This is a genomic window from Flavivirga eckloniae, from assembly GCF_002886045.1.
GTDB lineage: Bacteria > Bacteroidota > Bacteroidia > Flavobacteriales > Flavobacteriaceae > Flavivirga > Flavivirga eckloniae.
This window is the reverse complement of the sequence record NZ_CP025791.1, coordinates 4,239,531-4,700,903: the sequence shown is the minus strand read 5'-3', so window position 1 is coordinate 4,700,903 and position 461,373 is coordinate 4,239,531. Positions and strand designations below refer to the sequence as shown.

General features: G+C 34.8%; 317 protein-coding genes, 1 tRNA gene and 1 pseudogene (1 of these 319 cut by a window edge). 148 read left to right on the top strand and 171 right to left on the bottom strand.

Annotated elements, in window-relative coordinates; all coding sequences use genetic code 11:
- Positions 1–83 precede the first annotated feature (83 nt).
- From C1H87_RS19200 to C1H87_RS19185, 4 genes are all read left to right on the top strand, one after another.
- Positions 84–530 (top strand): DUF4870 domain-containing protein, encoded by a 447-nt coding sequence (locus C1H87_RS19200; RefSeq protein ID WP_102757371.1) that lies wholly within the window; start codon positions 84–86, stop codon positions 528–530.
- 103 nt (positions 531–633) lie between these two features.
- Positions 634–975 (top strand): PadR family transcriptional regulator, encoded by a 342-nt coding sequence (locus C1H87_RS19195; protein ID WP_102757370.1) that lies wholly within the window; start codon positions 634–636, stop codon positions 973–975.
- Positions 972–2,804: a PspC domain-containing protein gene (locus C1H87_RS19190; RefSeq protein ID WP_102757369.1), complete on the top strand. Its 1,833-nt coding sequence runs from the start codon at positions 972–974 to the stop codon at positions 2,802–2,804. The genes C1H87_RS19195 and C1H87_RS19190 overlap by 4 nt, the downstream gene beginning before the upstream one ends.
- A 105-nt stretch (positions 2,805–2,909) precedes the next feature.
- Positions 2,910–3,638 (top strand): head GIN domain-containing protein, encoded by a 729-nt coding sequence (locus tag C1H87_RS19185; RefSeq protein ID WP_102757368.1) that lies wholly within the window; start codon positions 2,910–2,912, stop codon positions 3,636–3,638.
- A gap of 185 nt (positions 3,639–3,823) precedes the next feature.
- Here C1H87_RS19185 and C1H87_RS19180 read toward each other — a convergent pair whose 3' ends face one another.
- From C1H87_RS19180 to C1H87_RS19150, 7 genes are all read right to left on the bottom strand, one after another.
- Positions 3,824–5,293 carry an alpha-amylase family glycosyl hydrolase gene (locus C1H87_RS19180; RefSeq protein ID WP_102757367.1) on the bottom strand — a complete coding sequence of 490 codons (1,470 nt, stop codon included), beginning with the start codon at positions 5,291–5,293 and terminating at the stop codon, positions 3,824–3,826.
- A gap of 122 nt (positions 5,294–5,415) precedes the next feature.
- A complete protein-coding gene (locus tag C1H87_RS19175; RefSeq protein WP_102757366.1) occupies positions 5,416–7,389 on the bottom strand; it encodes a glycoside hydrolase family 13 protein in 1,974 nt (657 codons plus the stop codon).
- Between the two features lie 11 nt (positions 7,390–7,400).
- Positions 7,401–9,518, bottom strand: coding sequence for a glycoside hydrolase family 97 protein (locus C1H87_RS19170; protein WP_102757365.1), 2,118 nt, complete (start codon positions 9,516–9,518; stop codon positions 7,401–7,403).
- 27 nt (positions 9,519–9,545) lie between these two features.
- Positions 9,546–11,855: a glycoside hydrolase family 65 protein gene (locus C1H87_RS19165; RefSeq protein WP_102757364.1), complete on the bottom strand. Its 2,310-nt coding sequence runs from the start codon at positions 11,853–11,855 to the stop codon at positions 9,546–9,548.
- Positions 11,856–12,007: 152 nt separating this feature from the next.
- The gene (pgmB, locus tag C1H87_RS19160; protein WP_102757363.1) at positions 12,008–12,679 is read right to left on the bottom strand and encodes a beta-phosphoglucomutase; all 672 of its coding nucleotides are present in this window, start codon (positions 12,677–12,679) and stop codon (positions 12,008–12,010) included.
- 7 nt (positions 12,680–12,686) lie between these two features.
- Positions 12,687–14,039: an MFS transporter gene (locus tag C1H87_RS19155; protein WP_102757362.1), complete on the bottom strand. Its 1,353-nt coding sequence runs from the start codon at positions 14,037–14,039 to the stop codon at positions 12,687–12,689.
- 133 nt (positions 14,040–14,172) lie between these two features.
- A complete protein-coding gene (locus tag C1H87_RS19150; RefSeq protein WP_102757361.1) occupies positions 14,173–15,246 on the bottom strand; it encodes a LacI family DNA-binding transcriptional regulator in 1,074 nt (357 codons plus the stop codon).
- 246 nt (positions 15,247–15,492) lie between these two features.
- On the opposite strand from C1H87_RS19150, the gene C1H87_RS19145 reads away from it, so the two are divergent.
- From C1H87_RS19145 to C1H87_RS19130, 4 genes are all read left to right on the top strand, one after another.
- Positions 15,493–18,570, top strand: a complete 3,078-nt coding sequence (locus C1H87_RS19145) for a SusC/RagA family TonB-linked outer membrane protein (RefSeq protein WP_102757360.1) — start codon at positions 15,493–15,495, stop codon at positions 18,568–18,570.
- A gap of 10 nt (positions 18,571–18,580) precedes the next feature.
- Positions 18,581–20,122, top strand: a complete 1,542-nt coding sequence (locus C1H87_RS19140; RefSeq protein ID WP_102758331.1) for a RagB/SusD family nutrient uptake outer membrane protein — start codon at positions 18,581–18,583, stop codon at positions 20,120–20,122.
- A gap of 24 nt (positions 20,123–20,146) precedes the next feature.
- Positions 20,147–21,331 (top strand): SusE domain-containing protein, encoded by a 1,185-nt coding sequence (locus C1H87_RS19135; RefSeq protein ID WP_102757359.1) that lies wholly within the window; start codon positions 20,147–20,149, stop codon positions 21,329–21,331.
- Positions 21,332–21,689: 358 nt separating this feature from the next.
- On the top strand, positions 21,690–24,593 hold the full coding sequence (locus tag C1H87_RS19130) for an alpha-amylase family glycosyl hydrolase (RefSeq protein ID WP_102757358.1): 2,904 nt from the start codon (positions 21,690–21,692) through the stop codon (positions 24,591–24,593).
- Between the two features lie 234 nt (positions 24,594–24,827).
- Here the strand turns inward: C1H87_RS19130 and C1H87_RS19125 are convergent, their stop codons facing one another.
- From C1H87_RS19125 to C1H87_RS19095, 7 genes are all read right to left on the bottom strand, one after another.
- Complete coding sequence (locus tag C1H87_RS19125) at positions 24,828–25,697, bottom strand: BT_3987 domain-containing protein (RefSeq protein ID WP_158655289.1); 870 nt, start codon at positions 25,695–25,697, stop codon at positions 24,828–24,830.
- A gap of 31 nt (positions 25,698–25,728) precedes the next feature.
- Complete coding sequence (locus C1H87_RS19120; protein WP_158655288.1) at positions 25,729–27,468, bottom strand: RagB/SusD family nutrient uptake outer membrane protein; 1,740 nt, start codon at positions 27,466–27,468, stop codon at positions 25,729–25,731.
- Positions 27,469–27,538: 70 nt separating this feature from the next.
- Positions 27,539–30,337, bottom strand: a complete 2,799-nt coding sequence (locus tag C1H87_RS19115; RefSeq protein ID WP_102757355.1) for a SusC/RagA family TonB-linked outer membrane protein — start codon at positions 30,335–30,337, stop codon at positions 27,539–27,541.
- A gap of 16 nt (positions 30,338–30,353) precedes the next feature.
- Positions 30,354–32,201, bottom strand: a complete 1,848-nt coding sequence (locus tag C1H87_RS19110) for a RagB/SusD family nutrient uptake outer membrane protein (protein ID WP_158655287.1) — start codon at positions 32,199–32,201, stop codon at positions 30,354–30,356.
- A gap of 24 nt (positions 32,202–32,225) precedes the next feature.
- Positions 32,226–35,585 carry a TonB-dependent receptor gene (locus tag C1H87_RS19105; protein ID WP_158655286.1) on the bottom strand — a complete coding sequence of 1,120 codons (3,360 nt, stop codon included), beginning with the start codon at positions 35,583–35,585 and terminating at the stop codon, positions 32,226–32,228.
- Between the two features lie 233 nt (positions 35,586–35,818).
- Positions 35,819–36,979: a FecR family protein gene (locus C1H87_RS19100; protein WP_102757352.1), complete on the bottom strand. Its 1,161-nt coding sequence runs from the start codon at positions 36,977–36,979 to the stop codon at positions 35,819–35,821.
- Between the two features lie 43 nt (positions 36,980–37,022).
- A complete protein-coding gene (locus C1H87_RS19095; protein WP_262497880.1) occupies positions 37,023–37,577 on the bottom strand; it encodes an RNA polymerase sigma-70 factor in 555 nt (184 codons plus the stop codon).
- A gap of 786 nt (positions 37,578–38,363) precedes the next feature.
- Between C1H87_RS19095 and rsgA the strand changes: the two genes are divergently transcribed.
- The 6 genes from rsgA to C1H87_RS19065 all read left to right on the top strand — a co-directional run bounded on the left by rsgA (position 38,364) and on the right by C1H87_RS19065 (position 42,433).
- Positions 38,364–39,428, top strand: a complete 1,065-nt coding sequence (rsgA, locus tag C1H87_RS19090) for a ribosome small subunit-dependent GTPase A (RefSeq protein WP_102757350.1) — start codon at positions 38,364–38,366, stop codon at positions 39,426–39,428.
- A gap of 240 nt (positions 39,429–39,668) precedes the next feature.
- Entirely contained in the window at positions 39,669–39,974 is a 306-nt protein-coding gene (locus tag C1H87_RS19085) for an ArsR/SmtB family transcription factor (RefSeq protein ID WP_102758330.1), read from the top strand.
- A gap of 46 nt (positions 39,975–40,020) precedes the next feature.
- Positions 40,021–40,257 carry a thioredoxin family protein gene (locus tag C1H87_RS19080; protein WP_102757349.1) on the top strand — a complete coding sequence of 79 codons (237 nt, stop codon included), beginning with the start codon at positions 40,021–40,023 and terminating at the stop codon, positions 40,255–40,257.
- A 38-nt stretch (positions 40,258–40,295) separates the two neighbouring features.
- The gene (locus tag C1H87_RS19075) at positions 40,296–41,273 is read left to right on the top strand and encodes a permease (protein WP_102757348.1); all 978 of its coding nucleotides are present in this window, start codon (positions 40,296–40,298) and stop codon (positions 41,271–41,273) included.
- Positions 41,274–41,291: 18 nt separating this feature from the next.
- Complete coding sequence (locus tag C1H87_RS19070; RefSeq protein WP_102757347.1) at positions 41,292–41,729, top strand: nitrophenyl compound nitroreductase subunit ArsF family protein; 438 nt, start codon at positions 41,292–41,294, stop codon at positions 41,727–41,729.
- Positions 41,729–42,433: an aromatic aminobenezylarsenical efflux permease ArsG family transporter gene (locus C1H87_RS19065; RefSeq protein WP_102757346.1), complete on the top strand. Its 705-nt coding sequence runs from the start codon at positions 41,729–41,731 to the stop codon at positions 42,431–42,433. The genes C1H87_RS19070 and C1H87_RS19065 overlap by 1 nt, the downstream gene beginning before the upstream one ends.
- Positions 42,434–42,695: 262 nt before the next feature.
- Here C1H87_RS19065 and C1H87_RS19060 read toward each other — a convergent pair whose 3' ends face one another.
- Genes C1H87_RS19060 through C1H87_RS19045 form a run of 4 tightly spaced genes read right to left on the bottom strand, consistent with a single transcriptional unit; the run spans position 42,696 to position 46,611 of the window.
- Complete coding sequence (locus tag C1H87_RS19060) at positions 42,696–44,027, bottom strand: Gfo/Idh/MocA family protein (RefSeq protein ID WP_102757345.1); 1,332 nt, start codon at positions 44,025–44,027, stop codon at positions 42,696–42,698.
- A 37-nt stretch (positions 44,028–44,064) separates the two neighbouring features.
- The gene (locus tag C1H87_RS19055; protein WP_102757344.1) at positions 44,065–45,021 is read right to left on the bottom strand and encodes a formylglycine-generating enzyme family protein; all 957 of its coding nucleotides are present in this window, start codon (positions 45,019–45,021) and stop codon (positions 44,065–44,067) included.
- Positions 45,018–45,620, bottom strand: a complete 603-nt coding sequence (locus tag C1H87_RS19050; RefSeq protein ID WP_102757343.1) for a YceI family protein — start codon at positions 45,618–45,620, stop codon at positions 45,018–45,020. The genes C1H87_RS19055 and C1H87_RS19050 overlap by 4 nt, the downstream gene beginning before the upstream one ends.
- Positions 45,621–45,654: 34 nt before the next feature.
- The gene (locus C1H87_RS19045; protein WP_158655285.1) at positions 45,655–46,611 is read right to left on the bottom strand and encodes an FAD:protein FMN transferase; all 957 of its coding nucleotides are present in this window, start codon (positions 46,609–46,611) and stop codon (positions 45,655–45,657) included.
- A 362-nt stretch (positions 46,612–46,973) separates the two neighbouring features.
- Here C1H87_RS19045 and C1H87_RS19040 point away from each other — a divergent pair, with 362 nt between their 5' ends.
- Positions 46,974–49,490 (top strand): LamG-like jellyroll fold domain-containing protein, encoded by a 2,517-nt coding sequence (locus C1H87_RS19040; RefSeq protein WP_102757341.1) that lies wholly within the window; start codon positions 46,974–46,976, stop codon positions 49,488–49,490.
- Between the two features lie 154 nt (positions 49,491–49,644).
- Here the strand turns inward: C1H87_RS19040 and C1H87_RS19035 are convergent, their stop codons facing one another.
- The 5 genes from C1H87_RS19035 to C1H87_RS19015 all read right to left on the bottom strand — a co-directional run bounded on the left by C1H87_RS19035 (position 49,645) and on the right by C1H87_RS19015 (position 60,163).
- Positions 49,645–50,631 (bottom strand): IS110 family RNA-guided transposase, encoded by a 987-nt coding sequence (locus C1H87_RS19035; protein WP_102757340.1) that lies wholly within the window; start codon positions 50,629–50,631, stop codon positions 49,645–49,647.
- A gap of 672 nt (positions 50,632–51,303) precedes the next feature.
- Positions 51,304–53,724 carry a DUF5703 domain-containing protein gene (locus C1H87_RS19030; protein ID WP_102757339.1) on the bottom strand — a complete coding sequence of 807 codons (2,421 nt, stop codon included), beginning with the start codon at positions 53,722–53,724 and terminating at the stop codon, positions 51,304–51,306.
- Positions 53,725–53,819: 95 nt separating this feature from the next.
- The gene (locus tag C1H87_RS19025; RefSeq protein WP_102757338.1) at positions 53,820–55,490 is read right to left on the bottom strand and encodes a RagB/SusD family nutrient uptake outer membrane protein; all 1,671 of its coding nucleotides are present in this window, start codon (positions 55,488–55,490) and stop codon (positions 53,820–53,822) included.
- 12 nt (positions 55,491–55,502) lie between these two features.
- Positions 55,503–58,832, bottom strand: coding sequence for a SusC/RagA family TonB-linked outer membrane protein (locus C1H87_RS19020; RefSeq protein WP_158655284.1), 3,330 nt, complete (start codon positions 58,830–58,832; stop codon positions 55,503–55,505).
- A gap of 161 nt (positions 58,833–58,993) precedes the next feature.
- The gene (locus tag C1H87_RS19015) at positions 58,994–60,163 is read right to left on the bottom strand and encodes a FecR family protein (protein WP_102757336.1); all 1,170 of its coding nucleotides are present in this window, start codon (positions 60,161–60,163) and stop codon (positions 58,994–58,996) included.
- Positions 60,164–60,267: 104 nt separating this feature from the next.
- Between C1H87_RS19015 and C1H87_RS19010 the strand changes: the two genes are divergently transcribed.
- The 6 genes from C1H87_RS19010 to C1H87_RS18985 all read left to right on the top strand — a co-directional run bounded on the left by C1H87_RS19010 (position 60,268) and on the right by C1H87_RS18985 (position 71,053).
- A complete protein-coding gene (locus C1H87_RS19010; protein WP_102757335.1) occupies positions 60,268–60,861 on the top strand; it encodes an RNA polymerase sigma factor in 594 nt (197 codons plus the stop codon).
- Positions 60,862–61,448: 587 nt separating this feature from the next.
- Entirely contained in the window at positions 61,449–62,081 is a 633-nt protein-coding gene (locus C1H87_RS19005) for an RNA polymerase sigma factor (RefSeq protein WP_102757334.1), read from the top strand.
- Positions 62,082–62,218: 137 nt separating this feature from the next.
- Positions 62,219–63,271: a FecR family protein gene (locus C1H87_RS19000; protein WP_158655283.1), complete on the top strand. Its 1,053-nt coding sequence runs from the start codon at positions 62,219–62,221 to the stop codon at positions 63,269–63,271.
- Between the two features lie 196 nt (positions 63,272–63,467).
- Positions 63,468–66,803, top strand: coding sequence for a SusC/RagA family TonB-linked outer membrane protein (locus C1H87_RS18995; protein ID WP_158655282.1), 3,336 nt, complete (start codon positions 63,468–63,470; stop codon positions 66,801–66,803).
- A gap of 12 nt (positions 66,804–66,815) precedes the next feature.
- Complete coding sequence (locus C1H87_RS18990; RefSeq protein ID WP_102757331.1) at positions 66,816–68,492, top strand: RagB/SusD family nutrient uptake outer membrane protein; 1,677 nt, start codon at positions 66,816–66,818, stop codon at positions 68,490–68,492.
- Positions 68,493–68,602: 110 nt separating this feature from the next.
- A complete protein-coding gene (locus tag C1H87_RS18985) occupies positions 68,603–71,053 on the top strand; it encodes a DUF5703 domain-containing protein (RefSeq protein ID WP_158655281.1) in 2,451 nt (816 codons plus the stop codon).
- Between the two features lie 232 nt (positions 71,054–71,285).
- Here C1H87_RS18985 and C1H87_RS18980 read toward each other — a convergent pair whose 3' ends face one another.
- From C1H87_RS18980 to C1H87_RS18955, 6 genes are all read right to left on the bottom strand, one after another.
- On the bottom strand, positions 71,286–72,299 hold the full coding sequence (locus C1H87_RS18980; protein WP_233783201.1) for a TlpA family protein disulfide reductase: 1,014 nt from the start codon (positions 72,297–72,299) through the stop codon (positions 71,286–71,288).
- A 43-nt stretch (positions 72,300–72,342) separates the two neighbouring features.
- The gene (locus tag C1H87_RS18975; RefSeq protein WP_102757329.1) at positions 72,343–73,749 is read right to left on the bottom strand and encodes a TlpA family protein disulfide reductase; all 1,407 of its coding nucleotides are present in this window, start codon (positions 73,747–73,749) and stop codon (positions 72,343–72,345) included.
- A gap of 22 nt (positions 73,750–73,771) precedes the next feature.
- Positions 73,772–74,857 carry a TlpA family protein disulfide reductase gene (locus tag C1H87_RS18970; protein WP_102757328.1) on the bottom strand — a complete coding sequence of 362 codons (1,086 nt, stop codon included), beginning with the start codon at positions 74,855–74,857 and terminating at the stop codon, positions 73,772–73,774.
- An 84-nt stretch (positions 74,858–74,941) separates the two neighbouring features.
- Positions 74,942–76,336, bottom strand: a complete 1,395-nt coding sequence (locus C1H87_RS18965; RefSeq protein WP_102757327.1) for a RagB/SusD family nutrient uptake outer membrane protein — start codon at positions 76,334–76,336, stop codon at positions 74,942–74,944.
- Between the two features lie 13 nt (positions 76,337–76,349).
- Positions 76,350–79,871: a SusC/RagA family TonB-linked outer membrane protein gene (locus C1H87_RS18960; RefSeq protein ID WP_102757326.1), complete on the bottom strand. Its 3,522-nt coding sequence runs from the start codon at positions 79,869–79,871 to the stop codon at positions 76,350–76,352.
- Between the two features lie 127 nt (positions 79,872–79,998).
- Positions 79,999–81,168 (bottom strand): FecR family protein, encoded by a 1,170-nt coding sequence (locus C1H87_RS18955; protein WP_102757325.1) that lies wholly within the window; start codon positions 81,166–81,168, stop codon positions 79,999–80,001.
- Between the two features lie 134 nt (positions 81,169–81,302).
- Here C1H87_RS18955 and C1H87_RS18950 point away from each other — a divergent pair, with 134 nt between their 5' ends.
- The 9 genes from C1H87_RS18950 (at position 81,303) to C1H87_RS18910 (ending at position 86,945) form a co-directional block, all read left to right on the top strand.
- Positions 81,303–81,911, top strand: a complete 609-nt coding sequence (locus C1H87_RS18950) for an RNA polymerase sigma factor (protein WP_102757324.1) — start codon at positions 81,303–81,305, stop codon at positions 81,909–81,911.
- Between the two features lie 284 nt (positions 81,912–82,195).
- Positions 82,196–82,777, top strand: a complete 582-nt coding sequence (locus tag C1H87_RS18945) for a Crp/Fnr family transcriptional regulator (RefSeq protein ID WP_102757323.1) — start codon at positions 82,196–82,198, stop codon at positions 82,775–82,777.
- A 55-nt stretch (positions 82,778–82,832) separates the two neighbouring features.
- The gene (locus C1H87_RS18940) at positions 82,833–83,159 is read left to right on the top strand and encodes a hypothetical protein (RefSeq protein WP_102757322.1); all 327 of its coding nucleotides are present in this window, start codon (positions 82,833–82,835) and stop codon (positions 83,157–83,159) included.
- A 41-nt stretch (positions 83,160–83,200) separates the two neighbouring features.
- Positions 83,201–83,686: a DUF2867 domain-containing protein gene (locus tag C1H87_RS18935; RefSeq protein ID WP_158655280.1), complete on the top strand. Its 486-nt coding sequence runs from the start codon at positions 83,201–83,203 to the stop codon at positions 83,684–83,686.
- 77 nt (positions 83,687–83,763) lie between these two features.
- Entirely contained in the window at positions 83,764–84,162 is a 399-nt protein-coding gene (locus tag C1H87_RS18930) for a hypothetical protein (protein WP_102757320.1), read from the top strand.
- Positions 84,163–84,169: 7 nt separating this feature from the next.
- Positions 84,170–84,751, top strand: a complete 582-nt coding sequence (locus tag C1H87_RS18925) for an NAD(P)H-dependent oxidoreductase (RefSeq protein WP_102757319.1) — start codon at positions 84,170–84,172, stop codon at positions 84,749–84,751.
- 21 nt (positions 84,752–84,772) lie between these two features.
- Complete coding sequence (locus tag C1H87_RS18920; RefSeq protein WP_102757318.1) at positions 84,773–85,354, top strand: Crp/Fnr family transcriptional regulator; 582 nt, start codon at positions 84,773–84,775, stop codon at positions 85,352–85,354.
- A 67-nt stretch (positions 85,355–85,421) separates the two neighbouring features.
- Positions 85,422–86,285, top strand: a complete 864-nt coding sequence (locus tag C1H87_RS18915) for an alpha/beta hydrolase family protein (protein WP_102757317.1) — start codon at positions 85,422–85,424, stop codon at positions 86,283–86,285.
- A gap of 207 nt (positions 86,286–86,492) precedes the next feature.
- Positions 86,493–86,945 carry a hypothetical protein gene (locus C1H87_RS18910; RefSeq protein WP_102757316.1) on the top strand — a complete coding sequence of 151 codons (453 nt, stop codon included), beginning with the start codon at positions 86,493–86,495 and terminating at the stop codon, positions 86,943–86,945.
- 599 nt (positions 86,946–87,544) lie between these two features.
- Here C1H87_RS18910 and C1H87_RS18905 read toward each other — a convergent pair.
- From C1H87_RS18905 to C1H87_RS18875, 7 genes are all read right to left on the bottom strand, one after another.
- A tRNA-Pro gene (locus tag C1H87_RS18905) sits at positions 87,545–87,619 on the bottom strand.
- A gap of 103 nt (positions 87,620–87,722) precedes the next feature.
- Positions 87,723–88,703, bottom strand: coding sequence for a thioredoxin-disulfide reductase (gene trxB / locus C1H87_RS18900; protein WP_102757315.1), 981 nt, complete (start codon positions 88,701–88,703; stop codon positions 87,723–87,725).
- Between the two features lie 582 nt (positions 88,704–89,285).
- A complete protein-coding gene (locus C1H87_RS18895; protein WP_102757314.1) occupies positions 89,286–90,401 on the bottom strand; it encodes an alpha-L-fucosidase in 1,116 nt (371 codons plus the stop codon).
- A 95-nt stretch (positions 90,402–90,496) separates the two neighbouring features.
- A complete protein-coding gene (locus tag C1H87_RS18890) occupies positions 90,497–91,963 on the bottom strand; it encodes an alpha-L-fucosidase (protein WP_102757313.1) in 1,467 nt (488 codons plus the stop codon).
- A gap of 39 nt (positions 91,964–92,002) precedes the next feature.
- Positions 92,003–94,489 (bottom strand): right-handed parallel beta-helix repeat-containing protein, encoded by a 2,487-nt coding sequence (locus tag C1H87_RS18885; protein WP_199769308.1) that lies wholly within the window; start codon positions 94,487–94,489, stop codon positions 92,003–92,005.
- A gap of 14 nt (positions 94,490–94,503) precedes the next feature.
- Positions 94,504–95,976, bottom strand: a complete 1,473-nt coding sequence (locus C1H87_RS18880; protein ID WP_199769307.1) for an alpha-L-fucosidase — start codon at positions 95,974–95,976, stop codon at positions 94,504–94,506.
- 317 nt (positions 95,977–96,293) lie between these two features.
- On the bottom strand, positions 96,294–98,744 hold the full coding sequence (locus C1H87_RS18875) for a glycoside hydrolase family 3 N-terminal domain-containing protein (protein WP_102757311.1): 2,451 nt from the start codon (positions 98,742–98,744) through the stop codon (positions 96,294–96,296).
- 595 nt (positions 98,745–99,339) lie between these two features.
- Here C1H87_RS18875 and C1H87_RS18870 point away from each other — a divergent pair.
- Complete coding sequence (locus tag C1H87_RS18870) at positions 99,340–103,479, top strand: hybrid sensor histidine kinase/response regulator transcription factor (RefSeq protein WP_102757310.1); 4,140 nt, start codon at positions 99,340–99,342, stop codon at positions 103,477–103,479.
- 1,122 nt (positions 103,480–104,601) lie between these two features.
- Here C1H87_RS18870 and C1H87_RS18865 read toward each other — a convergent pair.
- The 11 genes from C1H87_RS18865 to C1H87_RS18815 form a co-directional block, all read right to left on the bottom strand.
- Positions 104,602–105,534: a BT_3987 domain-containing protein gene (locus tag C1H87_RS18865; protein ID WP_158655279.1), complete on the bottom strand. Its 933-nt coding sequence runs from the start codon at positions 105,532–105,534 to the stop codon at positions 104,602–104,604.
- A 35-nt stretch (positions 105,535–105,569) separates the two neighbouring features.
- A complete protein-coding gene (locus tag C1H87_RS18860) occupies positions 105,570–107,267 on the bottom strand; it encodes a RagB/SusD family nutrient uptake outer membrane protein (protein ID WP_102757308.1) in 1,698 nt (565 codons plus the stop codon).
- A 16-nt stretch (positions 107,268–107,283) separates the two neighbouring features.
- Positions 107,284–110,265 (bottom strand): SusC/RagA family TonB-linked outer membrane protein, encoded by a 2,982-nt coding sequence (locus C1H87_RS18855; protein ID WP_158655278.1) that lies wholly within the window; start codon positions 110,263–110,265, stop codon positions 107,284–107,286.
- A gap of 25 nt (positions 110,266–110,290) precedes the next feature.
- Entirely contained in the window at positions 110,291–112,075 is a 1,785-nt protein-coding gene (locus tag C1H87_RS18850) for a RagB/SusD family nutrient uptake outer membrane protein (protein ID WP_102757306.1), read from the bottom strand.
- Between the two features lie 11 nt (positions 112,076–112,086).
- Positions 112,087–115,266, bottom strand: a complete 3,180-nt coding sequence (locus C1H87_RS18845) for a SusC/RagA family TonB-linked outer membrane protein (RefSeq protein WP_102757305.1) — start codon at positions 115,264–115,266, stop codon at positions 112,087–112,089.
- A 40-nt stretch (positions 115,267–115,306) separates the two neighbouring features.
- Positions 115,307–117,184 (bottom strand): FISUMP domain-containing protein, encoded by a 1,878-nt coding sequence (locus tag C1H87_RS18840; protein ID WP_102757304.1) that lies wholly within the window; start codon positions 117,182–117,184, stop codon positions 115,307–115,309.
- Between the two features lie 35 nt (positions 117,185–117,219).
- Complete coding sequence (locus C1H87_RS18835) at positions 117,220–119,118, bottom strand: FISUMP domain-containing protein (protein WP_102757303.1); 1,899 nt, start codon at positions 119,116–119,118, stop codon at positions 117,220–117,222.
- 1,862 nt (positions 119,119–120,980) lie between these two features.
- Positions 120,981–123,953, bottom strand: a complete 2,973-nt coding sequence (locus tag C1H87_RS18830) for a T9SS type A sorting domain-containing protein (RefSeq protein WP_102757302.1) — start codon at positions 123,951–123,953, stop codon at positions 120,981–120,983.
- Between the two features lie 181 nt (positions 123,954–124,134).
- Positions 124,135–124,851: a fibronectin type III domain-containing protein gene (locus C1H87_RS18825; protein WP_158655277.1), complete on the bottom strand. Its 717-nt coding sequence runs from the start codon at positions 124,849–124,851 to the stop codon at positions 124,135–124,137.
- Between the two features lie 754 nt (positions 124,852–125,605).
- Complete coding sequence (locus C1H87_RS18820; protein WP_102757300.1) at positions 125,606–127,510, bottom strand: glycoside hydrolase family 97 protein; 1,905 nt, start codon at positions 127,508–127,510, stop codon at positions 125,606–125,608.
- 580 nt (positions 127,511–128,090) lie between these two features.
- Positions 128,091–128,792, bottom strand: coding sequence for an RraA family protein (locus C1H87_RS18815; protein ID WP_102757299.1), 702 nt, complete (start codon positions 128,790–128,792; stop codon positions 128,091–128,093).
- Between the two features lie 153 nt (positions 128,793–128,945).
- Between C1H87_RS18815 and C1H87_RS18810 the strand changes: the two genes are divergently transcribed.
- Positions 128,946–129,812, top strand: a complete 867-nt coding sequence (locus tag C1H87_RS18810; RefSeq protein WP_102757298.1) for an AraC family transcriptional regulator — start codon at positions 128,946–128,948, stop codon at positions 129,810–129,812.
- A gap of 93 nt (positions 129,813–129,905) precedes the next feature.
- Here the strand turns inward: C1H87_RS18810 and C1H87_RS18805 are convergent, their stop codons facing one another.
- Positions 129,906–130,688 carry an SDR family NAD(P)-dependent oxidoreductase gene (locus tag C1H87_RS18805; RefSeq protein ID WP_102757297.1) on the bottom strand — a complete coding sequence of 261 codons (783 nt, stop codon included), beginning with the start codon at positions 130,686–130,688 and terminating at the stop codon, positions 129,906–129,908.
- 106 nt (positions 130,689–130,794) lie between these two features.
- Between C1H87_RS18805 and C1H87_RS18800 the strand changes: the two genes are divergently transcribed.
- On the top strand, positions 130,795–131,220 hold the full coding sequence (locus C1H87_RS18800) for a winged helix-turn-helix transcriptional regulator (RefSeq protein ID WP_102757296.1): 426 nt from the start codon (positions 130,795–130,797) through the stop codon (positions 131,218–131,220).
- A gap of 20 nt (positions 131,221–131,240) precedes the next feature.
- Here the strand turns inward: C1H87_RS18800 and C1H87_RS18795 are convergent, their stop codons facing one another.
- Positions 131,241–131,588: a nuclear transport factor 2 family protein gene (locus tag C1H87_RS18795; protein WP_102757295.1), complete on the bottom strand. Its 348-nt coding sequence runs from the start codon at positions 131,586–131,588 to the stop codon at positions 131,241–131,243.
- Between the two features lie 87 nt (positions 131,589–131,675).
- On the opposite strand from C1H87_RS18795, the gene C1H87_RS18790 reads away from it, so the two are divergent.
- Positions 131,676–132,125, top strand: coding sequence for a winged helix-turn-helix transcriptional regulator (locus C1H87_RS18790; protein ID WP_102757294.1), 450 nt, complete (start codon positions 131,676–131,678; stop codon positions 132,123–132,125).
- Between the two features lie 67 nt (positions 132,126–132,192).
- Here C1H87_RS18790 and C1H87_RS18785 read toward each other — a convergent pair whose 3' ends face one another.
- The 11 genes from C1H87_RS18785 to C1H87_RS18735 form a co-directional block, all read right to left on the bottom strand.
- The gene (locus C1H87_RS18785; protein WP_102757293.1) at positions 132,193–132,633 is read right to left on the bottom strand and encodes a hypothetical protein; all 441 of its coding nucleotides are present in this window, start codon (positions 132,631–132,633) and stop codon (positions 132,193–132,195) included.
- A complete protein-coding gene (locus C1H87_RS18780) occupies positions 132,633–132,842 on the bottom strand; it encodes a hypothetical protein (RefSeq protein ID WP_102757292.1) in 210 nt (69 codons plus the stop codon). Before C1H87_RS18780 ends, C1H87_RS18785 begins: the two co-directional genes overlap by 1 nt.
- Before the next feature lie 16 nt (positions 132,843–132,858).
- On the bottom strand, positions 132,859–133,881 hold the full coding sequence (locus C1H87_RS18775; RefSeq protein ID WP_102757291.1) for a hypothetical protein: 1,023 nt from the start codon (positions 133,879–133,881) through the stop codon (positions 132,859–132,861).
- Between the two features lie 853 nt (positions 133,882–134,734).
- Complete coding sequence (locus tag C1H87_RS18770) at positions 134,735–137,422, bottom strand: ROK family protein (RefSeq protein WP_102757290.1); 2,688 nt, start codon at positions 137,420–137,422, stop codon at positions 134,735–134,737.
- A gap of 318 nt (positions 137,423–137,740) precedes the next feature.
- Complete coding sequence (locus tag C1H87_RS18765) at positions 137,741–139,243, bottom strand: RagB/SusD family nutrient uptake outer membrane protein (RefSeq protein ID WP_102757289.1); 1,503 nt, start codon at positions 139,241–139,243, stop codon at positions 137,741–137,743.
- A 17-nt stretch (positions 139,244–139,260) separates the two neighbouring features.
- The gene (locus C1H87_RS18760; RefSeq protein WP_102757288.1) at positions 139,261–142,392 is read right to left on the bottom strand and encodes a SusC/RagA family TonB-linked outer membrane protein; all 3,132 of its coding nucleotides are present in this window, start codon (positions 142,390–142,392) and stop codon (positions 139,261–139,263) included.
- 13 nt (positions 142,393–142,405) lie between these two features.
- The gene (locus C1H87_RS18755; protein ID WP_102757287.1) at positions 142,406–143,389 is read right to left on the bottom strand and encodes a DUF4961 domain-containing protein; all 984 of its coding nucleotides are present in this window, start codon (positions 143,387–143,389) and stop codon (positions 142,406–142,408) included.
- A gap of 51 nt (positions 143,390–143,440) precedes the next feature.
- The gene (locus tag C1H87_RS18750; RefSeq protein ID WP_102757286.1) at positions 143,441–144,307 is read right to left on the bottom strand and encodes a DUF4961 domain-containing protein; all 867 of its coding nucleotides are present in this window, start codon (positions 144,305–144,307) and stop codon (positions 143,441–143,443) included.
- 31 nt (positions 144,308–144,338) lie between these two features.
- Positions 144,339–144,788, bottom strand: coding sequence for a DUF5004 domain-containing protein (locus C1H87_RS18745; protein ID WP_102757285.1), 450 nt, complete (start codon positions 144,786–144,788; stop codon positions 144,339–144,341).
- A gap of 79 nt (positions 144,789–144,867) precedes the next feature.
- Entirely contained in the window at positions 144,868–145,623 is a 756-nt protein-coding gene (locus C1H87_RS18740; protein WP_102757284.1) for a GntR family transcriptional regulator, read from the bottom strand.
- A gap of 136 nt (positions 145,624–145,759) precedes the next feature.
- Positions 145,760–146,920 (bottom strand): DUF4185 domain-containing protein, encoded by a 1,161-nt coding sequence (locus C1H87_RS18735; protein ID WP_102757283.1) that lies wholly within the window; start codon positions 146,918–146,920, stop codon positions 145,760–145,762.
- Between the two features lie 190 nt (positions 146,921–147,110).
- On the opposite strand from C1H87_RS18735, the gene C1H87_RS18730 reads away from it, so the two are divergent.
- Complete coding sequence (locus C1H87_RS18730) at positions 147,111–150,095, top strand: GH92 family glycosyl hydrolase (protein ID WP_102757282.1); 2,985 nt, start codon at positions 147,111–147,113, stop codon at positions 150,093–150,095.
- Between the two features lie 292 nt (positions 150,096–150,387).
- Here C1H87_RS18730 and C1H87_RS18725 read toward each other — a convergent pair whose 3' ends face one another.
- The 3 genes from C1H87_RS18725 to C1H87_RS18715 are packed head-to-tail and all read right to left on the bottom strand — an operon-like array spanning position 150,388 to position 151,980.
- Complete coding sequence (locus tag C1H87_RS18725) at positions 150,388–150,945, bottom strand: porin family protein (RefSeq protein WP_102757281.1); 558 nt, start codon at positions 150,943–150,945, stop codon at positions 150,388–150,390.
- Between the two features lie 35 nt (positions 150,946–150,980).
- Positions 150,981–151,577, bottom strand: coding sequence for a hypothetical protein (locus C1H87_RS18720; protein WP_158655276.1), 597 nt, complete (start codon positions 151,575–151,577; stop codon positions 150,981–150,983).
- Positions 151,570–151,980 carry a hypothetical protein gene (locus tag C1H87_RS18715; protein WP_102757279.1) on the bottom strand — a complete coding sequence of 137 codons (411 nt, stop codon included), beginning with the start codon at positions 151,978–151,980 and terminating at the stop codon, positions 151,570–151,572. Before C1H87_RS18715 ends, C1H87_RS18720 begins: the two co-directional genes overlap by 8 nt.
- 143 nt (positions 151,981–152,123) lie before the next feature.
- Here C1H87_RS18715 and C1H87_RS18710 point away from each other — a divergent pair, with 143 nt between their 5' ends.
- Positions 152,124–152,993: an AraC family transcriptional regulator gene (locus tag C1H87_RS18710; RefSeq protein ID WP_102757278.1), complete on the top strand. Its 870-nt coding sequence runs from the start codon at positions 152,124–152,126 to the stop codon at positions 152,991–152,993.
- Positions 152,994–153,115: 122 nt separating this feature from the next.
- Here C1H87_RS18710 and C1H87_RS18705 read toward each other — a convergent pair whose 3' ends face one another.
- From C1H87_RS18705 to C1H87_RS18670, 7 genes are all read right to left on the bottom strand, one after another.
- A complete protein-coding gene (locus C1H87_RS18705; RefSeq protein ID WP_102757277.1) occupies positions 153,116–153,799 on the bottom strand; it encodes a Lipl32 family lipoprotein in 684 nt (227 codons plus the stop codon).
- 643 nt (positions 153,800–154,442) lie between these two features.
- The gene (locus C1H87_RS18695) at positions 154,443–154,793 is read right to left on the bottom strand and encodes a DUF6686 family protein (protein WP_102757275.1); all 351 of its coding nucleotides are present in this window, start codon (positions 154,791–154,793) and stop codon (positions 154,443–154,445) included.
- 11 nt (positions 154,794–154,804) lie between these two features.
- Positions 154,805–157,009, bottom strand: a complete 2,205-nt coding sequence (locus C1H87_RS18690) for a PepSY domain-containing protein (protein ID WP_102758327.1) — start codon at positions 157,007–157,009, stop codon at positions 154,805–154,807.
- 13 nt (positions 157,010–157,022) lie between these two features.
- Positions 157,023–157,520: a DUF2271 domain-containing protein gene (locus tag C1H87_RS18685; RefSeq protein ID WP_102757274.1), complete on the bottom strand. Its 498-nt coding sequence runs from the start codon at positions 157,518–157,520 to the stop codon at positions 157,023–157,025.
- Between the two features lie 3 nt (positions 157,521–157,523).
- The gene (locus C1H87_RS18680) at positions 157,524–159,011 is read right to left on the bottom strand and encodes an ankyrin repeat domain-containing protein (protein ID WP_102757273.1); all 1,488 of its coding nucleotides are present in this window, start codon (positions 159,009–159,011) and stop codon (positions 157,524–157,526) included.
- Positions 159,012–159,020: 9 nt separating this feature from the next.
- Positions 159,021–161,444: a TonB-dependent receptor gene (locus tag C1H87_RS18675; RefSeq protein WP_102757272.1), complete on the bottom strand. Its 2,424-nt coding sequence runs from the start codon at positions 161,442–161,444 to the stop codon at positions 159,021–159,023.
- A gap of 36 nt (positions 161,445–161,480) precedes the next feature.
- Positions 161,481–162,386, bottom strand: coding sequence for a DUF6607 family protein (locus C1H87_RS18670; RefSeq protein WP_102757271.1), 906 nt, complete (start codon positions 162,384–162,386; stop codon positions 161,481–161,483).
- Positions 162,387–162,490: 104 nt separating this feature from the next.
- Between C1H87_RS18670 and C1H87_RS18665 the strand changes: the two genes are divergently transcribed.
- The 4 genes from C1H87_RS18665 to C1H87_RS18650 all read left to right on the top strand — a co-directional run bounded on the left by C1H87_RS18665 (position 162,491) and on the right by C1H87_RS18650 (position 168,119).
- Positions 162,491–164,638 carry a TonB-dependent receptor plug domain-containing protein gene (locus C1H87_RS18665; RefSeq protein WP_102757270.1) on the top strand — a complete coding sequence of 716 codons (2,148 nt, stop codon included), beginning with the start codon at positions 162,491–162,493 and terminating at the stop codon, positions 164,636–164,638.
- Between the two features lie 3 nt (positions 164,639–164,641).
- Complete coding sequence (locus C1H87_RS18660; RefSeq protein WP_233783198.1) at positions 164,642–166,042, top strand: HmuY family protein; 1,401 nt, start codon at positions 164,642–164,644, stop codon at positions 166,040–166,042.
- Between the two features lie 29 nt (positions 166,043–166,071).
- Positions 166,072–167,334, top strand: a complete 1,263-nt coding sequence (locus C1H87_RS18655; protein ID WP_102757269.1) for a T9SS type A sorting domain-containing protein — start codon at positions 166,072–166,074, stop codon at positions 167,332–167,334.
- Positions 167,335–167,609: 275 nt separating this feature from the next.
- Positions 167,610–168,119, top strand: a complete 510-nt coding sequence (locus C1H87_RS18650; protein WP_102757268.1) for a T9SS type A sorting domain-containing protein — start codon at positions 167,610–167,612, stop codon at positions 168,117–168,119.
- Between the two features lie 133 nt (positions 168,120–168,252).
- Here C1H87_RS18650 and C1H87_RS18645 read toward each other — a convergent pair whose 3' ends face one another.
- From C1H87_RS18645 to C1H87_RS18595, 11 genes are all read right to left on the bottom strand, one after another.
- On the bottom strand, positions 168,253–169,551 hold the full coding sequence (locus C1H87_RS18645; RefSeq protein WP_102757267.1) for a M20/M25/M40 family metallo-hydrolase: 1,299 nt from the start codon (positions 169,549–169,551) through the stop codon (positions 168,253–168,255).
- Positions 169,552–169,588: 37 nt separating this feature from the next.
- The gene (locus C1H87_RS18640; protein WP_158655275.1) at positions 169,589–171,034 is read right to left on the bottom strand and encodes a hypothetical protein; all 1,446 of its coding nucleotides are present in this window, start codon (positions 171,032–171,034) and stop codon (positions 169,589–169,591) included.
- A 249-nt stretch (positions 171,035–171,283) separates the two neighbouring features.
- Positions 171,284–172,738, bottom strand: coding sequence for an IPT/TIG domain-containing protein (locus C1H87_RS18635; protein ID WP_102757265.1), 1,455 nt, complete (start codon positions 172,736–172,738; stop codon positions 171,284–171,286).
- Positions 172,739–172,793: 55 nt separating this feature from the next.
- Entirely contained in the window at positions 172,794–173,951 is a 1,158-nt protein-coding gene (locus tag C1H87_RS18630; protein ID WP_102757264.1) for a hypothetical protein, read from the bottom strand.
- Between the two features lie 19 nt (positions 173,952–173,970).
- The gene (locus C1H87_RS18625) at positions 173,971–175,599 is read right to left on the bottom strand and encodes a SusD/RagB family nutrient-binding outer membrane lipoprotein (protein ID WP_102757263.1); all 1,629 of its coding nucleotides are present in this window, start codon (positions 175,597–175,599) and stop codon (positions 173,971–173,973) included.
- 18 nt (positions 175,600–175,617) lie between these two features.
- Positions 175,618–178,986, bottom strand: a complete 3,369-nt coding sequence (locus C1H87_RS18620) for a SusC/RagA family TonB-linked outer membrane protein (RefSeq protein WP_102757262.1) — start codon at positions 178,984–178,986, stop codon at positions 175,618–175,620.
- 160 nt (positions 178,987–179,146) lie between these two features.
- Positions 179,147–180,340, bottom strand: a complete 1,194-nt coding sequence (locus C1H87_RS18615; RefSeq protein ID WP_158655274.1) for a FecR family protein — start codon at positions 180,338–180,340, stop codon at positions 179,147–179,149.
- Between the two features lie 574 nt (positions 180,341–180,914).
- A complete protein-coding gene (locus tag C1H87_RS18610; RefSeq protein ID WP_102757260.1) occupies positions 180,915–181,511 on the bottom strand; it encodes an RNA polymerase sigma factor in 597 nt (198 codons plus the stop codon).
- Positions 181,512–181,704: 193 nt separating this feature from the next.
- On the bottom strand, positions 181,705–183,042 hold the full coding sequence (locus C1H87_RS18605) for a BNR-4 repeat-containing protein (protein WP_102757259.1): 1,338 nt from the start codon (positions 183,040–183,042) through the stop codon (positions 181,705–181,707).
- A 298-nt stretch (positions 183,043–183,340) separates the two neighbouring features.
- Positions 183,341–183,913, bottom strand: coding sequence for an RNA polymerase sigma-70 factor (locus C1H87_RS18600; protein WP_102757258.1), 573 nt, complete (start codon positions 183,911–183,913; stop codon positions 183,341–183,343).
- Between the two features lie 59 nt (positions 183,914–183,972).
- Positions 183,973–187,266: a DUF5107 domain-containing protein gene (locus C1H87_RS18595; protein WP_102757257.1), complete on the bottom strand. Its 3,294-nt coding sequence runs from the start codon at positions 187,264–187,266 to the stop codon at positions 183,973–183,975.
- A 178-nt stretch (positions 187,267–187,444) separates the two neighbouring features.
- Between C1H87_RS18595 and C1H87_RS18590 the strand changes: the two genes are divergently transcribed.
- Positions 187,445–188,329: an AraC family transcriptional regulator gene (locus tag C1H87_RS18590; RefSeq protein WP_102757256.1), complete on the top strand. Its 885-nt coding sequence runs from the start codon at positions 187,445–187,447 to the stop codon at positions 188,327–188,329.
- 26 nt (positions 188,330–188,355) lie between these two features.
- On the opposite strand, the gene C1H87_RS18585 is transcribed toward C1H87_RS18590, so the two are convergent.
- Together C1H87_RS18585 and C1H87_RS18580 are read right to left on the bottom strand one after the other, a co-directional pair.
- Complete coding sequence (locus C1H87_RS18585) at positions 188,356–190,623, bottom strand: hypothetical protein (RefSeq protein ID WP_158655273.1); 2,268 nt, start codon at positions 190,621–190,623, stop codon at positions 188,356–188,358.
- Between the two features lie 124 nt (positions 190,624–190,747).
- The gene (locus tag C1H87_RS18580; protein WP_102757254.1) at positions 190,748–191,935 is read right to left on the bottom strand and encodes a glycoside hydrolase family 88 protein; all 1,188 of its coding nucleotides are present in this window, start codon (positions 191,933–191,935) and stop codon (positions 190,748–190,750) included.
- 317 nt (positions 191,936–192,252) lie between these two features.
- Between C1H87_RS18580 and C1H87_RS18575 the strand changes: the two genes are divergently transcribed.
- Positions 192,253–192,525 carry a hypothetical protein gene (locus C1H87_RS18575; RefSeq protein WP_102757253.1) on the top strand — a complete coding sequence of 91 codons (273 nt, stop codon included), beginning with the start codon at positions 192,253–192,255 and terminating at the stop codon, positions 192,523–192,525.
- 150 nt (positions 192,526–192,675) lie between these two features.
- Here the strand turns inward: C1H87_RS18575 and C1H87_RS18570 are convergent, their stop codons facing one another.
- From C1H87_RS18570 to C1H87_RS18545, 6 genes are all read right to left on the bottom strand, one after another.
- Positions 192,676–193,884 carry a thioredoxin-like domain-containing protein gene (locus C1H87_RS18570; protein ID WP_102757252.1) on the bottom strand — a complete coding sequence of 403 codons (1,209 nt, stop codon included), beginning with the start codon at positions 193,882–193,884 and terminating at the stop codon, positions 192,676–192,678.
- 18 nt (positions 193,885–193,902) lie between these two features.
- A complete protein-coding gene (locus C1H87_RS18565; RefSeq protein ID WP_102757251.1) occupies positions 193,903–195,288 on the bottom strand; it encodes a TlpA family protein disulfide reductase in 1,386 nt (461 codons plus the stop codon).
- Positions 195,289–195,490: 202 nt separating this feature from the next.
- A complete protein-coding gene (locus tag C1H87_RS18560; protein WP_102757250.1) occupies positions 195,491–196,219 on the bottom strand; it encodes a cadherin repeat domain-containing protein in 729 nt (242 codons plus the stop codon).
- 12 nt (positions 196,220–196,231) lie between these two features.
- Positions 196,232–197,662, bottom strand: a complete 1,431-nt coding sequence (locus C1H87_RS18555) for a RagB/SusD family nutrient uptake outer membrane protein (RefSeq protein ID WP_102757249.1) — start codon at positions 197,660–197,662, stop codon at positions 196,232–196,234.
- Between the two features lie 11 nt (positions 197,663–197,673).
- On the bottom strand, positions 197,674–201,216 hold the full coding sequence (locus tag C1H87_RS18550) for a SusC/RagA family TonB-linked outer membrane protein (protein WP_158655272.1): 3,543 nt from the start codon (positions 201,214–201,216) through the stop codon (positions 197,674–197,676).
- A gap of 270 nt (positions 201,217–201,486) precedes the next feature.
- Positions 201,487–202,635, bottom strand: coding sequence for a FecR family protein (locus tag C1H87_RS18545; RefSeq protein WP_102757247.1), 1,149 nt, complete (start codon positions 202,633–202,635; stop codon positions 201,487–201,489).
- A 105-nt stretch (positions 202,636–202,740) separates the two neighbouring features.
- Between C1H87_RS18545 and C1H87_RS18540 the strand changes: the two genes are divergently transcribed.
- Positions 202,741–203,358, top strand: a complete 618-nt coding sequence (locus C1H87_RS18540; RefSeq protein WP_102757246.1) for an RNA polymerase sigma factor — start codon at positions 202,741–202,743, stop codon at positions 203,356–203,358.
- 293 nt (positions 203,359–203,651) lie between these two features.
- Here C1H87_RS18540 and C1H87_RS23465 read toward each other — a convergent pair whose 3' ends face one another.
- The 7 genes from C1H87_RS23465 to C1H87_RS18500 are packed head-to-tail and all read right to left on the bottom strand — an operon-like array spanning position 203,652 to position 212,586.
- Positions 203,652–206,525, bottom strand: a complete 2,874-nt coding sequence (locus tag C1H87_RS23465) for a DUF5060 domain-containing protein (RefSeq protein WP_199769306.1) — start codon at positions 206,523–206,525, stop codon at positions 203,652–203,654.
- Between the two features lie 58 nt (positions 206,526–206,583).
- A complete protein-coding gene (locus tag C1H87_RS18525; protein WP_102757245.1) occupies positions 206,584–207,609 on the bottom strand; it encodes a Gfo/Idh/MocA family protein in 1,026 nt (341 codons plus the stop codon).
- On the bottom strand, positions 207,599–208,861 hold the full coding sequence (locus tag C1H87_RS18520; protein WP_102757244.1) for an MFS transporter: 1,263 nt from the start codon (positions 208,859–208,861) through the stop codon (positions 207,599–207,601). The genes C1H87_RS18525 and C1H87_RS18520 overlap by 11 nt, the downstream gene beginning before the upstream one ends.
- Position 208,862: 1 nt before the next feature.
- Positions 208,863–210,263, bottom strand: a complete 1,401-nt coding sequence (locus C1H87_RS18515) for a four-carbon acid sugar kinase family protein (protein ID WP_102757243.1) — start codon at positions 210,261–210,263, stop codon at positions 208,863–208,865.
- Entirely contained in the window at positions 210,260–210,898 is a 639-nt protein-coding gene (locus tag C1H87_RS18510) for a cyclase family protein (protein ID WP_102757242.1), read from the bottom strand. Before C1H87_RS18510 ends, C1H87_RS18515 begins: the two co-directional genes overlap by 4 nt.
- Positions 210,899–210,904: 6 nt before the next feature.
- Entirely contained in the window at positions 210,905–211,951 is a 1,047-nt protein-coding gene (locus C1H87_RS18505) for a tartrate dehydrogenase (RefSeq protein ID WP_102757241.1), read from the bottom strand.
- Positions 211,952–211,962: 11 nt separating this feature from the next.
- Positions 211,963–212,586 (bottom strand): GntR family transcriptional regulator, encoded by a 624-nt coding sequence (locus C1H87_RS18500; RefSeq protein ID WP_102757240.1) that lies wholly within the window; start codon positions 212,584–212,586, stop codon positions 211,963–211,965.
- 400 nt (positions 212,587–212,986) lie between these two features.
- On the opposite strand from C1H87_RS18500, the gene C1H87_RS18495 reads away from it, so the two are divergent.
- Both C1H87_RS18495 and C1H87_RS23775 read left to right on the top strand, forming a co-directional pair.
- The gene (locus C1H87_RS18495; protein WP_102757239.1) at positions 212,987–214,381 is read left to right on the top strand and encodes a sugar porter family MFS transporter; all 1,395 of its coding nucleotides are present in this window, start codon (positions 212,987–212,989) and stop codon (positions 214,379–214,381) included.
- 38 nt (positions 214,382–214,419) lie between these two features.
- The gene (locus tag C1H87_RS23775) at positions 214,420–214,512 is read left to right on the top strand and encodes a hypothetical protein (protein WP_394337966.1); all 93 of its coding nucleotides are present in this window, start codon (positions 214,420–214,422) and stop codon (positions 214,510–214,512) included.
- An 860-nt stretch (positions 214,513–215,372) separates the two neighbouring features.
- Here the strand turns inward: C1H87_RS23775 and C1H87_RS18490 are convergent.
- Genes C1H87_RS18490 through C1H87_RS18480 form a run of 3 tightly spaced genes read right to left on the bottom strand, consistent with a single transcriptional unit; the run spans position 215,373 to position 222,293 of the window.
- Positions 215,373–217,472, bottom strand: coding sequence for a glycoside hydrolase family 97 protein (locus C1H87_RS18490; RefSeq protein ID WP_102757238.1), 2,100 nt, complete (start codon positions 217,470–217,472; stop codon positions 215,373–215,375).
- Between the two features lie 10 nt (positions 217,473–217,482).
- Complete coding sequence (locus tag C1H87_RS18485; RefSeq protein WP_102757237.1) at positions 217,483–220,740, bottom strand: glycoside hydrolase family 2 TIM barrel-domain containing protein; 3,258 nt, start codon at positions 220,738–220,740, stop codon at positions 217,483–217,485.
- Between the two features lie 38 nt (positions 220,741–220,778).
- Positions 220,779–222,293, bottom strand: a complete 1,515-nt coding sequence (locus C1H87_RS18480; RefSeq protein WP_102757236.1) for a sulfatase-like hydrolase/transferase — start codon at positions 222,291–222,293, stop codon at positions 220,779–220,781.
- A 388-nt stretch (positions 222,294–222,681) separates the two neighbouring features.
- On the opposite strand from C1H87_RS18480, the gene C1H87_RS18475 reads away from it, so the two are divergent.
- The 23 genes from C1H87_RS18475 (at position 222,682) to C1H87_RS18365 (ending at position 263,431) form a co-directional block, all read left to right on the top strand.
- Positions 222,682–225,960 carry a SusC/RagA family TonB-linked outer membrane protein gene (locus tag C1H87_RS18475; RefSeq protein ID WP_102757235.1) on the top strand — a complete coding sequence of 1,093 codons (3,279 nt, stop codon included), beginning with the start codon at positions 222,682–222,684 and terminating at the stop codon, positions 225,958–225,960.
- Positions 225,961–225,970: 10 nt separating this feature from the next.
- The gene (locus tag C1H87_RS18470) at positions 225,971–227,776 is read left to right on the top strand and encodes a RagB/SusD family nutrient uptake outer membrane protein (protein ID WP_158655271.1); all 1,806 of its coding nucleotides are present in this window, start codon (positions 225,971–225,973) and stop codon (positions 227,774–227,776) included.
- 16 nt (positions 227,777–227,792) lie between these two features.
- Positions 227,793–229,298: a hypothetical protein gene (locus tag C1H87_RS18465; RefSeq protein ID WP_102757233.1), complete on the top strand. Its 1,506-nt coding sequence runs from the start codon at positions 227,793–227,795 to the stop codon at positions 229,296–229,298.
- A gap of 335 nt (positions 229,299–229,633) precedes the next feature.
- Positions 229,634–233,668, top strand: coding sequence for an FG-GAP-like repeat-containing protein (locus C1H87_RS18460; protein WP_102757232.1), 4,035 nt, complete (start codon positions 229,634–229,636; stop codon positions 233,666–233,668).
- 53 nt (positions 233,669–233,721) lie between these two features.
- Positions 233,722–237,024, top strand: coding sequence for a VCBS repeat-containing protein (locus C1H87_RS18455; protein WP_102757231.1), 3,303 nt, complete (start codon positions 233,722–233,724; stop codon positions 237,022–237,024).
- Positions 237,025–237,163: 139 nt separating this feature from the next.
- Positions 237,164–237,862, top strand: a complete 699-nt coding sequence (locus C1H87_RS18450; RefSeq protein WP_102757230.1) for a T9SS type A sorting domain-containing protein — start codon at positions 237,164–237,166, stop codon at positions 237,860–237,862.
- Between the two features lie 279 nt (positions 237,863–238,141).
- Complete coding sequence (locus C1H87_RS18445; RefSeq protein ID WP_233783196.1) at positions 238,142–239,716, top strand: sulfatase family protein; 1,575 nt, start codon at positions 238,142–238,144, stop codon at positions 239,714–239,716.
- Positions 239,717–239,748: 32 nt separating this feature from the next.
- Positions 239,749–241,977, top strand: coding sequence for a glycoside hydrolase family 3 C-terminal domain-containing protein (locus C1H87_RS18440; protein WP_102757228.1), 2,229 nt, complete (start codon positions 239,749–239,751; stop codon positions 241,975–241,977).
- 5 nt (positions 241,978–241,982) lie between these two features.
- Positions 241,983–243,602: a ThuA domain-containing protein gene (locus C1H87_RS23590; protein WP_233783194.1), complete on the top strand. Its 1,620-nt coding sequence runs from the start codon at positions 241,983–241,985 to the stop codon at positions 243,600–243,602.
- A gap of 116 nt (positions 243,603–243,718) precedes the next feature.
- The gene (locus tag C1H87_RS18430) at positions 243,719–244,852 is read left to right on the top strand and encodes a glycoside hydrolase family 117 protein (RefSeq protein WP_233783467.1); all 1,134 of its coding nucleotides are present in this window, start codon (positions 243,719–243,721) and stop codon (positions 244,850–244,852) included.
- Positions 244,853–244,908: 56 nt separating this feature from the next.
- Positions 244,909–245,793 carry a 3-keto-disaccharide hydrolase gene (locus C1H87_RS18425; protein ID WP_102757227.1) on the top strand — a complete coding sequence of 295 codons (885 nt, stop codon included), beginning with the start codon at positions 244,909–244,911 and terminating at the stop codon, positions 245,791–245,793.
- 170 nt (positions 245,794–245,963) lie between these two features.
- Positions 245,964–247,541 carry an alpha-L-fucosidase gene (locus C1H87_RS18420; protein ID WP_102757226.1) on the top strand — a complete coding sequence of 526 codons (1,578 nt, stop codon included), beginning with the start codon at positions 245,964–245,966 and terminating at the stop codon, positions 247,539–247,541.
- Positions 247,542–247,652: 111 nt separating this feature from the next.
- Positions 247,653–248,801 carry an acyltransferase family protein gene (locus C1H87_RS18415; RefSeq protein ID WP_102757225.1) on the top strand — a complete coding sequence of 383 codons (1,149 nt, stop codon included), beginning with the start codon at positions 247,653–247,655 and terminating at the stop codon, positions 248,799–248,801.
- Positions 248,802–248,836: 35 nt separating this feature from the next.
- The gene (locus C1H87_RS18410) at positions 248,837–249,748 is read left to right on the top strand and encodes an alpha/beta hydrolase (RefSeq protein WP_102757224.1); all 912 of its coding nucleotides are present in this window, start codon (positions 248,837–248,839) and stop codon (positions 249,746–249,748) included.
- 97 nt (positions 249,749–249,845) lie between these two features.
- Complete coding sequence (locus C1H87_RS18405; protein ID WP_102757223.1) at positions 249,846–252,383, top strand: T9SS type A sorting domain-containing protein; 2,538 nt, start codon at positions 249,846–249,848, stop codon at positions 252,381–252,383.
- Positions 252,380–253,087, top strand: coding sequence for a fibronectin type III domain-containing protein (locus tag C1H87_RS18400; RefSeq protein WP_102757222.1), 708 nt, complete (start codon positions 252,380–252,382; stop codon positions 253,085–253,087). Before C1H87_RS18405 ends, C1H87_RS18400 begins: the two co-directional genes overlap by 4 nt.
- Positions 253,088–253,101: 14 nt before the next feature.
- Positions 253,102–253,938 (top strand): LamG domain-containing protein, encoded by an 837-nt coding sequence (locus tag C1H87_RS18395; protein ID WP_102757221.1) that lies wholly within the window; start codon positions 253,102–253,104, stop codon positions 253,936–253,938.
- A 6-nt stretch (positions 253,939–253,944) separates the two neighbouring features.
- The gene (locus C1H87_RS18390) at positions 253,945–255,489 is read left to right on the top strand and encodes a sulfatase family protein (protein ID WP_102757220.1); all 1,545 of its coding nucleotides are present in this window, start codon (positions 253,945–253,947) and stop codon (positions 255,487–255,489) included.
- A gap of 42 nt (positions 255,490–255,531) precedes the next feature.
- Positions 255,532–258,312 carry a right-handed parallel beta-helix repeat-containing protein gene (locus C1H87_RS18385; RefSeq protein WP_102757219.1) on the top strand — a complete coding sequence of 927 codons (2,781 nt, stop codon included), beginning with the start codon at positions 255,532–255,534 and terminating at the stop codon, positions 258,310–258,312.
- Entirely contained in the window at positions 258,309–259,016 is a 708-nt protein-coding gene (locus C1H87_RS18380) for a fibronectin type III domain-containing protein (protein WP_102757218.1), read from the top strand. The genes C1H87_RS18385 and C1H87_RS18380 overlap by 4 nt, the downstream gene beginning before the upstream one ends.
- 136 nt (positions 259,017–259,152) lie before the next feature.
- Positions 259,153–260,559 (top strand): alpha-L-fucosidase, encoded by a 1,407-nt coding sequence (locus C1H87_RS18375; RefSeq protein ID WP_102757217.1) that lies wholly within the window; start codon positions 259,153–259,155, stop codon positions 260,557–260,559.
- A gap of 11 nt (positions 260,560–260,570) precedes the next feature.
- A complete protein-coding gene (locus tag C1H87_RS18370) occupies positions 260,571–261,905 on the top strand; it encodes a family 43 glycosylhydrolase (protein WP_102757216.1) in 1,335 nt (444 codons plus the stop codon).
- Positions 261,906–261,907: 2 nt separating this feature from the next.
- Positions 261,908–263,431, top strand: coding sequence for a sulfatase family protein (locus C1H87_RS18365; RefSeq protein WP_102757215.1), 1,524 nt, complete (start codon positions 261,908–261,910; stop codon positions 263,429–263,431).
- Between the two features lie 121 nt (positions 263,432–263,552).
- On the opposite strand, the gene C1H87_RS18360 is transcribed toward C1H87_RS18365, so the two are convergent.
- Entirely contained in the window at positions 263,553–265,133 is a 1,581-nt protein-coding gene (locus C1H87_RS18360; protein WP_102757214.1) for a fibronectin type III domain-containing protein, read from the bottom strand.
- Positions 265,134–265,786: 653 nt separating this feature from the next.
- Between C1H87_RS18360 and C1H87_RS18355 the strand changes: the two genes are divergently transcribed.
- The gene (locus C1H87_RS18355; protein WP_102757213.1) at positions 265,787–266,362 is read left to right on the top strand and encodes a helix-turn-helix domain-containing protein; all 576 of its coding nucleotides are present in this window, start codon (positions 265,787–265,789) and stop codon (positions 266,360–266,362) included.
- Positions 266,363–266,399: 37 nt separating this feature from the next.
- Here the strand turns inward: C1H87_RS18355 and C1H87_RS18350 are convergent, their stop codons facing one another.
- The 9 genes from C1H87_RS18350 to C1H87_RS18310 form a co-directional block, all read right to left on the bottom strand.
- On the bottom strand, positions 266,400–267,077 hold the full coding sequence (locus C1H87_RS18350) for a phosphonatase-like hydrolase (protein WP_102757212.1): 678 nt from the start codon (positions 267,075–267,077) through the stop codon (positions 266,400–266,402).
- A 14-nt stretch (positions 267,078–267,091) separates the two neighbouring features.
- Entirely contained in the window at positions 267,092–268,252 is a 1,161-nt protein-coding gene (locus C1H87_RS18345) for a TIGR03364 family FAD-dependent oxidoreductase (protein WP_102757211.1), read from the bottom strand.
- The gene (locus C1H87_RS18340) at positions 268,242–269,525 is read right to left on the bottom strand and encodes a DUF5690 family protein (RefSeq protein ID WP_199769305.1); all 1,284 of its coding nucleotides are present in this window, start codon (positions 269,523–269,525) and stop codon (positions 268,242–268,244) included. Before C1H87_RS18340 ends, C1H87_RS18345 begins: the two co-directional genes overlap by 11 nt.
- The gene (locus tag C1H87_RS18335; protein ID WP_102757210.1) at positions 269,522–270,430 is read right to left on the bottom strand and encodes a metallophosphoesterase family protein; all 909 of its coding nucleotides are present in this window, start codon (positions 270,428–270,430) and stop codon (positions 269,522–269,524) included. The genes C1H87_RS18340 and C1H87_RS18335 overlap by 4 nt, the downstream gene beginning before the upstream one ends.
- A gap of 21 nt (positions 270,431–270,451) precedes the next feature.
- Entirely contained in the window at positions 270,452–272,050 is a 1,599-nt protein-coding gene (locus C1H87_RS18330) for a fibronectin type III domain-containing protein (RefSeq protein WP_102757209.1), read from the bottom strand.
- Between the two features lie 2 nt (positions 272,051–272,052).
- Positions 272,053–273,432: an aspartate aminotransferase family protein gene (locus C1H87_RS18325; RefSeq protein WP_102757208.1), complete on the bottom strand. Its 1,380-nt coding sequence runs from the start codon at positions 273,430–273,432 to the stop codon at positions 272,053–272,055.
- A 139-nt stretch (positions 273,433–273,571) separates the two neighbouring features.
- Complete coding sequence (locus tag C1H87_RS18320) at positions 273,572–275,224, bottom strand: alkaline phosphatase family protein (protein WP_102757207.1); 1,653 nt, start codon at positions 275,222–275,224, stop codon at positions 273,572–273,574.
- 9 nt (positions 275,225–275,233) lie between these two features.
- Positions 275,234–276,814, bottom strand: coding sequence for a SusD/RagB family nutrient-binding outer membrane lipoprotein (locus C1H87_RS18315; protein WP_102757206.1), 1,581 nt, complete (start codon positions 276,812–276,814; stop codon positions 275,234–275,236).
- Between the two features lie 11 nt (positions 276,815–276,825).
- Positions 276,826–279,987 carry a SusC/RagA family TonB-linked outer membrane protein gene (locus C1H87_RS18310; protein WP_102757205.1) on the bottom strand — a complete coding sequence of 1,054 codons (3,162 nt, stop codon included), beginning with the start codon at positions 279,985–279,987 and terminating at the stop codon, positions 276,826–276,828.
- A gap of 349 nt (positions 279,988–280,336) precedes the next feature.
- Here C1H87_RS18310 and C1H87_RS18305 point away from each other — a divergent pair, with 349 nt between their 5' ends.
- The 14 genes and pseudogenes from C1H87_RS18305 to C1H87_RS18240 all read left to right on the top strand — a co-directional run bounded on the left by C1H87_RS18305 (position 280,337) and on the right by C1H87_RS18240 (position 291,719).
- A complete protein-coding gene (locus C1H87_RS18305; RefSeq protein WP_102757204.1) occupies positions 280,337–281,389 on the top strand; it encodes a lactonase family protein in 1,053 nt (350 codons plus the stop codon).
- 181 nt (positions 281,390–281,570) lie between these two features.
- A pseudogene (locus C1H87_RS18300) lies at positions 281,571–281,948 on the top strand (DUF2200 domain-containing protein).
- A 102-nt stretch (positions 281,949–282,050) separates the two neighbouring features.
- The gene (locus tag C1H87_RS18295) at positions 282,051–282,731 is read left to right on the top strand and encodes a hypothetical protein (protein WP_102757203.1); all 681 of its coding nucleotides are present in this window, start codon (positions 282,051–282,053) and stop codon (positions 282,729–282,731) included.
- Between the two features lie 251 nt (positions 282,732–282,982).
- On the top strand, positions 282,983–284,284 hold the full coding sequence (locus C1H87_RS18290; RefSeq protein ID WP_102757202.1) for a right-handed parallel beta-helix repeat-containing protein: 1,302 nt from the start codon (positions 282,983–282,985) through the stop codon (positions 284,282–284,284).
- Between the two features lie 93 nt (positions 284,285–284,377).
- Positions 284,378–284,653, top strand: a complete 276-nt coding sequence (locus C1H87_RS18285; protein WP_102757201.1) for a hypothetical protein — start codon at positions 284,378–284,380, stop codon at positions 284,651–284,653.
- A 25-nt stretch (positions 284,654–284,678) separates the two neighbouring features.
- Positions 284,679–284,987: a hypothetical protein gene (locus tag C1H87_RS18280; RefSeq protein ID WP_102757200.1), complete on the top strand. Its 309-nt coding sequence runs from the start codon at positions 284,679–284,681 to the stop codon at positions 284,985–284,987.
- Positions 284,988–285,283: 296 nt separating this feature from the next.
- Positions 285,284–286,138, top strand: a complete 855-nt coding sequence (locus tag C1H87_RS18275) for a CPBP family intramembrane glutamic endopeptidase (protein WP_102757199.1) — start codon at positions 285,284–285,286, stop codon at positions 286,136–286,138.
- Positions 286,139–286,287: 149 nt separating this feature from the next.
- On the top strand, positions 286,288–286,977 hold the full coding sequence (locus C1H87_RS18270; protein WP_102757198.1) for a helix-turn-helix transcriptional regulator: 690 nt from the start codon (positions 286,288–286,290) through the stop codon (positions 286,975–286,977).
- Positions 286,978–287,054: 77 nt separating this feature from the next.
- Entirely contained in the window at positions 287,055–288,020 is a 966-nt protein-coding gene (locus C1H87_RS18265; RefSeq protein ID WP_199769304.1) for an alpha/beta fold hydrolase, read from the top strand.
- 345 nt (positions 288,021–288,365) lie between these two features.
- On the top strand, positions 288,366–288,800 hold the full coding sequence (locus tag C1H87_RS18260) for an SRPBCC family protein (RefSeq protein WP_102757197.1): 435 nt from the start codon (positions 288,366–288,368) through the stop codon (positions 288,798–288,800).
- A 168-nt stretch (positions 288,801–288,968) separates the two neighbouring features.
- Entirely contained in the window at positions 288,969–289,685 is a 717-nt protein-coding gene (locus tag C1H87_RS18255) for an alpha/beta fold hydrolase (protein WP_102757196.1), read from the top strand.
- 291 nt (positions 289,686–289,976) lie between these two features.
- Positions 289,977–290,264: a DUF1330 domain-containing protein gene (locus C1H87_RS18250; protein WP_102757195.1), complete on the top strand. Its 288-nt coding sequence runs from the start codon at positions 289,977–289,979 to the stop codon at positions 290,262–290,264.
- A 244-nt stretch (positions 290,265–290,508) separates the two neighbouring features.
- Positions 290,509–290,988: a hypothetical protein gene (locus C1H87_RS18245; RefSeq protein ID WP_102757194.1), complete on the top strand. Its 480-nt coding sequence runs from the start codon at positions 290,509–290,511 to the stop codon at positions 290,986–290,988.
- Positions 290,989–291,317: 329 nt separating this feature from the next.
- Positions 291,318–291,719, top strand: a complete 402-nt coding sequence (locus C1H87_RS18240; protein WP_102757193.1) for a hypothetical protein — start codon at positions 291,318–291,320, stop codon at positions 291,717–291,719.
- Positions 291,720–292,147: 428 nt separating this feature from the next.
- Here C1H87_RS18240 and C1H87_RS18235 read toward each other — a convergent pair whose 3' ends face one another.
- From C1H87_RS18235 to galB, 10 genes are all read right to left on the bottom strand, one after another.
- A complete protein-coding gene (locus C1H87_RS18235; RefSeq protein WP_102757192.1) occupies positions 292,148–293,530 on the bottom strand; it encodes an SGNH/GDSL hydrolase family protein in 1,383 nt (460 codons plus the stop codon).
- A 75-nt stretch (positions 293,531–293,605) separates the two neighbouring features.
- Entirely contained in the window at positions 293,606–296,140 is a 2,535-nt protein-coding gene (locus C1H87_RS18230) for a glycoside hydrolase family 2 TIM barrel-domain containing protein (protein ID WP_102757191.1), read from the bottom strand.
- Between the two features lie 18 nt (positions 296,141–296,158).
- Positions 296,159–297,340 (bottom strand): DUF6786 family protein, encoded by a 1,182-nt coding sequence (locus C1H87_RS18225; RefSeq protein ID WP_158655270.1) that lies wholly within the window; start codon positions 297,338–297,340, stop codon positions 296,159–296,161.
- A 79-nt stretch (positions 297,341–297,419) separates the two neighbouring features.
- Positions 297,420–298,970 (bottom strand): sulfatase-like hydrolase/transferase, encoded by a 1,551-nt coding sequence (locus C1H87_RS18220; protein WP_102757189.1) that lies wholly within the window; start codon positions 298,968–298,970, stop codon positions 297,420–297,422.
- A 13-nt stretch (positions 298,971–298,983) separates the two neighbouring features.
- Positions 298,984–300,561 carry an alpha-L-fucosidase gene (locus tag C1H87_RS18215; RefSeq protein ID WP_102757188.1) on the bottom strand — a complete coding sequence of 526 codons (1,578 nt, stop codon included), beginning with the start codon at positions 300,559–300,561 and terminating at the stop codon, positions 298,984–298,986.
- Positions 300,562–300,577: 16 nt separating this feature from the next.
- Entirely contained in the window at positions 300,578–301,984 is a 1,407-nt protein-coding gene (locus C1H87_RS18210; protein WP_102757187.1) for a glycoside hydrolase family 28 protein, read from the bottom strand.
- 4 nt (positions 301,985–301,988) lie between these two features.
- Complete coding sequence (locus C1H87_RS18205; protein ID WP_102757186.1) at positions 301,989–303,830, bottom strand: sulfatase family protein; 1,842 nt, start codon at positions 303,828–303,830, stop codon at positions 301,989–301,991.
- 4 nt (positions 303,831–303,834) lie between these two features.
- Complete coding sequence (locus C1H87_RS18200; RefSeq protein WP_102757185.1) at positions 303,835–305,232, bottom strand: glycoside hydrolase family 28 protein; 1,398 nt, start codon at positions 305,230–305,232, stop codon at positions 303,835–303,837.
- A 30-nt stretch (positions 305,233–305,262) separates the two neighbouring features.
- Positions 305,263–306,927 carry a sulfatase-like hydrolase/transferase gene (locus C1H87_RS18195; protein WP_102757184.1) on the bottom strand — a complete coding sequence of 555 codons (1,665 nt, stop codon included), beginning with the start codon at positions 306,925–306,927 and terminating at the stop codon, positions 305,263–305,265.
- 12 nt (positions 306,928–306,939) lie between these two features.
- A complete protein-coding gene (gene galB / locus C1H87_RS18190) occupies positions 306,940–309,429 on the bottom strand; it encodes a beta-galactosidase GalB (RefSeq protein ID WP_102758320.1) in 2,490 nt (829 codons plus the stop codon).
- A gap of 423 nt (positions 309,430–309,852) precedes the next feature.
- Here galB and kduI point away from each other — a divergent pair, with 423 nt between their 5' ends.
- From kduI to C1H87_RS18175, 3 genes are all read left to right on the top strand, one after another.
- Positions 309,853–310,695, top strand: a complete 843-nt coding sequence (kduI, locus tag C1H87_RS18185; RefSeq protein WP_102757183.1) for a 5-dehydro-4-deoxy-D-glucuronate isomerase — start codon at positions 309,853–309,855, stop codon at positions 310,693–310,695.
- Positions 310,696–310,732: 37 nt separating this feature from the next.
- On the top strand, positions 310,733–311,905 hold the full coding sequence (locus C1H87_RS18180; RefSeq protein ID WP_102757182.1) for a DUF4861 family protein: 1,173 nt from the start codon (positions 310,733–310,735) through the stop codon (positions 311,903–311,905).
- 221 nt (positions 311,906–312,126) lie between these two features.
- Positions 312,127–313,455, top strand: a complete 1,329-nt coding sequence (locus C1H87_RS18175) for a family 43 glycosylhydrolase (RefSeq protein ID WP_102757181.1) — start codon at positions 312,127–312,129, stop codon at positions 313,453–313,455.
- Positions 313,456–313,655: 200 nt separating this feature from the next.
- On the opposite strand, the gene C1H87_RS18170 is transcribed toward C1H87_RS18175, so the two are convergent.
- The 12 genes from C1H87_RS18170 to C1H87_RS18115 all read right to left on the bottom strand — a co-directional run bounded on the left by C1H87_RS18170 (position 313,656) and on the right by C1H87_RS18115 (position 328,431).
- Positions 313,656–315,269 (bottom strand): sulfatase family protein, encoded by a 1,614-nt coding sequence (locus tag C1H87_RS18170; RefSeq protein ID WP_102757180.1) that lies wholly within the window; start codon positions 315,267–315,269, stop codon positions 313,656–313,658.
- 176 nt (positions 315,270–315,445) lie between these two features.
- On the bottom strand, positions 315,446–315,898 hold the full coding sequence (locus C1H87_RS18165) for a MaoC family dehydratase (protein ID WP_102757179.1): 453 nt from the start codon (positions 315,896–315,898) through the stop codon (positions 315,446–315,448).
- 24 nt (positions 315,899–315,922) lie between these two features.
- Positions 315,923–316,687 (bottom strand): SDR family NAD(P)-dependent oxidoreductase, encoded by a 765-nt coding sequence (locus C1H87_RS18160; RefSeq protein ID WP_199769372.1) that lies wholly within the window; start codon positions 316,685–316,687, stop codon positions 315,923–315,925.
- Between the two features lie 22 nt (positions 316,688–316,709).
- Positions 316,710–318,260, bottom strand: a complete 1,551-nt coding sequence (locus tag C1H87_RS18155) for an alpha-L-fucosidase (RefSeq protein WP_102757177.1) — start codon at positions 318,258–318,260, stop codon at positions 316,710–316,712.
- A gap of 6 nt (positions 318,261–318,266) precedes the next feature.
- On the bottom strand, positions 318,267–320,363 hold the full coding sequence (locus C1H87_RS18150) for a hypothetical protein (RefSeq protein ID WP_158655269.1): 2,097 nt from the start codon (positions 320,361–320,363) through the stop codon (positions 318,267–318,269).
- A gap of 133 nt (positions 320,364–320,496) precedes the next feature.
- Positions 320,497–321,513, bottom strand: coding sequence for a zinc-dependent alcohol dehydrogenase (locus C1H87_RS18145; protein WP_102757175.1), 1,017 nt, complete (start codon positions 321,511–321,513; stop codon positions 320,497–320,499).
- Positions 321,514–321,541: 28 nt separating this feature from the next.
- Positions 321,542–322,612 (bottom strand): Gfo/Idh/MocA family protein, encoded by a 1,071-nt coding sequence (locus tag C1H87_RS18140; RefSeq protein ID WP_102757174.1) that lies wholly within the window; start codon positions 322,610–322,612, stop codon positions 321,542–321,544.
- A gap of 2 nt (positions 322,613–322,614) precedes the next feature.
- On the bottom strand, positions 322,615–323,850 hold the full coding sequence (locus C1H87_RS18135; protein WP_102757173.1) for an ABC transporter substrate-binding protein: 1,236 nt from the start codon (positions 323,848–323,850) through the stop codon (positions 322,615–322,617).
- Positions 323,851–324,996 (bottom strand): CaiB/BaiF CoA transferase family protein, encoded by a 1,146-nt coding sequence (locus C1H87_RS18130; RefSeq protein WP_102757172.1) that lies wholly within the window; start codon positions 324,994–324,996, stop codon positions 323,851–323,853.
- A gap of 52 nt (positions 324,997–325,048) precedes the next feature.
- On the bottom strand, positions 325,049–326,191 hold the full coding sequence (locus tag C1H87_RS18125; protein WP_102757171.1) for a CaiB/BaiF CoA transferase family protein: 1,143 nt from the start codon (positions 326,189–326,191) through the stop codon (positions 325,049–325,051).
- A gap of 1 nt (position 326,192) precedes the next feature.
- Positions 326,193–327,344 (bottom strand): ABC transporter substrate-binding protein, encoded by a 1,152-nt coding sequence (locus tag C1H87_RS18120; protein WP_102757170.1) that lies wholly within the window; start codon positions 327,342–327,344, stop codon positions 326,193–326,195.
- Positions 327,345–327,363: 19 nt separating this feature from the next.
- Positions 327,364–328,431: an L-rhamnose/proton symporter RhaT gene (locus tag C1H87_RS18115; protein WP_102757169.1), complete on the bottom strand. Its 1,068-nt coding sequence runs from the start codon at positions 328,429–328,431 to the stop codon at positions 327,364–327,366.
- Between the two features lie 113 nt (positions 328,432–328,544).
- On the opposite strand from C1H87_RS18115, the gene C1H87_RS18110 reads away from it, so the two are divergent.
- Positions 328,545–329,315: an IclR family transcriptional regulator gene (locus tag C1H87_RS18110; RefSeq protein WP_102757168.1), complete on the top strand. Its 771-nt coding sequence runs from the start codon at positions 328,545–328,547 to the stop codon at positions 329,313–329,315.
- Between the two features lie 100 nt (positions 329,316–329,415).
- Positions 329,416–330,210, top strand: a complete 795-nt coding sequence (locus C1H87_RS18105; protein ID WP_102757167.1) for a hypothetical protein — start codon at positions 329,416–329,418, stop codon at positions 330,208–330,210.
- A gap of 130 nt (positions 330,211–330,340) precedes the next feature.
- Here the strand turns inward: C1H87_RS18105 and C1H87_RS18100 are convergent, their stop codons facing one another.
- Entirely contained in the window at positions 330,341–330,895 is a 555-nt protein-coding gene (locus C1H87_RS18100) for an RNA polymerase sigma factor (RefSeq protein ID WP_102757166.1), read from the bottom strand.
- Between the two features lie 86 nt (positions 330,896–330,981).
- Between C1H87_RS18100 and C1H87_RS18095 the strand changes: the two genes are divergently transcribed.
- The 8 genes from C1H87_RS18095 to C1H87_RS18060 all read left to right on the top strand — a co-directional run bounded on the left by C1H87_RS18095 (position 330,982) and on the right by C1H87_RS18060 (position 344,270).
- Positions 330,982–332,124 carry a FecR family protein gene (locus C1H87_RS18095; RefSeq protein WP_102757165.1) on the top strand — a complete coding sequence of 381 codons (1,143 nt, stop codon included), beginning with the start codon at positions 330,982–330,984 and terminating at the stop codon, positions 332,122–332,124.
- 241 nt (positions 332,125–332,365) lie between these two features.
- Positions 332,366–335,659: a SusC/RagA family TonB-linked outer membrane protein gene (locus C1H87_RS18090; RefSeq protein WP_158655268.1), complete on the top strand. Its 3,294-nt coding sequence runs from the start codon at positions 332,366–332,368 to the stop codon at positions 335,657–335,659.
- A gap of 19 nt (positions 335,660–335,678) precedes the next feature.
- Positions 335,679–337,148, top strand: a complete 1,470-nt coding sequence (locus C1H87_RS18085) for a RagB/SusD family nutrient uptake outer membrane protein (RefSeq protein ID WP_102757163.1) — start codon at positions 335,679–335,681, stop codon at positions 337,146–337,148.
- A gap of 255 nt (positions 337,149–337,403) precedes the next feature.
- The gene (locus tag C1H87_RS18080; RefSeq protein WP_102757162.1) at positions 337,404–338,624 is read left to right on the top strand and encodes a TlpA disulfide reductase family protein; all 1,221 of its coding nucleotides are present in this window, start codon (positions 337,404–337,406) and stop codon (positions 338,622–338,624) included.
- A 179-nt stretch (positions 338,625–338,803) separates the two neighbouring features.
- Positions 338,804–340,336, top strand: a complete 1,533-nt coding sequence (locus C1H87_RS18075; RefSeq protein WP_102757161.1) for a hypothetical protein — start codon at positions 338,804–338,806, stop codon at positions 340,334–340,336.
- A gap of 2 nt (positions 340,337–340,338) precedes the next feature.
- The gene (locus C1H87_RS18070) at positions 340,339–340,869 is read left to right on the top strand and encodes a protein-disulfide reductase DsbD family protein (RefSeq protein ID WP_102757160.1); all 531 of its coding nucleotides are present in this window, start codon (positions 340,339–340,341) and stop codon (positions 340,867–340,869) included.
- Between the two features lie 13 nt (positions 340,870–340,882).
- Positions 340,883–341,302, top strand: a complete 420-nt coding sequence (locus C1H87_RS18065; RefSeq protein ID WP_102757159.1) for a thioredoxin family protein — start codon at positions 340,883–340,885, stop codon at positions 341,300–341,302.
- Positions 341,303–341,483: 181 nt separating this feature from the next.
- Entirely contained in the window at positions 341,484–344,270 is a 2,787-nt protein-coding gene (locus tag C1H87_RS18060) for a M16 family metallopeptidase (protein WP_102757158.1), read from the top strand.
- A 197-nt stretch (positions 344,271–344,467) separates the two neighbouring features.
- Here the strand turns inward: C1H87_RS18060 and C1H87_RS18055 are convergent, their stop codons facing one another.
- From C1H87_RS18055 to C1H87_RS18030, 6 genes are all read right to left on the bottom strand, one after another.
- Positions 344,468–347,005 (bottom strand): sugar-binding domain-containing protein, encoded by a 2,538-nt coding sequence (locus C1H87_RS18055; protein WP_102757157.1) that lies wholly within the window; start codon positions 347,003–347,005, stop codon positions 344,468–344,470.
- Between the two features lie 287 nt (positions 347,006–347,292).
- Positions 347,293–348,549, bottom strand: a complete 1,257-nt coding sequence (locus C1H87_RS18050; protein WP_102757156.1) for an NAD(P)/FAD-dependent oxidoreductase — start codon at positions 348,547–348,549, stop codon at positions 347,293–347,295.
- Positions 348,550–348,567: 18 nt separating this feature from the next.
- Positions 348,568–348,882: a 2Fe-2S iron-sulfur cluster-binding protein gene (locus C1H87_RS18045; protein WP_102757155.1), complete on the bottom strand. Its 315-nt coding sequence runs from the start codon at positions 348,880–348,882 to the stop codon at positions 348,568–348,570.
- A 119-nt stretch (positions 348,883–349,001) separates the two neighbouring features.
- On the bottom strand, positions 349,002–350,159 hold the full coding sequence (locus C1H87_RS18040; RefSeq protein ID WP_102757154.1) for a cytochrome P450: 1,158 nt from the start codon (positions 350,157–350,159) through the stop codon (positions 349,002–349,004).
- 34 nt (positions 350,160–350,193) lie between these two features.
- The gene (locus C1H87_RS18035; protein WP_102757153.1) at positions 350,194–350,997 is read right to left on the bottom strand and encodes an alpha/beta hydrolase; all 804 of its coding nucleotides are present in this window, start codon (positions 350,995–350,997) and stop codon (positions 350,194–350,196) included.
- Positions 350,998–351,010: 13 nt separating this feature from the next.
- On the bottom strand, positions 351,011–352,129 hold the full coding sequence (locus C1H87_RS18030) for a Zn-dependent alcohol dehydrogenase (RefSeq protein WP_102757152.1): 1,119 nt from the start codon (positions 352,127–352,129) through the stop codon (positions 351,011–351,013).
- A 153-nt stretch (positions 352,130–352,282) separates the two neighbouring features.
- Here C1H87_RS18030 and C1H87_RS18025 point away from each other — a divergent pair, with 153 nt between their 5' ends.
- Positions 352,283–353,143, top strand: a complete 861-nt coding sequence (locus C1H87_RS18025; protein ID WP_102758319.1) for an AraC family transcriptional regulator — start codon at positions 352,283–352,285, stop codon at positions 353,141–353,143.
- Between the two features lie 337 nt (positions 353,144–353,480).
- On the opposite strand, the gene C1H87_RS18020 is transcribed toward C1H87_RS18025, so the two are convergent.
- The gene (locus tag C1H87_RS18020) at positions 353,481–354,050 is read right to left on the bottom strand and encodes a hypothetical protein (protein ID WP_102757151.1); all 570 of its coding nucleotides are present in this window, start codon (positions 354,048–354,050) and stop codon (positions 353,481–353,483) included.
- Between the two features lie 158 nt (positions 354,051–354,208).
- On the opposite strand from C1H87_RS18020, the gene C1H87_RS18015 reads away from it, so the two are divergent.
- Together C1H87_RS18015 and C1H87_RS18010 are read left to right on the top strand one after the other, a co-directional pair.
- The gene (locus C1H87_RS18015) at positions 354,209–356,290 is read left to right on the top strand and encodes a family 16 glycosylhydrolase (RefSeq protein ID WP_102757150.1); all 2,082 of its coding nucleotides are present in this window, start codon (positions 354,209–354,211) and stop codon (positions 356,288–356,290) included.
- An 87-nt stretch (positions 356,291–356,377) separates the two neighbouring features.
- The gene (locus tag C1H87_RS18010) at positions 356,378–357,241 is read left to right on the top strand and encodes a family 16 glycosylhydrolase (RefSeq protein ID WP_102757149.1); all 864 of its coding nucleotides are present in this window, start codon (positions 356,378–356,380) and stop codon (positions 357,239–357,241) included.
- Between the two features lie 920 nt (positions 357,242–358,161).
- Here C1H87_RS18010 and C1H87_RS18005 read toward each other — a convergent pair.
- From C1H87_RS18005 to C1H87_RS23365, 4 genes are all read right to left on the bottom strand, one after another.
- Positions 358,162–358,830 (bottom strand): hypothetical protein, encoded by a 669-nt coding sequence (locus tag C1H87_RS18005; protein ID WP_102757148.1) that lies wholly within the window; start codon positions 358,828–358,830, stop codon positions 358,162–358,164.
- A 77-nt stretch (positions 358,831–358,907) separates the two neighbouring features.
- Positions 358,908–359,486: a Crp/Fnr family transcriptional regulator gene (locus C1H87_RS18000; RefSeq protein WP_102757147.1), complete on the bottom strand. Its 579-nt coding sequence runs from the start codon at positions 359,484–359,486 to the stop codon at positions 358,908–358,910.
- Positions 359,487–359,525: 39 nt separating this feature from the next.
- Complete coding sequence (locus C1H87_RS17995) at positions 359,526–361,532, bottom strand: right-handed parallel beta-helix repeat-containing protein (RefSeq protein WP_102757146.1); 2,007 nt, start codon at positions 361,530–361,532, stop codon at positions 359,526–359,528.
- Positions 361,533–361,540: 8 nt separating this feature from the next.
- Positions 361,541–364,585, bottom strand: a complete 3,045-nt coding sequence (locus tag C1H87_RS23365; RefSeq protein ID WP_158655267.1) for a DUF2264 domain-containing protein — start codon at positions 364,583–364,585, stop codon at positions 361,541–361,543.
- 179 nt (positions 364,586–364,764) lie between these two features.
- Here C1H87_RS23365 and C1H87_RS17985 point away from each other — a divergent pair, with 179 nt between their 5' ends.
- Complete coding sequence (locus C1H87_RS17985; protein WP_158655266.1) at positions 364,765–366,960, top strand: hypothetical protein; 2,196 nt, start codon at positions 364,765–364,767, stop codon at positions 366,958–366,960.
- A 612-nt stretch (positions 366,961–367,572) separates the two neighbouring features.
- Here the strand turns inward: C1H87_RS17985 and budA are convergent.
- From budA to C1H87_RS17970, 3 genes are read right to left on the bottom strand one after another with little or no spacing between them, the layout of a single operon-like run.
- Positions 367,573–368,400, bottom strand: coding sequence for an acetolactate decarboxylase (gene budA, locus C1H87_RS17980; RefSeq protein ID WP_102757144.1), 828 nt, complete (start codon positions 368,398–368,400; stop codon positions 367,573–367,575).
- A 12-nt stretch (positions 368,401–368,412) separates the two neighbouring features.
- On the bottom strand, positions 368,413–370,233 hold the full coding sequence (locus tag C1H87_RS17975) for an arylsulfatase (RefSeq protein WP_102758318.1): 1,821 nt from the start codon (positions 370,231–370,233) through the stop codon (positions 368,413–368,415).
- Positions 370,234–370,252: 19 nt separating this feature from the next.
- Complete coding sequence (locus C1H87_RS17970; RefSeq protein ID WP_102757143.1) at positions 370,253–371,263, bottom strand: Kelch repeat-containing protein; 1,011 nt, start codon at positions 371,261–371,263, stop codon at positions 370,253–370,255.
- 270 nt (positions 371,264–371,533) lie between these two features.
- Here C1H87_RS17970 and C1H87_RS17965 point away from each other — a divergent pair, with 270 nt between their 5' ends.
- From C1H87_RS17965 to C1H87_RS17955, 3 genes are all read left to right on the top strand, one after another.
- Positions 371,534–374,407 carry a glycoside hydrolase family 2 protein gene (locus C1H87_RS17965; protein WP_102757142.1) on the top strand — a complete coding sequence of 958 codons (2,874 nt, stop codon included), beginning with the start codon at positions 371,534–371,536 and terminating at the stop codon, positions 374,405–374,407.
- Positions 374,407–375,483: an SGNH/GDSL hydrolase family protein gene (locus C1H87_RS17960; RefSeq protein ID WP_102757141.1), complete on the top strand. Its 1,077-nt coding sequence runs from the start codon at positions 374,407–374,409 to the stop codon at positions 375,481–375,483. The genes C1H87_RS17965 and C1H87_RS17960 overlap by 1 nt, the downstream gene beginning before the upstream one ends.
- 283 nt (positions 375,484–375,766) lie before the next feature.
- Positions 375,767–377,302, top strand: coding sequence for an alpha-L-fucosidase (locus tag C1H87_RS17955; RefSeq protein WP_102757140.1), 1,536 nt, complete (start codon positions 375,767–375,769; stop codon positions 377,300–377,302).
- Positions 377,303–378,262: 960 nt separating this feature from the next.
- On the opposite strand, the gene C1H87_RS17950 is transcribed toward C1H87_RS17955, so the two are convergent.
- Together C1H87_RS17950 and C1H87_RS17945 are read right to left on the bottom strand one after the other, a co-directional pair.
- Positions 378,263–379,222: a leucine-rich repeat protein gene (locus C1H87_RS17950; RefSeq protein WP_102757139.1), complete on the bottom strand. Its 960-nt coding sequence runs from the start codon at positions 379,220–379,222 to the stop codon at positions 378,263–378,265.
- 199 nt (positions 379,223–379,421) lie between these two features.
- Positions 379,422–381,002 (bottom strand): leucine-rich repeat protein, encoded by a 1,581-nt coding sequence (locus C1H87_RS17945; RefSeq protein ID WP_102757138.1) that lies wholly within the window; start codon positions 381,000–381,002, stop codon positions 379,422–379,424.
- A gap of 737 nt (positions 381,003–381,739) precedes the next feature.
- Here C1H87_RS17945 and C1H87_RS17940 point away from each other — a divergent pair.
- The 3 genes from C1H87_RS17940 to C1H87_RS17930 all read left to right on the top strand — a co-directional run bounded on the left by C1H87_RS17940 (position 381,740) and on the right by C1H87_RS17930 (position 386,831).
- Entirely contained in the window at positions 381,740–384,931 is a 3,192-nt protein-coding gene (locus C1H87_RS17940; protein WP_102757137.1) for an AsmA family protein, read from the top strand.
- 191 nt (positions 384,932–385,122) lie between these two features.
- On the top strand, positions 385,123–386,214 hold the full coding sequence (locus C1H87_RS17935) for a serine hydrolase domain-containing protein (protein WP_102757136.1): 1,092 nt from the start codon (positions 385,123–385,125) through the stop codon (positions 386,212–386,214).
- Between the two features lie 47 nt (positions 386,215–386,261).
- Positions 386,262–386,831: a dihydrofolate reductase family protein gene (locus C1H87_RS17930; RefSeq protein ID WP_102757135.1), complete on the top strand. Its 570-nt coding sequence runs from the start codon at positions 386,262–386,264 to the stop codon at positions 386,829–386,831.
- A 517-nt stretch (positions 386,832–387,348) separates the two neighbouring features.
- On the opposite strand, the gene C1H87_RS17925 is transcribed toward C1H87_RS17930, so the two are convergent.
- Positions 387,349–388,227 (bottom strand): AraC family transcriptional regulator, encoded by an 879-nt coding sequence (locus C1H87_RS17925; RefSeq protein ID WP_102757134.1) that lies wholly within the window; start codon positions 388,225–388,227, stop codon positions 387,349–387,351.
- A gap of 142 nt (positions 388,228–388,369) precedes the next feature.
- Here C1H87_RS17925 and C1H87_RS17920 point away from each other — a divergent pair, with 142 nt between their 5' ends.
- The 7 genes from C1H87_RS17920 (at position 388,370) to C1H87_RS17890 (ending at position 396,098) form a co-directional block, all read left to right on the top strand.
- On the top strand, positions 388,370–389,380 hold the full coding sequence (locus tag C1H87_RS17920; RefSeq protein ID WP_102757133.1) for a zinc-binding alcohol dehydrogenase family protein: 1,011 nt from the start codon (positions 388,370–388,372) through the stop codon (positions 389,378–389,380).
- 8 nt (positions 389,381–389,388) lie between these two features.
- Positions 389,389–391,041 carry a UxaA family hydrolase gene (locus C1H87_RS17915; protein WP_102757132.1) on the top strand — a complete coding sequence of 551 codons (1,653 nt, stop codon included), beginning with the start codon at positions 389,389–389,391 and terminating at the stop codon, positions 391,039–391,041.
- Positions 391,042–391,095: 54 nt separating this feature from the next.
- Positions 391,096–392,631 carry a tagaturonate reductase gene (locus tag C1H87_RS17910; protein ID WP_317048172.1) on the top strand — a complete coding sequence of 512 codons (1,536 nt, stop codon included), beginning with the start codon at positions 391,096–391,098 and terminating at the stop codon, positions 392,629–392,631.
- A 54-nt stretch (positions 392,632–392,685) separates the two neighbouring features.
- Positions 392,686–393,516 carry an amidohydrolase family protein gene (locus tag C1H87_RS17905; protein ID WP_102757131.1) on the top strand — a complete coding sequence of 277 codons (831 nt, stop codon included), beginning with the start codon at positions 392,686–392,688 and terminating at the stop codon, positions 393,514–393,516.
- 16 nt (positions 393,517–393,532) lie between these two features.
- Positions 393,533–394,327 (top strand): SDR family oxidoreductase, encoded by a 795-nt coding sequence (locus tag C1H87_RS17900; RefSeq protein WP_102757130.1) that lies wholly within the window; start codon positions 393,533–393,535, stop codon positions 394,325–394,327.
- 91 nt (positions 394,328–394,418) lie between these two features.
- On the top strand, positions 394,419–395,738 hold the full coding sequence (gene fucP, locus C1H87_RS17895; RefSeq protein ID WP_102757129.1) for an L-fucose:H+ symporter permease: 1,320 nt from the start codon (positions 394,419–394,421) through the stop codon (positions 395,736–395,738).
- Positions 395,739–395,750: 12 nt separating this feature from the next.
- Positions 395,751–396,098, top strand: coding sequence for an L-rhamnose mutarotase (locus C1H87_RS17890; protein WP_102757128.1), 348 nt, complete (start codon positions 395,751–395,753; stop codon positions 396,096–396,098).
- A gap of 763 nt (positions 396,099–396,861) precedes the next feature.
- On the opposite strand, the gene C1H87_RS17885 is transcribed toward C1H87_RS17890, so the two are convergent.
- The gene (locus tag C1H87_RS17885; protein ID WP_102757127.1) at positions 396,862–397,884 is read right to left on the bottom strand and encodes a T9SS type A sorting domain-containing protein; all 1,023 of its coding nucleotides are present in this window, start codon (positions 397,882–397,884) and stop codon (positions 396,862–396,864) included.
- Between the two features lie 512 nt (positions 397,885–398,396).
- The gene (locus C1H87_RS17880) at positions 398,397–402,632 is read right to left on the bottom strand and encodes a hybrid sensor histidine kinase/response regulator transcription factor (RefSeq protein ID WP_102757126.1); all 4,236 of its coding nucleotides are present in this window, start codon (positions 402,630–402,632) and stop codon (positions 398,397–398,399) included.
- Positions 402,633–402,723: 91 nt separating this feature from the next.
- Here C1H87_RS17880 and C1H87_RS17875 point away from each other — a divergent pair, with 91 nt between their 5' ends.
- The 4 genes from C1H87_RS17875 to xylE all read left to right on the top strand — a co-directional run bounded on the left by C1H87_RS17875 (position 402,724) and on the right by xylE (position 408,036).
- On the top strand, positions 402,724–403,728 hold the full coding sequence (locus C1H87_RS17875) for a GntR family transcriptional regulator (protein WP_102757125.1): 1,005 nt from the start codon (positions 402,724–402,726) through the stop codon (positions 403,726–403,728).
- Positions 403,729–403,730: 2 nt separating this feature from the next.
- Entirely contained in the window at positions 403,731–405,215 is a 1,485-nt protein-coding gene (locus C1H87_RS17870) for a xylulokinase (protein WP_102757124.1), read from the top strand.
- Between the two features lie 15 nt (positions 405,216–405,230).
- The gene (gene xylA / locus C1H87_RS17865; protein WP_102757123.1) at positions 405,231–406,556 is read left to right on the top strand and encodes a xylose isomerase; all 1,326 of its coding nucleotides are present in this window, start codon (positions 405,231–405,233) and stop codon (positions 406,554–406,556) included.
- Between the two features lie 94 nt (positions 406,557–406,650).
- The gene (gene xylE, locus C1H87_RS17860) at positions 406,651–408,036 is read left to right on the top strand and encodes a D-xylose transporter XylE (protein ID WP_102757122.1); all 1,386 of its coding nucleotides are present in this window, start codon (positions 406,651–406,653) and stop codon (positions 408,034–408,036) included.
- 277 nt (positions 408,037–408,313) lie between these two features.
- On the opposite strand, the gene C1H87_RS17855 is transcribed toward xylE, so the two are convergent.
- The 3 genes from C1H87_RS17855 to C1H87_RS17845 form a co-directional block, all read right to left on the bottom strand.
- Entirely contained in the window at positions 408,314–408,583 is a 270-nt protein-coding gene (locus C1H87_RS17855) for a hypothetical protein (RefSeq protein WP_102757121.1), read from the bottom strand.
- Between the two features lie 210 nt (positions 408,584–408,793).
- Positions 408,794–409,192: a rhodanese-like domain-containing protein gene (locus C1H87_RS17850; RefSeq protein ID WP_102757120.1), complete on the bottom strand. Its 399-nt coding sequence runs from the start codon at positions 409,190–409,192 to the stop codon at positions 408,794–408,796.
- An 8-nt stretch (positions 409,193–409,200) separates the two neighbouring features.
- Complete coding sequence (locus C1H87_RS17845) at positions 409,201–409,518, bottom strand: rhodanese-like domain-containing protein (protein WP_102757119.1); 318 nt, start codon at positions 409,516–409,518, stop codon at positions 409,201–409,203.
- 280 nt (positions 409,519–409,798) lie between these two features.
- Between C1H87_RS17845 and C1H87_RS17840 the strand changes: the two genes are divergently transcribed.
- On the top strand, positions 409,799–410,104 hold the full coding sequence (locus C1H87_RS17840) for a hypothetical protein (RefSeq protein WP_102757118.1): 306 nt from the start codon (positions 409,799–409,801) through the stop codon (positions 410,102–410,104).
- 112 nt (positions 410,105–410,216) lie between these two features.
- On the opposite strand, the gene C1H87_RS17835 is transcribed toward C1H87_RS17840, so the two are convergent.
- A complete protein-coding gene (locus C1H87_RS17835) occupies positions 410,217–410,840 on the bottom strand; it encodes a thioredoxin family protein (RefSeq protein WP_102757117.1) in 624 nt (207 codons plus the stop codon).
- 5 nt (positions 410,841–410,845) lie between these two features.
- Complete coding sequence (locus tag C1H87_RS17830; RefSeq protein WP_102757116.1) at positions 410,846–411,391, bottom strand: TlpA family protein disulfide reductase; 546 nt, start codon at positions 411,389–411,391, stop codon at positions 410,846–410,848.
- Positions 411,392–411,675: 284 nt separating this feature from the next.
- Here C1H87_RS17830 and C1H87_RS17825 point away from each other — a divergent pair, with 284 nt between their 5' ends.
- The 8 genes from C1H87_RS17825 to C1H87_RS17790 all read left to right on the top strand — a co-directional run bounded on the left by C1H87_RS17825 (position 411,676) and on the right by C1H87_RS17790 (position 419,892).
- On the top strand, positions 411,676–413,079 hold the full coding sequence (locus tag C1H87_RS17825; protein WP_102757115.1) for an anthranilate synthase component I family protein: 1,404 nt from the start codon (positions 411,676–411,678) through the stop codon (positions 413,077–413,079).
- Positions 413,080–413,389: 310 nt separating this feature from the next.
- Complete coding sequence (locus tag C1H87_RS17820) at positions 413,390–413,956, top strand: anthranilate synthase component II (RefSeq protein ID WP_102757114.1); 567 nt, start codon at positions 413,390–413,392, stop codon at positions 413,954–413,956.
- Between the two features lie 328 nt (positions 413,957–414,284).
- Entirely contained in the window at positions 414,285–415,277 is a 993-nt protein-coding gene (gene trpD / locus C1H87_RS17815) for an anthranilate phosphoribosyltransferase (protein ID WP_102757113.1), read from the top strand.
- Between the two features lie 181 nt (positions 415,278–415,458).
- The gene (trpC, locus tag C1H87_RS17810; protein WP_102757112.1) at positions 415,459–416,241 is read left to right on the top strand and encodes an indole-3-glycerol phosphate synthase TrpC; all 783 of its coding nucleotides are present in this window, start codon (positions 415,459–415,461) and stop codon (positions 416,239–416,241) included.
- A gap of 114 nt (positions 416,242–416,355) precedes the next feature.
- Positions 416,356–417,003, top strand: a complete 648-nt coding sequence (locus C1H87_RS17805; protein ID WP_102758316.1) for a phosphoribosylanthranilate isomerase — start codon at positions 416,356–416,358, stop codon at positions 417,001–417,003.
- Positions 417,004–417,116: 113 nt separating this feature from the next.
- The gene (trpB, locus tag C1H87_RS17800; RefSeq protein ID WP_102758315.1) at positions 417,117–418,298 is read left to right on the top strand and encodes a tryptophan synthase subunit beta; all 1,182 of its coding nucleotides are present in this window, start codon (positions 417,117–417,119) and stop codon (positions 418,296–418,298) included.
- A gap of 296 nt (positions 418,299–418,594) precedes the next feature.
- Entirely contained in the window at positions 418,595–419,359 is a 765-nt protein-coding gene (gene trpA / locus C1H87_RS17795; protein ID WP_102758314.1) for a tryptophan synthase subunit alpha, read from the top strand.
- Between the two features lie 80 nt (positions 419,360–419,439).
- Entirely contained in the window at positions 419,440–419,892 is a 453-nt protein-coding gene (locus C1H87_RS17790) for a tRNA (cytidine(34)-2'-O)-methyltransferase (protein WP_102757111.1), read from the top strand.
- A gap of 101 nt (positions 419,893–419,993) precedes the next feature.
- On the opposite strand, the gene C1H87_RS17785 is transcribed toward C1H87_RS17790, so the two are convergent.
- Both C1H87_RS17785 and C1H87_RS17780 read right to left on the bottom strand, forming a co-directional pair.
- Positions 419,994–420,227 (bottom strand): VF530 family protein, encoded by a 234-nt coding sequence (locus C1H87_RS17785; protein WP_102757110.1) that lies wholly within the window; start codon positions 420,225–420,227, stop codon positions 419,994–419,996.
- Positions 420,228–420,231: 4 nt separating this feature from the next.
- On the bottom strand, positions 420,232–420,441 hold the full coding sequence (locus C1H87_RS17780; protein WP_102757109.1) for a DUF6500 family protein: 210 nt from the start codon (positions 420,439–420,441) through the stop codon (positions 420,232–420,234).
- Positions 420,442–420,594: 153 nt separating this feature from the next.
- On the opposite strand from C1H87_RS17780, the gene C1H87_RS17775 reads away from it, so the two are divergent.
- Positions 420,595–422,448 (top strand): M1 family metallopeptidase, encoded by a 1,854-nt coding sequence (locus C1H87_RS17775; RefSeq protein ID WP_102757108.1) that lies wholly within the window; start codon positions 420,595–420,597, stop codon positions 422,446–422,448.
- A 103-nt stretch (positions 422,449–422,551) separates the two neighbouring features.
- Here the strand turns inward: C1H87_RS17775 and C1H87_RS17770 are convergent, their stop codons facing one another.
- On the bottom strand, positions 422,552–423,253 hold the full coding sequence (locus C1H87_RS17770; RefSeq protein WP_102757107.1) for a uracil-DNA glycosylase family protein: 702 nt from the start codon (positions 423,251–423,253) through the stop codon (positions 422,552–422,554).
- Between the two features lie 779 nt (positions 423,254–424,032).
- Between C1H87_RS17770 and C1H87_RS17765 the strand changes: the two genes are divergently transcribed.
- Both C1H87_RS17765 and C1H87_RS17760 read left to right on the top strand, forming a co-directional pair.
- On the top strand, positions 424,033–424,560 hold the full coding sequence (locus C1H87_RS17765) for a hypothetical protein (RefSeq protein ID WP_102757106.1): 528 nt from the start codon (positions 424,033–424,035) through the stop codon (positions 424,558–424,560).
- A gap of 41 nt (positions 424,561–424,601) precedes the next feature.
- Complete coding sequence (locus tag C1H87_RS17760) at positions 424,602–426,245, top strand: M64 family metallopeptidase (RefSeq protein WP_102757105.1); 1,644 nt, start codon at positions 424,602–424,604, stop codon at positions 426,243–426,245.
- A 129-nt stretch (positions 426,246–426,374) separates the two neighbouring features.
- Here C1H87_RS17760 and C1H87_RS17755 read toward each other — a convergent pair whose 3' ends face one another.
- From C1H87_RS17755 to C1H87_RS17745, 3 genes are all read right to left on the bottom strand, one after another.
- On the bottom strand, positions 426,375–427,097 hold the full coding sequence (locus C1H87_RS17755; protein WP_102757104.1) for a hypothetical protein: 723 nt from the start codon (positions 427,095–427,097) through the stop codon (positions 426,375–426,377).
- Positions 427,098–427,175: 78 nt separating this feature from the next.
- The gene (gene yaaA / locus C1H87_RS17750) at positions 427,176–427,934 is read right to left on the bottom strand and encodes a peroxide stress protein YaaA (RefSeq protein ID WP_102757103.1); all 759 of its coding nucleotides are present in this window, start codon (positions 427,932–427,934) and stop codon (positions 427,176–427,178) included.
- A 27-nt stretch (positions 427,935–427,961) separates the two neighbouring features.
- Positions 427,962–428,618: a VOC family protein gene (locus tag C1H87_RS17745; RefSeq protein ID WP_102757102.1), complete on the bottom strand. Its 657-nt coding sequence runs from the start codon at positions 428,616–428,618 to the stop codon at positions 427,962–427,964.
- A gap of 221 nt (positions 428,619–428,839) precedes the next feature.
- Here C1H87_RS17745 and C1H87_RS17740 point away from each other — a divergent pair, with 221 nt between their 5' ends.
- The 3 genes from C1H87_RS17740 (at position 428,840) to C1H87_RS17730 (ending at position 430,101) form a co-directional block, all read left to right on the top strand.
- Entirely contained in the window at positions 428,840–429,397 is a 558-nt protein-coding gene (locus C1H87_RS17740) for a RidA family protein (protein WP_102757101.1), read from the top strand.
- A gap of 160 nt (positions 429,398–429,557) precedes the next feature.
- Positions 429,558–429,809 carry a type II toxin-antitoxin system ParD family antitoxin gene (locus C1H87_RS17735; RefSeq protein ID WP_102757100.1) on the top strand — a complete coding sequence of 84 codons (252 nt, stop codon included), beginning with the start codon at positions 429,558–429,560 and terminating at the stop codon, positions 429,807–429,809.
- Positions 429,802–430,101 (top strand): type II toxin-antitoxin system RelE/ParE family toxin, encoded by a 300-nt coding sequence (locus C1H87_RS17730; RefSeq protein WP_102757099.1) that lies wholly within the window; start codon positions 429,802–429,804, stop codon positions 430,099–430,101. The genes C1H87_RS17735 and C1H87_RS17730 overlap by 8 nt, the downstream gene beginning before the upstream one ends.
- A 533-nt stretch (positions 430,102–430,634) precedes the next feature.
- Here the strand turns inward: C1H87_RS17730 and C1H87_RS17725 are convergent.
- Both C1H87_RS17725 and C1H87_RS17720 read right to left on the bottom strand, forming a co-directional pair.
- Positions 430,635–431,672, bottom strand: coding sequence for an RluA family pseudouridine synthase (locus tag C1H87_RS17725; RefSeq protein ID WP_102757098.1), 1,038 nt, complete (start codon positions 431,670–431,672; stop codon positions 430,635–430,637).
- A 40-nt stretch (positions 431,673–431,712) separates the two neighbouring features.
- Entirely contained in the window at positions 431,713–432,267 is a 555-nt protein-coding gene (locus C1H87_RS17720; protein ID WP_102757097.1) for a PASTA domain-containing protein, read from the bottom strand.
- A 313-nt stretch (positions 432,268–432,580) separates the two neighbouring features.
- On the opposite strand from C1H87_RS17720, the gene C1H87_RS17715 reads away from it, so the two are divergent.
- From C1H87_RS17715 to C1H87_RS17700, 4 genes are all read left to right on the top strand, one after another.
- The gene (locus tag C1H87_RS17715) at positions 432,581–433,561 is read left to right on the top strand and encodes a D-alanine--D-alanine ligase (protein ID WP_102757096.1); all 981 of its coding nucleotides are present in this window, start codon (positions 432,581–432,583) and stop codon (positions 433,559–433,561) included.
- 75 nt (positions 433,562–433,636) lie between these two features.
- Positions 433,637–434,092, top strand: coding sequence for a pantetheine-phosphate adenylyltransferase (gene coaD / locus C1H87_RS17710; RefSeq protein WP_102757095.1), 456 nt, complete (start codon positions 433,637–433,639; stop codon positions 434,090–434,092).
- A complete protein-coding gene (locus C1H87_RS17705; RefSeq protein ID WP_102757094.1) occupies positions 434,089–434,562 on the top strand; it encodes a hypothetical protein in 474 nt (157 codons plus the stop codon). The genes coaD and C1H87_RS17705 overlap by 4 nt, the downstream gene beginning before the upstream one ends.
- Before the next feature lie 75 nt (positions 434,563–434,637).
- On the top strand, positions 434,638–435,084 hold the full coding sequence (locus tag C1H87_RS17700; protein WP_102757093.1) for a HEAT repeat domain-containing protein: 447 nt from the start codon (positions 434,638–434,640) through the stop codon (positions 435,082–435,084).
- Positions 435,085–435,160: 76 nt separating this feature from the next.
- Here the strand turns inward: C1H87_RS17700 and C1H87_RS17695 are convergent, their stop codons facing one another.
- Together C1H87_RS17695 and C1H87_RS17690 are read right to left on the bottom strand one after the other, a co-directional pair.
- Positions 435,161–436,783: a SulP family inorganic anion transporter gene (locus C1H87_RS17695; RefSeq protein WP_102757092.1), complete on the bottom strand. Its 1,623-nt coding sequence runs from the start codon at positions 436,781–436,783 to the stop codon at positions 435,161–435,163.
- 113 nt (positions 436,784–436,896) lie between these two features.
- Complete coding sequence (locus C1H87_RS17690; protein ID WP_102757091.1) at positions 436,897–437,265, bottom strand: hypothetical protein; 369 nt, start codon at positions 437,263–437,265, stop codon at positions 436,897–436,899.
- Positions 437,266–437,427: 162 nt separating this feature from the next.
- Here C1H87_RS17690 and C1H87_RS17685 point away from each other — a divergent pair, with 162 nt between their 5' ends.
- The 4 genes from C1H87_RS17685 to C1H87_RS17670 all read left to right on the top strand — a co-directional run bounded on the left by C1H87_RS17685 (position 437,428) and on the right by C1H87_RS17670 (position 443,356).
- Positions 437,428–439,170 carry a M14 family metallopeptidase gene (locus C1H87_RS17685; protein ID WP_102757090.1) on the top strand — a complete coding sequence of 581 codons (1,743 nt, stop codon included), beginning with the start codon at positions 437,428–437,430 and terminating at the stop codon, positions 439,168–439,170.
- A 317-nt stretch (positions 439,171–439,487) separates the two neighbouring features.
- Complete coding sequence (locus C1H87_RS17680) at positions 439,488–439,754, top strand: hypothetical protein (RefSeq protein ID WP_102757089.1); 267 nt, start codon at positions 439,488–439,490, stop codon at positions 439,752–439,754.
- Between the two features lie 25 nt (positions 439,755–439,779).
- Positions 439,780–440,922, top strand: a complete 1,143-nt coding sequence (locus C1H87_RS17675) for a DUF4249 domain-containing protein (RefSeq protein ID WP_102757088.1) — start codon at positions 439,780–439,782, stop codon at positions 440,920–440,922.
- A 19-nt stretch (positions 440,923–440,941) separates the two neighbouring features.
- Positions 440,942–443,356: a TonB-dependent receptor gene (locus tag C1H87_RS17670; RefSeq protein WP_102757087.1), complete on the top strand. Its 2,415-nt coding sequence runs from the start codon at positions 440,942–440,944 to the stop codon at positions 443,354–443,356.
- A 213-nt stretch (positions 443,357–443,569) separates the two neighbouring features.
- On the opposite strand, the gene C1H87_RS17665 is transcribed toward C1H87_RS17670, so the two are convergent.
- Both C1H87_RS17665 and C1H87_RS17660 read right to left on the bottom strand, forming a co-directional pair.
- Positions 443,570–448,186, bottom strand: a complete 4,617-nt coding sequence (locus C1H87_RS17665; RefSeq protein WP_102757086.1) for a T9SS type A sorting domain-containing protein — start codon at positions 448,184–448,186, stop codon at positions 443,570–443,572.
- A 228-nt stretch (positions 448,187–448,414) separates the two neighbouring features.
- Positions 448,415–448,996, bottom strand: a complete 582-nt coding sequence (locus C1H87_RS17660; RefSeq protein ID WP_102757085.1) for an NUDIX hydrolase — start codon at positions 448,994–448,996, stop codon at positions 448,415–448,417.
- Between the two features lie 130 nt (positions 448,997–449,126).
- On the opposite strand from C1H87_RS17660, the gene pyrE reads away from it, so the two are divergent.
- Both pyrE and C1H87_RS17650 read left to right on the top strand, forming a co-directional pair.
- The gene (pyrE, locus tag C1H87_RS17655; RefSeq protein WP_102757084.1) at positions 449,127–449,771 is read left to right on the top strand and encodes an orotate phosphoribosyltransferase; all 645 of its coding nucleotides are present in this window, start codon (positions 449,127–449,129) and stop codon (positions 449,769–449,771) included.
- Between the two features lie 79 nt (positions 449,772–449,850).
- Positions 449,851–450,246 (top strand): orotate phosphoribosyltransferase, encoded by a 396-nt coding sequence (locus C1H87_RS17650; protein ID WP_102757083.1) that lies wholly within the window; start codon positions 449,851–449,853, stop codon positions 450,244–450,246.
- Here the strand turns inward: C1H87_RS17650 and C1H87_RS17645 are convergent.
- Positions 450,243–450,974 (bottom strand): biotin--[acetyl-CoA-carboxylase] ligase, encoded by a 732-nt coding sequence (locus C1H87_RS17645; protein WP_102757082.1) that lies wholly within the window; start codon positions 450,972–450,974, stop codon positions 450,243–450,245. The two genes, C1H87_RS17650 and C1H87_RS17645, sit on opposite strands and share 4 nt — an antisense overlap.
- A gap of 93 nt (positions 450,975–451,067) precedes the next feature.
- Between C1H87_RS17645 and rsfS the strand changes: the two genes are divergently transcribed.
- The 6 genes from rsfS to C1H87_RS17615 all read left to right on the top strand — a co-directional run bounded on the left by rsfS (position 451,068) and on the right by C1H87_RS17615 (position 455,851).
- Positions 451,068–451,439, top strand: a complete 372-nt coding sequence (gene rsfS / locus C1H87_RS17640) for a ribosome silencing factor (protein WP_102757081.1) — start codon at positions 451,068–451,070, stop codon at positions 451,437–451,439.
- Positions 451,440–451,448: 9 nt separating this feature from the next.
- Entirely contained in the window at positions 451,449–453,389 is a 1,941-nt protein-coding gene (gene ftsH / locus C1H87_RS17635) for an ATP-dependent zinc metalloprotease FtsH (protein WP_102757080.1), read from the top strand.
- A gap of 120 nt (positions 453,390–453,509) precedes the next feature.
- A complete protein-coding gene (locus tag C1H87_RS17630) occupies positions 453,510–454,118 on the top strand; it encodes an LUD domain-containing protein (protein WP_102757079.1) in 609 nt (202 codons plus the stop codon).
- A 1-nt stretch (position 454,119) separates the two neighbouring features.
- Positions 454,120–454,941, top strand: a complete 822-nt coding sequence (locus C1H87_RS17625; protein WP_102757078.1) for a phosphatidate cytidylyltransferase — start codon at positions 454,120–454,122, stop codon at positions 454,939–454,941.
- Positions 454,931–455,581 (top strand): phosphatidylserine decarboxylase family protein, encoded by a 651-nt coding sequence (locus C1H87_RS17620; RefSeq protein WP_102757077.1) that lies wholly within the window; start codon positions 454,931–454,933, stop codon positions 455,579–455,581. Before C1H87_RS17625 ends, C1H87_RS17620 begins: the two co-directional genes overlap by 11 nt.
- A gap of 3 nt (positions 455,582–455,584) precedes the next feature.
- Positions 455,585–455,851, top strand: a complete 267-nt coding sequence (locus tag C1H87_RS17615; RefSeq protein WP_102757076.1) for an acyl-CoA-binding protein — start codon at positions 455,585–455,587, stop codon at positions 455,849–455,851.
- A 280-nt stretch (positions 455,852–456,131) separates the two neighbouring features.
- On the opposite strand, the gene C1H87_RS17610 is transcribed toward C1H87_RS17615, so the two are convergent.
- Entirely contained in the window at positions 456,132–458,417 is a 2,286-nt protein-coding gene (locus C1H87_RS17610) for a family 16 glycoside hydrolase (RefSeq protein ID WP_102757075.1), read from the bottom strand.
- 932 nt (positions 458,418–459,349) lie between these two features.
- On the bottom strand, positions 459,350–461,373 hold the 3' portion of the coding sequence (gene secDF, locus C1H87_RS17605; protein WP_102757074.1) for a protein translocase subunit SecDF. It continues 967 nt past the right edge of the window; 2,024 of the gene's 2,991 nt are visible here — the last part of the coding sequence; its start codon lies off the right edge, out of view — the gene reads right to left on this strand; its stop codon occupies positions 459,350–459,352.

Sequence of the window (461,373 nt, the reverse complement as noted above, 5' to 3'; positions counted from 1 at the left end):
TGTTAAATTTAAGTACTATGCGTAACATAATACCTTCTTTTAGACATATATTTGCATAAGAAACTATTATATGTTTTAGAATCATGTTAGATAATCATCAAAAAAACATCGCCACTTTTATTCATTTATCAACCTTTAGCAGGTTTATAATTCCATTCGGAAACTTTATAGGTCCCATTGTTCTATGGATTGCGAATAAAGAGAAATCCGAGTTTGTTGACGCGCATGGTAAGCAAGCCATTAATTTTCAAATTAGCATTTTATTATATGCCATAATTATAGGTACGCTTACTGTTCCTTTTTTCATTTTCAAAATCTTTGATGGTATCGACTTTATAGATTTACATGGATTCGACAATTTTCATATTAACATTGGCGAGCCCTCCCCATTATTTTATATTGGAGGTGGATTAGGGTTCCTTGCCGTAATAGGTTTTATATTGGAACTCATTTTTATTATCAATGCTAGTTTAAAGGCAAGAGATGGCGAACTATATAATTATCCGTTAACTATAAATTTTATAAAATAGATAAACCTCAAATCTAACAAAACATTTAGCCGAAGTTTCGGTTTTCATCAAATCAAATCAATCAAAAAATGAACAGTTTCATAATATTAAAACGCTTTAGACTATGAAGATAGAAAACACAAAAGCGCAAATGCGCAAAGGTGTGTTAGAATTTTGCATACTTTCTGTATTGAAAGATGACGATGCGTATGTTGCAGAAATTCTAAGTACACTTAAAGACGCAAAGCTACTCGTAGTAGAAGGTACTATTTACCCTTTACTCACACGACTTAAAAATGCGGGACTCTTAAACTACAGATGGGAAGAATCTACATCTGGACCACCAAGAAAATACTATGGTTTAACAGAAACAGGGAAACTATTTTTAAAGGAGTTAAGTACAACCTGGAGCGAACTACAAAATGCAGTGAATATAGTAACAAGCCAAAAAACAACAAAAAAATGAATAAAACTGTCAATATAAATTTAGCTGGTATATTCTTCCACATCGATGAAGATGCATACCTAAAATTACAACGCTATCTTGAGGCTATAAAACGTTCATTTACAGATTCTCAAGGCCGCTCTGAAATTATAGCAGACATAGAGGCTCGTATCGCAGAACTTTTTAACGAGCGTGTTCAAAATAACAAAGAAGTTATACGCATTAAGGAAGTAGACGAAATTATTTCAATTATGGGGCAACCAGAAGATTATTTGGTTGACGATGAAATATTTGAAGATGAACCTCAAGCGGCTTACCAACCCAAATCGGCTCCAATTAAAAAGCTATATAGAGATGTAGACAACTCCTATGTAGGTGGTGTATCGTCTGGTTTAGGTCATTATTTTGGTGTTGAAGCTGTATGGGTTCGTTTGGCCTGGATTATATTATTTAGTGCTGCCGGAACAGGTGTTCTTCTATACATTTTATTATGGATTTTAGTACCTGAAGCTAAAACCACTGCCGAAAAAATAATGATGACGGGAGAACCTGTTAACATTAGTAATATTGAAAAAAAGATTAAAGATGGTTTTGAAAATGTAACCGATGTCGCAAAAAATGTAACTGATACGGTTGGGGCCGCTGCAAAAAACGTATCAGACTCAGTGTCCAGCGCAGCGAAAAATGTAGATTTTAAAAAGCAGGGAAGTAAGATAAAATCAAGCTCTAAAACGTTTTTCGATACCTTGGGAGAAGTCATTATGTTCTTCTTAAAGATTTTTGCAAAGTTTATAGGTGTTATCTTAATGTTTATAGGAGCCGTAACCATTATAGCTTTAATTATCACGTTGTTTTCTTTAGGTGTAGTAGACTTTATACATATTCCGGGCGTTGATCTTGATCTGGTAGATACTGTTAATGCCGGAAATACTCCTGTATGGTTGGCCTCCTTATTTACTTTCTTTGCTGTTGGTATCCCTTTCTTTTTCCTATTCTATTTGGGTTTAAAAATACTTATAAACAACTTAAAATCGATTGGTAACATTGCTAAGTTCACATTACTGGGCTTGTGGTTAATTTCCATTATAGGATTAGTAGTTATAGGTGTAAGACAAGCCAGCGAACATGCCTTTGACGAGCACGTGATCGTAAAGCAAGAATTAAACATAAAGGCTAACGATACCATAAAAATTAAAATGCTGGAAAGTGAGTTCTATGCGAATAGCTATTACAGAAATCATGATTTTAAAGTTATAAATGGCGAAAATGGAGAACCAACTATTTATAGATCGGATATTAGAGTACTTGTTAAATCAACTACCGACTCTATAGCTAAAATAGGTATAGAGAAAAGTGCCGATGGGAGAAGTTATGAAAAAGCGATTGAACGTGCTAAAAATATAAACTACAACTACGCTTTTAACGGAAATGAGTTATTGCTAGACTCCTATTTAACAACATCTGCTGAAAACAAATATAGTGATCAAGAAGTTTTTGTAAAACTCTATTTACCAGAGGGAAGCATAGTTAACTTTAATACGAATACAAAATCATTTCTAAATCATAGAACTTATAATGGGAATATTGTAACATCTGCAGATGCCGATCACTATTTGTTAATCACAGAAGATGGCATTACATGTTTAGACTGTCCTGTTGAAGAACCTTATAAAGTTGATATCGATGTTCACGATGAAGATTCTGTTGTTAAACTTGACAGTACAGGTTTAGAGATAAAAGACGCCGATGTTAATATAAAAATTAATAAAAAAGGGGTTTCTGGTGAAGATGACGACATAGAAGTTAAAATAGATTCAGACGGTATTAATATAAAATCAAAAGACGAATAACAATTCATCATTAAAAACAAACAGTTCAGATATCTTAATTACTAATCAACAATCATTTATAAGATATTTGAATAAGAAAGAACATCAATCAAAAAACAAGCAATTATGACAACATTAGTTAAGTTTATTTTAGCAACCATCTTGAGTTTAACGCTTTTTTCTTGCAATTTCGATATGAACTTCAACACTGGAGTTCGTGGAAATGGAAACGTTGTAACTGAAGATAGAACCATTCGCGAACCTTTTTCAACTATTAAAGCTACAGAAGGTTTAGACGTATACCTAACACAAGGTGATAGCGAAAGTGTTTCTGTTGAAGCAGATGAAAACCTTCAAGACCTTATTGTAGTAGAAGTTGTGAATGACATTTTAAAAATTCACACCAAAAGGAATATCGGCAAAGCCTCATCAAAAAAAGTGATGGTAAGTTTTAAAGATGTTTCAAGTATTATATCGACTAGCGGAAGCGATGTATATTCTACTAATGTTATTACAGCCGAAAGATTAGATCTTAAATCTACCAGTGGCAGCGATATGAGACTTGAGGTGAACACAACGGAATTAAATTGTAAATCTACTAGTGGTAGCGACTTACGCTTATCTGGAAAAACGACCAAGCTTATTGCTGAAGCTACCAGTGGTAGCGATATTAAAGCTGCAGACTTAATTTCTGAGTCCAGCCATGTAAAAGCCACTAGTGGTGCAGATATTACCGTAAACACGTCTAAAGAACTTACAGCAAAAGCTACTAGCGGCGGGGATATAAAATATTACGGAAATCCAGAAAAAGTAGATAAAAGTAATAACTCTTCTGGTAGTGTTAGAAAACGATAAACCAATTAAATCCAACTTTAGCAAGAGATCGTCTAAAAAGTATTAGATACTAATAGTGTCACATCGAGCGCAGTCGAGATGTCTTAAAATAAAGAACATTAAAAAGTTCTCGACTGCGAAATCGAACGGACATCTAAATCTTTTTATACGATCTCTTGTTTTTTTTATTCCCCACTTTAAACCTCTTATAAATCGGTTAAAACTTTATATCCCCAAGGATCAAGTGTTACGTTTTTATTATTAAACTGTACTTCTTCACGGGTCATATAATCCAGAAACTTCCCTGCACTGGTCATTTTAAAAGTTTGCGGCTTACTTGAAAAATTGGCTATAAACGTAATTTTTTTTCCTGCTTTACTCCTAATATACTTCAACACATATTTATTATCCGTTTCGAAAATAAGGTAAGAAGCTGATTGTTTCCCTCCATTTAAAGCTTCGTGTGTATTTTTAAGAGTCCCTAGCTTTTTCAACACCTCCCACTGTCTGCCCTTAGTCTTAGAAATAGAATCTTTTTCAAAGAATTTTAAACGGTGATTTAAACCATATTCTTGACCTGAATAGATTAAAGGCATTCCCGGAATGATATAACTAAAAACAGTCATAAGTTCCGAAGCATCTCCCATACGCTCTTGTATTGTTCCATTCCATGAATTTTCATCATGGTTCGTTAGAAAATTCATAAGAATATCATCTCGTTCGTAATCTGTTATAACTTTTGTAGCGTACTTATCCCAATCCATTAAAGACTTTTTCTCGTTAGCCATGTCGTTTAATAAATGGTGGCCTTCCCAGGCATAAGCCATATCAAATAGATTGGCTTTTAAAAGTTCAGGCTCCCAGGCTTCTGCTAGCATAAAAATGTCTTTTTTCGATCGTAATTGCGGAATAGCCTCTTCCCAAAAATCTAATGGTACAGAACCTGCAACATCACATCTAAATCCATCAACACCTTGCTCTGTAATCCAATAACCCATATCGGCAATCATTTCCTTGCGCATGTCGGTATTGTCATAATTTAAATCGGCTACATCAGTCCAATCGGTTTCGTCTGGATGTATTACTTCGCCCTTACCGTTCTGTGTATAATACTCAGGATGATTCTTTAACCACTCATGATCCCACCCAGTATGGTTAGGAACCCAATCTAAAATAACATATATACCATGTTTATGAGCTTCGTTAACCAAAGCTCTAAAATCTTTTATAGTACCAAATTCTGGGTTAATTTTTGTATAATCGGTAACAGCATAATAACTCCCCAGCATCTTAGCACGTTCCGCTTCATCTTCAATTAAACTGGCGAACTCACCCCCAGTAGCTTTTCTTTTGGTTTTAGATATTGGAAATACCGGCATAAGCCAAATAATCTTTACCCCAAGTTCCTTTAATTCTGGAATATCCTTTGTAAAGGCATTAAAAGTACCTTCAGGAGAATACTGCCTAATATTGGCTTCATAAATGATCGCTGTTTCCAGAATATCATTGGTTATTGGAGTCATTTCAACTAAAGTTTCTTCTTTTTCTTCAAGTTCTACAGACTCCGTTTCTGGTGATGCCGTATTAGGTAATGCTTTAGTTGTTTTTTCATTTTTACATGAAAAAGCAAGAAGCATCATCATTATAAGCAGTATTAATTTTTTTGTTGTTCTCATGAATATGGTTTAATCTTAATTACTTTTAAAATAAGGCAGGCTTCAACTGTGCTCAGTATGACACAAAATTTAGCTATTAACTTTTACATCGCTAGGTCAAACTTGCGTTAAGATACTTTATTTTAATCTTTTGTTACTAAAATAATACTTCCTTTAGTTTCTAACTTTAAACTATCTAGCCATACAACAGCCTTTCCAGAAATAACATCCTTAAGTACCTTTCCTTTTAAATTCATTTCTTCAAACCTGTTTAAATCCAGTTCAATAGGTTTCTCGTTCTTATTTATAATATGAACCACCGTTTCATCTCCCAATATTCTAAACAAAACGTATACACCATTTTCGGGAGAAAAATGCACCGTTTTCCCTTCTTGAATAGCTTTACAAGATTTTCTAAAGTTTAACAATGTTTTTAAATAAGACTGTACTTCTTTTTGAACCTCAGTAAGTCCAGCACCGGTAAATGCATTTGTAGTATCTCCTTCCCAGCCTCCCGGGAAATCTGTTCTAATTAAACCATGATCGCCCGGTTTTTCAAAATCGTTCATCAATACCTCAGTACCATAATATATTTGTGGAATTCGAGGTAATGTAAGCACGTAACTTAAAGCCATTTTTGTATTAACAATATCACCTTTTAATTGTGTAAAAACACGGCTCATATCGTGATTATCTAGAAAAAGCATAATGTCCTTAGGCGATGCATAATGAAAATCGTTAGCCAAACCTTCATACAATTTCACCAAACCTTGATCCCATGATTCAGGTTCATTTAAACCCTGCAAAATCAAGCTTTGCATGGCGAAATCCATAGAAGATTTTAAATTAGAATCATAACCATCCCGGTTATTAGCGCCTTCTTGCCAGTACCCAATAAGTAAAGGGTTGTAACTCCACTCCTCACCCACAATACTAAAATTAGGGTATTCGTTCATAATAGCACCAGCCCAATCGCTCATAAAATCCTTATCGGGATACGGGTAAGTATCTTGTCTTATACCTCCTAGTCCAACGGTTTCCACCCACCAAATACTATTTTGAACAATATATTGAGCCATGAAGGGATTACGCTGATTTAAATCGGGCATGGCAGAGACAAACCACCCGTCGGTTAAAGCCGCTTTATCCTTTTTAGATGCATATAAATCCTGATTGTTCGTGCGTTTATGATTCGATTTTATGGTTACCTCATTAGTCCACGAATCCTTGTGCTCCTCATAGATTTCCTGATAATTCACCCAATCCTTAAATGGTAAATCCTTTATCCACCAATGCCCTAAACCACAGTGATTAGCAACCTGATCCATGATTAATTTCATGCCTCTTTTAGACATTTCTTGAGCCAATGATTTGTAATCGTTTAATGTACCGTATCTGGGATCTACCTCATAGTAATCGGTTATAGCATAACCATGATAAGAGCTCTCTGGCATATCGTTGGTTAATAACGGACACGACCAAATGGCTGTAAAACCTAAATCATCAATGTAGTTCAAATGATTTATTATGCCCGCTAAATCACCTCCATGACGTGCATAATTGTTGGTTCTATCAATCGTTTTCTCCTGTAAATCGGTATTGGTGTCATTATCAGGATTACCATTCGCAAACCTATCTGGCGTTATAAGGTACACCGCATCACTACTATCAAATCCGATATAATCTTCAGATGGTTTTTCTCTGGATTTTAACTCATAGGTACAAATCAAATCATCCGTATTTTCTTTTTTAAAGATGATGTTAAACTTTCCTGCTTTTGCTGTTTCAGAAATGTTTAAATCTATAAAAAGATAATTCGGACTATCTGCTTGATGTATTTTTTCAATAGAAACGCCTGTATAGGAAACCTCCGGTGCCCATTCTGAAATGTTCGGATGCTGTACTAAAAGTTGTAGTGTTGTATTTTTAAATCCTATCCACCAATTTGGAGGTTCAACACGTAAAATATCTTGTTTTTCAACAACCTCAACTGGTATCTCTGGTTCGTTAACAGATGAGCTATTTTGCTTTTTGCAGGATGTACTTAGCATCAGTACAAATGACAAAGCAATTAAAACCCATTGTTTTGTTTGATATTTTCTATACTTATGTCTCATAGATTAAGGTGTTATTTTATTTCTTTAATGCTAATAGCAAAGCCCCCACCAGGAACGGATAGCTGTGACAGTTTCGATTTACTTGTCACTTTTTTTGTTCTAATCGTATAGGCTTGCGGATTGGTTTTATAATGAGCATCTTTGGCATCGGCATAAATGGTTGCCATATATTTTTTCCCTTTTTCGAGGAAATCAAATTTAAAACTAGCAGTTCTAGCTTTTTTACCATTTACATTGCCTACAAACCAATTACTACTACCTTTTTCCTTACGGGCAATCGTGATATGCCTCCCCGGCTCTGCTTCTAAATACACACTCTCATCCCAGTCTAAAGCCACGTCTTTTATAAACTGAAAGGCATCTATAAATTGCTCGTAATGCTCGGGTAAATCTGCTGCCATTTGCAACGGACTGTACATCGTTACATATAATGCCAATTGATTGGCTATGGTACTGTTTACATGAGAATTGTTGTTAGGGTTTAGTTTACTTATATCCATTTCAAAAATTCCTGGTGTATAATCCATCGGACCACCGATTAAACGTGTAAAAGGCAACACGGTAACATGATTGGGTTTAGAACCTCCAAAAGCCTGAAACTCCGTACCTCTGGCAGATTCGTTACCAATTAAATTGGGATAGGTTCTACAAATTCCTGTTGGTCTTACAGCTTCATGTGCATTTATCATAATTTTATAATCCGCTGCTTTTTCAAGAGCATATTGATAGTGGTTTACCGTCCACTGGCTGTAATGATGCTCGCCTCGTGGTAAAATATCTCCAACATAGCCACTTTTAACTGCATCGTATCCATTATCTTTCATAAATTGATAGGCCTTATCCATATGGCGTTCGTAATTTCTTGTTGAACCAGAGGTTTCATGGTGCATGATCATTTTAACGCCTTTAGATTTGGCGTACTTATGAATTTCCTCTACATCAAAGTCTGGATAAGGGGTTACAAAATCAAACACATAATCTTTCGACTTCCCAAACCAATCTTCCCAACCTTCATTCCAGCCTTCTACCAAAACGCCATCAAAACCATACTTTGAGGCAAAATCTATATATCGTTTTACGTTTTTATTATTGGCAGAATGCTTAGCACTGGCACCTACTTTAGAGTAATTGGTTACGCCTAATTCAATTGCTGGTAACTCATCTGTATAAGCCCACGATCCTTTTCCAGTAATCATCTCCCACCAAACGCCAACGTACTTTACAGGTTTTATCCATGAAGTATCTTCAATTTTACATGGATCATTAAGATTTAATGTCATTCTGGAAGCTAGAATATCCCTGGCATCGTCACTTACCATAATAGTTCTCCATGGCGATTTACTTGGAGCTTGCATATAACCTTTATCACCATTTGCATCGGGAGTTAACCAAGACTGAAACACCATGTTTTCTTCATCTAGATTTAAATGCATACAGGCATAATTAATCAATGCCGCTTCATGCAAATTAATGTACAAACCATCTTTGGTTTTCATCATCAAAGCGGTTTGTACACCTGTTTTAGAAAATTGCTCCTGCGATGCATTATCGGTATAGGCTGCATCAAATTTTTCTCTTATTTCTGATAGTTTTGATTCTGTATAATCGAATTCCTGCGTATCGTAATCTCCCGGAATCCAGAAAGCTGTATGATCGCCCGTCATGGCGAATTGCGTATGCTCTTCTTTAATTACAAAATAAACCAATTTCCCCTGTTTAGGAAACTCATAACGAAAGCCCAAACCTTCATTGAACAGCCTAAAACGAACTATTAATATTCTATCTGTCCCTCCTTGTTTTAAGCTTACGGCCAATTCATTGTAGTGGTTTCGAATGTCCTTTTCTTCTCCCCAAACGGGTGTCCAAGTTTCATCAAAAGAAGCATGTTCTACCTTTAGAATTGAAAAATCATTTAGTAACGATTTAGGATCATCCTTCAATTCAAAGCCCAAAGCACTCCGCTTTATAACTTCCTTATCTTTATAGAAGAGTTGATAGGTTGGCGAACCATCATCCGTAAGACAAAAATTCATTGTTAATGCTCCATTGGGCGACTTTAGCTCTTGTGAATTAACGAGGTTAAAAGCTGAAAACAATAGGGTTACATATAATATAAATAGCGATTTCATTTTTAATATTTTTACTGTAAAACTTAACTAATTGACACGTTTTAACGTCTTCTTTTTTAATAATAAACGTTCGTTATTTATAAAAATCTCCAGATCATCACCATGCAGGATTTCGAAATTTGTCTGCTTTTGGTCAACATCTACTTTTAATATCCGGTTTCTAAAATTTAGTTTAAACGAATAGCCTTCCCACTGCTCTGGTATTTTAGGAGTGAAAGCGAGTTTCCCTTCTTTTATTCTCATACCACCAAAGCCTTCAACAATACTCATCCAGGTTCCCGCCATAGAAGTAATGTGTAAACCTTCATGCACTTCATGATTATAATCTTCTAAATCCAGACGGGACGTTCGCATGTAAAAATTATAGGCTTGATCCATTCTGTCTAACTTTGCTGCTTGAATACTATGTACACAGGGCGACAATGAGCTTTCATGTAATGTAAATGGCTCATAAAAATCGAAATGACGCTCCAACTCTTCTACAGTGAATTGATCTTCAAAAAAATAGAAGCCTTGCAAAACATCGGCTTGTTTTATATAAGATGAACGTAAAATTCTATCCCAGGACCATTTTTGGTTGATAGGTCTTTCATTCTTATCCAGATCTGCTACAGTTGTTAACTCTTTGTCTAAAAACCCGTCTTGTTGTAAATACACTTTATGCGTTTCAGAATAAGGAAAGTACATTTTATCTGCTACATCCTTCCATGCTTTTAGCTCTTCCTCATAAAGTTTAACCTTATTCATGATACGTTCGAAATCTGAAGGGTATTCCGTTTTAATCTTTTCAAGGTTTTCCATGGTATAATTAATGCACCAATGTGCCAAATAATTCGTGTACCAATTGTTATTTACGTTATTCTCGTACTCGTTTGGTCCTGTAACACCAAGAATAACATATAGGTTTTTGTCTTTTGAAAACGTGGCGCGCTGTTGCCAGAAACGGGCAATCCCAATTAAAACCTCCAAACCTTTTTCTACTATATAATTGTAATCGCCAGTATAGCGGTAGTAATTGTAAATGGCAAAGGAAATAGCGCCGTTACGATGAATTTCTTCAAATGTAATTTCCCATTCGTTATGGCATTCTTCTCCATTCATGGTAACCATTGGGAATAATGCTGCACCATTTTTAAACCCTAACTTTTCGGCATTTTCAATTGCTTTTTCCAAATGGTTATATCGGTATTCCAAAAGGCTTCGGGCTACTTTCTCATCTTTGGTTGCCATGTAAAATGGAAGACAATAGGCTTCGGTATCCCAATAGGTACTCCCCCCGTATTTCTCTCCGGTAAAACCTTTAGGCCCTATATTTAATCTAGAATCTTTACCCAAATAGGTTTGGTTTAACTGAAAAATATTAAAGCGAATACCTTGCTGTGCTTTAATATCTCCCTCTATGGTTATATCTGCGCGTTCCCAAATTTTTAACCAGGCTTCTTTTTGCTTTTCCAATAACTGATTGAAACCAGTTTTTATAGCCATTGCCAAGAGTTTTTTGGCTGTCGAGACAAGTTCTGATTTATCATGGTTTCTATCTACTGTATAACCTCCGTATTTTTCTATTGTATAGACCTCACCTTGTTTTACCCGATGTTCATAACTAAACGAAGCATAATTAGCATCGGCATTAATATTAGGCTCTATGAGTACGAATTTCCCATTTATAAAAATTCTGGATTCCATGAAGGTACAGGTATAAAAATCTGTTTTCATGGTTTTTGCCTGGATAAAGGCTTGATGGTTCTCATGACTTACTTTTAAGGTATCCCAGAACTTATCATCCCAATTGGTATCCTTATTGGTTATGCCACTATCTAAATAAGGCTGAAAAACGATATTTGCATCACAATTTACTGGTGTAACCTCATATTTAATAACGCCCAGTTCGTCTGTATCTAAGCTTAAAAAGCGCTTGGTTTTAACCTCAATTACGGTGTTGTTTTTTAATGTTGCCGTAAAGCTTCTAGACAGCCAACCTTCTTGCATGTTGAGTTCCCGTTTAAAATCGGTTACTGCTTTACAAGCAAATAGGTCGAGTTGTTCGCCATTTACAGAAACATTAATCCCAATCCAGTTGGGAGCATTCAACACTTTTGCAAAGTACTCCGGGTAGCCATTTTTCCACCAGCCTACTCTTGTTTTATCGGGATAATAAACACCTGCTATATAGTTTCCTTGAAATGTTGATCCTGAATACTTCTCTTCAAAATTGGCACGTTGCCCCATAGCACCGTTTCCAATACTAAACAAACTCTCTGAAGATTCAACCCTACTAGCATCAAACCCCTCTTCTATTATGGACCATTTATTTGGTTTTATGTAATCTTGATTCATTTTTTTAATGATGATATAAAATAGACTTTAGACCACGTTGTTGTTAGACCAACCTTCTAATTAGCACTATTTTCTTATTAATTCTATTTTAAGAGAATAGGTGACAATCCTTTCCAATAAAAGCTTACTTTCCAAAGCTTTTTATCTTCTCTTTACTCTATGTTCTCTGTTTCTTTTATTAATTCTTCAATAAAATTGTCTGGTATTTCGGTTAAATCGTTAAAATTAAAATCGGCTTCACTAAGTGTGTCCTTATCCCCTATACCTACCGATACCATGTTTGCTTTATTTGCTGCTTCAATGCCAGCTATAGCATCTTCAAAAACAATACATTTTTCGGAGGATAGATTGAGTTTCTTCGCTGCTATTAAAAAAACCTCAGGGTCTGGCTTTGCCTTAGTCACATCGTTACCATCTACTATAGCTTCAAACCTTTCCAATAAGCCTACTTGTTTTAAAATTAAAGGCGCATTTTTACTTGCAGAGCCAAGTGCATACTTAATACCGGCACGATCTAGTTTTCCCAAAAGATCATGCACTCCGGGAAGAATTTCGTCTGCATTCATTTTCTGGATATACCCTAAATAATCTTCATTCTTGCTCGTTAGAAACGCCTGCTTTTTTTCTTCAGATATGCTTACATTACCAATGTTTAAAAGTATTTCCAACGATCGCACACGACTAACACCTTTAAGTAATTCGTTATGTGCTTCGGTAAACTCAAAACTTAACGTATCGGCAAGTTTTTTCCATGCCAGATAATGATACTTGGCAGTATCGACTATAACCCCGTCCAGGTCGAATATAACTCCTATTGTGTTCATGAAATTTCTATTGTATTACATCGTCAACATCCTTCACTTTCGAAACCAATGCTGCCGCAATTAAAAAGCTTACACCGCTGGTTACCAATGCAAAAATGGCATGGTTGCCATAGGCATATTTTACTAAAGGACCACCAATTAAAGCATTGATGATTTGAGGTATAACAATAAAGAAATTGAAGATTCCCATATAAACGCCCATCTTTTTTGGAGAAATCGATCCAGCTAAAATGGCGTAAGGCATGGCCAATATACTAGCCCAGGCAATACCAACAGCTACCATAGAAATTATCAGCCAGTTTTTATCTGGCATGATGTAAATTGAAAGTAAACCCAATCCGCCAATAACAAGGGATAAAGCATGGGTCTTCTTTCTACCTATTTTCTTTGCAATATATGGTAAGGCAAATGCATAAAATGCAGACACAAAATTGTAAACACCAAATAATACGCCAACCCAATCACCAGCGTTCTGGTAGGTCGAACTACTACTGTCTGTATACGACAATCCATACGTATGTTGTGCTATGGCTGGTGTAGCAAATACCCACAGGCCAAAAAGTCCGAACCACGAAAAGAATTGCACCCAACTTAGTTGCCGCATCGTTTCGGGCATTTTCCTGAAGTCATCAAAAATATCCAACAAACTGGATTTTTTTTCCTCACTGTCTTTTTCTCTAGCAGGTTCTTCTTTATCCTCAAAGCTTGCTAATTCTTCTGGAGTATATTCTTTAGTTGTTAATACCGTTACTAAAATGGATACTATTAAAATAAAAGCACCTATAATAAAAGATAAGATCAAGTTTAAGGGAACCGTTCCTTCAGCAGCTTGGTTAGATATTCCCAACCAATTAGTTAAAACATAGGGCAACCAAGAACCAATAACAGCTCCAAAACCTATTAAGGCTGTCTGTACACTAAAACCCTGAGTACGTTGGTCTGTTCTTAAGTTATCTCCAACCAGAGCACGAAAAGGCTCCATGGCAATATTAAAAGAGGCATCCATAATCATTAGCATACCTGCTCCTACCCATAATGGAGGGAGAAATGCAATAAACATATCTGCCTGTGGCATTAATACCAAACCAACAGAGGCCAGAATAGCTCCTAGTAAAAAGTACGGTTTTCTTCTGCCAAATCGTCCCCAGGTTTTATCGCTATAGTACCCTATAATTGGTTGGACAATTAAGCCCATTAAAGGTGCTATGATCCAAAACCATGATAACTGATGAACGTCTGCTCCAAATATTTGAAGGACGCGACTCGCATTGGCATTTTGAAGGGCAAACCCCATTTGGATTCCCAGAAATCCGAAACTCATATTCCAGATTTGCCAGAAACTTAATCTACGCTTTTCCATTAAATAGTATGTTTAAATTAATACTATTTGATAAGCGGTAAACTTATCAAAACTTATGATGAGAAGTGAAAATATAAGTTTTGATTTCGGGTCAAAGATATAAAAGATTTTAGTTTTTCCTAATATATTTCTTTTATTTAGTTGATTCTCTTTCAATAATTTCGGTCTCTATAACCATTTTTATAAAGTCAGACTTTCTCTCATTATTCGTGAAATACTGGTCACCTTCAGCATCTAAAGCCTCCAATCTATCGATTAATAAATTCGCCGCCTGTTCGCCCATTTTTTGCCCGTGTTGGCTCACGGTTGTTAAACTGGGAGTGGCATGTTTTGAGAGCACACCGTCTGTAAAACCTATAACTTGAATATCGTCAGGAATACTTAATCCTAACTTTCTGGCTACTTTCATAGCCGTTACCGCGTATAATTCATTTACAGCAAAAATACCATCGATGTTACCGTTCATTTTAAAAAACTGTCCCATTTCATTTTCTAAAATCTCCAGATGGTTTTCTACATCCAGGCTATCATCAATCTTTAAAATTAGGTTAGAATTTGCTTCTACACAATTACTCTGCAAGGCTTCCAAATACCCTTGGGTTCTCAGTCTTCCAACGCTTACATAGTCCATAGTAGTAATAAGCCCTATATTTTTACAACCATTATCAATCAGTTTTTTTACTGCCTTAACCGCTCCGTTAAAATCATCAACGATCACCTTATCGCACTCTACTTCACTTACAACCCTATCAAACATAACAATAGGCATTCCCTGATCTATAGTTGCATTAAAATGATGGTAATCCTGCTTAAGCAACGTCTCTTTGGAAATAGAAAGAATAAACCCATCAATACTACCAGTAGCAAGCATTTCCATATTAATAATCTCCTTGGTAAAAGACTCGTTAGACAACCCCACAATAACATTATACCCCCTTCTATTCGCTATAAGTTCAATACCTCGAATTACAGTTGAAAAGAAATGGTGAACAATTTCCGGGATTAATATACCTATGGTCTTAGTTTTTCTGTTTTTTAAACTAAGTGCAATATTATTAGGCTTGTAGTTATAAAGTTTAGCAAATGCCTGAATTTTTTGAGTAGTATCTTCACTAATTTCTTTGCTATTGCTAAGGGCTTTTGAAACCGTAGAAATTGAAACATCTAATTCTCGGGCAATTTGTTTTAAAGTAATTTTCCTTTTCATAATTTTCCTATTTCTGTAAGTAGAACAGTTTCAGTCGGTTTCAATAAAGCATTACGGCTTTTCAAGGTCTAAATTATGAATTTTTACATTTTAAAGCAACAAATACTGAAAAGTTGTCAACACGAAAACGTTTTCGTTACGAATTTCGTAATTTATAGTTCCTTCTTTACAATTTCTTTACATAGTTTTGAGGTGAGGAGTGAAAATATAAACTAACTAAACAACACATTAATTTAACAAAAATGTATGAAAACGACGACTAAGCGATTATTGTTTTTTATGCTAATTCTACCTGTATTTTTATTTGGACAGAATGCTATAAAAGGAACAGTAACAGAACAATCTAATTCCATTCCCCTACCTGGTGTTAATGTTGTTATAAAAGGCACCACGAATGGAACTACTACAGATTTTGATGGAAACTTCCAGATTAAAGCCAATAATGGAGATATAATTGTATTCTCCTATATAGGCTATCAAACTGTAGAAATAACATTTTCAGGCCAATCTACATTAAATGTTCAACTGTCTGAAGATACAGACCAATTAGACGAAATAGTTATTATTGGATATGGTAGTGTTAAAAAAGAAGACTTAACGGGTTCTGTAGATGTAGTATCTTCTAAAGAGTTTAACAAAGGTACAGTAGTATCTGCAGACCAATTACTAAATGGTAAAGCTCCCGGTGTAAGAATCACAACTGCTGGTGGTGCACCAGATGCAAAACCAAACATTAGAATTAGAGGCGGGGCGTCTTTATCTGCCAATAGTAATCCGTTAATTGTTATTGACGGAATTGCAGTAGATAACTCCAACCCTGCTGGGGTAAACAATCCATTAACACTTGTAAATCCAAACGATATTGAAAGTTTCAGTATTTTAAAAGATGCATCGGCAACAGCTATTTACGGATCAAGAGCATCCAATGGTGTTATTATCATTACAACAAAAAAAGGAACCTCTGGTGATGTGAAATTTAATTTCTCTTCAAATATCTCTACAAGCAAAGTAAGCGATAAGATTGATTTATTTGATGGTAATGAATTTGTAGATTTTATTACAACAACTTACCCACAAGAAACCAATCAATTGGGAGTTCCAGCAGGTTCTGTAAGTACAAATGAAGCTGTTGTACAAAACATTAACGGAAGGGACATTTATAACTCAGACTGGCAAGATGCTATTTTTAGAACCAGTATGTCTCAAGATTATAATTTTAGTGCCAGAGCAAATCTTTTTAAAAAGATTCCATTTAGAGCCTCTGTTGGATATAATGAAACTGAGGGGGTTTTAAAAACTAATGATTATAAAAGAACCACAGCGTCATTAAAATTAACACCTAAGTTTTTTGAAGATCATCTAAAGGTCGATGTTAATGTAAAATCAATTTTTGTCGACAAAAACAATATTGATAATGATGGTGCTTTAGGCGGTGCTGTTAATTTTGATCCCACAAAACCCATTTTTGATAGCAATTCCCCTTTTGGTGGTTTTTACACCAATCTAAATGATCAACAAAACATAGACGGTTCCAGTAACCCTGTTGCTTTATTACTGCAACGCAGAAGGCCTGAGAAAGTTGATAAAGTTTTAGGGAATGTTGAATTTGACTATAAAATGCACTTTCTTCCAGAACTAAGAGCTGTTTTAAATTTAGGTTTAGAAGCATCGAAGGCAGAAATAGAGGAAACTTTCTCAGATAATGCCCTTGCCACCTATAGGCTGGACAATACAAATTCCGATCCTAATAGTAATATTTACAATTATGTATTTAACCCCGGAGTAAATTTTAGAGAAAATCAGCATATCACTAATACCACCATGGAAGCTTATCTGGCATACAGAAAAGAGTTTGATGATTATTTTATAAATAACTTTGATATTCAAGCGGGTTACGGTTACCAAAATTTTAAAAATGATGGTAATAAAGAAGAATACAGATATAACACAGATACTGGTATTCGTGAATTAACTCCAAATCCGGCGAACCCAAACAATAGATATTTTAATGAATTAAATCTGCAATCTTTCTTTGCGCGTTCCAATATTAACTTATACAACAAGTATTTGGTAACGGTATCGTTTAGAGCAGATGGATCTTCTTTATTCAGAAAAGATAAACGATGGGGTTATTTTCCTGCTGCAGCTTTAGCATGGAAGCTTAAAGAAGAAGCTTTCCTAAAAGATCTTGATTTTATAAACGACATAAAAATTAGAATTGGCTGGGGTAAAACAGGACAACAGGATATTACAGGAATTGCTGGGTTTTACCCTTCAACACCTCTATTTAGAGCAGGTTTAAGTTCCAGTCAGTACTTACCAGGTGCCGCTATTTATAATGCAGAACCTTTTAATAACGATTTAACTTGGGAGAAAACAACAACTTATAATGCCGGAATAGATTTTAACTTCTTCAAAAACAGCATCATATCCGGTTCATTCGATATTTTTAAAAGAGAAACTAACGATTTATTAGTTGAAGCCCCAGTAGGTCCGGGTCAAGGATTAACAAATGTATTTCCACAAAATATTGGGGAGACAGAAAGTGAAGGGTTCGAGCTAAACCTTAACCTTAACCCTATTCAAAACGAAACTATTAACCTTAGCTTTAATGGAAATATTGCCTATAGTAAAACAGAAGTAGTAAACCTTAACGAGGTTACAGATATAACTGCTCCAGACTCTGGTATACCAACTGGAACAGGTGTTAACTTAGCACGTCATGTTGTAGGTCATGAAGCCTATGCAGCCTGGGTATTTAAACAGATTTACGATGCTAACGGAAGACCTATTTTAGATGCTTTTGTAGATCGCAATAACGATGGAATTATAGACAATGACGATAGGTATAATGTACCATTAAGACCAAATTGGACATTCGGATTCGGATTCAATTTTAATTATAAAAACTGGGATCTAAGCTCAAGTTTTAGAGGTCAATTGGATGGGAAAATGTATAATGCCAGACGATTAAGCCGAGGATATACCGAAGCTGCCTTGCCAAATAATACTCAAAATTTAAACAATACCTTAAACTTCTTTTCAGGTGCTGCCGACCCTAATTTTACCAACAGAAGAGGAAACATTCCATTCTCTGATTATTACTTGGAAAATGCAGCCTTTTTAAGATGTGAAAACATTGTTTTAGGATATACTTTCAACGAAATTTTGAAGAACACAAGATTAAAGTTATACGCTGCGGTAAACAATGCATTTTTAGTTACAAATTATTCTGGTCAAGATCCAGAAAACTTTGATGCCATTGATGATAATTTTTATCCAAGACCAAGAGTCTACTCTTTTGGTGTAAACGTTGATTTTTAAAAAAATAAAGATGAAAAATATAATATTAAATATTTTACTGGGTCTTACGCTTATGTGCAATTTTAGTTGTACTTCAGACTTAGAAACAAGCCCACTGGTAGAGTTGTCCCTCGAAGAATTATTATCTCAGGACCCAAATGCTGTTGAAGGTATCGTATCCAGACTTTATGCGTCTTTTGCGCTGTCTGGTGTTGAAGGTCCAGACAAATCAGACATTAGCGATAATGCAGGAGAGTCACCTTTCTTAAGAGGTATTGTTAACCTTCAAGATTTCACCGCAGACGGTATGAAAAACCGATGGGGAGACGACGGATTAGATCAATTAACAACAACTTCAGATTGGGATGAGAACAATAAATTCTTTAGATATCTATTTAACAGAATATACTTCACAATTCCACAATGTAATAATTTGCTTGCTGTAATTGGCAATATAGATGTTGAAAACAAAGAGTCGGTAATTGCAGAAGTAAGATTCTTAAGAGCTTTAGCCTATTACTATTTAATAGATACTTTTGGAAAAGGTGTTTTGGCTACCGAAGAAAACTTTGGAAACTCCTCGCCATTACCAGAATCATCCAGAGCAGAACTATTTGCTTTTACAGAAACAGAGCTTATTGAGGTAGAAGCCGATTTGCCAGCAACGAATTCTTATGGAAGAGCTTCAAAAGCTGCCGGGCAGATGCTATTGGCCAAGCTATATATGAATGCAGATGTTTACGTAGGCACATCCAGATACGACGATGCTTTAGTTATGATTAATAAAGTTATTAATGACGGTGGTTACAGCCTGGCTCAAGACTTTGTTAGTAATTTTTCTGGAGATAATCATACCTCAACAGAGATTATCTTTCCTTTAATTGCAGATGCCAATGATAGCCAAAGTTATGGTAATACAACTTATATCGTAAATGGTAGCTTAAGTACCGAAACTATGACTCCTGCCGATTTTGGAGCAACAGATGGTTGGACAGGTCATAGAGCATCCAAAGGCTGGTATGGCTTATTTGGCGACCTAGGCACATCGACAGATGTTAGGGCCAGTTTATTTTGGACTACTGGCCATAATTATGAAATGGATGATTATAGGGAATGGACAGATGGGTATCCGTCTACTAAATTTAGAAACTCCAACTTTAATAGCGGCTCTACTGCAACTGCTTTTTCCAGCACCGATTTTCCTTTGTTCAGATTGGCAGATGCTTATTTAATGTATGCAGAATGTGTACTAAGAGGAGCTTCGGGTGGCGATGCAAATACGGCCTTACAATACGTTAACAACGTAAGAACACGTTCTAACGCCGACACGATTACGCAAACCCAATTAACATTAGATTTTATTATTGATGAACGAGGAAGAGAATTAAACCTTGAAGGACATAGAAGAAGCGACTTGATTCGTTTTGGAATGTTTACTGGTGGCAGCTATGTCTGGCCATGGAAAGGAAATTCGGCTTCGGGCGCATCAATACCAGATACTTACAAACTATTCCCCATACCATTAGCTGCACTACAAGCAAACCCGAATTTAACCCAAAATCCGGGATTCTAACAACTAACTTTAAAGATAATTATAATGAAAAATATAAAAATTCTAACACTATTAATAATAGCTCTTATAGGATTCAATTCGTGTAACGATGATGACGAATTGGTGTTTACCGCTAGTGAAGCAGAAGGTTTGGTTTTTAATACTACTTTCTTGAACAACTACGTATTAAATTCTAGTTTGAATAGTAATTTGGCCGAACGTTTTACTTGGAGTAATGCCGATTTTGATGTTCCAACCGAAGTTAGTTATAGTTTGGAAGCCGCTACAATGGCAGACTTTAGCGATTATATAGATGATGATAACAATGAGGATTATGCAAAATATAATTTAGGAACCACAACCAATAACGAACTTCCTGTTACTATAAAACAAATGCTTGATTTAGCTGCCCTAGCCGGATTGGATAACGATCCTGATTCTGATGAGCCTAATATCGGACAGTTATATTTTAGAATTAAGGCATTTATTGGCCAAGGAAGTTTAGAATCTTATTCCGCTATTCAGACTTTAAATATAGAATTGCAAGAAATTGTTAATACTGGCGGTCCTATACCTAACTGTCCTTCAATTTGGGTCGTTGGTGCTGGAGCTGTTGATGCTGGATGGGGCTGGGATACTCCTGTAGAATTCCTTTGCTTTGATGATGTTTATATAACAAATATTAATTTAGTTAATGACGCATTTCGTTTCTTCTTAACAGAAGGTGATTGGGGTTCAGGGCAAAACTACCCATATTATGTTTCAGAAGGTTACACCATTGATCCTGATTTAGTCGATGCCATGGATGGCGATAATAACTTTAGTTTTACTGGTACACCGGGTAAATATTTAATGACTGTAGATACCGTAAACAAAACCATTACATTAGATATTCCACAAGCAGAAGAGTCTAATTGTGATTCTGTATGGGTTGTAGGTGCTGGAGCCGAAGATGCCGGATGGGGCTGGGATACTCCTGTAGAATTTACTTGTACAGATGGTTATTACGGCGCAAGCATTAATCTGGTTAATGACGCATTTCGTTTCTTCCTAACTGAAGGCGATTGGGGTTCTGGTCAAAATTATCCTTTCTATTCAGGTGATGGTTATACCATACATCCTGATTTAGTTGATGCCATGGATGGCGATAATAATTTTAGTTTTACTGGTACACCTGGAAACTATTACTTATCAGTAGACACTGTAAACAAGATTATCGATTTGAGGTAATTCTTTTTAGAATACCATCAAACGATCTTAATTATGTCTATTTATTAGATGACTGAGACCTGTTAGGTTTTAAAAACCTGACAGGTCTATTTGGAGAATAAAGATGTAAAGAATTTATTATCGGTAATCCAAATATATTTCAATAAAGTCCATCTCGAAGACAGGTACTCAGACTGATATTTCACCCTTAATTTTAAGATATTAAGCGGATTGCTATTCTTTTATAAAACCCTAAATAAAAAGAGACTGTCTCAAAAGTTTTAAAACTGTCATTTTGAGGGTAATGAACCTGCCCGTCCGGCAGGTGGGCACTCTGAATAACACCTTTTCAAACAGCCTCTTTTTAAATAATCTAGTTATGAAAAAAATTATACATTCTTTATTCATACTTACATCTTTTGTTTTAAACGCTCAGGTAACTATTAATCCAAGTGCTTTTGAAATTAATGAATCCATCACGATTACTGTAGATTTAAGTAGTACCGATACAAATTGCAACGGTTTAAGTACCCCCACTAAAGTTTACATGCACTCTGGAATAGGAGATAATTCAAATGCTTTTGGTTTTAGTACTATAGGTAATTGGGGCGTAGATGATGGTATTGGAGAAATGACCAACAATAATGATGGCACATGGAGTATTACTATTACTCCAGAAACGTATTACGGATTAAATGCTACTCAAGCAGCTAACGCAACTCAAATAGGCATGGTTTTTAGAAATGCTGATGGTTCACAAGAGTTAAAAGCAAACAACTGTCAAGATTTTATTTTTCCAGTTGGTATTGTTATAATAAATATAGTAGAACCAGCACATACTCCTGTTGTATTAGAATCTGGCGAAAGTTTAACAATTAAATCCAATTTAACGTATCAAGGCAACTTAGAGCCAGGCAACTTTAAATACTATTTAAACAATAATTTAGAAACCAGTGGTAATGGATTCACTACCTATCAAGGAACAATAAACAATATAACATCCAATGGGAGCATAAGAATAGAAGGCTCTCCTTTATCTGCACCAGATATAGGAGAAGTTTCTTTTGATGTTGTTGTTGTTCCAACCGTTATTCAAGAAGCAATTCCAAACGGATTGGTAGAAGGCATAAACTACAATACTACAGATCCTACCAAAGCAACACTAGTACTTAATGCTCCTGGAAAAGACTTTGTACAACTAGCTGGTAGTTTTAATAATTATGCTCCTACTGATGCTTATTTTATGAAAAAGGATCCGACTTCTGACAAATTTTGGTTAGAATTAACCGGACTAACTGCCAATCAAATTTATACGTATCAATATTGGGTTTATGATAAAAATCCTATTGCAAATTCCCCTGCTTTAGTTAAAACTGCAGATCCATATTCTACATTGGTACTATCCCCCTTCGATGATCCTTCTATTCCGTCAAGCACCTATCCAAACTTACCAACATATCCAACAGGTCAAGAACGCGAAGTTACCGTATTACAAACCAACCAAACACCATACAACTGGCAGGTCACTAACTTTACGAAACCTAAAAAAGAGGATCTTATTATTTATGAAGTACTTATTCGGGATTTTGACGCCGATAGAAACTTTCAGGACATTATTGATAAAATCGATTATTTTAAAAACTTAAACATTAATGCCATCGAATTAATGCCTGTTATGGAATTCGAGGGTAACGAAAGTTGGGGCTACAATACGGCTTTCCATATGGCTTTAGACAAGTTTTATGGTACCGAAGATAAGTTTAAGGAGCTTATTGATGTTTGCCACCAAAACGGTATTGCAGTTATTCTGGATATTGCTTTAAACCACGCTTTTGGCAGAAACCCGATGGTGCGTTTATGGATGAACGATGCTGATGCTGATGGCTGGGGAGAACCCAGTTCTGAAAATCCATATTTTAACCAAACTCCAAAACATTCCTATAATGTTGGATCGGATTTCGATCATTCTAATTCTCTTACTAATGTATACACAAAACGTGTTGTTAAACATTGGATTGAAGAATTTAAAATTGATGGATTCCGTTGGGATCTCACTAAAGGATTTACACAAAACTGCTCGTCTAGCGATGAAAGTTGTACCAATAGTTATCAAGCAGATCGCGTAGCTATTTTAAAAGAATATGCCGATTATTCCTGGAGTTTAGACGAAACCCATTATGTTATTTTTGAGCATTTGGGAGCCGATAATGAAGAACAGGAATGGGCTAATTACAGAATTGGTGATGTTGTTCCGAAAGGCGTCATGATGTGGAGCGAAATGTGGACACCTTATAAGAATTTAGCCCAAGGACAATCGAACGATATAAATTTTGATCGCATGGGACATACGGCTCACGGTTTTACTGAAAAGAGAAGTCTTGGGTATCCCGAAAGTCATGACAAGGACAGAATTATGTATGAGATGATCGCTTTTGGAGTTAACACAACCCCATCCCACAACGTAAGGGATTTAAATACTGCTTTAAAAAGAATGTCTGCACTAGGTGCGGTAACCATTCCTATACCGGGACCTAAAATGTTATGGCATTTTGCCGACCTGGGTATGGAAAACTCCATATGGATGTGCTCCAATGGTACTATAAACTCCGATTACGATGGCAATAACGATGGTGATTGCAAACTAGACACCAAACCTCAACCCCAATGGGTAAACAATTGGCTAGCCAATGGCAACAGAAACAAAATTTATAATGATTGGGCTAGATTAAACGATCTTAAAATCAACGAAGCCGTTTTTGAAGGTAACTATAATATAAGTTCTGGTACACAAACACCTAGAATAAGTATTTATACGGGTAATGAAAACACCAATGGTTCTGAGCTTAAAAACGTTATTATAATCGCCAACTTTTCCGTTACCAATCAAAATGTAAACCCGAGTTTCCCTTATTCTGGAATTTGGTATGATTTAATGGATAATTCTGGTAGCACAACTATTGACGGTAGTACAAGCTCCATCAATTTATCACCAGGTGAGTTTAGAATTTATGGTAATAAAGGTTCAACACTATCTGTAAACAGATTTGAAGAAAGCAATGATTTAAAACTACTTCCTAATCCTGTGAAGAACACGTTTTCGATCAATCAAAATATTGAAGCATTACATATTTATAATATTACCGGAAAGCTTATAAAATCGTACAAAGGTTCGTTTTACAAAGGTCAGTCTTTCGATATATCTAATTTATCACCAAGTCTTTATTTAGTAAAAGCAATACATGAATCTGGAAAGCAGCATACTTTAAAAGTAGTGAAGTTGTAATATCAGGTTATACTTATCAAAACTAAAGGTTAAAACAAATAGTCTCATCTAAACGAGTTATTAAAGAATACCATGAAAGAAGAAAGTCCTAAACTGTAGTTTAGGACTCTCTCTGCTTAAACAAAACTAACTAATTGAAATTACTAACTAAAACGGAAATGTATGGTTTAGATTTGCTTAATTTAATAGGGATTCATTTTTGTTTATATTATTTCTCTACCTTAACAAATCCAATTATTTCCATTCATTTAGGTTTAGCTCTGTATTCCTATAAATAAGCGTTTCTTTTACTTCATGGGCATCACCGTTTCCGTCGGTGTAATTATACTCTATTGAAAAACTCCTATCGTTGGAATTGTATGTTCCTGTTCCACTAAGGCCTGTAATGCCTCCTTCTCCACCGGATAAAATAACATTACCATCATTATTGATCTGCATTTTCATACTACGTCCAGATACATTAGGATTTCCTGCATAGGGCACAACGAGCAAGTCCTTGGCCTCTGTTGTAAGTAACATATCTTCGTTTAACACCAGATCATCTTCAGAATAAGTAACCACACTACTATCATCAATATTAGTATCTGTTCCTTTTACATAATACCAGCCGTGGTATTTATTGTAATAGCGAAGCACTACAATAGTGTAATGTTTATCTTTTAAAATAGAGTCGGTGGTCGTACTAACAAGTTGAAGTGGCAAAGCATAATTATTGCCCACTGCCAGCGCATCATCCATAAACAATGTTTTGTTAAGTGTTACTGGCAAGGTGCCTTTAAATGCCCCTTTAGGAATTGTAAAACTACTTCCATTTAAACTATAGTAGTTATCTGGTAGTTTTGTTAATTCCGGATAAGCATCTAACAGTGTATCCTGAATAATAAAACCTACTTCCTCATTAATACCGTTGGTATACTTGCCTCCTAAAACAACCCCAACTTCAAACTTTAAATCCTGATTGTCTGCATCTACCAAAGTTCGTAAGGGAAATTGACGTGCAAAATAAGTTGTTGTATATATATAATCTTCTTTATAATCATCATAGCACCCTTGTAAAAAAACAAAAGTTCCAATAAACATAAATGTTGCTATTTTTTTAATCATAATCTTCATTTTCAAATTATTTTTCATTTAGTTACCAGCCTTGATTTTGAGTTATATTTTGTGTTTTCAATATTTCATCAAAAGGAAGTGGGCCATAGTTCATGAAGTTTTTGTAACTGGGTGTTATAATATTCTTTCTGGCGTAATTAAAAGTTCCGTTACCATTATCGGTAATTGTGACTCCAGTGATTCCCTCATTTAAATTATCCTTCCATCGTCGTAAGTCAAAAAACCTATGTCCTTCAAAACATAACTCAATGCGTCGTTCATTTTTAATTAGCTCTCGCATGTCTTCTTTACTCGTTATGGAAGCCAAATAATCGTCTGTTCCACCAGAAGCAATTCCTGCTCTTCTTCTAACTTCTGCAATAGCTTCTCTAGCAGACATGCCATAGGTTGTATCGTCTGGGCCATTAGCTTCGTTTGCTGCTTCAGCCAAGTTCAAAAACATTTCAACATTTCGAAACAATGCATTATAATGGGTGTCGTTCACATTATTTCCTCCAACCAAATTAGCTTTAGAACTTATCCATTTGCGTAAATAGTAACCCGTGCGTGTAGAGTTTTCTACTGTAACACCAGGGGCTCCCGTCATGTGATTACCGCCTTCGAAGGTTTCAATAGTTATCCCTTTAAAGGATTGACCATTGTACATAACCGTCATATAAAAGCGTGGATCTCTATTCTGGTACATGTTGTTTTCATCGTAACCACTTACTCCGTTTGTTATTGGATAACCATTTGCCATAGGAAATGCATCTACTAAATTCTGAGACGGGTTGCATCTTCCTTTACCTTCAAGGCCTGCCCCGGGAGGAAAGTGTCCTTTTTCCAGACCGTTATCTCCATTTTGATTACCGCTAACACGGCGCATAATAAGCTCTCCATTTTGATCATTATTATAATACGCCTGCGATATATTGTTTATGTTATATACATTGGGGAGTGTATTTCCAATAATGTCAATAACATCCTTTGCAGCTTTAGCAGCTTCGGCAAAAGTTGAACTTCCAAATGCCGGACTGGCTGCATACAATAACACTCTGGATTTTAAAGCTCTACATGCCACTGTGGTAGGTCTACCAAGGTTTGTTAAATCGAAATCAGGATCGTTTGTACTATTATCGTAAACCTCTGGTAATCCGGCAGAAATTGCTGTATCCAAATCGTCTATAATTTGCTGAACACATTCTGCATAGGTATTTCTGGGCAAATTAAGATCATTGTCATCACTAATATCAATTGTTGATGTTACTAGTGGAATCCCCATGAGCTGCCCATTATCATCTATCCCCCCGTAACGTCTTAGTAAATCGAAATGAATAAATGCTCTTAAAAAGTAAGCTTCACCTTTTAAACGCTCTCTATAGGCCTCATCTCTTTCGGGATTGGATTTGTAGTACAACACGGTTCCGTCTAAACCTATTTCAATAAACTGGTTAACGCTCTTTAAATCGTCGTACCTAAATTTCCAATTATTAATAGGGTTGGTAACGGCTGTCCAGAAACCATCTATAGCCACCATTCGGTTCATATTTCCGGTGAGATTATTTGACAAGGCATTGTCTGTAGCACTGTCTAAAAAATCGCCGCCATAAACATCATACGAAGATGGAATGGCCCTGTATGCGTACGTTAATAGTCCTCGAACAATACCTGGATTTTCTAAGAGTTGATCGAATGTTCTTTCATTGGTTAGCTTAGGATCAAAGTAATCTTCGCAAGATGTAAAAGCCAGCAAAATCGCTAGGACAAATGTTATATTCCTCATGTTATACTTTTTTTTGACGCTATGATTCAAGATTTCTTTTGTATCTATTTTTTGTATCATCTTAATTCATTTAATAGGTTAATCTTAGACCTAGTGAAATGGTCCTAAACATTGGATAATCTGTTACTCCAGAATTTAAACTCTCTGGATCTAACTTCTTAATTTTAGAAATAGCAAACAGATCGTTCCCTCTTGCAAATAGCCTTAGCTTATCTGCTCCAAACTTACCGCTTATACGTTCTGAAAAATTATAAGCTAATTCTGCTGTTCGTAGCTTGAAAAAATTACCGCTTACCAACCAATATGTTGAATTTCTATAACTATGCGATTGCGATAATGATGTTAAACGTGGTGAAGATGCTCCAGCTACCGAACCTGGAACGGCAGCGCCTAAGGCCTGAACTGAATACTTATTTTCTCCTACATTCCAGTAATAAGAATTGTTTAATATTTTATCTGATCCTGAAGTTCCCTGTCCTAAAGCATAAAATTCGAGTCCGTGATACTCCAAATTAATATTTAAGGCATAATTAACTCTTGGAAACCAGTTACCAATGACCTGTGTATCAAATTGATCGATTGTATTATCTCCTTTGTTATTAGTAATGTCTAATAATTTAACATCACCGGGAATAATATCTCCATATGTAGAAATTACTCCATGATTGGTTATATCTGCATCGTTCTGGTATAAACCATCTGCTAACCAGCCCCATATGGCATCGCTGGCACGACCTGTTCTGTTTTGATGATCATACTCATTAATTTCATCAAATACATCGTTAACCGCTTTGGAATAAATAACATTGGTTACTACCGAAAAATTAAGATCGCCTATCTTATCGGTATAGCTCAAAGACAGATCTACACCACTATTAGACACTTCATTAAAATTACCTATAGGCTTTAATTCTCCCAGAAAATCAGGTAATGCATTGTTAAGTCTCACAGGCATATCTGAACGCAATTGATTGAAGTAATTGATTTCCAAGTCTACTTTATTGTTAAACATGCTCGTTTCAATACCTATATTGTATTCTTTAGACTTTTCGAAAGTAAAATCGGGGTTACCTATTTGTCCTGCTCTCCAACCGAATTCAACTGTAGAATTTTGCGGTCCAGTTCTAAAATTTCCCCATCCTTCATAAAAATCGCGGTACAATAAATAATCGAAAGCACCTTGCCTATCGTATCCCATAACACCATACGAACCTTTTAATTTCAAATAATTAATGGTTTTATTGCCTTTTAGGAAATCTTCATTTGAAATAATCCAGGCAAATCCTCCTGCTCCAAATAAGCCCCAACGGTTTTCTTTGGTAAATTTATCCGACCCCATATAAGAAGAAGATCCTTCTATGGTATATTTATTTTTAAGCGTGTAATTTACACGTGCACCAAAGTTTATACTTTTATCGTCCTGCTGCGTTGTAGGCCCATCTAATGTAGACTTTCTGGTTAGAGTTTGGTTCACCCCTACCAGATCAATCTGTAGATCGTGATTTCCCCACGCTTTAGAATAATCGATTTTTGCTACCAGTCCAAGATTCTGAGTTGAATTATCTCCTTTCCTACTCTCATTATCATCGTACTTATCGGTTCCTATTCTTGTTATCAATGACAAATCGTTCGGATCGTCGAATCGAATTCTTGAATAATCCAGGGATTTTCCAATGGCAACATTGTTAAATACATCGAAAGTCACATAACCTGTCGCAGTAAGACCTTTTGCCAGTTTGCTTAAATCGAAGTTCATTCCAAGATTGGTTTGCGCATAATAATTTTTAGTGTTTACATACCCTGATCTTGACAGTTCTCCTAACAGATTGGTTTCAACTCTTGGGCTAAATCCTAAATTATCAGTATCACCTACATCTCCAGCCCATAACGGGTAATCGTTAGGACGATGAGAGGATAAAGCACCAAAAAAATCTGAATTTGTTATATCTGCTCTATCCCAAATATCCATCCTTCCGGCAATATCTAAAAACATAGAAACAGTTTCGTTAACGTCGTAATCAAGGTTACCTCTAATATTTAAACGACTGAACTCCTGAGTCTTTCCTTGATTTTCAAGGCCATTTTCGCCCACATACCCTAAATTCAAAAAGAATTTTGTTGTTTCTGAGCCTCCAATTAATTGTGCATTAAATCTTTGAAAGGAAGTGCTTTTCTTAACAAGTTCATCGTAAAAATCCACATCCGGGTATAAAACCGACGGATTGTTAGAATAATTGTTTATATCGTCTGCTGTATATATGGGAGACAAACCATCATTTATTCTTGCCTGGTTATACTGTCTTGCATATTGGGCAGAGTTAAGATATTCTGGTAAGCGTGTCGGTGTTTTTATACCATATTCGTGAAAGAAAGTTACCTTACGTTTACCATTATAGCCCCTTTTGGTGGTAAGCATAATAACACCATTAGCTGCTTTACTGCCATAGAGTAATTTTGCTGTGGCATCTTTTAATATTTGAATGCTTTCTACCTCATCTATGGCTATACTCGATAAAGTTCTATTGGCAATACCATCAATAACAACTAAAGGATGGTCTTCTGCCCCTCCTCGTGAAAGGCCACGTATTCTCATCCAAGTATTATCTAAACCGGGAGAACCACTGCCTTCAAAAACTATTAATCCCGGAGCTTGACCTGCTAATATTGATTCAACATTATAGTCGGATGAATGTAGTAAATCCTCACCTTCAATGACATCTACTGCTCCAACGAGCTTATCTTTTTTAATTTCTCCGAAAGCGACAGTGATTTTATCTTCAATTTGTATTTTTATTGTATCATTTTTCTGCTGTGCAGAAGCAAAACCTACTATGGTTGCTACAAATAATAATGATATGTAGTATTTCATGTTTTATGTATTTTGTTTACCACCCAGGGTTTTGTTCGAATTGAGTCATTATATCCATAACTTTAGAAGGAAACGGGTACCAGTAATGTCTATCTTCAAATACACGTAAAGCGCCTTGTAAAGCCTTTTTCTCATAAACCGTTTGCCCTCCAACATCTTTAATATCTGCTCCATAAATGGTTCCTTGTCCCAATACCTCTTTAGATAGTTTCCACCTTCTTAGGTCATGCCAACGATGAAATTCATGATAAAGTTCTACAGCTCTTTCGTTATAAATGCGCTTTCTAAACACATCTTTACTTGTGGTATATTTTGCTAATACACCGGGCATATTGGCTCTGCTTCGTACAATATTTAAAGCCTGTACGGCTGATAACGAGGCTCCAGGAGCCATACCGTTAGGGCCATAAGCCTCATTGGCGGCTTCTGCGTAATCCAGATATAATTGGGCAACTCTTATATGGGGAAACATGCGATACCATCCTCCGGAACGGTTCCATTTATCGCAACCTGGCCATCTGTGTTTTCCCTTGTGGTAGTAGCCGGTAAATATTTTGTTCTTGCCAGTCTCAAACTTATAGTGCCAACCATCTGGTTTCACATTAAGCATTCTTACATCGTTGTTGCTCGGGTTTGGTAACCCTTCGAACATATCGTCCCCATGTACCAAAATCAAAGCTCTAAAGCGTGGGTCTCTATTGCTATATGGATCGCTCGGATCAAAACTACCGCTACTAATAGCTTCGGGGTCGCTAACATCGTATCCATCGGCTGTTTCAAACCAATCTACAGCATTCTGAGTAGGCTGCCCTTCTACTTGCCAACCACCTGCAAATTGCGGTAAAAACCATCCCATTCCTGCTATACCCCAACCATCTGGATCGGTGTGCCTTGATAACGGCGCTTGAAGAATGGCTTCTTTTGGAAAACCAGATGTTCTGCTATACCAGTTTTCTGTATATTGATCCATAGAGAACATCTCGTACCCTCCTTTTGGATAATCATTAATAGCTTCTGCTGCCGCTATAGCTGCTTTTTCGGCGTAAGCATTATTATAGGTTCTTGAATTCGCCCCATATGGGTTTAAATCTGGATTCATTAATGGACTCGCCGCATAAAGTAACGTCATAGCTTTTAATGCCTTAGCCGAAGTTTTTGTAACTCTACCCTTGTTTTGATCGTTCCACTTTTCGGGTAAAAATTGAATGGCTTTATCCAGATCCTGTACTAATGAATCGGTTGATTGCAGATAAGTTGGTCTTACTTCATCGAAATTATGGCTTATCTCGAATGTCTTGGTCATAGTTGGAAACCCGCCATATCTTCGAATAATCTGAAAGTAATGAAATGCCCTTAAAAAGTAACTTTGTCCTACTAGTTGATCTTTTAGCTGTTGTGGCGTATATCCCAATTCGGTTGGGTATTCCTGTAATTTATCTATGTTTTCTAATACAGAATTTACGGCTCTAATTGCTAAAAAGGCTTTGGAAACAGGTTCTGCCTCATGGTCTTTATCGTGATACTCTTGCCAATCTTTTTCATTAGTCATACCGGCTAATTCACGAAAATTAGAGTTCATCCAAACTCCTGTATTAAATACATAATGTGGCGGATATCTTGTTTGTGATATCTGGCACTCATCAGACATAACTCCTAACTCACTTGCCCAGTCTGTATTAAAATAAACATAATTGTGTATTAAAAAATTGGCTCTATCTACGACGCCACGTGTATTAAAATAATCTGTAAAAACCTCTTCTGAGCTTATTCCTAACTCTGGGCTAACATCTAAGTAATCTTCACATGAAACAAAGAACGGTGCTACTAAAAATATAAATAGCAGTGTTTTATAATATCTTTTCATAATCATTTGTTTTATATTAAACCTTTAGAAGGAGGCTCTCACTCCAAAATTGTATCGTTTAGTAATTGGATACACCAACAATTGTGTTTGTTCGGGATCGAATTCATCTGGTAAATCCGACCAGGTTGCCAGATTATTCCCGTTTACATAAACTTCGAAGGCATCAAACAAACCAATGATTTCTTTTAATTTTTTACCAAAAGCGTATTTTAACTCTAAAGTTCTAAACCTTAAAAAATTGCTAGACCGGTTTGTATAGGTGCTTCTTTGAGTATCATGGTTGTTTGAAATTGTTCGTAACGCTGGATGTACTCCATTTCGGTTATTAAATGACCAAGCATTTCGTTGTTCATTATTTAAAAGTTGCCAGCTTGCACTTCCAGCAGATTCATATTCGAACAGGTATATTCTGTGTAGTTCTTTAGAAATATCGAACATGCCATTAAACATAGCATGTGCAGAAAAGTTTTTATAGGTTAAACCAAAGCTAAAAGCATAGGTTTTTGCTGCAAAAGAAGGGTTGTTTATTGGTACCCTATCAAATTCATTAATGATTCCGTCACCGTTATAATCAACAAAGTCCAATGTTCCTGGTATTAATTTACCATCCCAGGTTGATACAGTACTATTGTAAACGTCGTCCCACGATTGATGTAACCCATTGGCGAGTAATCCGTTTTGCCAGCCGATAGGCTTTCCTGCATCACGACGGTGAGGTTCGGCAGATGCTGGATCATCTCGTTCCAATACGCGACTTTCGCTTAAGGATACATTGGCTCTAAAGAAATATTCAAAATCTTGCCCTATGGTAGAATTCCATTTAAGCTCAATATCAACACCATGATTTTTTGTCTCTCCTATATTGGCCAACGGTGCCGAATTACCAAACCAGGGTGCTGTTGTTCGGCGTTGCATGATAATATCCTTTCGTTTTTCATCAAACAATTCGATGTTTCCCCTTAATTTATTATTCAACAAGGCAAACTCCATTGCCAAATCTTGTTTTATAGCTGTTTCCCAGGTATTATTGGGCACAGCCGGAGAACCTTCACGAATAATAGCATAATCGCCACCTCCATAATTAATTAGTGGATCGCCATAAAAGAAGGCATTATTCCCCCCTGTTCTGGATTCAAATACCGATTGATAAAGGAAACGATTTCCTCCTATGCCTCCATCGGAACCAATTTCTCCATAGGAATATCTGAACTTAAGAAAGTTTAAAAACTTAACGTTATTTTCAAAAAAACCTTCTTTAGAAACTACCCAACCTACTGCTGCAGATGGAAAGAAACCAAAACGAAGTCCAGGTGCCCAGTTTTCATTACCGTTATATGCACCGTTAAATTCTGCCAAATATTTTCCTTTGTACCCATAGGTTGCTCTTCCTACCCAGCTTTCTTCATATCTTGGAAACGAGGTTCCGTTTTGTGCCTTTCTACGATTAAAAAGCCCCATAAGCCCTATATCGTGATCTTCATTTATAGTTTTATTGTAGTTTAAGCGTGCTTCATAATACAAACTACTACTCGAAGCCGAAATGTTTTCTGCACTAACTACTAATGCACCTTGTACGGCGTCTGGGTCACCATCCTGCATAAAACCTGTCTTATCTTGGTTTGGGAAATAATACAAAAGGTTTCTTCTAACGTTACTATTATATCCCTGACTAAAGTTATAGGATACTTTTCCGCTAATTTTTAAGTCTTCTGTAATGTCCTGAACCAATGTAAAGTCTGTATACATGGTATTAGTGCGCCGTCTCCATTGCCCTTCTTTTTCCATTCTGTAAAAATTAGGGTTTACAACGGCACCTTCTTCTGTGGTTAACCGACCATCTTCAAGAACTGGAATAGGGCCTATAAGTGGGGTTTGCCAAATACGGGTAAAACTATCTCCATTACCAGTAGCAATACCATTTCTATTTCCTTGGGTAATCACATTACCGTTCCATTGCTTAAAATTACCGGATAATCCTACTTTGAATTTCGTGGTTTCACTAAAATTGAAATCCAAATTGGTACGCCAATTGTATCTTTTTTGGTAGGTACGCGGATCGAATTCTGCTTGTTTTTCTAAATTAAAAATGTCTCCGTCATACTGATATCCCAGCGAAGTAAAATATGTAACAAAGTCGTTTCCTCCAGAAACATTCAAGTTGTGTTGCGAAGAAACACCCGTAGTTAATAGTTCGTTAATCCAAGTGGTATATGTGTAAAACCGTCTGTCTCGATCTGGGTTTCTCCACATATCTATTTCACTTTGCGGTACCAAATCGGCATACAAACGATCGTTCATTAGAGCCATATTATAATGCTCTAACGTGGTGGCGTAATCGGCATAATAATCTGTATTCATAGTAGGTTCTTTAAGCCCCCAACTGGTTGTAAAGCTCACCCTGGTATCGCCTTGTTTTCCTCGTTTGGTGGTAACTAAAACAACTCCATTTGCTGCTTTAACTCCAAATACTGCTGTGGCAGAGGCGTCTTTTAAAACCGAAATAGATTCTATTTCGTTAGGATCGAGATCGTTAAAATCGCGCTCAACACCATCTACTACAAATAAGGGGGTGTTACTGGTCCAGGTAGACTGCCCGCGAATTAAAATATTGGACTGGGTCGATCCTGGTTGTCCAGCGGCCTGCATAGTAGAAACTCCAGGCATGATTCCTGTTAGTGCTTCAGATACTGTAGTAACATTACCGGTTCTAAGAAGTTCTTCTCCTTTTGCCTGGGTAATAGAGCCAACCACGGTTTCCTTTTTCTGGCTACCGAAGCCTACGACGACGACTTCATCTAATTCTGATAAACTTTCTTGTAACTCGACTCGAATTTGAGATTGTCCGTTTACGGGAATTTCTTTTGTTACAAATCCAAGAAAGGATATTACTAAGGTGGCTTTTTCACTTGAAACTCTAAGTGTAAATTTACCGTCGAAATCGACAGTAGTTCCATTAGAGACCCCTTTTTCTATAACATTGGCTCCTGTTAGCGGTTCGCCTTTCTGATCTACTACAACACCACTTACCTGAAACTTTGTTTGTATTTTAGGTATTGGTATTTTTATTCGTTTTATTGCTGGTCTGGGTTTTAAAACGATTTGTTTGTCGAAAAAGCTATAATTTATATTGGTTCCCGTAAATAATTGATCCAACACTCTTGAAAGTGGCTTTTTATAAGCCTTAACAGTAACCCGCATATTATAGTCTACGTCGTCATCTTTATAGATGAATTTAAAATCGGTTAGGGATTCTATCCGATTTAATACCTTTTCCAAACTAACATTTTTGAATTTTATAGTAACCTCAACATCTTTCGTTGTGTCTGTAGGATTAGCATGGGTTTGGAACAAGGCAACGATTAAAAAAATTGCGGTAAATTTCATTTTTAAATTGCGTTGCAAAATAAAGGGTGTAGAAACCCTTTGAATAACAAGGTTTTTCATTATTTTTATAGTTCGTTTACGTTGGTTATTAATTTAATCGCGTCTTAAACCGGTAAAATGTGCCAGCATTTTCCGGTTTATTTTTTATTAGATAAAATTAGGTGACGTAATTAAGTTGAATAGTCGATTTTGTGGTCTGATTGTTTGTTAGTTCATATAGTTTGGGTTTTTAATTATTGGTTAATTGTTATTATTTTCTTGTTAGTAGGCTTTTCGATAGTGTATTTTATATCGTAAATATTTTTGAAGGTTTGAAGAATGTACTCCAGTGACACATTGTTAAAACTAGCTGTATAAAAAGTTTGGTTTAATTCCTTGTTATTACAGTGTATAACAACATCGTAGTGCCTTTCCAGTTGCTTTATAATATTCTTAAATGGTTCATGTTTAAAACTAATTGTTCCATTTGTCCATGCAGTATATAAGGAAACGTCTACTTCCTTAACAGACATAGATTGCTCAGATTTATTTAACGAAGCCATTTGCCCGGGTTTTAAAAGCACGGCTTTATCGGGCTGGTAGTTTTCTTCTTGATAAAGGCTTACCGATCCTTCAACCAATACCGTTTTGGCATTTAAGTCCTCAGGATAGGATGACACATTAAATACTGTACCTAAAACCCTTACGTTTATATCTTTTGCGTTTACTACAAACGGATGTGCTTCATCTTTAGCAACATTAAAAAGTGCTTCTCCATTTATAAACACTTCTCGTTTTTGTCCTTTTATAAATTTCACAGGATATTTAAGAGACGTTCCGGCATTTAATGTCACTAGGGTATTGTCTGATAAAACGATATCAAATCGTTTACCATAGGGAACTCTTAACGTATTGTAAACTAATTTTTCGGATTCTGGACTGTTGTTATTGTATTCTAGTTTGCTTCCTTTTTGGGTACCTATAGTGTTACCTTTGGCATCAACAAACTTGGCAGAGCTTGCTTCGTTAATTATTTTAATAGCGCCATTATCTAGCTCTAAAACGATAGCGTCTTTAGGAATTGGCACTTCATTAGCTTTAAAACCTCCTTTATTATAAAGATATGCGGCACTTAAAATTACAGCTACCATAGCTGCATATTTCAAGGTTTTACTCCATAATGTCCTTTTTTGGTTTCTTGAGCTTTTATCAATTCGTGCTCTATAGTTATTATAGCTTTTATTTGCATTCGCGCTACGTGAAGTTTCATCGAAAGTAGACGCTATGTGTTCTGCCTTTAAAAGGTTAAACTTTTGTGCATTTTCCTGCGAAGCATTAATCCATCTTTGAACTTCTATTGCTTCTTCCCCAGAGGCTATGCCTTTGATATATTTTATGATTTTTTTGGTCTCCATATGTACTTACATACTATATAGACGACCAACTCTTAAACTATACCTAATTTAATTTGAAAAAAATAATGATTAGGGTGATATACTCCTTTAAATGGAGCCTCATATGATGCAATGCATTTGAGATATGATTATCTACAGTTCTTTTGGAAATATGTAGTGTTTCTGCTATTTCAGAGTGTTTTAATCCTTCAAATCTGCTTTTTATAAATACTCTTTTACATTTTTCTGGAAGGGCTTCTATCGCTTCGTTTATTTTTTTTTCCAATTCGGTTTCCAAAACTAAAGAAGCAGCTTCGTCTTTTATAAACTGATGTTGTATGGCTATTTTTTCTTTGTAATAATCATTTGAAAAGGTATTCCTAACGCGTTGGTGCTTTAACAGATCCAGACAAGCATTCTTTGTCATAGTATGCAGGTAGTTATTAATACTTCTTATTTTAATGACGTTTTTTTTCTTTTCCCATACTTTTAAAAAGATATTTTGAACAATTCCCTCGGCATCTTCAACCGAATCCAAATATCCTTTTGCTATATGTAAAAGCTTATCGTAATAAAGACGGAATAACACTTCATGAGCCACCTTGTCCCCTTTTTGCAACAATCGGATAAATGAATCTGACTCAATATTTATGTTATATTCTTTCAGGGCTAGAGTTTTTAAAAAGCAATAATGCTAATTCATGGTCTTAAATTTATTTTATTTCAACCTATATGTGCAATAGAAAAATGCAGAAAAGCACAACATATGGTTTTTACTACGTTTCGAAAACGGTTTCTTATTTTTTTGATACGTATTTACTTAAATAACTTCATTATTGGTTTTTAATTTAATGTATAAATCCAATAATACAGATGATTACAAGCTATTATAACCCATTCAAAAAACAGAAACAACTAGATAAGTTCCTCTTCAATTTAAGATAAATTGTCAAAATAATCCTTAAACATCTGATTATTTTTAAATTTTAATTGTTTTGAAGCTATAATTGTCTTGGTAAAACATCCTTGTTGTACCTATAAATAATTACCTTTGTAGCATACTAATATTATTTTAAATTTTTATGAAAACATTTATTGTGGATGCGGGATTTAATCCGATTGCCTAATAAATAATTTTAAGTGAAGTAAAAAAGGAAGAAAACTTCCTAAATATATTTACCATCTAAACGCGTTTAACAACAACTTCTTTTTTTGATTGTTAAAGGGTTATTTTATTTACTACAACAGGATGGACAGGCAGTTGGATTTATAGCCTATTTTGAGAATTTTATATAAAGTAAAATGCATTATGTTTATAATGCCTTATTCGCTTTGTTTTATATTTTTTCATGTTAGAAAAATATTTTAATAATTAACAAACATATTTTCTTCCGCCACAATAGAAATGACACTATACGATTTAGGGTTTAATAAAACATTAGAACACCATAAAATTGAACAAAACCTGACTTCTTTTAAAGTTGGTAGAATCATTAAAGAACACAGAGAACGCTACATTATTAAAAACGATATTGCTGTTTTTGATGGTGAGCTTATTGGTAATTTAAGATACAGTGCAAATAACCGATACGACTTGCCTGCTGTTGGTGATTGGGTTGCATTTACAGAATACGATGATAATAAAGCTTTAATTTATGCCATTTATCCTAGAAGTTCTATAATAGAAAGGCAGGCTGTTGGTAAAACGGGGCAGGTTCAAATTATTGCTACAAATATAGATTTTGGATTTATTGTTCAGGCTGTTGATCGGGATTTCAATATAAATAGGTTGGAACGGTATTTAACTATTTGCAATGCATCGCATGTTACTCCTGTAATTATTTTAAATAAGGTAGATTTAATTACGGAAAGTGCCTTAGAAACAATTATAGATAACATAGCCCGTAGAATAAAAAACACCTCAATAATTACTTCCAGTAATTTAACAGAAGGATATAGCCAGATAACTAAACTTATAGAAAAAGGCAAAACCTATTGCCTTTTAGGGTCTTCGGGAGTTGGAAAATCAACCATATTAAATGCAATTGCGGGGAGCGTTCAAATGAAGGTTAACAAAATTAGCTCTAGTGTAAACAAAGGAAAGCATACTACTACACACAGAGCATTAATTGTTTTAAAAAGCGGTGGTGTGATTATAGATACTCCAGGTATGCGGGAACTAGGTATTGCTGATACTTTTGACGGTTTGGAAACTACTTTTGAGTCTATTCTGGAACATGCCCAAAACTGTAAATTTAAAGATTGTTCTCATACCGGGGAAAAAGGGTGTGCTGTAATTGAAGCTATTGAAAATGGTGACATCGACGAGGGTGCATACCATAATTTTAGTAAGATGGTTAAAGAAAAACAGCATTTTGAAATGGATGTATCCGAGCGTAGAAAGAAGGATAAGGCATTTGGTAAAATGGTTAAACAAGTAAAAAAGAGGCGTAAGGATTCGAAATTTTAGTTGATTTATTGAATTGAGATCCGGACTGTATTGCCAGAAATGAAAATGAATCCGGATGTCACGAATACACAAATAATAAGTAATTGAATCTCTTAGTAAATAAGCTAGTGTTTATTTGCTAAGAGATTCTTCATTTTGTTCTGAATGAACTTTTCAGATCTCTTTTTGTTAAAATTAAACGAGCATGACAAATGTCATCGTTTATGGGCTTCTATCCATCGTACATTTACGATAAAGAATATGAAGAGACATTTAGAGGATATAGAATACAGTGAAAACACTGAAGTTTTAGCCAAATTTGCAAAAGCTTTAAGCCATCCTACCCGTATTGCAATTTTAAAGCATCTTGGAGCTCAATCTTGTTGTTTTACTGGTGATTTGGTCGATGTGTTTCCTTTAGCTCAATCTACTGTTTCCCAACATTTAAAAGAATTAAAAAATGCCGGTTTAATTCAAGGCGAATTAAAACCTCCAAAAATAAAATATTGTATTAATCAGGAAAATTGGAACACAGCCAAGTCTTTATTCAATAATTTTTTTGATTGATTTTTTAAAACATATTGCTTATTGGCAGTAAACAAATTATAGAATTATGACTAAATCGATTAAAATTTTAGGAACGGGATGCCCAAAATGTAAAACATTAACCAACCTTGTTGAGGAGGTTGTAAAAGAAAATAATATTGACGCTACTGTTGAAAAGGTTGAGGATATTGTGGAAATAATGACCTTTAATGTTATGGTAACTCCTGCCATAGTTATTGATGATGTTGTTACCACAAAAGGTAGAATCCCATCCAAACAAGAAGTCCTGGAATTGCTTAACTAAAAGCTTTTTTAAATCATCATATTAAAGCTTCATCTTAAATGTTCGATTGGATACAAAATATAGCCAATTGGTTGGTATATGATATTTTAAAAATGGAAGCCAAAAACCATCTGGCTGAAGCTCTAAACTTTTTTATTTACGATACCACCAAGATTTTAATGCTCCTTTTTGTGGTAATCTTTCTTATGGGAATCGTTAATAGTTACTTTCCTATTGATAAGGTTAAAAACTACCTTTCGAGGCATAAGTTATATGGTCTGGAATATTTATTCGCGAGTCTTTTTGGCGTAGTAACCCCATTTTGTTCTTGTTCGTCGGTACCTTTATTTATTGGCTTTGTAAGGGGTGGAATACCTCTTGGTGTGACCTTTGCTTTCCTAATTACATCCCCTTTGGTCAATGAAGTGGCCATAGGTCTTTTTGTGGGGTTGTTCGGGGTCAAGATAACAATACTTTATATACTAAGCGGTGTATTGTTAGGAACTATTTCTGGTTTTATTCTTCAAAAACTGAATTTGGAGCATTTACTAACTCCCTGGGTTAAAGAGGTCTTAGCAAATGCACAAAGAGAGCAAGATAAATTCCTGAAGGAAAAACAACCTTTTATAAGGCGGCTTCCTATTATCTGGAATGAGGTCTTAAAAATATTAAAAGGCATTATCCCCTATGTTATTGTAGGGATTGCAATAGGTGGATTGATGCATGGCTATATTCCAGAAGGTTTCTTTGAGCAATATATGAGTAAAGAACATTTGTTTGCTGTACCTGTTGCTACGATTCTTGCCATTCCAATGTATTCCAATGCTTCTGGTATACTTCCTATTGTTCAAGTGTTAGTGGCAAAAGGCATACCATTAGGAACTGCAATTGCTTTTATGATGGGCGTTGTTGGTCTTTCATTACCCGAGGCGATGTTGCTAAAAAAAGTGATGTCGATTAAACTTATTGGTATTTTTTTCGGAGTAGTGACTCTTTGTATAATACTATCGGGATACGTATTCAATTTAATCTTATAAATTAAAAAACAAATAAAAATGAAATCATTTAAATTCTTATCAATTTTAACTTTAAGCTTGATCTTAACATCCTGTAATGGTCAAAATAAAAGCTCTACCTCAACCACAGATAAAACCATTTCTAAAATCGAGGTCGTAGATTTTCATTCCACGCATAGATGTATGACATGCAATGCCATAGAAGCAAATACTGAATACACACTACAAACTTACTTCTCAAAAGAATTAAAAGAAGGAAAAATAACTTTTCTGGTCATCAATGTAGATAAAAAGGAAAATGAAAAAATAGCTGAAACTTTTGAAGCTTCTGGTACATCTCTTTTTTTAAATGTTATCCAAAATGGCAAAGACAAGCATATTAATTTAACTGAATTTGCATTCATGAAGGGTAATGAAAAAGAGGCATTTGTAAAAGAGTTGAAATTAAAAATCGAAAACGAGTTAATGAATCTTTAATGGATCATTTGCAATCATTATTAGAAAGCACAAACTTACCTTTTTTATCTGCTTTGGTATTAGGACTAATGACGGCCATTAGCCCGTGTCCTTTGGCTACAAATATTACTGCGACAGCATTTATATCTAAAAATATATCAAGTAAAAAGAAAGTGCTTTTAAGTGGTTTAATGTATTCCCTTGGCAGAGCATTTAGTTATACAACCATAGGCTTAATACTTTACTTTGGGGCTAGTAAATTCCACATAGCACGCTTCTTTAATCAAAATGGTGAAAAATACTTAGGACCATTGCTTATCTTTATTGGATTGATCATGCTCAATATAATCAAACTTAATTTTTTAGGTCAATTTAGTTTTTCCAGCAAACTTTCGGAAACCTTTAAAAATAAAGGTTTATTAGGTTCTTTTTTAATTGGGGTTGTCTTTGCATTGGCTTTTTGCCCTTATAGTGGTGCATTATTTTTTGGTATACTTATACCCATGACCATATCTAACGGTAATGGTCTTTATTTACCGGTTATCTTTGCATTTGGCACTGGACTTCCTGTACTTCTTTTTACATATTTGTTGGCGTTCGCAGCTAATAGCATAGGCCTTTTTTATAATAGAATAGCAAAAATTGAAAAGGTTATGCGCTATGTTGCTGGTAGTGTTTTTATTTTGACAGGGGTCTATTATGTACTGATTTTTGCAAAAATTTAATCGTTCATCCTATGCTGTATCATGAACATCATATAAGTCCAGAAGACATTCCCTCAAAAGAATATCTGCCAACCTAAAAGACTTTTGGTTTTCGTTTTCCTTCTTCGGAAATAGAAACAATCGGCTTTTATAATACAACCCAACCTATGCTGTAAATAATAAGGTGATTTCGCGAAAGCGAAATCACCTCGTAACTAAGTAGGCGTGATTAGATTTTAAATAATTCTAATCACAATGTATTTCTTCTATTTGTTTTTAATTATTATATCACTTTCGTTTTACCGGGTACCGGAACCGGATAATCCCCATTTGCCAATGGTACAATTGGAGGTGTGCTGTTAAAGTCTGTTTCACTTGTATAATCAAACAATTTTATTTCTGAAGCAATAGCGTCTTCCCAATTTAAAGTTTTCCCAGACCATGCCGACATACGTCCAAATACCCCTGTCATGCACGAATTGGCGGCATAAAATGCTTCGTTTATGTATTTCTTCTTATGATAAATCGCTTCTAATAAAGTCTTTTGTACCGCACTATGTACCCCATGAAATTTCCCTTCGTATTCTTCTTTGATATCAAAAATCAGCTTTCCTTTATTGTTATAAGCCTTTGCATCATTTCCGGTAATCACAACTCTTCCTTTGGTTCCATAAAACCACTCGCCATTCTTGCTTGAACAATTTGGAAGGTTACGACTGTAACTATGAACAGATATGCCATTCTCGTACTTAAAGTTCGATGAAACACTGTCGAAACCACCAAGCGAGCCTGAGTATAATTTTTCTGGTGTTTTTCCTCCATGTGCTGTCACTGATAATGGATTATCCTGCTTCAATGCCCAGTTTATAACATCCAGATTGTGTACATGATATTCTATGATGTTACCACCACTTACCCATGAAAAGGAACGCCAATGTCTGTTTTGAAATTCCATTTCTGTCCACGAATCTTTTCGTGGTCTGCTTAAATCACCAATAGGCCCTCCAAACCAATAACATTCTGCCGAAAACACATCACCTATAGTACCATCATGAATCAATTCTACTATTTTTTGATAGCCTTGCGAATACCTTCTTTGAAGTCCTGCAGCCACATATCGTTTATTCTTTTTAGCTAATGCAGCTGTTTCCAGAATTTTTTTAAACCCATATGCATCTACACAAACCGGTTTTTCCATAAAAACATGTTTTCCTTGTTTAATGGCTTCTTCAAATATTACTGGTTTAAATGCGGCTGGTGTTGTTATAAAAGCAATGTCGCACAAAGCAATAGCTTCTTTAAATCCCTGAAGTCCAATAAACTTAGTCTTTTCTGTAACCTTTAATTGTGTTTTATCATCTACCCTGTCGCTTAATGCTTTGTACTGCTTTTCTATTACATCTGAAAACAAATCTGCCATGGCTACAAGTTCTGATGGCACACCACACCTAAGTGCATCTAATGCAGCACTTGTTCCTCTTCCTCCACAACCAATTAAAGCTATTTTAAGTCGATCCTGATTTCCTATTCCAACACTTGCTCCTAATACATTAGGTGCAGCTAACATCCCTGTTCCTGTAATTGCCGCCGATTTTATAAACTCACGTCTTTTCATTATATAATGTTTTATTGATTCCTAATTAGTATTTGTTTTATTCTAAAAATGAGGAGAAAAATTCCTCTGCCTCTTCTTCTGTAGGCTGCTTCAATGGTCGCACCAAACGAAAGCCTACAAATTCAGAATCTGTATTCCACCAAAAGCTTTTCGGGATTTGCGGATCACGTGCTTTCCAATCGTCTGTAGAACTTATTCTGTTAGATGTTCTACACCCCAAAGCATCATCCTTAAAAGAACCTCCCCTAACAGATCGCGGATACAAAGCATTTGGCATTCCCCAAGGCCCCTTTTCATGCTCTTTAATAGTTGCATAAAAATCAGCATAGTATTGATCTAAACACCATTCGGCCACATTTCCGTATATGTCGTACAAACCATTGGGGTTTGGTGCTTTTAGTCCAACCTCATGAAACTCACCATTCGAGTTTTTACTATACCAGGCATACTCCTTAAGTTTGCTTTTTTTCTTGCCGAAAAAGTAAGGCTTGTCAATGCCTTTCCCAGCCGCGTATTCCCATTCGCATTCTGTGGGTAAGCGATAAAAAACACCTGTTCTTTGATACAACCACCTGCAATACGAAAGTGCACCATATTGTGTCATTCCTACTGCGGGTTCTTTATCCTTATCTCCTAAACCTTTTGATGGATCCTCATATGGACTGGAAGGTCTGGAAATAACATTAGCGTTCATTTTTCCATCTGGTAATAAGTCCCGCGTGGCATCTCTAAAAAGAAAAAATTCGGCACGAGTAACTTCGAATGCCCCCATCCAAAAAGATTCAACCTCAACTTGTTTTCGCGGTAATTCATCGGCCTCTGCATTCTTATCCTTTGTTGATGCTCCAACTGTAAAAACACCTCCTTCTATGGGTACCATTTTAAATGTAACATCTGTTCCATCTATACTTTGGTTGTATGCTTTAAAATCACTCTGTCCTATTGTATAATGACACCACAGTACCATACAAAATAAAAAGCCAGTTATTCTCATTGTTTTATTGTCTTAGTAAAGGTTAAATCTAATTTAATTTCTATATCATCGTTTGTAGTAAGCTTCCCAAAAAATGCTGTTGGTCTCTCAATATCAAACATTGATAATTTCAAGGCCTTTTCCCCTTGCATTTTTAACGTTTTTTGATCGTTGCTAAATTCTCCCCTTACTTTAATGTCTACATTTTTTTCTACCCCAGCCATGCTCAAAATACCATGAAATAGTATAGTAACTTTATGGCCATCAACTTCTGTAAGTTCATTTGAGGTTGAAGTGTATGTCACCCTCGGATGTTGTTCAAACTTTAAAGCATTTCGAACTTTTTTGTCCATAATCGGCCCTCTTTCACTTACAATCTTATCAACTGGTATTTCGAAATTCAACTTCGAAATAGACTTAAGCCCTACTTCCAAAGGGGTTGAATCGTTTAATTCTAGTTCACAGTTATACCCTAAAGCCTCAAGTTCCCAATCGCTAACATTAGAAGCTCCTTTAACATGTATCTTTGTGTTTTCACCTAGTGTAAAAATGCTTTGCCCATTAAGTTGAAATCCGAGAGTTATCAACAAGACGGTAAAAATCATTTTCATTTTAATCATAGTTATATATTTTAATCTTTCGTATTCTTTTTTACTAATTCAGTGATTGTTCTATAAATGGAAATAATTTACTCTTTAGAATAATGCCATTGTTTGAGAAGATTATAAACTCTGAGTTTTCTTCTTTTTTTATTATAGTATTAATCGTTTTGGAATCTCGAACTATATTTAAAGCTGATGCCAAATAATCTGCAGTTGTGGCATCATTTGCAATTACGGTTGATGTATTGTTATGAGTAACCGGAGTTAAGGTTTTAGGGTTAACAATATGAGAATATTTACGTCCCTCTATACATCTAAATCTATAAGTACTTCCAGATGTTGCAATCGCTTGACCCGATAATAGTTTTACATTAAACTTTGAATTGTCGTCCGACGAAACACTTATTTCCCAATACGGTTTTTCTGGAGGGGCACCAAAAACTCTTATATCTCCTGCTGCTTCAATTAAAAAATTATTAAATCCAAGATTATATAAATGTTGATATACTTTATCAATAATATATCCTTTTGCGATGCCTCCTAAATTCACTTTTGAACTTTTACTTATTTCTAAGCTAAGTGAATCCAGCCTAAGCACAGCATTAGAAAATCCAATGGAAGTTCCAATTCTTTTCAATTTACGTTTTGTTGGTAATCGAGATGTCTTAGCTGCCTGATTCCAAATATCGATAACGGGTTGTATGGAAATATCAAAGTATCCATTGCTATTCTCAAAAGCCTCTTGAGAACGAGCCATCAACTTTACCAAATCGGCTGGCGGTGCAGTTAGTGTTTTATATGTATTTAATTTACTTAAGTAACTATCGTTTGAATAACTGCTAAATATTTCGACCAAAGAATCTACAAGTTGATAGGCTTTTTCTATTGGAGCTAATACCTTCTCCTCTTCTTTCTCATAAACAATAATTCGAAAATCGCCTCCCATTTTAACCTTGTTAAATTCAAAACGTTTTGCTTCTTCATTTACATTCGGAAATGAAAAAATCATGACAGCAAATTGAATTAAACCTATGTACTTTAGTACTCCTAATAACATATTAAACAAGTTCGAAAAGTTTGATTGTTAATTTTAATCTAAATGTAGTTTCATGATTATAAATAGCCCTTACATAAACCTTACAAAAGCCTTAAAAAACAAATCTAGCCCATACAAAAACAGCCATACAGCGCTGTTTTAATGCGACTTAAGAATTAATTTACTTTTTTAGATTAAATACCTTGAGAGGGCTTTTAGTTGAGTAAATTTTAAAGCATGTATTCCATTTAGTTCCGACTGGCTTATATATAATATATGGCTTATATTTGTTAGCCTCGTAAAATACTCGAACTACTATTTTAGGTGAATAAAAAATGAACCACCCGAACAAATACAGACATAAAAAAATTATTCATATTGCCTGCACCTTATTTTGTGTTCTGTTTTGTAAGTTAAATGTAAAGGCGGATAACATTACCGATTACTGCTTTGCCATTGGAGAGTTTACCAATATTAAAAGTTTAAATCGTTCTTTGCATTCTTTATTGGAGGTGCAAAATCCGGGACTTTCGTTATCACTAAAGAACGATACGGATAATAAGACCATAAATGTTGTGTTTAAGGACTCTTCTCAAGTCCCTTTTTCTGTTGTACTGAATAAAATTGGTGATTATCTGAAACAAAAAAACATGATATTTCCTTTATTCATTCATTATAATGGAAGTGAGGAAAATTTTGTTAGTGCATTAAACAAACAAAATCTTTTAAATCAAATATTTGTTCTACCTAAGAATAAAACATGGCCAGACATAAGCAACCTTTTATTAAATAATAAAAAGCTAGTTATTTTTAATACATCAGATAAATCGGTTGCGAGTAAGTATTGGGTAAATTTTGATGATCACGTTTACGAATATCCTGTCCACACTTCTGTTATATGGGAAGGGGCATCTGTACTGAGTAAAAATAGTAAAACACAGCAGTTCATGTCTCTTAAAAGTTTTGCTAGCCCTTTTTTTAAAGAAAAAGACTTACCCGATAACATATATAATTTAAGCACAAATGCATATTTTCTTGAACATTTCCTAGAGTGTTGGAAAAAAGCCGGCAAAGTCCCTAATTTTATTTTTTATTCAAACAACAAACCTGGGAATGTAATCCATAAACTAACTCCTTTGCTTAATGATCAACCAAGAGTGTATGGTACGGTAAGTTCTAATGGCGTTACACTATCACAAATAACCTGGAAACATAATGATCAATGCCTAACAGATGGTGTTTTTTCTTTTCCGATTGATGAAAAAGAAGACATTAACCTTACCCCTATTAAAACCGGGTACCGCTTTTCGCCTCAACCGTTACCATTACATATCGATCTTGATAAACAACATATAAAATTTGTTGGAGAACAATTGGGTGTTAATCAAGGGATTTCTGCTTATTATAAATTTGATAGTAGTCTGGAAAATTCAGTGTCTCCTTTTCAAAAACATGAGGGAGGCGTGTTTGTTAATGATCTTGAAAGAGGTTCTGTACTAAAATTTGAAAATAAGACATTTCTGGAATTAAGCCATGTAGAAAAATATAACATTGTAAATAATAGTTTTACAATAAGCATTTATGCTAAGCTTTCGAATAAAGGGAATTATCAAGATTATTGTATTCTGGGTAGCACCTCTAACTCGTACCGTAAAGGGCTTCATATAAATATTAGAAACGGGAAGCCTTATTTTGGTTTTTTTACCACAGATATTTCTTCTTCAGATACTTTACTACCGTCAAAATGGTATCATATCGTTGCTCGATATAATATAGATAATGGAGAACAGAGTATTTTTATTGATGGAAAAAAAGTTGGTGTATCGTGGAATCATCCTTCCTTTAATGGAAAAGGCCCCTTGCTTTTGGGGCATAGCATTAAGCAAAATAATTTCTTTGATGGTTTGCTCGATGATTTATATATATGGGATAGGGCACTTAGTGATGAAGAAATAAAAATATTGAGTATTAGGAATGTTGAAAATATAAATGAAGGAACACTATTAGACATAGTAATTGGAGTTTTTATTGTTATTCTGCTGCTAATCTTAGTTTTTCTAGTTTTTAAGAAAAACGTGTTTTCAATTAAACGAAAGCATGGTTCTGTTAATCCTTCTAATGCTTCTCCGCAAGGGTCCATTAATCTATTTGGTGGGTTTAAAGTCCTCAATGCTGTGGGCGAAAACATAACTTCATCCTTCACACCAAAACCCAGAGAGCTTTTTTTATTGCTACTTTTCAATACCATTAAAAACCCAAAGGGTATTGCTAAAGATGAACTCACACAGATTATATGGGGTAATTTAACGAGTTCGAAAATATCGAATAATAGAAGTGTTACTTTAAATCGGCTAAAAAAAGCATTAAAACACCTAGACGGAATTGATGTAGCTTTTGAAAATAATTTTTGGAAGCTGAGCGATATTTCAACCATTCCTTGCGATTACAAAGAAGTCGTTTCGTTAATCCAAAATAATACAACAACATTAAACAATCTTGTTCCTTATATAAAGAAAGGACGTTTTTTGCCTGTAGTGAAAAAAGAATGGCTTCTGGATTTTCGTACTGCATTTAATTTTGAGCTTATCGACAAATTAATTTTTCTGATAAAAAATAATAAAAGTGAAAACCAACCTGAACTCGTGTATTTTGCTTGCAACTATATTCTAGAATTAGACGATCAAAATGAAACAGCTTTGTTTTATTTAATACACAATATGGTTGACTCTGGTAGTAGCAACAAAGCGCGGTTTATATTTGATAAATTTTGTAAGACATACAAATCTGTAAATAATTCTAAATTTCCTTACGACTTCAATTCATTTTTACAAGTTAGTATAAATGAGTTTTAGCTCATAATTCTATCAAAACAACAGTCATATAATCATTTAGCCATAAAGTCTTTTATTATGGTGGATTGGGAGTTATTTGTTGTTGTTAATCAACATGAGTTCGATGTAAGAAAAATGATTGTATTTTAACGTGTTCTAAGATAAAACCAAATAATTAAGCTGCGAATTTATTAATCTCTACATAAGGTGAGTTTCTGTTAATCACGGCAAAGACTCTGGCTATTATTTTATTCCTTATAATGTTGATTGTACTCATTTTGTTTTTTCCCTGCTCGACTCTGTTCTGATAATATCTTTTAAGTTCTTTATTGTGGTTAATTGCAGCCATAGCTGTCATGTTCAAAATGTTTTTCATCTTCTTGTTGGCCAAATGGCTGATTCTGGTTTTTCCTTTAATACTGCTCCCCGATTGGTGTTTAAAAGGAGCTACACCACAATAAGAAGCAAATCTTCTATGATTTTTAAATCGTTTAAAAGCATCTGTCGATACAATAAAGTAACAGGCTGCCACAAAGCCTACTCCCTTGATGCTGGAGATCAATTGATATTGATTTTCGATCATTGCGTCGGATTTTATTAAAGCTAAGATTTGGGTGTGTATACTTTGGATTTCTTCGGAAAGCGTTTCTATAAGCCTTTGATGTATTCCAACTAATAAATCTGAATGATCTTGCCCTAACAGTAATTCCTTTAAAAAAGCTTTATAGCCTGCACGTTGTTTAACCATACGGTCCCTAAGGGTTAATAAGTCACTTACGGCTTTTATTAGTTGCCCCTTTGGCTGGCTTAGTTCAAGTTCCTCTTTTCGTAAATACGCATATTTGGCTATTAACCGGGCATCTACCTTATCTGTTTTGCCCCTGACTATTCCCATAGAACGCTTGATCTGTAGTGCATTCTCCATCACATAATTAAACCCATTATGCCAAAGAAAATCAGCTAGAGACCTGGAGTAGATCCCAGTGTTCTCAAAACAAACCAACAAAGCCTCCCTGGGTATCCCTTGTTTGCCCAACCACTCAATTAATAAAAGATAACCTTGACAGTCATTGGCGAAAACCTTGTGTTTGGACGAACAATGCAAATAAATGTCCAATGTCTTTTTACTAACATCTATCCCTAAGACTTCTCTGAATTTCATATTTTTACTTTTAGATTAAACAAAAATGTTGCGTTAACTAAGACCTTTAAAAGTCCTTAAAAACTAAAATTCTAATTGGTTCTTGCAACTCTAAAAGGAAAATAGAAGGGACTAATACGTTAAATAGATCTTTATCTAGTGAATTCGAAAGTTCACCCTTCTTTTTCCTTTTGAAATCTATTGATTTTTATCTTAGGCTAAACTAAAGGTGAATCTTGCTTAAGAATTCAAGGTGTTCCTCCCTTTTAAAAAGGGAAGTGGATCCCGATGAGATCGGGATTCGGAGGGTTATATTTGTTTGTTATTTTTAATAAAACGCCTCTTTCTTCCAATTTTTATCAAAATCGAAATTCATTTCCCGGCTTTAATTTAAAGAGGAGAGCACTGTGACAGTAAAAAAATAGTTCTGAAACAAGTCTGGGTCACACACCAACATAAATTCTCTTATCCATGATTCACGTTATTTTATTAAAAATAAACAACTTACGATTTATATCAAGAGCGCAATCGAAACCTATTTAAACTTTCAGGTTTTAATGACCTTTCGTTAAGCTTCGCTAGGTATCTTCAATATAAAATACATTTTATATTTCGATAATGCTCAAGGAGACAAACACTTTATATTATTGACTTTCACACCTAAAACAGGCTTGTTCTTATGTCGAACTCACGCTAATTTAGCACAACGACATCCTTTCTCCTGCTTTCGGGAGTTACTTTAAGTTCAATAAGTTTTCCATTTTTTAAGATGCCTTCTATGGTTGTATTTTTAGGTGCGTGAAGTTTAAAATCAACATCCCAATGTTTGGGCCAAGAAGGAAACAATAGGATTCTGTCTTCAAAACATTGCATCAACATTTCCTGCAAGCCAATCATTCCAGATCCTCCCCAATTATGATCAGGTACCCAATCATGTCCGGGGCCCCAAAAGGTAGGGAATCTACGTTCTGAGCTCATTAATTTTTTGGTATTGTAATCTTCTGCTTCTGCCGTCATCCCCATACGGGCAAAGAAAATACCATCCTGATGCCAGCTAATCACCATGTTCTTTGGAAACTCGCCATGCTTCCATGTGTTATGAAAAACCGTCATATCGTCTTTTCCCATATCGAATCTATTAAAAGGAAACAGCGGGTAGAATTGTGGGCATTCAGAGTTTAGATAAAATTTCCAGCTTTCAGCAGGTTTTAAAATGGTATCTCCCTTTACTTCATCATAATAATATCCAGGCAGTCTATCCAGATATGCTTTATAGTATTTCTTTTCTGCTGTGCTCACATAAGCTTCATCCAATTTTAATAAAGACGTTAAACAAGCTTCCAACCCGGATACTACATCTACAGGATCTTTTGCGCCCCGATAGGTTTCACAAGATGTGGATGGGTAAAACACTAATTTACCCGAGTCGTTCAACTCTTTACCTCTACGTATCTTTTCCCGCATACGATAGTGCTCATCGAAAAAGATTACAGATTGTTTTATAAAGGGTAAATATTTAGTAATATCCTTACCTGTATAGCGGTGATATTCCATGATCATGTACGCATTTTCCAATTGGGACTCCCAATGGTAAGAAATAGCAGGATTAGCCATAACACCCTTTTCTACGATACTATTATATCCTTTTGCGCCATTTGCCCGTTCATCTCCCAGAGCCACTTCTGTTCCTCTTTTTCGAGATCCTTCCGACCATCCGTAACCAGCACCCAATGCTAATCCCGGTACATTAGTATACTCACTATAAACAGCACCATCATGACCAAAATGTTCCTTTACTCGAGCTTTTGCTCCTGGCAACCCTTTACGAAACAATTCGAAATGAGGTAGAATAGCATCAAAATCACCCGTTTTTAGCATCGGCCAATGAATTAACCTCTGGTTCTGAGCTGTAAAGACGCCACCGCCCCATGCACGAAAATCTGGACCGAAATCTCTTCTTTTTTCAATTAATCCAGAATCTACAGTAAAGTTTCCGCCGTTAAACCTTGTAGGGTACTCCCCAAAGGCATTGCATCCCAATTGATAACGAAATAATTGATAGTTACGTGCTATTACCCATGCTTTATCCTTTTTATCAGGTGTTTCGGGCTTAATGAAAATATGACTTCTGGACCAAAACTCATGCCACCATGCTTTAGAAGCACTATAGGCTTGTTCTGTATTCTTAGCTATTGGATCCATTAATATCTCATCCAAACCTTTTTGCCAATTTTCTACAGTATTTGTTTGTGAGATATGGGAAACCAATTTAATATGATGCTTTTTTTTCTTTTTCTTAGAAACCATATGCCACGCGGTAAAATGCTTACCTTGATATTCGTCAGTGGTGGTTTTTGATGCTATAAAACCATCGCCGTAAAGCATACCTCCAAAAATACGTCCTTTAAGATCGTCTGTTATCTCTGCTTTATATGCCTCTAATCCTTGCTGTTCAATTAGTAGGTCTGGAAGCAATTTATCATCTGGATTACGATGGTAAAAAACAATATGTTCTTTTTGCTGTTCAACATCATCTTTAGAAAGCAAAACTTTCCCAGGATAGCTATCTAAATTAAAGGTAGAATGTCTTCGACCATCGTTGGTGATAACTTCATCCTTCATTCTCCAATTTTCATAAGCAACATCTACTTTAATCTTTTGGTTTGCTTCAACCTCTATGTGAACCATAGGCCGGTGAACATCTACCCATATACGCAATGTTGACTTTAATGTTTTTCCTTTGTGTTGTTTTTCTCCTTGAATCTCTATATAACCATCGTGAAGCTTTAACTCCTGACTAAACTTATGGTGATCTCCACGAGCTGAAAAAGGATTTGGGCTTAATTTCACACGTACACGACCTAATTTTAAATATTCGTTGGTCTCTGCAATACTCCCACTTCGTTGTACATATAATATTAATTCGCCATTTTCTACCCATACATTACATCCAATATCTCCGCCTCCAACGGGCATAGATTCTGCACTGTTTTTACTTTGTTCATGCCAAACAACATTGTACGAGTCAAGATTAGTACACTTAGGCTGAGCAGAAACGCCCTTTGTGCTTATAAAAAAACACAGTAATAGTAAGGGTATTCTTAATTTTTTCATATTAAATTTTATTAAAAAAAATGAGACTTGAACAGGTCAAGTCTCATCTTCACTACTAAATCGAACCAACTCAAAATAATATAATAATTACAAATTTAGTATCCTATATTTTGTTCTAAAACTGCTTCGGTATTTCGTTCAATTTCAGAATTTGGTATAGGCCATAGATTTTGGTGATCGTTAATGTTATTAGATGCAAATGTTCCATTATGCATAGGGTCGTACATTCTCACTCTCTCTACAATATTCCCCATTCGCATTAAGGTTAAAAGACGTAGTTCTTCTCCAAAAAGTTCCCTAGCGCGTTCATCGAGAATGTAATTCATATCTACATCTGCTGCATCTACTAGAGGAGCATTTGCTCGTGTTCTTACGGCATTTATATCATTAGCCGCACTACCAGTATCTCCATTAAGCAAATGTGCTTCTGCTCTTAGTAAATAGGTCTCAGCTAATCGCATTAAATAGCGATCACGGTAAGAATGATTTGCATCATTAGTATTTAAACCAGTTACTGGATCTGCTACGACTTCTTCAGGGAAATTACCTAAAGGAGCACCTTTTGCAACGATGACGTTCCACCATCTATCAAAAGGGTCTCTATTGTCTTTAAAATTTTGGATTGCTCCACTAGCTACAATGGGTTGCCCAAAAAAGGTAGATGCGGGGTTGTTGGCAACTATATCGCGAATAATGTTATACTCTGAGTTTCTCATATCGTTTGCATTACCACCTGCCCAAACATCAACTAGCCAATATTCCGTAGGAGCCCACCAACCTATGCCACGTCCACCAAAATTCTCATTAGGTCCTGTGAACAAACTTTCTCCGTTATTATCTTCTAGTTGCCAGTACAAGGGCATTAAAAACCTAGGTAAGTTATCTCCGTTACCTCCTCCTGGAGTAAGGTACTCATATTGACTTACCCAAATACTTTCGGTATTGCCAGAGCCTCTATTTTGGTTACCTCTTCTAAAAAGATCCCAATACACATCTCCCGGTTCTGTACTTCTAGACCCAAAACGATTCTGCATTAATGTAAATCCTGAGTTATCGATAACTTCTGTAGCAGCAGCAATGGCTTTAACATAATCTTGTACTATAATGTACATTTCTGCTAAAAGATGATTTCCTGCTCCTTTGGTTACTCGCCCATCTGCCACTTCATCTGTTCCAGGTAAATTAGGAATAGCCTCAGTTAAATCCTGAATAATCAAATTCCAAACATCTTGCCTAGGGGCTCTAACAAAATCTCTTTTTGGGCTTGTAGTCTCCTCTAAAACAATAGGTACGCCTCCAAAAATAATACCTAATCCTCTATAGGCCCAAGCTCTGAAAAACTTGGCTTCGGCTATATGTGCCGCTCGTTCCTGCTCAGAACTATACGCTACAGCATCTATTCTTCCTATAATAACATTCGTATTAAAGATAATTTTATAAAATCTGTCCCACATCCAATCTACTTCTCCAGCTTCTGGAGTCACTTTATCTGCCCAAGAGTTTAATGCATGGGTCGGCGCTATGGCATCATACGCATAATCTGCAGTATACTGAAAAATAAAACTGTTATCGGTATTTTCGAATAACATAACTCTTACATTCTCGTGTAACTTAGTAATTGCTGCTTCTATTTGTACTGGTGAAGTATATGAGTTTCCAGGAGAGTAAAAATCGAATGCTTCTTCCTTTAAAAAATCTTGTTCATCACAAGAACCTGCAGTGATCAAGATTAAACTAATCCATATTAATTTTCTTAAATTTTTCATAATCACACTTTTTTAAAATTCTACATTTAACCCTAATGAATAACTTTTCATTGTAGGCACACCGCCTGCTCCGAAACCGGCGCCTGTTTCCGGGTCCCATCCGTTCCACTTGGTCCAGGTATAAAGGTTTTTACCGCTAATAAATAATTTAGCGCTGCTAAGCCCAATCATGTCCTTTACCTTATTTGGAATATTGTAGGATAGCGTAACATCTTGTAGTCTAACAAAACTTCTTGATGAATATGGTCGTCCACCAAATTGTGAACCGGTATCCAACCTTCTGTATCGTGCATTCGGATTTTCAGGAGTCCAAAAGTCGAAACCTCCGCTAGGGATGTTAGTAAAGGATAACTGTTCCCTTACTGAGTGAATAGCATCATCTCCTAAATAATAATTATCGCCTCCTTGAATAGAGTTAATAAATGCATAAAAAGTGAAATCTTTATAAGTAATGGTATTAGCTATACCAAATCTATATGATGGATCGGCATACCCAATAACTCTTCTATCGTCTAATGAAGAAATGTCGCCATCTCCGTTTAAATCCCCAAGCTTATATGTTCCAGGAAAAAAACCATCTGGTAAATTTCCATTGGTCTCATCTGCTATTTGCCACATCCCTATAATGTCATAATCGTAAACAACATTTTGAGGTTCTCCTATAAATAACCGGTTTCCAACTAAATCATCTTCTTGCCCATCGTTATCGCTATCATTAGAAGGTCCTAAAATAGAGACTATTTCATTTCTTACTCTATTGAAATTAAAAGATGCATTCCATTGGAAATCATCATTCTTCACGATGGTTCCATTTAAAGTAAGCTCAATTCCATTATTAGCTACCTCGGCAATATTAGCATTAATACCACTAAAACCACTTGTTCTAGGCAGTGCAATACCAAAAAGAATATTTTCTGTTTTATTATTATAATATTCAATGCTACCACCAAGTCGAGAATCCATGACCTGAAAATCAACTCCAACATTAAGACCTGTAGTAGTTTCCCATGTTAACGTATTACTTGCCAAACTGGTAATAGATTGTCCTTGCGATGGGGTTGCTCCATCTCCGAATACTACAGATGGGTCAGATCCTACTCTAGCAAGCGTTTGCAGTCGTTCAATACCACGTCTACCCGATTGTCCATAAGACCCTCGAAGTTTTAAGAAATTTAGCCATGAAGAGTCATTGGCAAAATCTTCTTCGGTAAGCACCCAAGCAACCGCTCCAGTTGGAAATACAGCAGTTTTGTCATTTACACCAAAACCAGAGAAACCGTCGCGACGTACCGTACCTGTTAAGAAATATTTGTTTTTGTAGTTATACAAAACTCTTGCCATTTGGTATAAACTACTTTCTTCTTCTTTTCTCGTTTCTATTTTGTTAAGTGTAGGGTCACCAGCTTGCAATCTGTTATACCCCAAAATGTCTAATTCAAAGTTACTGGCTTCTGAATCTGTAATATTGATATGTCTTTTTTCTATACCATATAATAACGTAACATTCAAATTATGGACATCGTTAAAACTTTTTCTATATGAAACAATATTATCCAAAGTTTGATCCCAACCAATTCTATATTCTTTAAAACCCAATCCTGTTTGACTAGCTCCAAAAGCATCAAAATTGAATTGATTTGTAGTACGATAAGCATTTGAATAATTCATTCGGTAATTAAGGCCATCTATAGGTAAATCAATATCTGCATACAATGTACTTGATAGGTTTAACCGTATATCTGAATTGTCTTGTTGAAGTACAAGAAAAGGGTTAATTCCATCTACCGGAGCAACAATAAATTCTCCCTCATCATCTCTTATAGGTGCCCACGGTTGTACACGAAATATATCTCTTGAAGTGGGACTAACTCCTGAGTAATCACTAACAACGGCATAGGTTTGTGTCCCTATTTTTAGCCAATCGTTTATTTTTGATTCTAAATTTACCCTAAAGTTATATCTGGTATAATCATCACCTACCAGAAACCCTTTTTGGTCTGTAATACCAGCAGATACGAAATAACTAAAGTTCTCTCTTTTTTGCCTAATACTAATATTATGCATGTTTACGGTACCATTTCTTGTTAGCTGATCCCACCAATCTACATCTATGCCAGCATTATACCCGTCTCTTAAAAAAGTACTTTTTAGATTTCCTGAAAAATCATAATTAGGATCTCGTTGAAGATAATCGGGAGCTATTCTCGCTCCTTCTTGCCAGAAAATTTCCGGATAAAACTCTTCATATTCTGCCGCACGCATTGGGCGCATTTTATTGGATGGGCTTTGTATTGAATAACTTGATGTATAGTTTATTATAGGTTTTCTATTTGAAGTATCTCCACTCTTAGTCGTTATTACTATAACACCATTTGCTGCCTGTGATCCGTAGATTGCTGCAGAACTGGCATCTTTAAGCACATCTATTGCTTTAATATCAGAAGGGTTGATATCAACCAAACTTCCTCTATATATTATTCCATCCAATACAATAAGTGGTAAATTTGTATTCGACTCGTCTGTAGCCGGGTTTCGGTCATCATTATTATGCAACGTATTTCGTCCTCTTACAGATATGACTGGGTTTGAACCGGCAGAAGTTACTGCACTTATGTTAACACCAGCAATAGCTCCTTGTAATGCTTGAACTATGGAAACATTAGTGGTCTCAAGAGCATTATCTAAATTGGCACTTGCTACAGACCCTGTTAAATCTTTTTTCTTCACCGTGGCTCCATAACCAATTACTACAACTTCTTCTAAAGACGATACAACCTCTCTAAGAACAACATCTATCTGAGACTGTCCGGCTACCGGTATTTCCTGAGTAGCAAAACCAATGTAGGATATTACCAAAGTTGCATTATCACTAGAAAGTCCTAATGAATATTTACCATCAAAATCTGTTGTAACGCCATTGGTTGTACCTTTTTCAAGAATAGTAGCACCTGGTAAGGGTTGTCCATTTACATCATTAATAGTACCAGATACTTCGTGGCCTTGTTGTACACTTACTAAACCAGATGAAGTGGTATCCTTTTCCTTAATAATAATGGTATTATTGCTAGTAAACTCAAAAAGCACGTTATCGTTAGAAATACTTTCCTTCAATAGTTTATTGGCTCTAATCACTCCCTTTTTTAATTGTACTTTGGGGAGGTTTTTAAAAAGATCTTCATGATAAATAAACTCATAATCTGTTTGATCGCTGATCATCATAAAGATCTCGTCCACAGTTACCGTCTTATCAGTATCTATAACAATTTTAACATTTTGGGATAGAACGTTATTGGGGGTAACACCGAATCCTGAAAAAAAACATAAGAATATGAATGTTCTCATAATGATCAGTAAAAGTCTTTTTCCTAACGGAAAGCAGACATTGGTTAATTTAATTTCCATAAATTTGCATGGTATTAGTTAGTTAAACATTTAATTAATTGATCGACTTGAGAGGGAAGACTTATTCGCGGTCGCATGCAGATAGTTCTATCCCTCTTTTTTTATTTTAGTATTACTTTTTTTCCTTTTATTTCATAGGCATTTATATAATTTGTGTTTTTAATTAATTGTAATATTTTTTCCAGATTTTGACGCTTACCTAGCTCTCCTATAAATTTAGCTTCTTCGAGCGATTTGTTTTCAAATTCAAAATCTACATCATACCATCTAGATAGTACTTTGGTGATATCTTTTAGTGACTTACCTTTAAAAATGAATTTGCCATTAACCCAAGCCGTTACAACTTTTACATCAACCTTTGCTATATCTATACTGTTGTTTGCAGTATTCAAACTTGACTGTTCATTTGGTTTAAGTGTTTGCTTAGAGGTCGAAGTGTTAATCACCACCCTACCTTCTACCAATGTGGTATAAATAATTGTTTCATCCTTATATGCTGTTACATTAAATTCTGTTCCTAACACCTCAATTTCTTGAGATTTATTAAATACCTTAAATTTTGAACCTTCATGTTTGGCACTTGGAGACACATCAAAATAGGCTTCTCCATATATCAACTCCACTTGACGGGGCTTTCCAGCTTCAAAGCTTACTGGGTACTTTAGTTGAGATTCTGAATTTAACCATACTTGGGTACCATCAGACAACTTCACAGCGTATTGACCTCCTCTCGGAATTGTTAAATAGTTATATTCTATTTTTTCAGCGCTTTTACTCTCTGTGTCATATACTATTTGTTTGCCATTACTATTCAAATTTTTTGTTGCGAACACAGCATCTTCATCCAATTCAATAAAAGAACCATCTTCTAATGTAAGGATGGCTTTATCTGTGCCCATTTCTATAGGTTCTTCAACAACCACAGAAGGCGTTTCTATGGGCTCTTCAAATAAATCATTTCTAAAGATATAGGTAGCAGCCAAAACTCCTATAATCATTGCTGCTGCTGCATACTTAAATATATTATTGCCCTTATGTTTATTATAGAAAATACTTTTTTCTTGTTTTATGCGACGTATTATATTTGCTTTCGCCCTCTTTTTATCATAGTTGCTCATCGTCATTTTTATAAAAGCATTCGTCTTTATGAATTCAAAAAATAGGGCCTCATTCTCTGGGTTACTGATCCATACTTCCAATTGTTTGAGTTCTTCAAGATCAGCCTCCTTTGCTAGAAATTTTACAATTAATTTCTCAATATTTATATTCACTTTTTCATAACATTTATACTCTTATAACGAAACTAAAATTGCTGTACCACCACTTTTTGTAAAAAAAAATTAAATTTGTTAAAATAAAAATTCTCTCTAACCCTTTGAAAAAGCAGTTTTTAAGTCAAAAAAAACTTATACGATCATTAAGAAAAGGTAATACTCATGCCTATACTTATCTCGTAGAGCTTTACTATGAAAAGCTATGTGATTACGCGACTAATCTGGCCAGAGATGATTTTAAGTCGGAAGATATTGTGCAAAATGTAATTGTTAGAATGTGGCAACAGCGAGAAAAATTAAAAGCTGACATTTCGATTAAAAATTATTTATATAAATCTGTTTATAACGAATTTGTTGATCAATATCGAAAAGAAATTGCCATTACTGCATTAGAAAAAAAATATATTGAAGGTTTAGATTTCGTGACTATGGTGAAAGATGAAGATGAGACCAAAAGGATAATGCACTTCATAAATAAAGAAATAGAACAATTACCCAATAAGTGCAGAGAAACCTTCTTATTAAGTAAAAAGGAAGGACTCACTTATATTGAAATTGCAGAATTTCAAAACGTATCCGTAAATACAGTTGAAAAACAAATGGTCAAGGCCTTTTCTATTCTTCGTAAAAGAATGAAAGAAAAGATGATTTCTTTGATGTTTTTATTGTTTAGAATGAAAAAGATCAATCCGTAATTTATATATCTTCCTAAAAAGCAGCAGAACGGATTCACAAAAGCTACTGTATTACAAAAAGTTATATCGATAAAATTTATATAGTACTTCTTCTGAGCAACACCTTATTCACAATAATCTCTGGAGATATATTCAATATTATTTTATAAAATAACTCAGCTAGTTATTTATTGGTACTAGCAACAAATAGCCTCGTTTTTTATAATAGAATTACAAAAAATTAGAAAAATATTGTGCTACATTACTAGAACCTCCTTCTTTAACAAAGGTTAATACATTTTAAGTTTTGCGGAAACTATATCATAAATTTAAAAATATCTATGCCTAAAGAATTTATAGCCGTAAATAAAAAATCTGAAGTATTAAATTAAAACACAATCCTAAAATATTTACAAAAAATATAAAAGTAAACGATGAAAAGCATTTTTTTATTAATTATGTAACACAACTATGTTTCAATGGATTAATTTTTAAAAAAAATTATGATATTTGCCAACATGAAGGGGTAAGAACTTTAACACGCTATTAACGCAGAATTGTTACAATGTAGTTTAAAGGTATTCAAAAAAACAAGTACGTCTAAACTAATGAAAGCAGATAAAAAAGCATATCTAGAACATAATCTGTCTGATAGTATTATTTGGGCAAAAATAAAGCAAGGAGACACTGGTGCGCTAGGAGAGTTATACGATCGGTATGTTGACGATTTATTTCTTTATGGTTTGAAGCAAACCAAAGAAAAAGACTATATAGAAGATTGTATTCATGACTTATTTCTGGATTTGTACAAATACAAAGCAAAATTAGCCGATACGGATAATGTAAAATACTATCTGTTAAAATCCTTAAAAAGAAAAATAATTAAAAAATATAATAAAAAGGTGGTTCCTATTCAAAGCGACGATTCACTTTCCATTCTACAATCTTCTACCAATAGTATAGAATCTGAAGAATCTAAAATTATTAACTCAGAGTCCATACTAAAACAAAGCATGATGCTCGAAGGTGCTTTAAAAGAGCTAACCGAAAAGCAAAGAAAAAGTGTTATACTTAGAATAGTTGAAGATATGCCTTATGAAGAAATTGCCCAAATAATGGGCATTTCCGTACCTTCTGTTAGAACTAATATTTATAGAGCTTTAAAACTTCTAAGAAAGTCCCCCATCTTATTTCTAATCTTTACAGCTTCCGGAATGTCATTCATTAAATGGCTTTTTTAAGCTTGTGTTAATGCCTTATTAAATTTTTCTTAAAAAAAATTAAAAAAATTTGTCTATAAACAAAGTATAAGGTGCTTATACTAATAACAGCTCCTTGATAAGTCAAAAAAGCGGCTATTAATCTTATTATGGACACTATGAAAAAAGATTCTTTAAAAAATATAAATCCTCAGCCTTTTTCCGAACAGGAAAAAAAGCAGTTGAAGGAGCGAATCTTTCATTCTATACATGCCTTAAACAGGAAAAAACGCCGACTTCAATATACTCTAAAAATAGCTGCTTCAATTACTGTTTTAATGGGAACTGGCCTATACATTATGTACAATAATGAAAAACCATCTATTACAGACTTTGTAAAATCTTCAAAGGGCATTAATGTTAACGAATCCAATAAGGTAACACTTATACTAGCTAATAACGAAGATGTAAATATAGAGGGTGACTCTACTTCGATAAGCTACTCTAAAACTGGCGAAAAAGTAAACATTGGCAATTCAAAAACAATTGCCCAAAAGACTTCCAAAAACAAAAAAGCTGCTTTTAATACTGTATTGGTCCCATATGGCAAGAGATCGAAAATAAAGCTTTCAGATGGTAGTTTGGTATGGCTAAATTCTGGTTCTAAATTAATATACCCAGCTCTATTCGAAACAGATAAACGAGAAGTTTACTTAGAAGGAGAGGCCATTTTTGATGTTACCCATAATGCAAACAGTCCTTTTATGGTACTATCTCAAAACCAAAAAATTAAAGTATTGGGTACAGTATTTAATGTAAGTAGTTACCCTGATGAAGATAATAATTTTGTTGTACTAGAGAGTGGAAGCGTTCATATAACTTACGATGAAAACCTATCGAACAAAAGCATGACTATTTCGCCAGGCACGAAGGCCAATGTTAGTATTAAGACCAAAAAAGTTAGTTCTAAAATAGTAGATGTAAATCACTATTTCGCTTGGAGAGATGGAATTTTAGTTTTGAAAAAACATGACCTTCAATATATCATGAAACGTCTCTCCAGATATTACAATGTCCCTATTACGATACAAGACAAAGACTTGGCTAAACAAACATTTACTGGGTATCTCGATTTAAAGGAAGACGTAGAAAAAGTTATCGAAATAATTTCGAAAACTACAGATTTAAAATATAAAAAGATAAACCATAATCAAATTAATATAACCAATTAAAATACAACTACATGACATAAAAACACAAAATCAATAAAAAAAGCCGGACGATGTTGCAGCATCTCCCGGCCAAAGAAGTAACATCACCGCAATATGCGGCAATAGAAACAACCTAAAAATCAAAATTATGAATAATTTTATTAAATGCACTGCCATGCGGGGTAATTATCTCCTGTCCCTATGCGCAAAAATCATTATGAGAATATTTCTTTTATGTATCAGTATAGGATTTAGTTCTGTTTATGCTAATACATACCATGCCCAGACAAAAATTGACATTGAAGTTAGCAATGTAACATTAGAGGAACTTTTTAATGAAATTCAAAGCAAAAGCAAATACATTATCTTTTACAAAGACGGGATTCTAAATCCAGATGTAAAAATTTCGTTACAACTTAAAAACGCTAAGCTTTCTGAAGTATTAAATAGTGCATTCTCTAATACGAACTTAGGCTATTTAATTGACGATAGACAAGTTGTTATAACAAAAAAGAATGCGCCTGAAGAGGCTGGATTAAAGCTTGATGCAAATAGCCCTCAAAATATTACTCTTAAAGGAAAAGTAACAGATGAATATGGTAGCCCTTTACCCGGTGCCAATGTTTTAGAAAAAGGAACTACCAATGGAGCACAAACCGACTTCGACGGAACCTTTACCCTATATGTTTCAAGCGATAGAGTAACTATAGTTGCATCTTATGTAGGTTTTATTTCGCAAGAAATACCGCTTGATGGCAAAACCAACTTAGAAATAGCATTAAAAGAAAACATTACAACTTTAGAAGAAGTCGTTGTAGTTGGTTATGGAGCTACAGTGAAGAAAAAAGATTTAACTGGTTCAATAGCTAGTGCTAATCTTGACAATGCCGTACAAACAACAAATGTTTCAATACTTCAAGCACTGCAAGGAGCTATTGCCGGAGTTAATATAAATGCAGTGACTGATGCCGGTCAAAACCCTACCATATCTGTTAGAGGAAGAAATACGTTGCATAATAATAAAGACAATAGAAGGGAAACAGATGAATCAAGTACCAATCAACCACTTATTATATTAGATGGAATAATTTATAGAGGAAACTTAGTTGATATCAACCCTTCTGATATTAAAGCAATAGATGTGCTTAAAGATGCTAGTTCTGCAGCAATCTACGGATCACAGGCAGCAAATGGTGTTTTAGTGATAACAACTAAGAGTGGAGGAAGTTCAGATCAAAAACCTATAATAAACTATACATCTAGTTATTCTGTGCAAAGTCCATCAAATAAAATGCGTCCAATGCGATCAGCAGAATATGCAGAGTTTTATCCGGAGATTTTCTGGCAAGAAGGAGCGAGAATAGCCCCCGATTATCTTCAAAGAAATCCTAATTATGATTTTTCGGCGAATTTAAAGAGTACCTTTTTAGTTGATGGATATAATGCTGGTTTAGATGTAGATTGGTGGGATCAATTAACTAGAACTGGTAGCATAAATATGCATAATATTAGTATTAGGCAAAAAACTGATAATTTCAATTATTTCGTATCTGCGGGTATTACAGATCAAAAAGGATTCCTTGTTGGGGATGATTATACTAGATACAACTTTAGGGTAAATCTAGAATCTAAAGTAACAGACTGGTTAAAAATAGGTACACAAACCTTTGCTGTTGTTAGTGATTATTCAGGAGTTAGTCCCACTTCAAGAGATATATTTCGTATACAACCGTGGGCACCTATAAAAGATGATGAGGGAGAATTTATTATAAATCCGGTAGATGGAATTAACCCTTTTCTTGTACTTCAACAAGACAATTCAGACATACGATTAAATCTATCAAGCACATTGTATGCAGATATTGATTTACCTATAGATGGACTTAACTATAGGCTGAATTATTCAAATGCTTATAGAACAACCAATCAATTTAATTTTGATCCATATGGAGGAGTTGGACAAGTTGGAACAGGTTTCAAACAACATAATATTGGTTGGGATCAAACTTTGGATAATATTGTTTCATATAGAAAAAGTTTTAACAATGTTCATAATTTGAATGTTACGCTATTATATGGTATAGAAAATAGACATATAAATAGTACCAGAGCTGAAGGTAGTAATTTTGATATAAAAGTTTTAGGATATAATAGATTGCAAGACGGAGATGCAACACTGAGAAAAATAGAAACGGCAAAAGAAGAGGAAAGTAGTTTATACCAAATGGCAAGGTTAATGTATAACTACAAAAACAAATATTTCTTAACAGGTACGGTACGTCGCGATGGCTTCTCAGGATTTGGTATAAATGACAAAACTGCTGTATTTCCAACTGGAGCGGTTGCTTGGGTGCTTACCGAAGAAGGTTTTGCTAATGATTCTTCATGGCTAAATTTTTTAAAGCTTCGAGGGTCTTATGGACAATCCGGTAGACGAGGAGTTGAACGTTTACAAACTCGTGCCAAAGTAGATTCTGATCCATCTGTTGTTTTTGGTGACGGAAACGACCCGTCAATAGGGCGATTTATTTCCAGATTAGCAAGTAATTCATTGACTTGGGAAACCACAACTGGTGTTAATTTCGGACTAGATTTTGAAATGTTAAATTCTCGATTAAGTGGTAGTGTTGAGTACTACAACAATAAAACAGAGAATATTCTTTTTGGTATTGCAATTCCTAGGATTACTGGTTTTAGTGGTATTAATGCTAATATTGCTGAGGTTGCAAACAATGGAATTGAGCTTACTTTAAATGGAACTATTGTAAAAAATAAGGATTTTCAATGGAATACATCCTTTAATTTTAACAGAGTTAGAAATGAGATCGTGTCTATTTTAGGAATTTCTAATGATAGCGATAATGATGGAAAAGAAGATGACTTAGCAAGAAACGAACTCTTTATAGGCGAGCCTCAAAATGTTCTCTACAATTATGACATCATAGGAATGTGGCAAATAGCAGATGAGGCAGACGGAACCTTACCTGCTGGTTTTTTTCCAGGAACGTACAAACTTAGAGATTTAAACAATGACGGTAATATTTCTTCAATAGATGATAGAAAAATTGTTGGATACCAAGATCCATCGTATAGATTTGGTATAGCTAATACGATCACTTACAAAGATTTTACTTTTTATGCATTTGTTAACTCTATACAAGGAGGCGATGACTATTATTTAGGAGATGATGCTATTCACTCTAGAAGAGAGCAGTTGTCGTTTACTAATATACCTAGCGGTGGCTTTGATTTTTGGACACCGGAAAACCCGAATGCGAAATACAGAAGATTAGATACCGGTTCGCAACGTGGAGGAACACGATATTCATCAAGAAGCTTTGTTAGATTACAAGATGTAACGCTATCCTATAATATTCCGAATAAAGCGATGAATACACTTGGAATTAGCAATGCTAAGATATTCGTTAGTGGCAAAAACCTTTATACCTGGACCAAGTGGAACGGATGGGACCCGGAAACTGGTGCCGGTTTCGGAGCAGGCGGTGTGCCTACAATGAAAAGTTATTCATTAGGGTTAAATGTTGAATTTTAAAAAAACAGGATTATGAAAAATTTAAGAAAATTAATATGGATTAGTTTAGTCTTAGTTACATTAGGCTCCTGCAATGAACAAGAATTTTTAAAGGAAGAAGCATTTGATTTTTATACTCCAGAAAATTTGTTCGTAGAGCCAGTAATTATAGAATCAGCAATTACTAAGTTGCACGAGAATGTAAGAGCTATGTTGTTCGAACAAGCCGATAATAGTGCTATTTTTCATTATACTACAGATTATGGATATGATGCCATCAATCCTACTCATGCATTAAATTCATGGGAAGATAAAGTGACTCCAGATGCTGGAGAGGTAGAATGGGCATGGGATAGATTTTATAAAATAATTGCTAATGCCAACATTATTTTAGGAAGAATAGATCAAGTAGACTATACTTCTGAACAGGAACGTAAAGCACACATTGCTGAAGCCAAGTTTTTTAGAGCTTGGGCTTATAGAGGCTTAAATATTATTTATGGAGGCGTACCTATAACTTTAGAAGAAACAACAGAAGCTAAAAGAGATTTTGTTAGAGCCTCTAAACAAGAAGTTTGGAATTTGGTTATTCAGGATTTAACTGAGGCCATTCCCGATTTGCCAGGAACAGATGAAGTAGTAGATGGACGAGTAACCAAGGGAGCAGGAAACCATCTTTTAGCAGAAGTATACATTATAGTAAAAGATTACGATAAAGCCATAGCTGCGGCTACAGAAGTTATCGATAACTCAGGATTTGCATTAATGCAGAATCGTTTTGGGTCTAGAAGTACAGAACCTGGAGATGTGTATTGGGATCTTTTTAGAAGAGGTAACCAAAATAGAAAATCTGGCAATACCGAAAGTATTTGGGTAAGTCAATATGAGTACCTTACTCCAGGAGGAGGTAACGGAGATAATATTAGATTTTTAATGCCTTTGTACTGGCAATTAAAAGATGTTAATGGTGAAACTCTTTTTACTGGACCTAATGAAAATTTCGGAGGCCGCGGAATAGGTTGGTGGGCTCCTTCAAAGTATTGGTTAGAAGATGTTTGGGCAGGTACTAATGCAAACGATATGAGAAACTCTGATTTTAACATTATTCGCGATATAGTTGCTAACAACCCTGCATCTGCCTTTTTTGGGCAACCCATTGTAGCTAGCGGCGCATTTGCGAACGATAAAGATGAAGAAAACCTTAATCTTTTTAATAGAAAATGGAGTGCGATAGTTGCAAAAGCAGCACCAATAGGTAATTATCCAGATGAGCTCATAGTAGACCCTGTAACAGGTTTAACCAACAATGATGCAAATCATTCATACCGAGACCGTTATTTAATGAGATTACCTGAAACATATTTATTAAGAGCTGAAGCCCATTTACTTAATGGAGATGCTGGTAGTGCTGCTAATGATATAAATGCCGTAAGAACACGAGCAAATGCTCCTCTAGTAGATGCTGCAGATGTAGATATAGATTACATTCTTGATGAACGCGCAAGAGAACTTTTTGGAGAAGAATTACGTCTTTTAACTTTAATGCGAATGGGTAATATTGTAGAGAGAGTGAGAATGTACGATCCTATGCATAATGGTACATATGCATCTAATGGTATTAATGATCACCAAAATATATGGCCAATACCAAACTCAGACATTGAGCGAAATTCTGAAGCAGTTTTAGAACAGAATATAGGATATGATTAAAAGCTATCTGTACCTAATAACGTATAGAGAGTTTAGTTAGTTTTTACAAAGTTGAGGCTGCCAATTGGCAGTCTCAACTTTCTTTTAATAATACCGTAAAAAACTTATTCATGAAAATAATAAGGTTACATATAATCGTACTTTTATACTTGCTCATGAGCATACAAAGTGCCGCCCCACAACAACCAGATTTAGACGAATACAATATCGTTTGGACAGAACAGAGTAAAAACAGTAGTGAGTCTATGCCAGTAGGTGGAGGCGATATAGGCTGCAATGTTTGGGTTGAAAATGGTGAATTACTATTATATGTGCAAAGAAGCGGAAGTATCGCCGAAACCAATGAATACCTTAAACTTGGGCGTATGCGTTTAAAGTTTAGCCCTAACCCATTTTCTGAGGAAGCCGATCTCTTCCAACAACAATTAAAACTTAAAGATGGGTATATTGAAATTAAGGGAGAGGTTACATCGGGAAGCAACCCAATTAAAGCCAAAATTAAAGTTTGGGTAGATGTTAACAGCCCAGTAGTTCATATTGATGTAGATGCTAACAAAAAAATAAAAATAAACACATCTTATGAAAACTGGCGCATGAAAGACCAAGTGATTCCTAACACCATGAGAAGGCATTCTACTTTCAACTTACACGCCTACCCTGGTGAAGTTCTCTTAAAAAAAGATGTTGTAGAGAAAGAAGACAAGGGTATTGTTTTTTACCACCGCAACCCTGATGATAAAATACTACCTCAACTTTTAATCGAACAGCAAGGTCTTCAAAAACATAAAGACTCGATTGTTGACGATCTTAAAGGCCGTACATTTGGCGGTAAAATTTACAACAGTGGCTTCACCTCAATATATACAACTAAAGGCACATACCAAAATGTAGACTTCAATGCTTGGCATTTAATTTCTAAGCCCAAAAAAGCACATCGGTTAAAACTAGTTACGCATATAGCCCAAACCAAAACAATTAAAGATTGGAAAAAAGGTCTTGAGCAAACCATTGACCAAGAAGAAACTAAAGATTTAAAGAATACTTTTAAGTCCAACAAAGCCTGGTGGCACAATTTCTGGAACAGAAGCCATATTTTAATTAATCCTGATATTGATAATAAAAAAGACTCAGGATGGGTTACTGCGCGCAATTATCAACTATTTCGTTATCAAATGGGGTGTAATGTATCTGGAGAATATCCCACAAGGTTCAATGGAGGTAACTTTACCTTTGATGCTGGACTTGTAAAATCAAATCTTAATTCAAGAAATAGCAACGTAAATTACGGTCCAGATTATAGGGCTTGGGGTGGCGGCGTATTCACAGCTCAAAATCAACGACTCCTACATTGGCCTATGCTAAAAACGGGTGATTTTGATGCTATCCTGCCTCATTTCGAATTGTTTCGAAAAGCATTGCCTGGAGCAAAAGCTCGAGTTAAGGAACATTTTGGTCATGATGGTGCTGTTTATAGTGAGTACACAAATGTTCCCGGTTTAGCACTTGGAGCAGGTTATGGCTGGGAAGAAGGAGATAGAAAACGAGGAACAGAAGTACCTTTTGGAGACCCAAAAGTAGATGGTAATAAGGACTATAATCAAATAGTTGAAAAAGGTGTTATGGCAAATCCAGTTATATCATATCATTGGGAGTCCCAACTGGAAAATGCCTATATGATAATGGAATACCACCGTTATACAGGAAAGGATATTACTAAATATTTACCCTTTATAAAACAGTCTGTTATCTTTTTTGATAAACATTATAGGGCAAGAGAAAAATTGCGAAGTGGCAAAGAGCTCGATGCCAACGGACAGTTAGTTATTTTCCCTTCTACCTCATGTGAATCTTATAGAGGAGCCAAAAACCCTGTGGATATTGTTTCTGGTCTGCAAGCTTGCCTAACATCGTTACTTAAACTAGAAGCTGATTATGTAACACCTTCGGAAAAAGAATACTTTAAAAGCTTCCTCGAGAGCTTACCAAACTATTATTATGACAAAGTTGAAGGAGATACTATTTTAAAACCTGCAGAAAGCTGGCTTTCATATAAAAATATTGAGTGCCCTCAGTTTTATCCTTTGTTCCCCTTTAATCGTTTTGATGTTGAAAAAGATGATATGACCACTTTTAAGAACACATGGAAGCATGGTAAGTTTCCAAAGAATATAGTGATTAGTTGGCACCAAGATGGTATTTTCTTTGCAAGAATGGGTATGATGGAAGAGGCTGTAGATTATAATACTAAAAAACTTGCCAATTCTAAACGAAAATACCCTACGTTTTGGGGACCAGGCCATGATTGGGTACCTGACCACAATTGGGGAGGATCTGGTATGATTGGCTTGCAGGAAATGTTAATGCAATGTTTTGATGATCGAATTCTTTTGTTTCCTGCTTGGCCGAAACATTGGAATGTTGATTTTAAGCTTCACGCACCTAAAAATACAATTGTAGAAGGCGTTTTAAAAGATGGACAAATTACAAAACTTAAAGTAACCCCAGAAAGTAGAGCAAAAGATATACAAATTGTAAATAAAGAATTCCAAAATAAGCACTAGTATATAAAAATGTTTAGAATAGTCTATTCTAGATTTAGGCTATTACTAATATATTTAATAACAAAAATGGAACCTCTAATGCGGTTCCATTTTTTCATCTTTAGCTTTTTGTGACTAACTCAAATAATTTACACTAAAGAAAAGATTCTATATTCTTACTTTAGTCTTTTTGGTTTAAAAAAACTCATTCTAACTAATAGATTTTTAAATCATAAATCTATTAGCTAGGGAATTAAAGACTCAGTTCGTTTAATAATTCAACTAATGTTTTATCTGAAGGCCTCGGTGCATTGGCATCCACAATGTTACCCTGAGGATCAATTAGAATGAATCGGGGTATCCCATTAACTTTATAAGCATTTGTAAATGTGGTGTCTTCCTTTGCGTATAATTGAACACCAGAAAGTTCTTCTTCTTTGACCATATTCTTCCATGTGTCATAATCTTTAGCTCGATCTGTGGAAATACTAACAAATTCGATATTCTTGTTTCGATATTGCTCCTCTACTTTCTTTAAATAAGGAATTTCTTTTTTACAAGGCCCACACCAGGTGGCCCAGATATCTATGTAGACATATTTACCATTAAAATCATCCAGTGAAGTGGTACCTCCTAAGTAATTCTCGTAATCTGTAAATTTTGGCGAGACTTTCCCTTTAGCAAAAGCGGTAACAAAGTATTGTTGTTTTTCACGTTGTTTTTGCATTTTCTTTTCCAATTCTGCCAATTGCTTTTTTTGCGATGTCACAAAATTAGTATCGAGACCTTTTTTACTTTTCAATAAATCATGAAATTGCTTAAAAATTTCAGTAGTTTTTATATTAAAGGCTTCTTTTTCTAACTTAATTATAGAAGTATCTGAAAGCAACTTTTCATGTAACAGTGTTCTTTCAACTAAGTAGTTATTCGTTTCTGCCCCTACTCCTTCATAGGTTATGGTTTCATCAAAAGCTTCGGTATCAAGGGTAATCTTTAAGTTGTACCCGTTGTTTAAATGCATGGCCGATAGTTCTTTTCCGTCGTACAATGTATGTTCTCCGTTTGTAACTTTAAGCGTATCTGAAAAAAAACCGTTGTCATCCACAAGCATCCTTTTTGTAAAGCCTCTACCAAGTATATACAAAGTATCGGAATTTTTGCTTGTAATAGTACCAGATATGGTTACATAATCTTTTTTAGGTGCCTCTTTACAGGATAAAAAAATAAAGAGTAAAACAACACACATGTTTGCAATTTTATTCGTCATAAGAATCATGATATTAAGTTAATTTTTAAAATTATTATTTTGGTCAAAGCACCTCATCTAGTAACTTTGACAAGGCTTCGGTTTCTGATGGTCGCGGTGCATTATTTTGTACAATCTTGCCTTCGGGATCTATCAAAATAAATTTAGGAACCGCCTGTACCACATAGCTTTTCATAAAATCCGAATCATAATTAGCTTTGTCTGCTAAGAGTTGAACACCACCTAGTTCTTTATCTTCAATAGTCTTTTTCCATTTCTCACGGTCTTTTGCTTTATCTATAGATATACCAACAAACTCAATGTTTTTACCATGATATTTTTCTTCAATTTTTTTTAAAAAAGGAAATTCATACATACAAGGCCCACACCAGGTGGCCCATACATCTATGTAGACATATTTCCCTTTAAAATCACTTAATGATGTCGTTCCCCCGGCATAATTTTCATAATTATGAAATTCCGGCGAAGGTTCTCCTCTACTAAATTTTTTTACCCTGTTATACAGTTTTGTTACTTTTTCTTTGTCTTTTTCGTTAGTAGAGGTACTCATAAAAAGATCGTAATATTCATGTAACTCTTTTACATATGTAACGGCTCTGCCTCTATCCATTAACAAACCATTCCGTATGGTATCATTCGTATTGGTTGATAAAATTTTCACAAGGGCTAAGTCGAATGAAATAGAATCTGTAGACGCTTGTAAAGCCGCTTTTTTTTGGTAGTATTCCTGAAGTAGTTTCCAATAACCTTTATGGAAAAAGGTTGAAGAAAATAAAAAGTCCTTACCATTGGTGTATGAAAAGTTATCCATTTCATTCAGAAAATCATCCGACACTTTGAATCCTTCTTTTTTAGTCGCATAAATATGCATGCTTTCATAATGGATTAAATCTAAAAGATACTCGTAATGTAAATTTTTGATTTCCTTTTGTTTGTATGCTTCCGGAATGTTTGTAGCATCCGCTATTAAGGTTTCCAGATCACTTTTTAGCTTATTACGTTTCTTTTTAAATTCCGTTTCTCCATAACTGTATGGACGTGGCTCCTGGAAGTGGTAAGTATCTCTTTTTTTTCTTTTTTCAAATAAATATTGGCTTATTTCATAGTTTTTACCGGAAAACGTTAATGAATTAGAGAAATCATTGGCATCATATGATATATGAATACTATCTCCTTTTTTTACATTGAGAACTGTATATTCATCTATACCATTTGAATATGTTAAATTTCCAAAATTTGATTTTATAGTATCCATGATTTTGCCATTCTCATCTATTGATAATTCTTGAGCATCACTACGCTTGCCTGAGGTTACAGATAGTTTTGGGCTAGAAGATTTAACATTTTTCACCAGTCCCGTTATTATGGCATAATCAACCACCGGGGTTGGTTCTTTTTTACAACCGAGTAAAACGAATGCAAAACTTATTAGATAAAGGGTTTGTTTCATTCTTTTTAGTGTTTCTATTTTATTATTTGTTCTTTGAATTGATGAAATTGTCTATAACCATTTCAAGGTGTTCATCTTCTCCAGTAGTTTTGTATACTATTTTTCCTGATGGAGATATAATAACTAAATGGGGAATGGCAGTAACAGCAAACATATCGGCAACTTTAGGTGATTCATCTAAGAGTTGTGGCCATGGCATCTCATGTTTTTGTACTGCTTTAATCCAATCGTCTTTTTTTGCATCTATACTTATACTAATAATTGAAAGCGATTCTTCTGGAAACCTTTTTCTTATTCTTTTTAGGTTAGGAATTCCTTTTATACAAGGCGGACACCAGGAGGCCCAAAAATCTATTAATACATATTTTCCTTTAAAGTCGTTTAGAGAGATTATTTTATTATGATATGTGGGGAGAGAAAATGCAGGCGATTTTTTGCCAATAGCTACGCGTTCTAAATTATTTTTTCGTTCGATTAATTGTTTTAAAAAATAACTTGATTGTAAGTCTTTATCAAAGCTATTAATAATTGTATTAATCGTATCTAGATCTGTCATCCAAAATTGATTATAGACCAACTGGGCTAAGGGTGAGCTTTTAGGGTATTTTTTTATACCTTCTATTAAACTTTTACTATAGTTTTTTTTAAATAGACTCTCTTCTTTTGTAAGTTCTCTTTTGTATCTAATACGTTCCATTTTGTCTCCCTCAAGAAGCATATCTAATTTAAGATACTCATTATGTGTACTAGTCCCATCTACATGAATGCTATCGTCCTTGAGCGTTAATGTATATGTTCCAGGAGCAGTAAATATTTTTGTACGATATGTTTTTTTGTTGTAATTAAGTGTTAGTCTTCTTAGTGCCTTTACCGTATCAATTTTAAGTGTATTTGTTTTTTTATTTATTGGGGAAACTATTTTTAAGCTATCGTACACCTCTATTGAGGTTATAGATTGGTAAGGAGCAATTATAAGCTCACCTGTACTATTACCGTCTACTTTTACATGTATGGTACAAGAATCGCTTACCTCTTTCTCTTTATTGTTAACACAAGCACTTAGTAGGCATAATGTTATACTAAATATTAAATAAAAAAGATTTTTCATGAATAGTATTTGGATAAGATTTTAGGTTTATATTTTAATGTTTAGAGGATATACTAATATCCTCTAAACATTTCTTATTGAGGATTAATCCCTAATATTCTCTCCTATTTCTGGGTTTGCCAAAATATATCTTCTAGCTATTGGTAGTGCCCAGTTTTTACTATTGGCTGGTAATGTGTATGTGGTTCCATTTAGTGTGTGCACAAGATCTGTAGGCGTATCAAACACATTATAACGCTTTAAATCAAAGTAACGCATCCCATTACCCATTAATTCCACACGACGCTCAGTCTTTACCCAATCCAATACTTCGTTTGCATCTGTACTTGCCAAAGGTGTATAAGGTCCTGTAAACCTAGCCTCACGTAACGTATTTAAATCAGCAAGTGCCATGGCTGCATTTCCTTCTCTTGCATAGCACTCTGCACGTATTAATAATATTTCAGGCACAGAGAAACCTACATTTCTGTAAATCCTAAAGCTTTCTGCGGCATAGAAACTACCGGCTCCTGAAAGACCAAACAACCAAAAGGGTGCTAAAAGGCGCCTACGTTGATCGGTAAAGGATATAAGGTTTATAAGATCTGTAGATAAGGCAAATGATTCTGTTGCTGGTTGAATACCACTCTTGGCCCAAGTGATTTGAACATCATCTAAATAGCTCGGAAGAGTTACAATACCAGAACCAGGAAAAATTATGTCTGGAAATGCACTATAATCCAATATGGTATTGTGCAGTGCCAAGGAATTATCAGCTGCCGTTTTAGCCTCATCAAAACGCCCCATGTACAGATAAATTCTCGCCAAGAAAGCATATACCCCTGCTTTTGAAGGGCGAAAACTATACACCGGAGTATCAGGTAAGTCATTAATAGCGCTATCCAAATCGCTTAATATTAAATCATAGACTGCTTGTATACTTTGTCTAGGAAATTGTACATCGGTTAATTCTGTATCTAGTCTGAAGGGTACACCAGGGTCTGAACTTGCTGTAGCAGGGTTATAATGCACGCCATAAAGATTAACAAGTACAAAGTACGCAAATGCTCTATGTACAAGGGCTTCAGCATATAATTGACGTTTTTCTGCTTCTGTACCACCGGTGGCATCCAATACGCCTTCGAGAACTATATTACAGGCATAAATTTGCCCATAAGTAGCTTGCCAATCTGGATCTTCTTGAGTTTCCTCATAAATATTATCAGCAAACGTGAACATATTTTTAGATACTCCGCCATCAAAATTCAATTCTACACCTACAGAAGTAGCATCATCAGACATCAAATTAGTATTGGAATAGGTTCTTAAAAACCCTGGGGATATAGCATCAAAATCTGATTCTTCTTGATCCAATAACAATCTGTAATCAATTACTTTACTAGGAATTACTACCCCTTTAGGCTCAATGTCAAGGTACTCTTCTCTATCACAAGCACATAATATTATTGTGCTTAGAATTATATAGACTATTTTTTTCATAATGAGTTAAATTTTAAAAGTTTGCGTTAACACTTAGTGTGAATGTTTTTCTTAATCCAAACAATTGGTTTTCTGGATCTACGTTCCATTTGTTGAAATTAATTAAGGCCAAATTATTGCCTTGAACACTTAAGCTTAAGCTGTTAAGTCCTAATTTATTAGCTACTTTAGAGCTTAAATTATAACCTAACACCACTTCTCTCAATCGAATATGTGAAGCATCATCTACTAAATGATCGCCACTCCTATAATACCGGTATCCCTCTCGATCTAAATCTCCTGGAGCATCAGGAAGTCTTGGTATGTTTGTACTGTTTTCGTCTCCCGGGTTTCTCCATCGATTATCAAAATCTGCGTGTACGTTCGTAAGAAAGGGCAATCTCGTATCGCTATAATCCAGAAAATTATCGGTATTTCTAAACACATGACCGAATTTGAATGTAGTCAATGCTCTTATAAAGAAGTTTTTATACGAAAACCTGTTAACCCAGGCACCGTAATATTTTGGCGTTGTTGTACCTTCAAAAACAAGCCCTTCCACATTATTAATAGAGGCATTATCTCCATTGGCGAGTTGCCCTTCTACATTGACTACCTCGTTATTTTCATTAAGAAACTGCGGATCTCCATTACTATCCAACCCGTTATATCTATAACTATATAAGTATCGTAACGGTTTGTTTAATATGGGGTCTGAAAAAAACAGAAAACGTACAACTGTTTCTTCTGGAACTTCAACTTTAGTAACCTCATTCTTATTATAACTAAAATTAATAGAGGTATTGTATTTGAAACTTTTTCCATTAACTGCTAAAGCATTTAAACCAATCTCAAAGCCTTTGTTTTCCATTTCTCCAGCATTGATCAATGCTGAATTAAATCCAAGAATTGATGGAAATGACACTTGTGACAATAAATCTTGACTTTTCCTTTCATAATATTCAATACTTCCACTAAGTCTATTATTCCACAGGCCAAAATCAAGGCCAATATTATTCACAAACACTCTTTCCAATCTCAATTCCGGGTTTTTAACACTATTTATTCCCGCAAAAGGAATATCACTATTAAAGTTATTGTCAAGCTTCAATAGTACAAAAGGGCTTGTGCTATTATCTACATTACCGTTACTACCATTGGTAATTCGTAGCGTAAGATTATTAACAACCTTACTTTTGAAAAAGTTTTCATTACTTATATTCCATTTAACCCCAAATGAGTACAGAGGAATGTTCTTATATTCCTCATCAGCACCAAAAAGATTGGTATCATCCAAACGGGTACTTCCTGTTATGGTATATTTATTATCGTAGGTGTATGCTGCATTCACATAATAGGATATAAATCTATTCTCATCATTTTCGATATTTACCCCATCATCAATTCTAGAATTACCCCCGCTTGGTGAAGTGCTAAATTCGTCCTTGTAATTTAAATTAGCATGGGCAAGTGACCTTGAGTCAAAACCATAGAGCGTAGATTGATAACTTTTAAATAACGTTTTTCTTATCTCATACCCTGCAATGGCATTGATTTGATGTAAGCCATCATTAAAAGATTGATCATAATTTAATTGAAACCTCCCTGTATGCGATTCCGTATTTGAATCTCCTAGGTCTAGTATCTCACCTTTAGGAATAGCACTTTCTAATGCTCCACTGGTACCATTTAATGTTGTGAATCTGTTTACCAGATCACGAACTCGATATGTATCTTCATTAAAAAGGTTTTCAGTTTTGCTAAATCCATATTCATATTGGTAAAGACCTTGAACGTTTAAGTTATCTGTAATATCATATTTTAAACTGGTTTGCAGTCTTAGTTGTGTATTAACCGTACGATTGTTTTTATTATCAAGTTCTTGTTTTAGATTGTAATCCCAACTATACGGATACCCATCTGAAGCAAAACCATCTTTAAGTGATTGATCAATGGTTCTCGGTTGCGTTACGTAATTTCCATTAGCGTCAACTATCCTCTGGTATTGTGGTAAGCTAATAACTTCTCCCCATCTTATTCCATTTGATTTAGAGACAGTATTAACATAGTTAATATTTGCATCAAGACTTAATTTTGGCAAAAGGGTAATATTATTACTTAGATTGGCTATAACATCACCTCTATTGTTTCCTGTAGATGATTCTAAGTTTTTATTTTCATTATAAGTTATTGAAGCTCGAAAACTATTATTTTCACCTCCTCCTGTAATACTAAGATTATGTTGCATCCAAGTTTCGTTAGATATAAATAGGTTTGCAAATTCATTTCGAACATCTATACCTCTTAAGCCACTAATAATGGCATCTGCCTCTCCTTGTGTTAGCGCACCTGAATCTAACGCTAAAAAAGTTTTATATGCTTCTCCAACTGGCGATGAATTAAAAGAGCTAGTCGCTAAAAGCCATGCATTGTCGGCTCTATGTTTTTCAAACTCCAAAAGACTATTTGTAGGTGTAATAGGCAGATCGTTTAAATCTCTTTTTTGCGTTATAGAGAAATTACTTGTATAATCGACAGCAATTTTTTGATTCCTCCCTCCTTTTCTAGTTACAATTACTATAACTCCGTTAGCGGCTCGTATACCCCAAATGGATGCTGCGGCTGCATCTTTTAAGACTGTTATACTCTGCACATCATTAGGATTTATAGTTGACAAGCTCTGTTGTATCGGGAATCCGTCGACCACAATTAAAGGCTCGTTTACTGCATTTATGGTGCTTTCACCTCTTACTGTGATGTTGCCATCATTATCAAAAAGTACGCCCGTTACTTCTCCTTCTAATTTTGAGAGGATATTTTGTGCCGTTTTTACTTCTAAAATCTCTTCGGATACTTTTTCAAAAGAACCAGTTGCTCTTTCTCTTGAGATTTTTTGATATCCCGTTGATACTAATTTAACTTCATCTAATACATCTGCTTGTTCATTAAGAACTACATTAATAGTGCTTTGATTACCGACAGTAATCTCTTGTGTTTTAAAACCCAGAGATGAAAATACCAGTACATTTTCTGTACTTGAAACTTTAATACTGTATCCGCCATCAAAATCGGTAGCAGTACCCGTAATAGTTCCTTTTACTAAAACGGTGACACCAGCTATAGGAAGTCCGCCAGCATCAGTAACTGTTCCGGTAATTATAGTTTGTAATCTGTTGTTGTTTTTATTCCTTTCTCTAATAAGGATGGTATTGTCTTTGGTAACAATAATGTTTAAATCTTGTTTTTTTGGTAAACTCTTATTAAAAAGCCTATTAAGACTAATGATTCCTTTTTTTAACTCTACTTTAGGAAAATCTTTAAATAGGTTTTCATGATATATAAAAGCATATTTTGTCTGAGTTGTTATCATGTCGAATACTTCATCAACAGATACTTTCATATCAGACTCAATTGTAATTCTTGCTTTTTGCGATAGTACGTGATTTGGTGTTAAGCTAAAGAGAGAAGTACAAAACAAAAATATAAACGTTCGCATCATAATTAATATGAGAGCTCTTTTAGTTATTAAAAGAGGATGAGTTAATTTAATTTCCATAAATTTACGTGTTATTAGTTGGTTTATTTTTAAATTGATTAATACCTTGTAAAGGGGGAAATAGTCTTGAACCGTTCGAAAAGTATGAGTACTATTATCCTCCTTTTGTTTTTATATCATAGGCTTTTTATTTTATAATTAAAGTGTTATTTCTAATTTCATAAGTATTGATAACATTAGTTTCTTTCATAGAATTAACGATATCATAGATTTTTTGATTTTTATATAGTGTCCCATTGAAACGCTTATTTTCTAATGATTTATTTTCATATACAACCTCCATATCGTACCATCGGGATAATACGGTCATGATATCCTTAAGCTTTTTGCCTTTAAAGCTAAACACACCATCTTTCCATGCGATCTCTCTGAAAATATCAATAGTATTAATTTGTACTACTTTCGTTTCTATATTAAGGTTTGACTGTTCCCCTGGCTTTAAAATCTCGTTTTTATCATTAGTTGTTACCGCAACTTTACCTTCAACTAAAGTTGTGTAAATATTAGTTTCATCTTGATAGGCTTTAATATTAAATTCGGTACCTAACACCTCAACTTCTTGATTTTGCATATGTACTTTGAATGTAGCTCCATTGTGATCTGTACTGGGAGACACATCAAAATAGGCCTCTCCATAAACTAATTCTACATCTCGATCTTGTCCTTCTATAAAGCTTTTCGGATATTTTAATCGCGATTCGGAATTAAGCCAAACTTTTGTACCGTCTGAAAGCTTAACAGAAAATTGCCCGCCTCTCGGAACAGATAAAACATTGTAAACAACTTCTGCAACATTGGTAGCATTGTTATTATATACTAGTTCCTCATTATTGCTACTAACATGTTCTCCATTATACGGGCGATCTTTGTGTAAAATAATATTCGAACCATCTTCTAATATAAGAACAGCTTTATTGGTACCTGCCTCGATTTGGTTGTTTACAATGATAGGTTCTATTACATCAGAAGAAATAACAGTATTTGTTCTTGTAAACCATATCCCCATTGTAATAAAAAGAACCACCGAAGCAGCTGCTATGTATCTTACCACAGGTTGATTTATAAGTCTGTAGCTTATAGATTTTTCCTTCTGTATTCTTTTAAGAAGATATGCTATAGTTTCTTCTGGGTCTATATTTTCCAAGTTATATGTTATAGCGTAATGCGTTTGTACATAGTCTTTAAATTCTTTTTTATTTTCTGGGTCTTTAATCCACTCAGAAAGTAAATCTAAATCTTCTGCAGTGGCAGATTTTGTTATATACTTGACAATTAAATTATCAATTTTTTGGGTCATTTTACTATGTTTAATTTTATATAAGGCAAAGCAAATTGCAATATCCCTTGCTTTTTTCTCATCTTTTTTTACTATTTATTGATTTTTTTGTATCATTTGCTTAACATTGTTGTGTTACTAACCAAAATAATTCTATGGCTTCCAAGTTCAAAAACGAATCTGTTTTGATCTTACATCTTAAAAAAGGAGATGAGGAAGCATATATTTACCTTGTTAAAATGTACCATAAACCGCTCTTTGTTTATGCGCTAAGTTTAACAGACGATCATGCTATGGCTCAAGATATTGTACAGGAAGTTTTTATTTCTTTATGGAGTAACCGAAAGAAGCTTTTTATACAACGTTCCTTAAAAAACTACATGTATAAGATCACCTATAATAAATTCATCAACTTGTATCGTAAAAAAAGGGCCATCTCTAATCTTGAGCGTATTTATATGGAAACTCTAAATGAAGTTGTTGATGATGATAATACTGAGCTTCTTGAAAAAAAAATCGAATTGATTAAAAAAGGAATTACCCAATTGCCAAAAAAATGCAAACAAACCTTTTTATTAAATAAGGAAGAAGGACTTACCAACATTGAAATTGCCGAATATTTAGATATTTCTCCTAAAACAGTAGAAGGGCATCTTACCAAAGCTTATTATTTACTTAGAAGATATACAGGAAAACACTTTAAAAATATTTTGTTTTTAACCTTTGGCGCTAAAAATATGATGGCTAGACTCCAAAAATCTTAAATAAGTTTAAGCTAGTTTCTGTTTTTTTGGTTATCAATTACGTGTTTTTTGTTGGTTACGCATCATCAAGAAAGCATGAAATTCCATCACATTAAAATCCATTTAAATCTGAGGCTTCTGCTTTTCCCAATTCTTGATTAATTTGGTAATAATATTGACTAGAATCTACATTGGAGAATAGTATAAGAAAACATAAATAGTATAGAATTAGAATAATAATCTTCTGTTTATTCAATACAGAAACTATCATTAATTACCTTTGTGCTTTATAGCCAATTATAAAAATGAACAGTGAGGAAATCTTAAATGAATTAGGTGAAATATATTCACCTTTATCTATTGAATGTCAAAAGGAATTCATTGACAATTCAAAACTAAGTAATTTCAAAAAAGGAGAGATTGTAGTTCGAGAAGGACAATATTCCAAAAAAGCGCATTTAATAATACAAGGCTGTGCAAGGGCTTATTATTTAAAAGACGGTAAAGATATTTCAGATTGGTTCACTTTCGAAAATCAGTTTATGGCTCCGATTGTAAGTTTTTTTAGTGAAAAACCAAGTCCGCATTATGTTGAATTCGTTGAAGACTCAACGGTTTTAGAGTTTTCTAAAAACTCTATGGACTATCTTACCAACAAACATCACGATTTTGAACGCTTTATTAGCAAAGTGGTCACCGAAACCATGTTAGGTCTTTGCGAAAGATTATATACAATTCAATTTAATAAAGCAGAAGAAAGGTATAATCACTTATTAAGTATATATCCTGACATCACCAATAGAATCCCTCTTATGCATATTGCTTCTTACCTAGGAATTACTCTTGAAACTTTGAGCAGAATAAGAAATCCAAAAACTCGAATTTGATCTATATCAAATGAAACTCCTTCCATTTAAATCACCTTTGTGAAAAAGGAATAAAATGGAAAAAAATAACAAACAATCGAAATCCATTTGGGGAAAATGGTGGACACCAATTAGAAAATGGTTTTATCCAGCGTGGCTAATATATGAAGTCACAATTCGCTTTTATGATTATGCACTAGCTGTTCATTCTTATTTTATGGAACAGCAAAATTATTTGGGGGAAATCGGCGCTCTAATCCTAGCTGTCTTTTGCAGTGTAGTTACTTTCATTATTTGTACATTCTATTTAACAATTCCTGCTTGTTTTATTTTATATAAGTTCTTTAAAGAAGATAATTTAACAAAGGTTAGATTTGAGGAGCGAATAAAAAGGTTTTTCTAATTATTTGTCTAACCAACTCATTGCATCTAATGCTATTAATTATGAAGGTCATTTCAGAAAATATACCTAACGAAAGTTTGATTAAAACCACCTCAAAGCGGGTGGATTATTCAGATACTTACTCTACAACTAACCATTTAGATAGTCTAGAGAAAATTACAAATATGGTATTTGCCAATTTTCCTAATTGGATTATAATTCTAATGAAACTTAGAAATACAATCGTAAAAATATTTGATTTAAAAACTCAAAAACCACCAGATTATAATACCGATTTTAAAGTTGGAGGCTATGTAGGGTTCTTTAAGATTTACGAAATAATGAATAATGAAATCATTTTAGGTGCTGATGATAAACACCTCGATTTTAGAGTCAGTGTTTTTAATTCTCAAGAATCTACTCATAATATAAAGGTTTCTACCATAGTTCAATACAATAAAAGATTTGGTAAAGTTTATATGACCATAGTCAAACCTTTTCATCGATTAATTGTAAAACAAGTAGTAAGAAGAGCCTATAAAAAGTAACTGTCCCCGTATATCAATCTAAAATTATAGCTGTATTTCAGATAATCATATTTACAAGCAATCCTAATACATAGAATATGAATATATATTTGCTTATCGCCGGAATCCTTTGTTTTATCTTAGGATTATCTCACTCAATACTTGGTGAGCTTTTAATTTTTCAGCACAAAAAAGGTCATAAAAAAATAGTCCCTACTATCGTAAAATCAGACCTTAAAGAAAGACATTTAAGAATTATTTGGGCCACTTGGCATTTAGCTTCTTTTTTGGGTTGGTGTATAGGTGCTATACTAATAAAAATAGCTCTCAAACAAAATTTGCAAAGTACAGAAATAGCAAAGTTCATCATAAGTTCAATTACAGTTTCAATGCTTTGTTCCTCCTTCCTGGTGTTAATCGGAACGAAAGGAAAACATCCTGGGTGGGTCGTTTTTTTAGTAATTGGAATTTTAACTCTAACAGGAACCTCAAAATAGAACAAAAATGAATAAACGAATAGCAATAATAGTTGGTCATCCAGACAAGGAAAGCTACAATTACGCATTGGCCAAAGCCTATAAAAAGGGCGTACAAACTTCTGGTGCAGAAATTCAAGAAATAATAATTCCAGATTTAAAATTTAACCCTAACCTGCAATTTGGATATAGAAAGAGAACAGAACTAGAGCTAGATTTGTTAGAAGCTCAAAAAAAACTGAAATGGGCCAATCACCTAGTATGGATATATCCTGTGTGGTGGGGTTCTGTACCTGCTATTATGAAAGGGTTTCTAGATAGAGTTTTACTTCCAGGATTTGCTTTTAATAAAAGAAAAGATTCTTTGTGGTGGGATAAACATTTTACTGGTAAAACAGCCAGAATAATTTGCACTTTAGACCAGCCTAGTTGGTATTATAAATGGATTTATGGAAGCCCTAGCCATAATGCCATGAAAAAATTAACAATGAATTTTATCGGAGTAAAAAAGATCCGAATTACTACTATAGGACCAATAAGACTATCCAAAGAGGAGTTCCGGACAAAATGGTTAAAAAAAATTGAGAAATTAGGTCAATTGAACAAATAATAGCCGACTATAACATTGCATATGAGCTACAACGAAGAAATAACGAATATATATCAACACTTTGAAACTTATATTGAACTTTCTCAAGATTTAAAGACCGCATTGACGAACCGATTAAAACCAATACTCTTTAAAAAAGGAGCGTTGGTATTGAATGCAAACAGAGTTTGTAAAGAAAGTTACTTTATTCAAAAAGGAATTTTAAGAACTTACTTTTTAAAAGATGGTAAAGAAATAAGCGAGTTCTTTTGTGGAGTGAATGAATGGGTAAACTCTCCTAAAAGTTTTATGCAAAGAACAACGGATATCTACTATATCGATGCTATCGAAAACACTACTGCTCTTTCATTACATATAAATGACCTTCTTTTCCTCTTTGACAATTTCCCCGAAATGGAACGATATGCCCGATTATCTATGGGAAGCGTCTTCGAACACTTGATGGAAAGGATTGTATCCATGCGATTTACCTCTGCCAAAGAAAGATACTTGCACTTTAAGGAGGTTTATGCTAACATTTATCCAAGAATTCCACTAGGAATGGTGGCCTCCTATTTGGGAATTACCCAAGAAACCTTAAGTAGAATAAGAACTGAAAAATGATTATTTGATATAGGTCAAAAGTTATATTATTCTTATTCAATAGCTTTGTTTTTTAAACTTGTTATAAATGAGAAAAAAAATCAGAATCACTATATTGGTTATAGCATCATTTTTAGTTTTTGGTCTTATAGCTATTTTTACTTATGTCCCAAACCTATCCAATCAACATGGAATGGTTGATTCAAAATTGTATCTTGGCAATTCGGATAAACAACCGTTAATTGTCGCTTTTGGCGGCGGTGGCGGTGGAAATGACTGGACAAGGGCTTACTTAAAAGGAAAGCGAGATAGCCTAAATCAAAAAGGCTATGCTTTATTAGCAATAGGTTACTTCAAATCAAATGGAACACCAAAACATTTAGATAGAATTTCGTTAAACGCTATTAGAGATACCATTTTATCTGCAGCAAAACATCCTAAAATAGATAAATCTCAAATCATATTAATGGGTGGTTCTCGTGGTGGAGAACTCGTACTGAATTTAGCAAGTAGATATTCGGATTTTAAAGGTGTTATCGCTATGTCAACACCAAATGTGAGCTTTCCTGCAATTACTTGGTCTGCAAACACCTCTTCTTGGATGTATAACAACAAGGAAGTTTCCTATGTTCCAGCTTCGTTAAAAACAATTTCACCAGCTCTCAAAGGAGATTTATATACAGCTCACGCCATGATGCTAGAAAATGAAGAGGCTGTAAAGAATGCCGAAATTCCTGTAGAAAACATTAATGGTCCAGTACTAATTATTTCAGGGAAAGATGATGACCAATGGCCAGCTCCTGAAATGTCAGCACAAATTATAAAACGATTGCAAGAAAATAATTTTGGACATTACTATTCGCATATCCAACTTGATGGTGGACATATAGCCCCATTGGAACATTTCAATCTGGTTTACGATTTCTTGGGTCAACACTTCAAAAATGAATAAAGCCAGAGAGCTTAATCCTTATGATCAACAAGAGCTCCTATGAAAATACTTGCTTGGTTCTAGCCTACTCGGAAAATCCTCAGGATTTCCCTCTGGTTCGTTCCATTTTGCTAAATTAGTTGCTTAACTACGCAACCAATCATACACAAAAAACGCTGTAGACCGCAACCTTTCAGTTAAATTTGCATCTATATAAAAACCCAGATTATGAAAGCTAAAATTTTACTTATAATCGGACTTTTAATTATAACTTTTGCATGTGATAATTCGAATGACTTCATTGAACCTCCTGTAAAACAAGCTGAAATGATTAGCCTTCACAGTGAAAAGGATTGGAATGAGACAAAGATTATGAACACTTTGATTGGGCAATGGGAATGGGAATATGTTAGTTGTTTTTGGGATTCTGAAGATTCAAGATATGCCAAAAAGCAAGAATTGACAATTGAATTTAAGACTGATGGCTCCCTTGAGATTCAACAAAACGGAAAACCTACCCAGAATTCCGAATGGAAAGTAGTTTTGAATTCAAACATCTATGAATTGGAAGTTTCTCCTCCTGTAGAACAACTATATGGAAATATATTCTTTTCGGAAAGAAGAGTTCTTTTCTATCAGAGCTATATGGACATTTGCGACAATTATTTTAAAAGAAAATAAAAAAACGACACTACAACAATGTGTCCAATAATCTAGAGGGGTTTCAGAGGTTTTCGAGTGTTATCTCTCGCATCAAGTTTGGCGGTAACTTGATAGGTTTGAAGTCCGCAATCCCTTAGGAAAGCATACACTAAACGTTATGCTCAATTTGAATAACTCACATAAAACCCAACTAAAAAAAGCAGTAGGACATGCTCTTCTGACCTGTCCCTGTTGCTTAGAGGAAAAGGACAGTAGCTGTTTTTTTGCAATGTACTTCGTATGGATAACGAATTAAATGTTTTAAATGAAGAATGGACTCGTCACAGAGTGAGTCAATATATTCGTATTTTGATATTAAAGCTAATCAAATGAAATTATTAAAATTTAAATTACTAAAAAACCAATTAATTAACTTTTAAAAGATGTCTCTTGACGCTCATTTTGTCGAAATGACTGGATTTATATAATCCTAACAAATCCTCGTTGCAAATAATAAGGTAAAAACACCTAAGTGTTTTTACCTTATCTGTTTCTATACATCTGCCAAAACAAAGTTTTGAACGCTTCCTGAAACAGATAAGGTGATTTCACAAAAGTGAAATCACCTTATTATTTAGTCGGGATGACAGGATTTGAACCTGCGACCACACGGCCCCCAGCCGTGTACGCTAACCGGACTGCGCCACATCCCGTTTTAAATTTTGGTTTCCAAAGAAAACACTTTTTAATATAATTACAAAAGAAAAAAACCAAAGCATAAACTTCGGCTTTTCTTTTTTTTATAAAAAACAAATATTAATTATATGTTGATGTAGATACATCGAAAGTAGCATCTTTTGCAGCCAAATAACGTTCTGCATCCAATGCCGCCATACATCCTGTTCCGGCTGCTGTTACAGCTTGTCTATAAACATGGTCTGCTGCATCGCCAGATACAAAAACACCTTCTATGTTAGTTTTAGAAGTTCCAGGTACGTTTATAATATAGCCGGTTTCATCTAAATCTAAAAAGCCTCTGAAGATATCGGTATTGGGCTTGTGTCCAATCGCTACGAAAAACCCTGTAGCTGGAATTTCATGCTTTTCATCAGTTTTATTATTGAAAACTTTAACTCCAGTTACTACTTGTCCATCTCCGACAACTTCATCAGTTTCTGTGTTAAATAATATTTCAATATTTTCTGTATTCTTAACTCTAGCTGCCATGATTTTAGATGCTCTAAATTCATCACGTCTCACTAACATGGTTACCTTTTTACAAAGTTTTGATAAATAATGTGCCTCTTCACAAGCTGAATCTCCTGCTCCTACTATCACTACTTCTTGATTTCTGTAAAAGAACCCATCACAAACCGCACAAGCAGATACACCACCTCCAAGCTTTAAATATTTTTGTTCTGATTCTAATCCTAAATATTTTGCAGATGCTCCCGTAGAAATGATTACAGTATCACAATGAATTTCTTTAGTATCGTTTACCCATACTTTATGCACATCTCCAGAGAAATCCACTTTGGTTACCCATCCATCTCTTACATCGGTATCAAAACGCTCAGCTTGTTTCTGTAATTGTATCATCATTTCCGGTCCTGTTACCCCTTCTGGATAACCTGGAAAATTCTCAACCTCATTCGTTGTGGTTAATTGTCCCCCCGGCTGTGTTCCTTGATATAAAACTGGTGCCATATTCGCTCTCGCTGCATATATTGCCGCAGTATACCCTGCTGGCCCTGAACCTATAATTAGGCACTTAACTTTTTCTATTGTATCAGACATAACGTTTGTTAAATTTTAATTGAAACAAAAGTAGAATTTTTGGTTCAAAACTTACATAGAAGTTATTAACAGTTCTTTATAATTCCATATCTAAAATCTATGGTTCTTGTAATCTGATATAAAGTTACGTAAATCTTCAAAAAAAGTATTGTTTTTCGTCATAACTAATGTTAAAAGTACCTAGTCTGTCTTTCTGAAACCATAACTCCTTTTAAACGACTCTAACTTTAAAACAAAAAACCAGAGGAACTTAAGTCCCTCTGGTTAGCTAAACTCAAAATTAAAACTTCCGCTTACTAGCTTACAGTATGGAAAAGTTTTCTTTCTTTATACTTTTTTATATTTAATAAACACTTTTGGTGTCCCAAAAATAAATGAATAAGTACTTAAACACGCTTACAAGTAAACCATATAGGTAGTACAGATCATTCAAAGCAATGATATACCAATATACTATATAGAAAAACTCTTTTGTGTTTGTATATTATCGATAAAACACAAAATCAAAAAAAGTGATGCATTTATAGCCATATTTCAACTATAAATACATCACTGTTTGAATTTTAATACTATTTTATCCTATTACTTTTTGTGGGTCAATTTATCTCCCATTTTAGTTTTTAATTCCATTAAAGGTTTTATCCATTTTTCAGGAATTTGTCCAGTTTTATCGGGAGGTACGTTTAAAAGAAAGTTTACATTATTCTCTAAATTTCCATTAAATATTTTCACTAAATCATCCATTGGTTTAACCTTATCATCATCTTCCCAAAACCACTCATTTCCAATTGGTAGATTTGATTCTGCTGGAAAATACGTTTCTTTTCCATTTATAGTCCATATAGGATCATAAGGTTTATCTGAAAAATACCTTTCTAAAGTAAGGGCATCTGTAGGCCATGCTTTTTCTTCTAAAAAGATTAGCTTATCTCCCTTTTGTTTTTTTCCATGGTTCATGATTACCAACATATCAGGATATTTTTCTGTAATATGGTTATAGATATACTCTCTATATCCGTTACCCAAAATAATTGGAATATCTATCCAAAATTGAACTAACGGTCCATAGTTTTCTAACAACTCATCTATTTGAGCCGTCATAAAGTTTTGGTATAGCGATGTTGTGAACGGAGGTGGTGATTCCTGAAGGTGTTTTTCTGTAGGTGTTATTAAAGCTCCAGCATAATTCTCACTCTTGTCTGGCATTAAACTAAAAAAATCGTGGTGATTATCCCATGCACAATAATATATACCTGGCGCAATACCTTGTTTGCGACATTCTTTTACAAACTCTCCCACCACATCTGTGTCGTTCTCATTATTTGCAACATCATAATCTGTATATTTAGAAGGCCAAAGACAATGACCAGCAACGTGTTTAGCAGTCAATACAGCATAATTCATCCCTGCATCTTTTGCTACTTTAATCCATTGCGAAACATCTAGATTTGTTGGAGCATAAGCATCAATTGGAGCCTTACCATCTGGTAACTCTTCACCAAGGAAAGTACTCATACCGTAATGAATAAACATGCCATACTTAAGGTCTTGCCAGGCTTCTAATTTCTCTTTACTTAAACGTTGCGCATATTGTTTTGTTTCTTCTGGTTTTGAAACGCTTAAAACGTCTTCCTTTTTCTCGAAATTGCATCCGCATATTACTATGGCAATTCCAAAAATTAACATTGTTTTATACATATTTTAATTATTTTATGAATGAGCTCTTTTTAATAACTATTGCACTGTTCGGTATACATGTTATTAAATGCTTTTTCATTATTAAAATTATAATACTATTTTACGATTTTATCAATCTTCACAGTCCATGCATACTTACAAGGTGCTGTAGATGGACTTAAATAAGGCATCTTTATGACTATATCTTTACCAGATTTCTCCCATTCCAATGGCTTGTCGTACCCTAGTAAAGTGATTTTTGCATTAGGCTTAACTTTAACGCCTTTAACTGTTAGTTTTCCTTCTGGATATACAGGACATATACAATAAAGCGCATTGTCTTTTTTTGTGAAAAATATTTCTTTAGAAGCAAATCCTGGGTCTGGATTTACTGTTAATTTCATTACATCGTATTTTACTTTATAATGTCCTCTTTTAGCATCTTCGATTTTTCCTTTTGTCCACTGACAGGTGTTTTTCCAAAGTGTAGTACCATAAATAGCTTCTCCATTAACATCTAACCAATCCCCCATTTCTAACAAACGCTCTTGCATAATCACAGGAATTCGTCCATCTGCAGTTGGTCCTATGTCTAAGAGAAAATTTCCGCCACGACTTACAATATCTATAAGCATGTATACTAATTCCTGAGTTGAATTATAATCTTCAAAATTTTCAGTTTTACTAAACCCAAATGAATGTGCCATGCCTCGATTCTCCTCCCAAGGCACATCGGCATTCGGCATCCCTGAGCCATATTCGGTAGTGTAATAGCCTCCATGATGATGACGGGTTTCTTTACCCCAGCGATCATTAATCACTACGTCATTTTTACTAGGCGAGTCATTATATAACCAGGAAAGTAATTCTGTGGCTTTCCACGTGGTATATGGATAATCCCACTCACCATCTGTAAAAATCAAGGATGGTGCATATTTATTAACAACATCCTTAAACTGTGGTACCATATGTTTTTCTACGTATAGATTCACATCTGCTGTATATAATGGATTAAACCATTCGTATAGCGAGTAATACAGTCCCATCTTAACATCTGTTTTTCTAACAGCTTCGGTTAGTTCTCCAAGTAAATCTCTTCCTGGACCAGAATTGGTAGAGCTCCATGGTCTTCCCCACGATTTATCCGATTCTTTACTAGGCCAAAGGGTATAACCGTCGTGATGTTTAGAAGTTAACACTACATATTTTGCTCCGGCTCTTTTAAAAATATCTGCCCATTGATCGGGGTCATACATGTCTGCTGTAAACAAAGGAACAAAGTCTGGATAGGTAAAGTTTTCTCCATAAACTCTATTATGAAATTCTTTGGTTTCATTATAACCATTTCTTACTCTTTTCGGATTTACTAAATTCATCCAGTACCATTCTGAATAGGCTCCTACTTTAGAGAAAGCTGGTACAGAATATGGCCCCCAGTGAATAAATATTCCAAATTTTGCATCCGTATACCAGGATGGTATTGGTCGACTATCGATAGACTTCCAATTAGCTTCATATTTTTTTTGAGCAAAGGATTGTCCTGTGCTTATTATAATAACTAATAGTAGTATTATTTTTCTCATTTATTTTTAAGATTATATTTCAATCGCTCTTTTATACTTTTATTTTAAATAATCTGGAAGCGGATATCTGGCACTAACAATCTTGGCGTTGTAACGTCCTCCTTTTTCATTTTTAAAGCGTTCGTATATTTGGCTTCGATATACTTTCTTATCTAAAGGTTTTTTTCTAAAATCGTCTTTAATCAGACCAATTTTTTCAAAAGGAATTGGTTTAAAACTTTTCATTGGTTTAAAACCTTTTTTAAATCTAAAGTCTAACGCGCTAATATCTTCAAAAGCATCTAAATCAATTTCTACTGGTAATTCAAACGATCCTTCTAAAGGCAAATCTTTAAAACGTCCTTTCTTTTTGCTTTCCATACCTTCTATAGTACCCGACCCACCATGAATATGAAATGGATTCCTTACTTTATTCATATAATTAAGATTTACGTTTCCAAAGGTTTGAGCCCAGGGGTTAGTTTCAATCATTGCTTTCAGCTCTGGAAAGGTATCTTTCCAAGGGCTTTTAAGCCATCCTTTTCCTCCAATAAGTTGCTCCATAATGTATATGAAATCTCCTTTATCTCCCTTGGGTAATTCGTGCCCATAAACAGACGCCAACTGATCCCATTTTTTTTGTATGGCTTCTTTAGTTGTGTCTTTTTTAAGTGTCCACCAAGCCATATAGCTATCCATAGTGATATTATTCTGAAAATCATTTAGAGGCCCATCAAATTGAGAACTTCCTCTTCCTGGTCTATAGAATACATTGCCATAAATTTTTAAACCTGCTCCACCATCATCATTCCTAAAAGCGGCAACCGGATGCCCTCCTGGCTCTATTAAATGATGCACAAAATTGTAACGCAATACATTATTCATGGTATACCAATTCGCTCCGCAATAAGCGACATTAAAATCTCCCATTTCATAACCAATGTTATAAAACTCGTTATACTCCATTAAAAGATTCGTGGTATTATATACAACCGCACCATTCATACTATGCAATAAGTTATGTGCAAAATAAATACCTACTCCCGATAAAGATATTACACCATAGCCTCTATATCTACAGTTTCTAATGATGTTATTTGTAGCAAAATTATTCGATTTTTCCAGTGTTTTATAATTCCCTCCAGAAATACTAAAAGCGGCATACAAAGCATAGAAATCACAGCCTGTTATTCCATTATACTTTCCATCTTTAATTTTAACACCCATACCTGCACCATTACGAATAATGTTACTGGCTAGTAGGTTATATTCTCCTCCTTTAATGCTAATGGCTAAATTCCCGGTATTTTCAATAATAAAATCACTTAATGTAAAATACGACGTATTTTCCATAGCAATTAAGGAAAGCGCTGGTTGTTTTGTTTTTGCATCTCCAGGTTGAGCATAACTATCATTGATCGATTTATTTTTGGTACCAATAAATCTTATGGTAGATTTACCTGGTTCGAAACCTTTTATTGGCCATACATAAAGTCTTTGTTCTTTTTTATCAAAATACCATTCTCCGGGTTGATCTAGTTCTGCCAAAACATTAAAAAGACGTACTCTTCTGGGTATAGATTTAATTTTATTAACGATACCGTAACGTGTATGATGCAATAATTGAATAACATCTTCATTAACCGTCCCTACAGGCTCATGTTGAAAATACCAATCATTATGAAAATATCCTTGCGCATACATATCTCCAGTTCTTTCAAACTCTGCTTGCACTAAGGGGGAAAGCTCCTCTTTAAATGAAAACTTTCCTCCTGTTGGATTTTCTTTGCTATAACCCATTGGTTTTTCTCCCGGTTTAAGCCATCGCGTCGTAGGTCCCCTCTCATGTATTTTAGCTATATGGTGGTAACCTCTGTTTGGCCATTGTGCTAGTTGTAACATATGTCCATCTAGGGCTATTTGTCCATATTTCCCATCTCCAGGAAAGTATGAGGCAAGATTATCTTTTGATAAGTCAACACTTATTACATTTCCTTTAGCTTTAGGATGTAAACGATTTAACAACACCTCATCTGAAACTACTTGAAAGCGTTTTGTATCTATCCCAACTCCTCCTGTTAGAATAACTTCACCTTTTTTTTCACCTTTATATACAATAGGTGAAGTACTTGTTCCTGTATCTTCTGAAGTAAATTCAATAGTCGATTCAATATTATAAGTCCCTTTTAAAAGTATAACATGAATACCTCCTTTTGGTAGCCCTGAACTAGCTTTAAGATTTCTTATGGCATCTCGTGCGGCTTCTATACTTTTAAATGGTGATTTTTTGGTTCCTTTATTCTTATCATTACCATTATTAACAGACACATAAAAAGTCTTTCCTGGTTTTACTTTAGGGGCAAAAAGGTTTTTTGTATAGTTTTCGCTATATTCTGGAAAGGAGTGAGGTTGTTGTTTATAGTCTTCGGTTTCTGAATCTTGTGCAAAAGCCATATTTGCTATTGCAACCATTAACAGTAAAACATAAGATTTATAATGATCTCTGGTTTTCATTTTCTTCTCTTGTAATAATACTTTTTTAATCATTCTTTTATTTGAGGCTATTTTATAATAACCTCTGCCAAAGCCAACGTACCTTTTGTATTAGATTCAATTTTCACAAATCTTCCTTTAACTTTAGGCGCAGGAATCTTCATAGATTTTGAGCTTTCCTTTTTTGCAAAACTCCAAATTTTATTTCCTGCTGGGTCTAAAATTGAAACGGTATAATCATTTATATGCGCTTGGTCTACATCGGTGCGGTTATAAATGGTAATCTCAGAAATAGGATATACAGACTCTAAATCTACACGCCACCATGGGTTCATTTCTTCCGAAGTCAAAGAGGTTTGTTCCATATCGCAATTACCTTCAGTTATCCCATCTACTGCAATTTCTGCTCTTGGGTAAGCACGCTTATCCCGAATAAAATTCCCGGTGCTGGATTGCACACAAGGTTTCATAAATGCCAGATTTTCTTCTGTATTATATTGGTATCCCCAGTTATCTCCTATTTCCAAATCTGCAGGTTTTTCCCATACGTCTGCAACTTCTTTTAAACGTACAAACACATCATCATCAATGCTGCCATCTATATTTGGTGAAATATTAAGTATGTATACAGAGTTATGAGAATTATAGCTATTTAGTTTACCCAGTATATAATCTACGCTCTTCTTAACTCCCATATTATTATTGTTGTCCCACCACCAATCTATTTGTAGAAAATCGGATGCTGCTGTTGGACGTAAATAATCTGGGTGATAAGGATAATCTCTCCCTGCAGCATCGGCAAAAGGCACTTCTGCATGAGACAGGTTAGATTCGTAAGTATGAGAAATTATTAAACACTCTGGTTGTAATTTTTTAACCAGAGCTAAAATTTCTCCATAATGAATATCATCAAAGCTTGGTGTTGTTGGCCAAGTACTCCAACCATCAAAATTGATATAATCTATTTTACCGTAGTTGGTTAATAACTCTGTTATTTGGTTTTTCATAAACTGTACATCTTTAGAAGATGTCGTACCATTATTAATAGAGTGATGATAATCTAAAACAGAATAATAAAGCCCTATTTTTAAACCTGCTTTACGAAAGGCATCTGTAAAAACTTTTACAACATCTGTTGTATCTTTTGAAGAGGCTACATCGTAATCTGTAAACGCACTATCCCATAAACAAAATCCTCCGTGGTGCTTGGTTGTTAACCACCCGCCTTCCATACGAGCTACTTTTACAGCTTCTACCCACTTATCCATATCTAAACCAGTAGGCGCAAACATTTCTGGTGGTTCTGTTCCTTTTGACCTTCCGTGATGCTCTTCTTCGTTCAAATTCTTAAACGTACACATATTGTAGTGAAAATATGCCTGATAACGTGTATTTACAAACTCATGTTGTAATTCTGCCAGTGACCTTGGTTTCGATTTTAAATCGGTTGCTTCTTGCTTATCATTACTTTCTTCTTGTTTCTTACAAGACAAAACAACTAGCAAACATGCTAATATTGTAACAATTCTTATCATTTTCATATGTGGTATTAATTTAAATCTTCTAATTCTCTAATCTATAAATATAATAGACTTATTCGAGCTTTGCAGTGTGGAGGGTTTGGTTCAAATAAAAAAACCTAAACCCTCCGTTTATAAAGAGTGATAAACGTTAAAAGGCTATGTCTCTCCCGCTTTTAATACTCTTATACACAAAACTCAAAACAATGACTATTTCAAAATTCAATACGCAGTTAAAATATTCTTTTTCAATCTTCCTCAATTTAATCTAACTGCTATTTTAAATGCTTTTGATGCTATACTTTTCATTAGCCATGATCAACTGACTAACTTATTTATTATTTAATGTTAATTTTTTTTGCTAAGCGTATATCTTCTGAAGAACTTCCTATACTAATTTCAAAAACCCCGGGTTCAAAAACAAAATCCATGTTCTTATTATAAAGAGACAAATCATCTTGATTTAAGGTGAATTTAACTGTTTTTGTTTCACCAGGTTCAAGCGACACACGCTCAAAACCTCTTAACTGTTTTTCGTACACTGTAACACTTGAGGTTTCATCTGAAAAATACAGTTGCACAACCTCATCACCTTTAACCTTTCCTGTATTTGTTACATCAACAGATACATGTACTTCTCCAGTTCCTTTTTTAATTTTCGATTTCACCTTGAGCTCAGAATAATTAAATGTGGTGTAACTTAACCCGTATCCAAAGGGGTATAAAAATCCACCAACACGAGTTTTTCCGGAGCCATTATTTCCATTTTGAGGTTGATTAGCTTGTGCGCCCGGTTTTGATGGAAAATTCATTGGAATCTGTCCAATTGTTTTTGGAAATGATATTGGCAGTTTTCCCCCCGGATTATAATTTCCAACCAACACATCAGCTACTGCTGCACCTCCAAACTTTCCTTGAAACCATCCTTCCACAATTCCGGGCACATATTTATTTATCCAATTTATTGTAGCTGGTCTACCATTAATCAAAACCACTACAACTGGTGTTCCTGTTTTGTGAATCGCTTCAACAAATTTTTGTTGGTTACCTGGAAGACTCAAGGACGTTCTTGATCTTGATTCTCCAACTGTTTCTTCATCATCCCCAACCACAACAATGGCGAGGTCTGCAGCTTTAGCCATCTTAACTGCTTTCTGCATTTCTTTAATATCTGAAGCCGTTGGTTCTTGTGGGATAATCTCACTATCTGGCCAATTCTCATCAAAAAATTCACAACCTTTTGTATATTCGATTTTTACATTTTTAGGGAATTTATCTTTTATTCCATCTAAAACAGATACCACATCTATATTAGATGGTCCATAACGACTAATAGAATGGTTTATGGCCTTGGCATTTGGTCCTGTAACCAATACCGATTTGTACTTTGAAAAGTCTAATGGTAAAATATTATTCTCATTTTTTAGCAATACCATAGATTCTAAGGAAGCTTGGTATGCAATCTTTTGATGTGCTTCATTACCAACAGTTTTGTTTGCTTCCTCCATATTTTTACCATAGGGATTATCGAAAAGGCCTTGCCAAAATTTTACTCTAAGAATGTCGCGCACTCTATCGTTTACGGTTTCTATGTTTAATTTTCCTTGCTTAACAAGTTCGCGAACTGGCATGATATAATCTTCAGGCATGGTGAAATCGGTACGAATATTTAGACCTGCTTTTACTGCTTTTAAAACAGCATCTTTATGATCTTCTGCTACGTGGTGCTTATCTGCAATAAATTCTACGGCACGACTATCTGATACCACATAGCCCTTAAAGCCCCAATCTTTTCGTAAAATATCTGTTAAAAAATACTTTGATGAACTTACGGGCACACCGTTATAATCGTTGTACGAACTCATAACTCCCATGGCACCGCCATCCTTAATAGCTCTTTTAAAAGGGTGTAAATACAATGAAAACAACTCTCTTTCGGTAATATGAGCATCCGTTCTGGCGTCTCCGTCTCGTCCTCCCTTTGGCGCACTATAAATTGCAAAATGTTTAGGAGTTGATACAACGCCTTCCTCTTGTATTGATTTAACCATATTATATCCAAGCTCACCAACTAAAAAGGGATCTTCTCCATAACATTCAACAGTTCTACCCCAGCGTGGGTCGCGCGCAATATCTAAAATTGGAGAGTACACATTGGTATACCCTAGCAAACGTGCTTCTTTTCCAGTAATATGACCTATTTTACTAACTAATTTTTTATTCCATGTAGCTCCAACTCCTAATTGAGAAGGAAAGCTTGTTGCTTTTTCATGACACAAACCTCGTATGCCCTCATTAGTAAAATCAACAGGAATCCCCAATCTGGTTTCTTCTATAAAAAACTTTTGTATGGTATTTAATGCTTCTACGTGGTTTGATGGGGGCCAAGCTTTATTTGTTACTGCAGATGGGTGATACGCCAGATTATTTAATTGCTCGTCTATATTACCAATACCATCCTTCCAAACTTCTTTTTTCCATCCAGCAGTTGGTAATTCATCCTTTAAAACTCTTCCAAAACCATAAAGGGTAGCCATTTGACAACTTTTTTCTTCCAAAGTCATTTGAGATAGCAAGTCTTCTACCCTTTTATCGATAGGTTCTGATGCCGTCTCAAACACATCTTTTTTTCCATTTTTATTAAAGTCTATCCAGGTTTCGTAATATATTTTTGTGTTATTAGAACCAACCCGTTTTGCTGCATTAGGTTTTACATAAGCTATTTGAGCAGAAACTACATTTGGGGTTAATCCAATTAGCAAAAAACAAATAAATAAGTATGATCTCATAAAAGATTAGGGCACCTCCCTTAAGTTAATAATTAATAAAACTTTTCAACATCGTTATTTTCTAAAAAGCTTAGTTTAGAAAACTATAATGTCTTCCTCTTGTTAATTTTCCCAAAGCATTTCATAATTCTTTATGGGCCTTGTTTTAACAAGCAAATTCAAATTACCTGATTAATCAAGGATTTTGGGTAGAATAAAAGCTTTAAATAGTGCAGGATTTGTTCACTTTTTTAAAATGTAGACATAATGTTCAAAACAGAGGTTATTTTGAACAATTTAACCACCTCTTGTTTTAACATATATAGTAGATTGTTTTTTGTTAAGAATAATAGCAGTACTAAGCTAAATAAAAGCTCATTTTTATTTAAACATGTTTTAGAGAGGTATAACAGGTAGACAAATATGTCAGAAAAACCAATAGTGATTTAGGATAGTCTAATTGGTCATTATTGTTTTTTGAATAAAATTTACACCTTAATTTACGACTCCTTATCCATCGTTTAAACCTCTATTTAGTGTATGGTACAGCTATAATAATCTAACAATAAATGCTAGAGCGCTTTATTTTTTGTTAAAAAACAATTAAATTACAATTATGAAAATGTTTGATAAGCCCACCTTATTCGTCCTTTTTTCTTTTTTATTCATAGGTATAGCACATGCTCAATATATTGAAGATCAATCATTCAATGATTTTCATATGTTATCTACAGCCAATGGATTATCTCAAAATACGGTGAATACTATTTTAAAAGATAAAACAGGTTACTTATGGTTTGGTACAGATGATGGGCTAAACAAATACAATAGCTATGACATCAAGGTGGTTGATATCTGCGATAATAAATATGGTACTTCTAACGGAAAAAGGGTTCTGGATCTTTATGAGGATATCAATAGTTTATTATGGGTCGGTACAGATGATGGGCTTAAAATTTATAACCCAGTTACAGAAACCGTAAAAAAACACGAACTGTTCAATAATTTTAACACCCCTATAAGAATTAATTGTATTGAAAGAGAAAATGATTCTTTAACCTGGTTAGGAACTTCTGAAGGCTTAATTCTATATAGTCTTGAACAAGGTATTGTTGAACATCACAGGTATAATTCTGGGCGTCCAAATTCCTTATCTAGTTCTGATGTAATATCATTGGCAAACGACTTAAGCCATTTATGGGTAGGAACTAAAAATGGGCTTAATCATTTTGATAAAAAAAGTGACCGTTTTGTAACTTATTATTATAACAAACTAGAAGAAAACACAATATCTGGAAACACTATTACGGCGCTTTCTATGAATAATACCGGAGATTTGTGGGTTGGCACTCTTAAAGGAGGTATTTCTATATACTCCAAGTCGAATAAAAAATTTAAAACGCTTAACACTCAAAATAGCCCGCTTCCTCACAACGAAATTTTCGATATTTTTCACACCTCCGAGGGATATGCTTGGGTAGCAACCAATGGCGGAGGTATTAGCAAAATTGTTGAAAACGACCTTTCATTTTATAACTTTGCCCAGAATTCTAATCATATTCAAGGTATTCCTACTAATTCTATTTATTCTGTTTACGAAGATAGGGATGGTATTTTATGGGTAGGTACATATGCCGAAGGTGTTAGCTTTAACACGTCTAAAAATAGTTCGTTTAAACTGGTAAGACATCAGGTTCATGACAGTAATAGTATTGTTGAAAGTAGGGTACGTAGTGTTTTTCTTGACAGAAAAAATAACTTATGGATTGGTACCTGGGGTGGTGTTAGCGTATACACCCCAACTAGTAAAACATATAAGTCGTTTTCTCATGAGCCCAACAATCCCGGTTCCTTAAGTTTTAACACCGTAACTTCAATATTCGAAGACCACAAAGGAAACATGTGGTTTGGCACTTATTCTGGTGGGCTTAATTTACTAAAACCTAATAAGCAGAGCTTTATTAGGTATAAACACAATAATAATGATAAAACAAGTATAAGTGACGATAAAATATATTGTTTTGCAGAAGATGCATCAAACAATCTATGGATAGGTACTCAATCTGGATTAAACCTATTTAACCCAGAAAAAAACAGCTTTGAAAGCTTTGGCAATATTAATGTTAGGGATATTAAAATAACGAAAGACAATACACTTGTTATAGCAACTATTGGCGGTATCACCATTTTTAATCCTAAGACAAAAACTTTTAAAGATTTTTATTCAGACAAATTAATTTCTTTCCCTATAAGCGAAGTTTTTTTAGACAATAACGATAAGCGTATCTGGTTTTGTTCTCAAGGTAGAGGCATGGGATATCTTGATTTAAATAATCCTAGTTTTAACTTCATTACTGAAAGTGATGGCTTGCCAAGTAATTTTGTGTCCAGTATACAATCTATAGATAACAATACTTTTTGGGTAAGTACTTACAAAGGCCTTGTTAAGTTTGATAAGAAGGATAAAACATTCGAAAACTTTAGTGGTACGTATAAACTAACCTCTAAACAATTTCAACCCAAAGCATCTGTTATACTACCAGATAACAGTTTAGGGTTCGGAGGGTCTAAAGGACTGGTTATTTTTAATCCGGATAGTATTTTCAATAACAAAAAAAATCCGGTAGTCGTTTTATCTTCATTAAAAATAGATAATAAGGATGCTGGTATTAACATCGAAGAATCACCTTTAACAAAAAGTATCTCAACAACCGATCATTTAAAGCTGGAAGCAAATCAAAATGATTTTTCAATTGAGTTTGCAGCCTTGGATTTTAATAACTTGGAAGGAAACAAATATTCCTATATTCTAGAAGGCTATATGGATACCTGGGCCAATATTGAATCTATGCGGTCTGTAAGCTTTACAAATCTTAATCATGGAGACTACACCTTAAAGGTTAGGGCTTTAAATAATAACACCGAAGAATATGAAAAGGCCCTAAACATAACCATTGCTCCTCCTTTTTATGCTTCCTGGTGGTTTTCCTTAATAATGGTGATTGTTTTTACCACCTTACTTTACTATTATAAAAAATACACCATAATAAGTACCAAACAAAAGAATGAAAACGAATCGCAACGCTTAAAACTAAAAAATGAAGAGGAGTTCAATAAGATGCGGTTTCGGTTTTTTACTTATGTATCCCACGAATTGAGAACGCCGTTAACTTTAATTTCAGAGCCTGTTTCGCAATTACTAAAAAACGAAAAGGATAAAAGTGAAAATGATTTTAGGCTATTAAAACTAATTAATAAGAACGTTTTTCGTCTTTTACGATTGGTAGATCAAATTCTTGACATTAGTAAACTAGAAGGCGATACGTTAAGCCTCCAGGTCTCTAACCAAAATATTGTTAAATGTATTGAAAACACTTGTAGCGCTTTTTATGAGTTCGCTATACAGAACGAAATTACCTTTAAATTTATTAGCGAACAGGAAGATCTAAAAGGTTGGATTGACGAAGATAAAATTGAAAAAATTATTTACAACTTACTCTCTAATGCCTTTAAGTTTACATTAAAAAAGGGCATAATAACCATTCATCTTAATTATTCGAGCGAATCGGAAGATTATGTCACTATTAGTGTTAGAGATAATGGAATAGGCATATCTGAAGATAAATTATCGAAAATATTCGAAGGTTTTTACCAAATAAGATCGGAGTCTTCTCAATCCTTAAACCCTAATGGTGCCGGTATTGGCCTTGACTATGTAAACAGACTGGTAAAGCTACACGAAGGTACTATTGATGTGGAAAGTAAAATAGATGTAGGCTCTACGTTTTCTGTTACCATTCCTATTAAAGAATCCTTTTACAAGCGTGAGAATATACGAAATGGCGCTCCACCTAGGGAGCCTTTAGAACCTATAAATTTAAATAAGGATGATGATTCTGATAAAATTGATACCAAACAGCATAGTAAAAGTACGCCAAGAATTTTAGTGGTTGAAGACGATCTGGACATTAGAACATATATATCGCAATCTTTAGCCGAAAAATTTAGGGTTATTGAAGCTGCTAACGGGGAGGAAGGTTTCAATAAAGCAATTAAACTTGTACCCGATTTAATTTTAAGCGATACGCTTATGCCTGTTATGGATGGTATAGAGTTTTGCAAACGTGTTAAGGACAATGAAAAAACCAGTCATATTCCTTTCCTTTTTCTTAGTGCTTGGACGTCTGATGAATTTAAATTAAAAGGTTTAAGCATTGGCGCTATAGATTATATTAAGAAACCTTTTAGTTATAATATTCTGGAATCCAGAATTACCAATATTATAGAAACCAATAAAAAAATATCTGAAAAGTCTAAAACAAAAGTCAATTTTATTCCTAAAGATGAAAACATTGATTCTATTGATGATTTATTTGTAAGAAAAGCTTATAAAGTTTTAGATAATAACTTCGACAACCCAGAGTTTACGGCTCAAATATTTAAAAAAGAAATGAATATGAGTCATTCTGGTCTGTATAGAAAACTAAAGCAGCTTACAGGAAAATCGTCTAATGAATTTATAAGGGATTATAGACTTAAACGCGCTTCTCAAATAATTAAGCAAAATTCTGGTCTACTCATCTCTGAAGTATGTATAAAAACAGGGTTTAATGATCCTAAATACTTTAGTAAATGTTTTAAGCAGGTTTACAAAATGTCGCCATCTGAATTTGCTAAAAAATATGAAAATACCGAAAATGTTGAAGACAGTGATAAATTAAGCGAAGAAGAAGTAAGCGACACCATGCTTTCTTAACTGAAAACTAAAACTTTATTAGCAAAATCCACGACGTTATTGTTCCTAGCCTAAGTGGTTAAAGAGATAAGAGAGCAACATATTGTAATTACTGTCACAGTGCTCTCCTCTTTAATTTAAAGCCGAGAAATGAATTTCGATTTTGATAAAAATTGGAAGAAAGAGGCGTTTTATTAAAAATAACAAACATATATAACCCTCCGAATCCCGATCTCATCGGGATCCACCTCCCTTTTTAATAGGGAGGAACACCTTGAATTCTTAAGCAAGATTCACGTTAATTAAGCTAAAAATGAGCCTTTAGATAACGAAGAGACATAATATGTACACTAACGTGAGTTAATCAATAAAACAGCATTTAACTAGTTATCAATAGTATCATCAGGATTCCAATAACTGCCTAATAATTCTAACGATAAACACACTAATAAAGCTCACTATTACTCTAAGGTTAGAAACATAAATTTTATCAAGCGGAAAACAATGACGCCATTTTCTAAAGGAGGGCAGTCGAGAGGTTTTAAGAAGGTCTCGACTGCGCTCGACCGGATATAGGTTAATTTCTTTTAATCAAGCCACGAATTACACAGATTTACACGAATAAAACCTCAATATGATGGATAGCTCTCTATACTATTCATAATCTCGAATCAGGCTTTCAGTCTGTTTTTACAATCTAAACCCGATCTAATTCTATTATATTTCTGCACTTTAATTTACTAATAAGTAAATCGAATTTACTTATTAGTAAGTAATTTATATTTAGAACCATTTGTGATAATTCGTGAAATTAGTGTCCATCTTTGTAAAATTATTATTTGATATGCAGCCTTGTGGGTACACCGTAGCTGCCGGAAAGCTACTCAATAGCTGCGCTATATACATTCAACCGTAGCGGTTCGGAATTGACACAATCCTTTTACTCAAACACGTAACGACTGATTATCTGTTTTAACATATCAAACAGATGTTATTAAAAAATAACAACAATACTAAGCTAAAAATCAAAGGGCGTACTTTCCCTAAGGGGAAGTACGCCCAATTCTCAATAAAAACTATCTAAAAAAGAGACAGTTTTTAACTAAACTTAAACTTACTCAACTTAACATAATAGCAATATCTTTAATTACCAGGGAAACCTTTCCATCTCCATTCATTTATTCCATCTCTTATTCGGTTTCTAAAGGTTAATGTTTCTTCTACTTCAAAATCCTTATCTCCTACGGTATATTTATATTTTAAAGTAAACTTTCTCTTTACAGGATCCCATAAGCTAAATCCGTTTTCTTCTACTTGAAAATCAGATGATGGATCTGCTATAATAGTAACAGAGTTGTCTTCTGTGTTTACTTTTAATTTCATAGAATAGTTATCTCCTATACGGTTTGCCACGCCATTAATCCTTACCGTATCCATCATAATAGAACTTAATTCACGTATACTTACATCTGATGTTAAATCTCCAGGATCTCCATATACATAAGCTGTATCCAACACTTTACTAACTGTAAAAAACTCCTTTACGCTACCTACTTGATAAAAATTACCTTCGTAAGTATTCATTAATTTTACAGGAATAATAATTTCATCTTGACCTTTTAAAATAGAATCTGCAGATGTAGATACCATTCTCATTGGTATAGCATAATGCAATTCCTTCAACAACTCATCATTCGCGATCATCAAAGAATCGAATTTCACATCTAATAAGCCTAAAAATTCCCCTTTAGGTATGGTAATTTTATTAGGGCTTCCCAAAGTATAATAATCATTTGGTAATAAAGTGTAGGTTGTACCATCTAGTAAGGTTTCGTCTATCTCAAATGTCACTTCTTCATCATTACTATTTTCTTTAACCCCCCCAATATATGCTCCTATTTTAAATTCGAGTCCTTCACCAGATATAGGTGATCTACCAAATTTTTCTATATGCTCTATATTTGGAAAATACACTGCTCTGTAACCTATGGTATCAATAAGATAATCTTCATACGGCTCACATGCAAACATTATTGCAAGCAATGATATAAATAATAAATAACTTTTATATTTCATGATTTTCATATTTTTTTATACGATTAATTAGTTTTCTATTCCCACCCGGCATTTTGAATAAGAACATTTGAAGTTAATACTTCATGTCTTGGTAATGGGTTATAATACATACGTTCTAAAAAGACTTTAGATTCTACTTCTTTTTCTTCATAAGTAAAAGACCCATTTTCTTGCTTAATTACGTTAACTCCCATAGTAGAAGTATTAAGCTCTTCCAATGGTAATTTCCATCTTCTTACATCGTAAAAATATTCTCCTTCAAAAGCAAACTCAATACGTCGCTCATTGCGAATTAAATCTCTAAATGTATTTTGAAAATCGTCTGCAATATCTAGATATAGATCGTTAGTTATGCCAGCTCTTAAACGAATAGTTCCAATAACATCCTTAGCCGTGAAAGCCATACTACCGTCGCTACCATTAACACCATAAGCTTCTACTGCTGCTTCGGCAAAATCTAAGTACAAACCTGCTCTATCAAATATAGCATATGTTTTAAAATCTACGTTGCTACCGCTTGTAGACTGGGGTGTTAAATCAATATTTGAGCTTAAATATTTTTTCATATAATACCCTGTACGCGTCGCTCTTTTACGAAATCCGCCATTAGCATCCTTTCCTCCTTCAAAAACCTCAATATTGGTATCTCTAAAATCATTTTCTCCATTGTAAAAAATAAAACGCTCTAAACGTCCATCTCTGTTTTCATAAGGAGAAATACCATTGTATATTGAATTTGGGTGATTAATAGGATACCCATTACTATCTGGAAATGCATTAACTAAATTCTGACTTGGATTAGCCTCTCCTCTTCCAAACATTGATGGTGGGAAATGTGCTTTCTCCAAATTTGCGTTTCGAGCAAAAGTTCTTCTCCATAAGTGATCAATATTTTTGGTGTCGTTAAAATTTCCAAATTCTTCGAGCCCGTTTCCTTTTAAACCTCCTCCATCAACTTGTATTATAGCATTGTAAGCTGTTTGTGCTGCTTGCTCCCAAGATATTTGTTGATATGCAGAACTAGCTGCAAAAAGGTCTAATCTTGCTCTTATCGCCCAAATGACTTCTCTTGAAACTCTTCCTGTTAAATTAATCCCATCTATATCTCCATTTCCTTGGTAACGTAGTACATCAACATACTTATAGGCACTATCTAAATCTTTCTTTATACTATTGTAACTTTCAAGATAGGTGCTTCTGGGAATATTATTCACTTCCTCAATGGATAGTAATTCATCAATTATAGGAATTCCAAGCATTGTACCATCTGCTGCCGAAGGTCCGGCAAAGTTTTTAAGTAATAACCACTTGTAATACCCTCTTAAACCATAAGCTTCACCCTTTAATCGCCCCTTTAGTTCTTCTCCTAATTCCTCATTAAGGGCATCGTATTTTATATTGAAACCATATTTAAAGTATTCATTAATTTTAAATATATTGGTAAGCGCAGTATTCCACTCTCCGCCTACAGGGGACGATTCTGCTGTGTACCCAGGAACACCTTGATCTCCATCTACATTTACGGCGTTGGTTGTGTAATAATCCAACCCAATCCAAGGCGCACCTCTAACACCTCTATATGCTGGTCCTAAAAAACTTCTGGTACGATCTATGTCTAAAAAAACATCTTCAAATGATCTGTCTTCAGCAGGTATAATTTGGTCAAACTCATTTGAGCATGAATAACTTATAATTGAAGTTATGACTAAAAAAAGTATTATATATTTTTTCATTTTTTGATTTTTTTAATTAAAACGACACTTGCACACCTAATTCAAAGGTTCTTAGTACCGGATGTTGTGAATACCCTTTATTTCTACTTGGCATAAACCTTTGGTCGCTATATGATATTACAAAAGGGTTTTTAGTAGATGCCGAAAGCGAAAACTCCTTAACACCCAAATCCTTTAGTAAGGCCTGTGGTAACGAATAAGCTACCATAATACTTCTTAAATTTAAATACCCTGCTTTTTTTAACCAAAATGAAGAATTTCTATAGTTGTTGGTATTTGTTAGTGTTGTTAACCTTGGTAAACTATTGCTAACCGGCCAACTATTCGCAAGCTCATTAGTATAATCATTAGCTTTTCTATTCCAGTTTAATTGTTCAATATAACTTCCTCCAACTTTACCATCTGCATGAATACCCATACTCCAATTTTTATACTGCATCATATAGTTTAGACCAAAATCAACTCTTGATGGTGTACCAATTTCATGATAATCCTTCTCGTCAATTAATCCATCATTATTAAAATCCAAATATCTAATATCTCCAGGTTTCACATCACCAAATAATTGAGTAGGAGCACTTGCTATCTCGGCTTCATTTTGAAAAATACCTATGGCTTTTAATCCTCTAATAACCTCGTTATTTCCAATTACATTTCTCTGTTCTTCTCCTATAGGGTAAGTTGTATCGTTTGATAAAGTTGTGTAGTTAACTCCATAAGTTGCATTTACTCCAATTTTATATGATAAATTACCTATTTTGTTACTATAAGATATGTTACCATCAATTCCTCTAAACCTACTATCTTCATAATTAATTAAAGGTAAATATGCCGTTGGTAAAAAGGCAAATAAATTACCTGGCGATATTATTTGATCATAATTACGAATATTAAAATAGTTTAGCTGTCCGTTAATTTTCGATTTAAACATTTGAAAATCCAAACCAATACTTAAATATTCCTGTTTAGGGGTTATAAGATTAGAAGCCGTAAAAATTCTATTAGTACCAGTAGACCCCGTCTGTCCGCCATCAACTCCAAAATTACCACCAGCATTAGTACGTTTATATAAATTTTCGGAAATAAAGAATTGGCTAACTGGTCTTGATTGTACTCCAAAATTACCTCTAAGCTTTAAAAAATTTAACCAGGATGCATTTTTCAGAAAAGATTCTTTGTGCAATAGCCAGGCTAATCCTGCATCATAGTTTACTTTCTTTTTCTCATCTTTTGATAACTGACGTATAGGTGCATTTAGTAGTTTTCCTTCTAGTACATATTTTTGGTTAAACATATAATTTACTCTAGCCCCAATATTTCTAAAAATGACATTTTGAGCTAAAGTACTACCTGTTAGTTTTTGATTATTAAAAAACAGATCTGCAATAACCTTATGATTGTCATTAAAGTTTCTTACATAACTTAGATTAGCATTAATGAATTGTGTTCTGTCTACGCGATCTGCTAACTTTTTGAATTGAAAACGATCTTCTCCATTAATAAAATTTCTTAGTCCTGAAACCCTGTATGTTCCATCATTTTCTAAAGTAAAAATTGGTTCTGCTGTATGTGGCGTTGGCTCAATAACATCTGTTAAAACATTTAAGACATACATCCCAACCAAAGTTTTTAACGTTAAACCTTTTGTTACTTTATCTAGATTAAGGTCTAACCCCACTCTCGCAAAAGCATCCCTTCTAATATCCTCAATAATTGAGCTGTGAGCCAAGTCTACAAGTAAATTTCTACTAAATTCTCTACTGCTAGTAAAAATAGTATCATTTACTTTATAAGGTAAAGCATTTGCCGGATAATTATACATCGTATTAAAAGCATCGTTGGCACTTAGCTTTGGCTCATTTCTTTTATTAAAACTACCACCAACTCCTAAATTAACCACACCAGCATCTCCAAACTGAATTTGCACGTTATTATTCAATCTAATCCTTGAAGACTTCCTACCTTCTCCAACGGTTTCTATACCGTTAGTGGTGTAATAACCTAAATGGGAAAAATATTGAACTTTCTCATTTCCACCAGAAAAGTCACCCGTTACATGCGAATAAGTAGAAATGCCATTAACAAAGTCTTCGTAATAATTATTATTAGGGTTTCTAACTGGGTTATTACCTGTAGCATAATCATTAATATCGTTCTGGGTATAAATAGGGCTAAAACCATCATTACTAAGTGCAATATTATAGTTTCTGGCATAATCTTGAGCATTCATCGTACTAGGTAAAAAAGCAGGTGTTCTAACTCCTGTATTGGATGTTATTCTAAATAGACGCTCGCCTGGTAATCCACGCTTAGTATTTACAATAAGAGCTCCAGGAGCTCCTAAAGTACCGAACATAAAAGTAGAACCGTAATCTTTTGCTACTATAACATCATCTACCTCTGCAGGCGTAAGAACAATGTCTACAGCGGGCACACCATCTACATAAAGTTGCCCTACTTCTTGCCCTCGAATCCCATTACCAAAACTCTCGGTAACCGTAGATGCATCACCATACGACGTCGTTAAACCAGATAATCTACCAGCTAAAGCTTCACGTACAAAAGGTGTTGGAAAATCGTTTAACTCTTCGCCTGTAATACGCTCAACAGATCCTGTAATACGTTCAAATGGTAAACTTCCCAAAGCGATGTTGGTATCCTCTTGAGGTTCTATAGTTCCCCATTGTTTTAATACAATAGTATCGCTTTCCAAGTTCCCTTCTTTCACATAAACTACAGCTTTTTCGTAACCCAAATGGGATATAATAAGAATATCCTCATTTTCAACTCTTATACTGAAGCTTCCATCTTCGTTAGTAACTGCTCTATTTTTAGAATTAAAAGCTTGTATATGTACTTCTTTTAATACATATCCTGTTCTATTAGATATTGTGGCAGAAACCATACTTAAATCGCTTTCTTCCTGAGCGTTTACCTGAAAAGGCAATACAAAGAAAAGGCCTGCCAGTATTAGATATAGTATTTTTGTTTTTATCATTGTAAAATCGTTAATCGTTAACATATTACCATCCTGGATTTTGGGTTAATAACGGAATTTCGAAAATCTGTAAATCAGATTCTTTTAAGGGATATCTATACATTCTGTCCACAAAAATTCTAGGTGGTCCTTGTTCTATTGGAAATCTTTCATATCTAACACCCGTTGGTTGTGTAGCATCTTCTGTTATTAATACACCATGCATACGTTTTCCGTCAAATTCTTCTTGACCAATTCTCCAACGTAATATATCGTACCAAGTATGGTACTCAAAACACAGCTCTACTCTAAACTCATTTCTAACAAGTTCCCGAAAAACCCCTTCATCGGTTGTAAATTCTGGTCTTACATCTACATGCCCAACTCTATTACGAACCGCATTTACAGCTTCTACGGCAGTTAATGATGCGCCAGGGGCTGTAGCATTAGGGTTTCCATAAGCTTCGTTAACAGCTTCTGCGTAATTCAGGTATATTTCGGCCATTCTTATATATGGCGGATTTACAAATGTATTTCTTCTATATCCTGTAAGATTGAACTTTTCCGGAAGAAACTTTCTTGCTAAATAGCCTGTAGTAGAACTACCGTAATCAGTAGAAAATGGTTTTGAACGGTCATCTCCTATCACCGGTGATGTTCTCATATCTAATAAGTCACTATCTGAAATAACAGGAAAAGCGGCACCATGATACAAAATATCTTTATAAAATCGGGGATCCCTGTTTACATAAGGGTTTTGTTCATTGTAATTAGAGTTAGCGTGCGAAATTGGATAACCATCGGCGGTCTCAAATCTATCAACCAGCTCTTGTGTTGGCGAATATCCTGTCTTACCTCCTGTACGAACCCATAACCATGACAGGTTATATGCTCCTGCATCACTTTCACCAAAGTATCTAGGCCAAACACCTTCAATAGTTCCTCTACTTGTATGAAATATTTCACCGTAATCCCCTTGGTACAATCCAACCTTATCGGATGTTTGACCAAGCTTAATTAAATCCCAGGCAGCACTAGCAGCCATTTCCCATAACTCGGTATCTTTTTGATTGTTTGCTGTATAGTTAGGGCTAGCAGCTGTTGTTAACGCTTTGGATTTTAATGCCATAGCTGCCGCTCTACCCATACGTCCCATATTGACTGGATCGTTTAGGTAACTATCTTCTGGCAACGTCGCTATAGCCATATCACAATCTGCAATAATATCTGTAATTTGCTCACGATAAGTTGGTCTGGGAAGGTTAAGGTCTGAATCTGGAAAAATTCTAGTCTTAATATATGGTAATGCTCCCCAACGTTTAGAAAGCTCATGGTATGCAAACGCTCTAAACAAATAAGCTTCGCCCTTTATTTGATCTATTTCATTTTGAGGCATAATATCTGTAGTAACCTCATCAATCTTATCAAGAATATTATTAGATACAAATACGAGTTCCCAGTTATCATACCAGGCATCCCAAAACTCTGGATTAGCAAAAGAAAGCTTTAGGGCATCAACATAATCGCCTTTAAACACATCGTTATGTACAAAATGAGATCGCATATCAATAACTTCTCCAGAAAACACAACACAACTACCATAGTTTTTTCCTGGTCCAGATTCGCGCCTATTAAATCCGTCTTGGCGAATCTCGTACATCCATCCCATAGTATCATACATTCTATAAGCAAAACTGGTGATTATAACTCTATTGCTCCAAGCTTCTTCTTCTGGAGTAAGTTCACTTGTACCTGTTCTATCTAGATAATCTTCACATCCTGCCAATAAAAAGACAGAGATAAAAATGAATATATATTTATAATTTTTCATAATTTCTATTTTTAAAAATCAATATTTACACCAAAAACAAACCGCTTTACTAAAGGGTATTGTCCATTTCCGCCTGAAAGGCTATTCCCTCCTTCTGGTTCTCCATAGGGTAGTTTTGACCAGGTATACAAGTTTTGTCCAGATAAGTTTAATCGCATCGTTTGAATTCTTAAAGCTCTTTTTAGAAACTCAGATTCTATACTGTATGCCAGATTTACGTTTTGCAGCTTTAAATATGAAGAGTTAGCTGCCGTCATGTTACTTCTAACACCATAACCTTTCTGTCCATCTATATTTCCATAAGCTGGAAATCTTGCATTTTGGTTTTCTGGAGTCCATCTATCTAAATGAGCCGTTTTTGCTTCTAACAACCCTCTATCGAAGTTAGGAAATAAGTTATCTGTGTGATATAAGACGCCTTCTTTACCAAAAAATCGTACACTTAAATTAAAACCTTTGTAGGTAATACTACTATTAAAGGCATAAACTATTTGTGGTTGACTTGTTCCGTCTAGAGGAATTCTATCATTAACATCTATTCTACCATTTGCATTAAAATCTGAGTAGAAATAATGACCTGCAGTATTGGTTCCTCCTGAAATCTCAGGAGCATTAATAGATTCTTCAAAATTGTTTATAAAACCATTACTATAATATCCATCTATCCAACCTATTGGTTTCCCTGCATTTTTTTGGTATTCCGGTCTTGATGCTCCGTCTAATTGAAAAACACTACGGCTATCGGCAAAGGTTGCATGACCCCCAAATGAATATGTTAAATCTCCAGGAGTGGTATGTCTATAATTCGCCTCTATTTCAAGACCATGATTTTTTGCTGTACCAACATTAACTCGTGGTAATGATACTCGGCTATCTGGACGGTTTCTTGGATTGGTTCCTATATGAGGCTGAAAATATGAAGGTCTAGGTGGAGTTAGAAGAAGATCTTCACGTAGTTCTTTATAAAGGGTAACTCCTATTGTAAGGTCGTAATCAAATAGTTTAATATCAAAACCTAAATCTTGCTTTGTGGAGTTTTCCCAAGTAGTATTCGGATTAGCTACTTTTACTTCTGCCCATCTTTGTATTTCATCTCGTCGTGGTACACCAAATTGAATATGACCAAAGCCTGGATTTGTTCCGGCATATCCTCCTAAGTAAACAAAACGATCTAGACCGGTTAATTGGCTAAGCCCCGTTTTACCATAACTATATCTTACTTTAAATTCATTTAACCAAGATACATTATCGCTTACAATTTTTTCTTTGGCAATATTCCAAGCTACAGCAACAGCAGGAAAAAAACCAAAACGTTTACCTCTGGCATAATTCTCAAAACCATTATAACCAGCCGATCCATTAAGGTAATATCGCTCTTTATAGTTATAATTAAAAATACCTGCCCAATCCTCGCTATACCTTGGAACATCTACAATTCCTATATCTCGTTCCTGACGGTTAAAAACACCTAAAAGTTGAACATTATGATCTCCAAAATTGCGCTGGTAATTAAGTTTAAACTCATAATATATATTTCTTCTGGTAGAACTAAAAGTTTCTCCTCCCGAGCTTCTAAATACCGGGTTATTTTGATTATAATTAAATCCACTTCGTTGCGATCTCCATTCTTTTAAAATCGGATCGTACAACCATTGGTGAGGATTGTATCTTTCTATTTTCTGATAATCGTAAGCTGTACTATAATTAAACTTTCCAGAGGCTACCAAACCTTCTGTTATCCCATCTAAATTTTGATTTAAATTTAATTGAACATCTACCACATCGGTCTTAAACTTTCTCATACCAGAATAATTAATTTTTGTGTATGGGTTTGTTTGACCTGGATTTTCCAATTGAGATGAACTATAACGAATACCACCTGGAAAAGGCGCGAAAGGATCTGGGTTTGCTAACACAAACTCTTCTGGATAGTACAAAGGAAAACCGTATGATGTAGCTTGATCAATAAACTTAAAAAGGTTACTAAATTGATTACTTCCTACATCTGCATCAGGAGATTTTCTAATATCTGTACGTCCAGAAACATCTACAGATAATTTTGTTGTGCTACTAACCTGAAAATCAAGGTTTGTTCTAAAGTTAATTTTATCGTAGCTAAACTCCGGATCATAATAGCCATTAAAATCTTCAGTTTTTAAAATATCTCCAATTCTATTTATACTAAGTGAACTAAAATATTTAACAAACTCTGTTCCTCCTCTCACATTAATTCTGGCATTAGATTCCCAACCAATATCTCTTATTATTTCATCATACCAATCTACATCCGGAAAAGCATAAGGGTCTCTATTAGGGTCTAAAAACGTATCAATGTAGCGTTGTGGCCTCAATTGATTATAAGCTCCCGAATTTTTAATAGCTTCCTGCCCCAACGTTAAAACATCGTAAGACGATAATTTGTCTGGAATCTCGGAAATCGTTTTTGCTGTAACAGCTGCACCTACGGTTATTTTAGGTGATCCTAATCGCCCTCTATTTGTTGTAATAATAATTACACCATTTGCACCACGAACTCCATACACTGCTGTGGAAGATGCATCTTTCAATATAGATATTGATGCGATTTCAGAGGGATCTAATTGAGAAAACCCTCCAGTTGCTTCTATACCATCTATTAGTATAAGTGGGTCGTTACTACCACTAAAACTGGCAACCCCACGAACTCTAATTACGGCATCGTCTGCTCCTGGTTGGCCCGAGGTAATCTCTGTATACACCCCTGGCAATCTATCTTGAATAGCCTGAGACATATTGGTGAGCCCTGTTTCCATTAATCTTTCTCCTTTTACTGTGGCAACAGAACCTACAATATTTTCTTTTTTGGTTCTATTATACCCCAAAATGACTATTTCTTCTAATGAGTCAATATCTGGCATCAATGTCACATTAATGACTGTATTGCCATTAACATCAACTTTTTGTGTTCTATAGCCAACAAAAGAAAAAACTAATGTAGCATTTGAGTCTACCATTAAAGAATAGCCTCCATCAAAATCTACAACGGTTCCTAATACTGCACCACCCGTTCCTGAAGTAACTATGGTAGCTCCTACTAAAGGCGCACCTGTTTCGTCTAATACTTCTCCAGAAACCTTAATATTCTGCGCCTCCAATAGTTGCCCAAGAAAAATAAAGCAACAAAGCAAGAAAAATTTTATTTTATAATTCATTATGTTTTAATTAGTTTGTTTTAAAATAAATTTTAATGTCTTATTCATCTTTCACCAATCGAATACCAAACATTCTTAAATGTTCATCAGGATGGTCAAAGAACCTAAATCCGGTTCCAGTTGGGTAAAGCTCCAAAACATCAAAAGATCCTGGATCGTTAACCCAATACGGAGCTCGCCCTTTATATAAAGCCGTTCTAAAACCATTTACATAATCTCCCGAATTGTCGTAGCGATATCCTGCTATAACACAATTTAGTCCATAAAGATTTGTTGCTCCATCATGCCAAGTTCCCATAAGATCTCGTGCATTAGATACATAACTTCTTATATATGCAAGATCTGTATTAGTCATAACATGCCATCCAGTTGGTGCAGCTAGAGGATGGAAACGAACACGACTGGAATAAACGCGACCATGTGTATTTTGCCAATCTGGGGTGAACCCTTCAATTCCCTCTGGGCTTTCATCAAAATATAATTCTGTAGAAGAACCTGTAAGCGGAATAACTCTTGGCCCTAAGAACGCTATATCTTCACCGTTAGTTAATTTTTTCGCTCGAAGATTTTGAGACATCCAAACTTGTTCTCCAATTCTAACCCATGTGTATTCGTTAACTTCCTGAGCTCTAGTATCTGTCATAGTACCCGTCATTTGCGGTGTAAATTCTACCGGGAATGAATTGGTTATTCCACCAGTCCCATCTTTTGCTACAACTAAAGCATAGTATGTTTTTACATCTGTAATATCACTAGGTATTTCACTATTTTTTACCAAATACTCTGTTTCGGTAATATCTGCTGCTACCAAATTAACCGGTGGATTAACGGTATCTATATATACATCGTATGAAGTGGCTCCAGAAGAAGCTCCCCACACCAATTTTTCATCTAAGGATAAAACACCATCAACAGCAAAAGCCTGTATATCTGGAAAGCCTGGGCTTGTTCCTGCATTAGCAAAACCAGAAATAATTGTTGGTGAAGCATTGTTCGACGGGTCTTTTGCAACGACATACCAGTAGTAGGCCGAGTTAATATCTAAACCAGTAGGTGTATATTCACTGTCTGTAACAGTAGCAACTAATGTAACTGGTGAGTTAAGTTTATCTAAATACACGTCATAGCTTACAGCATCTCCTTCTGGGTCGGTTACATCGGTCCAATCTAATGTCACACCTGCCATAACACCCGATCTATTTTCCGGAGCTACAATCATAGGTTCATCTGGAGCTCCTGGTTGTAACTTTTTAAAAGAACGAACTTCACTGGAAGAATCGTTAATTAAATCGCTCGCATCTACTTTCCAATAGTAAACGTCTCCAATATCTAGCGCTAAAGCGTCTGCTGTATACGATGTACTACCATCATCAATAGTTGCTATAACCTCTGTAGGTGGATTTGTTTTCCCTAACAACACTTTATAACTTATTGTTTCACCTTCGCCCGCAGCTACAGGTTCCCATTCAAAAGTCAAGGCTTCCCGTATAAAAATATCGGCATCAGGGCCTATTAAATTTGGTGTATCGGGTGCAGGAATCGATTTAAATTCCCAAATATCACTTTCAATTCTATCTGTACCATTTTTAACTACTACTCTCCAATAGTAAACCTCCTCTTTAAGAATCTTATAATCTGTTAGACTATAATTCATTTCCTTTAAATTTTCTGCCTGTACAAATAGCTTCGTACTGTCTAACCCCAATAAAAAGTCGAACTTTAAAGGTTTTGAGTTTGGATCTGATGCCTGCCATTCAAAAGATGGTGCTATATCTATCCCATCTGCTTTATCGGCTGGAGAGACTAGCGAAACACTTGGTTTTTGCTCTACAAACGCATCTTCATCATCTTCACAAGATATTAGGGCCGTAAAAACCAAGACCACTGTTAATAAAAGGATCTTATCTATATATTTCATAATTTAATATTTTTTGTTTTTAAGTTCTTTTTAGCTTAATCCTTAATTAATCGAATTCCCCACATTCTTAAATGCTCACTTCCTTGCTTAAAATATCTGAATCCCCTCGTATGTCCAGTTAGGTAAAGCTCTACTGTATTGTTTTCACCAGGAGCATCAACCCAATAAGGAATACGACTCTGTTCTAAGGCTGTTCTAAAGCCATTTTCATAATCTGAGACTAAATTGTAACGGAATCCGGCAATTAAACAATTTACACCGTATATATTCGAACCACCATGCCAGTCACCCATAAGTTCACTAGCACTATTAACATAATTGCTTATGTATGATAAATCTGCTTCAGTTATAACATGCCAGCCTTCTGTTGGAACAAGCGGATTTTTACGAGCGCGACTTGAATAAACTAGCCCATGTGTATTACTCCAATCTGGAGTGAACCCTGGAAGTCCCTCAGGATGTTCATCGTAATAGATCTCCATGGAGTCTTCCCCAAGAGGGATGTTATTTGGCCCCAAGAATAATATATCTTCTCCGTTAGTGAGTTTTCTCGCTCTAAGGTTTTCGGTCATCCATACCTGCTCACCAACTCTAACCCAGCCATACTCAATAGATTCAGTTCCTCTTACATCTGTAACTGTTCCTGTTAATTGAGGTGTAAATGATATTACCGAAGATTCTGCTTCTCCGTCTATATTTTTTGCTACAACACGTGCGTAATACGTTTTTGGTACAGCTATAGTTATATCGCTAGGAATGTCTTTGGGTTTCACTACATAGCTTTCTCCAACAAAATCAGTAGCTACTTGAGTTGTAGGCGGGTTCGTTTCGCCTATATAAACATCATATGTAGCGGCTCCTAATGTTTTACCCCAAACTATAGATTCGTCTAACGACATGGTTCCATCTACAACTTCTTCATTAATCATAGGAGCTGCTGGTCCAGATGAATCTAAGTAATCAAAATTAAAAACCTCTGTACTATAAGAGTTTCCAGATGGGTCTTTAGCGACTACTTTCCAATAATAAGAGGTATTTACTACTAGACCAGAGGTTGCATTATATTCTGAATCGCCAGAAAAACTTGCTGCAACATTAACTGGAGGGTTCGCTGTATCTAGATAAACATCATAAGTAACGGTATCTCCTTCGGGATCTGTTGAATCTGTCCAATCTAAGATAATATCGCCACCATCCCTTTCAAAGAAAAGTGTATTATCTAAAGGAGCTACTACTGAAGGTAAATCCGGATACCCACCTAACAACTTTTGAAACGTACCTACTTCACTTAATGAAGTATTTAATTCATCTAAAACCTCTATTCTCCAATAGTAAGTTTCAAACTCATCTAATTCTGGGCCATTATAATCAAAAGATCCAGTGTCTTCTATAGTTCCAACAACTTCTGTTGGCGGATCTTCCGTTCCTAAGTATACTTTATAAGTGAGTTTTTCGTTCTCTGCAGAAGCTGTTTCCTCCCACTCAAATTTTAGAGGATCTCTACCAAAATTAATCGGTCCAATTAATACGGGACTAGTTAATAATGGAGATGTTGTAAAACTCCAAACATCACTCTCTTTTTCATATATACCATCCTTGGCCACTACTTTCCAATAGTAAGTCTGTCCTTTTAGTACTGTGTTTTTTGTTATTCTATATTTAAGGTCTTTGATATTTTGTGCTCTTAAACCTAATTTCCCCTTTTCGGTTCCAATATAAAAATCATATTTAAAAGCATTTGTATTATCACCAGATGCAGTCCATGTAAACGTTGGGTTAAAACCAACGGATTCGGCTCCATCTGCTGGAGATTGGATAGTCAAACCTATGTTAGGCGCTCCACTAGCAGCACCTTCATCATCTTCGTCGCAAGAAATCGCAAAGAAGGATAACGATAATACTGTTAAAAGAAGAAGGTTTTTCATGTATTTCATAGTTATTTTGGTTTAAATTGTGTTTGTTTTGTTAACCGTAGTCTTTCTATTTTCTATATCTTATTTTTTAACTATTCATTAATACTTCTTTAACATTACTACATGTCTTTGTCTTGTATCTTTACATAGTTTTTAAAGACAGGCATATTGCTTAAAAAAATATTGTTAAAACTGTTATTTGTTAGTTTTATATGAGAGATTTTTAGCTGGTTAGTATTAAAAATCTTTTTCCAAAGATTGTATTAAAACTGTTATTGTATCGGGTACGAATATTTCTTTTTAGTGAAAAATTTGTTCATTTCACTTTGAAAAGCACTGAAAACACTAGTTTTTATGATATTCTACCTTCTAAACAAAACTCTTTTAAATTTTATAAATATATCTTTTAAATTTATTTTAACTTATACTAAAACAAATACGTTTTTTCATTAGTAATTCAGAAAAGATTAGTTCTTACTTTTCTTGTAAACAATAGATGACAACACTCGTAAGTTATTGTATCCGAGGCTTATAATTTTTACCTTCTATTATCAAGAAGAGTATTAATCTTTAAGCTATTGATAATTACTTTACTTTCCGAAGGAACATCTTAAACATACACTTCTGGATTAATTTCCCTAAAGAGATAAAAGAATCGTTAACTTCTTGAGAAGATACTATGTCATACAGTACCTAACAGAGTAGATTTATACTATTAACTTTAGCTCCGCAGAGCCATTTTTTATTTCTTCTTTTGTAAATAGATTGAGATAAGTAAATACAAAATCACTTTTTACCGATCCAGATCTGCATATAAAATAGTTTCTGTTACTCGATTAAAACCAGGTTGCACTGCAATCTAAGGAGTAGCAAAATCGAAATTAAAAAATTGAGTATATTAATTGTAACAGCCGATAAAACTGTTGTAAATAAAAGTATTTTTTTTTCATGATTTTTAGTCTTAAATGTTTAGTTAATTATAGTTAAAAATTGAGGCCTATTAATAGATTAATCTCTTGTAAATATCACAAACTTTATAGCATATTTACGCACCCAAAATGTTCTAAAAGGAGTATAAAATGTTCAAAATAATACAATTACAAGAAATAACTTACTTTTATTCCCTTTTTATTTAGCTTCCTTAGCAGAATTACTTTTAAGAACCTTTAACTAATAGTTTTTATTCAATTTCTAATAAAAATTTTCTTGAAATAATAGAGTCGTTTTTTGTATGAGAAGTCTTTTATTTTATTAAAAATGTGAGCTTGATTAATTAACAAACGGTATTCTTTTAGTTATGGAATCTGATCTGGAGAATAAAGAAGTAAAAAATATATTATCGGTTAAGCTGTAAAAGTTTCTAAAGTACTTTTTATGAACCCAGTATAAACTAAAGTCGAAAGATTTAAACTGGTATTTGATATATAATTTAACTCGATTTAACTTCATTGTAAAGTACTGATTGTTATACTTATAAAGTATTTTGTATTTAAACACACCCTCCTTAATCCTCCCTCGAGGGAATCTCTCTCAGTAAAATTGTCCCCTTGAGGGCCTTTAGGGTTGTTTTTAATGTAACTATAATTAGAAATCAACAACTATTAAAACTCCCGTTAATTTACTGATTTTAGACTAATAACCTCGCAAGTAAATCGAGTTAGAAACTATAAATTGTGGATTGGATAATTTAAAAAATAGTATTTTATTTCACCAAATATTTAATACACGGAAAAACTATACTTTATGCAAACAAAAAAACCTATGAGCAGTATATGCCCATAGGTTTATATTTATTAACAACAATAGTAAAAATAATTACCTGATTGTTTTTTTATTTACGGTTAAAAATATGTAGTTGTTTTTTTCTTCTACTACATATCATTTTAATTCTTAATTATTTTTAAAATTTTAGGTTTTTTGCCTCCCATGTTTATGGTTGCGAAATAAATACCTGATGGAGCTCCATTGATATCTAATTGCACCTGGCCATTATTAACTGGATAAACTTTTGATGAAACTAATTGTGAAAACACATTATATATATCTACGGTTACATCTTTAAGTGGCATTGACAATGCTATTTTAAATTCACCTTTTGTTGGATTGGGAGATACTGAAACTATACCGTCCATGGTTTTAGTAAGCACACCTTCACAATCAACACTTGTTTTTACTTCTACTACATCGCCATACTTAGCATCTACAGAAAAGGCCGATGCGTAGGTTTGTAAAACCATTTCATCATTTACAAACACATTGTAAGGTGCTGTTCCCTCAGAAATCTCAACAGCTAGTTTCCCAGATCTTGTAGTTGTTTTCCATGTTACTACTGCTCCTGCTTCTATCTCTAATCCATAACACTGAGTAGCACTGTTTGCTGTATTAGTAACACATAACTCATAAGTACCCGGAGTTAAATCTTCTATAGTCCACTCTCCTGTAAAATTAATATCGGCTCCACCATCTAAGTTTGCTACGTATGTACCAATATTTTTTGCTTGAATTTTTATTTGTCCGTTAGCTTTATCTATACAAGTTTCACCTATTGCTTTTACAGTATAAGTGTCATCTCCCTTTTCTTCTATGGCTCCTGAACATGGTACTAACTTATAAACTACGGCTCCAGAATTATAGTACAATCTTTCATTAATAGTATTAAAATCGTAAACAGCATCGTTCTCATGAGTTGCCTGTCCATCAAATCGTTGTTTTATATTTGAGCGATATTCATTTTTGTCAGGTACAGCACATCTATAAGCATCCAGATACAATCCAATACTTTCAAATGGGATATTAGGTGCATAACCAGGTCTTGGTTCTTTAAATTTAAAATTTAGTGCACTAGGGTTTTCAAATATATCTAATGTTATATCTTGATTTCCTGTTCTTGTTTCTGCTGTACCACCCAAAATATCTACGACATTACCATAAAACATATTATCATCATAATTAGTAGCGTAAGGTTTAATGGTATTATTAGTATTATATGCTTCAAAAAGTTCTTTCATTCTTGGGTAACGCTGATACCAAAAATCATTTACTAAATCTGTCCAATTATCGGCATTAACGGTATTTTCCCAACCAGAAACACCAATTGTATTTAACATTCTACCAAATTGATTGCCTTTTTCGTTTACGGTAGGGTTAGTAGTTAAGAAACTTACCATTGAATTGTAGTTACCGGAATTCGAATCACCATTTCTAATACCTCTGTAAGCTTCTAAAACTACGTTTCTAGAAACTGTATGACCTCCTCCTGTATTCATTTTAAGAGATTCCCAACCTCCTTTATAAGTTATATTCTCATAAACTTCTTCTCCGGCATCTAAATCATCAGAGAAAAAAGAGGCTCTTCCTAATAACTCAGGAATACTCATAATGTGATGGACAAAATTATGTCTTATTTTATTTCCAAAGGACCACACTGTTGCTCCTGTATAAAAGGCACCTCCATCACCTTCTTCAATCCCTACATTAAAGGCTTCATTAAGTTCCATAATATGATCTACACCTGCGTGTGTTACAGGTTGACCATTCATATTATGAATCAAGTTATTTTTAAAGATATTTCCTGCTCCTGAAATGCCGCATGCTTTACCATAAAAATCTTTAGAATAAACCTGAGTAAAGTGACAATTCTCAATAGTGTTATTTCCATATTCAACAGATGTAGGACTTATTTTCCCCCCATACAATCTACTATTATTCGATACGTCATAAAAATCGCAACTTAACACTTTACTATCTTTTACATCATGCCACAAGTTTACAGATGTTAGTGGTACAGCTATATACCTAAATGTAATACCAGCAATCAATATATTTCTACTAGTTCCAATTACATTGATAGCCCCTTGACCGTTAACACCAGATCCGATATTTTGAATCGTCATTTTTTCAATGGTAATATCTTGTCCATCTTCTATCTCAAAACATTGAGGTCCTGCCCAAACACCAATTGCTGAATTATCAGTAATCGATTCTAATGGCCATAAATATAAGCGAGAATCTGTAGAATCATAATACCACTCTCCAGGCTCATCCAATTCACATAATAGATTGAAAAAAAACAAACGGTGAATGTCTGTACCTCCACCTTGAACACCATATCTGGATCCATTTTGAAGTTTTATCGTCCCTGATGAACTAACTGAGTTTACATAGCTACCTTCTTTAAACCAGTCTGCAGAATAATACCCTTGAGCTTTCATTTTTCTCAATCTGCCTAACTCTGCATTCCATTTTGCCGCATCAATAGTTTCGTGAAGTTGAAATTCCGGTCCTTTAGGATCTGAAACAGACCCTTGTTCATTAACGGTCTCACCTATAACCGAGAAACGATCCATATGAGCAAAACCTACATTAGGAAATCTTGCTAACGTTCCCATTTTATCGTCTATGGAAATTTGCGAATTATCTTTCTCTAAAAAAGCTTTTATCTCTTCATCTGTAATTATTCTGGAGTACACCTTACCTTTAGCATTATCATGCAATTTGCCTAATAAACTATTGGCAGTTACAATCTCAAAACCTGTTGGGTTTATAAACTTACTACCATCCATAATTACTCTTTCATCTTGATAACCACTAAAAGATATTCCGTTATCTTGAGAATCCAGTGTGCAAGTAGTGTCAAAATAGTATCGACCACCTCTAATATAAATGTTTTTTGCTCCAGTACTTCTTGCTTTGTCTCTGGCTCCAATTATAGTCGCTAATGGATTATTTATGGATCCATCATTACTGTCATTACCATTGGTAGCGACATATAAATCTTGAGCATTAATACTAATACTCGCGCAAAATAATAGTCCTACCAATGGGATATATAGTTGTATTTTTTTTAGTTTTTTCATAAAATTAAATCTAAATTTCAATAAAAATTAGTTAATTAAAATAGGTCCAAATACCTCCTTAAATTTGCCGTAAACTAATCCTAGCATTTAATAAGTAAATATTCTTCGTTCCCTTTTTTGTAAAGAATTATGGTATACATATAAATAATTCTTTTCTTTTTTTAATTTGAGAAAGTTTTAGCTAGTTAGCATTAAAACTCCATATTTGACCTATGGTTACACCTCCTTTGCCATCTTTGGCAACTACTTTCCAATAATAAGTTCCAGCAGCCAAATTGGATACCACATAATCTTTACTCGGGTGGTCACTTAGTATTTTAGTTGTTGGAGATGGGTTAGTATCTAAATATACATCGAAGGTTAAACTATCTTTATCTACATCTGTTGCCCCCCAGCCTAACAATACCGAATTTCCTTGAACGGTAGAACTTAACTCTGGTTTAAATAATTTAGGAGCAAATGGTAAATGATTTTCTTCGCCAAAACCTTCTGTATAAAATTGAAATATAGATGAAAAGTCACTAGATGCGTTCTTGCTATCAATGGCTTTGACTCTCCAATAATACGCTTTATTCCTTTCCATTATTATGGTTCTATTTGTAGAGGTAAGACCACTAATGCTATGCGTTATTTGCGTAAATTCTGAATCTGATGAAACTTCAATAGTATATTTTACACTATCACCGTCTGCATCGCTTGAAGCCGTCCAATTAAATGATAGATTATTATCTATACACAATAAATTGTTACTAGGTTCTGATAAAACCGGTATTGTTGGAGCATTATTTGCTCCCGGATCCGGGTCTGGGTCTGGGTTTGGACCTGGAACCCCTCCACTATCGCCTCCACAGGCTACTATAACGAATCCGATTATTGTAAAAAGTAAAATTTTTTTCATAATTATTTTTTCATTTTTAATCATATTGTTTATTAGCTTAAATTTTTAATATTTACAATTATTTAAAATATAGTTGTCCTTAATTATAAATTAACACATGTTTATATCTTAAACTATGAAATAATCATAGAAACAAAACTAAATGAATAATGAAGTTCCAATTCATATATAACTTTCATATTAGGGGTACAAACTGTTCATTTTTTTTAAAAGAAGTATTATACTTACAGGCACACATACTTTATCCTGTGTTTTTTTCATTAGATCGAATAATATTTGGTTTTATCGACATATTACCGAAGAAAGCAAACCAATCATCTTTTTAGTCAACCTTCTTATTAAAAGACATATAAAACACTTTTTTTACTAATTTTTATGCACTCCCTTCTTGCAAATACATTTACTTAATTGTATAAATTAGATTGTATTATCCCCTAAGCAAATCACTTATTAAATTATTGTTTTGATATAAAAACTTAGCAAGTAGGATATCACTAACACTAAAGCTAATGTTCTCTCTGTTTTATCCTTTATCTAAGTTTTAAGGTATTATAATATGACTGTTGCACAGCTCATTATTCAGAATAAATCAAATGGTTATAGTTTTAATAAATTCAAGGAATATGTTTTTTAACAATTCATAAGGTTGTGCAACAGCCACATATATTAAATAATGTACAATCAAGTATGTATAGAAGGTGAAATACCTAAAACCATGAATAAAAACCTATTGAGGTTCCTTTACCCTAATTGATTACAGGGCCCGTATATGTAAGGCTAGTCCATTTTGTTTTAACATCTGGTGCTTTATTACATCACTGGAATTAACTTTTCTGGTTTCTATATTTACTTTAGTTACGGAAGTGCTATTTTTATCATCTGAATAAATTGTAACCTCATAGTCCTTATTTTTATCCAGAAAGTTTAAAGAAATATTCATTTGACGTCCTTTTACCCCAGTTAAAGCACCTACAAACCAATCATTTCCACTTCGTCTGGCTACAATACCATATTCGCCTGGATAACCATCTATTATTTTTGTATCATCCCACACCGTAGGTAATGCATCATAAAAAGCCAATTCTGGTACTTCTTTAATAAATTCTTTAGTTCCACCAGCTCCTTCTTCGTCAGCTACAGAACCTTCTGGTCTATCGTACCAATATAAAAATTGCCAAGGGCTATAAATGCAAACAGATTTAGCCAATTGCGACACATGAGATCCCATTTTTTCTGTAACACGAGGTGCAAAGTAGCAATTGGTTTGATCTCCTGCACCAGCTATCATTCTGGTAAACAAGGTATTTAAAACCATTGAGTTTTTGGGTGATTCTTCATCGCCTCGAATCCCTTCCTGGGTCATTAAATTAGGATAGGTTCTTGAATACCCCATTGGTCTGTATTCATCATGCACATCAACCATCAACTTATTATCTGCAGCTTTTCTAACCGCATCATGTAACCAACTTGTCCATTTTTGCGATCCTACATTAACGAAACCATACTTAACACCACTTATTCCCCAAGAGCTTAATAGAGGCAATACGTCATCTATTTGTTTTTCCAAAGACCTTCTATTTACATATAAAATAACTCCAATATCTTTACTTTTGGCGTATTCAACAATTCCTTTTAAATCCAACGGTCCTTTAGAACGTCTTGGGTCTACTGTTACTGTTGTAGCATCAGATGCTACATCATATTCATTACCATACCAACCTGCGTCAAACTCAATATATTCCAGATTATGTTTTTCGGCAAAATTTACACAGGCTATACCTCCTTTTGTTGTAAGTGTAGATTCTCTTATTATTTTACCTGGTTTAATCCACGATGTATCCTCTATTTTGTTAGGCTCATTTAAATTAAGGAGCAAATAGTTATTTTCTAATAGTTGTGATGGACGTTCACCTGCCATAACAAACTTCCAAGGCGTTTTGGTTACAGTATCACTAATATCCACCAGACTATCCAGCTTTGAGACTAGTGTACTGGAGTGACCTGGCTTTAATATAAATTTCATTCTTGAATAATCTACCGATCCTGCTTCTCCTATGGCTGCAAACAGAGAGTTTTTTAATTCAACCAATAAAGGTCTTTCAACTATGGTATCTATCTCTGAGATTTTTAATTTTTTAATTTTAGCTTGAGCTACCTTTGAAGCCCATACTGTAGCCCCCTCTGGAAGTGTAAACTCTGTATTCTCTTGCTCTATTGTTCCTCTATATTTTGGAAATTCATAACGAAATGCTATACCTTCATCGTAGGCTCTAATTCTTAGATTAAAATTAGCACCATCGCCTTTTAAAACCACTAGAGACTCCTTGTATTTGTCTGGATATAAATTTCTCTCTCCGTAAACTGGTGCCCAACTTGTATCTACACTTGTTGTGTTAACATAATCTATTTCAACATCTTGAACTTCGCTTGGTATCCCTGCATCTAATGCTGATGGAGCAATGACTTGTTCTCCTTTGTAATTTACGCTATAAAATAGTTTCTGATTTTCGTCGATTTTAAGCGATACATTATAGTTGCCATTTGGGCTATTAACTTCTACACTTTTTTTCTTCTCGGCGCAAGAACTAACCACCATGGCTAGTAATATTAAAAGTATCAGGCTATTTCTACCTTTAAAACTTAAATACGTTTTGTTCATTATATTTAGGAAAATTTAATTGTTTTTATAAAAATCATGTTTCACGAATTATATCATTTTTCTAACATCATATTTCTGTATCGATTACAAATATACCATCCCAACACTACTTGTTAAGAGGGCAAATATTTCTTTATACAGCTATAATTCGTTCAAAATTGGTTAATAATACTAATAAATAAAGCTACAAATCAGCCATCGTTTACAATATACTTTATATATATTACTATACCCTTAACAAGAAACACCCCTATTCAATAATGTATTGAATAGGGGTGCACAATAATTAGGGCTATAATCAGTACGTAGTTTTTAATAATTTATCATTTCCTGGATTTTTCAACCAATACATATTGTATCTAAAATCCATTCTTTATATTATTATTTTTCTACTATACAAACTTGAGAAACTTTATTTAACTTATTATCACCTAAAATGTTCTTAATGGTATTATATTTTGTTCATTTTATAAGAAAATGCGTAGAGAACTAAATGAACTGTTACTCATGCATTTAAATTAGGATATATGAAGGTTAAACCATCTCTGTAAAATACTTACTCAAATTTTTAAGATTGTTATTACATGATACCAAAATGATTAAAAGCATCTTCGGTACTCATACCGTCCTGCAATGCTTTTAATACGCTTTTTTCGCCTCTTGCTTTTTCAATAGCCCCTATAAACACAGGTTCTACCATATCTTTCGGTACTATAACTACGCCATCTCTATCTCCAAAAACCACATCGCCTGGGTGTACGGGAATGCCATTAAAAGTAATTGGGCAATCATAATCGATTACTTTTCCTCTTGGTCCTTGATCTTGTGCATAGGCTCCATGACTAAAAGTAGGGAACTTTAATCTTAAAATTTCATTTGTATCTCGGTGGTATCCGTTAACAACGGCTCCCACAGCTTTTAAATACAGAGCACGTGTACTCATTAATCCTCCCCATTGCGCATAATCAAGAGAACCCCCGTCGCAAATGTATACTTCGTTCTCTTTTAAACTATCCAATGCTTCAAACATAATACCGAATGGTTCTGCGATTTTTTTATTGTTTCTAATCATGCTTTGAGGAATTTTATCTATATCGCACTCAACCACAGTTTTAGCTCTTCCTATTACTACCATATCGTCTGATACTGGTTTTATTTGCTGGCCTACGAATTGATGTGTATACTCTAATTGATCTAGTACATCCCCTACTAAGGCTACAAATAATTCTTTTTTAGCTATCTCAAATAACTCTGTATCGTTTTTCCAAAGTGGCTTACTCATAACTTTTATGTCTTATATTAATTGTTTATGTCAAAATTATAGAATAATTACACTTAAAAATCTTCTATAATTAACCAGAAATAACATAAAATTACCATTGTGTAGCGTTTTTATATAGTTTTATTAACTTTACAATGCATATTTTGCAACATTATGAAACCAATTTTAATTCAAGTTCCTAAGCATGGAGATTATTCTTTTCGGGTATCTATGGAAACAACTCCAAATTTTTATAATCCATTCCATTTCCATGAAGAGTTGGAGTTTACTTATGTTTTAAAAAGTAGCGGAACTCGATTTGTTGGTGATAGCATTGAACCTTTTAATGTTGATGATGCTGTATTAGTTGGCTCCCAGCTACCTCATTGTTGGATAAACGACGTAGCGTATTTTCAAGGAGACCCTAATTACAAAGCACAAGCCATTGTAATTCAATTTAAGCCGGATTTTGCAGGTTCGTTATTCAACCTTTACGAATTACAACGTATTAAACAGTTTATTAAAAAGGCGGAACACGGCATTAAATTTTTGAAAAATGCCAAACCTGTTTTAAAACAAATGCTTCTAGATTTGGTAAATTCCAACGGAGCAAAACGAATAAGCCTTTTAATCGATCTTTTGGAATTTATGGCTAACACAGAACATAAAGAAACGTTATGCAAGACGCACACATTAGCCAATATGAGCTCTCAAAATTTGGATAGATTGAATGCTATTTTCGAATATACATTGCAAAACTATAAAGAACATATTACATTACAGGATATTAGTGCACTGGCACATCTCTCACCCAATGCTTTTTGCCGTTATTTTAAGAAGCATACAAGAAAAACGTATAAGGAATTTGTAAACGAGCTTAAAATTGCTCAGGCTTGTAAATTAATGCAAGAAACTTCTAAAAGCATAACGGAGATTGCATTTAGCAGCGGTTTTAATAATGTGTCTCATTTTATTAGGGTTTTTAAGAAGTTTAAACAGGTAAAACCTTTGGAGTACCGAAAAAATATAGAGACTACGTGATGAACTAAGAATTCGGACAACATTAAGAGATTAACGTCTTAACGTTACCCGAATTCGTATATGGTTTTATACTTCCCTAAGCTTATATGGAGATTACTCCAATATATGACCTCCTGAATGGTTAAGTATAGTTCCCGTCATATAACCTGCTAAATCTGAAGCGGCCAATACCACTACATTTGCCGTTTCCTTGGTAGATGGAAGCCTTTTTAATGCTGTTTTGTTTTGTTCTATAAATCCTTGCATTTCGTTTCTACTCATATCCATATTTTTTCCCATGGTAGTAAATGTGTAATCTATGGTTGGTGAATCTGGCATAGCTTCAGAGCGTACCCCTATAACCCTTACCCCATCTGCTCCCCACTCATTGGCCAAACTCTTAAGTAAACCTTCTGTGGAGGCATGAGAAGCTGTTAAAGCGGCACTCCATGGTGAACCAACTTTTGCTAATGTTGATGTTATAAAAATAATGACACCTTTTTTTTGCTTAGACATTATCGGGTAAGCTGCTTTTGCTGTTACAAATTGTGAGGCTGTTGTACTGTACAAGGGCATCATGAATTGTTCTAAAGAAACCTCCATGGCCGGTTTACCATGATTAAAATCTGCCGGGTTAGACGTACTAAGATTAATCACAATATCTACAGAAACATTTTCGCTTTTAAACCAATTAAAATACTGGTTTACGGCGTCTTCATCCAATGTATCTAACTGGCGTATTTCCCCTAAGTCTGAGGTTTCTATACCATCTACATTGATATCCGACAGGTATATATTAGCTCCGTTTTCTTTTAATGCTTCTGCAACTTTTATGCCTGTGGAGCCTTTAGCCCCAAAAACAAGTGCGTTTTTGTTTTTTAATAATTGACTTTTCATTTTTTATAATTTTAAGTGGTATATTTGACTGGTTGCAAAAAGCAACTAGACAAATATATAAAACTAATTGTTTTTTGCAACTAGTTTTAAAATAAAATTAGTTAAAATGAAAGACAGTAAATCCCAATGCCCTATTAATCAAGCTTTAGAAGTATTCGGTGATAAATGGACTTTATTGATTATTAGGGATATTATGTTTGATGGAAAGCGTTATTTTAATGAAATGCGAGAGTCTGATGAAAAAATTGCGAGTAATATTTTAACCAACAGATTAAATAAACTAGAAGAATTGGGCATTATTATAAAGAGCAAAGACGATCATCACAAACAAAAGAATGTATATACGCTTACTAAAAAAGGTATCGATTTAATCCCTGTAATGATAGAAATTGCTCAGTGGAGTGTTAAGCATAGACCGGTATCGGATAAGAATAAAAAGCACGTTAAAGATCTTGTTGAAGGCGGTAAAGCTCTACAAGAGAAAATAAGTGTTTCTCTGCTAAAAGAATACAAGAAGATTTCTAATAAGTAATACCGTATTCTTTTAACCAGTTACCCTTTTGGAAACAAAGCTGTATCGAAATAAAAGTACTGTTTTTCGATCTTTTCTTCTTTAATTTTAAATACTTCGCAAGTGGGTATGCTAGCCTGTACTGGCGATAATACTTTTAGAATGGCTACATGGGTTACAGCATGGTCTGCTACCAACATATCTTGTGTTTCTACAGCGAATTCCATTTTAAAAGCCTCTAATTTCTCAAAATAATCTTCTGGGCTAGTTGTTGAAAACATAGGGCCATGGTATTCATGATTGTCTGTCATGAATTGTTTGGCTAAATTAAAATCTCCTGCGTTAATGGCTTTAAAAAAGCTTTCTACTACTTCTAATGGTTTAGTCATAATCTTTATTTTTTTATAATTATATTTGTTACTTGCAAAAAGCAAGTGATACAAATATATACATTAACTTGCAAAAAACAAGTGATTATGAAAAAAATTACTAAAAGGTCTGAGTGCCCAATAAGTCGAGCTTTAGACATCCTTGGGGATAAATGGACATTATTAATTATTAGAGATATCGTTTTTAGAGGGTTTCGTTTTTATAACGAGTTTTTAGAAGGTGGTGAAGGTATTGCTACCAACGTTTTATCCGATAGGCTAAAAATGCTGGAATCTCAAGGTTTTTTAGTCAGTAAAAAATATGAGCTACAAAAAACTAAAAAAGTATATACGCTTACCGAAAAAGGTATTGGTATCATCCCTATTATACTGGAAATGATGGTTTTTGGTTTTAATTTTGATAATTCTCTACAAATTTCCAATCAGGATTCTAAAACGATGCGTACAGTAATTCACAGAATCGTAACAGATAAGGATGCTTTTCTTAAAGAAATTATAGCTTCTGTTAGAAGTTTTGATGCTAAGAACTATTGTTAGTTATAAAATTTAATAGAACAATCGCCTGATGATTAATGTAAATGATATTTTGCTATGACCTCTATTATTATTCTTTGCGATCTTTATTTATTTTTTCCAGCTTTTCTACCCATAAATCACAAAGGTCTTGATCGGCTCCGCCAATGCTCCCAGTTACCCTAATTCTATCTCCAAACGCTATAACTTCGCCGTTATTATCGAATACTTTAACATCCATTTCCGAATAAGAAATAGGGAGGTATCGCATACAATTCTTTGTTTCGTCTACCGAAGCGAAAATTTTTAAGTTTGGCATCTTAACACCTGTAATCTCATCTTTAATCCCAATAGTAAATCCTACTTTATTGTTGGTTTTATTCAATGGTAAATACAGAGTCCCTTCTGTAACAATAGTCTCTCCCCAGTAAGCTTCAGAGCATAAATCTTCTAATTTTACAAACTCTGGTGTTGAGGAGCAAGAGTTAAGTAGAAAAAACACCAGCAGTAATAGGGTATTAATCTTTTCCATTAATTAAGTCCAAAATGTTTATAAAACTCAGACAAGGCGGCAAGCAAAACCAGCACTGCTATAATTTTTGCTGTAATAACGTATCCTTTTACACCAAAAATCTTTTTCCAAATAAAAATAAAACCTGAACTGGATTGTTCTGCTGGTTGTTTTAAAGTTCCAAACCATATGTATATGGAAAGTATAAGTAGAATAAATCCGTTAATCATTTAAAATATAATGTGTTTAGATAAATTTATTTTGGTTCAGAGAAAACCTCTTTCTCCTTTCCCAATAAGACTTGGGCTTTTCCAAAAGTTTATATTTATCATTTTTTTGAAAACCATTGGAGTAAAACTGCCTCCTTGCATTTACAGAGCCATAAGTGTTTAGTATCATTTCAATGTAAGATTGGAATGTTGTGGGTATATAGCTATCAAAAGCGCCCCCATTATTATCTCCAAACAGTAAAATGGCATCTTCTTTTTTAGGAAGGCACTGTATAGCCATCATGTTACGTTCAGAAAAATAATCTAACATTTTAAGGTCGGCCTCTAAAGGTTCTCCTGTAAGCTGGTTTAAATAAACATTTAATTGCTCTCCGGTTACTGGGTGTAAATCTGCCCAATTATATTTGGCATAGCTTCCAAACATAATATCTAAAGGCATAATTCTTATACTGCCATCGTACTCTAAATCGTTAACATACCAACCTGAGTCTTTTTGTTTTAATACGTCACTTCTATAAAATGAATTTTGGTTAGGGTTATCTTTAAACGACCATAGTAAATTAAGGCTATCAATGTTTCCAAAAAAACTAAGCATGGAATCGCTTATACCAGCTTTATCTTTCCATTCACTTAATTTATTTGTATCCGTATCTTTTGAATTATCTTGTTTGAAGGGAAGCATTTTAAATTGATGAATATCAATATTTTCATGGTATATTAATTCTCGTACCATGTCGTAAATGCGATATGCTACGCCTTCGAATATCCCCTGGGTTTTCGGGAGCAATTCTTCTCTACCTACAATTTTTAGAAGCTCAAATTCAAAGTAAACTTCTACATTGCTTTTAATCCCCTGTAAAAGCTTGCAATGTTTCCTTTCTAATCTTGTTCCAATAAATATTATATCGGCATATCTTGGTGCTTTTATAAGTATACCGCCTGCTGTTACTATATCTTTTCTAATTGATTTTAAACCGCGAAGACTAAAATAATTGCCTAATAAGCATATATTTTTGTTCTCCAGCTTTTGGTTCCCCATATTGTTTAATGTTTATTTCATTATATAATTACTAACTACTTTATTGTTGTTATTTAAAATACACTAATGTATTCTCTAGTGAATGAAGACCTACCAGAGCCAACAATGAATAAACTACTTTGTTTGATTATTGTAGGTTCTGAAATAGTACTAAAAGCCTAATAGCTGGTTACTTAACGATTTGGGTAAATCATTTTTCGGGGCTGTAATTTTATATGTAGTAATATTTGTATACGCAAAAAATTTACTAACAGCCAAGGGCTAAAAGACTGATAATTAAAAACTCCATAAATAGGTGTATTCTAAAAAAATAATTGACGATAAGATATTCCGAATAGATTCGAAAAACCCTATGTTCGAATCAAAGATAACTATTTTTGTGTATATGTATATACATGTTTATGAATTCTTATTTGACTATTTATATTTCACATATAAAGCCTGTAAACTTTGTTTTTAGAGCGTTTCATATTGCTAGTAATATAGCTCATCTAAAAATTCATAAACATGTTCTAAATACACTTTAATATTGTCTATTAAAAAAGCGAGATATTGAAATTCAAAACTCGCTTTTTTCAAAGTAAATGATCCCCGAGGCAAGCGCACGAGGCATTCAATTGAAAATATTATTTATAAGCTTCGAGGTATTAGACCTAAGATCCCGCTGAAAAAGCGGGATTAGTTCTTCTTACTATTTTGAATGCTTTGCTTCGCAACTTTTCAAAATAGAGTTTCACTAATAAATTAAGTATATAACTAGAGTGAAAATTTATGCTTTTCAAAATGTTTGTAAACTGCTCTGGGTTTTATTCAATGAAAAAGAGTGGCTATGGTTCTGGAGTAAAGCTGAGTACTAAAACCTGGTATTGCAAAACTCAGGTTTTACATTAGACTGTATCACTTTTGCTTCTGCATCTCCAAGATTAACCAAGGCGTATGTTTCTGCATTTGCTGGTATAATGAAGGTTTCTGCATAGCTTATAACCATAATTCTATCTTTAGTAATGACCTTAATCTTTGATCCTTCTACTAAATTTAGAATGTGACATTGATTGTTATTGTTAACTGTTATTGTATCCAGAAATTCATAACGAAATACCTCATAAAAATGTTTAGGATGGGTACTTAACCTTAGTGTTTTACTGTTGTTTCCAGATTCAACAATGGCTTCTTTCGAAATGTATTCTTCTTTTACTCGATCTCCCTGACATTCTAAATTAACGTTTTCCATACCCCGTTCAATATTTAACGGTCTTGGGTTACCATCTAAATCCAGTCGAAGCCAGTCGTACATTTTAAAGGTATAGATATATGGGGTACTACTTATTTCCAATACCAGATTATCTTTTCCTGAGCAATGAATTGTACCATTAGGTATTAAAAACAAGTCGTGTTTTTTCGCTGGATGTCTTTGAATGTATTTATCAACATCCAGAGGTTCTTCCAAGGCAATGCTTGCTTCCAAGTCATTATGAAATTCCTGTTTATTAACGCCTTCTTTAAACCCTAAATAGACTTCTGCTTCGGGTTTAGCATCTAGAATGTAATAAGTTTCATCCTGTGTAAATCGCTCCCCAAAGTTTTTTCTCATAAAATCTGGTGTAGGATGACATTGTAAGGATAAATTATCGCCTTCAAACGTATCTAAATAATCAAAACGTATCGGAAACTCATTTCCGAATGTTTCTGCTGCATCACCTAAAACAGCTTTATTGTTATGATACATCAGCGTATCAAAAGATACTTCGAGACGTAGCCCATTGTGTGAAAAAACAATTCCGTTTTCTGGAGCAATTAATTCGAAAGACCAGGCATAGTTTACCGAACCTTCCGAAAGACCATCAATGTGTTCTTCCATCCAATGACCGCCCCATACACCAGCCTCAAACCATGGTCGGGCTCGAAATGCAGATTTAGACATATCATCTAGCCCACAGCGCAATGTATCTCCAGTGGTCCATGAAATATCACCAAAGTGTTGCGCATCTATCATGTAGTCAATACTGTTAAGTATTTGGGATTTATGTTTGTTTAGCACAACCCAGTCAATAAAAAACATACGTTTATATTGTTCTTTTGGGGGGCTTACTTTGGCTGCCCCTAAATTTGATAGACTTCCAGAACGCGACCTGTATTGTATTTCGTTTTTGGGTACATCTAAATATACAAGCTTGTCGTAATCTTTAAACAGTGCTGCTCCCGGACCATACAAAATGCTTAAAACCTCTGTTTCTTTATCAAGGCTATCAAACTTTTCTTTATCAAAAAAATCCATTAAACCTTCTGTAAACAATTTACCAAAAACGGGATCGTCACCTCCTAAAAAGGGTGCTATCATGTCATCTATCTCTTCACTATTCTTAAAAGCTCCTTGAGTTGAAAAAGAAATACTTTCTACCCCCAATTGTTTTAATTCTTGGGTTAGTTGGTACATAAAATCATCCCAATAAACGCCTAAATACCCATCGATTGCTACCGATTTATGATTAACAAGCTCTTTTGCCAAACTTTTAAACCCTTGTTGTATGGTTCCTTTGTCGATTTCGAAAGATGGAAAAACGTCATAACCTGCTTTTATATCGTCTTCCTCTGTCTTTATTGGCATTAGGAATTGACTACTGTGTCTTCTTTTTTTACGTGCTTCTGTAGATTTAGTAATAAGCTGTTGTACGGCACCTAAAATAGCCGACTCTTCTGTGTCGCTAGAAATTGAAACTTCTGGCATACCATTACTAAAACATGCCTCAAAGGAAGGTTTAAATAATTTGTAGCTTCTCGCTATATTCCCGCCAATAATTAAATGATCTGCCTTAAAATTGGTTAGTAATGGTGATAAGAATGTTCCCAGATGTATCCCAAAAGTGTTGAAAATATCTTTGGATTTTTCCGAAATTTCAGCATGTGTCGCAATACGCTTTACGCTTTCGGCTTCTTTTAAAAATTCTTTTTTATAAGTATCTAAAAACCAATTGGTCCCCAGCCAGTCTTCTGCTCTTTTCCCTTTAAAGGGTAAGCAATACACTTCTCCGTTTGGTGGTACATTATCGGTTTTGGTAACTAAGGTACCTTCTGCCATAAAACCGGAACCTATGCCTGTTCCTAGGGTTATACCAACTACGTTATTGTTTGTTAATGCCCTACGCCAGGTTTCTCCTAGTAAAAAACAATTGGCATCGTTTTCAAACACAATGTTCGAAGGCGAGTCAATATAATCGCTTAAATGTTGGTACAAATACGATTTAATATCTACTCCTAGTAGTTTATCATACTTGTTGCAATTAAAAATTTTCGAAATCCCATTTTCGTAGTCTAACGGTCCAGGAATAGAAATTCCTATGCCACAAATAGAGTGTCCAAAATTTTGTATAGATGCTTTTATAGTATCAACTATTATGGTAAGTATGGGTAACGCTTTTTGCTTACTATCTATATCGACAAGAAGTTTGGTTTGTTGTACGATACTTTTTTTACTAATATCTACCATGGCCATTGCTAAATGACTTCCCCCTATATCAACTCCTAATGCAAAATTCCTGCTCATCTATCGTTTATTCTAATGATTATTGTTTTCGGTTAGTTTTAAATTTAGACACCACTTAATTAGTTTTTGTCACAATTATTATTGGAGATTTCTATATTATTTCACTATTATTTAAATGTTTTAATTTTTATATCCTAAAAAAGGATGAGAGCGTTTTCAAAACTGAAATAAATGCAGTTTAACATATTAAAACAATTATGGTGATTAGCTACATTATTAAATAGAAGCGTACTGAATGTTATAAAAACATTCAGTACACTTTCCAGATTTAAACGCAACTTACTTCAGTAATTATTAATTAATCCACTTTTAATATTATTAATAGCCGTCATTTTGAGTTAACTTGGTATTGGTGTCCCTTTCTCGCTGTGGAATTGGAAAATATACATTATCAGATCTTACAGCAGAACCCGGTTTGGCCTCGTTAACTTTTTCGGTAAACATATTAAATCGTTTTAAATCGAACCAACGATGTCCTTCCCAAACAAACTCTTTAAAACGCTCTAACAAAATAGCTTCTTTAAATTGGTTATAAGACAACGTCATTTCAAGATCTGGCAACGTATTTTCAATGGTACCAGCATTATTTCTGGCACGTTCTCTTACCTGATTAATAGAGTTTAATGCAGCTGCAGTTGGTCCAGTATTTATTTCATTTAATGCTTCTGCATGCATTAATAAAATATCTGAATAACGTATTAACTGTAAATCGTTAATTGTATTTGGAGTTCCCGAAGGTTCTGCATCTCTGTCCCAATACTTATGAATATGTGGTCCACTTAACACAACGTTCTCGCCGTTAATAACATCTTCGGTTACAAAAGTGACACTCTTTCTTCTGTCCAAATCATCAAATACTTCATAAACCCTAGTTGTTGGTACTTCTAAATCTGCTCCTCCGGCACCAGGAATGGCTCTATACTCTTGCGCCATGGTTCTAAAGTTTAAGTGCGACCCTTCCCAAATTAATTCCAGAGATGTACCCTTATCGAAATTAATAGAGAATACAGACTCCTTACCATTATTATTAGCTATTAGAAAAGCTTCTTTATAATCTGCCCATAGTCCAAAAGGTCCAGCCATTACCTCTTCTGTTTTATTGGCCGCTGTTTGCCAATTTCCAAGTGTTAGGGCTACCTTAGCCAAATATGCTTTTGCAGACCATAGTGTTGGTCTCCCTTTATCTTTTCCTGTAAATTCTTCGGGTAAATTGTTTTCGGCAAAAGTAAGATCCTCTATAATTTGCTCATAAACCTTATCCGATGGTGTTCTGGCTAAATAAGATTCTGCATTAAAGCTAGTAGTAGCATGTAACTGCAATGGTACATGGTTATACATTCTAACCAGTTCAAAATAAAACAGCCCTCTTAAAAAACGTGCTTCCCCTATCAATCTGCTTTTTAAATTGGTATCCATATCAATATTAGGAATATTGTCTATGGCCAAATTAGCTGCATTTATTGATGTGTAAAAATCGCTCCATATATTGGCTACCACAGCATTTGTTGGTCCTAGGGAATAATTTGCCAACTGCATATAATTCGCATCATAGCTAAGTGGTCCGGGTATACCTTCATCGGACATTAACGCTACTGCGGTCCAATAATTATTAAAGTACACACCTTCCCAATTTCTATTAAAAGCACCTCCTCCTAAGGTTTCATAAATTCCATTTACTGCTAACCTGGCATCTGTTTCTGTTTTATAAAATGTGCCTTCTGTAATAAAATTTGGATCTTCTTCTAAAAAGTCCTCACAACTCCAAAATGCTAAAAGCATGAGTGGCGCTAAAAACAGTATATATTTGTTATATAATTTCATTTTAAATTAATTTAGCATTAAAAGTTAAAGTTTAATCCAAACAGTAACGTTTGTGTAGATGGGTAGCTACCAAAATCGCCACCGGCACTTAGGTTATTATCTTGCCCTCCTACACTTACTTCTGGATCTACACCACTGTAATCACTTAAAGTAAACAGGTTTTTACCTGTAACATAAAATCGCATTCTGTTAATTCCAGTTTTGGTCATATACGATGCTGGTACAGAATAGCCCAACGTAATAGATTTTAATCTTAAGTAAGATCCATCCTCAACAAAGTGATCTGAAAATCTGGCAACACGCTGTCCGGTAGCTGCTCTTGTAAATGTATTGGAAGGATTATTTGGTGTCCATCTATTACTAAACGCTTCTAAAGTAACATTCGAACGCCCGTCTAGAGCTTCTATATTGTATCTATTAAAGTTAACAATCTCATTACCATATACGCCTTGTATAAATAAATTCAAATCGAATGCTTTATATCTAAACGTATTACTGATTCCAAAACTATATTCCGGATTTGGATTCCCTATAAAAGTTCTGTCGTCTGCATTGATTACGCCATCACCATTTAAGTCCTTGTACTTGCGCTCTCCCGGCACTAAGGTTTCTGTAAGGAAATGAGGAATGCTACTAATATTATCATCTAATTGTGCTATCCCGTCAGATACATATCCGAAGAAAGCTCCAATTTCACCACCTTCAACTAAACGCTGCCAACCATCTATAACGTTAACGCCTGCTCCTGTTGAAATTTGATCTAACCCAGCCAGGTTTGTAATCTCATTTTCGTTGTATGATACGGCTACATTTGCCGACCATTCGAACTGTTCTCCTGTAAATATTTTACCATCTAATGATGCTTCAATACCTCTGTTTTCTACATTACCGGCATTTATGGTTGCAATACTATAACCTGTTTGTAAAGGGGTTGGTAAATTCAATAATAAATCTTCCGTCTTTTTATTATACACATCTATCGTTATACCTAATTTACTATCGAAGAAACTCATATCTAAACCAGCATTATATTGCTGAGACACTTCCCACTTAAGATCTGCATTAGCTGCAGAAGAAGGGATAAACCCTGGTGCTGGCTCACCTCCAAAATAATGAATGGATTTTCTATATCTTGATAATGACGAGTATGCTCCTAACGCTGAGTTACCAACTTCTCCATAACCCAATCTTAATTTAAGATGTGAAAATACACTTGAGTCTTCCATAAATCCTTCATCAGAGATATTCCACGCTAAAGCTGCCGAAGGGAAAAATTCATATTTGTTATTTTCTCCAAACCCGGAAAAACCATCGTATCTTCCTGTTAACGTAATGATATATTTACCAGCGTAAGTATAGCTAGCACGACCAAAATAGGATAGTAATGCAGATTTTGTTAATCCAGAACCTATAGTTGGCTGTTCTCCCAAACCAATATTGTCGGTTCCGAAATTCTCTACTGGAAAGCCTAACGCAATCCCGCTCAAATTATCTACTTCGAATTGCTGCGCAGAGAAACCAACAAAACTGTTTAAATTGTGTTTGTTGTTAAATGTGTTTGTATATCTTAGTGTTGATTCATTAACCCAGTTAGAACTTAGCTGCTTAGCTCTTAAAGCATTGGCTTGTCTAGATGGAGAAAAATCAAGTTGAACAGTTCTAAACACACTCTCGTCGTTAAACAATAAGTCTACACCTAGAGAAGATTTAAAATGCAGATTCTTTCTTAGTTCCCATTTAAGCACTAAGTTATTCATTAATCGCGTATTCTTTCCTTTACTTTCGTTTAAAGCGATTTCGGCCAACGGATTCACTAAGGCAGTACCGCCTACAAAGTTTGAGTTTTCAATCGTATTAACAAACGATCCGTTATTATCAACCATATAATTAGCTTTTGTGTAATCTCCATTTTCTGTAACTACAGGAAGTAACGGGCTAAAATCGTATGTTCTAGAAACAAAACTTCCTCTACCTAAACCTGTGCTTCCCTCTGTATTTACTGTATTGAAATTTATTCTACTAATATTAGCTGTATTTTCAAGACTTACATTTTCGCTTAGTTTAAAATCTAGATTAGCTCTAAAACTCATACGATTAAAATCTGTTCCTTGTACAACACCTTCCTGCCCCAAGTAAGAACCACTAAGAGCATATTTTACATTCTCGTTACCGCCTCTTGCAGAGAAATTGTAATTTTGAATAATAGCTTCTCTAAATAATTCGTCTTGCCAATCTGTTCCTTCACCAAATGCTGTAGGGTCTGTATACAGTCTTGGCATGCCTGCATTATAGTTTGCTTCGTTTATATAATGTGCAAATTGTGCTCCGTTTAAAAGCTTAAGTTTTTTATTAACCGTTTGTACACCTAAATACGAATCGAAGTCTACTTTTACTTCTCCATTATGCCCTCTTTTTGTTTTAATTATAATAACACCACTCGCTCCTCTGGATCCATAAATCGCAGTTGCCGAGGCATCTTTTAAAACATCGATCGACTTAATATCTGCCGGGTTAATGTTAGACATCGCGTTAATTGGTGGTCCATCTGCTATACCAGAAGATTGCATGGAATTACTACTTTCAACAATAACACCATCGATAACATATAAGGGTTCATTTCCTGCAAGAATTGAACTTGTACCCCTAATTCTAATTGAAGAGGCACCACCAGGTTGTCCGGATGTTTGGGTTAAAACCACCCCAGAAACACGTCCTTGTACAAACTCATCAACCGATGTTACTCGTACCGCATCTAAATCCTTTGATTTAAGTGATCCTATCGATCCTGTTAAATCTTTTCTTGAAGAGCTTCCGTAACCAATAAGTACAACTTCATCTAACTTGGTTATATCTTCTTGAAGCACAATATTAATTTCAGATTTAGTAACAACTACCTCCTGAGTTTTAAAGCCTTGATAGCTAAATATAAGTGTAGTTTCTGATTCTTGTAGACGAATCTCGTAACTTCCATCAAAATTTGTTGACACCCCGTAAGGTGTGTATTTTATTGATACGTTAGCAAATGCTAGTGGAAAATTAGTCGATCCGGAAGTTACTATTCCTTTTACCGTTCTACTTTGGGAATAAGCCGTAAGATTTCCAAATACGATAAATATTAGTATTAAAAGGCTTAATATTTTTAATTTCATATGTATTCTTTAATTAATTACAGTTTTCTTCCAGTATAAAGTCTTCGGTTGTATTTGGATCCTGAACAACGATGTTTCCTGCTTCATTTTTAAAGGAGTAGCTAATCTCAGAAATACTAGAACCTTTAGGCACATTAAAAAGCCCTCTAGGCCAAATGGTAATATCCCATAAATTACCTCCTAAACTATTCATCTTAACAGCGTCGCTTTTATCACAAATATCTACGGTATTACCTTCTACCTTTGCAGAAATACATAAATACACCTGATCTGTTCCAACTAATGCACCGCCCCCTTTTGCTGCATCAAAATTGATCTTAACGATATCTTCAAAAGAAAATGATTCTGGTTGGTAGGTTACCGGATTAGGAATCTCCCCGCATAAATCTTTTCTAGGATTCGTACCTCCGGTTACTTCCATACAATCTGTAAACTTTGCTGCATGTTTTGTATCTCTAATTCCATAACCTGTATTAGCAGCTACGTATCCTAATTGTGTAACTAGGTTTTCTGGGCCAACTTTTACTTTTAATTGAACCTGACCTGTTATTTCAACACCATTTATACTATTTAAGGTAACGTCTGATTTGTATACAACCCATTTAACTTCTCCATAATTTTCTCCTATACCAATAATTTCGGTCATTTCATTTACCCAATTATTAGGTCCAGGATTGGTATCGGCTAATGGGGCTTTTTCATCTGCTGGTGCTAAACTCATAGTACCATTTCCAACACTAGATATATAAGTAACTACTGCAGTTCCTTCAACATCCCAGGATTTTGGTGCTAGAAACCCAAACATCAAATAATGAGTATCGTCGGCGATAGGATTTAATTTTAAATCGACCGTTATATCGATTTCCTCACCAACTGTCGCCGATGTTGGTTGTGTAATATCCACAATAGTTATACACATCGTGAACAATAGAAACGTAGAGAACAATAGCCCTCTCACCAGGAGAGAGCTTTTAATTCCTTTTAAAAGTTTTTTCATTGTAATTTTTTTATCTTTTTGAATGGGGCTTAGATTTGTAAACCGGATATTCTAATTTTTAATAAGGGTTTTCGTAGTAGCTCCTTTATCGGAGTAAACTTTTACTACATAAACTCCTTTAGAAATATAATCGGTGGGAATATTTTTAAAACCTGAATGTATATCCCCTACCTTTTTTCCTAGCATAGAATAAATCTCGACTTTTTGTAAACGATCTTGAGAATCAATACGTAAAGTATGATTAAAAGGGTTTGGAAGGATACTTGCCTGATCGAAAGCTTCATTATCAACACTTAGAGATGCACATAAATCGTGAATAGGGTTTGTTCCTCCAGTTACTTCCATACAATTTGTGAATGAAACTGCATGATAACCATTAGAAACTTTAACACCATAATTTGAATTAGCAACGGCATACCCAAGTTGAGTTTTAAGGTTTTCCGGACCAACCGTAACCTGTAATTGTATCTCACCTGTTATTTCAACACCATTTGCTCCTACTAGTTCAACATCAGATTTAAATACGATCCATTTAACATCTCCCGAATTGGCACCAATTCCAAGTTCTGATGCCATTTCATTCGCCCAGGTAAGATTGGTGGAAGAATTAGGAGCAATTTCATCAACAGGGGCTAAACTCATTGTTCCATTCCCCACAGTAGAGGTATAAGTAACCGTTGCCGTGTTCTCGACATCCCAAGATATCGGGGCTAAAAATCCAAAAATTAAATACTCATCATCATCTGCTTCTGGCAACATTTTCAGATCCAAAGTAATATTAATTACCTCTCCTGTAGTTGCAGTTGTTGGTTGTGTAACTCCTTCGATAGTTATACATTTTACGAATAGTAACAATGTAAAGCACAATAAGATCACACTTACTGTCTTTTTTCTGATTGGTTTAAATAGTTTTTTCATGTTTGTTTAGGTTAAGTTTTTTTTATAGACTTTACTTTTTCTTAAATGAATACACATATATGTTATCTGAGCAGCCTAAGGTTACCCTCAATTTGAAGTCTTTGCCTTTTGAAACTAAAGGAAGCTCTGCTAACTCCATGGTAATGTCCTCACTACCAGAAAAATTTAGCTTTGTTGGGTAGACCAAATCATCGAATGAAAACGCTCCATCTGTCATAGAAAATGGAAAAGGGATATTGGATGTTCCTGTTTTAGTAAATGTGGACGGGGTATCTCCACTGTTTTTGAATGTTAAACCTAACGATTGAAAATCGAATTGGTTAGTAATATCAATATTGTTTTGAGTTACAGAAGCAACTTGCCAGTTACCGCTTATATCAACTGTATTTTCGATTAATCCAGATGGATTAATATTATCATCGTCTTCGCAGCCAATAAAAAAAAGCGCTAACACGCATATAGTAAAAATATTTTTCATCATAATTTGTAAATGTTTAAATGTTCATACATAGAATTGGGTGTTAATTGGGGTTATTTTTATCTTTAATGTTTACATTATATTATCTTCTTAATTCTACAGAGTATTTAAAGTTTTCGGCCTTGTAATAACCAATATTATATTCTAGAGCAGATTTACCTCTGTCTAAAACCAAACGATCTCTTTTAAGTATAGGATCGCCTACTTTAATATTGAGTTTATCCGCCAAAGCTTTGTTGGCAACTATTGCCGAAATCTCTTCTTTTGAAACTTCTGCATAATAGCCACACTCTTCTTCAATAATACTATAAAGCGGTCTGGAATAATCGTAGTCTTTCTTAAGTTGCACTTTAGGATGAAAATAAGAAATAAAATATACTTTGGCTTCTTTTTTTACGCCTCTTACTCTAGACAGCTTATACACCTTAGTACCTTCTTCTACACCTAGCTTTAGACTAACCAATTTATTTGATTTTATTAACTTTAATTCGAAAACATAACTAATTATAGTCTTGCCTTTTTCAAGCATTTCTTTGCTAAAACTTGACCAGCTATCTAAATTAGTGGTAACCATATCCTTATTTACCCGGGTTCCTATACCCTTTTTCCGAATTATTAGATTTTTTTCAGACAACCTATTACTAGCCTGTCTCACTGTACTTCTTGATACTCCCAAATTTTTGGCAAGCTCTACTTCTTTAGGAAGTAACTTTCCATTTGCATAATCCGGTAGCTTTATAATACTCATCAATAGCTCTTCCACCTGAATATGTAATGGGATTACACTTCCATGATCTACTTTTTTCAACAATTTATCGATAACACTATGTTCGTACATATAAACAAATATAATAAAAGAAATGAATAACTTAACAAATATATAATTGTTTTTGCAAAAATTCAACTAATAAATGGGCAATAAAGGTCTTTTATTAACATATGATAACCAACCCCTTTAATTCACTGGGCTTAAGCTAGTTCAATATTTTTTTCATAGGCACCCATAAAAACTTCGGACGGTAATAATCTACGTTTTCATGTATTGTTGGTACCAAAAAACTATTGGTACAATATGAAACTAACAACCTATCATTTTCAATAAATTGAGGATGCGCCATTGCGTTATACGTAAATAATTTATCTTTCTTAGATGTTTCTTGTTCGGTTGTATGATACAAAAATGTTTTGTTCTTCCATGGCCCAGTTGGTAAATCTGAAACATACGAGTAGATGTTACCTGAAGTAAGATCCCTTTCCTGCATTATTAAAATATACTTATTGCTATACTTAAACACTGTAAACTGCTCGGGCACTTGCTTGTCAATTCCTTTTAACTGCTCTGATTCCTCTGGGGTTTTAACCCAATCTTTGCCATTAAAAAACTCGTAACCCGTTAATGTATTCGTAGCTTCATCAACAACACCCCGCGCTACATGTAATGTAGCCCCGTCATCAACCTGTTTGCTACCATATATATAGGTATAATCCTGTTCATTAATTATGGAATGACCATAGTGAACACCATTTTTTAAGGCATACGGAAAATCTTCCTGAGAAATGATACTGAAAGTCTCCTTATCTAATTTTAAATAGTCAACCCCAGTATATTTAAATCCCCAGGTATCATTAGAAATATGCTTAAACCTCGACATAAAAATATGAAGCTCGCCATTAAATTCGAAACCATGTCCAGGCCAATAGTACTCTTTAGTTCCCTTGTTATTTTTAGGCAACAACATGGTTTCTGGATCATTTAAAGTTCCCTTAAATATTGAAGTAGACCTGTTGTTCTTTTTATCTACAACAATAAACGTATTGTTAATCATTTTACTTTTCGGATCCCTTTTTCCATCTACAACTGGTTTTAAAAAGGAATCTCCCATCATAAATACAGATGTTCCATTTGTTAGCAGAAACGAAATGGCTCCGTCTGCTCCTGTTACGCCCAAACTATCTACAACGACTAGTTTGTTGAATACCTGGGCTTTTGTAACCTCAATCTCCTTTTCAACTTCTGAATGATCTACTAGCTTAACCTCTTCCTTCTTTTCAACACAAGAAAAAAGGCATATTCCGACCAGCGAAATACATACTCTCATAATACTTACTAAATAATACTGGCCGGAATAGCTCATAATCAAACTTGTAAACTAACACTAAATTGTATGTACAATAATTTTTGGTGCAAATATAGTTTATTTGTTTATATGTCCATACATAATAATTCATATTTTAATACCTTTGTAAAGAATTAACAATTTCTTAAAAATAACCTATAAAAAAGAGGCTTAATTTTTGATACCTCCCCCCAAAACCCAATATTTCATGAAAAAACTTATGTTTTGCTTCGGCATAATTACTCTTTTGCAAAGCATTTCTGCTCAAGAACGCCCAGTAGATTTCGTTGATCCTATGGTTGGCACCCACGACTCGCGTTGGAATATGTTTCCCGGACCTACCCGCCCATTCGGAATGGTTAAACTTAGTCCAGATAATCAAGAATTAGGCTGGAAAGCAGGTTACGAATACACTATTGAAAATATATCGGGTTTTAGCCATATCCATTCATGGACCATGGCAGGTCTTAGGACCATGCCAACTACGGGAGCTTTAAAAATTCAGGAAGGCACCGAAAAAGATCCAGACAGAGGGTATCGTTCGAGATTTTCCCATAAAAATGAAAAAGCAGAAGCGGGTTATTACTCGGTTATATTAGATGACTATAATGTAAAGGCAGAACTTACTACAACAACCAGAACAGGATTTCAACGTTACACCTTTCCAGAATCAAAAGAGGCGAGAATTTTGGTTGACCTTTTAATTCCTTCCGAATATGGTTACGAAATTTTTTATACCCAAATAACTAAAGTAAGTGATTATGAAATTGAAGGGGTTAGTTACCAACAAAGCCTCAGGAAAGCACAGTTTAACGATTATACACTTAATTTCGTTATGCGTTTTAACAAGCCCTTTAAAAGTTTTAATGGCTGGGTAAAAGAAGATATTATTAGAAACGCAACAAACATTTCTTCTGGTTTTGGTCATAAAGATGTTGGTGCTTTTGTAGAGTTTGATACTAAAGAAGGTGAACAAATCATGGTACAAACGGGTATCTCTTTGGTGAGTATTCCCCAAGCACGATTAAATTTGGAAACCGAGCTGGATGCCTTCAATTGGGACTTTGATGCCGTTAAAAATGATTCGCAAACGGCATGGAACAACTTACTCAATAAAATTACTGTTGAAGATCCCAGAACAGATCTAAAAAAGAAGTTTTATACCAATATGTATAGAGCTTATGCGGGTAGAAGTACCTGGAGTGATGTTAATGGGACATACATGGACATGAACGAAAAAGTACAGCAATTGAAGGATGCTTCTAAACCTTTATATGCCAGTGATGCTTTTTGGGGAACGTATTGGAATTTAAACCAATTATGGTCTTTAGCAACTCCTAATATTGCCAATAACTGGGTAAACAGTATTCTGGAAATATACGATAAAGGAGGTTGGTTACCTAAAGGGGCCACTGGTATTGAGTATTCTGGTATCATGGTTGCATCAGATCAAATTGCCCTGATTACAAATGCATACCATAAGGGTATAAAGGATTATGATGTTGAAAAGGCATACGAAGCTATAGTTAAGCTACAAAAAGAACCTGGACATTTGCATAAAAGTGGTGGCTATGTGGGTAACAGAAACCTTAAAACCTATATTGAAAAGGGCTATGTACCTGATGAGGAAGGCCCTGCTTCCAATACATTGGCTTATGCTTATAATGATTACACTGTAGGGCAGTTTTCCAAAGCACTGGGAAAAGAAAAGGATTATAAGGAGTTTACTAAACGAGCTTATAATTATAGACATGTTTTCGATAAAACCATTGGGTTTACCAGAAGAAAACGCGCAGATGGTAGTTGGGTGCCTAACTTTAAGCCATTTGGCGATGTTGCCTGGTTAGGGTCTGGTTTTGTTGAGGGTAATGCTTGGCAATACACCTATTTTGTACCGCACGATATTAATGGATTAATTAACCTCATGGGTAAAGAAACATTTAATAACCGTTTGCAAGAGGGGTTTGAAACCTCAGCCAAACACAATTTCAACTCAGAGCATTTAGGCAGTAATTCCCTCGATGGTATGGGCGTTTTGCCTATTAACCATGGTAACCAACCCAATATGCAAGCCGCTTATTTGTTTAATTATTCTGGCAAACCTTGGCTTACCCAAAAATGGGTGAATGAAATTAGAAACAAATATTATGGTAACGATCCTATTGGAGGCTGGAAAGGCGATGAAGACCAAGGGCAAATGGGTGCCTGGTACGTTATGAGTGCTATGGGACTATTCCAAATGGATGGGGGCACTTCAATAAACCCGATATATGAAATTGGAAGCCCGCAGTTTAAAAAAATAACCTTAAAACTAGATCCTAAATATTATCCGGGTGGCACTTTTGTTATTGAAGCCAAAAATGTATCGTCCGATAACATCTATATTCAATCTGCTAAACTAAATGGCAAACCATTAAATAAACCTTGGTTCTATCATAGCGATCTTATAAATGGCGGCAAACTTATTTTAAAAATGGGATCGAAGCCCAATAAAAAATGGGGCGCTAAACCCGAAAATTCTCCACCTTCGTTGAGTACCCTAATTTCTAAAGAAGAACAGGATATCATTTTAGCTTACGATAGATTGGGCGAAGAACTGGCAGAATGGAACAAAGCTATTAAAGCGTATTATTATCATAAAAAAGAACACTTTGAGTCCCTTCCTGATACTGAAAATGAAATCATTTTTCTAGGGAACAGCATCACCGATGGCGCCGAATGGTCCGAGCTTTTTCAAAACCCCAATATTAAAAATCGTGGTATTGGTGGCGACGATACCGATGGGGTGTTAGGTCGATTGGAAGAAGTAACCTCTTCCAATCCAAAACAACTGTTTATCATGATTGGTACTAATGACCTAGCTTATGGTAAAACGGTCGATTACATTAATAATAATTATGTAACCATTCTGGATACCGTAAAAAAGCAATCGCCTAATACAGAAATCTTTATTCAAAGTATTCTCCCTGTAGATGATAACGTTCATAGCACAAGACCCAATAAGAGCATTAGAGACATCAACCGCTTTTTAAAACAGCTATGTGCAGAAAGAAACATAAACTACATAGATTTAAACCCCGTTTTTGCAGACGAACACGGAAAACTCAATACATCTTATAGCATAGATGGTTTACATTTAAATGGAAAAGGGTACTTGGTATGGAAAAAAGAAATTGAAAAGTTCTTGAAGTAAAGCTTTAGCTCATAACCCAATGTTTAAGGATGCGTATCTTGTCTTGGTTGTAGAACTTGGAAGAAACTTTAGTTTTTCCAAGTTCCCTATAATCAAAAGAAAAGCCGGAAGAAAAATTCTTCCGACTAATCCGTCGGGAACTACACCGACAACCACTATCAATCAACCTCGGTTTGGCACTACTAATGAATAAAAGGATTAAATTTAAATCCTACTACAAAAGTGAGGATTAGCTCAACTCGTAATTTTGAATATGTCTTCCAGACATCTCAAAATTGAGTTTCACTACAAATCAAAAACTATACGCCAAACCTACCTGAATTGCTTTATTACTTACCTTTCCTGGTGCTTTTGAAATATCACGTACACCATAGTAATATTGAGCAAAAACATTTAATTTTTCTACAAGCTCTATTTCTAACCCTGCAACGCCTCCAAAATCCAGTTTATTAAAATTCTTTTTGGAAACACCTCTTCCTTTAGCCGAAACTAGATAGGATATTTGAGGCCCTATGCCTATTTTTAAAAGATCAAACAATTGATATTTAAGTTTAACGGGTACGAAACTCGCATAATTAAGTTTTGTTTTTTGATTATTATTTTTCGCTTTTCCGCCAAAAGCATTATACAATAGTTCAGATTGTAAACTAACACGATCGGACACTTGACATTGCACAAACAATCCAGCAGATATACCTGCTTTATACTTGGAAGAAACGTTTCTAAACCCAGATAAATTCGCCCCGCCTTTTATTCCGAATTCAAAATCGGAACTTCCTCCACTTTGGGCGTTCGACATCCATAATATGGATAGAATAAAAAATGTAAACAATTTTGCTTTCTTTGTCATTTTAATACTTGTTTTAATGTTACTATTTAATTTGTTTATTTAAAATTGATTCCCAGTTCCAATGCCCAACCAATCTCGGATGTATACACTTTCGATCTTTGAAGCTTTTGGAAGAATTCGACTCCTAGTACAATCCCCAATTTGGGCCAGGGTACTATCTTGAGTCCTTGTTTAAGGCCGCCATTTATATAAAAGCGTGAGTTTTTAGAGTCATTTATTTTAGTTATGGTTTCCATACCTGGAGATACACCTACTCCCAACCCCAGATAAACACCGGGATACATAACCAGATACCCATCAAAACCAAAACCTAGCGAAAAAATATCGGCTTTCTTATATCCTAAACCTTCTAAGATGCCCGCTTTAATCTTATTGTGTTCGTAAGACAAAGTAAATGGTATGATAAAGTCATCATCAACATCCTCAAAACCAGTATATTTTATAGACCAGTTTTCATGATGTTTACTAAACATCTTTTTGTAGGTCAACCAATTTGCCCAATTATTAGAGCCATTATCTTTATCATCCACATCATAGTTATTCTTTTCCCACAGTACATCTTCCTCCTGGCTTACCATCGAAAAACATAACAAACAGAATATGGGCAGCAAATACTTCAGCTTTTTAACCATCTTCCATTTTTTTATAGATAAAAACAACCTTTTTAATCTCTGGTATGTCTAAACGTACCTCAAGACTATTAGCTGTGAGCTTAAGAATTTCTATTGGTAAAGGCTCCTTATCGTCCTCGTTTTTATACAGGTAAACAATTCCTTTTGAAGCATCTAAATACCACATACCGGATTCCTTTTCTCCTTCGAAAACCGAGACAAAAGACATGTTAGCATGAAGTAAAAGCTTGTCCCCTTTCTCTTTTTTTGAAATTGGATAACTTTTGGAGTCTATTCTGTAACTATTTAATTTCCAGTATTTAGCAAGATGTTCTTTTTGCATATTCTGGGAACTTGCCACATGTGTCATTCCCAAAACAAGAAAAAGCACATAAAAAATGAGTTGTAAAAATATTTTAACCATATGTATTATTTTTGAGCAAAATTATACGGTTATTCACGTCACTTGTTATCCATTTTGGACAACGTGTTTAATTTTACAATTGTCCTAAATGGATAAATAGACTCGCGAATTATGGCTTTAATTTGTTCTAAAAAACCTTAATTATGGAAAACGCTACACGTTTAGACAGATATAAAAGATTGCTGAGTATGTTGGATGATAAATTCAAAGAAGAAATAACCGTACAGGATATAGAAAACACGGCTTTTTATTCGTACAGAAATATTAACAGGATTTTTTTATCCCTGCATCAGGAAACCATAGGACAGTACCAAAAGCGGTTACGTCTGGAAAAGGCTGCAGAGTATTTAAAATTCTCTAACCAATCTATAGCAGATATAGCCTACGATGTTGGTTATAGTGAGATTTCTTCCTTTAGCAAGGCGTTTAAAAAACACTTTCGTTGTTCTCCTTCTATTTTTAGAAACTCTTATGATTATAGACAAAACCTGACCAAAAAAATTGTGCTTGACGAAGAATTCGACGAGGACTATAAACCAGAATATACGGTAGAGGAATTGCCCGATCTTAAAATTATGTACCTTACATATTATGGCGACTACGATAACATTAAAGCCATTAAGGATATCTGGGAGCAACTTGTTATTTACGCTCTTAAAAAGAAAGTGCTTCATGATAAAACGCCTTTTATAGGTGAAATTCTGGATGATGAAGAAATAACGGATGTTTTAAAATGTAGATATAATGCGGCTGTGGTACTAGATGATGACAAGGATGTTGATGAGGAAGGCTTGTTTAGAACCAAGATTATAAAAAAGCAAAAGTATGCTAAGTTTATTCACAAAGGTAGTCATGAATCTTGCGACGAAACCTATGCTAAAATATATACCTACTGGCTTACTGAAATGCCTATGGAATTAGCCGATAAGCCAACTTTGGAGTTTTATATTAATGACGAAAGTAACACACCCGAAGAGGAATTACTAACTGAGATTTATATTCCTGTAGAATAATCATTTGTGCTATTTTAATTTTATAGCTTATACATAAAAACAGAGACTGCCTCAAAAGATGTTAAATTTACTTTTGGAGCAGCCTCTTAAGTAGAGTGTGTCGCTTCTACAATGTTATGTTATTATAATGCTTTCTTTAATTCTTCAATGGTTTTTGCCATTGCCACGCCCGGTAATTTAATAGGAGCTGCTACTTGAGCTAAAAATGTACCCTTAACTTCTCCTTTTTTATACGTTGTAAATCCGATACGGTAAAGACCAACAGTTAAGGCTTTAAGTGGATCTCCTACCTGGCTTTTATATCTTAACAACGAGTTATAGCTGCTTCCACTTGGTTGTTTAGGCATTTCGCTACTATCGTCGTTATATTCCAGTTTAGTCCATTTAGCGCTTTTCGCAGCCTCAGCACTTATTTTGTCTTTACTTATAATGTCCGATCGCTCTAAAGTAATGTAGGTATCAAAATACTCGCTAGATTTTGCATTTGCTTCGTAAGCTTTTGCCATTGTTGCATTCTTTATTTTGGTTTTCCCTACAGGAGACATCATTCTAACACCTAATTCTGGTGCCACAGCTGGTATCCAAACATAGATGTAGTAAAACTTTTTACCTTCTCTTGTTTCGTCTTCATTACCAGGAGCTGCATACCCAAGGTATGATACAACATCTGTGTAAGGAACTTTAATGGTTTTGGGGCCCATTTTTTTCTCGGTAGAACTACCAAACTTTTTTAATTTTTGAGCTTGCGCACCAAAATGACTTCCGAATGCGATAACTGTAAATAGGATTAAGATTTTTGTTTTCATCGTTGATTTGTTAAATAATTATTGATTTTTTATGACACACTTCGTTATAAACTTTTAAAAAAAATGTTTATTGCAAATAATATGTTTTTTATTTGTTAAACACAAGACAAAGGTGCAGTATTGAAGCTCGAAGAAAAACCCCCTTTGTAGTGAAAGTGACTACCCTGAAAACAGGGTATATTAAAAAGCTACAACATCTCACTCATAAACCATAATAAATCAGGAAATTACATTTAACGTCTCTCTAATCGTTAAAACCTAATAATACAGATATTACTAAAATCGAAATAACTAATGGTACAAATAAAAAATCTGTAATTGCCTTAAAGAAATTTTTCTCTTGTCGATTTTTTAGGGCATCAATATTTAACAATAAACTTGTAACTACAATTGCAATAACAAGTATATAATCCGAATCACTCATGTTTGTGTATATAAAAACCTATTCTAACTGTAAGAAAATACAAAATATATAAAATTGTATTAATTAGCAAGTTTCTACTTACCTATTAGAAACATTCCTAATCTGCTATGGTTTTATTAAACCAGTATAATTGTATATTCTATCAAGTAAAAAGCAAATGTAGAATTTGCTTTTAGTTGTTGTTTTAATACAGATCCAGCACCATTTTAAACCCTTAGATTAATTTAAAAAGAATAAATAATCTATATCGATTACAGACAGTTCATTAAATGGTTTCTTGGTTTTTAACATCACTAAATCCTTTAACGCTTCTAATTCTTGTTTGTTAAGTATGATCGTAAGATTATGCTGTATGGTTTGAATTGGAATTTTACGGCCCATGGCGGTACGCTCGTATTTCGTCTCCCAATAGTCGACATCTATAGCTTCTAGAAACATTTGAAACGAACTGAATTCTTGTTCATCAAACTCAATACATATATTATTAAATGTAAGACGATATATCTGGCAGTCTTCACAAAAGGAAAGTTGACCGCTATAATTTTTTGCTATGGTATTTTGGCAACACATGTATTTCTTTTTTAGTAGCAGTCCATTTTAAGCTGACCTCTTTTTTCAAAATCGTTTAAAGGGGACTTTAGTTTTCCCAAGGTTATACGATCTAATGTTTTTAAAACATCTTTTTGCATGGCAATAGAACCACAGATCATAATAACTCCATCATTTTTTAAAACCCGACATACCAAATCGTACCTTTCTGTAATGGCGTTTTGCACATACTTTTTTTGGTTTTTTTCTTTTGAAAAACTTAAATAAAGCCCTGAAAGCTTATTGTTATAAAACGCCTCGTCTACTAAACTGGAATACATTTGAAACGATGCTTGTGTTCGTGCTCCCCAAAACAAGTATTTCTTAGCTTTTTCGAAGTTTTTGTCGTTAAGCATTCCTAAAAATGGCCCTATACCAGTTCCGTTAGCAATCATAATAACTTCTTTTGCCGAGGCAGGAAATTGAAAGCCTTTATTTTGTTTAATATCTGCTAATATGCTATCGTTTTTTTTAAGCTGACTAAAATAGGTTGAACATAAGCCAAACTCATGCTTTTTTACGCCTAGTAGTATGTTTCCATTTATTTTACCTATGGAATACAGGCGCTCTACCGAATCGTTATTCGGATATATGCTAAGCAAGTCCCCCGAAGTAAATTTCAATTTTTGTTCAGGTGCCAATTCCAATAAAAATGTGTCATCGGTATTTATTACAGATCGGTTTACAACCTTAAACTGTTTCAATTTTTTATGAGTTAACTTTTTTTGTGGTTCTTCAATATTCAAAGCTAATCCTTTACTCACACCCCAGGATTTTGCCCAATCTTTAAATGCATCAAAAGATTGGTTATTTATTTTATGAAGTGATAAATTAGGTACAAACTGCTTATGTAATTGCAACATAGCATCTACTATAATGGCATACTTACAAAACCCTTTATATGCCAAAGAACCGAAGCCAACTACTGAATATTGAAGCGTATTTTGCTGGCGAATTTCACCAATGAGGTTTTCAAAATTCTTAGCATTTGTTGGGGCTTCTCCATCACCATAGGTAGCAGTAAGTACTATTAGGTGCTTTGCTTTTTTATAGGTTGAATAACTATTAAGTTCTGATATAAAAGGATACTTTCCCAACGCAATCAACGCCTGATATAACGTATTTGCAAAATTGAAAGTACTACCGGTCTCAGATCCTACTAAAATGACAAACTCTGCATTGTCTTTAGTATACTTATTCTGTATAGTAACACTTTTGTTTTTACGATTTAAAGCCATCGTAAATCCTGAATACATAAAAAATAAAATGGCAATGCAGGTTAATAATAACATAATAGCCCAAAATGTATTTCCTTGCCCCGTATGCAATAACAAACTCCAGCTTGATGCCTGAGCCGTTATACCATACCCTTGTTCACTCACGATTTCTCCAGAGTATTGATTAACGAATATCTCACTATCCTTGAGCTTTATAAAGAAGTAATCTTCGGCATCATCTGAAAAAGGAAAATCTACACGCGATATCTCTTTTAAAGTGAGTGATTTAAAAAGCGTAAAATCTGCACGTAACTGTTTCGGGTTTTCTATACTGGATGCTTCTTTTATGGTATGCGAAACCTTGTTAGATGGTAATAAAGAAAACTTTTCTAAACTAAGGTATACGCCAGTTAAAGTAACAATTATAATAGGAATTAAAGCATATCTTCCTAAAGCGACATGGTAATATTGATTAAAACCTTCCTTTACAATTTTAGAAAAGAAACGCTTGTATCCACCTTGTCTCTTACTAATTAAAATCGTACCGGTAAGCGCTATTAAAAACAATAAAAACGATACAATGCCAATAATAACACGCCCGATAGATTTTAAAAACAGGGATCTATGTAAATTGGTTGTAAACTTAAAAAGTGGTGTCTTTTCAATAATGTCCCCTATTTTTTTGGCGGTAAAAGGATCGATATAGAATGTTTCATTTTTTCCTGCTTTGGTTAAAACCGAAGCCGCTATAAAATCATTTTCATCAATTTCTATACTAATTATTTCATCGTATTCAGACTTTAAGTTCTCTATGGTTGTAAAAAGCGAAAGCCCGTCAGCATCTTTAATGGCATAGGGTTTTAGCTGATTTGAAATCGGTTCGAACGCTAAAATAAGACCCGTTAAAGTGGCTAACAAGATAAAAACAGAGGACAATATAGCCAGTGTTAAGTGACTATATCTCCATATAGAAATGGTCATGGACATGTATTGATTATTGGGGCATCATACGTACGTAACGTATAAAGCCATTACCATCTACTTTACTTTTTACAGATGCCGTTGTTAATTCAAATTCAACATCATCTTTATAATATTCTTGATCTTCTACAGCAGATTCGAAACGTATTTTGTACCCTGCATCAATTTTATCATCATCAATTTGAATTACACTTATGGTACGTCCGCCACCGCTAATGGTTGCCCCGGTTATAGCATCAATATCTGTTCTCACTTTTCCTTGAAACTTCCACCATTCTGTGATATCGAAATACCATTCATCATCATCACCTTGTACGTATAACGTCTTTTCGTATTTCCCTTTCGGGTTTAATAACGAAATGGCTATATAAGCACCCTCCCCTTCATAATTGGTCATTTGTATCATACATTTATAAGCGGTTGTATTTACAAGCTTATTCCCAAACCCGAACAAAGCGAATAGAGTCAGAATAAACATAGGAGCCGTTTTAAAAACTGTTGTATTTTTCATGACTTATTTTAAAAAATTAATATCGATATTGTTTTGTTTAAGTAATTCATTTTCTTTGGCCAAATCGTAAACAGATTCATCAAAATCGCTTTTAATAGCCTTATCTGCTTTAACTGAGAGCAGGTATTTTAATACGTCTACATTTTTAGCCTTCATAGCTGCCAAATGCAATGGCGTAAGACCATCCTTGTTTTTAGCATTTATATCAATACCTAACGTATTTACATATTGTAACAATTCTAAATCGCCATTGTAAATAGCTAAATGATATAAGGTATTACCATTTTTTTGGGTTGATTTTATATTAAACCCAGTGCTAATTAATAGTTTTACTTTTTTATCAAACACTTCCTTTTTACGGGAACTAAAGGTTTTAAATAAGTAAAAAGCCAAGTTGTTTCCTTTGGCATCAATAACATGGACATCTGCTCCTTTTTTTATTAAAAAACTAATAATTGAAGGGCTGTTATTTATAGCTTTTATTAGAGCAGACTGTCCATTTTTATTAACCTTGTTAAGGTCTTTTGTTTTTAAAGCCAATGCGGTTATTATTTCTAAAGTATTATCGCCACAGGCATTAATTAATGCCGTATTGCCATCTTTATCAAACTGATTTACATCTACACCCTTTTTTAAAAAATAGTTTAACGTTTTTAAATCTTTATTGCCATAAGCCAAATGGTGCAGAGGTGTGGTACCATCGTTATTTGTAATATTGGGGTTAATTCCTAAACCTTCTAAATATTTTAAAAAACCCAACGAATTATAACCGCTTCTGGAACCTTGAGTTGCCATTAGTATAGCGTTGCCTCCATTATTGTTTGGTTTATTATGAAAAAGCCCTTTCTCAATTAATTTTTCGAGCATGATTTTATTTCCGGCTCTTGCCGTATAATTAAACACGCCGTTACCTTGATTGTCTTTACTATCTATACGTAAGCCTTTCTTTGTAAAGTAATCGACCATCTCAAAATTCTTAAGATGCGGTATAATTAATAATAGTGCATTTGCTCCGTGTTCCTCCTTATCTGTTTTTACATCTATTCCGTTTTTAATACATAAATCGTATATCGCTGTATCTGTTATCCCTACTACCGCAGCAAAGGTTAACACAGAAAACCCATGAGAATCCTTTAAGTCCATTCGAGCGTTTTTAGATATTAAATATTCCATTAATTCAAGATTCCCTTTATATGCTGCCCAAAACACATAGGTGCGCTTATCATGAGTGAGCTTGTTAGCTCCATTTCCCTTTTTAGAGAGTAAATGTTTAATGGTTTTGTTGGGTGTTTTTTCTAAAATCGCATATACAACAGCATCAAACCCATAAGGGTTTAATGCTGCGATATCGTTACCTTCTTTTATTTTTTGTTCTATAACTTCTATCGTCGGATTGTTTTTCCAGAAGTCTCTTTTCCAAAAAATGTTTTCTTGAGCTTGTAGTGTACTTACAAGTAACAGAAAGACTATGGGTAATTTTAAAACTTTCATATGTTATATTTAAAATTTATAGCGCAATGTTGTTCCAAAATTTGCTGGCGATATTCTATTTAAATACACCGTTCGGTATGCGTTATAACCTAATTCGTTAAACGCATTGTTCGCAAAAACATCTAAACTTAATTTAGAGTTAAATTGATAGGACGCCTGAAAATTAACTGTTGTATAAGCCTTTAAATCGAATGGTTTTACTCCGGGTTCTACACCTGCATGGGTATAGTTTCTGGACCATACATTATGTGGTCGTTCCCCTAAATAGTAGACTCCTGCACCAAGCGACAAACCTTCTAAAGTATGTTCAAAACTGTACCTCGTCCAAAAGTTAGCCGTGTGTTTAGGTGTGTTTAAAGGACTGGAATTATAATAATAGGACACGTGATCTTTATACCTGGCATCTAAATACGAATAACCAGCTATAACTTCTAAGTTAGGCAAAACCCTTCCTATCAATTCTAACTCAACACCGTTTCTTGTATCCTCACCTCCTTTTAAATAATATCCCAAGGATGTACCGTTACCATCTAAAGCTTCTAAGTTTAAGTTTTTGCTTGCGGTTAAAAAGTAGGTCACGTTAAATCGTAATGCATTATCTAACCAAGTCGATTTAATTCCTGTTTCAAATTGATCCCAGCGTTCTGTTCCCAGTTCGTTACCATTAATATCTCTATAAAAAGAAGTCATCGGGTTAGAACTACTCGCATAAGAACCAAAAACTATAATGTTTTTTAGAGGTTTAATATTAAAACCAAGTAAGGGATTAAAAGCATCATCACGCTTAGCTCCCGATAAACTTCTACCAATAAAATTCCCTTTGGTTCTTTCTAACGATGAGTAACGAAGTCCTAGAAACACATCTGCCCATTCTGTTAATGTTATTTTATCCTGAACCGTAAATCCGTAAGACTTTGTTTTAGATCCTGTGGCTCTAGCTGGGTTTAATGCTACACTAACCCCGCCCGGAAGCGTATTGTTTATTGGTTGGGTAACGTCTATAATATCTACATAAGGATCGTTAGTTGGGTACGTTGTTGTGTAGGCTGCATTATCAAATTCCGAATTTCTATAGTCCACACCTACTTGGAATGTATGTTTTAAAAACCCTGTTTGAATATCCTTGCCCAATAAATCAATTTGCAACACACTATTTTTATCTAGTCTACCTCCGGCATAATATTCTCTATAGCGTTGTCCGCCAGGGAGCACATCTAACCCCGTTCTGCCTCCGCCTTGAAAAACATAAGCCGACTCCTCGTAAGTCTCTAAATTAGATGAAAACAAACCTGCCTTTAAACTTAAACCGTTATTAATTTCTCTTTCAAACCTAATGGCATAGGTCGTATTAACCGAATTGCTTCTGTCTGAATCGAAACCTAAAAAATTATTATCTGGAAGCTTGTAAATATTGTTGGTTGCATAATCCCCTAAATTAATCGTTCCTGGATCTGGTGTTACACTATCATCGGTATAATCCATCTCTAGAATAATGTTCGTTTTTTCGTTAGGCCTCCAAGCTACGGATGGGTTTACATAAAAGCGCTCCGAACTTACATGACTTCTGTAACTATCTGCTCTGTCGTAAGCACCGGCTACCCTAAAAGCAACGGTTTCATTTTTATCTAAAGGACCATAAAAATCGAACGTGGGTCTTACTTTTCCAAAGCTACCTGTTCTAAAACTTACTTCGCCCCCTTCATAAAACTTAGGGGTTTTTGTAACCATGTTTATAACACCTCCGGCAGATCCCAAATCACCTCCTAATCCTTGACTTATGGCAGACACGCCTTTAAGTACTTGAACATTGTCTACTCCAGACATATCTGTAATAACACCTATGCCTCTAAAGTCGGAGTTAATTCTAACCCCGTTTTTTAATATTGGGATGCCTCGGTATCCCCTTAAAGACATACTTTCTCTTGTATTCCCGTAGGTGGCAAACGTATAAACACCTGCAACGTTTTTGGTAACATCTCTAATAGTTAAAGCATTTTGCTTATCGATTAGTGCATGCGATAATATGGAAATACTTTGCAGTTGCTCATTAGGAGCTAATGGTAATCGGGTTAAGGTTTCTAATTTTTCGGCTCTTTTATGTCTTGTTCCAAAAAGTTCAACTTCTTCCAGCTCTGTATTTGCACTAAGCTTAAAAGTAATATCATCTATATTTCCATTTACAACAATCTCCTGCGAAACCTGACTGTACCCAACGGCACTTGCTACGATTTTATAGGTTGAATACGGAACATTTTTGATGATAAACGTACCATCTGTTTTTGAAGAAACGCCCAATTGTGTCCCTTCCAAATAAACGCTTACATATGGAATGGCTTCGCCTGATTCGTTTTTTACAACGCCTTTTAATATTGCTTGACTGTATGTTGAATAAATTGATATAACTATTAACAGTAGTGTTAAGTTTTTTTTCATTATTTAATAATTTCCTTGGTAGTAATTTATTGGGGTTTATTTAGTTACAAAAGATTCTATAACGTCACTAATGTTCTCAGCTTTGCTATAGTCATCGGAAAACAAGTATTTAAAAAGTACCTTGTTATTCACTTTCGATTCTAAAGCCAGATTTTTATTTCTACCATAAACCTCAGACCACTTATGGCGTACTAAAGCCCATTTTGCTTTGTTTTCCTTCCACCAATCTGCTGCTGCTTGGCATCTGCTATCCTCCACCTTCACATATGTGTTATATCCTTTTTCCTTTGCCAGAATAACATCTTCTTTTTCTGCTTCACGGATTACTTTAGCATTATCCTGATCATGCAACCAACCATAGTTTGTAATTTCATGTCTATTTCCTCTAACGGTTACATTATAATCACTTCGCTTGGTATATTCCCGTCTTGGTAGTGGTGCATCTGTTATGTTCTCCCAATAACTTTTACCATCAACATGTACCCATGTTGCGGAGCCTTCGTATCTCGGACTATCATCTACCTGATACACTTTTTGAGTCCATTGACCTTTTACTTCAGATTTTGGTTTAGACACATAATTCCAGGTGTTATCACCATTAAACATATAGAAATCGGTATTCTCATAAAGCCAATCTTGCCTCCAATGTTTTACGATATGGGGTTTTGATGGATCTCCAACCTGAAGTAAATGTTGAATTGAAACCTTGTCTTTACCATCTACTATAAGTTGTGCCCACTCCAAACCTTTAGCAATTTTTGTTTTAGATGGCTGATAAAGTGAGTCTTTACTATAGTTAAAAGTTTCTGCAAAGTTGAATGTTACTTCGTAGCAACCGCACATTTTTTTAATGGCTTCTGCATCTTGTTTTTTCTTGCTTTGAGCATTTCCGAATGTCGAAAATGTTAAAGTTACTATCAAAAAAGTTGTTAATATTCTCATTATTAGTTATTTGAGTTTATTGGTTAAAAAAAATTAAAAATTTACACTATTCTTATTTAGACTGAATTAAAATAACATATATATTTGTGCAAATTTAATTAAGAATGATTCTAAATAAAAAACATTTCATTATTTATTTTTCAACTTTTTTTGCGAATTACGCTTTTGCTCAACAAAATAGGGCTACGGTTAAAGACTCTGTAGAAATTGAAAAACTAGAAGAAGTGGTTTTAACAGGGCAGTACAATCCACAATCTGTAAAAAAATCTGTGTTTGAGGTTAAGGTCATAACCAGAAAAGAGATCGAACAACGTGCTGTAAATAATCTGGCGGATCTTTTAAATCAAAATTTAAATGTTAACATTACCCCCAATACATCTACAGGAAAATCTGGCGTTAATTTATTTGGATTGGATGCACAGTATTTTAAAATACTTATTGATAACATACCTATTATTAATGAAGAAGGTATTGGAAACAATGTCGATTTAACCTTGATAAATCTTGATGATGTTCAGCAAATAGAAATCGTTGAAGGTGCCATGGGTGTACAATATGGCGCTAATGCTGTTTCTGGAATTATTAATATAATCACAAAAAAATCTTCGAGGCAAAAAACCCAAATAAGCACCTTTTTACAAGAGGAAACGATTGGTAACGAATATGAATGGTTTAATAAAGGAAGGCATATACAATCTCTTAAAATGGGGCATCATTTTATCAAAAATATTTTTGGTAGGATTGCTTATTTAAGAAACGATTTTGGAGGTTTTTGGAGTGAGAATCAGGGTGAAGTTTACGATAAAAATGATGGTTTAAGGGGACATTTATGGTTACCAAAAGAACAACAAAACACTAAGGTACTTCTTAGCCACGAACAGGAAAACCTCAGCATATTTTACAAGTTCGATTACTTTAACGAAAAAATCAACAAGTACAATAATGCAGTAGATTTAAACGAAAACCCGGCGACCTCAACCAGCGATCCTCTGGCATTAGACGAACTATATACCAACAATCGGTTTATACATCACTTAAACGCTTCGGGTATATTAACAAAACAGGTTCATTTTAATGTTTCTGTGTCTTACCAAGAACAAAATAAAGACCTGGAAACTTATACCTATCGTATAAGAAAGGATGAAAAAAGCAACAGGTTAAAGGGTGAGTACTTATCACGAAAAGCTTTTATTTCCCGAGGTACTTTTAGTAACCTTATCAACAATAACCATTTTAAATTACAAGCGGGTTACGACCTTACTAACGAAAGTGGTTATGGGTCTCCTCTAGCTATTACGGTTTCGCCCGACGACGATACTGTTAAGCAACGTTTGGATAATTACGATGTATTTACATCGTCTGAAATAAACTTCTCCGACACATTTTCGTTACGGCCAGGGGCTCGTGTTTCATTCACTAATCTATTTGCCAACCAATATACATTATCGTTAAGCTCAAAATATATATTGGGTAAAAACCTAGAGCTAAGAACCATCGTTGGATCTGCTAATAGAACCCCAAATTACGATGAGCTTTTTACCTATTTTGTTGACGTAAACCATAACGTTCAGGGTAACCCCAATTTAAACCCTGAGCGTGGTTTATCGGCTTTTGTACATCTAAAAAAGCAATACACATTAGCCAATAAAACAACACGTATTAAAAACAAAATAAGTGCCTCTTATATTAATATTAAAGACCGTATTGAGCTTATAGTTGTGAGTCAGAGTCCTCTTGCCTTTCAATACAATAATATAGATGCTTATAAGTCTATAGGTCTCTTTACAGAAAACACGATAAAGCATAAAAATTTTAGGTTTCAAATAGGAGCATCAGCCTTAGGCATTTCAAAAGTTCTGGATAGCAATACCAATTCTAAAGACGATTTTCTATTTAATTTCCAGCTAAACAGTAATGTTAATTATACCATTCCAGATTGGAACACCTCTTTTACCATCTATTACAAACAAGTTGGAAAACAACAACAATTTGTAGAAAAAATGAATTCACAAGGGCAACAGGAGTTCCAAAGAGGTACTACAGATGCCTTTAGTTGGCTAGATGCTACTATTAAAAAATCGTTCCTCAATAAAACCATAGAAGCCAGCCTGGGTATAAGAAACCTATTAGATATAACTACCGTAAACACAACTGCTTTTTCTGGCGGTGCTCACAATGGTCCGCCTACAAATTTAATGCTGGGTTATGGAAGGTCCTATTTTTTAAAACTTGCTTATAACTTAAATCTCTAACTTATGTTTACCCAATATTTTAAACACTACCTGGTTTTTAGTTTGCTAACTGTATGCTTGTTCTCTTGCAGTGAAGACCAAAACTTAAAAAGTGATCCTTTTGTTGTTGCTTTTAAGAGTTTATCTAAAAACTTAACAGATATCAACGAAGCCACCACTATTGATTTGGTATATTCTGAAATGGCTCTCGAAAACGGCATGGTTAATATTCAAATTCATTCCGAAACAGCCATATACGGTCAAGATTTTGTTACCATACCCGAAGTTGTAAACGATAATATTTCACTTCCTGTTGTAAATGGCGCATTGCAAAACGCTATAGCATTTAAGAAGTTGAATACTACTCTAGATGAAACCACAACAATAGAATTTACCATAGCTTCCATTGATTATAGCCATGCAAACATACAGGGAAACAGTCGTTTTATTATTAACGCATCTCCCGCTTTAGGAGGAAGCTTAACTCCCGAAGTTGGAGGTCCTAATCAAGGAAATCAAGTATATGTCGATCTAAGCACCCAAAGTACAACTCTGGCAAGACGTGATTCCTGGGATATAGGATTCTACAATGGCGATTCGTTTAGGGTTACCATTAATGGTTCTTTATATATGGCTACTAAAGCCTTAAACCATACAAATATTGACCTTGTAACCGACACCGATGTAACCAATTTAAAACCTCAGGTGGCCGTGGGTACTTTTAACCCTGAAAATGCGGCTTATATTGATGCACCTAACGGTAATATACTAGAAACTGCCATTGCAGAAATAGCAGAAAATGCCAATGAAAACCCTGTATATCTTTTAAACTTAGGGTATGAGGTTGGTACAGCAACTCCCCCAACAGGAAGTGTTGCTATTGCTGGAAACCATCGTGGGTGGAAGAAAATAAGAATATTGAAACATGAGGATGGCTATATATTACAATATGCCAATTTAAATGATACTACACATCAAGAAATTACTATTTCCAAAAATTCAGACTACAACTTCACACATTTTAGTTTTAATACAAACTCACTTGTAAATGTAGAGCCTAAAAAAGAAAAATGGGATATCAGTTTTACGGTTTTCACCAATATTTTGGAAGGTGCCGGAAGCTATGGTTTTTCAGATTATGTGATTCACAACAGGAAAGCAAATACACTGGCATATCAAGTAAATACTGCCGATTTTAATTACGATGATTTTTCGCTAACAGATATTGATGATGTTAACTTTTCTAAAAACCAAACAACTATTGGGAGTCATTGGAGGGATGTATTTAACAGAACTACCTTTTCTGATAGATTTTACATTATAAAAGACCCAAACGGGAATATCTATAAGCTAAAGTTTTTAGCCATGGCTAATAGTAGTGGAGAACGTGGCCATCCTGAATTCGAATACAAGCTTTTACAATAATTTTTACAATTTTTTAATCTATAAACACTATGAAAACAAAACTACACCTTTTAATGGTATTGCTATGGGTATGCTCTTTTACTCAGGCACAGGAAACAACAGTAAACTTAAGTATGGCTGCTAGTTATGCCAACCAAGTATATTATAAATTAAACACGCAAACTGAAACGACTTATGCTGCAAATTCATGGGATATTTCTATGCTGAGAACCGATAACTTTGCTTTTTCTTTACGAATTAATGATCACATAGGCGTTGAAGTATTTGAAGCTTCAAACAAACCAAACGATTGGAATAGCATAGATATAGCCAACGAAGCCAGCTGGACAAAATTATATAATAGCGACATAAAATGGAATGAAGGTGCTTTCGATAAAGGATCTGCTACTTATGGTTGGGGAGAATATAACATTGCTACGCATCATGTAGAAGGCACCATTATTTTTGTGCTTAAATATGCCGATGGTACCTACAGAAAGTTTATTAATGATGATTACTTTGGCGGTCACACCTTTAGATATAGCACCTGGAATAGCGGAACATCTACCTGGAGTGCAGACCAAACTGCTACGGTTTCTAACACCACTAACCCTAACAACAGCCGTAACTATTATTCTTTTGAAAATAATACCGAAGTCATTGCAGAGCCAGCTACTACCGATTGGGATTTAAAATTCACAAAATATTATACCGAAGTTCCAAACGGCTCAGGCGGTACTCAACCTTATCTAACTACGGGTGTTTTAGTTAATAGTGGCCTGGAAGTTGCCGAAAATGATGAACCCGGAGGTATGCCAGCAAATCCTAACTTAACATATGCAACAAACATCAACACGATTGGTTACGACTGGAAAACGTTTGACTTTTCTAGCGGATGGCTTATTGATTCTAACAAAGCCTTTTATGTTAAATATGCCGATAACACCATTTACAGGTTATACTTTACTGCCTTTTCTGGTTCCGGTACAGGAGACTTAACCTTTAAATTCGAAGATGTTACTGCGTCTCTAGATATTGAAGATATTACGGAAAGCATATCATTTGGAGTTTTCCCTAACCCGTCGCCAAATAAGCAAATCAATTTAGTTTATGATGTGAACAAATGGGGTTCGGATAAAAACAAAATAGCCATCTTTTCGACAACCGGACAAAAAGTTTTTGAAACTTCGTTAAAGTCTAATTCTGGTTTATTTAATAAAACATTGGATTTTTCTGCCTTAAAAAGTGGTGTGTACATATTACAATTTAGCTCTGGTAATCATCATACATCCAAGAAACTAGTTTTAAATTAGTTTATAGCTTCAGGATATTTTTTAGTCCCTTTATATATTAAGCAACTTTGAATTTTTAGTAATTCAAGGTTGTTTAATTTGTAAATAATCATACCTCAACACCTTCATAAAAAACTTTCAAAATCCAAAGGTAAATATGCTCCGTATATAAGCTTATAAAAAATTAGTTTAACCCCCACTTTAAAAAGCAATGCATTTTAAACATTAAAAAACCCACTATTTAATTAAAAACAAAGAACCCCAAATTCTAAAATCTTTAATTAAACAAATGTGAAATGAAAAAACCTACTTTAACCCCCTTATTATTTACTTTTTTTGCGTTTATATTTTTAATAAGCAATGTTAACGCAAGAACATACCATGTTAACAAAAATGCAAGTCATGCTAATAACAATGGCCCTGGAACACTAAGTGAACCAAAAAGAGACTTTCAACATGATTGGTTTCAACGTAATTTAAACCCTGAAGATAATGCAAGTACTATAGCTGGCACTATTGATATTAATCCTTATGAATACGGAGGGGTGTTATCGACTCCTAAACTAACCAAAAACGATTTTAAAGCCATTCCAAATCCAACAAGTGGTGCTTTGTTTATTGAATCTTCGGAAACTTTTTCTGAGTTTAAGATCTATAATCAGCTAGGTCAAATTTCGAAAAAAATACAAGCTCGTACGAAAGACAAAGGTTACCTTATAAATATTTCCGACTTAAATTCTGGCATCTATATTTTACAGGCTTCCAATGATAATATAAAAAGAGCCATAAAGGTTATCAAAATTTAATGGCACAATTAAACTTATTAATTATTTGATTAATTCATTTTCCCTTCACTAAAAAAGTTAAATATTTGTACCGTTAACTACACCCAAGAGGACAATCTTCAATCTAACTGAAATTGTCCTCTTTTTTTCCTTATTATTTTACAAAACCTGCTTCTGAAAGTACAAGAAGCAATGCCAGCTTTATATTTTTAGTTGCATCGATATTAGTCCATTTTTCATTTAAAGAGTGTGCGCCCTTGCCTTTGCCTCCTCTACTCAATGTTGTTGCCGGAATATTACTCGCAATGGGGATATTACTATTTGTTGAACCTGTTCGTAACTTTGGTGAAATTCCTAAATACTGAGCACTGGCTATGGCTCGCTGAATTAAAGGCGTATCTTCAGATAATTGCCCAGAAGGTCGATCGCCAATTGGAACAATCTCTAAAGTAACTTTGTCTTTTATTCCCGTAGCATTATAATCTGCCTCTGCTTTTTTCATACATGTTTTGAAAATTTCATCTATTTCCAATAATCGTTTTGGGCTTAGAGACCGCATATCTACTTCCATCCATGATTCAAACGGAATAGAATTTACAGAAGTTCCTCCTCCTATTCTGCCTATGTTAAAGGATGTTTTAGGGCCATCAATATTTGTATATTTTGTAGCTTCCTCTGTAAATTGCTTGATCGCATACCCTAAAGCATGATGTGGATTTGCTAACCCAAACGCACCCCATGAATGTCCGCCTTTTCCTTTAAATACGGCTTTATATCTTTTGGATCCAAGACCGCCATTAATAATACGTTCGGCACTTCCTCCATCAATAGAAATCCAAGAATCAATTTTAATATCTGATGCTTCACTAAATAAATGTTTTACCCCTCTAAGGTCTCCTAAACCTTCTTCTCCTACTGTACCTACAAAACACACATTGGCTTCTGTTTGTAGTTTTGCTGTATTCATAGCTTTTAAAACTGCCAAAAGCATAGCCATACCTCTGGTGTTGTCTCCTATTCCGGGTGCGGTGTACGTGTTTCCTTCTATTTTTACGGTAACATCTGTTTCTATGGGAAAAACAGTATCTATATGTGCATCTAAAACAATATTCCTATCTCCTTTTGTACCTTTTCGTAAAGCCAAAACATTACCTTCTTTGTCTATCCAAACACGATCAATACCTTCTTTTTTAAATAGCTCTACATATTTTTTAGCTCTAGTAGCTTCCTTAAATGGTGGCGCTGGTATTTCGTTAAGCAGTATCATATTAGCTATGGTTTCCTTATCTGTAAGATCTATAGTTTCAAAAGCTAATTTTACCGACTCCCTTTTGGTTATTTTATTTATTTCCTTTGTATAGGTTTTATCGGCTTTTAGATCGTTTTGGGTATACCCCATTAAACAGCTAAAAACAATTACAGTTAAAGCGGTTTTATAAAGACTTATATTCATTTATTTTAAATTTAATTATTGTGTTAATCCTAGTGTATTATTTTCTAAAAGCATAAAACCGCCCTTGTTCCGATTGAAACATGCCACTATGACTATGGCCAACACCGGGGACTGTTCCTATACTTTGTGTATTATTTATAGCGTCCCCATAATAAGATTGAAGATACTGAAAATAGTTCATTCCTCTTTCTAAACGCTGATTTCCCTGCAATGCTGCTTCGCAAGATTTATCTAATGACGAGCTATTGGGGTTGTTATCTTCTTCTCCTAACAAATAGAGCACTTCCCGCTTTGCAAATTGTGTTCTAATCTGGTCTGCTCCTACAGCTGTTAAGTAATTAGGCAAATCGTCTAATCCGTATTTATATTCATTAAATGTGATACAGCTCGTTTGGGGTATTTCAAAATCTGTAGTACCCGGTACTATTCTGGTGTTATCCATATACACATACGAACTAGGGTTGTTAACAATAAATCGCACATTAACTCCTGAGTTTTTTAGTTCGGTAGGTATGGGTGAGGCTGCTGCATATCTATTTACAAATTGACCGCCTGCTGAATGTCCGGAAAACACAATGGTTTTTAAGTTAGGATTTTTTTTAACTAATAGAGTCATTAACGAATCTATCATGGTAAAAGATGATACGCGGCCTGGTCTTGGGTTTTGAGCTTCGTTTTTAGATAAGAAACCTATTTTCCAACCACCACTACTCCAATACAAATGTTCTGAATCTAACCTAAAATCTACAATTTCCGATTCTACTAAAAACTGGGGAGAGACTACTAGAAGTGTATCTAATTGCATGGATTCCATTTTGGCTGCAACCAACATGTTTTCGTAATATAAACCAGCATTTCTATTAGCGCCTTGTAGAGCAATGACAGCTCTTGTAATAGATGTATTTTCATCATCTATAGAGGTAACATTAGAAAAATAGGGGATTTTAAATGTATTACCAGAAACGGTAATGGCCATTTTTTTATCCCCTATTCGGTCATCGGGGTCATTATCAATGGGCAAGCCTTCAGTAATATTAACTAATATACTACTCCCTTCTTGTTTGTTAGGCTTCCCAAGAATAAAATCATTTAAAGGTTGTAAATTAAAAGAAACCGATTTTGTACCGACTTCCGGGTTTTTTAGTATGGACTTGATCAATGTTGTCGTTACAGAGTTTTTGCCTACTGGTATTACTACAGTACCAGAGGTGGCAGGAAGTTCGAAATCTACGTCTTCTACTGCAGCATCTTGATTGGGCTGGGATATTGAATACTGCACCGTTAATGGTGTATTCAAAGCCGTTCCTGTATATTTTAGATTCGCTGTTACATAACCTGTTTCCGTTCTTTTTATATCGATAGCACTACTTTCAAAAAACAGATTTCTTGTTTCCGGTACTATTAGTGCTTTATTTTCCGATTTACTACAACTATAAAACACTCCCAATAGACAGATAAAAAGTATGAGGTTGTTTATTTTCATTTTATATTTTTTCACTTTTTGTAATGTTAATATATACTTAGAGAGCAAGTAAGAACACCTAGTATATCAATGGTATAGCTATCGCCACCTGATATTTATTTATGGCCATTTCGAATGTATTTGAGAAATCGCATGAAACTGTTAATGCTAATTGAAGTGAATGGGTTCTATTTCATAAGAAATTGAACCCAAATCACATTTAAACTAACTTAAATATCTATTTTGTTAGCACTCTACTCTTATATTTCTTTAGTTAAAAATAACTGTTAGTTCTGGTGTATCTTCTGGTGTTGTATCTGAAAAGCCTTCCGCTTCACGACCTTGCGACGTAGACGTAGGCGCTACGCTAACTCCTGTAGCTTTCATAATAAAATTGATACTATTTCCAGAAACCCATCCTGGTCTGTTTACAATCTCCTGAACTATACTTGACAAATCGACTGTTTGTTGTGCTGGTAATTTGTCGTCTGTTGCCCAAGTTTCTGTTATAGTCCAAACTTCTCTAGTTGTTGTTAGAGTTCTGGCAGATAAATCTCCATTTGTAAGCGTGTATGGTGCAGCATTATCGACAGCCTCCCCGTAAATAGTTAACTCAACTGGGTCTGTTCCTGCACTACTATCGGCTGTAAATTGAATATTGGCATCTGTTATATTAGCTCCCTGAGGTATTTGAACATTAATAAATCGTAGTCCAATGTTTGGTAAGCCATCTCCATCTGTTCCTTCAAAACCTGTATCTAGCTCCCCTAATTCCAAATCGCCACTATCCAAGTTCATCAATCCATTAACGGTTGATTCTTCTACATCATCTTCTTCAACACTAATTGGAATGACCAGTTTTGTACCAATAACAAACTCAGGTCCTTCTACAGTCACAGTATTTACAGTAACACTTACTATACCCGATCGGGCTCCTACCGGTATAGATGTGTTAATACTTGTTGCCGTAGATGCTGTAACTAATGCAGGAGTTCCATTAAAAGAAACCATATTATCTTCTGGTGTGGTACTAAAACCAGTTCCTGTAATTGTTACAGGTGTTCCTACATCACCTAATAAAGGATCTACTGTTGTAATTACCGGGGTTACAATAAAATTGGAATATGTTCCTGTTTGCCCGTTAACCGTTACAGTAATATCACCCATACCTGCCTCTGAACCAACTGGTATTGTTGTTACGATACTTGTTTCTGTTGAAGCTGTTACTGTGGCTTCAAGTCCGTTAATAAAGACCGTGTTTTCTGATGGCGTTGCACTAAATTTTGTACCAGAAATAGTTATTTGATCACCTTCTCCTGCTCTTTCTGGATCTACCTCGGATATAGCGGGTACATCTACCACTGTAAACGTGGGACCTTCTGTGCTAAAATTTCCATGAGCTACCACAATGGCTCCCGTAGTAGCTCCCTCTGGAATCTCTATGGTTATACTTGTAGAAGGCGTTGCCTCAATAACCTCGGCAAAAATGCCATTTATATTTACCTTGTTATTTGATGGTGTTGCGCTAAAATTTGTTCCGTTAACTATTACCTTGGTACCTATATCTCCCGATGTTGGTGTAATATTGCTAATGGTAACTTGCTCTATGGCAGGCGGAAGGTTTAATTGTGTATAATCTACATCGTCGCACGATAAGACCATAATGCCAATAAACGTAAATACCCCCAAACATAGAGCATATACTTTTTTTATATATGTTTTCATTTTTTAATTTTTAATTTGAACTAAGTCATGTTGTACTCAAGACACTAAAAAAGGTCTAAATAGATTCTTCAGGTTTATAAACAAGCATCTGATCAAAATAAATTCTTTCATCGTTAGAATTTGTATCCAACTCTATTATTAAAGTATAAGACCTAATGTCTTCTATAAGTTCTGAATCAACCAGAACCCAACCATCTTTAACCGTGTTTATAAATTCTCCATCTACATCATACAGGTCTAGTGTTTCTGTAGCACCTCCGTCTCTTTCAACCTCCGCATAAATTTTTAGAAGATCGGAACTTTCAAAGTTGTTACCTGTTTCTGGAACATAAAATTGTATTTGCACACCAGATCTATTAATCTCTGCAGGAACATCAATCTTATCGAAAGTTATTTTTATAATACCATCTGAATCTTGAAACCTAAGTCCTTGATCACCGTCTAACCAGGCTCCAAAATCACCAGCATCACTGGTTACACCCATATTTTCACTAGAGAACCCTCCTCTACCTGTATCGATAAATTCTGTTTTAAAACCTATTTCATTGTCTTTACCTGTACCGGTTGCAACATACATGATACTTGAACTTCCGGTAGTATTCAACAATTCCCCTTCTTGATCATTGGCATCACCATCGGGGCGACTGTAACTAGTGCCCGCCACAGGTTCCTCGAACGAAGTCCCCCTTATTTTTTCTGGTGGTGGTATAAAAAATGTAATACCAAACGAAAATGCATTTTTATGCCCCGAACCTAATAAGCTAGATGCTGTACTACCTCCTTCTTCTTCGTTTGTATCGCTATTAAAGCTTGGAGTATCTTTGTTAAATGTTCCAATGGGTGTTGTAACTGTTGCTTCAAAGTTAAACCTTGAGGCTATAGTTAAATCGCTCTCCACCAAACTAAAAGCATCTAAAAGCATGGGCAATGTGATAACCAAATTACTTGGAAAGCTATTAGCTGTGTAAAAGTTCTCTAGAGTAACCCCTTCATATTCTACATGTAAATTATAACTTGTTGCATTGTTATTTAGGTCTAAAAGTTCAGCATTTACTCCAAAGCTGGAAAGGTCTAATAAATTAAAGTTTAAAAGAGGCACTTCATCAAAAGCAACAAAGCCACCTCTGTCTGTTAAATCGTTGAATATATTATTATTTTTTTGACATGACAGTCCAAATAACAGTACTACCACGCAAATAATTATTTTTTTCATAATTTCAATTTTTTAATTATTATTTAAGAGCACCAGCTGGTAGCTTATCCCAAAAAACCTGAGTTGTAGTAGGCTTTTGATTTAATGATGTATTACGATCTACAGCATCTTCTGGTAAGGAAAATGTTCTTGGAAAAGGAATAGACTCGTTTACTACGGGTATTTGTAAATTAGATGGAAATCCGGTTCTTCTATAACCGTTGTAGGCCTCAATAGAATTACCAAACGCGGCTATATAATACTCCCTCAGAACTATTTCTAAACGCTGCTCATCAGAACCAATTAGATATTCTTGTAATACTACGTCAACATATGCATCTATATCCGATTGCTTAGCGGCGTAAAGATCTCTTACATTCATTTCTTCATCTTCCACGGTTGCAGGATCATCTTCTATTACAACTTTATCAAGAGCTTCTTTATTAAGTTCACCATAGGAAATTACTTTTGCCATAGATCCTCGTATTCCAGCTTCAAGAGATGCTAGGGCATCTCCATTAGCGCCTAATGAAAGTACAGCCTCTGCTTTTAAAAATTCCATAAATGATGAGAGCATTACCGGAAATATTCCTGCGCCTCCTAAATTAATCGTGGTAAACGCTGCTGCCGGATTATCCGCATCAAAAGCACCACCCCCGGGGTATAAACCATAAACTGTTTTAAGAAAACGGTCATTTGGCCTTGCACGAAGGTCTTCATGATCTCTTCCCCAATAAAAATCGCCTATATAACAAAAATCAAAAGATGGGTCGTCAATACAACTCGAAGTAAGATCGGTATTCGTTTGACGATATACATAATATCGTAATCGTGGGTCTCTTACTGTTTTAGAATCTTTGAGTAACCACATAAAATAATTACCTATATATTCTGTTTGGCCCTCTCCGTTATCGTATCCACGCTCAAAATATGGATGTCTGCTGTCTACCGGTGTTTGAGCATCTGAGTATTGAAATTGAAAATCGTTTGATTCATCATCAATTAAATTGTCATGGGTTAGCAATGCATTAATACCACTGGTATTAGCTGTATTTAATAATAATCTGAATTTAAGACTATTAGCCATTTTTATCCACTTGTCAGCATCGCCATTATAGAAAAGATCGGTGTTTGGGGCTAATGTGGCGTTATTTAAATCTATTATAGCAGCGTCAATATCTGCTAAAATTGCTGTATAAATGGTTTCATCGTCATCTGGAGCAGGATTAAAAATGTCAATATTATTGGCTTCAGAGAATGGAATATCTCCTAAATAATCTACTAAAGTCGCAGTTGCGTATGCTTGTAATAGTTTTGCCATACCTTTATGGAACAGTAAATTATCATCGTCTTTTGCCAAATTTGAAATTATTCGGGTATTCTCTCTAATACTGTATACATCAAGCCACTCACTATCTAAGGCGTCGGGTTCAGCAATATCGCTATAAGAATCTGTCATGGATTCATATCTCATAACATCGTCTGTGTGCAAACTAAAGTCATTCATAACTTCTGCAAAAACGACCTGTAGCTCATTCAAAACGAAATTAGCATCTACCGATTCAGGTGTTAATTCATTAGGGTCTTCTTGCAAATCGAAGTTTGTTATTTCGCAGGACTCAAAAAAAAGGCCGCATAATAAACAAATTAATATTTTTATTTTTTTCATAAATACTCGTCTTTTTAATTAAAATGAAATAGAAACTCCGAAAGCATACCTTTTGGTTGTTGGAATGGTTGTGCTTCCTCTATCAACATCTGGGTCTATGTTTGTATACTTTGGATAGTTAGGAGCGTTAAAAAACACATTTCTTCCACTTAGCGTAAACGCAATATTATCGAACGGTAATTTGTTCTTTTTCCCATCTAAAGTATAGGATAACGCAACTTCTCGTATTCTAAATAAAGATGTATCGAAAAGCCTAAAATCATTCGCCTCCAAGTAATTAGAAAATGCTGTTCTATTAGCATTTGCCTGTATCGTATTTGGTATGGTTTGTCCGTTAGCATCCAAAAAAGGAAGCCCGGTACTTGGGTCTCCTAAAACCCCCGGTATTATAAAAGAACCTTCTCTATTTTCGGTGTCTCTTGTAACCCCTCTTCTTAACAAATCGTATGCTGTTTCAGATATGTTATCTCCACCATGCGTATATTCAATTTGAGCAGAAAAAGTAAATCCTTTATAGCTCAAACTGTTAATAGTGGTTAGCGCCCAATCTGGCGTTGGGTCTCCAATAATTTTATCGGGAAAACCAATATCGTCACTAACGATTAACTCGCCATTATTGGGGTTTATTAAAAGATTGCCTTCGCTATCCCTTATGGCATAATCTTCTTGTATCACACCCAAGGGCTGTCCTTGAATCGCAAAACGGTCGTTATCCAAACTAATTGGAGCATTTAGTTCTACAACCTCGGTATTGTATGCTGTAAATACGTTTGTTAAGTTCCAAATAAAACTGTCGCTTTTTAATATATCTATGCCTAAATCTATTTCTAATCCTTCACTATCTACTCTACCAATATTAACAGTTGTGCTGGTAAAACCTAAAGCAGGGTCTAAAGGACGACTAACGATTTGGTCTTTAGAGATACGCTTAAATACGGAAGCTTCTAAACTAACCCTATTATTAAATAATTTACTCTCAACACCAACTTCAACTTCTTTGTGCAACTCGGCTCTTAAATCTGGGTTTGCCAATACGCGAGATACTCTACTAGATCTTAGGGCTCCTTCAGATGTAATAAAACGTTGTGGGTCTGAAACTAAAGTATTTCGTGTTCTAAAGCGACCTGGAAATCCTGATGACGTCGCATAGGCGCCTCTTATTTTTAAATAATTGACAATATTGGAATTGAAATCGAGGGCCGAAGTGGGTAAAAACGATACGGATACGCCCGGATAAAATAGGGATTGATTTTCTTTTTCTAATGTAGAACTCCAGTCATTTCTTCCCGAAACGGTTACATATAAAAATTTATCATAATTAAATTCCAGTTGTCCAAATACACCAGCAAAATTTTCTTTAGATCTTGATGCATCACCCGATTGGGTATCAAAATTATCTGGTCTTAAAAAACCAAATACGACTTGATCTTCGAAACTAGCAGAATTGGATTTATTATTAATTGTTTGTGAGTTTACACCTATTTGACCATCTAAACCAATTTTTTTATTTAATTGGTAGCTCGTACTTAAAATTAATGATTGATCAATTGTTTGAAACTTATCATAATCTAATTCTAAAAACCCAGTAGGGTCATCAACACCACCTCTATTGGCAAAATCAAACTCATCCTGCACCTCGTTGTCTAAACTTACACGATAGCTCAGATTCCAATGGTCATCAAAATTATAATTAGCCCTAAAAGTTCCAAATATTCTTACCACATCATCATTTCTACCGGTATTATTAATAACCCAGTTTGGATTTTCTGAAGGTCTGTAATACACATTTGCACCGGTTACTGGGTCTTGAAATGGTAAATTAAATGCATCTATGTTTCTGGGGATATGTAATAATATCTCAAACATATCCGCTCCATTTTGCGAGTTGCGTTTTCTTGTTGAATAGTTAATTGTAGCTCTAACATTTAGTTTGTCTGTTACTTGTGCAGATCCGCCAATGTTAAAATTAAATCTTTTAAGATCATTATTTCCTATAATACCTGTTTCGTCTGTATAACCCGCCGATAGGTTAAATGAGGTCTTTTCTTGAGATGAATTAAAATTAATGGCTGTAACGGTTCCTATTCCTGTATTAAAAAAACTTTTTACATTGTTTGGAATTGGTTTATAAGGTACCTCTACGTTTGCAAATTCGGGAAAAGCTGGATTACTAGCATATGGATGCGGTACAACATCCAACTCTGAAAAAGCGGCACCCCAATTACCAACAACGCCTCCTCTAAAGCGGTTATCGCTTCCTTGACCATATTTGTTTTGATATTCTGGAAGATTGGCTACTTGATTGGTATATACTGTATGTGAAAAGTTTATTGAAACTTTTTCTTTCCCTGGACTTCCGCTGCCACTTTTTGTTGTTATTAGTATAACACCATTTCTACCATCACTACCATATAACAACGAAGCGTTTAATCCTTTTAACACACTAAAGTCTTTAATATCGTTTGGATTAATATCTATTAAACCTCCATTAAAAGGGGCTCCATCTACAACTATTAGTGGGGAATTGCCATTAGTAACAGATAAATCGCCCCTTACTCTTATAGATGCCTGATTACCTGTACTACCGCTATTTACATTAATTTGTACACCTGCAACTTTACCCTGCAAAGATCTGGCTACATCTGTTTCGGCTTTGTTTTCAAGTTGTTTTCCTTCAAGTGTACTAACGGCATATCCTAAGGCTTTTTTCTCTTTTCTAATGCCTTGAGCGGTAACTATTACTTCTTCTAATACGCCTACGCTTTCTTTTAACTGAACATCGATCACCAAAGATTGGGCAACGACTACTTCCTGAGTTGTATAACCGAGAAAGGAAAATACTAATACATCTCCCGGATTGGCTCTTATCTCATAATTTCCATCAAAATCGGTAGAAGTTCCTGTGGTAGTATCTTTTATCAAAATACTAACTCCGGGCAATGGCAAACCGAATCCATCTTTTACTTGACCTTTAATTTGTTGCTGAAGGCTTTCTTTTATAACGGCTTTTTCTACCTCAACAGGATCTGGTTTTCTTTTTATAATAATCTGTTTATCTAAATATTCAACAGATACATCAAAGGGTTCTAAAAGCCTATTAAGAATTGAAGATAATTTTTTCCTCTTAACAGATATGCTTACAATTTTATCTGTTTGAAAAATGCCCTTTTCATATAAAAACTTATAATCTGTTTTGTGTTCTATCTCATTTAAAACAGATCTAAGTGTCACTTCCCTCATATCTAGAGTCACTTTGGTGTTTTGAGAGTATGAGTTGGCGTATGATTGTAATAATGATACAAAAAGGAGAAAATATGTAAGTTTCATTTTTAAACTTATTTTCAAAGGGTCGAGCGCTAACACCCAACCGATAGTATTTTTTTTCATACTTTTGGTAAGATTTAAATTAATGGTTATTCATTTTAAATCACTTTCTAAATCGGAAAATGTTCGCCCATTTTCCGATTTTCTTTATAAAAGTGTTTCTTTTAAATTTTGCTGGTTAGGCACTGTGGAGGCTTTAATAGGAACTTTAGAGTTTTCATTGTTAGTTTATGATTATTTGATTATTGTTTAATACGTAATTAAATGATGCTGATATACTTAAACTTTTCATAACCTGATCTATACTTTCTATATCAAACCTGCCAGTGAACTTTCTGCTTTTAAGCGCTTCATTATTATTTATAAAAGTGACATTATACTGACGTTGTAATTTTTTCTGAATGGCTTCAAAAGGAACTTCATTTAGTATCAACCTGCCGTTCATCCAAGCAACGTACTGTTCTATATTAACCTTTTCAACATTTATATTTTTATGTTGTTTATGCCAAGAAGCTTTGTAGCCTGGTTTTAAAACTAGAGGTGCTTCAGTGTCTTTATCTTTTTCAAATACCTCAACAGCCCCTTCGACCAATATTGTATTAATCATCTCGTTTTCTGGATACGACGTTATATTAAACCTTGTTCCTAATACTTTAATATTGAGGTCTTTTGCGTTTACCAAAAAAGGATGTTTAGCATCTTTAACGACATCGAAATAAGCTTCGCCATCTAAAAACACTTCACGGTTTAATCCGTTTAAGAATTTTATTGGATATCGTAATGAGGTACCTGCATTTAAGTGCACTTTAGTTCCATCGGACAAAACAACTTGAAAACGTTTCCCATAAGGAACGGTTAAAGTATTATACGCTAGCTTTTCTTCTGAAATATTATTTGTATAGGCAATAGAGTTCCCTGTTCGAGTACCAACAACTAACCCTTTGGCATTAACGATCTGTTCGCTCTCTTTATCTGAAATTATTTTTACATCACCGTTATCTAATTGTAATGTAATAACTTCGGCAGGTATTTCTGGTGCCGATTTCGAATTGGAGTTTATAAAATTCGTATAGTATAAATACCCCATTCCTATACCAAAAAACAATGTTATAGTTGCAGCTATGGCATACCTTTTATAGATATGCTTCGTCGTTATTGCGCTTGATTTTTCAGGAGATTTTTTTAAATCAATTTTTTCTAGGACAGCTTCTAGCAACTGATCATTATCTGATGGTTTTAAGGCATCATTAGTAAGATCTGCATTGATCTTTTCCCAATGTTGTTTCATAGAGTCTTTAACATCTTCTTCCACATCTATTTCATGCAGGTACCCAAAAAGCTCTTCAAATTCCGACTTACTTATCGTATTTTTTATAAACCGTTGTAATAGGTTCTTAATGTGTTCACTTTTAGTCATGCCCATGTTTAGTTAAGGAGGTTTTATTTCAATATAGAATCAAGGCGTCTATAAATTATACACCTACGTCTATTAAAAGTCCTTCGCTAAAACGTACTTTTTTTAATTATAGATTGAAATTTTTGAAGAAACCAAAGAAAACTAAATCACAATACTTTCATTATCATACAATTACATACTTTAAAACGTGAGCCAATATTTTTATTTTGAATAGGTATTTAATTATAAATTAGTTGATACTTGATCTGTCATTCCTGCAAAAGCAGGAATCTATTATGAAAGTAAATAGGTGAATTTATGAATGGGTTTTAGCAAACAAGTGGATTCCTGCTTTTGCAGGAATGACAAATAACTAATATTTTGTATTTAAAGACCCCCTCCTTAATCCTCCCTCTAGGGAGGAATCTCACTCGGTAAAATTGTCCCCTTGAGGGCAATGTCATTTAGTTAAGGAAATTTATGTCTGTTCGCAGTCGAGAACTTTTTAGCATCAATGAATAAAGAGGTTTCGACTTTAGCCTGTCTTGAGCGCAGACAAAAGGCTCAACCTGACACTAGAAAAGAATATATCAGGCTATGAAAAGAAGAAGAGGCATAAAAACTTTATAATATTTTCCACGTGTGGTCGCAATTGTAACTTTATAGTTTCTTTTGCTTTCCATAAGTGGTTTTTAACCGTTTTTATTTGAAGTCCAAGTAACGATGCTATTTCAGAATGACTTTTCCCTTGTTGTGCTGAAAGCCTATAAACAGACCTCTTAGATTGAGGTAATGCTTCTACGATATCTTCTATTACTTTTTGATATTCTGAATAAAACAAATTGTTTTCGATATGTTCATATTCTTTAGAAACATTATTCCAGAGTTCTTTTCTTATAACTTCTCTTCTGGAAGCATCTCTTAAATAATTAAAGGTTCTGTTTTTTGTTAATGTGAATATATAGGAATGGAAGGATTTATTGAGATCTATTTTTTCTCTTTCCTCCCATATTTTTATAAAGATTTCCTGAGTAATTTCTTCTGCTATGTATTCAGATTTGGCATAAGAAAACACAAAATAATACAAACGTCTTTCATAAAGCCTAAAGATCGCTTTGAATGCATCAATCCTTCCCTTTTTCAAGGATTTAATTAATGCTTTATCAGCATTACTATAATCAGGATTATTCATTTTGTTAAATATTTGCCATTAAGACAAATATAACAATTATATCATATCACCTTATTATTTTAGGATAAATCGCTATATTTTTGAGATTTTTGTAATTTTTTACTTAAATAATTACACGCTATACATATTTAACAACCTGTGAAAATCAATTTAAAAGTGTAAATAACTTATTTTCAAGTTAATCTGTAAAAAACTACTTCTTATACATTTTTATAGCGGTTTTATAATCTGTATAGTGAATATACTTTTCATTTTCCATCCATATAACGACTTCGGTATCGCCTTCTTTCATATTTCTAGGAACAAATGGACGTACATTGTCATACTTTGAATTTGTTGTAATTGGTTTTTTATCAATAATACCGCCTTGGTCGTTCAGGGTGTATTTTACAATTTCGAATATTCCGTTTACTTTCTCAGAGGTATAAATAATATTTGAGTTTAAAGGGTTTATAACCATTCCCCCCGAATAGTTAGGTTCTGGCTCTACGGTATTCTCTGGCGTTTGAGGAAACCAGTTTCCTGAATCGCATATTCTGGAATCTATCCATTTTTCTCCATCATATCTTGTATAATGATAGATGTGGTGTTCATCATCTGGGTATCTTGCATAAAGTATTACAGGGTTTCCCTGATTGTCTGATGCAATATCAAATACCCAACTTTTTCCTTTTTCTGCATCTGCCTGATATACTAATGAGGCATCTTTGGGCTCGAAAGGCAATGTTTCAATGGTACAAATTTTTGAGCCATCAACTCTCCAAAATGAGCCTTTTTCGTAATAAGCATAATAAACGGAGTTGGTAGGTTCGTTTCTTGGGTGTCCGTCTGTAAAAAGAATGTGTATTTTGGACTTTCCATCTGAGTAATACTTTGCATATGGCCTGTTCTCGCCATCAAAAGGATAATTGGTTATTAATACTTTCGCTTTTGAAAAGGTCTTGCCATGATCTGTAGATGCCATAAAATTAGGTTTAAAACCTGTCCATCGTCCAAAACAAAACAGCTTTCCCGCTTCTTCTTCTAAAACATATGGATTGGCATAGGTCGTTCTTTTTAACGGAAACTTTTCTAATTCTTTATCATCAAAGGGATCGGAGTGAACAGATGCTCCAAACAAACTATCCTTATTGTTTATACTGGAATGGTACCTTACATAAGAATCGAAATGCTTTGTAAAAAACACCATATTCTCACCATTAACAAGCTCTACAAATGCCGGATTGGCATGATCGTCTTTATCTAACTTTTGCGATAAAGTCTGCTTCTTTATAGCACCTTCAGAATTTATTTTAGCAACCTCAATACTTCCATCTGCTGTTACCCAACCTGTTAAAACTCCTGGTTGATCACCATGTGTATATATAGCTCGGGGATCTGAAAACCAGCACCAAGCGCCATCATCTGTAAGAGTTATGATTGTATCTAATGGCTTAGGGGCCAGATCTGTTAATTCTTTAGTTTTCTTTTCTTGTTTACAAGCACAAAAAAGAATTAATGTGCAAAACATAAAAACATGGTAATACTTCATAAATAATTATTTAAGATAAATAGCTAATTAACGTGAGTTCGATTTAAAAGCAGTCTAATTTTAACGATAAATACACTAAAAATGTTACTTGTCACCTTGAGCGCAGTCGAAAGGTCATTAAAACCTATAATTTTAAATAGGTTTCGACTGCGCTCAACCCGACACTTAAATTAAATAATTGACATTCAACATAATAACATTATGATTACGTCGAACTCACGTTAATTATATTTTTTTGATACAATCTTTAATTAACGTGAGTTTAAAAATAGATTAATCTACGCTATTTTAATTGCTCCTAGTACATCCCAGAAGCTTTTTCTAAATGCCAATTCGATCTTATAAACTTTAATGCATAACCTATTTGGTTTTCAACTGTTTTTGGACTAACATTCATGTCTTGCGCTATCTCTTTTATAGATAACCCTTCAAGTCTACTTTTTGTAAAAGTTTCTCTTCTTCGTTCTGGCATTTTAGAAATTAACCCTTTTAGTCTTTCCATCGTAAAACCATAATCCAATTTTTCAATGGTATCTAAATCGGCATAACTCTTTCTTTCTTCCGCAATTAAATAATCCCGTTGCCTGCATCGTCTAATATAAACTTTCTTTATAAAATTATATGCTATAGTAAAAATATAACCTTTAAATGAATATTCTATTTTAAGTGCTCTTTTCTTTTCCCAAACCTTGGCAAAAACATCTTGAACTACACCCTCTGCCTCTTCGGTAGAGTTTAAATAGTTTAGCGCAAAATAAAATAACTTATTATTGTACTTTTTAAATAATTGATCATAAGCTTCTATACAACCGTTTTTAAGCTCAATAACCAAAAGTTTATCTGAATCTAATCTGGGAGCTGCTTTTATCATTTTATTCTACGTTTTTTTAATCATTAAACTACCTGTTACAACATAACTTCTTTTAACCATCAAGATTCATATACCAATTCATTCAAAGTTGCTCCTAAATAAGCCTGATCGTAAGCCTTAACTTTTTCAAGGCATGATACGAACCCTTGATTATCTCCTTTTCCTTTATAGCCTAGTGCCATTAAATAATAACAATGACATTTATTTCTCAAGCTTAAACTTTCGTCCCAAATTGTTAAATCTGGTAATGACACAGCGAAATAGTCAATCTTAATCTTATCTGTTACATGGGAATTCCCATAATCTATTAACTTATCAAACCTAACTACTGCATCATCCTGTTTTCCTAATTTTAATAATGCTAATCCTTGATAAAAGATAGTATCTGGTTGTTGATCGTTGTAAAACCAAGCTATTGAAGGCTCGTCCACTCCAACAGAAGACTCTGTCCAACAATCGCGTGCTTTTTCTAAATCTCCCAAGCCTTCATACGCGCAACCTAACCAATAATTAATTTCATTTTCCTGAGCACCTTGTAACTTTCCTTCTCCAAGATTATGAGGATATGTTTTAGTTTTTTCTAAATAAGCACGTGCTTCTTCAAAGTTTTTATTTTGAATGCTTTCTTTAGCTAAACCTATTAAACAAGCAACATAGGCCGTAGTAACTTTACCTTCCCCTCCTTCCCAAGGATGGAATTTTCTTTGCATGATTAATTCGTAACCTTTAGCATAATCATTATTTAGTATATACAGATATACCCATTCTATGTATAAATCGTCACGATCTTTAACCAGGTCCAAATGATTTTCGAATTGTTCAAACCTAAACGCAACAGATTTATTTAACCGCTTGTACAATTGATCACGCTCTAAAAATATTCGGGAATCTTTTGGGTTTAGCTCAAAAGCCATTTCTAAAGCATCTAATGCTTTTTCCTTTTCTTCCATTTTATTAAAATATGCCAAAGCCAAATTTCTAAAAGCTATAGAAAATGTATCGTCTCTGGATATGGATGCTTCCCAACATTTAACAGCATCTTCATACTGGTTTGCGTTGTACCAAAAATTCCCTAGATAATAAGATGCTCTTGCACCTTCTGGGTTAATCTTCATAGCCAAATCCAGTGCTAGAGTTGCTTCAACTCTATGAGGAAAACAATAATTAGGGCTACATGTCTCAGCTTGTTCTATTGCTTTTAGGGCTGCAGCTTCTTTTCCTTCTTTTGATAAAAAGTATCCTTTAAAATAGAGAGACATTGGATATACTTGGTCGGCCTCGGTTAAATACAAATCTAGCAATTGGATGGCTTCGGTATACATACCAGCTCCTGCATAATCGAGAGCTATTTCAATATAATTATGAGCGCTATCGCGCATTAATTCTTTCATTTGGGATTTTGCTTGGTCATCTCCCAATAAATGACTTTCGAAATACATTCCGAAATTGAAACGATCGAAGTCCAAAGACTCATCAATTAACGCCTTAGCTTTTTTGTTTAGTCCTTTTTTACGAAGAATCGCAGCTTTTAAATGTCTAGCTTTATGGTTACTCCAATTTCGTAACAACGACCTTTGAACGGTATCTAAAGCCGCATCCCAATTGCCATATATCGCATCTATTTGTGCTATATGAAAATAACCCGAATCCATATATGCCGCATTCCACACAGATTTATAAAATGCTCCGTAGGCTTCATCGTACTTCCCTTGATAGTATAAAGACAAACCTAAATTGAATAGCGGTTCGCCATCATAAGGATTTGGGTTACGGTTTATTTGTCTTTTATACGCTTGTGAAAAATAGGTCTCTGCTGCTGCAAATTTCCCTTTACGAAGCAATAAAAGCCCCATAGCGTTATTACAACGAATATCATTGGAGTCTCTTTTTAGAGCCTCTTTATAATAATCTTCTGGATTAAAAGTAGCATGTCTGTATTGCTCTAAATGAAGACCATTTAAATATAATTCTTCGTTAGTTTCAATATCTGCCGGTAATTTAGCTGGCTTTGCTGCCTCTGGAATTGTACTGTCCTTTTCTTTTTCTGGTTTCCAATCGATTAAAACCCGGCCTTCTTCTGAAACTACCGAAATGTAACATTCATGGCTGGAAGATCCCTCGGGCAATGTTATTTCCTTATAATAGGACGTTCCTGGTTTAAAATCGAAGTACGCCTCATCTATAACCGAGTTGTCTACTTCCAGTTTTACAGCTGTTTTTGGAAATACCCCAGTGGTATATACTTTAATAATTGCTTTATTGTCTTTAAACTCCAAATTCAACATGGCATCTTTGGAGGCATTCTTAACAACACCAATATCTTGGTAAGGCATAAAATACTGTGTAAATGCTTTTTCTTCGTAAGGCATTAGCCATGAAAAATCCGGTTGATTATCGGTATAAACACCACACATTAACTCTATATAGGGTCCGTTTTTATCAGTAAGGTTTCTATCCCATGCTATTCCAAAATCACCATTCCCCCACGTCCATTGCTTTTTGCCGGGCGACACATGATGATTGGCTACGTGTAGCAAACCTCCCTTTGAATCGTTTTCGTATCCTCCAACAAAATTATAATCGGATCTAATTGCCATGTACGATGTTGGTACTGGAATATTTTTATAACGAGAAATATCTGTTCCCGGCGAGTAATCGAATTTATAATAGGTTCCTTTAGCGATTGGGAATTCCGAAACATCACGCTTACCATGATCGAATACGGCATTAACATCTGGTGGAAATACAGATTGATAATCGTCATTTACGGCTACTGCCGGATTTGCCCACCATAAAAAACTTTGGGGTCTAGAAGTCCGGTTATACAACTTCACATTAATTTCCAGATAAGCCTTATCGGGATAAAGTTTAAAACCTGCCATTCCCTTAGTACCCGTCATACGTTCCATTTCGCTACACCAAACCGTTTTCCCTCCGTCTTCGTTCTCTTCTATATAAAAATCTACAGGATCGTAAGTACTTGGTCGGTGGTGTTGTGGCCAATTAAACTCTATACCTCCAGAAATCCAGGGTCCGGCAAGACCTACTAAGGCTGGCTTAATGACTTCGTTATAGTACACAAAATGCCTTTTCTTCATTTTATCGTAAGCCATTTGTACACGCCCTCCAAGTTCTGGCAATATCATTATTTTAACATAGTCATTCTCTAAAAAACAAGCTAGCCATTCTTTGTCTACTTTCTCATCGCTTATCTTTTCTATTACGGGAAAGGGGTATACTTTTCCACTGCTTCCTTGGTAAACTCTTTTTTCCAAAAACATTGGGTTCTTTTCTGGCTCTCCAATTTCATACGTTGGAATACTAACTTTCTCCGACCAAACTTTTACACTCATTACTTCTAAACTGTATTATTTTACAATGATGTTATTTATATCTTTTAAATACATCTGCCTTATATAATTGTTCTATTTGGCTTGATGCTATACAAACATATAACACATCTTCATGAAAAAGAATAGACTATTTTTCGTTAATGATGGATTATATTCTTATTTTTAATAAAACTTAGAAATGAGAAAAAAAGATAGGTTTGAGGGGCAAAAATTATTGGTTCTTCCTAAAAAGGTTAAGAAAAAATTAAAAAAGAACAGTTTAACCAATTATCTGTACATTACAGACATTGGTTATTTTCCAAATGGGAAACACCACTATAGATCCAGAAAGAATGGGAGTGACGAACATATTCTTATTTTTTGTGTTGATGGAAAGGGATGGATCGAAATTGATGGGAAGAAACAACATCTTTCAAAGAACAAGTATTCTATAATCCCAAAACAAACACCTCACACTTATGCAGCAGACCCTAATACGCCATGGACAATCTATTGGATGCATTTTTTAGGAGATAAGGCTGAGGCTTTTGTTTACCCACTGGATTATCCTCGGGAATTAAAAGAAACTAATGTTTCCCGGTTTAAGGATAGAATTGAATTATTCGAAGAAATATATTTTAATCTTGATGCTGGGTACTCAGATCAAAACATGGAGTATAGTAGCATTTTACTTATGCATCTATTAGGCTCTTTTAAATACTTATCCCAATTTCAAAAAATTAAAGAAATAAAACAACAAGACGTTGTTTCGAAAGCCATCGTTTTTATAAAAAGTAATTTACACAAAAAGCTTAGTTTATCTGAAATAGCAGACTACTGTAGTATATCTGTATCTCATCTATGCCTGTTATTTAAAAAGAAGACTGCCTACTCTCCTATAGAGTATCTTATATTTATGCGTATGCAAAAAGCCTGTTCATTGTTAGAATTTAGTAATTTAAAAATAAACATCATAGCCAACAATGTTGGCTATGATGATGCTTTTTATTTTTCTAGAATATTTAAGACTGTAATAGGCAAGTCGCCTTCTCAATATCGCGTTTCCATTTATAAGGCTATTTAAAAAGTGATACCATACCTGTTACGATATTATTGAGCTTTATTAATTTTTAAAACGGCACAACCTCTTTTTATAGGCACTACTATTTTTAATTCACCGTCTACAACTTCAGTTGGCACTACAATAGGATCTTCATCTCCCGGATGGTAGGCATAAACCTTAAGATCGTTTTTAACAAGCTCCTTTTTCTTAATCCTTACCTCTACTAATTGTGCTTCTTTAACATGCGTAATCGGAATAGTGTACCCTCCAAAACTTTTAAAAAGGTTTACTTTGGCATTTTCTTTAGTAGATATTACATGAGGCTCTAAAACCCACTCCTTACCTCTTAATTGGTTGAATAACGGTCCATAATCTAAATAAACCTTATCGGCAAGTTTACTTGGACGGATTGAATGATCGTTTTCAGGGAATGGAGCCATTGGGAATACGCCCATATATAAAAACTTTTGCATAACCTCATCAGAGTCAGGCGTTAATTGCTTATCGTTACTTATCCAGCCCAATACAGGTTTTTGATTTCCTAAAAGTGCCACGGCATTTAACGAAGCTCCTGCATAGGTAAACTCATCAAAAAGACCATCTACATATTTTAATTGTTCAATACGCTTTACATGATTATTTGCATAAATAACTTTATTGTTGTCGTGAAAAACAGGATCTAGTTTTTCCATTATTTTCATCCATGATACATACATAGAACCTACTGGTTGATCTCCCATCCAGCTTACACCATCGTCTGTTTTATGATTATAAAAACGTGTCCAATCCATTCTGTTAATACAAATACCATAAGAATTTGGTAATTCTGTTACGAGCTTATTTGCCTGGTCAACTAAAAAGTCCTGATAACTCTTTACACCAGGATCCATAACTACAGCTTTCTCCCAAGTCCAAAAAGGCTTGCCCGGTTCGGTGTTATAAACATCTTTATCTACAACAGGCTTTTGGTTATCTGGCACAAAAAGCATAGCATCTGCAAGATGCTCATATAAATAATCATTAGCATCTAACCACATTGAAGCTCCAGATTTTTTGGGTGCTGGTTTTGGGTATTTTATCTGAGTTCCAAATTCAGTGACGTTAAAATAATTTAAAACATAAAACCCTTTATCGTCCATATTCTTACTATAGTCGCTCATTTTAGAGATCGAAGTTGATTTACTACTTGCACCACCACGTTCTCTTACAAAACTAGACCATACCTCATTTTTGTCTACAGGAGGAATAAACATACCCATGTAAGGAAAATCAAAGGAAGCTCTCCAATTTACACGGAATGCCATCTTTTTCATTTTAGCAACATCAAACTCAGCATCACTATTTGAGTAAGCTCCTGTTCCCGATATTTCTTTAGCTAATGGATTGGTAGGGTAAAAATAAGATCTGTAACGTTCTACCATCCAACCAAGACTGCTTCTCCAATCTGCCTGATGTGGTACTAAATCCATTGAAAACCTCAAGACTTTACCACCACCTATTCGATGATTGAATCTGGAAAACTTAACTGTTCCATCCTTTTTAGTTTCAAGGTTTATATCGAGTAATGTATCTTCTGGAGATAAAATCAAACTTAACCCCATATCATGATCTTTTTCAAAAAAACTAATCATAGGCATGTTAATGACATCACCTTGAAACGGACAATACAAAACACCAGAATCATCATATTGGTATCTTGGCGCCCCATAATGCCAAAGTTTATTTGTTACCGGTTGCGCTACCAAAGGATCTTCCCAACTGGTTAAGCTACTTAAATCTCCTGAGTTAATAATAGCATCGGCTATTTGCTTGTTATTTGTTCCGCCGCCACTAGTGTCCCCTCTGGGGTCTCCCCATGGCGCCCATAATTTTACTTTATCAGATACTGGGTATTGCAAAACGGTTTCGATAGGTGTCGACCAAAATTCGCCTGCATCCAAAACTGTGATAACCCAGTTTAAACTTTCTTTAGAAACTGTAAATGTTTCTTTAAGCTCTACACTACTGTTCGACAAAGTATCTCGAAGGACTTTATGAAACTCTATAACTGCTTCAGATATTTTTTCTGCATTAACCTTAATAACCTTGCAGTTCTTTAATAACGAATTTCCCTTTACTTTCCTTACTTGTTTATTGTCGTGGAACATCACCTGACTTATAGTACCTGAATTAGTGAACTTAACTTCAAATTTAGAGGTACTCAATGTTAGATCTTTCGAATCTTGCTTTTCTGCACATGAAACGATTAAAAATGTAAATACTAATAATATTGATCGATAGATTATTCTAAAACGGAAATTTTTGATTAGGGACATAAAAATTTATATTTAAAGGTTAGTAATTGGTTTTTCTATAATGGTTTTAGTTCTCTAATATAGAATTCTTTTTTTTATCACCAATGCATTCAACCAAAAAACATCCGAAAAACGTGAATTAGCCTCACTTTCCATGTAATTCTTTCTTACGTTTTAGGGCTTCCAAAAAGTAATAATCTGCATATACTATTGGTACATCTATTTCTGAATTTTTAGGCATATTACCTGTTGAATGATCTAATAAAAACCCATGATGGGTACCTACCTTATTTAAATAGTTATCTGAAACAAGTGTACTTAGGGTTTGGTTAGCAAATTCCAAATAGGTTTCTTTATGAGATGAAAACCCCGAAAGTTCGTATAAAGCAGAAGCTGTAATGGCTGCTGCAGACGCGTCTCTTGGCTCGTTTGGGATTTTAGGAGCGTTCATATCCCAATATGGAATTTTATCGTCTGATAGATTTGGATAAGATATAACTACTTTTGCTATTTTTTCGGCCTGTTCTAAATATCTTTTAAGACCGGTTTCTCTATACATTACCGTAAATCCGTATAAACCCCATGCTTGCCCTCTGGCCCATGCCGTATTATCTGCATAGCCTTGATTTGTAATTTTCTGAAGAACCTTACCTGTTTCTGGCGAATAATCAACAACATGATACGAGCTGTTATCTGCTCTAAAATGATTTTTAATTGTGGTATCGGCATGGTTAAGCGCTATATTTTTATAAGTATCATCACCTGTTGCCTTGCTTGCCCATAATAACAGCTCCATGTTCATCATATTATCGATAATAACCGGATATGTATACAAATTTGTAGAATGATCCCAAGATCTTGTGCATTTAATCGTATCGTTATACCTGCTGGCCAACGATTTTGCGGTTTGAATCAATATATCTTTATACTTTTCGTTTTTGGTGGTTTTATACCCATGCCCATAACTACAATACATCATAAAACCAACATCGTGGGTTCCCGTATTATATTGCTGCGATTCTAACAGGTGTGTGTATTCTATAGCTTTATCCTTCCACTTACTATCTCCGGTTAAATCGTGCATCATCCAAAGCGATCCGGGAAAAAAACCACTGGTCCAATCGCTTGTTGGAACCATTATTAGTTTATCACCCTCAACAGATCGGGGCAATACTTTCGTGCCAGAGGTATTTGCTTTTATGATATTACAGGCATAAGTCAATTGGGTTTCTGTTTTAGATATTACATCTTCAATATTAAACTTGCGATCTGGTTTACTTTCACAGCTATAAAGTATAACGATCGACAATAGTAGGATAAAAAAATTCTTCATTTTACTTTTATATGTTAACTTGATACATCCTGTACCTTATAAATAAACAAAAAGTAGCATACCCCTTACCGATATGCTACTCTTAAACTAAACTCAAAACTTAAATAATCTTGCTATGAAGCAATATTGCTTAATTATATAATTATATCAATATCGCTGCAATTACCCCTATGCCAATTATTTTTTTATTTAGTAAGGTTTACATGTCATTCCATGCTAAATTACAGAAAATTCTTTCCTTATTATTATTTTTTATGTACCTTACTTACCTCCTTAAGTAATTGATTAACAGTTTTTAACTTAAAAACTTATTGATTATGAAGACAAAACATTTTGTAATTTTAGCCGTTTTGGCAGTAATTGTTGTTGTTTTTGGAGCTAATTTCTTTTGGTGTAGCGGAGAATGTGAAACACGCAAATGCACCGTAAACAATCCTTGTGTTATAAACGGAAAAAAGTATGTTAGAGGTGAAATATGCGTTAGCGAAGGTGTTTTATGTGACGACGGTATTTTTAGGGATTGCCATTGCAACACCAGAATTATAGGTGCAGGTCCGGCTAATTACCGTCCTACTTGCGATTGTAACTAAGCAACGATTACATTTAGCCGCTTTTTTGCATAATTATTTTATGCATAAAGGTTTCTTTTGGGTTTCAACGACCTTATCCATATTAAAGCAGAAAATCCACCCTCAAATTAATGAGATGTGGATTGACTGACTAACTCAAATAATTATCCTTTATTCTGTATATCCTTCTTCTAATTTATCCTCTAACCAAGTACTAGACGGGTCATAGCCTACAGATCTGTGTACTATTTTGCCTTCTGCATCAAGTAATATTTTAGTTGGAAATCCACTAACACCATACAACTTTACTAAATCTATCTTGTTAGCATCATTTTCTTCTCCAGCTTTTGGCTTACCACGAAGAACATGTTTCCAAACTCCAATTTTATCTTCTTCTATAGCTTTTTTCCAAGCTTCTATTCGCGTATCATCATCAGAAACACCTATAATTTCAAAGCCTTTTGACTTATATTTTGAATATACCTCTAGTAAATGAGGATGACTTTGACGGCAAGGTGCACACCAACTCCCCCAAAAATCTAAAAGCACATAGTTTCCTTTAAATTGAGCTAAGTCCAAAAGGTTTCCATCTACATCATTCGATTTAAAATGAGGGCCTATATTACCAACAGCAGTTCTTTTTAATGCTTTAATATTATCTCCTAAGCTTTTACCTAATTCTGAATTTTTATTACCATCAGACAAGTTTTTGTATGCTTCTGATGCTTCATTAATATCCACATCCCCTTTTAAATCATCTAATAATTCTAAGCTTATGAACGATTCTGGATTGGCTTTTATAAAGTTAAATTTAGCTTCCTTTTCTTTTTGATAAAAAGATTCTAATGACTTGTAAATTTTACCTATAGCTTCTTCATTACTTTTATAGTCTTTATAAAGTTCTTCCAACTCATCAAAAACAGGTTTAAAAGGTTCTTTAGCTTGAGCAAGTTTTTGATTTAAGTTTTCAAAATCATCATGAACATTGCTCCCTATTAATTTTGACTCTTGTATGTTTTTAACATCAACAGTTAAACTCATTTCTTTAGGCTGTACATAAAGTATTTTTGAAAATTTCGTAGGATCTGTAAAATCTCCTTTTATAGTATCTGTTTCTACGGCTATTATAACCGTATTAATCCCCTCAATTGAAGCCTCGTATTGAAATTTACTGTTAGTAACTATTACCGTATCTTGTTTAAAATTTCTATAAAAAATAAGTTTTCCATTTTCAATACCAATCGTTTTTCCAATAATTCGGAAGTGGTCTTCTTTTAGTTTTTCTTTTTTTTCTGCACATCCATTCAGCATTACAGACGTAAGGATAAACAACCCAGACACAAGAATAAGCAGGCTGTATTTATAATTGTTTTTTTTCATTTTTATTATGTTTTTAGTTTAAAGAGGCAAACTATTAAAAAGGGCTTTTAATTCTGGATTCGATGGTCTTGGAGCATTATTGGTAACGATATTACCTTTAGGATCGATTAAAAGAAATCGAGGTATTCCTGTTATGTTATAATCTTTTACAAACTTAGATTCAAAAGCATTATCTGCTAATAATTGAATACCATCAAGGTTTTTTTCCTTTACAAAATCATACCATTTTTTTCGATTCTTTTGAGTATCAACAGAAAGTGTTATAAATTGTATGTTTTTTCCGTGATATTCCTTTTCTATTTTATCTATATAAGGAAATTCAGCAATACAAGGTCCGCACCATGTAGCCCAAACATCTATAAATACGTATTTACCTTTAAAATCATCTAAAGAACTGGTACCTCCTACAAAATTTTCATAATCTACAAACTTGGGGGAAGGCGACCCAGCAGCAACGCTTTTTAAGATTTCGTAATTTTTTGTAATTTCAGACTTGTGCTTTTCATTTGTAGAACCTGACATAAAAGCATCATAGAAACCCTGTAAATCTTTTGAGTAATCCATATAATACGTAGCACTTTCATATAACAGACTGTTTTTTATAAACTCATTTTGAATCGTTGCAATTTCTTTTAAGTTAGCAATATCTTGAGGAATAGACTCTGATTCGCTTATTCCTTTAGCTTTTTCATAATGATACATCTGAACAAGATTTTTATACGATTCTGAAAACATAAAATCTTCTTTATTCTCATAATCTACTGTCTTCAATTCATCAGTAAATCCTTCAGAAACCTTGAAATCGGGGTTGCCCATGAATTTATTCATCTTTTCGTATTGATCAATCATAAATAAATTCTCATAATTAATATTTCGTTTCTCCTGTTCTTTATATACTTCCGAAATACCTTTAGTTGCTAACAATTCTTGTAAGCAAGCTTCTTCTAGCTTCAATAGACTTGCCTTAAAAGCAGACTCTTCTAATTGATAAAGCACTACAATGCTATCTGTTTTAATAGCATCTTCCTGTTGTTTCTTTATACTATTTCTTGCAAGTATATAGTTATTAACTGGAGCCCCCGTTCCTGAAAAAGCTAGCGTTTTCCTAAAATCTTTAGCATCATAAGTGATGTGTACATCGTTTCCATTTTCTAGATAAATTTTCATTTGGTTTTTCCCAGCATCACTAAACATAAAATGTCCAGATTCCAAGCTAATTGTATCTTTAAAACTACCATCTTTGTTTAACTTAATAGGCGCATTATTATTTACATAAAGAGAAAAATCGTCTCCTATATGATTTTCAATTTTACCTGAAAACACTAAATAATCTTTAGAGACGACTTTCTCTTTACAAGCAAGTATTGTTATTGTAAGGCAAATTGCCAGTATTATTTTTTTCATATAATTCAATTTTTTTTTGATTTTAATTGTTATTAGATTATTCTAAAATCTAACCTGCAAAATGCAATAGTTTGTAAGAGTTAATATTAACACCAATAGTAAATAAAGGATAGAGAACCGATAAACTGTTATCGTAAAAAGCCAACTAAAATATAGACGCCACATAAAAACAATACTGTGGCGCCTAACTTACATAACTTAATTACTCTTTAGGGGTAATAGTTCTACTTCCTGGAAATTCGAAATCTCCAGTAATATTAAAATCAATTAGTATTTCCTTTGTTTCTGTATTATAGGTTCCTGTACCATCTATATTTAAATTAGTGCCTCCATAACATATAAATGGCTGACTTATAGTTACAGGTCCCACGGTGGCTGTAGTCAGCTGTCCAAATGTTATAATTATTTCAGAGTTTTCATCGCAGAATAAATCAAAAGGATCGCCACCTGATAATAATAATTGCCCATTATCTATATCTGTAGCAGGAACTTCTTTTGTAACAGGAAGTCCTGAGAAAAAATCAATTTGAGTAACTAGTACTGTTCCTACCCATGGCGTAACATCTACTGGAGGAGGTACCACCGTTATTTCAACATTTGAAATTTGGGAAACACCTTCTTTGCTCACACTAACTTCAAGAACTACCATAGAGTTAATGGGTAAATTAGCAACAGCATCAGATGCTACAATAAGTTCACCATAGGTTTCATCTACAGAGAAAATATCCGCAGGTGTTTGAGAGTTGATAGTATAGGTTACTGTACCTTTAGTGGATGTGCCAGGAATAGTGCCAATAGTATCTCCTACAACCGCAGATATAGCAAGCTCTCCAACGAAATCATCAGTTTGTACAATTAAAGGCTTTACATGTTCTGTAGTACAGGCAGAGAAACAGCCAAGTACTATTATTATATATATAAGTTTTTTCATCTTTATGGTTTTTTAGTCACGTGGGTTTTGTTCTATTTCTGGATTTAGTAGAATGTATTTTTGACCAATCGGGAGTACCCAATTGTTGCTGTTCGCAGCTACAGTTACTGTTTGTCCATTATAATCTCTATTTATTGATATCCCATCATTATCTAAAAGATTATAGCGCTTAATATCGAATAAACGATCTGCCGTCATAGTCATTTCTCGTCTGCGTTCGTCTTTAACAAACTGTAAAAGAGCCGCAGCATCTGTAATGTTAATAGCAGTATATGTGGCAGGAGTAAAACGATTTATACGCAAGGTATTTAAATCATCATTTGCTTCAGTAATATTTCCAAGACGCGCATAACATTCAGCACGAATCAGATAAAGTTCTGCTGTACTAATAGCGTCTGACGAAGTATTAAAACCAAAATACCTAGCAGCATACACAAGTTCATTCGAATCAGATTGTATAAAACCATGATTAGCCATCGTAGTGTACCACTCTCTCCTCACATCTCCATTTTCATATAGGTTTATTAATTCATCAGTAGGTGAGTTAAGAGCAAAAGCCCATCCCCCATCTTTAAACCAAACAACTTCGGGATCTATAGTGAAATCTTGAAATGATCTAAGCCCTGGAGCAAATGGATTTATCGGGTCGTTATTAATATCTCTAAGTGTACTTTGTAAAGCTAATGCATTATTAACCGCAGTTAATGCATCTGTATAATTAGCTTGATAAAGGTATACACGTGCTAATAAACTAAAAGCAGCAGCTTTTGATGGTCTGAATACAAGCGCTCCAGACTGTGTGTCCTCTAAACTTGTTGTAGCAAATAGAACGTCCTCAAGAATGAGGTCGTAAACCTCTTGCACAGTGGCTCTGGTAAGGTCTATACCTGTTAGCTCAACACCTTCACGTATAGGAACTCCTAAATCTGTACTTGCGGTATTGCTATTATAATGTGGTGCATATAGGTTAACAAGATTAAAATAAGCGAATGCTCTATGCATTCTAGCTTCTCCTTCTAAGGCTCTTTTTTTAGCCGAATCTTCAATCTCATCCAGTCCTTCGGCAATAATATTAGACACATAAATGTGTTGATAATAGTTATCCCAATCGGTATCATTTTCTATTGGTGCGTAAATGGCATCATCAAAAAGATAAGCTCTAAGGTCGTTTTGGCTATTAAATGCTGAATTAAAAATTTCGACATTAAGCTTTACATTATCACTTAGAAACCTGCTCAAACTGTGCTTGTTTGAAAAACCGGTTGTTTTGGCATTGCCACCAAACCCCGATCGTACATTATCTAACATGAGTCTGTAATCGTCAAGTGTAGCAGGGATAATTCTTCCTACAGGTTGAATGTCTAAGAATTCCTCACGATCACAAGAAACTACGGTGAGTATACTTATTATAAATAGAATGCTATAATATTTAAAATTTTTCATGAGTCTTGTTTTTAAAATGATGCAGATATATTAAAAGTATAGGTAGCTCTTCTTGGAATAAAGGAGCTTTCTGGGTCAACATCCCATTTATTAAAGTTCCAAACAGCTATATTATCGGCTTGTAACCCTATACTAAGCGTCGACATACCAAGTTTATTTAAAATAGCTTCTTTGAAATTATAACCTAAACTAACTTGACTTAAACGTATGTGAGCAGCCGTATCTACAAGTTCATCAGAAAACTGATATTGTTGGTAACCTAACAAAGAGCTATTACTCTCATCTTCTGGAAATGCAGGAATATTTGTTATATTCTCGTCTCCAGGGTTTTGCCAACGATTAGCAAAATCGGCAGGGACATTACTTAAAGCTCTAGCACTTGGTATATAAGTATTTCCAAATCTAAATATATGCCCAGCCTTAAAGGATGTTAATGTTCTTAGATATAGGTTTTTGTATTCAAAATTATTGATCCACGACCCATAATATTTAGGTATTACAGATGCCTCTTCAATAAGGTCTTCTGAATCATCAATAAAAGCCCTTGCATCTAGAATACGTCCATCATTAGTTACAAATTGAGGAGCTCCGTTACGATCTAAACCTCCAAAATTGTAGCTGTACAACGTTCTTAAAGAGGCGCCTGGTACAGCAACTTCTCCAAGTAAATAGTCAAAAAGATCATTCGATACAACATCTACTTTTTTTAAGGTATTGGTGTTTATACTAAAATTACCTGTTGTAGTATATTTAAAGTTATCAGTATTTATTACTTTTAAGCTTAAATTAGCATCAATCCCTTCGTTACGTAACGTACCGTTATTAATAAGGGATCCTGCCACCCCAAGAGTAGGATTAACGCTTGTAACTGCTAACAAGTCTTCGCTATCTTTTATATAATATTCTATACTTCCCTTAACCGTGTTGTTAAATAAAGTATAATCTAACCCCAAATTCAATGCGCGTGTTTTTTCTAAACGCAATTCTGGATTGGGTAAACTGGTAATCGTAGAACTTGGTCCATTAAAAGGAGGAAAACCAATAAAATTATTTATTATTAAGAAAGGACTAGTTGTACGATCTACATTACCGTTAGTTCCATAAGTTGCTCTAAACTGTAAGGAATTAATGGTTTCATTATTTACGAAAAAGTTGTTTGTTATGTTCCATTTAAGACCCAAAGAGTATAATGGTATATTCTTGTATTTGTCTGAGGCTCCAAATAAATTGGTGTCGTCTAAACGCGTACTAGCAGATAATGTATATGTATTATCATAAGTATAAGAAGCATTGGCGTAATATGATATAAATCTATTTTCTTCAAAATAAATAGAAGATCGATCTGGCACTTGTCGATCTAAAGAGCCGAATTGAATGGTTGGGTTTACCTGACCAACATTTGGTGGCGAAGAGACAAGTGATTGTTCATTAAAACCATATTTTCTATCTGAATTCTGATCTAAAATTGTTTTACGAACCTCGTAACCAGCTATAGCCGCCACACGGTGTTTATTATCACTAAAAGTCTTGTTGTAATTTAATTGCGATCTAAATGTATGCGATTTTTCTACACGTCCAAATAAATCTAAAATACCACCATCTGGTATAGCTTTGGTACCCACAATTGGACTACCAGAACTGAGATCAACTTCGGTTAGATTATTTACTCTGGTTCTAGTGTAAAAACTAGTTTCGTTATGTAAGTCTCTTAATCTTAAATGAGACCATTCATATTGATAACTCGCATCAAAATCTAAACCTTCTAATATTTTATAATTTAAGCCCGTTTGTAAACGTAGTGCGGTTTGGCGACTCGTATTATTTGCATTATCTAACTCTTGTTTAATGTTATAAGTAGACCCATAGGAATATCCTTGATCTAACAAATATTGAGAAGCTTCAGCACTGTATGCAGAAAGACCAAACGGCATCGGTACATAATTACCATTGTTATCAAGAATACGGCTTGTAATAGGCACATTATTTAAGAAACTAACAGGATCATAGCTACTTCCCGATAAAAAGTCATCATCAATGTTCCCTATATTTCTAAGAGGACTAAGCCCTGCATTTATGGTACCATTAGCAAAATTTTCTTTTGTTTGTGAGAAATTCACAGAAGCTCTTCCTGTTAGTTTAGAGCTAATATTAAAAGAATTAGTGAAATTGATAACAAATTGACTTCTATCTGTACCTATTGTTTCTTTTTGATTTTTATTATAACTAATGGATGATCTAAAATTGTAAATTTCTGTACCGCCAGAGGCAGAGAAATTATACTGATTCCATATTGCTGGACGATGAATAAGGTTTAAAAACTCTCTCCTATTATCTGTGTTAGACAAATTTTGTAATCTTGTTTGTGCTTCACTTGCAGTAATATCGCCTCTTAGTTGTCTTAATAAAGTTTCACCAACAGGGTTTATTACTGGTAGCGCACCCGTTTGGAAATCATTTGGATTAAACAATTGATTTACATTGTAAAAACCAGAAGTAGGGTTGCTACGATTAAACCATGCTGTTTGGTATGCTACTTGTGTAGCAGGATCCCCCAAGCGGGCATCAAATAAATCAGCTTCTGGAGTAATGGACGTGTTAAGGGAGGCATTAATCTTTAATTTTCCATTTCTAGAGCCTTTTTTTGTAACAATTACAATAACACCATTAGTAGCACGTATACCCCAAATGGATGCCGCTGCTGCATCTTTTAAAATGGTAATACTTGCTACATCATTAGGGTTTATTGAACTAAAATCTTGTTCTATAGGAAAACCATCTACTACTACCAGAGGGTTCGTATTTGCGCTAATAGAACTAAGTCCTCTTACTATAAAGTTTCCATCACTGTCTGTAGTTACACCTGCAACTTCTCCTTCTATTTTAGCAAAGATGTTTTGATTCACTTTCAGATCTAGTGTCTTTTCATTTACTCTTTCAAAAGATCCTGTAGATCTTTCTTTAGGGAGCGTTTGATATCCTGTTGAAACTATTTCTATGGTGTCAAGTTCTAAAGAAGAAGTCTTCATTTTTACATCATAAATCACGTCTTGCCCAATAGTGAGTTCTTTATCTAAATAACCTAGATAACTAAAAACCAACACTTCGTTTTCATCTGCATTTATTTCATATAATCCATCAAAATCTGTAGCAGTACCACGATTTGTTCCTTTAACAAATACAGATACACCAATTAATGCGTCTCCGAATTCATCAGTTACTTTACCAGAAATCTTTTGTGTTTGGATTTTAAATTTTCGCTTTACAATAATATTGTTATTAGCTCCTATTATTACAACATAATCGTCTTTAGACAAGGTTTGTTCCAATAATTTATTTATTCTAATAACTCCTTTCCTTAGCTGTACTTTAGGTAAGTTATTAAAGATTCCTTTTTGATATATAAATGCATAGTTTGTTTGCTGGTCAATTATTCTAAAAACCTCATCAACAGATACTTTTTTATCTGCATCGATAGTCACTTTTTCTTGAGAAAATGTAGATCCTGGCGACATAGCAAAAACCGAAGTGCATACTAATAAAATAAAGGTTTTCATAATTGTCTTTAAGAGTCTTTTTCCAATACTGAAAAAGACATTGGTTAATTTTATTTCCATAAATTTGTATGTTATTAGTTAATAAACATTTAATTAATAATCTCACTTAGGGAACATTGTTTTAAATTTTTAGCGAGATATAATCATGTTCCCTTTTTCTTTTCCTGTATGTAAGATTCTAGGTCAGTAGTAATTTTCTAGCATAGTCATGTAGTTTTTTGAGTTAGTAATATTTATTTTTGATTTGTAGTTTATATATCTAAATTGCTCTTATTTTAAGCTGATTGTCTTATCATTAATTTCATAGTTTTCTATCATGCTTAGGTCTTTTATAGACTCTAAAATATCCTCGATCTTCTGATCTTTTCTTATTTTCCCATAAAACAACACATCTTCAATTTTTGGGTTTAAGAAAACAACCTCCATATCGTACCAACGCGACAATACTTTCATAATATCCTTAAGCGGCTTATCTTCAAAACTGAACACCCCTTGTTTCCAGGACGTTTCTCTATATAAATCTGCTTTAGAAACTGTGATGGTTTCATCATTATAATTCACAATAGATTGTTCTCCTGGCTCTAACATTTTCTTCCCATTTCTAGTACTAATATTTACTTTACCTTCTACCAGTGTGGTGAAGATGTTTTTATCATCTCCATAGGCCTTTACATTAAATTCAGTACCTAAAACCTGAATGTCCTGAGAAAGATGTTTTACTCTAAATTCAGACCCGTTATGATTTGTACTTGATGACACATCAAAGTAGGCTTCTCCATAAACCAGTTCGACCTGGCGTAACTCCCCTTTAATGAAAGATGTTGGGTATTTAATTTTAGATTCTGAGTTTAACCATACTTTAGTTTCGTCTGCCAACTGTACAAAAAACTGACCTCCTCTAGGAACTGTTAAATAGTTATAAGTTGTTTCTGTTTTTTCTCTTTTCGAAGTATTGTAAACTAATTCCTCGCCATTGCTCTCAATATTTTCCGATGCATATTGACTCCCTTTTTCTAATGCGATATTAGTACCATCTTCCAGAGTTAAAATAGCTTTATCTGTTCCAACTTCTATATTATTATTTACAACAACTGGTTTTTGCATATCCTTTGGTTCCTCACTTCTATTAAAAAAGAAGGTTAATCCCAAAATCAACATAACCGAAGCCGCCACAGCATATTTCCAATATCTGGTTCTTTTAACAGGAGCTTTAAAGCTCGATTCAATATATTTCCATAATATAGAGCCATCATGACTCTCACTTTTTAGTTCCTCTATGGTGAAGTTTAAACTAACGTAGTGATCAAACTCTTTTTTATTATCCCCTGTTTCTACCCAGGATATAAGTTCTTTCAGCTCTTCATTAGACAGATTATCTGAAAAGTATTTAACTATTAATATCTCAATTCTTTCGGTCATTTTTTACATCTATTTTAATAATCTACGCCTGGAGTTAAAAAAACCCTTATATAAATCTTAAAAAAGTTTTAAAGTTTTTTAGTTAGATTTACGGTTCTCATAAGAATGAATAAACATAAACAAAACATATCGCTAACTGTTGCCTCCTTAAAAAAGGGGGATGAGCTTGCGTTTAAGGCTATTTATTCAGAGCATAGCAAGGAATTAAATGCTTTTATTAATAGTTTCACAAAAAACCAGATGCAAACTGATGATATTCTGCAGGATACGTTTATTAAATTATGGAACGGAAGGGAGCGTTTGGATGAAAAAAGTTCCATTTCAAGTTTTTTGCGAAAAACGGCTTATAATACTTTTGTAGATAAGTACAGAAAGAAAAAAAGAGAACAATCCATGCTGGATGGGTGGTTATACAAGCGTTTGAATCAAATGATTACCGAGGATGAGGATATTAGAAAGAAAAAAATAAAGCTTGTACAAGAAGCTATAGAAAAGCTTCCTCCTAGATGTAAAGAGATATTCCTGTTAAGCAAATTCGAACATCTTAAGTATGCTGAAATAGCAGAACAGCTAAACATTTCAATTAAGACCGTAGAAGTTCAAATGGGAAATGCCTTTAAGATTATACGTAAGGAAATAGAAAGTAAAAACAGTTTATACTTGGTTGTACTACTTTTAAAACACTCTATTAAAAAGATAGGCAAAAACCTTGTAAAGCCTTAATATTACGTGAATCTTGGATAAGAGAATTTATGTCGGTGTGTGTCCCAGACTTGTTTCAGAACTATTTTTTTACTGTCACAGTGCTCTCCTCTTTAATTTAAAGCCGAGAAATGAATTTCGATTTTGATAAAAATTGGAAGAAAGAGGCGTTTTATTAAAAATAACAAACTAATATAACCTTCCGAATCCCGATCTCATCGGGATCCACCTCCCTTTTTAAAAGGGAGGAACACCTTGAATTCTTAAGCAAGATTTACGTTAATATTATATCTCAGATAACAAGTTTTAAGACTTTATTCTGGTATAAACTCCTTGTCTTTAACCAATATCCATTTATCAAACTCAAAACCATCTTCGCGCATGGAGAAAGAAATAACATAGTCGCCAGCTTTTTCAAAATTAAGCGTTATGGCTTTTGGAACACCACAATGGTTTTCTGGAACACGTTGCGCCGAGGACCAAGTCCATCTATCCTTACCTTCGCACCATTGCATACGAGCGCCACGCTCTGGCCATTCACCATTAACACCTACATGCAAACCGTTATCTTCGGTTCCGGTAGAGTAAGCCAAGGCCCAAACATAGTAGATACCCGGTGTATTAATTTTTACTTTATAAGAAACTATTCCTCCAGTGCCTGAAACCGGAAAGAAATTTTCTCCTGCAATAAGTTCATCATCATGTGTTACTCTAGTATCCGGTAAAGCTTCAATGTAAGCATTTTTGCTTGCTGTAGCCGAATGATTTTCTATGGTATCTCCCGAAAACGGAATATTGTCATTATTAGATCGAACATACCACTCGCGCTTTGTACCATTGTTGCTCTTTTTATGAAAATTCTCAGCTTCTACCTCTAAATAACCGCCTTTTTCAATAAATGGTTCAACATCGTTTAAAGCATTGGCTACTTCTAACGTACTTGGGGTTAAAACTAACGAATTCCACCTTCCTCTAGACCATGCTGTTTCGTCATTTTCTGGAATTTTTCCGTTGGTTACGGCTTTTGATGATATCTCGATAATATCATTGTTATGAAGATATAATTCCAATTTATGTTTTGCGGTTAAAAAGGTAGATTCTGTTTCGGGATTAACCAGTGAGTCCACTTCCTTTCCGTTTATTTTTATTTTGTAAACAGACTCACCATCATTTTCAGCCATAGCTGTGAAAACACCTTTATAAAGCCCTGTTTTTCCTTTAAATATGTTTTTTGCAGCTGCAAACTTATTTCTTTGTGATTTATTAGCAGCATCTATGGCTAATGCTCCATTTCCTTGATCGGTATAATAAACGGCTTTGCTCGCTTTATCAATTTCAAAATCAGATAGGGCATTTAGAGTTACAATGGCTTCTTTACCCGAGGTTTTATTAGAATTAGCTTTTTTTGCAACGGTAATTAAAGCCACCCAATCTTTATCACTATTAGGCGGTAATCCAATGGAAACTTCGCCTCCGCCTTTTATCATTTTTTTACTTCCCTTTACAAGATTTCCACCTGTTCTTGGGTTATACCATTTTACATTGAATTTTGAATTAAAACCATATAAATTTATTTTCGTTTCTTCTACTTTGGGCAGATAAACCACATAGGTACTTCCATTCTCTGCAAACACATAATCGTTAGAGTTACTGGTTAAATAATCAGCCGATTGCATGCTTGTAAATGGCACATATTTTTGAAAAAAGTCTAAAGCATGTTTTGTTTGATCCCATAACAGGTCTCTGGAACGCCAATCTTCACATTTTAAATCGTTGTGTGCATATCGGTATCCGAAATACCATTCTACGCCAGCACCTCCGGCCATTAAAGTTCCCCATAGTACCTGAGCACGAATGTCGTTATGCTCCGGATCGTCTGCATCTGGTTTGGCGCCTGTATCTGCAGGCCCTATTTCATCTTGACAAATCACCCATCTTCTGCCAGACTTATTGGAAGCATCAATAAATTTAACGATCCTATCGTGTACGTCCTTTGGATGATGTGTTTGCATGGAAGGTCCATCTAAATACTCATATCCCAAAAGTGGATCGAGAAATAAATCCTGTGCTTTGCTTACTGCATGCGAGTGCAAAACGACTAAACCTTTATAAGGATCGTGCGTTTTAATATACTTCGCCATGGCTTTTCTGTCTTTATCATCTTGTCCCTTAGGCGTCCAATGTAAAGGCCCGTTCTCCTCGCCCAAATTCCAGGTAACTCCTAAATGATGGGAAAAACGCGCTATTAGCTCTCTGTAATATAATTTTCGCTGCACTCCCAATTGCCCTATATCCAATAGCAGTTCATTCTCGGTTTCTTGAGTAACAATATGAAGCATAAGCCCTAACTTGTCCATATGGTCGAAAACGACCTCCCATTGATCTAGTTTACTACAATCGAATCTGTAACGCTCGTTAACATCGTTCCATGGCCAAACGTCCTTACCATCGCCCTGCACATTCATAGTAAGAAAATAAACGGCATTCATATCTTTAGAACTCAAATAGTTTAACGCCCCGATAATATTCTTTCCCTTCCCATTTTTCCAGGTCGGATCGCCAGCTTTCCAATCTCTGGCATGTGCTTCATATTTATGTGATGGTGGAGTTTGGTCGAATTCATAATACCCCAAAAAACTTTCCGGACTGTCTGCGCCGCCTTTAAGAAAATAATCTCCGGTCTCTTCAAATTGAAGATATCCGGTATCGGTATAATTTAAACGGCCTTTCCCTCTAAAATCGCGACCTGTTTTATCTGATTTTTCAATTGAAAAGCTTCCACTTAATCCATCAAACTGCACAGCATCTCCTGCTTTGGCATCATCGCTTACAGCAATAGCTTTCCCTTTTCTAAAAGATACTTGATACGTCCATGCTCCAACAGCATCCGGTCTAAACCTTACTTGCCATACACTTCCGGAGTTTGCACTTGTTTCTCCGGCATCACCATCGGCTGCGTAAAAGCCCGGGATTACATAGGTTTTATCATTATTCTTGAATGTTACATTTAGCCTGTAATCTAAAAATGGGTTTTCTGCTCCATTTTCAGCCATTTGTTCGCCCGTAAAACTAAGGGTTACCTTGTGCCATTTTTTCAATTCGCCTTCTATAGAAACCTTTGATTCTTGTGAGAAAACAGAATTAAGCAATAAAAATGATACGCCTACTAATACAAATACTTTTTTCATTTTGTAATGAATTTAATGGATGCTAATTGCATGGTTTGTTGTTAAAAATTATACTGCTCTATAGGCATACCGGTCTATTTAGCTTAGCCGATTGGTATACTGCGTCTTGTGCTTTTAATATTTTTAAATAATTTACACCACTTGTTTCGAAAACGCCTTCTGAAAGGAAATTATCAATAAAATTTCGTTGAAAAATATAGCAACAATCGCCTGCAAACCCTTTTTTTCTATGCACATAAGAATGCTCTTTTTCTACTTCTCCTAATTTTTGAATAGTAATCTTCCCATCATTATATAGCCTAATACTACCTTTGGAACCATCAATTAAATACTCGCCAAATGTGTATCTTGAATTTTCATGACGACTCTCATTATACCTGTTAGCATCCCAAATGGCATGAGCCTTATTTTTAAAATTAAGAATCATTAACCCGGAATCTTCTCCCTTAATTTCTGGGTTTAGCCTTTTAAGTAGCGCATAAACATTTTCGATCTCCCCGGCATGATAACTAAATGTATCTATGTAATGTACGCCTGTTTCGTAAATAAGTAATCTTTCATAATCCCTAAAATAAGGTTGTCTGGATAAATAAGCATGTTCTCCCCAACCGTCTCCCATGCGGGATCTGAAATTAAGACTGAATAAATCACCAACTTCGCCCTGATCTATAATTTTTTTTATTTCTCTATGCCACGGCTGAAATCTGAAGTTTTCGTGAACCACAAAATGTACCTCCTTCTCCATAGCATAGTCTACCATTTCCTTAGCTTCAGCAAAACTTGGGGCAAGCGGTTTTTGGCAAATAATGTGCACGCCATGATCGGCAGCGAATTTGCACATTTCCAAATGTGTTTCCGGAGGCGTGATGATATCTATAAAATCCGGTTTTTCTTTTATAATCATCTCCCTATAATCGGAATAATGTTTCTTTATACCATAGGCACTCATTACACCCATGGCTTTTTTTAAATTAGTATTACATAGTGCTGTTATTTCAACTTCTGGAATACGATTCCATGCTTCAAATTGAAATTTGCTAAAATAACCAGCACCTATAGCAACACCTCTTAATTTATTTATCATAACGTATCTCTTTTGCAGAATCCATAAATAGCCAACAAACGATGGCAACTACACCTAAAAAAGCAGCGGTATAAAAGAATGGTTCATTAGAACCTGTCCATGCCATTAGATATGGAAATGCTAATGCTGTGGAAAAAGATCCTAAATTACCTGCCATGTTCATCATTCCGGACACCTTACCGGAATTCTCCTTTCCTATATCCATACAGAACGACCAAGATGGACTCAAGGTCATATCTGCTCCGAAAATAGCAACCGATAAACATAGAACGGCTCCTAAGGCCGTTTTCATATACAAACTAGAAATTATTCCTACAACCACTAAGCAAAAGCCTACTATAGCTGGTATTTGTCTAGATAATTTCCATTTTCCTTTTTTATAAATAGCGTCAACGGTATAGCCAGACACCCAATTGCCAACAGCTCCTGCCAAAAAGGGTAACATGGCATAAAACCCGGTAGTAACTAGATTTAACTCATATTTTGCCTTGATATAGGGAAACAACCAGGTTAACATAAAAAAGAAAATAAAGTTACTCCCTATGTATTGAATCATAGCCAGAATAACATTTTTTGACCCTAGAATACGCCTTATAGGCAATACGTTTTTCACCTGTTCTTCTTGCTGACGATTTTTTATAATATAGGCTTTCTCGGCATCTGAAATGTCTTTATGTTCTTCTGGTTTATTTCTAAATAAAAAATAGAACAGCAGGGCACAAAGAATTCCTATAGCTCCAAAAAAATAGAAAATGACACGCCAACCCCATACATCAATTAAATAAGCAACTAAAGGCAATGCAAATGCGGCCCCTAATCTTGACCCTGAAAAGTTTATGCCTTGAAAAATACCGCGTTCTTTTAATGGGACCCAAGAAAATGCGGCTCTCGAAATATTAGGAAATGCACCCGCTTCTCCAGCTCCAAAAATATACCTAAATACAAGCATGGATATATAATTCCAAGCGGCTCCGGTTAACGCTGTAAATACAGACCATAATACCATAATCGAGGTCATAACCTTACGCACTCCATATCTGTCTCCTAAAGCACCTGCGGGCACCTGAAATAAAGCATAACCTAATGCAAAAGCACTTAATACCCAACCCATTTCAATATCGGTAAGGTTTAAATCTTCACTAATAGAATCTTTTGCAGATGAGATACAGACACGATCTACGTACAACAACAAGGTTATTAAAAAAGATCCTACGAAGAATCCGTATCTTCTAGTTGGTATTGATTGGCTCATATCATGATAGTTTTTGAGTTATTTTTATAAGTGTTTTCTCATTACCTACATTACCAGGAAATACGATGTATGGTAATTTTGGGAATTTTGTTTCTTCCCCCATTTCCCATACAGGAATACCTGGATCTATTTGCCCTAAAACCTTTGAGCGTTTCATCCTTAAGCCTTTTACAGCCAAATCATGTGACGTAATTCCTCCTTTGGCTAATATATATTTTGGTTGAACACTAATACCTCTTACTAAGGTAACCAATGCCCCTGATACTTTTGATGCAATATCTATACTGGAATTGTCATTTCCCCCTGTAATTAGCTTTCTGCTTGTGTAAACAATAACATGATTGCCACGTGTTAAATTTTCATCTATTTTTGAAATGATAGAGGCTAAATATATATCTGCGCCTTCTTTTAATATCGTATTTACATCAATTTCTATAATACCGTTTTCATTATAATATTTTAAAGTATAGTTTAGTTGTTCGGAAGATTTAGGAACGTAAGATCCCACTATGGTTAATCCCCCTGTTAGGTTGTTTGTGCCAATTATTTCTTCTGAAGTTAATAATGGTTTAGGTTTTAATCCAATATAAGAAGGCACGAATGAACTCGACGTACGGTATACAATTCTTTTACCTGATTCTTCGGCTAATAATAAGGCATGTGTTACCTTATCCAGATCATAATAGTTTAATGCATTCCAAATACAGTAAACACCAGCTTGCAGCGCCATGACCTGTTCGCAAAGCCATGCCTTGCTTTTATTTCTAATAGTTTCGATGGCTACCGAAAAAACATCTGAGGCATTTACCTCTCCATGTGTTTTCTCCTGAATCCATGCTTTTAAGTTCGCATTGGAATATGCAAAAGTATGATCTTGGGAAAACGGTGTTTCGTTAACTGGAACCAAACAATTCTCATCAGAAATGTAATGTACATCATTTACCGTAACCCTATTCCCTTCGAACATTACGGGAAGAAAAACGGTAATGGCATCATTAAAACCCATGGTGTTTTTTATAACATTTACTTCCGAAAAATGCCCCCTTAACGTTGAATCACTTCTACTAATCACAGTAAACTCGCGATTTGTAAGCTTTGATGCTTTTAAAACATTTTTCGAAATTTCACGATAAATTTCCGACGATTTTTCTTCTGTTAAGCTTCTGGAATTGGTTAGCAAAAAGAACACAGGTGTTTCTTTTTTAAACTCTTCAACCAAAGCTTCTAAATGCCACTCGGTTAAAAGTGGTATATCGTAAACCGTTTGATTTCCAGTAGGGTCATCATCAACTACAACACATGTCCTGTTTAAACTTTCAAAAAGCCTTTTATTTAATTGCCTGTAATTAGACGTATCTTCTATTGGCAATTGCTTCGATATATCGGATAATAAGATGCTCATGAATTTGTTTCAATAGCTATCACTCGAGCAGGCGCGCCATCACCTTTTCCTATTTTTAAGGGTAGCGCAATCAATTCAACACAATTAGTTAGTAAAGCATCAATATTTGTAAGTCCTTCAATAATAACCACACTTCGCAATAAAATATCATGAATTTTAGTGACCTCTGCTAAATTGTTTACATCGGCTACCGAAGGTGGTTCTACACCAATCATTTTTACGTTATTATTAACACACCATAAGGCAAGCGCCCCACTTATTCTCGGCAGTTCGTCACGGTATTTCGGAGTGTTTACGTACTGCGACCAACCAGTCCAGAAAATTAAACTATCCCCAGCAGTGAACTTATCCCTAACATCTTGAGAAATATGCTTTGGGGTTATAAGGCCCTTAGAGTCTATATGGCGTACATCTATAACCCAGGCTTTCCCAACAAAATCCGTAACCGGTATTTCATCAATCGTTTGCTTGCTTACATTAAAATGTATGGGAGCGTCCATATGCGTGCCACAATGCGAGTAAAACGTTAATGTACTGGCATTCCACCCATCTGTCTCAAGCGTTTTACTAGTTTCTTTTGAAAACCCGGTAATATCTTGAGTAAATGTTAATGTAAGATCAACAATACGATTCATGGTATCTTATAAATTTTTAATCACGGCATCTGCCACATCAGAAGTACTCGCAGTACCTCCTAAATCTTTTGTAAGTACACCTTCCGAGGTACTTTTATCGATAGCTTCCATAATATTATTCGCCGCTTCGGTTTCCCCTAAGTGCTCTAACATGATAGCGGCAGACCATATTTGTCCGTAAGGGTTAGCAATGTTCTCTCCTGCAATATCGGGAGCAGAACCATGAATAGGCTCGAACATAGACGGAAAATCCTTTTCTGGATTAATGTTACCACTACCGCCAAGTCCAAGGCTTCCCATAACTGCGCCTCCTAAATCGCTTAAAATATCTCCAAATAAGTTAGTTGTTAATACCACATCGAATACCTCTGGTTTTAAAACAAAACTTGCCGTAGAATTATCAATATACATTTGGTCATGCTCCACATCTGGATATTGAGTTGCCACTTCCTTAATAACACGATCCCAATAGGTTAAACTATTAATTAATGTGTTAGATTTTGTTATATGGGTAACTTTATGTCTTCTTTTCCTAGCCAATTTAAACGCATAATGTGCTACGCGCTCTATACCTTTTCTGGTAAATATACTGGTATCTACCCCCATGCCATTTTCAGAATCTGGTAAATATTGACTCCCTACCTGTACAAATTCGCCCTCTGTATTTTCCCTTACGATTACAAAATCTATATGCTTTTCTGTTCTTAGCGGACGTTGTACGCCTGGATAGGTTCTAACTGGTCTGTAATTAACATACTGATTAAAGTTTGTTCGCACTTTAAATGTATAGTCTTTAGCTGGTAGCGTATCATCAACTTCTGGCAAGCCAACCGATCCGAAATAAACCGCATCAAATGCCTTAAGCTTTTCTAAGCCATCTTCAGGCAAAAACTTGTTATGCTTTAAATAATAACCTGCTCCCCAATCGAATACTTCCGAAGTTAGGTTAAAATCGTATTTTTTTGCTACTGCTTCTAAAACCCTATACCCTTCTGGTACTATTTCGTTTCCTATACCATCTCCTGGCACTACGGCAATGTTGTAATTTTTCACTTTTTAAGTATTTATTTATCAAATAGTAATTCTCTAGATTTTTTAATGTGCTCTCTAGCGTATTGTTCGGCCTTATCTTCATCGCCTGCTTCTATAGCCTTAATGATTTTAAAATGCTCGTCCAAGGTCTCTTCTGGAGGTCTTACCAAGCCATGGCCAATCACTTTCTCATGAATATTTCCGAAGAAATAGATCTTATCTAAAGGCGCATTTCCCGTAAGTTTGATTAACAACGAATGAAACATTTCATCTGCGTTTGTATAGGCATCAAGATCAATTTTTTCACTCGCTAAAAAAGGGTTAAAACATGCTTTAAGTTGTTCAATAGCGTTATCATCTTTCGATTGCGCCAACAACCTTGCAGCCATCCCCTCAATAGCCTCTCTACAGACATAAATATCAATGATTTCTTTCTCGTCCCACGAACGTATATACATCCCTCTTCGAGGAATACTTTTAACCAAATACTCATTCTCTAAGGTCAATAAAGCTTTCATTAATGGTGTCCTGCTTACTCCTAGTTGTTCAGCAATCTTTTCCTGGACTATTTTTTCGCCCTGCTTGAGCTCTCCATTAAGAATCATTTGCTTTAGTTTCAAATATATGGGCTCACTAATGCTAGTGTGTTCAATCATAATATTGTATTTTGTATACAAAATACAATATTACAATTTTAACCCTTAAAAACAAATTTAATTAACCTAAATACCTTTTTGAAAAACCGGGATGCGTTATAAAAACTAAGTTTATTACCTCTTTATAACCTTTTAGTTATAGACTTTGAACAATATTTACTACCTAATAAAACTAATAGTACGACAATGATTTTAACATACTCCCTAGCTTTGCTATTACTTCCTTATTCACGTAATACGCCAAAATGGAACATTTTTTTCCTGTATTACTAATAGTTTGGAAAGTGTTCTAAAAACATAACCATTTAAAGGATATTTACATCTAGGGCGTTCTCTTTTAAAGAAACCAAAATAGCCCTAAATAATAGCAAAAAGAACTCTAACATTTATATTTAAATACATGTCTAAATCTAATCAATTAAACTTTAAATACATTCTTACAATCTCAATGATTTCTGCTCTTGGCGGACTGCTTTTCGGCTACGATTGGGTGGTTATTGGAGGGGCTAAACCTTTTTATGAGCGGTTTTTTGAAATTACAGAAATACCTGCGTTACAGGGTTGGGCTATGGGGAGTGCATTAATTGGATGTATTGTTGGAGCTGCCATTGCAGGTAAGGTAACCGAGCGTTTTGGACGTAAAAGACCATTAGGTCTAGCAGCTTTACTGTTTGTTATTTCTGCTGCTGGTACTGGAGCTTTTAACGACTTTAATATTTTTATTGTTTTTAGAATTTTAGGTGGTTTAGGTATTGGATTAGCTTCTACAATTTCACCTATGTATATTGCTGAAGTATCTCCATCTATATATAGAGGAAGATTGGTTTCCTTAAATCAATTGGCTATTGTAATTGGTATTCTTTCTGCACAGATTTTCAACTATTTTATTGCAGATGCAGTTCCAGAAGGCATGACAGATATGGAAATCATGAATTCCTGGAACGGACAAACGGGCTGGAGATGGATGTTTTGGGCAGAATTAGTTCCTGCTACTTTATTTTTTGTTTTGATTTTTGTTATTCCGGAAAGTCCAAGGTGGTTGTCTAAAAACAAACGATGGGACGACTCTTTAAAAGTACTGAACAATATTGGAGGAAGGGATTACGCAAATGAAATCCAGAATGAAATAAAAGCAACCCTACAGAAAGGTAGCGAAGAAGTTGTTAAAGTAAAAGAGCTTTTTAACAGTAAAAACAAAAAACTAATTTTTATCGGAATTGTTCTTGCATTTCTGCAACAATGGTGCGGTATAAATGTAGTTTTTAATTATGCAGAAGAAGTATTTACCAGTGCCGGATATGGTGTAAGTGATGCCTTATTCAACATCATATTAACTGGTGTTGTAAATTTGGTGTTTACTGTTATTGCTATGCAGATGATCGACCGATGGGGAAGAAAAAAACTATGGCTCCTAGGCTCTGTAGGACTAGGTTTATCGTACCTGTTCATAGGGCTATTCTATTTCTTCGAACTAAAAGGTTTCACTTTAGTTATGCTCGTGGTAACTGCCATAGCTATATATGCACTTACTTTAGCGCCGGTATTTTGGGTATTGGCATCAGAAATCTTTCCGAACAAAATTAGAGGAGCAGCTATGTCGTTAACGGTTACAGCACTTTGGATTGCTTGTTTCCTATTAACATACAGTTTTCCAATTTTAAACGATGCTCTAGGGCCTTTTGGAACATTTTGGCTGTACGGAGGCATTTGTGTGGTATGTTTCCTATTTGTAAAGTTTAAAATACCCGAAACTAAAAATAAAACCCTGGAAGAGCTAGAAGAAATGTTTGACTAATCTTTTTTGAATTAAACGTATAGAATACATCCTGTTTTATAAACCATAAGAACAAAATGGTAATTGAACCATTATATCATGGAATTTCCAAATTATCAGATAGCCTTTGTTGGATTAAAAAAACACCATAAAGTAGCTCTGTATGATTTGAAGAAAAAAAGTTTCTTACAGCTTTTGAATATCATGTTTTAGACATTTTTGTAGACTCTAAAGCTATGGTAAAAAGAAATTATAATCCCCTTCCGTTTATAATGATATTAAATTTGAATCTGAAAATCTTACAAGGAAACCAAACACTTTTTTGTAAAAAAAGAAACGCTTTGGGACATTATTAATTTAGAAAATGATCTCATTATTCCTTTTAAATACACTTCAGATTATTTATGCGACAATAATTATATATTTTGTATCATGTCTATTGGATTTTAACAGAGAAGGATTAATACGATTGTTCTTACAAAAACTAAACAAACTGACTCTTAATCAGTTACAAGAACAAAAAGCCCCCCTAATAAGACCAATTTGTCCCCTGTATAACTCTTTAAAAAACAGATATTTGAACCTCATAACAATCCAAAGTCCCGAAAAAACCTTTTTATATAGGTTATCACTCTAGCCTCAATTTAAAAATCCACTTGAAACATTAAAGTGTTCAAGTGGATTTTTTGCTATTTAACGTATTCTTGCTTAAGAATTCAAGATGTTCCTCCCTTTTAAAAAGGGAGGTGGATCCCGATGTAATCGGGATTCGGAGGGTTATATTTGTTTGTTATTTTTAATAAAACGCCTCCTTCTTCCTATTTTTATCAAAATCGAAATTCATTTCTCGGCTTTAATTTAAAGAGGAGAGCACTGTGACTGTAAAAAAACAGTTCTGAAACAAGTCTGGGACACACAACGACATAAATTCTCTTATCCATAGAAGATTCACGTTATTTAGAACAAAGGTGTTTATTCAAAAAAAAACTTTTTCTTATAACTAACAAAAGTATTATTCGACTACCTTAAACGAAATGGCTTGACCACCTCCTGGGGCCAGTATCATTTTTATAGAGTCTTTTGAAGACACTTTCTTCGTAACAATTTCGAAAGCTTGTGTATTGGTATCCCAATGAGCATCTTTGGCATCGGCATAAATAGTAGCTTCATATGTTTTCCCATTTGCAAGAAAATCTAAACTAATATCGAGTTCTCTTGGGTTTTCATCAGAGATACTTCCCAAATACCAGTTTTCTGTACCACGCTCTTTTCGCACAACAGTGTAATAATCTCCAATTTTACTGTTTAAAACTATACTTTCAGACCAATTAGTTGGTACATCCTTTATAAAATTAAAAGCTTTATTGCCTTCGTAATTTTCAGGCAAATCTGCAGCCATTTGAATAGGACTAAACATAGTTAAATAATATGCCAATTGCTTACAAGTGGTCGTTCTAACTTGAAATTTTGCATCACTCCAATCTTTATCTGGCAAATCTGTTTTTAAAACCCCTGGTGTAAAATCTATAGGTCCTCCAAGAATTCTAGTAAAAGGCAAGACGACACCATGTTCTGGAGAGTTCCCTGAACTCCAGGCATTATATTCCTGACCTCTTGCTCCCTCTCTGGCCATTAAATTAGGAAATGTACGTTGTTCTCCAGTAAATTTAATAGGCTCGTGGTTTACAATAAGTAATTTGTATTCTGCTGCTTTTTGAACCATCTTTTTATAATGACGCACCATATATTGACCATGGTGATGCTGGCGGTAGGTTTTCTTATCATAATCGTAATTCACATCGCCCGTGTAACCAACTTTAACCGTTTTAATGCCCAAATCGCTACACATCTTGTATAACTCATCCATAGCAGGTTCGTAATGATCAATATCCGAGATCGTTTCGTGATACATCATCATTCTTACTCCTTTTTCTTTACCATATCTACAAACTTCTTCTATATCAAAATCGTCTGTTGATGTTTTCCAATCGAAAATTCCATACCCGGTCCACGAGCCTTCCATATCGTCCCATCCTTTATCCCATCCTTCGATGAGTACATCGGGAATGCCATGCTTTGCAGCAAAATCTATATGGTATTTGGCATTTTTTGTATTAGCGCCATGTGGTCTGTTTATTGGTCTTCCAAACTGTGTTTTTTCTGCCCAGGCAGTTTTTCCAATATGTAATTCCCACCAAATACCAATGTACTTATACGTTTCTATCCAACCGGTATCTTCATAGGCACACGGGGGGTTTAAATTCATAATTAAATCAGATTCAACTAAATCTCCTGCCGACTTGCCAATTTGAACAGTACGCCATGGCGTTTTAAATGGCGTAGAACCTCTAACCAAATCGCCATTTAGCCAAGGGGTTAAATGCGCTTTTAGTTTAGAACCATCCAAAGTATTCAACAAGTTCATACCTGCATAATCTGTTAAATCTGCTTCATGAATACTAACAACCAACGTATTGCTAACCTCAATAGTAGTAGGCGTATTACACATATTTGGTCGTTCCTCTTTATCTGGTCTTCTATAAAATTGAATAGAATCGCCTATTTTACTAATTGGAGAATTATAATAAACCTTTTCATAATTATCGTAATCGGCAAAGTTCCACCAGGCTTTATAATCGTCATTAAAACTGAATTCGGTTAACTCGTCTGTAATAACAAAATCTTTCAGGTTTTCCTGCTCTGGAAAAACATATCTAAAAGCCACCCCATCGTCATACGATCTTGCAATAACATCAATAAGGATGTTGGTTTCTTTTTGTTTTAAATGAAGTATTAACTCATTAAAATGATCAATAACGGTTTCTCGTTGCCCCCAAACAGTTTTCCATTGGGTATTTTGGGAAGACACGCTTGAAGAAACAATTTCAAAATTGTTTTTAAGTGACTGTTCTTTTAATTCGAAACCTAGGGCAGATGATTTTATAAATTGTAAATCTGCATGAGTTACAGAGTAAAATAGCTGACCAGATTCATCCAACGAAAATGATACTGTATTTTCCTTACTCGGAGATAAAACCGTTGTTTCAACTTTTTCGGGTGCTGCACAACTCACCATAAGAGCCAAACAGAAGACACAAAATATTTGCTTCATTTCTTATATATTAAAACTTAATTGTTTCTGCCTTAACCTTCGAATTAAACGGAACCAAGTAAAAAGAATAATTATAAGTTCCTGGAATTATTCTATAGGCCTCATGGGCTTGTGCTCTTTTACTCCAAGTGTCGTCACCACCAACTCCCATTTGTTTTAAATCTATATTAACCGATAGCACATCCCTATCTTTTAACTCATTTATATGGTTAGCTTCTTGAAGATTTTCTATACTATGAGGAATTACACTAAAACTTAACAAACCATCTCCTTTTACCAATACACCTTTTCCTGATTTATTATAAACTTTAAACCAACGTGTTCCTGTATGATTACCATATTCTTGAGGATAAGCATAATCATAACTCATAGTTTGTGCCTCTCCAGAATACAAACCAACCTCGGCACCATAGTTTCTATCCTGATAGTTTGGCTGAGGCCCCTTACCAAAATAAGTCACGTTGCCATATGTATTGGCTATATCGAAGGTCATTCCAACTCTTGACGCGTTGGGTGCACTTTCGTCTATAATAGCATTATAATCTACTTTTACTGCACCATTTCCAAGCACTGTATAAACTAAATCAACTGCTGTTTTAGGATTTTCTATACGGCCTTTTACATTAACAATTACCTTTCCTTTTGCTTCAGAATTTACAGTAGCGTTTTCGACAGTAAATGAGTCTCCTGCCTTCATCCAAACAAGTTCTTCAGACAACTTTAGAACGCTTCTGTAAGCTTCATCATTCTCGGTTTCAGCTCTCCAGAAATTTAATTTTAAAGGCGTTTTTAAAACATCAATACCTTTCGCTTTGTATGAACTAATATATCCTGTAGTTTTATCAATTTTAAGCGTCACGGATTTGTTCGTAACTGTTATAACCGAATCAGTTGAATCTACTGTCAAGGCAGAATTACTGGTAACAGCTTTAGTTTCCGGAACATCATAATCTAATTTAAATTGATCTTGAAAAACCACATAGCCCTTATTTTCCCAAAGTGTGCTCTCCTTTAATTTCCCTTGAATATTGATAAAATACTCACTTCCGGCTTTTAATCTAGGCATTTTAAACTTGATGTTGAGCGCATCTGTTTTATATGGCTTAGTATTTAAAGTTGGTAAAACACCTTTTTGTACAACTATACCATTTTCTGTTAATGTCCACTCTAAACCATATTGAGATAAATCTACGGCATGATGTCTGTTAAGCACTTTAAATTGCCCTTTTAATGCATCTACCACAGAAATAGCAACTGGTTGGTTTACTTTTTTACATTCGTAAATTTCGGGTTTTGGCGTTCTATCTGCCGCTATAATACCATTTAAACAAAAACTTCCAGAGTTAGGTGTATCTCCAAAATCGCCACCATAAGCATAAAACGCCTTCCCGTTTTCATCTTTTTGCAGGATACCTTGATCGATCCAATCCCAAATATAACCTCCTAAGGCTCTATCATTATTATGAATGATATCCCAGTATGCTTTCATATTACCTACAGAGTTCCCCATAGCATGAGCATATTCACACATTAAAACAGGTCTTCCATCAGATTTACTTTTGTCGAGCAAATTTTGCAATTCACTTGGTTGCGGATACATACGACTAATTACATCTACCCAAGGGCGATCTATTGGACTAAAAACATCTGGATTGTAATACGTTCGTTCCTTAACATCTTTAGGGTTTCCTTGTGCTCCTTCATAATGTATATATCGTGTTGGATCGAAATCTTTAATCCAACCAGCCATAGCCGCATGATTAGGCCCTGTACCAGATTCGTTACCTAACGACCACATTACAATACTCGGGTGGTTTTTATCTCTTTCTACCATTCTAATTGCTCTTTCTAAATAGGCGCTCCCCCACTCCGGTACATTTGCTATTTGGCCTCTTACCCCATGAGTTTCCAGATTGGCTTCGTCCATCACATAAATCCCGTACTTATCGCACAAATCGTAGAAATAAGGGTCGTTAGGATAATGAGATGTTCGTACGGCATTAAAATTAAACTGTTTTATTAACTGTACGTCCTTTTCCATATCTTCACGAGAAACCGTTTTACCATTAACCATATTATGGTCATGACGATTCACTCCTATCATTTTAACCGGATTACCATTTACCAGAAACTGTCCGCGCTCATTTATTTCAACCTCTCTAAATCCAACCTTGGTACTAGTATGCTGAATTGCGTTCCCTTTAGCATCCTTAAGCGTAAACAACAGTGTGTATAAATAAGGATCGTCTGAAGACCATTTTCTAGGTGATTTTACTTCCGTTTCAATTAAACCAAAATGTACATTATCCCGCTGTGGGTAAAACTCCCCAAAGTACTTTTTTAGGGGCATAACATTGTCGCTTCCTACTTGATTTCCATCAGCATCGATTAATTGAGTCGATAATGTCCAATCATCAACTGTAGTATTTAAAGGATTACCTCCAAAATGACCTACTTTTTCAACATATTTATCGGCTATATTCGCAATAAATTCAGGTCTTATTTGAAGTAAGGCATTTTCGTAGTTCTCGTCCAGATCTGTACGGATGGCAAAATCTGACAATCTCACTTTAGGTACAGCTTGCAGATAAACCTCGCGCTCTATACCACTCATTCGCCAGTGATCCTGAGCTTCTAAATAACTGCCATCTGACCATCTATAGACCTTAACAGCAACTTTATTACTGCCCTTTTTTATGTGTTTGGTAATGTCAAACTCAGATGGTAATCGTGTATCTTCACTATACCCCACAAACTCGCCATTCACCCAAACATAAAACGCAGAAGACACCCCTCCAAAATGAAGAATGATATCTTTTTCGTTCCAAGATTCATCTACATTAAAGGTTTTAATATAATGACCAACAGGATTATCATGGTGATTTATATATGGAAAATCACTAAAAAAAGGATAGGTTGAATTTGTATAGATAGCTCTTCCATAACCTCTCATTTCCCAGTTAGATGGTACATCTATTGTTTTCCACGTTGATGCATCGAAATTTTCTTCTTGAAAGTCTTTTGAAGCATCTGCTGGTTTTTCTACCCAACTAAATTTCCAATTACCATTTAAAGATTTATAAAATTTTGAATTTTCTCGAATATTTGCTTTTGCTAAAGGTGCACTTTCATAAGAATAAAAAGTTGCTTTCGCCTGCAACTTGTTAATTTGATTCACAATAGGGTTTTCCCAATCGTTTTGTTGTGCGAATACCAAATTAATTGATACGAATAATAACACAAAAAGTGCATTTTTTTTTAAGGTCATAGAATGTTTATTTATTATTTCATTGTAATTTTTACACGTTATAACAGTTTGTAAATCCTGTTCAAGTCTAGCTGATCGTCCATTTCTTTTTGCAATTGCATCAAATCCTTGAATAATGACTTTACTTTTTCTTTATTTTCCGGAACACTTGCTATATCATTCATCTCCTCCGGATCTTTGTTTAGGTCAAATAGAAGCACCTTATCAATTTCTGGGTATACCAATAGTTTAAAACCATCTTTTCTAATCATACGTTGCACATCTAAATAAGCCCCATAAATGGATTTGTAATGGCTTTTATCGGTTTTACCTTTAGCAATATCTAAAAAACTATTAAACTCCACATAATTTGGTTTTTCAACACCTGCAACTTCCAGCGAAGTAGCCATAATATCCTGCAAATATACATCAGAATCCACTTTTTTATCCTTAGGAATATCTGGTCCTATTATAACAAGTGGCGGACGTATACTATGATCAAACAACGATTGTTTCCCCAACAAACCGTGTCTTCCCATGGCTAAGCCATGATCGGATGTTAAAAAGATATAGGTATTATCTATTTTTCCAGACTTTTTTAGAGCGTCAATAATTAAACCTATCTGTTTATCTAAATGCGTAATACTTGCATAGTATTCTTGTTTATGGGTTTTTATAGCATAGGGTGTTCTTGGGAACGGCGCCAAAGCTTCGTCTCTCAAATCATTACCATTTGCTATGCTATGTCTAAATGGGTATTCCGGCAAAAAGCTTTTAGGAAGCGAAATGTTTTCTAACGGATACATATCTACAAACTCTTTCGGAGCTTGTCTAGGATCGTGAGGTGCATTAAATGCTAAATACATAAAAAATGGATCATCATTATTTTTTGCTTCTTCAATAAAGTTTATAGCATCGTCTTTTACAACCTCACTCCAGTGCTTTCCGCCCTCCCAAAAGCCTCCTTTAGATGTATCTGTGGGAGACCAGGTAGTATCATTTTCACTTTTCGGACGATTATAGCCATTAGGCATAATGGCCTCTACGTCTGCATGCGCTACCTTCGACAAAGAATCGAATTTGGCAACCATTTTAAAATGATCCCATGCATCATGGGGCATGCCTGGTCGAACATGAACTACATTGTTAAACAATTTATCTGCTTTAGCATCTACATGCCATTTACCAGTCATATAAGTTTTATAACCTTGAGATTCCAACAACTTGGGCCAGCTTTTTTTAAAACTGCTCGAGTCGTTCTTTACCCAGTTTTGCCTAAACGCGTTGGCCCGCCATACAAACCTTCCAGAAACCAACATGGCTCTGGACGCCGCACAAACTGCTCCGCTCCAAGACCCCATATTATAGGCATGGGTAAATGTTGTACCCTCATGAACCAACTTATCTAAAGACGGTGTAATTATTTCATCATTCCCCAAAGCACTAACAGACGAGTAGGTTTGGTCATCAGTAAAGATAAAGACAATATTGGGCTTAACCGTTTCACTTTCCTTCTTCTTGGTATGGCATGAGTAAAACAAAAACACCAAAACTATCGTATAAAATTTAATCATAGGCTTTACTTAATTTTTAACAAATCAAATATTGCTAAATTAAACGATTTTATCGGGGACAAATGAGCTAATAAACAAAACAAATGTTCAACAATAAAAAACGAATAGATTTCCCGTGCCCTAAATCAAAAAAAGCATTAATTAAATTAAGAATAAACCTACAAAATATTTGCACATATAATATAATATACCTAATTTTTGAACCGGAAAAGCAATAAGTTTTTTTTGCCTTCACCTATCACTTCCCAAGTACAAATTACTACTTACCCTACACCAACCCAAGTATATCAATGAATTAAATCATATGTATTGTGAATTTAAACATATGTTGTTATGTATTAATTAACAAATATTAACATTTGTAACACTAATTTAAATCGGAAATAATATGAATTTTAATTTACAATTTCATTGGCGTAACAAAATAGGCTTTTTTGCTATGTTATGCTTAATGAGTATTAGTATGTCCAACGCTCAATCACAAGCAATAACTGGTCTCGTTACTTCAGAGGGACAACCACTTCCTGGAGTAAGTATTATAATAAAAGGTACTTCTCAGGGAACAGTTTCAGATTTTGACGGAGGATATTCTTTAAGAGCAAGTGCCAATTCTGTTTTGGTATTTAGCTATATTGGCTATGTAACTAAAGAAGTTACAGTTGGAGCCAACACTACGGTTAATGTCTCCTTAGATGAGGATATAGCTAAATTAGACGAAGTAGTTGTTATTGGATATGGTAAACAAAAGCGACTTGAGGTATCTGGATCTGTCGTTTCTGTAAAAGGAGAGGATGTTCAGAAATTTACTTCTAACAACTTCCAGGATGCATTACAAGGTAGAGTTGCAGGTGTAAGTGTTATGGCTGCAGGTGGAGAACCTGGTGGAGAAGCCATTATACAAATTAGAGGTACTAATACGCTATCTTCAAGAAGAAGAGGTAATAGCGGAGAGCCTGATCCTAACCTAAATCTTTTAAATCCAACCGAAAATGGATTAGCTCCTCTTTATATAGTAGATGGTGTTCAATTAGAAACAAATCCTAATTTAAGTTCGAACGACATCGAGAATATAGAAATCCTTAAAGATGCTGCTACAACATCTATTTATGGTACCAGAGGTGCAGCCGGTGTAATAATAATTACAACTAAAAAAGGAGAAGTAGGAAAAGCAAAAATTGACTTTAACTTAACTACGGCTGTTAAAAAAGTTACTTCTGCAATTAATACCGCAAATACGGCAGATGCTTTTTTAATAGACAGAACGGTGCATGATAACAATAGTCCGAACTTGAGATACTTTTCTATTTTAGATAGAAATAAAGATGCTTTAGATTACGATACAGATTGGCAAGATTTTGTGATTAACGATTTCGCCCAATCCCTTAACGCTAATTTAAGAGTTTCTGGTGGCAATAAAGATATTAACTATAATGTAACGTTAGATAATTATCAAGAAGACGGTGTATACAAAAAATCAAACCTAAACAGAACCAACTTAAGAACAAATGCTACCTTGAAAAAAGGCAAATTCTCTCTTAACGTTGGTACGAACATTTCAGCAGGGAAAAGAAGGTTAGCCCCTTGGGGATTATTATACGATGCGATTCGATTAGCTCCGTTCAACAGACCTTTTGATATTGGATCTGGGTCTATTAACACCCCAGAAGGTGCTGTACAACCTGATGGAGGCGTATTTACTTCTACCAATAATGTTGTTGGGGATTTAGCCAGAAAGTTTTCTGCAGATAACCAAAGAAAAGAATTCAATCTTGGTGCTAATGTTACTTTAGAATACAAGCTTTTCGAGTCTTTAAGAGCAAGAACAACCTTATCTGGTTTTAGAGCGAATACAGAATCTTTCTTCTATACACCAAGACAAGAAATAAGAAGTCAGGAAACTGGTGAATTAACCCAAGATCCTCGTCCTGCAGATTTAACGAACTACAACACGACATATCAAGTGTTCAATAGAGATTTCATCTTAGATTACGATCAATATTTTGGAAATCACAGAATTGCTTTACTTTTAGGAGCAGAAAGCAGAGAGCTATTATGGGAAGAGTTTAGAATAAGCGGTAATACATTCGTTAGCCCAGAACAAAGAACAATTACCAGTGCAGAAAATATTTCTAGACGTGAATCTACAAAAAACCCAAGTAGTACCAATAGTTATTTTTCGAGACTTAAATATGAGTATGGCGGTAAATATTTCTTACTTGCGAATGTTAGAAGAAATGGAACATCAAAATTTATAAACAATAAAATTGGTTATTTTGGAGGAGTTTCCGGTGCTTGGATAGTAAGCAAAGAAGGCTTTTTCAAAAATGCAAATTTCTTATCTGCAGTATCAAATTTAAAGCTTAGAGCTAGTTGGGGTACAGTGGGTAACGACAGAATCCCAGATTTCAATTTCCAATCCAGATTACTAAGTAATGCCAATCCTGTATTTGGAGGAGGTCCTCAATTTGGTGCGGCAAGATTAGATCTTGGTAACTCAAACCTTAAATGGGAAACTACAGAAAGTATAAACTACGGTGTAGATTTAGGTCTTTTTAAAGGTGCCTTAACGATTACTGCAGATTACTATACTGCTAAGAAAAAAGACCTATTATTCCAACTACCAACAGTACCTTCTGCCGGTGTTCAGGAAAGACCAATTGGTTTAAATATTGCATCATTAACCAACGAAGGTCTTGAATTGTCTCTTGGTTACAGAAATAACTCTAAAGCTGTTAAGTGGTCGGTTGCAGCCACATATACTAAAAACACAAATACAGTAGACAAGTTAACAGGAACTTCTACAGACGTTATTCAAGGAGGATTCCCTCTAAGAGCCAACAACAATGTTATACAAACTCCAGTTACATTTATTAGACCTGGATATAGCGCAGGTGCCTTCTTTTTAATTCCTACTGATGGAGTTATTAAAAATCAAGAAGAATTAGATGCATACGATGCTTTAGTTTCTGAAAGGTTAGGAAGAGGAAATCAAATAGGTGATTTAAGATATAAAGACAAAATTACCGAAGATTTACTAATGCCTCAACTTGATGCTAATGGAAATCCGGAAATTGATGCAGATGGTAATGTTATTATGGTAGCAGGGCAAGATGGTATCTTAGATAGCGGTGATGGTATAATTAACGATGATGACAGAATCTTTATGGGGAATAACTTACCAGATTTCGAAGCTGGTTTTAACTTGAATCTCAATTACAAAAATTTAGATTTTACGATGCAATGGTTTGGAATGTTTGGACACAAAGTGTTTAACGGACCTAAAAATTTAACCTATGCACATGGTACGCACAAAGATATTGCTTATCAGCATTCTGCATTAAATCCAAACTCTAGCATTCCTGCAAGAAGACAAAATGGAACTCAAGATCCTAATTATAGTTCTGCTTCAGATTTATTTTTAGAAGACGGAGATTTTGTTAGATTACGTAATATACAGTTAGGTTATTCATTGCCTTTAGATAAAATGAAGGACATAGGGTTACAAAAAATTCGTATCTTCATATCTGCTCAAAACTTGTTAACTATAACAGACTACAGTGGTTACGATCCAGAAATTGGTGGTGATGGTTTGGCTACTAGAGGTGTTGATACAGGACTTCAGCCAGTCACTGCACAAGGTATAATTGGATTACAAATTGGGTTTTAAAAAAATGATTATGAAAAAATTGAAATTAATTACATTAACTATTGCATGCATAACATCTTTTTATTCATGCGATGAAACAGAATTTTTAACCGCCGAAAACATTAACTCTCCTGATGCTAATAAATTCGTTGTAGACAGAAATACTGCTGAATCTACAATATTTGGAATTTACTCAGGATTACAGTTTAATGGTGTGTGCGGAGGTACTGCAGCAAATACTTTTGAAGCTATGAGTGTTACTTCAAAAGCACCTCACTATGATTTAAATGGTGGCACAGGAGCTTTAAATAGTCTTACTTTTAGTTCAGATGGTGGGGTTGTATTAAATTCCTTTAGAGACCTATATCAGTTAATAGACCGTTCTAATGTGAGTATTTCTTCTATTGAAGTTTTAGAACCAGGAATAATTAGAGAAGATATAAAGCTTACTTTATTAGGTGAAGCGCGCTTTTTAAGAGCTCTTGGGTATTTCTGGTTGGTAAACACTTACGAGCCTGGAAAATTACCATTAATAACAGAGCCTGCTACGACATTAACAAGTACTCAGGACAATGCTCGTAATATAAAAACCACTGCAGAGATATATGCTCAAATAGAAGAAGATTTACTTTATGCGCAAAAGTATTTACCTTATAATACAGGAGATAGAACGATTAATGAAGAGGGTACAGAATATATAGTACGCGAATGGACTGAAACATATAAAGGGCGTGCTACCTGGGGTGCTGCTACAGCTTATCTTGGAAAAGCATACTTATACCAAGGTATGAACGATAAAGCTGTTACTGAATTTCAAAAAATTGTTGCAGGAGAAGGCAGTGGTCAATACGCACTGGTAGATAATTTTGGAGACAACTCAAACATAGATGGCGAGTGGAACCAAGAATCTATTTTTGAGGTAGGTTTTTCCCAACAACCACAAGTTACCGCTGGAAACTTTGGAGGTGGTGAAGGATCTACTCTTAACGAAACCACTACAAGAGGATATCTTTTCAACTGGCAAAAAGGTGGATGGGGAATTACGCACAGCTCTAACTTTATTACAGAATTATTTAAAAGTGATATTGTAGACGAAAACAACCCTAAAAACTATAAAGACGGTGATATTAATAATAAAGCCCCGGAAAACTTTGCTGGTTTTTCTACAAGATGTAATGCTACTATAGCGTTTACAGCAGATGGGGCTCAATACTATGATCTTGACCTTACTCCAGGAGCTGATGTTCTTGGGTGGACAACATCACAGTCTAGAATTAAAAAATTCACCAACTGGAATTTAGACAGAGAACCTGCTCAAGCTGTATCTGAAATTAATGAACGATTAATGAGATTAGCAGACGTATACCTTATGTATGCAGAAGCCTTATTGAAAGATAGAGGTGATGCCGGTGTTGCAGAAGCTGTTGAATACATAAATAGAGTAAGAAGTCGTGCAGGGGTAATAGATCTAGAAACACTTTTTGGTACAGACAGAACCTATCTTGCAGGTCCACGAAACTCCAATGCAGTAACTAATACGACATTACCAGGAGTAATACTTGGAACAAGAGCCTTAAACGCTCAAAATATTCTAACACACCTTTATAATGAAGAACGTATATTAGAATTTGCATTTGAAGGTAGAGGTATTACATGGCAAGACACGAACAGAAGATCCGATACTGGCGACTGGATTAATTTCCTTAATGATATTGAGTATAATACTAATGGTATCGTAGGAGAATTTGATGAAGCAGCTAAGAAATTAGCAGCTAATCCACAGGCTGGTTACTTCCCAATTCCTGCAATTGAAGTATTAGGAAGCTCATCTAACTAATTAAAAACGCAAAAACATGATCTTAAAAAACATAAAATTTTACATTGCTACTCTTTGCACATTAATCATACTTTCGTGCACAACAAGAGACGACAGTTTTACACCTCCAGAAGGAACGGTTCCGGTAGCTTTTATAATCACTAGTATAATTGAAGCTAATAATGATAGAGATTTAATAACCCGAGAAGGTTTTGACGTAGAATTCCTTGATGCTTCCATAGGAACCAGCGATGATAGACAATGGGAATTCCCAGAAGGTTCTTATGAGATTGTTTCAGGAGGGTTGGATACTAAAAAAATAAAAGTGAAATTTTTATCTTCAGGAGACAAAGAAGTTAAATTGAATAAAAACTCGGCAGAAACTGCTACAGTAACCATTACAGTTTTAGAAGGAGCATCAGCTACGTTCTCCCTTGCACCGGTAGACCCGGACGTGCCTGGATTTAGTTTCGATCAAACTACCGGTACGCTTACTGTAGAATCGGGAACAGAAGTACAATTCACTTCTAATGTAACTGGTGGTTTAAGCAATTTTAACTGGAAATTTCCTGGTCAAAGTCCTTCCTTTAGTGAAGAAGCAAATCCTATTATAACATTCTTAAAACTTGGTGAATCTAACTGGAACTTCAGGGTAACATCGGCTGTTCCTTTTGGAGATATTAGAATACCATTCTATGAAGTAGATGCTGAGGAAACATTTTTAAAGGTTATAGTAACCCCTTCATCAAAACCATTTGTTGTAGCAGTATCTGAAGCTAATGAATTGGAAGATGAAACTATACAGATACCATTTAATGGTGAATTTTCTCCTTTTAGTTCTCAAGAATCACATTTCTCTGTTATGTTAAATGGCACAACGCCACTAGGCATAGAATCTGTTAGCTTAAACAGTGAAGATGCTACTATTTTGGAAATAAAATTATCTGAACCAATTTACAGACCAGATGTTTTAACGGTCTCTTATGACGGTAACGGTACGCTACAATCTAAAGATACGCGTAGTCCTGTAGCTTTTACAGATTTACCTGTGGCAATGCATAATGTGAGTTCCGTACCAATGGCTTCTGCCGATATATTTGATTTCGAAGGGATTAATGCACCCGCTGCATGGACTGTAAGGCATGATAACGTTGGTGGAGCTGTAGAAATTTCGAATGACAGAGCCACTAGCGGTAGCTCAAGTTTAAAAATTACAGGAAGTGGCGGTACCGTAAGATTTGTCTGCAGCGAAAACATAGATGTTCCAGCAGGTGAATATATAATCACTTTTGATTTATTTATAGAAGCTGGAGGTACTTATGGTGAAATTTGGCCAACTATAGGTAACCCATGGTTCCAACAATGGAGAGACGCACGTGCAGCTGCCATTCCAAGAGGTGAATGGGTAGAAGTTTCTACTACAGCCGATATAATATACGGTAGCACAACAACACTTGCGCAAATTGCTGTAAGACTTGAAGGTGGTACAGGTGTAGTCTACATGGATAACTGGAAACTCCTTACCAAAGAAGTAAGACCGTAATTAAATCGCTTTTCAGATTTAATATAATAACGAATAAGGATCTGTTTGCAATTCAAACAGATCCTTATTTATTTTATACTCAATACCTATAATATAGTTAACTTTTTAGCTATATTAACGTCCGTTTAGACGTATTCTACCCCAAAAAACAAAACTAATCAACTAAAATACAAATAGTTGATTAACATTCGAACAAATCGAAACATGAACTACAGGACCTCTCAACATAATGAGATGCCTCTTCGTCCCTAGTTCGGAACAACAAGGCCTCTTCATTATAGTGTTTATTATCAATTTATAACAAATCTAACCATAGATTAAATAAAATTTGGGTAATGAAAAATAGAAAGGCATTTTTTTCTCTATTATTTACATCTATACTATACTTTACTTGTATAAGTTCAATACAAGCACAAACTTTTCAACGAATTGAAAATATCGTTGGCTTAGGAAGTTTAAACGAAAACAATGGTGTTGCAGTTGCAGACTATGATGGCGATTTAGATCTAGATATATTTATTGTAGCTAAAGCTAAAGACTTGGACACAAAACAAAATACAAAAAGCAAGCTTTACAGAAATAACAGTGATGGAACGTTTTCTGATGTTACAGAAGCCTCCGGACTTGTAAATTTACTTTCACCAGACGGCACATTTTCACAAAACGGTGCTGCAGATGGTTTTAAATATGGGGTATCCTGGGGAGATTATGATAATGATGGCTTTCCAGATATCTTTTTTACTCATGCCAAAAAAGTACAACTATTCCACAATGAAGGTAATGGAACATTCATTGATGTAACCGAGACCGCAGGAATCGAGGTGTTTAATGGTTGTTTAAATATAGGCGCCACATGGTTCGATGCTAATAATGATGGCTTTCTGGATTTATATATATGCGACTGGGGAGCATGTAATTCCAACACGTTTTATATAAATAAAGGTGATGGAACATTCGAAAATGCCACATCTTCTTTTTTTGGAAATATTCCAAGTAAAAGTTCCTTTATGTCTATTCCCTTCGATTTTAATAGTGATGGTTGGATGGATTTATATGTTAGTCAAGACTTTACCGAACCAAATGACCTTTTTATTAACCTTGGAGGCAATACGTTTAGCGATCAAGCTTCTCAATATGGTCTCGACAGTAAACATGATGATATGGGTATGGCTATTGGCGATTACAATAATGATGGCTTTTTTGATTTTTATATAGCAACTATTAAAACCAATGCCCTATTAACCAATAAAGGTGATAACACTTTTGAAGATTTGGCTTTACAAAATAGTGTTGTAGACACAGGATGGTCATGGGGACCTATTTTCGCAGACTTTGATTTGGACGGCGATGAAGATATTTTTATTACTAACGGATTTAAGAGTGGTATTCCCGCACAACAACAAAACTACTATTTTAAAAATTTATATGTTGAAGGCGGTAATACGTTCCAAGATTTTTCTGCGCAACTTAACCTTAATGATGCTTCCACTAGCGCAACTCCTGTTGCTTTTGATTACGACAACGATGGGGACTTAGATTTATTTGTTACCAATAGTGATAAAGAATCCCATTTTTACGAAAACAAAAGTATTAATTCCCAATCTGGTGAAGATTTAAAATGGTTTAAAGTTGCCTTGCGTGGTACAACTTCAAATAGGGATGCCATAGGTGCGATAGTATCCTTAAAAACAGACAATGGAGTAATACATCGCCATAACTCCTCAATTAATTATTTATCGCAAAGCCTAAAACCCATGCATTTTGGTTTGGGAACCGCTTCCGAAATTCAAGAAATCACAATTAAATGGCCTTCCGGATTAGTCGAAAACCATTCAGGTTTTCAAATCAATGATGCTATACTTTTTATAGAAGGTAGTGGGTTTAGCGACTATAACATCCCTCAAGTAAACAAAAAAATGGGCTGCACAGACCCTAATTCCTGTACATACGATCCAGAAGCAATTGATGATGATGGTTCTTGCGAATATCTTGCCTCAAACGAAATCGTAGGAAATACAAATTCAGGAGTTCTAAAAACAGAATCTTACGCATATACACCAACATCCGAAAATAGTAGTCTTAATTGGAATATTACCGGAGGAGAAATAATAGAAGGACATGGAACCAATTCCATATCTGTAAAATGGGGAATTACGAAAACAGGAACCATATCTGTAAGAGAAACAGGAACTGAATGTTCTAATGAGCTGGTTATTTTACAGGTTAGCCTGTCTGTATCATCACTTTCAAACGAACATTCCATTGCTCGCATATGGAATGAAGCACTATTAATGGCAATACGGGGTGATTACGCCAGACCTACGGTACATGCAAGAAACTTATTTCATACTAGTGTGGCGCTATACGATTCATGGGCCTTGTTCGATAACAATTCAGAAACATACTTAATAGGTAAAACATTGCATGATTTTAATAGTAAATATGTGAGATTTATGCCAAATGAAAATGTCGTCGATGCCAGAGCTAAAGCAATGAGTTATGCTGCATACCGCTTGTTGTCGCATAGATTTAAAAACTCTCCAAGCCATGAGGAATCTCAAGAGTTGTTCGATTTTATAATGAATCAATTGGATTATAGCCTAACAGCAGACTCCATAGATTATTCAGACGGAAATGCTGCTTCCTTAGGTAATTTTATAGCAAAAACAATTATAGATTATGGTAATACAGATGGTTCTCGAGAATTAAATGGTTACAATAATGCCTTTTACGAACCAGTAAACAACTCTTTATTCCCTACTAAGTCAGGAAACCCAAGCCTAACAAATCCCAATCGTTGGCAACCCTTAAGCTTAAACGAGTTTATTGACCAAAGCGGTAACCCGATTCCAGGATCGACACCAGCCTTTTTAAGCCCCGAGTGGGGTGCCGTAAACCCCTTTTCTCTTGATGATGATGTAAAAGATACGTTTAACAGAAATAACAATGACTACTTTGTATACCACGACCCCAGCCCTCCCCCCTATTTAGACTTAAACAATGAGACTTCCTCCAGCGAATCCTATAAATGGGGGTTTTCTTTAGTATCTATTTGGGGGTCACACCTGGATCCAAACGACAATGTGCTTTGGGACATTTCCCCAAAATCCATTGGCAATATCGATATTGCTAATTTTCCGGAGCATTTTTCAAATCACCCCGATTTTTACAAATTAATTGAAGGAGGTGATATTGGCAATGGACACGATACAAATCCATATACCAATGCTCCCTACGAAGAACAATTAGTACCCAGAGGCGATTACGCCAGAGTGCTTGCGGAATTTTGGGCCGATGGTCCCGATTCTGAAACACCACCAGGACATTGGTTTACTTTACTTAATTATGTGAGCGACCACAAATTACTAGAAAAGAAATTAGGAGGAGAAGGTAATGTTTTAGATCCTCTGGAATGGGATGTAAAGTCCTATTTTCTTCTGGGTGGAACCATGCATGATGCCGCCATATCGGCTTGGAGTATAAAAGGATGGTACGATTATATTCGACCTATTTCTGCAATTCGTTATATGGCAGATTTAGGACAAAGCTCAGACATGTCTCTAGATAATTATAATGTTGCAGGTATTCCTCTAAAAGAAGATTTAATAGAAGTTGTAAACGCCGGTGATGCACTTGAAGGCAGAAATGGAGAAAACATAGGGAAAATTAAATTATATACCTGGAAAGGTCCTGATTATATAAACAATCCAGATACAGATAATGCCGGTGTAGGATGGATTTTGGCAGAGAATTGGTGGCCATATCAACGCCCCAGTTTTGTAACCCCTCCTTTTGCAGGTTATGTATCGGGGCATTCCACGTATTCCAGAGCAGCTGCAGAAGTCATGACTTTACTAACCGGAAGCGAATATTTCCCAGGCGGTTATGGTGAGTTTATTGCACGAAAAAATGAGTTTTTGGTTTTCGAAGAAGGTCCAAGTGTTGATGTAAAATTACAATGGGCTACCTATAGAGATGCTTCAGATCAATGCAGTTTATCCAGAATATGGGGTGGCATCCATCCGCCTGCAGATGATATCCCAGGACGATTAATAGGAGCCCAGATAGGAGTTAAAGCATTTAATTTTGGAGTAAAATATTTCCAAAAACAAACTAAACAGGAAACGAACACCTCAACCTATCTCGCTTATCCAAATCCAATAGACTCAAATGGAGTTTTATATGTTACCAATACATTAGAAACAGATCTCTTTGAATTAGTAGATATGAAAGGGAGTATTATTCCTTTAAAAGGGAAAGTATTTGATTCTGACACAAAAAAGACGAAGCTAAACCACCTAAACACCTTATCATCTGGTGTTTATGTTCTTAAAATTAATAACCAAACAAGAATGCTTATAAAAAAGTAGACGTTTTATAATTAATCCATAAAACTTTAAAAAAGCATAAAAACTCTCTCATTATGTTAAAATATACAACTATACTATTATTAGTAATTCTCGCTGTAAGCTGTTCTAAGCAAAAAACCGAGCCCATTTCTAATGATTCATTATTTTCATTAATTAAAAGTGAAAAGACCAACATTACTTTTAATAATCGTATCTCAGAAAATATGAATAACTTCTTTGGAGTATATAATTATGCTTACAACGGAGGTGGCGTTGCTGTTGGCGACATCAATAACGATGGCCTGCCAGATATTTACTTTACAGGAAACCAGGTAGAAGATCATCTATACATAAACAAAGGAAATTTCACCTTCGAAAATATCACAAAAAAATCTGGTATAGCAAGTAAAAAATCTTGGCACAATGGTGTAGTTATGGCAGATGTTAATGCAGATGGCTTATTAGATATCTATATATGCAAAGGAGGTTGGAATGAGCCCGAAGATTTAAGGGGAAATTTGCTTTATATCAATCAGGGAGATAACACATTTAAAGAAGAAGCTGAAGCCTATGGGCTCGCTGACAAAGGGTTCTCTATGATGGCTACATTTTTCGATGTAGATAATGATAACGACCTCGATATGTATTTAATAAACAGACCCAAAGACTTTTTCTTATCGTATGAACAATACATCAATTTAAAAAATCAGAATAACGACAATTACCGGGATAAACTATACATCAACAACAACGGAAAGTTTGTAAACAGTTCAAAAGAAAAAGGTATAGAAGATAATTTAGGGTATGGTTTAGGATTAGCAGTTTCCGATATTAATAATGATGGTTATAAAGACATTTTTGTATCAAACGATTTTTATGAACACGATTATATGTACATCAATAACAAAGGAGAAACCCTTAAAAATGAAGTAAAAACGAGAACAAATCATGTTGCTTTTTACGGTATGGGAGTAGATATTGTTGATATAAACAACGACGGTTTAGAGGATATTATCGAACTCGACATGTCGCCGGAAAACTATGTGAGATCAAAGACCAACATGGCTACAATGAATGTAGAAGAATATAATTTTTATCTCGATCAGGGGCTTCATAATCAATATATGCACAATGTGCTGCTCCTTAATCAAGGGAATGGTTTTTTTAGCGATATCTCACAGCTATCTGGCATTTCGAAAACAGATTGGAGCTGGTCTTGTTTGGGCAGTGACTTTGATAACGATGGGTATAAAGATATTTTTGTAACCAATGGCTATAAAAGGGATATCTGGAATCGTGATGCCTCCATAAAATATAAAGAGTATACTCAAAAAGGCGTTAATCCCAACATTTCCAAAGATCAAATTATTCAGGAGATTGTTGATTTTTTCCCTTCAAACAAACTAAAAAACTACATTTTTAAAAACAAAAGGAACTATAAATTTGAAAACACATCAAAAAAATGGGGTATCGACACACCCAGTTTCTCCAATGGAGCTGCATATGCCGATTTAGATAATGATGGCGATTTAGATTTAATCATCAATAATATAGACGACCAGGCCTTTATTTATAAAAACAATTCCGAAAACACATCAAACAACTACCTAAGAATAAAATTCAAAGGATCAAAAAACAATTCATTTGGTCTGGGGAATAAGATTACCCTTTTCTATAACGACAGTATACAATATCAAGAGTTTAAAACCGTAAGAGGCTATTTGTCATCTGTAGAACCAATTGCCCATTTTGGATTAGGAAAGACGCAACAGATTGACAGCATTCAAATTCTTTGGCCAGACGGTAAGGAACATATATTAAACAACATTACCATTAACCAACTGCTTACAATTAACTACACCGATGCAAAAAAAGCAGAAAACAATACCCTCCCTGTCTCTCCAATACTAACCGAAGTTACTTCTGAAATGTTTGAGCAACCATTTGTTCATAAAGAGAATATTTATGACGATTTTAAAGATCAAATACTTATACCACACAAATTATCCCAAAACGGTCCTTGTTTAGCTGTTGGAGATATTAATAGTGATGGTTTAGAAGATTTTTATGTGGGCGGTGCCGGAAATCAATCCGGACAAACCTATATTCAAACAGTCAACGGAAAATTCAAAGTAAAAAAACAACCTGCTTTTAAAAACGACTCCAGACATGAAGATGTAGGCGCTACATTTTTTGATGCAGATGGAGACAATGACTTAGATTTATACGTTGTAAGCGGTGGCAATGAATTTGAAATACACGACCCTATCCTACAAGATCGATTATACATAAACAACGGTAAAGGTCAATTTAATAAATCTAATAACCTTCCAGAATTAAACGAAAGCGGTTCTGCTGTAGTTCCTTTAGATTTTGATGCCGACGGCGATTTAGATTTATTCGTTGGTGGACGTTTAATCCCAAAGACCTACCCATATGCACCTAAAAGCTTTTTATTGGAAAACAAAGAAGGTAAATTTACAGATGTTACCAATACCATAGCACCAGAACTATCTAACATTGGCATGGTAACTTCGGCGGTTTGGAGTGATATAGATGGGAACCAAACCAACGAGCTAATTTTAGTTGGTGAATGGATGCCAATCACCATTTTTAAACTGGAAAACAAAATTTTCAAAAATGTCACCAACCAATACGGATTAGAAAACACAAATGGTTGGTGGAATAAAATTGTAGCATCAGACATAGATAAAGATGGAGATACCGATTTTGTAGTTGGTAATTTAGGTTTAAACTATAAGTTTAGTGCAAGCAAGGAAAAACCTTTTATTGTATATGCAAACGATTTTGACCAAAATGGCACAAACGATATATTTTTAGCAAAGCATTACAAGGATAGAGAAGTTCCAATTAGAGGTAAACAATGTACCTCACAGCAAATGCCAAGAATAGGAGAAAAATATAAGACATATCAGGAGTTTGCTAAAGCAGATATTTCGCAAATAATTGGAGATGTAAACAATAAAGCCTTAAAATACGAAGCTAAAGAATTTGCAAGCATTATTTTAAAAAACAAAAGCGGCAAATTAACTATAGAAAAGTTACCCATTCAAGCCCAATTTTCTGTAATTAATGGTATTACAGTAGAAGATTTTAATCAAGACGGGATAAACGATATACTAATTGCAGGAAACAAATTTGAAGTAGAAGTTGAAACAACCAGAGCAGATGCATCTGTCGGGCTATTAATGCTTGGCACAAAAACAGGAACATTTAAATCCTTAAATTATCTGGAAAGTGGTTTTTTTGCACCATATAACGTTAAAGATATTCAGAAAATAAAACTTCCAAATAGCAAAACTGCTATTCTCACTGCTATTAACAACAATACAACAAAAATTTTCTCAACCAATTAACGAAAGATTATACTTACAATAAAAATTAGTATTTATTAGTAAAAAAACATATGTTCTACTAAATGAATCATTTATACAGCAATTTCACTAATACATTTTTTAATATTGGGTAACTTAAATTAACTCTTAAATAAATTACATGATGAAAAAATTACTTTTTTTAACTGCTTTTTTAGCAGCAGCTATTTCTTTTGCTCAAGACGCCCTATCTTGGAATGGTAATACATTTGACACAGGAACTTCGTTAACAATTCCTATTACTTATACTTCAGATGCAGTTATCCCTGGTGGTTCAATTACTGTAGAATTATGGGTTCAACAAAATGCGGCACCATGGGGTCAACAATGGAAAAAAGCCGTAACACACGGAGCAGATTTACCAGCCGGAACAGATTTATCAGCAGATATAATTATGGACGCAGCTGGTGCTGTTGCAAATGTTCTTAACGGTTCTAATTTCAAAACAACTACTGAAATGCAAGCATCAGAACTTTTTGGTGTAGGGGAAGATGCTGGAGGGTATCGCCTAAGAATTTCAAACTCTGACTCTGGCTTTACCGCTACTTTACCTGCTCAAAATTATATTACTATTAATGGTACATTATCAGCAGATGACATTGGTATTCAAAAAATCTCTGTTTCGCCTAACCCCACAGCAAGTACAATTACCATTTCAACAAGAAACAACGATATTAAATCTGCCAAAGTATTTGACGTAGCAGGAAAAGAAGTTAAAAGCTTTAATCAGCTTACTAATATGGATGTTTCAAGTTTAGCAAGAGGATTATACTTTTTAAGAACAAATACAGGAAGCGTTTCCAAGTTCATTAAAAACTAGCCCTCAAAATCAACACCCTACCTAAGGAGCTTGCAACTTGTTGCAAGCTTTTTTTGTACAACATTTTCTCTCAAAATAAAACATATGTGGTAACATCTATTAAATATGTTATAACGCTTATCAAATAAATACCCGATATTTATACTAATAAATTCACACTTGAAAATGACCAATAATCGAATACCTCGTCTTGTCTTTTTGGTACTATTGATATTGAATAATTCTTGCTCAAAAACTCAAAAAAAAGAGCCTGAAAAGAAGCCAAATATTATTTATATTATGGCAGACGACCATACATCTCAAGCCTTTGGAATTTACAACAGCAGACTCGCAAAGTTAAACCCAACCCCTACCCTCGACAAAATAGCAAACGAAGGTATTATTTTCGATAATTGCTTTGTAAATAATTCGATTTGCACCCCAAGTAGAGCTGCTATTCTAACAGGTCAACATAGTCAAGCCAATGGTGTATTGGATTTAGAAGGTGTTTTGCCAACCGAAAACCAATACCTACCCATAGAAATTAAAAAACTAGGCTATCAAACAGCCATAATAGGCAAATACCATTTAACATCTAAGCCCAATTTCGATTATTACAACATCTTCACGCACCACGGCCAACAAGGGTCCTACTTTGATCCCTGGATGACCGAAACCGGAATGAATTATGCCCACCCCAGCGATGAAAACTATGAAGGCAAGCAGTATAAAGGCCATAGTTCGGATATAGTTACCGACATCACCATAAACTGGCTTAAAAACAAAAGAGATAAAAACAAGCCATTCTTTTTAATGTACCAATTTAAAGCGCCACACGACGATTTTGAATATGCGCCACGTTATAAAGACTATTTAGAAGACACCTACATCCCCGAACCTGCAAGCATGTACCATAATGGCAACAACGGCTCTGTTGCTACACAAGGTGTAAATGGAGAACTCGTAAGAGATATAGGTTCGTCTGTTTCCAGAAGAAATATCATTAGAAACAAAGGCATGAGAACCTGGAATAAAGAATCTGTTAAGAATTCCGATCCCGATTTTAATCCAGAGCAAAAAATTCATGAACTCATGTCTGAAAAAGAATACATCCATGCCACATACCAGGAATACTTAAAGCGCTATTTACGTTGCGTAAAAGGCGTAGACGACAATGTGGCACGAATGATCCAATTTTTAAAAGACGAAGGACTCTATGAAAACACAATCATAGTCTACACAGGAGACCAAGGATTCATGCTAGGGGAACATGATTATGTAGACAAGCGTTGGATGTATGAAGAATCACTAAGAATGCCATTTTTTGTAAGATATCCAGCGAAAATTAAAGCAGGCACCAGAACCGATGCTATAATCAACAACACCGACTTTGCCCCCACCTTAATAGAAATGGCTGGCGGAACACCACCAGAACAAATGCAAGGTCATAGTTTTAAACACATTCTAGAAACAGGCAAAGAACCCGAAGGATGGCAGCAATCTACATATTACAGATATTGGATGCACATGGCCCATGCGCACGCTAACCCTGCTCACTTTGGCATTAGAACAAAAGAGCATAAACTTATTTTCTATTACGGCAAATACTGGGTAGATACAGATAATCCGGACGCCGAATGGAACAAAAGCAGTTGGGGGAATAGATTTACAATGCATACACCTCCAGCTTGGGAATTCTATGATTTAACAAAAGACCCAAAAGAAATGAACAATGCATACAAAAATCCAGCATATAAGGACATTATAGCCAACTTAAAAGAACAACTTATTGCAAAGCGAAAAGAACTCAATGAAGAAGACGGAGAAAAGTATCCGCATATTCAAAAAGTTATCGACGCGCATTGGAACGATTAACAAAATAGATTAACTCAATTATATAATATTTTATGAAAAAAACAATTCAAACACTTACTGTAGCTCTATTGGCAATAAGTGTTTTCAATTTTTACAGTTGTAAAGAGAACAATAGCAAAACCTCTCAAACTACTGCAAAAGAAGAAACCAAATTACCTAAACCAAAACACCCATGGGAAGACACCTCGTTATCTTTGAATAAAAGAGTAGACACTTTAATTGCTGAAATGACCCTAGAAGAAAAGTGTTCGCAAATGTTAGATGTCTGTCCGCCCATAGAACGCCTAAATATACCTGAGTATAATTGGTGGAACGAATGTTTACACGGTGTAGCTCGTAATGGTAGAGCCACGGTGTTCCCTCAAGCCATAGCACTGGGAGCTACTTTTGATGAAGAATTAATACATCGTGTTGGAAATGCCATATCCGACGAAGCCCGTGCAAAATACAACGAAGCACTTAAAATTAATAACAGAAGTAGATATGCTGGTTTAACTTTTTGGTCGCCAAATGTAAACATATTTAGAGACGCACGTTGGGGGCGCGGACAGGAAACTTATGGCGAAGACCCTTATTTAACAAGCCGAATAGGCGTATCGTTTGTAAAAGGTTTACAAGGCGATAATCCAGACTATATTAAAGCCGCTGCCTGTGCAAAACATTATGCAGTACACAGTGGACCAGAAGAGTTTCGTCATGAATTTGATGCAGTCGTTAATAAAAAAGATTTATTTGAAACCTATTTACCAGCATTTAAGGCTCTCGTTCAGGAAGCTAATGTAGAAGGTGTTATGGGAGCCTACAATAGAACACTAGGGGAACCTTGCTGTGGTAGCCCATATCTATTACAAGATATTTTGCGCGAAGATTGGGGATTCGATGGATACATCGTATCAGATTGTGGTGCCATAAAAGATTTCCATGCATTTCATAAAGTAACCCAAACACCAGAAGAATCTGCTGCCTTGGCATTACACAGTGGTACCAATATTAACTGTGGAAATGTTTATAAAGTACTGCAAAATGCTTTAAACCAAAAGCTGATCACCGAAGATTTATTAAACAAAAGACTAAAGGAAAACCTGCTTACCAGATTTAAATTAGGCATGTTCGATCCAATAGGCTTGAATCCTTACGATAAAATCACTGCAGAAGTTATAGACTCAGAAGATCACCGAAAAATAGCCCGTGAAGCTGCTCAAAAATCTATAGTGTTATTAAAAAACGAAAACAATCTGTTACCACTTAAAAAAGATACACGTACCATGTATGTGGTTGGTCCTAATGCCTCAAACGAAGAAGTTTTATTAGGGAATTACTACGGTTTAACCAGTAACACACAAACTATTTTAGACGGTATAGTAAGTAAAGTAAGTCCAGGAACAAGTATTAATTACAAATCCGGAGTATTACCGTTCAGAAAAAATGTAAACCCTATAGATTGGTCTACAGGAGAAGCTGGTCAATCAGATGTTTGTATCGCGGTTATGGGAATTTCCGCTCTATTAGAAGGTGAAGAAGGCGAAGCTTTGGCATCAAGCGAAAAAGGAGATAGAACAAATATTAAATTGCCTCAAAACCAAATAGATTATATAAAGAAAATAAAAAGTCAAACAGAAAAACCTTTAGTATTGGTTTTAACAGGAGGAAGCCCAATTGCCATTCCAGAATTACACGATATTGTTGAAGCTATACTTTTTGTTTGGTATCCTGGTGAAGAAGGTGGTAATGCCGTTGCCGATGTGTTATTTGGAGATGTTGCCCCTTCAGGAAAATTACCGATCACATTTCCAAAATCAGTTGACCAATTACCTCCTTACGAAGATTATAACATGAAAGGAAGAACCTATAAGTACATGACAGAAGAACCTTTGTACCCATTTGGTTTTGGTCTATCATACACATCTTTTGAATATAAAGACCTTAAAATTGATGATAATTATAAAGCAACCGTAAAAGTAACAAACACAGGAAAAATAGACTCTGAAGAAGTTGTGCAATTATACATTAGTTCTCCCCTAGCTGGTTCCAAAGATCCTATTTACGATTTAAAATCATTTAAACGTATTTTTATAAAAGCAGGAGAAACACAATCAGTAACTTTTAACCTATCAAAAGAAACCTTCAACCAATTTGATGATGAAGGCAAAGAAGTTACTAGAAAAGGAGACTACACAATTTACGTAAACGGTTCTTTACCATCAAAGCGCAGTGAAGCATTAGGTGCCTCCAAATCAATCAAAACAACAATTAAATTATAAACAATATGCCATTTTTTTTAAAGCAACTAATACTAATAGCAACTTTAGGGCTTTGTTTTGCTTCGTACAACAGTAAAGCAAAACAAAACGAAGAAGCCAATAACAATAATGCTTCTAAAGCCTTAGCTTTACATGAGCCCATAAAAAAAGATAAAATATTAGTATTTTCTAAAACAAATGGTTGGAGACATCAATCCATCCCTGACGGCATAGTTGCTTTAAAAAAAATGGCATCAGAAAACAATTGGGATATCACTACAACTGAGGATTCACTCTTTTTTAACGAAAAGCAACTGAATGATTTTAAGCTAATCGTGTTTTTAAACACTTCAGGTAACATATTGGATGAAACAGGAGAAAAAGCTTTTGAGAAATATATAAACCAAGGAGGTGGCTATGTCGGTCTTCATGCAGCTAGCGATACAGAATTCAATTGGCCTTTTTACGAACAAATGGTAGGCGCCCAGTTTAAATCGCACCCAAAGCAGCAACTAGCTACCGTAAAAGTTAATCCGGAATGTTATCATCCAGCCATTGGAAACTACAAAGACACCTTCCAAAAATTTGACGAATGGTATAATTTCAGAAAACCTGTGGCATCTCACGTTAATGTTATCCTAGAATTAGATGAAACCAGTTATAAAGGTGAAAAAATGGGGATGCAACATCCAATTTCCTGGTATCTGCACTACGAAGGAGGAAGAGTTTTTTATACAGGTATGGGGCATACAAAAGAAACATATCAGGATAACGACTTTCTAGAGCACCTAAAGCAAGGTATGCTTTGGGCCATGAAAAAAACAAATGTCCAGATTCCTAAAAAGGGAGAAAACCTATTAGATTCTAAACTATCCAAATGGGATGTTTGGATGGGAGGCGTTCATACCTCTGTTGATATAGATTTTGAAAAGTCGGATGACGTAAGAACCAGTAAACCATTAGGGCTAAATAACGACCCTAAAAATGTATTTTCCGTTATACAAGAAAATGGCGAGGACATCCTTTACATCACAGGAGAAATATATGGCGGGTTAACAACCAAAAACGAATACAGCAACTATCACTTTAAAACCCAATTTAAATGGGGCGAAAAAAAATGGGAACCACGATTAAAAGACAAAAGAGATAGCGGTATTTTATATCACGCTAAAGGACCTCACGGGGCATTTTGGAACGTATGGATGGCGTGTTTGGAGTTTCAGGTACAAGAAGGCGACTGTGGTGATTTTATAGCTTTAGGAGATGTTTATGGAGATGTTCCTGCCGATAGGAAGCTAAATGCTAACGGAAAACCTTATTTTGTATACAACCCAAAAGGAAAATTAACACCATTAAAATGGGCCAAAGGTTTTGAATCTGGACAAGCAAGTAAATCTGAATTACACGAAAACCCTAACGGAGAATGGAACACACTTGAAATATATTGCTTGGGAGATGAAAGCATTCACTTAGTTAATGGCAAAGTAGTAAACAGAGTTAAAAATGCCCGTTACGATATAGGCGGAAAAACGATTCCGGTAACAAGGGGTAAAATTCAAATTCAATCGGAAGCCGCAGAAGTTTATTATAAGAATATACAAATTAAACCCATCTCTAAATTCCCCGCAGGTTTAAATAAAAAATAACCCAACCGAAAAAGCAAAAACAAGGCAGTTTGAAAAGAATAATATACATACTAATAGGGTACATAGGCACAGGACTGGTACTAATTAACTGCAACCCAAAAGAAAAAAAAGAAACCATACAGAAAAACACGCAAGTTGAGATTTCCGATGAAAAATTGGACTTTTTAGGCATCACCAATAAAGACAAATTGAGTGCAGCTTCAAAAAGAGCTTTAAAATGGCCAACAGATTTAGGAAACGAATGGTTTTTCGAACATAATGTAGCAGATTTAAAAGGCGACTTAGCTTATGAAGAAGGCGTAGTAAGAAGAGACCCAAGTGCCATGATTAAACACGATGGAAAATATTATGTTTGGTATAGTAAAAGTACGGGGCCTTCTCAAGGTTTTGGAGGCGATGTAGAAAACGACAAAGTATTCCCTTGGGACAGATGTGATATTTGGTATGCAACCTCAACAGATGGATGGACATGGAAAGAAGAAGGTATGGCCGTACCTCGCGGCGAAAAAGGTGCTTACGATGATCGCTCTGTGTTTACTGTAGAAATTATGGAACACGAAGGCATGTACTATCTATGCTACCAAACAGTAAAATCACCTTATACGGTTAGAGTTAAAAATCAAGTTGGCTTAGCCTGGTCCAATTCTCCTAATGGACCATGGACAAAAAGCAAAGCCCCCATACTAAGTCCGGCAGGTAATGGTATTTGGAAAGGTGAAGAACAAGATAGATTCGCCGTAGAGAAAAAAGGCGATTTCGATAGCCATAAAGTACACGACCCTTGCATATTACCATACAAAGGAAAGTTCTACCTATACTATAAAGGAGAACAAATGGGAGAAGCCATAACCTTTGGCGGGCGTCAAATAAGACATGGTGTTGCTATAGCAGACAACCCCAAAGGTCCCTATATAAAATCGCCATATAACCCAATTAGCAATAGTGGTCATGAAATCTGTGTTTGGCCCTATAATGGTGGTATAGCATCTTTAATAACAACAGACGGTCCTGAGAAAAACACAGTACAGTGGGCGCCAGATGGTATTAATTTCGAAATAAAAGGTGTGGTAAAAGGAGCGCCCCACGCCATTGGTTTAAACAGAACTGCTGATAACGAAAAGAACCCTACCGAAATTTTAAGATGGGGATTAACACATCAATATAAAAATTCAGATTATCAATACATTAGAAGATTTACAACATGGAATAAAAAACAACATGTAGCCAAAGGCGTAAAAACTAAAAAGTAATCCATGTTATTTGGGGTTACTGGTTTTGCTAGCTAAAAACATCTTACTTTAAACACATGAAAAAAACAGTTACAATATTAATCTACAGTTGTTTCATATTCATTTCAGCAAACAAAATAGTAGCCCAAAACACCACAGCCTGGTATAATTTATTAGAGAATAAGTTATCCGACTGGGATATTTTTATGGGAGCACCTCATAGTTCTACCAAAATTGATGGCTATGAAAAATTTGACGATGTAACTAAAGGGACACCAATAGGTTTGAATAAAGACCCAAAAAAAGTATTCACCATAATTGAAGAAGGTGGAGAGAATATTTTAAAAATATCAGGAGAAATTTTTGCAGGACTTGTAACAAAAAAGCCCTATAAAAATTACCACTTAAAATGGGAATTTAAATGGGGCGATAAAAAATGGGAACCACGACTAAACAAAAAAAGAAATAGCGGTGTGCTGTATCACAGCATTGGCGATTATACAGATTTTTGGAATGTTTGGATGACAAGCCTCGAATGCGAAGTACAACAAACAGATTGTGGCGATTTTATCACCATAGGCGACGATAATGTAAAAGCACAAGCTACTGCAGTAAAAAAAGGCAATAAGTTTTATTTTGATCCCAATGCACCATTAGTAGATTTTAGTTGGGGCAAAGGTTTTAAAACAGGTAGATGTTATAAACCAGGGGATCCGGAAAAAGAACACGGAATGTGGAATACCATGGAACTTATTTGTTTCGAAAACATGGCCATTCACGTATTAAACGGAGAAATAGTCATGGTTGTAAAAAATGCACAAGCGAAAATCGATAATGTTTGGACACCCATGACCGAAGGAAAAATTCAAATTCAATCTGAAGCAGCCGAAGTGTTTTATAAAAACATTCTAATAAAACCTATAAAAAAATTACCAAAAAAATATAAAACAACGGCCCCTTAATACTTCATATAACGCATAAGACCGCTTAAGTTTTGAAGTATCAAACCTTTAATGAATATTGATATTTTTACTATTAGACATTTGTTATATAATATAATTCATATGGTTTCATTAGAAAAATATTATATAAATACATTAGCACTATTCAAAATAACGTTAATAAACATAAAATGAAATTCATCAAACAAGTAACTTTTATCCTCACTATATCTGTTATGCTTTTTGCTTGTAAAGAGACCAAAAAAGACGAAACTGCTGTAGTAGTTAAGGAAGAGGCAAAATACTCTGCCGATTGGGAATCACTAAAACAACATAAAACTCCAGAATGGTTTTTAGATGCTAAATTTGGTATATACTGCCACTGGGGGCCATACTCCGTACCAGAGTTCGAAAACGAATGGTATGCACACTGGATGTATGTAAACAAAGACAATCCAGAAGCTAAAGATGGTAAGGCCAGTGTTTTTTACGACCACCACGTAAAAACATATGGTACACTCGATAAATTTGGTTACAAAGACTTCATTCCAATGTTCAAAGCCGAAAAATTTAACGCTGCAGAATGGGCAGATTTATTTCAAAAGGCTGGAGCTAAATTTGCAGGACCAGTGTCTGAACATGCAGATGGTTTTGCCATGTGGGATAGTGATCTTACAGAATGGGACGCCAAAGATAAAGGTCCTAAACGCGATGTTATGGGAGAACTATCAAAAGAAATCCGTAAACGCGATATGAAATTTATTGCTACCTATCACCGTCAATGGTTATTCGGATGGTACCCAACATGGGATGAAACTACAGATGCTTCAGATCCTAAATATGCTGGTTTATACGGACCTAAGTTAAAAAAAGGAGACAACCAAATGCCACGTAGCAACCATGAAATTGAAAATGGTGTTGAGAAATACTACCCATTGGCAGACAAGAAATTTAATGACGAATGGTTAGCCAGATTAAAAGAAATCATTGAAAAGTACGATCCGGATTTAGTGTGGTTCGACAATAAAATGGATGTTGTTAGCGAAGAGCACAGAAAAGAATTTTTAGAGCACTACTACAACACAGCAGATAAAAACGGAAAAGAAGTCGTATCAACATACAAATTCAAAGACTTTAAAGAAGGAACTGCTGTATTAGATCTTGAGCGTTCAAGAATGAGCGAAAAGAAAGATTTTCCATGGTTAACAGACGATTCTATCGATTGGAAGTCATGGTCACATATTAGCGATCCAGATTATAAATCCACGAACAGATTAGTTGACTTTTTAGTTGATGTAGTTAGTAAAAACGGTGCCGTTTTACTAAACATAACTCCAAAAGCAAATGGTGAAATTCCAGAGCCTGTAAAAGAACGTCTTTTAGAAATGGGAGCTTGGTTAAAAGTAAATGGCGAAGCTATTTACGGTACAAGAACTTTCGAAATATACGGCGAAGGTGATGCTAAGGTAAAAGAAGGTCATTTAAGCGAAAACCAAAATGCAGACAATACTTCTAAAGATATTCGCTTTACAACTAAAGGAGATATTTTATATGCTATAGTTTTAGACTGGCCAGAAGAGGAAGAACTAACCATAACATCGTTTAAAGAAGGCAACGAACTACTTAAAACAAACATTGCTTCCATTGAATTGTTAGGAAACGAAGGGCATTTAGATTTTAAAACAGATGCAGAAGGCTTAAAAATAAAACTACCTAAAAAACAAGTGGGCAAACATGCATTCTCATTTAAGATAACACCTAAAAAATAGAATCATTTTTCTATATTAGGAAAAATTAAAAGAGGCTGTTTCTAAAAGTAAGTTCGATGTCGTATTGAATACCATAACTTTTGAAACAGCCTCTTTTTTTAATCAATAAGTATGAAGCCCTATTTACATAATCTATCCTCTTTAAGAGGCATTGCCGCTATTTTAGTAGCCACATTGCATTTCCATTTCTTTTTGGGAGCCATCATACTAGACAAGGAAAGCGGGATTATTAATAAGCTCTACTTAATGGTTGACCTATTCTTCATTTTAAGTGGTTTTATAATGTGCTATGTATACGAAGACACTTTCAATAAAGGTATTGCAAAAAAAAGCTATAAAACCTTTTTAATTGCGCGATTTGCTAGAATATACCCTTTGCACTTTTTAGTCTTAACGGCAGAGGTATGCTTATTTTTAGCCTATTTATATGTTGGGAAATTCGAATTATTAAGCGATTGGAATCAGCACATATACAGATTAGATGCCATCCCCGTACAATTACTGTTTTTAGAAACCGTAGGTATTTTCGATTTTGCCACATGGAACATGCCCGCATGGAGTTTAAGTGCAGAATGGTGGGCATACATGATCTTTCCGTTTGCCTTTATAGCTTTCAAGAAAATAGGTTACAAAAAATGGATCTTAGGGCTAATCTTAGTTATAGCTCTTTGGTTTTTTATTGAGTTTGTTCTCGCACCTATGCAGCCCTTTTTAACCTATCCCCCTAACCCAGATAAAAAAGATTTAGATGTAAATTGGCACTGGGGAACACTTCGTGGTATTGTTGGGTTTATCGCAGGAATGATTGTTTGGCAAGTTTATAAATTCTCAACCTTCAAAAATATTTTTGGAAAAAGCTGGATGTTTGCCTCCTTACTAATATTAAGCGCTATATCCATGTATCTATCATGGTACGATACCATTACCGTTTTTATATTCATGATGCTTATACTATCATCTGCTTACGGAAGTAAATTCACCAATAAACTCTATGCATTTAAAATTCTAAGGAAATTAGGTGATTGGTCCTTTTCAATTTACATATGGCATATGTTTATAATCAATTTAATTGCGTTTTACTTTATGCTAGATAGAAATGAAAAAGTAAACGGCATATTACGACCATTTAACAACTCCCTATTTGAAACTAGAAGCTATTACATTATTTTTATACTTGTAGTCATTCTTATTGGTTATCTGTCTTTTAAGTACCTTGAAGCCCCAACACGTAAATGGATAAAGAATAAATTTAAATCTTAACCAGATTTAACGAATCAATACAATTTGGAAGCCACATGTTAAAAAAATTATTTTTTGTTTGCACCTTCTCCCTAATATCATTTAGCCTATTAGCACAAGAAACTGTTATTACACTGTGGAAAACAGTTCCAAATCAAAAAGAAACCAACGAGCAGGAAATTGTAAAAATTGGAAACATAAAAAGTATTTCCAATGTACAAGTACCAAGTTTCGAAGTATTTATAGCTCCAAAAAACATTTCAACAAAAAAAGCTGTTTTAATTTTACCAGGTGGTGGTTATGGCAATTTAGCCTTTGATCACGAAGGCACAAACTTTGCAAAATGGTTAAACACGTTAGGCATTTCAGCATTTGTTTTAAAATATAGGCTACCAAAGTCAAAATCAATAATCAAACCCCATTTAGCGCCATTACAGGATGTACAACGCGCCATAAAACTAATACGCTTTAACGCCGAAAAATGGAACATACATAAAAACAAAATAGGTGTTTTAGGCTTCTCGGCAGGAGGCCATCTAGCCGCTACACTTGGCACCCATTACGACTACAAAAGCTATGAAAACCAGGATAATATTGACAACTTAAGTGCAAAACCAAATTTTATGGCATTGATCTACCCCGTAATTTCAATGAAAGACGCCATAACACATCAAGGCTCTAAGTTTAACTTATTAGGTAAAAATCCTTCTAAGGAAATAGTTCATTTCTATTCAAATGAATTACAAGTAAATAACAAAGTACCCCCTACCTTTATTTTACACACTACCGACGATAATATTGTTCCTATAGAAAATTCACTATTTTTCTTTCAAGCTCTCAAAAAAAACAATGTCTTAACAGAAATGCATATTTACCCTAAAGGCGGTCATGGCTTCGCTTTCGGTAAAAACAATCCCCATTTAAAAAACTGGATAGCACTACTCGACAAATGGTTAAAAAACCAGTAGCAAAAACACATTCGTTATACCATTTAAAACATATGTCCTTCCCCTAGGGCTACTTGTGAGGTAACTTTGTATTTGCCAAATTTTTAAAAAAAATTGTATGAAATACAAATACTATAGAACATTTATCCTACTATTATTTGCCTTTTACTTAACGGTAAAAGTCAAGGCGCAAAACGCAACAGTTCGAATAGATATAAATTGCGAGCGATTTATAGGGGACGAATCCGAATTAGACAGAACCAAGTATTTTAACGTTCATGATGCCAGTAGCGATTCAGACGCCACTACGTTCAGGAATGACTATAATGTAACAGGAGGCAGACAATTTTGGGGGCCTTATGGCTATGCCTTTAACGCATCCAGCAACACCGCGTCAGAAAGAAGAGCCGGTGTATACCCTGGCGACCGTCCTGGAAACAATGATGTAAGAGATGTAAAAGAAGGCTGGGTAATGACGAGTCATCCCCGTACTGCATTTCTAGATGGCTTAGATCTAAATGCCGCAGCAGATTGGGCTGTAGAATACTTTAAGGACTATGAAAGCAACGGTAATGCATTAGAATTTTTTGAAGTTATGAATGAGCCTTTTGTGCATGCAGACGACTTTTATTCAGGCGGCTGGAATTCATCAGAAAATGACCGTATAAAACTTCAAATGGCTCAATTCTATAACGAAGTAGCTAAAAGAATTAGCGATAGCCCTGCACTAGCCAATATGAAAGTTGTGGGATACTCATCAGCGTGGCCATCAATGGAATTAAATGATTTTGGCCATTGGGAAGAAAACATGAAAATGTTTATGGATACTGCTGGAGATAATATGTACGGATTTTCTACCCACCTCTACGATGGTATCAATATAACAGGACAAGACACAAAGCGTTCAGGAAGTAATTCTGAAGCTATTCTGGATTTAATAGAAAACTATAGTTTTATAAAATGGGGAGCCATTAAACCACATGCTATTACAGAATATGGTGCTATAGAAAAAGGGTATGGTCCTGATTACAGCGAAATTGCAAGTTCGCAAACCATGATTTCAATAAATCATATCCTCTTTAACTTATTAGACAGGCAAGACCGTTTAGCCAACTCAATTCCATTTATGGTTGGGAAAGCCACCTGGCATATAACAGCCGCAAATAACTACCAACCCTATACCCCGGCCCTATGGATACCAACAAATATTGGAGATCCTACACCTGCAGGATGGAAATACAGCCCTAGAATAATGTTTTACGAACTATGGAAAGATGTAAAGGGAAAACGTGTTTTAATTAAAAGCGACAATCCGGATATACAAACCCATGCTTTTGTTGATGGTAACAAAATGTATGTGGCACTAAGTAACCTGGATGAAAACGAACAAACGGTTGATTTACAAATGATTTCGGACATTCCTAATTTCGTTGACGTAAAAACCAAAGCATTAAAAGTATATGTTAATGCCATGCCAGACTTATCAATTAACACCACTACAACTGCCCCTTCTACAATCACATTAATAAAAGACGAAACAGTTGTTTTAGAGTATAACTTTAGTGATCCAGTTGTATTTGATAACGCTTTAAGGGCTAAAAACTACTACACACTTGATTACTTGCAGGCCATAAACGCTAACACCCCTATTATTTATAATTTTAATGACGTTACAACTGGAGATGGTTATGCTACCCTAAGAATGAGTATTGGAAGAAAGCACAACGTATCCAAACAACCTATAGTAAAAGTAAACGGACAAAATATTCCTATGCCAGTTAATTGGAGAGGTTACGATCAGGTAGGTCGGGATGATTTCTTTGGCATGATAGATATTCCTTTTCCTGCTAACGTATTAAATACAAATAACGAAGTAAGCATTGAATTCCCAGATTCAGGAGGAAGAATTAGTTCATTAATCTTAACCGTTGAAAAGTTCGATACCGCTAAAAATAGAGTAAGCGTATTGAGCTCCGGAAATGCATGTCCAGATCAAAATAACGGAGCCATAACCGTTAACCCATTGATTCAAGACAATTATCAAGTTCATGTAACCGGAAATGGCGTAGATGCAACATACGATTTTTCAGCACGATATAGCATTGAAGACCTAGCAACAGGAACTTATGATGTAACCGTTACTTCTACAACAGATGCCAGTGTTAGCCTTAAATATACTGTTGTAATTGACGAACCTGAGAATCTATCTGTACTAACGAAGGTAGATAAATCTAAAAGCTCCGTTTCTTTAAATTTAAAAGGCGGACAGCTTTATAGAATTAATCTAAACGGTGCGCTTACTATTACAGACAAAAGCCAGGTAACACTACAGCTGAGCAAAGGTTCCAATAATCTGGAGGTTACCACTAACAAGGACTGCCAGGGACAGCACAAACAGGACATCTTCCTTTTCGATCGTGTTACGGTAGCTCCTACTGTTGTAGATAACCAGTTTACCATCGCCTTCCCTGATAGTGATGAGCAAATCGTTACCTACCAGGTCATCTCTTCTACCGGTCAGGTAGTGCTTCAAAAAAGTGTGAACAGGGATACCCAAAACCTAGTTATTGGTGTGCAAGGCCTTACTGCCGGTCTGTACTTTGTTAATGTGGTAGCCCCTAATGTTAATTCTCAATCTAAAATTATTAAGAAATGATAAATTACAATAAACATATAAAACCATTAGCCTATTTGTTTGTCCTTTTAATTATTGCCGGATGTGGCGGTAGCGATGACGGTGGCGATGGAGGCGGCAATACAACGCCCAAGGCGGCTGCTCTGCTCTTCCCTCTTGAAAATTCTGAGTGTAACGAGGGAACTATTGTTTCTGATGAAATGAGCACCGTTCCTTTCGAGTGGGAAGCATCCGAGAATACCGATAGTTATACCCTGGTTATAGAAAACCTGCTGGACAATACGGTTAAAAATGTAAATACCCAGAGTACCACGGTACAGGAAACCATACTAAGGGGTGTGCCTTATGCATGGCTTGTCGTTTCTAAGGTCAATGGTTCTACACAAACGGCCATCAGCCCTAAATGGAGGTTCTATAATGCCGGGGCGCCTGTTGAAAATCATGCACCGTTCCCTGCAGAACTGGTTAGCCCGGTTATGGGAGGCCTAGCGGTTACTAGCCCTGACCTAAAGTGGACGGGAAGCGATATCGATAATGATATCGAATCCTATGATGTGTATCTGGATACGGCCAACCCGCCGACTACATTACTTACCAATACCTCCAGTTCCAACGCTTCGGGTACCAATCTAAACCCCGATACCGTATACTACTGGAAGGTCGTTACAAAGGATGGACACGGAAACACCTCTCAATCCCCAGTTTTTGAATTTAGAACGCAGTAACATTAGCTTAAACAATGAAAAAAACTATATTCTATATCATTCTACTCATTATACCTTCTTTGCTTCAGGCACAACCACCTAAAGCACCCAAAGGGTATAAATGGGTTAAGAATGAAAAATTTTCAGATGAATTTAATCAGGAAAAATTAGATAAAACAAAATGGTTTGACAGATCCCCCTACTGGGTACATGGTAGACCTCCAGCTACATTCAGAGCCTATTCGGTATCTGTAAAAGATGGAAACCTACAAATTAAAAACTCCGTGCTAAAAGGAGATAAAAAGTATAATATAGCAGGAGGCGCCGTAGCATCAGTCGCAAAAGATGCCTTTTATGGGTATTATGAAACGCGCATGAAAGCGTCAAGCGTTTCAATGTCGTCCACTTTCTGGTTAAAAAACAAGCCCGTTTCTAGCCAATGTCCATTCGAACAATTGGAATTAGATATTGTGGAAGTTGTAGGACATCAAAAAAGAGATTTAGACTTTAGAACCAAACTCCACTCCAATACACATATATTCCATACAGATTGTAATGGAGAAAGAACAGTAAAATCTGCCGGAGGTAAAGTCACAGAAATCGATCCTCCTGCAAATGAAGCTTATCATGTTTATGGATGCTGGTGGATAGATGCCAATACCATAAAAATATACTTAGATGGCGAATATCAATTTACAATGAATCCAAGTACATTCTTTAGAGACAAACCATTCAATAGAGAAATGTATATGCATTTAGTAACAGAAACATATAATTGGGAAACTCCCCCTACCCCAGAAGAATTAGCAGATAACTCAAAAAATACAACCTATTATGATTGGGTGAGATCATACACCTTAAAACCTGAATAACAAAAAATGACAAAAATTTTAAAACTAAGCGTAATAGTTTTATGTGCTTTATTACTGGCATGCAATAATAACAAATCCAGTAAAGAGGCAACGCAAAAAGAAAATCCAATAACAAAACCAAACATCATTATACTGTATGTAGACGATTTAGGGTATGGTGATATTGGATGCTATGGAGCCAAAAGGGTAAAAACACCTCATTTGGACAACATGGCTGCAAATGGTTTAAGGTTTACAGATGCCCATAGCGCTGCGGCAACATGTACACCTTCCAGATATTCTTTGCTAACCGGAAATTATGCTTTTAGAAATAAAGCCGCTGTACTTAAAGGCGACGCTCCTCTATTAATCGATCCTAACAGATCTACATTGCCTAAAACCCTAAAAAAGGCAGGATATACAACAGGTGTTGTTGGAAAATGGCATTTAGGTTTAGGTAACGGAAATATAGATTGGAATACCAAAATACAACCAGGTCCTAACGAAATTGGGTTCGATTACAGTTTCTTGCTTCCTGCCACCGGAGATCGCGTTCCAACCGTATTTTTAGAAAATGGGCATGTTATAAACCTATCGACCGACGATCCTATTGAAGTAAGTTATAACCAAAAAGTTGGTGACAGACCAACCGGTGAAGAAAACCCAGAGCTACGCAGACAAGCTGCAGACCCGCAACATAATAAAACTATAGTGAATGGTATAAGTAGAATAGGCTATATGGGAGGCGGTAAATCTGCCGAATGGGTAGATGAAGACTTTCCATATGTATTTAATAAAAAAGCACATGACTTTTTAGAAAAAAATGCTAAAAACCCATTCTTTTTATTCTATTCATTTCACGATATACACGTACCAAGACTACCTCACTCCGATTTTAAGGGCAAAAGCCAAATGGGACCACGCGGTGATGCTATTGTACAAGTAGATTATGTAGTTGGAGAAATAATAAAAAAAGTAAAAGACCTGGGAATAGCAGAAAATACGCTTATTATTTTCACAAGTGATAACGGCCCTGTACTTAATGACGGTTATGAAGACAATGCCGTAGAACTTTTAGGAGAACATAAACCCGCAGGTCCTTTCAGTGGTGGTAAATATAGTATCTTAGAAGGAGGTACACGAGTACCAACAATTACCTATTGGCCAAAAACTATTTTACCGGGAGAATCCAACGCCTTAATGAACCAAGTAGATTTATTGGCTTCCGTTTCTGCAATGACGCAACAAACGCCTAATACCGATGTGTTGGATAGTGAAGATCATTGGAATGCCTGGATTGGTAAATCCAAAACAGGAAGAGCGTTAATGTTAGAAGAAGCCTATACCTATGCCCTAAGATCTGGTCAATACAAGTACATACAACCAAAAAGCAAAAAAGGTTACGAATGGGTTAACGAAAAAGGAATCGATGCCGGGTTTTTAACAGAACCACAGCTCTACTTATTAAGTGAAGATGCTGGCGAAGCTATAAACATTGCATCAAAACACCCTGAAAAAGTAGAAAAGTTTGAAGCGCAGCTTCAAGAAATCATAAATAAAAACACTAAATAACTTTATTATATACTTACACTAAAACACTTAAAACAATTGAATATGAAAAAACTTATAATCATACCAGTTTTGTTAATGTTTTTCAATGCTTTAGCTAAAGACATTTATGTAGCTAAAAATGGAGACGACGACTTAAACACTGGTGATATAGACAGTCCTTACCTTACGATAACAAAAGCAGCTAGTGTTGCTGTTGCCGGAGATATTGTATACATTAGAGAAGGTACTTACGAAGAAACACTTACACCTATAAATTCAGGAACGGCAGGAAATCCTATTATTTACCAATCATATCCAGGAGAAAGGGTTATAATATCTGCTATGGAAAACGTAAATAACTTCACTCAAGATTCTGGAAGTATTTACAAAAGTACTTTGGATTGGAATTCTGGCCAACGCATGTTTGTAATGCATGAAGGAACAGTATTAGATTTAGCTAGATGGCCTAATAATGTAGATGGTGATAGATTTACCATAGATTCTAGAAGAAGTACAGGCGGTAGTGATGGAAGTAGCACAGCTTCAGGACATTTATCAAATAGTGAAATACCTAATTATGCATGGGAAGATGGAGGGACACTATGGTTTTATGGTGATCGACCAGGTTCTGGATGGACGTCTTGGAAATTTCCAATTACAGCAAGTTCACCAGGAAGGGTAGACTGGCAAAGTACACATGGTACTAATGCAGGCTGGATAGTTCAATTTCACCCACCAGGAGATGGTGGAGATTTTTACCTTGAAGGTGTTAAAGAGGCCTTAGATTTCCAAAATGAATGGTATTTTAACCCAACAACAAGAGAATTATTTGTACAATTACCATCAGGAAGTGCTCCTAGTGATAATTCCATTCTAGTTTCGAGAAGAGAAAGTACCATTAACATTAATAGGAAAAATTATATTGAAATTAGAAACTTAGCAGTTTTTGGAGGAACTATACATTTAAATGGAAATTCCAATAGACTATATCAGGTATCTAGTTTTTATGGAGGTATGACTCGTGGAAGTGCTGCAGAAGGTATTTCAACAGGAGTTGGGGCTATTGAAATCAATTGGTCAAATCCAAGATTTGATAGTAATATTATAGAAAAATGTGAAATCGCATTTAATGATGGATCTTCAATTATCGATCAAGGAAGAAATACTTTAATTCAAAACAATTACATCCATGATTCTGGATATTTAGGTAATTATGATGGTCCAATTCGATCTAGAGATGCCTCAGATTCAAAGATTTTAAACAATACAATTACAAGGTCTGGACGTGATGGTATGAATGTAATAAACAACAATTCTGAAATCGCATTTAACGATGTCTCATTCAGTAACTTAATTGCTGATGATTGTGGGTTGTTTTATTACTCTGGATCTAGTAATGCCGCTAGTGCTGCCGCTAATCCAAAAAACATATCAATACATCATAATTGGTTTCATGATGCGCAAGGAAGAGGAGATCTTAAAAAAGCAGCAGGAATTTATTTAGATACTAACCCTAACGGATTTGAAGTCTATAACAATGTTGTATGGAATGTAGAATGGACAGCAGTACAGATGAATTGGAATGCATTGGACATTAATATTTACAATAATACGTTTATACAAGCTACAGGTGGTGCTATGGGTGCATGGCATCTATCAGGTACCGCATTCTCTAATGTAAATGTATGGAACAATATTACAGATTCTGAAAGAACAGATAATCCTAATACTCAAGAGACTGAGACAACTTGGGAACCTCAATCTGATCAACAAAATAATTTAATAATAGATAGCTCAGTATTTAATAATGCGGCAGGTGGTGATTTCACCTTAAAAGCAGGTTCTAGCCCTATAGATGCAGGAAGAGTCATAGCAGGAATAACAGACGGTTTTCAAGGTACTAATCCAGATGCTGGAGCTTACGAATTCGGTGGTGATAACTGGGTTGCTGGTATAGACTGGGATCCTCAATACGGTCCTTCTGGTTTAGGTTGTTATGGCCTGCCAGGTGAAAACTGTGTTTTATTACCTGAAAACGATCAAGATAATGACGGTGTAGCCGATGAGCATGATCAATGTGCAGACACCCCTCAAGGTTCAACAGTAAATGCTGTTGGTTGCCCTGTATTTACTCTAGCAGCAGACAACTTTTCTGTTTTAGCCACTGGCGAAAACTGTGGAAGTAGTAATAATGGATCTGTAACTATTACATCTAAAGAAACATCTTATACCTTTACTGCTAAAATAGAAGGAACCAGTAACGAAAAAACCTTTACATCTAACGTGGTATTCGATAATATGGAAGGTGGAGATTACACTATTTGCATTACAACTACTGCTGATGCCGATTACGAACAATGTTTTGATGTAAAAATTGATGAGCCTGAAGCTTTATCAGTGCTAACGAAGGTAGATAAATTAAAAGCTTCTGTTTCACTTGACTTACAAGGGGGCCAACTTTATAGAATTAATTTAAATGGTGCGCTTACTATTACGGACAAAAGCCAGGTAACACTACAGCTGAGCAAAGGTGCCAACAATCTGGAGGTTACCACTAACAAGGACTGCCAAGGACAGCACAAACAGAACATCTTCCTTTTCGATCGTGTTACGGTAGCTCCTACTGTTGTAGATAACCAGTTTACCATCGCCTTCCCTGATAGTGATGAACAAATCGTTACCTACCAAGTGATCTCTTCTACCGGTCAGGTAGTGCTTCAAAAAAGTGTGAACAGAGATACCCAAAACCTAGTTGTTGGTGTGCAAGGCCTTACTGCCGGTCTGTACTTTGTTAATGTGGTAGCCCCTAATGTTAATTCTCAATCTAAAATTATTAAGAAATGATAAATTACAATAAACATATAAATCCATTAGCCTATTTGTTTGTCCTTTTAATCATTGCCGGATGTGGCGGTAGCGATGACGGTGGCGATGGAGGCGGCAATACAACGCCCAAGGCGGCTGCTCTGCTCTTCCCTCTTGAAAATTCTGAGTGTAACGAGGGAACCATTGTTTCTGATGAAATGAGTACCGTTCCTTTCGAGTGGGAAGCATCCGAGAATACCGATAGTTATACCCTGGTTATAGAAAACCTACTGGACAATACGGTTAAAAATGTAAATACACAGAGTACCACGGTACAGGAAACCATACTAAGGGGCGTGCCTTATGCATGGCTTGTCGTTTCTAAGGTCAATGGTTCTACACAAACGGCCATCAGCCCTAAATGGAGGTTCTATAATGCCGGGGCGCCTGTTGAAAATCATGCACCGTTCCCTGCAGAACTGGTTAGCCCGGTTATGGGAGGCCTCGCAGTTACGAGCCCTGACCTAAAGTGGACGGGAAGCGATATCGATAATGATATCGAATCCTATGATGTGTATCTGGATACGGCCAACCCGCCGACTACATTACTTACCAATACCTCCAGTTCCAACGCTTCGGGTACCAACCTAAACCCCGATACCGTATACTACTGGAAGGTCGTTACAAAGGATGGACACGGAAACACCTCTCAATCCCCAGTTTTTGAATTTAGAACGCAGTAAGTAAACTAATTATAAACTATAAAATGGAGCAATTAATAAAATAAAGATTTCAAGTCTTTATTTTAAATTGCTCTTTTTTTATGCATACTTTGATGACATGGAAAATTAGAGAAATACATTCAAACGCATCCAAACAATGAAAAAACATTTTTTTTACACAAACCAGTTAGTTTGCCTTTCTATTCTATTAATTGTTATCATATATAGTCCCTATTCTCATGCTCAAAAAAAAGAAGGTCATTATACTAGCGATTGGACTTCTTTAAGAAAACATCAAACGCCACAATGGCTAATCAATAGCAAATTTGGTATCTACTGCCATTGGGGTATATGGACTATAAAGTATAAAGAAGGTAACGAAAACCTATCCAACGATGAAGCCATAAATTTATTTACAGCAAAGCATTTCGATGCCAACAAATGGGCAGGCCTTTTTGAATTGGCAGGCGCCAAATTTGGTGGTGTAATTGGTTGGCATGGTAGTAACTTCTTGCATTGGGACAGCAAATTTTCAAATTACAATTCATATAAACTAAATCCACATATAGACATTGTGGGCGAAGTTTCAAAAGCTGTAAAAGCCAAAGGAATGAAATTTCTGGTGTCATACCATTCAATCGATGATGATGATTGGATAAATTTTGCTAAAGAAGGTGTAGACAAGTATGATCCCGATATTTTCTGGGTAGATGCAAGCTTTGGAGGCACTAAAGAAGGTAATTTTCTAAAAACACTGAGAAACTCAAAATATATAGGACAAAACACCAAATCTAAACCCGTTTTCCACGAAAAATACCAACGAGATTTCATTACATATTTCTATAATCAAGCTATTAAAAACAATAAATCCGTTCAGTTTGTTTACAAATCAAACGACATCCCTCCAGGTATAGGAATGAGAGATTTGGAAAATGGTTTGCTGGAACAAACACCTTATGACGTTTGGATGACAGATATGGATATGAACGTACCGCTAGACTGGGAAACTCATGGCTGGTTCTACAGAGAAAGCACACCGATTAGATCGACTAACGAGTTAGTAGACATGTTGGTTGATGTGGTGAGTAAAAATGGTATATTCTTATTAAATATTCCTCCCTTAGCAGACGGATCGTTTCCAAAAGAAGTTGTTGAAAACCTAACCAAATTGGGCGAATGGTTACACGTTAATGGAGAAGCTATTTACAATACATCGCCATGGTTTATATTTGGTGAAGGCCCTACCATTATTCCAACCGATAATTATAACTCCCACCATAATAACCACTTTGCAAAGATTCAATTTACCAAAGAAGATATCAGGTATACCATTAATGGAGACTACCTGTATTTAACCTTTCTGGGAAAACCCAAAGAAGGCACTGTTGTTAAGTCTTTAAATACAAATTTTAAATTAAGAGAGGGAGACATTAATAGCATAAAACATTTGGGATCGAACAAAAAAATGACATATAAACATTCTGAAAATGGATTAGAAATAAAATTCAAAGCCGAAGATTTAAACGACTTTGCCAATGTTTTTAAAATCCATTTAAACTATTAATATAAAAAATAATGAACATTAAAATTTCAACGATTGTAGCCTTTTTTCTGGTAAGCTTGCTACATGCACAAAATCCATTAGTAACCCATATGTTTACAGCAGACCCTACTGCTCGAGTTTTTGACGGTAAATTGTATTTATACCCCTCACATGATATTGTTCCTAAAGAAGGCGTTAAAGCTCCTAGGTTCTGTATGCCCGATTACCATATGTTTTCATTAGAAAAAGGCAGTACCTGGAAAGACCACGGTGTTATTTTAGACCAAAATGAAGTGCCATGGGGCAAAAAGGATTCAAACGGCATGTGGGCTCCAGATTGCATAAAAAAAGGAGACACTTACTATTATTACTATCCAGCTCAGCCAGAAGACGGTTCTTCTTTTAGAAGAATTGGGGTTGGTACTTCCAAAAGCCCTACAGGACCATTCAAATGGGAAAAGAACTATATAAAAGGGCTTGATGGTATAGACCCTGGACTGTTGTTAGACGATGATGAAAAAGCATACCTATACTTCGCTGGCGATAAAACCTTAAAAGTCGCTAAGCTTAAGGACAATATGAAAAGTATTGATGGTAAAGCCATAAAAATTCAAGGCATACCAGCTGGATATGTAGAAGGTCCTTTTCCGTTCAAATATAACGGAAAGTACTATTTAACCTTTGCCCATGTTTTTACCGATGAAGGCTATACCATTGGATATGCCACAGGTGATAATCCTATGGGACCTTTTGTTTATCAAGGTAAAATTATGGATAACATTGGTAACGGTACCAATCATCATTCTGTAGTTAAGTATAACGGGAAGTGGATTTTATTTTACCATTGGTGGGATATAAGTGGTTTTAATAAACTGCGCTCCATGAGAGCAGATTACATGGAGTTTAAAAAAGATGGTACCATAAAAAAGGTAAAACCAACGCTTAGAGGTATAGGCGCTCCTACCATTGGAGAAAAAATCCAGGTAGATAGATACAATCACATTAAAAATGCTAAAACAGCTTTTGTTGGCGGCAACGAACCTATAGGCTGGATGGTTTGTGATACTCAAATGATGAGTTCTGTAACATTTAACAATGTTGATTTTGGAGATGGATCTGCTACAAAAATGATAGCTAGAGTTTCCAGCGGACAGCGTATTGGCCATTTTGAAGTGAGAATAGGTGATCCTAAAGGTAAACTAATTGCAGACTTTCCTGTAAAATATACCGGCGGATGGAATAGCTGGGAAACCATTGAAACGCCAATGCTTGAAAAAGTAACCGGCATGCAAAATATTATAGTTGTATTTATTTCTGAGTGGGGTGCAGATAAAATTGTAAATTTAAACTGGCTACAATTTCAATAACTATGACACAAAACATATTAAAAACACTTTTTTTATACTTTTTAGCGCTATCCATTCAGAGCTTTGGACAATCTAAGCCCAATGTTATCGTCGTACTCGCTGATGATATTGGTGTTGGAGATATTTCACATTACCGCAAACGTCATTCAGATAAGATCATTGTTGAAACACCAGCTTTAGATAAACTCGCTAAAGAAGGCATTATCTTCACCGATGCCCGTTCTCCGGCTGCATTATGTGCTCCGACCAGATATGCGATTATGACCGGAAATCACTGCTACCGAAGTTATGCGCCCTGGGGTGTTTGGGGATCTTACCAACGGTCTCCTTTAAAACCTAATCAATTAACATTAGGTAGTTTAATGAAAAATGCCGGCTACAAAACATCCTTTTTTGGTAAATGGGGCTTTGGTATAGATTTTCCTAGAAAAGATGATATTACTAAGGTATATCGAGGCGATCGGTCTAAACCGGAACTGGATGTAAACGTTACTAAAGTTTTGGGCAATGGTCCCAAACAACACGGGTTCGATTATAGCCTTTTATTCCCAGCAGGAATACAGGATGTTCCGTATGTCGTTTATGAAAATGAGCAATGGATGCCTCTTCATAAGAAATCCGAAATCACCTATATATCCCAAGAAAACATGACCAAAATTGGTGTTAAGCTTGACAAATCTGAAGGTCTGGGAGATTCTTACTGGGATCCGCATGATATGGGACCTTTATTGGCGAACAAAGCGGTCGAATACATAAAAAGCAGCAAGAAAAACGAACCGTTTTTTATGTACTATTGTGCATTAGCTGTACATAAACCACATACACCAGCTGCCAGTTTAAACGGAAAAAGCATTGCAGGTACTACACCCTCAAAACATTTGGATTTGGTTAAGGAATTAGACATTCAAATGGATATGCTCATAAAAACCTTAAAACAGAAAGGTATTTACGAGAATACGCTTATCATTTTTACTTCAGATAATGGTGGATTACTTATTCCAGAAACCTTAAAATCCGGACATCGTCCAAGTGATATTTACCGTGGCGGGAAAAACCAAAGGTTTGAAGGTGGTAACAAAGTTCCTTTTATTGTATCCTGGCCGGCGAAAATTAAACCCAATAGGATGTCTAACAAACCCGTTATAGGAATAGACATCATGGCTACTTTAGCTGCTATAACCAATCAAAAGTTTGAAGAAGATCAGGCTATGGATTCTTCAAACCTTCTTCCAATTTTGGTTGACGAAAAAGACATTGAAACACATCCTTTTGTAATGATACAGGCAGGAACTGGTAAAGAAGTCATCATTGTGGAAAATAACTGGAAACTGATTATTCAGGTAGATAAAAAAGATAGAACCGATTTGAAACGTCATCCTATAGCTTTATTTAACTTAACAGATAATCCTTCTGAAAAAGGAGAAAAGAATCTAATTAGTAATGCGAAATATAAAGCGAAAATTGACAAACTACTCAATCTGTATAACTCAACCCGGGATAGTAAAATAAAAACTGGGTATCATTAATCTAATGCCAGTTTCTATGTTGATTAAGCCACAAACTATATAAATTTACACGCATAGAATCTTATTATATAACATCAAATTATCTAGACCTGTCAGGTTTTAAAAACCTGACAGGTCTGTATTAATTCGTTTTAAAACTTAATACATCCGACCAGTCACTCCAGTTTAAGTTCTGATCTCGGTAACGCACCCTCCAATAATACGTTGTAAAAGACTCCAAAGGTTCTAATCTTTCTTTTGTAAGCACATAATCCTTTTGAAGATTCTCATTATTGTACCAGTTTTCATTTTGCTTCCAAACATCCATTACAACCTTTTTAAAGTCTTCATATTTGGACACTTGCCAGTGGGATGCTGCATGAAAGGCTTTCTTATGTTTGCTTTTAAACGGACCTGCATTTAAAACTACACCAACATTGGGTACGGTTCCATTGTTTGGAAACATCACCATAGGAGTTTCTGGTTTACGTGCTTTTTTATAAATCGTTATACTATCTCTAAGCTCATTATACCTAATCTTGTTTTTATTACCTCGGCTGATGCGTTTAATCGTAAATTTTGGGTCATTATTTTCATTTACAACCTCTACCATTAAAAACCCGTATTCATCATGAGTTACCGTAAACTCATCATAATCCTTTCCGTCAGACTCATTCCAGTTATCGATTGCTCCTCCTGCAGATGCCACATTAATCCACAAGTGTTTGGAATCTCTGGATTGTCCACGTGAATAACCATGTGTATGACCAAAAAAATGTAAACTCGGTTTTCCAGAGCTCGTAGTGAATGCTTCTAAAGCTTTAATAGCTTTTCCTGCAACATCTGTTTCTCCCGAAATTCGAAGCTCAGATTTATAAGGGTGATGCCATTGAGCAAAGACAAAATCTATGTTTTCATTGCTAGCTGTATCTTTCAATATTTTTTTCAGCCATTTTAATTGTGCATCAATATTTCCAAACGCCTCGTTTGAGTCTAAACCAATAATCCTAACATTGCTATAATCTTTATACCACCAGTGTGCTGCATATTCTGGCGTACCGTTTTCGGGTAAACTGAAATACTCAAAATAAGAACCTGAACTTTTTTCATGGCTTCCTAATACGGGGTAAACAGGGACTTTAGAAAACAATTTTCTTCCCGGATTAAAAAAATGGCCTTGCCATTGGCTATGTTCATTACCATGTTCTACTAGGTCTCCAGGAACCAGAACCATAGCTAAGTTGTTTGGTAAGTCTTCTTTAAACTCTTTTTTAAGGTATGTTAGTATACCTTGGTCTACTGTTTCAGAAAACACATTCGAATGATTGGAATCTTGCTGCATATCACTCATTACTATAATATTAAACGACTCCTTATCTTTTGCTAATGGTGGTGTTTTAAATTGAAAAATATCTGAAACAATTGCGTCGGATTTTACTCTGTAGTAATAATTTGTAAACCGTTTAAGGCCTTCAATTTTTACTTCATGAATTTTTGAATTCCCTAAATCTACATGGGATGCATGACCTGAGGTAACTTTCCCTAGCTTTTTCGATTTCCCCCACTCTACAATGCTTTCTTCTCCAGATTTCGTTTCCCACATCACTTTAATGGAGTTAGGAGTAGCATCTTGCAAGTAAGGTTGTACCAATAAAGTATTAGTTTGAGCAGATAGCCCCGAGGCTATTAAAATTGATAATAGAATTGTTTTGTAGTGTTTCATTTTTAAATGATGATTTGGGCATTTTTAATTATCGCTTACTTTAATAAGACTTCTATTTAATAATTGAGGGAATATTTAAACCTTCTCTCTAAACTGTAGGTGGACGAGACAAGTATATTGTGTTTAAAAAGGAATTGAATACTATAAGCTATAGATGTTAGTAAAGCATTTATTAATAGTAATTTGCAGTTGTTCATTATAACCTATTTTTTGTATTGAAATTACCACAACAAACTAACTCACATTATTACGATTAATAAATTTTTGAAGATTAAAAAAGCGTTATAAAATCTAGACTTAATTGTAATTTTATTGTTAAAAATGTTAAGTTTCTATTACTCACAACCTGTTCTTTTTGGATTCTATAAAAGGGTACAACGTCCTAAATAAGACTCTAAGTTGGTAATGGGTAAATAATCAAAATAGGCGATAATCCAATGAATTAATAAATTAAAAAAAGAATCTATTTGCAACGCTAACTGTAAGTTATAGTTTCATAGTGTCCTAATTTGTCAAAATAGTTTAAGTACATTAATGACTTAACCAACGAACACTTAAACGGAAAATATTATGGATGTACAATAGGTAGTTAGGTAGGCTATTGTTTCATTAAACTATATATTAAAAACAAAAAGAAAGATTAATTTAGCACTATGGATGACTTTTTAATTGGTATTGGAAAACGCATAAAATCAATTCGCAAAAAACAAAATATAACCATTAGTTCTTTAGCTAAAGATGCAGGTGTTAGTAATGGGCTTATTTCAAGAATAGAAAATGGCCGTACAATTCCGTCTCTACCAGTTTTACTAGAACTTATAAGCGCATTGAATATTGATGCCAGTAATTTTTTTGAAGGGGTTGAAAGCAAAGCAGGAGCAAAATTCATCTTGGTAAAAAAAGAAGAGCAGCAAACTTTAGAAAAAGAGGTTGAGGCCAAAGGATTCAAATACTTTCAGATTTTTGGTAAAAGTTTAAATACGGTAGGATTCGAAGCTGTTATTTTAACTGTTTCTCCAAACTCGTATCGCGAAAAAGTAATTACTGATGCCTGGGAGTTTAAATATATATTGAAAGGAAGCTGTTCTTACATTATTGATAATGAAGAAGTGACTATTAATGAGGGAGATTCCATATACTTTAATGGAAGGTTGCCTCATGTACCAGTAAACAGAGGAACCGAAGACTGCACCATGCTTGTTTTATACTTCTATTCGGAAAATGGTTAAAAAGCCCAATCAAAATTATGATCAGGCTTTTATAAAATTAGTAATCCATTATTTGGTTTAGAGTGGCTAATGATTCTATAATGTAGGTTGGTTCTGCCGACTTCAATTGTTCTTTAGTCTGTGCTCCAGAAAGCACACCAACTGTAATACCACAATTAGCATTTTTTCCTTCTTCAATATCAACTGCAGAATCTCCAGCTTTTAACACTGTCTTTGGGTCAAAAACGTGTAATGCATCCATCGCTTTTAAAATCATATCCGGATGTGGGCGCCCTTTTTCTACATCATCTGCGGTTACCAGTAAATCGTAATGCACATCTTTTTCCCAATTCAGTTTATGTAAAAGTGTATTTGCAACAGTTTCACTATAACCCGTATTTAAAACGACTTTAATGCCCTTTTCTTTTAACTCTAACATAGTCGCATCAACACCATCTATTGGTGTAACTGCCAAAATAGAATAGGCTTCATCGAGCATATTTTTAAAGTTTCCGAATATCATTTCAGGATTAATACTTGTAGCCGGATCTATTTCATTAATAATATCTTTTATGGCCTGAAATTTTTCCTTACCTGCTCCCAGTTCTAAAACCTTTTCTAACGATACAGGAAGTCCGGATTCATTAATTACTGTGTATAATGTTTTGTATACTACATTGTGTTCATTAATTGTAGTTCCTGCCATATCAAAAACTACCATTTTTATGTTTGTCATATATCTCTATAATTTTAAATATTCATTATTCTGTTAATACTATCTTTGGAAAACCCTGCACTTCCTGTCATACCCTTTCCGCCAATACCTGTAACTATATGTACATTATCGCCTATCTGGCACTCAAAAATGTCTTTCGTTTTACATTGTGAATAAAACCCTGCCCAACGATTTTGAATCTCGTAACTTGGCAAGTTGATGATTTTTTTAGCCTCTTTTATCATAAAATCATCAATATCCATATTTAGATCAAAACCAAGATTATCAATATCCTTAGCATCTGCATATTCATGTGAATCTCCAATAATTACAGAGCCATCTGTGGCTTGCTTAAAAAGAATATGCACTCCAAATTGCTTCTCGAAACTATTCAGATCTTCTTTAGATTTTATCTCTTCGTAAGACGGACACTGTGTAAATGACTCATAACGACGAATGGTTAAACCCGTTAAAACAGAACCATTCAATTCATAATTTCCTTGGGATTTGGTTTGTAACATTTGTAATTTCGAAACCTGTAAATCGCTATTATTATAAACCATTGGATAAAGCGTTTTAAAATCACTTCCGCTACAAATAATTACTTTGGAAGCTTTATAGACGGTGCCTTCCGAAGAAACCACCTCCACGGCACCATTAACTTCATGTGTGTTTATTACAGTGGTATTGGGTAAATAATTTAACTCATAATGGGCCTTCATAAACTTATGCAACTTGCCTATCATTACTCTAGGCTCTACGGTTACTTCTTGAGGAAAAAACAATCCTGAGTTGCAATAACTTTCCTTTAATCCTTTATATTTCTTTAAACACTGTTCCTTGGTTAATAAATAAGATTCGTAATTATTGGCCTCATTAATTTGATACAGTTCTTCCAGTAATTGTGCTTCTTCTTCATTTGAAGCTATATATACCGTTCCATTTTGTCTAATACTAATGTCGAACCTTTGTTGAATGGATTTATAAATCGCTAAGCTTTCACAGCCATAACTCTGCCATTTTAAGTTCATCCCAGAAGGAACTACCTGTCCAAAATTACGAACAGTAGCACCCAAGGGCGCATTATTTTTTTCCAACATTAGTACACTGTAACCTTTTGCAAGCGCATGATATGCATGAAATGTTCCTAAAACACCCCCTCCAACAATTATTAGGTCGTAGGTTTTATTGTTCATAAATAAGTGTGTTTATTTTTAATTTATTTCGATATTTATTTTTGAAAAAAGTATATGATAAAACCGCCAACCCTATAGCTATAAATGCTACGACATAAACCATATAGGTGAAAAATGACAAATAAGATATACTCCCTTTTCCAAAGTTTTTATAAAGCAGGATGAGCACACTACCCAGATAACCAAAAGCATCTGCTATATAAATTAAAAAGCCAACATTGCTTTCTATTTTAAAGGTCGCTATCATTCTATCGAAGAATAAGCCCTGAAAGGGGATGTAGCAAACGTACATGCCAAAACCGGAAAGAATCATCCAAACCACAGGGTTAATTACTTGTAATTGTAATGCTGTAGTAGACAGCCCAATTACCAAGCCCCCTAACAACAAAACAATATGATAGTATTTAAAAGCTTTGTAATTATTTTTAACAGACCCAATAAAAGCCATAATTAGCAATACGGTTATGGCTATAGGTATTTCTGAAAAAGCATAAATTCCTATGCTATCCTTGTACCCCAAAGTATCCCATATTTCTCGGGCAAAATTATCTCTAAAATCGCGTACTCCAGTTACAAATACATAAAACACAATAATTAATGTTAATGGGAAAGCGAATACTTTATAAAGCTGAAAGCGCTCTGCTTTATTTAATGGTTTTCTATGTGTTCTGCTTTTTTGATCGGTTAGAGTTGGTGGCGGTAGTTTTTCTAAAAGTATCGTGAAAAAAGTCAACGGAATAATAAACAGTAAACCAGTAATAAATGGCATCCATAACTCCGAAAAACCTAGTGAATCCATAACATATTTCCCAACCGATTTTACTACACCAGACGAAACAATAAAACTGGAACAGAGTACAACGCCTAAAATTTCGGTTGTTTTTCTACCTTCTAAATACGAAAACACAATCCCCCAAATCATCCCCAGAGGTAAACCATTTAAAAATAAACACACCATATTGAACGGGGCAGAAATTATGGCAAAACCTAACAGTGCTAATTCTGCGAACATTATAAACCCAATTAAATACAGCATACGTTTATTGGATTTCATTTCGGAGATTATTTTTATCCCCAAAAACTTAGACAGTGTATACCCTATTACCTGTGCAATTATCAATAGAATTTTATAATCAATTCCAAAAAAGCTTTGTCCTTCAAAAGTTGCCACAGTAAAAGGCTTTCTAAAAGCGTACATACAAAAATAGGCTCCGAAAGCGGCAATGGAAGCCTGTATTATAAACCTGGTATGGACTGCTAACTTAAACTTCATTGAACAGGGAAATTATAATTGTTTGCTCTTTTAAAACCATTAATAACAATGCTATTCTCATCTATTTCTACAATTGAAAAACTATTGTTCTCTAACCCACTATAATCTACCATACCTAATTGTGTGATAAAATGCATGCCTTTGTGTTCTTTATACTTCTCTTCGTGCACATGACCTTGAAATACGCCAACGACTTTAGCTGAATTCTTTAAAATCAATTGAACTTCACTATAATTATTAATGTGGTATTTTTTGCCTGCTCTAAAATATTCGAACAACGGATGGTGGCAGAACACGATAACAGGAAGATCGTTGGTTGCTAAATCCTGTTTTAACCAATCTAATTGAATCTTTGGAATATTAGTATCCTGCCAATCGGCTCCTTCTTTAAAAAAATGGTTGTTCCCTTGTTTATCAAAATTGGCATCTAAAACCACGATATGAAACCCCGATTGATTAAATGAATAATAGCTTTTATGTTTAGGTATACCTGTGTTATCGATATTGTTAAGAAATTCCTCTTTAGTTATACTATCTACATCATGGTTGCCAACACAATGGTATTTTGGTCCCTTAAATTTTGAATATGATGCTTCTATAGCCTGCAAATATTTCAAAGTATCTATCTTATTTTTGTTTGCATCCTCATCTTTAAAATCTCCCATATGCATAACAAAATCTACTTTTTCCAGATTCATGAGCGTGATAAATTCATCCATTTTTTCTATAGATTGTCTGTAATACCGTGTGTTATTCGGTTCCCGGTCTGCGTAATGAGAATCGGTAACCAATCCAATTCTTATTTTAGAATTTATAGCACCAAAACAGCCTTCTAGAGGTATTACCATAGTTGATATGGTAAAAATGCCCGCTGTTTTTAAAAAATGTCTTCTTGTTAAACTCATACTTTTTTAGAATCTTACTGCTTATTTAGATAAGTTTTGTTGTGTTTTAAAGTTCAAAGTATTAGACCAATCGCCCCAATTTAGGTTCTGATCGCGATACCGCACTCTCCAATAATAAGTGGTACCAGGTTCTAAGCGTGTTATTTTTTCATCTGTAAGATCATCGTGTTTCTGACGGTTTTCCATATAATACCAATTCTCGCTCTGTTTCCAACTATCTAAAATCAAATCCTCAAATTCTTTGCTTTTAGACACTTGCCAATGGGACGCGGCATGAAATGCTTTACTGTGTTCACTTTTAAATGGACTTGCTTTTAAAATAATGTCTGTAACAGCTATATTTTCATCATGAGGAGCTATGGCCTTTGGCGAAAGAGGTTTTCGAGGTTTTTTATAAATAGTAATACTATCTCTAAGTTCATTGTTCCTTAACTTACTTTCGTTACCTCGGCTTATACGCTTAATGGTAAACTTAGGATCATTGTTATTGTTTTCTACCTCAACCATTACAAAGCCATATTCATCTTGGGTAACTGTAAACTCATCATAATCCTTTCCTTTAAACTCGCCCCAATTGTCAATAGCACCTCCTGCCGAAGCTACATTAATCCATAGGTGCTTATGGTCTTTAGATTGTCCGCGGGAATATCCGTGTGTATGTCCAAAAAAATGTAAACTAGGCTTTCCTGAACCTGTTGTAAATGCTTCCAGAACTTTAATAACTTCTCCTGTAAAATCTATTTCTCCGGGAATCCAAAGTTCAGATTTATGCGGGTGATGCAGCTGTGCAAAAACAAAATCTATGTCATCATTATTTTCAGTATCCTTCAACAGCTTTTCCAACCATTCTAACTGTGTTTTAATATCTCTAAACCCTTTGTTAGAGTTTAACCCTATTATTCGGGTGTTCCCATAGTCTTTGTACCACCAATGCTCGGCATAAGCAGGTGTTCCGTTTTCCGGCAGACTGAAATATTTAAAGTAGAAGGTGGAATTTTTTTCATGATTCCCGAGTACCGGATATACAGGAACTTCGGCAAATAGCTTTTCGGCAGGATTAAAGAAATAGTTTTTCCATTGATCGTATTCATCGCCATCTTTCACCAAATCACCAGGAATCATAACCAATGCCAAATTATTGGGTACGTCTCCTTTAAATTCATGTTTCAAATATGAAAGTACACCGTCATTTACGATTTCTGAGAATTTATCGGGATGATTGAAATCGTGTTGCATATCGCTCATCGCCAAAATATTAAATGATCCCTCATCATTAGCAAAAGGTGGGGTTTTAAACTGGAAAATATCAGAAACTAAACGACCGGTTTTTACTCTGTAATAGTAGTTTGTAAAACGTTTAAGGCCTTGAATTTTAACTTCATGAATTCTGGATTTACCAAAATTGATATCGTTAGCAGTACCTGTGGTTTTTTTTCCAAGTTTCTTTGTACTTCCCCATTCTACAATGCTTTCTTCTCCCAATGCCGTTTCCCACATTATTTTAATCGAATTTGGTGTGGCATCCTGTAAATAAGGCTGTACCAAAAAGCTATTCTTTTGAGCAAAAACCGAACAGGTTATTAAAATTGCCAATACTGTTATATTAATATGTTGCTTCATGTTTAAACAATAGTTTGATGATTATTAATTTGATCACTTATTTTTAAAAGTGCTCTATCTAAAATATTTAGTGCCTTATCTAAATCTTCTCTTGAAATGGTAAGTGGTGGTGATAATTGCAGAACGTTTCCTGCGGACACTTTAAAACTCAACCCTTCTGCCAGACATTCGTACATAATACGTTCGGCCTCATCTACGGCCTTTTCTTTGGTATCTTTACTAGTTACCAATTCAATGCCCCATAATAATCCCATGCCTCTTATGTCTCCAATTAATGGGTATTTGATCTTTAAAGCTTCTAATGATGAGCGCATGTAAAGCTCATCCCGTCTTACTTTTTTAAGTAATTGTTCTTTTTCAATAATATCTATAGTGGTTAATCCGCAAACAGACCCTAATGGACTTTTTTCATGGGTATAATGCCCAAGGGATATCTCCTGACAAATGTTAAACTTATCCCGGGTTACGATGGCCGCTTGTGGAAAAATGCCGCCGCCTAAACCTTTTCCTAGGCATAAAATATCGGGTTCGATACCATAATGCTCGAAAGCAAACATATACCCTGTTCTACCCAATGCTATAGGAATTTCATCAAGTATAAGCAGTACATTATGGGTGTTGCAAAGCGCCCTTGCTTTTTGCCAAAATGACTTCGAAGGAGTTTGTACATCGGTATTTCTAACGGTTTCGGCAATAAAGGCTCCAATGTCTCCTTCTTTTTTAAACACATATTCTAGATATTCCAGACATTTATCTTCATTGTCTTCAAAAATACCGCGATACGTTACTGGTGGGGGAATGCGCTCCACTCCGGGCATTAATGGCCCCATAGAATCTCTAAAAACTGCTTCTCCTCCAACACTAATAGCATCCAATGACGCGCCGTGAAAAGAATCCCAAAAGGAAACAACTTTAAATTTTCCGGTTACGGCTCTTGCTAATTTTAAAGCGATGCCCACGGCAGAGCTACCGTTGGGCGTTAATAATACCCTGTTTAAATCTGAGGGCGTTAATGACGCTAACTTTTTTGCAAATTTTATGGCTGGTTTATTGGTGTATCTACGTGGTGAAAAAGGCAGTTTATGTAACTGTTTTATTAAATTTTCAATAAGTTCTTCTTGATTATATCCAACTTGATGCACATTATTACCATGAAAGTCCAAATACGGCTTTCCTTGTAAATTGAAGAAACTTGATTGGTTACTTTTCTTTATAACATCCAGACATGGTGTAGACATGGATTGATGCAAAAAATAGCGCGCATCTTCCTCTAAAAATGATTTGGTATTTTCGTCTACTTGGGTTTCCATCCATGTGTTTCTTGCCAATGTTTGGTTTATATCGCCTTCTGTTTTTCTGTTATGGTTTTCCGGTTTCATCATACTACTTATAAGAGGTTTCGATACATTTTAAAAATACCTTCTCCCCATAGGAGGATTCAACTGAACCCTCCTTGGAGAAAAGGACTAATTCAACAAAAAAGTAGAAAAAAACTGAAATAATATTTTTTTGGTGATCCATTTAATTTGAGCTTAAAATGGTTGTTGGTATCATTTGCTTATTAATGGTGTTGCTTTTGTAATAAGTATCTAACCAAAACCCGCCTTCGCCATTGAACCACGTAAGGGTTAAGGGGTAAACTCCTGGTTTTAAATGAACACTTCCTTTTCTTTCCTTTACACCATGGTCGCCATCATTATTAACCACCTCATCATCATTTATCCATAGCTTACTACCATCATCCGATCTCGTATAAAAGGTGTATTTGCCTTCTTCTGTAATTGTAATATTTGTTGTAAAACGTACTGTGGAATGTTTCTTTACTTTTTCTTTTATTTCTTCTGAAGTCATCTCAAAACAGCTTCCACTAACATCTGGTTTTTTATTTCGTATAGAAGGAATGTTTGCAAGGTCATTACCAGAATAAAATATGTCGTAATGAATAGGTGCTTTGTAATCTTCATCTTTAATTCTAAAAAATGCCTCGCTTACCACGCTGCTTATTTTACCATTAATGTAGAAGGCACTTTTAAGTACTGTGTTTTCTTTGATAGAAAAAGGGGTGTTATATTTTTTTGAAGCTTTGGTTGGCAGAGAACCGTCTGTTGTATAGAAAATGTCGCCGGTAACAGTATTGAGGTTTTCGATGGTAACGGTAACTTCATTATTGAATAGTCCTCCTGCTTTTTTATAACCTTCGCTTTTTGGTAAAATTACAGGTGGTTCCAAACGTTCGGTTACAGGGTATTTTACCGTTTCATTAAAACCTTCAAAAGCATGCTTTACGGGTCTCCCGATCCAAGCAAACGGTTTTTTAAGATTCAAGATGTGAGCCACTGTTGCTGCGTTATCGTATTGATAAACCGGAGCGGTTATTTTATAATCTTTTTTTACCGATTTACCCCAAATAATAAAAGGTATTTCTACCTCCTGCAACGATTCCCCGCCATGACCTTTACCCAATCCGCCATGGTCTGAACTAACAATAACCATAGTTTCATTAGCAATATCTGAAGTCTTAATAGTATTAATTAAAACAGCCAATAATGAATCTGCTTTTTCTACAGACTCGTAATAATGATCTGTTCCATGACCATACTCGTGACCTGCATGGTCTATATGGTCAAAATGTACAAATGTGAAGGTTGGATTTTTCGTTTTTATGTATTCCGAAGCCAACGCAGCGGTTTCGTCTTCTGTTTTTGAATTAACATCATAGTCTACTGTATTTTTTTCAAAAAGTCTTCCGAATTCTTTCCAGTGGTAAATCACCCCTATTTCTGCGTTTTCGATTTGTGTATCGATCAAATGAAATATGCTTGGAAAAAAGAAGTCTTCGCTTTGTGCAACTGTTGGTAGAACCAAATTGTGTTTATCCCAACTATTGGATGTGATGCCATGCTGTTCGGGTCCGACACCCATTATCATTGATGCCCAATTGGTACTGGAACTTGTTGGTAATACAGCTCTTGCCTGTAAAGAATAAGCGCCTTCCTGCATCAATTTATCGAACGTTGGGGTGTTTGCATGTTTTAATCCGTCCGGACTTAATCCATCAAAACCTATTACAACAACGTGTTTGGCTTTTTGAGTTTCTTTTGATGTTTTTTTTGTTGAACATGACCATAGACTAAAAAAGCCTATGGTCATGATTAGATATTTAAAATAATTCATTGACAAATTTTAGTTATTGCTTGCTACATCCCACCATAATCTAGTATTAAGATCGTCTGCACCCATATTCTTAACAGCTTCTAGATAGTTAGCGTTATTGGTAGATTTTACCGAATTTGGGTATTGAAAACGAACTGGTACTTTCCCTTCATTTACGGCATCTGGACCGGGAATTACCTCTGGCATATTAGTACGTCTCCAGTCAGACCAGGCCTCAAAACCAGTATAGTAAAGGGCGATCCATTTTTGAAGTGCAATTTTCTCTAGTTTTTGATCTGAAGTTCCTGTATATGCTACTGATGACTGCGCAATATAATCTGGAATATCAAAAGCTTGAAGTGCGGTAGCTATGTCATTCCACCCTCCTGCTATAATTCTTTCTGTATAATATTCAAAAGAAGCGGTAATACCTTTGTTATAATAACCGGAAGCATCACCGACAGAAATAAGGCCACGTTCCCTGGCTTCTGCCAAAATAAATTGAAGTTCAGAATAACTCATAATTATAGTTTGCGAGGCTGTTGGAGATGCATTTTCTACATCGCATGCTCTACACGTTATTAAAACCCCCAATCGAGAGATGAAGTTTGAACCGGATTCTGCAGGATTTCCTGTTGGGCTGTAACCTAAAGCCGAATCATCGTCCAAACCGTTTGGCATACCTACATAATCATCCATGTTAGGAGAATAAATTCCCTGACCAGAGTTTGATGTTGGTTGTGCAAAAACAATCAGTCTTATATCATTGAGATCCTTTAAACGTGTTTCTAACGTTGTACTTAGTCTTACTTCGTCAAAACTTCCTGAACGTGTATTAAACTTGGGTTGTGGGTTATCTGAATTCCACTGCATATTTGCGGCGTCTTCATTATTTTCAAAAATTGGGTAAGTTGCCGAACTGTTTACAATTTCATTCATTTCGGAAACCGCTCTGGAATTGTTTACATCGCTAATTCTCATAGCCAACCTTAATCGTAAAGAATTAGCAAATTTTCTCCATTTTAGAATATCTCCCCCGTAAAGAATATCTCCTGAAATATTTGAAGCATCGGTTAAAACCGTATTGGCCTGTTTTAAATCTTTTAAAAGCCCGTCGTATATCTCACTTTGAGGGGTGAATTTTGGAGTGATATTATCATCGCTAATTCCTTTTATGGCTTCTGTGTAAGGCACGTTGCCATAAGCATCTGTTAAGTATGAATAAATCCAAGATTTAATTACCAGCGCAACACCATAATAATTTTGGGTTGCAGGATTGTCGGCTGTTGTTCGTATAATGTTTTCAATATCTCTTAAAGAGTTATAAGCATCGTCATAAGGGTTCCCTGTAGGTGACCAATCATATCTGTCACCCGAAGTAAACTGTAAACGAGATGCGTATTGCGTTACCGTAAAACCTTCTTCCCATCCTTGGTTTCCCCAATTGTGTGCCATTTCACGTATAACACCTGGAAGTAACAAATCCGGATTTGCTTCTTCTGAAAAGTTTGGATTACTGTTAATTTCTTCGAAGTCTTTATCACAGCTAATTAATGCAATAGCTATAATTGCCATGGCTGCTAAACTTTTTATAAATTGTTTTGTTTTCATTAGTCTTTGTATTAGAAATCTAATTTTAAATTGAATGTGAATGATCTTGAGCTAGGGTATGCCATGTTTTCTATACCAGGCTGTAGAGTTCCTCCAGACACAGCAACCGTTTCAGGATCGAAGTGAGGATTATCAGTCCAAAGCAATAAATTTCTTCCGGTTAGAGAGAATCTCGCATTTGTAAGTTTTAATTTTTCAACCAAATTTTTGGAAAATGTATAGCCAAGAGTAACTTCTCTTAGTTTTGTATAGGATGCATCATATTTTGCAGCTTCAACATTATCCCTTTTATAATATTGGTTATTGTATGTTCTTGCATCGATATTTGTAGTATTTGGTTGGTATACCCCCGGAGATACTTCTACAACACCGTCGCCTACAATACCATTTTCCCTACCAATAAGTGTTTCTTTTAATTGTCCCGATGTACTTCCTATAGTTTTTGTTCTGGATACAACTATACCTCCTTGTCTGGTATCTATTAAAAAGCTTAGGTCGAAGTTTTTATATTTAAACATATTCTGAAAACCTAAGGTATAATCCGGAGCATAATCCCCTTGGTAAACTAAATCGTCTGTTCTTTGAGGAATTCCCTGAGCGTTATAAATAATTTTTCCATGGTTCGCACTACCGGGATCGTCAACTCTTTGAAAGCCCCTACCATAAATAGCACTGATTGAACCACCTTCTCTTGCCTGAATAAATGCTCCGTTTCTATCTGTTAAAGTATAATTTACACCTCCAAGATCTGTTACCTTACTCTTGTTTGTTGAAAAGTTAAAAGATGTTCTCCATGAAAAGTCATCTGTTCTAATTGGCGTGATATTGGTAATGGCTTCAAATCCATAATTTTTAACTTCACCGGCATTGATGAGTTTACTTGTATATCCGCTAGAAACATCTGTACTAATAGGTATAATCTGGTTTTTAGTAGCTCCACTATAATAAGTCACATCAAGATTAAGCTTACTTTTAAATAAACGTAAATCCAGACCAAACTCATAAGATGCTGTTCTTTCTGGTTTTAAATTAGCATTTGGAATTAACGACGATTCGGTAAGCGCTGGATTATCTCCAAAAGGGCTTTCGTTTACGAAAAAGCTTGTTAATTTATAGGGATCTGTATCGTTACCAACTTCGGCATATGCTAATCTTAATTTTGCAAAAGTTACGAAATCCGGCATCTCAAAAACCTCACTTGCTATAGCACTTACAGTTGCAGAAGGGTAGAAATATGAATTATTATCTGTGGGTAATGTACTTGACCAGTCGTTACGACCTGTAATGTCTAAGAATAGTTTATCATCATAAGAGAATTGAGCAAAACCATATAAACTGTTAATTCTTTTTTCTTTGTCATTAGTAGTTACTTCTAAAGGTCTTCTTGTGTTATTAAAAGAGTATACACCAGGGTTAATAAGTTGCGGTGCTACAGTTTGTGTGAAATCTTGCTTTTGTCTAAACTGGTTACCTCCCGCAGAAACCGTAACGCCCCATATGTCATTAAATTTATTATTATAGGTTATTAAGAAATCGGAATTACTTTCTTCAAAAAACACGTTGTCTTCACGGTAAAATCCTAATGGAAAACGTTGGGTGCTAAAAGCTCTTTTTTTAGCCCTTAAATCACGATAAAAATCACGACCGGTACGAACCATCACATTCCAATGATCATTAAGTTTATAACTTAAACTTACATTACCATATATTCTATCTTTATCTTGAGAGTTTGTGTTCTCGTAAACATTAAAATATGGATTATCGTGGTAATTATAATTATAGTTGAATTGTTGTAGATTTTCTCTACCGGGCATCCAATAATCTCTCAAATTATGTGTGTTAACTTGTCTCCCATACCAGATAAACAGATACATAATACTTTCTGTACCATAACTTAAAGAAGGTCTGTTATCACTATCTGTTTTTACATAGTTTATATTCGTATTTAATGTTATTTTATCGTTTAGGTTAAAAGCAGAATTAAAATTAAGTGAGTTTCTTTTTAAATCGGTATTTGGTACAGTTCCTTCTTGCTGCAAGTTTTGATATGATATACGGTAATTCCCAAAATCCCCCGATTTAGACATTGAAATACTATTTCTTAAAATGGTTCCTGTTCTAAAAAAATCTTTAGTATTATTTGGATTAGATACCCATGGAGTTGCAGTAATGGGAGCATCACTTACCAAGTAATCTCCTCCTCTTGTACCATCTGCTCTTGGTGAATCGAATTGAGGAATTAATAATCCTGTATCTAATCTTGGCCCCCAACTTTCGTCTACTCCATCTGCAATTCCACTACCACTACCATCAACAAATTCAAATTGTTTGTTATTACCTTGTCCGTATTCATTTTGCCAATCCGGAAGCATTAAGATATTTTCTATTCCTACTGAAGAATTTATACTAACGCTAAGCCTACCATTACCCGATCCTTTTTTAGTAGTAATAATAATAGCACCATTAGCTGCTCTTGCTCCATAAAGTGCGGCTGCGGCTGGTCCTTTAAGAACGTTAATAGACTCTATACTTTCTGGGTTAATCTCTGCTGCCCCGTTACCATAATCTACATCCTGTGTTCCTGTTCCGGTCGACCCCACAATTTCATTGCTAATAGGTGTGCCATCTACCACAAATAAAGGTGAGTTACCGTTAATATTAAGAGAAGCTTCTCCTCTAATAGACACTCTGGCTGAACCTCCAAGTCCAGAAGGGCTACTTGTTATTTGTAAACCGGCAACTTTACCTGATAGGTTATTTAGTAGGTTGTTTTCCTTACCGGCATCTACTTCATCGGAATTTAATTCCTGAGAGGCATAACCAAGCGATTTTTTCTCTCTTTTAATCCCCAGTGCTGTTACTACAACTTCATTTAGTTGTTCTGAATCTGGCTGTAATATAATGTCTGCTCTACTTTGCCCATTTATAGCAAATTCTAAGGTAGTATATCCTACATAAGATATAATAAGAGTTTCGTTAAGTGAAGGTACATCGATTTTGAAATTTCCATCGAAATCTGTAGAGGCACCTTGCGAGCTACCTTTTAATACAATAGTTGCTCCTGGTAGTGGTACATTATTTTCGTCCATAACCTTTCCCAAGAAAACCTCTTGAGTGTATCCGGTAATGCATACTAACATGGCCCATATTAGTAGTAACTTGTGTTTGTCCATTGTAAATTATTTTACTTTTATTAAAATTAACACTACAAATTAACCTGTATTTTTACCAATAGTAAACTTTTAAAGTTTAAGAAAGAATTATGAAATGAAGGCTTAATTGTAATTTTATTGTTAAAAATGTTAAGCTTTTTATAACTTAAGGAGCATGTTTTCTGAAGCTAAAAAACGTATAATATCCTAAATTAAGGATAGGATTGAAGTCTGATGTATGTATAATTAGAAGGTGATACTTAAGTTTAAAAAAATTCAAAAAAACCCGATTTATAATATTAACTATAAGTTAAAAATTCACAAATTGCTTAATTTGGCATTATAAAGATTAAACTAAATTTAGATTATAATGAGCTCTGTTTTCTACATAGGATGCTATACACAAATGCTCACCGATGATTTTGGTGGGAAAGGTGAAGGTATTTACACCATTGAAATAAATAATAAAAATGGTGATATTAAAGTGCTTCACACATTTTCAATGACTAATCCGGCTTATCTGGCTTTAAGTGACGATAAAAAATACTTATACGCTTTAACCGAAGTTTTTGAAAACGAACAGCCAAAAGTTAAAGCTTTCAAGGTACAGGATGATTATTCATTACGGTTAATAAACGAACAAGCTATTGATGGTAGTTTGCCGTGCCATATTACTTTTAAAAATGATTGTTTATTTATTGCTTGTTATGGTTCTGGCAATTTACTTCTGTTCCCAACTAAAGATGGTGGAGCGTTATCACCTTATGCCCAAAACTTTCAGCATGAGGGAAGCAGTATAAACTTAGAAAGACAGGAAGGGCCTCATGCGCATCAATCTGTGGTTCACCCGAACGGTAAGGCTGTTTTTGTTCCAGATTTAGGCATGGATACTATAAAGACCTACCAATTAGATGGTGCGACATTAATCGAGACAAAACATAATGATATTCCTGTTGAGAAAGGTGGTGGTCCAAGACATATAGTTTTTAATAAAAAAGGTGATCTGGGATATGTAATAAATGAACTAACCGGAGATATCTCCATTTTAAAGCAAAAAAACGATAAATTCACCTTTTTAAAATCTGTTACTTCTTTACCCGAATTTTTTAATGAAACACCTAGTGCTTCTGCTATTAGAATTCATCCAAATGGGAACTATTTATATGCTGGCAATAGAACTTTGGATGCTATTACCATATTTAAAATACACGGTGACGATTTGGAGTTACAATCATTTCAATACACTAAAGGTAAAACCATACGAGAATTTAATATTATAGCTAATGGAAAATGGCTTATTGCTTGTTTACAAGATTCTGATGAAGTGATTGTTTATGAAGTTAGATCTGATGGTGAGTTAATCGAACAATATCGTAGTTTTGATGTTATTTCTGCTGTTTGTGTTACTGATGTGATAAATTAGATATAACTGTAACATATCAATATAAAAAGCACTTTTTTAATAGTTAAAAGTTGTCTTAAATAATTTTTAGCCAAATTAAAAACCCATTAGATTTGTAGGTAAACATATAACGGGTATATGTATATTGGTATACATATCCAGTTGTTAGCACCAATCAATTCAAAATCAAATGAAAATGAAAATGAAAGTTACAGTTGAGAAAAATGAAAAGGTTGCCAATATGATATTTGCATCCATTTATCCACTTTACCTGAATAGATTGGAAAAAAATGGTAGAACAAAAGAAGAACTCAACCAAGTAATTAAATAGTTTACTGGTTTTGATCAAGATGTTTTACAAGCACTTATTGATGAAAAAGCAACTTTTAGAACATTTTTTCAAAAAGCTAAAATAAATCCAAACGCACACTTGATTAAAGGAGTCGTTTGTGGTTATCGAATTGAAGAAATAGAGGATGAATTTGAATTGTATAAACAATGTAGACGTATGGAAAAGCTGATTGATGAATTGGCAAGAGGCCGTGAAATGGAGAAAATTTTGCGTGAAGAAAAAAAGTAGAAACTGGTGCTAACAAAACCTAAACTGCATCGAAACGCAGTTTAGTCAAAACGTTAAGCACAAGCTAAAAAAAGCGAATATAAATCATAAAACAAAATTGTTATGAAGAAAACATTCTTATTAATTGTATTAATTTCAATTAGTCTAAAAGTTAAAGCGCAAATTGACTCTAATGGCAATTTACAAATTGGATATAATAATAAAATATATAGTGTATCCGTAGAACCTTTTAAATTCGAATTAACTCCTTTTACAACTAGTGGACATACTGAATTTAGAAATTATTATGCCACAGGAAACTATAAATTTTTTGTATCAAATGGCACTCATGGAAATGGAAATACTATTGGATTATTAATTAAAGAAAATGGAAATATTGGAATTGGAACAAATAATCCCGGTTCTTGGAAATTAGCAGTCAATGGGAATATTAGAGCTAAAGAAATAAAAGTAGAAACTGGATGGTCAGACTTTGTGTTTTTTAAAGATTACAAATTACCCACATTAGAAGAAGTAGAAAGCCATATTAAAGAAAAAGGTCATTTAAAAGATATCCCAAGTGCTAAAGAAGTTGAAAAAAACGGAATTTATCTCGGTGAAATGGACTCAAAGTTATTGCAAAAAATTGAAGAATTAACTCTTTATACTATTGAACAGGAAAAACAATTAAAAACTCAAGATAAAGAAATTCAAGTGCTAAAAAAGGAAATCGAATCCTTAAAATTGCTAACAACTAAATTTCTAGAATTACAAAAAAGATTAGAAAAGAATAATCAAATTTGAATTATTTGATTATTAAAGAAACAATTTGCTACAACACGGTGTATAACAAATAGGGCGTTCGGTAGTTTACGAAAATTAGTGTTATTTACCAACACGCCAAATCGTTGATTTGGCTTTTAAGAATGAATAAATTAAAAACAAAAACAACGTTTTGGCTCAGTGCAAACTTGAAGGTTTATCGCTTTCTACTTCCCTATTTGCCATATACTAAACGTTATCTGTAATCAACCAAAAAATTAAACTACTAGAATATGAACCTCAAATTTGCTACAACCCTTTTTTTATCAATATTTATTTCAAATTTATCCGCTCAAAATTGCACACAAATAAACTCGGCCAATATGTGGGAAATTAACGATATAATTAATACTCTTTCTGCTAGTGGAGGTGGGTGTATTGAAATTACCCCTGGAGATTACTATCTAAACCAATTAATAGTTGGAAATGGAAACGGAAGTAATCAATTTATAATACCTAAAGATAATGTAGTTATCAAAAATTATGGTAAGCTATACTCAAAATGGATAATTTTTTATCTCAACGGAGTTAAGAATATAAGTATAATTGGAGATAAGATAGGCTATTTAGCAGAGGATACTAATTTCCCCACTAACCTTGGAAACAAAGGTATTCTTATTATTGATTCGGATAATATTAATATTACAGGATTGAATATTAATAGCTTTAAAAACAAAGGAATTGAAGTAGTGAATAGTACTAATGTAACGATTAGAGATAACAAAATAACCGGATCAGATAGCAGTTCGGGTGCAGGAATTGCCATTACAGATGCCTTGTTTGGAGGAACAAATTACAAAGGAGGATCATCTTTAAGTAATATTTCATCAAACTTTATTAGTAATTCTAGAATTGGAATTACTTTAAATAGATCTTTTGAGGTGGTTGTTAATAGTAATATAGTTGTGGACAACATAATTGCTGGAATCGCTTTGGATGGATCTGTAGATGGCTCCAATGATATAGGCACTGGTTCTCAAAACTGTGTAATATCTAACAATATAGTTAAAAATAATGCTAATTCAGATAGAAAAGGTTGTTTTACAGATCCAAATACTAACGAACCGAGCAATGATTTTCGCCAGGATTACGCTGGTATATATATTGGAAATGGAGCTCAGAAAAATATAATAACTAACAATTTTGTTAGAAATAATTATTATGGTATTAGTTATTTTGAAGAAGAAAATTTTACATCTACTCAAACATCTTATAATAACATAATATCAAATAACCAAGTAATCCTAAACAAATGGGTAGGTATAAAACTTACTAGAACTAACAACGCTATAGTTACTGAAAATCAAATAGTAAACAACAAATTAGCTGGTATACAAATCCATGATACAAATATTCTTAACTATACAATAAGAAATAATAATGTAATACTAAATGGGAAATATGGTTTTCTATGTACAGGTTGTGATAATGCTAATAAAGCTACTTTAAATTATTTTAATGTTTTGACAGGTCATACAACCAAGGATATTGAATTATTAAGCGAGGAGTATCAGAACTCCGTTTTATGTGATTAATAAAAAAACAGATAACAATTTGTATAATGCATATGCACCCTATGGGATGCAAACGCACCATACAAGAAACGTTGTACTTAATTAAAATAATATATGGGAGGTTTTGGCGCAGAAATATCAGTTGAAAAACTAAACAACCAACAATTCACAGACTCGGAGTTTGAAGGTCTTCAAAAAACAAATGACGAATTAAAGAAGATTTTTATTGATCTAAAAAACTCATTAGGTGAGAATTATTTATTCAGGCTTGGTAAGACAAAGGATTCCCAATCTGGTACAATTGTCGCAATAAATTTTGTATTATCTAATCACTACGGAACTAAAGAAGATTGCAATTGGCACATGGAAGTCGAATTAAAAAGATGCTAATGCCGTAGCAAAAAAACTACAAGATTTGTTACCAAGATCACAATATAAGATAGAAACTTATTACCAGTTTCTAGGAACTAAAACGAATAAGATAAAAAAGGATAAAGTAGATGTAGAGAAAATTAGAATGAGATTAAGTATAATGCAAATGGATAAAATTCAGACAAGAATTGTACTTAAAAAGAACAATGAGATAGTTATTGGGATAGTTTCACATTTAGAATATGAAGTAGACAAAAACGACAATCATTTAAAGTTAATTTTAGAGGATAAATCAGAATTTTCCATCTACACAAAAAAGATACAAGAGGTTGATAGAGCAGATCGATATTAAAAACGAAGCACAACAATGGCTCCTGGCTATCTTTTCTTCATACAAAAGATGTGGGGGCTAATAATCTTTTCAAACGCTAACCTTGTAAATCATTTTGGTTTTAATTTATTTAGGTATTTAAACAATGAATAATAGAACCAATGGGTAACACAGTATAAAATTAATTGCTGGTATAAGTCCACTCACGAAAATCCTCGCGGATTTTCTATTCGGTTTGTATTTGTTAAATTAGATGCTTAAAACAAACCATACACAAATACGATGTAGCTTATTTATATAAAACCTGAAATTTATTGATGAAACCCACCCTAAAAAAAATAATTCATTTTCCTTTAATAAAAATAGTTTTAGGAATTGCAATTTGCCTTGGAGTTCTAATTGGAGTTCAAAATCTGGTTACAAAACCAATCGTTTACTACCTTATCGATAATAAGCCAACTGGAGATACAATAATAAATTATTTCTCTGTTATTACCTTATTACTGAGCTATTTTTATTTTTTTAAACTATATGAAAAAAGAGACATTAAAGAACTATCTAAAACGAATTTAAAAACAGAGTTATTAGGTGGTTTTCTATTTGGTTTTTTGGTTTTATCCTTGGTTATATTAACTCTTTATTTACTAGGTCACTATACAGTTGTTAGTATTTCTGACTTTTCTTATCTATTAGCCCCGTTTTCATTTCTGGTAATTGCAGCTTTAATAGAAGAGGTTTTTTTCAGGCTAATTATATATAGAATTATTGAAAAATGGTTAGGAACTTATTTGGCTTTGATAATTATATCTATAATTTTTACAGTGCCACATTTATTGAATGATAATGTTACATTATTATCCGTTCTACTATTATTAACCTTTGGATTTGCACATAGTATTATGTATACCTATACGAAAAGGTTATGGTTACCTTTTGCATTCCATTTGGGGTGGAACTTTGCACAGCCTTTTTATGGTTCTAATCTATCTGGAACAGAAGAGGGACATATAATCAATTCAAACTTTGATGGCCCTATTTTATTAATAGGAAGTGAATTCGGAATAGAAGATTCTATTTTGTCTATAATTTTATTACTTATAGTATGTATTATCTTTTTGAGATTATCAATTAGACAGAAGAAAATAGTAAAAATAAGCAATAATGCCGCATAAAATTAATTGTTAGTGTAAGCCTACTTAGGAAACCCTCGCGGATTTTCTATTCGGCCTATGTTTGCTAAATTAAGTACTTATAACACGTAACAAATCATATACAAACCTTAGTAAACCATTCGAAAAAGCTGATTGCACATATAGAATTGATGAATTATACCGAAACTAATAGACTATCTAGATTAACAGCAATCTTAATTCAATTACAGACTAAACGAATTGTGACTGCTTCAGAATTAGCGAGTAAATTTGATGTTAGTAAAAGAACCATCTACAGAGATATAAAAGCATTGGAACAATCTGGTGTTCCCGTACTAACAGAAGAAGGAAAGGGCTATACACTAATGGATGGATATAAAGTTCCTCCCGTAATGTTTACTGAAAGCCAAGCAAACGCCTTAATTCTTGCAGAACAATTAGTGTTAAAAAACAAAGATGCCTCATTTATAAAAGATTACTCAGAAGCAATTGATAAAATAAAATCAATTCTAAGATATAGCACCAAAGACAAAGCTAATTTACTTGCTAATAGAACTCAGTATAACCAGGTTATAAATCAAGAAAGAAATAGTAACAATTTGTCAGATTTGCAAAATGCACTTACCAATTATAATCTTGTCAAGATACAATATGTTAATAAGGAGGGAACTGCAACGAGCAGACAGATAGAGCCATTTGCACTATTGAATTCAGAAAATTGGTATTTAATTGCATGGTGTCGTTTGCGTAAGGAGTTTCGATTTTTTCGATTAGATAGAATTCAAAAAACAGAAATTCTATCAGAATACTTTGAACCTCACAAAATGTCCTTACAGGAGTTTTTTGATAAATATCATTAATTATTTTTCACCCTTGCCATAGGGCTGTCGCTTGTCAGATATTTATTTGCATAAATTAATATTTAAAACACATAAAAATGACAAACGTAATTAATACTATGTTTAATCCAACCGATTTTCCCAAGCCCACTCTTATTTCGGTCAACGGTGTGAAACTCGAAGTCTTTGAAGCAGGTCAACAAAATGTAGGAAAACCTATTGTACTCTGTCACGGTTGGCCTGAACATGCTTTTTCTTGGCGCCATCAAATGCCAGCTCTTGTTGCAGCGGGCTACCATGTCATCGTCCCAAACCAGAGAGGTTATGGAAACTCATCCAGTCCGACCGAAGTAACTGAATACGACATTGAACACTTGTCGGGTGATCTCGTCGCACTTCTCGATCACTACGGATACGAAAATGCCACCTTTGTCGGTCATGATTGGGGTGCAATGGTCGTATGGTGGCTAACCTTATTGCATCCAAGCCGTGTAAATAAACTGATAAATCTGAGCGTACCTTACCAAGAGCGCTGGGAAAAGCCTTGGATTGAATTAATGGAAGTTATGTTTGGTGGCGACTTCTATTTTGTCCACTTCAATCGACAGCCAGGCGTTGCAGACGCTATATTCGAAGAAAATACATTCCAATTCCTTCGCAACATGTTCCGGAAGAACCACTTTATTGCAGAGCCTGAGCCAGGAATGATGATGATCAATCTCGCAAGAGCAGAAAAACCACTCGGAGAGCCAATAATGAGCGATAGCGAACTGGCAGTTTTCGTTTCCGCCTTCAAAGCATCAGGGTTCACTGGTAGTGTAAATTGGTATAGAAACCTTGATCGAAACTGGCACTTACTGGCAGACGTTGATCCAATCATCCAGCAGCCTGCACTCATGATCTATGGCGATAGGGACGCGGTCGCGAAGTCTAAAAATTTAGCAGACTTCGTGCCCAATGTAGAAGTAGTCAATCTGGATTGTGGTCATTGGATCCAGCAAGAAATGCCAGAAGAAACAAACCAAATAATTTTAAAATGGCTGGAAAAGCAGGATGCCAACTAGTCTCTTACACCAACAGTCATCCAACACTGATTTTCCCTGAAAACAGGGTGCTTTAAGTAATCGAATATATATCTTTATTATTTCAAAAACATTAGATAAGAATCATGAAACTATTTCTAACTTTCACAATACTAGTAGTATTGTCATGTAATTATATTATAGGACAAGATTTTCTGAAGAAAAATTATTTGAAGCGTTAGGTGTAATTTGATAAATGACTGTAATAGACAATGAAATAACGATTGAATTTTTGGACCACGTAGCAATTCGAGTTACAGATATGGGGTACACAAAAAAACGATTGTGGTGCATTTTGAAACAACCAGCACAAATAATTCACAAAAAATGAAAAATACTGATGAACCTATTGTTGTAGAACAGACTTTTAATGTTTCAATACGTGAAATCTGGAGTGCGATAACTGAATTAAATCGTATGAAAAAATGGTTTTTTGAAAATATTGAATCTTTTGAACCAAAAGTTGGATTTGAAACACGCTTTATCGTTAAAAATGAAGATAGGATATTTCCACATCTCTGGAAGATAACAGAAGTCAATCCAGAAAAAAGAATAGCCTACAACTGGAAATATGAAGGATACGAAGGAAATTCCTTTGTAATTTTTGAATTGTCTGAAGATAAAAAAGTCTCTAAATTAACATTGACTCATCAAGTGACAGAAAATTTTCCTCAAAATATTGAGGAATTCAAAAGAGAAAGCTGTATTGAAGGTTGGAAATGGTTCATAAAGAAGAGTCTTAAAGATTATTTAGAAAAATAAAAAAGCCACATCCAACATTGCCTGTTGTGTGTAATTCAGAAAAAAACAAATAATAAAGTTAAATTATTAAACAGAAAATCTTCTTTGGAACCCTTTACCATTTTATTGCAAAAAAATACTTTTGTTTAAATTGCGGTAAAAACTTGACCAAAGAAGAATTAAAAAACGATGAAAAATAACACTGGAATAGTTTTAATTCATGGAGCCGGATTAGGCAAGTATATTTGGAATGAAACCAATCAATATTTAAATAATCAAATTCTTCCAATAGAGTTTCCAAATAGAGAAATTGGAGACAAAACCAATGATAAACTTTTATTTGAAGATTATCTTAACTCGGCAATTGATCAAATCAATAATTGGGAAATAAATCAATTTGTAATTATTGCTCATTCAATTGGAGGTTGCATTGGTCTAAAACTAAACGATCATTTTAAAGAAAGAGTGAATGGGTTTATTGGGATAAGTGCCATAATCCCCAAAAAAGGGAAATCGTTTACGAGCTGCTTCCCTATTCCTATGAAAATAATTTTACCGTTAGTACTGAAATTATTTGGAACTAAGCCACCTGAAAAATCAATTATAAATGAACTTTGCAACGATTTAGAACTTTCTCAATCGAAAGAAATAGTCAGAAAGTTTACAGCAGAATCGGTGAAATTGTATACAACTAAAATTAATTATAACTCGTTACCAAAAATGAGTTTGTTCATTAAGCTCTTAAATGATAAATCGATTACTCAAAACATGCAAAATGAAATGATAAATAATCTTAACTGCAAAGAAGTAATTGAATTCAATAGCGGACATTTACCTATGATAGGTAAACCCAAAGAATTAGCAGAAATAATCAATAATTACATAAAAAATAAAAACGATAGCTAAGGCTATAGTTACTAAACGCAAACTGTAGCCATATTTCAGGACAGGACAGTAATACTTCTTTGTAAAACGAATAAAAAGCCTACTTACAGCACAGTATAAAAACATAGGACGGTTTAGGGCTAATTTGAAAACTTATAATTATTTATAAAGTCGCCTAATTTTTAATTTCGTATTTAGAAAAAATAAAAGCAAAATATGTAAATTTGACTTAGTAATAATTCGAAACGTAGTACTTATTCTCTACCCTACGTTTTTTTTATACGAAACGTTAACAATTAACCCCAAATAGAAATGCCTGCATACGCAATATTAGACTTAAAAGTATTTAACAAAGAAAAATTACAGGAATATAAAAACGTAGCTCCTGAAATCATTAAAAAATTTGGAGGAAAAATTATTATTCGCGGAGGTGAATCAAACACCGTAGAAGGAAATTGGAATCCGGAAAGAATTGTAATGATCGAATTTCCGAATTATGAAACTGCTAATAATTGGTGGAACTCTGATGAATATAAAATAGCAACTGAATTACGAAAAAAAGGAGCTGATACAAATGTAATAATCGTTGATGGAGTTTAATTGATAAAAAATAGCTAGCAAGAGCTAAACCAAAATAAGTTTATAACACTATATATATAGTAAATAGGGCGGTTTAAGACGATTCGAAAAGCCTGTACTTATTTGTCGTGTCACCACATCTTTTGATTTAGCTTTATGAAAAAAATAAATCAAAATGCAAAAGTCTGGTTTAGTGCATGATCGAAATTAATAGCTTGTTCTCTGCCCTAAATGCCATATATTTATTAGCCACATTGAACCTACTATGGAAATTTTAAAAAAAATAACAGACTTTATTTACGGAACAAGACAGGTAAGAGAAAAATACTCATCTGATAATCCTAACGAAAAAATTCTTGCGGCAGACGCATCAAAAGGAATTATGACTAAAGGGAACACGGAAATTAAACGAGATTTTGGTTGGGTAAATTCACAAAGAGCTGTTGTCCTGCTAACTGACAAAAGAATAAAATGCGGAAAATGGGATATTCCTCTTGATAACATATCGTCTGCTCAACTAGTTAAAATCAATACAACTTTTGGATCTGGACAAGTATTGAAAATCACGACAAAAGACCAAAATAATTTTCAATTCGGAATGCAAATGAACCGAGAATGGATTGAACAATCAGTTCTACCGTTGACTTTAGAAAAAGGAAAATTAAAGTTCTCTTTATTCAGTATAGCAATTCGTATATTTCTTGTTGGCTATTTTATTTATTGGATAATAGAAAAAATGAAATAAAATAGTGGTTAACACAGGTAGTTCAGGAGGGCTTAAAAAGGGTTATTCGAAGTCCTATTAAGGATTTTTATGTTTATCCCCTATTGTAGCAAATGAGATAGGCTACAAATCGAATAGCATTGCAATTTGGATGTTACTTCAACTATAAACTTGCTCGAATTTAAATAAAGTACTTGCTTAAAATATTTTCTTCAGTTTATTTATTTCACCTCAAAAAAATAGTAGAATATATCTACACATTATATAATATTGCAATAATTATAAGTCGCAAAATGAATATTCTCAGAACAACATTACTTCTATGTTTCAGCTTAGCTATATTTAAATCTATGGGACAATCTAATAATCAAGCCGTTCAAGTTGAAACTAAAAATAAAAATACCTACAAATATTATCAAATAGAAGTCTCAACTGGCCAAGGAGTAGTTGGTAAAATTATGCTTAACGGAGAAAAAATTCATGATTTTAATAAGGAAATGACTCAACTTAGTAGAAATTTAGAGCTAGAACAACTAAAAAATGGTACAAATAAATTAATCTTAAGTCTTTCAAAAATTCCAATTAATGTTAAAAAAGGATATTTTGAAGAAGCCTTGATTACTATAGTATTTCATGCCGTTAACGAAAAAGTATTTACTTCAAAAGAGACAGAATTTTTCAAAATTCTTTGGGATCCAAAACCCGAACAAACCGAAATAGAGATTGAATACCTTTTTGATTTAAATTTATAAAACACTTTATTCCGGCTATACTACCTAAAAAGTTTAGCTGTACACGTCTATTTAGGGCAACGTCGTTTAGTTAAGAGTTTTTAAGTTCTCAATAGCCAGGAGCCTTTCGTCTACGCTCAAGACAGGCTAAAGTCGAAACCTCTTTATTCATTGATGCTAAAAAGTTCTCGACTGCGCTAGAACAGACATAAATTGCCTTAACTAAATGACATTGCTATTTAGAGTAATCTAGCGTGAATCTTGGATAAGAAAATTTATGTCAGTTTGAGTGATCCCGATTTTCTTCGGGATCGTATCGAAAACAAGTAAATTTTTGACTAAAAAAGCTTCTCGATAGCTCCGCTGAGCGTAGTCGAAGTGCTAAATTCTTCCAGAATTTTACTCGAAGTGACTTTCGAGCTCTTAAGCAAGATTCACGTTAGAGTAATCTATATTTTTATCAATTCATATGTGTGACTTACTGGTACATTTTGCTGATAAATCTTACCTCTAACATCTTTTAGTTCTTGCCAAAGTGCATCTTGTTTTGGCAGTACCTCAAAATATTGATTACACATTTTAACCAAGTACGGATGCCAAGGTTTTCCTTCTTGTTTTTTAAGTTCTTCGTCTAAATAAGCTCTTTTATCTTTATTGATATTTGGCCCTTTATACTTTCGTAAGTTTTTATATTCGATAAGTGCTATCGTTCTAAGTTTACCATTAACCTTATGATATGCTTCACATAGGTTGAACACGTCCAACGCTTGTTTGTATTGAGGCGTCTTCTTATACTTTGATAAATCAATGCCACCTTCAAGTTCCTTTTTAGAAAATTCCCCAATGCTTATACCATCTATTTTTAATCGGTAGCTTCTTTTTTTAAGACCATCAACTTTTATAATCTGTTTGTTGAAATTTTCTGGAAAAGAAATTAAATCCAAGGCATCATCATATTTACTTGCAACGGGAAAAGGAAGTGATTTTTCCAGAACGTGAAATTTAAGTTTAGATGGATTTGCAATAATAGTAACGTCGCAATTAACTGATTGTGTTATAGTATTCTCTTTAGCATTTATATGAATTTTCGAAACAACATCTGGTGGATAAATCGTCTTTATTATTTCACTAGCCATAATAAAATGCCCAACATCTCCCGGGTGAACCCTGTCATGTCCAATAATTGTAAATGTTGAATCCCTCTCCTGCCCTTTTGCATTTATTTCGCTCATTAATGGATGAAAATCAACAAGTGGCGCATTATATTTTTTAGCTAATTTTCTAATGTGTACTGCACAATCGGCTAAAGCATCGTTTCCTCCAAACTTATTAGGACATTCTATTTTTGACGTTTGATCGTAAATCGTAGGTGTAAAAAAGATGGTTTTAATATCATTCTTTTTCAATAGACCTGATAATTCTTCGGTAAGCTCATAATATCTGTTTAAAGCATTTTTTCGTTTTGCTATTAACGTTGAATCTACCGTTACCCCTGATTCATATAATCCCAATTGAATATCATTCATCCCTAACATCACAAAGGCATAATCAGGTTTTAGTGATAATATATCCTTATCTAATCTATATAAAACACCTTCGGTAACATCACCGGAAACACCACAGTTATAAAACGATACGTTGTTACCAGGAAATTGGGTCGCAAAATACGTTTGAAACAACATATGGTACCTACCATCCTGTGTAATACTGTTCCCTATAAAACAAACCTTATCGTTTTCTTTAAAAACTGGGAGAGTTTGTGCATGGTTTTGTTGAATGAAAAAACCTAAAAAGAGAATAATACCTAAAAGCTTTATGTAAACTTTTTCCATTTATTAGCGTATTTATCGTTAAAATATATCTGTTTTAAAACTCACGTTAATCGAGTTCAAATTATTAAGTAATGCCTAATTGATTTTTAATTCAATCGTTTTACTTTCAATGTTACCAGAACTAACTTTAACCTTAAGGGTAGAAGGGTTTAAATTAGACTGTAGAATCATTAAAGCCTTCCCGTTTGATGTCGTTAAACTATTATTTTGATAATCCTGAACACTGGCAGGAGAACCATTATCTACACCCAACAATCTCGCATCACCTTCTATGTGAAATGTTACTTCTCTTTCCTCATTTTTAATAACATGCCCTAGTTCGTCTGCTAGTTGTACGGTAAAATGTACCACATCATAAGCATTTGCATTAATGTCCTTTTTGTCTGCTTCAAGTAGTAATTGTGAAACAGCGCCAGCAGTTTGAACTGTTGTTTCAACTCGTACTCCGGTACTTTTAGCTCTGAGTTTTCCTCCTTTGTATGGTACCAACCATTTTAAAATATGATCGTTAAAATCAGATAGTTTTTTCGTTCCTAATGACTCATTATCTAAAAACAACTCAACTTCGGGCTGATTGGTATATACCTCAACAACAATGTTATTACCAGCTTCATAGTTCCAATGTTCATTTACATTTTGCCATCCCCATGTTTGTCTTGCTGACCATAGTGGTGTTTTTTCAACAAGCTGATTGGTTGATTTATTTAATTTATAAGGTGATTTTTCTAAAGTTTGCGTCGTTATATGAATATGAGGCTCGTCGGACCAAAGCGATTTAAACATCTGGTAGCTTGGTTTTTCAAAACCGGCAAAATCAAGTAATCCGCTGCCACTGCCTCTTCTAGGCCAATTGTTCGACTCTCCCATATAATTGATTCCTGTCCACATAAAAATTCCAGAAATAAATGGTTTCTCTAAAACCGGTTTCCATTCGTGGTAACGCGTCCAATTTTCTGTACCCAGAAAGGTCATATCCGGGTAATGCTTACGGCAATAATCGTAAACAGATTGTCTGTAACTAAGACCAACAATATCTAAAGCCTCGGCATATCCTGAAAAATTACTTACCGAAGGAATTACCAAGTTTGCAGTTACCGGTCTGGTTGTATCAACCTCCTTCACCCACTTTGAAAGCTTTTTAGCAGTTTCAGCCAAATTATACGACCCTGCTTCTGCTTTATTGAAATTAGTTTTAATTTGTTCTACAGATAAAGGCGGTTCATCCCAATAATAATCTACATCTCCAACTTTGGTTTCGCCCCAATACCCTGTGGATTGCCCGTATCGTTTATAAGTCCATTCAATTTCGTTTCCAATACTCCACATAATAATCGAAGGATGGTTTCTATCTCTTAAAATCATACTTTTTAAATCGCGCTCTGCCCACTCGGTAAAATGCTCTGTATACCCTCTGGTTAAAGGACTAGCTTCTTGCTGATTATAATTATGTCTTTTGTCTTTCGGATTGTTCCACTCATCAAAAGCTTCATCCTGAACTAGAAAACCCAATGCATCACAGATGTCCAAAAATTCCTCCGATGGTGGGTTATGCGCCGTCCTAATGGCATTGCAACCACTTTCCTTAAGCTTTTTTAAACGGCGTTCCCAAACACCTTTCGGCACAGCTGCGCCAACCAATCCGCCATCATGATGAAGGCAAACCCCTTTAATCAACGTGTTTTTTCCATTTAAATAAAAACCGGTATCCTTATCGAACTTTATATCACGAATTCCAAACGTTGTTTCATAAGTATCTACTAAAATATCTTCTACATATACTTTAGAAACAGCCTGATACAAATGTGGATTTTCTGTATCCCACAGGTTTGGTTTCTCAATTCTGATTAATTGATCCAGACTTTGTGCTTTATTTCCATCAATGCTCAAATCGTAGCTTTTTGAAGCAACTTTTAAGGTATTGAAATAAACGCTGGTTTCAACAACGGCTTGTTTATGAGTATCGAATTGGTTTTCAATGTTGGTTTGAACAAGAACGTCTGCACTTTCTTCTGATACATTCGGCGTAGAAACAAAAACACCCCATTGTGGAATATGAAGCTTATGTGCCGAAACCAGTTTTACATGTCTGTAAATACCAGACCCCGGATACCACCTGTTATCTATATAGGCAGACCTATCTATTTTTATGGCTATTAAGTTCTTTTCACCATATTTTAAATGCTCACTTAAATTATATTTAAAAGGTGTGTAACCATAAGGATGTTTGCCTAAATAATGGCCATTTATCCATACCTCGGAATTTGAATAAGCACCATCAAATTCAATCCAGGTCGTTTTATCTTTTGTTGTTTCCGGTACTTCAAAGGTCTTTCTGTACCAGCCTATCCCTCCGGGTAAAAAAGCTGTGGCTCCAGCGGCGTTTTCTTGTGTAAACGAATGCTCAACGCTCCAATCGTGTGGTAGTCTAATTTTTCTCCATTGGGTATCGTCAAAATCGGTGCTACTTGCCTTATCAACAGTTCCTAAATGAAATTTCCATCCAAAATTAAAATCTTCAACCACTCGCCCACTGTTTTTTGGTGAGGACACACAAGCTGTTAGGCATGTTGCTAATACTATTAAAAACAGATTTTGAAAATTTACTCTCATATTAATACCTTAATTTATCTACTCTAAAACACATGCTTTTAAGCTTATTCCTAATAATTTTTCCGATAGTTTATTGAGTTCATCCTCTTCTCCCGAAAAATGATATACGCTATGGTAATGTTCTATAGACCTATTAGGGGGTAATTCTACAAATGCCGAAGTGGATTCTAACTCAAAAAAAGTAGCTTCATTTGCCTCTGTATAATCCATATTCCCATTATTGTAAATTGGAATTATTTCACCTTCATAAGGATTCTCCTGTACACTAACTTCAGAGTTTGAATACATTACTTCTTCCGTTTTCCTGTACTGTACAATGGTTAACCTATTCTTATCTTTTGAATAGCAACCATAAACACTAGGCGCAATTGTATGAGGGATCCCTATTTTACTTCTATACTTCCCATCTGCCTTAAAGAGTATTGTATTATTTTTTAACTGAAGTCTGTTGGAATCCAGTGGTCCTAAATATTGATATATACTATCTAATGAAGTCTTTTCCCTTACTGGTATGATAACTACAGATTTATCGGTGCCTTCAAACATCCCTGCGCTCCATATAGAGATTAGCCCGGTTTCTTTTTTCCATATATTATCCCCTTTATTTTCTACACTATGGGAACTCTGGTAGGCCACGTAGTCAAGTTTTTCATCAAAAGTTATATTGAGGTTGCTTTCTACTTCTTCCTTTTCCAAAAGCATGACTTTTCTCAACATTTCAAGTTTAAACTCGGTTCCTATAAAGTTTGTAAGCGTCATCTCCTTAGACATTATCACTTCTTTTAAAACAACCTTTTTTAGTTTATAGGGCTCCGAACTTAAGCTTGGAGGCACCAGCCAATTAGCTTCATTCAAGGGTTTTATTTGCTGGAAGTAAAATGAATGCTGGCTTCCCAGAGGACCAACCCAAACCCGATCTTCTCCTCCTATACCTGCAACATCTAAATCTTCTCCCTGAAATGCCGATGTATTTAACCAACCATTACCCATGCCATTTTTTCCACCATAAGTGGTGGTTAAAACCTTGCCTTGAATTTCTGGAGCAATAGCGATTCTTCCTTTCCCATTATCGGAAAGCAATTCTATAATTTTTGTTTTTTTTGCAATAAGTTCAACATCCTCCATGTACGTTCGTGCTTTCGTGTTACTGCTGCAACCAGAAATGATTAGTAAACCAATAATGCACCTAATAAATTTCATTTTAATACTTTAATTATTGACAATAAACTTTTAATTCATGTCCTTCTTAATTATCCTAATATTTGTTTATAAATCATCTTTAATAATAAAAACTCCAGAAATCGTATTTTTCTCCTTTGATGTTTTCTTTTTTATCGCCTAGCTCTAATGCTTTTGCTTTCATTTCCTTTTGCATGCTTAAGAGTAGCTCCTTGTTTTCTAGAAAGAAAGAGATATCTTGAGTTTCCCAAGGATCGTTTTTTATATTGAAAAGCTGCGTGACTCTGGATCCTCTAATTTGTTCTCCATATTTCCAGTGTAAATCGTTTGCTCTTACGTATTCGATAAGTTTATAATCTCCTTTTCGATAGGCTCTTTGAAATTGCTTATAAGCATGATAGGTTGTACTCCTTACTTCATCTGTCATATGCTCAATAACGGGCAGCAAACTTTTTCCGTTTACCGAATGCGGTGCCTCAACATGAGCCAACTCACAAACTGTTGGAAAAATATCATGAATATAGCTTAACGCATTAATCTTTCTTCCTTTGTCCTTAATCAAGTTACCCGAAAGCATGAACGGTACATGAATACCGTCTTCATCGTAAATATTTTGCTTTCCTAGTAAACCATGGTTCCCAACGGCTAAACCGCTATCTCCTGCAAAAACAATTAAGGTATTTTTATAAGCACCACTGTCCTTTAGCGCTTTTATTATTTTTCCTATCTGGTCATCTAAGTGCGTGATGATTGCATAATAATCGGCTAAATGTTGTTTAGCCACGCCCTTGGTTCTAGGCCACGGTCCCAGTCTCTCATCCCTTAAGTACATGTGTCCATTATCGAAAGGGTGTTGTGCCATGTATGATGGTGGTAGGGTTATGTTTTCTGGTGTGTAGATATCCCGATATTGTTTTGGAGCCTGCCTCGGGTCGTGAGGGGCATGAAAGGCGACATACATAAAAAACGGTTTCTTCTTTTTCGCGTTCTTTAAATATTGTACGGCTTCATGTGCAAAAACCTCCGATGTATGAGGGCCATCTTGTTCTGTTCCAAATGGTCCTTTCTTATCTGCCTTGGTTATTGCTCTTCTTACTTCCTTCCCTTTATCATCATAGCTCAGTAAATAGGCATCTTCTTTCTTAAAAGCACCTGCTTTATCCCAATCGTGATAAGGCATTCTAAAATGATCTGTTAAGTACACACTGCGCCCCATGATCTTTTGCCCCGAATCGAAAGAACGTACTAACGATTTATTATCGTTGTGCCACTTTCCTATAATGTGGGTATTATACCCTGCTTTTTTAAAAGTCTCTCCAATAGTTATGTGTTCATCGGGAATGCTATGTCCTTGTCCTTCCAGACTAAACAAATGCCTCCCAGAATGTAGCATAGCTCGACTTGGAATACAAGTAGCTCCAGAAAATGCTCCCATTAAATAAGTATTCGTAAAAGCAATCCCATCGTTTACCAAAGCATCCATATTTGGTGTTTTTACCTCCATACCTCCTAGGGCATGAACTCCTGAAAAACGGTGGTCATCGGTATAAATAACGAGAACATTAGGCCGTTCTTTTTTCTTCTGGGCCAAACTGTTCCCCGAAGCCAAAAGAATGGCCGTTACAATAATTATTTTTGATAAAACATGCATTAAATTCACAAGTTTAATCTTCGTGAGCGGCGGTATCTCCACCTATATCATTCTCTTTATAACCTTCTATTTGAACTTTAAACACGTAAGCTTCTTTGTTTTCAAGGTTTTTTGGTGTTTTTATAACCAAACCTCGATCACCTCTTGTCCATTCAATCTTCTCATCACTACCCAAAAGTTTAATCGTTTCTATTTTAGAATTAAGGATGCCTAATGCCGTACTTAAGGATTTAATGACTATCTCGCCCTCTGGCTTATCTAGAACAATGGCAAAAAATTCTTTTTCAGATTTTTTAGTGAACCGAATATCCTTATTCGTGTATTCAATTTTATGTTTTTCAACTTTATGCCCTCCTTCGGCCAATCTGGTTGGTCCTTCACCAAAAACGGTCCAAGGTCTTGTTCCATAAATAGCCTCACCATTAACGTCTAACCAAGCTCCAATATCTACTAACAGATCTTTCATTTCCTGCGGAATTGAACCGTCCGGATTTGGAGGAACATTTAAGAGCATAGAACCATTTTTACTAACAATATCTACCAATATATCTACAATATCGTTGGATGTTTTAAATATTGCGCCCGGTCTGTAAAACCATGCACCTGGCGATGTATCTGTTAACCAAAGTTGCTCCTTAGGTTGGTTTGGTCGTCCTCTTTCATAGTCTCTAACGGCTACCTTTTCGGGAAATGTGGTTTCCTTATAGCAAACTACAACGTCTTTTCCCCATTCGAGTCCTTTATTGTAATAATAGGCTAAAAATTTCTGACGTGATTCTTCTGTCATATTTTCCAACCACCAATCGAACCAAATAACATCTGGTTGGTACACATCAATAAACTCTTTTAATTTTGCCCACCACTGGTCATAGAAGTCTTTATCGGGCTCGGTAGAATCTAAATCGTGTGGATTGGTATATAAATCATAATCACTTTTATCTACACCTCCATATTTATGGGCTGGAGCAAAATACTTCCAGGTGAAGGCATGATGAAACGACCCCAGAAATTTCATTCCTCTTTCTTCTATTTCTTTTTTAAGCTCTGCAGATGGGTCTATACCTCCATAATTCATAGAGTTCCATCGGGTGGCTTTGCTATTCCACATCGCAAAGTTATCGTGGTGCATTGCTACAGGACCGGCAAATTTTGCACCGGACTTTTTAAATAACTCAGCCCATTCCTTGGCATTAAATTTTGTAGGCTTAAATTGTTCTATAATATGCTTATAGCCGAATTCTGCAGGGTCTCCATATTTTTCTTTATGGTGTAAAAAATTACTTGTTGGTTTTCCATTTTTTGTTTCTACTTTGGTACCATCCTCATACATCTTCATACCGTGCCATCCTGCATAGTACTTTTCGGGATCTGTTCCTTCAAAAGCTCCAGATACTGGTCCCCAATGCGCATAAATACCAAACTTAGCATCTTGAAACCAATCAGGTGTTGGGTTTACTTTTTCCAGTGATTTCCAATCTGCTTCAAAAGCTACCGAAGCTTCGCTTTTCTCTACTTTATCATTAACTGGCTTTTCCTTACAACTTAAAAACAAGACCAATAAAAAAAGGGAGGCTGTTTTAATTCTTCTCATAATATACTTTTATTTGTTATTTAATATTTTGATTATCGACATCGTTTAACACCATTTCTTCTCTGGTGTCTTTAGATAAAAGGTTAAATGTTACTTTGCTTAATTCGAGATTTTCAATGTGTCTTCCATATAAACCATAGGCTGGTAAAACTTTAAAGAAACTAAACTCGGGATAGGCAGTTTCTTGTTCTTCTACTTCTTTAAGAATTAGGTTTTCTTCACTTCCTGGAAGCGTGATTGAAATATTTTCTAATAATACAGAACTTATTTTATGATTTGGGGTACCGGTAATGAAAATCCCTGAGGGCGATGACACTCTTGAGTTTTCCAAACTTCTGGTTGTAGCATTAATGTTCTTAATTACAATGTTGTCAATACTTCCTACTTCTTGTTTTTCTGCATTTCTGTAAGTGCGTAGTCGCTCCCCAAGTCTAATAAAAATTGGCATGTCCACATTGTCCATATCAATACTATCAATAGTAACATCGTACATCTTGGCACCATCTACACTCAATAGTTTAATACCGCCGCCGCGGGTATCATAAATTTTGCAGTTACTAATTTTTATATTGAAAAAGTCTCCCATAGACTCGGTTCCAAACTTTATGGCGCCCCAATCGCTTTTTAGTTTACAATCCTTTACGGCAACATTATGGGTTGGTAATGGGCTTGTAGATTTTATACAAACTGCATCATCTTCTGTATTGATGTCGCAGTTTTTAATAGTTATATTATGGCTAGAATCCAGATCGATACCATCGTTGTTTTTATTGGCATGATTGTATATAGAAATAGCGTCCACTATTATATCTTTTGATTGATAAAAATGACATGCCCATGCGGCGGCTTGTCTTAAATTAACATCTTTCAATGTGATTTGGGAAGATTCTACAAATCGTAATAAAAATGGACGGTTAGTTCCAAAGCCTTTTCTCTCATTTGAAGGCAATTTAATTTCTTCCATTTTTAAACTCAGGTTCTTTGCCAGAAAGGCTTCCCCATTTCCATCGATTATGCCCTTTCCTATTATGGCTATATTTTTTGCATTTTTAGAACCTATAAGACAATTTCCTCGTGTTTGTCCGGTAGCATCAACAAAGGCATCAATACTTTTATAGTCTTGCGGGTTTGAGCTTCCTACCAGTTTTGAATTTTCATCAATGCGTAGCGTAACACTATCTTTTAAAATAATGGTTCCTGTTATATAAACGCCATCTGTCACGACCACTTCACCGCCTCCTTTTTCCGAACAGGCATCGATAGCTTTTTGAATCGCCTCTGTATTTACTGTTAAACTATCTCCTACTGCTCCAAAATCCTGAATCTTAAACTCGCGGGTTTCTTTATTACAGTTAAATAACAGTGTTGCAATGATTGCGCTTATAAATAGCTTATTTAGTTTTATTTTAAATGTCTTCTGCATGGGGTTATTGGGTTAAATATTTTAAACGTTCTTGTACCAGTTTGTTACTTTTAACGGCCTCTTGAATATGATTTAATTGTATATTGAATGAATAGGTATTATAAAAATCCCTCATAAGCACTATAGCATTCAATATTTGTAATGCTTCTATGGCATGGTTAGATTGGTATAGGGCTTGACACATTATCGTTTCGGGGTTCTTATGCCCTATAATGGCCAAGTACTCTGCCGCTCTAACTTTATTGATCAACTCTAAATCATTCTCGCTTATGTCTTCGATTATGGGACGTAATTTTTCAATCGATTTTCCAAAACCACTACATACAGTAAGCGCCCAATATCTTTCCCAAGGGTCGTTGGATTTTAAATGCTTTTTAACTTTTGGAGTGGCACTCTCAACGGTCTCGAACGACAAATTCGCAATCTTTAAATACCGCTCTATGTCTTTTTTATGCTGCCTGCCAAATGCAATGGGATCGTTTTTAGCATGCTGCAATAAATAAAACTCGGGGTAAAATGATAAATCCGACATTGACGTTAATCTCGATTTCATGTCCATTCTCATAGACCTTAAAATCGTTTTAAAATTAGGATCTTTAGATAAATCCTTGGTTTCGAAAGGATCCTGATTAACGTCATACAGTTCTTCTGGCTGTTTAGGCTCGAAAAATTGCGATTGTACTTTAGTCAATTGCCCGCTTTCATACAACGTTTGCCATTCGGCATAGGCTAATTGTTTATACCTATAAGCATTCATTAATCCGTTAACATGGAATGGCTGAAAGTTTCTTATGTATTTATATGTACCTTTTCGAAGGCTTCTTACCATATCGTACTTCTCATCAAATCTATCGGCATACCCCAACGTTCCCTCATGTTCTTTGCTTACCTTATTTTTAGCATGTTTACCCATAAAGGGTTCACCGTCCATAAACTTAGGAATATCAATACCTGCCAAACTTAAAACGGTTGCTCCAAAATCTACAAAACTCACAAAGCGATCGGTTTTCGATCCGGGTTTGAAGTTAGAAAGTTCCTGGTATTTTGATGGTACTTGAACAACCAAGGGTACATGCAATCCTGTTTCTTTTAAATACCCTTTACTATCTGGTAATACGCCGCCGTGATCTGAGAAGTAAAAAATTATGGTATCTTCTAAAAGTCCGTCTTTCTTTAATGCTTCAATGACCACCCCTACCTCTTTATCCATAGCCTGAATCTTGTCTCGATAAAGCAGGTTAGAATACTTAAAAGTTTCAGTTTGCGGATGATTGGGTTGCACAAAAACAAGGCTTCCTTGAACTTTTAAGCGTTCAATATCGATGTCTTCTTTTGAAAAATGAAGCCTTCCTTCATGTGTGGTATGCATGTTATGTACATGAAAAAATGGCTGTCCGACATTCCTGTTTCTCCAAGAGGCTTTTTTTGAAGATGCATCCCAAACTGAATCGGACTTAATAATATTATAATCTTCCTTGGAATTATTCGTGGTATAATATCCCGCACGCCGAAGAAATGCTGGGAACATTTCGAAGCCTTCGGGCAGTTGTATTTTTCCCTCTGCTCTGTGATAATGTGAAGCCAGTCTGGGACCATAAACAGACGTTATTAATGTTGATCTGGCTGCGCTGCATACAGGTGCATTCGAAAAGGCGCGATTAAATTGAATTCCTTTTTTTGCCAAGCTTTCAATATGAGGGGTTTCAACGCCATTTGGGTCAAATAGCTTTAAATAATGTTTTGAGTTATCTTCTGATGTTATCCAAACAATATTAGGACGTTGCCCTTCAATTGTAAGAACCGTCAGCAAAAAACCAAACACCAATACATTCAACCTTTTAACCATGGAGTTATCGTTTAATCAAATCGTTTTCTGAAATAATTTTTCTGTTACTATAAACCGAGTTTATATAAGCGTTTTTTACATCGTCAAATACAATTGGAGGTCTTTCATCTTTTTCAACCGTATTAATCTGAACATTACTAATCAATAATCCATTTATATGTCTCGCATAAATACCATAGGCTGGTAATGTGCCTACTAAATGAAATTCTGGCCACCAACCACTAAGTGTTTCCAGAGTGTATTCCTTTATCTCGTCTTTGTTAGCATCTTTGGCTGTACCTCCTCCAGACACCGTAAATTGTATATTAGACAACTGAATATCGGTTATATCATGCTCTGGCATTCCTGTAATAAAAATGGCTGAATTCTTATCCGCTTTTGAATTGTCTACTACCATACCATTAAAAATAAAATCGTGCATCGCTTTCATGGGATACATCTCTTCCGGTGCATCAACACAGGCTTTTTGCTGCGCAAACGTCATAAAAATAGGTCTTGGCACATTATTCATCACCAAATTTGAAAAGGTCATGTTTTTCATTTCGCCGCCTTCATTCAGCTGAATCTTTAAACCTGAATCCTGAATATCGTTAAATGTGCAGTTGCTCACTGTAACAGATTCTATATCGCCTCTGGATAACAAACCTATACGCATGCCCGCCCATTTACTTTTAAATGTGCAATTGGTTACTACTATATTTTTACTTGGAGTACTTATAAGCGATGCCTGAATACATATAGAGTCGTCGCTGGTATCAAATGAACTATTGGACACCCTAACATTCGTGCATCCATCAAAATCTAAACCATCTCCATTATGGTTTACACGGCTGTGAATCCTAATTCCATCTACTACAATTTCGTCACAGTATAGCCAGGCAGAGACCCAAGCCGCAGGATTTTTAATGGTTAGATTTTTTAAATGAATATCTTGGCAATTCATAAACCGCATCAACATTGGTCTACCTACTTTATTTGTAAAATTCTTTGGATGCCCATTACCATCAATAGTCCCATAGCCTTCCAAAGCAAAGGACTTAGCATTTTTAGCAAAGATTAAACAACGATCCATATGCGGCTCGTTTTTATACATATTCTTATGCGTGTCGGTGGTATAGTCTTCAATATCGGGGCTTCCCATTAAAACAGCTCCATTTTCAACATGAAGGGTTACAAAATCTTTTATATAAATGGTGCCTATAACGACTGTTTTCCCTGCTGGTATTAATACGGTACCGCCTCCATTGGTCGAACATGCATTTATTGCATCCTGAACTGCTTTCGTGTCTTTTGTAATACCATCGCCTTTTGCGCCAAACGCCATCACATTATACTCGGTAGCACTCATTTGTGAGCATACTCCCAATACAAAAAGAATAAATAAATTATAACAGTTCTTCATATGACGTCCCCCCTTAACGGTTAATTGCTGTTAATGACTTTTATAATTTGAGGTCGTTTCACTATCAAAGGTATATCTATACACTTTTGGAGCTTCTTTCCCTCTTGCTTTTCGAATCTTTACTTCCCAAACTTCTTTTAAATTCTCTAAAACACTTTGGAATTGATTGTCGTTAATTAAATTATTAAGCTCATTGGGGTCCTTTTTTAAATGATACAATTCTTCGTAAACCGGGGATTCTCCTTCTAAAGGAGATTCAACGAAATTCCTGTAATACGCTATATCTGTATCGTGAACGGCATACAACATTTTGTTTACATCCATGCCTAGCTCTTTGGCTATTTCTATTTTTTTTAAAGCTGATAGATTATCGTTCTTATAGTACCTTATATATTTCCATTCTTTATTTTGAATAGCCTCGCATCGCGGGTTTCCAAATTGTGTAGACCATAGGTTTTCTGTAAACAGATAATCCCTAACTTCGGTTTTATCCCCTTTAACCAACGACCAAATATCTTTTCCCTGAAAGGTTTTCGGAGCTTCTACACCTCCTATTTTTAGCATGGTTGGCGCTATATCGATAGATTGTACCAAGGCATCGGTTTTAATCCCTTTAAATTTTCGTTTAACCCTAGGATCTAATACAATAAGCGGAACATGCGTTGTTTTTTCATAGCAAAGTGCTTTTCCTCCTAGCCCTTGTTCTCCCATAAACAAACCATGGTCTGATGTAAAAATGATAACTGTATTTTTATCCAGTTTCAACGCCTTTAGTTTACTTCTTAAATTACCTACTAAATGATCTATTCCTGTCATAGCCTGTAATTGGCGTATATATCTTTCTTTTGTTTGTTCTGGAACATCTACATAATTATAGCCTGTCTGCCTATCCTCAGTTCTTAACAAATCTGCTGGCAACTTAGGTGTTTTTATATCTGCTTTGGCCACATAATTATCGGGTAACGGTATATTTAAATCGCGATAAAGTGTTTTGTAAATGGCATCATCATTGTCTTTTAACTTCATAGTACTTGTACTAGCACCATGTGGCAAGTTGAAGTTAATTGATAATAGGAAGGGTTTGCCTTCAGGCCTTTCATTTAAAAACTCTATGGCTCCTTTTAGCCTTCTTTCATTATTATCTATAAAGTCATTAATGCCTTCGTTAATAATTTCTGGTTGGGTATGTGCCGTGGCATCGTTAAAAATAGCATGCCTTTCTTTGGGATAAAAGCTTAAATGACCGTGACCGGCATACCAATAATCAAAGCTTTTTTCCATAAGTCCGCTTTGGTACCCTCCTTTGCCAATTGGCGCGTGATTTTTCCCAATCCACCCCGTGTAATACCCAGATTTCCGCATAACCACTGGATAAGATTGCTCCCAAGCTTCATTGGAAACACTGGTTCCTGAATTAAAATTAACACCATGTTTACGTTCAAACTGACTTAACAGAATAGAAATTCTGCTTGGTGTGCATATCGCACTTGTTATATGGGCATTAGTAAACAGGCTGCCTTCATTTGCAAGTTTGTCTATATGAGGTGTCTTTACAATGTCATTTCCCGTACATCCCATTAACCCGTACGATTGATCGTCTGTTAAAATGAAAATAATATTAGGGCGTTCTTGCCCAATCAATCCATTAATAATGAAAGAACATAAAAATGATAGTACAAGAACTTTATGTCTCATTTTAAAATTTTATTAATTCGTGCTAACCGTAATAGTTTCTGAAGCTAGCTCTTTAGAGGAAGCTGTAATTTTTATTTCCCCAGCTGTTTCAGTAGATTTTACAATAAACATACATAGCCCATTAAATGCTTTTCTGTTAGTTGCTTGAAAAGATGCTAACGATGTTTGGTCCCCATTACCAACAGCTGCTAAAACACCTGCTCCTTGAATATCGAAATTCACTAAATTGTCTGCAAGAGGGCAAATATTCCCATCTTTATCTTCGATCCTAACCGTTATAAAAGATAAATCATTACCGTCTGCATCAATTTCAGTTCTATCGGCTATTAATGTCACTTTTGCTGGAGCGCCAGCAGTTTTTATTTCTTTGGTAGCGACTTCTTTTCCACCTTTAAAGGCTACTACCTTTAATGCTCCTGGTTGGTATGGTACTTGCCAAGAAAGACGATACTTAGATTTATACATACCTTTTTCAAACTCATGATACTCTGCTGGAATTTCAGTAATATCTTTTCCTTTTACTTTTTTACCATAAGATTTACCATTTACAAATAATTCTACTTCTTCTGCATTGGTATAAGCAAATACAGGTATTTTTTCGCCCTCTTTACCTTCCCAATTCCAATGTGGCAACACATGTACCATAGGTTTTGTTGTCCACTGACTTTGGTATAAATAGTATCTATCTTTAGGGAATCCGCATAAATCAACGGGTCCAAAATACGATGAGCGCGATGGCCAATCATCATTCCAATACCCATTTGTTGAATTATCCCGACCACCATAAGGTGTTGGTTCTCCCAGATAATCGAAACCTGTCCATATAAATTCTCCTAAAGACCTTGGCTCTTTAGCCAATGCATCAAACTCTGCATCTGGCAAATAAGCCCAAGGCGGACCTACTATGGCATCGTAACTGGTAACGTGATTGGTTTCATGCTTTTCGGTGTATTCAATTGGTAAATGGTAAACACCACGACTACTGGTCATTGAAGATGTTTCCGACCCATAAACAATCATTTCCGGGTTATTATCTAAAATTTCTTTATAGTTTTCTGGCCAGTAGTTCATCCCTACTACATCTACATACTCTGCTAATTTGTTTTCAAAAGGAGCAGGAAAATAATTAAACCCTACAGTAGTGGGTCTCGTATTATCTTCATCGTGGCAAATATCATTTAAACGTTTAGTAATTTTCCATCCGTCTTTTTGCGACTGTTCTAAAATCTCATTACCAATGCTCCACATAATAACAGACGGGTGGTTACGATCCCGCTTAATCATATCTCGTAAATCTATTTCATGCCATTCATCAAAATGCTTATTGTAACCATTTTCTACTTTTCCTATTTTCCATTCATCAAAAGCTTCAACAATAACAACAATACCCAATTCATCACAAGCTTTCAATATTTCTGGGGAAGGTGGGTTATGACTTGTTCTCAATGCATTTACCCCCATACTCTGCATAATCTGCATCTGGCGTTGTTTTGCTCTAAAATTAATTGCACTCCCCAAAGGGCCTTGGTCATGGTGCATGCAAACACCATTTAGTTTTACTGCATTTCCATTTAGCAGAAACCCTTTTTCTCTATCAAATTCAATGGTTCTAATTCCAAAACTGGTTATATATCGATCTACAATGGTACCTTCTACAATTACGGTACTAGTAGCTTCATAAAGTACCGGATTTATAATATCCCATAGCTTCGGATTTTCTACATTTAAAGAGACATTGGCTACTGCTTCAGATTCTTTTTCAATTGAAACATTCGTTTTGGTTTCTGAAACTACCATCCCTTTATCATTCTTTATAATTGTATTAAGTATAGCTTCTGAATGACTTGAACTCCTGTTTTTAATTTTAGTTTCTATGGATACTTCTGCGCGCTCTTTGGAAACATTTGGTGTTGTTATGTAAGTTCCGTATTGCGGAATATGAATCGCATCATTAATCTTTAATCGAACATTTCTATAAATTCCAGCTCCTGGATACCAACGTGCCGATAAATGTTTAGTAACAAGTTTTACTGCAATGACATTTTCTTCGCCAAACTTAGCATAAGGTGTTAAGTCTAGTTCAAAACCAATATAACCATATGGTCTTTCTCCAACATACTCGCCATTTAACCAAACTTTAGCATTGGCCATGGCACCATCAAACTCAATAGACACCTGTTTGTTTGAATAAGAACGATCTAAATTAAAATGTTTTCTGTACCAAACCTCTCCGTCTATAGGCAACCCTCCTGTTCTTGCGTTATTAACATTGCTAAAAGGACCTTCGATGGCCCAATCGTGCGGCAAATCTAATTTTCGCCATTCTGTATCTTTAAAGTTAATAGCTTCGGCTCCTACAATGGTATCCTTTTTAAACAGCCAACCTTTATTAAAGTTTTGATCTTCTATTGAAGCAGATCTTTTTGAAGTTTCTTTACACGAAAGAATTGAGGTTATTGTTACTAATAAAACTATAGAACAAACCCATTTTATAATTTTCATATGTGTTAGTTTTAAACGAGGTAAATACATTTATCATAAATATAATTTATACGCAAACTCTGATAAAAAATAACAGATACAATTTTCCCGAAAAACACATTTGTTATGTAAAAAAAAACACTTGGTTTAATCCATAGGCTTAAATAGGGATAATTTTGGCGAAGCGGGGATGTGAGGTAAAATATTTTTTTAAGACTAAAAATTAAAATTATTGATTGATTATTATTAATTGGCTTAATAATTATGTCTTCAAAAAAATTTGGCTCCTGAAAAAAAATTAAGAACGGGTGAAATAGTTCTAAATACGTGTAAAAATAGACCATTCTTATAGATTTGGCCTATTGGAGTAATCTGCTAAATAAACAATATAGTATTTTAGTAAGGTTAAAATAAGTAACAAATTTTTAAACAAAAAAAACAGAAATGAACAACACTTATGAAGTTAGATACGCTTCAAGTCCTGAAGCAGTAAAACAATATGATACTGAGGCTTTACGTAAAGAGTTTTTAGTAGAAAATGTTATGACAAAAGATGCCCTAAAATGGGTTTATTCCCATTACGACAGATACATGATTAGCGGCGTTGTTCCTGTTACCAAATCTGTTGAACTTGTATCGGTAGATCCTTTAAAATCTGAAAACTTTTTAGATAGAAGAGAACTTGGTATTATAAATATTGGCGGTACTGGAACGGTAACAGCAGATGGAACGGAATATACCCTTGAGCATAAAGAGGCTCTTTATTTAGGCCAGGGTAATAAAAATGTAGTATTTTCTAGTAATTCGGGCGATAACCCTGCTCAGTTTTATTTAAACTCAACACCAGCCAACAAGGCTTTTCCTAACAAAAAAATTGGACTTAACGATGTTGAAGTTGTTGAATTAGGTTCTCCAGAAAAGGCTAACGCACGTACTCTAAAGAAATACATTGTAAATAGTATTGTTGATGTGTGTCAGTTACAAATGGGGATGACCTCTATAAAACAAGGAAGTGTTTGGAATACCATGCCTGCACATGTGCACGACAGAAGAATGGAAGTGTATTTTTATATTGAAGTACCGGAAGATCAAGCCGTATGTCATTTTATGGGACAACCTAATGAAACAAGACATATCTGGATGGCTAACAACCAAGCTGTAATTTCTCCGCCATGGTCTATTCACTCAGGATCTGGAACCAGTAACTATACATTTTTATGGGGAATGGCCGGCGAAAACTTAGATTATAGCGATATGGATATTTGTAAAATAAATGAATTGAGATAAAATAGTATCTCTTTAACCATCATAATCCCCCTTAAGTATGATCATTAAAAAGCTTTCTATCTTATGTTGCTTTATGTTGCTTTTTTCGTCTTGCAATAACGAAACTCATAAGGTAATCTCTGTTAAAAACACGTTAGATATTGAACGAACTTTTGAAACCATTGAATTAACAAAGGAATTTTTAAAAGTTGACTCCTTAGATAATATAGGTATAAAAGACATGGATTCGAATGAACTCATGGTTTCTCAACTTATTGACAATAATGAGGATGGTATATGGGATGTTTTATTATTTCAGCCAATAGTACCAGCCCAGTCTCATAAAAAATATGAAATCGTGTCTATTTCGGAAGCATCGAAGCCAAAAACGGAAAACTATTGCTATTCCCGTTTTGTTCCAGAACGTACCGACGATTACACCTGGGAGAATAATAAAGTTGCTTTTCGTGTTTTTGGTCCTACGGCTCAAAAAATGATTGAAGATAGTATTCCAGGAGGTACTCTATCTAGTGGTGTAGATTTATGGCTTAAAAAAGTAGATTACCCCATTATAAATAAATGGTACAAGAAAAATGAAGACCCCAACACGCCTTCTTATCATGAAGATACTGGCGAAGGTCTAGATAACTTTCATGTTGGAATTAGTAGAGGTGTTGGAGGAATTGCAATTAAAAGTGATAGCTCCTATTACGTCTCTAAAAATTTCGCTAACTGGAAAACGATTACTACAGGTCCTATTAGAACGAGTTTCTTTTTAAAATATAAAGACTGGGATGCTAATGGAAATAAGATAAAAGAATCTAGAGTTATTACCTTGGATTATGGAAGTAATTTATCAAAATTCGAAATAACTATTGATGGAACCGATACGATTTCGGCAGGTTTAACTTTGCATGAGAAAGATGGTGAAGTTACCAGTAATGATGATAGTAACTGGGTGAGCTACTGGCAACCACATGGCAATTCCGAACTTGGAACAGCTATAGTTTCTACCAAAAAGTATTTTATGAGTTCTGAGAAATACATTACGGATCAAGTAGATTTAAGCCATGCATTTGCCAACTTGAATGTTGTAAATAATATAGTTGAATATTACGCCGGATTTGGTTGGAAAGAAAGTGGACAATTCAAAAACAAGGAAGCTTGGGAAAATTATTTGAAACAGTTTTCATTAAAAATCAATAATCCTTTAATTGTTACACTAGAATAAATTCAAGGAATTACCCAAAACATTTAAAAAGCAACCAGTCTCTTGGAGCACACCACCTCTAATAGACTGGTTTTCAATACCCACAAGCATTACACAGTTCTACTATTTTAATTTTACTCGATCTTCTTTTATTAGAAAAATCATATGTTGTGTAAATAAAATCAATTGATCTAATGACTCTTTTATTGAAAGGTTAGTTTTACCCATTCAATATAGAGTACATGAATAAGAGTAACACATTTATTGGTTTAATAGCCTTATTAATTAGCTTTCAAAGCACCTCACAAAACCCATTGGTAACGCATATGTATACAGCAGATCCAACTGCCAGGGTTTTTAATAAAAAATTATACGTATTTCCTTCAACAGATATAGTTTGCGAGGAAGGTAAAGGTGAAAATGGTTTTTGCATGCCTTCGTATAACGTTTTTTCTACAACGGATTTAACAACTTGGACAGATCATGGAAAAATTATTGACCAGACAGATGTTCCCTGGGGTAAAAAAGATGGTTTTGGCATGTGGGCACCCGATTGTGTAGAAAAAGATGGGGTTTACTACTATTACTACCCTGCACCACCATTAGATAAAAGTGGGTTTAGACGGGTTGGTGTTGCTACAGCTACATCTCCAGAAGGGCCATATACTCTTGAAAAAGACTATATAAAAGGGGTTAATGGTATTGATCCGAATGTTTTAATTGATGATGACGGACGTGCTTATTTATATTTCGGGGGCGGTAAAACTTTATTTGTTGCCGAACTTAATGAAGACATGAAATCTATTAAAGGCACTGCCAAAAAGATAGAAAATCTACCTGAAGGTTATAAAGAGGGCTCTTTTATGTTTAAAAAAGATGGGGTTTATTATTTCACCTTTCCACATGATAAGTCTGGCTCTGAGGAAATCGCTTATGCTACAGGAAAAAACCCAATGGGACCATTTGAATATCAAGGTCGTATTATGGAGCGTTGGAAAGACGGTATCTGGACTAACCACCACTCTATTTTAGAGTACAAAAAGCAATGGTACATATTCTATCATCATCATGATATTTCAAAAAACCAGCATTTAAGATCAATGCGAGCCGATAGCTTGTTTTTTGACAGTAAAGGTTTAATAAAAGAGAAAAAGGCCACTTTAAGAGGTATCGGGATTACAAAAATTGATAAGCCAATTCAAATCGATAGGTTTTCTACATCGCAAGACTTAAAAGTAAATAGGCTAAATGATAAAAGCGTAGTTGGATGGCAATTAGAGTATATTAAACCTAATGCATGTGTAACTTATAATTCGGTCGATTTTGACTCCAAAAAAATTAAGAGCGTAGCTTATAAGGTGTCTTCGGGAACCAATGGAGGAACTATAAAGCTATTTCTAGATAATGAATTAATAACCTCTACTCTAGTATCGAATACTGGGGGTTGGGATAACTGGAAAACCATTGAAACACCAATAAACAAAAAAATAAAAGGTATTAAGACTATTAAGTTAGTTTTTGAAGGCGAAAGCGACAACTTAATGAATATAGACTGGATTCAATTTGAATAAACAATATTATACACTACTCTAACAATGAAAAAGGGGCTTTAAAAGTTAAAATAAACTGTCATTGTGAGGAAAGAACAACCATAGCAATCTGTTTACTAATTAAAATAGATTCTCGCGTCGCACTTATGTGCTCCTCAGAATGACACTGAATTAAACTTTTTACTAGCCTCTTTTTTCTTTTCTTCAATAAAGATAGTTAATCAATCATTCCAGTGCTTGTCTATAATCTCCTTTAAATGGGGATAGTCATGATCTTCTTCATTCAAGGTTTTTCTCTTTTCTTTCAACTCAGCTTTCATCTTATCAATAATCTCTTTGTATTCTGGATTGTTGTATTGATTTACTAATTCTTCAGGATCATTTTTTAAATCATAAAACTCCCAGGCAGCTGGCGTAATTTCCACTTTATTAGAATTCCCTTCACCTTTCCAAGGCATAGAAAGTATACCTTCTTTTTCTAAGTTATAATGCCTTCCATAAAAGAAAATTAGTTTATGGTCTTTACTTCTCAAGCCAAAATGAGCAGGAATGTCATGATGAATCATATGCATCCAATAACGATAATAGGTACTTGTTCGCCAATCTGCTGGTGTATGACCTTTTAATATTTCGGTCATACTTTCTCCTTGCATGTATTCAGGCTTCTTACCACCAGCTAATTCAATTAAAGTTGGTGCAAAATCGGTATTATTAACTATTAAATCTGATCTGGTACCTGATTTTACCATTTCTGGATAACGCACAATAAAAGGCATACGCATCGATTCTTCATACATCCATCGCTTGTCTTCAAAATCATGTTCTCCTAGCATCATTCCTTGATCTGATGTATAAACAATAACGGTGTTTTCCCATAAACCGTTCTTTTTTAAATAATCAAAAAAGCGACCTAAGTTATCATCCACACCTTTTACACATCTTAAATATTTTTTTAAATATTCCTGATATGCAGCACTGGTTGCTTCTTTTTCTGTTGGTTTATCTCCGATTTCGAAAATATCTACATAACTACGGTTGGGATGCCTTTTAGAAATAGAGGACCCTATAACATTTATTAAACTGTCATTTTTACCGCGCGTTGCTTCAGACCCCCAAAGTGGCTGATTGTATAAACTCTCTGGTTCTGGAATAAATTCATTTTCTAAATAATTGGCATATTTAGGATTGAACTCAAACATATCATGTGGTGCTTTGAAGTGATACATTAAGAAAAAAGGGGCTTCATGACCTTTTACATTCTCAAACCAATTCAATACCTGATCAGTGATGATATCAGAAGTATGTCCTTCATGTTGAACAGTATTATTTGGCCATTCCTTTTCTCCTTGTACTCTAAAAACCGGATCAAAATATCTTCCCTGGCCAGGCAAGACTTTATAGTAATCAAATGCTGTAGGTTCGATATGTAAATGCCACTTACCAATCATGGCAGTTTCGTACCCCAATTTTTTCATTTCCTGTGGAAGATATTGCTTCTCAGTATCTAAATCATTCCACAAATCCAGTACGCCGTTTGTTTGACTATACTGACCGCTCATTATAGAAGCTCTACTTGGTGTACAGATAGAATTTGTAACAAAACAATTATTGAATACCATCCCTTCGTCTCCCAACTTATCTAAATTTGGTGTTGGGTTTAATCCTGCTAAACGCCCTCCATACATACCAGTTGCACCGGCTGTGTGGTCATCTGTCATAATATAGATGATATTCGGTTTTTTAGCAACTTTCTTTTCTTCTTGTTTACAAGAAACAAATGACAATACACAAAATAATGATCCAAGAACCAGTATAGGAAATTTATTTTTTATCATGCTTTATCTAGGGTTTTAAATATCTTAAAAATTTATATAAAATAAATGTCAGTTCAGGCAAAGTTAAAAATACGATCAAATACCGATCACTACTATATGACCAATAAGGATAACAATTATTCCTAACTTATGCTTGAACTGACATAAAACCCTTTTAAACAAGTTGTTTAAAAAGTTTAGCTCTCGAATTCTTTTTTCTTGGCCAGTAAAATATGGTCACAAACTAAAACCAATTCGTCGCGTTGGTTGAATATTTCAACATGCTCATTAACATGGCCTAAATGAGGGTGTTTAGATTCTTTCTTTTCGCTAATAGTTACAACAACCCTAATGGTATCACCTATGTGTACTGGTTTTATAAAACGTAATCTATCATATCCTTTAGAAAAAGCCTCAGGGTTAATCTCTGTTGCTGTCATACCAATACCCACGGCAAACGTAAGCGTACCATGTGCTATTCGCTCTTTAAAAGGCTGTGTTTTGCACCATTCGGCATCCATATGGTGTGGAAAATAATCGCCTGTATGGCCAGCGTGAACAACAAAATCTGTTTCTGTAATCGTTCTTCCTAAGGTTTCTCTTTTACTACCTAATTCGTAGTCTTCATAAAATCTTGATAAAATATGCATGTTTAATATTTTTTATGATAAAAATTATCTACCCATCCATCCACCGTCAACAAGTACAACAGCGCCATTCATGTAAGCTGCAGCTTCTGATGCTAAAAATACTGTTGGTCCGGCAAAATCTTCTGCTTCTCCCCATCTTCCTGCAGGAATACGAGATAAAATAGATTCGGCTCTTGCTGGATCATTTCTTAAAGCTTCTGTGTTATCTGTTGAAATATAACCAGGTGCAATAGCATTTACATTAACGCCTTTACCTGCCCATTCGTTAGAAAAAGCCATGGTTAACTGACCTATAGCGCCTTTACTAGCAGCATAACCCGGTACTGTTATTCCACCTTGGAACGTTAGTAACGAAGCCGTAAATATCACTTTTCCAGAACCTCTGGCGATCATTTCTTTACCAAATTCTCTAGTTAAAATAAACTGAGCGTTCTGGTTAACTTCAATCACTTTATCCCATAATTCGTCTGAATGTTCTGCTGCTGGAGCTCTTAAAATAGTTCCTGCATTGTTTACTAAAATATCTATGGTTGGATTGTCTTTTTTAGCTTCGGCTATAAAAGCATATAAGGCTTTTCTATTTGAAAAATCGCACTGGTAAGCTTTAAAACTTTTACCTGTAGCTTGTACTGCTTTTTCAACATCACTACCTTCTAATTCTAATGAAGCTGATACTCCAATAATATTGGCTCCTGCTTCTGCCAAACCTACGGCCATAGCTTTACCAATACCTCTTTTACAACCTGTTACTAAAGCTGTTTTTCCTTCTAGACTAAATTTGTTCAAAATACTCATTCTATTATTTTTATAATTAGTTACTGATTTTTGCTTTATAAACTAAAACCATTTTATTAGGGTTTACTTCTGGCGAAGTTAAATAAAGTCCTTTAGAATTTTGGTGCCATTTTGTGTTTTTTACACTCCCCAAAAGTTCTAATGATTCTATTTTCACATCTGAAGCTAATCCATTCTTAGCAAACGATTTTAATCTGAATTCTTTATTAGGTTTTGGCATGCCTAATTGTAAAATATACAAATAGCCATCCCTTGTTGTAAATCGAAAATCGTTAGCAGTGTAAGTGATGCCACGATCATTAACGCCTCCCCAATGATTTTTTTTAAGTTTTGTTTTTCCCTCTCCATAAGTTACAAAAGGGCGTGTTTTATAGATAGCCTCTCCATGAATTTTCAACCAACCACCAAGTTCTAACAATCCCTTTTTAACTTCTTCAGGTATGGTACCATCTGCCTTAGGCCCTATGTTTAATAATAAGCACCCATTTTTACTAACGATGTCTACAAGACCATCTAGAATACGATCTGCTGATTTATAATCGTGATTTTCTTTATAGTTCCAACCAGACCAATCCCAGGAATCGTCGGTTAGCCAGTAGAATGCTGTCTTTTCATCAAACCGCCCTCTTTCCAGATCAATAACGCCTGCTCCCTCTGCCAAATCTTTATTTTTATAATTTAAGACTACCGGTTTATTCCACTCAAGGCTTTTATTGTAGTAATGGGCTACCATTTCCTGTCTTTCTTTTTCCGGTATTATGAAGAGCCTACTATCAAACCATAACATATCTGGTTTATAAGTATCAACCACCTCATCTATTTTAGTTCTCCAGGTAGAAATGAATTTTTTAGAAGGTTTGTATTTTTCTTCAATTTTGCCAGTTTCAGCCCCATTACCCATAGAACCACTGCTCATTTTGTTAAAAGTTCCGGGTAAAACCTCCTCTCCATAAAACTGTCTTAATTCTGGTGTAGAAACATCAATATTTCCACTCCAGGTATCATACCAAGCCCAATTCCATGAATGGTGAAAGGTTGTCGTAAATTTTAAACCTTCTCCTTTTATAGCCTTTTCCAACGCTCCTACTATGTCGCGTTTCGGTCCCATTTTAGAAGCATTCCACGGGTTTATCTTACTATCCCACATGGAGAAATTATCGCAATGTTCTGCTACAGGACCAGCCCAGGAAGCACCTGAGGCTTTAAAAAGCGCAGCCCATTCTTTAGCATCGAAGTGTTCTGCGGTAAACGATGGAATAAACTCATGGTAATCGAAATCGGCACCATACTTTTCCAAATGATGAGGACGCACCTCTTTTCCCCAACCTTCTTTATTATCAATGTACATATGTCTTGGGTACCATTCGGTTCCAAATGCCGGCACGGAATAAACACCCCAATGGAAATAAATACCAAACTTGCCATCAATATACCAATCTGGGGTTTTATGCTTTTTTAAAGATTCCCAATTGGCCTCGTATCTGTTTTTATCCACTTGCTCTGATGTTTCTTGAGCATGGCTTATACATGTAACTATTAAAAAAAATGCTATAAGAGCTGCTTTCATGTCTTACTAATTAATTTCCTGTTTTGCAATGGCTATATCTCTCTCTGCTCCTGCTATATGCTCCCTAAATGAAAACTTGTTATTAAACTGATGGGGCATCACTTCTACATTATACTTTTCGATGCTTGTAACATAGTCTTTCCAATGTTGCAGCGCATTTGTTAAATGCGATATGGCTTCCTTTTGTGCCTGCTTATCACCTTTAACTCTGTATGTTTGTAGTGCAACACCGCCACGAACTTTATCTGCTATATATAATCCGAAATGTCCCCAGGTATCAATATCGTTAGTTTCTATTTTTAATAGTTCCTTTTCGGGGTATTCTTTTATAATTTGTTTGGCTATTTTCTGTGCCATTATACTTTTTTCCTCCATAGCATCTGCAAACTGCAAAGGGGTTATTTGATCTTCTGTAAATGCTCCTTTAACATAATTTGCAATATTAACATATGAAGAATCTAAAACGGGGTGTGATATTACCTTATTTACACCTATAAACTGACCTTTTTCTCGTGTCATTCCTTCCGTATACAAAGTACCATCCCATTCCCCTCTGTAAAAACTGGCTAAACTATTGGCGTTTTGCGATGCCATTCTCCAGGCAGACACAAGCTTACTTCCATCTGTAATGCCATATTTATTAGCTAAGACATCTGCGAAATAAGTATCGGGTGTCTCTTTATTATATAATAGATTTCCCCAGGTTTTATAGAACAACCACTGCTTTTGGAAAGCATAATCCCAGGTGCGATATGTTTCTTTGGTCGTGTAATCCTTAGCAGGAATATAGGTTTCTGATCCTATAATAACGCCATTTATATAATCCTCGCTATTGTACTTCATAAAATCACGTACAAAATCGGGTTGTCCCCAACGTAATACGAAGAAATCTTCATTCCTTACTGTATATACGCCTTTATAATTGGCTGGCTCAGGCTTCCAGTAAGTATCTGTTAAAATACCTCCATGGACTATGGATAATTTTGGAGAAGAATGCCCGTGAGACCAGTTAAATTTAAATCCTAAAAGCACCTCATCATCCAAACCTATGTTTTCTATGGCTTCGCGGGTAATAACTTCTGTTGCTTTACTAACGGTACCATGACTTGTTGTTCCTGCAGAAAGCGGAGCACGGTAAAACAGCTTTACTTTTCTATCGGCATCTTTAATGCCTTGAATTAGGGTACGATCGATCCAATCCCGGCGTATTTCCGAAGTCATCCCTCCCATACGTTCACCAAGGGTAATCCCAATCCCTACTAAATCCTCATACTCATTAATCGTTTTCGACACCATTTCCCTGGTGTATTCTTCAATAATCGCATTGGTTTCTCCGTCTCCCCAATAGCCACCATCTTTAGAATATTCTGCTACGTTGTATGCTTTACCAAATTCTTCCGATACAAAAATATTCCAGTTAAAAATATAAGGGTCTATACCTCTGGCTTTAGCCATTTTAAAAATAGCTTTCCAAAATGTTTGCCACTCGGCCATTTCTTCTTTGGTGAAGGGTGAAGCTTCTGGAAACTTATCAGATTGTACCATATACATAAATGGGTGCAAGTTCCAAAGTGTAAGTGTGTTAAACTTGTTGGCTACCATCATATCTAAAAAAGCCTCCCAAAACTTGAGGTCTTTGCATGTATCGTAATGCAACGAGAGATTTTCTCCTCCTCTATACGGAAACCATGGTAGGTTAAGTTTTATGGCTCGAAATGGGTAATGCGCAGAAACGGATTTCACTTTAATTGTCCCCCAATTTTTTTTGATTTTTATCTGTTCTGCAATATCAAGAAGTCCATATAATAAACCTCTTGTGTTTCCTGATGATAGTAATAAGGTTTCATTATCTTTTTCTAGCTTAAAACCGTCATTTTTTTTATTTATACGTTCTTTAGTTTCAACAACTAAATGCGCGTGCTCTTTACTTTTTAAGAAGCTAAAATCAATCTTATTTGCTTTTAATTCTTGTGTTAATTCTTGAAGCGCATAATCAACATCTTCTTTTACGGCTTCATCTACATAAATATTGATAGTCCCTGCTTTATTGCTACACGCAAAAAACACAATAAAACAGGTTGCTATCAATACTATTCTTATCATTTTTTTAAGCATCTGAAAAGGTTATCTAAAAAATTCTCAAATTGTCTTTTTGAGCGTAATCGAATAAACAGATATTTACCTTTTAAGAGATTCTTCACTACGTTCTGAATGACACTTTTTAGATAGCCTTATACTACAACTGACAATCCATCAATACTTTCATACCATCGGGATTGTTATCTATATTTTCAAAAACTTGTTGAATATTACTTAATGGTTGTACATCCGTGATCATTTCTTCAAAAGGCAATTCATTAGCGGTAATTAATGCAATGGATTTTTCGTAATCTTCTTTTTCATAAACACGGGCACCTATTAATTTTAATTCTTTCCAGAAGAACTTAAACAGATCTACTTCTTTCTTTTGCCCATGAATGGCTACCATTACAATTCTTCCTCTAATACCTGCTACTTCCGTCATTACATCTAATGCTGGTTGCACTCCGGCTACTTCAAAAACGACATCGGCCAACCTGCCTTCTGTTTGTTCTCTTACGTATTCCACCAAGTCAACATTCATAGGATTTACAGCAGTTAACCCTAATTCTTTAGCTTTTGCAATACGTGTTTCATTGACTTCAGAAATGATAACATTTGCCCCGGCTTCTTTAGCAACCATAGCGACTAATAAACCTATAGGACCGCCTCCTAAAACAACAGCTGTTTCTCCTGGCACCAATCCGCTTAAGCGAACATCGTGTGTTGCTACAGAAAGAGGCTCAATTAGAGCTGCTAATTTTAAATCTGTATTATCTTTTAATTTATGCAATGTGAATGCTGGAACATTCCAATATTCCTGCATGGCTCCCGGACTATCGATTCCAATAAATTTTAACTCTTCGCATATGTGGTTAAACCCTTTATCTGATGGTTTTACTTTTCTATCATCTAACGGACGAACGACTACCTTGTCTCCAACAGCATAGCCTGACACACCTTCTCCAACGGCATCAATAACTCCCGACATTTCATGACCTATAGTCTCAGGAATATTAACGCGCTTATCCATCATACCATGGTATATATGTACATCTGTTCCACAAACACCTACATAAGCTACTTTTATTCTAACTTCGCCTGTTGCTGGTTGTTCGATTTCTTTTTCGATTACCGTGAAGGTCTTATTACCTTCATAAATTGTTGCTTTCATTTTTGTTAATATGAAAATTTATATTTGTTTAAATATTGTAGTTTGGAGTTACACCTCCATCATTATTAGATTCGTAAGCAGCTTCAACTATTGCCATTGAGTGTACTACATCCTCAACATTTGTTGGAAGTTCGTCTGTAGACCCTTCAACGTATCGCATTAAAGATGCCATTGTTCCCACAAAAGCATCAGGGAACCAGGATCCCTCTAAAGGCACCTCAACCCATTTCGGCTCTTCTCCTTCTTTAATGATACAGTATTGGAATAAATCCGGCTTACCGTTAGGGTAATCTAACAACAGCCCTATTCTTGCTTTAATAGCTCCTTTTGTACCTTCCCACTTCACGAAACTTTCTTGGTTTTTTTCGCCGAAGTTATGATCGTGATTGGTGTTAATAATAGCTCGCATGGCATCGTTATAATCCATAATTGTTGTGGTACGTGTCGAAGACATTGGCTTTCCAGGATTCTTCAACGTTTTTGAATATACCTTCTTTGGATTCCCTAAAAACGAACGAATTAAATCGATATAATGAATACTGTGCTGTTGAATTTCTAAACGCGGATGGTTCACCACATTTGGGAAATATTCCCAAGGGGTATAGGTTGTTAAACGAATTTCAAAATCGTACAACTCGCCTATTAATCCTTGTTCTATTAAATACTTTGCCGCCATAACGTATGGTGCATAACGCATCTGACAGTTAATGGCTGCTTTTAATTTTTTTCTACGGCAAACTTCTAAAATTTCAAGGGTTTGCTCGTAGTAATCCCCCATTGGTTTTTGAATCAATACAGCAGAGTCGTCTGGTAATAATTCCAAAGTAGCCACAAATTGATTTGGCATGAGTGTTAAATCGAATACAGCATTTTCTGGTGCTGCTGCAACCATGTCCTCAACATTATCATAAACATTAGGAATGTTAAATGCTTCTGCTAGATCTTCTGCTCTTTGTTTTGTTCGGTTAGTAATTCCTTCAACTACAAATCCTGCATTTCTATACGCAGGTAAATGTGCATCGCGAACTATACCCCCAGCTCCAATAATGTATATTGGTCTTTTTTCTTTTGGTAATTCGGGTTTGTAAACTATCTCCATAATTAATTATTTTCAATACGATCTACTTCGTTTTGGGCATGATCCAAAATTGATGTAATCTCTTTTGAGGTGTTTATAACATCTAACACCAACTGATCGATAACATCGGCTATTTCAGACCAATTACTTTTTCGGGGAAGTGATCGTGTTTTTTTATGTAACGCTTCTAATTTGTAATAGTAAGGCACTTCGGTATTAACATCTTTGTCGTGCCAGGTGGTTTTACGGCAACCAATTGCACCTTCTAAAGTTAGTAATTTATCATTCTCCTGATTTACAGCGAATTTGATAAATTCGTATGCCAGATCTTTATTTTTGCTACCGCTTCCTATAACATACATCCAATAGGCATTTAACGATGTGCCTTCTCCATTAGGACCGGCTGGTACGTTGGCGATATCTACTTTTCCTTTAACTTTCGAGTCTTCTAAAAACTCGCACATGGATGCAAATCCGAACCAGTTTACCATCATGGCCAAATTACCATTGGCAAAGGCCATTCCTGACTTTACAGAATCGAAATCCCGCGATTCGGGATGGATGGCTTTGGTATTTTGAAGTGCTTTTCTATAAAACGTCATCCCTTCTGCTGCCTGTTCTGAGTTTAATTTGATTTTCTTATCATCATCAAACAGTTCACCACCTCGTGTCCATAATTGTAAACAGAAATCGAACACGGTGTTGTGACCATCTGGATAAGCGGCAAAAGTAGTTCCATATAAATGGTCTTCCGGCCTGTTAAAAAACTCTGCTACTTCCATTAAATCATCCCAGGTTTTGGGTACTACTAATGGCTTTCCATATTTTTTATGAAAGGCAGCTCCTTCTTCTGCAGATTGAAATAAATCTTTTCTATATATTAAACATTCCGGACCATCGTGAAACGGCAATCCTACTATTTTATTCTCAAATTCTTGTTTATACAATAAAGACCGTGACCACCCATTAGGAAAATCGAGTGGTGCATTTTTAGCAATATAGGGCGTTAAATCTTCAACAGCATTGGTAGCGTAGGCTTCGGTAATCCAATCTGTATTTATTAAGGATACATCCCAGGTGCCGTTAGCCAATCCATCTTCTTTTAAAATGGTATCGTATAATGGGTGTAAATCTAAAGGCACAGCTTCTAACTCAAGATCGCAACCTGTTTCTTTACAAAAGGATGCCCAAATTTTATCTATTGCAGATTCAAAAGCATCAAATTTTCTAACAGCTATTCTAAATTTATTTTGTCCCATTTAATCTGTGATTAATTCCTTTACAATGGCGTCTGTATGCTCTCCTAACGAAGGCGACCCTAATGTCGATTTTAATAATTCACCATCAATTTTAATTGGGCAACGGGTGGTTTCATACTCAAAACCATCTCCCATGGTAACCGTTTGGATCATATCCAACACCTTAAATCCATCATGATCGAATAAGGTATCCCAATCCATAACACTAGCACACCAGATATCTGCAGGTTCTAAAACCGACAACCATTTTTCGGTGGTATCTGTTTTTAGATGTGTTGCCAGTATTTCTTTTATTTCATCTCGTTGGGTAAACCAACTTGCTACTTCTGGGTAGTTTTTTAATGTTTCGCATCCTAATAAGTCTCCCAGAACCGGAATTGCTCCCATAGCTAAGGCTAAATAGCCATTGCTGGTTTCGTAAACGCCATATGGTGCTCCCAGATAGGCATGTGCATTGTTACTTGCAGTACGCTTTGTTGGTTGACCTCCGTCGTGATAATAGGTTGTAATGGTTTCGAATTGAAAATCCAGAATAGACTCCAACATACTTACCGATACTTTCGACCCTTCTCCTGTTTTTGCTCTTTTTACCAGAGCGGCTAAAATCCCCTGAGCCAGATGAGATCCCGAAAGAATGTCTACAATAGCTAACCCCATAGGAACTGGTCCATTGCCTGCATTACCGCTCAACCAGGTTAATCCTGATAGCGATTGTACCAATAAATCCTGTCCTGGTTTCGATTTCCATGGGCCTTCGTTTCCATAACCGGAAATGTTACCATAAACAATGGATGGGTTTATTTTTGTTATCGTATCATAATCAAAGCCCAGGCGCTCTATAACGCCTGGTCTAAAATTATGAATCAACACATCGGCTTTTTCAATTAGTTTTAAAACACGCTGTTTATCAACATCGTTTTTTAAATCGGCTTGAAAACTTTCCTTATTTCTATTAATAGCTCTAAAAACAGAGGATTCTCCATTTAAAATAACGTTTGAAACATATAACTGTCTGCAAATATCTCCTGTTTCTGGTCGCTCAACTTTTATAACACGTGCCCCTAAGTCTGCTAATCGTAATGTAGCTGAAGGTGCCGATAAAAATTGGCTTAAATCTATAATTAATATATCTTCTAATGGTTTCATTTTATTTTTGTGTAACAGCCGTAAACGATTAATTGTTTCATCGTAAAAAATTCTACAAGTTAAACTCTTTTATTAATGCATCTGTATGCTCGCCAACTCTTGGTGCTGCTTTTGAAGCATATAATTTTTCATCATTCAATCTAATCGGGCATCTTGTTGTATGTACGTCTTCTCCAGAATTCAGTTTTAGTTTTTGATCCATTCCTAAAACCTTATACGCCTCATGATTTAACAATGTTTTGTAATCATAAACATCAGAACACCAAATACCTCCTGCTTCTAAAATTGTTAGCCATTCATTAGTATTTCTCTTAATGAGAAAATCCCTAAGAATGTCCATAATCTCATCGCGTTTTTCAAACCAGGAATTCGAATCTGTATAAGATTCCAGCGCAGTACACTCCAAAATTTTTGCCAGATTTATTAACGATCCCATAGCCAGAGAAATGTAGCCGTCTTTAGTTTTGTAAACACCATAAGGCGCTCCTAAATAGGCATGTGCCGAGCCTTGTTTTGCTCTTTTTGGGGCTTGTTTTCCATCATTTAAATATGTGGTAATAACCTCAAACTGAAAATCTAGCATAGACTCTAACAAACTTACCTCAACTAAAGATCCTTTATTGGTTTTTCCTCTTTTTATAATCGCTGCTAAAATACCGTGTACTAAATGTGTTCCTGTAATAAGATCGGCTGTGGCTAATCCCATAGGAACTGGTTCGTCTTTTTTATTCCCGGTTAAATTAACCAGACCAGACATGCATTGTACTAATAAATCCTGACCTGGTTTTTTAGCCCAAGGGCCTTCGGTTCCATAGCCCGTAACTGTTGCATAAACCAATTGCGGATTAATCGCCTGAACTGTTTTATAGTCTAGTCCTATCTTTTCCATCACACCAGGACGGAAATTATGGGTCATAACATCAGCTTGTTTTATTAGCTCTTTAACACGATTTAAATCGTCTGCATCTTTTAAATTCGCTGCATAGGATTCTTTATTCCTGTTAACTGTTTGAAAAACCAAGCTGCTACCGTCTACAAACAAATTTTTAATCGCTATTTGTCTGCCGCCTTCTCCATGAACGGGTCTTTCAATTTTTATGACTCTGGCTCCTAAATCTGCTAATCGCAGTCCAGCAGATGGCCCAGCCATAAACTGACAAAATTCAAGTACCAAAATACCTTCTAATGGTTTCATATTAAATCTCTAATGATTTTTTATATAATTCATTCATTTCTGCAAGTAGGCTTTTCTCATCACCTCCATTCATTAAATAGTTTCTAATCGGTGCACCTGCTCTATCTTGAAAATACATATGTCCGTTATAACGTGGTCGTAAAAATGCACGGTCTAAACCAGGTAATGTATTCTTAAAGAAATTTGCTGTTTGGCTATTCGTATGATCGTCTGTCCAAGCTTTTCTGTGCCCCGGTTGCCCGCCATTATCGAAAAACACTGTTTTTTGACAAGCTTCAGACCCTACATATTCTACATATTTCATCACCGTTTCTATTTCTTTCGTTTCTGCAGAAACCGCTAAACCTGTTCCTCCTAACGTAGAAATGGCACCTACACCATTAATCTCTACCATATCATGAAAATGCAACAGCTTACGTGCATAACCATTTCTACTATAATTTGTATAACCATAGGCCCAAGGACAATACGCATATTTATCGGTAAGCGTCATGGCTTCATATATTTGAATTGGATTCCAATCGTAAATTTGAGGATCCATTTCTACAGCCAACGCTCGTAACATTTGCAGTGCTTTAACACCAACTTCTTGACTAACTACATGTTCTTTAGAAACACAAACTTCTTCACCTAAATTACAGCACATCATGTAAAAGTTCATTAATGTATCCTGTGGAATTCCAGGCATAATAACCAATCCTTTTTTAGCTAAAGCCAATAAATCATCGTATGTTTCTGGTAGCTTTAAACCTTTTTCTTCAAAAATATCCGGTCTGCTCGATGCCACTGGTGTTGCTGCATCTACCGCCAATGCCCACTGATGACCATTTGACGAATAACTCTCATGAGAACGTCCAACAGTATTTTCGGCTAAATCGTCCATAAATGCTTTAGGCAAATGCTTATCTAAAGGTAAAATCACATGGTTTTTACCAGCAAATCCAGCCCATGGGTGATCTATAATAAGCAAGTCGTATCGTTTTGCCAATTCGTTTATCGGTTCGTCTGCAAAAGCTTGTAACGACCTTTTTTCCCAAGTAATATCAACATTAGGGTTTAACTCTGAAAAACGTTGTGCTGTGGCTACCATAGATGTAAATCCTCTACTATGGTTCCATGTAATTCCTTTTAATTGTATTCTTTTTGAACTCATTTTTATATTTTGATTCTATTTAGTGACCTGATGCGATATCTGTTCCTAATTTACTTCCGTATGCCATTATAATAAATGAAACGACCAATACGATAAGAGCTAAAACAAGCGTGAAGTAAGTTCTTTTTGTTACTTGTTTCCATTCTTTCATGACTATACCTACTACATAACTAAAGAATATTAACATAGACATGTGTAATACCCAACTCGCAAACTTATAAGCCCCCATCTGTACGTGACCTATACCATAAAAGAAAAACTGTCCGTACCATAATGCGCCACTTAAAACGGACATCCCCATGTTAAGATAAAACGCTTTTTTCCCTATGCCATTTACACTAACAATTTCTTTAAGAGTACCTTTCTTATACCCTACAATTGTAAACCAAATAAAGTTTGTAATAAAAGCACCTCCTGTTGATAAGATTAGGTTCGCATTCCCTTCAAAATTTCCTGCTCCATAATTTCCTGCAATTTCAGCTACTGGTGCACCAACCTCTAACGAGATTCCAAAAACAGCAGATAAAACACCCGCAATCAATGTAAGCGTTAACCCTTTTTTCATATTAAATGTTAAAGGTTCTCCGCCGTTATTATTATTTTTTAAATCCTTCTCCTTTCTATAGCCTGCAACACCGCAAATTATAATCCCTACAAGTGCCAATCCCATTCCGAAAAAGATCGTATATCCTCCAGGAGCATTGAACTTCTGCAATAATTCATTATGCATAATTAAAGGAACAATGGTTCCTAAAATTGCCGAAATACCTATCGAAATAGTATACGTTAAAGAGTATCCTATATGTCTGATCGCAAAACCAAAACACATTCCCCCAAAACCGTAAATAGCCCCTAAAACAGTTGCGTTAAACAACACCTCTGTTGAAGCATCGCTAAATACATCCAATAAATTAGGAACGGTTAAAAATCCAATTAAAAAAGGAAAAATAAACCAAGCGAAAGAAGCTTGCACCAGCCAATATGAGTCCCATGACCATTTTTTAACTTTTTGAAAAGGAACATAACATGTAGAAGCTGCTACGCCCCCTACTGCATGGATTAAGGTACCTAATATTGGATTTGCCATAATTACTTAGTTTTTAGATTAGTTTAAATATTTCATATACAAAAATATATTTTATATATGAAAAACGCAAGAACCAAATAGTTTTTATTAATATTGTATTCTAATATTAAAACATGACCAAAACGACATCAACAAAATACAACGCTCCGGCATTAGATAAAGGTCTTGACATCATAGAGTATTTATCTCAAGAGGCTGTTCCTTTAACCCAGGCAGAAATTGCGCAGGGTATAGATAGGACTCCTAGTGAAATATACAGAATGCTTATATGCCTGGAAGAACGCGGGTATTTAATACGTGGTGCTAATGCTGGTAAATATAGATTGTCGTTAAAAATGTACAACCTCTCGCACACGCACACGCCGTTTGATGAGCTGAAACGTGTTGCCAGATACCCCATGCAAAACTTATCTGAAGCCACAAGGCAGTCCTGCCACTTAAGCATTATAAATAACGATCAGTTATTGGTAATTTATCAAATGAGGAGTCCTAGTCCTGTATCCTTATCCATTGAGGAGGGAACCCACTTTTCTTTATCAATGACGACTTCGGGAAGGGTTTTATTGGCGATGCTATCTGAAGAAAAAAGACTCGATATTTTATCGAGGGATAAGCATTATAAAACATGGAACAAAAAACAAAAAGACAAGCTTCTCGCCATTATTGATGACATAGAACAAGACGGCTACCGATGCTCTAAAAGTAAACTAACCAGTGGTGTTACAGATCTAGCTGTTCCAATAGGATCGAAAAACGCTAACATAATTGCTGTTCTGGCTATTTCCATTTTTTCTTCCAGTTTAGAGGATAGTACCAATATTGACACCTTATTAAATACACTAAAAAAGGCACAACTTGAGATAAATAAATTGATAGGGGCCTAACAAGCTAAAAACCATATGCATTCCTATTTAAAACAAATGTTATTTACTTAACACGCTCACTTTCTTAATTTTATTTTTGAACTAAAACCTCAAACTCAAAATGAAAAAATTAAGAACATTTTTAGCAACACTTAGTATTTTATCAGGATTTTTAATAGCTCTATCGTGTTCCAGTAACGATTCGGATCCAGACCCTAAATTGGAAACTTGCACCAAAACTTGTGAAGATGGTTTTATACTTAATGCAGATGATTGCGAATGTGAAAAGGAGGCTTGCACCAAAACATGTGATGGTAATTTTATTTTAAATGAAGACACTTGCGAGTGTGAAGAGTTTATTGCTGCGGTTGTAGAAGTAGATGCTTCTGATGTAACCTTAGTCGGGGATTGGAAAAAACGGACAACTATTGATGGCTACACAGGTGAAGGATACATCGTTTGGGAAGGTCCAGGGCAAACATGGAAAGGTACTGTAGGAGAAGTTGGCAAGCTAACCTACAAGATTAACATTGAAAAAACGGGTACTTACTTGTTTCAGTGGCGGTCTTACATAGCAAAAAAAGCAGCTGTAGATCCATGGGCAGAACATAATGACACTTGGCTTAAATTTCCTGATGCTGATGATTTCTTCGGAAGAAAAGCAGGCAGTACTATTGACATTTACCCTAAAGGATCAGGTAAATCACCAAATCCAGCTGGCGAAAATGGAAACGGCTTTTTTAAAATTTATATGAACGATGTCGACAAATGGTCTATGATAAGTAGCACTTCAGATAGTGATGCCCATCAGGTTTATGTCACTTTTAATGAAGCAAAAGAATATACTGTAGAGATTGCAGCACGATCGGATTTTCATGCTATCGATTCTTTTAAGTTAACGCAACAAAAACCCTAACTATATCACTCTCTCTCAAAAGAGGCTGTTTAAATTGTTCATTTAGAATGACGCTTTTAGACAGTCTCTTTTTGGTTTAAATTATTTGAATACTGTCTTGAACTTAGTTATGAATTAAAAAGAAAATAGTTTATAGAATCGATTCTTTTTCCTGTTTTAAACACCTTCTAATTAAAATATAAGCTTTAGTAATATGGGCCTCAACAGTTTTTATAGATATATTAAGATTAATTGCTACTTCTTTACTCTTTAAGCCCTTGATCTTTTTATTATAAAAAACGTCTTTACATTTTTTTGGAAGTAACTCAATACATTTATCTAACTTCTTTAGACGTTCTTCTTTTACATCATTTTCATTTTGTATAACCTCATCAAGAATCGTTTTATGGTAAGACAAAAGAACATCTTTCCTTTTAGTGTTTTTTCTAAAAAAATCCATTAATTTATTATAAGCCATTCTATAGAGGTAACTCTTTATAGAATCGGTGATAAGAATCTTTTTCCTATGGGTCCATAGGTATAAAAATGAATCTTGAACAACATCATTTATAACATGTTTATCTGATGTAAAATTCAACAGATACACGCATAACTTTTCAAAATGATCTGAGTATAATTCCTCGAAAAAAGGAGTCCCCCCATCTCTTAAAGATTTGTGAATATTATTTGATTTTTTGTCCCCCATCCATTTACAAAAATGATAAAAAAAAACAAAACATAGGGTTTTTTGCTTTTTTTACTACATATTAATGTAAAGCCCATGTCATACAAATGAAAAATTTAGAACCATTAATAATAAAATATCTTGAAGGTAATTTAACCCATGAGGAAACCGAACACCTCAAAGAATTACTTGAAAAAGATGAGAACAAAGCTCTTTTTAAAGAATTTGTTCATTTAAAACATCTCATAAATTCCAAAACAACATTTAATTATGAGAAAGAACTAAACCAATTTAAAGCTAAGGCCAATAGCAAAGGGGTTAAGTTAAGGTCTGTATTAAAATACGCAGCTGCTATTTTAATCTTTATTTCTGGAGGTTATTTCTTCTTAAAGAAGGATAAATTAAATGAAAAGAACATACCTGTTATAGTTACCAATAACACTATACAAACCGGTACAGACAAAGCGGTGCTTACTTTGGCCAATGGTAGTAATATAGAATTAAAAACAGGGCAAGAATATAAAACTGAAAAGATAATTAGTGATGGTAAAGAAATTACCTATCTACCTACCAAACAGGTAGCTAAAAAAGAGATTGCCTATAACACTTTAACCGTACCTCGAGGAGGCCAGTTCTTTGTTAAACTTTCTGATAATACCAAAGTATGGTTAAACTCCGAGTCCCAAATAAAATACCCAGAAACATTTATTGACGGTGCCACACGACAAGTAGAACTTATTTACGGGGAAGCTTATTTTGAGGTTTCGCCTAGCACGGCACACCGTGGCTCCAAATTTAAAGTTCTTAACCAAACTCAAGAGATTGAGGTTTTAGGTACTGAGTTTAATCTTAAAGCTTATAAAGATGAAACCCACGTTTATACAACCTTAGTTGAAGGTAAAGTAGCTATTAATCTTTCTAACAAAAACGAGATGCTTGCTCCTGGTGAGCAATCTAACCTGGATATTATCAATAATGATATTAGTATTTATAATGTAGATGTAAATAATGAAGTATCATGGAAGTTTGGGTATTTCGGTTTCGAGGACAAACCTTTAAAAGACATCATGAAGGTTTTATCGCGTTGGTACGATATAGACGTTGTTTTCGAAAATAAAGCTCTCGAAAACATATTGTTTTTTGGAAAACTAAAAAAAGGTCAAAGTATTGAAAATATCCTAAATGCTATTAAGAGCTCAAGTTCAATAAACAGTTATGAAATAAATAATAAAACTGTCATAATAAAATAAACAACAACTAATTATAAAATCAAGTATAACTAAAACAATAAAATCTATAAGAAAACAAATGACTCAAAATAACTAAATAAGGGAGCGAAGTTTATATCTCGGAAAAAATGTAAGGCTTCATCTCCCTTTGTAAGTAATTATTAATCAATTAAATATTAACCAACTAATAATTAACAAATTTATGGAAATTAAATTAACCAATGCTGTTTTTCATTTCCGAAAAGCACTTTTAAAGGTAATTATGAAAACCTTCATTTTTTTATTATGTTCTACCGTTCTTGCACTCTCTCCCGCAAGCACATTCTCTCAAGGAAAAATAAGAATAGATGTAGACAAAACTGTACCTGTTGATGAAATCTTTAAACTCATAAAACAGCAAACAGAATATACATTTATCTATGAAAAAGGTATATTTAGAAACCTTCCCGATGTACAATTAAAAAAAGGTGTTATTAGTATTGATAAACTCTTAAAAAAAGGATTATCCAATAATAATTTTAAATATATCTTATCTATTGATAATACCATCCTTATAAAACAAAAAGGTGAAAATCAGCAAAAAATAGTTTCTGGTATAGTTACAGACGAATCAGGAACCTCAATAGCTGGTGTTACAGTATTAGTAAAAGGAACTAGTATAGGTGTAGCTACAGACTTCGACGGCTCCTTTAGCCTAGTAGTACCTGCGCCAGAAAACGTTTTAATAATTTCTTCTCTAGGTTATAAAACTACCGAAATCACAGTAGGCGATCAAACTACTATTAATATAACGCTTGAAGAAGAGACCAGTAATCTTGAAGAAGTTGTGATAATTGGTTATGGTGCCACTACTAAAAAGAACCTTACAGGTTCTGTTGGTACCGTAGAGTCTGAAGATTTAACCAGAATACAAACGCAAACCATAGACCAAGCACTAGTGGGCCAACTATCTGGAGTATTCGTAAATTCTGGAGGCGGAGCACCAGGCTCTGCAGCCATTGTAAATATTAGAGGACTTACCTCTTTAACAGGTAGTAACCAACCTCTATATATTATAGATGGCGTTCCTATAATAATAACGCCTAGCTATGATTCTGGAGGCTTAGGTTTTTTTCAAGAACAAGAAAACCCTTTACTTTCTATAAACCCCAATGATGTAGAACGTATCGATGTATTAAAAGATGCATCTGCAGCAGCTATTTATGGTTCTAGAGCGGCAAACGGTGTTGTTATTATTACAACAAAACAAGGTAAAAGAAATCAAGCCCCTAGGTTCAATATAAGTTACAATGCAACCGTACTAAATACAACTCAAAATTTTGATGTACTAAATACAAGTCAATACAGACAATTCTTTGAAGATAACGGTAACGATCCTGCAAATCTTTTAGATGCTAATACCAATTGGCAAGATTTGGTTACCAACGATAATGCGTTATGGAACCAATTAAACCTAAGCATATCTGGCGGTACTTCTAAAACAAGTTATTATGCATCTACCAATTTTTCTGAGCAAGAAGGGGTTTTAATTGGAACCAGGTTTAACAGATATGGTATGAATATCAGACTCGACTCCGACGTTATGAAAAATCTAAAATTAGGAGCTAACTTAAGCTATAATTATTCTTTACGTAAAGAATCGGGAATTACAAGCCTTAGAGAAGCCGCTTTAACAAGACCAGATCTCCCTGTTTTTAATGATGATGGCACATTTACGGGATTACCTGATTTTGATGGAAATATTTTATTAAACCCACTTGGTGATGAAGCAACCGTTAGGGACCGAGGCACCTCCCAAAACTTAAATGCATCCTTTTACGGTGAGTACAGCATTTTTAATAATTTAAAATTCAAGTCGCAAATAAGTATAAATGTAAGCGATAGTAGAGGAGAAACCTTTTCGCCATCTACAACAGAAACTGCATTTTCTGAGATTTTTTTTAGCGGAAACTCCGGAGCTGTTTTAAATACTAATGCTGGGCAAAGTGTATCCACAACATTGGCAAATACGTTAAACTATAAAAACACTTTTAAAGGTGGGCATACTATTGATGTTTTAGCAGGTATAACCTGGGATAGATCACGTTTTGATTTACAAGCAAATAAATACGTTGGTTTTCCAGACGATAACCTTTTAGTAGGAATCGGTAATGCCACAAACTTAACAGAAGCCGATAGTGACGCTAGCATATTGGCTCTTAATTCACTTATAGGAAGAGTTAACTATAACTATAAAGACAGATATCTTGTTACCCTAACAGGTCGATCTGATACTTCAATTAAATTTGGCCCAGGTAATAGAACTGGTTTTTTTCCATCAGCAGCAGCGGCATGGAATATGCACAACGAATCTTTTTTAAAAGACAATAATTTAATAAGTAGCCTTAAACTTAGAGCCAGTTGGGGACTTACTGGATTAGATAATCTACCTGCATTTACCTACCGCCCTTCTTATGCAACTGGGGGTAGGTTTGATAATACTGTTTATAATGGCATTAATGGTATAGAAATATTTGGGCTCCCAAACCCAAATATTCGATGGGAAGAAACAGAGCAATTAGATCTAGGGTTAGAGTTTAGTTTGTTTAATAACCGCATAAATGCAGAAGTTGTTTATTTTGAAAAAAATACTTCGGGACTCATCACAAATGCTCCAGCCGTTTTAGAAACGGGTTTCAGAAATTTCGATACTAACATTGCAGATGTTTCCAACAAAGGATGGGAATTAAACTTAATTGCTACGGTAATTCAGTCTGAAAACTTTAGATGGGATACCTCTTTTAATATCTCCAGTATAAAAAACAAAGTAGAATCTTTAAATGGAGGAGGCAGTGATCTTTTAGGAATTGTTGAAGGAGAACCTATTGGGGCTATTAGAGGGTTTGATGTGGTTAAAATAGCCCAAACACAGGAAGAAATAGATGCTTTGAATGACTTAGCTGGGTTTTATTATTTTGGAACAGAAGCACCTGGAGATTATATTTTTAGGGATGTTAATGGAGATGGAGAAATTATTAATGAAGATGATGAAGTCGTTTTAGGAAACATTACACCAGACTACTATGGTGGTTGGTCAAACAAATTCAGCTATAAAAACCTTGATCTATCTTTCACCTTCCAATTTGTTGAAGGCGTAGAAAAACTGAATAGAGAAGTTGGAAATTTGGGTTTCTTCAGTACAGATCAAAATCAATACGCAAGAGCTTTAGAAACCTGGACACCAGAAAACCCCAATGCTAAATACGCCAGATTAAACTCCTTTTCTTTGTTTGAGTTTAGTAGTGCTATGGTTGAAGACGCATCCTATATAAGATTACGTTCTGCTTCTATTGGCTATAATTTTCCAAGTAAATTGTTTAAAAATACGGCATTAAGTGGCGCACGATTAACTTTATCTGGAAACAACCTATTAACTATTACAGACTATACAGGTCAAGATCCAGAAGCGGTGATACCAGTTCGTAGAGGAAATAGTAGTACTGAACTTACTGACGATGAAGGAACATCTTATCCGCAGACCAGAACGGTAACCCTTGGACTAAAATTAAACTTTTAACATCCTTAAATAGAAAAATATGAAAAATGTAATATATATATACGTTGCTCTTTTAGGTGTTATCACCTTAATGAGTACATCTTGTGGCAAATTAGATGATATAGATCCTGTTTTTTTGTTAGATGCAGATGAAGCTATAACTAACGAAGGATCTGCAGATTTAGCACTAGCTGCTATTTATGCGAGATTTAGAACCTTTGACGGCACAGAAATGTATGCTATACCTTCTTTATTTAGCCATGTAGGGCAACTTGAAGAAGGTGATAATAGACCAGAACTTAATAGTTATGTTGCAAATCTACCCATTACGACCTCAGGTAATATTAGAATGAATGAAGGTGGTTACGCAAACATGTATGACGTTATTAATAACGTTAATTTTTTAATACAAAAAGTAGCAGACATACAAGTTCCTTTTTCCACAGACACAAGAAAAGCAGAGATTCTTGCAGAAGCAAGAGCCATGCGAGCATTGGCCCATTTTTACCTTTTACGTCTTTGGGGGCAATTTTATGATATGAATTCAGAATTTGGTATAAATATAAGAACAGCACCAGTAATATCTAATGAAGCATTTCCAAGACATACGGTAGCAGAGTCGTATACTGCTATCTTAGAAGATTTAGATAACGCCATTGCTAATGCTCCAGAAGGAAAAGAGAAGTTTTTTATAAGCAGAACAGCAGCAAAAGGATTAAAGGCTAAGGTATTATTATACATGGGCAATTATAATGAAGCTGCTATGTTGGCAAAAGATATTATTGACAACTCTGCTCCCGAATTTGCTTTAGCGCCAACACATGCAGAATTATTTGATAATACAACAGAAGATATTTTAAATAATTCTGAATTACTTTTTGTAACAAGAGGAGAGAATAATATAGTAGTAGGCCTAGGAGGTACTTGGGGAGCCGCTGTAATAGGCAATCCTGATTTTGTTACGCTTGCTAATACTGGTTCTGTAATAATAGGTAGTCAAGAAATTACTTATGATGCTCCCGATAATAGAATGTTTAATACATTCTCTGAAGAAGGATCAGGGTTGAAATATGTTAGAAGAAATACAGATGATATTATTGATGTTATCTACCATTTAAGAATGGCAGAAATTTATTTAATTCATGCAGAAGCAGATGCACGTGCCAACAGTAGCGTTACAGCAGATGCTCTTGCTTCATTGAACACCATTAGAACAAGAGCTGGTGCCACAACTACTGGAGGAGATGGTTTTGAAACCTATCCGGATACCATGTCTTTAGATCAATTTTTAGAAGCTGTTCGTATAGAAAAAAGTATAGAATTAACTACCGAAGTTAGTGAAGAATGGTTTGACTTAGTACGCTATGACTTTGCTGATGGTTTCGGGTCTGGTTTCCAGGTCTCTGACATAAAAGCTACAGCTACTAATCCAGATAAGTTTATATTACCAATTTCTCCAGAATCTATTCAAAATGGAGGTGGTGTCGTAAAACAAAATCCCAGTTACTAAAAAATCTGATTAAAAAAGAGAATGTCTGAAAAGGCAAATAAAAATTGAATGTCTGGTTGGGCGCAGTCGCCCTCCTTATTTAATGAGCAGTTATAGTTCTTGACTGTGCTCGAACGGACAAAGATTAAGTCTTTCAGTCTCCCAGTTTCATTCTTTTTCAAAACATATATGCTTTAAGAATAAAATGCGCCACCAAAATTATCTCATACAATCAAAAATTTAGCAAAGAAACTTTAACAAAATTTAAAATAAAACATGAAAAAAATTTGTGCCCTACTATTGGTATTTATAGCATTTACCGCATGTAAACAACCCAACCCCAACACGTTTGTTATTAATGGCAAAATAGAAGGTGTAAAAGAAGGAACGTTGGTAGAACTAAAATTAAAAGACCCTGAGTTCTTTTTAGGTAAACAAGAAAAAGTCATAGACACAGCAACAATAAAAGGCGGTAAATTTCAATTTACTGGAGGTATGGATACGCCACGTCTGCATACTATTACCATTCTTGAACCTGAAAAGGATAGGCTAGAAAAAAAAATAATTCCTATTTTTTTAGAAAACTCAACTATTGAAATTTTCACAGACATCGATAAGATACCTACTCTAGATAATATTTTCAACTATAATTATGATTTCGATGTGGTAAAAATAACGGGATCAGATAGTCATAAAAATTATAAGGACTACCTGAAAAAACTTCAGGTAATCATGCAAAGTGAAAATTTATTATGGGAAGAAAGCACTAAAAACTTTAAAGAAAAACGAAAACTCTCTATTTCAGAAGGCATAGAGTTAGCTACAAGGTTTGAGAAGAGCAATACTTTAAAACAAGATTTCTTACTAGACTTTATAAAAAACAACATAAATAATATTGTTGGACAATACGTAGCCTATATTACTATTATTAATCAAGAGGTAGGGTTTTCAAAAGACCAATTTAACGAACTAATTGCTAGTATTCCTGACAATATAAACGATTTTCCAGGCACCATAGCTTTAAGAGAAAATGCCATCAGCGCTGCTCATGTAGCTCCAGGAGCTCAATACGTGGATCTATCATTTAATGACAAAGACGGAAATCCCTTAAAACTCTCAGATTACGTAGCTAAAGGTAAATACGTGCTAGTAGAGTTTTGGGCATCATGGTGCGGCCCTTGTAGATTAGACATACCACATTTAAAGGACGTTTACGAACTTTATAATAAAGAAGGCTTCGAAATTATAAGTGTATCCATGGATGAAGATCATGAAGCATGGCTTCAAGCTATAGAGGAAGAACAAATGCCTTGGTTACAGGTTTCAGATGGCAAAGGTTTTGATGGCGCTATTTCAGAAGTATATAAAATATTTGGTATTCCCGCCTGTTTCTTAATAGATCCTAATGGAAAGATTATAACAGATAACATGAGAGGCTCATATATGGACAAACGTCTTATAGAAATGTATGGCAATAAGTTTGGAGATAAATATTGAGCCATTGCTCATTTTTTTGAGTTAGTCAGCTTTATTGAAAAATAAAGTAATAAAAAGGAGGTGAATAACTAAGCCTCCTTTTTAATATGCTTCAAAACATCTTATACGCTTTTACGATCTAAGCAATACAAATAAATTAAACCCCAGTATAAAACATTCAAAATTCAAACAATTAAAAAATGAAATCAGTTAAAAAATTAGTATTAAGCTTATTAGTCTTAGGGCTTACGCTTTTCTCCCTTTCAGGAAATGCACAGGATAGTGAAAATAAAGATAAAATTAAAATGAACGTATTATATGTAGGCTACAACCCAGAAAAGCCTATGCCAAAAGAATCTAATTATACTTTCACCGAAGGAGAGCGATTTAAAATAGAATATGTAACTAGATGGTATGCCTTTAAAATTTTTCTTGAAAACCGTTTTTCTAACGTAAAGAATATAGATGCTAGAGACTATAAAGAAAATATGTCGGCAAATTATGATGTTACTATTTTTGACCAGGTTCCTTCTACAATTAGGGATTTAGTTGAAGAAAAGAAAGAAAACGGAAAAATTGTAACTAAATATAAACCTGCTGCTTATTTATCTAACGATTATAAGAGTGCTACCATATTCGTGGGAAGAGTTGGACCAGACATAGGAAGATCTTTAGGGTCTAAACTAGACTGGAATTGTTATTGCCTTGATGCAGACGCTTTAGATGTACAAACAGAACATCCCATTTTTAATACGCCTATAAAAGTAGAGTTAACTATGACAGTAAAAGATACCCCAGAAAATTTTTATGAATACCCCAATTCTAAAAATATTCCGCAACAAATACCTATGTGGCGTGTGCAAGGTTTAGGTATTGATAATAGTCAAGATCCTTATACTACAGGATATCCTATGGGGATGATATCGCGTAACGATGGTTTTCTTGATTCTCCCGACGCAGAATATATTTCAGGAGGAGCAAGTAGTAAGAATATAGAAGCCATTGCCATTGGTAGACACGGAAATTTTTTTTCATGGGGATTTAGTGCATCACCAGACCATATGACTAGTGAGGCGCAAAACGTTTTTACAAATGCCATTGTATATATGAAACAATTTAATGGTACTGGGCTTATTGCAAAAAAAATGCATGAAGGCATTACCATTCGAGACACCTATTTATACTATATGAATAAAGATATTAATACTGAAAATTTTGAAACATATAAAAAACAATGGATTACATACAAGTCTAGAGATTTTGCCAGAAAAAAAGAGTTAGAAGCCAAACTTAAAAAAGGTGAAAAACTTAATAAATTTCAGCAATCATTTTTAGATAAATTTCCAGCAACTCCTACCCTAGCGTCTTGGTTACCTGAACAAATGGGTGAAAAACATTTTGAGCAGTTTGGAACAAACATAGAAGGGTTTCTTAAATTCTTAAACACCAATATTCAATACTATACTAATAGTGAAGAACACAGACTTGTTTTAGACGAAGATGTAAAAGCCATGGGTATCTCTAATCGTGACATAGCAATTTTGGAAAAAAGTATCGCCCATCTGGGAAAAGGCGGAAAGAAATTAGAAAGAGCCAAACGCATTCTTAAAAGATATACCGAAGAAAACTTTACAACTCCAAAAGAATGGGAGAATTGGTTTAAAGAAAATCGAAACAAGTTATTCTTTACCGAAGCAGGCGGTTATAAATGGCTTGTAGATACCACCAAATAATCATGAGACATCACTTTTATAAAAACTTATTTAATGCTTTTTTTATCACTCTAGCATTAACTAATGTAGGTGCTCAAACTATAGACGAATCATTAGAACTTATGGTTTCTGTAGCCAAACAAGACTTAGAAACACCAAGCCCTACTAGGTTTGATCCATTACAATTAAACGGTGCCATTGTTTGGTCTGAAAATAAAAAACAACTAGCTGTTGTCATGAAAGTTGAATTGTTGACCGATTGGCATATATACGCTTCAGTAACTAAAAAATCAGCATTTATTGCTACAAAAATAAAAACAAAGTTTCCAGAAAAAGGCTTAGTACCACTAACAGATTGGGAAAAGCCAAATGAAGAAGCTTATAATAAAAGTTCTAGTGTTTATATAGGCGACCAATTATTCTTTATACGGTACTATAAGGTAGATCAAACATTTAATGCAAGTACCTCATTAAAATGTGGATTGTATTATCAAGCCTGTGATCCTTTTAAATGCATGCCTCCAAAAACAAAAATGATAGATTTAATAAAATAATAAACATCAAAAAATGAAAAGATTTTTAATTACAATTGTGTTTGCTTCTATATGTTTTATAAGTTATTCGCAGGATCAAAATATTGACTTTAAAGACGGAAGCTTTGAAGAAATCATGGCTTTAGCAAAACAAGAAAACAAACCTATTTTTATGGATTGTTACACAGTTTGGTGCGGTCCGTGTAAGCAATTAGCAAAAAACGTTTTCCCTCAACCAGAAGTGAGCGCTTTTTTTAATGAGAACTTTATAAGTATTAAAATGGATATGGAAAAAGGAGAAGGTATTGAGTTAGCCCAGTACTATAACGTTAATGCCTATCCAACGCTTCTGTTTTTAGATTCGGAAGGTAATGTTCTTAAAAATCATACCGGTTCTCTTGATGCTAAAAACCTTATAGAGACCGGAAGAGATGCTATAAGATTAAAAAAATAACCTTTTATCTTACTTGAAATAGTTCGTTTAAGAACCGCTCTAAAGAAATTATAAGAGCGGTTTTTTATTGAAAACCCGGATTTATTATCTGTCCCTTTTTACCACCAACTTATTTTAACATTTTCTTAATAGGGGATTCTTGATTTTCTGACGTCTTTAATCTATATAAACAACAAAACCAATGACAAAAATCATTTACATTCTTGTAATACTATTTTCAATACAATGCATTAATGCCCAAGATAGTACATCAAAATTCATCAAAACAGATGAATTAGGAGGCATAGAAGCATATCAATATACCCCAAACAACATGAACATCTTGTTAATGCAAGATAATTCCGCCCCAGTGGTTACCGTTCAAATTGTGTATAATGTGGGCTCAAGACACGAAGTTTCTGGTAATACAGGCAGTACACATCTACTAGAACATTTAATGTTTAAGGGTACCGAAAAATTCAATAAGCGAAAAGGGACTTCTATAGATGGTAAGCTTAATACTATAGGCGCTCGAATGAATGCTACAACATGGAATGACCGTACCAACTACTATGAAACCATACCTAGCGATAAAATAGAGATTGCATTAGAAATTGAGGCAGACAGAATGCGAAATTCATTACTTCTTAAAGAAGATAAAGACGCAGAGATGACTGTAGTACGTAATGAGTTTGAACGTGGAGAAAATAATCCAAATAGCCTTTTAAGTAAAGAGATCTGGGCTACAGCTTATATGGCGCACACTTATCATCATTCTACGATTGGCTGGCGTTCAGATATTGAAAAAATGCCTATAGAAGTGCTCCGAGATTTTTACAACACCTATTACTGGCCAGATAATGCCACACTTACCATTATAGGCGATTTTCAAAAAGACAACTTGTTTAAGCTAGTTGATAAATACTTTGGTAAAATCACCAAAGCTCCCAACGCCATGCCACAACCATACACGGAAGAACCTACTCAATATGGTCCAAGACGTGTAGTTATAAAGAAACCCGGAGAAATGGGGGTGCTTAATATCGCTTACAAAATTCCTGGTAAATCACATGAAGATATAAGCGCATTAAAGGTCTTAGGAGACCTTATAGGTTCAGGTACTTCTTCTTTATTAAGCAAAGAATTTGTAGATAAAGGTTTGGCTTATTACGGTTATGCCTATGCTTCCGAATTTAGAGAAGTAGGTTTATTTTCTATAGGCTTAGGCTTCGATCCATCTAACAAACACGAAACCATTAATAAACAAGTCATTGATGCACTGGAAAAGATTAAGAAAGAAGGTGTTTTACAGAAAGATGTAGATAGGATTGTTGCAAAACTTAATGCGCAAAATATTTTATCCAGAGATGGTTCCGGTAGCATAGCTGCTGCTTTAACAGAAGCCATTGCGGGTGGAGATTGGAAAGACTTTATTAACGATAGTGAAAAACTTAAAAAAGTTACCGCAGCAGATGTAAAGCGTGTGGCAAATAAATACTTGTTAGAAGACCAAAGTACCACAGGTTATTTTATTCCTAAAACATCTGGTAGTACAAAACCAGAAACGGAAGCTCCAAGCAATTTTTATGAAGTAGAAAATGGAAAATATTTTTTTAGAGATCCATCTCATACCATCCAACATAATACCTCATCAAATACTGAAAACACAGTAACATTTGAAAAAGAAGCTACTGCCTATGAAAGCATAAAAACGGTAAAAGGAGAACGATTTGTAAGAAAAAAAGTGTCTGGAATAGATGTGATCTCTGTGAAAACCGGGGCTAAAGATTTTGTTACAGTATCTGCTAGTTTTCCCATTGCAAATTATTTAAATTCTAAGGGAAATGAAATGGTACCAAGCCTGGTTACGTCTTTATTAAGTAAAGGAACTACTAAAAAAGACAAGTTTGAGTTTTCGCAAGCTTTAGAAAAATTAGGCGTAGATATTTCAATTAATGCAGGGACTCATAATATTTCTATCGGGTTTAAATGTTTGAAAAAAGATCTTACACCTGTTATTAACTTATTAGCGGAAGCATTGCGTTTCCCACTGTTTGACACCAAAGAATTAGATCTTCTAAAACAACAATTAATAGGGAGTATCCGACAAGGGCTTTCAGATCCCTCAACCATGGCAAGTTTAACCATGACGCAGGCTATTTACCCTAAAGGACATCCTAACTATGAGGCCAACATAAATACCACCATAGAAAATATAGAAAAAGCCACCATTAATGATTTAAAAGCATTTCATAAAACCTATTTCGGATCTGCTGGAATGCATCTAGTCGCTGTTGGTGATGTGGATACAAAGGCATTATATACTTCATTGAAAAAAGCCTTTAAAAATTGGTCTGGCGGCACTACTAACAAAGCTAAATATACAGAGCCCGAACAAACTAAACCACTTAACAAGGTCGTAAGCATACCCGAAAAACCAAGTGCCCAACTATTAATTGGTCTGTACACCGGCTTAAAAAGAATGGATGCCGATTATCTCTCTTTTTACATAGCAAATAGTACTCTGGGAAGTGGTTTTTCCGGTAGACTAATGAGAACGGTTAGAGACGAAGACGGGTTAACCTATAGTATTGGCTCTAAACATTCGGGACATACTTATTCCGGAGGACATTGGTCCATTAGTGCATCTTTTGCGCCCGAACTCTTTCAAAAAGGGTTGGATGCCACGATGGTGCAACTTCAAAAATGGGTAGATAAAGGCATTACTGCGGAAGAACTGGTAGCCAAAAAATCAAACCTTATTGGAAGTTTTAAGGTGGGAATGGCAACCACTGAAGGTATGGCCAATAGCATTTTAAGTATTGTAGAAAGAGGACAAGAACCAAGTTATATAGATCAATACCCTAAAGATATTGAGGCAGTAACCTTAGAACAGGTAAACGCTAGTATTAAAAAATATATCGATACAGACAGACTTGTAATTATCAAATCTGGTTCTTTAGATGAAAATGGAAAACCTATAAATTAATGCAGAACATATAATTACCACTCTTGCATAAGTAGTTGTTTGGAACTAGATCTTACAAATGGCTACAAAAAACACCTTTTATTAGCAGACGTGCCTCCCACATTTCCGATATAAAAGGTGTTTCTATTTTATCGTGAGTTTAACTTAAATTATTTAACTTCACTGCGAAGTACTGATTGTTAAACTTATAAAATATTTTAGTTCATCATTAAAATTAGATCTTCAGATGCTACGCTACTAGATGATGCTTTTATTTTTACTTCACCTTTTTTCTTAGTCGATTGAACAAAGACCACGGCTTTACCAAGACGTGTTTTTACTGTATTGCCTTTATGCGAAGACACATTTCTCTCCCAACCGTTATCTACTCCAATGTTTTTGGCGTCACCTTCAACTGTAAAAGTAATATCTTCTTCAACATCTGTTATTAATTCGCCTTTCTCATCCAATAATTCAATAGTAACCACAGCAACATCATAACCGTCTGCTTTCATGGTTTGTTTATTAGATGATATCGCTATTTTTGAAAGTTTTCCTTGAGACCTTAAAGTGTATTCATCAGCTTTTTCTCCATTATTAAACCCAACAACTTTCAGCTCACCTTCAGCATAAGGCACTAGCCACTTGATAATGTTATCTTCATCAAAATCTGAACGTTTTTGTTTTCCTAATGATGTTCCGTTTAAAAACAACTCAGCTTCTTCACAGTTAGTATACGTTTGAACAATGATTGACTCTTCTTCATTATACTGCCATTTTGGATGCACCTTGTACCATTCCCATAAACGCAACATATTCCATACCGGAGGCGGTGTTAATTGCATTTCAAATTTCCAACCATCTTTTTCTGTAAATGAAAACTCAGACTCGTTAGATGGTGTTGTAACCATATATACTTTCGGATCTTCTTTCCATAAACATTCAAAAAAGTGGCCTCTTGGTGTTTTAAACCCTGCATAATCGAAAAATGAAATCTCTAAGCCTTTTCTTGGCCATGGTCCTGCTTCTCCTAGATACGCGAAACCTGTCCATGTAAAAATACCAGCAACAAACTCCCTATCTATACATGATTTCCACTCGCTATAAGCGCCCCAGTTTTCGGAGCCTACAATTTTTAAATCGGGATATTGCTTATGGGCAGCATCGTAGTCTGCTTGTCTGTAATTGAATCCTAAAATATCTACAGCCTCTCCATAACCACTCGTCATACTAATTGAAGGTAATACACTACCCGCAATAGTTGGTCTACTTGTATCTACTTCTTTAATCCATTTTACCAACTGCTTAGCTATAATTGCCAATGAATCCGGACCTTTCAAGTTTTTCTTAAAAGCTTCTTTTATAGCTACGGGATCGTAATTAGGCACCTCATCATAGCCAGCTGCACCATCGGTATTAACATCGTTAAAAGTTCCAGAATAGTATGGGAATGTCCACTCTATTTCATTACCTATACTCCATAAAATTACAGAAGGATGATTAAAATCGCGTAAAACCAGATCTTTTAAATCTCGTTCAGCCCATACTTTAAAATGCTCGGGATATGCTTTTGCAGCTGCCTCTGGTGCTGCATTATCTCCTAAATACTTTAAACTTTTTCCTTTAGGGTTAATCCACTCGTCGAATGCCTCATCCATAACAAGTATGCCTTTTTCATCGCAAATCTCTAATAACTCTTTAGCGTGTGGATTATGCGCCATACGTATGGCATTAACTCCTATAGATTTTAACTGATCTACCCTATATTCCCAAATCGCTTTAGGCACAGCCGTACCAACAGCTCCTGCATCGTGGTGCAAATTCACACCTTTTAGTTTAAAATTCTTCTCATTTAAAGAGAACCCTTTATTAGCATCAAAATTAAATGAGCGAATTCCAAAAATTTCAGATACATTATCAACCTGTCTATCGCCAACAAACAACTGTGTTTTAAGTGTATAAAGATTCGGAGTTTCAACGCCCCATAATTTTGGTTTGCTTATGGTTATTATAGCTTCATTAGAACCTTCTACATTCATATCAACCTGCTTTTCTGCTACAAGTGCCCCACTTGCATCTAAAACACTATATTTTAAAGACGTATTCTCTACAGGTTGCGCACTCTGGTTGTTAATCTTTGTGGTTATTTTAACATCGGCTGCTTCTTGAGAAACTTTTGGAGTCGTAATTTGTACTCCCCATTGTTTTATATGTAATGGATTGGTTTTTACCAATTGTACTTTTCTGTAAATTCCAGAACCAGTGTACCAACGGGAGTCTACGTAAGCTGTTCTATCTACCTTTACCGCTATTACATTTACCGATCCATCAAATTTTAGGTACTTTGTTAAATTATAAGAAAATGTACTATATCCATAAGGTCTTTTTCCTAAAAAATGACCATTTATCCAAACACTAGAATTATTATAAACGCCACCAAAAAGCACACGAATTACTTTTTCCTTATCGGCTTCTAAAAGCGTAAAAGCTTTTCGGTACCAGCCTATGCCCCCAGGAACAAACCCTGAGCTTGCCGCAGTATTTTCTTTTCGATACCCCGCTTCTATACTCCAATCATGGGGTACATTAATCTTTTTCCATGCAGAATCGTCAAAATCTGGTTTAGATGCAGCATTATTATCTACCAAATTGAATTTCCAATCGTAATTAAAATCTTCAACTACCCTAACGGAATCAACCGGTTTACTGCATGAAACGAATAGTAATAAGGAAGCTAAAAAACCAATAGTTCTCATAATTTTATTTTTAATGAATTTCTGCAAAATGCAAGTGCGTATAACATCTCTTAATTTTATACGCTATGATTATAATTTAGTTGAGATCTCTACTTAAATTCTGTATATCATCCCAAACGCTATCGAAAACAAAATATATTTTATTAAAGATATAAAGCGAAGCTTACGACGAGGCTGCCCGTTAGCAGACAGGCTCGTCGCTCGTTCTTCACTTTGTTGAAATGACACGAAGTCATAAACAACTGACTAAACCCAAAATGTTCTTATACTGAACTCAATTTATATTATTATTCCATTAACAGATTAGCTGGCTTAAAAGGTACCGAGGCATCTGTTAATTTCGATTTGTCTATTTTTTTACCATCTTTAATAAACTTGGTTCCCAATACATAGGCTTTGGCATTATTAATACCATCTACCGCCAATAGGATATCGTCTTTAAAATACCAGATAGAGAATTTAGTATTTTCACCTTCTTCTTCTCTAATCAATACATCATTATAACCTTCAGATAAACCTACCATTTGCAGTTTAACATCGTATTGATCGGACCAAAACCAGGGTATACTATCATAAACTGGATTCTTTTCGCAAATAGCCGCTGCTGCTACTTTAGCCTGATCTACTGCATTTTGAACAGATTCTAATCGTATGTATCGTTTATAATGCGGATTGTGATGGAAAGTACAATCCCCTATGGCATATATATCTTTATCGTTCGTACAGGCAGTTTCATCAACCAAAATACCATTTTCGATGTTTAGCCCTGCTTCTTTGGCTAATTCCATATTAACCTTAACACCCACTCCTACCACAATAATATCTGCTTCAAAGGTATCCCCATCTTCACATATTATGGTATTTGAGCCTTTATCTGTATTTATGCTAACTACATTTTTATTAGTTAGCACATCAACTCCATTTATAGCGTGCAATTGCTCAAAAAAGCCAGACATTTTAGGCGTAGTAACCCTTTCCAAAACACGTTTCTCCCGTTCTAAAACTGTTACGGTGCCTCCCAGTTTTTTGATTGATGCAGCGGTTTCCAAACCAATATAGCCTCCTCCAATAACAACAACACGCTTATTTAAACTTGCATTAAATGCGTTACGGATATTCTCAACATCTTCGGCTGTTCGTAATGGGTATAAGTGGTCTGCCGTATCTATTCCCGGAATAGGCGGTATCATTGGGCGTGCCCCAGTAGCGATAACCAGTTTATCATACTTTTGAACACCACCATCGCTTAAAACAACCGTTTTATCTTCTCGGTTTATTGTACTCACCCAAACACCTAGATTCAGGTTAATACTTTCATTTTTATAACTTTCGGCCGATTTTAACAAGTTCTTTTCTATACCATCTTCGCTAGTTAAATATGCCTTAGAAAGTGGTGGCCTGTGGTATGGAAGCATAGGATCTTTATCAAAAAGAATGATTTCTCCTTGCCAACCTTCTTTTCGTAATGAAAATGCGAAATTTACTCCGGCATGACTCGCTCCAATTACCACACATATCTGCTCTTTTGTAAAATTACCTGACATTAAAAATGGTTTTGAAACTTAATCTGATTCTGCTACTTGAAGTACTAAACCATCAAGCTTGTCGCTAATTTCTAGTTGACAACAAAGACGACTATATTCATTTGAATAATCGTTTAAGTCTAACATATCCTCTTCAATTTCGCTAGCTGTACCTGTTTTTTCAACATGCTCTGGTGCTACATGCACGTGGCATGTTGCGCAAGAACATACACCACCACAATCTCCATCGATACCTGGCACACTGTTATCTACTGCCAATTGCATTACAGAACCCGAAGTTCCTTCTACAGTTATGTTTTTATTATCTGTTGTTATAAATGTTATTTTTGCCATTTTTTTAATTTATTTGAGAGTTTATAAAAAGATGTTGAAACCTATTTAATTTTAGATTTCAAAAAACCTTTCGACTTTAGTTTATGCTAAACGAAATCGAAAGTATGTAAGGCCATTAATTACCTTCCATTAAATTTAACCGTTAGGCTATTGTATCCCACCTTACGATTAAATTCTCCTAATTCTTCAATATTTTCTTTATAATCAATAATGTCTATCGACTTTACTTTTTTAGCCAATGTTTTTAGTAATATATTCATGATTTGACGCGCATGTGTTGCCCCCAAACAGTTATGATGACTAAAACCAAAGGCCACATGGGGATTGATTTTTCTATCTAAAACAACATCATTTGGATTTTCAAATACTTTAGCATCTCTATTAGCCGATGCCCAGCATAACGAAATACGGGAATCTTCTTTTATAGCGTGTTCACAAACCTGAGTATCTTCGGTCACTACACGCCCCATTTGAGTTAATGGAGAAAAATAACGAATCAATTCTTCTACGGCTCTACCGGTAATTTCCGGCTCGTTAAGCAACCTGTTAAGTGATTCTGGGTGTTCTGCCAAGTAAGCTATAGAATTCGTAATGGCATTAATAACCGTATCGCGTCCTCCTGCAAAGGTTAAAATCATAACACCCTTAACTTCTTCTCGGGTTAGTTTTTTACCATTCACAGTTGCCGCTAAAAGCATGGAGTACAAATCGTCTCCTGGGTTTTCAATCGCTTTAGTTATTTTTTCATCAATATAATCGTAAAGAATATTAGCTTTATCACCATCTAATGCTTCGCCTTCACTTCTAAAAACATGGGTTCCCCATGAGATCCAAGTTTCAGATTCTTCATACGGAATGTTTAATAACAAGGTTAGCGCACGTGATTGTAAACGTAACGAGAACCCCTCTACAACTTCAATCGAATCTTTAGTAAGCATCTCATCAACAATGTCATTAATTTGCTGGGTTAAGGTTGCACTATAATCTGCTTCTAAAGGGCGTTTAAACCAAGGATCTACCAAAGCGCGAAAATCTTTATGTTCTGGCGGATCTACTTCAAATGGTATTTGGCGCGTATCTCGAATGTTGACTTCTGAAGGTATTACAATACGTCCTGGCTCTGCTCCAGATTGAAATGTTTTCCAATTGTGAGCACATTTGCGTACATCTTTTAACCCTAAAATCATGGTAACAGGATCGTTTTGATCATCCATTTCACCATAACCTTTATTAACTCTGGCTTCTTCAAACGGATCTGGGAGTGCGCTTTTTTTCATCTGTTTATACTTAATACGTTATATTGTTTATGTCTTAACTTTTTAGAATATCATCAAAAAATTCGATGGTTTCTTTAATATGTGTTTCCCAATAAATCCACTCATGCTTCCCTGGGTTTTCCTTGTAAGTATGAGCGATATTTAAATCATTTAATTGTTGATGCAATTTTCTATTTCCCTCAATAAGCTCGTCTTCTTTACCACAATCGAACCTAAAAGGCGGTAAATGATCCTTGTGTTTTAATATAGTAGCATATACCGATTCGTTTTCTGTCTCTGTTTGCTCGTAAACATCAAGATGCTCCTCAACAAATAATGCCATTTCCTCAACAACAGTGATAGATGACAATCCCGAAACTCCCGAAAACTTGTTATGGTGTTTAATTCCCAAACGCAATGCTCCAAAACCTCCCATGGATAAACCTGCAATAAATAAATTAGAATTTTCGCTTGCCTGCGGAATCAATTCTACAACTGCATTGGGTACATCATCGACAATCCAATTTTCGAAATCGGAATTTTTTAAAGGGAGATAACCACTACCATCTCCCATCAAGCCATCTGATGGCATTGCTATAATCATAGGTCTTAGGTCTCCATTTTCTATCCACGTTTTCATTTTTAAATGAATCCCTGTTTTTTGTGACCAAATCCAGTGACTTCCGTAAACGCCATGTAATAAAACTACAATGGGTAAATCGGTTAAATCGTCTCCTGGTGGCACAAAAACAGTAATATCGCCTCGATTTTTCAGATGCTTACTTTTTACAGTAATGTGTCGCAAATTATTTGCTTCAAATCTTGGGTCTGATATTTCTGTGGTTCTAAACTTTGACATAAACTTTTACTTCTTATTCAAATACGATAACGCCTTTAGCATTTTTTCCAGACAACATATCATCAAAAGCCTGTTGCAAATTATCTAAGGCATAAGTTCTGGTAATCATTTCATCTAATTTGATATCTCCGTTTTTATAATGCTCGATTATTTTTGGAAAATCCTTTTGCGGGTTACACTTTCCATACAAAGGATTGATGTATTTTTTGTCCCACTCAAACAATTGCATATCTATTAACACTTCTTGCTCTATCCCACTAACCTGAACTGCTGTACCTGCATTTCTAACCATAGCTAATGGCGCAGCTCCAAGTTCTGGAATTGCTGTACATTCGAAAGCATAATCGGCGCCTCGTCCATCGGTCATTTCCTTTACTTTTTCGGCTGCTATTAGCAAACCTTTGTCATTTTTATCTGCTAAAATGGTATGTGTTGCTCCAAACTCTACAGCCATATCTAATCGATTCTGATTGATATCGACTGCTATAATTTTTGATGCCTTAGAGACTTTAATACCTTGAATTACATTTAAGCCAACGCCTCCAGTTCCTAAAACAACTGCTGAAGAATTTGCATCTACTTGAGCTGTATTTACTGCAGACCCAAAACCCGTCATAACGCCACAACTAACAATACTAGCTGCACTAAACGACATATCCTGAATTGGATTTTTAACAACCGCCGATTCTTTTACCAGTGTATATTCTGAGAGTGTTCCTATATTAAAAGAACGCTCTATTGGCGTTCCGTTTAAAGTAGCGCCTTCAATATGTGCATGACCTTCTGTATATCCATTGGCTCCTGCTACTACCGGCGAATTATTTTCGCAAATATGCTCGTTCTCATGCTTACATTGAAAACAAGTACCGCAGGGCGTAGCCCAATTTAAAATAACAGCGTCTCCTATTTTGACGCTTTTTACATCTGAACCAACAGCTTTAACCACCCCTGCTCCTTCATGTCCCATTATAATGGGTTTACCCCAGTTTAATGAATCATGGTCTGTGTGGCACAGTCCTGCTGCTTTTACAGCAACTAAAACCTCGTCGCTTTTAGGATTTTGAACTTCGATTGTATCAATGGAAAATGTACCGTCCCCATGAGAGATGGCTGCTTTGCATTTTAGACTCATACCCTTTTTGTCTTTTAAATGATAAATTCAAAATTATGCATAATCCGTTTCCAAAAAAGTACGTATTCTAACCAAATAGTAATGTATTTTGACTATTTTTATCATTTAAAGTGATATTTAAGTTAGAATTGAACATTTTATTTGTTAAAAATCGTGAAAGCCCAATTTGAAAAAATAGCAGCGCCTTTAGAGAATTCCTTTAAATCTTTTATTTATGAAAATGAAAGATTTGATGCGCCGTGGCACTTTCATCCTGAATTCGAGCTTACTTATATTGAAAAAGGAAAAGGCATACGCTATGTTGGCAACAACATTCAGAAATTTGAAGAAGGCGATTTTGTATTAATAGGCACTAATTTACCTCATTGTTGGAAAAACACAGAGACCAATGTGGGGGACGTAAAGTCTATTATTTTTCAATGGGACGAGAACTTGTTGGGAGCCGATTGGATTTTAAAAAGTGAATTTTCCGAAATAAAAAACCTATTAAAAAGAGCTTCAAAAGGCATTAAGTTTCCGTATAACATAGCCCAAAGGTACCCAGAAAGGTTAAAAAGTATTCTTAAACAATCGCCTTTTAAAAAAATGATCAGCTTTTTAGAATTTTTGGAGGAACTAAGTCAGATTAAAGAATTTGAACTGCTTTGTTCTCCAAACTTCACACCTATACTAAACCGGAAAGCAACTAACAGAATTGAAACGGTTTATCATTTTGTAAGACACAATTACGATAAGAAAATAAAACTAAGTGATGTATCAAGTCTGGTTTCTATGAGTGATGAAGCCTTTTGTCGTTTCTTTAAAAAATCATTCAATAAATCGTTCTTTACTTTTATAAATGAATATCGGATAAACTTAGCTTGCAAAATGCTTTCTGAGACTAACAAGCAAGTGAGCCAGATTGCTTACGAATGTGGTTATGAAAGTTTGCCTTTTTTTTACAAGCAATTTCAAAAATTCATGAACTGTTCACCATTGATATTTAAAAAGGAAGGCGCAAAGGTAAACGCTTAGCATAATATCGAGACCCCTTATTTTGAATTCTATTACTCTTTTGTAAATCATGTTTACAAATTATTAAACATAGTTTTACTTATTAATAAACATACTATAGATGCCATGTGGCTTTCTTTTTCTTAATGTAACGTGAGTTTGACTTAATAGTTATTGATCTTCAGTTAGTTACATTAAAAACACCCCTAAAGTCCCCTAAAGGGGACAATTTTACCGAGTGAGATTCCTCCCTCGAGGGAGGATTAAGGAGGGTGTTTTTAAATACAAAATATTTTACACACCTAACAATCAACACTTTAAAATGAAGTTGAATAATTTAAGTTAAATCAAACTCACCTTAATGTACTAACTCAGTGAGTTTAGTAAAAACATCAAAATGGTGTTTTTCAGATCTTAATTCTATCTTTAGCTTTTCGTTTCGATGCTCAATTTTATAAACCTCCCTAGTTTTAAAAAGCTCTTTTAATACTTCTATTAATTCGAAGAAAAGCTTACTCTTATTTCCTTTAAAGTGCACCACATACTTATTGGATACATCTAATCTGGATAGGGAGTTATTAAACATCAATTTTATAAAGTCGATTCTACTTTTTCTTCTTATCACAAATTCTGTATGATGCGTTCCTTTTCTATCTGTTTCCCATTCAACCAGTGTTAGAAGACATTGATATTTAGATGAAAACAATAAGTTTCCTGTAGATGTAAAGGTAGATTTCTTATACATTAAATTCCATTTTTCAGGATTGGATATTTTTCCAAAAACAAGATAAGACCAAGAATTAAAATGTCCTTTTACTTTTCCGTTCTTGCTTGCTATAAAGCTTTCAAATTGAGAACAAAACTCTTTATTCAACTTAAAAAATGGAGAAGACATTTCACTTGGGGAAGCGTTAGGTTTGATTTTCATAGTGTTAGTGTATCTATTGTGTTAGTTACAAAAATCAGCATATCGTTACAATTATATTCTTTTTCTGAAAAACATTTGTAGCCTAATTTAACACATGAGTAATCCTAGTCCCCGTTAAAAAAAATTAATTTAATTATACTAATTTAAACTCAAACATTATGAACAAAAACACCCTATTATTGCTCGTTGCTATTTTTTTTAGCACAAGCATGTTTGCACAACCGCCAGGCAATATTAACGACTGGCAAAAAGACAACAGATACTCTGATGAATTTAATGGATCCCTCGACACCAATAAATGGTTTGTTAAGAACACAACCAATGAAGGTTTTGTAACCAGTCAGGTTAATGTTTCTGGAGGAAAATTGACTATCTCAAATTCTTGGGATGGTACAACATCGAAAGGCGGCTGGGTACAATCTAAAAATGCTATCGCATCTAATGAAAAGTATGGCTATTATGAAGCTAGGTTAAGAATTAATGGCCCTAACAACGGTAAAATATGGCCCACATTTTGGATGTGGAACTCTAATGGCAGCAACCCTACAGAAATAGATGTTATGGAGTACAGTGGCTTTGCTTACCAACACCATTTACAAAGAGCCACATCTTCTCACCACTACACCCAAAAACAAGCTGTTGAAGGAACCTCCAACTCCACAACACGAAATTATTCTGCTGTACAAAGAAACGCTTTTCAAGAGCACACCTGGGGCGTACTTTGGGCGAAAGACAAAATCGTTTTCTTTTACGATGGTGTAGAATATTTTAGATCGAAACAACCGCAAAATGCTGCTGTAGATTCTTCCCCTACTAAAATTCTTTTAACTTCTTCCCCACACTTGAGACAAACGAAATATAACATTTGCTGTAGTGGAGGTGTGGCATATCAACAAGACAACCCTTTAGCAAATGCAAACGCCGTAGGTCCTCTTGCTAGTTTTGAAATACAATGGGTTCGTTTTTGGAGAAAGAAACCCGGTAAACCTGAGTATACGTTTTTACCATCCGATTACGGTAATGGTATTAACAATGCCCCTATTGGTTCTACAATCTGGTTAAAACAATCGGGAGGTCCTGGAAAATATTTGTCGGTTGAATCTGGAGGTGTATTAAAAGCTTCTCAAACCAGCAACAATGCCAATAAAACACACTTTATAGTTCAAGCTCACCCAGCAAATAATGGAGTGGTATTAAAATCGGTGGCAACTAATCAATATTTAAGAATTACAGGTACTAATGAAACTGCTCCAATTATAGCGACTTCTAATAACACACAACAATGGGAGAAATTTCATTGGAAAGATCGAGGTACAAATAAAGTCTCTCTAAGGAGTTACGAATTGGATGCCTGGGTAATAGCGCCCCATAACCAAACCAATCCTTCGGTTACTTCTTTAGCGCCTCAACCGCTAAGCTGGGAATTATTTGATTGGGGTGTTGTTGGATCTACCCCACCGCCTAGTACTGGAGCTCCGGTAGGAAGAATTATTGGTATTTTACCTGTTAAAGCCAGCTGGGTTAACAGATCCGGAAAACCCGCTTTAGGTTATGTATCTGTACGCTTTGATGCTTCTGGAGTTTTAAAATCATACCCAGAAACCTCGCCCCCTACAGCCACATGGAAAAGATGGGAACGTTTTAAAGTAGAGAGCCATCCAAACGGAGGCATTGCGCTAAGCGTGCAAGAAGGCGGTACTAAATATGTACAACATAATGGTACCGGGAGCTTAAATGGTAATGCTACCAATAAGAATAGTAACAATACTAAATTTACATGGGAAGTTTTACCAGGCACAAATCGTTTTGCTCTTAAAACACCAAATGGAAAGTACGTTAAAGTACCTCAAAACGATGCTGGAAATCCAATATTGGATACTAATGCTAGTGCGCAAGGCGATTGGGAAATCTTTACTTTTACAGATTTAGGAGCTGCTGCAAAAAGTTCTGTAAAAACATCCAATGATGTTTTAACCATAGCTTCAGATAACGCCCAGGATGTAAATTCCGATAACAGCTTTGAAATAAAGTTATATCCTAACTCCGTAAAATCTGGAAATGATTTTTTCATAGATACAAATTCAAAAACCATAGATGTTAATGTTTACAGTCTAAGTGGCATGCTACTTTTACAAAGTAACTCCCACAAAATCAACACTTCAAATTTATCACCTGGCTTATATTTGGTTAGTGTTTTTTCAGAGGGCTTACGCAAAACGACTAAATTAGTTGTTAACTAAAAAACATCTGTAATCCAATTAAAAACAATTGTAGTACCAGTTAAGTTTTCATAGGGGTAATTTTGATTATGTTTTAAAATTATCCCTATGAAATATAAATTACTATTTGTACCTGCATTATTTATTACCTTCTTAACACAATCTCAAGACCTAACTATTCCTCCAAAAAATTATGTAGATTCTGTTAAAACAGAACATGCTGTTATTAGAAGTAATAGCGAGTTCCCTTTATCCGATCAAACCAACACCAAACAATGGGAACTATTAAAAAAATACTCCGATGAATTTGATGGCAAAGCAATAAATGAAAAAAGATGGTACCCTAATAACCCAAAATGGAAAGGCAGACCTCCTACCTATTTTCATGGGGCTAACGTAAGTTTAGAAAATGGTGAGTTGGTTATAAGAGTCAACCAACATGGTAATGACAAATTACCATCTGATTTCACCCATACTACTGGTTTTATAAAAAGTAAAAAGCAATTCTTATACGGCTATTTTGAGGCTGAAGTAAAGTTAATGGACGCCCCATGGGTTTCAGGTTTTTGGATGACCAATGTAGGCAGGGATTGGTGGACCGAAATAGACATTTGCGAAAATGCACCCGGTTTGCATTATAACAGACATGATTTAAACTCGAACATTCATGTTTTTAGAGCGCCTAAAGACAAAGGTGATGTTAAAAAGCATTTTTCCAGAACCAAAAAGTATTACTTCCCAGAAGAGTTACAGGCAGATTATCATGTTTGGGGCTTGGAATGGACTCCTGAATTTATTCGTTTTTATATTGATGGTATCTTATTTAGAGAAGCAAAAAACACACATTGGCACCAACCTTTGGAAGTTAATTTTAACTGCGAATCGAATAAGTGGTTTGGTGCGCTTCCAGACGATAACCGTTTAGATGGCGAATATCATGTTAAATATTTTAGAGCTTGGAAATTAAAATAATAAGTCTGTTTAAAAAGTGTCATTCAGAACACCCGTCTGCCGGACGGCAGCTTCGGTGTACCCAAAAATATGGCTGCATATCAAACAATAATTTTACAAAGATAGACACTAATTTCACGAATTACCACAAATGGTTCTAAATATAAATTATTTACAAATAAGTAAATTTAGTTTACTTATTAATAGATTAAAGTACAGAAATATAATAGAATTAAACCGGGTTTAGATTGTAAAAACAGACTGAAAGTCTGATTCGTGATTATGAATAGTATAGAGAGCTATCCATTATATTGAGGTTTTATTCGTGTAAATCCGTGTAATTCGTGTCTTGATTAAAGAGATATGGCTACACCATAGCTGACGGCGGGCAGGGAATCTCTTAAAAATTAAACATCTATTTATTAAAGTGTTGAGATTTTTCGACTTTAGTTTATGCTGAGCATAGCTGAAGTACTCAAAATGACAATTAAAGAACTTTTTAGACCCCTTCATTTAGGTATTATATAAACTTATTTAAGCTTAGTAATAACAATGTGGATTCTAGTTTTACTGAAACAAGTTCAGCACAGACTGTAGGAAAATAATCCAGCTCTCATTTAATTTGAAATAGAAAATATTTAAATCAAGTAAAATGCAAACTATTTGTCAAACTTTTTAAGTTTTACTTAAATTAGTTGAAAATTTTGTATTTTGTGGTAGTTAAAAAACAAAACCACCTCGAAGGGTGGAAAATATAAAAATATTTATTGTTTCTTATAAGCAAGCCATCTAATAACTACACTTATAATGGTTAAAGCAACCAACGAAATTAAAGTTTCGAGACTCATTTCGACTTTAAGTTTAGTAGCATGTTTTTGTTAAACATAGAAACTTATCAAAGCTGATATTCCGCCTAAAGACTATCAGCTTTTTTATGTTTGCTATCTTGATGTCAATCGTCTAATACTTGCCAAATGTGAAAGAAAAACTATGGGCACGATAACTGTTGGAAGCCATACAAACGGAAAATACGTTACCCCAATATTAGGTTGCTCAAATGCTAGTTGTTGAAATGGGGTTTGTGCACTTAATACAGCAATGGTTAATATATTAATTAAGAGCCCTAAACACAACACATTCCAAATTAGAAGTGCTTTTCGATTGAGCGTTTTTTTAACAAACATTATATAATAAATTACCGGAGCAGTAATTCCTGATATAATATCGAAGTTATAACCGCTAAATGTCATTAAATCCGGTATTAATCCAGCTATAAAAACATAGTAAAGCACAATTTCTACTGGGATTCTAACGATATGTAAAATGGTCAACCATTTTAAATTAAGACCATCTATAAATCTTCTACTTCTCTTATTGGTAAAAAGCAGTATTACAAATATGAGGACTGGTCCTAACAGCAAAGTAAATCTAGGAGGAACTGTATCTAATTTTTGATAAAACCCCAAGATACCAAGTCCGCCTACAACAACCATCCAAACGATGATACCATAAAGCGCTTTTTTATTATTAGAAGCTTTGTAAAATAGCCAAACAGAGGCCAATGTAGTTAATACAAATGCGGAAGAAGTGAACATTGAAATATTATCCATTTTAGTAGCTTTTAAATAACGTTTAAAATTATACTACCGAAACTGGATTCTTCTTGACAAAAGGCAAGAAAACAGTTTTATTTTTTCTTTCGGATTCTACTTAAAGTACTATCGGTAACCCCTAAATACGAAGCTATATGTTTTAAAGGGGTATGCTTTAATATTTCGGGTCTTGAAACCAATAATTCCTGATAACGTTTTAATGCTGTTTGATTAATCATGGCATAGTTTCTCTTTTTGGAAGCCATAAACTCTTTAACCAGAATAGCTCTTCCAAAATCTCTAAATGCTGGTTTGTTGTGAAATAGGTCGTTAAGCTCCTTATAAGAAATTCGATATCCCATACAATCTGTTATGGCTTGAATATTGGCTTCAGATTTAACCCTATTAAAAAAAGATGTTATCTCAAAAACGATATTGTTTTCTGTAAAGATATCTGTGGTAATTTCATTGCCTTCCAAATCATAAAGAAAAGTTCGCATTAAACCCTCTTGAAGATAGAGGTAATCATCACTTATTTGATGTTCTTTTAAAAGAAACTCGTCCTTTTTAATTTTTACCAAATGAAATGCATTGGCTATCTGCTTAGCCTCTGCTTCATTTATAGGGATAATTTGCCTGATAAAGTTAATTAAGGAATTTCTATTTTCTTCCATGCTTCTAATTGATACCTACTAGATAGCATAATTTTTATACTAATCAAAATCGGGATTATAATAAATGGAAATGAGCCCGGGCAAATCCGAATTCCAACCTGCACTCGAAAAACTTTGCAGATGAATATCTTTTGATGTTATTAATGCCTTATTCGAACTTGAAAAGTTACCTTCCATAACACCTTGTAATTCTGGTGATTCAAATACTGTCCCATCTAAAGCCTTTAATGGCTTTTTCTTTACAAGCTCGTATTGTGCCAACTGGTTTAAGTTTATCGTATCTGACACACTATAAAAAATGTTGTTCTCCCAAGATGTTATTCCAATTGCAGACGAATAGCTTTTCATAACCCTATTGGATTCTTTCTTAACAAAATCGGGCGAACTTTTATCTGGTCCCTTAAAATCAATAGAGTTGGCTATTAAAATGTTCTTTTTAAAGCTTAAATCGGATGAGTTGGCATAAGCTATAACTTGATCTCCTTCATCAATAAAAATATTGTTCTCGTACCTGCACGCTTTTGTCATATGCGCTTGAACTGGCACCATAGCGTTATAGGAAACATTATGTTCTACAACACAATTTTTACAGCCTTCATCTAAGTAATAGGCATATACTTTTATTCCAGAATCAGGCTTAGAAAGCACAACATTATTCCTAACCACAGTGTTTTTATGACCAAACATATAAATAGCACCACCATCCTGCATAAACGTTTTAATATTATGGATAATATTGCCTTCAACCAGAGAATTACTACCTATCCCGTTTATACCACAATACGGCATATTATATATTTCGTTATGACTTATCGTGTTACTGTCTCCATTACCAATAATACCAACTGCACTGCTATATACCAAACCAATATCATGCAGTTTATTATTATTAATCTTTACATTTTTCCCTCTATAACTTATAGCTCCTGCTCCACAGTTTTTTATATCACAGCCATTAATACTTACATCTTTTCCAGAAAACTTTACTCCCCAGCCTCCAACATTTTTAATGGTTAAATTTTCCAATGAGATATTACGTATGTCTTTTCCGCTAATAGCTCCTTCAAATTTAAGTGCCGCATAACCTCCTGTTACCAATTTGGTTGTGGTTGATGCCAATGTAAACCCAGAAATGGTCACATTTTTAATACCGTTATTAAATTTTATAATATTCTGAAAACGAGGCACTACGATTTCCAATTCTGAAATGGACTCTCCTTCTTTTGGCCAATAGTACAAACGCTCTCTTGTTCTATCCAAATACCAACTACCGGGTTTCGTCATACCTTCAACAGTATTCCAAACCACATAAGTTTGTGCATTGGGATTTCTTTTGGCAAAAGCACCCGGTGGATGCTGACTTTCATTATCAAAATGCAATATGTTATTCGCTACATCATGCCCCTTTAAACCTACTAAAGTTTCATCCCATTCGTGATAAATGGTTAACTCCGCATTATTAACATCCAAGGTTTCACTTAAGTCTTCGGGGTTATACTTTAGTGTTGTTTTCTCTAACTGCGTAGGTTTTCTTTCCCAGCCGCCTGCTTCAGATGAAAGCCATCTCACATCAAATTCATTTAAATGCGTAAAAGCACCCTTTTCTGGAAATCTTGCACGTTCTCTTATTTCGCCATTTACCTCAACAACTCTAAAATCCCACTCTCTATGTCTTGTACCAGCTACATCTGCATAAACAAAGTCGCCTTCTGCCTTAAAATTGGTTATTTTTTGTCCACCATACAGAATTGGCTTTTTATCACCTTCTGCCCTTAGGGTTAAATTAGAATCGCTTCTTCCTAACTCCAAGTTCACATTAAAATAGCTTCCTTCCTTGACTACAATGTTTTTTTCTCCGTTGCTTTTTCGTGATTCGGCTAAAGCCTTTTCTATGGTTAAGAACGGTTCAGCTTCAGATCCTATATTAGTATCTAAACCCGTAGTACTAACATATAAAAAAAGTGGATCTTGTTTTTCGCAACTAAAAATTAGCAATACCAAAACGGCAGAACAAGCAAATAATAAAAATCTGGGCTTAAACTTCATGATATGGTTTAATGAGATATTTCTCTTTTCGTATTATCTGAACTTGTAATAGTAACTTTTCCCTTTTTTGCTTTTATTTTTTTAACAACTGTCAACTCATTATCTGTAAAAGGTTCTCCGGATTTTTTCCAAAGCATAGCCGTTATATATAAGTTGTTCTTGTTCGAACGCTTATAATTAGCAGCTACATTTATTACAGTACTTTCTTTGGTTTCTGGGTGAATATCTGTGGATGTAATTGTTTTAATAGCATCCCATCCTTTTATGGGTATTAAGGCTAACTGGTATTCGCCATTATCTATAATATGAACCTCTTTTCCGTTTACTTCCCGAACTTTTTTAGAAATATAACCGTTAATATGTGCTAAGGCATAATGTCCTAAGCTAAAAGAAACGTTCTTGTCTGCTTCTACTTTATCAACTCTTAAAATACCATTACTTAAAGGAATATCTGCCAATTGAACGGCAACATTCTCCATATATTCCGAAGACAGCTTTCTATAATACACGCCATCTTCAAACTTTTTGAAATCGTAAATATGACCTGGCTCGAACGGATATTCTTCTTGGTTTGTTTTAAAAACATAATTCATTGAGACTGTTCCTGCCGTATTGTCTGCCTGCCATGGAAACGCTGAATTATAAGATAACTTGTTATAATTTTCGCTTGATCTAAAAGGTTCTTTTATACCAATTCTTGGTACATTACACCAAGCTCTAATTTCCGATGCTCCAATATCTTTATAATTGGTGACCATAATTTCCGATCCTTTATAAAACCTATTGGTAACCGTAGTGTTTTTCAATTCATTTTCCCATACGCCATTATTCTCTTCTGCTGACCAAAATTTACTCTCTTCGGGAGACAATAGGCTTAAAAACGATTTGGCCATCCAGAACACACTACCACGACAACTGTAATATTGCGTAGACGGATCGAAAGCACCATAAAAACCTAATGTTGGAATGCGGTCTTTCATAAATTCAGGGTGTTGTAAAAATTGTAATAAAACGCCCGAAGAGGTTCTTCTTAAAGCGCCCCAATTTGCATCTAGTAAATCGTCCTCATAAAAGCCTAGCAACGGAAAAGGGCTTACTGATGCCAATCTGTACGTTATGCTTCTGCCCCACATAATCATTTTACCATCTTCACTAAACATATATGGATAGTTTTCTGCCATTGGCAAAAAGTTTTCCTTGAATTTTTTAGCTATTTCTGGATAGTATTTATTTCCAAACAACTCAGACCAAACGGGTCCGTACATTTGAAATGCCCACATACTGTAATAATCGTATGCCGGGTTATCGTTGTACCAACCATCTCCTCTGTAATGATCTAACGATTTATTTAAATATTCTTCTAATAACTTCTCGTTTACTGTATACCCTCTATCTTTAAAGAAACTCAACACAAAAATGTTGAAGAATTTCCAATTAGAAGGCACTGTTGCCCCATCTGCATAGCTAATCATTTTACGGGCAAGGGTGTCCTTTTGTTCCTGTGTAAGAGGATCCCATAAAACTTCCGGTACCGAAAACATAGACATAGATAAAGCTCCAAACTCCACCAATACTTGCCCTGGCCAATCTTTAGTATTATCTGGTATAAACGACGGATGATTTTCGTCTAACAGGTTTAAGATATTTTGTTGGTAATAATCTGCTATTTTTATACCATTAACTACCAACTCCGGATTTTCTTTTAATAGTGGTGCTGCCACAAATAAGGTGCGGCACAATCCTTCGAGTTTTTCTGTTGGAATTTGGCTATCATACCTTGGATATCCAACAGTTCCTATTTTGGGAAACTTTAAAGCATCGTCGTTTGTCTTTATATAACTAAAAGCGCCTTCTAGCATATACAAAGCTGCATCTTTCCAATGCTTTCTTGTCATTCCTGTTTTTGGGCTTTTTTTATAATCTGGTTCAGATAGTTGAAAAATTGGCTGTCCGCCTACCATCTTATAAACTTCCGATCCTGCTGCTAAAAAAGCACCCGAACCGTAAACTTCTGTTTTATCTGGCCATGCTTTTCCCGGTGCTGCACCAATGGGTTGTACATACCCCAACATGCCATCTTTAGTAATATGCCCTCTTAAGCAATTCCACGCTTTTTCAATATGTGGTACATAGGTTTCTCTATCTAAAAGTCCATGGTTAACTCCCCAAGCCAATCCAAAAGTGAAAAACGACGTTCCGCTTGTTTCTGGTGTTGGGTATATATCGTGACCTAATAAACTCATGGCCCAATGTCCTTCTGGTGTTTGAATAGCAATAAGTTTTTTGGCCATCTTTAAATAAATGTCTTTGAAGTATTCATATTCTTTCGAACCGGGTTTGTATTCATCCATCAACAAGGTTAAACCTCCAAAAACCCATCCATTTCCACGAGACCAGAATATTTTTTTACCATGATCTAACTTTCCAATAAAACTATTATCTCTATAAAACAGATTCTCTTCTTCATCAAATAAGTGATCGCGGGTAACCTCATACTCCTTCATCATAAAATCCGAATACTTTTGTTCTCCGGTAATGTTGGTTAACTTCGCCCATATTGGGGGCGCCATAAACAGTGCGTCGCACCATGTCCATCTTTCCAGGTGCTTGTAATTATCTAATGTTATAGGCTGTTTACTCGGGTTTTCGAATACAAAATCAATCCCTTTTTGCGTGGGTTTTAACATAGCAGAGTCTCCATATTTTCGAAATAACTCTATATACATCTGACCTACGGTATGGTCGTCTGCCATATACTTTCTATGATATAGTTTCCATTTCTGTTCCTCTCCTACTTTTCTTAACCACTTCCAATAACGGTCATCTTTTGCCATTTCGGCATACTTCACCATACCAACATACAAAGCACCATTCGTCCAATCGGCAATATGGTGAGGCTCTTCCCGACCACTGTAGGTCTCTCTAAAATGTTCTATTTGCCAATCGGCAACACGTTTCATTTCATTTCTTACCGAAACCGGATTGATAGATTGACCTTTAGAAGAAAAAGGTATTATTAAGAAAATAATTAAAAAGGCTCTTAAAATGTTCATAAATTAAAAAGTAAAAATATTATCGTATCAAAGTACTAAAAAATAACAGTACTGTTATATTTTAAATCCATGTTAAGTAAGCAAGAAGTGTCCTATTATACACAACAAATGTTTTTTTTATATTTCTGAATCCCCATATTACTTACATTTACTTACCATCAACCATATATTTCTTCACGATGAAACATATTGTATCTATATTTATCATCCTATTCGCATTGATGTCATGCTCAAGCGAAAAACCCGTTAAAATAGAATATGACACTGCTATTCCTCAAGTGGATTTTGCTGTAAAAGATTTAACCAAAGCGCTTCAATTAAAGTCATATAATATAAGTGATCAAGCAAGTTTTACTATTAAATTTGAGCTTGAGGAAAAATCCAGTGAAAAACAAGGGTTTAATATCGAAAAAATTTCAGATTCTGAAATTATAATAAAATCTGCCGATGTAAATGGCTTAATGTACGGTGGTTTAGAGCTTGCCGAATTAGTTAGAATTGGCGAAGATATACATGCTATTACCAAAATAGAAGACAACCCTTATATTGAAAAAAGAGGGATAAAGTTTAATATTCCTCTGGATGTTAGAACATCTAGCTTTGATGATTCTGGAGATGCCGCCCAAAACAACATAGCCGAGATGTGGAATTTGGAATTCTGGGAACAGTTTTTCGATAACATGGCGCGTCATAGATACAACATGATTTCTTACTGGAATGCGCATCCTTTTTCTTCAATGGTCAAGTTAGACGATTACCCCGATGTAGCACTACAGGATGTCTGCGGAACAACTATTAAACCTCAAGAAAACGGAAATTATTGGAATGTTCCGGAAATGCCCAGCAGTAAGATTATTGCCAACTTAAAGGTTCTTAAAAAGATGACCATAGATGAAAAGATCGTGTTTTGGCAAAAGGTTATGAGGCATGCAAAAAATAGGGGGATTGATGTATATTTTATTACTTGGAATATTTGTTTAAATGGTGCTTCGCCACCGGGACCTAATTCTGAGAATGAAGGTTTAATAGGGAAGTACGGTATTACAAACGATTATAAAAACGACATTAGTAAAGATTATTTACGCAAGTCTGTAAAACAATTTCTTTTAAACTATCCTGATGTTACTGGAATTGGAGTTACTGCCGGCGAAAATATGCGAACTCCTATGACCGATGATGATAAGGAAAAATGGCTCTGGGAAACCTATGGGCTAGGTATTTTAGATGCTAAAAAAATTCAAACGGACAGAACGGTAAACTTTATTCATAGATTTTGGTGGACAGATTTTAAATATATTAATAAATATTGGGGGAAATATCCAGACCCTTTAGACATGAGTTTTAAATACTCTAAGGCTCATATGTATTCTGCCGTGAACCCGCCTTTTTATAAATCCTTTTCGGAATGGATGAAGGAACACAATCTTAAATCTTGGTGGAACCTTAGGAATGACGATATTTTTATCCACCGCTGGGGTGACCCTAAATTTGCGAGCGATTTTATTAAACATTTGCCTTTTGATCAAACGGCCGGTTACCATATGGGATCGGATGGTTATGTTTGGGGACGTGAGTTTATTAGCAAACAGCCCGAAACCCCAAGACAACTGGAAATTAACAAACATTGGTACAAATTTATGCTTTGGGGAAGATTGGGGTACAATCCTGATATTCCACAGAATAGATTTCAGCAAATTATAGCTTCAAAATTTCCTGAAACCAATGCCGAACTCTTAATGAATACCTGGGCAGAGGCTTCTAAAATAATACCTCAGGTTTCCCGATTTGTTTGGGGCGATTGGGATTACCATTGGCAACCGGAAGCTTGTATGGAAACATGGAACAATTTAAAGCCTGTTGACAAATTTAGAACCAACCCTACTATGGAAGGCAGTGGTATTTTAAATGTTTCCGATTACGTTAAAGCCGTTCTGAACAATGAGGATATCAAATTATTAACGCCACTTGATGTTATAAGCAATCTGGAAACGTATGCTTCTAATTCAATTAAAAACGCCAATACACTGTTAGCTGGAGTCTCCAATAAAGAGTTAAGACAAACGTTGTTGGATATTAAATCTATGGGTTTTTTAGGAGAATACTATGCACATAAGATTAGTGCAGCGGTTGAGTTGGAGTTTTACAAAAACAATGGTGGGCTTCCCCATAAAAACAACGCTATAGCAGATTTAGAAAAGGCTGTAGCAAGCTGGGAAAAATACACCAATATTAATATACAGAGATATGAACGCCAAAACTTTGCCCGTTTAAGGACGTTCGATTGGGAACTCCAATTGGAAGCTGTAAAAAAGGAAATTGATTTTGCTAAAAATATCAAGACTTACGAAGAAGAAAAGACTTTAAACAAAACATAATATCTGTTTTTATATTTAACGTCAGTTCAACATATTTAATACTGATAATCAGTTTTTTGAGAGCTTTTAAAGATAGACACTAATTTCACGAATTATCACAAATGGTTCTAAATATAAATTGTTTACAAATAAGTAACCATTATTTACTTATTAATAAATTAAAACACAGAAATATAATAGAAATAAATCGGGCTTGGATTGTAAAAACAGACTGAAAGTCTGATTCGTGATTATGAATAGCATCGAGAGCTATTCATAATATTGAGGTTTTATTCGTGTAAATCCGTGTAATTCGTGTCTTGATTAAAAAGATGTGGGTACACCGTAGCTGCCAGCAGGCAGGTGCAGGGATAGCAAACAACTGTATTTCAATGTTTTAATTTAACGCAAACTCGATTTAATAATTATTGATTTTCAATTAGTTAAGAGTTTTTAAGTCAGGTTGAGCGCAGTCGAAACCTCTTTATTTATTGATGCTAAAAAGTTCTCGACTGCGCTCGAACAGACATAAATTTCCTTAACTAAACGACATTGCCCTTGAGGGGACAATTTTACCGAGTGAGATTCTTCCCTTACAATACACTGTGCTAGAGTTTCTAAATCTCTTTTCTCTTAATTCTTTTTATATTGAAACTGCTTGTCGAAACCAACCTTTCTATAAGCATCGGTATTAGGCAAAACAAACTGGTATTCGTACATTTCGTCAATAGAAACATCTAACGATACGGCGTTAAACGCCATAACATGTCCTCCAAACTTTTTATCGTCTGAAATAAAATGTAAATGATAGCCTGCCACATTTATATCACCAATAAATTGGGGACAATAAAAGCCTACCATAGTCCCCTCAATATTTTCTGCCTTAAAAATAGGTCTATTCGGAATTAGCACATCCAAACCTTCTTTAAACGGAGGTTCTTGTTTATTTAAACCGCCACATTTAATGTTTTTAAACGTTCCGTGAATCTTAAAACCATAAAACATGTTTTTGGTAGGAAGGTGTTTATTTATTTCACCCCTTAAAGCGTCGTAGTTTATGGAATCTGTCACCTTAAAGGATATATCCTCATCAAAAAAAGTAGCATTTACATACACAATCTTATCAGCATCATCGGCAATGCTAACTACACCATCTTCGGTAGCACGGTACGGCACTCCATCGAGCATAATCAACTCACCATCAAGTTTTGTATAAGACCCTAAGCCAATATCGCCCTTTGTTTTTAATTTGGATACTGTTAAATCCCCTTCAAAAACTTTATTTACAAAGGCATACCATATGGAATAATGATAGAACAAATCACGCTCAACAACCGGTTTCTCTGTCACTACAGGTTCGCTAGTTACATTAACATCTTGTTCTTGTTTACAAGCACTACTCAAAAAGAGCATTAAAAGGGCACAAGCAGTAAATAAAAAAGGGATTTTTTTAGGTATCATTTTTATTAGGTTTTACATCTTTTTAACGTATACATAGTAAGCCACATTTTCTTCACCTTTGGCATTTAAAAAATTTGCCGTTAACTCCGTTCTTCCTGGTTTTAAATGCACTTTAAAATCTGCCGATTTATCGGTTTCGGTTACTTTTACACGGTCACTTATTTGATCTCCTATTTTTATAGAAGCCTCTGTAAAGTTTAAGTTAACGCCTTCTGGAATACCAAATTGCAATCCGGGAAGCTCTTCTGTGGTTACTTTAGGCACAGTTGTATTTATTAATAAATCGGATTCTTCGGGGTATCTCCTTAAAGAAATCTCATAATCACCTTCATTTTTCACATCAATACACCAATAACCAGATCCTACATTTCCTTTTCTAATCTGTAACTGATTCCAAGGATAGTCTTCTTTAGAAGAATGAACATCATGTGCCGTTAAAGCAACTGGGTTTTCTTCTTCAATACCAATTTTAAAGAAGATTTGTTCGTTAAATTTACCAGACGTACGTGTCCACCATTCCTCATAAAAACGACGCATAGCCTCTACTCTTTCCGGATATTGAGCTGCTATATCATTCGATTGGCTTTTATCATCCTCAATATTATAAAGTTCTGCACCATTAATTAAGCGCCATTTATTCTGCATAACAGAGCAGTTTTTCCACTTTACAGGCACTTCCATGCGTTGTGAATCTGTAACCAACATTCTATTGTTGTAACTTTGAGTTCCACCAAGCATTGGCACCAAACTTTCCCCATGAATTTCTAAATGATCCTTAGGTAATTTCAAGCCGCACAACTCGGCTAATGTTGGCAAAATATCTATTTGAGCAGTTAGCTCATTAATATCTTTAGAAACATTTATATTGCCGTTTTTCCAATGAATAAAAAATGGCACTCTGTGGCCACCTTCATATTCACTCCCTTTAGTACCTCGCATTTCGGCATTATACCCAGTAATTTTTCCGTTCTTATCATAGTAACCAGAAGACGTTCCGTTATCCGTCATAAAAATTAAAATGGTATTATCTGCAATATTCAGTTCCTTTAATGTACTTCTTAATTTTCCAAAATTATCATCAACATTGGTAATCATTCCATAAAAACGTTTTTGGGTATCTGCTAAAACATCATCTCCCAAATCCTTATACATGTTGTAGTAGTTCACAGGTACATTATATGGTCCATGTGGCGCATTTGTTGAAATATAACAAAAGAACGGGTCTTCTTTATTGGATTGAATAAATTTGATAGCCTCATCGAAAAACACATCTGTACAATACCCTTGATATTTAACAGGGGTTCCATTTTTAAAATACGTATCGTCAAAATAATCGTTGCCCCAATAATCTGGTGTTTGCTGAACACCTCCACCGTAATGCATAACGGTTTCCTGAAAACCACGATCGTGCGCTCTAAACGGATAATTATCTCCCATATGCCACTTACCAAAAGCTCCTGTTTTATAACCGTTTTCTGTAAACATATCTGCCATTGTCTTTTCATCCTCTCTTAACAAAGACCGCCCTCCTACGGTATGCCAAACCCCTGTACTGTTGGCAAATCTTCCCGTCATTAACCCAGATCGGGTTGGTGCACATGTTGGATTAACATGAAAATCTGTTAAATGGTAACTTTCACTATAAAAACCATCAATATTGGGTGTTTTTATCACCTTGTTCCCGTGGGCCGCGATATCCCCGTACCCCTGATCGTCTGTGATTACTATAATTACATTTGGTTTTTTAGTTTCCTTTGTTTCTTCTTCTTTTTTTGTTTTACAACCTGTAAAAACGAAAACAACTAGTAGTGCTATTATTTTAGCTAACTTCATTAAGAACATATTTTTATGATTAGTATTTTTCCATGGTATCTAACTCTGGCGAGCCGCCCCGATTACCACAACCAGAAGCTATGTATATATTATTATTAAACAGAAAGGCTCCTGTACCGTGTCTACCTTGCAATAAGGGAGGGTAATTATGCCATGTATGGCTTTTGGTATTCAACCCTTCAACTTCGTTATGTGCTTTTTGCTGATTAATCGACTCTCCGCCTATAACCAAAACATCGTCGTGGTATAACAACGCTATATTACCTGCTCGTTGGGTTGGAATTTCTTTGTCCAACGTTACCCATGTTTTCGTTTTTATATCGTAAACATCTACCTCGCCTATGGTTTCGTTAAATGTTGCGTTAGGCGCTTTAGATAAACGTCCGGCCAGCACATAAATCTTATTATCACTTTCTACAGCCTGAAAATGATCTCTCGCTCTCGGTGCATCTGGGAGTACCTCCCATGCGCCAGTTTTAAGGTTATAGCTATCCAGCCATTTTTTATGACCACTTATATGGCCATTGCTAATACCACAGGATATGTATACGACCCCATCTTTTAAAACATTTCCTGTAGAGCCTCTTAATCTGTCTTTAGGGATAGCATCACCTTTTACCCAAGTATCTGTAGTTGTATTGTACATGTAAACATACTCTACGGGAGTCTCTGCGGGGTACTTCCCCGTTAAAGCTCCAATAATGTATATATTATCTTGAAATGCAATAGGTTGAAAGTGATGAAATTCTATTGGAGGCTTTTTACCAGAAGTCCATTTTTGGGTCTTTGTATCAAAAATACTTACGTGCCTTATTCCTCTTCCTCCCAATAAAAAAAACTTATCGCCTACATTTACAAAAGCAGCCTCATGCCTTGCTATTGGTGCTGAACCATCTGGCGCAACAACCGGGCTCCATGATTTTTGAGACTCGATAACATCCTGCTTTTTATTTTGCTCTGGTTCCTGTGCTTTACATGAAAAAAAAAAAACAAAAAACAGTACTATTATAACCGAATTACTTTTAATCATATTTTTTAGCTTTATAACATTATAGTCTTTAATATAAAATAAAACTACATATTATCGGACGGATCATTTATTAAATATGGTCTATAATGTATATCAAATGTTTTTTAAGAAAAAAACATTCACCTTTTAGTAACTCGTTATTTTTTTCTCCTAGCACTAAAAAAAACCATTTGATATACATTAAAAAACCATACACCATACTGCCTTTCTGTAAATTAAATACTTTAGTTTCTACTATTTTATTCAATTAACCCCCTTAAAATGTAGCTTATGCATAAGTTCAAATTAGCTAGCTTGTTTTTCTTTTTCGCAGCGCTTTTAATAGCCCAAACTAATAATTTACCCAAAGGCTATTTAAATACAGACCGCACAAAAACCAATATTAATGAAAACTGGAAATTTTATTTAGGATCGCCAGATAAACATCCCGGCAGCATCGATTTTGATGATTCCAAATGGGAAAAAGTTTCAATTCCGCATACCTTAGAGTTGGTTTCTTATGAATTAGATAGCATTAATGAAACCTGGGTACAGGAGAATTACTTGAGAAAAATTGGCTGGTACAGAAAATCGATTAAAATCGATTCTGATCATTCAAAAAAAGTGTTTATTGAATTTGAGGGGGTACATAATGCAACCGAACTTTGGGTAAATGGTAAAAATATTGGGACTTATGCGGTTAATGGTTACATTCCTTTTCATTTCGATATCACAGACCATGTTAGGTTTGGTAAAGAAAACATCATAGCAATTAAGGCAGATAATAGTTTTAACAAAACTATTGCTCCAGATCCTCATAGAAGCGATTATGTAAAATTTGGTGGTCTATACCGCGATGTGTATTTAGTAACATCCAATAAACTGCACGTTACATTTAATTGGGAAGATTTTGATGCTGGGGTGCACATTACAACACCAACCGTAAACAAAAACAATGGAACCGTTTCTGTAAAAACAACAGTGGCTAACGAAAACCCTGAATTAAAAACATGTAGAATAGAAACCTATATTATCGATTCCAATGGCTATGTGCTTAAAAAACTAACCAGCTCTGCAAATATTAACCCAAATACCAATTATACGTTTAGGCAAACGACCACCATTGAGGATAATTTTAATTTATGGTCGCCTGATTCGCCATATTTATATAGAGCCTATTCCGTAATATACGATGATGATACTCCAGTTGATTTTGTAGAAAACACCTTTGGTTTTAGAACTTTTTCGTTAGAAAAAGGCAAAGGTTTTGTTCTAAATGGGGAGCCCTTATTTTTAGTAGGTGCCAACCGACATCAAAACTATCCGGTTATTGGGGATGCTGTTCCAAATTCATTTCATCGTAACGAAGCATTGCAATACAAAAAAGCTGGCTTGAATATTATAAGATTATCGCATTACACACAAGATGATGCTTTTATACAAGCCTGTGATGAACTGGGTATAATTGTTTACGAAGAAGTCTCCACTTGGATAGAATGGGACGATAAAGCCTGGTTTGATAAGTTAGATACTGCCACCAGGGTTATGATACGTAACCACAGAAACCACCCTTCTATCATGTTTTGGGGAGCTGGGATAAACCATAGAGGACCTGTACCAAGAATGCAAACCGTAGCTAAAGAGGAAGACCCTTTTAGGTTAACTGCTTCTGCTTCCAGTGCTTGGAACGGTGTTAAAAACGAGGGCATTACAGATATTCATGCTACCATGGATTATAGAAGGTCTGAGTTTCCCGAATCGGCCTTTACTATGGTTATGGAACATGGTTGTTCTCCTAATTCTGAAACCAATCAATTTCACATTTCTAGATACAAAGCCAATAAAAACAATATTGCTGCTATTGCCTGGTTAGGTGCCGATTATAATCACCTGCAAAAAAACATGGATAAGGTTGAAAGGGATTATATGACAACTTATGGCATCTTATCGGCTTATAGAATTCCAAAGCCTGTTTATTATTGGTATCAATCAGAATTAGTACAAAACCCTATAGTTCATATTGGAGACGAAACTGCTTCAACAAATGGCAAAGTTCGTATTTATAGTAACTGTCAGGAGGTGAAATTATATCATAACAACAAGCCTATTGCTTCCCAAAAGCCAGATAGCGATTTAATTAAATCGAGCTTAAATCACCCCTCGTTCACTTTTAATTACAATTGGAAAGATGGTCAATTAAAAGCTGTTGGTTATAATCATGGAAAAGCAATCACCTCGCATACAAGAGAAAAACAACAAACGCCTTATCGTATAAAAGTTGAATTCAATATTACAGACCAACCTTTTTATACAGGCGGATCCGACTTAAGATTGGCACATGCTTATATTATAGATAAAAACGGTGAAACGGTAACTTCTGCCAAAAACAATGTTGAATTTTCAATTTCGGGAGAAGGCGAATTAGTCGATAATGGTAAAATTTATGCCAACCCAGCTGTAGCATACAACGGTGTGGCGTCAATTTATGTTAGAGCTACAGATTATGTTGGAACGATTAAGGTTACAGCAAAATCTAAAGGGTTAAAGCCTAATACAGCTTCAATAGCTACTAAAAAATACAATCCTAATGAATTAGAAAATTCGGCTAAACCGATTTATAACTACCCTATTTCGAAAGTAGATATTGGCGGAGAAAACCAGTTAGTCCAATTTGAATGGGATGCATGGGCGGGGCATTCTAACGAAGACCTAACCTATACCATTTCCGATTACAATGCCCATATAAAAGTTAACGCTAACAATAGTGAAAATATAAAATGGTTTGGTGATAATGCAGCCATGTTAGGCGATTTGAGTTTTGTAGGTACAGATGGTCTGTATAACGAAAAAGGGAATTTAGAGTTAACTATTTCCAATCTTAAAGCTGGCAATTATTATCTGGAAACATACCACCATACCAGAATAGGCGACAAGAAATTAGCCAATAAAATTGAAGTTACCATTAACGATGACAATGGTAAATTAACAAAGATTGCAGACGATCATATTGTAAATTACTATATAAACAACAACACAGGAGAGCGCAAGCCTTTACATATTAAATCGATTATTAAATCTAACGGAGACCAGGTTAAAATAGCGTTCAAGAACCTCGAAAATGGTCATCTTTGGTTGAATGGATTCATTTTAAAACAACTTAAATAATGAAAAACATCGTAGCTTATTCCATAATACTGTTCTTACTAGTTAGCTGTAAAACTTCCCATTTAATCTCGGTTAGCCATACAGATAAAAGAATAACATACGAGGGACGAATCGGTCAAAATGAAGGTAATACAGCTTCAGAAATATATTGGTCTGGATCATCAATTAAAATTAATTTTGAAGGAACTACGGCAAAAGCAACTTTAGAAGATGAAAACGGCGAAAATTATTTCAACATTATTATTGATGGTACCGAGTTTGAAACCTTAAAACTAAGCGCGGGAAAGCACACTTATACACTTGCTGAGAATTTACCTTTTGGCAAACATTCGGTTGAACTAACCAAAAGAAACGAATGGACTTACGGAACTACTCGTTTTTATGGTTTCGACATTATGGGGTCTCAAATACTTCCGGCAGATAAAGAAAAGCCCATTTTCATTGAATTTTATGGCGATTCAATTACAACAGGGCATGGCAATGAAGATTATTCGGGAGAAGACAAACCAGAAGGCAACGTTACCAACAACTATAACACGTATGCCGCCATGACGGCTCGCAACATTAATGCGGAATATGCTTGTATTGCACGAGGAGGTATAGGAATTATGGTAAGCTGGTTTAATATGATTATGCCCGAAATGTATTATAGACTCAATCCGAATGATGCCAACAGCAAATGGGATTTTTCCAAGAAACAAGCAGACATCATGGTTGTTAACCTATTTCAAAATGATTCCTGGATTGTAAACCACCCCGAGCACGAAGAGTTTAAACGAAGGTTTAAAAACGAAAAGCCCAACGAAGAACAAATTGTACAGGCATACAGTACTTTTATAAAAATACTACGAGACAAAAACCCTACTGCTAACATGGTGTGTGTTCTGGGCAATATGGATATAACTAAAAAAAGTTCGCCTTGGATGAATTATGTTCAAAAAGCAGTTAGCAACCTAAATGACAAAAAAATTCATACCTGTTTTGTGCCATATAAAAATTCGGAGGGGCACCCAAAAGTTGAGGAACATATTACCATTTCAAAAAAGTTAACCCAACTAATAAAGAGTATAAAATAACGATTAACACATAAAACTTTTAAATCCTACTTTTTTTTCGCGATTTAAATTTGGTATAGCCTTTAAAAAACAGAAATTATCATATAAAAAGTACGAAAATACTGTAAATGAACAAGATAACACCCATTTATTTAGCTTTATAAAAAAAATAAAAACCCATTTGTTATATAGTTTTCAACATTCGACACTTTACAAAACCCAACAAAATTAGACATTAGCAACAGAAACTGATAATAAAAATTCACATAGTCTCTAACCAAAAACATTATTAAAAAAATACCTTATGTCTTTTAAAAAATATCAATTACTTTTAATACTCTCTCTCGTCTTTTTGATGTCATGTGGATCAAAAAATGACAAAAAAATTGCTCAAGTCACCGAGAAGGATTCAATTCAAGTATATCAGCCTAATTGGGAATCTATAAAAAAACATTATAAAGACCCTGAATGGTTTAACAATCAAAAATTTGGAATATTTATACACTGGGGAGTATATGCTGTTCCTGCATTTGGTTCTGAATGGTATCCGCGTAACATGTACATGGACGAAAACAGACTAAGTGCCACCTTAAGAGTTGAACGAGAAGGACCTACAGAAGAATACAAACATCATGTAAAAACATATGGAAACCCAAAGGAATTTGGGTATAAGGACTTTATTCCTATGTTTAAAGCTGAAAAGTTTAATGCTGCAGAATGGATAGATCTGTTTAAAAAATCTGGAGCTAAGTATGTTGTTCCTGTAGCTGATCACCATGACGGATTTGCCATGTACAAATCGAACACCACACGTTGGAATTCTGTAAACATGGGACCTAAAAGAGATATTTTAGGCGAATTGTTTAAAGAAGGGCGAAGCAAAGGCATGATTATGGGAGCATCGTCCCATTATGCTTTCAACTGGTCTTTTTTTAATAAGAAAGATACTTTTGACACCGTAGATCCTGAAAACGCCGATCTATACTCTAAGAAAGGAAAAGACCCTAAAGAACCTGTTTCTGAAGAATTTAAAAAGCTTTGGTGGAATCGTACAGTTGATTTGATAGACAACTATCAACCAGATATTTTATGGTTCGACTTTATGCTGGACATGCCTGCTTTTAAGGAATACAGACCTAAACTTGCCGCCTACTACTATAATAAAGGTATAGAATGGGGTAAAGAAGTGGTGCTTCAAGATAAAAACTTCGATCATGATGCCTTTCCAGAAGGAACGGTTATTTATGACTTAGAACGTGGTAAACTACCTGGTATTAGAGCATTGCCTTGGCAAACAGATACTTCTATAGGAAAAAATTCCTGGTGTCATGTTAGCAATTGGGAGTCTAAAACTGCAAATCAACTTATAGATGATTTAGTAGATATAGTAAGTAAAAATGGAAACCTGCTTTTAAATGTAGGACCAAAAGCGGATGGTACAATTCCTGATGACCAAAAAGATATTTTATTGGAAATTGGTGATTGGTTATCTACTAATGGCGATGCGATTTACAACACGAAATATTGGAAAGTATTTGGTGAAGGTCCAACAGAAGTAGGTACAGGTCATCATTCTGAAGGCGGTAATAAAGAATTTACAGGTCAGGATATCCGTTTTACACAAAAAGACGGGAAACTATATGCCATTATGATGGCATGGCCTAAAAACAATAAGGTTAGTATTAAATCGGTTAAAAAAGCAGAAGATGCCGTTAGTAAAGTAAAAATGCTAGGGAGCGATGCCGATATAAAATGGTCGCAAGACGATACAGGTTTACATGTTGAGATGCCTCAACAAAAACCTGGTAAACACGCATTTGTTTTGGAAATTACGTTGTAATATTCCAACAAATATATTTTTTGGTTTAGTTGTTTGTTTAAAAGAAGAGTGCATCATCTTAGATGCGCTCTTTTTTACTTAAATAAACATGAGTTCTAATCTTTAAATATCACCAGTACCCTTGATTTTATTTTTTTGACATTCAGCATAATATTAACGTGATTCTTGCTTAAGAGTTCGGAAGTTACTTCGAGTAAAATTCTGGAAGAATTTAGCACTTCGACTACGCAGAACTATAGAGAAGCTTTTTTTGACGAAAATTTATTGGCCTGCCTGTCGATAGCTACGGTGTACCCACAAATATGGCTGCATATTATATAATAGTTTTATAAAGATAGACACTAATTTCACGAATTATCACAAATGGTTCTAAATATAAATTGTTTACAAATAAGTAACCACTATTTACTTATTAATAAATTAAAATACAGGAATATAATAGAAATAAATCGGGCTTGGATTGTAAAAACAGACTGAAAATCTGATTCGTGATTATGAATAGCATCGAGAGTTATCCATTATATTGAGGTTTTATTCGTGTAAATCCGTGTAATTCGTGTCTTGATTAAAAAGATGTGGGTACACTGTAGCTGTCGATAGACAGGTTTTCGATACGATCCCGAAGAAAATCGGGATCACTACCATTGACGTCATTTTATAAACACCTCTTAAATTGATGATTGACCTATGTCCGGTCGAGCGCAGTCGAGACCTCCTTAAGACCTCTCGACTTCGAGGAGACATGGCGTCAATATTTTACACTCGATAAAATTTTTATTGGATGTTTCAAACTGACATAAATTTTCTTATCCATAGAAGATTCACGTTAATATTATTATTGCTTCAAACCCGTTAACCTGAGTTTTCTTTTATTAGAAATAACAGATTACGTCTATGTTTTGGATCGCCCCTTAAAATACATTTGTTATAAAAAGAACTCAAGCTTTTTAGAGTGGCTACCTACCGTTTAACCAGCAACTTTTTTGCGCCAGACAAAGTACCTTTGGTTTCTTTAACCAGGTACAGCCCGTTGTCTAAAATTCCTAAATCTATTTTGTTAAAGCCATTAGGGCCTACATTAAAGGTTTTTACAACCTGGCCTAATGCGTTTATTATTTGAAACGAACCAGGCGCTTGTGCCTTTATATTTAAAACTCCTGTATTGGGGTTTGGGTATATGTTTAGTACAGGTTCGTTTTTTTGCTTGTCATCTACGCCTAGTGTTGCTATCTCCTTAATGGGGCTAAACCCTTTCCAGACATCTGCCGCCTGATAGGCAGATACGCTACCAACCGGCACCTGCAGTTCCACCTTAGAGAGCTCTACGCCTTGAAATATATTAGCAGTAATTGTTAATGGGGCTTTCTGGTCTATTGATACTTTGGTTAAGCCGGTACAATCACGAAAAACATAATTCTCAATACTTGTAACAGAACCTGGAATAGTTACAGAGGTTAAACCTGTACAAAAAGAAAACGCTTGAAATCCTACACTAGTAACAGAATTTGGAATATCTATCGATCTTAAGCCTATACAACTAAAAAAAGCATAATTCTCAATACTTGTAACAGAGTTCGGGATATCTACAGAGGTTAAGCTTATACAAGAATAAAAAGCGCTTTGTCCAATACTTGTAACAGAGGTCGGTATGGTTACAGAGGTCAAGCCTATACAAGTATAAAACGCTCTATTCCCAATACTGGAAACTTGAAACTGAGTCCCTTCAAAAGTAACCATAGCAGGGATATCAGCCTTACCCTTAAAGGCTCTATTCTCACCAACCTCTACTACCCTAGCTGGGTCCAGGTTTCTTATAATATAATTAATGCCTTCAAAAGTAAAGGTGTCTCCTATACCTTGCCCATAAGACACTGTTCCATAAAAAAAGAGGGCACTCAAAAAAAGTAATGTTTTGTTCATAATAATTTAGGGTCTTAATTTCGCCCAAAGGTATCAAGTAGCCTATTTTTTTAATAACCCGATAAGACCAAAATAGCCCGATAGGACCAAAAATAGACCAATAAGACATTTCTATAATTATTTATTATAAAATAGAGACACTACAACCCTGTATATAAAACTAATATCTAATAAAAAAATAGTTTTTTAGAGTGGCTACCTACCGTTTAACTAGCAGCTTTTTTGCTCTAGACAGAGTACCTTTGGTTTCTTTAACCAGGTACAGCCCGTTGTCTAAAATTCCTAAATCTATTTTGTTAAAGCCATTAGGGCCTACATTAAAGGTTTTTACAACCTGGCCTAATGCGTTTATTATTTGAAACGAACCGGGCGCTTGTGCCTTTATATTTAAAACTCCTGTATTGGGGTTTGGGTATATGTTTAGTACAGGTTCGTTTTTTTGCTTGTCATCTACGCCTAGTGTTGCTATCTCCTTAATGGGGCTAAACCCTTCCCAGACATCTGCTGCCTGATAGGCAGATACGCTACCAACCGGCACCTGCAGTTCCACCTTAGAGGTCTCTACCTTTTCAAATACGTCAGCAGTAATTGTTAATGGGGCTTTCTGGTCTATTGATACTTTGGTTAAGTCGGTACAATTATAAAACGCTTCAATTCCTATACTTGTAACAGATCCTGGAATAGCTACAGAGGTTAAGCTTGTACAACCAGAAAAAGCACTTAATCCAATACTTGTAACAGAATTTGGAATATCTATAGAGGTCAAGCCTGTACAACCAGAAAAAGCCCACCACCCAATACTTGTAACAGAATCTGGAATATCTACAGAGGTTAAGCCTGTACAAGCATTAAAAGCGCTTTGTCCAATACTTGTAACAGAATCTGGAATATCTACAGAGGTTAAGCCTGTACAAAAAGAAAAAGCCTGCCTCTCAATACTTGTAACAGAACCTGGGATAGTTATAGAAGTTAAGCCTGTACAACTATAAAACGCAATATACCCAATACTTGTAACAGAATTTGGAATATATACAGAGCTTAAGCCTGTACAACCAGAAAATACACCATCCCCAATACTTGTAACAGAATTTGGGATAGTTACAGAAGTTAAGCCTGTACAACCAGAAAATGCATAATTCCCAATACTTGTAACAGAATCTGGGATAGTTACTGAGATTAAGCCTGCACAACCAGAAAATGCATAATTCCCAATACTTGTAACAGAATCTGGGATAGTTACTGAGATTAAGCCTGCACAACGAAAAAACGCTCTATTCCCAATACTTGTAACAGAATCTGGGATAGTTACAGAAGTTAAGCCTGTACAACCAGAAAACACCCAGTCTCCAATACTTGTAACAGAATTTGGAATATCTACAGAGGTCAAGCCTGTACAACCAGAAAAAGCACCAAATACAATACTTGTAACAGAATCCGGGATAGTTACAGAGGTTAAGCCTGTACAAAGATAAAAAGCATCCTTCCCAATACTTGTAACAGAGTTCGGGATAGTTACCGATGTTAAGCCTGTACAATTATAAAACGCTCTATCCCCAATACTAGATACTTGAAAATCAATCCCTTCAAAAGTAACCATAGCAGGGATATCAGCCTTACCCTTAAAGGCTCTATTCTCACCAACCTCTACTACCCTAGCCGGGTCCAGGTTTCTTATAATATAATTAATGCCTTCAAAAGTAAAGGTGTCTCCTATACCTTGCCCATAAGACACTGTTCCATAAAAAAAGAGGGCACTCAAAAAAAGTAATGTTTTGTTCATAATAATTTAGGGTTTAAATTTCGCCCAAAGGTATCAAGTAGCCTATTTTTTTAATAACCCAATAAGACCAAAATAGCCCGATAAGACCAAAACACCCTGATAAAAAACCTCTATAATTACAAACACGCTACATATAAAGTACTTCTTAGAATTTAAACTTGTCTGGATTTATAACAATACGAATCAGACTATAATTCTGCCTTAATCAGAACAAACTCTCAAACTATGTTTACAAATAAACAAACACAGTTTACTCATTTATAAAACAACCGTTACCTACACCCTCAACAATTCAACAATTCAACAATTCAACAATTCAACAATTCAACAATTCAACAATTCAACAATTTAACAATTTAACAATTTAACAATTTAACAATTTAACAAAGCAAAAACATTAATTAAGCCACAAATCACACAAATTAACTCGAATCGTTTCTTAATACTTATCAATACCGTTCTTTACTATTATTAACACAATTTCAGACTTTCAGTCTATCCAAAATCTAGGTAAGCTTACAAGCCATGTTTACAAAATAATAAACACGGTTTACTCATTCATAAAGATCTTAGTTCAAAAACTACATTACGCGGGCATTTCTACTCAAACTTTAAAATATTCAATCAATAAATGCAGTTGCTCCAAAAAAGAAATCACATTCTAAAAGTAAGATTCTTTCATGCGAATTCGTTACTTTTAACTTCGAACACCTTTTCTAACCCTAAAGACATCTACTTTGAAGATTAAAAAAATCTGGAAACGAATTTTATTAGTACTAATCTTAGTTCCTATTTTATTAGTAGGCAGCCTAATGCTATATATACAGAGCAACCAAGCTGAAATTATTAAAGATGGAATCGCTAAACTAAACCAAGAACACAAAGGCCTTATTAGTGTTGGTAAAAGTAAATTATCCCTTTTCGGCAACTTTCCACACATCTCTATAAAAGTTTACGATGTACAAATTTTTGAAACAAAAGAAGACCATGCGCCCGTTATAATGGATGTAAAAGACATATACGTAGGCTTTAACCTATGGGATATTGTTAATCAAAACTTTGATATACAATCTATATTAGTTGAAGAAGGTGTTTTTAATATTGTAATTCATGAAAATAATACGACTAATATTCAAAATTCCTTAGCTGGTACTTCTGAAACAGAAACATCTTCTTTTAACGTTCATCTAAAAAAAATTAAACTTAAAAATCTGGATATACACACGTTAGATGAAGCCACAAATACTGATGTTGAAAAATTTATATACACCGCTAAAGGCGGTTTTCGTCTAAAAGATAGTGTCATTGCCGGGCATATAGATACAGATTTTGAATTAAATGTGATAAAAAACGGAGATACAACCTTTATTAGTAAAAAACATTTTGAAGTTCATACCGATGTGGTATTTGATGAATACACGGGAATTCTTGATATAGATCCCTCTGGTATTGTAATGGAAAACGGGGATTTTGAGTTAGAAGGCTCTATAGATACAAAAAAGGATATGGACCTGGATCTTACTATAAATGGAACAAAGCCTAATTTTGATATGCTTATAGCTTTTGCCCCGGCAGATATAATACCGCTATTAGAGAAATACAAAAATGCCGGTGAAATCTATTTTAATGCGAGTATACAAGGGCCCGCTAACAAAGGCAACAGACCTTTTATCAATGTCGATTTTAAGGCTGGAAAAGCCTTTTTAGAAAACACTGAAAGAGATAAAAAAATAGATAATGTTGGCTTTAAAGGTCATTTTACCAATGGAGAAAACAGAGACACAAGTACCATGGCGTTTTCTCTAACCGATATAACGGCATCTTTAGAAAAGGGTGTATTTGAAGGCTCTGTTTTTGTGAAAAATTTTGAATCCCCAGAAGTAGAAATGCAAATAAACTCGAATTTCAATCTCAATTTTATTGCAGATTTTTTCGAACTGGAACAAGTACAGGATACCTCCGGAGAAGTGTCGTTGAAAATGAATTTTCACGATATTATTGATATCGAACACCCCGAAAAAGCATTACAAAAGCTCAATCAGGCATACTTTGCAGAATTGACTGTAAAAGACGTGAGTTTAGTTGCCAAACAACTTCCGGCTCCCTTACACAATTTGAATATAAATTTGGTAATGAACGGTAAGGAAGCGACCCTGAACCAGTTTGAACTGTTAATGGGGAATTCAGATTTGTCAATAACCGGTTTTCTTACAAATTTACCTGCAGTTGTACATCATACCAACATTCCGGTAACAGCTCATTTAGATATAGCCTCGAAATACATAGATATTGCTCAATTAACAAGTTTTTCAAAACAGAACACCACCCGAGGGTTGGATGAGCAAATAAAAAATCTAAGCTTGGGGCTTTCTTTTAAGGCTTCTGCAAAGGATTTTACAGAATCCAAATATTTACCTAAAGGTGATTTCTTTATAGACAGTTTATATGCAGAGTTAAAGCATTATCCGCATAAGCTACATGATTTTCATGCTGATGTATTAATAGACAGCACAGACTTAAAAATAAAAGATTTTACCGGTTATATAGATGATAGCGACTTTCATTTTGACGGGCTAATTCATGATTATGCATTTTGGATGCAACCCGAACTCAACGGAGATGTAGATCTAGATATCAACCTCTCTTCTAAAAAATTAAGACTGGAAGATGTTTTTTCGTATAAGGGCGAAAATTATGTTCCAGAAGAATACCGACATGAAGCTTTTGATGATTTGACCTTGCATTTTGCCTCTAGTATGCATTATAAAGATTCTGCTTTACATGACATCGATCTGGCTTTAGATAAGTTAGATACAAAAATGAAGCTGCACCCACTTCGCATTCACGATTTTAGAGGAAACATACATTACGAAAACGAACATTTGGTGATAAAAGACTTTCATGGGGAAATAGGAGCCACCAATTTTAATTTCGATTTAAATTATTATTTGGGGAAAGACCAACAAATAAAGAAAAGAGATAATTACCTGGAATTAAAGGCAAATTATATCGACTTTGATGCCCTTTTCAATTTCAATTTAAGTCCTACAAAACCAACAGAAGTTGTTACTTCAAAAACTGCTGATGTAAAACAACATGCAGAGGCCTTTAATTTGTATGAGTTACCATTTACAGATATGCAATTTAAAGTAGATATAGCCCACTTTATGTACCATAGAATAGATCTTCAAAATATTACAGCAGATTTAAGAACCACACCTAACCATTACATTTATATAGATACATTAAATATGGATGCAGCAGGGGGACATATTCGATTAAATGGATATTTTAATGGTAGTGATCCAAAACATATCTATATGCAACCGGATTTGGTTATGAACAATATTGATTTGAATAAATTACTGTTCAAATTCGAAAATTTTGGGCAAGACCATCTCGTTTCAGAAAATTTACAAGGGAAACTCACATCCAGAATTAAGGGTAAGATTAGAGTATATCCGGATATGGTGCCAGATCTGGATCAATCCACTATAGAAATGGACGTTAAAGTATTAAATGGAAGATTAAAAAATTATGATCCAATGCTGGCGCTTTCAGATTATATGGGTGATAAAAACCTGCAAAACATTCGGTTTGACACCTTACAAAATAGATTGGATATAAAGCAAGGTAAGATTAATATTCCTGCTATGTCCATCGAATCTACTTTAGGGCATATGGAATTTTCTGGTACGCACGATAATAATCAAAACATCGATTATTATATACGTATTCCCTGGAAAACGGTAAGAAAAGCTGCCTGGCAAAAATTATTTGGAAATAAGAAAGATACTGCAATTAATGGGGAGCAGGAAGATAAGATTCTAGAAGTAGATCCTAATGAAAAAATAAAGTATCTCAATCTAAAGATCAAAGGGAGCATAGATGACTATAAAATCTCATTGGGTAAGCAAAAAGAAAAGTAACAGCTGATATTTGCACATGAATTGCTGTTAATAATTTCAAATCCGTCAGAAATCTGCTAGATTTGTGAGAAATATAATGGATATATTTGGACCAGTACACATACACCGTTGTTACACAACATAAAACAATAGTTACTTTTTAAAACTGTAACAATTTCAAATCTAATTGGTCATTGAAACAAACTTATTTAATGAAACTAATTTTACAACTATTTCTAATCACTTGTTTGATAGGGAAATCTTATGCTCAAGAAGAAAATAATAAAAGTGTTTTTAATAAAGTCGATACTTATTTAGAAAGTACCATTGATAGCCTAAATATTATTGGGTTAAACTATGCGATTCTGGTTAACAACAAATTAGCACACAAAAAATCATTCGGATTAGCACAGGCTCAACTTAAAGTACCAATGACTTTAGACAAGTCTTTTCCTGTTGCTTCAATATCCAAATTATTGAGCTCAGTTGCACTTCATAAATTATTAAACATTTATGACAGGGATGTAAGTGAAACTGTAGAAGATTTTCTTTCAAATAGAGATGATTTACCAGAATCTTGGAGAAAATTAACTCTCCAACAATTACTCTCCCATACTTCTGGCATTCCGGATCAAATAGATTATCAAATTTTTTTAGCCCCCGATAGTGAAAAATCTGTTATTGATGCTATAAAAGATAAGCCATTTAGTTCTAAACCAGGAACTGAATCAAAGTATAACGCAACAGGGTTTTTATTGATTCGTGCTATAATCGAACAATTGGCTAATCGAGATTTTGAATCGTATATGCAAGAGCAATATTTTGACAAATTTGGATTAAGCTCGGCGAAATACGGAGGATTTAAGCAAGTTATTCCCAACAGGGTAACTTGTTATCAAAATATTAATGGTGAACTGGAAATGTTTCCATTAAACTATTCTTCACCAATGTATGCCGGAGCTGGCCTGAATATCACTATAGGTGATTTGATAAAGTGGTTTCAAACCATCCAAAAAGAAAAAATCCTAACAAAAGAGCAACTCGAAAAAATTTGGACACCTGTAAAATTAAATAATGGGAAAGAGAGCTATTTTGGATTAGGATGGGAATCATATAGACTCCAAGATAATTACAGGATGGTTGGACACGGAGGAGCTGGAATTTCCTCTTTTAGACATTATTGGAATGAACAAACCAATCAAAATGTTACAGTGATTTTGTTGACTAATGGTGCTTTAAACTGGACAATCAGACCAAACCAGATTAATTTACAAATTGCAAGTATGATACTTGATGATGAATAAATTACGTTGTATAACAATGGTGGTCATTAAAAGAAAAAATTTAGCTCATGAGAAAGTTAAAATTACAAATGCAAGTTTCCTTGGATGGGTTTAATTCAACAGGTCCGAATGACGAGCAAAAATGGGTGACATGGGCCTGGGATGAAATCAAAGAATATGTCTTGGAATTAGCGGACTCTGCTGATACTGAAATTATAGGCAGAAAGCTAGCAGCTGATTATATACCATATTGGTTTGATACTTTGACAAAACCAGATGACCCGATGTATCAATTATCAAAAATTAAAGCTCGCCAAAAGAAAGTCATTTTCACCAATACCCTTGAGAAATCTGAGTGGGAAAATACGGTACTTGCTAAAGGAAACCTGAAGAACGAAATAAAGAAATTAAAGAATGAAAGTGATAAAGATATTATTGTTTATGGAGGTAGCTCATTTGTTTCTGCTTTAGTAAAAGAAAACTTAATAGACGAATTTCATCTATTTGTTAATCCTATTGCATTAGGGAAAGGCATACCAATTTTTAATGAATTAGAGAGTTGGCAACAGCTGAGGTTACGGAAGTCAATTGCTTGTGGTAGCGGGATTGTAATTCAACACTATGACCTTATAGAATAAAAACGAACCGTCAACAAAGAACTGTATAGCTCATACCCTTCGGGATACGCCCCATACACGAAACGCTAGCATACATACTGAAATGTTTAAATAACTTTGCTAACATTGATAGCCGTTGCACAACTCCAACAAAATAATAAAAAGGTACTTCTATAATGCTTTTTTCAGTAACCCTCAAAATTTTCAAACCAGAAATAAGGAGTATTTGCAAAGGCTTAAAAAAATTGATTTTAAACTTATTAGGTGTTTTATGGATTAAAACATGTAAGTGTAAGCCACGAATATCACAAATTATCTCGAATGGTTTCTCAATACACCAAATACCAATCCATACTAATCATTAACACGAATCAGACTTTCTGTCTGCATTTATCTGAATAAGCTCGCAACCCATATTTACAAATAAACAAACATGATTTACTTATTTATAAACATCATCAAGCAACATACAAACAACTTAACGGTTCAACACCTAAACAAATAAACATTCCAACAACCAACAACCAACAACCATCAACTAACCAACAACCCCCACCTTCCTATAATGCTCCACATAAACCTTAGGAGACATTTGCATAAGCGCCTTAAACCTCCTATTAAAATTAGAAATATTATTAAAACCAGATTCATAACACACTTTAGAAATGTTCTTATCCCGTTCCATTAAAAGCTTACAAGCAAACCCTATTCTAACCTCGTTTAAATACTCTGTAAACGATTTCCCATTTACTTTTTTAAACAATCTGCTAAACGACGATGGATTCATACAGGCTATTTTGGCAACATCTACAAGGCTTATCTGCTCCTTAAAGTTATTAAATATATACTCGTAAGCCTTGTCTAAATTCTTATGGCTTCCTTTGTTAAAAGAATTCACAAACCCTTTGCTTGCCAGTAGCTCATAGGTTTCGCTCTGCGCCAAATCATTTAAAACATCAATAAAACTAATAATTCTTTTAACCCCGCTAAGCGTAGAAATTGTTTTAATTTTTTGCTCTAGTTCTGGGCTAATATTCAAAAATTTAATACCATATTTAGATCTCTCCAACATATCCAAAATTGGTTTCATTTCATTGATTTTAAAAAAATCGTTCCCCAAAAAATCTTGCTTAAAATGAATGGCAACCGCCTCTGCCTTTAAATTAGACGATGCCTCAAAATACTCATCATCGTTTAACCACATATGCGGCAAATCCTTGCCTATAAGTACTAAATCACCTTCGTCAAATTTAAGAATGCTATCGCCAACAAATCGAGTACCCTTACTTTTTATAGACAAAACCAGTTCTAATTCTCTATGATGGTGCCAGATTTTTAAAAAATAGGGATAGCTATGGTGCGTAACACTAAACGTATTATTGCTTAAATCACTTCTATCTATAAAATGAAGTTTCATATTCGGTTATAATTATTGATCTTATAATGCAATATACACCTATATATTTATTTTAATGCAATTAAAGTATCATAAAATGCCTTCTATTAGGTAGATTTAACCTATAAATGGGTCTAATTTTGTATTCTTAATACTTATTTTTATGAAATACATTGTTTGCGAAAAGCCAGGAGAATTTCTTTTAAAAGAAAAAGAAGCTCCAGTTAGAAAAGAAAATGAAGCTTTATTACAAATAAATAAAGTGGGTATCTGTGGAACAGATTTACATGCTTACGCTGGGAATCAAGCTTTTTTCACTTACCCAAGGATTTTAGGGCACGAATTGGCTTCCGAAGTTTTAGAAATAGGAGAAAATCCTCAAGGCATAAAAGCCGGAGATAAAGTCGTTATAATGCCATATGTAAGCTGCGGAGAATGTATTGCTTGTAGAAACGGTAAAACAAACTGTTGTACTAACATTACCGTACTTGGTGTACATGGAGATGGTGGTATGCAAGAACAAATAACTGTACCAACAAACATTTTATTACCTGCCAATAACCTGTCTAACGACGAGATGGCCATTGTAGAGCCTTTAGCTATTGGCGCACATGCCATTAGGAGAGCAGCCATTAAAAAGGATGAGATTGTAGTAGTTGTTGGCTGTGGACCTATTGGGATAGGCATCATGAAACTAGCGCAAATAGCAGGAGCTAAAGTGATTGCATTAGATCTAAACGATGATCGTTTACAATACGCAAAAGACAAAATTGGTGTTGATTACACCGTAAATGTTGGTAACGATCCTGTAAAACAAATTTCAGAAATTACTAATGGCGATATGGCTACTGCTGTATTTGATGCATCTGGTCATAAAGGTGCTTTAGAAGCAGGTCCAGATTATATGGCTCATGGCGGTAGATTTGTATTGGTAGGACTATCTAAAGGAGAGCTAACCTATACACACCCTGCTGTTCATGCCAAGGAAATGACATTAATGTGCAGTAGAAATGCAACAACAGAAGATTTTGAACATGTAATAAGTGTATTGGATCAGTTCCCAACTGACTCTTTTATTACACACAATGTTCCATTTACAGAAATGATAGAAAATTTTGATAGTTGGTTAGACCCAGCAACTGGAGTAATTAAAGCTACAGTAAATTTTAATTAAAAAATACAATGTCTAAGAATTACGTTCAGATAGACCCAAAAGACAATATTATTGTAGCCATCACACCTCTTGAAAAAGGTACAGTAGCCACAATACAGGGTATCGATATCACCTTAAAGGAAGATATAAAACAAAAGCACAAGTTTGCTTTAAATGATTTTGCTATGGGTGATGAAATTTTCATGTATGGCGTTCTAATTGGCAAAGCCATAGAACCTATCCAGGCAGGATGTGCCATTACTATTGAAAATGTAAAACATGCCTCTGCAGAATTTCAGGATTCAAAAGAAAAATTTACCTGGTCGGCACCCGATATTTCTAACTTTAAAGGCAAAACATTTAATGGTTACCATAGAAAAGATGGAAAAGTAGGCACAGGAAACTATTGGCTCGTAATTCCGTTAACCTTTTGCGAAAACAGAAACGTTGATGTTTTAGAAGGTGCACTTTCTGAAAAACTAGGATACGAAACAAAAAAAGATTTCGCGGTAGATACCGATGCTTTAATCAATCAATACAAAGCAGGTGCTTCGAAAGACGCTATTTTAAATACGCCTATCATTACTACAAAGGAAGAAATGACCAAAAACAGGACCTTCCCTAATGTTGATGGTATTAAATTTCTAAAACATGATGGCGGTTGTGGTGGTATTCGTCAGGATTCTGAAACCTTGTGCAAACTATTAGCAGGGTACATTACAAACCCAAACGTAGCAGGAGCTACCATTTTTAGTTTAGGTTGCCAGAATGCACAAATAGAAATGCTTCAAAACGCTTTAGATGCTATCGATCCTAATCTGGATAAACCTGTTCACTATTTAGAACAGCAAAAAAGCGAAAGCGAACGAAAATTAATAGAAGAAGCTGTTAAACATACCTTTTTAGGATTAATTGAAGCCAATAAAATTACCAGACAACCTGCTCCATTAAGCAAATTAGTATTAGGGTTAGAATGTGGTGGTTCTGATGGATTTTCAGGAATTTCTGCAAATCCGGCTTTAGGTTATGCCTCCGATTTATTGGTGGCATTGGGAGGAAGCCCTGTATTATCTGAATTTCCAGAACTTAACGGTGTAGAACAGGAAATTATAAACCGTTGTGAAACTGAAGAAGACTCTAAGAAGTTTTACGATTTAATGCGCGCTTATTCTGCAGCAGCAGTAGCCGTTGGATCTGGATTTGAGAACAATCCTTCTCCAGGAAACATAAAAGATGGCTTAATTACCGATGCTATGAAATCTGCAGGAGCTGCTAAAAAAGGAGGTACTTCTCCAGTTACTCAGGTTTTAGATTATACAGAGCAAGTAACAAAACCAGGCTTAAACCTATTATGTACACCCGGTAATGATGTAGAGTCTACCACGGGGTTAGTTGGGTCTGGATGTAATATCGTAGTATTTACAACAGGTTTAGGTACACCTACCGGAAATCCCGTAGCACCTGTTTTAAAAATGTCTAGTAATACACATTTGTACGAAAGAATGAATGACATTATCGATATTAATGCAGGAACGGTAATTAGTGGCGAAGATACCATTGAGTCTATGGGTGAAAAAATTCTAGATCACATTATAAAAGTAGCTAGTGGTGAAGTAGCTTCAAAAGCAGTACTTCATGGTAACAACGATTTTATCCCTTGGAAAAGAGGGGTTTCTCTATAAGTTCAATGTTTAAAGTTGGAAAGTTGAAAAGTTCAATGTTTAGAGTTTAGAATAATGAAACCAAAAAACCAGCAACCAAAAACAAAAAACCAACAACCAACAACCAACAACAAAAAACCAACAACCAGCAACCAAAAACCAACAAAAACCACCCAAGTAATGAATACACTAAATAGAAATACAACAAAAGTAAATACATATACAGAACGCATTATTCAATTTGGAGAAGGTAACTTTTTAAGAGCCTTTGCCAACTGGATGATTCATGAAATGAACAAAAAAGCAAATTTTGATGCCGGTGTTGTAGCCATACAGCCCATAGATCAAGGTTTAATTAAAATGTTAAACGATCAGGATGGGTTGTACACATTATACTTGAACGGTATTAAAAACGGACAGGCTATTAGCGAGCATGAAATTATTGATTGCATTCAAAGAGGTATTAACCCTTATGAAAACTATAATGATTATTTAGCAAATGCTGAAAACCCGGATTTGCGTTTTGTAATTTCCAATACTACAGAAGCCGGAATTGCTTATAATGCTAATGACAAGTTAGATGATGCACCACAATCCAGTTTCCCTGGAAAATTAACAGCTTTACTATACAAAAGATTCCAAGCTTTTGGAGGTGCTTCAGATAAAGGACTTATTGTGATTCCTTGTGAATTAATAGACAAAAACGGGGAAAACCTAAAGAAAATCATTTTGCAATATGCTTCCGACTGGAATTTAGGCGATGGCTTTGTAGAATGGATTAATGAAGACAATATTTTCTGCAACACCTTAGTAGATAGGATTGTTCCCGGTTATCCTAAAGATAAAATGGACGCCATCACTAATGAGCTAGGGTACAAAGACAATCTGGTAGTTGAAGGCGAACAATTTCACTTATGGGTTATCGAAGGCCCAGCATCTGTGAAAGAAGAAATCCCTGCCGAAGTTTGCGGATTAAATATTGTGTTTACAGACAATATGGAGCCTTACAGAACCCGTAAAGTAAGAATCTTAAATGGTGCACATACTACGTTGGTTCCTGTGGGGTATTTGTACGGTATTGATAAAGTACGTGAATCGTTAGAAGACAACGTTGTTGGTGGTTACCTGAAAGACACTATTTTTAATGAAATATGTCCGACTTTAGACCTTTCTAAAGAAGAACTGGAGCAATTTTCTAACGATGTATTAGATCGTTTTAGAAATCCTTATTTAGAGCATGCATTGCTTAGTATTTCATTGAATTCAACTTCAAAATACAAAACAAGGGTGTTGCCTTCTGTATTAGAATACATCAAAAGAAAAAATGAGTTACCAAATAGGTTGCTGTTTTCTTTAGCTGCTTTAATTGTTTTTTATAAAGGAGACAGAAATGGAGAAACCATCCCGTTAAAAGATGATCAATCTGCACTAGATTTCTTTGTATCACAATGGGCTACTGATGATATTCCAGCTATAACAAAAGCAACATTAGCCAATACAAACTTCTGGGGAACAGATTTAACTGCTTTTGATGGCCTACAGGAAACAGTAACAAAGCATATAGAGAATATTGTGAATAGGGGAATTAAGGAAGCACTGGATACTCTATAATAGAAATCTAAACCGCTTTTTATAAAACTAACAACATCAGCATAAAAGATAAGTATGATAATAGATTCTCATCAGCATTTTTGGAATTACGAACCCGTAAAGCACGAATGGATAGACGAAAGCATGTCTGTTATTCGTAAAGATTTTTTACCTGATGACTTAGAAAAAGTATATGCCGAAAATGGTATTGATGGCTGTGTAGCCGTACAAGCGGACCAAACACTTATTGAGACAGATTTTTTATTAGATCTGGCTTCCAAATACAATTTCATTAAAGGTGTTGTGGGTTGGGTAGACTTAAGAGCGGATAATATCGAAGCTGTTTTAGAAACCTATAAAGAACACGAAAAACTAAAAGGCTTCCGCCATGTTGTACAAGGCGAACCAGATTCCAATTTTTTATTACGTCCAAATTTTCTAAAGGGCATTTCAATTTTAGAAAAGCATCATTACGTTTACGATATATTGGTATTCCCACATCAATTAGGAGCCGTTTTAGAATTCGTAAAACGATTCCCGAATCAAAAATTTGTTATCGATCATATTGCTAAGCCCTATATAAAAGACGGTTTTTATGATGGCTGGGCGGTTTTAATGAAAGAAATTGGAAAACACGAAAATGTGTATTGCAAATTATCGGGCATGATTACAGAGGCCGATTTCACGACATGGACACCGGCTCAAATACATCCTTATATGAATTTGATTCTTGATGCTTTTGGAACAGAAAGAACCATGTTCGGATCGGATTGGCCAGTATGCCTGGTAGCAGGAAATTATAAAAGAGTAAAAGAATTAGTAGTAGATTTTATAGCAAAAACAAGTTCTACAGAACAAGCTGCCATTATGGGCGGTAATGCTATTAAATTTTACAATTTACAATAACAAAAAAATTTAAAAAATGGATTTAGGATTAAAAGGAAAAGTAGTTGTTATATCTGGTGCTGCTGGAATTGAAGGCAGCATAGGAGAAACCATTTTACAAAAGCTAGCAGATGAAGGAGCTACTCCTGCTGTAATAGATAGAAATGCCAGAGGATTTGGTTATGTTGAAAAATTACAAAAAAGAGGCATAGATGCTATATTTTGCCAAACTGATGTTACTAATCCGGAACAGATAAAAACTGCCGTAGAAACCATTGCAGAAAAGTATGGTAAAATAGATGTTGTAATTAATAACGTTGGAGTAAATGATGGTGCTGGATTAGATGCTTCTTACGAGGAGTTCATGAATTCACTAAAACTCAACATGGTTAGTTATTTTCTGGTAGTAAAACATGCATTACCGTTACTTAAAAAATCTAAAGGAAACATTCTAAATATAGGCTCTAAAGTAGCCTTAACCGGTCAGGGAGGAACATCAGGATATGCAGCATCTAAAGGAGGCGTATTAGGCTTAACACGCGAATGGGCTGTAGATTTAATTAAAGAACAGATTAGGGTTAATGCCATTATTATTGCAGAAAGCTGGACACCGGCTTACGATAACTGGATAAAAACTCTTGAAAACGGTGAAGAGAAATTAAAATCTATCGTAAAGAAAATTCCTTTAGAAAACAGAATGACAACTCCAGAGGAAATTGCAGATACATGTCTTTTCACCATATCGGAAAAATCATCACATACTACAGGGCAGTTTATTTTCTGCGATGGTGGTTATGTACATTTAGATAGATCATTATTAACCGAAGAATAAATCATATGTTCTCTTATTTTGAACAATCCGTATTTATTCTATTTCATTTAAAATATACATTTACACATAAACACTAACTAAATAAACTATTATGAGTTCAGAAAGTAAAATACCTGTAGTATCTAAATCTATTTTAGTTCCTTTTATTTTAATCACCTCGCTCTTTGCGTTGTGGGGATTAGCTAACGATATGACCAATCCTATGGTTCGCGGATTCCAAAAAGTATTAGAACTTTCTAACGTAAAAGCATCTTTAGTACAATTAGCTTTTTACGGCGGTTATTTTACTATGGCAATTCCAGCAGCCCTTTTTGTAAATAAATTTTCATACAAAAAAGGAGTCCTTGTTGGTCTGGCACTTTACTCGGTTGGAGCACTATTATTTTACCCTGCCGCTTCGCTTGAAAGTTATGGTTTCTTTTTAGCTGCTTTGTATATTTTAACTTTTGGATTAGCATTTTTAGAAACCACCGCAAACCCATACATACTATCTATGGGTGCAGAAGAAACGGCAACGAGACGTTTAAATTTTGCACAAATGTTTAACCCTTTTGGTTCTATAATGGGGTTATTTATTGCCCAAACTTTTGTATTAGGAGCATTACAATCTGATAACGTAGCCGAAGACGGTACACCAATTTACGATACACTTTCTGAAACTGCTAAGGCATCTATGCGAACTGCCGATTTAGAGGTTATTCGTAATCCTTATGTTGTTTTAGGTATAGTTGTAGTTATCTTTTTTATTCTTATTAGCGTTTTAAAAATGCCTCAAAATAAGAGCCAGGAAGCTAATGTGAAATTTTCTGAATCTGTTAAAAGATTATGGAGTCAAAAGAAATTTGCCTTTGGTGTAGTTGCACAAGCGTTTTATGTGGGCGCTCAAATTATGTGTTGGACATATGTATATCAATATGCCGAAACTTTAGGTATCGACAGTCAGTCGGCTGTAGCTTACGGGTACGCAGGTTATGCTGTCTTCTTAGCTGGTAGAGCTGCTGGTACAGCGTTGTTGGCTAAAATGAACTCTGGTAAATTATTAATGTATTTCGGACTTGGAGCCATGACAACCATTATAGGAGCCATATTTTTACCAGGAATGTTGGGTATTTACTCATTGGTTACCACATCATTCTTCCTATCTATTATGTTCCCTACCATTTACGGTATTGCCTTAGAAGGTCAAGGAGAAGATGCAAAGTTCGGGGCAGCATTTTTAGTAATGGCCATTGTTGGTGGAGCCCTGTTACCGTTCCTTAAAGGCTACATCTTGGATTTTGGAGGAAAAGGATACGAAGACACATTATTTTTAGGAGTTACAGAAATGAGATACTCTTTCTTCCTTTCTTTCTTCTGCCTTCTTTTCGTAGTGATTTATGCTAGAAACGTTTATAAAAAATATAATAACTAAAAGTATTACATAATGAGTACAAAAAGATATTGTTATTCATGCGATTTAAAAGACAACCCTAAATTAATTGCAGAATACAAAGAATATCATGCTGCTGGAAATGCCTGGCCGGAAATAACAAAAAGTATTAAAGATGCCGGCATTGTTGATATGGAAATCTATTTAACAGGTAATAGAATGTTTATGATTATGGAAGTTGATGAGACTTTCGATCCTGTTAAAAAGGCTGAAATGGATGCCAATAATCCAAAAGTACAAGAATGGGAAAACCTTATGTGGGATTACCAACAGGAATTACCCTGGGCTAAAGATGGTGAAAAATGGATTGCCTTAGATAAGGTATATAAGTTAGGAGATTAATTGCGTAAACAATCTCCTTGTGTTGATGACAAAAATAGAGCTTCTTTTATAGTCGCTCTATTTTTTTTATTAATCTGTTTTATTAATTAACGAATCTTGGATAAGAGAATTTATGTCGGTGTGTGTCCCAGACTTGTTTCAGAACTATTTTTTTACTGTCACAGTGCTCTCCTCTTTAATTTAAAGCCGAGAAATGAATTTCGATTTTGATAAAAATTGGAAGAAAGAGGCGTTTTATTAAAAATAACAAACATATATAACCCTCCGAATCCCGATCTCATCGGGATCCACCTCCCTTTTTAATAGCTACGGTGTACCCACAAATATGGCTGCATATTAAATATATAGTTTTATAAATATAGACACTAATTTCACGAATTATCACAAATGGTTCTAAATATAAATTATTTATAAATAAGTAATTTAAGTTTACTTATTTATAAATTAAAATACAGAAATATAATAGAAATAAATCGGTCTTGGATTGTAAAAACAGACTGAAAGTCTGATTCGTGATTATGAATAGCATCGAAAGCTATCCATTATATTGAGGTTTTATTCGTGTAAATCCGTGTAATTCGTGTCTTAATTAAAAAGATGTGAGTACACTGTAGCTTTTTAAAAGGGAGGAACACCTTGAATTCTTATGTAAGATTCACGTTAATTAGCTTTATTAAGATAGAAGTAACATCTTGATATAAAAAAGCCCCTGTAATTAATAAGTAACAGAGGGCTTTTATATGGGATTTTTTGGAATAAACGTTTAACCTTTAACAAACTTCATTGAAACTATACCTTTATTGGTATCAATGGTTGCAAAGTAAATTCCATTAGGCAAATAATCTACTGTAATAGACTTGTGCATGCCTTTTACACTAAGAATTTGTTTTCCACTAATATCTGATAACCGTATAGCTTTCACTACAATACTATGATCCTTCAAACTTAAATTCAAGACATCTTTTACCGGGTTTGATATAATTCTTAATTGACTTGATGTGATCTCATTTCCATCTGTACTTAATACATCCTTTTTCAAGCATTCCATTGCCGTATTGGTTTGATTTATTGAAATCGCAGGAACATTTATAGTAACAACTGCCGATCTAAATATAAGCTCTCCATTAGTATCATCGTAATAATAATAGTTGGTTTGAATTGCTGTTCCGGCATTTGGATTAATAAGATACCCCAGATTAAGGTTTTGAACAACCTTTAATCGGGTTACATTACCACTATAATCTCCAGATCCTACATCATTTAATGTTAAGGATCCGTAAGCATCTACACTGGTAGTTATGGTTCCCGTAAAAGTTCCAGAAAATGCATTGAACTGATAGGTACCTGCAATATTATCGGTATTAGAATATCCATAACTTAATGGAAAATCACCTATTAAACCATTATCGATGTTATATTTAAGTTCTAGATTGGTTGCTTTTACCGCCGTAAAAGAAATTGCACCCGATACATCTTTAGTAAAAACTTTACTTTCACTGGTTGTAGCACCTACAGTACTACTTACTGTTAAAACGGACGTGGTACCGGGGTACTCAGTTAATTCGGCATTTGTTGGAGCCGCGTAATTATCTGTAGAGGTTCCTATTTCCGAAAGCTGATCGAAAGTCCATGTTAAATTTGCTCCTGCTGTGCTTTCATCTATAGCAGATGCAGAGGTTACAATGGAGTAATTAGACATCGGTGCACTAAAGTATGTACCAATTGCAGATTGAGCGTAAGATAATAACGAAATAAATAAAAAAAATGAAGTTAATTGTGTTTTCATGAGGGCTAATTTTATGTTTGAACAAAGGTACAAATAAACAGCTTTTTTTTATCCGATATATATGCAGATAAACTAATACTTAACCTTGTATATCAACAGGTTACTGCTTCAATCGTCGAAAAGCAACTTAGTATAGACAACCAACAAATCAGAGATTTTTTTTCGATAAATGCACGTTAAATTTCGATAAAAATAATCGATAAAAAGTTAAAATAAATCTAATCAATTAAAATTAGATTGTTTTTGAGTTGTGAGGATAAAAAGATTTGATTTATCAGCTTAAACTCACCGAAACCGATCTTGATATGACCTTGACTATATTATCAGAACTTAGATCTGTCAGGTTTTAAAAACCTGACAGATCTATCTGGATAACAAAAAGTAAAAACTTGTTATCAGTAAGTTACATGTATTTCGACAAAGTCTATTTTGGGTACATCTATTGTGCTCAACATAAACTAAAGTCGAAGGGCTCAAAATGACATCAAACTAATTTTTAGCCCCTCTTTGCTTTATTTATCATTTTTCTTGGCTAGGTTTTGGCTCACATATTCACTTGGTATAACACCAAACTGCTTTTTAAAACATTTGGCAAAATACGATGCCGTATTAAACCCAGTCATATACATAATTTCCTTAACCGAAAAATCACTTTTCTCGAAAAGTTGAACCGCTCTTTTTAAACGAATATTTCGAATAAATTCACTTGATGAAAGTCCCGTAATTTCCTTAAATTTTAAATATAGGTTACTACGGCTATGTCCCATTTCTTTTACCAGCATTTCTACACTAAAATCGGTATTCATCATATTCTTTTCAACAATCTCTATAGCTTGCTGCAAGAACCTTTCGTCCATAGTCGTTACAGTTACCTCCTGCGGTTGTAATGATATCTCACGATTAAATCGTTTTCTTAATTCCTCACGGATTTTTAAGATATTCGTTAATTTAAGCTCTAATAGTTCTACATCAAAGGGTTTTCTTATGTAGGCATCAGCTCCGGTTTTAAGACCTTTTATCTCTGTTTCCTGCGATAATTTTGCCGTTAGCATAATAACCGGAATGTGACTGGTTTCCTTTTTTGTTTTAATCTCTTCACAAAATTCAATACCATCCATTATTGGCATCATAATATCTGTAACAATAATATTTGGCATAAGCTTATTAGCTAATTCAAAACCTTCCTTACCATTTTCAGCTTCATAAACATTATATTTTTCGCCAAGCACCCGCTTAACAAAACTCCTTATATCCGGATTATCGTCTACAATAAGTAATACGGGAAGTTTAGACCTTATTTGCGATAAATTACTATCTACCAATTCATCATTAATACTTATAGCCATAGAATCAGACTCCGAAGTACGTACATGAAAATCGACTTCCGAAACATCCTTACAGCTAATCTCCGGAATGCCTTCATAAGCCTTCCTTTCTACTGGTAATTGAACAATGAACGTTGTTCCTTTATTTGGCGTACTCTCCACCTCAATAATACCCTGATGCAGTTCAATAATATCTTTTGTAAAGGAAAGCCCAATACCAACGCCTTTAGGATTAGAATTATCTTTGTCTGTATAAAACCGCTCAAAAATATTTGGCAATTTACTCTCCTCGATCCCTACTCCGGAATCTTTTACCTCTATCTTAACAAAATTCATTTCATTCTCATCAAATTCATTAACGCCAATATCCTTGCTAAGAGAAATTTCCACACTAATATCACCACCTTCTGGTGTAAACTTAAATGCATTGGATAAAAGATTACTCATTATTTTCTCTAACGCATCATGATCGAACCATGTTTCCAGCTCCTCATCGGAAGCAATAAGGTTGAAAGAAATTTGTTTTTTTCTAACCAAAAATTGAAAAGGCTCACATATCTCTTTAATAAATCTGGCTATATTACTTTTACGCATTACCAGCCTCATTTTCCCTTGATTGATTTTTCTAAAATCTAATAACTCGTTAACCAACCTCAACAAATAATCGCTATTCTTTTGAATGAGTCGATACTGCTCATGTACTACCTCCTTATCTAATAAACCTACGTTCTTTTGCAAATATTTTAAAGGTCCTTTAATTAAAGTAATTGGCGTTCTAAATTCATGAGATATGTTTGTAAAGAATTCTAATTTTATTCTCTGTAACTCATCTGTTTTTTTCTTCTCAAAATGCTCAATCTCTAATTGGTGTTTTTTAGTTGTTCTAATAATGGTGAACATTCTAAAAAGAAGTAAAAATCCAATTATAATAAGGCTATAGAAAAAATAAGCAAAGTTTGTTCGCCAAAATGGAGGAATCACTCTAATTTTTATTTCAGAGGGCGTTGAGTCCCAAATCCCATCATTATTTGAGGCTTTTACTTTTAAAGTATAAATACTAGGTTCTAAATTAGTATATGTTGCAAAACGCTTGTTTGATGTTGTATAAATCCAATCTTTATCAAACCCTTGAAGCATATAGGCAAACTGATTTTTACGTGGCGACGCATAATGTAAAGCCGCAAATTCAAAAGAAAAACTATTTTCTTTATACTTTAATTGAATTTCTTCGATTTCATTTATATCCTTATCAAGAATAATACGACCATTTACATATTCGCCAATATTTATTTGCTCATTGGAAATTGAGAAATTTGTAATAATTGTTTTTGCTTCTTCTTTATTATCCTTGATATCTCTCGGAAAAAATGTATTGTACCCATTTATTCCTCCAAATAAAAGCTCTCCATTTTTTCGTTTTAACCTGGCCAACTCCTGAAACTCGTTACTTTGAAGACCATCATTAATATCGTAGTTTCTATATATGTTTTTAATAGGATCAAACTTGGAAAGCCCTTTATTTGTCGATAACCATAAATTGTTTTCCTCATCTTCTAAAATTCCTTTGATAACATTATTAGGCAGACCACTATTTTCTGTTTTATAAGATTCAAATCGGTCTGACGAACCATCTTTAGATTGAATCAATCTATTAAGTCCTCCTCCCAATGTTCCAATCCATATATCACCATTTTCACTTTCAAAAAGCTCCAGTATGTAATTATGGCTAATACTTCTGCTATCTGAAGGGATATTCTTGTAAGTAGTAAACTTAGGCTTATTTTTAACGGCCTCTTCTGGTGTTAACTTACACAGACCGTAGCCAGTAGCAAACCATATATTCCCCTTGCGATCTTCTAGAATATTTCTAATAATATTATTTGAAATGCTTGATGAATCGGTTTTAACATGGGATAAAACATCTTGTTTGTAACTCTTGGTAGATTTGTTATATAACAAACGGTTTACACCTCCATTATAGGTCCCGATCCAAATATTTTTACGCCTATCTTCCAATATGGCAAAAATACTCCCAGATACTGGTTGGAAAACATTAATATCGCTTTCTTTCACCTTTTCCGGGTCTGTTATATCCAACTCAAACAGCCCTGGAGTGTTTTCGGCTCCAATAAGTAATATTTTTTTATCTTCCCTTTTTATCTCTATTGTAACAAAAGGGCTTTGTATGGCCATAAAGTTTTTAAATTCTAAGTTTGTGCTATCATTAGGAAGCAACATATTTAAACCGCCCCCTTCAGTTCCAATCCATAACGTACCATTACTATCTTCAAACATAGACCTTATTTTATCGTAACTAAGGCTGCTCGGATTTAATGTTTTCTTTACATGCTTAAACTTTTTTCTTTTTGGATCGAATTTATTAACTCCGCCTCCATTTGTACCTACCCATATAATTCCAGTAATATCTTTAGCTAAAGATTTCACTATATTTTTACTTAAACTATTTGGATCTTGCGGATTGTAAGCAAATTGTGCTAAAAACTGCGGATTTTTAGTTTCATCGGAATTATCATAAAACAACAAACCATTGTTCGTTCCCATCCAAATATTATCATTCTCTATAAGAATATTATTAATAAAGCCAGAAGTAATTAATTCAACCCTATGCGAATCATTGTGTTTTCTCAATATATACAACCCGATGGTAGTTCCTATAAGTAAACGTCCATAATTATCTTCGCTAATACTACGCACAGATAGTCTGTTCATTCCGATCAAGCTATTAACCAATCTAAAATAGATATCCCCATTTTGATTTCTGGATAACTTATAGAGGCCTCTTAATCCTCCTACCCATACTTGCCCCTTACTGTCTTCAAAAATTGAATAAATATTATTATCTCCAAAACCGGCAATTAACCGATCGTGTTCTAAATTAAAATGCTGAAACTGTATTGAATCTTTAGGTTTATTAAGGTCAACCAGATCTAAACCATCAATAGTACCAACCCATAATCTATTCTTCTTATCTCTATAAACAGCACTTATATGATTATTTTTTAAGCTATTATCATTCCCTTCTTCGTGTAAAAAATGTGTGAACTTTTCTAACGATTTATCAAAATAACTCAAACCTTTACCCGTAGTACCAAGCCATAAATTCCCTTCTTCATCTCCAGTAATAGAAAAAATCAAGTTACTATTTATACTATTAGGGTTATTAGAATCCGGGTTATAAATAGTAAAGTTATAGCCATCGTACTTATTAAGCCCCTCATGAGTCCCAAACCACATAAACCCCTGTGGGTCTTGGTAAATGCTATTTATATCACTTTGAGACAAACCGTCTTCTGTAGTTATATGATCGAAATAGATATTACTTTGACTGTTAACTGCCCCTAAAACGAACAAAAAGAATAGGGCAAAATAAAAACGAAGGTTTTTAATTGTATAAATGCTCATAAATAATAGAAAAATATTTCTCAAATATACCAAATAAAAAACTGATTTTTTAATATATTTACAAACCAGAACAGAACAGCACAGTTATTAAATGAAAAACAAATTTATTTTTGACATCGATCTTAATAGTGATATACCGAAATATCAACAATTAGTTAATGCTATAAATGATGCTTTAGCTAATAACACGATGCTTGTTGGAGACATGCTCCCTTCTGTTAACAGTATTTGTAAGGATTACAAACTTTCTAGAGACACTGTTTTTAAATCTTATACCATATTAAAAGACCAAAAAGTAATAGATTCTGTTCCCAACAAAGGCTATTATGTTGCCAATGTTACAAGAAAAGTACTCTTAGTGTTAGACACCTTTAAAGCTTACAAGGAAGTTTTATACCATGCCTTTATAAATAACTTACCGGATAATGTTATTACAGACGTACAATTTCACCATTATAATATCGAAAACTTTAAAACGATATTGAATAATAGCAAGGGTAAATACTACAAGTATGTGGTGATGGGGTTTAATAACGAAGAGGTTCCTAAAGTTTTAGATGGATTTAGGAACGAAAAACTACTTCTAATAGATTGGAACATACACTCTAAAAAGGACAACAATTTTGTTTGTCAAGATTTTGGCGATTCGTTTTTTGAAGCTTTACAAGGCGCCAATACCCTATTCGAAAAATACAAAGAAATCTATTTTGTTTTTCCAGAATACACGTATCATCCTGTAGAAGCAATCGCCCATTTCGAAAAGTATTGTAAAACATTACAGTTTAAATATAAAGTAATAAACATAAAAAGTTTAAAACATTTTAAGATTGAAAAGAACATAGCCTACATAAGTGTTAGTGATCGTTTTTTAGGAAAGTTTTTAGAAGAATGCCGAAATAACGATTTAGAACCAGGTATAGATGTTGGCTTTTTATCATATAACGAAACCCCAATGAAAAAATTTATTTATAAGGGAATTTCTGTTGTTTCAACCGATTTTAAAGCATTAGGAGAGAAAGCAGCAGAATTTATTTATAAAAACGAACCCTTGCAGGTATTTATACCTACAAATTTAACATTAAGAGAATCTTTATAACTATGTATTATATAGGATATGACTTAGGAAGTTCTTCTGTAAAAGTAGCCATTGTAAATGCAGAAACAGGAGAAAAACTATCAGCACTACACGAACCAGAAAATGAAATGGAAATTATTGCCGTTCATTCAGATTGGGCAGAACAAGACCCAAACGTATGGTGGGAATATGTTTGTATTGCAACAAAAAGAGCTATTAAAGAAGCCAATATTGATGCTTCATTAATTTCTGGTATTGGTATTTCTTACCAAATGCACGGTCTGGTTGTTGTAGATGAGCAAGGAAACCCATTGCGCAATTCCATTATTTGGTGCGACAGTAGAGCTATTGAAATTGGCAATAAAGCATTCGATGCTTTAGGACACGACACTTGTACCGGAAAACTATTAAACTCGCCGGGAAATTTTACAGCATCTAAATTAAAATGGGTTAGAGACAACGAGCCGGAGTTGTACTCTAAAATACACAAGTACATGTTACCCGGAGATTTTATTGCTTACAAACTTACCGGAGTCATAAATACGACAAAGAATGGTTTGTCTGAAGGGATCCTTTGGGATTATGAAAGTGATTCATTAGCAAACTTTCTGTTGGAACATTACGGTATAGACCCGGCATTAACGCCAGACATTGTAGAAAACTTTACAAATCAAGGTACCGTTAACGAAAAAGGCGCGGCAGATACCGGTTTACCCATTGGTGCTTCTGTAAATTATAGAGCGGGCGACCAACCCAACAATGCACTTTCCTTAAATGTATTCAACCATGGTGAGGTAGCAGCAACTGGAGGGACATCTGGCGTTGTTTATGCTGTTACCAATGCATTGAAATCGAAAGAAGCCTCAAGAATCAATCATTTTGCACATGTAAATTACACTAAGGAAAACCCAGCTCTAGGAAAACTATTATGCATTAATGGAGCAGGAATCCAATACCGTTGGTTAAAAGACAATCTTGCTTGCAATTCGTACGAAGACATGAATAATAAAGCCAGCGAAGTTCCCGTGGGCTCAGATGGTGTTTGTGTCATTCCTTTTGGAAATGGAGCCGAAAGAATGCTAAACAGTAAAAATATTGGCACTCATTACTGCAACCTAAATTTTAATAAACACAACGACGGACATTTATATCGAGCTGCTCTGGAAGGTATTGCCTTTTCTTTTGTTTATGGTATGGATATTATGAAAAATGACAACGCCGTAATCAACGTGATTAGAGCTGGAAACGATAACCTGTTCCGTTCAGAAATATTTTCAAACACAGTAGCAACCCTGATCGGACATGAAATAGAAATATATAACACCACAGGTTCTGTAGGCGCTGCTAGAGCTGCCGGTTTAACCGATGGTGATTTTGAGAAATTTGGTGCAAACATTACAAAAAACGACCATGTTATGACTTTTGTACCCATAAAAAATAACGCCCCCTACATAAAGGCGTATCAAAACTGGAAAAAAGAGTTAGAAATTATATTAAACAATAAATAAAATATTTTAAGTAAAATGGCAATTATAGGCAACAAAGAATACTACAAAGGTATCAACGACATTAAATTTGAAGGAAAAGAATCAGACAACCCGTTAGCATTTAAATACTACAATCCAGATCAGGTTGTCGCGGGAAAAACAATGCGTGAGCATTTTAAATTTTCTGTAGCTTACTGGCATACATTCTGCGGACAAGGGGCTGATCCTTTTGGACCTGGCACACAAAATTTTGAATGGGATCAGGCAACAGATCCGCTTCAGGCCGCCAAAGACAAAGCAGATGCTGCTTTTGAGTTTATCACTAAAATGGGATTCGGATACTACTGTTTCCATGATTTCGATTTAATTCAAGAAGCATCAACGTTTGCAGAATCTGAAAAAAGATTATTAACAATTACCGATTATTTAAAAGAAAAACAAGCGGCCTCTGGTGTAAAGCTACTTTGGGGTACAGCAAACTGTTTTTCGAATCCGCGCTACATGAACGGCGCTTCTACAAACCCAGAGTTTAATGTAGTTGCCAGAGCCGGTGGTCAAATTAAATTAGCATTAGATGCCACAATCGCCTTAGGAGGTGAAAACTATGTGTTCTGGGGTGGTCGTGAAGGCTACATGTCTTTACTAAACACAGATATGGGACGTGAATTGGATCATATGGGACGTTTCTTAAGCATGTGTAGAGATTATGCCCGTGCTAATGGATTTAAAGGAAACTTCTTTATTGAGCCAAAACCAATGGAGCCTTCTAAGCATCAATACGATTTTGATACTGCGACTGCTATCGGATTCTTAAAAGAATATGGATTAGACAAAGACTTTAAAATCAATATTGAAGTAAACCACGCCACTTTAGCACAACATACATTCCAACACGAATTAGAGGTTGCAGCTAAGGCAGGTATGTTAGGAAGCGTAGACGCTAATCGCGGCGATTACCAAAATGGATGGGATACAGATCAGTTCCCGAACAACATCCAAGAAACTACCGAAGCCATGTTAGTTTTCTTAAAAGCTGGTGGTTTACAAGGTGGAGGCGTTAATTTTGACGCAAAGATTAGAAGAAATTCAACAGATTTAGATGATGTTTTCCTTGCTCATATTGGCGGTGCCGATACGTTTGCTCGAGCATTATTAATAGCTGATAAAATCATGACTTCTTCACCTTACGAAAAACTAAAAACAGAGCGTTATAGTTCTTTCGATTCTGGAAAAGGCTTAGAGTTCGAAAAAGGAAACCTAAACCTGGAAGACCTTTATAAAATCGCTATGGAAAATGGTGAATTACCTTTAAAAAGTGGAAAACAGGAATTGTTCGAAAACATTATTAATCAATATATTTAAAATACACTTTAACTATAAAAGTGCTTAATCATAATTTAAGTACCGGTTACGATTAAGTGCTTTTATAATTTTTTTAACTAAACTAAAATAAGATATGAAACAAAATACAGCATTTATTTATGTGGTAACACTTGTTGCAACATTAGGGGGGTTATTATTTGGTTATGACACTGCAGTAATATCTGGTGCAGAAAAATCGATCCAGGCTTTTTTAATCGATAGTCAAGGGTTGAGTTCTTTTTTACATGGTATTACCGTTTCTTCAGCTTTGATCGGTTGTATTATTGGCGGCATAATATCTGGTATTTTATCGGCTAAGTACGGTAGAAAAAACGCCTTGATTATTGCAGGTATTTTGTTTTTATTATCTGCTTTAGGATCTGGAAATCCCGAATTTTTATTTTTCGAAAAAGATACACCTACTATGGGGCTGCTTTGGATGTTTAACTTTTATCGTATTATAGGAGGTATTGGGGTTGGTTTAGCATCAGCTGTATGCCCTATGTATATTGGTGAAATTGCTCCAGCAGAAATTAGAGGGAAACTTGTTTCGTTAAATCAATTTGCGATTATTTTCGGGATGCTGGTTGTTTATTTTGTGAATTGGGGTATAGCTGAAGGACAAACAATCGAATGGATTAATAAAATTGGTTGGAGAAGAATGTTCGTATCTGAAGCAATACCTGCTTCTATATTCTCTATACTTATGTTTTTTATGCCTGAATCGCCCAGATATTTAGCATTAAAACAAAAAAATGACAAAGCACTATCCATTCTTACACGCATTAACGGCGCCGAAAAAGCGAAACAGGTATTTGAAGACATAAAAAGTACGGTACAGGCTTCGGCTACCAAAGCCAAAATATTCTCTTATGGGAAAAAAGTAATTATAGTAGGTATATTGTTATCAGTCTTCCAACAGTTTGTAGGTATTAATGTGGCTCTATATTATGCGCCACGAATATTTGAAAGTATGGGAGCGGCTAAAGATGCCTCTATGCTACAAACTATTATTATGGGACTTGTAAATGTTATTTTTACTGTTGTTGCCATATTAACTGTAGATAAATGGGGAAGAAAACCTTTATTAATTACCGGTTCTATTGGAATGGCTATTGGTATGATTGCTATTTCGGTCTTAGCGTTTATGGATATTATAGGTATGGCTACATTAGTATTTATAATTATCTATACCGCTTCTTTTATGATGAGTTGGGGACCAATATGTTGGGTGCTTATTTCAGAAATATTTCCGAATAAAATTAGAAGTCAGGCGGTAGCCATTGCGGTAGCTGCTCAATGGGCTGCCAATTTCTTTATTTCATCTACATATCCTCCAATGATGGAATTTAGTAGTGGAGGTACTTACCTGTTTTATGGGATAATGAGTGTTATTTCTGCAATATTTATTTGGAAGTTTGTTCCTGAAACTAAAGGAAAAACATTAGAAGAGATGGATAATCTTTGGAACAAAGAATAAAATCTTTTAAATAGAAGTTGTTAACCTGCGTGGTTCGCTGAACAAAGTTGAAGTTGACCACGTAGGAATACATACTTCAAAATAATGAATGACATCTGGGAAGAATTACAAAATTATATGTAACGTGAGTTTTTATGTTTAAAACCAAATATAAAAGTGTAGAAACTAAAAGTACTGTATGAAATAGTAGATTGTAAACCTCCTTTCATAACACAATTAAAAAACCCTTTTGAAACATATTCAAAAGGGTTTTTAAGTATTATGAGTGGAACTTTAATTATCCTGCTTTTTGCTTTTCTTTCATTTTTTTCAACAACATAAGTTCGTGTTGAATTTCTTCTTTTCGCTTATTAGACTTTCGAAACTTTTCGTCTCTGACTTCCTGATTTTTAATACGCTGTTGGCGTCTTAGTTCTTCCTTTTGAGCCTCTCGTTTCTTTTCTCTTTTCATCTTAAAATTCTCAAAAGCTACCGAAGCATATGAGTAACCATACATACTTAAAAACAATAATGCTACTATACCTAATATTACGTAACCGTTTTCCATTTTTTTTAGAATAAATAATTTAAAGCTTAAACCTTGGTGGCTAGTTAAACCCTTAAAAAGTAACTGCTTAAAACATTAAAAACAGTAAACTTATTATAAATATAAAAAAAATGGTTCCTCCCTTAAAAATAAAAAAGGTGAAGTACTTAAAAAGCAGTTGAATGATCTAATTATACATAAAAAAATAAACCGAAGTAAACTAAATATCTGTTATTCAATGGTAACCTTAAAACCTTCTTTTTTCCACATAAGAATGCCCCCTTCTAAATCGTACACTTTAGTAAAGCCAAAACTTAGTAACTTTTTACCACTTTTAGCACTGCGCTTACCAGATCTACAATATAAAACAACAGGTTTGTTTTGATCTAACTTTTTAATTTCAGAATCAAATTCAGGTGAGTGAAAATCTACATTCTGCGCCTCAGCAATACGACCTTCACTAAATTCTTTTGGTGTTCTAACATCTACCAGTTGTACAGAATCGTGAGCTAAAAGTGTTTGTACAACCTTAGGAGAAACCAATTCTATCTCTCCTTTAACTGATGAGTCTTTACAACTGGTAGTGCCAATACTAAATACAGAACATAAAAATATTAATAATCGCTTCATTTAGTATATTATTCCATATCAACTAAATCGCCTTCCCACTCTAAAATACCTCCTTCAAGATTATAAACATTTTCAAAATCCAACTCTTCCATAATAGAGCATGCTTGACCACTTCTGTTACCAGAACGACAATAAATATAATAGCTTTTGTCTTTATCTAAAGCTTCAATTTCCGAGATAAATTCCTGTCCCTTGTAAATATCTATATGTATAGCATTAGGTATAATTCCTTCAGCCACTTCGGCATCCGTTCTTACGTCTAAAACTATAGCACTTGCATCATTTGCTAATTGCGATGCCCACTCTTCTTGTGTTAAATCTTCCATGTCTTTAAATATATTAGTGTGTACAAAATTAATATATATATCATTTATTGACTAAAATAAATATTGTTTAATTTCATAAAATATTTAAAACACAACACTGTATAGACTCACCTTTCTAAATTATTCAATAATCCTTCTGAGTAAAACAACCTTTGTAAACACCATTTAAAAAGTAATCATTAACTTACTTAAAATGTATTTCATCTAAAAAATACGTATTTCATCTAGTTTTTTAGTAATCTTTTTTGTACGTTTGAAAAAATTAACCAACCCCAAAAAGATGAAAATATTAACCAAATCGAAAAAAAGTGGTTTTTTAATAGCTTTTTTAACATTTCAACTTAGCCTACTTTCGATTCATTCACAAAACTTTAATACAAATGATTTTACTAAACCAAGAGAGATTACCACCATTCACAATACAACTAATAGAGTTACAACTAGAGATATGATTGCTTTTGGTGACTTTTATGCAGATAGAAAAAATGACATTATTAAAGTTGCTATGAATCAAATTATTGTTTTAGAAAACATTCATATAAGTGGTGATAAAACCACCCGAAAAAAATTTATAAAGCCAGAGTAATAGGCTTTAAAATTTCAATAATAGGTTTTTTTCATAACTTGGCATTATAGCCAATAAAAAACTGAAGCGCAATGCTTCAGTTTTTTTATACCTGTTCTATAAGAGCTTTTGGTTAAACTTTAATACTACAACCAATAGCTTTGGTTTCCGTTTGTTTAACTTCCTTTCCCTTTAAAAGTGCATCAACAGCATTCTCAACATATTTGGTTTTTACCGCCGAAGCATCTTTATAATTATCATCAATAGCCCCAATATATTTTACAACATTACCCCCATCCGTTTTCTTCAAAATAAATACATGTGGTGTTTTAGTAGCTCCATATTTAGGATATACACTTTGTTTCTTATCTATTAAATAAGGAAAAGTAAAACCTTTGCTTTTCGCTCGGTTTTTCATAGCTTCCATATTATCTCCCGGTTTAACATCGGTGTTATTTGGCATAATGGCAATTACTGGATACCCCTGCGAAGCATACTTTTCGTTTAGAGCAATAATTCTATCCTCGTACATCACTGCATATGGGCACGTATTACATGTAAATATTACAATATAGCCTTTAGCATCTTTATAATCTGACAAAGACACCATATTACCGTCTATATTCTTAAGAGAAAAATCTTCTGCAACATCACCTATCTTGTACCCTTCTCCTAAAGTACTGCTTTCGTTTACTACAAATGCGCTAATAAAAAGTACAACAAATGCAACTGAAATTATTTGGACTGCTTTTTTCATAATATTTAATTTAAAAATTGTTTAACCTCTTTCTCTAATCCTTCATAAGTAAATGATCCCTCAAAAAACTTATTAGTATCATTCTTATATATAATCGTTGCCGGTATAGCACCAGACCAATCTTTGTTTACTTGGGGAATCCATGTATCCATATCCACATCGTCTAAAGCAATAACCTTAGATTCCAATTTTCTGTCTTTAATAAATGGTTTCAGTTTAGTTTCATATAAATGCGGAAAATCTAAAGTCACTAAAATAACCTCAACATTCTTATCGCGATATTGCGTATTCAATTTTTCAAAATAAGGTAACTCTTTTACACATGGCGCACACCATGTAGCCCAAAAATTAATAACATATACCTTACCATCTTTCTTGTTTAAGAATTTCTTAAAGCCTTCATAATCGTAAACCTCTAATTCAACAGAGTCCAAATCAACATTATTACCAACCTCATTACTAACAGTATTCGTAGTCACCGCGACTTCTTTCTTCTCTTGCTTGCAACCTGTTATTATTAAAATTGCAATAATTAATAGTTTTAATTTCATGGTTCTAAAATTAATTAATACTTCACTGTATATATTATAGTTTAACAAACTTTTATATAAAAAATGTTTTAAACTATTGTGTATTTATATTTTCATTTCTATATTTGAACCAACATTAAAAAATAATAATGAACACAATTTTAAATAATACTTGGTGGTGGAGCTTCAGAAACTTACGTTCGTGAAGAAAACCTAGTATATTTAAAACTCAAAATATCAAAAAAGGCTTGTCATTCACGACAAGCCTTTTTTAATTAAAAATTTACTGAAATAAATTCAGCATAATGACAAAATATAATTTATACACGCATTACAAAAAAATTCTGGCAGACACCATTACTCCGGTAAGTATCTACTTAAAAATTAGGGATAAGTACCCGAATAGCATACTACTCGAAAGTAGCGATTACCATGCCAACGACAATAGTTTTTCCTATATATGCTTTAATCCTATAGCGTCAATTAAGGTTGAAAATGAAACTATTAGCCAGACCTTTCCAGACGGAACAGCTTTAGAAAAAGAAATAACAGATACTATAGATGTTTCAGAAGAAATTCATCAATTCACCAAACGATTCAATGTTAATTCAGATACCGAATTTAAGTTTATAAATAATGGTATTTTTGGTTATATCGCTTACGATGCCGTAAGATATTTTGAAGATATTGAAATTTCAAAAAAGGATAACTCCATCAATATCCCAGATGTTCATTATGCTGTGTACCAAAATATCATAGCCATAAACCATCATAAAAACGAAGCCTATATTTTTGCGCATTGCCATGATACTGAAAGTAATATTGATGAAATCGATCATTTAATCAAAGTTAAAAACTTTGCCTCTTACGATTTCTACTCTAAAGGAGATATTACTTCTAATCTAACAGACGATGAGTATAAAAACCATGTAGAATTGGCAAAAAAGCATTGCGCGCGTGGTGATGTGTTTCAATTGGTACTATCTAAAAACTTTTCGCAAGAATTTAAAGGAGATGAATTTAATGTATACCGTGCCTTGCGAAGCATAAACCCCTCTCCTTACCTATTTTATTTCGACTATGGTAACTTTAAAATTTTCGGAAGTTCGCCCGAAGCCCAACTTATTGTAAGCGATGGTAAAGCCGAAATCCACCCTATTGCTGGAACATTTAAACGCACCGGAAACGATTCAAAAGATGCCGAATTAGCAAAACAACTCGTTAAAGACGATAAGGAAAATGCCGAGCATGTCATGCTGGTTGATTTAGCTAGAAACGATTTAAGCAGACACGGAAGTCGGGTTACAGTAGACACCTATCGAGAAGTTCAATTTTTTTCCCATGTTATCCATTTAGTAAGTAAAGTTACAGGGCAAAAACATGATAGCACATCTACCATGCAAGTGGTTGCCGACACATTCCCTGCCGGTACGTTAAGCGGCGCGCCTAAACACAGAGCCATGCAACTTATAGAACAATACGAGAAAACGAGCCGCTCATTTTACGGAGGTGCTATTGGCTTTATGGATTTTGAAGGCAACTTTAACCATGCCATTATGATTAGAACCTTTTTAAGTAAGAATCACAAATTACATTGGCAGGCTGGCGCAGGATTGGTTTCAAAATCCAATTCAGAAAACGAATTGCAAGAAGTATATAATAAGTTAGGAGCATTAACGAAAGCCATAAAACTGGCGGAGGAGATTTAGGAATAAAATTAAACAACAGAAGTATCAAAAGAAACTTAAAATATAAATCAATCTTGAAATTCCGACGCAGTCGGAAAAGTCAAAATTCAGAAATAATGAATGAAGGAATGGAGATGCAAAGCGAAGCTTTAAGCACGTAATTCCGAAAATGAATGGTGCCTTAGCAATTTCCTAATTTTGACATGATTTTTGGCTTGGTTTATCCTGATCGTAGTCGAAGGGTTTTGTATCAAAACAAAATGAGCAAATAAAAAAGAATAATGAATTTTAATTAAATATAGATTCCTGTTTTCACCGGAATGATAAAAAAATGACGAAAGTACTAGTTATAGATAATTACGATAGTTTTACATACAATTTAGTCCACTATCTTGAAGATTTAAATTGTGATGTTACAGTAGTAAGGAATGATAAATTGGTTTTAGAAGATGTAGAACCGTTCGATAAAATTGTATTATCACCAGGGCCAGGTATTCCAGACGAAGCTGGTTTATTAAAACCAATTATTGAAAAGTATGCGCCTACTAAAAGTATTTTAGGCGTCTGCCTGGGGCAACAAGCAATAGGCGAAGTTTTTGGCGGATCGTTAATTAATTTAGACGAAGTATATCACGGCGTTTCAACAAATGTAACCATTAGTGTTGATGACGAACCTATCTTTAAAGGTTTAGATAAAAACATAGAAGTAGGTCGCTACCACTCTTGGGTTGTTAATCCAGATTTACCAGATAGCCTGGAAGCCACGTCGTTTGATGAAAACGGACAAGTGATGTCGCTACGTCATAAAGTTTACGATGTAAAAGGTGTACAGTACCATCCAGAATCGGTTTTAACACCAAACGGAAAAAAAATATTAGAGAACTGGTTAGCACATTAGTTAACAGTGGGCAGTAAGCAGTGCTTACTCAGCTGAAAAAACTATAACTAAAAATTAGATAATGACATTTAAATCGAACTTGAATTTCCGACACAGTCGGAATCATCAAAATTCAAAAATAATGAACAAAGGCATAGAGATGCGAAGCGGAGCCTCAAGCACATAATTCCGAAAGTAAATGGTGCTTTAGCAATTTTCTAATTTTGATATGATTTTTTGACTTGGTTTATCCTGAGCGTAGTAAGGGTATTATATCAAGGTAATATGAACTAAAGCAAAATAGAAAGTAAAATTAAAAAGATCCCTGTCTATGCAGGAATGACAAAAAATGAAAAACTTATTAAACAGACTTATAAATCACGAAAACATCTCAAGCGAAGAAGCTAAACAAGTATTGGTAAACATTTCCAATGGGATGTACAACCAAAGTCAGATAGCTTCTTTCCTAACCGTTTTTATGATGAGAAGCATCACTCTAGAGGAATTAAGAGGCTTTAGAGATGCCTTATTGGAATTGTGTATTGCCATAGATTTAAAAGATTTCAATGCCATTGATTTATGCGGAACCGGCGGTGATGGAAAAGACACTTTTAATATTTCTACCCTGTCATCATTTGTATCAGCCGGGGCAGGTATTAAAGTAGCAAAACACGGTAATTATGGAGTATCTTCTGCTTGCGGATCTTCAAACGTTATGGAATATTTAGGCATTAAATTTTCTAATGATGAAGACTTTTTAAAACGATCCATAGATAAAGCAGGGATTTGTGTGTTACATGCACCATTATTTCACCCAGCTATGAAGAATGTAGCACCAATTCGTCGCGAATTAGGCGTAAAAACATTTTTCAACATGCTAGGCCCAATGGTAAACCCATCGTTTCCTAAAAACCAGATGGTAGGCGTTTTTAACTTAGAGCTATTACGATTATACGGCTATTTATATCAAAATACAGATAAAAATTACAGTATCGTTCACGCATTAGACGGTTACGACGAAATCTCATTAACCGGAAATACCAAAGTCATTTCCAACAATTCCGAAACCATGTTTTCACCAGAAGATTTAGGAATATCAACAATTACCCAAGAATCTATTTTTGGAGGAAACACTGTAGAAGATGCTGCTAAAATTTTTATAAATGTTATCGAAGGAAAAGGTACCGAACCACAGAACCATGTCGTTTGTGCCAATGCAGGATTAGCCATTGCAACAACAAAACAGATTAGCCATAAAGAAGGATTTGAGCAAGCAAAAGAATCCTTACTTTCTGGAAAAGCAAAAGCAAGTTTAGATAAATTAATAGAAATGAGTAGATGATAGTACGCAGTCGCAGTGATCAGTATACAGTGGCAGTAAGCAGTTGCACACCGAACACTGAACACCGAACACTGAACACTGAACACTGAATACTGAACACTGAATACTGAACACTGAACACTGAATACCGAACACTGAATACTGAGAACTGAACACTGAACACTGAATACGAACACTAAAAATGACCATACTAGATAAAATAGTAAAAGATAAACGAGAAGAAGTCGCACTACGCAAAGGCTTAATTCCAGTATCGCAACTAGAACAATCCGTTTTATTTGAAAGAGCGACTATTTCGCTTGCCGATAAGTTACGCCATAGCAATACAGGAATTATTGCAGAGCACAAAAGGCGTTCCCCATCAAAATCGGTAATCAATCAAGGATTTAACGTTCAAGATGTTGCAAAAGGTTATGAAGATGCTGGTGTTTGTGGCATGTCCGTTTTAACAGACGGAAAATACTTTGGAGGGTCGTTAGACGATCTGTTGCTTGCCAGAGCAAGCTGTAATTTACCATTACTCCGTAAAGAGTTTATTATAGACGAATATCAGCTACTTGAAGCCAAAGCCTACGGTGCCGATGTCATATTATTGATAGCAGCTATTTTAACCCGTGAAGAAATAAAACAGTTTTCAGAATTTGCAAAACGTTTAAATTTAGATGTTCTGTTAGAAGTTCACAACGAAGAAGAATTACATAAATCCGTTATGCCTTCATTAGATATGTTAGGCGTAAATAACAGGAATTTAAAAACCTTCGATGTTAGCTTAGAAACCAGTAAAACATTAAGCCAACTTATTCCTAATGATTTTGTAAAAGTTTCAGAAAGCGGCATTAGTAATATTGAAGCCATTAAAGAATTAAAACCTTATGGATATCAAGGCTTTTTAATAGGCGAAAACTTTATGAAAACCGATAACGCAGGCGAAAGCGCTAAACAATTTATAGAGAGTCTCCTCTAACTCATCCAAAGGAGGAGAACACTTACTCGAATGAAAAAAGAAGAAAAAAACATATCACAAACTAACAAAACAACCTCTCTAGAGAAAGCTGGGTTAAAGCTAAAAGTTTGTGGTATGAAATATAAAGACAACATAGCTCAGGTTGCTGATTTGCAACCGGATTATCTTGGGTTTATATTTTATGAAAAATCTGCAAGACATTTTAATACCAATATTCCGGAATTGCCAGGATCCATTAAAAAAACAGGTGTTTTTGTAGATGAAAGTTTGGAATATGTTATTGAACAAATAAAAACGCATCACTTACAAGCCGTTCAATTACATGGCAAAGAATCACCCGAGTATTGTGGTGCTTTGCGTCGTCGTCATGACGAACTTGTTTCAGCATCTCAAAATAAGAACCTGAAACAAGTTCAGGTTGAGATCATCAAAGTATTCTCAATCAAAGACGAGTTTAATTTTGAGGTCTTAAAGCCTTATGAAACCGTTTGCGATTATTATTTATTCGATACAAAAGGTAAATTACCAGGGGGTAATGGGTATACATTCGATTGGAATGTTTTAAGCAACTACCCCTCAACAAAACCTTTCTTTTTAAGTGGAGGTATAGGTTTAGACCAAATAGAAGACATTAAAAAATTTAAACGAAGTGAAGCATCAAAGTATTGCTATGCCTTAGATGTGAACAGCAAATTCGAAATAGAACCCGGATTAAAAAATATTGAACAATTAAAAGAATTTAAAAATAATGTTATTAAGTAGCGTGTCAGTCTGAGCGCAGTCGAAGGTAAACGACCGAAGTAACGCCTACAAAAGAAGCAGATTGTCACATCACGCCCAAAAGCGTGATTCAAAATAACAAAAAGGAAGATAAAATGAATTATAACGTAGACGAAAAAGGATATTACGGCGAATTTGGAGGTGCATACATTCCTGAAATGCTTTATCCTAATGTAGAAGAGTTACGCCAAAACTACCTAAAAGTTATGGCAGAACCAGAATTTCAAAAAGAGTTTAACCAACTCTTAAAAGATTATGTTGGACGCCCGTCCCCGCTCTATTTTGCAAAACGCCTTTCTGAAAAATACAACACCAAAATTTATTTAAAACGAGAGGATTTAAACCATACCGGAGCGCACAAAATAAACAATACCATTGGTCAGATATTAATGGCCAAACGATTAGGAAAGCGCAGGATTATTGCAGAAACCGGCGCAGGACAACATGGTGTAGCAACCGCTACCGTTTGTGCCCTAATGGGCTTAGAGTGTATCGTTTATATGGGCGAAATCGACATTAAAAGACAAGCGCCAAACGTTGCCAGAATGAAAATGTTAGGAGCTAAAGTAGTACCTGCACTTTCAGGAAGTCGTACCCTAAAAGATGCCACTAACGAAGCCATTCGAGATTGGATCAACAATCCAGTAAACACCCATTACATTATAGGGTCTGCTATTGGGCCTCATCCCTATCCCGATATGGTAACTAGATTTCAATCGGTGATTTCAGAAGAAATCAAATGGCAGTTAAAAGAACATGAAGGCAGAGAAAACCCCGATTATGTTGTTGCATGTATTGGAGGAGGAAGTAATGCAGCCGGAACCTACTACCATTTTTTACATGAAGACCAAGTAAATATTATTGCAGTTGAAGCAGCTGGTTTAGGAGTTGATTCTGGAGAAAGTGCAGCAACATCAGTATTAGGAAAAGAAGGTATTATTCACGGATGCAAAACCTTATTGATGCAGACAAACGATGGTCAAATAACCGAACCTTATTCCATTTCGGCTGGTCTAGACTACCCCGGTGTTGGTCCTATGCATTCTCATTTATGCAAAACTGGACGAGCTGAATTTATGGCAATCACAGACGACGATGCTATGAAAGCCGGATTAAAGTTATGTGAATTAGAAGGCATTATTCCGGCAATAGAAAGCTCTCACGCACTGGCTATATTCGAACAAAAAACATTTAAACCCGATGATGTTGTTGTAGTGAGCTTATCTGGTCGCGGTGATAAAGATTTGGAGAATTACATAGAATACTTTAAAATATAAATTATACTAAAAAAAGGACTTAAGTCTGAAATTAGAAATAGAACATTATAGATAGTTAAGCCCCTAATCAATTCGCAGAATTGACCTGCCAAGGCACAGAATAGATGAAGAAAAGCTCCGAGAACAGGAGAACACAGTTCGACGCGGAGTTTTTAAATCGGTTTTCAGTTTTTAAAACTGAAAATTCCTTGGCTTGGATGTCCTTTTTTGGTTCGTTTTTTGGACAAGCAAAAAATGAACAAAATAAAAATTTAACTAAAAAAATAGATTCCTGCCTTCTCAGGAATGACAAAAAAATGAATAGAATAAATAACAAACTACAAGAAGATAAGAAGTTACTCTCCATATACTTCACAGCAGGCTACCCTAGTATTAACGATACCGTTTCAATCATACAAGATTTAGAAAAAAATGGTGTAGACATGATCGAAATAGGTCTGCCTTTTAGCGACCCTCTGGCAGACGGTCCTACCATTCAAGCCAGTTCCACTCAAGCATTAAAAAATGGGATGACATCCGAAATTCTTTTTAATCAATTAAAAGATATTAGGCAATCTGTTAATATCCCATTAATCATCATGGGATACTTCAACCCCATATACCAATATGGTGTAGAAGCTTTTTGTAAAAGGTGTCAAGAGATTGGTATAGATGGTTTAATAATACCAGACTTGCCCGTAGATGTATACCACGAAAAATACCAAACCATTTTTGAAACCTACGGTTTAATAAATGTGTTTTTAATAACACCACAAACCAGTGATGAGCGTATTGGCTATATAGACTCCATTTCCAACGGTTTCATTTATATGGTTAGTAGCGCTAGTACCACAGGAGCTCAAGAAGGTTTTGGAGACGAACAAACCCAATATTTTGAACGTATAGGAAACATGGATCTCAAAAACCCTCAAATCGTTGGATTTGGAATAAGTAACAATCAAACCTTTACCCAAGCAACACAATATGCTAAAGGAGCTATTATTGGAAGTGCATTTGTAAAACATGTTACCAACGAAGGCATTAACAGCATCGATAAATTTGTAAAATCCATATTAAACTAGATACTATGACACGGTATTTAAAAGCTCCTAACACTGATGAAATTGACGATATAGGAAAACCTCTTTTAAACAGTTAAACCATGCCTTTAAATATTGTATTGATAGAACCCGAAATACCCAATAACACAGGTAATATAGGCAGATTAGCGTTAGCATCTGGTTCGCAATTGCACCTAGTAAAACCCTTTGGTTTTAAGATTGATGATACCAGATTGAAACGTGCAGGTTTAGACTATTGGCAACACCTATCGGTTACCTATTACGATAATGTTGACGAATTTTTCGAAAAAAACAAAGGTCAAAACATGGTGTTTCTTTCCAGTCATGGAACGAAAAATCATTGGGATATCCCTTTTGAAGACAACCTCTTTTTAATCTTTGGAAAAGAATCAGTTGGCTTACCCAAATCTATGATCGAAGCACATAAAGACAAACTCTTCAAAATCCCATTATACAGCAAACATGTTAGAAGTTTAAACATAGCCAATGCTGTTAGTATTTTAGTTTATGAAGGATTAAGACAATTATCATAGTATTACTATGAACCATTTTAAATTGGAAAAGGCGCCAGTCAACTAAGGTAATGGCCATTCTTTATGCACCATTACTAAACCATTAAACTAATATGAAAAAATCATTCTTTGTTTTTTCTATTTTGCAACATTTGCAAATACATAGCCTCAACTTTTGTTCTAGCCCAAGGTGTACGACGTAAAAACTTCAAACTCGATTTCACCGAAGGATTACTAGTAAAGCATTTAATATTAACGGTATATCCCATATACTCCCAGCCATAATGAGCTACCAAATCGTTAATGATCTGTTCCAATTTTATGCCATGTAATGGGTTATTAGGTTGAGATTCCATAAATTTATTCCACTAAGCTCTTAACTTTTACAGCCTTTTCAAAATGATCCAGCTTATGCTCCATAATCCACCAAGTTGCTGCTTCCATAAGCAACTCTGGGTTATCATTTTTATTAGCAAAAAAAGCATAGAAAGACACGCCTACATTATCTCCTTTTTCTTTTATCTTTTTATTGCAAACCTCAATAATTTTATCCCTTAAAACTTTCTGCATAACATTCTGTATATAGACAACAATTTAAAATCAAGTATTCTCTTTAGTTAAGGGTATAAATGTACATCTAATTTTCTCCACAATCTTTTAATTCTAAATTTTAAAAGAAAAAACAACTACCTTCGTTTTCTATACAAAACACTAAAACATCATATGAAAAAAATCACGTTACTACTAGGGTGCATAATCCTTATTGCTTCAAGTTGTTCAAATAAACAAGCCCAATCTATACCAAGTTATATTGAAGAACCTCATTCTTTTTCCAAACCTAACGAAGCTATTATTACCCACCTCGATTTAGATATTAATGTAGATTTTGAAAATGAAATTATAAACGGTAAAGCCTCTTATTTAATTAAAAACAACAAGGCATCACAAATCATTCTTGATTCTAAATTCTTAACCATTGAAAATGTGCAGGCAGATGGCAAAGACACAACATTTTCTTTAGGTGATTTTGATGAACAACTAGGAAATCCTTTAAAGATTGATATTAACGATGACACCAAACAAATTACTGTTTTTTACAAAACCACACATAAAACAGAAGCTTTACAATGGTTAAAACCTCAGCAAACCGCAGATAAAAAGCACCCTTTTTTGTTTACACAAGGACAAGCTATTTTAACACGAACCTGGATTCCCATTCAAGATAGTCCTCAAGTTAGAATTACGTATAACGCCAAAGTACAAGTACCCTCTCAATTAATGGCAGTAATGAGTGCCGAAAATCCAAAAACCAAAACACAAGATGGCCTATATACCTTTAAAATGGAGCAACCGATTTCTCCTTACCTAATTGCTCTAGCCGTTGGAGACATTGAATACAAAGCCATTAGTGATCGAACAGGGATTTATGCTGAAAAATCTATGGTAGAAAAAGCGCATTATGAGTTTTCGGATATGGAAAACATGGTGGCTTCTGCCGAAGCATTATACGGGACATACGCATGGGATCAATTCGACGTGATTGTGTTACCACCAAGCTTTCCTTTTGGAGGCATGGAGAATCCGCGGTTAACCTTTGCCACACCAACTGTAATTGCAGGCGATAAAAGTTTAACATCACTTATTGCTCATGAATTAGCACACTCTTGGTCTGGAAACCTAGTAACCAACGCTACGTGGAATGACTTTTGGCTTAACGAAGGCTTCACGGTATATTTTGAAATGCGTATTATGGAAGCGCTTTATGGCAAAGACAGAGCTAATATGTTAGCACACATTGGAAGACAGGATTTAGAAGAGGAAATAGAAGGCTTTAAAGATACACCAGACGATACCAAACTAAAGCTAAATTTAAAAGATCGTAACCCCGATGACGGCATGAACAGTATTGCATACGATAAAGGTTATCTTTTTTTAAGAACCTTAGAAGAAACTGCTGGTCGTGAAAAATTTGATGTATTTCTAAAGAACTATTTTAAAAAACATGCCTTTTCAACAATCAGTACTGAAGAATTCGTTACTTATTTAAATGAAAACTTATTAGAAAAGCATAACATAACGTTTAATACTAACGAATGGATTTATAACTCAGGCATTCCAGATAACCAGGCCATTATTGCATCCGATAAATTCGAAACCGTTGAAAAAACAATTCAGCAATTTGTAAAAACCAATAAAGTAGATAAAACGCTTACTAAAGATTGGACGGTTCAGGAATGGGTTCACTTTGTTAGAAATTTCCCTGAGGATATTAAAACAGAACATTTAGCCATGATTGATGAGGCTTTCAATTTAACCAACTCAAACAATTCATACATTGCTATGGTTTGGTATGAACAAGCCATTAATCATGATTATCACGGAAATGATGTAGATACTAAAATTGAAGATTTTTTAATTAGGGTTGGCAGACGTTGGTATGTTTCTACCTTATACAAAGCTTTTAAACGAAATAATAAAACAGATGCCGCCTTGGCTATTTATAACAAAGCAAGATCAAATTATCATTCAGTAACTGCTAATACTATTGATGATATGCTGGGGTTTAAACAAGATTAAGGTTTAAATGTTATTTAGAACGCAGTGGGGGATTATATAAGACTCTATTAATTATGAGATTCCTCACTGCGTTCGGAATGACATTAGAAGTTAGATAGAGCTCTTAAAAAAACTCACGATACTGCATCACCCTAAAATCAAACGTATTGAATTTGGGGTTTTTAGCTTTTAATTGCTTATATAAAGGAATTCTACTTATTGAAATATTAGCAGCACCCGATCCTGAGGTTAAAGACACAGTTTTAATGATACGTTTCGATTGAACAGATTCCTGCGTTTTTTGTCTGTCTGACAGGTGAGTATTCGGAATAACAAACTCATGAATTCTAGGGATTTCGTTCGAAACCAATGCTAGCTTTATATTATAATCCTTAATATGTTTTCTAAAAAAATATTCTGGCCCGTTTTTACTATTCCCTCCTGTAAACAACAACGTATCTATACTTGGATACTGTTTTAAATAGCCAATAACATCCCGTAGTTTTATGTTTTTCATTCCTAAATCTGAAGCATCAATCTTTTCGCGTTCGGCACTTTCAACAATGTCGCAAACCCCAATTTTGTGTGCTATTAAAAACTGTTTGCGCTGCTCCACAGCTTCCTGTGAGTTATCGAAACGCAAATTCAAATTGTGAATTTTATCAATAAATAGCCAGAGCGAATTATAATAACTTCCATAACAAAAATCGACATCCTTTTCTAAAAGTTCCCCTGTTGAAAATCTTGGTGGCGGTAACGTTCCAACGATTAACTTTTTAGTATCGCTTTGTATGAATGGTTTGTAAGGATGCTTGTGTTTAAACATGGTTATTCCCCCGAAGATGGGAATCTTTTTAATTATTATTCTAATCCAAATTTAATAATTCCGCGCCACACCTCAACTTCATATTTTGTATTTAATTATGATAGCCCATAAACATTTATATGTTCCGGGTTTTCGTTCTTATTTATCTTGAAAAAACTTAAAATTCAAAGTAAATTATATTGGGCGTTTTTCAGGCATTTAGTTAAAGTATAATAACCATGTCATTCGTCGATTTTCACCCAAAACACTTAACTAAAACATTATTAAATACTTATTAATTCCGCACCCATATTAGTTATTAAAAACCATAAAATCCTTATAATTTTTAGGACATCTTTTTAAGAATAAAATTACATTTGTATCTATAAGCGAAATAAGCATCTTAAAGATGTTTGCTTATAAGAATAACACAAAAATCTTCAAGGGAACTTTTTGAATGCCCGCATTAATTAACCTTGGCAAAAAGACAGTAAAACTTAATAAAAGTTTTTTTGGTGCCGATGGATATTAAAATCGACTTTATGTTGGTATTTAGAGAGGTTACAATTTTATTTCAATAAAAAACTCATTTAAGGAGACTACAGTCTTTTACGTTTGATTTTCGGTTGTTTACGGAAAGTTACACCATTTACAAACAACACCAAACAAAAAATTTGGTCTTTAAAATGAAAAAAACAAAATGCAATATTTTGGTTCAGGGCAACCCTAAAAGCTTACCGTTTCTTCTGCCCTACTTACTATTTTAGCCTCTAAAAAATAACCCCCAAATCAATCTGAATATGACCAGCCATTTATTTAAACCGCTAAAACTTTTGTTTTTAGCGTTTATACTTTCAACAAGTTTCTCTTGCCTGTCTACTAAATTGAACCCCAGTACTAATACAGAAAATGAGGAGCAAAAAAGCACTGAAAACATGATTATTTCGATTATCATGAACGTGCATAAGTCTTCCATTAAAGATAAAGACTCTTTAACGCTTTATGAAATCAGCGTTGCAGATGGGTTTTTAAAAAAAGACATCGAACCAGTACCTAAACACATTCCTGGAAAATGGATGCTATCCTTTCTAAACGCAGATCATGAACTAATTAAAAATACACTAATTGATGATCCATTGATTGCCGAGCATGAATACCTGAGCGGTGAAGGAGATGATGCCAAACTGGAGCATGTTGAAATGCAGCTCGAAAAGGCAACATTAACAGTGCGTGCAAGATATTCTTCCGACATGAAATTTATTTTAATGGAGAAGACTAACCCGGCAGGTAATCCTGCTGTAACCAAGCTCTTCAAAATCAATCAATAATATTTCACATTTTCAATTGTAACCCCCAAATTTTTAAGCATATGAAAAAACAATTTCTACACATTATTTTATTTATACTTCCAATATTGATTGGATTTCAAGTAGTCAATGCACAAACCTTTCCTCATGTTTACATCATGCAGAATGGTAGTCCTTCTTCAAAAATAAACATCGTATTCGTTGGTGATGGTTACCGTCCCAGTCAAATGAACAAATACATTTCGGATGTTACCGCCACAACAAGGGAGATGTTTAAAATAGAGCCTTTCAAATCTCTTAAAAACAGTTTTAATGTTATTGCGATTAAAGTACCATCTAATGCAGAAGGAGCAGCTGATTCACCTAACTACCTAATCGATAATTATTTCGGTAGTACTTTTAATTACGGTGGTATTCAAAGACTTTTGGTAGCAACAAGAAGTGGAAGAATTTCTAGCGTAATCAATAATTCATTCCCACAATCCGATCAAGGAATAGTTATCGTTAACGATTCCCGATACGGTGGATCGGGTGGTCATTATGCTGCACTTTCAACGCATAGTTCGGCACCAGACCTTTGTGTACATGAATTAGGGCATAGCTATGCCGATTTAGCAGACGAATACTGGTATAGAGCTCAAGAAAAAGCAAACCAGACAGCAGATGGCAACTCATCTACCAACAGATGGCGTAAATTTATAGGTAGAGAACAAGTAGGGATTTACCGTTATGAAAGCCCTGGAAGTAATTACTACAGACCACATCAAAATTGTAAAATGCGTTACCTGTCGGCCAATTTTTGTTTAGTCTGCAGAAGTCACATACGTAAAGTCACTGATGGCTTGGTTGATGTAGGTCAAGGCCCAGCCACGCCCACTAGCTTAAAGCCAAAAAACATTAAGGAGACCTCTTTCGAAATCACCTGGTCTAAAGTATCAGATGCAACGTCTTACGATGTACAGCTTTGGGATGAAGAAGGAGATACATGGGTCGATAAGGGCAGTACAAGCAAGAATTCGTTTTCATTTTCAGGCTTGACAGCCAATGGCACAGAATATACAAGAGTTCGCGCAACCAATGCCGACGGCTCAAGTAGCTGGACAAATCATATTACCGTTAAACTCGACAACACCAATTCTGGTCCCCCTTCAGAACCTACAGACTTGGATTCTTACAATGTAAATTCGACGTATTTTGGAATTCATTGGACAACTGTGGATGATGCAACATCATATGATATTCAACTGTGGAACGAAAGCAAGGATAGATGGGAGAATCATGGTAACACAAATAGTTATTATTACTATTTATACGACCTACCTTCAGGCAGTACGCAATATGTTAGAATTAGAAGTAAAAATGAGAATGGTGTAAGTAGTTATACCGACTATATTACTATTACCCTTATAGCCTCAAAAGCTTCAGCATATAAGAAAAAGGTAAACTTGCCAAGCTTAGAAGAAACAAAATCGGAATTTATATTATTTCCGAATCCAATGACTCGTGAATTACACATACAAGGACTAGCGAGTCAAGATACTGGAATCGTTTCGATTTTCTCTATATCTGGAGAATTAATCTTGGAAGAGAAGTTTGAAACTAAGAAATTAACAATAGACGTTTCTACGTTAAAAACAGGTACCTACATGGTAGTTATAAAGCATAACAATGGTTCTACTATAACCAGAAAACTTATAAAAGAATAGATAAGAAACATCTAAAAAACGGGTTGTACTTTATAAAGCACAACCCGTTTTTATATTCATTTAATAGATTGTTGAAATATAAATTTACTTTAGTCCTTTCTATTTAAATATAGGTATCTCTTTCAATAATTAAAAATCAGCCAATAGCTTCTCAACCTCCGATATAGTTCCTCTATAAATCCGTTTATTAGGCTTCGTCATATGTTGAGATTCGTTGTAAACATCTTCCAACACGTCCTTGGCTTCATCTTTTTTATCCCTACTCAATAAAAACTTAGCGTAAATTAAACGCTCTTCGTAAAAAGAATATCGTATATCTATTTGTTTTAAATTATCTTCGGCTTCCTCTAATCGACCTACTCGCTCTAAAGCAAGTCCATATAAAAACTGAGCCCTGGATTTTTTAAACTCTGGATGCCCCTTTATTTTTTCAACATACAAAATAACACTGTCACAATCCTCTATATTGAAATAGGCTTCAATAAGCTGCTTAGTCACATAAAAATCATTTTGCGAGCTATCTTCTAAAGCTTCCAAATAATGAGGAATGGCATTGTTATAATCTTTTATTTCTAAATAAGCATCGGCTAGATCAACCCTGTTTTGATACGATTCCGAGAATTGAAGCTGCTTTTCTAAATCCTTAACCTTTTTAGTTGGATTTATAATATGCGTAATTTCGGCAGTAATTTTCTCAGCATCTCTTTTATTATAAACTTGGGTGATTAAATAAATAATACATCCAACAAGCGGAATAAAAAATATTAAAAACGCCCAGTAATAAGGGTTTCTATTTTTGTAAAGATGATATAAACAGTAAGCTTGAAGAGCAATTATTAAGTAGAAGTACATTTGGACTTAATTTTTAAAAGTGGATTCCCGCCTTACCGATATAAGTTCAGCACATGTTGCAGGAATAACAAAACTATATTATCTAATAAAAACTAATTCGGTTTCTGTAGACATGGGTTCACTAAAATTATACCCCTCATAATTAAAACCTTTTATATGGTCTAGTGTATTAGCATTCGTGTCGATAACATAACGGGCCATATAACCTCGTGCCAGTTTAGCAAAAGTCATAATGGTTTTATATTCGCCGTTTTTAAAGTCTTTAAAATTCGCTGTAATTACCGGAACTTTTAACGTTTTAGTATCTATTGCCTTAAAATATTCGTTACTGGCAAGGTTTAAAAACAATTCGCCATCTTCCAATTCTTCATTTAAGGCTTTGGTTATTTCCTTTTTCCAAAACTCATAGAGGTTTTTATTTTTTCCTACCGGAAATTTTGTTCCCATCTCTAAACGATACGGCTGAATTAAGTCCGTAGGTTTTAACAATCCGTATAAACCCGAAATAATGCGAACCGTATTTTGCAACGTATCTATTTTCTCTTCCGGAATATTATAAGCATCAAAACCCCTATATACATCACCACTAAACGAATAAATTGCCGGCCTGGCATTATCTGCTGTAAAAGGTAAGTGCCAGTCTTGATTACGTTGATAGTTTAACTGCCCCAAAGCGTCAGAAATACTCATAAGTTTCGATAAACTTTTTGCAGATTTCTTTTTAAGTAACTTGTTTAAACGCTCCGATTGTTTTAAAAACTGAGCCTCGGAGGCTTTTGTGGTTGGTAATTGACTTTCAAAATCTAGGGACTTTGCAGGTGACAGTACTAATTTCATTAAAGCTATTTTTTTAAGTTAACTAAATTACGATAATTCTTTTATTTCTCCATTTTCATAACTAAAGTTATAGTCGCCCTTAATTATAAAACCTGAAATAAAAGCTTCCTCTTGGGTAGGATACCATTTTTTTACGGTTCTGTTTATTAAAATAAATAAGCCTTCATCATTTCCCAAAGCACAAAAACGCTCAAAATTGCCATCAAAAACAGGAATATTCTTTATGCTGTTTATCGACTTGTAAACGGCTTCTATTTCTGTGGTAACAATACCTATTTCGCTTATTGATAAAATACTTTTTGAAGAAAACGGTGTATCAAGATTAATATCTAAATTTTTTCTCGCTATAAACTCTACAATATTATTATCGGCATCGTAAAAATAAATAGCCTTGGCATTCCAACTTACAAAATCCGATATGAGATTATCATCCTCATGCAATATTTGCACACGCTTTTGCAACCACAACAATGCATCCTGTTCTTGATTTGATGGTATATTAAACGCAAAATGCGAAGTATTAACAGTTCCTTTGTTATACTTAAAAGACAATAGACTTACCCCTGCTTTAAACGTAACCATTTCATCGGAATCTAGAACCAATTCAAAGCCCAAAACGTCACGGTAAAACTGCTTTTGTTTTTTAATATTAGTAGTAAAAAGGGTAATCTCTTTTATTTTCATATCTCAAATATAATACAGAAACCATTATCATCTTAGTATTTCAAAATGATAAAACTTATCTTCAAATAAGCTGTATTTATCCTAATAACAAACCATTAAACAATATATAACAGAAAACTTCACCTTTCCCTATAAATATGCTTTAAAATAAGAAGGTACTTTTATAAATTAGTTACTTGATTTTGCCAAAAAAAGTTTAACTTATTCAAAAAATCAAGATCATGAAACCTTACTTATACTTTTTATTTTTTATCATATTATCGAGCTGTACCTCAAAAGCTAAAGAAGTAAAAAACGACACCCCACTTTACGATTACGACATAGAACAAAAAATATCTGAAATGGGAATTGAGTTAAACGTCCCAAAACTTCCACTTGGAATAAAAATTGAAAGAGCTGTACGCACTAACAACCTCATCTTTTTATCAGGCAACGGTCCTATTACTCCAAATGGTGAGCGAACCGTTGGGAAAGTAGGTACCGATTTAACCACCGAACAGGGCTATGATGCTGCAAGATTAACCGCTATAAATCATTTATCCATTTTAAAAGAGCACATCGGAGATTTAAACAAAATTGTAAAAGTTGTAAAGGTATTGGGCATGGTTAATTGCGATCCTACATTTACAGATCATCCTAAAGTTATTAATGGCTATACCGATTTAATGGTAGAAGTATTTGGAGAAAGAGGTAAACACGCGCGTTCCGCAGTTGGAATGGGTTCATTACCCTTTAACCTTGCCTGTGAAATTGAAGCTATTGTTGAAATAAGAGATTAAGTCATTGATAGACTGCTATTTTGAATCAATCAAAATTGCATAACGACATTTCTTACAAAACGCTGATAACGTGTTAATTATGACACCTATAAACCATATGCTCTGTTCTAAAATTTGCGTTTTTACCAATTTTTGGTATATTTGAATAAACTAAAACAAAATGGGGAAAAACACATCTGTATCTCTTGGGAATTACTTTGACCAATTTATTCAAAGTAGGATAAACGAAGGACGATTTAAAAATGTAAGTGAAGTTATAAGAGCTGGATTAAGGCTTTTAGAGGAAGAAGAAAGTAAAATTATTGCATTAAAAAAGGCTATTCATGAAGGTATTGATAGCGGAATTGCTGATGATTTTGACCCCGAAAAACATCTCGAATCTCTAAAAGCAAAAAAACATTTGAATGGCTAAATACAAACTCACACATAAAGCTGTTGAGGATTTATCAAAAATATGGGAGTACTCTTTCGAAATGTGGTCGGAAAAGCAAGCCGACGAATACTATAAAATGCTAATTTCTAATTGTCAGGAAATTGCCAATACTCCTAGTTTAGGAAAAGAGTACGAAGGCATAGCCAAAAATCTACTAGGAATAAAAGCCTATCGCCATATTATTTTTTACAGAATCATTGATAAAGATCATGTTGAAATTACAAGGATTCTTCACGAAAGAATGGATTTAAAAAAGCGGATAATTGAGTAAACTAACCTATTTGTCATTCAGAGCGGCTCGTGCTAAAGGAGCGTAGTCGAAGCAAGTGAACCTGCCAGCCATAGCTATGGTGTACCCTCATCTTTTTAATCAAGCCACGAATTACACAGATTTACACGAATAAAACCTCAATATGATGGATAGCTCTCTATACTATTCATAATCACGAATCAGACTTTCAGTCTGTTTTTACAACCCAAACTCGATTTAATTCTATTATATTTCTGCACTATAATTTATTAATAAACAAACCCGAATTACTTATTTGTAAATAATTTATATTTAGAACCATTTGTGATAATTCGTGAAATTAGTGTCTATCTTTCTTTGTAAAATTATTATTTGATATGCAGCTATATTTGTGGGTACACCGCAGCTGCCATAGGCGGGGAATCTTTTAAGTTAAAGAGATTCTTCAGTCGTGCCACTCTGTCTGCCGACAGGCAGGCTTCTGAATGACACTCAATAACGTTATTTTATACACTAGATAATTTTGTATCTAATTTCTAAACGACAAACCCCAGTTAATCCAACTCCTGATTCTTAGTATAAGCTTTCCATTTTTCAATACACTGCTGCATATCATCTGGAATAGGTGTATCGAATCGCATAAACTCACCCGTTTTTGGATGCTTAAAACCTAATGTTTTGGCATGTAATGCCTGTCTTGGTAGTACCTTAAAACAATTCTCTACAAATTGCTTGTATTTAGTAAAAGTAGTTCCTTTTAATATTCTTTCACCACCATAACGTTCATCATTAAACAAGGTATGTCCAATATGCTTCATATGCACACGTATCTGGTGCGTACGTCCCGTTTCTAGCTTGCAAGACACCAATGTAACATAACCCAATCGTTCCAGAACCTTATAATGGGTTACAGCCGGTTTTCCTTTATCGGCTTCATCATCTAAAAAAACGGTGTTTTGCAACCTGTTTTTAGGGTGACGGCCAATATTGCCCTCTACAGTACCTTCGTCTGCTTCAATATGCCCCCAAACAATAGCCACATACTCCCGTTCACTTGTTTTTTCAGCAAACTGTAACGATAAATCTGCCATTGCCTTTTCGGTTTTAGCAACCACTAAAAGTCCGCTGGTATCCTTATCGATTCTATGTACTAGTCCTGGACGTTCACTAGAATTATTAGGTAAATTATCAAAACGGTAAATCAAAGCATTTATTAATGTACCCGAATAATTACCATGCCCCGGATGCACCACCATACCAGCAGGTTTATTTACAACCAGTAGTTCATCATCTTCATAAATCACATCAATAGGGATATCCTCCCCAACCAATAAGTTTTCATGAGGCGGATGCGTAAATAAAACACGAATACTATCTAATGGCTTTACCTTATAACTGGATTTTACAGCTTGGTTATTAACAAAAATACTTCCGTTTTTTGCTGCTGCCTGAATTTTGTTTCTAGTAGCATTTTCAACAAAATTCATTAAATATTTATCTATGCGTAAAGGTGCCTGCCCCTTATCAACAATAAAGGCATGATGCTCATAAAGACTATCTTCATCAGGTAATTGCGGTGTATAATCGTCCATATGGCAAAACTAAGTATAAATAAGCAAAATGGTCTGGACCTTAAGGTCTTTTTCCATTCCCTAAAACCAAATCTATTTTCGAAGTTTTTGCAAGCTTATCGCCTTTTTTAATAGATTTTCCTTTATGACGCATCTTAAGCACAAGATCTTTACCTATATTATTTTCGTAAGTTATTTTACCAATCTGAAACCCTAAAGCTTCTAACATAGGTTTAGCTTGCCTAAAAGTTTGTTCCCTTAAATCTGGAACAGCTATTTTTCTGTACCCAGATCGGTTAAGCGTTAAATATATCTTTCTGTTTTCCTTAACCTTGGTTCCTGCTGGTGGTTCTTGTTCTATAACGGAAAACTTAGGATATTTCGGATTATAATTCGCAGAATCCTGAATTTGGAGTACCAAATTATTCTGCTTTAATTCAATATCTGCAACACTTATGGATTTACCTGTTAAATCTGGAACCGTTTCAAAATCGCCATGATTTGTAGAAACCTTTAGCCATTTAAGCATGATAAAACACAAGACAACTACAGCGACTAGGGCTAACACAATTTGTTTTAAAAATGTTTTACTGGTAAGAAATTTAATTAGGTTCATTTATAATTTTTTCATTAAGGCAAATATATAAAACACAACTGTTTTTTCTTTTGCAATATATATGATATTTTAGCCTATACCAATTAAAGGAATAAAATGCTGTTTGATAACCGATGTTATTTTAAGCACAAAACGTATGATTTTGCATAAAAGTATCACTTCAAAGTAAACAAAGTTTACACTTAAGTAAACATGAGTTTATTTATACTTAAATAGGTACCTGCTTTCAAATAGATACGTTTTATGATACATTTTTGGACTGATATAAATTAAAATAAAAAAGAATTTCCGGCTTCGCGGGAATAAAAGAAATATGCACACAAAAAAGAATATAGCCATAATTATGGGTGGTTTTTCAAGTGAATATGAAATCTCCTTGAAAAGTGGCAATGTTGTTTACGAAACATTAGATAACACAAAATATAACGCATACCGTATTCACATTTTTAAAGACAAATGGGTTTATGTAGATGATAATAATGACGAATTCCCTGTTAATAAGGATAATTTCTCTGTTCAAGTAGCCCATCGTGTTATTACTTTCGACTGTGTATTTAATGCTATTCATGGTTCTCCCGGAGAAGATGGTTTTATGCAGGGGTATTTTGATCTGCTTAATATGCCGCATACCAGTTGCGGTATGTATCAGGCTGCCTTAACTTTTAATAAACGTGACTGCCTTAGCGTTTTAAAACCTTATAACATTAAAACAGCTGAATCTTTTTATCTAAATCTGGGCGACCCAATTAATGAAGATGCTATTATTAACAAGGTAGGCTTACCCTGCTTTGTAAAAGCGAATAAGGCTGGTAGTAGTTTTGGCGTTAGTAAAGTGCACAAAAAAGAAGATTTACAAAAGGCAATAGATGTTGCTTTTAAAGAGGATGACGAAATTATTATTGAAGCGTTTTTAGATGGCACAGAAGTTTCTGTTGGGGTGATTACCTATAAAAGGGAAACCAAAGTATTGCCTATTACAGAAATTGTAAGCGAGAATGACTTTTTTGATTACGAAGCCAAATATTTAGGGAAATCGCAAGAAATAACGCCTGCCCGATTAAGCAAAGAGCAAGAAGACAAGGTAACCATTCTTGCCAAAAAGGTCTATGAGATTTTAAAAATGAAAGGTTTCTCCCGTACCGAGTATATTTTTAAGGATGGTGAGCCCCACTTATTGGAAATGAATACTATACCGGGGTTAACCAAAGAAAGTATTTTGCCTCAACAAGCGGCCGCAGCTGGTATTTCGTTAGTTGAATTATTTGACAATGCTATTAATGAAGCGTTGAAGTAAACTAAATATTTACTATAGAGTAAATTAAAATTAGTACATGCATTCAGATTAAATAAAATTTGTAACTTTAAAAACATGAAACGAGCCATATTCCCGGGATCTTTTGATCCTCTTACTCTGGGGCATTACGATATTATTAAACGGGGGGTTACTCTTTTTGATGAAATTATTGTGGCTATAGGCGTAAATGCCGACAAAAAATATATGTTCTCTCTAGATGAACGTATTCAATTTATTGAAGAAGCCTTTGCAGACGAACCTAAAATAAAGGTTGTTGCTTATAAAGGATTAACGGTAGACTTTTGCAAACAAATTGGAGTGAAATTTATTTTACGAGGGCTCCGAAATCCGGCAGATTTTGAATTTGAAAAAGCTATTGCTCATACTAACCGTGACTTAGCTCCTATTGAAACTGTTTTTCTTTTAACATCGGCAGATACATCATACATTGCATCATCTATAGTAAGAGATGTTATAAGAAACAAAGGCGATTATACTAAACTTGTACCTAAAAGCGTAAAGATAAAATGAAACTAACCTGGACAACTAGTTTACTTTTTATAGTAATTTTTAACACTTACGGCCAAAAGGCTTTAAGTCATGATGGCAAAGAAGCCATAAAACTTGAAATCAAACAAATGTTTGAAAACTTTCATAACGATATTAAAAAAAACGGTTTAACAAGCGAGTTTAAATATCTAGATGATTCTTCAGACTTTTTTTGGGTACCTCCTGGGTATAAAGAAACATTGGATTACGATACCGTAAAAAAGATTCTAATAGATAATTCAAAAAAAGTCAACTTTATTGAGTTCTCTTGGGAAAATATTAAAATATACCCACTAACAAAAAATATAGCAAACTATTCGGGGGTTGTAAAATGCGTTCAAACTGTCACCAACCACGATCCTTTAACGTTTAAACTCATTGAATCCGGAACATTGATTAAACGTGAGGACGGCTGGAAATTCCTAAACGGTCAATCAAGAAACTTACAGTAATCCTGAGCAACTGCTAACAAGTAACAATTTTCACTTATTCTATACTAATAAGTAAACAATTACTTTAAACAGTTCATGCTACAAAATATTAAATACATACTCATTAAACTAAAACTCATTCAGCCTTCTGCCCAGGACATTCATAAATGGACAAAAGCAAAACAAGCTGAAAAATTAGAGTATGTGTTAGAGCATGGCAATTACAAAACCAGAAAATTAGCAGCTGAAGCGCTTGGAGAAATAGGTTATTCTTCCTCAATCCCAATCCTTTTTAGGGCCATAAACGACAATGTTCACAACGTTTCCATTGCAGCCTTGAATGCACTCGAAATGATTGGCTGTACAGACGAGTTGGGAACTACTATTATTAATAAAAGGTTTAACTGGGTAAAAAACAAACGCGAAAAAGAAGCAAAACGTGAAGCCAACAAAAACAAAAAATATAAGATTTATGTATGGGAACGTTCCAGCAAAAAATCCTTTGAACGCGTAAAAGAACAGCTAAAAAGACCTATGAGGTAGTTTCGAATTCCGAGTTTCGGGTTCAGGATTTCGAAACTCAGAACTTTGAACTTTAAACTTTAAACTTTAAACAAACCTAAAGCTTATACTCAGCAAGCCCTTTGGTAAATGCCTCAGGGTTTTCAGCTAAATGGTAACGAGGGTCGTCAATATCCTCAACAATAACCTCTCTAAACTTCGGACTGGATTTGTATAATAAAATTTTACAATCTTCACTTAAGTGCTTCAGTTTAATAGATTTCCCTTCAGCTTCATATTTATTAACTAAATTAAAAATAGCTTCTATAGCAGAATGATCGCTAATACGAGACTCTACAAAGTCTACTTCAATGTGTTGCGGATCATTTTTTGCATCAAACTTTTCATTAAACGCTATTATAGAACCGAAAAATAATGGACCCCAAATTTCGTATACCTTAGTACCATCTTCGCGCATACGCTTACGTGCTCTAATACGCTTCGCATTTTCCCAAGAAAATACTAGAGCACTTATTATTACACCAGCAATAACGGCAACAGCTAAATCATAAATTACAGTTAATGCCGATACAGCAATTAAAACAATAACATCTGTAACCGGAATTTTATTTAAGATCCTAAAACTACTCCAAGCAAATGTACCGATAACAACCATAAACATAACTCCAACTAACGCAGCTATTGGTATTTGCTCAATAAGTCCAGAGGCGAATAACACAAAAATCAATAAAGCCATAGCAGCTACAATACCAGATAACCTGCCACGTCCGCCACCTTTAATATTAATAAGCGATTGCCCGATCATGGCACAACCTCCCATACCTCCAAAAAATCCGGTAATAATGTTAGCACCCCCTTGCGCCATACATTCTCTGTTGGCATTTCCTCTAGTATCGGTTAATTCATCAACAAGATTCAATGTCATTAAAGACTCTATTAAACCAATCGCAGCCAATATTAAAGCGTAAGGACCAATAAACCTTATAGTTTGCCAATTAAAAGGCACTTTACTAAATATATCTGTTTGAAATTGTGGCAAACCACCTTTTAAGCCTTGAGACTCCCCTCCACTTCCATCTATAATAAAAGACTTAACTGAGGCCACATCTAAATCACCAAAAATTGCTATAGCAGACACTACTAGGATAGCAATCAAGGCTTCTGGTAATTTTTTAGTCAACTTAGGTAGAAAAAACATAATCCCCATAGTTAACAATACAAGACCTAACATAATCCACATTTGAGAACCGGTAAACCAGTCGCCATTGGCATCCTTAAACATTTTTAACTGTGCTAAAAAAATCACGATGGCCAGTCCATTTACAAAGCCCATCATAACTGGATGCGGAATCAACCTTACAAACTTTCCAAGTTTAAAAACACCCGCAAGCATTTGTATAATTCCCATTAAAATAACCGTAGCAAACAAATAATAAAGACCTAGGTTCTCCCCTTCAGCCCCAAAAGCATTTCCTTCGGCAACCAAACTTACCATAACAACTGCTAAAGCACCAGTTGCACCACTAATCATCCCGGGCCGTCCACCAAAAATAGCCGTAATTATACCAATCATAAAAGCAGCATAAAGTCCCACTAAAGGATCTACACCCGCCACAAAAGCAAAGGCAACAGCTTCTGGCACCAATGCCAACGCTACTGTTAATCCACTTAATATATCGTTTTTAGCATTTGCCGTACGCTTTCTAATAAATTCTGTCATGGTCTATTTTTTTGAAGGTGCAAATTTACATTTAAAATATTGACGAGCAACATGTAATCTTTATTTTGACATGTAACGGCACGAAAACGATTGAGTAGAATTTTGAATACCAGCTAGTTACTCTCCCCCAACCATGTTAAAGCTTCTTCCCTTTCTTGAAACAATTCAATGTCATCAAAAACATTTTTGTTAACACTCATTAAAGTTTGGGTAGACATTAACGCACCATTAGTACCAATAACAATGGCTATAGCTTTAAGTTCTTTTAATTGGGTAATTTTTATTTGGGCTTGAAAAGTATAACTAAAAGAATGTCTCTTGTTGATTAATAATGAGATAGGGGTTTCAAAACTGTTCAACAATGCATCGTGAAGTTCATCAACCTTAATTTCATCGATTTCAATACCTTCATTTACTATTAATTCTGCTAAATTATTCTGCACAGCAAAAATAGTGGCAAATGATAACTTACAACTTTTCATACAATTCTTTTTGAGAGGTCTGTTAAATCACTGAAAGTCAAAAAAGACGACATTTCAATAAAAATAAGTAACATTACTTACAAGTCGAAGTTAATTAATTTTTTCTAATTTTAAAGTTTTTAAAAAACATTCCTACAGAATAATTCTAGATCTATTGTAAAAATGAGACTATCCCTTATAATACTTATTTTATTTTTTTCTTGTACAAATTCGCATAAAAAACCAGACTATAATTTTGAAACACACTTCGAAAAATCGAAAGGTTTAGAAACAGCAACGTACCAGCAAACTATTGAATTTTACACACATTTGGCTGAAGTTTATTCAGAGGTTTCTATTCAAACTATTGGAGATACAGATTCTGGTATGCCCTTGCATATAGTGACCCTTAATCCAAACGGAATTTTTGATTTTCCTAAAATACGTGAAAACAAAAAAAACATTTTACTAATAAACAATGGTATTCACCCCGGAGAAAGTGATGGCATCGATGCTACCATGATGCTTTTTAGGGATATTGTTCAAGGTAAAATTAAAGCACCTAAAGAAACCGTATTAGTAACCATACCCATTTATAACATTGGCGGTAGTTTAAACAGAAATTCAACCTCGCGTACAAATCAAAATGGACCAAAAAGCTACGGTTTTAGAGGGAATGCAAGAAACTATGATTTAAATCGCGACTTTATTAAATGCGACACAAAAAACGCTAAAACCTTTACCCAAATTTTTCACTTGGTTAAACCGGATGTTTTTATTGACAACCATGTAAGTAACGGCGCAGATTATCAATACACACTTACCCATTTATTTACACAACACAACAAACTAGGAGGAGCTTTAGGAAATTATCTTCATAATGATATGATGCCTAAGCTCGAACAAAAACTGGCTTCTAAAAATTGGGACATTACGCCGTACGTAAATGTTTTTAACAACATTCCTGAAAAAGGATTTTCTCAATTTATGGATTCCCCAAGATATTCAACAGGCTATACAACCTTGTTCAACACACTTGGCATGATGGTAGAAACCCATATGTTAAAACCTTATAAACAACGTGTTGAAGGTACTTACGAACTTATGAAAAGTATGATTGAAATCACAGAAGAAGATCATGCAACCATAAAACAAAAACAAATAGATTCAGAAAAAAAACATCTTAGCGAGGCTAAAACTTATACGCTCGACTGGGAAATAGACACGACAAAAACCTCGACTTTAAACTTTAAAGGTTTCGAAGGCCATTTTATTGGTAGTAATGTAACCGGATCCCAACGTTTAAAATACGATAGAAACAAACCATTCACCAAAAAAGTTAACTATCAAAACTATTTTAAACCTAAAGTAGAAGTCAAGATACCAAAAGCCTATATCATACCACAAAGCTGGTATAATGTAATTGATTTATTAAAACTGAATCAGGTAGAAATGCATCAACTAAAAAGAGATTCAGTTATAAAAGTAGAATCCTATAAAATTAGCGGTTACGAAACAAGACAAACACCTTACGAAGGCCATTACCTACATTACAACACTGCAATAACTAAAACAGAAAAGGAAGTAAACTTTGAATCTGGAGATTTTATTATTTACACACCCCAAAATGCATTTAGATATATACTTGAAACCTTAGAACCACAAGCACCAGACTCTTTTTTTAATTGGAATTTCTTTGACACTATTTTACAACAAAAAGAAGGGTTTTCACCATATGTTTGGGAAGATAAGGCTTTGGAAATATTGAATAACAACCCCAAATTAAAAGAAGCGTTTAACCAGCGTAAAAAAGAATCGGACAAGTTTAACAAAGACTGGTATATGCAATTAGATTGGATTTACAAACAAAGTAGTCATTACGAAAAGGCACATATGCAATATCCTATATTTAGAATAAACAACTAATTACATTTACAATCAATTTTAATAATTTTCTCACTGGTTTTATCATAAAATATCTTGTAGCTAATAAAATCAAGTAAGTAATAAACTACACAAGCTTAGCTAAACAGCTTAAAAAAAGAGAGAATTATACAACAAATTGAACAAAAAACATCTCAAATGGTCAACAACGACCATTGTAACATACTGAAAAACAACAACTTTCTTATTTCTCAAAGAAACACATACTAAATTGCAACGTAACCTTATTCGAAATTTTATCTAACTTAAAATCAAAAGTTTAGAGCATTTTTCAAATAAGAATTAAATCATTAATCACAGTGAAAAATATTTACGATGCGTATTCTATTTTTGAGAAGATAAGTGTATTGGTTTTTTACAACTTTCCTTTTCAGATGACCCCAAAAAATAGAGATAAACTTGCACAGAGCAGATTTACTTCTCCTTCTAAAACTACCAAACATATTTTTGCTGCCTGGCAAAACATTACCGAAAACGCTACAGGATTATTCTCTCCTTTTCAACACCCATTTATAGAATTAACATTATGCACAGAAATCGATTTACAACTTCTAACGCACCATTAGGAGTATTGAATTAAAGAACCTAATTATGAAAAAAACGTATTATTATTTCTTATTTGTATTTCTTGTTTGTTGTGTAGAGCCAGAGTCCCCAAAATTCAAATTCGAAGAAGGGATGATATATATTGACGCCTATGCATCTACTGCCCAGGGGGAATCTTTTGTGATAATTTCTGAATCTGGTTATAAATTCAACAAGTTTCTAAACGAGTTTCTTCCAGGTGCAAATGTTCGGTTTAGAAATACAGAAACGAATACCACGGTACAACTTTTCGAACAAAACGAAATCTATTTACCTCCAGACAATTTTAATGCTGCTGTAGGAGACTCCTGGGAACTTCTAATTACGTTGGCAGACGGGCGGCATTACCAATCGCTACCCGAAAATATTATCCAACCGGTTAATTTCACAGATATAAAAGCAAACTACGACCCTGAACTACTTTTTAGAGAAAGTGCTAACGATTTTGTACCGGGGCATTTTATATCTGTTGATGTTCACGATCCAGCCGATGAAAAAAATTTTTACCACTGGAGGTATCGTACTTTTGAAAAATTAGCGGATTGTGAAAAATGTGAAAATTCTATTTTTAGAAACGGAATATGCGATCACACCATTGGCAAAGCACAAGGGCTAATAGTTCACTATCGTTGTGAAACGGACTGTTGGAAAATACGGTTTAACGAAAACATTAAAATCTTTTCTGATGAATTCACTAATGGAGAGGTTATAAATGCACTAGAAGTGGCCGATATTCCTTATTACAAAAAAGGCAATATTCTGGTAGAAATCCAGCAATATTCCTTATCTGAGGCTGCATACAAATACTTTAAAGTTCTAAAAGATATCTTAGATAATAGCAGTGGCATTAATGCACCGCCTCCCGCTGCCTTAATTGGTAATGTATTCAACCCGGATGACAAAAATGAAATTGTTTTAGGCCGTTTTACAGCTGCTTCTACAACAACAAAACGTTTATTTATTGACCGCTCAAATATAACCGAAAGTCAAATAGAACCTTTGCCCCGTGAAGTATTTCGGGAAACATGCCTAATATCTACTTGTACCCCACAAGAGTGTGAAGATATGACCTGCGAACCTGTTAAAAGTGCACCTTGTACAGAAAACAGATTTCGAACGGCCTTTATGCCCGAAGGATGGCAAGAGTAATAAGCTTTAAACAGTAATTATGAAAATAGTATATCCCGTTTTTTTATTTTGCTTGTTGTTCTTTTCAACGGCTAACGGACAAAACCCCAAGTATAACTTAACTTATAAAGTTTTAGATAAAAATACCAGAACCCCTATTGAAAACACACAAATTTCAATTACGCCATGTAACTGTGGGGGCATAACCAATAATAAAGGTATATTTTCTATAACACTACCAAGTAACACGTATTCTGTTAAATTCTCGCACATAGGATATAAAGAGCATAGTGAACAAGTTATATTAAATAAGGATAGTTCTTTTGAAATAGTTCTTTCTGAAGACAAAGAAAAGCTATCACAAATAGTCGTCTTAGCAAAAAGGGCAAACGAAAATATAGAGTCACCGCAAATGGGTGCTCTAAAACTGGATTCAAAAGACTTAAAAAAATTACCAACAGCTCTGGGGGAAATTGATGTGCTAAAGGGCATGACATTATTAGCAGGTGTAAGCAATGCAGGAGATATTAGTAACGGACTTTCGGTAAGAGGAGGCTCTCTGGATCAAAACTTAATACTTTACGACTATGCGCCGGTTTTTAATCCCACCCATCTTTTTGGATTATTCTCTGTTTTTACACCAGATGCTATTTCTTCTGTAAACTTATACAGGGCCAATATTCCTTCAAGATACGGTGGCAGGGTAGCCTCTGTAATCGATATAAAATCGAAACAACCTTTTACCAATACATTTAAATTAAGTGGAGGACTAGGCCTTGTTTCCAGCAGACTGCTGGTAGAAACACCTATTGTAAAAGACAAACTCATGGTTATGGCTGGAGCCAGAGTCGGTCTTTCAGATTTTTTACTGCCCATAGTTTCTAAAAGGCTTAAAAACACAAAGGCAAAATTCGGAGATGCCACCTTAAAACTACTATACCTTCCTACCGAAAAAGACCAGATTTCTTTTACCGGTTTTTTTAGTAAAGATTTCTATCAATTAGATCTCGTTTCAAAAGTTGAAAACGTTAACGCAGAAAACAACCAGTACGATTTTGGAATTATAAACGGAACGCTTAATTGGATTCATACATTCAATGAAAACACAAACCTAAAAACAGTATTAGTTAGTAGCAGATATACGCCAAAAATTATTTTCCCTGAATTTGAAAGTGATAATGAAATTGTATACCAGTCCAGAATTAACTATTTAAGTCTCATCTCGGAGCTTTCCAAAAAAGTCACAAACAACTTTGACTATTACGCAGGTATACAAGCAAATCGTTATAAAGTAGAACCTGGTAGTTTAGACCCCGGAAGTGCTACCAATATAAGACCTGTTTCATTACTTCCCGAAACCAATTATGAGCTGTCTGGGTACATTAATACGAACTGGAAACCTAATAACGCCTTATCAATATCAACAGGATTGCGATACAATTATTCGCTGTTTGTAGGTCCCTATAATCTGGCAAAATATGATGAATTGGGCAACATTATTGAAACAGAGTTCTTTGAAAAAGGGAAAAAAGTTAAATCCTACAATAATATTGAACCCAGAGTAGGATTATCATATAAAATAAACAAAAGCACCTCTGTAAAAGCTAGTTATGCTAAACTAACGCAATACCTCCAAAATGTTTATAACAGTACCACACCGTTACCAACCTCCAGATGGAAAACAGCAGATCGAAATATTAAACCCCAAACAGGAGACACCTATGGTTTAGGTCTATACAAAAACCTTAACAATAACAACATAGAAATGAGCATGGAGGGCTATTATAGAAAAACAAATAATGTTCTTGCCTATAAACCCGGAGCCGACTTTTTTCTTGAAGAATTCTTAGAACGTGATGTTATTCAAGGCCAAGGAAAATCTTATGGTATCGAATTCAGTTTGAAAAAGCCTAACGGAAAAGTAAACGGATGGTTCAATTATACATGGTCTAAAAGCCTGTTACGATCCAACAATGAAACGTTAGGCGATAGAATAAATCGTAATGAATGGTACCCTTCAGATTTTGATAGGCCACATGTGTTTAATAGTACTATTAATTTTGAAGGTACCAAACACCACACTTTTAGTTTCAATTTTACCATGCAATCTGGAAGGCCTTACAGTATAGCCAGCAATATTGTTAAAATAGATGAAGTGGAAATCCCAATATTTTTAGAACGTAATAATGCCCGTCTGCCACTTTATCATAGATTAGATTTTTCCTGGAACATAAATTTTAACAAATACAAAAAAAATAAACGGTGGCTAAACGACTGGACATTCACAGTTTATAATTTATATGCTCGTAAAAACCCATTTAATATTTTTTATGTGCAACGTAACAGCAGTACAGAAAATGCTTCTGTATTTTTAGATAGCCCATTAGGAGCATTCAGTATTTCAGCTTTTAACAGCCCTTTGTTTTCATTAACCTATAATTTTAAGTTTCAATAGGGTAATTTATAATTCCACATTTAAAAAATTAGATAAAAAAGAGGCCGTCTAAAAAGTTCTCAAATTGTTATTTTGAGTGAGCAGTTGAAAAATCTCAAGATATTAATAAACCATTTAATTCTTATGAGATTCCCTGCCTTCGGCAGGCAGGTTCTCTACGTTTTGAATGACACTTCTTAGGCAGCCTCTTTGATAAATTCAATTTCCCTTTTCTTATTCTCTAACTACTATCTTCTTTGTTATCGTTCTATAATCTGACACAAATTGCACTAAGTACATTCCCGCATTAAGATTACTTGTATTAATTGTTTGCAAACCATTTTCCAAATCTTCAGCAATACCAGAAATTACTCTTCTACCACTCACATCTACAATGCTGTAATTCATCACCTCGTCATCAATTAATTGCACTTCAACATTTAAAGTATTAACTACAGGGTTTGGAAAGAATTGCGTTTTACCGTTCGCAGTAATAAAGTCACTCTTAAATGCCTCATAATTATTATAGCTATTTACAAAATCCTCTAAACTAGCATAATCATTAAACTCTTTACCGGAATCACTATTCTTGCTACTATTATTTCCTCTATTGAAATACTTATTAAAGAAATAACAAAACCAACGAGATCCTATGACCAAATTTATAGCCCCTTTAACATCTAAAGAAGCACATATTTGATTTTCCGAAATAAGATTAACCACATCAAATCCTGTTGTTTGCCCAGGAACTACGATACTTAAATCTAAAGTATCGGGATTATAAACAAGGCTATGGATTCTATAAAAACCTCTATGGTTAACTTCAAAACTAGGCGTTTCTGATACATTTAAAATTGTTAGTGAAAAAGCCTCCGTTAAAACATACAATTGGTTATAACCAACAGGAATAACTGGTGATTTTCCAACCTTAGCTGAAATCGTTGTTACCCCATTACTTAGACAATTTATAGAATTCCCAGAATACATAGTTCCAGAAAAAGCATTACATATATCGACTTCTTCTACGGTAATTGGTGCTCCTGCAACGTCAAGACTGGCACACAGTCCGTTACTCGTTACTATGTTCAATACGTCCACACCTGTGGTTGTGCCCGGTACTACGACACTAAGGTCCAGGAAGTTTGGACTCCCTTCGTTGCCATCGTAAACAAGCGTATGGATCGTGTACAGTCCGGCCGCGTCCACAGTGAACTTCGGGTATTCTGCGTTCACCTGTTCGATCACCAGGCCAGACCCCGAGGTCAGCACGTAGATGCTGCTATACCCATCCGGTACGTTGATGTCACCAGATGGCGTTGCGCTCAGCATGGCTAAACCTTTGCTCAATACCACAGTGGGCTCGTCCGCTTGAAGGGTGCCTGCGTCAGCACTGCAGTCCTCAACCGTGATCGGTGCGCCCGTTACGTCGAGACTGGCACAGAGTCCGTTACCCGTCACTATGTTCAGTACGTCCACCCCGGTGGTAGTACCAGGAACCACGACACCAAGGTCCAGGAAGTTTGGACTCCCTTCGTTGCCATCGTATACCAGTGTATGGATCGTGTACAATCCGGCCGCGTCCACAGTGAATTTCGGGTATTCCGCATTCACCTGTTCGATCACCAGCCCAGATCCCGAGGTCAGCACGTAGATGCTGCTGTATCCATCCGGTACGTTGATGTCACCAAATGGCGTTGCGCTCAGCATGGCTGAGCCTTTGCTTAATACCACAGTGGGCTCGTCCGCTTGCAGGGTGCCTGCGTCTGCACTGCAGTCCTCAACCGTGATCGGTGCGCCCGTTACGTCGAGACTGGCACAGAGTCCGTTACCCGTCACTATGTTCAGTACGTCCACCCCGGTGGTAGTACCAGGAACCACGACACCAAGGTCCAGGAAGTTTGGACTCCCTTCGTTGCCATCGTATACCAGTGTATGGATCGTGTACAATCCGGCCGCGTCCACAGTGAATTTCGGGTATTCCGCATTCACCTGTTCGATCACCAGCCCAGATCCCGAGGTCAGCACGTAGATGCTGCTGTATCCATCCGGTACGTTGATGTCACCAAATGGCGTTGCGCTCAGCATGGCTGAGCCTTTGCTTAATACCACAGTGGGCTCGTCCGCTTGCAGGGTGCCTGCGTCTGCACTGCAATCCTCTACATTGATCGGTGCTCCCGTTACGTCGAGACTGGCACAGAGTCCGTTACCCGTCACTATGTTCAATACGTCCACACCAGTGGTAGTACCAGGAACTACGACACCAAGATCCAGGAAGTTTGGACTCCCTTCGTTGCCATCGTATACCAGCGTATGGATCGTGTACAGTCCGACCGCGTCCACAGTGAATTTCGGGTATTCCGTGTTCACCTGTTCGATCACCAGGCCAGACCCCGAGGTCAGCACGTAGATGCTGCTGTATCCCTCAGGAATATGAATATCTCCAGATGGCGTTGCGCTCAGCATCGCCTCTCCTCCGCTCAATACCACAGTGGGCTCATCCGCTTGAAGGGTGCCTGCGTTAGCACTGCAGCCCTCCACCATGATCGGTGCGCCCGTTACGTCAAGACTGGCACAGAGCCCGTTACCCGTTACTATGTTCAGTACGTCCACCCCGGTAGTAGTGCCAGGAACCACGACACCAAGGTCCAGGAAGTTTGGACTCCCTTCGTTGCCATCGTATACCAGCGTATGGATCGTGTACAGTCCGGCCGCGTCCACAGTGAACTTCGGGTATTCTGCGTTCACCTGTTCGATCACCAGGCCAGACCCCGAGGTCAGCACGTAGATGCTGCTATACCCCTCCGGTACGTTGATATCGCCAGATGGTGTTGCGCTCAGCATCGCCTCTCCTCCGCTCAATACCACATTGGGGGCATCCGCTTGAAGGGTCCCTGCGTCAGCACTGCAGTCCTCAACCGTGATCGGTGCGCCCGTTACGTCGAGACTGGCACAGAGTCCGTTCCCTGTTACTATGTTCAGTACGTCCACCCCGGTAGTAGTGCCAGGAACCACGACACCAAGATCCAGGAAGTTTGGGCTCCCTTCGTTACCATCGTATACCAGTGTATGGATCGTGTACAATCCGGCCGCGTCCACAGTGAATTTCGGGTATTCCGTGTTCACCTGTTCGATCACCAGGCCAGATCCCGAGGTCAGCACGTAGATGCTGCTGTACCCCTCCGGTACGTTGATATTACCAGATGGTGTTGCGCTCAGCATCGCCTCTCCTCCACTCAATACCACAGTGGGCTCGTCCGCTTGAAGGGTGCCTGCGTCAGCACTGCAGTCCTCCACCGTGATCGGTGCTCCCGTTACGTCGAGACTGGCACACAGTCCGTTCCCTGTTACTATGTTCAATACGTCCACACCAGTGGTAGTACCAGGAACTACGACACCAAGGTCCAGGAAGTTTGGGCTCCCTTCGTTGCCATCGTAAACAAGCGTATGGATCGTGTACAGTCCGGCCGCGTCCACAGTGAATTTCGGGTATTCCGTGTTCACCTGTTCGATCACCAGGCCAGATCCCGAGGTCAGCACGTAGATGCTGCTGTAACCCTCCGGTACGTTGATGTCGCCAGATGGCGTTGCGCTAAGCATCGCCTCTCCTCCGCTCAATACCACAGTGGGCTCGTCCGCCTCCAGGGTGCCTGCGTCAGCACTGCAGCCCTCCACCGTGATCGGTGCGCCCGTTACGTCAAGACTGGCACACAGTCCGTTACCCGTTACTACGTTCAGTACGTCCACACCGGTGGTAGTGCCAGGAACCACGACACCAAGGTCCAGGAAGTTTGGGCTCCCTTCGTTCCCATCGTACACAAGCGTATGGATCGTGTACAGTCTAGCTTCGTCTACCGTGAACTTCGGGTATTCCGTGTTCACCTGTTCGATCACCAGGCCAGATCCCGAGGTCAGCACGTAGATGCTGCTGTATCCCTCAGGAATATGAATATCTCCAGATGGCGTTGCGCTCAGCATGGCTGAGCCATTGCTCAATACCACAATGGGCTCGTCCGCTTGAAGGGTGCCTGCGTTAGCACTGCAGTCCTCTACATTGATCGGTGCGCCCGTTACGTCGAGGCTGGCGCACAGTCCGTTACCCGTCACTATGTTCAGTACGTCCACACCAGTGGTAGTGCCAGGAACCACGACACCAAGGTCCAGGAAGTTTGGGCTCACTTCGTTACCATCGTACACAAGCGTATGGATCGTGTATAGTCCGGCCGAGTCCACAGTGAATTTCGGGTATTCCGTGTTCACCTGTTCGATCACCAGGCCAGATCCCGAGGTCAGCACATAGATGCTGCTGTAACCCTCCGGTACGTTGATGTCGCCAGATGGCGTTGCGCTAAGCATCGCCTCTCCTCCGCTCAATACCACCGTGGGGGCATCCACCTGCAAAGTACCTGCATCTGCACTGCAAACTTCTCCTAAAGTAAATGTTACAGATTTGGAGTCACATTTTCCATACCCGTAGTCATACTTATATAAAGTAGCAGTTAACTTAAATGTACCATTCCCCAAATGCCATGAATTATTTCCAGCAGGAAAAGTATATGGCAATAAATTTTCGGTGACTTTGTGTTTTTTACCAGTATTTAAATTTTCAATAACATAGCGTATACTTTGGGAATATCCGCTAACATGAGAATTAAGATAAAAATTATTTGGCAATTCTTCGATACTATACGTTTTACCATCTGATAAAACTACAGATTCGTGACCGTTCGTAAATTCAAAACCTTCAATAGTTCCACAATTATTATTTGCAAAAGATTGAAAGAATAGAAATAAAAAAAATGAAACAAGTAGGTAGTTAGATTTGGGAATTTGGTTTCGTAGTTCTGGTTTCATAATACTTTTGTTTAATTTATTTTAAACAAAGTTAAACAAAATAGATTTTTGTTTAACATATTTCAACATTATTTAAACAAAAAAATAATACGGTTTATCGAAAAAAAGCTAGAGAACAACAATAATTGTAGCTAATTTCTTCAATTTTAAATAATTAAATAAAAAATAGAGTGTTTTGTAAAATGAAAAATACAGGTAAGTATCTGTAACAGATTAATTTGAGAAATTTTACACCAACAGCTTTATATTAGCGTAAGAGTTTTCAAGGGCTTTTTTTGCTTGGTTTGGGTTTAACCATTCAACTTTTGTAATGCCTTCTTCCTCTTGGGCATACAAATTACCATTAAAGCTGGTTTTCATTTCAAACCAATAGGTAATTTTAATTTTATGACGTCCGTTGCGCTTAAAAATATGGTAAGTAGTTTCTAAAGGCTTAGTAATTTCCAGTCCGCCAACTCCTGTTTCTTCAGAAACTTCACGAATAGCTGTTCTTTCAATAGTTTCGTTGCCTTCTACTTTACCCTTTGGTAAATCCCATTTATCATTTCTGTATATAAATAAGATGTCCTTTTTCTCGTTATATACTTTTCCGCCACCAGCTATTACGTTGGGTAGCTTTTTTAAGAATTTTTTCAGCAGCTTTTCTTCATTCTTATGAATAAGGCGTACCTCTTTTAAAGAAGTCGTGTTTAACTCTTTAATAACCTTTCCAATGTTTACAGTATCGAGCAAGTAATTTTTAAAATCGATTTCCTGCTCAACTTTAGTTGTTAAAATGATAGGTTTATCCCCAACAAAAACTTTATACATATGTTACCGCTAGCAATTACAATGTCGTAAAAATATCATTTTTGGGCACAATCTACTCATTGTTGAAAAATATTTTTTATTCATAATGTTACGATTAGGTAAAATTAAATTTATGTGTAATTTTGTTTCCATGATTTTTAACAAAGAAACCGCCAAAAAAACGGCCGAAGTTTTATTACAAATCAATGCAATAAAACTTAGTCCTAGCGAACCATTTACCTGGGCATCGGGATGGAAATCTCCAATTTATTGCGATAACCGTATCCTATTGTCATTTCCACCAATTCGTAATTATATTTCTGAAGCCATGGCCAAGCAACTTGAAGCAAAGTATGGCAAACCAGATGTTATTGCTGGTGTAGCAACTGGCGCCATAGGTATAGGGATGCTCGTTGCAGACTATTTGGGATTACCTTTTATATATGTAAGACCAGATGCTAAAGGACATGGTAGAAAAAACCAAATAGAAGGCTTTATTGAAAGCGGACAAAATGTTGTAGTTGTTGAAGATTTAATTAGTACGGGCAAAAGCAGTTTAAATGCTGTAAAAGCTTTAAAAGAAGCGAATATAAAAGTAAAAGGCATGATCGCTATTTTTACTTATGGTTTTGAAGTGGCTACAGAAAATTTTGCCAAAGAAGACATTGATCTTCAAACACTAAGCAATTACGATAGCTTATTGGAACAAGCTTTAGACACTAATTATATTTCTGAAAAAGAATTAAAAGCATTATCCGAATGGAATAGCAATCCAGCAGAATGGAACGCTAATTGATAAGACAACTGTTGTTATTTAGTTGCGACAATAAAAAAAACAGCTTTACAAATAACAACAAACAAAAAACAGTAAAGGAATGAATTTAGAATCACCAAAAGTTAACGTTAAAAAATCATCGCAAGAGGTATTCGATTTCTTATCAGATGTTAAAAACTTTGAAGCTTTAATGCCCGAAAATATTAGCAAATTTGAGGTTTTAGAAAACGACAAGTTCTTATTTGCCTTAAAAGGCATGCCAGAAATTGTTCTAGAAAAGAAAGAAGCTATAGCTCCAAACAAAGTCGTTTTGGGTGCAGCCGGTGGAAAATTAGATTTTTCATTAGAGGGTAATATTTCAGAAGTTGACGAAACTTCCAGCGAAGTACAGTTAAAATTTACGGGCGACTTTAATCCAATGATGGCAATGATGATAAAAGGACCTATTAGTAAATTTATAGAAACCCTTGCTACTAGTGTACCAAACGCTATTTAATACAAAAGAGTAATTGTTTTTAAGTCGAACTCTTCCATAATATCATCTTCAAGCAAGACCTGAAGATTTCCAGACTCGGAAACACCTTTTATAAAACCAGAAAACACAAGACCTTCTTCATCTTTAAATGTTGAAGGTTTATTTTTTCTAAACAAATAAGCTTCATACTCACTCTTTAAAATATCATATTGTTCCTTTTCCATTAGGTCAAAGTAAAACTCCAGGTTTTTTAAAATGACGTGAACTATTTCATCCAAGTTAAAAACTTTTCCAGATATAATTTTTAAAGACGATGCTTTAGGTAAATTTTCGAATTTGGTTTGATTTACATTTAATCCAATACCAATAATTGAGGCATTAATCTTATTTTGTTTTATGACATTTTCTATTAATATGCCACATATTTTCTTGTCTTCTGACAAAATGTCGTTCGGCCACTTTACACTTAATCGAGAAATTGAAAAAAACTGAAGCGTTTTTAGTAAAGCTAAAGAAGTAACAATACTAATATAAAAAGGGTCTTCTAATTGAGTTCTAGAAACATCTTTAAATACGCTAAACGTTAGATTTTTAGATGGTTGCGAATCCCACACAGTTCCCATTTGTCCGCGCCCTTGCGTCTGTTTTTCTGCGATAATAGTCGTGTAATCTTCTACTATTTCCTCAGCACTAAGCTTTCGTAAATAGCTATTTGTAGAATCGATGGCATTAAGTTTGACTATAAGCATATTGAAGTTATTGTGGCTCTCTTAAATCTTATGATTATTTTAAAGTATAAAGAACTAAAAAAATAATAACTTTGCATAAATTAAATAAAATTAATGGCGAAAGAAAATATAAGCGCAGATCAACTAATATCCGTAATAATTAATGGTATCGAAGATGTTAAAGGAAAAGGAATAAATATTCTAGACTTAAGAGAAATTGAAAATACGGTTTGCGATTACTTTATAATTTGTGAAGGTACTTCAAACACTCAAGTAAACGCCATAGTTAATTCAGTACAAAAAAAAGTAAGCAAAGAACTTAAAGATAATCCTTGGCACACAGAAGGTGTAGACAACGCTGAGTGGGTTTTAATAGATTATGTAAATGTTGTAGTGCATGTGTTTCAAAAACACATTCGTGAGTATTATGATATTGAAAGTCTTTGGGGCGATGCAAAAACAACACTTATAGAAACTAGCTACTAAAAAAATCAGATGGCAAACGATAAAAAAAATATAAAGGATAAAAAGCCTAAATTTAGTCCATATTGGATTTATGGTATATTAATAGCCGTATTCTTGGGCTTTCAATTATTTAGTAATGGAAGCTACGAAGATGGTAACATTACCACGCCTTCAGACTTCTTTCATTTCTTGGAAGATGGCGATATTGAAAAGGTCGATATTATAAAAAATACACGTGTTGCTAGAGTTTATTTAACCCGAGAAGCTGAGGCTAAGGAGGTTCATAAAAACTCTAAACCTACAACACTTATACCTTCTGCCACAAGATTACCAAACTATAAATTTGAATTTGGTGATCTTCAAAATTTTGAGAACCGTTTAAACGAGGTTACTAAAGACTTAGCCACAAAACCAATTATTACTTTCGATACCGAAACCAACGATTGGGGAAATCTTTTAATGGGTATTCTACCTTTTATTTTACTTATTGGGGTTTGGATCTTTATTATGCGACGTATGTCTGGTGGTGCCGGTGGAGGTGCTGGTGGACAAATTTTCAATATTGGAAAATCCAAAGCAAAACTTTTCGACCAAAACACCGAAGTAAAAACAACGTTTAAGGATGTTGCTGGTTTAGAAGGTGCTAAAGAAGAAGTACAGGAGATTGTAGACTTTCTTAAATTTCCAGAAAAATATACAACACTAGGTGGTAAAATTCCAAAAGGCGCCTTACTTGTAGGCCCTCCGGGAACAGGAAAGACGTTGTTAGCCAGAGCTGTTGCAGGTGAAGCTAAAGTACCGTTCTTCTCACTATCAGGTTCAGATTTTGTCGAAATGTTTGTTGGGGTTGGTGCATCTCGTGTAAGAGACTTGTTTAAGCAAGCCAAGGAAAAATCACCTTCTATCATTTTTATTGACGAGATAGATGCTATTGGACGTGCTAGAGGAAAAAACGCTATGTCTGGAAGTAATGACGAACGTGAAAACACCTTGAACCAGTTACTAACAGAGATGGATGGTTTTGGTACCAACACTAATGTTATTGTAATTGCTGCAACCAATAGAGCCGATATTTTAGATAAAGCCTTAATGCGTGCTGGACGTTTTGACAGACAAATATTTGTTGATTTACCAGACATTAGAGAGCGTAAAGAAATTTTTGAGGTGCATTTAAGACCTCTAAAAAAGGCAAAAGATTTAGATACCGATTTTCTTTCAAAACAAACTCCAGGATTCTCTGGTGCAGATATAGCTAATGTTTGTAACGAAGCTGCTTTGATAGCTGCCAGAAATGGTAAGAAAGCGGTAGACAAACAAGATTTTCTTGATGCTGTAGATAGAATTATTGGTGGTTTAGAAAAGAAAAACAAAATAATAACACCAAGTGAGAAAAAAGCTGTTGCCTACCACGAAGCTGGTCATGCTACAGTAAGCTGGATGCTTGAGCATGCTGCACCTCTAGTAAAAGTAACTATTGTTCCTCGTGGTCGCTCGTTAGGAGCCGCATGGTACTTACCTGAAGAGCGCTTAATTGTTCGACCAGAGCAAATGCTGGATGAAATGTGTGCTGCTCTTGGTGGTCGTGCTGCCGAGAAAGTAATTTTCGATAAAATATCTACCGGAGCGCTTAGCGATCTGGAAAAAGTAACCAAACAGGCCAGAGCCATGGTTACCATTTACGGACTAAGCGATAAAGTTGGTAATTTAACGTATTACGACTCAGGACAAAGCGAATATGGTTTTACAAAACCTTATAGTGAGCAAACTGCAGAATTGATTGATAAAGAGATTTCAGATATCATAGAAAAGCAATACCGACGTGCCGTTAAATTGCTTGAAGACAATAAAGACAAGCTAACAGAGCTGGCAGAAGAACTTCTGGAAAAAGAAGTGATCTTTAAGGATAACTTGGAAAAAATATTTGGAAAACGTGCTTTCGAAAAAGAAGAGCAGGAAAATTTAGATAAATAAACAGTTAATCGTATATTTTGTTAAGCTTTTAGTAAAAATCTTAAATTAATCGTATGGTTAATTTAAGATTTTTTATATTTGATAAACCTCTAAAAAAATTCTGTTAATAGCTGCACCTAAATGAGCCTTTTTAGAAAAATTTTTGGTTCCAAATCTAGCCGTTCAGGCGAAGAGTTGAAATCTGACGATAGAGGCAAATATATGCCGGAAATAAAAATACCAATTGACGAAAGGTTTACTATAAACTTTAAAGCCAATGGTGGTAAGTTCTTGTATTGCGAAAATTTAAACGAAATATATTCCAACTTAGAATATATTCTTGAAGAGAATGACTGGAAAGAAAAAAAGGCGCTGTTATTCGACGATAATTTAAAAGATAGGTTTACAAATTCAAATTTAAAAGATACTAATAAGGTAAGTGATTCAACGTTCTTTTTAACAACCTGTGAGAACCTTATAGCTAATGATGGATCATTACTTATCACTTCAAAACAAATATTCGAAAAAAAGCTTCCTGAATTACCAGTAAACTTTATCGTGTATGCTACCACAAGCCAAATTGTTGAAAATATCGGGGAAGGTTTACGTGGTATAAAATCTAAAAACAGGCAAAAAATCCCAACAAATATTACAACCATTAAACATTTTAAATCTGGGGACGAAAAAGATTTCTTAAGTTATGGTAGTAGTGCAAAAAATCTTTACCTACTACTCTTAGAAGATTTATAGAATGAAAGAAATTCTTATTCGGTCACTTTCTGGACTACTCTATGTCTTGCTATTAATTCTATGCCTGAATTACGAACAATTATTAATAGTACTTTTTTTTGGTTTTGGATTGGTTTGTATGGGCGAGTTTAAAAAACTCATTCACCTAAAAAGTATTATCCCTTACATTATTTTTATTATACTGTATGCTGTTTTCGGTTATTGGCAATCGGTTTTAAATACAGATAAGGGTTTAGATGAAGCTACTCAAATTCTTATGGTGGTTACCATTTTTGTCGAGCTGTTTTTAATAAAAGATTTATTCTCGGAGAAAACAATTCCGCTCTTTGCTTCTAAACGGTTTATACTTACAACATTTTATATATCCAGTGCTTTTGTATTTTTAGTTTTAATAGCCAATTATAACGAAGACTACGATCCGAACATTTTATTAGGGTCTTTTATTCTAGTTTGGGTAAACGATACATTTGCCTATTTAGTTGGCAAAAACTTTGGAAAACAAAAGCTTTTTGAAAAGATTTCGCCTAAAAAAACCGTAGAAGGTTTTCTTGGCGGATTATTTTTTTCGTGTGTAGCAAGCTATTTTATTGCTACCTTTACGGGGTTATTAGGCTTTACAAGTTGGCTAATTTTAAGCATTATAATAAGTGTTTTCGGTACTCTAGGAGATTTAATAGAGTCTAAGTTTAAGAGACAAGCCAATGTTAAAGATAGTGGTGTAATTATGCCTGGACACGGTGGATTATTAGATCGACTGGACAGTATTATTTTTGCAGCACCTTTTATATATTTATTTTTAAGACTTTTACAATATGTTTCATAAAGAAGGCCATAAAATTATAATTATAACTTTTGTATTTACAATTGCATCCTCTTTATTAGTTGATAATTTCATTCAAATTGGATGGTTGAGAATGCTTATTCTAATTGTACTGCTTGTATTTTTAATACTTATACTTCAGTTTTTTAGAAACCCTAAACGACATACCTCACTTAATAGTAAACAAGTGGTTTCTCCTGTTGATGGAAAAGTTGTTGTTATTGAAGAAGTTTTTGAAAAAGAATACTTTAAAGAAAAACGCTTGCAAGTAAGCGTTTTTATGTCTCCAATAAATGTACATGTTACGCGTTACCCTATTGGTGGAAATGTTATTTTTAGCAAATATCATCCCGGCAAATATTTAGTGGCATGGCACCCTAAAGCAAGCGAAGAAAACGAACGCACAACTGTTGTGGTAGAAAATGAAACCTACGGTAAAGTGCTTTACAGACAGATTGCAGGTGCTTTAGCAAAACGCATTGTAAACTATGCCAAACTAAATGATAAAGCCCAACAAGGGGGCGATAGTGGTTTTATTAAATTTGGATCGAGAGTAGATTTATTTTTACCTCTGGACACCAATATAAAAGTACAACTTAACCAAAAAGTTCGCGGTGGCGAAAGTGTTATTGCAGAAATCTAATGAATGGGCGAAAAAGATTTAGACATAGAGTTTCTTAAAGCAGTAGACAGGGTGAATGCTCATACCGATCCATTTCCAGCTGATACACTTTTGAAATTATATGCATACTACAAAAAAGCTACTAACGATTATGGTAGACCTCGAAGCAAAAAACCCATAATTAATGCTTTTAAAACCAATGCGTTATTTCAAGCTAAAAACATTAGCGAAGATGAAGCTAAACGCTTGTATATAGACTTGGTTAATAGTTATTTCTTGTATAGAGAGTAAGTCCATATTTTACTTTTGTCCTATAGTCCCAAAAAACAATTCAACTTTAAACTAGTAAATACCTATAAGGGCTTTTGAAGTCATTCCCAAAAATCAATTACATAGTGATTTTACAATACATTGCAAAAAGTTTTGGGGGCACTATAGCTTAAATACTAGTTTCATACAAAGCATATAAAAACCCCTAAAAACATGGTTTTAAGGGGTTTTATGATTAAATAATAAGGCTTTTTAACATTTATCCTAATAAGGACGAAAAATCTTGTTTATTACTTTAAAATTAGTTAACCAAGAACTTGGTACTTGTTGCATTACCTTTGGAATCTGTAGCTAGTAGTATATATAATCCCGGTAGGAAATTTTGGTTTACAAATAATGATTTCTCAGCACCTTGATTCTTAAGAGTGTTTTTGTATACTTCCTGACCGGCAGCATTATAAATGACTATACTTGATAACTTCTGGTCGTTAAAATAAACTGTAAAAGCTTTATCATTGGTTGCATTAGCAACAAAAATCTTGTTATTATCGACTATCTTTCCTTCTATATTTTTCGGAGCAGCTTTACCAGAAACCGTTTCAATATTTGGCTCTTTATTAAGACCTATTTCAAAATCATGAGAAACAGTACATCCTCTTTTACCTGTAAAAGTAACTGTATAAATTCCTAGTTGAGTTTCTTTAACATTTTCAATTCTTACATATTTTCCTTCATGACTAAAACCATTAGGTCCTGTCCAAGACCAAATACCTTCAAGCCAATTATGTGGAGCCAATAACGCAAAACCTCCAATCTCTACTTCTGCATAATCACCTAGTCTCGTTGAACTGCTCTCAATTGAATGTTTATCATACACGGCTGGATTAACCTTGCACGATTCTATCTCTTCAATATAAACATTTTTAAAAGCTAAATCCTTTAATTCAGATTGAAATGTGATATATCCTGAAGTAACTCGCTCTCCATTTTTACTTATGGTACCTGCATTAATCAATCTATCATTAAGATATACACTAATTTTACCTTCTATAACTGTTATACTCATTTTATTCCATGTTCCATCTGTATATTCTGGTATAGGCTGCTCAGAATAAAAACGTTTAGGTAATCGTTCCGGTCTGCTGCCCACATTAGGATAGTTTGGCTCTGCAGCTACCTCAAGCCCTTTTCTAAGGAGGTCTCCTGCTTCTCCTTTTTTAAGCTGTACTTCTATAGAGTTTGGGTAGCCCCCATTGTCTTGCTTCCAATTGTTTTCTCCATGAATCCAAATGCCGCTATTTCCATCTTTATCCCCATCACCAAGAGTTATCCATTTGTACTCAAATGTTAATGTATAATCACTATAAGTTTTTGCTGTACGCATACCACTTTGTCGCCAGTAATTATTACCTCCTGTAGCGTGTAGTTCTCCATTAGGACCGATTTTCCAAAAATCGTCTCGAGTGCCTTTACCTTCTCTACCATCTCTAAAGCCAAACTCCCAACCGTCGAAAGTTCCTTTCCATAATTGTTCTTTTGTTGATGAGTTACTTGAAAGTAAAAAAGCTGTTTTCTTGATCTCAATTTTTTTTCCAAACCCTACTTCAAAGTCATGACTAACAACACATCCTCTTTTACCAGTAAAAGTAACGGTGTAAATTCCCAGGTCATCTTCCTGAATATCTTTAATAATTACAAGTCCTTTTTCATGACTAAAACCATTAGGCCCTGTCCAGGACACAGTACCTTCCAGACCGCCAAAAGCTGGATTAAGATACACTGTACCTCCAATTTCGGTCTCAGCATAATCATCTTGTCTCATCGCACCATTAACAATAGGATTTTTATCATACAAGTAAGGAGTAATAATACATGCATCTATCTCTTTTATTTGAATGTTTCTAAAAGCGATATCCTTTAATGCAGATTGCAATGTTATATAACCAGAAGTTATGCGCTTCCCGTTTTTATGCACGATACCCGAATTAACATCGATACCATTAAGTGTAACCGAAATTTTCCCTTCTATACTTCGTATGGTCAGATAATTCCAGTTACCATCTAAAAACTCTGTTATTTTAATATTACTATTACCGGGATCCCTAGGTACTTCTTTGCTTTTAGGATCAACGGGTATACTAGGTCTATGCCCCGTTGCCGTCATATCTAGCCCATTTTTTATAAAGGCTCCCGCATTACCTTTTTTTAACTCAACCTCTATAGAATTCGGAAATGCACCTCTATCTTGAGCAAAATTATTTTCTCCGTGTATATAAATACCACTATTTCCATCTACTTCTTCACCTGTTGTAATCCATTTATACTCCAATGTCAACTCATAATCACCATAAGTTTTTACGGTACGCATACCGCTTTGTTGCCAGTAATTGTTACCTCCTGTAGCATGTAGTTCTCCATTAGGACCGATTTTCCAAAAATCGTCTCGAGTGCCTTTACCTTCTCTACCATCTCTAAAGCCAAACTCCCAACCGTCGAAAGTTCCTTTCCATAATTGTTCCTGAGCAGTTAAACTACTTATACTTAATAGGGCCACTATAAAGTAGCATATATAATTTTTGTTTTTCATTTTTATAATATTGTAGTAGTCTGTAGGCTTCCTCTTATTTTTGTTTAAGCCACAGACCTATTTTTTTAATTGTTATACTTGTTTGATTATTTCTTGTTCAATTAGAATAATTTCTTAAAATGAATATCATATGAAATTCGCGGCCTGGGGTTGCATGTTTTTTCAAAGTAGTTCACTTAAGAACAAAAATGTTCTTAAGGATATACATTTTAAACCAACATTAAGATTTTAATAATGCTTTTCTTAAAATGTTCCTATGGTTTGGTCGGGATAAATTTATATTAGGAATAAATGCCCCTCGCTATCATATTTTCTGAATAAAACTTATACCAAAATAAGTTTGGCAGACCTTAATGAATAATTGCTACTATACCGTTTCAAGAAATTTTTAAATTGAATTAATACTTAATAGGTTATTAAGAAGTTAATGAAGTTACTTTTATTCTCTTCAATTGTTTCGATATGCTCTTATCTCAGAAATGAAATTAGATACAACCTGTTAGTGGATTAAGTTAAATAGTTCTTTATTTTTATTAAATAAAACAATTTAGATTAGGGGTTTATTATTCTTTTTTTACGTTCATGAAATAATTTCCAATTCCATCTTGTTCTAAAAATTCATGTGCTTCTTATTAATTTTACAATGAAGTTTTTAGCCTTATTATTATTTTGCAAATATACTACTTTTCATATAGTTATAAGATAATTTTCTCTCAGTTTAAAGTTAATTTTTCGTTACCTGTTTAAGGCAGTAAAATGAATTAAATGTTAAGATAAATCTATAGAAAAAGATAGGACTACGCTACAAACACCACATAAATACACACCTGAGAAACACTTGCCTCTAACCTTTGAATAGCAAAATAAAGAAGCCCATCAACAAACGTTGATGGGCTTTCATTATGAAGAAAAATATGTTGTTTAAGCTAGTTTTATTGCTTTTTCTTTGCTTCTAGCTTTTGAACTGTATCATACATGATTGGTGTTGCAATAAACAAAGATGAATAAGTACCTACTATAACACCTACTATTAATGCAAACATAAAGCCTCTAATTGAGTCTCCACCAAAAATAAAGATAGCCAATAATACTACTAAAGTAGTTAATGAGGTATTTAACGTTCTACTTAATGTACTGCTAAGTGATACGTTTACAACACGATTGAATTCCCAGTTACCATGCTCGTTAAAGAATTCACGAATTCTATCGAACACAACCACCGTATCATTTAACGAATACCCAATAACTGTTAAAATAGCTGCAATAAATGCCTGATCTATTTCCATGTTAAATGGCATAAACTTATAAGTTAACGAGAATATACCTAGTACAATTAATACATCATGGAATACTGCCGAAACCGCACCTAATGAGAATTGCCATCTTTTAAAACGAATTAAGATATAAAGGAATACTACAATTAAAGATCCTAAAATCGCCCAGAATGATGCTTGTTTAATATCATCTGCAATAGTTGGACTTACTTTATAAGATTTCATTAAACCAGTAGTCTTAGTATCTGAATCACTAATAAAACCTTCGTAAGACATACCGTTTAAATATGGTTGTAAAGCATTAAATAATGATACTCTAATTGCTTCATCAACTTCTGCTCCCGTTTCATTTACTTGAAATTTGGTTGTGATTTTCAATTGGTTTGCATCTCCAAAAGTTTTTGCATCTGCGCTACCAAAAACATCTGGCTTAGATAATACGCCTGTAATTTCTGAAGCACTTACATCTTGAGCAAAACGTACTTGATATGTTCTACCTCCAACAAAATCTACACCTTGATCTAAGCTATTAGTAAATAATGATCCTAAACTTACAACAATAAAAGTCCCTGAAATGATATAAGCTATTTTTCGCTTTTCAAGGAATTTGATATTTATATTTCTGAAAAGGTTTTTTGTAAGCGTTGTAGAAAAATCTAATCTACCTTCTTTATTTGCATACCAATCAATTAACAATCTGGTAATGAAAATAGCTGTAAATAGCGATGTACCAATACCAATTAATAAGGTCGTTGCAAATCCTTTAATTGGTCCTGAACCAAATATGAATAGTATTAATGCTGTTAAACCTGTTGTAATATTCGCATCTAAAATAGAAGACAAGGCATTACCAAAACCATCTTTAATAGCTTCTTTTTTCCCTTTTCCTTTGGTTAACTCTTCCCGAACACGCTCGTATATAAGTACGTTAGCATCCACCGACATACCTATCGTTAATACGATACCTGCAATACCAGGTAACGTTAATACAGCTCCTAATCCAGATAGAATACCAAAGATTAATAAAATGTTTAATAGCATAGCAATATCTGCAAAGCCACCAACTTTACCGTAATAGAATACCATCCAAATTAATACTAATACCAATGCGATTAAGAATGACATTGTACCACTATCAATAGCTTCTTGTCCTAAAGATGGTCCTACGACTTCACTTTGAATAATATCTGCAGATGCTGGTAATTTACCTGCACGTAATACGTTTGCTAAATCGACAGCTTCATTTAATGTAAAGTTTCCAGAAATTGAAGAGTTACCGCCTGCAATAGGTCCCGTTGTAACGCCTGGTGCAGAGTATACAATATCGTCTAAAACAATTGCTATTTGGCTTTGCTGATTGTATGCTTTACCCGTCATAGCTTCCCAGATCTTAGCTCCCTTTGCATTCATCTGCATTGAAACTTCTGGCTTACCTGCTGGTCCAAATTGATTACGAGCATCTACAATAACAGATCCACTTAAAGGTGGTGTATTATCTCTATTACCTACTAAGGCATATAAATCTACTATTTCGCTATCCTTATCTGGTTTCCCAAAAACAAATTTAGCATAACGTTGTTCTACAGGTAGTAAAGCTTTTACCTCTGGTTTGTTTAAGTAATCTAAAAGTGTCGCTTTATCTTTAAGTGCGAATCTTCCAATAATAGGACCTCCTTGGTAAC

What these genes read in the sequence shown, in the direction of transcription:
- C1H87_RS19200 (WP_102757371.1), top strand. Translation starts at nt 84, where the DNA reads ATGTTAGATAATCATCAAAAAAACATCGCCACTTTTATTCATTTATCA.
- C1H87_RS19195 (WP_102757370.1), top strand. Translation starts at nt 634, where the DNA reads ATGAAGATAGAAAACACAAAAGCGCAAATGCGCAAAGGTGTGTTAGAA.
- C1H87_RS19190 (WP_102757369.1), top strand. Translation starts at nt 972, where the DNA reads ATGAATAAAACTGTCAATATAAATTTAGCTGGTATATTCTTCCACATC.
- C1H87_RS19185 (WP_102757368.1), top strand. Translation starts at nt 2,910, where the DNA reads ATGACAACATTAGTTAAGTTTATTTTAGCAACCATCTTGAGTTTAACG.
- C1H87_RS19180 (WP_102757367.1), bottom strand. Translation starts at nt 5,293, where the DNA reads ATGAGAACAACAAAAAAATTAATACTGCTTATAATGATGATGCTTCTT.
- C1H87_RS19175 (WP_102757366.1), bottom strand. Translation starts at nt 7,389, where the DNA reads ATGAGACATAAGTATAGAAAATATCAAACAAAACAATGGGTTTTAATT.
- C1H87_RS19170 (WP_102757365.1), bottom strand. Translation starts at nt 9,518, where the DNA reads ATGAAATCGCTATTTATATTATATGTAACCCTATTGTTTTCAGCTTTT.
- C1H87_RS19165 (WP_102757364.1), bottom strand. Translation starts at nt 11,855, where the DNA reads ATGAATCAAGATTACATAAAACCAAATAAATGGTCCATAATAGAAGAG.
- pgmB (WP_102757363.1), bottom strand. Translation starts at nt 12,679, where the DNA reads ATGAACACAATAGGAGTTATATTCGACCTGGACGGGGTTATAGTCGAT.
- C1H87_RS19155 (WP_102757362.1), bottom strand. Translation starts at nt 14,039, where the DNA reads ATGGAAAAGCGTAGATTAAGTTTCTGGCAAATCTGGAATATGAGTTTC.
- C1H87_RS19150 (WP_102757361.1), bottom strand. Translation starts at nt 15,246, where the DNA reads ATGAAAAGGAAAATTACTTTAAAACAAATTGCCCGAGAATTAGATGTT.
- C1H87_RS19145 (WP_102757360.1), top strand. Translation starts at nt 15,493, where the DNA reads ATGAAAACGACGACTAAGCGATTATTGTTTTTTATGCTAATTCTACCT.
- C1H87_RS19140 (WP_102758331.1), top strand. Translation starts at nt 18,581, where the DNA reads ATGAAAAATATAATATTAAATATTTTACTGGGTCTTACGCTTATGTGC.
- C1H87_RS19135 (WP_102757359.1), top strand. Translation starts at nt 20,147, where the DNA reads ATGAAAAATATAAAAATTCTAACACTATTAATAATAGCTCTTATAGGA.
- C1H87_RS19130 (WP_102757358.1), top strand. Translation starts at nt 21,690, where the DNA reads ATGAAAAAAATTATACATTCTTTATTCATACTTACATCTTTTGTTTTA.
- C1H87_RS19125 (WP_158655289.1), bottom strand. Translation starts at nt 25,697, where the DNA reads ATGATTAAAAAAATAGCAACATTTATGTTTATTGGAACTTTTGTTTTT.
- C1H87_RS19120 (WP_158655288.1), bottom strand. Translation starts at nt 27,468, where the DNA reads ATGAGGAATATAACATTTGTCCTAGCGATTTTGCTGGCTTTTACATCT.
- C1H87_RS19115 (WP_102757355.1), bottom strand. Translation starts at nt 30,337, where the DNA reads ATGAAATACTACATATCATTATTATTTGTAGCAACCATAGTAGGTTTT.
- C1H87_RS19110 (WP_158655287.1), bottom strand. Translation starts at nt 32,201, where the DNA reads ATGAAAAGATATTATAAAACACTGCTATTTATATTTTTAGTAGCACCG.
- C1H87_RS19105 (WP_158655286.1), bottom strand. Translation starts at nt 35,585, where the DNA reads ATGAAATTTACCGCAATTTTTTTAATCGTTGCCTTGTTCCAAACCCAT.
- C1H87_RS19100 (WP_102757352.1), bottom strand. Translation starts at nt 36,979, where the DNA reads ATGGAGACCAAAAAAATCATAAAATATATCAAAGGCATAGCCTCTGGG.
- rsgA (WP_102757350.1), top strand. Translation starts at nt 38,364, where the DNA reads ATGACACTATACGATTTAGGGTTTAATAAAACATTAGAACACCATAAA.
- C1H87_RS19085 (WP_102758330.1), top strand. Translation starts at nt 39,669, where the DNA reads ATGAAGAGACATTTAGAGGATATAGAATACAGTGAAAACACTGAAGTT.
- C1H87_RS19080 (WP_102757349.1), top strand. Translation starts at nt 40,021, where the DNA reads ATGACTAAATCGATTAAAATTTTAGGAACGGGATGCCCAAAATGTAAA.
- C1H87_RS19075 (WP_102757348.1), top strand. Translation starts at nt 40,296, where the DNA reads ATGTTCGATTGGATACAAAATATAGCCAATTGGTTGGTATATGATATT.
- C1H87_RS19070 (WP_102757347.1), top strand. Translation starts at nt 41,292, where the DNA reads ATGAAATCATTTAAATTCTTATCAATTTTAACTTTAAGCTTGATCTTA.
- C1H87_RS19065 (WP_102757346.1), top strand. Translation starts at nt 41,729, where the DNA reads ATGGATCATTTGCAATCATTATTAGAAAGCACAAACTTACCTTTTTTA.
- C1H87_RS19060 (WP_102757345.1), bottom strand. Translation starts at nt 44,027, where the DNA reads ATGAAAAGACGTGAGTTTATAAAATCGGCGGCAATTACAGGAACAGGG.
- C1H87_RS19055 (WP_102757344.1), bottom strand. Translation starts at nt 45,021, where the DNA reads ATGAGAATAACTGGCTTTTTATTTTGTATGGTACTGTGGTGTCATTAT.
- C1H87_RS19050 (WP_102757343.1), bottom strand. Translation starts at nt 45,620, where the DNA reads ATGATTAAAATGAAAATGATTTTTACCGTCTTGTTGATAACTCTCGGA.
- C1H87_RS19045 (WP_158655285.1), bottom strand. Translation starts at nt 46,611, where the DNA reads ATGATTTTTTCATTTCCGAATGTAAATGAAGAAGCAAAACGTTTTGAA.
- C1H87_RS19040 (WP_102757341.1), top strand. Translation starts at nt 46,974, where the DNA reads ATGAACCACCCGAACAAATACAGACATAAAAAAATTATTCATATTGCC.
- C1H87_RS19035 (WP_102757340.1), bottom strand. Translation starts at nt 50,631, where the DNA reads ATGAAATTCAGAGAAGTCTTAGGGATAGATGTTAGTAAAAAGACATTG.
- C1H87_RS19030 (WP_102757339.1), bottom strand. Translation starts at nt 53,724, where the DNA reads ATGAAAAAATTAAGAATACCCTTACTATTACTGTGTTTTTTTATAAGC.
- C1H87_RS19025 (WP_102757338.1), bottom strand. Translation starts at nt 55,490, where the DNA reads ATGAAAAATTTAAGAAAATTAATATGGATTAGTTTAATCTTGATCACT.
- C1H87_RS19020 (WP_158655284.1), bottom strand. Translation starts at nt 58,832, where the DNA reads ATGAGAACATTCATATTCTTATGTTTTTTTTCAGGATTCGGTGTTACC.
- C1H87_RS19005 (WP_102757334.1), top strand. Translation starts at nt 61,449, where the DNA reads ATGAAAGCAGATAAAAAAGCATATCTAGAACATAATCTGTCTGATAGT.
- C1H87_RS19000 (WP_158655283.1), top strand. Translation starts at nt 62,219, where the DNA reads ATGAAAAAAGATTCTTTAAAAAATATAAATCCTCAGCCTTTTTCCGAA.
- C1H87_RS18995 (WP_158655282.1), top strand. Translation starts at nt 63,468, where the DNA reads ATGAGAATATTTCTTTTATGTATCAGTATAGGATTTAGTTCTGTTTAT.
- C1H87_RS18990 (WP_102757331.1), top strand. Translation starts at nt 66,816, where the DNA reads ATGAAAAATTTAAGAAAATTAATATGGATTAGTTTAGTCTTAGTTACA.
- C1H87_RS18985 (WP_158655281.1), top strand. Translation starts at nt 68,603, where the DNA reads ATGAAAATAATAAGGTTACATATAATCGTACTTTTATACTTGCTCATG.
- C1H87_RS18980 (WP_233783201.1), bottom strand. Translation starts at nt 72,299, where the DNA reads ATGACGAATAAAATTGCAAACATGTGTGTTGTTTTACTCTTTATTTTT.
- C1H87_RS18975 (WP_102757329.1), bottom strand. Translation starts at nt 73,749, where the DNA reads ATGAAACAAACCCTTTATCTAATAAGTTTTGCATTCGTTTTACTCGGT.
- C1H87_RS18970 (WP_102757328.1), bottom strand. Translation starts at nt 74,857, where the DNA reads ATGAAAAATCTTTTTTATTTAATATTTAGTATAACATTATGCCTACTA.
- C1H87_RS18965 (WP_102757327.1), bottom strand. Translation starts at nt 76,336, where the DNA reads ATGAAAAAAATAGTCTATATAATTCTAAGCACAATAATATTATGTGCT.
- C1H87_RS18960 (WP_102757326.1), bottom strand. Translation starts at nt 79,871, where the DNA reads ATGGAAATTAAATTAACTCATCCTCTTTTAATAACTAAAAGAGCTCTC.
- C1H87_RS18955 (WP_102757325.1), bottom strand. Translation starts at nt 81,168, where the DNA reads ATGACCCAAAAAATTGATAATTTAATTGTCAAGTATATAACAAAATCT.
- C1H87_RS18950 (WP_102757324.1), top strand. Translation starts at nt 81,303, where the DNA reads ATGGCTTCCAAGTTCAAAAACGAATCTGTTTTGATCTTACATCTTAAA.
- C1H87_RS18945 (WP_102757323.1), top strand. Translation starts at nt 82,196, where the DNA reads ATGAACAGTGAGGAAATCTTAAATGAATTAGGTGAAATATATTCACCT.
- C1H87_RS18940 (WP_102757322.1), top strand. Translation starts at nt 82,833, where the DNA reads ATGGAAAAAAATAACAAACAATCGAAATCCATTTGGGGAAAATGGTGG.
- C1H87_RS18935 (WP_158655280.1), top strand. Translation starts at nt 83,201, where the DNA reads ATGAAGGTCATTTCAGAAAATATACCTAACGAAAGTTTGATTAAAACC.
- C1H87_RS18930 (WP_102757320.1), top strand. Translation starts at nt 83,764, where the DNA reads ATGAATATATATTTGCTTATCGCCGGAATCCTTTGTTTTATCTTAGGA.
- C1H87_RS18925 (WP_102757319.1), top strand. Translation starts at nt 84,170, where the DNA reads ATGAATAAACGAATAGCAATAATAGTTGGTCATCCAGACAAGGAAAGC.
- C1H87_RS18920 (WP_102757318.1), top strand. Translation starts at nt 84,773, where the DNA reads ATGAGCTACAACGAAGAAATAACGAATATATATCAACACTTTGAAACT.
- C1H87_RS18915 (WP_102757317.1), top strand. Translation starts at nt 85,422, where the DNA reads ATGAGAAAAAAAATCAGAATCACTATATTGGTTATAGCATCATTTTTA.
- C1H87_RS18910 (WP_102757316.1), top strand. Translation starts at nt 86,493, where the DNA reads ATGAAAGCTAAAATTTTACTTATAATCGGACTTTTAATTATAACTTTT.
- trxB (WP_102757315.1), bottom strand. Translation starts at nt 88,703, where the DNA reads ATGTCTGATACAATAGAAAAAGTTAAGTGCCTAATTATAGGTTCAGGG.
- C1H87_RS18895 (WP_102757314.1), bottom strand. Translation starts at nt 90,401, where the DNA reads ATGTATAAAACAATGTTAATTTTTGGAATTGCCATAGTAATATGCGGA.
- C1H87_RS18890 (WP_102757313.1), bottom strand. Translation starts at nt 91,963, where the DNA reads ATGAGAAAAATAATACTACTATTAGTTATTATAATAAGCACAGGACAA.
- C1H87_RS18885 (WP_199769308.1), bottom strand. Translation starts at nt 94,489, where the DNA reads ATGATTAAAAAAGTATTATTACAAGAGAAGAAAATGAAAACCAGAGAT.
- C1H87_RS18880 (WP_199769307.1), bottom strand. Translation starts at nt 95,976, where the DNA reads ATGAAAATGATAAGAATTGTTACAATATTAGCATGTTTGCTAGTTGTT.
- C1H87_RS18875 (WP_102757311.1), bottom strand. Translation starts at nt 98,744, where the DNA reads ATGAGATCATACTTATTTATTTGTTTTTTGCTAATTGGATTAACCCCA.
- C1H87_RS18870 (WP_102757310.1), top strand. Translation starts at nt 99,340, where the DNA reads ATGAAAATGTTTGATAAGCCCACCTTATTCGTCCTTTTTTCTTTTTTA.
- C1H87_RS18865 (WP_158655279.1), bottom strand. Translation starts at nt 105,534, where the DNA reads ATGAAATATAAAAGTTATTTATTATTTATATCATTGCTTGCAATAATG.
- C1H87_RS18860 (WP_102757308.1), bottom strand. Translation starts at nt 107,267, where the DNA reads ATGAAAAAATATATAATACTTTTTTTAGTCATAACTTCAATTATAAGT.
- C1H87_RS18855 (WP_158655278.1), bottom strand. Translation starts at nt 110,265, where the DNA reads ATGATAAAAACAAAAATACTATATCTAATACTGGCAGGCCTTTTCTTT.
- C1H87_RS18850 (WP_102757306.1), bottom strand. Translation starts at nt 112,075, where the DNA reads ATGAAAAATTATAAATATATATTCATTTTTATCTCTGTCTTTTTATTG.
- C1H87_RS18845 (WP_102757305.1), bottom strand. Translation starts at nt 115,266, where the DNA reads ATGAATTATAAAATAAAATTTTTCTTGCTTTGTTGCTTTATTTTTCTT.
- C1H87_RS18840 (WP_102757304.1), bottom strand. Translation starts at nt 117,184, where the DNA reads ATGAAATATATAGATAAGATCCTTTTATTAACAGTGGTCTTGGTTTTT.
- C1H87_RS18835 (WP_102757303.1), bottom strand. Translation starts at nt 119,118, where the DNA reads ATGAAATACATGAAAAACCTTCTTCTTTTAACAGTATTATCGTTATCC.
- C1H87_RS18830 (WP_102757302.1), bottom strand. Translation starts at nt 123,953, where the DNA reads ATGAAAAAACTAAAAAAAATACAACTATATATCCCATTGGTAGGACTA.
- C1H87_RS18825 (WP_158655277.1), bottom strand. Translation starts at nt 124,851, where the DNA reads ATGAAAAAAATTTTACTTTTTACAATAATCGGATTCGTTATAGTAGCC.
- C1H87_RS18820 (WP_102757300.1), bottom strand. Translation starts at nt 127,510, where the DNA reads ATGAACAAAACGTATTTAAGTTTTAAAGGTAGAAATAGCCTGATACTT.
- C1H87_RS18815 (WP_102757299.1), bottom strand. Translation starts at nt 128,792, where the DNA reads ATGAGTAAGCCACTTTGGAAAAACGATACAGAGTTATTTGAGATAGCT.
- C1H87_RS18810 (WP_102757298.1), top strand. Translation starts at nt 128,946, where the DNA reads ATGAAACCAATTTTAATTCAAGTTCCTAAGCATGGAGATTATTCTTTT.
- C1H87_RS18805 (WP_102757297.1), bottom strand. Translation starts at nt 130,688, where the DNA reads ATGAAAAGTCAATTATTAAAAAACAAAAACGCACTTGTTTTTGGGGCT.
- C1H87_RS18800 (WP_102757296.1), top strand. Translation starts at nt 130,795, where the DNA reads ATGAAAGACAGTAAATCCCAATGCCCTATTAATCAAGCTTTAGAAGTA.
- C1H87_RS18795 (WP_102757295.1), bottom strand. Translation starts at nt 131,588, where the DNA reads ATGACTAAACCATTAGAAGTAGTAGAAAGCTTTTTTAAAGCCATTAAC.
- C1H87_RS18790 (WP_102757294.1), top strand. Translation starts at nt 131,676, where the DNA reads ATGAAAAAAATTACTAAAAGGTCTGAGTGCCCAATAAGTCGAGCTTTA.
- C1H87_RS18785 (WP_102757293.1), bottom strand. Translation starts at nt 132,633, where the DNA reads ATGGAAAAGATTAATACCCTATTACTGCTGGTGTTTTTTCTACTTAAC.
- C1H87_RS18780 (WP_102757292.1), bottom strand. Translation starts at nt 132,842, where the DNA reads ATGATTAACGGATTTATTCTACTTATACTTTCCATATACATATGGTTT.
- C1H87_RS18775 (WP_102757291.1), bottom strand. Translation starts at nt 133,881, where the DNA reads ATGGGGAACCAAAAGCTGGAGAACAAAAATATATGCTTATTAGGCAAT.
- C1H87_RS18770 (WP_102757290.1), bottom strand. Translation starts at nt 137,422, where the DNA reads ATGAGCAGGAATTTTGCATTAGGAGTTGATATAGGGGGAAGTCATTTA.
- C1H87_RS18765 (WP_102757289.1), bottom strand. Translation starts at nt 139,243, where the DNA reads ATGAAATTATATAACAAATATATACTGTTTTTAGCGCCACTCATGCTT.
- C1H87_RS18760 (WP_102757288.1), bottom strand. Translation starts at nt 142,392, where the DNA reads ATGAAATTAAAAATATTAAGCCTTTTAATACTAATATTTATCGTATTT.
- C1H87_RS18755 (WP_102757287.1), bottom strand. Translation starts at nt 143,389, where the DNA reads ATGAAAAAACTTTTAAAAGGAATTAAAAGCTCTCTCCTGGTGAGAGGG.
- C1H87_RS18750 (WP_102757286.1), bottom strand. Translation starts at nt 144,307, where the DNA reads ATGAAAAAACTATTTAAACCAATCAGAAAAAAGACAGTAAGTGTGATC.
- C1H87_RS18745 (WP_102757285.1), bottom strand. Translation starts at nt 144,788, where the DNA reads ATGATGAAAAATATTTTTACTATATGCGTGTTAGCGCTTTTTTTTATT.
- C1H87_RS18740 (WP_102757284.1), bottom strand. Translation starts at nt 145,623, where the DNA reads ATGTACGAACATAGTGTTATCGATAAATTGTTGAAAAAAGTAGATCAT.
- C1H87_RS18735 (WP_102757283.1), bottom strand. Translation starts at nt 146,920, where the DNA reads ATGAGCTATTCCGGCCAGTATTATTTAGTAAGTATTATGAGAGTATGT.
- C1H87_RS18730 (WP_102757282.1), top strand. Translation starts at nt 147,111, where the DNA reads ATGAAAAAACTTATGTTTTGCTTCGGCATAATTACTCTTTTGCAAAGC.
- C1H87_RS18725 (WP_102757281.1), bottom strand. Translation starts at nt 150,945, where the DNA reads ATGACAAAGAAAGCAAAATTGTTTACATTTTTTATTCTATCCATATTA.
- C1H87_RS18720 (WP_158655276.1), bottom strand. Translation starts at nt 151,577, where the DNA reads ATGGTTAAAAAGCTGAAGTATTTGCTGCCCATATTCTGTTTGTTATGT.
- C1H87_RS18715 (WP_102757279.1), bottom strand. Translation starts at nt 151,980, where the DNA reads ATGGTTAAAATATTTTTACAACTCATTTTTTATGTGCTTTTTCTTGTT.
- C1H87_RS18710 (WP_102757278.1), top strand. Translation starts at nt 152,124, where the DNA reads ATGGAAAACGCTACACGTTTAGACAGATATAAAAGATTGCTGAGTATG.
- C1H87_RS18705 (WP_102757277.1), bottom strand. Translation starts at nt 153,799, where the DNA reads ATGAAAACAAAAATCTTAATCCTATTTACAGTTATCGCATTCGGAAGT.
- C1H87_RS18695 (WP_102757275.1), bottom strand. Translation starts at nt 154,793, where the DNA reads ATGTGTTGCCAAAATACCATAGCAAAAAATTATAGCGGTCAACTTTCC.
- C1H87_RS18690 (WP_102758327.1), bottom strand. Translation starts at nt 157,009, where the DNA reads ATGACCATTTCTATATGGAGATATAGTCACTTAACACTGGCTATATTG.
- C1H87_RS18685 (WP_102757274.1), bottom strand. Translation starts at nt 157,520, where the DNA reads ATGAAAAATACAACAGTTTTTAAAACGGCTCCTATGTTTATTCTGACT.
- C1H87_RS18680 (WP_102757273.1), bottom strand. Translation starts at nt 159,011, where the DNA reads ATGAAAGTTTTAAAATTACCCATAGTCTTTCTGTTACTTGTAAGTACA.
- C1H87_RS18675 (WP_102757272.1), bottom strand. Translation starts at nt 161,444, where the DNA reads ATGAAAAAAAACTTAACACTACTGTTAATAGTTATATCAATTTATTCA.
- C1H87_RS18670 (WP_102757271.1), bottom strand. Translation starts at nt 162,386, where the DNA reads ATGAGAATATTAACAACTTTTTTGATAGTAACTTTAACATTTTCGACA.
- C1H87_RS18665 (WP_102757270.1), top strand. Translation starts at nt 162,491, where the DNA reads ATGATTCTAAATAAAAAACATTTCATTATTTATTTTTCAACTTTTTTT.
- C1H87_RS18660 (WP_233783198.1), top strand. Translation starts at nt 164,642, where the DNA reads ATGTTTACCCAATATTTTAAACACTACCTGGTTTTTAGTTTGCTAACT.
- C1H87_RS18655 (WP_102757269.1), top strand. Translation starts at nt 166,072, where the DNA reads ATGAAAACAAAACTACACCTTTTAATGGTATTGCTATGGGTATGCTCT.
- C1H87_RS18650 (WP_102757268.1), top strand. Translation starts at nt 167,610, where the DNA reads ATGAAAAAACCTACTTTAACCCCCTTATTATTTACTTTTTTTGCGTTT.
- C1H87_RS18645 (WP_102757267.1), bottom strand. Translation starts at nt 169,551, where the DNA reads ATGAATATAAGTCTTTATAAAACCGCTTTAACTGTAATTGTTTTTAGC.
- C1H87_RS18640 (WP_158655275.1), bottom strand. Translation starts at nt 171,034, where the DNA reads ATGAAAATAAACAACCTCATACTTTTTATCTGTCTATTGGGAGTGTTT.
- C1H87_RS18635 (WP_102757265.1), bottom strand. Translation starts at nt 172,738, where the DNA reads ATGAAAACATATATAAAAAAAGTATATGCTCTATGTTTGGGGGTATTT.
- C1H87_RS18630 (WP_102757264.1), bottom strand. Translation starts at nt 173,951, where the DNA reads ATGAAAAAAATAATTATTTGCGTGGTAGTACTGTTATTTGGACTGTCA.
- C1H87_RS18625 (WP_102757263.1), bottom strand. Translation starts at nt 175,599, where the DNA reads ATGAAAAAAATAAAAATATTAATTTGTTTATTATGCGGCCTTTTTTTT.
- C1H87_RS18620 (WP_102757262.1), bottom strand. Translation starts at nt 178,986, where the DNA reads ATGAAAAAAAATACTATCGGTTGGGTGTTAGCGCTCGACCCTTTGAAA.
- C1H87_RS18615 (WP_158655274.1), bottom strand. Translation starts at nt 180,340, where the DNA reads ATGACTAAAAGTGAACACATTAAGAACCTATTACAACGGTTTATAAAA.
- C1H87_RS18610 (WP_102757260.1), bottom strand. Translation starts at nt 181,511, where the DNA reads ATGAATAATCCTGATTATAGTAATGCTGATAAAGCATTAATTAAATCC.
- C1H87_RS18605 (WP_102757259.1), bottom strand. Translation starts at nt 183,042, where the DNA reads ATGAAGTATTACCATGTTTTTATGTTTTGCACATTAATTCTTTTTTGT.
- C1H87_RS18600 (WP_102757258.1), bottom strand. Translation starts at nt 183,913, where the DNA reads ATGATAAAAGCAGCTCCCAGATTAGATTCAGATAAACTTTTGGTTATT.
- C1H87_RS18595 (WP_102757257.1), bottom strand. Translation starts at nt 187,266, where the DNA reads ATGAGTGTAAAAGTTTGGTCGGAGAAAGTTAGTATTCCAACGTATGAA.
- C1H87_RS18590 (WP_102757256.1), top strand. Translation starts at nt 187,445, where the DNA reads ATGAGAAAAAAAGATAGGTTTGAGGGGCAAAAATTATTGGTTCTTCCT.
- C1H87_RS18585 (WP_158655273.1), bottom strand. Translation starts at nt 190,623, where the DNA reads ATGTCCCTAATCAAAAATTTCCGTTTTAGAATAATCTATCGATCAATA.
- C1H87_RS18580 (WP_102757254.1), bottom strand. Translation starts at nt 191,935, where the DNA reads ATGAAGAATTTTTTTATCCTACTATTGTCGATCGTTATACTTTATAGC.
- C1H87_RS18575 (WP_102757253.1), top strand. Translation starts at nt 192,253, where the DNA reads ATGAAGACAAAACATTTTGTAATTTTAGCCGTTTTGGCAGTAATTGTT.
- C1H87_RS18570 (WP_102757252.1), bottom strand. Translation starts at nt 193,884, where the DNA reads ATGAAAAAAAACAATTATAAATACAGCCTGCTTATTCTTGTGTCTGGG.
- C1H87_RS18565 (WP_102757251.1), bottom strand. Translation starts at nt 195,288, where the DNA reads ATGAAAAAAATAATACTGGCAATTTGCCTTACAATAACAATACTTGCT.
- C1H87_RS18560 (WP_102757250.1), bottom strand. Translation starts at nt 196,219, where the DNA reads ATGAAAAAACTTATATATATAATAATAGTACTTGGCTGTTTCTCTGCC.
- C1H87_RS18555 (WP_102757249.1), bottom strand. Translation starts at nt 197,662, where the DNA reads ATGAAAAATTTTAAATATTATAGCATTCTATTTATAATAAGTATACTC.
- C1H87_RS18550 (WP_158655272.1), bottom strand. Translation starts at nt 201,216, where the DNA reads ATGAAAACCTTTATTTTATTAGTATGCACTTCGGTTTTTGCTATGTCG.
- C1H87_RS18545 (WP_102757247.1), bottom strand. Translation starts at nt 202,635, where the DNA reads ATGACCGAAAGAATTGAGATATTAATAGTTAAATACTTTTCAGATAAT.
- C1H87_RS18540 (WP_102757246.1), top strand. Translation starts at nt 202,741, where the DNA reads ATGAATAAACATAAACAAAACATATCGCTAACTGTTGCCTCCTTAAAA.
- C1H87_RS23465 (WP_199769306.1), bottom strand. Translation starts at nt 206,525, where the DNA reads ATGAAAAAAGTATTTGTATTAGTAGGCGTATCATTTTTATTGCTTAAT.
- C1H87_RS18525 (WP_102757245.1), bottom strand. Translation starts at nt 207,609, where the DNA reads ATGATAAATAAATTAAGAGGTGTTGCTATAGGTGCTGGTTATTTTAGC.
- C1H87_RS18520 (WP_102757244.1), bottom strand. Translation starts at nt 208,861, where the DNA reads ATGAGCCAATCAATACCAACTAGAAGATACGGATTCTTCGTAGGATCT.
- C1H87_RS18515 (WP_102757243.1), bottom strand. Translation starts at nt 210,263, where the DNA reads ATGAGCATCTTATTATCCGATATATCGAAGCAATTGCCAATAGAAGAT.
- C1H87_RS18510 (WP_102757242.1), bottom strand. Translation starts at nt 210,898, where the DNA reads ATGAATCGTATTGTTGATCTTACATTAACATTTACTCAAGATATTACC.
- C1H87_RS18500 (WP_102757240.1), bottom strand. Translation starts at nt 212,586, where the DNA reads ATGATTGAACACACTAGCATTAGTGAGCCCATATATTTGAAACTAAAG.
- C1H87_RS18495 (WP_102757239.1), top strand. Translation starts at nt 212,987, where the DNA reads ATGTCTAAATCTAATCAATTAAACTTTAAATACATTCTTACAATCTCA.
- C1H87_RS18490 (WP_102757238.1), bottom strand. Translation starts at nt 217,472, where the DNA reads ATGAAGCAAATATTTTGTGTCTTCTGTTTGGCTCTTATGGTGAGTTGT.
- C1H87_RS18485 (WP_102757237.1), bottom strand. Translation starts at nt 220,740, where the DNA reads ATGACCTTAAAAAAAAATGCACTTTTTGTGTTATTATTCGTATCAATT.
- C1H87_RS18480 (WP_102757236.1), bottom strand. Translation starts at nt 222,293, where the DNA reads ATGATTAAATTTTATACGATAGTTTTGGTGTTTTTGTTTTACTCATGC.
- C1H87_RS18475 (WP_102757235.1), top strand. Translation starts at nt 222,682, where the DNA reads ATGAATTTTAATTTACAATTTCATTGGCGTAACAAAATAGGCTTTTTT.
- C1H87_RS18470 (WP_158655271.1), top strand. Translation starts at nt 225,971, where the DNA reads ATGAAAAAATTGAAATTAATTACATTAACTATTGCATGCATAACATCT.
- C1H87_RS18465 (WP_102757233.1), top strand. Translation starts at nt 227,793, where the DNA reads ATGATCTTAAAAAACATAAAATTTTACATTGCTACTCTTTGCACATTA.
- C1H87_RS18460 (WP_102757232.1), top strand. Translation starts at nt 229,634, where the DNA reads ATGAAAAATAGAAAGGCATTTTTTTCTCTATTATTTACATCTATACTA.
- C1H87_RS18455 (WP_102757231.1), top strand. Translation starts at nt 233,722, where the DNA reads ATGTTAAAATATACAACTATACTATTATTAGTAATTCTCGCTGTAAGC.
- C1H87_RS18450 (WP_102757230.1), top strand. Translation starts at nt 237,164, where the DNA reads ATGATGAAAAAATTACTTTTTTTAACTGCTTTTTTAGCAGCAGCTATT.
- C1H87_RS18445 (WP_233783196.1), top strand. Translation starts at nt 238,142, where the DNA reads ATGGCAGACGACCATACATCTCAAGCCTTTGGAATTTACAACAGCAGA.
- C1H87_RS18440 (WP_102757228.1), top strand. Translation starts at nt 239,749, where the DNA reads ATGAAAAAAACAATTCAAACACTTACTGTAGCTCTATTGGCAATAAGT.
- C1H87_RS23590 (WP_233783194.1), top strand. Translation starts at nt 241,983, where the DNA reads ATGCCATTTTTTTTAAAGCAACTAATACTAATAGCAACTTTAGGGCTT.
- C1H87_RS18425 (WP_102757227.1), top strand. Translation starts at nt 244,909, where the DNA reads ATGAAAAAAACAGTTACAATATTAATCTACAGTTGTTTCATATTCATT.
- C1H87_RS18420 (WP_102757226.1), top strand. Translation starts at nt 245,964, where the DNA reads ATGAAATTCATCAAACAAGTAACTTTTATCCTCACTATATCTGTTATG.
- C1H87_RS18415 (WP_102757225.1), top strand. Translation starts at nt 247,653, where the DNA reads ATGAAGCCCTATTTACATAATCTATCCTCTTTAAGAGGCATTGCCGCT.
- C1H87_RS18410 (WP_102757224.1), top strand. Translation starts at nt 248,837, where the DNA reads ATGTTAAAAAAATTATTTTTTGTTTGCACCTTCTCCCTAATATCATTT.
- C1H87_RS18405 (WP_102757223.1), top strand. Translation starts at nt 249,846, where the DNA reads ATGAAATACAAATACTATAGAACATTTATCCTACTATTATTTGCCTTT.
- C1H87_RS18400 (WP_102757222.1), top strand. Translation starts at nt 252,380, where the DNA reads ATGATAAATTACAATAAACATATAAAACCATTAGCCTATTTGTTTGTC.
- C1H87_RS18395 (WP_102757221.1), top strand. Translation starts at nt 253,102, where the DNA reads ATGAAAAAAACTATATTCTATATCATTCTACTCATTATACCTTCTTTG.
- C1H87_RS18390 (WP_102757220.1), top strand. Translation starts at nt 253,945, where the DNA reads ATGACAAAAATTTTAAAACTAAGCGTAATAGTTTTATGTGCTTTATTA.
- C1H87_RS18385 (WP_102757219.1), top strand. Translation starts at nt 255,532, where the DNA reads ATGAAAAAACTTATAATCATACCAGTTTTGTTAATGTTTTTCAATGCT.
- C1H87_RS18380 (WP_102757218.1), top strand. Translation starts at nt 258,309, where the DNA reads ATGATAAATTACAATAAACATATAAATCCATTAGCCTATTTGTTTGTC.
- C1H87_RS18375 (WP_102757217.1), top strand. Translation starts at nt 259,153, where the DNA reads ATGAAAAAACATTTTTTTTACACAAACCAGTTAGTTTGCCTTTCTATT.
- C1H87_RS18370 (WP_102757216.1), top strand. Translation starts at nt 260,571, where the DNA reads ATGAACATTAAAATTTCAACGATTGTAGCCTTTTTTCTGGTAAGCTTG.
- C1H87_RS18365 (WP_102757215.1), top strand. Translation starts at nt 261,908, where the DNA reads ATGACACAAAACATATTAAAAACACTTTTTTTATACTTTTTAGCGCTA.
- C1H87_RS18360 (WP_102757214.1), bottom strand. Translation starts at nt 265,133, where the DNA reads ATGAAACACTACAAAACAATTCTATTATCAATTTTAATAGCCTCGGGG.
- C1H87_RS18355 (WP_102757213.1), top strand. Translation starts at nt 265,787, where the DNA reads ATGGATGACTTTTTAATTGGTATTGGAAAACGCATAAAATCAATTCGC.
- C1H87_RS18350 (WP_102757212.1), bottom strand. Translation starts at nt 267,077, where the DNA reads ATGACAAACATAAAAATGGTAGTTTTTGATATGGCAGGAACTACAATT.
- C1H87_RS18345 (WP_102757211.1), bottom strand. Translation starts at nt 268,252, where the DNA reads ATGAACAATAAAACCTACGACCTAATAATTGTTGGAGGGGGTGTTTTA.
- C1H87_RS18340 (WP_199769305.1), bottom strand. Translation starts at nt 269,525, where the DNA reads ATGAAGTTTAAGTTAGCAGTCCATACCAGGTTTATAATACAGGCTTCC.
- C1H87_RS18335 (WP_102757210.1), bottom strand. Translation starts at nt 270,430, where the DNA reads ATGAGTTTAACAAGAAGACATTTTTTAAAAACAGCGGGCATTTTTACC.
- C1H87_RS18330 (WP_102757209.1), bottom strand. Translation starts at nt 272,050, where the DNA reads ATGAAGCAACATATTAATATAACAGTATTGGCAATTTTAATAACCTGT.
- C1H87_RS18325 (WP_102757208.1), bottom strand. Translation starts at nt 273,432, where the DNA reads ATGATGAAACCGGAAAACCATAACAGAAAAACAGAAGGCGATATAAAC.
- C1H87_RS18320 (WP_102757207.1), bottom strand. Translation starts at nt 275,224, where the DNA reads ATGAATTATTTTAAATATCTAATCATGACCATAGGCTTTTTTAGTCTA.
- C1H87_RS18315 (WP_102757206.1), bottom strand. Translation starts at nt 276,814, where the DNA reads ATGAAAACAAAACAATTTATAAAAAGTTTAGCAGCCATGGCAATTATA.
- C1H87_RS18310 (WP_102757205.1), bottom strand. Translation starts at nt 279,987, where the DNA reads ATGGACAAACACAAGTTACTACTAATATGGGCCATGTTAGTATGCATT.
- C1H87_RS18305 (WP_102757204.1), top strand. Translation starts at nt 280,337, where the DNA reads ATGAGCTCTGTTTTCTACATAGGATGCTATACACAAATGCTCACCGAT.
- C1H87_RS18295 (WP_102757203.1), top strand. Translation starts at nt 282,051, where the DNA reads ATGAAGAAAACATTCTTATTAATTGTATTAATTTCAATTAGTCTAAAA.
- C1H87_RS18290 (WP_102757202.1), top strand. Translation starts at nt 282,983, where the DNA reads ATGAACCTCAAATTTGCTACAACCCTTTTTTTATCAATATTTATTTCA.
- C1H87_RS18285 (WP_102757201.1), top strand. Translation starts at nt 284,378, where the DNA reads ATGGGAGGTTTTGGCGCAGAAATATCAGTTGAAAAACTAAACAACCAA.
- C1H87_RS18275 (WP_102757199.1), top strand. Translation starts at nt 285,284, where the DNA reads ATGAAACCCACCCTAAAAAAAATAATTCATTTTCCTTTAATAAAAATA.
- C1H87_RS18270 (WP_102757198.1), top strand. Translation starts at nt 286,288, where the DNA reads ATGAATTATACCGAAACTAATAGACTATCTAGATTAACAGCAATCTTA.
- C1H87_RS18265 (WP_199769304.1), top strand. Translation starts at nt 287,055, where the DNA reads ATGACAAACGTAATTAATACTATGTTTAATCCAACCGATTTTCCCAAG.
- C1H87_RS18260 (WP_102757197.1), top strand. Translation starts at nt 288,366, where the DNA reads ATGAAAAATACTGATGAACCTATTGTTGTAGAACAGACTTTTAATGTT.
- C1H87_RS18255 (WP_102757196.1), top strand. Translation starts at nt 288,969, where the DNA reads ATGAAAAATAACACTGGAATAGTTTTAATTCATGGAGCCGGATTAGGC.
- C1H87_RS18250 (WP_102757195.1), top strand. Translation starts at nt 289,977, where the DNA reads ATGCCTGCATACGCAATATTAGACTTAAAAGTATTTAACAAAGAAAAA.
- C1H87_RS18245 (WP_102757194.1), top strand. Translation starts at nt 290,509, where the DNA reads ATGGAAATTTTAAAAAAAATAACAGACTTTATTTACGGAACAAGACAG.
- C1H87_RS18240 (WP_102757193.1), top strand. Translation starts at nt 291,318, where the DNA reads ATGGGACAATCTAATAATCAAGCCGTTCAAGTTGAAACTAAAAATAAA.
- C1H87_RS18235 (WP_102757192.1), bottom strand. Translation starts at nt 293,530, where the DNA reads ATGGAAAAAGTTTACATAAAGCTTTTAGGTATTATTCTCTTTTTAGGT.
- C1H87_RS18230 (WP_102757191.1), bottom strand. Translation starts at nt 296,140, where the DNA reads ATGAGAGTAAATTTTCAAAATCTGTTTTTAATAGTATTAGCAACATGC.
- C1H87_RS18225 (WP_158655270.1), bottom strand. Translation starts at nt 297,340, where the DNA reads ATGAAATTTATTAGGTGCATTATTGGTTTACTAATCATTTCTGGTTGC.
- C1H87_RS18220 (WP_102757189.1), bottom strand. Translation starts at nt 298,970, where the DNA reads ATGCATGTTTTATCAAAAATAATTATTGTAACGGCCATTCTTTTGGCT.
- C1H87_RS18215 (WP_102757188.1), bottom strand. Translation starts at nt 300,561, where the DNA reads ATGAGAAGAATTAAAACAGCCTCCCTTTTTTTATTGGTCTTGTTTTTA.
- C1H87_RS18210 (WP_102757187.1), bottom strand. Translation starts at nt 301,984, where the DNA reads ATGCAGAAGACATTTAAAATAAAACTAAATAAGCTATTTATAAGCGCA.
- C1H87_RS18205 (WP_102757186.1), bottom strand. Translation starts at nt 303,830, where the DNA reads ATGGTTAAAAGGTTGAATGTATTGGTGTTTGGTTTTTTGCTGACGGTT.
- C1H87_RS18200 (WP_102757185.1), bottom strand. Translation starts at nt 305,232, where the DNA reads ATGAAGAACTGTTATAATTTATTTATTCTTTTTGTATTGGGAGTATGC.
- C1H87_RS18195 (WP_102757184.1), bottom strand. Translation starts at nt 306,927, where the DNA reads ATGAGACATAAAGTTCTTGTACTATCATTTTTATGTTCTTTCATTATT.
- galB (WP_102758320.1), bottom strand. Translation starts at nt 309,429, where the DNA reads ATGAAAATTATAAAATGGGTTTGTTCTATAGTTTTATTAGTAACAATA.
- kduI (WP_102757183.1), top strand. Translation starts at nt 309,853, where the DNA reads ATGAACAACACTTATGAAGTTAGATACGCTTCAAGTCCTGAAGCAGTA.
- C1H87_RS18180 (WP_102757182.1), top strand. Translation starts at nt 310,733, where the DNA reads ATGATCATTAAAAAGCTTTCTATCTTATGTTGCTTTATGTTGCTTTTT.
- C1H87_RS18175 (WP_102757181.1), top strand. Translation starts at nt 312,127, where the DNA reads ATGAATAAGAGTAACACATTTATTGGTTTAATAGCCTTATTAATTAGC.
- C1H87_RS18170 (WP_102757180.1), bottom strand. Translation starts at nt 315,269, where the DNA reads ATGATAAAAAATAAATTTCCTATACTGGTTCTTGGATCATTATTTTGT.
- C1H87_RS18165 (WP_102757179.1), bottom strand. Translation starts at nt 315,898, where the DNA reads ATGCATATTTTATCAAGATTTTATGAAGACTACGAATTAGGTAGTAAA.
- C1H87_RS18155 (WP_102757177.1), bottom strand. Translation starts at nt 318,260, where the DNA reads ATGAAAGCAGCTCTTATAGCATTTTTTTTAATAGTTACATGTATAAGC.
- C1H87_RS18150 (WP_158655269.1), bottom strand. Translation starts at nt 320,363, where the DNA reads ATGATAAGAATAGTATTGATAGCAACCTGTTTTATTGTGTTTTTTGCG.
- C1H87_RS18145 (WP_102757175.1), bottom strand. Translation starts at nt 321,513, where the DNA reads ATGAAAGCAACAATTTATGAAGGTAATAAGACCTTCACGGTAATCGAA.
- C1H87_RS18140 (WP_102757174.1), bottom strand. Translation starts at nt 322,612, where the DNA reads ATGGAGATAGTTTACAAACCCGAATTACCAAAAGAAAAAAGACCAATA.
- C1H87_RS18135 (WP_102757173.1), bottom strand. Translation starts at nt 323,850, where the DNA reads ATGGGACAAAATAAATTTAGAATAGCTGTTAGAAAATTTGATGCTTTT.
- C1H87_RS18130 (WP_102757172.1), bottom strand. Translation starts at nt 324,996, where the DNA reads ATGAAACCATTAGAAGATATATTAATTATAGATTTAAGCCAATTTTTA.
- C1H87_RS18125 (WP_102757171.1), bottom strand. Translation starts at nt 326,191, where the DNA reads ATGAAACCATTAGAAGGTATTTTGGTACTTGAATTTTGTCAGTTTATG.
- C1H87_RS18120 (WP_102757170.1), bottom strand. Translation starts at nt 327,344, where the DNA reads ATGAGTTCAAAAAGAATACAATTAAAAGGAATTACATGGAACCATAGT.
- C1H87_RS18115 (WP_102757169.1), bottom strand. Translation starts at nt 328,431, where the DNA reads ATGGCAAATCCAATATTAGGTACCTTAATCCATGCAGTAGGGGGCGTA.
- C1H87_RS18110 (WP_102757168.1), top strand. Translation starts at nt 328,545, where the DNA reads ATGACCAAAACGACATCAACAAAATACAACGCTCCGGCATTAGATAAA.
- C1H87_RS18105 (WP_102757167.1), top strand. Translation starts at nt 329,416, where the DNA reads ATGAAAAAATTAAGAACATTTTTAGCAACACTTAGTATTTTATCAGGA.
- C1H87_RS18100 (WP_102757166.1), bottom strand. Translation starts at nt 330,895, where the DNA reads ATGGGGGACAAAAAATCAAATAATATTCACAAATCTTTAAGAGATGGG.
- C1H87_RS18095 (WP_102757165.1), top strand. Translation starts at nt 330,982, where the DNA reads ATGAAAAATTTAGAACCATTAATAATAAAATATCTTGAAGGTAATTTA.
- C1H87_RS18090 (WP_158655268.1), top strand. Translation starts at nt 332,366, where the DNA reads ATGAAAACCTTCATTTTTTTATTATGTTCTACCGTTCTTGCACTCTCT.
- C1H87_RS18085 (WP_102757163.1), top strand. Translation starts at nt 335,679, where the DNA reads ATGAAAAATGTAATATATATATACGTTGCTCTTTTAGGTGTTATCACC.
- C1H87_RS18080 (WP_102757162.1), top strand. Translation starts at nt 337,404, where the DNA reads ATGAAAAAAATTTGTGCCCTACTATTGGTATTTATAGCATTTACCGCA.
- C1H87_RS18075 (WP_102757161.1), top strand. Translation starts at nt 338,804, where the DNA reads ATGAAATCAGTTAAAAAATTAGTATTAAGCTTATTAGTCTTAGGGCTT.
- C1H87_RS18070 (WP_102757160.1), top strand. Translation starts at nt 340,339, where the DNA reads ATGAGACATCACTTTTATAAAAACTTATTTAATGCTTTTTTTATCACT.
- C1H87_RS18065 (WP_102757159.1), top strand. Translation starts at nt 340,883, where the DNA reads ATGAAAAGATTTTTAATTACAATTGTGTTTGCTTCTATATGTTTTATA.
- C1H87_RS18060 (WP_102757158.1), top strand. Translation starts at nt 341,484, where the DNA reads ATGACAAAAATCATTTACATTCTTGTAATACTATTTTCAATACAATGC.
- C1H87_RS18055 (WP_102757157.1), bottom strand. Translation starts at nt 347,005, where the DNA reads ATGAGAACTATTGGTTTTTTAGCTTCCTTATTACTATTCGTTTCATGC.
- C1H87_RS18050 (WP_102757156.1), bottom strand. Translation starts at nt 348,549, where the DNA reads ATGTCAGGTAATTTTACAAAAGAGCAGATATGTGTGGTAATTGGAGCG.
- C1H87_RS18045 (WP_102757155.1), bottom strand. Translation starts at nt 348,882, where the DNA reads ATGGCAAAAATAACATTTATAACAACAGATAATAAAAACATAACTGTA.
- C1H87_RS18040 (WP_102757154.1), bottom strand. Translation starts at nt 350,159, where the DNA reads ATGAAAAAAAGCGCACTCCCAGATCCGTTTGAAGAAGCCAGAGTTAAT.
- C1H87_RS18035 (WP_102757153.1), bottom strand. Translation starts at nt 350,997, where the DNA reads ATGTCAAAGTTTAGAACCACAGAAATATCAGACCCAAGATTTGAAGCA.
- C1H87_RS18030 (WP_102757152.1), bottom strand. Translation starts at nt 352,129, where the DNA reads ATGAGTCTAAAATGCAAAGCAGCCATCTCTCATGGGGACGGTACATTT.
- C1H87_RS18020 (WP_102757151.1), bottom strand. Translation starts at nt 354,050, where the DNA reads ATGAAAATCAAACCTAACGCTTCCCCAAGTGAAATGTCTTCTCCATTT.
- C1H87_RS18015 (WP_102757150.1), top strand. Translation starts at nt 354,209, where the DNA reads ATGAACAAAAACACCCTATTATTGCTCGTTGCTATTTTTTTTAGCACA.
- C1H87_RS18010 (WP_102757149.1), top strand. Translation starts at nt 356,378, where the DNA reads ATGAAATATAAATTACTATTTGTACCTGCATTATTTATTACCTTCTTA.
- C1H87_RS18005 (WP_102757148.1), bottom strand. Translation starts at nt 358,830, where the DNA reads ATGGATAATATTTCAATGTTCACTTCTTCCGCATTTGTATTAACTACA.
- C1H87_RS18000 (WP_102757147.1), bottom strand. Translation starts at nt 359,486, where the DNA reads ATGGAAGAAAATAGAAATTCCTTAATTAACTTTATCAGGCAAATTATC.
- C1H87_RS17995 (WP_102757146.1), bottom strand. Translation starts at nt 361,532, where the DNA reads ATGAAGTTTAAGCCCAGATTTTTATTATTTGCTTGTTCTGCCGTTTTG.
- C1H87_RS23365 (WP_158655267.1), bottom strand. Translation starts at nt 364,585, where the DNA reads ATGAACATTTTAAGAGCCTTTTTAATTATTTTCTTAATAATACCTTTT.
- C1H87_RS17985 (WP_158655266.1), top strand. Translation starts at nt 364,765, where the DNA reads ATGAAACATATTGTATCTATATTTATCATCCTATTCGCATTGATGTCA.
- budA (WP_102757144.1), bottom strand. Translation starts at nt 368,400, where the DNA reads ATGATACCTAAAAAAATCCCTTTTTTATTTACTGCTTGTGCCCTTTTA.
- C1H87_RS17975 (WP_102758318.1), bottom strand. Translation starts at nt 370,233, where the DNA reads ATGAAGTTAGCTAAAATAATAGCACTACTAGTTGTTTTCGTTTTTACA.
- C1H87_RS17970 (WP_102757143.1), bottom strand. Translation starts at nt 371,263, where the DNA reads ATGATTAAAAGTAATTCGGTTATAATAGTACTGTTTTTTGTTTTTTTT.
- C1H87_RS17965 (WP_102757142.1), top strand. Translation starts at nt 371,534, where the DNA reads ATGCATAAGTTCAAATTAGCTAGCTTGTTTTTCTTTTTCGCAGCGCTT.
- C1H87_RS17960 (WP_102757141.1), top strand. Translation starts at nt 374,407, where the DNA reads ATGAAAAACATCGTAGCTTATTCCATAATACTGTTCTTACTAGTTAGC.
- C1H87_RS17955 (WP_102757140.1), top strand. Translation starts at nt 375,767, where the DNA reads ATGTCTTTTAAAAAATATCAATTACTTTTAATACTCTCTCTCGTCTTT.
- C1H87_RS17950 (WP_102757139.1), bottom strand. Translation starts at nt 379,222, where the DNA reads ATGAACAAAACATTACTTTTTTTGAGTGCCCTCTTTTTTTATGGAACA.
- C1H87_RS17945 (WP_102757138.1), bottom strand. Translation starts at nt 381,002, where the DNA reads ATGAACAAAACATTACTTTTTTTGAGTGCCCTCTTTTTTTATGGAACA.
- C1H87_RS17935 (WP_102757136.1), top strand. Translation starts at nt 385,123, where the DNA reads ATGAAACTAATTTTACAACTATTTCTAATCACTTGTTTGATAGGGAAA.
- C1H87_RS17930 (WP_102757135.1), top strand. Translation starts at nt 386,262, where the DNA reads ATGAGAAAGTTAAAATTACAAATGCAAGTTTCCTTGGATGGGTTTAAT.
- C1H87_RS17925 (WP_102757134.1), bottom strand. Translation starts at nt 388,227, where the DNA reads ATGAAACTTCATTTTATAGATAGAAGTGATTTAAGCAATAATACGTTT.
- C1H87_RS17920 (WP_102757133.1), top strand. Translation starts at nt 388,370, where the DNA reads ATGAAATACATTGTTTGCGAAAAGCCAGGAGAATTTCTTTTAAAAGAA.
- C1H87_RS17915 (WP_102757132.1), top strand. Translation starts at nt 389,389, where the DNA reads ATGTCTAAGAATTACGTTCAGATAGACCCAAAAGACAATATTATTGTA.
- C1H87_RS17910 (WP_317048172.1), top strand. Translation starts at nt 391,096, where the DNA reads ATGAAACCAAAAAACCAGCAACCAAAAACAAAAAACCAACAACCAACA.
- C1H87_RS17905 (WP_102757131.1), top strand. Translation starts at nt 392,686, where the DNA reads ATGATAATAGATTCTCATCAGCATTTTTGGAATTACGAACCCGTAAAG.
- C1H87_RS17900 (WP_102757130.1), top strand. Translation starts at nt 393,533, where the DNA reads ATGGATTTAGGATTAAAAGGAAAAGTAGTTGTTATATCTGGTGCTGCT.
- fucP (WP_102757129.1), top strand. Translation starts at nt 394,419, where the DNA reads ATGAGTTCAGAAAGTAAAATACCTGTAGTATCTAAATCTATTTTAGTT.
- C1H87_RS17890 (WP_102757128.1), top strand. Translation starts at nt 395,751, where the DNA reads ATGAGTACAAAAAGATATTGTTATTCATGCGATTTAAAAGACAACCCT.
- C1H87_RS17885 (WP_102757127.1), bottom strand. Translation starts at nt 397,884, where the DNA reads ATGAAAACACAATTAACTTCATTTTTTTTATTTATTTCGTTATTATCT.
- C1H87_RS17880 (WP_102757126.1), bottom strand. Translation starts at nt 402,632, where the DNA reads ATGAGCATTTATACAATTAAAAACCTTCGTTTTTATTTTGCCCTATTC.
- C1H87_RS17875 (WP_102757125.1), top strand. Translation starts at nt 402,724, where the DNA reads ATGAAAAACAAATTTATTTTTGACATCGATCTTAATAGTGATATACCG.
- C1H87_RS17870 (WP_102757124.1), top strand. Translation starts at nt 403,731, where the DNA reads ATGTATTATATAGGATATGACTTAGGAAGTTCTTCTGTAAAAGTAGCC.
- xylA (WP_102757123.1), top strand. Translation starts at nt 405,231, where the DNA reads ATGGCAATTATAGGCAACAAAGAATACTACAAAGGTATCAACGACATT.
- xylE (WP_102757122.1), top strand. Translation starts at nt 406,651, where the DNA reads ATGAAACAAAATACAGCATTTATTTATGTGGTAACACTTGTTGCAACA.
- C1H87_RS17855 (WP_102757121.1), bottom strand. Translation starts at nt 408,583, where the DNA reads ATGGAAAACGGTTACGTAATATTAGGTATAGTAGCATTATTGTTTTTA.
- C1H87_RS17850 (WP_102757120.1), bottom strand. Translation starts at nt 409,192, where the DNA reads ATGAAGCGATTATTAATATTTTTATGTTCTGTATTTAGTATTGGCACT.
- C1H87_RS17845 (WP_102757119.1), bottom strand. Translation starts at nt 409,518, where the DNA reads ATGGAAGATTTAACACAAGAAGAGTGGGCATCGCAATTAGCAAATGAT.
- C1H87_RS17840 (WP_102757118.1), top strand. Translation starts at nt 409,799, where the DNA reads ATGAAAATATTAACCAAATCGAAAAAAAGTGGTTTTTTAATAGCTTTT.
- C1H87_RS17835 (WP_102757117.1), bottom strand. Translation starts at nt 410,840, where the DNA reads ATGAAAAAAGCAGTCCAAATAATTTCAGTTGCATTTGTTGTACTTTTT.
- C1H87_RS17830 (WP_102757116.1), bottom strand. Translation starts at nt 411,391, where the DNA reads ATGAAATTAAAACTATTAATTATTGCAATTTTAATAATAACAGGTTGC.
- C1H87_RS17825 (WP_102757115.1), top strand. Translation starts at nt 411,676, where the DNA reads ATGACAAAATATAATTTATACACGCATTACAAAAAAATTCTGGCAGAC.
- C1H87_RS17820 (WP_102757114.1), top strand. Translation starts at nt 413,390, where the DNA reads ATGACGAAAGTACTAGTTATAGATAATTACGATAGTTTTACATACAAT.
- trpD (WP_102757113.1), top strand. Translation starts at nt 414,285, where the DNA reads ATGAAAAACTTATTAAACAGACTTATAAATCACGAAAACATCTCAAGC.
- trpC (WP_102757112.1), top strand. Translation starts at nt 415,459, where the DNA reads ATGACCATACTAGATAAAATAGTAAAAGATAAACGAGAAGAAGTCGCA.
- C1H87_RS17805 (WP_102758316.1), top strand. Translation starts at nt 416,356, where the DNA reads ATGAAATATAAAGACAACATAGCTCAGGTTGCTGATTTGCAACCGGAT.
- trpB (WP_102758315.1), top strand. Translation starts at nt 417,117, where the DNA reads ATGAATTATAACGTAGACGAAAAAGGATATTACGGCGAATTTGGAGGT.
- trpA (WP_102758314.1), top strand. Translation starts at nt 418,595, where the DNA reads ATGAATAGAATAAATAACAAACTACAAGAAGATAAGAAGTTACTCTCC.
- C1H87_RS17790 (WP_102757111.1), top strand. Translation starts at nt 419,440, where the DNA reads ATGCCTTTAAATATTGTATTGATAGAACCCGAAATACCCAATAACACA.
- C1H87_RS17785 (WP_102757110.1), bottom strand. Translation starts at nt 420,227, where the DNA reads ATGGAATCTCAACCTAATAACCCATTACATGGCATAAAATTGGAACAG.
- C1H87_RS17780 (WP_102757109.1), bottom strand. Translation starts at nt 420,441, where the DNA reads ATGCAGAAAGTTTTAAGGGATAAAATTATTGAGGTTTGCAATAAAAAG.
- C1H87_RS17775 (WP_102757108.1), top strand. Translation starts at nt 420,595, where the DNA reads ATGAAAAAAATCACGTTACTACTAGGGTGCATAATCCTTATTGCTTCA.
- C1H87_RS17770 (WP_102757107.1), bottom strand. Translation starts at nt 423,253, where the DNA reads ATGTTTAAACACAAGCATCCTTACAAACCATTCATACAAAGCGATACT.
- C1H87_RS17765 (WP_102757106.1), top strand. Translation starts at nt 424,033, where the DNA reads ATGACCAGCCATTTATTTAAACCGCTAAAACTTTTGTTTTTAGCGTTT.
- C1H87_RS17760 (WP_102757105.1), top strand. Translation starts at nt 424,602, where the DNA reads ATGAAAAAACAATTTCTACACATTATTTTATTTATACTTCCAATATTG.
- C1H87_RS17755 (WP_102757104.1), bottom strand. Translation starts at nt 427,097, where the DNA reads ATGTACTTCTACTTAATAATTGCTCTTCAAGCTTACTGTTTATATCAT.
- yaaA (WP_102757103.1), bottom strand. Translation starts at nt 427,934, where the DNA reads ATGAAATTAGTACTGTCACCTGCAAAGTCCCTAGATTTTGAAAGTCAA.
- C1H87_RS17745 (WP_102757102.1), bottom strand. Translation starts at nt 428,618, where the DNA reads ATGAAAATAAAAGAGATTACCCTTTTTACTACTAATATTAAAAAACAA.
- C1H87_RS17740 (WP_102757101.1), top strand. Translation starts at nt 428,840, where the DNA reads ATGAAACCTTACTTATACTTTTTATTTTTTATCATATTATCGAGCTGT.
- C1H87_RS17735 (WP_102757100.1), top strand. Translation starts at nt 429,558, where the DNA reads ATGGGGAAAAACACATCTGTATCTCTTGGGAATTACTTTGACCAATTT.
- C1H87_RS17730 (WP_102757099.1), top strand. Translation starts at nt 429,802, where the DNA reads ATGGCTAAATACAAACTCACACATAAAGCTGTTGAGGATTTATCAAAA.
- C1H87_RS17725 (WP_102757098.1), bottom strand. Translation starts at nt 431,672, where the DNA reads ATGGACGATTATACACCGCAATTACCTGATGAAGATAGTCTTTATGAG.
- C1H87_RS17720 (WP_102757097.1), bottom strand. Translation starts at nt 432,267, where the DNA reads ATGAACCTAATTAAATTTCTTACCAGTAAAACATTTTTAAAACAAATT.
- C1H87_RS17715 (WP_102757096.1), top strand. Translation starts at nt 432,581, where the DNA reads ATGCACACAAAAAAGAATATAGCCATAATTATGGGTGGTTTTTCAAGT.
- coaD (WP_102757095.1), top strand. Translation starts at nt 433,637, where the DNA reads ATGAAACGAGCCATATTCCCGGGATCTTTTGATCCTCTTACTCTGGGG.
- C1H87_RS17705 (WP_102757094.1), top strand. Translation starts at nt 434,089, where the DNA reads ATGAAACTAACCTGGACAACTAGTTTACTTTTTATAGTAATTTTTAAC.
- C1H87_RS17700 (WP_102757093.1), top strand. Translation starts at nt 434,638, where the DNA reads ATGCTACAAAATATTAAATACATACTCATTAAACTAAAACTCATTCAG.
- C1H87_RS17695 (WP_102757092.1), bottom strand. Translation starts at nt 436,783, where the DNA reads ATGACAGAATTTATTAGAAAGCGTACGGCAAATGCTAAAAACGATATA.
- C1H87_RS17690 (WP_102757091.1), bottom strand. Translation starts at nt 437,265, where the DNA reads ATGAAAAGTTGTAAGTTATCATTTGCCACTATTTTTGCTGTGCAGAAT.
- C1H87_RS17685 (WP_102757090.1), top strand. Translation starts at nt 437,428, where the DNA reads ATGAGACTATCCCTTATAATACTTATTTTATTTTTTTCTTGTACAAAT.
- C1H87_RS17675 (WP_102757088.1), top strand. Translation starts at nt 439,780, where the DNA reads ATGAAAAAAACGTATTATTATTTCTTATTTGTATTTCTTGTTTGTTGT.
- C1H87_RS17670 (WP_102757087.1), top strand. Translation starts at nt 440,942, where the DNA reads ATGAAAATAGTATATCCCGTTTTTTTATTTTGCTTGTTGTTCTTTTCA.
- C1H87_RS17665 (WP_102757086.1), bottom strand. Translation starts at nt 448,186, where the DNA reads ATGAAACCAGAACTACGAAACCAAATTCCCAAATCTAACTACCTACTT.
- C1H87_RS17660 (WP_102757085.1), bottom strand. Translation starts at nt 448,996, where the DNA reads ATGTATAAAGTTTTTGTTGGGGATAAACCTATCATTTTAACAACTAAA.
- pyrE (WP_102757084.1), top strand. Translation starts at nt 449,127, where the DNA reads ATGATTTTTAACAAAGAAACCGCCAAAAAAACGGCCGAAGTTTTATTA.
- C1H87_RS17650 (WP_102757083.1), top strand. Translation starts at nt 449,851, where the DNA reads ATGAATTTAGAATCACCAAAAGTTAACGTTAAAAAATCATCGCAAGAG.
- C1H87_RS17645 (WP_102757082.1), bottom strand. Translation starts at nt 450,974, where the DNA reads ATGCTTATAGTCAAACTTAATGCCATCGATTCTACAAATAGCTATTTA.
- rsfS (WP_102757081.1), top strand. Translation starts at nt 451,068, where the DNA reads ATGGCGAAAGAAAATATAAGCGCAGATCAACTAATATCCGTAATAATT.
- ftsH (WP_102757080.1), top strand. Translation starts at nt 451,449, where the DNA reads ATGGCAAACGATAAAAAAAATATAAAGGATAAAAAGCCTAAATTTAGT.
- C1H87_RS17630 (WP_102757079.1), top strand. Translation starts at nt 453,510, where the DNA reads ATGAGCCTTTTTAGAAAAATTTTTGGTTCCAAATCTAGCCGTTCAGGC.
- C1H87_RS17625 (WP_102757078.1), top strand. Translation starts at nt 454,120, where the DNA reads ATGAAAGAAATTCTTATTCGGTCACTTTCTGGACTACTCTATGTCTTG.
- C1H87_RS17620 (WP_102757077.1), top strand. Translation starts at nt 454,931, where the DNA reads ATGTTTCATAAAGAAGGCCATAAAATTATAATTATAACTTTTGTATTT.
- C1H87_RS17615 (WP_102757076.1), top strand. Translation starts at nt 455,585, where the DNA reads ATGGGCGAAAAAGATTTAGACATAGAGTTTCTTAAAGCAGTAGACAGG.
- C1H87_RS17610 (WP_102757075.1), bottom strand. Translation starts at nt 458,417, where the DNA reads ATGAAAAACAAAAATTATATATGCTACTTTATAGTGGCCCTATTAAGT.